The sequence below is a fragment of the Caballeronia sp. LjRoot31 genome, assembly GCF_964253885.1.
Lineage (GTDB): Bacteria > Pseudomonadota > Gammaproteobacteria > Burkholderiales > Burkholderiaceae > Caballeronia.
In genome coordinates this window covers 3,493,638-3,949,339 of sequence record NZ_CAXURX020000001.1, presented here as the reverse complement: position 1 = coordinate 3,949,339, position 455,702 = coordinate 3,493,638, and the positions used below count along the sequence as shown (strand labels likewise).

The window sequence follows — 455,702 nt, the reverse complement described above, 5'->3', positions numbered from 1 at the left end:
TCCGAGATGTGCGGCGCGGAAGTGCCGAAGTGGATTGCGCGCCGGCTGGAAAGCTATGGCGACGATAAAGAAGCGATCCGCGCGTTCGGACTGGATGTAGTGACCGGTTTGTGCGAGCGGCTGGTGAAGGAAGGCGCGCCGGGGCTGCATTTTTATACGCTGAACGGCGCGGCCGCGAGCAAGACGATTTGCGAGCGGTTGGCGTTGCAGGGGCAATAACGACGCCTGGGCTTCTCGGGTGCCGCTGCAGGTGGAGCGCAATTTGAAAGTGGGGCGATCGCGACTTGCAAATCGCGATCGCTTTTTTGTTGAAACGAAAGCCGTTGGCAACTAACGATCTTCACGTGCGGGTAGATGCGCTCGTGAGGCGCCAATTGACGAGCAATTGTCATTACGGGGTATCAGAAACTTTGACTACTCAAGGCGACGACCAGACCCATTTTTGTGTTGTAAAGTACCGGTCAAGTCAGGCCGTCCAGCCGATTTTTCGGCTGGACAAACGCTGAAGGGGCAATGCTTGCTGAACTAGCTTGCCGATTTATTAACCGAGGCGTATTGCACCTTGCAACTTACCGTTACCAACCAAAAATCAGCAGCAGGCGGGCGCAAGCGCGACGCTGCCCACTCAACCCGCGTCCCTCTCAATGACGTGGAAGAACAACCATCCGCAAAGCCCCTGTCCCAAAAGGATTCGGGTGCGTATTACACCCCCGACGGAGTCGCCGAGACTCTACTTCATTGGGCGATACGCAGCGAAAGTGATCGGTTGCTTGATCCATCCTGCGGCGACGGACAATTCATTGCCGGACATCGTAATAGTGTTGGCATTGAGCAGGACTCGGCTGCGGGAAAACTAGCCTCTCAGCGTGCTCCGTGGGCATCGATTCACGAGGGTGATTTTTTCGACTGGGCGTCGACCGCGAAAGAGCGCTTCGACTGCGCGGCGGGTAATCCGCCGTTCATTCGGTATCAAACTTTCAAAGGTGAAGTTCGAAACCGGGCGACAGCACTTTGTGCACGGGCCGGAGCCCGCTTTAGCGGCCTGAGCTCGTCGTGGGCGCCTTTTCTCGTCGCAACGGCAACCTTACTGAAACCCGGTGGCCGGATGGCGTTTGTCGTACCTGCGGAAATCGGGCACGCGCCATACTCGGCGCCATTGATCGAGTATTTTGCATCGCACTTTGCGGTGCTGCATATCGTCGCCGTAAGGGACAAGCTTTTCCCTGAGCTTTCGGAAGACTGCTGGCTGATTTTCGCCGAAGGCTTCGGTCAGAGCACGGCGGAAATTCGATTCTCATCCATGCCGCGTTTCAAGCGGATGGGAGTACCCCCAAAGACGTTTATTCGCGTGCCAATGATCGACTGGCGTGCCTGGGGCTGTCGGCTTCGTCCCTTCTTGATGCAGGCCAACGCTCGCAAGCTATACCGCGGTGTGGTGGAGGACGACCAAACGAAGCGCTTTGGTGAGTTGGCGAACATCGGAATCGGCTACGTAACAGGAGCCAACAGTTTTTTTCACCTACGTCCGTCGGAGGCAAGTCGTCTTCGCATTCCGAAGCAATTGTTGCATCCAACTGTTCGCAATGGTCGTGCACTTCCGAAGCAGCGGCTCACCGCCTCCACAGTGGGGATGTGGAAGGAAAACGACGAGCCAATTCTTCTGCTGCGTATGCCGAAGTCGGGACCGGTTCCGGCCTCGGTAGCGCGATACCTTGACTCCGATGCCGGCGTCGAAGCGCGCGAGGCCTACAAATGCAGAGTTCGTGATCCTTGGTATTCCGTGCCCGATGTGCAAGTTCCCGATTTCTTCCTTTCGTACATGTCCGGGCTGGAAGCCAATCTGGTCCGAAATGAAGCAGGGTGCACCTGCACGAACTCCGTTCATAGCGTTCGATTGCGGCAGGGGGTGGATTCGTCGCACCTTCTCGATATCTGGGAGTCGCCGTTTATCAAATTGAGTTCCGAGATCGAGGGGCATCCGCTCGGTGGCGGCATGCTGAAACTTGAACCGCGCGAAGCCAGCCAAATTGCTTTTCCAGAGAAAACGACCCTTGAGCATGTAGATGTTGCCATCGTGGAAGAGGCGCTGACGACGCTGCGCGAGTGGAGGCACTATGCCACTGCGTAGAGATGCGATCGATGGTGACTCACGCATTTGCCAATGGATAAACCAGCGGGAAGCGCTTCATCACTTTGCGACTTATGACGGCAAGACGCAAAGTCAGCAGCATATAAAACCTTTGCATTGGTATGTCGCATGTCGGTTGGTCCTTGAAGGGGGCTTCCATCCAGACGACATCACGCCTCGCCCGCCATTTTCCGTTGTCACGCGGAGCGGCAGGTCTTATTTGCATTTTGATCCGACCTTGGCGACGGGTTCTGAAAGAACGATTCTCGGGGGCTTGAAGACCAAAAATGTCGATGTGGTCGTGACTAAGGACGGGATTGGTCCGGTCCTGGCGATTTCTTGCAAAGGGATGATGGGTGCGTTTCGCAACCTGACCAATCGCATGGAAGAGACTATCGGGGAATGCACGAACCTTCACATCACGTATCCCGCCATGGTGTTCGGTTACATGTTCGTGATACGTGCAAATCGTACGATGGTTGCTTTAGCGGAAGGTCTCGAGTCGGAAGAGACCCCAGCGCGTCAACTTCTTGCCAATGACATCGCGGTTCGCGAGGGTGGCGAACCTGTGGAATCAATCTTCCGCTTTCATTCGGCACTGCGAGAACTAACGGGCCGTCGTGGCATTCGAGATGATGTGAGCGGTTATGAAGCAGTCACATTAGCAATGGTCGATATGGCGGAAGGCCGCGCCGGCTACATTCTGGGCGATTTCCCGCCTCAAGATAGTCCGCTTCGGATCGAGCAATTTTTTCAGGCGCTCTATTTACGGTATGAGGAGCGCTATGTGTTTGGCGCGCCCGATCTCAAGCCGGTGACTCGCCGATTGGAATGGGCGTCGCGCTCGCCCGCCTTGGAAATAGCGCTGATCGATGGAGCCCCATATCCAGTACTCGATTACGAAGTACGGGTCGACGTGGAGTCGTGAGCGTCTTAACTATCGCCATAGTGCAACTGCAAAACGCGCTAAAGATCGAATAACCCGCGCGGCATTCGCCGCGCGGTTCTTCTGTGCTTTTCGTATTTCCCCGTCCCTCGCTCAATCACCTTGAAACAAGGTGCATAACGAAACGTGATGGACTCATGTTTTCGGCGCGCAACAATCCTGATCTTTAGCTTAAATTTACATTTCTTTCGTGCTACGGTAGCGCCCGAATTTGCCGTCGCGCGTGAGTTTGCCGACAAAGCGTGAATCGATGAAAACCGCGCTGAATCGCCCCAAAATCTCCCGACTCGTAGAAGTTAAGCGAAAACACGGCCTTTTCAACCCTGTTGCCTGGCTTGCCGGACACGCGCGCGGAAGCTAATTCCCATAGGGAATTTCGTCGCCTTGTTCCCCCCGGCAAAGCTCAGTAATATCGCGCTACGCTGGTTTTAGCCGGCATCGATCCTGGAGGAAACATGAAGAAAATTGGCCTGTTACGAGGCGCTCGTCTGTCGATGGCTTTAAGCGCCGCCATCGCGGCGTCGCTCGTAACCGCGAGCGTCGCTCATGCAGCACCCATTCCCAACAAAACGCTCGTCTACTGCTCAGAAGGCAGTCCGGCCGGTTTCGATCCCGCGCAATACACCACGGGCACCGATTTCACCGCGAATACATTCACGGTCTATAACCGCCTCGTCGAATTCGAGCGCGGCGGCACGAAAGTAGAACCGGGCCTCGCGGAAAAGTGGGACGTGTCGGCCGATGGCCTCACTTACACGTTCCATCTCCGTCATGGCGTGAAGTTCCAGACCACGTCATTCTTCAAGCCCACACGCGAATTCAACGCGGACGACGTGCTCTTCACGTTCAACCGCATGCTCGATCCGAACCAGCCGTTCCGCAAGGCTTACCCGACGTCGTTCCCGTACTTCACGGACATGGGCCTGGACAAGCTGATCACGAAGATTGAAGCAGTCGATCCGTACACGGTCAAGTTCACGCTGAAAGAAGTCAACGCGCCGTTTATCCAGAACATGGCGATGGAATACGCGTCGATCCAGTCGGATGAATACGCTCAGCAACTGCTGAAAGCGGGCAAGGCTTCGGACATCAATCAGCAGCCAGTTGGCACGGGTCCGTTTATTTTCCGCAGCTACACGAAAGACGCGACCATCCGTTTCGACGGCAATCCTGATTACTGGAAGCCGGGCGTAGTTAAAATCTCGAAGCTGATTTTCTCGATCACGCCGGATGCCGCCGTGCGCGTGCAAAAGCTGAAGAACAACGAATGCCAGGTGATGGCCTATCCGCGTCCGGCTGATATTGCACCGCTGAAGGCCGACACGAACCTCGACACGCCGTCGCAACCGGGCTTCAACGAAGGCTACGTGGCGTACAACACGACGAAGAAGAACGTCGATAACGTCGATGTACGCCGCGCGCTGGACATGGCGATCAACAAGAAGGCGATTATTGAGTCGGTGTATCAAGGCGCAGGTCAGGCCGCGATTGCTCCAATTCCGCCGACCGAATGGTCCTACGACAAGAACCTGAAGGTTCAGGCGTACGACACCGCGAAGGCCAAGGCGCTGCTCGCGAAAGCCGGTTACCCGAACGGTTTCGAAATCAACCTGTGGGCCATGCCGGTCCAGCGCCCGTACAACCCGAACGCACGTCTGATGGCCGAAATGATCCAGGCCGACTGGGCGAAGATTGGCGTGAAGGCGAATATTGTGTCGTATGAATGGGGCGAGTACATCAAGCGCGGCCACGCAGGCGAACACGACGCCATGCTGATCGGCTGGACGGGCGACAATGGCGATCCGGATAACTGGCTCGGCACGCTGCTTGGTTGCGAAGCGGTGAACGGCAGCAACTTCTCGCACTGGTGCTATAAGCCGTTCAACGACCTGGTCATCAAGGGCCGCAATACGTCCGACCAGGCGCAGCGCACGGAGGCTTATATGCAGGCGCAGCAAATTTTCGCTGACCAACTGCCGTTTTCGCCGATCGCTCACTCCACGGTGTATCAGCCGACGAGCAAAAAGGTCATCGGCATGAAGATCGAGCCGCTGGGTTACCTGCGTTTCGACGGTGTCGGCGTGCAGTAAGCTGGTAGCAGTACGCTTCGCTTGATGCACCAAAACTAAAACTAGTCGAAAAGGTCCGGCGACAAGGGTCACAAGCCCGCGTCGCCGGTCGCGTTTTTCCTCCCCAAAGAGACGAACCATGTTCCGATTCGTTCTGCGGCGCATAGGCATGGTGATCCCGACGTTCATCGGCATCACGATCCTGGCGTTCGCGTTAATCCACCTGATCCCGGGCGATCCCATTGAAGTCATGATGGGCGAGCGCGGCGTGGACCCGGCCATGCACGCCGAAGCAATGAAGCGGCTCGGGCTTGACCTGCCGCTTCCTGTTCAATATTTCCACTATGTCGGACACGCGCTGAAAGGCGACCTCGGCATGTCGATCATCACGAATACGAGCGTGATGGGCGAATTCATGGCGCGCTTTCCGGCGACGCTCGAACTCGCGATCTGCGCGATGATTTTCGCTTTGGTGATCGGATTGCCGGCCGGCGTGGCCGCTGCGTTGAAGCGCGGCACGGTCGTCGATCATGGCGTGATGGGCACCGCGCTCACCGGTTATTCCATGCCGATCTTCTGGTGGGGCTTGATCCTCATCATGTTCTTCTCCGCGAAGCTGGGCTGGACGCCGGTTTCAGGGCGTATCGCGGTGGAATACGACATTCCGCATCGCACGGGCTTCATGCTGTGGGACGCACTCTTTTCCGACGATGAAGGCGCGTTCAAGTCCGCCGTCAGTCACCTGATCCTGCCGACCATTGTGCTGGGCACCATTCCGCTCGCCGTGATCGCGCGGATGACGCGTTCATCGATGCTCGAAGTGCTGCGCGAGGATTACATCCGCACCGCGCGCGCCAAAGGGCTCGCGCCGGGACGCGTGGTGATCGTGCATGCGCTGCGCAATGCGCTGATTCCCGTGGTGACCGTGATCGGCCTGCAGGTCGGTACGCTGCTCGCCGGCGCCGTGCTGACCGAGACGTTGTTCTCGTGGCCGGGCGTGGGCAAATGGCTCATCGACGCCATCAGCCGGCGCGATTATCCCGTCGTGCAGGGCGGTATCCTGATGATCGCGACGCTCGTCATTCTTGTGAATCTGGTCGTCGACTTGATGTACGGCGTGCTGAATCCGCGCATTCGCCACACGAGGTAAGCCAATGGCCGATATCCAAAATAATCCTGGGGCGTTGATCCCCGTCCCGAGCGGCCGATTCCTCGCCGGCCGGGAATTCTGGGCCAATTTCTCGCGCAATCGTGGCGCAGTGGTGGCCGGCGCGATCGTGCTGATCCTTGTGTTCATCGCTATTTTTGCGCCGTTGATCGCGCCGCATTCGCCTATTGAGCAGTATCGGGACAATGTGAAAATTCCTCCGGCCTGGCTCGATGGCGGTAACTGGCGCTTCGTTCTGGGTACCGATGAAGCCGGCCGTGACATCCTCTCCCGCCTGATGTACGGCGCGCGGCTGTCGTTCTGGATCGGCTTTGTGTCGGTGGTGCTGGCGTTGATTCCGGGCATTGTGCTTGGGTTGATCGCGGCGTTTTTCCAGAAATGGGCCGATACCCCGATCATGCGCATCATGGACGTGCTGCTCGCGCTGCCTTCGCTGCTGCTGGCGGTCGCGGTGGTTGCGATTATCGGGCCGGGGCTGATGAACACCATGCTCGCCATCGCGATTGTCGCGTTGCCGGGTTATGTGCGTTTGACGCGTGCCGCCGCGCTGGGTGAACTGCAGCGTGAATACGTGACGGCATCGCGCGTGGCCGGGGCCGGCACCGTGCGGCTGATGTTCTCGCAAGTGTTGCCGAACTGCGCCGCGCCGCTGATCGTGCAGGCGACGTTAGGGTTTTCGTCCGCCATTCTCGATGCCGCCGCGCTCGGCTTTCTCGGCCTCGGCGTGCAACCGCCGGCGGCGGAGTGGGGCGCTATGCTGGCCTCGGCGCGTGATTACATCGAAAGTGCGTGGTGGATCGTGACCATGCCCGGGCTTTCCATCCTCATTTCGGTTCTGGTGATCAACCTGCTCGGCGACGGGCTGCGCGATGCACTCGATCCCAAACTCAAACGGATGGCCTGAACATGAGCGATCTACTCACCATCCGCAATCTCGCTGTGAGCTTCAATGGACTGCCGGCGGTTGATCGAATCGATATATCCGTCAAACCCGGCGAAGTCGTCGGCGTTGTCGGCGAATCGGGTTCCGGCAAAAGCGTCACGATGATGGCGCTCATGGGCCTGATCGATGCACCCGGTATTGTCACCGCCGATCAGGTCACGTTCAACGGCGTCGACTTGCTGAAGGCGTCGGCGCGGCAACGCAGGAAGATTATCGGCAAGGACATCGCCATGGTCTTCCAGGACGCGCTGTCGAGCCTGAATCCGAGCTACACCGTCGGGTATCAGATCAAGGAAGTCCTCAAGCTTCACGAAGGCCTGAGAGGCGCGAAGCTGCAGCAACGCGCGCTGGAATTGCTCGATCAAGTGGGGATTCCCGACGCGAAGAGCCGTATCGATGCCTTCCCGCACCAGATGTCCGGCGGCATGAACCAGCGCGTGATGATCGCGATGGCGGTCGCCTGCAATCCGAAGCTGCTGATTGCCGATGAACCCACCACCGCGCTCGACGTCACCATCCAGGCGCAGATCATGGAGTTGCTGGTCAAGCTGCAGAAGGAGCGCGGCATGGCGCTCGTGCTGATTTCGCACGATCTCGCGGTTGTGTCCGAGGTCGCGCAGCGCGTGGCTGTGATGTACGCGGGCGAGATTATTGAAACGAATCACGTGCCGACTATTTTCAGCGAACCGCATCATCCGTACACGGAAGCGTTGCTGGCGGCTATTCCCGAACATAGCCGCGGCGCCGCGCGTCTCGCGGCCTTGCCGGGCATGGTGCCGGGCCGCGATGATCGTCCGACCGGCTGTTTATTCGCCCCCCGCTGCAAGTACGCTGTCGACGATTGCCGCAAGGCGCGGCCGGCGCTCTTTCAACTCGCCCCGAACGATCCGGCAGTGCGCGCACGCTGTATCAAGCCGCTGAACATGGAACTCGTGGCAGAACACGGAGGCGCGCGATGAATGCCGTTCCTGAGACTTTCGCTAAAGACGCTAAAGACATCGTCCTCGTCGCCGATAAACTCGCCAGGCACTACAGCGTCAAGCGCAGCATGTTCCAGCAGGGCACCGTGAAAGCGTTGAACGGCGTGTCGTTCTCGCTTGAACGTGGCAAGACGCTTGCCGTGGTGGGTGAATCGGGCTGCGGCAAATCGACGCTCGCGCGTCAGTTGACGATGATCGAAGCGCCCACGTCCGGGCGTTTGCTGATCGACGGCGAAGACGTGGCGAACGCGAACCGCGCGAAAATTGCCGACTTGCGGCAGCGCGTGCAGATGGTGTTCCAGAATCCGTTTGCTTCGCTGAATCCGCGCAAAACCGTCGAGCAGACGCTGGGCGAACCGCTCGCGATCAACACGAAACTGTCGTCCTCGGAGCGCGCCGAACGTATCGCGCACATGATGCGGACCGTTGGCCTCAGGCCCGAACACGCGACGCGGTACCCGCACATGTTCTCGGGCGGCCAGCGCCAGCGGGTGGCTATCGCGCGTGCGATGATTCTCGATCCGCAGATCCTGGTAGCCGATGAACCCGTGTCCGCGCTCGATGTTTCCATTCAGGCGCAGATTCTGAATCTGTTCATGGATCTGCAGCAGCAGTTCGGTACAAGCTATGTGTTCATCTCGCACAACTTGTCGGTGGTGGAACATATCGCCGACGACGTCATGGTGATGTATTTTGGCGGTGTGGCCGAACTTGGCGACAAGGCAACCATCTACGCACGGCCGCGTCATCCGTACACGCGCGCGCTGATGTCGGCAACACCTGCCTTGTTCGAAGAAGACCGGCGCATCAAGATCCGGCTGCAAGGCGAAATGCCTTCGCCGCTTAACCCTCCATCAGGTTGCACATTTCATCAGCGCTGCCCGTATGCAATCGATAAATGCCGCGTGGAAGAACCGGCGCTGCGTTTCGTCGATGGACGGCACGTCTCGTGTCACCGCGCCGAGGAAGTCGGGGAGATCGAGGCCTGAACCGCAAACGGCGCGGCAGGTTGCGCGCCGTTTTGCTGCGGGTTTTGCTGCGAGTTTTGCTGTTTCGATGGCAGCGATCCTGGCCGTTGTTTGCGTTGCGCCGCGTTCAGCTTTCGCTGTGACCGGCGCGCGTTCGCCGCCGGGCGCGGCGGTCCCACCCACGTCTGCTACTTCGTTGCCGGGCTCATTGCCCGGATTAAGTCTCCCGCCTGTGCGTCCGGCTCCCCCTGACGTAGACCGTTCCGACGGGACCACCGCCAGTGGTCCGGTGCAAGCGCAACCGGCGCATATGCCGTTCTACGTCGCGACCAAAGGCCAGGTCACTATCTACGTGCTTGGCACGCTGCACGTGGGTTATGCCGACGACTATCCCGCCAGCCAGCCGTTTCGCAAGCTGATTCTCGGCGCGCTCGATGCATCGCCCACTCTCGCGCTGGAAATCTCCCCTGACGACCTGCTCGTATCGGCGGATGAAGTCAGCAAATACGGCGCGTGCCGGGGGCCGTGCCTGTCGCGGTATCTGCCCGATGCGCTGTGGAAAAAGCTGGAAACACGCATGCACGGCAACCCCGCCATGCTCGACGATATCAGCCGGTCGAGGCCATGGCTCGCGTCGATGCTGGTTGAAACCGTCGATACCTTGAAGGCCGGATTCCAGACCGAGTTCGGTACGGAAACGCAATTGCAGAACGTGTATTTGCGGCCGCGCGGGCGGGTGATCGGGCTGGAGACGCTTAACGAGCAGATCTCCGCGTTCACGCGGCTCACGCAGGCGCAGCAGCGGGAAATGCTCGCGCAGGATCTGGTGCAGACGCCGGCCGAGAATGTTGCCGATGTGAAGGAGCTGCATCGGTTATGGCGGATTGGCGACGCCGATGCGCTCAAGGCATGGGACGACGCCAAGACGGAGAAACTGGCGAGATCGAGACGGCTGGCCACGCAGATCGATAATCGCGTGGTGGTCGACCGGAACTATCGGTTCGCGGCGCGAATGGTGGCGATGGCGGCGCCGAACAAGCCGGTGTTCGTGGCTATCGGCGCGTTGCATCTTGGGGGTAATCGGGGCGTGCTGGCGTTGCTTAGAAAGCGTGGGTTCATGGTGGACCCGGCTTGAAGTTCCCGGCGTTTGCCAGACAAATTGTTCACGCGCGCATGAGAAATATCGAAATAGTAAACAATGCCGAGTTTCAAATCGATTATTTATATAATTCTGATTATTTAAATTTAGATTAAATGAATTTTAGGAATTGACCTATTTTCCATTATCGAGTTGCGTTTGTATGCTTCGCGGCCTGCATGGGTTGGTGACATGACTTGAAATGTTAGAAAATTCGGCTCATTTCCATTGATTAATACACCGATATCCCGCTTCTTGCCTCGGAATTGTTTTCAAGATATTGCGGCTTGAAGAACTCCAATTACCCGGCCAGAAAGCGTATCTCCGCCCACAAAGCAAAAAACCTGTAGAACCCTCTCGCGCCGCCCCCGTAGGCGCAAGGCAAGCGCATCCCTATCTGTTCGAAAAATAAAAAATCCCTCACGTACGGACAAGGATGACTGCAATTCAAATTGCGCCGAATCGTAATTGTTAATTAATAGTATTAAGAATTATCCGGAATTGTTTAAAAATCTTTTTAAGAGTTTCCCTATCTCCGTTCCCGGATTGAATTTGTATGCTTCGCCGAACGTGTGATTTATTGAAAAGACGCATTTTCGTTAGAAACCCGACTCGTATCCAGTAGTAAGTACATTCAGCCCTTTTGAACCATATAAGTTATCTGTCATGAATCGCGACAAGACCAATTCCGCAGCCACGGACCGCACCGGGTTTTATCTGGCCCACGTGCACGCAGTAATTTGCGGGGTGGCGCTGGCTGCATCGGATGTACTGGCCATTGCCGTCGCCGGACATGTATTCAACGGCCCGGGTGCGTGGCCCGGATCTCACTTTTTCGAGCGCTTCGATCACGCGCCAGTTGCGGCATTTATCGCCGGCGCTCTTGCCATTCTGCGATTCGCGGCGCTGCGCCATTACGCGAACCGTCTGCCCATGCTGCGCGAGTTGCGCGAACTCTTTGGCACGCTCATCTTCGGCTGCGCCTGTCACGTTGGTTTGCTGCTTCTTCGCGGCTATCCGACGGAGATAGTACCCGCAGTGCTGATGTGGCTCTACGCCGCCGCCCTCGTGCCGCCCGGGCGGCTCGCGGTCAAACTCGCGTTAATGAAGATGCGTCTCTGGCAACGCGATCTGTATGTGATCGGAAGTGGTCAGCTGGCGCTTGATGCCGCGACCGCAGTGGAGACCGAGCTGCTCATGGGGCTGGCACTGAAGGCGTTCGTGCCCGCAGGAAAGAGCCTTCTGCCCAGCGACGCGCGGGTTGCCTCGCTGAGTCCGCTCGATGCGCCGTCGCTTGCCGGGTCCGTCGTCATGGTCGCCCTCGATCGAGAGGACGCTGTTTTGCAACAGGCCTGGCTGCGCGCACTCGGTTCGGTGCCGGCGAGCGTAGTCATCGTGGCTGATGTCCCCGGCGTGCCGCTTCATGGCATGAGAACGACTTATGTGAAGTCGCACGAACTCCTGTTGATGCAAGTTCGCGACAATCTGAGCCGCTGGCATGTGCGCTTCTTCAAACGCTGCCTGGATCTGGCCGGAGCGATTTCGATTTCGATGATGCTCGCGCCGTTCCTTCTTTATATCGCGTGGCAGGTGCGCAAGGACGGCGGGCGGGCGATCTACGGTCACCCGCGTATCGGACGCAATGCTCGCGCTTTCAACTGCTACAAGTTTCGCTCGATGGTGGTCGACGCGAATGCGAAACTGGCCGAGTTGCTTGAGCGCGACCCTGAGGCGAAACGCGACTGGGAGCGCGACTTCAAGCTGAAGAACGACCCGCGCGTGACACGCGTCGGCAACTTTCTGAGGCGCACGAGTCTCGACGAACTGCCGCAGCTCTGGAACGTTATCCGTGGCGACATGAGCCTGGTCGGTCCACGACCCATCGTGCAAGCAGAACTCGAACGTTACGCCGCTGATGTTCCCTATTACCTGATGGCCCGTCCCGGTATGACAGGGCTGTGGCAGGTGAGCGGCCGCAACGACGCCGACTACACCACCCGCGTGTATCTCGATGCGTGGTACGTGCGCAACTGGTCACTCTGGTACGACATAGCCATTCTCTTCATGACGGTGCGCACGGTGTTCAAGCGCGACGGCGCTTACTAAGTCCTGCTAAATGCTGGCCCTCATTTGACGCACTGAACCCCTATTGCCGCGCTGCCAACAGCTCGCGTTCTGGTTTGTTGCGTCAGCTCCACCCCTACTTTTTCCATTGAGTTATCCACTGTGTCTACCCGTAAAACTCTTGTTCCTTTCGCGCCCGTGACGGCGTGCAAGCGCCCAACGCGGTTCATTGTCTCGCGCTTGGCCGTTGCGGTCGGGCTTGTCCTGGCCCAGTCGCATGGCGCTTACGCGGCGCCCCAGACAGTGGATTCACTCTTGGGCGGCTCCGCCGTCGTGCCGCCGATTCCGAGCGTGCCCGGCCTTCAGTCCGAAAGCTGGAGTTCGAGCCTGACGCCGCGCGTCAATGCTCCCGCGGCCGTCACGCCACCTGCCGCGCAGCAGGCCATCTTTCCGGATAAGGTCGATCGCGAGGCGCTCGATGCAAAGATCGTGGTGCCGGAGCGCAACGAGTACGAGAAGTTCGTTGAGGAAGCAACGGGCAAGAAGCTGCCTCGCTTCGGTGCGACTTTTTTCGCGGGAAGCTCCAGGCTGTCCGGAGCCTCCGTGAATTCAGTGCCGCCCGACTACGCAATCAATGTCGGCGATGAAATCCTGCTGCGAACCTGGGGCAGTGTCGATTCAGATTTGCGCCTCGTGGTCGATCGCGAAGGGTATGTGAACGTGCCGCGGGTCGGCCGTATCGCTGTGTCGGGTGCGCACTACGCTGACCTGCCGAGCCGCTTTCGGTCGGAAATCGGCCGCTATTACGCAAATTTCGACCTATCGATCTCGCTGGGTAATCTGCGTGGCGTGACGGTCTACGTCACGGGGTTCGCCGTGCGTCCCGGCGCCTACGTGGTCAACAGTCTTGCGACGTTGTTGAATCTGCTCGTCGAAGCAGGGGGACCCGACTCGGGCGGCAGCATGCGCGATATCGAACTGCGTCGCGGCGGCGCGCTCGTCGCGACTTTCGACGGCTATCAGTTGCTCCTGGGCGGTGACCGTTCGAATGACGTCTCGTTGCGTCCGGGCGACATCGTCAACATTGGACCGCTCGGCCCCCAGGCGGCTATCTATGGAAGCGTGAACGCCCCAGGCATCTTTGAACTGAAGCCCGGCGAGCACGTGCGCGACGTGATCCGTTTTGCCGGCGGTCTCAATACCGTGGCAGATAGTGAGCGCATCACGGTCGCAACGCTGCGTCAGCGAGCGACGACCGGTGTTGAAGAAGCCCCGCTCAGCAGCCGGAGCGACGCATTGCTGGACGGAGGCGATATCTATCGCATCTACTCCACGGCGGACTACATGGTTCCGATCGCCCGGCAGATGCGGCGGGTACGGATCGAGGGTGAAGTGGCGCGTCCGGGCGACTATCTCGTTGCGGGTACCGAGACCTTGCCCGAACTGATCGAGAGGGCGGGCGGAATGACCGCCGAGGCTTTCCTGTATGGCAGCGAGCTTGTACGCGAATCGGTACGCCGCACGCAGCAGGCGAACTATGAACGCGCGCTGCAGGACATGGATCGGGACATCACGGCGCGGGCGTCGCAACAAGCGAACGCGAAAGAAGAGACCGCCGACCAACGGCAGCAACTCGAAGCGGGCCAGCGCCTTATCGCGAAGATGCGCGAGCTTCATCCGAGCGGGCGCATCGTTCTCGAAACCAAACCCGACGACCTGAGCTTGCCGCCGCTGACCCTGGAAGATGGCGATCGTCTGGTGATCCCGCCGCGTCCCACCACAGTGGGCGTATACGGCAGTGTGTTCAATCAGGGTTCCTATCTTTTCAAGCCGACAGCACAGCTCGGCGATTATGTGAGTCTCGCTGGCGGCGAGCAGCGTACGGCCTATACCGGCGGCGAGTTCGTGTTGCGTGCGAATGGCACAACGCGCTCGAACCAGCAAGGATGGTTCAACTCAATCTCGTCGCTGGACGCTATGCCCGGCGACACCGTTTTCGTCCCTGAAGATCTCGAGCGCGTCACCTGGTGGCAAGGCACGAAGGAACTGACGACGATCCTTTACCAGTTCGGTCTGGGCGCTGCCGCACTCAAATTCCTGATCAACTGAAGTCGATACCGTGAACTCAACTTTCCTTCCATCATCCGTCGTGTCGGCTTGCGCGTGGTTCGCGCGCGGCTGGCGTATCCTCGTGCTGCCATGCGTGGCGTTCATCGCCGCCGTGGCCGTGTTTTTTGCTATCCCGCCTACGTTTACTGCCAAAACCTCTTTTTTCCCGCCCGCTCAATCGCCCAGTGCGGCGTCCGGTCTCTTCAATCAGTTGAATGCTCTCGGCGTCAGCGGTGCGGGTGCCGCCAAGACGCAGGCAGAGCAGTACGTCGCCATGCTGAAGAGCCGCTCGGTCGCCGACGCCCAGATAACACGATTCAATCTCACGCACGTCTACGGGTTGAAGCTGCCCGAAGACGTGCGGCGCAAGCTCGCGCAGCAGACAAACGTGTACCTGTCGTCGCGAAGCGATTTGATCGAAGTCAGCGTCGATGACCTCGATCCGCAGCGTGCGGCGCAAATGGCGAGCTATTACGTCGAGTCGCTGACTGATCTGCTCGGGCGCGTTGCCGTGACCGATGCAAGGCAGCGCCGCATGTTCCTCGAAAAGCAGGTCGACGAAACGCGAGCCGCACTCGATAAAGCCGAGAAGTCGTTGCGCAGCGCTGGCGTGTCGCCATCGGCTGCGCAGCTCGAACCGGGCGCTGCCGTCGGCATGGTCGCGCAGATGAACGCGAACATCGTCGCGCAGGATATCAAGCTGACGACGCTGCGCTCCGTGGCAGGCGAGGCGAATCCGGCGACGCTTGCCGCGAAGAGTGAGCTTGCCGCGCTCAGGCGTCGTCTGGACGAAATGCAGGCCGGTGCGAAGAACACGGTCGACGACCAATACACCGGGCTTTATCGCGACTACAAGTACAACAGTGCATTGCTCGAACTGCTCGCCACGCAACTGGCGTCGGCGCGTATTGATGAAGCGCGCGATGGTAGCTCGCTGCAAATCGTCGATTTCCCGGTCGTACCGCAAAAGAGGAGCAAGCCTAGCGCTGTGTTCGTTCTTGGTACGGGTCTCGCCTTTGGTGTCGGATTGACGCTGCTCGCATGGTTCGTCACACGTCAAGCACGCGCTCAAGCGACTTCGGGAGAGAGCAGATGACTTATGCTCAGCAAGTAACTGCTCGTTCCGCGCAAAGCATACGGCGAGTGTGCTTGAGCGGCGGCCGCGAGGTCGGCGGGCTACAGTCGTTCGCGACCAATGTGGCAGCCGGATTCGACGCGCTGGGCATTCCCGGCGAAGTCGTCGGCCGGCCGCTCGACATGCTGCGCCGCTGGAAAGACCTGCGCGATCCGACGGTGCTGAAGATTTTCAGCACCTGGGCCATATTCCTCTGTCCGTTCGCACGTAACGCGATCGGCGTCGCGCATGGCTTCCCTCGCATCGATGCACAAGGTACGTTCAAGTTTCTCGCCATCCTTGCGAGCTTCCGGATGGCGCAGCGGTATGCACGACTGGTCGCTGTGTCGGCGTATGTGCAGCGGCATCTCGCCGGCCTATTCGATATCCAGTGCGCCGCCGCCGTGCACAATCCGTTGCCGCCATGCTGGGCGTCTCATCAGAGCGACGACCTCGCGACGCGAAACTTGATCACGTACGTTGGCCGCCTTCATCCGGTAAAACGTGTCAGCGAGTTCTTGCCCGCGGTGATCGACGTGCTTGATGCCGACACCACGCTAGAAGCGATGATCGTTGGATCGGGCGAATGCGAAACCGAACTGAAGCAAATAGCGAATGGGCATCCGCGCGTGCACTTCGTCGCGTCGATGTCGTCCGATGAAGTCATGGAAATCCTGGGGAAGACAAAGGTGTTCTTCTCCGGATGCGACACCGAAGCGTTCGGCATTTCGCTGCTTGAAGCGGCGGTCTCGGGTTGCAATCTGGTGACGACCGGTTCCGGCGGCTTCGTGGAAGTTGTCCTCGATGCAATCAACAAGACAACCTTTCTGCTGTCTCCCAATTTCACGCGCGAGTCCTGTCGCGTAGCGCTTACGTCTGCGCTCGCTGCACAGGGCGTGCGTCTATCCGACACGGCGTTCATGCCGGAGTCCATCGCGCGCCAGTATCTTGCTGTTGCGCAGCAGGCAAACGGCGGCCGATCATGAGCACGGTATCTGTACTGATCGCCGTCTATGCCAAAGACGATCCCGAGCTGTTTCGCGAGTCGCTGCGTTCCAACGTGCTTGGTCAAACCGATATGCCGGACCAGCTCGTGGTCGTGGTTGACGGGCCAGTCGGTGACGCAATAAACAACGTGCTCGAAGACGCGCGCATTGCGTTCGATGCATGCCGCGGACCTGATTTCATGACGGTCCTCCGGTTGCCGAAAAACCGTGGTGTGGCGGCCGCGATGAACCGGGGCATTCCGTCCTGCCGATGCGAGCTGATCGCACGCGCCGACGCGGACGACATTTCCTATCCCGACCGTTTTCGCCTGCAAAAGGCGGTGTTGGCCGAGCATCCGGATGTGGACGTCGTCACTGCGTGGCAGCACGACTTCAGCCTCGATGAGAAAAAAATCGTGGCGGTCAATCAATGCCCCGAATTTTCCGAACAAATCAATGCACTGCTGCAATTGCGCAACCCTGTCTGCCAGCCAAGCATGATGATTCGCGCCAAGGTCTTTCGCCTGCACGGCACTTACGATGAAACGGTGCCGTTGCTCGAAGACTACGAGCTGCACCTTCGATGGACATCTCAAGGCGTCCGTTATCGCTGTATTCAGCAGCCGCTCGTGCGAGTCAGCGTTTCTTCCGCGCTTTATCAAAGGCGCGGCGGGCTGGCTTATGCACGGCGTGAATTTGCCTTTCGCATGAATGCCGTGAAGCGCGGGCTTTTGTCCGGTGGACCGCGTTTCTATCTTGTCGCGACGCTCTATCTGCTGTTCCGATCCGTGCCCGCAGGCGTGCGCCGCCGTCTCTACGTCCTGGTGCGTGCCCGCGCAAATGAAGAGGTGGTGCTGTGATCAAGGGTTCGCGGATCGTTGATCCTCTTTTCATCTTCCTGGTTGGCGTCGCAGCCTTCTGGGTCGTTCCGGAAGGTATCCGGATCGTGTACTTCAACACGTACCAGGATGACTCCGTATACGGCTACCTGGCGCTGTCGGCTTGCGTGGTTGCCGTGAGCTATGTGCTCGCTGCTGCCTGGTTGGGCAGGAAGGCCGCCGACACGCGGCCACCCGCTGATCGCGATGCGGCACTGCGCTTGTCAGCGCGAGTGATCACCTATCTCGCGCCTGTTTGCATGTTGCTGGCCGCGGCTTTCGTCGGCATGCGCTGGGGCACGGAATATGGCGAAGGCGACAGCATGCCGTACGTCTTCCAGATCTTCTTGTACGCGCATCTCTATACGTTCTTCTTTTATCTTCGATTCGTCGACGAAAACGAGGTGAAGTCCCGGCGTTTCATACTGTTGTCGCTGGCAGTATTGCTGCCGCGTCTGTTGATCTCGACGCACTGGGGTCGTTTTTTCGTCGGCCAGGCGATGTTGCCGTTCGTCTTCGCGCTTCTCGTAGGCGGCCATGTCATGGTGCGGCTGCGGCATGTGCTGATCATCGTCCTCGGCGCAGGTTGCATCTATTTCGTTCTACCCATGCTTCGTGGCGACGACGTCGGAGGTCAGGGCACGGAGAGCGTCTTGCTCTTTATCGCGGGAGGCGGTCCGGTGCACCTTGTGGGGCAGGTCGAAGACGTGGAGCAAGCCTATCCCAACGTCAATTTTCTGATGACCGGTCTGGTTGGACCGTTTGCGCCGAACCTGCTGTCCGCGGAAGAGCGCATCGATATCTGGGGGCAGGAAGGCGCTCCCCTCACGCTCGACCGGGCCTTCGCAGAGATGGAGGGCATCGGCTTCTATTCGCTTACGGGCCCAGGGTCAGTCTATGTTGCGGACTTGCTGGTGCTCGGTGGCATGGCGGCACTGATCGCCGGCTCGATCGTGATTGGCGGGTTGCTGGCGTGCGCACGCAGCTTATATAAATTACCGGTGCTGGTCTCGCTGGCGCTATTCGATATTGTCAGCAAGATTGTGTTTTTGCCGCGAACCAGCTTTACCTATCTCATCGACCGGATTGCCGTTCTTACGATCATCTGCGGCTTCATGCTGTACTGCGTGCGTCGCATCGGCTCGGCAAAGTGAGCGGGCTGTTGCGCGTGGCATCGCTGAAAGCGCTGCGGTCTCATAGCGACCTATTGCTGTTCCAGGCCGGAAACTGGCTGTCGGGTCAGATACTCTTCGCCGTGTTCAGCGCTTTCGCGGTGCACGGAGCGCTGGCCCATATCGCGTTCGTCGAAACGGCATCGGCGTTCTTCGGCACGACGTTCGCGACCATCGCGTTCAGGATCGGCTTCGAGTCGGCGATGAAAACGCGCGTGCTGGTGGCTGCACGCTTCGCCGTGCTTTTCGCAATGGCGCTGGCCGCGTTCTTTGACGGGATCGAGTGGAAATGGGTGATCGGCGTCGCGCCGTCGTTGTTGACGCCGGCCCATTTCCCGGTCGTTTTCGGCGCAAAGAAGAGGGCGGTCGTGCTGCTCGTTGGCGCTCGGCTGCTTGCTTGCGCGGCGTGTGTCGGCTTCGCGCTGTCGTCGTCAATGGCGTTCGCGGTGTACTTCGCCCCGGGAATCGCCTACGCGCTTTCGCTCTATCTGTTTCACTTCGGCGACTGGGCGAGGCAACCATCCGATGGCCGTCAAACGCGTGGCGTCAGTACGGGCGGTTCAGCGCTCGATGTTTTTCTGTTCTTGCCCGTGGCTAGTGCGGGACTCTTTTTCATGCAGGCATCGATCGTCGCGAACATTGCGGCCGCGTCGCCGGCGCTTGCCGTAGTCGAGCGACTGGTGCGCTCCGGATATTCGCTTGCGTACCCTTATCTGATGCGCGTTACGCGCTTTGATTATCTGTTGCGAAAAACGGTAGGAATGCTGGCGTTCGCGCTTCCGGCGGCGGCAATCGCAATCAGAATCGCGCCCTGGGTGGTAGTGGGTATTTGGGTTCCTGTTTCGATCGATCTGGTGACGACCAACCTGTTCAGGCTCAGTCAACGGCGTCTGCGCTTGCTCGCCGTCTGGGTGATTTTATGTGCGGCGCTGTGGGAGGTCGCCGCTCGATTCCACTGAGCGCAGCCGGCTTGAGTTTCGTACTCCCCAAGCCGGCCGCGTCGCAATCAGATCACAGGAACATCAGCCAGTTCAGCAAGAAGATATTCACTACCAGCATGGACAGCGCGGTTGGAATCTGCACTTTGATCACCGCGTTTTTATCGGGTAATTCCAGCAGCGCCGCCGGCACGATATTGAAGTTCGCGGCCATCGGCGTCATCAGCGTGCCGCAGTAGCCGGAGAACATGCCGATCGCGACCATCGTGGCCGGATTGCCGTGGAATACGCCGACCAGGATCGGCACGCCTACACCACCCGTCATCACCGGGAACGCGGCGAAGCCGTTGCCCATGACCATCGTGAAAAGCGCCATGCCGATGCAATACACGGCGACCGCGACCAGACGGTAATCGAGGTTCACATACGCCGTGGTCACGTGCGCGACCGCCTTGCCCACGCCTGCATCCGAGAACACCAGACCGAGCATGCCCAGCATTTGCGGAAGGACCGCGGCCCATGAAAGCGCGTCGACCAGCCGGCGCGTTTCTTTCATCGATTGGCCGACGGTATCGCGCGTCATCACGCAGGCCACACCCAGCGCGACGATACAGCCAATGCCAAAACCCATCAGCGTGACGTTCTTCGGATCGAGCAGCGGCTTGCCGCCGAACACGAGGTAACTCGCTGCCAGCGTGAGAACCACCGTCACCACGGGAATGGTCAACGCCGGCACGAACAGCTTGTTGCCAAGACGCATGGCGCTTTGGCGGCGCGCTTCGTCGGAGAGCATTTTGGGCTTGCCGGCCGTGACGCCGCCAAAGCCTGCTATCAAGGCCATGGCAACAACCAGCACGCCGACCACATTGGCCGGCAGCCAGTCGCCGATCAAAAATATCAGCGCGTACACGAGCCAGAACGTGCCGGTGGTGAGGCGGCGCGGGTGCGACTTGTCGACGTAGATCATGCCGGCAACAACGACCAGCACGATGCCCAGCAGATAGAACAGATAGTTGAGCGTGAGTGTCATGCGGTTTCTCCGCGAACGTTTTTGGTCAACGCGCCGAGTTCGCGATTCAGCCGTCGATCGAGCAGCCACAGCCGGAAGCCGTGAATCAGGAATGCGCAGATCGCAGTGGGGATGCCCCATACGGCGACGTGCAGCGGTTCGACCACGATCCCCGCTTCCTTCAGGAAGGTTGTCATCAAGACGATTGCGCCGAACGCGACGAAGATGTCCTCGCCGAAGAACAGGCCGACGTTATCGGTCGCGGCGGAGTACGCGCGCAGCTTGAAGCGGGTTTCATCGGAGAGCTTGCCGAAGCGTGCTTCCGCTGCGCCTTCGGCCATGGGCGCGAGCAGCGGCCGGACCATTTGCGGATGTCCGCCGAGACCGGTCAACCCGACTGCCGCCGTCAATTCGCGAATCAGCAAATAGACGATCAGCAGACGTCCAACGGTTGCCGCCTTGATGCCGGCAATCCAGATTTGCGCACGTTCACGCAGACCGTGCCGCTCCAGCAAACCGATCACGGCCAGCGGCAGCAAAATGATGAGCGGGATGTTGCGCGTCTTGAGAAAACCCGTACCGATCGCGGTGAGGATGCGATCGATGGGGAAGTGCGCCGCAAGGCCGGTGATGATGGCGGCGGCGGCCACGATCAGCATCGGATTGAAGCGCAGGATAAACCCCACGATGATGACGGCCACACCTATCAGTGGCCATAGGTTGACAGCGGTTCCCATAAGATCTCCAAGTGATCGGGCTAATGCCCCGGTAAGGGCTCTTCCGCCGTTGGACGAACCGCTTGCTTCGAGCGGGGCCGTTCCATTGGCTTGATAAAACGGCTCTACTGGCCGCTTACGAAAACGCCCCGCCAATACGCGAGGCATTCAGGTTCATTGAGGCTTCAATCCGACCCGCGGCAGGAGACAAGCGCAAGCAGCGAGGCGGCCATTCGATCAACGTCAAAACCGCTAAAGACCGTGCGTCAAACCTCGACCGCGTGCGCAGCACGAACTTCGATACCCGCCTTTTCGAGTGCCCCGCGAATCCGCCGGGCGAAAGCGAGCGCGTGCGCGCCGTCGCCGTGAAGACAAACCGTCTGCGCATTGATCGGCACCCATTCCCCGCTGACCGCCTGGACGCGGCGCTCCGTTGCCATTGACAGTGTGCGGGTGAGCACGGCTTCCTCGTCCTCGAGCAACGCGCCGGGGTCCTTGCGTGGCACGAGCGACCCATCCGCCCGATATCCACGGTCCGCAAAAACTTCCTCGATCGCGACCATGTTCGCCTTGCGCGCGGCATCGACGAGATTGCTGTTCGCCAGCCCGAACACGAGCAACGAAGGATCGAAATCACGAATTGCCGCGACGATCGCCTCGGCGATTTCCGGGTTCTTCGCGGCCTGGTTATAAAGCGCGCCGTGCGGCTTCACGTGCGACATGCGGCCGCCTTCGGCCTTCACGATCGCCGCCAGCGCGCCCAACTGATACAACACGCCCGCGTAAATCTCCGACGCGGGAAGATCCATCTCCTTGCGGCCGAAATTCTCGGGATCGTTGAAACTCGGGTGCGCGCCAATGGCGACACCTTTCGCCACTGCCCAGCGCACGCAATCGCGCATGGCAGTGGCTCCGCCCGCGTGCCAGCCGCAAGCAATATTCGCGGAGCTCACGAGATCGAGCAGCGCTTCGTCGGTTCCCATGCCTTCGCCGAGATCGGCGTTCAGATCGATTTCCATCTTTGTTCCCTGTTCACTTACCGGTCGAGGCGTTCCGCGTGCATCGCGATAGCCGATTCAACCTGTTTCACATACATGCGCTCTTCGGCCAGCGCGTGACGCGCGGCTTCAACCGTTGTTTCGATAAAGCGCACACCGCTGTTGAGCCTCGCTTGCGCGAGCTTCCACAGGTCGGCCTTGATCACCGAGCCTATTTTTGGATATCCGCCGGTGGTCTGGGCATCGCCCATCAGCACAATCGGCTGACCGTTCGGCGGGACTTGAATCGTGCCGGGCAACACGGCGTGGGACAGCAGGTCGGCTTTATCGCCGCGCTCCAGGACCGTTCCGGCGAGCCGGAAACCCATGCGGTTACTGTTCGGCGTGATCGTCCACTCCTCGTTCCAGAAGTCGCGCTGGGCCGTCATCGTGAAGGTCTCGTATTCGGGACCGCGCAACACGCGGATCGGCAGCGACCATGAATTGCCCGGCGTGTGTTTGCCGCGCCGCAGCGGTTCTTCCACGTACACGAACTTGCACCACGCGGGCGCTTTCACGCCAAAAGCCGTTCCCGCCGATGAAAACGCCGCGCTCTTGTTCGGCAGCGGTACGCCCGTAGCCAAACGATCGCCGTCGCGTAATGCGCGGCCGCCGAGGCCGCCAAAACAGGCGCCGAGATCGGTGCTGCGGGAGCCGAGCATGGGCAGGACGTCGATACCGCCTGCCACGCACACGTAACCGCGCATGCCGTGCCGGGCGCCGCGCAGCGTCAGTTCCTGGCCGGCTTGAACCGGCAGGCTCCACCACGAGTAGACGGGTTTGTCGTCCAGCGTGGCAGCGAAATCCGTGCCGGTGATCGCCACGCGCGTGGCGCGCGTGAAGCGCAGGGTGGTGGGTCCGAACGTCAGTTCGATGCCGGCCGCATCTGGCCTGTTGCCCACGATCCGGTTGCCGATTTCCAGCGACAGCGCGTCAAGTGCGCCGCCCGAACTGACACCCAGGTGCCGATATCCCGCGCGGCCGAGATCCTGCACGGAGGAGAGCATGCCGGCGCGAATGACGTCGATCATGCGAGCACCTCCAGCGCGGTAAAACGCACGTGATCGCCGGGTTGCATGAGCGTGGGCGGGTTGCGGGCGGGATCGAAGAGCTTCAGATCAGTGCGTCCCAATAGTTGCCAGCCACCGGGCGACGCCGCCGGATAGATGCCCGTCTGCTCCCCGCCGATACCCACCGACCCCGCCGGCACTTCCAGCCGCGGTTTGGAGTGACGGGGCGCGTGCAGCGTGGGATCGAGGCCGCCGAGGTAGGCGAAGCCGGGCTGAAAGCCGAGGAAAAATACGATGTAATCGGCTTGGGTGTGACGCTTCACGAGTTCATCGATGCTCAGGTCCAACTGTTTTGCCAGCGAGGCAAGATCGGGTCCGTCAGCGCCGCCGTAGCGCACGGGAATGTCGATTTCTGCTGTGCCCACCTCGACTTCGGCTGCTTGCTCCCAAGCGGTTTTCATTTGGCTGGCGAGGTCGGCGGAGTCGGCCTGGAGGGGATCGAAGACGAGCGTGAGGTTGTTCATGCCCGGCACGACTTCCACGACGTGCGGCCACAGGCGCGCCGCGTCGGCGAGCGCCCACATTCGGCGCTGGCATTCGAGCGTGGCGGGCGGCGGTGCAACGCAAACCAGCGCGGTGTCGCCGAGTGGGTGAATTTTGGGTGGTGTCATGCTGGGTTTTGCCGGTAATCGAGCGCGCACTTTGAGCGAAAGGCAAAAGCAAGCCGTCTCGACGCTAGCTCGGGAATGTACATTGTCAATAATTTATCGACAAATTATCAATAAGAATTTAGGCGTTGCGATGAATTTCGTTCGATACGCTACACTCGCCGACATATTGTTCCGTATAGATATCCATGCCCCGTCATCCGACCAAGATCGTTTCGTCCGAGCATCTCGTCTCTGAAACGAGCGCCGAGTTGTCCGAGTTCGAATATGGCCTGATCATGGCCGGCAATGCGTTCAACCGCTGGATGGTTCGATGCATGTCGGCGGCGGGCGCGAAGGACATGACGGCGGTGGAAGTATCGCTGCTGCATCATGTGAGTCATCGTGACCGGAAGAAAAAGATTGCCGATATTTGCTTTGTTCTCAATATAGAGGACACGCACGTTGCCAGCTATGCCATTAAGAAGTTGATGGCGCGGGGCTATGTGAAGAGCGAAAAAGTGGGTAAGGAGGTGTTCTTTTCCGCAACGCCGGCGGGGCGGGAGTTGTGCGGGAAGTATCGGGAGGTGCGGGAGAGTTGTTTGATCAGCACGTTGAAGGAGAGCGGGCTGACCAACGAGCAGATAGGCGAGGCGGCGCAATTGCTGCGAAATGCTTCCGGTCTTTATGATACAGCGGCGCGGGCCGCAGCCTCGTTATAGGGTTTTCGTTCGCACTGTTTGGGGGGCGGGGGCGGGGGTCTATTTCGGGGTTGTTAGGTTCTGGGGTTAGCGGTCGGGGTTGATGCCGGGTTGGTGCTTTCGGCCTTAGCGGTCTGCGAGAGTTGGATTTTCTCTTTATCACTATTAGCCACTGTGCGTGGCGGCACGTCATTTCTTTGTCCAAAGCGACAAAGAAACGAAGCAAAGAAAGCGCTTTAACCGCTCTACCCTAAGTGTCCACAGCGTGCAGTTTCTATTCATGGGTGCCCCAAAAGCACGGTGCTCGCCAGAGCGGAGGATGTGTGAAACCCTCCTTCTCCGAACACGGATACCCACACGCTTCGCCACCAGTGATTGAATCTGCCCAAGGTTCACCCCGCGCTATCCGCGGACGACCAACCACCAAATGTGTATGCGCCTCGAACCTCGTCGCCAACCCGCCAGGAAACGAGGCCGCGAAGATGCGGGCGGCCGTAACCGACGAAAATAGCCGTACAGAACGCGCAGCCAATTCACAAAAACTGAAGCAGTAAACACAAACACGCATCAAGCCGTGGCCTATGAATGGTCGCACAGACCAGATAGCTAATCCGTCAAAACCGCAGCCGTAAATACCTGTAAGGCCGTGCGGGTTCCTTAGCAATTGTGCTTGCCCGAGAGCGTACGGGGCGAAGCGTGTTCGTGTCAGGATTCGCGAGAAGGAGGGGTTCACACATCTGTGGCTCTGGCGAGCACCGTGCTTTTGGGGCACCTATGAATAGAAACTGCACGCTGTGGACACTTAGGGTAGCGTGGTTAAAAGCGTTTTCTTTGCTTCGTTTCTTTGTCGCTTTGGACAAAGAAATGACGTGCCGCCACGCACAGTGGCTAATAGTGATAAAGAGAAAATGCAACTCTTGCAGACCACTAACGCCGAAAGCAGCAACCCGGCATAGACTCCGACCGCTAACCCCGGAACCTAACAACTCTGCAACATCCCCCGCCCACCCCCCCCAAAAAAACCGTCCACCGGTGCGAACGCTCAATAAACCGTTGATTCGGTCACAATCGCCCCGAGTGGCAAATCAAACTCCCCCCTCGGCAGGGCATCACACTTCGCGGATTCAAAAGCCACCCCAATCGTAGCCGGCGCCAGGCGCCCCGGCCAATTCGCCAACGTCCGATCGTAATACCCACCCCCATATCCCAGCCGATATCGATCGGCATCGAAACCCACACAAGGAATAACGAGCAAGTCCGGCACCACCACCCGCTCCTCGGCCGGCACAGGAATGCCATACCGCCCTTTCTTCATCGCCGCGTTCGGCTGCCACGCATGAAAAACCAGCGGCGCCCTCGGCGCAACCACTACCGGCAATGCCGCCCCCCGCGATGCATTCAGCGCCAGCCAGACAGTCAACACATCACGCGCATCGAACTCCCCGGCAACCGGCCAATAAAAGCCAATGCACGATGCATCGGAAAAGCGTGCGACCGCTTCCATCAAACGCCGAGCCAACGCTTCACCGCGTGCACCCTGATCGGCCCGAACGCCTTGCGCCTCGCGGGTTGCAAGCAGGTTCGAACGCAGCGCGCTTTTGGTTTCCAGCAGAGGGTTGCGTGCTATGCTTTGCATCACTTCGCGCTCCAGAAATAACGATGTCAAAACGTCTCAAACGAGTATATCTCGCTGCCGCAACCGCGCTCGCCGTGATCACGCTGATCGGATGCGGTACCGCCTCCGCCGTGCGCCCGACAGCCGACTATTCGCTCTCGCCCGACGACCGCACCTTCATCCAGTTGCGCGAAGCCGCGCGCTCGAATGACGTCGGCCGTGCCATGCAACTCGCCGCGCAAATTCCGAATTATCCGGCGCCGGGTTATGTCGATTACTTCACCATCAAGCCGCAACTCTTCGACTCGCAAGGACACGCGCGCGTCGACGCACCCGACGAACCGGTCCTCGCGTTCCTGCAGCGCTACGACGGCCAGGCTATCGCCGACCGCATGCGTAACGACTATCTGAACGTGCTCGGCGCCCGCCACGACTGGCGCAATTTCCTCGATCAATACTCGCGCTTCGTCCTGAACGACGACACGCAAGTGAAATGCTACGCGCTCGAAGCACGCGCGTCGCGCGGAGAAAATGTGTCGGACGCCGCGCGCGCTCTGCTCGTCGATCCTAAATGGTATGGCGACGGTTGCGTCGACCTGATCAACGCACTGGCCGTCTCGCAGCAATTCACCGCGGATGACGTCTGGCAGCAAATCCGCCTCGCCTACGAACAGAACTACACGAACACCGGCAGCCGCATCGCGGACGCGCTTGGCCAGGTACGCCCGGATCAAAGCGTCTTCGACACCGCCGCCAGCACCCCGCCGCTGTATCTCGCACGCGGCGTAGGTCGAGACACATCGTCGCATCAACTGGCGCTCGTCGCCATCACCCGCATGGCACGCAACGATCCGGCCATGGCCGCTGCATCGTTCAGTTCGGTCGCGCCGGCGTTGACGCCGTCGGAACGCGCTGTCGGCTGGGGCACGATTGCATATCAGGCTGCATTGAAGCGCATGCCGAGCGCGGTGGACTGGTACCGGCTTTCGGTGAATGCGCCGTTGTCGAATCCCGCCTATGAATGGCGCACGCGCAGCGCGTTGCTCGTCGGCGACTGGACCATGGTGCGCTGGTCGATCGAACAAATGCCGCCCACGCTGCGCAACCAGCCCGCGTGGATCTACTGGCACGCACGCTCACTGAAGCAAGCCGGCGACACCGCCACGGCCAACCAGGAATTCACGAGCATCGCGGATCAGTTCAACTTCTACGGCCAGTTGGCGTCTGAGGAACTCGGCCAGAAGATCACCGTGCCGCCGCGCACGGAAGTGAGCGACGCCGAAATCGCCCAGGCTGCATCGGTGCCGGGTTTTGCGCTGTCGCAGAAGTTCTACGCCATGAACCTCAGGCTCGAAGGCAACCGCGAATGGAACTGGCCGCTGCGCACCATGACGGACCGGCAATTGATCGCCACGGCTCTGTACGCCAAGCGGATCGAATTGTTCGACCGCGCGGTGAACACGGCCGACAAAACCAAGACCGAGCACGATTTCTCATTGCGGTATCTCTCGCCGTATCGTGATGTGGTCGAGCGTGAGTCGAAAAACACTGGGCTCGATGTCGAATGGGCGTACGGACTGATTCGCCAGGAATCGCGGTTCATCATCAACGCGAAGTCGGAAGTGGGCGCGGGCGGCCTGATGCAGTTGATGCCCGGCACCGCGCAACTCGTGGCGAAGAAAATCGGCATGGGACCGGTATCGCGTGAACAGATGAATGACCTCGACACCAACATCCTGCTCGGCACGAATTATCTGGCCATGGTCTACAACCAGTTCGACGATTCCGCCGTCCTCGCAACCGCCGGTTACAACGCCGGCCCGGGACGCCCGACGCAGTGGCGTTCCACGCTCAGCGCACCGGTAGAGGGCGCGATTTTTGCTGAAACTATTCCGTTCACCGAAACCCGCGACTACGTCAAGAACGTGCTGTCGAACACCGTGTATTACGCGGCGCTGTTCGAAGGCCGTCCGCAATCGCTGAAAGCGCGGCTCGGTTATATCGCGCCGTAAGCGGCCTGCAACAAGACTCGCCGCGCGTTTCGCTTTTCCGGTCGATACGGTTAATCGAAAGTCACGCGCGGCGGCGTCGCCCTGACGCTTTCGCGGACCGCCACTTACAGAGGCGAACATGCGGCATCAAACCATTGCGTTGATCGGCGGATCGGGGTTTATCGGCAGTCATCTGGTGAACGCGCTTGTCGAGCTTGGCAAGAACGTGCGCATTGCCACGCGGCGTCGCGAGAACGCGGCGCATCTGACGTTGCTGCCCGTGGATGTGATCGAAACCAATGTCTTCGATTCCGTCCAGCTCGCCGCCTTCGTCTCCCAAGCCGACGCAGTGATCAATCTGGTCGGCATTCTGCAAGGCAAGCGCGGCGATCCTTATGGTCCGCAATTCGCCAAGGCGCATGTCGAGTTGCCGAACAGGATTGTGGCCGCGTGTCAGGCAAAAGGCGTGCGGCGCTTGATCCACATGAGCGCACTTGGCGCGGATCCGAAAGGGCCGAGCATGTATCTGCGCTCGAAGGGTGACGGCGAAAAGGCCGTGCGCGAATCGAATCTGGCGACCACGATTTTTCGTCCATCCGTGGTGTTCGGTCCCGAGGACAACTTCCTGAATCAGTTCGCGTTTCTCGAGCGGATCTTTCCGGTGATTCCGCTGGCGTGTTCGCAAGCGAAGATCCAGCCGGTTTTTGTCGGTGACGTTGCGAAAGCCTTCGCCAACGTGCTCGATCTCGATGCCGCCAGCGGCCGCGTTTATGAACTCGCCGGACCGACGGTGTACACGCTGGAAGAACTGGTCAGGTTCAGCGGCGCGGCAATTGGCAAAAACGCGAAGATCATCCGCTTGCCGGATATCCTCGGCCGTCTCCAGGCGATGTCGCTTGAACTCGCACCCGGCGAACCCATGATGTCGCGCGATAATCTCGATTCCATGAAAACGCCTGCGGTGGCAAGCGGTCCGATGGCGCCGGAACTCGGCATTGAAGAACCGGCGAGCATTGAAGCAATCGCGCCCATGTACCTCACGGGATCGTCGTCGCGTTCGCGCTTCAATACATTCCGGGCGTCGGCCGGGCGTTGATTTTTGCTAGTTATTCAACTTAGATATCTGCGATGAAACTCGTTATTGGTGACAAGAATGTGTCGTCATGGTCCATGCGGCCGTGGCTCGTGCTCAAGCACTTCGGCATTCCTTTCGAGGAGACGATGATTCGCCTCGCGCGGCCGGATTCCTCCGCGAATATCCTCGCGCATTCGCCGTCGGGAAAAGTGCCTTGCCTCGTGACCGATGCCGGCGACGCCGTATGGGAATCGGTCGCGATCATGGAAACCCTGGCCGAGTTGTTCCCGCAGTACGCGTTGTGGCCGCGCGATGCCGCCGTGCGGGCGCACGCTCGCAGCATCAGCGCGGAAATGCACGCGGGTTTTGCTGACCTGCGCGAACAGATGTCGATGAATATCCAGCACCAGGCCTTCGGCCAGCAACTCACGGCGGGCGCGTTGGCGAACGTGAAACGGATCGACCTGATCTGGCGCAATTGCCTCGACGCGCACGGTGGCCCGTTCCTGTTCGGCCACGAATTCGGTATTGCCGACGCGATGTTCGCGCCGGTCGTCATGCGCTTCAATTCCTACGCGCCCAAGCTGAGCGAAACGGCGCTCGCTTACGCCGCCCGCATCACGGCATTGCCTGCTGTTGCAGAGTGGATTGAAGGCGCACGGAACGAGCGATGAACATCTACGCCGTGGGCGGCGCGATCCGCGATGACATGCTCGGCCTGCCGGTTCAGGACCGCGATTACGTCGTGGTTGGAGCCACGCCCGAGCAGATGACGGCGCAAGGTTTCAAGCCGGTCGGCAAGGATTTCCCCGTATTTTTGCATCCGCAAACGCATGAGGAATATGCGCTCGCGCGGACCGAGCGCAAGACATCGGCGGGATATCACGGCTTTCAGTTTTTCTACGCGCCCGACGTTACGCTAGAAGAAGATCTCGCGCGCCGCGATCTGACCGTCAACGCAATGGCGCGCGAAGTGCGCCCGGATGGCGAGCTGACCGGACCGGTGATCGATCCGTTCAATGGCCGCGCTGATCTGGAAGCGCGTGTGTTCCGGCATGTGGGTGAAGCGTTTATTGAAGATCCGGTGCGGATTCTTCGCATCGCGCGGTTTGCGGCGCGTTTCGCGGATTTCACTATCGCTGACGAAACGCTCGCGCTGATGAAACGCATGGTCGCCGACGGCGAAGTCGATGCGCTCGTGCCCGAGCGCGTGTGGCAGGAAGTGTCGCGCGGCTTGATGGAGAAAACGCCGTCGAGGATGTTCGAGGTGCTGCGCGAATGCGGCGCGCTCGTGCGGATTTTGCCAGAGGTGAATTCGCTGTGGGGCGTGCCGCAACGTGCCGACTATCACCCGGAAGTCGATACCGGCGTGCACGTGATGATGGTCCTGGATTACGCGGCGGCGCACGGTTATACATTGCCGGTGCGCTTCGCCGCGCTGACCCATGATCTCGGCAAGGCGACCACGCCCGACGATATCCTGCCGCGTCATATCGGCCATGAAGGGCGTAGCGTCGATCTGCTGAAGCCGTTGTGCGAGCGTTTGCGCGTGCCGAACGAATGTCGCGATCTCGCGTTGCTGGTGGCGCGTGAGCACGGCAATATTCATCGGGTGATGGAGTTTGGGGCGGCGGCGCTGGTGCGGTTGTTCGAGCGTTGCGACGCGCTGCGCAAGCCTGCGCGGTTTGCTGAAGCACTACAAGCCTGTGTCTCCGATGCCCGCGGCCGGCTTGGTTTGAGCCAGCAACCGTATCCGCAGGCCGAGCGTTTGCGCGACGCGTTGGTGGCGGCGCGTGCGGTCGATGCCGGCGCCGTCGCGCAGCAGTACGCGAACGAGCCGGGGAAGATCAAGGACGCGGTTCACGCCGCGCGCGTGGCGGCGGTGGACGCGGTGCTTTAAAGCAGCTTCGCAGATCAAAGCGCCCGCGCCAGCAACGACAGCACGAGCGAAAGCAAAATGGTCGACATGAACGGGAACGGATATTCCCGTCCGAAAAGCCGCAGCGTGAAATCGCCGGGTAACTTGCCTATGCCGAGTTTCTTCATCCACGGCAAACACGCCGAGAGAATCGACAATGCAATGAACGTGGTGAGTACCCAGCGGATCATGATTTCATAAAGTATGTGAGCGGTCGCCGGACGAGAACGCGGCCAGCGTGTCGTCGATACCCCGCGAAAACGCGATCACCTTGAACAACTCGCCCATTTCCGCCTCCGATAACAACTTCTGAACCGCATTGGCCGCGGGCAGAAAGCGCCGGGCGTCGGTGGGATCGAGGTCGGAAAGCGCGTCGGTAATACCGGCGTTCATCAGGAAACGCGCCTGCGACGTAAAGCCGAGCAGATCGGCGCCCGCCTCTGTACCAGCCTCCGCGATCCCCGAAAATTCCACGTGCGCCGTGATGTCCTGCAGCCCGGGATACAAAAACGGATCGCCGTGCGACCGATGCCGGTAGTGGCACATGAGCGTGCCCTGAGCGCGCTGGGCGTGATAAAACTCGCGCCTCGGAAAGCCGTAATCGATGAAAAACGCCGCGCCGCGCGTGAGCATTGTGCAGATGGTGCGCGTAAAAGCCAGCGCCGCTTCGTGCGTTTCGCTCAGGTATTCGACGAACGGCTCGTCGTTGACTTCATCGATGGTGGCATCTATTTCGGCCAGCAGCGGATCGTCCAGCGCGGCTAGCAGCGGTTTGTCGTCGAATGTGAAACGGTTGTCCGTCCACGATACGCCGCGCTCATGCCACACGCCCAGTTTGCGCACGACCAGGCGCACGGGCATGGCGTCGAGCACTTCATTGCCAATCACCACGCCTTCAAAACGCTCCGGCAATACACTGAGCCATTGCACCTTCGATGCCAGTTCGGGCGCATCCGCTTCAATCGTCGCCCGCTGGCGTTCCTGCAATTCGCCGGATAAATCCACGATCGCGTAGTTGTCGAAGGGGATATCCAGCGCTTTCAAAGCGTTCAGCAGGCCGGCGGCGAGCTTGCCCGTGCCTGCGCCGAATTCCATCAAATTGCGCGTGCCGCTGTCGCGCAACGCCTGCGCGACCGGCCGCGCGAGCGTCGCCGAGAACAGCGGCGACATTTCCGGTGCGGTGACAAAGTCGCTGCCATCGTCACCGCGTTTGCCGAATTTCATCGAGCCGCCGCTGTAATAGCCGAGGCCGGGCGCGTAAAGGGCAAGTTGCATATACCGGCTGAACGGCAGCCAGCCGCCCGCCGACGCGATTTCCGCCCGGATGCGTGCTGTCAGCGCCTCGGACTGCGCGAGCGCGTCGGAGCCGGGAACAGGTAAACTGTCGGATTCGTGAGCTTTTGGATTCATTCCGGCATTGTAAATGAGCGTTTCTTCGTCCACTTCTCCAGATTCTTCCGCGCCGAAAGCCCGCGTGGTGCTGATCACCGGCGCGGCGAAGCGCATCGGCCGCGGCCTCGCGCTCGGTTTCGCTGCGCGCGGATGGGACGTCGCCGTGCATTTTGGCGGTTCTGAGGGACAGGCGCAGGAAGTCGTCCAGTCGATACGCGCCCTCGGCCGCCGCGCGGTCGCTCTGCATGCGGATCTTGGCGTGGAAAGCGATGTGGCGCGGCTGGTGCCGGCGTGTATCGACGCGTTGGGTGGTCTGCATTGCGTGGTGAACAACGCGTCGAGTTTTGTCGAAGATACTGCGCGCGATTTCAGCTACCCGCGCCTGCTCGAGATGATGGCGGTCAATGTTGGTGCGCCGTTGGCATTGGCGCGCGCGCTGTACGACGCTACGCCCGATGCCGCCGCCGACGATGAAACCCGGCGCGGCTGCGTCATCAACGTGCTCGACCAGAAGCTGTACAACATGAATCCCGATTACCTGTCGTACACGCTGACCAAGGCGGCGCTGGAAAACGCAACCGTCGCGCTGGCTCAGGCGCTTGCGCCGAAGTTGCGCGTGGTCGGGCTTGCCCCGGGCCTCACGCTACCCTCCGCCGACATGACGCAGGCCGAGTTCGAGGCCGCGCATCGGGTAACGCCGTTGGGCCGGGCTTCGCGGGTGGAGGATGTTGTCGCGGCGGCCTGTTATCTCGCCGGCGCTTCAGGCGTGACGGGTACGACGCTGGTGGTGGATGGCGGGCAGCATCTCGTGCCATCGCCACGCGACATCATGTTTTTGACCGCAAGCCGCAATCCGGGCGACGGCGCTTAGTAAGTTAATCTCAGTCAGTCAATCTGAATCACCAGGACATCACCATGCTTGCCGCACTTTCGCATCCCCGGCTCGCCGATTGCCGGCGGCTTTTTCTGCGCAATTACGAAGTGCGCATCAACATTGGCGTGCACGATTTCGAAAAGCAAGGCGAGCAGCGCGTGGTGATCAACGTGGAATTGTTCGTGCCACTGGCGTTATCGACGCCGACCGAGGACAAGCTGCGCGAAGTCGTCGATTACGATTTCATGCGCTCGACCATCGCCAAGCGCGTGGGTAGAGGGCATATCCACTTGCAGGAAACACTCTGCGATGACGTCGCTGCCGCTTTATTGGCGCATCCCAATGTGCGTGCCGTGGTGGTATCGACGGAAAAGCCGGACGTTTATCCCGACTGCGATGCCGTGGGCGTCGAAGTCTTTCGCATCAAAGAGGTGACAGCATGAGTTCGCTAACGGAAACGGAAGCGCCGGTGGTTCAGGAGTTGGCATCTGTCCCGACAATGCGCGAGCCAATGACCCGCCGCGAGCAGAAGCAGGCCTACGAGAACAACAAGTTGTTCAAGCGGCTGGCGCGTCAGGTGGGCGAGGCCGTCACGGATTACAACATGATCGAAGACGGCGACAAGGTCATGGTCTGCCTGTCCGGCGGCAAGGATTCGTACGCGATGCTCGAACTCCTGATGCGGCTGCGCGAACGCGCGCCGATCAACTTCGACATCGTGGCGGTGAATCTCGATCAGAAACAGCCGGGGTTTCCGGAGCATGTGCTGCCCGAGTATTTGAGCAAGCTGGATATCCCGTTTCATATCGAGAATCAGGATACTTACAGCATCGTCAAGCGGCTTGTACCGGAGGGAAAAACGACGTGTTCACTGTGTTCGAGGTTGCGGCGCGGGATTTTATATCGTGTGGCCGGTGAGCTTGGGGCGACGAAAATTGCGCTTGGGCATCATCGCGACGACATTCTGCAAACTCTGTTTTTGAATATGTTCTATGGTGGCAAGCTAAAAGGCATGCCGCCGAAACTGCAATCCGACGATGGCAAGAACATCGTGATCCGGCCGCTTGCTTACGCGAAGGAAAAAGATCTGGAGAAGTTCGCCGAGCTGCGCGAATTCCCGATCATTCCGTGCAATCTATGCGGTAGCCAGCCGAACCTGAAGCGCGCCGAAATGAAGGCACTGATCCGCGATTGGGAAAAGCGTTTCCCGGGCCGCGTGGAAAATATGTTCAACGCGCTGTCGAATGTCGTGCCTTCGCATTTGATGGATCACAAGCTGTTTGCGTTCGGCGGATTGCGCGCGACGGGCGTGGCGGACCCGGCCGGGGATATCGCGTTCGATGAAGACCCGTGTTCGACGGAATCAACCTCGCAGACTATTTCGATTGTTCAGTTCGACGATATTTGAGGGTTGAGCAGGAAACGTCGGTCGGAAACAAGCGCGCCCGTTGAGCGCGCTTGTTTTTTTGGATGTCTTGCATTACGCCAACAAGTTACTTTCGGCGTTACTTGAGTCGCATAAAATAATTACCAAGGTTTTGTGAAATTAGTTTGCAATCCATATTAACGAGATAATCGCGGTGTTAAGTTGACCGGCTTCACGGCATTTCGCCGATAAAAAGAGCGATGTATGCCCAAAGCTGATGTCATCAACGAGCGCAGAAAGCGCGTATTTACCGCGCTCGGTGCGTTTTTCATCAGCGCAGTATTGTTCTCAACTAATAGCGTGGCTCAGTTGGCGCCTGTTCCAATGTATTTGCCGGGCAATTCGGCAGTACGTATATATGCGCCGCTTCCGTCCCGGTTTCGGAAGCCGCCTTCAGACGAACTGCCTTTGCCGACGTTTCCTGGGGATCCGGCATCTTCGCCGATGCTTTATCCTGGTCAACCGACACAATGGCATCGGCAATCCACGCAAGCGCTCTCCGATCAAGCCTCACCCTTGGACGCCCAAGCCGTACAACCCGCACAGGCGAGCACATGCCAACTCAAGCGTGAGGCAACGCTTCCGATGACGAAGGTATTGACTCATTACACCGTGCCCGTCGATATCGACGGAAACGTGTATCCGATGATGGTCGATTCGGGTGCCGAGCGTACGACACTTGAACAGGGCGTTGTCGACACCTTGCATCTTGCCGAGGACTCGGACCACGCCTCTGAGACGAAGGGGGTTGCTGGCAGTGTCGGGTATCAATATCCCCGGATTCTTCCGTCGCTGAAGCTCGGATCGTCGGAATGGATCGACCTGCGCGTGCTCGTTGTCCCGAGCGGGGCGGTGGCGCCAGGGGCGCAAGCATCTGCTCTGGCCGGGGTTCTTGGCGCGGATGTCATGAGCCGCTATGACGTGGAGTTAGACTTTCCCGCCCTCACAATGTCGCTATACACCGCAACCGGCTGCCTGGGCCGTTTCGCGCCGTGGCAGGGTGACTATCAGGCGTACTCCGCCGATAAAACGCGCGGCAATCGATTCATCCTGCATGTCGCGCTAAATGGACGTCCGCTACGAGCCTATGTGGATACCGGCACGGGTGTTTCGCTCGTGACAACAGCGGCGGCGGACTTGGCCGGCGTAGATTCCGTCGCGCTGGCACACGATCCTCAATCGTCGGGTACAGGTTTTGGCGGCATGCGGATCGGTACTTACCACCACAAATTTTCGATGAGCATCGGCACGGTGAACTATCCGAATGCGCCGCTGACCGTGGTGAACACAAGCTTCCGGGATGCAGGCATGCTGCTTGGCATGGACTTTATGAGGAACCGGAGGGTATGGCTGTCGTATTCGGCCGGCTGGGTGTTCATGCAGATCGCCGGTGACAAGAGCGCCGTGCCGGGTGCGCCAGGCGGCGCCAATGCATCGTTCAAACACTCTTTTTATGTGCCTCGCGACAACGGGGCCGGGCGCCCGGTTGCATTGAACGCTCCGCAGTCGTAGGCGTTTGCGCTTCTTGCGTCGCCAATCGCGAGATTGAAACAGTGTGTTGCAAGCCCGCAGAAACGTTACTCAGCAAGGCCGGCGCGGGTTTTGCCGCCCACGTGCGCGTGCTATATTGGCGGCTCCAAACACTTCCACGAAGCTGACGCCATGAACATTGTTATTTTGGCGGCAGGCACGGGCAAGCGCATGCGTTCCGCCTTGCCGAAAGTCCTTCATCCCCTGGCTGGCCGGCCGCTCCTTTCCCATGTGCTCGACGTTGCGCGCGCGCTCAAGCCCACACGGCTTGTCGTCGTGATCGGACACGGGGCGGAACAGGTTCAAAAGGCAGTCGGCGCACCCGATGTCCAGTTCGCCGTGCAGGACCAGCAACTGGGCACCGGCCACGCGGTTCAGCAAGCGCTGCCGCTGCTCGACCTTTCCGTGCCAACGCTCATTCTTTACGGCGATGTGCCGCTCACCCGCGTCAGCACGCTGCAACGCCTGGCCGATACCGCCGCCAACGGCCGCTACGGCGTCCTGACCGTCACGCTGGACGATCCGACCGGGTACGGCCGCATCGTGCGTGATCCAACCGGCGCCGTGCAGTGCATTGTCGAGCAGAAAGACGCCAATGCCGGGCAGTTGACGATTGCCGAGATCAACACGGGCATCGTCATTACGCCGACCGCGCAGTTGGGCGAATGGCTGGCATCGCTAAAAAACGACAACGTGCAGGGCGAGTTTTATCTCACCGATGTCGTCGAGCGCGCGCTCGAAGCCGGCATTGACGTGGTTACATCGCAACCGGACGAAGAGTGGGAAACGCTCGGCGTGAACAGCAAGCAGCAACTCGCCGAACTCGAACGGATTCATCAAGGCAACGTCGCCGAGGCGCTGCTGGCCGCCGGCGTCACGCTGCTGGACCCCGCGCGCATTGATGTGCGCGGCACGCTGACCTGCGGACGCGATGTTTCCATCGACGTGAATTGCGTCTTCGAAGGCGACGTCACGCTGGCGGATAACGTGACCGTCGGCCCGAATTGCGTGATTCGCAACGCGTCAATTGGCACGGGGACGCGGATTGATGCATTCACGCACATTGAGGGCGGCACGACCGGCGCGAATGTCGTGCTGGGGCCGTATGCGCGCTTGCGGCCGGGCGCGGTGCTCGGTGACGAAGCGCACGTGGGCAACTTCGTCGAAGTGAAAAACGCGGTATTCGGGCGTGGGTCGAAGGCGAACCATTTGAGCTATATCGGCGACTCGGATATTGGGGCGCGAGTGAATATCGGTGCGGGCACGATCACGTGCAACTACGACGGCGCGAACAAATTCCGGACGGTGATCGAGGACGATGTGTTTGTGGGCTCGGACACACAGTTCGTTGCGCCGGTGCGAGTGGGGCGAGGTGCTTCCATCGCGGCTGGGACGACCGTCTGGAAGGATGTCGCGGAAGATCAGCTCGTGCTGAACGAAAAAACTCAGGTCAGTAAGAGCGGTTACGTACGGCCGATAAAAAAGAAAGCTTGAACAATACGGACGGCTCTGTCATGTGCTTGAGCGCGCGCCCTGGCGGCGAGCGCCGGGCGTTTTCGAGCGATTCAAAAACAATCTGAAAAGGACAACGCCATGTGCGGAATTGTCGGCGCGGTTGCGCAACGTAACATCGTATCGGTGCTGGTCGAAGGTCTGCGGCGGCTTGAATATCGCGGCTACGACTCTTGCGGTGTAGCCGTGATTGCCGATGGCGAACCGAAGCGCGCGCGCAGCGTTGCGCGCGTGGCCGATCTCGCCGATCAGGTTCGCGATACGCATCTGGAAGGCGTAACTGGCATTGCGCACACGCGTTGGGCGACCCACGGCGCGCCCGTCACGGACAACGCACATCCCATCTTTTCGCGTAACGAACTGGCGCTGGTGCATAACGGGATCATCGAGAATTACGAGACCTTGCGGACCATGCTGCGCGGGAAGGGCTACGAGTTCGTCTCGCAGACAGATACCGAAGTCATCGCGCATTTGATCCACAGCATGTATCGCGGCGATCTGTTTCAGACCGTGCGCGACGCCGTGAAGGAGTTGCATGGCGCGTACGCCATTGCCGTGATCCACAAGGATCAGCCGCATACGGTTGTCGGCGCACGGCAGGGGTCGCCGCTGGTTGTAGGCGTGGGTGACGGCGAGAATTTCCTCGCCTCCGATGCGCTCGCGCTCGCCGGCAGCACGGATCGTTTTGCGTTCCTCGATGAAGGCGATGTGGTCGAGATCACGCTGGATGGCGTGAAGATTGTCGATCGTGATGGAATGCCGGCCGAGCGCGAAGTGCGCGTGGTCGCAGCGTATGGCGGCGCGGTTGAGCTTGGGCCGTATCGGCATTTCATGCAGAAGGAAATCTTCGAGCAGCCGCGCGCGATCACCGACACCATTCCTCAAACCGATCGGTTCGCAGCAGAGTTGTTCGGGGCGGACGCGGCAGAGGTTTTCGCCGATATCGACAGCGTGCTTATTCTTGCGTGCGGCACAAGTTCGTATGCGGGCATGACGGCGAAGTACTGGCTTGAATCGGTTGCGAAGATTCCGACGCAAGTGGAGATTGCGAGTGAGTACCGGTATCGCGAATCGGTACCGAATCCACGAGCTTTGGTTGTAGTGATTTCGCAGTCGGGCGAGACCGCCGATACGCTCGCCGCGTTGAAGCATGCGCAAGCGCTGGGACATAAACATACGCTGGCGGTTTGCAATGTCGCTTCCAGCGCGATGGTCCGGTTGACGAAGCTCGCGTTTCTCACGCATGCGGGGACCGAGATTGGGGTAGCTTCGACTAAAGCGTTTACTACGCAGTTGGTCGGGATGTTTGTGCTGGCTGTCACGCTTGGGACGTTGCGTGGGCATGTGAGTGAGAAGCAGGAAACCGATTATCTGACGCAGTTGCGGCATTTGCCGGCGGCGCTGAATAGCGTATTGGCGCTGGAGCCGCAGATTATTGCGTGGTCGGAGGAGTTTTCACGCAAGGAGAATGCGCTGTTCCTCGGGCGCGGGTTGCATTATCCGATCGCGCTTGAAGGCGCGTTGAAGCTTAAGGAGATTTCGTATATTCATGCGGAAGCTTATCCGGCCGGGGAGTTGAAGCATGGGCCTTTGGCGCTGGTGACTGAGGCTATGCCGGTGGTGACGGTGGCGCCTAATGACACGCTTCTGGAGAAGCTGAAGTCGAATATGCAAGAGGTCAGGGCGCGAGGCGGCGAGTTGTATGTTTTCGCCGATTCCGATACGCGGATCGTTAGCGAGGATGGGATTCACGTTATAAGGATGCCTGAGCATTATGGGTTGCTTTCACCCATTCTTCATGTCGTGCCGCTGCAGTTGCTGGCTTATCACACGGCTTGTGCCAGAGGGACGGATGTGGATAAGCCCAGGAATTTGGCGAAGAGCGTGACGGTGGAGTGAGGGGGGATGTTTCGCAGACCAAGCTCGGATACGTCGTTGCCAACTGTAATCATCGCGCAGCATTCCAGATAACCGAGCACTGCGAGTGACATCAGCGCTGCATCCACCAACATTCCATCGTCATCCGTTCGTTTGTGCGAAGGTTTAGTCGCTGCTACGGCAATGACCGGACAACGAACGATAGGGCTTGAAGTCGCAAACGAGGCATGCGGACCGAAGACCATCGGTTTCTTCAATTGCAACCCCGGCGAGCGACCGGACTGAACCCCGTGCCATACTTGCGGCTCCTCTCGCCCCTATGTCAACGACCGTGATGATTGCCTCTTCCGCGTCCATCGGCTTTAACTTCAACCCCCTCGACCGCCGCTCCGACAAGCGGGACGACCACGCCTTCTTCGAGCACCTACGCGGCGACCCGGCCGCGCGCTTTCTTGTCTTCGACGGCGACGTCCCCTTGCTCAAGCGAGGCAGCGGGCATGACCCTTGGTTCGTCGCCAGCGAGACCGCTGCCTTCGGCCAGCCGCTTCATAGCATCTTCCTCGGGGAAGACACCGACGGCAGCGGACGCTTTGCGCTCGGCTTCGCATTCAACCCTGCCCCGGAGGACCCATCGCCAGGCACCGGCTATGACCGCATCGATCTTCGCTCGCTCGCGCTGCAAGACCTCGTCGCTGCGGGCGTGCTCGGAATACTGGCCGAGGCGAAGTCGATGCTCGACTGGCATCGCCGCCACTCCTTCTGCGCAAACTGCGGCTCTCCAAGCCGCGTCACGGCGGCCGGCTGGCAACGCATCTGCGATGTTTGCAGCACACGCCATTTCCCGCGGGTGGATCCAGTCGTAATCATGCTGGTGATAGACGGCGAACGGTGTCTGCTCGGACGCCAGCGTCAATTCGCCCCTGGCATGTACTCGGCGCTTGCTGGTTTCGTTGAACCTGGCGAGACCGCGGAAGACGCCGTGCGCCGCGAAGTGATGGAGGAGGCTCGCGTGAAGTGTGCACAGGTTGTCTACTTCGCGTCGCAGCCGTGGCCGTTTCCTTCATCGCTGATGATCGGCTGCTTTGCGCAGGCGAGCGATACCGACATCGTCGTCGATACGGATGAACTCGAGGACGCCCGCTGGTTCTCGCGCCAGGAGGTTGCGGCGATGCTCGCGGGAACGCATGCGGATGGGCTGTCGACGCCCAAGCCGTTCGCCATTGCTCATCATTTGGTGCAGGCGTACGTCGAGAAGGGCGACTCGGTATTGCTCGGCTGAACGTCCGCAAAAGGAGCGCTTGCAATTGCACGGAATCGCCTGGTGCGCGAGGCCAGAAGCTGGATCGCTCACTCCGGCGTAAGGCGTCGGTGGGGACCGATTCTGGCAGTCCCTCAAGCTTATCCCATCGGCCCGATTCGAATGACGCGCGCCGACCTGCCTCGTCCGTCCGACTCATTCCGCGCGTCAGTGACTTCAACTTTCACGGTCGTCCGGTCGAAAGCTGGTAGGCCAGTTTTTCGTACAGTGACCAGACATAGCCGTCTGGTTTCAGTCCTACGCGGATAAAGCCAAGCGACTCGTAGTAGGCGCATAGCTTCGCGTTTTGGACGTCGCAGTCGAGCCGAACAAAACGCCGGTTCATGCCGCTCACCTTGTTAGCACACCAATCAAGCATGAAGCTGCCAAGTCCACGTCCGTTAAAACCTTTTCTCACACAAAGCCCATGTACATAACCGGCGATCGGTTCTTGCGGCCCCCAGTGGCTGTCATCGTCGAAATCGAGCGAAAACGTTCCGACGGACGTTCCATCTTGCTCGACGACATACACTTCTTTTTGGGAAACATTGTTTAGTACCCATCTCTCGGAAAATCCGTCTCCTTCCTTGCCCCACGCATAGTCGCAGTGCGCCACCTTCTTTGCGTGCGCATCGTTACGGATTTGCGTGAGAGCCGGTACGTCCCCTTCCCCTGCCATACGGATGATTCTTTTTGTCATCACTTATCCCTTTGATAGCTACGGGAGAGCGAATGTTAGCAGCATGCCGTCACAGTGAAAGCGGGCCACACGGTCGTTTTTCGTGGAGGTGCCAAGGCTTGCGCCCGGGTAACGGCTGACGTATCAGACTGGGCGCTCAAGCGGTAGCTCTACTTCTGAAAAATGGCGATGTTTTCTACAAGCCAGCGGGTCAGAGGCAAAGGAGCTTCTCCCGTCACCTCCTGGACAGTCGTGGTCGTTTCGCTCATTGCCGAGTCGCGGAATGCCTGGTCGAGACCGACAAGCAGGTCCGCGACGAACGCCGGAAGCCCTTCTGCCAGCAGAACATCTCGCTTCTGTTCGAGGGTTCGCTCCCCATAAATGACTTTGCGGCCTAGCAGTCGTGAAAGTTCGTCTGCAATTTCATGCGTCGTCATGGCACGTGGGCCCGTGAGGTGATAGACACGCTGAGACTCAGGTTCCAACGATCAAGTGGTGCTTTGCATCGACCGCTACGGCCGACTGCGCGGGCGGTAGCCGCCCACAGAAGGACGCGACGCAACTATCAAACACATGCACCCGCAATGGGCATCGTGTCGAATTGCAAGATGACAGGCACAATACGCAGCGATGCCGCCGAAACGCGTCGTGCTCGATATTCGAATGCGCCGATACCGCATCACCGAATTCGCCTCTTCGATGCTTTCATGAACCACACTATCCTCGACCGTCCTGTCCCTCCCGCGCCCGTGCCGAATTCGCCGCGCTTCCTGCTGTTCCTGATCTGCCTGTTCGCCTCCGCCGGGCAGCTCGCGATCGACATCTACGTGCCGGCGCTACCCGCGATGGCGCGTTTCTTCGCTACTTCGCCTCAGGCAATCCAGTCGAGCGTTTCCGGCTACATGGCGGCTTACGCGCTCGGCCAACTCGTCTTCGGGCCCGTAGCCGATGCATACGGACGCAAACCCGTACTGGCTTTCGGCCTCGTCATTTTCACGATCGGCTGCCTGCTGTCGCTCGCCGCGCCGAATCTGGAGACGTTTCTCCTCGCCCGCTGCCTGCAGGGCTTCGGCATCGCCGCCACGAACCTGCTCGCGAAGGCAATCATCACCGACTCGTTTTCTGGGCAGGCGCTGATGCATGCGTTCACCTACATGGCAATCGCGTGGGGGCTTGCGCCGATCGTGGCGCCCGTGATTGGCGCCCACCTGCAGACGTTGTTTGGCTGGAAGGCCTGCCTCGTCTTCCTGCTCGTCTATTCGCTTGTAATGTGGGCGGTGATCTGGCGATACCGAGAAACGTTGCTGCGCCCGATGCGCCTGGAGCCGCGCGCGCTGATGACAAACGCGGGCAAGGTGCTCTCGAGTCCGGTGTTCCAGAGTTGCTTCCTCGCCCAGGGCCTGTGCTACAGCATCTTGCTCGTCTTCAACATCATCGGACCGTTCATGGTGCAGAACACGCTGCACAAGCCCCCGACCTATTTCGGCTACCTCGCGCTCGGCATCGGGATGATGTATTTCCTGGGCGGCCTGTCGAACCGTATGCACGGCCCGCGTCTGCCGACCCCGGAACAGCGGCTGTACATCGGTGCGCGCTTGATGGCGGCCACGTCGATTGCGATGCTGTTACTTGCGCTGACGGTCGGCCTGCGCGTATGGACGCTCGCGACACCGGTGCTCGTGATGGGGTTCTGCGCAGGCGCGATGTATCCGACGTTGATGGCCAAGGGCAATTCCCTGTTCCCGCATATCGCGGGCCTGACAAGCGCGATCCTCGGATGTGCACTGCTGCTCGTGTCGTCGGCAATGATGGGGCTCGCCGGCTTCTTGTCGGTGCAGGTCCTGACGCCGCTCGCGGTGTTCTTCGTGATCCTCGCGTTCGGGGTGGTCTGGATGGTGACGAAGCTGCTGCGACATCTGGCTCAACTGCAGCCCGACGCAGCCGTGTGCCGCAATGGCAAGGCGGCGTAGCGCGTAACCGGCGGCCGCTCAGGCGATCTGATTTCCCTGGAACGCCGTCAGGGTTCTTTTCCGATTGGATAAAGAGCGGCGGAATTTCGCTGATGAGCGCCGCCTTCGTTACGCGTCCGTTCCCGGTGCCGGTGCCGTGTCGGGCGACATACCGTGTCACCTCGCCTCCGCCCGTGGAATGACCGATGTGCCCGCATTCTTGAGATCGAGCGCCTTGTTGAGTTCGGCAACGTCGGCTGCGTAGGTGTCCATATCGTTGCGCGCACGGTTTGGGCCGATCGGACTATCATAATCAACGGTGATCGTGCCGGCACCCGTGTTCTCGCCGTGAAGCATGCGAGCTTGCTCAGGCTTGCTCGCGACGGATAACCGGGCCCGCCTCATCGAGGCCAACATACCGCTTGAGAAGCGGACATTGCGGGCTCGGGTTAAGCGCGCCTTCGATATGCTTTACGGTACGTCAAGGCGATCGGTCTTGACGCCACAAGATTCGCCATGAACCGGCTATCTATCTGTATTATATCGATTATTTTCGATAATTTTCCGCGCAAAGATCCGCCAGAATAGCCGCCATGATCGTCTCCAAGCCCAAATATCCGTATTACGCGGTTCACCGGATGCATCCGCTGCTGCCTTCCGAGCCGAAGCTGGACGCCCTGCGCCCATTAGCCGCCGATGTGATCGGGCGGGCAAAGGATCTGGCAGCCCACGGCATGCCGCATCTGCGCAATCTGCTGCGCGAGGCGCTGCGGCCGATGAACTCCTACTATACGAACAAGATAGAGGGACAACATACCGAGCCGCTGCTGATCGAGCGCGCGTTGCAAAAAGATTTCTCCAGCAGGCCTGATGAAGCGCGCAAGCAACGCATCGCGGTCGCTCATATTGTCACCGAGCGCTGGGGCGAAAAGACTTTCCCCATATTCGACTCCAATGTGTTCTTTGAAGCGTCCGTACCTCAAGCCATTCATAGGCATCTGCACGACCAGTTGTCGCCCGAGGATCTTCTTCAGATTGACGACGATGGCAAAGAGGAAAAAATCACACCGGGTGTATGGCGGGATAGAGGTGTCAAGGTCGGCTCGCATATTCCCCCCGACCCGGCAACGGTACCGGACTTCATGGACGAGTGGTATCGAGGCTACCGTTATGCGCGAGCCGGTGAAACCGCGGTTATCGCTTTGATGGCGGCCCACCACCGGCTCGCGTGGATTCACCCGTTTCTCGACGGCAATGGACGCACCGCGCGACTGCATACTCATGCCGGACTTTCGGCGTTAGGACTGACGCAAGGACTATGGTCCCCAATGCGTGGCTTCGCTCGTGACCAGCGTGCTTACTATGACCATCTGATAGCCGCTGATCAACGCCGCAAAGGCGACTACGACGGGCGAGGGGTTTTGAGCGAAAGCGGTCTGGTGGAATTTATCGCTTTCTGCATGAACCTCTGCCTCGATCAGATCGGCTTCATGGACGGTATGCTCCAAATGCCCGCATTTGAGGCGAGGCTAGCCCAGATGCTGGCGGCGGAGGCGACCAAGAGCGACACACGGTTCTTGAGAACTGAGGCGGCACAACCGCTCGCCTATCTGGCAACCGTCGAGTCGATGGACAGAGCCCGGTTCAAGGGCATGATGGGGCTAGCGAGCCGAACCGCGGATCGTGTGCTGGCGGATCTTTTCAAGCTGGGCATCGTTCGTTCGAGAACGCCCAAAGGTCCCGTTGAACTCGCATTGCCAATTACCTTGTTCCGATATCTGTTTCCGCGTCTATGGCCGGAAGCCGAAGCTGATACTGCCTGAAAAACGACCGAACACATCTGGGCAATCGTCGGTTGTTACGCTCGCCACGCGTCACGACCATGCCAGTTCAACGCGAACTCCAATCATCCGCACAGCAGCCCCGTCCCGGACGATCACGCAACAAATATTGCGGTAGCATTGCCACTGCAATCCCGCCGTGGGCGCATATCTCAATTCGTCATCTTACTATCCGTGAAAAATCCTGCCAAACCCTCGTGGGTCGACATCAAGGCTCAACTTTCCACGTTCGATCGCGCTGGTCTGCTAGGCCTCGTCCAGGACCTGTACGCCGCAAGCAAGGACAATCAGGCGTTTCTACACGCCAGATTCGGCTTGGGAAACGATGTCCTGAAGGTATACAAAAAGGTCATAGACACATGCGTATGGCCAGACGCTTTCAAGAATCAAGACGTATCGGTCTCGAAAGCGAAGAAAGCGATCTCCGACTACAAGAAAGCAATTGGTCGGCCAGAGGGCCTGACGGAACTTATGGTGTTCTATTGCGAGCGGGCCGCTGGATTCTGCGATGACATTGGGATGGAAGACGACGCCTTTTTCGGAGCGCTGGTGCGTATGTACGAACAGGCGCTGAAGTCGGTGGCCTCCCTGCCGAATGTCGAACGCGATGCGTTTATCGCTCGGCTCGATGCAGTACGCCGCGTTTGTGCCAACTTCGGTTACGGGGTCAGCGACGACATGAACGCACTGTTTGCTGATTACGTCTCCGACGACCGCTAATCGCGAACCAGGGTCACGATGGAGTAAGAGCTTGGCTCGTCCCGTTGCTAGGGTGGTGCGTCACAAATAATGCAACTTGATTGCAATTGCGAGTCTGGCGCCAGCCGGATGCGTGTCGGCCGGAGTGGCTGTTGGAGAGCGCGTGCGTCATCTGATCCGGCTCCAGAGGGTTTTGGCAACTTTAGAAGATGATCCGGGTTATGCCAAAAAATACGGTGTCCTGATCAATAAATGGAAATGAGATCCGCTGATTGTCCAGCGCAGGCATGCGGTAAGCCTCGTCCTGGGTTCCTTACAATGGGACAACGCATTCACCCGCTAATCCGGCCAACCTTACAACGTCTGACCGGCGTCATGTCAGGTAACAAAGTGATGTTGCGGCGCAGGGTGCATTTGTGGCGCAATGAGTGGTGATAGTGGACGGCGCGCCGCCGCCGATGCAATCAGATTGCGTTCGTAGCAGCGATCGAGATTGAAATTTTCTTTTAAGATAGTTAAATATACAAAGCTTGTGTCGTCTCGTTGTCGGACTGCCAATCCGGTATGAAGAATGAGTCTGCATGGGACCGGAGTAGGCGCTATGGGATCAGAGTAAGCGCTCACTCCGGTCGACACAGAGGGAATGCACTTGAAAAGTGATTCGTGGACCTCGGGGCCTGCTTACAAAAAACATACGCATCCCCGATCACGGCGCGCGGTGAAGGGCTGCATCGCGCTCGTCGTTGCGACGTCCCTTGCGGCGTGCATGGTCGGCCCGGACTATCGCAAGCCCGAGGTCCAGGTACCCGAAGGGTTCAAGGAAGGCGTCGACTGGCAGCGCGCCGAGGCGAATCCGCAGGCCGCGATTTCGAGCACGTGGTGGCGCATGTATGGCGACGACAAGCTCAATGGTCTCGTCGAGCAGGCATTGCAGGCGAACCAGTCGATCGCGGCGGCCGAAGCCGCTTACCGCGTCGCGCTTGCAACCGTAGAGGAAGACCGGGCGGGCCTGTTTCCGGTCGTCAAGGCCGGCCTGTCCGGCTCGCGTTCCGGCGGCAATATCGGAGGGCTTGCGGCGAGTACCGGTTCGTCGTCCGTCGGGGCGGGTAACAGCGTGATTGCCTCCGGGACCGTCAGTTGGGAACTGGACCTGTGGGGACAGATACGGCGCCAGATCGAGCAAGTGAAAGCGAACGCCGAGTCATCGGATGCGCAGCTTGCCGGCGAACGCATCTCGATCGCGGCCAGTGTCGCGACCGACTACTTCCAGCTGCGCCAGGCAGACTTCGACATTCACGCGTTGAAGGAGCAGCAGGACATCGACAGCCGGATTCTCTCGATGACGCAAACCGGGTTCGCTGAAGGCGAAGCGTCGAACGACGACGTGCTCGACGCGCAGCAGACGCTCGAGATTGTGATCGCCGACCTGCAGGCGACCGAAACGACACGCGAGCAGGACGAGCACGCGATTGCCGTGCTGACCGGCACACCGCCGGAGTCATTCAGCATCGACTCCGATCCGGACTATCCTTTCATTTCACCTGCGCTGCCGCCGGCCCTGCCTTCCCAATTGCTCGAGCGGCGCTACGACGTGGTGAGTGCCGAGCGCACGGCGGCGGCGGCCAACGCGGGCATTGGCGTGGCCGAAGCCGCGTTCTATCCGTCGCTGACGCTCACGGCCGAGGGCGGTTTCGCGCACAACACGCTGGCGCATCTGTTCACCGTGCCGAGCCGCTTCTGGACGCTCGGCCCCGATCTCGCGGAAACGATTTTCGACGCCGGCGCACGGACGGCCGCCGTGCACGGCGCGCGCGCGACCTACGACGAAGAGGTCGCGAACTACCGGAATACGGTCCTGACGGCGTTCCAGAGCGTGGAGGACAGCCTGTCGTCGATGAATCACCTGCGGGCGCAGGCAAATGCGTTCGCGAAGGTGTACGACAGCAACAGCCGGCTGTTCGCAAGCCAACAGGCGCAATTCGATGCCGGCGCGGTCAGCCAGCAGAACGTTCTGACGCAACGGCTGACATTGATCCAGGCGGAGCAGAGTCTGCGCGACACGCAGGCGCTGCTCGCCGAAAGCAACGTGCTGCTCGTCAAGAACCTTGGCGGTGGCTGGCAGCGCGACGACGCGGAGGTCGCGTCGGTGCCGGCCGCCGCTTCATCGCCCGCTTCGGAAACTGCAGTACGACCTGCCGCGGCGGGGTCAGCCGACTGACTTACATGCTGTTCCCTACGATGTGGCATTGCGCGGCCTAACGCGTGTGCCGGCCTCAAGCAAGAACGGAGTTCTCATGAAGTCACGTGCTCAGCGCGCGCCGCTGTCGTATCTGTGTCTGATCGTACTCGCCGCCTGCTCGAAAAGCGCGCCGCCGCCTCCGCCGCCGCAGGTTGCGGTGGTGACGGTGCACATGCAGTCGGTGCCGCTCGAGCGTCAGTTCGTCGGCCGGCTTTCACCTTACTACAGCGCGAACGTAACGGCCCGCGTGTCCGGCGTGCTGCTGCGGCGCACCTACACGGAGGGCTCGCCGGTTCGCGCGGGGCAGCTCCTGTTCGAGATCGATCCGGTCTTTTACCGTGCGCAGCTCAATAATGACCTCGCGCTGCTGGCCGAGGATCAGGCCACCTACGTCAACGACCACATCACGGCTCTGCGCAATCGCAAGCTGCTGCCGGTCGGTTCGGTCTCGCAGCAGACCGTCGACAATTCCGATGCCGCCGAACGCAGCGCGGCGGCCAAGCTCAAGGCCGACGAGGCAACCGTCCAGAGCGCACGGGTCTCGCTCAACTACACGCAGGTGACGGCGCCGATCAGCGGTATCGCCGGACAGCAACAGGTGACGGCGGGCGCGGTGGTCGGCACCAGCACGTCTGATACGGGTGGCAGCGGCACGCTGCTGACGACCGTCCAGCAGATCGACCCGATGTACGTGAACTTCACGCTCAGTTCCGCCGATCTGGCGACGCTGCAGCAGTCCCAGAGCAGCGGCTCGATCGATCTGTCGCAGCAGAATCACACCACGGTGCAGATCGCGCTGCCCAATCGCGCGTCGTACGGCACTGCGGGCACGCTTGATTTCTCAGACGTGACGGTGAATGCGGCGACCGGCTCGATCAATATGCGTGCGCTCGTCGCGAACCCGCAGCGGCGTCTGCTGCCCGGCATGTATGTGTCGCTAAGCGTCAATTTTGGCCAGCAGAACAATGTGTTCCTGATCCCGCAGCAGGCCGTGTAACGCGACACGGTCGGCGCATATGTGTTCGTGGTTGGCGCGGACGGCAAGGTGGCGCGCAAGGACGTAGAGGCGACCAATAGCCTTGGCAACAACTGGGTCGTCACGCACGGGCTCGCAGACGGCGACCAGATCATCGTGACGGGTGTGCAGATGGCGCGGGAAGGGGCACCGGTGAAGACCGTCGCGTGGCAGCTGCCCGAGGCGGCAGCAGGTGCGTCGGCCTCGGCCGCGTCCATAGGGGTGGCGTCGAGTCCCGCGGCGTCACCGGCGTCGGCCGGCATGGCGAAATAGGAGAGCGCTCATGCCTAGTTTTTTCATTAACCGCCCCGTTTTCGCCTGGGTCATTGCGATCCTGATCTGCCTCTTCGGCATCATCTCCGTGCACGGCATGGGGATCGATTCGTACCCGGACATCGCGCCGCCGGAAGTGACCGTTACGGCGCAGTACCCGGGCGCAAGCGCGCAGACGATGGAATCGACGGTGACCCAGGTGATCGAGCAGCAGCTCACGGGCATCGACAACCTGCTGTATTTTAGTTCGACATCGAGCTCGAACGGGCAGACCCAGATCACCCTCACGTTCGCGACCGGCACCAACCCGGACATCGCGCAGGTGCAGGTGCAGAACAAGGTCACGCTCGCCCAGCCGCTGCTGCCTTCGCAGGTCACGCAGCAAGGGGTCGTGGTGGCGAAGGCGAGCCCGGACATCCTGATGTTCGTCGCGCTGCAGTCGGACAATCCGGCGATCGATGCAGGTCGTCTCTCCGATATCCTCGCGTCGCAGATCCAGCCCAACATCGGCCGTGTGAACGGGGTCGGCAATACGACGCTGCTCGGCTCGGAGTACGCGGTGCGCATCTGGCTCGACCCCGACAAGCTGCAGAGTTACGGGCTATCGACGACCCAGGTGCTCAATGCCGTGTCCTCGCAGAATGCGCAGTTCGCAGCCGGCTCGCTAGGGGCTGATCCGGCCGTGAAAGGGCAGGTGTTTACGGCGAACGTGACGGGCGACAGCCTCTTTTCGTCGCTCAAGCAGTTCCAGGACATCATTGTCGTCGCGAACAGCAACGGCACCACGGTCAAGCTCTCCGACGTGGCGCGCATTTCGTTCGGCTCGCAGACATACGGCTTCGCGCCGGTCTATAACGGCAAGGCGGCGGGGGGCATGGCCGTGTTCCTGCTGCCGGGCGCCAACGCGCTCGCGGTCGCGAAGGCAGTCAAAGCCGAGATGGCGGCGCTCGCGAAGGATCTGCCGGAGGGCGTCACGTGGAGCGTGCCCTACGACACCACGCCGTTTATTACCGCATCGATCGTGGACGTGATCCGCACGCTCGTCGAGGCGATCGTGCTGGTGTTTTTCGTGATGCTGATCTTCCTGCAGAATCTGCGGGCCACGATCATTCCGACGCTCGTGATTCCGGTCGCGCTGCTCGGCACTTTCATTGGCCTGTCGGCGCTGCACTACACGCTCAACCAGTTGACCCTGTTCGGCATGGTGCTCGCGATCGGCATCGTGGTCGACGATGCGATCGTCGTGATCGAAAACGTCGAACGCATCATGACCGAGGAGCATTTAGAGCCAAGGGCGGCAACACGCAAGGCGATGGGCCAGATCACCGGCGCCATCATCGCGATCACGGTGGTGCTCTCCGCCGTGTTCATCCCATCCGCGCTGCAGCCAGGCGCGACCGGCATCATCTACGCGCAGTTCGCGCTGACAATTGCCGTATCGATGGGATTCTCCGCGTTCCTCGCGATGTCGTTCACTCCTTCGCTGTGCGCGGCGATCCTGAAGCCCGAACACGCGGAGAAGAAGAACTGGTTCTACCGCTGGTTCGACCGTAGTTTCGACTGGACGACAAAAAAGTATCTCGGACATGCCGGCCGCGCCGTGCAGCATGCGCCGCGCTGGATGATCGCATTCGTGCTCGTCGTGGTGCTGACTGGCTTCCTGTACACGAAGCTGCCGACCAGCTTCGTGCCTGATGAGGATCAGGGTTTTGTACTCGCACTTATCAACCTGCCGCCCGGCTCGACGCTGGAGAGCACCGATCACGTGATGACCGAGGTGCGCGACAAGCTCTCGAACAGTCCGTTCAGCAAGGAAATCGTGGGGATTTTCCAGCCAGAAGGTTTCAGCTTTGTCGGCACGAGCGAAAACGTCGGCATGTCGTTCATCAAGCTGGCTGACTGGGACAAGCGCGACGACACCGCGATGACGCTGATTCCGAAGATCAACCAGACCCTTCACGGCATTTCCGATGCGCAGATCTTCGCGGTGAATCTGCCGACCATCCGCGGTCTCAGCCAGTTCGGCGGCATCGACATGTATTTGCAGGCACGTGAAGGCCAGTCGCGCGCAGAGCTTGGTCAGGCCACGGGCACGCTGCTCGCCGGTGCGGCGAAGAGCCCGGTGCTGTTCGGGATCCGCCCCAACTCGCTGCCGAGCGCACCGCAACTGGACATCGCGGTGGACCGGACCCAGGCCCAGGCGATGGGCCTCACGCTGACCGATGTCTACAACACGCTCCAGATGGAGCTCGCGCCGTTTTACATCGACCAGTTCACTTACGGCGGGCGCGTGAAGCGCGTCTATATCCAGGCGGATGCGCCGTACCGGATGGGGCTCGATGCGCTCCAGCACCTGTATACGCCGAGCGTTTTCACAAACAGCGCCGGCACCAGCACGACCGCGAGCCAGTCGTCATCGACCGTCGCGAGCACGTCGCCGAACGGATTTACGACGCCCGCCGATCCCTCGCCCGCGAATACGTCGATCAGCCCCTACAACATGGTGCCGCTCGCAAGCGTGGTGAATGCCAAATGGAGCTTCGGACCAACGGTGCTGCCGCGCTACAACGGCTACTCCGCGATCGAGATCGTCGGCAACTCTGCGCCGAGCTATTCAACCGGGCAAGCGATCGATGTGCTGCAGAATATCGTGGACCGCCAGTTGCCGACGGGTTTCGCGGCGGACTGGACCGGGCAGTCGTTCCAGGAACTGCTGTCAGGCTCGTCGGCGGTGACGCTGCTATTGCTGTCGATCGTGGTGGTGTTCCTGTGTCTCGCCGCGCTGTATGAAAGCTGGTCGATTCCGGCTGCGGTGCTGCTGGTCGTGCCGCTCGGCATGCTCGGCATGCTGGCGTTCTGCCTCTCATTCGGAGTACCAAACGATATCTACTTCAAGATCGGCCTCGTGACCGTGATCGGTCTCGCGGCGAAAAACGCGATCCTGATCGTCGAGTTCGCGGTGGAGGGTCAGCAACGTGGCATGACGCTGCGCGATGCCGTCCTGACCGCGGCCCGGCTGAGACTGCGTCCGATCTTGATGACATCGATGGCCTTCATTCTCGGCGTGTTCCCGCTCGTTATCTCGTCAGGTGCAGGCGCCGCTTCGCGTCACGAGATTGGCACCGGCGTGATCGGCGGCATGCTGTTTGCGACGTTCCTCGGTTTGCTGCTGATTCCGGTGTTCTATGTAGCAGTACGGCGAATGCTTGGCGACAAGCTCGACGAGGTATCGCACAAGATGCCTCATCACGACGGCGGCGACGACGACGGCAAGCACGACGGTGGGACACCGGGTGGTGACGGTCATGGCGGCGGGAGCGGCAGCGGCCAAAGCCCTGCCGGGGAGGGCGCGCCAGCCTAGCGAGCCGACGCGCGCCAGATGCGACGCGCTTCAGTCAGCCATGCACCGCCGCAGCAACCGATGAAAAACACACGGCAACAGGCGCTGGAGACGCGCAATCAGATTCTCGACGCCGCCGAGCGGGTCTTCGCCGAGCATGGCGTCGCCCATACGACGCTGGAGGAGGTCGCGGTGCGGGCTGGGTTCACGCGCGGCGCGATTTACGGACACTTTCGCAACAAGGGCGCGCTATTCGTCGCCATGACGAACCGGGTCATGCTGCCAATGGAAATGCTGGTCGCAGCATCGGTTGATGCCGGCGAGCCCGATCCGCTAGGCAGGATACGGCAACTGCTGGTGTTCTGCCTCGGCAAGGCCGCAGTAGAGCCACACAGCCGCCGCGTGTTCGAAGTGCTGTTCACGAAGTGTGAGCACACGCGTGACATGGATCTTGTGTTTGATCGACAGCGCAACGCCGCCCGAGATGGAAGAAAGCAGCTTGAGCTTGCTTTGCGTAACGCCATCGCACGAGGGCAGTTGCCGCCCGACCTGGATACGGCTCGCGCGTCAAGCGTTGTGCATGCGTTCCTCGGCGGGGTCTTGCGAGACTGGCTGCTGGAGCAGGATTCGATCGTATTGCCGCGCGATGCTGAGTATCTGGCGGATGTGTGCATCGGCATGCTGGCGGATTCGCCTTCGTTGCGGCGAAGGTGCGGCGATACGCATTCGCTCGAATGACTTGGCGCGTGACGCCGGTCAGCGACGAGATCTACACACCATTGTCAACGGCTCCGGTTTCTTCCTGCATGGGCGCGCTATAGCTTGCGCGGCGGCGCTGTAGGTCCAGCGGGTCGTCGCGGATGAGAAGTTACGCGCAATAGTAAAAGCCGAAGCGATGAAGCGCGGCCAGATGATCTATCCGATGCACGGTACAGTGACGGCGCGGCAGGAGACCACGTGCTTCTGACGCCACCGTTCATCGCGACGGCCGGACAAATCGGCACCCGACGCCATAGACAGCGCATTAACCGCAAATCGGCGCACCGGGCGATCGCTAAGTGACAATCAAACTCTGGACAACCCATGACCCATCGCCTTCCGAATTTCGATATCGCCAACGCCACCGACGAACAAAAAACGGTTCTTCAAAGCATCCTGAACGGTCCACGCGGCAACTTGAACGGCCCGTTCCTCGGATGGATTCATAGTCCGGAACTGGCTGACCACGCTCAGCGGCTTGGCGCGTTTTGTCGATACAAGACGGGCTTGTCACTGCGCTTGTCTGAGCTGGCAATTCTCGTCACCGCCGCGCGATGGCAATCGCAAGGGGAGTGGTTCATTCACTATCCCATCGCGTTGGATGCAGGCGTTCCGAAGGCAGTTGCCGACGCCATCCACCGAGGCGAGCGGCCATCGTTCGATGACGCCGACGACGCGCTCATCTATGAGTTTGCCACTGAGCTATACGAGACCCGTCGAGTGTCCGATAAAACGTTTGCAGCAGCCGTCGCACGCTTCGAGCATGTGGTCGTCATCAATCTGGTCGGATTGCTCGGTTACTACGTGTTGGTCGCGATGACCCTGAACACGTTCGGCATGCGCGCCGAAGGGCAGACCACACTACCGTTCCCGGAATAACGAACCGTGATTAAAAAGCCACCTTACTTCGAAGGTGGCTTTTTTTACGTGCTACGCGTCGTCACATTCGGACCCAGCGCTCACAAAAAAGGCAGCATCAACCCGCGATGCGCGTCCATGCCTTATGGTTTTTAATGGATTGATATGTATACATAGTAATAGTTAACAAGCATCGACCGTTTCTGTGGATAAGCGATCAATCTCCCTTCGGATCAACGCTCTAGCGAAAAGGTAACTCGCGTACCAAGTGGGGAGTGCGACGGTGGCCGAAGGATAACTTCTGGCGTTTGATGCTCGGTACTCGAGTTATCAAGATTCCACCCACAGCTCTTCACCGAGTTATGCCGGAGTTATCCAGAGCTTTGCGTGCAGCAAGCAACGGCGCGCCACCAACATCGGCTCACTCATAAAGCTGCACGAGGGCTTCGCGGTTCACCACCACGATCTGGCTGTACTGCACCTTGATCCACCCCAGCCGTGACCACTCGGCGAGCTTGCGATTCATCGTCTGCCGGCTACTGCCCAGCAGCATGCTCAAGTCTTCCTGCGGCAAATGCAGGTCGATAATCCGTCCCGCCGGATGATCTGCCCCATACGCATCCACCAGCGTCACAAGATGCTTCGCGAGCCGCGCCGACAAACTCAGCAACGCGTGATCCTCGACCAGCGCGAACGAATATCGAATCACCGCGCACAACAGCAGCGCAAATTCCCGATACAAAGCCGGACGCCGCCCCAGCAGCGCCTCAACATCGCGTCTTGCGAGCGTCAACAACACGCACGGTCCGCAAGCGCGGATGTCATGCGTGCGCGGACCGCCATCGATCAATCCAATCTGCCCGAACCATTCATCCCGCCCGTAGTAATTGAAGATTGCCTCGCGTCCTTCCGCCGACACCGAGCTGATCCGCACCGCCCCGGACAGCACGCGATACAGCGAATCGGACGGCGCGTGTTTGCTGTGAATAGCGTCGCCGGCGTCGAGTTGGCGAACCGACCCACGCTCGACCATCCAGTCGATCTCCTCCAGAGGCAGCGCCGCGAGAACCGGGTCCTTGCGGACGCATGAGCGCAGTCGGGCAAGCGTATCCGCGTTGGTCCACGGACGCTCGCCGCCGTTCTCAGGGAATTGGGAGACTGTCATGTAGGCGACACTTTATTCGACGAAGTGCGGTTATAAACGTGTTCACACGACGCGATGCTTCGCGTCTGACGACAGCTTAACGGCACCGGGAGAAACCGGCTCGGCCGCCCAAAAAAGGTTAGACGAGACAGAGCGGGTCCGGTGTACGCCGGGCGGCTCATCCAATGGAGGACGTTCCTGTGCCATCACATTCACCCCTGCGTATCCTGATCACCGGCGGAACTGGTTTTATCGGCAAGCGGATTGCGCGTCACTTGCTCGATGCAGGCACGTTCCAGTTGGAGGGCGAAGCGCCCCGAGAGATTGGCAAGATCATTCTATTCGACGCCTTCCCCGGCGAAGACGTACCCAGCGATGCCCGCATTGAAGTCCGCATTGGCGATATCGACGACCGCGAGACCGTCGCGGAGATCACGCGCGATGTCGATCTCGTCTGGCATCTCGCCGCGGTCGTCAGTTCGGCGGCCGAGGCCGATTTCGATCTCGGCATGCAGGTGAATTTGTACGGCCTGCTGAACCTGCTCGAAGCATTGCGCGAGCGCAACACGCGCACGCGTCTGGTCTATGCAAGCGGCTTCGCGGTGTTCGGCGGAGAACTGCCGCCTGTCGTCACCGATGCAACCGCGCCTACGCCCAAATCGTCGTATGGCATGCAGAAGGCGGTCGGCGAATTGCTGGTGGCCGACTACAGCCGCCGGGGTTTTATCGATGGCCGCACGTTGCGCCTGCCAACCATCACGGTTCGTCCGGGCAAACCCAACAAGGCCGCGTCGACCTTCGTCAGTTCGATCATCCGCGAGCCGCTCAACGGTCAGCGCGCGGTGTGTCCGGTGAAGCCCGACACGGTTGTGTATATCTCGTCGCCGCGTCGCGCACTCGACGCCATGCTGCGCGCGATGCATCTCGCCGATGCCACCATCGGCGCCGAGCGCACGCTGCCATTACCGGGGCTGACGGTCAGCGTTGCCGGGATGGTGGAATCGCTGGCCCGCGCGGGCGGTGTGGCGGCGATCGAGTTGATCGATTGGGTGCCGGATGCTCAGGTGCAGCGCATTGTGGAAAGCTGGCCGACGCATGTCGAAGCCACGCGTGCGAGCGCGCTGGGTTTTCATGCCGATCCGGACTTCGATGCCATCGTAAAAGCGCATATCGAGGACGAAACTGTCCCCGTCGCGCGTACGGTTGACCCGCGAGGAGTGGGCGCATGAGCACACTATCCACGCCAGTTTCGGATCTGGAAAAGCAGACGATCAGCCGCGTGAAGCGCAGGTTGATCCCGTTTCTGGCGCTGCTTTTTATCGTTGCTTTTCTCGATCGGACCAACGTAGGTTTCGCTGCGTTGCGAATGAACCAGGACATTGGCATCAGTCAGACTTTGTATGGTTTCGGCGCGGGCATCTTCTTTCTCGGCTATTTTATTTTCGAAGTGCCGAGCAACATTTTCATGCATCGATACGGCGCGCGCCTCTGGATCGCGCGGATCATGGTGACGTGGGGCATCGTGGCGAGCGTGATGGGAATGCTGCAAACGCCCGTGCATTTTGTCGTGCTGCGGGCGCTGCTCGGGGTCGCTGAAGCGGGGTTCTTTCCCGGCGTCATCTATCTGCTCTCGTTGTGGTTTCCCGCGCGGTACCGCGCGCAGGTGATCGCGGGTTTCTATCTCGGCGTGCCGATCTCCCAGGTGATCGGCGCTCCGCTGAGCGTCAGCCTGATCGAGCTTGGCGAACATATCGGCGTGACGGGTTGGCGGCTGATGTATGTGCTCGAAGGGCTGCCGGCAATCTTGCTGGGTGTGGTCTGCTGGTTTTATCTGAGTGATAGGCCGTCGGAGGCGCGCTGGCTCACCGACGAACAACGCAATTGGCTTATGCGTACACTCGCGGCCGAGGAAGCCGCGAAACCGCTTGCCGTGGGCAAAGGCATGAGCCACGGCGCGCAGATCCGGACAGTGCTGAAAAACCGCGTCGTCTGGGCGATGGCATTGACTTACTTTGGCATCACATCCGGCTCGAACGCGATGAACTTCTTCTTCCCCAGCGTGCTCCAGTCGTTTCAGGAATCGTTTGGGATCAAGCTCGGACTGCTGCAAAACGGCCTGATTACAGCGATCCCGTACGCGCTTGCCGGCGTTGCGATGTTCTATTGGAGCAGGCGCTCGGACCGCAAGCAGGAGCGCTATGTTCACGTGGCCAGCGCTGCACTTCTGGCCGCGGTATCCATCGCGATTGCGCTCGTTGTGGACCATCCGCTGGCGACTATCGTGGGATTCATCCTGCTCGCAATCGGGGTCTATAGCGCGGTCATTACGTTCTGGGCTATCCCGGGTCAGGTACTCACGGGCGTGGGCGCGGCAGCGGGTATTGGACTGATCAATTCAGTCGGCAACCTGAGCGGTTTTGCAGGTCCGTACCTCATTGGACTGATCAAGACGGCGACCGGCAGCTATACGCCGGGCTTCCTGCTGATCGCCGCGCTGGTCGGTACGGGCGGGGTGGGCGCGCTGTTGTTGCCGCGCCGTCCCGGATCGGCGACCATGCCGATAGTGACTACCGAACAGCGAGGTGACGCATGAAGGACGAGGTGATTGCATTTCTAGGGACCGGCCTGATGGGCGAGCCGATGGCGCGTAACGTGCTGGCGGCCGGGTATGGCGTGCGAGCCTGGAATCGCTCGAAGGAGAAGGCTTCCGCGCTCGCTGAAAAAGGGGCCGTGGTTTGCGACACGCCAGCAGACGCCGCTCAAGGCGCGAACGTGCTGATCTGCATGCTGAGCGATGGTCCGACCTGCGACGCCGTGGTATTCCACGACAAGACTGTCCTGGCTGCGCTCAGCGCCGGCGCGACGGTGATCGTGATGAGTTCGATTCCCGTGGAGACCGCCGTCGAACAGTCGCGAACGAGCGCCGAGCGGGGTTTGGGTTATCTCGACGCGCCGGTATCGGGCGGCCAGCAAGGCGCGATCGATGCAACGCTCGCGATCATGGCCGGCGGCGAACTGGATACCTTCGAGGCGGCGCGCGAACTGCTTGGCGCAATGGGTCGCCCGGTGCGCGTTGGCCCCGCCGGAACAGGGCAGCAGACGAAGCTTGCGAATCAGTTGATCGTGGCGAACACGATCGCTGCCGTGGCCGAAGCGTTGTTGTTTGCCGAGCGTGGCGGTGCGGACCCTGCGAAGGTTATCGAGGCGCTTGCCGGTGGCTTCGCCGATTCGCCGATCCTGCGCAAGCACGGCCAACGCATGATCGACGAAACGTTCGCGCCCGGTGGTGCCGCAAAGTATCAGTTGAAGGACACGCGTACCGCGTTGGCGCGGGCGCGGTCCCTCGGGCTGGAGTTGCCGGTGGCGCATGTTGTGGATGCGCTGTTCGCTTCAATGGTCGATCACGGCGACGGCGATCTCGACCATAGCGCGCTCATTCGCGAGATTCGGCGGGAGAACAACTTGTCGTTAAGCCGTAAAGACGGTTGAGCGCATGGGCGAGTTTCAGACCGTCTTAAGCATCCCGCCATCGACGAAATAAGTCGATCCCACGCTATAGCTCGCACGCTCCGAGCATAGGAAAACGATAAAGCTCGCCAGCTCGGCGGGGGTAGCGAAACGGCGAATGGGCGCGTGTTCGTCTGCGACGTGTTGCAAATGCGCTTCCCAGTCGCCGCCCGAATCGCGCGTCAGTTCCTTGGCCGTCTTGATCCAGTCGGGTGTCAGCACAAGCCCCGGATTGATCGTGTTGACGCGGATATTGTCCTTGATCAACTCGTTCGCCAGATTCTTCGACAGCATCATCAACGCGGCTTTCGTCACGTTGTAGATGGGCTCGTAGCCGAGCGGCTGCGTCGCGCAGATCGACGCATTGTTCAGGATCGCGCCACCGCCACGCGCTTTCATCAACGGTACGAGACCGCGCGCGAGGCGCACGGCCGCCATCACATGAAGGTCCCAATAGGACTGCCACTTCTCGTCGGGCGCATCCATGATGGTCTCGTTGCTGCCCGTACCGGCGTTGTTGAAGAGGATATCGGCGCCGCCGAAATTCGTGCTCGCAGCAGCAACGATCTTGTCGACGCCTGCGGCGGTGGCGACGTCGCAAGCGACCGGCACCGCCGATACGCCGAACTCCCGCGCGATGCGCGCAGCAGCCTCCGTCAGCCGTTCTTCCTGCCGCGCCGCGAGCAGCAGGTTCGCGCCTTCCGCCGCGAAGGCCTCCGCTACAGCGAGCCCGATGCCTACGCTCGCGCCCGTCAATACGACAACCTTGCCGCGCAGATTCAGATCCATTTTTATCGTCTCCTTTTTAGTTGCTTAAGTTCAAGTGTTCAACGCGCTTCGAATCGCGGCAAGCCACAATCCGACCGCGTGTGCGCCGGGATCGGCAAAACCCAGCGCACGATCGCCCACGTAACTGGAACGTCCGAGCCGCGGTGTCATCAATGCCGTTTGCGCTGCGCCTGATGTCGCTGCATCGACGGCTGCTTTCAATGCTTCGTCCGTATCGATACCACCTGATGTCGCGAGCGTGCTTTGCAGTGCGACGGCCGCCGGATACAGCGCATCGACCATGGTTCGATCGCCGGGATGTGCGCCACCCAGCGCCGTCACGCCATCGACAGCCGCAGTGAACGCCGCTGACCAATCCTTGGCAGCAGACTCGCCAGACTGTTCGATAACCGCTGCCGCGCGCAACAGCATAACCGCGTAGAGCGGCCCCGATGTGCCACCGACCACGCGCCGGATTGTGGCGGACATGGTCCGCAGCACGGCTCCCGGTGTGTTCTCCGAGGGATAGGTATCGATCTCGTGAAGGATGCTGCGGGCCGCCCGTGACAGGCTGATGCCGAGATCGCCGTCGCCCACGCGCTGATCCATGTCGGTCAGGACCGGTTCGGCTTCGAGAAGGCACGCGCATACCGCTTCGATAACCCGTCGCAACGACGAGTCACGCGAGAGTCGTGCGCCGCTAGCGATGACTGGCGCGACAGGCGCGGGCTTAACCGATGCCTGCGCGACGCGGCCGCTCAACGCGGGCCATGCTGTGGTCTGCGCAGCCGCGTCGAGCCATGCGAGCCGTTGATCGTCCACGCGCAATAACGTGAGGGAAATGCCGGCCATATCGAGCGCGCTGAGGAATGTACCCGACCATGCCCGCTCGACCTGGACCCGATATTCGCGAAGGGTGCGCAGCGCCGATCCCGCAACAATGCTCAGTTCGCTCGACGGCGTGCCGCCCAGGTTGTTCACGAGCAACGCGACGCGGTCATCGGGCTTCAATGCAAGATCGCCGATGATCTTCGCGAGCAGGCGCCCGACAATCTGCGCGGCCGGTTCAAGCGCTCCACGCTCCACGCCGGGCTCGCCATGAATGCCGAGACCCCATTCGATTTCATCGTCGGCGAGCTGGAAACCCGGCTTGCCAGCGGCCGGCACCGTGCATGGCGTAAGGGCCACGCCCATGGTGCCAAGCGATGCCGCCGTGTCGCGCGCAATCTGCGCGACTTCGCTGAGCGGCCGCCCCTCGGCCGCAGCGGCGCCCGCGACCTTGTGCACGAACACGGTCCCGGCGAGACCGCGCCGGCCGGCGTGTTCGCCGTGTGCGGAAAGAGCGACATCGTCGGCGACGATCACCATGTCCACCGCAATGCCCTCGGCCCGCGCGATCTCCGCGGCAAGGCCGAAATTGAACCGGTCGCCCGTGTAGTTCTTGACGATGAGAAGCACGCCTGCGGGACCGGCTACAGCCCGGATGGCATCGAGGACGGCATCGGTCGAGGGCGACGTGAAGACCTCGCCGGCGACCGCCGCGCTGAGCATGCCGGGACCCACGTAACCGCCGTGCGCGGGTTCGTGCCCCGAGCCGCCGCCGGAGATCAGGGCCACTTCGCCGCGTGCTGCCGCCGCCTCGGCATCGGCGCGCACGATGATCGTGCTGCCCTGCAGCAACGACAAGCCCGGGTTGAGCGCGGCGAGTCCGTCGAGCATGTCGGGCACGACTTCGGAGACGTCGTTGATGAGCTTTTTCATGTCAGCCATCCTTCTTTGAAGCCGCTGGCTCTTCGGTACGAGCCCTGTGCGGTTGGGAGACATGATAGATGGCCCGACTGCATCGCGCTTTTGCGTTCTTCAATCGCTCTTACATCGCGCTTGTCAGTCACGCATGTCAGTCGAGAAACTCGGCCGCGCGTTGCTGGAGCATGGCCCTGAAGTCATCGAGCCAGCCGATGGACAGCCGCCAGCTCTGCCAATACAGATCGACATCGATATGCGCGCCCGGCACCATTTCAACCAGCTCGCCCGACGCGAGCGCCGGCCCGATCATCTGCGTGGGACACATGCCCCACGCCATTCCAGACAGGCACGCCCGCAGATAGCCCGCAACGTGTGGAATCAGATGGCGCGGCGGATCGAGATCCGCCCGCGTGATCCGCCGCATGAAGCGCTTTTGCATCTGATCCTTCGGACTGAAGTCGACGCGCGGCGCGTGACGCAGCGCATCCCGCGTGACCCCTGCGCTGAAGTGCCGGTCAAAGTACGCCGGCGAGCAAACCGGCAGGTAACGCATGCGCCCCAGCTTGGTCGAACGGCATCCCTGCACCGGCTCGGCTTGCGTGGTGACCGCCCCTTGCACGCTGCCGTCGCGGAGTTGTTGCGCCGTGTATTCCTGATCTTCGATAACCAGATCCAGCAGCATTTCCCGTTCGGCGCAGAAGCCGGAGATGGCATCGATGAACCAGGTGCCCACGCTGTCGTCGTTGACCGCCATGCGAAATGTCGGCCACTTTCCGGCGATCATGCCCGGCAAGGTTGGCATCTGCCCGCCGAGTTCTGTTTCGAGCCGCTGCACGCGTTCTATATGACGGCAGAGCAGCGCGCCCGGAGGCGTGGCAATACACGGCTGGCCGCGCTTCACCAGCACGCTTCCGACTCTTTCCTCCAGCAGCTTCACCCGCTGTGAAACGGCCGATGGCGTCACGTTCAGTTCCCGCGCGGCGCGATCGAACGAGCCGAGGCGCACGACCGCTCCGAGTGCATCGAGCAAGGCGTAATCCAACATTAGGAAAATTTAACTCGCATTAGGAAAGTTAGCTTCTTTTAAGCATCGACGAAAGGCAGACTACGCCTGTTGGTAGTGCCCGTCCACTGGCCTTTTTTGCCGGACCGGGCGCTGGCTGTCGCACGTGCGCGCCTCGCTACCCGCTGCAAAGACAGAATCCTCTCCCGGAAAAAGCCATGACTCCATCGCCGTTTCAACTCGAGCGTTATTTCGCTGTTCACGAATTCACCGCCCGCTATCTGCTGTGCAGCTCCGATCCGGAATCCATGTCGATCGCGGACTTGCTTGCACTCGAACCCGGTTCTGTGGAAGGTCTTGGCAGCCTGCGTCTGGGCTACACCGAATATCCCGGTGCGCCTGAACTTCGGCGAGAACTTGCAACGTTGTACGAATCAATCCATATCGATAACCTGATCGTGCACACGGGCGCTCAGGAAGCGATTTTCTCGTTCGTCCATTCGATGCTCAAGGCGGGCGACCATATGATCGTCCACATGCCTGGTTATCAGTCGCACTACTCGATCGCTGAAGCGGCGGGTGTTTCAGTGTCGCCGTGGCTTGCACGCGAATCGGAGAATTGGGCCCTGGATCCGGATGAGTTGGAGAAGCTCGTCAGGCCGGAAACGAAAGCGTTGCTGATCTGCGCTCCGCATAATCCGACCGGTTATCTGCCTGAGCGCGAGCGGTTTGAAGCTGTTGTTGAGTTCTGCCGGCGACGTGGTCTCTGGCTATTCAGCGACGAGGTCTATCGAGGGCTGGAGCATGATCCCGCAGCTCGTTTGCCGGCGGCCTGCGATCTCTATGAGAAAGCGATATCGCTTGGGGCTTTATCGAAGTCGCATGGTTTGGCGGGGCTGCGCGTTGGCTGGGTCGCCACCCGGGATCGCGATGTGCTCGCGGCCATGAGCGCGTTCAAGGACTACCTGACCATCTGCAATAGCGCGCCCAGCGAGTATCTCGCGGCCATTGCGGTGCGTAACACGGGCGCGTTGATCGAACGCAATACGTCGATTGTCAGGAATAACCTGGCCATCCTCGATCCGTTCTTCGAACGTCATCAAGAGATCCTGGAGTGGCGTCGGCCGTCAGCAGGGACGGTCGCGTTCCCTAGACTGAGGCGCGGGGGAGCCGAGCGCTTCTGTGCTGAAGTCCTCGAATATGCAGGCGTACTTCTGCTTCCCAGCACGCTGCTCGATCATGGCGACGAGCATTTCCGTATTGGCCTCGGACGGAGAAACTTGCCGGAGGTCCTGAAAATATTCGAGAACTATTTGCGTGAGCGCGGTACGAAGTAGGACCGCCGGGGAGGCGCTGACCGACTTAGGTTTGTGGACTTCTCCCCTTCCGGGGCTAGTGCCGATGCGCACTGGCGCTTTACGTTTGCCGATTCACTCGTACACTAAGGTGCTATATCGCTAAGACTCACGGACGTGCAAATCACGGAGTGCAAAATATGAAGTGGCTACTTGTATCGCTTGCAGCGTTGGTTGGATACAGCGCACATGCTCAGAACGCTGAACCGAAGCAGGCCTCGAGTGCCTACTCGTCACCGCGGTTCACTCGCGATACCACCGAGGACATCAACGTCCAAATGGAAACGGATCATGAAACAGGCTGCCGTTATCTGATTGCAGAAGGCCAGGGCATCACGCCGCTTCTGAAGAGTAACGGCACGCCCGACTGCAACGCGCCGAAACTCGGGCAGCAATAGCCAACGCGCAGCGTTGCGAGGTCTTGATCGACCGCGCGGCCGGGAAATGGAAAATGGCAAATGAGCCCGAGCGAGGCAAGTCGCCAAGCGCGGACGCCGCACCGAAAAGCGGGATACGCCGTCGTTGAAGTCACGTTGAAGTCATTGAGGGACACGTGTTGCCAGATGATTTGCGCTTCCGGCTCGATGACAAAGCCCCGCCCAGCGTGATGGGGAAGGCGGCCTTCGACGGAGCCCGCCACCGCCGTGCCGTGCGTTCCCGCGCCGGTTGCCTGATTCGATAACGGCCACCGTGATCGACGATCCCATCAGCACCGCATCCACGTACCAGCCCGACTAGCTGACATGCGTCGAGTATCCGCCGAGGCTATAGGCGTTCACCGCCAGATGGCCGCCATCGACATTGGAAAACCCCAGCAAAGCCGTCGACACCGCCGGCTGCCCGGGTGAAGCAGACGAACAAACCATAGTGGTTCCGATGACCCGACGCCCTCACGTCCGAGTAAAGGTCATGGCCTACTTGCGCGCCGAAAATCGAGCCGTCGAACTCGGGGTTCGCCGCGCCGTCCAGGCGGCTTACCGAATGTCCGCCTCATACGCGTCCCCACACGGCCGGCAGCGCGCCGGTCTCGGTGGGTAATGACCCGTCACCTTGACAGTCGTGGAGGGTATCGATTTGCTGAATGCTGATTTTCCTGGGAATCAGCGGAATGGCGGCGTACAGCGTCACTTCCGGACGATACAAGGGATCGGGCGCGGAACCGGGTGGGGGCGGGGTAGACAAGGGCGGAGTGCCCGCGGCAGCAATCGGGCCGCTGGTCGGTCGACAGTGTGCCGGGCGGCGTGCCAACGGGCGAGCCGGATGAGGCGACCTTGGGGGGCGGGCCACGGTCCAGCAGGTGTACCCGTGGGATCGACCTGATGGAGCGCTGGGTTGCGTCGGCGCAACGGGGGTTGCCGCGCCACGGAATTGCGCAAATACCCGCGCTCGCTGGTCCGGGCCGTCACGCCGCCCTTCGCCCGGTAGTATGAATACGCGCCCACCTGGATGGATGCGGGGAGCGAAATCGCGCCGAGGGCAGAAATGGCGCCATTGGCGGCTTGAATCACCTGTATGCCATCGGCGACCGGTCGCAGCACCCGTACCGCCAATGCTCGTGATCAGCAGCGTTCTGGAGCCGCTGGCATTGCGGCCATGCTTCCCACCAAGGTTTACCCCGACAGCTACCGAAACGGATCGCAACCGAGCGCCGCGCTTGAATGCGATATATCACCGACTGCGAGTGTCCCGGCGCCAATTTTCACGCCGTCGAAGTAATTACTACCGCTGACAGCCCCGGGCGAACGCGCCCGCGCCATCTTCCAGGGCCACGGGCAACCGGAAGAACGCCGGCACCGGTACATACGACACTTCTTCCAATCCGCGGTCCAGTCGAACTGCATGCTGCATTAGCGGTTCCTGACAGCGCCTCCGACACAAAACCGCCTCTGCAAACGCCGATACCCGGCATTTTTTTCGTTGACTGGCGCTCTCAGGACCTTCGATGACCGCTAAAAATAGATTTTTTCCTTTGTCTTATCAAATGTTTTATTTATTATCTGACCTTCCGGATTGTGGGCGCCAAGCATCTCCGGACTGCGCACGTGACGGTTTTTGGAGCTTTGTTTTGGAAACATCGGGCAGAATCCAATTGCAGACTGACATTTTCGCGTGGTAAAAGGAGTCTGCAACGCTTGGCCGATTGACGGCCGGTGGCGCTACCAAACGGAATTACGTCTCTTCTAGGAAAATCAGCAAATGGCAACAGGTATTGTGAAGTGGTTTAATGATGCGAAGGGTTTTGGCTTCATCACGCCGGACGGCGGTGGCGATGACCTCTTTGCGCATTTCTCTGAGATCCGCTCGGAAGGCTTCAAGACACTGCAGGAAAACCAGAAAGTAAGCTACGAAGCGAAGCAAGGCCCGAAGGGTCTGCAAGCGTCGAACATCCAGCCGCTGTAATTCGTTACAGCCCGGCTTGATTGCATGAACCGAATGGCCCGCTTAGGCGGGCCATTCGTTTTTGCACGGTACGAGGACAAGCCGCAGACGCCATGAGCGCCCGTTGTCCGGGGATCGCGTCGCAGCAGGTCCCATCCCACCCCATCAGCCCCGTATCAGGGTGCGTCGATAGCCAGGGGTGCCGGGGCAACCGCCGTGACCTTCTCGGGAAAGAGCCGCGGATATAGGGCGCCCGCAATGCATGCGCCAATGATGGGCGCGACCCAGAAAAGCCAGAGTTGTCCCAGCGCAGCGCCACCGGCGAACAGCGCGGGTCCGGTCGAGCGTGCGGGATTGACCGAGGTATTCGTTACGGGAATGGATATCAGGTGAATCAGTGTCAGGCAAAGCCCGATGGCCAGCGGCGCGAAACCGGAGATGGCGCGTCCGTCGGTGGTACCGAGAATGACCATCAGGAAGAAAAACGTCATCACGATTTCGCAGATCAGGGCGGCTGTCATCGAATAACCGCCGGGTGAACGCGCGCCGTATCCATTCGATGCAAATCCGCTGGCAGCCGCGTCGAATCCGGGCACGCCGGACGCAATCAGATACAGCACGAATGCCCCGATGGTCGCGCCAACAACTTGCGCAACAATATAAGGCGCCAGGTCGCGGGCAGGAAAGCGGCCTGCAACGGTGAGGCCCACGCTGACGGCCGGATTCAAATGGCAACCCGATATATGTCCAAGTGCGTAGGCCATGGTCAGGACGGTCAATCCGAACGCGAGCGCGACGCCTGCAAATCCAATTCCGGTACCGGGAAATTTGGCCGCGAGAACTGCGCTGCCACAACCGCCAAGTACTAGCCAAAACGTGCCAAACATTTCCGCAGCAAGACGTTGTTGTAATCGCATGATGTGCCATCCAAGATTGGTAACGGTTTCAATACGAAGTGGTTAGACCGCGCTAACTGATAATTGCGCTTTACGAAAAGCTCCGCTTTTTTATAGTCGATCCTGTTTGCGTTTCTGCTTCGAGTTATGTGTCTGGCCGTCCCTTGCCGCAAGACTTTCCCGCGCGCTGGGCACGCATGTGCAGCGGTAGATGCAGACGGCTTGCCTGTGGAAACGCGTGGTGCAGTGCATCTACAACAACGCTTTTTGCGTGATTCAATCGCACTTCAATCGCGCGGGTGAGGTCGTTCGGACACGAATTCAGTGTAGGACAAAGTTTTTAAAAATCGATGTCATCACAGTTACGGAATGGGTTTGAGTATCAGCAGCCCGGCGCGCCGATCTTTTGTCGTCTGCGTGCCGTCCCGCAGTCGTGGACCCGACCCTTCAGCGTTGCGCCACGCGTGAATTTTCAGCGGCCCAAGCGCCCAGGGATCTTGGCGTATCACGCTTCCTATTGTTTAAGCAGTTGCCATTTGCCATTCGGGCTGGCGTCCTTGCAGGCAGTCGGCGCCCAGGTTTGCGTCTGGCCTTTCGCCTTGGCGACGATGGCAACCGTCCGGCAACTCCGGTCGCCGTCCTTTCGCGTATTGAGCGGCGTGATGGTGCCCTCCACGTGAACCGGATTTCCAGTGCCGTTGTTGTTCCAGTCAAGCGCTTCACCGTCCTGCTTCGAGTCCAGGGCCGTTCGCGCGGCGCGGTTGAGTTGCTGCAGATCGCGCTGTTTCATATAACTGATCGGCGTGTCCATCAGGAAGCCGAGGTTGGCCGCGTAGGAGCCTGCGGCATAGCCCAGGAATACGCTGTAAACCGCTAACCGAAGCCAGCCGATACGGCCGTAAGACGATGATCGGATGTGCATAAAGCTTCCTTAAAGTACGGGCTGCCGCCGGGCTTCCCGGGGCGTTCAAACATGGAAGTCCGCGGCCATGTCATCGTCTGTCCGGGCGACTATCCGGCCGGTTCGAACGGCGTGTGTGAACAGGTCGAAATCGCGTTCAACTTGATCCGCATAGTTCTTTGAATAGGCGACCAGCGCTTCGGTGAATTGAGTGCCCTGGCCCAGATAAGCGCTGATCTCGATAGCCTTGCCGCTCGCTTTTGCATGAGCACGCGCGAGTATCCAGCCGCACAACCGGGCGTAACCTTCCAGCACGTCGATATCGAATAATTCGATGTTCGCCGACAGCTTCATGTCCCGCAGTTGCCGGAAATAGAAATGGCGTCCCGATGGTCCGGTCGCCCAGCCAAGGAAGATGTCGCTGGCGGCCTGCATTACCCGCTGGCCGCGCACCACACGCTCGCCAGCATGGTCGAGCCGTTCGGCATCGAAATGCTGTTCGATCACGGAGGGCCGTGCCTCCTTGATCTGCAGGAACATCGGCTTTCCGAGTTCATCCATCATCAACAGAACCAGGCAGCGAGTCCCGACGCTGCCAACGCCCACTACCTTGAACGCCAGGTCCTGCGCAGTGAAATGTTTAAGAAGCGCGCGGCGGTCGTGGCTAAGCGTTTTCACATACTGCGCAAACATGCCCTTGATCAACGCCTGCCAGTTCCCCAGCTTGATCCAGTCATCATCGGCTTCGAACAGCGTGTTGGCGCCGTGTACGTGGAACATGCCCGGTGGCATGTCGCGAAGAGTCCAGGCGTCGGTCTCGTCATTAAATTCCGCCACCTTCTCAAGCATGCTGTCATGTGTGCGGCTAGCGGCCTTTTCCATGCCTTTACGCAACGCGCGCCTGCGCTCCGGCGTCACGGCGGTTTCGAGCATCCGGTCGAAAGTGATGCGCTCGTACCAAAGCTCCAGAGCGCTGTATCGTGCGTATTCCTGCATGCGCGTCTGATACTGCGTCACCAGGGATTCGATCAGACTCTCGCCTGTCAGGCGGCTTAAGCGCATGTGCCGTGCGGCCACCATGAAGCTTGCGGCCAGCCGTTTGATATCCCATTCCCAGGGCCCAAGCGCGACTTCATCGAAATCGTTCAGGTCGAACACGAGCTGGCGTTCCGGCGTCGCGAATCCGCCAAAGTTCATCAGATGCGCATCGCCGCAGATGGGCATCACCAGGCCCGTATTCGATATCTTGCCAAGGTCGTTAGCCTGCAGGATCGCGCTGCCCCTGAAGAACGTAAAAGGCGACGCCATCATCCGGCCGTATCTGAGCGGGACCAGCCGTTCCACGCGTCCCTTGCTGTTTTGCTCAAGCAGCTCGATCGGGTCGCGGTCGATCGTTCCAATCCGGGCGTGTGCGGAACGGGCCATGTGCTCGCGGTACGCTTTGCCCGCGGCCATACGCGACGCTGTCTTGTTTTCAGCGGCCATCTATCTACTCTCCCCTATGTCGCTCACGTCACGCATCGGACACACACGGCCTTGCACGAGCGGCCGGTCCGCGTCACGACTGCTTTTCCGGCCAACCGCTTACTTTATTGGAGCGCCGTTGCGTGTCACCAGCACGGCAGTCGCTTCAATAAATTCGGCGTGTACGCTGTCGCCGGTCTTTATTCCCTTTAGCGAAACGTCGGGGCCAGCCTGCAGCGTTTCTGTTTTATTCGGGCCGCGAATCGTAATGGTTCGTTTTGCATGATCGACCTTCTGAACCGTTGCCAGCACTTGCACCCGACGTGCGGTCGCAGTCGATCCGCCGGACGCGGGGATGGTCGCGGTTTCGTCGACCCGCTCGCGAATACCGTTCGACGCGACCTTGGTGGCACGGATCAGCACGGCGTTTTCATACTTGATATGGACGATATCGCCGATCTGCAACTTGCTGACATCGCCCACTTCCGGATTCACGGCAATATCGACGACTCTCCCGCCTGACCCCTGCAACGAGACGCTATTCGACGCGGTATCGATGCCCACTACACGCGCCTGAACTTCCGCGGTGGCGGCGGCGCCCACTCCGCTCGGACCAGCGGCCGAGGCTGCATTCTGCGAAAACGCCGGCGCGGCAAGCAGGGCGGAAACAACCATTGCTGCCTTGAGGATGTTGATGCTGAAAATCTGCGACGTGTATTGGCGAGTCTTGTGAGTCATTAGGGAATCCTCTCGTTCGTTGCGATGTTGATGGATGCGGATGACCGGCGAAACGCCGGGTGATGAAGCCTGGGGTTACCTACGCGACTTGGACAGCAAGTGCCCCAGTCCAAGATTGGTCGCTATCTGCCAGATGTACACGCGGGAGTAACGGACGCCGTATCTCGACTCAATCAGTGCCCGTAGCCGCGCATTGGTCCACGCCTCACTGTCGAAGCCATGATCCCTGGCCGAGCCCTGAAGCGCCGCGGATATCCACTCAAGGGCTCGCTGATCCAGCACGGAAGAACGTCCGCCCACGCCCAACTGTTTCAACGCGTCCAGGCCACCGGCGTCAATCAGCGCCTTGTAGCGTTTCACCGTCGCCATGGACAGATGAAGCTGCTCGGCAACGTCATCCAGCGACGCTCCGTCGAGCAGCATCTGTCCCGCCGTCATTCGGCGTACGACGCTGGGAAGGTTCTCGGGCTGAGAAAGCATCTGTGCACTCGTCCTTGTGTCATCAGGAATGCACGGCAGTCCGTCGCCGCTCGTTTTTAACTCCGGCTCGCCAGGGCGGCCCGATCTCCATTTTGAAACGCTCTGACGTTCCGTTTCGATTTCCAAAAGAATATGAATATCCGCGAAAGATCCGTCAGGCGAATAACGCTTAATTCAGTTAATTGCACTGTTGCGCAAGCCGTCGGAATGGAAGCCCCGGAGGTTAAGTTCATTACCAATATCTGCTTTTTTTAGATTTGGGGCCGATTTTGTGCAAAATTTATTACTTGAAATTTACTTGATTATTGTCTAAGACGCGGAGCAGTCGACCTGGTATTCACGAACGTTTGCTAACGTTTTTTTGAAACATACTGGCTGATTGGATTGGGACTTTGTCAGTTACAAAATAATATTGGCAAACGCTAAAACGTTTGCTAGCATCCGTAACAAATGTAATTCCGCTAATGCACTGCGTAAAGCAGACCGCACAGGACAAACGTGCCCTGTTATGTCTTTGAGAGGACTAACGTATGGCTATTTCTCGTTCCACGCAGTTCGCTTAAATCATGTCGTCCTTCCGTGTGGGTATATCGCGGAAAACAGATTGATAGAAACATGGAAAACCTCTTCCCGGTGCGCCGGGAACGGTTCTGCTCGCGTGCCCCGAAAAACGTTATTCAATTAACGCTGAAGGGCTATCTGCATCTTGTGAAATTAACGTTGGGAAAATTCATGAGCAGCCATAGGCAACTATTCATCCGTAGATCGTTGCCGGGCTTCATTATGGCAGTCTGGGCAAATCTGGCGTTTGGGCAAAGCGCCGCGGATGAAGCTAATAAAAGCAATAATCCACTGAATCTGGCTGCTTCATTCAATATTCAAAATTACTATACACCCAGCGTATTTGGTGCGAGTTCCCATACTAATGATCTGTTGCTGCGCCCGACCATTCCAATCGGGCCCAACGGGCTGATAGGCGTGCCGCAGATATTCCGCGCAACCGTGCCTGTCAGTACCCGTCCCGATCCCAATGGCGGATACAACACCGGATTGGGCGATATCAATCTTTTCGATATCTTCCTGCTCTCTCAGGAGGGCGTCCAGATAGGCGTCGGACCACTGATCACCATGCCGAGCGCTACCGACCCAAGCCTGGGAACGGGCAAGTGGCAAGGCGGTCTTGCGGCAGTCGCGGTCAGTGCGACCAAGGAACGGTTGCTGGGCGCGCTGGTCCAGTGGCAACACTCGTTTGCCGGGCAGGATAGCCGCCCGGCCGTGCAGTCGCTGACGGCCCAGCCTTTCGGCATTTTTAACTTACCCGGTGGATGGTATGTGCGCTCGACCGGCACCTGGACGTTCGACCTGCAGCACGGAAGCTATTACATCCCGGTTGGCCTGGGCGGCGGCAAAGCGTGGAAAAGCGGCTCGACCATCTACAACGCATATATAGAGCCGCAATATTCGGTCGCTCATTCAGGGCAAGGTGTTCCGCAATTCACTATTTTCGCCGGGTTGAACATGACTTTCGGCAAATAACGGAGGACTTCCATGAAACGTGGATATCTCGTGAGATTCGGAATACTAATGACTTCGTTGACGCTGGCAGGTGTTTCATCCGCGAGCGCGCAGCAGGAGCCCACCGGCGCGACGCCCCAGGAAACGGAGGCTATCGCCAAGGACGCATTCATCTATGCGTACCCCATGCTGTTCAACTACAAGACCCTCTACCAGCAGACGCAGGACAGGAACTCGAAGGCGTATATCGGTGGATTCGGGAGCTTTCGCCACTATTCGCAACTGTATGGGCCGCAGAACAAGGAAATAGTCACGCCGAACAACGACACACCGTATTCGTGGGCCTGGCTGGATCTGCGCCGCGAACCCTGGGTGTTGTCGGTCCCGAAGGTTCCCGAAGACCGCTACTATGTGTTTCAGTGGATCGACCTGTACACCTACAACTTTGCTTACGTCGGCTCGCGCGCGACCGGTAACGGCGCTGGCCATTACTTGTTGGCAGGCCCTCGTTGGAACGGATCGACGCCACCGGGTATCGACAAGGTCTTCAAGTCGGAGACCGATCTCGTTCTGACGCTCGGCCGTACGGTGCTGAATGGACCCTCGGATGTCGGACACGTCGTTCGCATACAGGAGCAGTACGAGCTGACGCCGCTCTCCAGCTTCGAACACACCACGCCGCCACCCGACGTCGCGAGCGTGACCTTCCCCAAGTGGGACGAGGCCAGGGCGACATCGGTCGACTTTATCGGCTATTTGAATTTTCTATTGCAATTCGCGCAGCCGCCCAATCCGTCCGAGACAGAACTGATGCAGCGCTTCGCGAAGATAGGGATTGCGCCAGGCAAGCCGTTCGATATCAGCAAGCTTGATCCCGCAACCCGTGAAGCATTGGAACGCGGTGTGACCGATGGCAAGCAGGCATTGGCGGCCGCGGAAAAATCGACGACGGGTTCCTTCGGTCTCTTCGGTTCACGCGACGACCTGAAGGACGACTACACGACACGCGCAGTCGCGGCGGCAATGGGGATCTACGGCAATACGAAGGAAGAAGCGGTGTATGTCGGGTATCGCGTGGATGCGGACAACAAGCAACTCGTGGGCGCTCAGCCGTATGTCCTGCACTTCGACAAGAAAGACCTGCCGCCCGCCAAATTCTTCTGGTCGATGACGCTGTATGACCTTCCGGGGCGCCATCTTGTCGCGAATCCAATCAATCGCTATTCGATCGGCGACCGCACGAAACACCTGAAATATGGCGCGGATGGCTCGCTCGATCTTTATGTCCAGCATCAGTCGCCGGGCAAGGGGAAAGAGGCGAACTGGTTGCCGGCGCCGACGGGTGCCTACACCCTGATCATGCGCATCTACGGACCGAATGCCGAGGTGCTGAATGGAACGTGGCAGCTCGTGAAGCCGAAGAAGGCTGGGGAGGGCTGATATCCAACCATCCGGATTTGTTAGAATTCCATATTTGTTAGAATGTAAGTTTTGCTAATCGATATTGAGGTTGGTATGAAAGGCATTTTCCTGACCGCGGTGCTTGCCATGACGGCAAGCACCGCGTTTGCAGCCAAGCCCGCTGTGTATCCGGCGCATGGCCAAAGCGCCAGCAAGCAGTCGCAGGATGACGGCGCGTGCTACGCCTGGGCCAAGCAAAACACAGGCATCGATCCCGCGGTCGTTGCCGGCACTCCGCCGCCGCCCCCGGGACCCACCGGTGCGCGAGTGGGCGGCGCGGCTCGCGGTGCGGCGGCGGGCGCGCTCATCGGCGACGTGAACCACAACGACCCGGGACACGGCGCGGCCGTCGGTGCGACAGCTGGGGCGGTAGTCGGCGGAGTACGTAGCCGCCGGCAGCATGCCGCCCAGGCCCAGAACGCACAAGCCAACAAGCAAGCTGAGATGAACACGTACTGGCGTGCCTACGGCGCATGCATGCAGGGGCGCGGTTATACCGTCCAGTAATTGCCTGCGAAAACCACTTAGCGAAGGAATCAGTATGGACACGTACAACAAGTGGGCCGCTGTGCGTAAAAGCGTGCACCGGAAGCTGAAGGCGGTCGCGTTCGCCACTGCTGTGCTCGGCATTGCGACTGCCGCCCACGCGACTGAAAGTGGTCTGGGACGGCCATTAACCGGTATGCAGATAGCGCCGTACATGGGCATCGTGCCGCCCACGTCGGACTGGATATTTTCCGTCTCGACCATCTATTACGAGGGTTCGTTCGGAAAATCCAAAACAATTCCGATCGGCAACACAGTGTCCGCCGGCCTCAACTATCACATCTCTTACACCATCATCAATGCAGTGAAGACGTGGGGCATCACCGCTGGCGGGTGGAACTTCGCGTCGTCGTTCGGCGTGCCGTTTCAATACACGTCGATCTCCTCGTTCAACGGCCGGCTGCCTAACGACAGCGGCACGCAGTTCACCGACATCTTCTTCACGCCTGTGGTTGCCGGTTATCACCTGACGCAGACCGACCATATTGCCTTGAGCGTTCAGATGTATGCGCCCACGGGGGCTTATAACGTGAACCGCCTGGCGAATCCCGGGCTGAACACGTGGACGTTCATTCCGACTGTCGCGTACACGAAGCTCCTGCCCGAGCACAACGTCGAGCTGTCAGCGAACTACGGCGTTGAGTTCTATACAGCCAACAACGAAACGCACTATCACAACGCCCCGATCAGCGTGCTCGACCTGCTTGCGCTCAAGCGCTTCACGGGCGGATGGGGTGTTGGTGTGGTCGGCGGCTGGATTCAACAGCTTGGCGACGACACCGGCGGTCTCGCCGACCTGACCGGTGGCACCAGCGGCCATTCCGTCGGGATCGGCCCGATGGCAACCTGGTCGGGGAAGCTGAGCAGCACACCTGTGTCGGCATCGTTGCGATGGGTCAATGAATTTGCAGTGCGTAACCGCCCGAAGGGAAATGCGGTCGAACTTTCAATCAGCGCCACTTTTCAATAAGGGGACGACGTGCCACGACACTATCACCGACCAATACGCGGCGTGCTTATCGCGTTGGGCATCAGCGCGGTCAGCGCATTCGCGCAAACAAGCCCCGACCCGGCGAGCGCCGCAGCAGCCACAACCGCGGCTGTTGCGCAACCCGAGCGCCAGAAACAAGCTATCGATGCGTTGTCGTCCATGGGACGCTATCTGCGTTCACTGAGCCGCTTCGATGTGACCGCGACATCTGCTACCGATGCCGTTCTCGACAGCGGACAGACCGTTGCGTTTCTTCATGAAACGGATTTGAAGGTCGAGCGGCCGAATCGTCTCAGGGTGGATATCACCGGAAGTCGCAGTCCCAAGGGGCTGATCTACGACGGCAGGACATTCACCATCTTCAATACGGTGGAGGGCTACTACTCGAAGAACCCCGCGCCGGCCACGATCGACCTGCTGGTGCGCGAGTTATCGACGACTTACAACATTGATACCCCGCTTGCAGATTTGTTTTACTGGGGCAACGGCAAGGTCGATGACAACACATTGACGTCGGCGCTTTTCATCGGGCTGGAGCGCGTGGATACGCGCTGGTGCAATCACTACGCGTATCAGCAGGACGGCGCCGACTGGGAACTCTGGATCCAGAGCGGAACACGTCAGTTGCCGTGCCGCATGGAGATTGTCGATACAACCCAGGACGCACGTCCACGACACGTCGTGACCTATCACTGGAAACTCAATCCCGAGTTTCCTGCGTCGACCTTTACTTTCCGGCCTGCGGCGAATGCGAAAGCTATCGAGTTGAAGCCTGCTACGCGTACGCCGTATGAGGAGAGCGAATGATGTCACGCACCAAACAACTTGCGGTTGCCGGTATTGCCGGTGTCTTTCTTGCGACGTCATTGAGCGTTCACGCGTTCGGTTTCCGCGGCGGCGCGCGCACGAGTATTCACGCGCCGCCGGGAGGCGGTTTTCACGGCGGCGGAGGCGGTGGTGGTTTCCACCCCGGTGGTCCGGGCGGTGCCCCACAGGCAGGCGCGCATCCGGGCGGCGGCGTGGGCCATAGCAGTAACGGAGGCGGTGGCGGCAGTCACAGTGGCGGCAGCAGTAATGGCGGCGGTCACAGCGGCGGTAGCAACGGCGGCGGCGATCACAATGGAGGCGGCAACAGCGGAGGAGGTCACAACGGCGGTAGTAGCGGCGGTGGTAGCAGCGACCACCACGGCGACGACCACCACAGCGGCGGTGGCGACGACCACCACGATGATGGTCACCATGACGATGACCATCATCACGACGACGGCCATCACGATGATGACCACCACCACGATGATCACTATCACGATGACGGTTGGTATGGGAACCCGGTGGCAGTGGGCGTAGCGGTTGGCGTAACCACGGCAGTGGTGGTCGGCGCGACGGTTGCCGCGTTGCCGCCGAGCTGCTCGAGCATCGTGGTGAACGGCATCGCTTACGAACATTGCGGGCCGAACTGGTATCAGCCGCAATACGTTGGCGCTCAGGTGCAGTACATCGTTGTTACGGCGCCCAGATGACGTGCGTTGATGGCCCGGCCGGTTCGTTCAGTATCCGGCGCCGGTTGGGCTTGCCTCGCTCGCAAACACGCGGTTCGGCCGGATCGTCCCTGACACACCGTTGAATTTCACCACCGAAAAAACCGAGTTGAAACGAGACGGCGCGAGCGTGGACAGGAGACACGCTTAAATCTTTTACCTCAATCGCACTTGCCGGAGCGGAACGCAAATTTACGTTCTGGCCGGCAGTGCGTGGCGATGAATGTTGTTCAACCGGAGACTCGTATGGACCCGAATCCGCTGCCCCTTGTCATCCGAGCGCTCGAACGGGCCGCACTGCAAAGTACGGTATTACCGTACAAACGTTTCCATGTCCTGTTTGAGCGCACGGTTCCACTGACCCGGCGATACGAAGTGCTCGATGCTGCCCTGCGGGAACTCAATGATGGTTCCGATATTGACTACGGAGTGCTGCTTGCATGCGACAACGGCCTGCCCGGGCCGGATTTTTTCCGCCGCTATCAGAAGTATCGGTGGGACAAGTACGTCGCTGCGATGGGCGACCCGCGGTTCAAAAGCGCAACCTTGAAAGGCAAGCGCGAACTGGTTGCGGCAGAGCGCGCGAAAGTCCATTTGCATGCGCTGCGTGCGCGTCATCAGGAGCGTGACCGGGAATGCGCGTGACCGCGATTCCGCGGCATTGTCTTGCGCACTAACGACGCCGGGGACGGCCATGTTGCTGGGCGATGTTGCGCGTATCGAGATTGGACCCGGGATGCGGCGTGGCATTGCCGAAATGAATGGCGAAGGGGAGGTCGCTGGTAGCGTGATCGTGATGCGCTCCGGCAAGAATGCGCTCACGACCTCGCGGCCGTGAAAGCGAAACTCGATACGCTGAAGAAGTCGCCGCCGCCCGGCGTTTAAGTCGCCACCACCTACGATAGATCCAGTAATCTGCGAGACACGCTGATCGAGGAGTTTGTCATCGTCAGCCTGGTCTGTGCGCTGTTTTTATTCCATCTGCGAAGCGCTTTTGGCGCCATCCTGTCGTTGCCGCTGGGTGTGCTCGCAGCGTTTATTGTGATGTGCAATCAGGGCGTCAACGCAAACCCGATGTCGCTCGGCGGCATTGCGGTCGCGATCGGCGCGATGATCGACGCCGCTATCGTGATGGCTTGCCGGTGTGGCGGCGGAGTTCGGCGTGGTGATGTTGTTGTACCTGAAACGTTAGAATCGTAGTTAAATCCAGAGTCAGGAACACCCATGTCTGTACGCTACAACGCTGCATTCACGGCGCTTCTCGCGGCGGCGCTCTTTGGCGCGACGACCCCGCTTGCCAAGACCCTTCTTGGCACTATGTCGCCGTTCATGGTCGCGGGCTTGTTCTATTTAGGCAGCGGTGTCGGTCTGGCTGTCGCTATCGCTATCCAGCGTGTCAGGCGGTCCCCAAAGGAACGCGCTAACGAAAGCCGGATTCAGTTAAGTGAAGTTCCCTGGTTGCTCGGAGCAATTGCCGCTGGTGGTATCGCCGGTCCGGTGCTCCTGATGTTCGGCCTGAGCACCACTTCAGCCGCGACGAGTTCGCTACTGCTGAATCTTGAAGGCGTATTCACGGCGGTGATCGCGTGGGTCGTGTTTCGCGAGAATGTGGATGCGCAGATTTTTCTCGGCATGGTGGCAATAGTCGCCGGCGGCGTGGCGCTCTCGTGGCAGCCGGGCGCGGCCGGTGTATCCGCCGGCGCGCTGTTGGTCGGCGCCGCGTGTGTGTGCTGGGCGATCGATAACAACCTGACGCGCAAGGTATCGACGAATGACGCCATGGTCATTGCCTGCCTGAAGGGGCTGATCGCGGGATCGGTGAATCTTTGCATTGCCCTTGTGCTCGGCGCGCATCTTCCCGGTTGGGTCGCGACGGCGGCGGCCATGCTCATCGGCCTGGCTGGATACGGTGTCAGCCTGGTCTTGTTTGTTGTCGCGTTGCGCAATCTCGGCACCGCACGCACTGGCGCATACTTTTCAGTCGCGCCGATATTCGGCGTGACGCTTTCGCTGATCCTTTGGCCGGATCTGCCGGGCCCGCTGTTTTGGGTGGCCGCCGCGTTGATGGCGCTTGGCGTGTGGCTGCATATTCGTGAGCGCCACGAGCACGCGCATACGCACGTGTTGATGGACCATAATCACCGGCATCGCCACGACGAGCATCATCAGCATACGCACGATTTCAAGTGGGATGGAGAGGAGCCGCACACACACCCGCATCGACACGTGCCGATGACGCACGCCCATGGACATTTCCCGGATATTCATCATCGTCACGTTCATTGAGCGGCGGATTTCTTCAATTAGACATGCATTGCATCCAGCGTCCCGCCAGGCCCGTATATAAGCTTGACGCGACGCAATCCAGCACTCGCGGCTAATGGAGAAAAACCATGAACAAGGTAATGCGCAAAGCGATGTTGGCGGGTGTGTCGGTGGCGTTCTTGTGCGGTTCGACGGCAGCATTCGCGCAGGGTGGCGGCAACGGGAACGGCGGCTCGGGCGGTGGTAATGCGCACAGCGCAGCAACGGCTGGAATGACGCACTGGGGCGATCCGGTTGCCGTGCCTACAAGTTCCATGCCCGGCAATATGCAAAGCCCGGGGATGGAAAACAGCGCCAGCATGGGCGCGATGCCGTCGAATGGCGCCAAGGGCGTTGCAAAGAACGCCCAGTAGGGCAATGTCATGCTGGCGGGTGCCAGGCGCCGGGAATGGTCCTCTGACGTGGTGTCGCCGCTGTTAGCCACGCATTAGCGGCATCACGATTTTAGGACGCGCCTTTATTCGCATCGATGGCATCGACTTGGTGCATGACGCCACGAAAGTTTCCGGCTGAAAATGAAGCTTGGATCTGGCGCGTGACGGAAGAACGCGAAGCATGACGGCATTAGCCGCGCGCGAATTTAGCCGACGAATATGTTCCTTCGCCACGCCTGCCGCTATGTAATTCAGAGACACAATTGCGCTTGAACTAAGCAAGGTTCTTCGGCTCTTACTTAAGAATTAAGAAGCGCGGAGAATCACATGCTTAAGCCAATTGCATTGTTCGCATTATTCGTACTTGTTGGGTCTCTAGGCGGCTGTGCCGTTGCGCCGGGTTATGGCTATGGCTATGGATATGACGGCTATGGATACGGCGACCCTTACGCAACGGATTATTCGGGGCCGTACTACTCCGGTTATCCGGCGGTTTACGGCGGTGGTGTCTATGTCGGCGGTGGTGGCGGCTGGTACGGCGGCCACTACTATAACCATGGTGCTAACTGGCATGGTTGGAACCACGGGTATGGCGGCTATCACGGCGGCTATGGCCACGGTGGCGGCTACGGGCATGGCGGTGGTGGCGGACAGTGGCAGGGCGGTGGCGGGCACGTCGGCGGCGGAGGGCACGGCGGTGGCCGCGGCTAAGAATGGGGCCAATCACGTGGCCGTTAGCCTGATGTGACAGCGTCTGATGCGTGCTGCTTGCCGGACGCTTTGTCAGTAATCAAACATCCAGCGAACCTGCGTGGCTTGACTGCGTCAGGCGTTCATGCCAAAACACAGCAAGCGGAGCGAGCGTTAGCGTCGCACCGCATGCTGCGCATTCCGGTAAAGCTTCTCTGCTGTTCTCAGAGGCCCGGTCAAATTTCCAGACCGGGTCGTAGTTGAACGACGCCAAACGGAAATCAAAGTATTCAAACCCGGCGAGCCCTTCGGTTATCAACGAAGGGCTCTTTGGTTTTTCGTTAAACCGCAGGCGTAACCGCTACCGTCGATGCAGAATCCTGGCTAGCCGCCGGCGTCTTGCTAGCGGCGGTTGCTGACTTCTTCGCCAACACGCGTTTCATGGGCGTTTTCTTGGCGGCTGCTTTTTTCGCGGGGACATTCGCTACAGTCGCACTCTTGGCCGACGCTTTCTTGGCGGCAATTTTCTTTGCCGGCGCCTTTGCGCTTAGCGTCTTAGCCGTCGCTTTTTTGACCGTCACTTTCTTTGACGCCTTCTTGCTGGCAGGTTTTGTCGTGCTTGCGACAAGGGCATGGCTATCGCTGTGGCCATCGATCAGGAATTTCGTACGGTCCCGGACGTCCTTGATCCAAAGCGGCGGGCGTGCCCAGCCACTCCACGTTTCACCGGTCTTGGGATTGCGATACTTGGCGGGCAGCTTTGGCTTTGCCGCCGCTTTGACCTTGGCGCCACGCTTGGACGTTTTGCCCGCAGGCCGCCCGCGCGGCTTCTTCGTGGATGAATGCGCGTCAATATCAGCGGTGGTCAGTCCATGCTGTTCCATGAGCTTGCGGATGTCGTCGAGCACGGATTGCGCGCGCTTGGCGATCATTACTTCCGCTTGCGCCTGCAGCTTTTTCAGCTTGGCTTGAATCTGTTCCAGAGTCGGCATTATGGTTTCCTTAAGAGTGATTGCCCGCACTATGCCATGCGTTCTCTGATTTCGGAAGCGGGTAATAGAGCTTGGCATTAAAGGCACGCGTCTCTTAATACAGTTTGTTTCAATCCGTGACAAAAAGACCAAGCTTTTAGGCCTCGCGCGTTGAATGCTTAGGGTTAGATTCGCTCGGCTTGCAGCGCATTAAAAATGGGAGAAGCGCGGGGCTTTAACACTCTGCGCTGCGTTATGCCGCCGCACGATTCCGGCATTGGTCAGGCGCGGATGTAAATGCGCAGGATATCGATGAAGGTTTGTGAAACGCGGGACAACGACCTATTGATCGCGCGGGTAGTGAAGGGGGAGAACGTCCGGCTGCCATGATTGCCCTAAGGACGAGCCGAACGCGTAGAGAAGTAAGAGGTGCCTTGATCAGAGAGGTGCTGCTTAACGGCGTTGATAACGGCCTTGATCTGTTCGACCGGCAAGCTGCAAATGCTTTGTCGCGCAGGAGGATCCTGCGAACGCTCGCTGGCGATCTCTAATACCGATGAGGCGGCGGTCGATGGCGCGGCGGCGGGCGATGATGATGGTGTCTCGGCGGCGGCAACGGACGGCAGCGCCGCACATAATGACCATGGACCCAGACGCGCCGGCATTCCTGCCGCGGCCGGGCGTCAGCCACCGTGGGTACGGCGGCGCTCGCTGCAGCGGTCAACAGGACGACCGCGAAAAATCTTCGCATACGTGCTCCACAAAAATAGGAACAGAATCATTGACTCGCCGATGCACTATCCGGCAATAAAAACGCGCGTGTGATTTCACCCCGAGACTGGCGTCCCAGGCAAAACACGGCACCTTGCTACTTCTTCGGGGTCTTCGAAACCTTTGCCGCGGCTTTGACTGCTGGCTTCTTGGCGGGTTTCTCTCCAGCCTCGGCGATTGCTTTTGGCTTGGCCGCGGACTTCACGGACTTGGGCTTTTTCGGCGCTATGTCGGTGTCGGCAGTCTCGGATTTGGCTGCCGTCCTGGTCGCCGTCTTGCGCGCAACCTTGGCGCTGGTTTTTGCGTCAGCTTTGGACTTGGCCTTTGGCGTTTTGACGCTATCCTCGCCGGCAAGCGTCGCTTTCGACTTCGTCTTGACCGGCTTCTTTGCGGGCTGCGCGGCAACCGTGTCCGTTTCGTTTGCTTCATGGGGCGGTATGACGGGGGCAAGCGCTTGTTCTAGCAAGACGCGTGCTTTCTCCCAATGCTCCGTAGACCGTCCTTCTGGACGACCGTCCGCTTCCCATAGATGGTATGCCTGCAAACGAAGCTTTTCTTCCAAAGATTTGTTGTGCATTCCATTAACCATTTCGCGTATTCGAGCGTTCATGTTACAGGAGCGTTGCTCCGCTTGTGAACGGGCGGAGGGCGCATTGAGCGCGCTGCTTGAGCGTGGAACTCAATCTGGGCACGACGCGCGGTCAGATCTTGCCACGCTATAAAAATGTCTTTTTTCCCGTGCTAGGATGTCTCGCGGATAAGTTTGAGGTATCGCGATGACAACCTTATATGACACCTTGTCCATCCCGGAAAATGCGACGGCTGAAGAGATAAAACGGGCTTACCGGAAGGCGGTGATGCGTTGGCATCCGGATCGCAATGCGGGTCAGGAGCAGGCTGCGCGAGCCGCATTTCTCGACATTCGAAATGCTTACGCAATTCTGTCCGATCCCGCGCAAAGGCAGGTCTACGACTCCGTTTTTGCTGAGGAAATGAAGCGGCAGGAAGCGCAGCGACTGCGTGAGGAACAGGAGCAGGCTGAACGCGACGCCGCGGTGCGCGCCGCGCAGGAAGCGGAGTATGCCGGCCGCGTCGCGCTCGCGATGCGCTTCGCGACGCAGGGCTATAACCGCGACGTCGTCCGCGGTGTGTTGCTAGCCCACGATTGCAGCGACGACCTTGCATGCCGTATCGCCGATAGCGCCCTTGCGCTGCACGCATCCAGGCAGTCCGACGCTGAATCGGCGGAGCCAGAAGAGGTAGCTCCCGATACACACGGCGCGCCCGGCACGCACACCGCACAGCAAGAAGAGGACCCGGCGCCTACTGATCGCGTGCGTTCGTTTTCCGATATCTGGCTGCCCTTCTGGAACGTGCTGCGATCATGACCGCTCGCGCCCGGCAGGTCGTAGTCTTGCTACCTACCTCCTCTGAATCGGATCTGTCGGAGCCCCTCAAAATTCATCTTAAGCTTAAGCGACGCTGTGCCGCCCTGACTCGGGGCAGGACCCTTTCATGTCCGCGCTCCACGCCAAACGAGACAGGCGAACGGTATCGGCGCAATAACGGTGTCGCAGGAACATACTCGCCATTCAAACCAGCATCATGCAGGCAATACGGCGAGATTCAACACCGCTTCTAGCCTCGCGGGAACAGTCTTAAAATCTGCTGAAAGGAAAGTACGGCCCGGAGACGTCGATGGAGCATGCCTACTTCAAATTGCTGCATCTGCTTTCGGGCCATCCTGAATGGGCGCTCACGGTCGTATTGCTTGCAGCATTTTTCGAATCCATTGCATTTATCGGCACGTTTGTTCCGGGCAGCACCGCCATGTTCGTGGCAGGCGCGCTGGTCGGTACCGGTTCGCTCAACCTCGGCTGGGTATTCGCCTGCGCCCTCGTGGGGGCCGTGGCAGGCGATGCTGCAAGCTACTGGTTCGGCTGCAGCCACAAGGAAACCATCGCGAAGCTGTGGCCGTTCCGCGCGCACCCCGGCATGCTGACGGCGGGGCAGCGCTACTTCGAGGCGCACGGGGTAAAAAGCGTGATCTTCGCGCGCTTTATTGCGCCGCTGCGCGCGGTCGTTCCCGTCGTGGCGGGCATGATGGGGATGCGGCCCCTGCGGTTCCTGATGATCAACATCATCTCGGCGCTTGTCTGGGCGCCCGTGCATATTCTTCCGGGCGTTGTCTTCGGGGCATCGATCGAACTGGCGGGCGCCGTGTCCTTCCGGCTCGTCGCGGTGCTTGCCATCCTGGTTGCCGCGACCTGGCTGACCTTCAGGCTGACGAGTCTCGTCGTGTCGCACGCACGGGCGTGGACGGACTCCTCGCGCAGAAACCTGCTGCTTTGGGCGCGTCATCACCCTGGCGCAATTGGCCGGGTAGTGCTCGGTATCCTTGACCCCAAGCATCAGGCCGCCGCGCTTATCGCGGTGATCTCGGTGCTGCTGCTTGCTTCAGCCACCGTGTTCTTTTCCACGCTCCACGGCGTCTCGCGCGGCGACCCGCTGGTTCAAGTCGATGTGTCGGTTTATCGCTTCCTGCAATCGTTCCGATCGTCATGGGGCGACGCCGTCCTGGCGGTGCTCGCCACGCTGGGCAGCGTGCCGACACTCGCCGCTCTAACGGCGTTGGTCGTCGTATGGATGACGTTTGAACGCCGCTGGCGCACGGTTGCTTACTGGCTGACCGCCGTCGTGTTTTCCCAGCTATTGATCCTGGCAATCCAGATCACGATCCAGCGCCCGCTTCCGGGCGCGGTAGCGTCCAGCTTGCGTGGATTCCCGAGCAATCACGTTGCTGCCAGTGTCGTGATCTACGGCTTTCTCTCGTTCTTGCTGGCGCGCCGGGTGGGGGCAGTGGCGAGGGTATTCGTCGCGATGGCGACCATCGCCGTGCTGGTTTCGGTTGCGTTCTCGGGCCTTTATTTCGGGCACTTCACTTTCTCCGATGCGGTCGGCGGCGCCGCACTTGCCGCTACCTGGGTCTTTCTCGTCGCGCTTACCGCCGTGTGGCGATACCCCGCGAAACCGGCGCCCCGCGCCATGATGCCGCTCACCGTCCTCGTGGTTGTATGCGCGAGCGTCACGTTGCAGCTCAGGACGAGCCTTGACGCGATGGCGGTCGAAGCGACGCCGCCGGTTATCGTGGTGACGCCGTTGCAATGGATGGATACCGTGTGGCGGACCTTTTCTTGCTATCGCTCAAGCATGGACGGCGACCGGCTTGAACCTATCACCATTCAATGGACCGCAACGTCGGGAGAGATCAGGGCTCAATTGGAGCGTCGCGGGTGGACGGAAGGGACGCATTTATCGGCGCATAGCATCTTGTCTCTCGTTTCTCCAGACGTGGCGGCTACGGCGCTTCCCGTGTTGCCGAGGTTGAACAATGGCGAACCATCGGTGCTGGTTTTCACGCGGGCTCACATGAGCGCGGACGAGCGCGACGTCTTGCGATTCTGGCCGACGCAGTACGCGGTGACGCATCGGGGCGGATTGCCCCCCACGCCTATCTGGCTCGGCTCGCTCGTCCACGAACGGTTGCTGCGGCCGTCATGGCCGTTCAATGTGTTGCGGCCGGACAAGCGGATCGAGCCGATGATCGCAGCCCACGGGGAAGAATCGCCGTGGCGAGGCCTGGAGGTGGCGAGCAGCGCAGGCTGCGGTGGTATCCCGGTGACGCTGGTGGCATCCGAGGGGCAATGAGTCATTAAGCGATGAAATGAGATGTCGATTCTGCACTCATCTAGCGATGAGCTTTAAACGCACTGAAACACAAGCGGCGGCCGGACGATACCGAACGCTTCAGGAGGCGAGTACTTGATACAAATTCCACCCTCGGCAATTGAGAACTGGGGAAGTGCGGCAGTCTTTGTCAATGTGCTGGTCACGCGGCTGGGTGTGCCGCTGCCGGCTATCCCTGTGCTCGTCTTCGCCGGCTCCGCGATTGCCGGCGGGAGCCTGGTTTTTTCTCACGTGTTGTGCGCGGCGGTAGTCGCTGCATTGCTTGGCGATGGTGTTTGGTTTTTCGCGGGGCGCATCTATGGCCGGCGCCTGACCGATTTTCTCGGACGTATGTCGTTATCGCTCGATGCAAGCGTGCGTACCACGCGTGCCTTGTTCGAACGTTTTGGCGTGGCGATCGTGGCGGTGTCGAAGTTCGTTCCCGGCCTTGCGCTCATTACGCCGCCGCTGATGGGCACCACGCTGATCGCGCCGGTCGTTTTTGTCGCGTGGGACGCGTTGGGCACGGTGGCCTGGGCTTCGTTCTGGTTGCTCGGCGGCGCGTTGTTCGAGCGGCAACTCGGGTTGTTGCTGAGTGTGCTCAGGCCTCACGGGGGATCGATACTCGACGTGCTGTTCACCGCTGCCGTTCTTTATCTGACGTATCGGTACCTGTTGCGCTGGCGTTTCAGGAAGTGGCTGAGCAGCAGGATCGTCTCGCCCGAGCGGCTCAACCGGATGATGCGCTCAAGCACGCCGCCTTTGGTTCTCGATGCGCGTCCCGTTTCGGTCCGGCGCGACGAGTCGTATCGAATCCCGGGGGCGTTGCTGCTTGATGTTGAATCGCTGGAGACCATGGATGCGAATCTTTCGGCGAGCAACATTGTTGTGTACGGGATGCATCCGAATGATGCGACCGTCAGGAAGGTTCGCAAGCAGTTGCTCGGGAAGAACGTGGTAAACGTTCGCGTCTTATACGGCGGCCTGGACGAGTGGGTGCGCCGCGGATATGCAGTCGAGCCGTTGCCGCCGGAGTTGAACCTCTTCACTGCATCGATGGCGCGGTTTTAGTGCGTCGCTCGTTTGGATCGGTCCGTGTGCGGCTTCCGCGAGCGCATGTACGCACATTTGTATGCCTGCTTTAGTAGGGATGCGCGTCGCGAAATCTCGTGGCTAAATGAGCCTAACGATTCGAACAAAAAAGTCCTAAGCTAACCGAAGCAAATAAAACAACGGCCGTGCCGCATACAAACGTTTGCGTGGCCGCTATCGGAATTCCAAGGGATCAGACGGGGACAAGCTGACACTGAAGTTCAGCAGAGGTAGCCGGTGAAAACGCGATGGGATGGAATAACGGGGGCGTTCAACCGGTAAGTTAAAAGAAGCGGCAAGTGAAAAGAAGCGAATTAAATAGTTAACGAGGGGAGAGGTGGCGTGCCGGCGGCTAGGCGTGGCGAGACGCCTGGTCGTCGGATGCGCTGCGATTTTTTGTTTAAAGGTTTTTGGGGGATTGGGGTTCGTTCGCACTCGGGGGGCGGTTCTCGGGTTAGTGGTCGGGGTTTATGCCGGGTTGCTGCTTTCAGCGTTAGTGGTCTGCGAGAGTCGGATTTTCTCTTTATCACTATTAGCCACTGTGCGTGGCGGCACGTCATTTCTTTGTCCAAAGCGACAAAGAAACGAAGCAAAGAAAACGCTTTTAAAATACGCTACCCTAAGTGTCCACAGCGTGCAGTTTTGATTCATAGGTGCCCCAAAAGCACGGTGCTCGCCAGAGCGGAGGATGTGTGAACCCCTCCTTCTCGCGAATCCTGACATGAACACGCTTCGCCACCAGTGCTCTCGGGCAAGCACGATTTGTCTACGGATTCGAGCAGCCCTATGCGTTCTGGCTGTTGAGTTTATTCGTGAGTCGGTTGCTTGTTCTGCGCCGTTATCGTGGTGGGCTACATGACCGGGGCATATTTGAGGCTTCATCTTTTTGTAGGTTGATTGCGTGGCCTGCATATTATTTTTGTTCGTTAGGGCCTCACGCATCTTCGTGACCTCGTTTCTTGGTGGGTTGGCGACGTGGTTCGACGTGCGTACTGATTTCGTGGATGGTTCTCCGCGGATAGCGCGGGGTGCTCCTTGGGCAGGTTCAATCACTGGTGGCGAAGCGTGTGGGTATCGGTGTTCGGAGAAGGAGGGTTTCACACATCCGTGGCTCTGGCGAGCACCGTGCTTTTGGGGCACCTATGAATAGAAACTGCACGCTGTGGACACTTAGGGTAGAGCGGTTAAAGCGTTTTCTTTGCTTCGTTTCTTTGTCGCTTTGGACAAAGAAATGACGTGCCGCCACGCACAGTGGCTAATAGTGATAAAGAGAAAATCCGACTCAGGCAGACCACTAAGGCCGAAAGCACCAACCCGGCACTGACCCCGACCGCTAACCCAGAACCGACCAACCCGGCACCGCCCCCGACCACTAACACCAAAACCACCACCCCAGTCCCCACCGAGTGCGAACGAAACCCAAGGCCGCGATTCAACTCCCCGCTACTCCCGGCTCCCAATACACATTTAGCCCCATTAACTCGGTCAGCGTTTGCGCCGCCGCTTTCATCCGTTCCCCCACCTCGCTCATGGCAGGTACCGGCGCTTGATCAATGCGTTCTATGAACGGCGTGGTCAGTGAAGCAATCGCATGTCCGTTCCGTCCAAACACGGGGTAGGCGAGATTCTTGACGCCCCTGACCTGACGGCTAGCCATGCGCGCATGTCCACGTTCCTTAATCCGCGTCAGATCCGCGGCAAGCTGTTTCGCATCGACCGGAAGTTCGCCATCGACCGGGACGTGCAGCTTAAGCATCCGCTTGCGTTCCAGTTCTTCCTGGAACGCCATCAGCACTTGTCCCGAAGCGGTATCGGTCATACCGATCAGCGTGCCCACCTTCAACGAAAAGCCCCAGCGTTCAGGACTCTCGACCCCCGCGACAATCAACACGCGCCCGTCCTGGTACACGCACAGGTGGAACGACTGACGGACGTCGTTGGCCAGTTGCGTCATTAACGGCAGCGCGGTGGTCACCAGCGATCGCACTGGCTGATGCCGATGCGCAAGCTGGAACAGCAACAACGACAACACATACCGGTCACCTATCGCCAGCAGATATCCGCGCGTCTCCAACGTGACGACCATGCGAAAAATCTCTGCGGTCGTACGCCCGAGCGTCTTCCCCAGGTCAGCCAGTGACAAGCCCTCCGGATGACTCGCCAGCAGCTCGATGATGTCCAGCCCCTTTTCGAGCGCTGGCGCCGAATATCGCGTGTTGTCCAAAATCTCTCCTTGCTCTCAAGCCAGATGTCCGTCTTCAACCGGCCTCAACGTGACGAGATCCGGCAACCGCATGGCGTGATTGTAGATCGTCGAACCCTCGCGTTTGACGCCATCATCGATGGAAAACGAGGGCATGGGGTTATCGGGAAAACACTGATGAAAATTCATGTATGAAATAACGTTTTATCTTTAAAATGATCTGCATCGGTGAAAAAGTGGTCTGCAAGAGGTACGAGACACGAGATCCGCAACGCGGAGTGATTCGCATGGGACCAGAGTAAGGCGTATGGGACCGGAGTTAGCGCTGAAGCGCTAACTCTGGCCGACACGCCAACTCTGATCGACAAAGGGGACGCTGATGGCTGAAGTGGCATTCAAACAGGTGCAGAAATCGTTCGGCGCCGTACAGGTGTTGAAGCAGATCGACCTGACCGTGGCCGACGGCGAGTTCCTCGTACTCGTGGGACCGAGCGGGTGCGGCAAGTCGACATTGCTGCGTGCGCTGGCGGGACTGGAAGGCGTGACGCACGGACGGATTCTGATCGACGGCCGCGTGGTCAACGACTTGCCGCCGAAGGACCGGGACATCGCGATGGTGTTCCAGAACTACGCGCTGTATCCGCACATGAGCGTGCTGGAGAACCTTACGTTCGCGCTGAAATTGCGCGACCTGAAGCCCGATGAAATCGCGGCACGGGCGAATCAGGCGGCGACCATCCTCGGACTCCAGGACTTGCTCGGCCGATATCCGCGCCACCTGTCCGGCGGTCAGCGCCAACGCGTGGCAATGGGACGCGCGATCGTGCGTGACCCGAAGGTGTTCCTCTTCGACGAGCCGTTGTCGAACCTCGACGCGAAGCTACGCGTGCAAATGCGCGCGGAGATCAAGGCGCTGCACCAGCGCTTGCGCGCAACGACGGTCTACGTGACGCACGATCAGATTGAAGCGATGACGATGGCGGACCGCATCGTCGTGTTGAACGGCGGCGTGATCGAGCAGATTGGTGCGCCGCTCGAACTCTACGATGACCCCGACAACCTGTTTGTCGCGAGTTTTATCGGCTCGCCTTCCATGAATCTCTTTAGCGGCCGCTACGAGTTGCAAAACGATGGCGCGCGGGTTCGCATTGGCGACTTCTCGATACAAGTGCCCGTGGTGAACGCTAAAGACGGCCAAGAGGTAACGGTCGGCGTGCGGCCCGAGCATCTTGTGGTGACGCAGACGGGTGGCATTCCATTCAACGTCGATGTAGTCGAACCGACCGGCGCGTCCACCGAGTTATTCGGCACGGTCGCGGGACAGCGCTGTTGCGTCATCGTGAACGGCCGTTTGTTGCTGCGTCCGGAACAGGGCATCCGCCTTGAGGCCGAGCTTGCGAACACACTCGTCTTCGATACAAACACCAGCCGCAGGCTGCGCTAGAACAAACCAAACACAAGCCGTATCGCCCGACGTCACGGCACATAACAAAGGAGATGAATCATGGTTAGGGATTCGATGAAAACCGGCCTCAAGATCGCCGTGTCGGTACTGGCCTTGGCGGGTCTAGTGGCCACGACCGCGGCACGCGCCGATAACGAATACAAGGGCTATACGCTACGCGTCAAATTGATCGGCGGCGTGCAATATGAAGCGCTGTATACGCGGATTCCACTATGGGAAAAAGAGACCGGCGCGAAGGTCGAGATCGTCTCGCGCAAGAGTCATTTCGAACTGGATCGTGAGTTGAAGCAGGACATTGCTTCGCAGCATATCGACTATTGCGTGTCGTCGAATCATACGAATTTTTCCGCGCAATATCCCATCTTCCGCGACCTCAAGGGTTTGTTCCCGCCAAGCTATCTCGCCGCGTTCGCGCCTGCTTTGCTGAAGCAGTCCGAGGTGAAGGGGCAGCTTGTCCAGATCCCGCGATCAACGGATATCGAAGCGCTCTATTACAACAAGACCACTTACGCCGATCCGGCGAATCGTGACGCGTACAAGAAGAAATTCGGCGAGGACCTTGCGCCTCCGAAGACCTTCGCCGAGTTCACGCAGCAGGCAACATTCTTCACGAAGGCGCCGAACTTCTACGGCACGCAATTCCCGGGCAAGGATGAAGCACTGACGGGCACGTTCTACTCGTTGCTGGTAGCGAACGGCGGCCAGTTACTCGATGCCAAGATGCAACCCACGTTCAATTCACCGGTAGGGGTGAAGACCCTCGACTGGTTCGTGAATCTGTACAAAGCGGGTGTGGTGCCGAAGGGCGTGCCGAGCTACGTCTGGGACGATCTCGGTAATAACTTCGCCTCGGGCAAGGTGGCGCTCGATCTCGACTGGCCGGGTTTCGCATCGTTCTATAACGATCCGAAAACGTCGAAGCTCGCCGGCAACGTGGGTGTGGTTCGTGCACCGCTGGGCGCGGCCAACAAGCGGCCGGGCTGGTCGGGTTCGCATAGCTTCTCGATCACGAAAGTGTGCGCACGGCCGGAAGTGGCGGCGAGCTTCATCCAGTTCTTGACGAGCAAGGATTCGCAGATGGTCGAAGCGCGCCTCGGCTCGATTCCCTCGCGTATCGATGCACAGCAGGCCATCGTGCAGGAGTTCAAGGCGAAGAATGACCATTTCATGGCGGACGCAGTAGCGACCTTCAGTCAGGCCGCGAAGGAAGACTCGTTCACCCCGCCGCGCGTCGCGCAATGGAATGAGATTTCCAACGCGCTGTGGCCGGAATTGCAGAAGGCGATCATCGGCGACGAAACCTCGCAGCAGGCGCTCGACAACGCGGCGAAGAAGGTCGCGGACATCATGCAGGACGCGGCCGACAACCAGTAACCAGCGATCAACAATGCAATCCAACACGCCTTACTCGATCGGCAGCGAGCCAGCTCTCGCCACACCGCGCAGACGCATACCGCTGCCGATCAAGCTCTTGATGCCCGCGTTCCTGGCGGTCGGGATCGTGGTGATCCTGCCGCTGTTGTTCTCGTTCTATACGAGCTTCACGGCGTATCGGTTGACCGACCCTGACACGCTTTCGCACTGGATCGGCTGGCGTAACTACGAACGTGCGTTTGCGAATGGCGACTTCTGGGCCGCGTTCGGCCGCACGATCCTGTTCCTCACCATTGCGCTGAATCTTGAACTGCTGCTGGGTCTTGGCGTGGCGTTGCTGCTCAATCAGGTGACGAGAGGCCAGCGCGCGTTACGCACGGTGATGATGTTCCCGATGATGTTCTCGCCCGTGCTCGTCGGCTTCCAGTTCAAGTTCATGCTCAACGACAGCACGGGTATTGTGAACAACCTGATGCAGACGCTATTCGGCGCGAAGTCGGCGTTCCCGTTTCTCGTCAATGCCAACTCCGCGCTTGCGTCGCTGATTGCGGCTGAGGTATGGAACTCGACGCCGATCTTCGCGGTGATCCTGCTCGCCGGTTTGATGGCGCTGCCGAAAGATCCGATAGAAGCATCGAAGGTGGATGGCTGCACCTCATGGCAGACCTTCCGCTACGTCACGCTGCCGTACCTGATGCCGTTTATCTATATCTCCATGACGATCCGTTCGCTCGATGTCGGCCGGGCCTACGACATCGTGCGGATCATGACGAACGGCGGTCCGGGCGGACGCACGGAATTGCTCTGGACGATGGTCGGACGCATTGCCTACGATGACTCGCGCATGGGTTATGCCAATGCGATTGCGTACGTCTCGGTGCTGGTGTCCATTCTCTTCACGCTGTACTTCTTCCGCAAGTTGAGCGGCGCGCGCAAACACATGGGGCCTGCCTGACATCATGAGCGATATGGCAATCAAGGGCGCGTTCGTGCGCAAGTCTGCGCTGTGGTTCGGCGTGTTTATCGTGATGGCGATCATCTGCTTGCCGGGGCTTTGGGTCGTGCTCAACGCGTTCCGTTCGAACGTGGCGATTTTGTCGAATCAATCGCCGCTGGTCGGTGCGAGCTACACGCTTGATAACTTCAGGAGCATGTTCGGGTACGGGCAAATGGCGTCGCTGCCCATCAGCCAGTACTTCGTAAATTCGCTGATTATTTCTTGCGTGAGTACGATCGCTGCGCTTGCCGTTGGCGTGCTTGGCGGTTATGCGTTCGCGCGTTTCGAGTTCAGGCACAAGAAGGTCATGTTCGTGGCGCTGATGCTCACGCGCGCAATTCCGGGCATTGCATTGTCGTTGCCTATTTTTATGCTTTGGGCGTGGACTGGTTTGCTCGATACGCGCATTGGCGTGATCCTCGTTTATCTCGCGATGAATGTACCGTTTACCGTATGGCTCATCGATGGCTTCTTTCGCGAGGTGCCGATCGAGTTGTCGCAGGCGGCGCAGATCGATGGATGCAACCGCTGGCAGGCGTTTTGGCGCATTGAGTTGCCGTTGGCGAAAAGCGGGATTGCATCGGCGGGGATCTTCGCGTTTCTCACTAGCTGGAATGAATTTGCGCTGGCCACGCAATTGTGCCGAAGCCCCGATACGAAGACGCTGCCCGTCGGGCTGATGGACTTTACCGCGCAGTTTTCGGTCGACTGGGCCGGCATGTGCGCGATGGCCGTGATTATTATTATTCCGGCGATCGTGTTGACGTTCATTGTGCAAAAACATCTGATCGCAGGGTTGACGCTGGGTGGGGTGAAAGGGTGAAGGGGAATGGGGTGGGAGTGATGGGGGGCGGTTCTGGTGTTAGTGGGCGGAGTCAATGCCGGGGTGGGCGGTTCTGGGGTTAGTGGTCAGGGTTGATGCCGGGTTGGTGCTTTCGGCGTTAGTGGTCTGCGGGAGTCGGATTCTCTCTTTATCACTATTAGCCACTGTGCGTGGCGGCACGTCATTTCTTTGTCCAAAGCGACAAAGAAACGAAGCAAAGAAAGCGCTTTTAAACCACGCTACCCTAAGTGTCCACAGCGTGCAGTTTGTATTCATAGGTGCCCCAAAAGCACGGTGCTCGCCAGAGCGAAGGATGTTTGAACCCCTCCTTCTCGCGAATCCTGACACGAACACGCTTCGCCCCGTACGCTCTCGGGCAAGCACAATTGCCAATGAACCCGCACGGCCTTACAGATATTTACGGCTGCGGCTTTTTGACAGGTTAGCTACCTGGTCTGTGCGACCGTATTCATTTGGCTAGAGCTTCATGCGTGTTTGTGTTTACTGCTTCAGTTTTTTGTGAATTGGCTGCGCGTTCTGTACAGCTATTTTCGTCGGTTACGGCCGCCCGCATCTTCGCGACCTCGTTTTCAGCAGGGTTGGCGACGTGGTTCGAGGAGCGTACAAATTCGGCGGTCGGTCGTCCGCGGATAGCGCGGGGTGCCCCTTGGGCAGGTTCAATCACTGGTGGCGAAGCGTGTGGGTATCGGTGTTCGGAGAAGGAGGGGTTCAAACATCCTTCGCTCTGGCGAGCACCGTGCTTTTGGGGCACCTATGAATGAAAACTGCACGCTGTGGACACTTAGGGTAGAGCGGTTAAAAGCGTTTTCTTTGCTTCGTTTCTTTGTCGCTTTGGACAAAGAAATGACGTGCCGCCACGCACAGTGGCTAATAGTGATAAAGAGAATATCCGACTCTCGCAGACCGCTAACGCTGAAAGCAGCAACCCGGCATAGACCCCGACCACTAACCCAGAACCGACCAACCCGGCACTGACCCCGACCGCTAACCCCAGAACCGACCAACCCGGCATTGACCCAGACCGCTAGCCCCAGAACCGACCAACCCGGCATAGACCCCGACCGCTAACCCCAGAACCGACCAACCTGGCACTGACCCCGACCCATAGACCCCGAATACCCCCGGGCCCCATACACCCCGGCCCCGGCCTAAACCCCGCCCCGAGTGCGAACGAAAACCAACCAAAAGGGAATCCATCAATGACAACAACCATCGACACCGTCGACATCCACCAGGTCGACCTTCAACCCAAAGTCAAACGCACCGACGCGATCCAGTCGTTCGTGGTACAGGAGACCGTGCTGGTCACGCTCCATTGCAGCGACGGCAGCATAGGCACGGGTTACACCTACACCATCGGCACGGGCGGTTCGTCTATCGTCGCGTTGCTGCACGATCATCTGGCGCCATTACTGATTGGACGCAACCCCGCCGAGTATGAAGCCATCTGGCGCGACCTCTTTTTCCATACGCACGCGACAGCGGTCGGCGCAATCACGAGCCTCGCGCTAGCGGCAATCGATACCGCACTCTGGGACCGCAACACGCGCGTGGCGAACCTGCCGTTGTGGATCGCAGCGGGCGGATCGAAGCCGCGCACACGCACGTATTCCACCGAAGGCGGGTGGTTGCATTTATCGGAGACGGAACTTGTCGATCAAACCTTGCAAGCGCGCGATGCCGGCTTTCATGGCGCGAAGATCAAGGTCGGCCGGCCGCATCTGGCCGAAGATACCCGGCGGCTCACCGCAGTGCGCGACGCAATGGGCGACGACTTCGAGATCATGGTCGACGCGAATCAAGGCTTCACGCTATCCGAAGCCATCCGCCGCGCACATGCGTTTGAACCGTTGCGTCTCGCATGGCTCGAAGAGCCAATGCCCGCTGAAAATATCGCGGCGCATCAGCGGCTTTGCGCAGCGAGTTCGGTGCCAATCGCAGTGGGTGAATCGATGTATCACCCCGCGCAATTCGCCGAGTATCTGAAGGCGGATGCGTGCTCGATCGTTCAGGCCGATGTCGCGCGTGTGGGCGGAATCACGCCATGGCTGAAAGTGGCGCACCTCGCCGAGACGATGAACGTGTCCATCTGCCCGCACTTCCTGATGGAGTTGCACGTGAGTTTGTGCGCGGCCGTGCCGAACGCGACGTGGCTCGAATACATCCCGCAACTCGACGCGTTGACCGGCAAGCAGGTTCAGATCGAGCAGGGTTATGCGGTCGCGCCGATGGAGCCGGGGATTGGTATCGACTGGGATTGGGATGCGATTCAGGCGACGCAGCGCACGCATGTTTGCGTCGATGCCCGCGCGGCAGCTTAAGCCATGAGCACGACGTTCATGCGCCATTGCCTGTCGCTTGATCTGCGCAATGACCCGGATGTCATCGCGCAATACGACCGCTGTCACGAGGCCGTCTGGCCCGAAGTGCTGGATGCGCTGCGAGCGTCTGGCATCATCGATATGACGATCTGGCGGCGCGACACGCGGCTGGTCATGTTGATTGAAACGGAGCCGGACTTCAGCTTCGATAAACTCGTTGCTGGCGCGGATGTTCATCCGCGCGTGACTGAGTGGAATGTGTTGATGGCAAGCTTTCAATGTCCGTTGCCGGGTGCGACGAGCGCCGAATGGCAACCGATGAAACTCGCGTTCAATATGCAGGCGCAAATGAAGAATTATGAAAGCTGAGCGTCTGATCGCGCTCGATCAGACAATACGCACGATCACGGAAAACACCCAGACCGCGATACCGACGCCGCCGACCAGGCATACGGCGACTGCGCACAAACGCCAAAAGGTCTTCATCCGTCGTACCTAAAAAAGAAGGCCGCAAAGCGGCCTGAAGAGGGGTACTACAGGGGGATCAATAAGACGCATCGTAAAACGCAAGACTTAAGAGAACATTAAGCCGCGTTGAGCGCGCTCTGATTGTCCTGTCGAACGCTTTTCGTGGCTTGAAAAAGCCGATGCCGGATGAACGTCAGTTCATCCGGCATCGGCTTTTTTGCTTCTTCGACGTGACAACAGAGGCGGATGTTTATCGATCGCTTCGGTTGTCCGACCTTCGAATTAGTTATGCGAGTAGAGCGAGCGTTCGTTGCTCAGGCTAACGCGGCTGCCCGATTGCGATTGCGTGTCTTGCACGCCACCGTAGGACGTTGTGTTTGCGTTTGCTTGCGCGCGTTCCGCTGCAACGGTTTGTACGCTTTGGCCGCGCTGCGATGCCGGTGCGCCGACGCTCGGGTTATACGACGGTGCCGGGCCGTAGCCGCTGCTGGCGAATGCGGGGGCAGCCAAAGCTGCGGAGGCGGCGACCAACAATGCGGCGATAAGATTCTTGTTCATGATTTGCTCCGATTTGCATGAGTTTTAAGGGGCGCAGTGGCTTGGTTTTTTCTGCTCACTGCGTCGATGAAATTCAGTGTATACCCTTACTATCGATTTATTATGTCGATAGCATGCAATTGACTTTTCGGAATCCGCTAATAATGAGATGAAGGCGCGCGTGCCGTCGTGCGTGAAATCTAATCGTGCAAGGTCTCGATAATTGCCGCCGTGATCCCTGTACGGCCGTACGAAGCCCTCTCAACCATCCCGACTGTCCGAAGAATGGGAGGCAGTGCAATCGAAATCAGCCGCAACGACGGGTCCGTCTGCCATCCCGCCCTATGCAGATGGGGCAACACCGTGACGCCTACGTTCTTCCTCACCAGCGCCACGATCGTCTCGATGGAATTCAGTTCCAGATACTCGTTCACCTCCAATCCCAGCGCCGTCAGCGCCTGATCGACGACCACGCCGGTCCGCACGCGCCGGTCAAAACGCAAGAACCCATGCGACGCCAAAATCCGGCGCGGGTCCGTATCGGTGATCTCGCGACTCACGATCAGCATCAGCGGCTCCGTGTAGAGCGGCGTCCATTTGAGCGTATCGGGCAGGGTCTGGTCGGGACGCGCCACCACCGCCGCAATGTCCACCTCGCCCTGCTCCACCATGACCGTCAACTCGTCCGAACGGGCCGACAACAACCGCACATCCAGTCCAGGGTGAGCAGTTTTTAACCGCGCAACCCCCAGCGAGAGCGCCTGAATCACCGATACAACAGCGCCAATTGTCACAGGCCCTTGCATGGAGTCAGTGGTCTTGGCCTCCAGTTCATCGAGCAGCTCCAATATCTGCTCGACCTTCGGCCGAATCTCATGACCCTGCCGGCTCAGCACGATCTGGCGCGCGCTACGGTCAAAAAGCTGCCGCCCCAACGCCTGCTCCAGCCCGCGCATCTGCAAGCTGACCGCTGCCTGGGTGAGCGCGACCCTATCAGCCGCGGCCGCGAACGATCCCGTCCGCGCAACCGCCCGGAAGGTCTTCAGCATTCGAATGGTCGGCATGGCTTATTCAAGGAAAAGTTAAGCATCAAAAAGAAAGTTTAATATTTCCTGATGCATTTGGGCCGACATAATTACTTCAATGAAAGTGTTGGCGATAGGTGATCGCTCTATCGCCGAGAGAGAACAGAGATTCCGGGCTCGCCGCCTGTATTGCCCCGCAGCGGAGTATTGAATTTGTCGACGTTAAGCAAGCTGCCTCTGGACCAGCCTGATCGCCAGGATCAGGCCAATCCGCCCGCCAGGCATCCCGTACTCGAAGTCAGTGGTTTCTCGCTGAAATTCTCGCGCGCCGCGCATGTTCCGAATCTCGTCGAGGACGTCTCGTTCTCCGTGAATGCGGGCGAAACGCTGTGCATCGTCGGGGAATCGGGGTGCGGCAAAAGCGTGACGTCGCTGGCGTTGATGGGTTTGCTGCCCAGCCCGCCGGCCAATATTGTCGCGGGAAAGGCGATCTTCGACGGCCGCGATCTCTTCACCCTCACCGAACGCGAACTCGCCGATATCCGCGGCAACCGGATGTCGATGATCTTCCAGGAGCCGATGACCTCGCTCAATCCCGCGTTCACCGTCGGGCATCAGATCGCGGAATGCGTGCAACGGCATCGTGGTTTGAGCGGCGCGGCGGCGCGCAAGGAGGCGTTGGATATGCTGCGCCTCGTGCGCATTCCCGCGCCGGAAACGCGGCTTGACGCTTACCCGCACGAACTTTCGGGCGGCATGCGTCAACGCGTGATGATCGCGATGGCGCTGGCGAATCGCCCGCAGCTGGTGATCGCCGATGAACCCACAACCGCACTCGATGTCACCATCCAGGCGCAGGTTTTATTGCTGGTGCGCAGCCTGCAAGCCGAAACCGGCACGGCGATGGTGTTGATCACGCACGACCTCGGCGTTGTAGCCGAAGTGGCCGATTACGTCGCGGTGATGTACGCGGGACGGATCGTGGAATATGGCTCGGTGGATGAAATCTTCGATGACCCGCAGCACCCGTACACCATCGGTTTGATGGGCGCGATTCCACCGGTGGGAAAACGCGAAGGCGCGCTCGCCACCATTCGCGGTTCCGTGCCGTCGCCTGAACAAATGCCTAAGGGTTGTCGGTTTGCGCCGCGCTGTCCGTTCGTGGAGCAGCGGTGTATCGACGCGGTGCCAAAGGATAAACAGTTGGATGGAGCGCATCGGGTGGCGTGCTGGGTTGCGCCCGTTGAACTCGCTCTTGGCGGAGCGGCGGTATGAACATCAACGCTCCTATTATTGAAGCGCGGGAACTGACCAGGCACTTTGGCGGGACGCGCAGCCTGTTCACGCGCACGCCGACGGTCTACGCGGTGAACGGCGTCTCGTTTTCCGTGCAAAAGGGCGAGACGTTTGCCATCGTCGGGGAGTCGGGTTGCGGCAAGTCGACGCTCGGACGCCTGTTGCTGCGTCTTATCGATAGCACCGAAGGACGCGTGATCTATGAAGGCAAGGACATCACGCATCTTGGCACCGAGCCCATGCGCCGCCTGCGCCGCGAGATGCAGATCATCTTTCAGGACCCGTTTGCGTCGCTGAATCCGGGCATGACGGTGGGGCAGATCATCGGTGAACCGATCGCGCTGCATGGGCTGGCGAAAGGCGCTGCGCTTAACGACCGTGTAGCCGACTTGCTGCGCACGGTCGGATTGCAACCCGGTTACGCCGAACGTTATCCGCATGAGTTTTCGGGCGGGCAGCGCCAGCGTATCGGCATTGCGCGGGCGTTAGCGGGCGAGCCCAAGCTGATAGTCGGCGATGAACCCGTCTCCGCGCTCGATGTCTCCGTGCAGGCCCAGGTGATCAACCTGCTGGAGTCACTGAAGCAGGAGCTTGGCCTGACGCTGATCATGATCGCGCATGACCTCGCGGTGATCCGCCATATGAGCGATCGCGTGGCGGTGATGTATCTCGGCGAAATCGTCGAAATGGCGAATGTGGACGATCTGTTTGACCAGCCGCTTCATCCTTATACGCAAGCTTTATTGCAGGCAATTCCTGCGAGCAGCCCGCGTCAGCGCAGAACCAAACCCTCCTTGACCGGCGACCTGCCGAGTCCGACCGCGCCGCCTTCGGGTTGCCGTTTTCATCCGCGTTGTCCGCATGCACGGTCACGCTGCGCCGACGAACAACCGGTCAACGAAACGCTGGAGAACGGCCACCGTGTCGCGTGCCATTTCTGGCGCGAGATCCAGAACGAGGGTGGCGGCCCGCCGCTGGTTTCCATCGTCAGCCCGAAACTCGTTGAACGGCTCGCGGTGTATCGGCAACGTCAGGCGCTGGTCGACGGTGCTGTAAAAGAACAACCGAACAAACGATAAACGGGGAAGTCCAGATGCGAAAGATTGTGTTGGCCGCGGCGCTCGCCGCGAGTGTTAGCACCAGCGCCGTGATGGCTCAGTCGAACTCGACTATCCGGATTGGTTTGCAGGACGATATCGGCACGCTCGATCCGGCGCGCAGCAGTCAGGTGGTTGACCGGATCGTGTTCAGTTCGCTATGCAATTCACTGGTGGATATTGGCCCGGACCTGAAGATCGTACCCATGCTAGCGACCTCCTGGAGCATGAGCGCCGACAACAAGACGCTCACATTCAAGCTGCGCCACGGCGTGAAATTCCACGACGACGAGCCATTCAACGCTGCCGCCGTGAAGGCGAATCTCGATCGCGCGCGTTCCATGCCCGCGAGCAATCGCAAGAGCGAACTGGCGTCCATCGATCACGTGGATGTAGTCGATGAATTCACCGTCGCGATCGTGTTGAAAACGCCCGATGCCGCGCTGCTCGCCACGCTGACCGATCGTGCCGGCATGATGCTCGCGCCGAAAACCCTCACCGACGACACCAGCGTTTCCACGCATCCGGTGTGCTCAGGTCCGTACAAGTTCGTCGAGCGTGTACAGAACGACCGTGTCGTGCTGCAGAAATTCGCGGGCTACTGGGACGCCGATAAATACCCGATTCAGAAAGTCATCTTCCAGCCGATTCCCGACAGCACTGTGCGCCTCGCGAACCTGCGCTCGGGATCGCTCGACATGCTGGAACGTCTCGCGCCGTCCGATGTGGCATCGGTGAAAAGCGACAAGAACCTCAACTTCATTTCGATGAGCGGCCTTGGCTTCTACGACCTCACGTTCAACGTGTCGAACGGACCGCGTGCGCCGAAGGCGTTCAAGGACAAACGTGTGCGCCAGGCGTTCGAACTTGCCATTGACCGCGATGCGATCAATCAGGTGATCGGCGGCGGAATTTTCTCGCCGATCAACCAGGCGATACCGTCGAACAGTCCGTACTTCGATGCATCGATCAAGACGACCAAACGCGATATCCCGAAGGCGAAAGCGTTGCTCAAGGCGGCGGGTTTCGAGCAGCTTAATGTGGAACTGACCTTCGGTAACAACACCGTATCGAACCAGATGGCGCAGATGCTGCAAGCCATGCTGTCGGAGGCCGGCATCAACCTCAAGTTGCGTCCGACCGATTACGCCGCGGCGCTGAATGCATCGACGAAAGGCGACTTCGAATTGCTGTACCTCGGCTGGTCGGGACGCACGGACCCGGATGGCAACCTGCATCAGTTCGTGACCTGCAAGGGCAATTTGAACTACGGGCGTTATTGCAATCCTGACGTGGACAAGCTGCTCGACGACGCGCGTGTGAAAGCGACCGTGGCCGAACGCAAGCCGATCTACGACGCCGCGCAAAAGCTCCTCGCCGATGAAGACCCGATCGTGTATCTCTACGCACAGCCGTGGCCGTATGCGTTGTCGAAGAAAGTGCAGGGCTTCACGCCTTATCCGGACGGGTTGATTCGTCTGCGTGGCGTGAGCATCAAGGGGTAGTCCGCTAATGATTCGAATCATCGCCAACCGCGCGCTTGTCGCGATCCCGACACTGATCCTGGTGTCGATGATGATCTTCGGCCTGCAAAAAATGCTCCCCGGCGATCCGGTCATGGCGATGGCTGGCGAAGACCAGAACCCGCAGGTTATCGCTACGTTGAGGCTGAAGTATCACCTCGATGAACCCGTGCCCGTGCAATACGCGCTTTGGGTGCGCGACATTCTTCATGGCGATCTGGGCGCGTCGCTCAGGACCGATGTGCCGGTGACCAAACTCATCGCGCAGAAGTTGCCGGTGACGTTGCAACTGGCCGTCATGGCGATGATCTTCGCGATCGGCATTGGCGTGCCGCTGGGGGTTTTATCGGCGGCGAACAAGGGGAAAGCGCTCGATTACGGTGCGAACATTCTCGCGCTCACCGGCATGTCCATACCCAACTTCTGGCTCGGGATCATCCTGATCTTCTTGGTATCGGTGAAGTGGCAATTGTTGCCTTCATCCGGATACGTGTCGCCGACCGAGGATTTCTGGTTGAGCATCAAGACCATGCTGATGCCAGCGTTCGTGTTGGGCGCGGCGCTCGGCGCGCAGTTGATGCGACATACGCGCAGCGCGATGCTGAGTGTTTTGCGCAGCGATTACATTCGCACGGCGCGCGCCAAAGGGCTTCTGCGAGGCACGGTAGTGGTCAAGCACGTCTTTCGCAACGCGCTGATTCCGATTGTCACGGTGCTCGCCTTGCTCTTCGGCGAACTGCTTGCCGGCGCGGTGCTGACGGAACAAGTGTTCACTATTCCGGGCTTCGGCAAGCTGGTCGTCGATGCCGTTTTCAATCGCGATTACGCCGTCGTTCAAGGCGTGGTGCTCGTCACGGCGGTAGGGTTTATCGTGGTGAATCTGTTCGCCGATGTCTTGTATGTTCTGCTCAACCCGCGGCTGAGGAAAAGCTGATGGCGACTATTGTGGAAGTGGAAACAGCCGCTTTGCCGCGCAAACGCAATCGCGCGTTGGGCCGCTTCATGCGCAATCGTGCCGCCGCAGCGGGCGCGGTAATCGTGCTTCTAATAATTCTTGTGGCCATCTTCGCACCGTGGCTTTCGCCCTACGATCCCATTCAGGCGAGCTTCATGACGGTGCGGCAAGCGCCATCGGCGAGTCATTGGTTCGGAACCGATGAACTCGGTCGCGACGTCTTCACGCGCTTGCTGTGGGGCGCACGCGCTTCGTTGCTGGCGGGCGTGGTGTCGGTGGGTATCGCAGTGGTGATCGGCGTGCCGCTCGGTTTGCTCGCAGGCTACTTCGGCAAACTGGTCGATGGCGTGATCTCGCGCTTCACCGATGCCTTGCTGTCCATCCCGTTCCTGATCCTCGCCATCGCATTGGCCGCGTTCCTCGGACCGAGCCTCACCAACGCGATGATCGCTATCGGCGTCTCGGCCATGCCGCGTTTCGTACGCCTCACGCGCGGCCAGGCAATCAGCGTCAAAGCGGAGGATTATGTGGAAGGTGCGCGTGCGATCGGACTCGGCCATTTCCGCATCATCGTCCGCTATATTTTTCCGAACGTGCTGCCGCCCGTCATCGTGCAGGCCAGTCTCACGGTCGCCATGGCGATCATCGCGGAAGCCAGCTTGTCGTTCCTCGGCCTCGGGCAATTACCGCCGGCGCCATCGTGGGGATCGATGCTGAACACCGCCAAGGACTTCGTCAGCCAGGCGCCGTGGATGTCGATCTTCCCGGGCATTGCGATCTTCCTGGCCGTGCTCGGCTTCAACCTGCTCGGCGATGGACTGCGCGACGCGCTCGATCCGCGCGAGCTTTGACCCCAACAACTTTCATCACAAAAGAGACGAGTTTCCCATGACCCGCTTCAACTGGCAGAACCCCTATCCCACGCCGCGCTTGCCCGTGTTCGCGCGCAATATTGTTTCGACGTCCCATCCCCTCGCTGCGCAAGCCGGCTTGCGCATGTTGTGGAAGGGCGGTAACGCCGTCGATGCCGCTATCGCGGCAGCGGCAGCCATTACGCTGGTCGAGCCCGTGTCGTGCGGCCTTGGCGGCGACGCGTTCGCGCTCGTCTGGGACGGCGCCAAGCTGCATGGATTGAACGCATCGGGCGTGTCTCCCGCAGCGTGGAACGTCGATTACTTCAAGAACAAGTACGGCGAGCAAAACGGCCTGGCGAACCAGCCGAAGCGCGGTTGGGACGCGGTCACCGTGCCCGGCGTGATCGCTGGGTGGGAAGCGCTGCACGCGAAGTTCGGCTCGCTGCCGTTCGGCGACCTGATGGAACCGGCCATCGAAATTGCCGAGCGCGGGCACGCGGTGGCGAGCATTGTCGCGTACAAATGGGCGGCGGCTATCGCCGAGTTGAAAGACCAGCCCGGTTTCGCCGATACCTTCATGCCGCGCGGCCGCGCGCCGGAGATCAGCGAGTTGATGCGTTATCCCGGTCATGCAAAGACCTTGCGTACGCTCGCTGAACACGGACCTCGCGCGTATTACGAAGGCGAGATTGCCGAGAAGATTGCGGCGTTCGCGAAGCAGGGCGGCGGCGCGATGACCGCTGCCGATCTGCGCAATTACAAGGCCGACTGGGTCGAGCCGATCTCGAAGGATTATCGCGGTCATACGGTCCACGAGATTCCGCCGAACGGGCAGGGCATTGCTGCGCTGATCGCGCTCGGCATTCTCGATAAATTCGATGTGAAGTCGCTCACCGTCGACAAGATCGAGTCGCAGCATTTGCAGATCGAAGCCATGAAGCTCGCTTTCGCCGATGTCTATCAGTACGTCGCCGATCCTCGTTCCATGGACGTCACGCCCGAGCAGATGCTCGACGACGCGTATCTCACCGAGCGCGCCAAGCTCATCGATCCGAACAAGGCGAAGCACTTCGACTTCGGCATGCCGCCGGCGGGCGGGACCATTTATATGTCGGTGGCAGACGAGCGCGGCATGATGGTGAGTTTCATCCAGTCGAACTACATGGGCTTTGGCTCAGGCGTGGTTGTGCCGGATACGGGTATCGCGATGCAGAACCGCGGTTTTGGTTTCTCGATGGACCCGAAATCCGCGAACGTGGTGGAGGGCAGCAAGCGGCCATTCCATACCATCATCCCGGCGTTCCTCACGCAGGACGTGGACGGCGTGCAGGAAGCGGTGATGAGCTTTGGCGTGATGGGCGGCGACATGCAGCCGCAAGGTCATCTGCAATCCATCGTGCGTCTGCTTGATTACGGCCAGCAACCGCAAGCTGCTTGCGATGCACCGCGCTGGAAGGTGAATCGCGATTTCACCGTCGATGTGGAATCAACGCTTGATCGCGAAACGGTGAAGGCGCTGCAAGCGATGGGACACACGATCAAATCCGTCGATGATCCTTATATGGATTTCGGCTCGGGTCAGTACATCTGGAAGCTGGACCGTAACGATCCTGAGCGTGGATATGTAGCGGCGAGCGATAGCCGCCGCGATGGGCTGGCGGCGGGGTTCTAGGTTCACTCGGTCGGCAAGCATCAAGGCAGTATGTACGAAGAAGGGCCGTTCATCCAACCATCGTGGGTGAGCGGCCCTTTTCATTGGCACGTGAAAGTGTGCGCGTTACGAAGCCGATGCCAGCGCGTATCGGCGACAATGTTCGAGATAACCGCCTTCGTGGCTGCTCACCAGTTCCACGATACTTTTCCATAGCCACGAAGGTGCATCCAGCGACTTCGACTTCGCGCGGTGCAACTCGGATAACCACGCGCGCCGCTGTGCCGTATCCATCTGCCGGGCGTGCGCTTTACCAACGACCATCGCCAGGAAGCGCGCTGCCTTCATCGCTTCATCCTGCGTCAATTGTTCGACCGTCAGCTTCATGTCCTGCGGCAACAACTCGCGAATCACCACCGACCGGTCGTTCAAACGCGCCGGGCGCATCCGCTCTCCAAGCCACGGCGTCAGGTGCCGCGCCCCTTCGACGATCCGTTCGGCGTTATCGCGCGGCATGCGCTTGCGCGACGCCTGATCCGTATAACGCGGTGCTGCGGCCTTTGCACCTTCCTTGATATCGATAAGGCAAAGATCGTCGCCGTCTATCGCACCGCCGTCGATGTCCAGCAACACCGCATATCGCAACCGGCCGAGCGAGCTGCAGCCCTTCACCCAATACGCGGCATCGATCACGGTGACCTTTTCTTCGTCGGCGTTCTTGCGCAGAGTGGTTGCTATATCGGCAATCTCGCGCTGCTGGAACAGCGCCTTTATTTCGGCACGTTCACTCTTGTCGAGCGGCCAGAAACGCTTGCCGAGGGGAATGCTCGGTTCAATGTCTTCAATGCGCTCGATCGCCAGTTGCTGCCACGTGCGTCGCACCGCTTCCTTCATCATCACCCTTACCTCTTCGGGTTTCGTGTCCTTGGCAGAGCGATGGCTGGAACGATCGAAGGCATGTTCGTAGCCTTGCGCGAGCGCTTCCATCATGCGTGCTGTCGTGACGCCGGGCAGGTCGGAGCCGCGCGCGGCCGTTGCCAGCGATAGCCCAAGCCGGATGATGTCGTGCGCCGGATTGCCGATCACGGTCTGGTCGAGATCGCGGATCTGGATCTCCACGCGGCCGTCGGCGTTGGCAACGGGCCCAAGATTGCCTGTGTGGCAATCACCGCAAATCCAGATGGCGGGGCCTTCGGGCAGCGAATGTCCTTCAATGCCGTCGAGCCATTCATAGAACTTGGTCGTGCTGCCGCACACGTAGGCATGCGCCGATTCGGCCATCTTCATGTTGCGGCGCTCATAGAGGAGCGCCTGACGATCGTTGGGACTGGGAAGCTTGAACTTTTTCTTGGGCATGGGATCGTCCTGTAGTGCTCGACTAGAGCAAGGCGCATGCCGTTGCCGTGTAATGCAAATGAAGGGTGTTTGCGGGCGGATGCTTGTCGCTGGTTTTGATCGTGCAGCAAAGCCGTCGAGCGTTGTGATCGTTTGGCCCGGCGGCTGGATTTTTGATCCGTTACGGTATCGGCCTGCGCTTTCCAAGGAGACACGATGACGCTACCCACCTTTTCCATGGTCGATACCGCCCCCACGCCGGTCGGTCCTTTTTCTCACGCGGCCGAAGCGGATGGCTGGGTGTTCCTCACCGGTCAAATGCCGACCGATCCCGCCGATGACTCCAGGCCCTTGCCCGAAGGCGTGGAAGCGCAGACGCGCCGGGTGATGGATAACCTGATTCTTGTGCTGGAAGGGATCGGGTTATCGCTGGATAACGTGGTCAGCGTGCGGATTTTCCTGACCGAATTCAAACGCGATTACGCCGCGATGAACGAGGTTTATAAAGGCTACTTTCTGCCTAAGCCGTTGCCGGCGAGGACGTGTATCGGCGTGACAGGATTGGCTCGCGATGCGCTGGTGGAGATTGATTTCGTCGCCAAACGATGAGTTTATTTACTAGCCGATGAGTCCACGTGCCGGAAGGTGAGGTTGATCCGTTCTCCGCGGGCTTCCGGTTCTTTCGGCACCCTATGCGCCCAGTCGAGTTGAGTGCGTCCCTGCATGATGAGCAAGCTGCCGTGCGTGAGTTGAAGCGTATGCGTTTGCCGGGTCTTCGTATGCCGGAAGTCGAAGGTCCGCGTCGTGCCCAGACTTACCGAGGCGATCACCGGTTCTGGCCCGAGTTCACGCTCCTTGTCGGCATGCCAGCCCATGCTGTCCATGCCCGTGCGGTAGCGGTTGATCAACACGCTGTTGAACGTCGTTTTCGCTTCGGCTTCGGCCTGTGTTTTGAGCGTTAATACGGCCGGCGTCCACGGCTTCGGAATGTTGCGAATGCCTGAGTACACGTACACCGCGCCAGGATCGCCCTGCCACGCGGTCAAGCGCGGGAAGGGGATCTTGCCGGCAGGCGTGTTCATTGAGTCCTGCTGCCAGGTGATTTCATCGAGCAAAGCGGCTAACGTGTCCGACGCCGTCGGCGCGTCCAGCCAGTCAGGCAGCCATACGATGTCAGGCTTGGGAATGTCGTCGAAGAGGTCGAACATGGCGGTGATTTTCGCCTTCAGGCTATCTGCTAAGTTGATGTCAGTAACTTAGCAGATTCTCTTTCCTGAAACTTGCTCACATGTTTCCAAAGCCGCCACGTTGCGCGGCGGCTCATCAATTCAACGAGCGAGCTTCGTCACCGTCACCCGTTTCTTCAGCACACGCGCTTGCAGCACGATCACCAGCAACAAGAACACGCCACGTATCACCGATTGCCAATACGCCGACAGGCTGATAAAGCCCAGTCCATTCTCGAAGTTCAGCAGGTTGAACACCAAACCCAGCAGCGCGACGCCGGCTATCGTCATTGCGATCGATCCTTGTCCGCCGGTTAGCAACGTCCCGCCCAGCACCACCGCCGATATCGCGAACAACTCCCAGCCCACGCCTTCATTCGGCTGCCCTGCGCCGAATTGGGCAGCCAGTATCGCTCCCGCTATTCCGGCCAGCAAGCCGCTCAGCGCATAGACCGCGACCAGTGTGCGGTCCACGTTCAAGCCCATCAAACGCGATGCTTCTTCGCTACCGCCTATTGCCAGCGCGTGTCGGCCGAAGCGTGTGCTTCGCAATGCCAGCCAGCCCAAAACAGCCGCCAATGCCGCCACGATTCCCGGAATCGGCAGACCCCATAAATCCCCTTGTCCAAAGTTGGCGAAACTGGAGGTGGCCGCAATCGATACGGCATCGTTATGCCCCAGCAGCAACGCCAACCCATGCGCTCCAAGGCTCGTCGCCAAGGTAACGATAAACGGCAAGATCCGCATATGCGTGATGACGAGGCCATTCAACACGCCTATCGCGAGTCCCGCTGCCGCGCCCGCGAGCACCGCGACCAGACCGCCATACGGGCTCGCCAACGCAGCCACCACGCTCGCCAGCGCCGCCACCGTTCCGACCGACAGGTCGATGCCGCCCGTGATGATCACAAACGCCATGCCCACCGATATCAACGCGAACATCGAGTTGTATCGCCAGAAAGAATTGATGTTGTAGGCCGATGCAAAGTGGTCGTATCGAAGCACGCCGAGCACGAGTAATGCCGCTAACGCCAACAGAATGGGAAGGTTCTTTTTCATGTCGATGTATCCCTATCGCTGACGCCGCTGGACATACACTGCGGCGATGATGATGCCGGCTTTCACCACCAACGCGGCGGCATCGGGAATGCCGTGCGCAAGCAGCGTGTATCGCAGCAACTGGATGATCAGCGCGCCAATCAGCGTCCCCACTATGTACGCCCTGCCACCCGTCAACGCTGTGCCGCCTACGGCCACTGCGGCAATGGCATCGAGCTCGGAGCCCAGGCCGATCACGTTAGCGTCCGACGAGGAATTCACGGAGATCGATATCAACCCCGCCAGCCCTGCCAACGCCGCGCACAAGGTGTAGGCGATCATCTTCACGCGCGCCGTTGGAATCCCGCTCAGGTACGCTGCGCGCTCGTTGCCGCCCGTCACGAGCAGGTACTGGCCGAACAAGGTCTTGCGCACGATCCACGCGAACACGGCTACGAGCGCGAGCATCAGGAATACTTGCGCCGGCACGCCCGCCACGCGGCCCAGCGCGATCCACTGGAACGCGGGGTTGTCGAACGCTTGCAGGCTGCCGTCGGTGAACACTTGTGCAATGCCCCTTCCTGCGATGAACAGCACCAGCGTCGCGACAATCGGCTGCACGGAGAGCCTCGTGACGAGGAAGCCGTTGAACACACCGCACAGGGCGGCGGCCATTACGGGCAACACAAAGGCTAATGCAATGCCGAACGGCCCGGCCACGTTCATGAAGATCATCGGCGCGAGCGAACCGGCAATCGCCATTGAAGCGCCCACCGATAAATCGATACCACCCGTCGCCACGACCAGCGTCATCCCAATGCCGACGATCACGATGGTCACCACTTGCGTCAAGTTGACGTTGAAGGTTTGCAGCGACCAGAAGTGCTGCGTGAAGAGCAGGTTGAAAACGATCATCGCCAGCAGCACGGCGATCTCGCGCTGAATCGTTATCCGATGCTTTTTCTTCTGCGCGGCCGGTACGATCGGCGCGGCTGTCGCCGGTTGCGTTTTCTGATTCATGGCTGACCTTCTTTTGCATCGACCGCTTCCGCGAGCGCGGATTCTTCACCTGAGCCGTACGCGATTGCATCCATGATCGACGCCTCGCTCATGCCCGCGCCGTCGAGTTCGGCGACGGTCTTGCCATCGCGGATCACGACCGCGCGATCGGCTACCGCAGTGAGCTCTTCCAGCTCCGACGCCGACAGCAACACCGCCAGCCCGGAGTCGCGCAGTTCACGGATGATCTTGGCGACATCGGCCTTGGCACCGACATCGATCCCTCTTGTGGGTTCATCGAGCAGCAACAAGGTTGGATTCGTCGCGAGCCAGCGTGCGAGCAAAACTTTCTGCTGATTGCCACCAGATAATTCGCGGATCGGTTGATCTGCCGAACGCAGTTTGATCCCCAGCGATTCGATAAACCGGTCCACTATCTCACGCTGCTTCGCGACGTCGACCACACCGCGTTTGGTCAGCGTGCGCAGGCACACGAGCGTGAGGTTGTCGCGCACCGACAGCTCCGGCACGATGCCTTCGCCCTTGCGGTCCTCGGTGAGATACGCAATCCCGCGCGCTATTGCGTCCTGCGGCGACTTGAGCGTGACCGGCTTGCCATCGATGGAAAGCGACCCGCGTTCGGTCGAATCCGCGCCGAACATCAGCCGCATGGTTTCCGTGCGGCCCGAGCCAAGCAGCCCGGCGAGACCAACGGCCTCGCCTGAGTGGACATCGAGCGATACATCCGACACCTTCGCTCCCGCGCCGAGGTTCGTTGCGCTGATCGCCGTCGAACCGCGTTTGGCAAGGTTCGCTTCCTTGACCGCGCTGTCCTCGTGCACGACCGCGGCGAGCGTACGCCCAAGCATGGTGGTGACGAGTTGCAGCTTGTCGAGTGCGGCCATCGGGCTTTCCGCAACGGTTTGTCCGTCGCGCATGACCGTGACGCGGTCGCACAGCGCATACAACTCATCCAGCCGATGCGAGACGAAAATCACCGCGCGACCGTCGTCCCTTAAACGCCTCACTACGCTGAAGAGCAATTCGACTTCGCGTTCATCGAGCGAGGACGTGGACTCGTCCATGATGACCATCTTCGCTTCCGACGATACCGCCCGCGCCAGCGCCACCATCTGCTGGATAGCCGTTGAAAACTCACGCACGGGTTTGCTGACATCGATCTGTAATCCGAACGAATCGAGCAATTCCTGCGCGCGCCGGTGAATCGTCTTCCAGTCGATCAACCCGAATCGACGCGGCTCGCGGCCGAGAAAAATGTTCTCGGCAATCGAGCGAAACGGGACGAGATTGATCTCCTGGTAGATCGTGCTGATACCCGCTTCGCGTGCTTCTTTCGGGCTGCGGAAATCGGCTTCGCGGCCATCGAAACGAATCGTGCCTGACGTGCGCCGGTATGCGCCCGTCAGGATCTTGATCAGCGTCGATTTACCCGCGCCGTTCTGCCCGATCAGCGCATGCACTTCTCCCGCTGTCACCGACAGCCGCGCGTGCCGCAACGCGGCTACACCGCCAAAGCTGATGTCGATGTCCTGCATCTCGAGCAGGGGTGATCCGGAATTCGGCGTGTTCATCTTGTGCGTCTCCCTGGCGGCTGGTTTCACGCAGTGACTGCGTTTCCATCCGCCGGATACAAAAGAAGCGACGGCCCGCGAAAGACGGGGCGCGCCGCTTCGAACACCTTCGTTGCTCTTACCCAAGCGTCATACGTTCACTGAACGTGTTCGTTCAATAGCCGTACTGCATGCTCTCTTTAACGTTGCTTTTATCGTAGAAGCGGTCGGAGACTTTCACCCACGGCGGGACCGTTTCGCCCTTCGCGAATTTCTGCGCCACATCGCACGCGAGCGGGCCGAAGAACGGGCTCGACTGCACGCTTGCACCGAGTTCGCCGGCAGCGATGGCGTCCAAACCGCCCTTCGTCCCGTCGATGGTCACAATGGTGATGTCCTTGCCCGGCTGCTTGCCGGCCGCCTTGATAGCGGCAATTGCGCCGAGCGCCATTTCGTCGTTGTGAGCGTAGACGGCGGTCACGTCGGGATGCGCCTGAAGCAGCGTTTCCATGACCTTACGACCCGTGTCGCGCGCAAAGTCACCGCTCTGCGACGCGATGATCTGCATGCCCGGATTCTTCGCGATCACGTCGTCAAAACCCTTCTTGCGATCGTTCGCAGCGGACGCGCCCGTCGATCCTTCCAGTTCGATGATCTTCGCCTTGCCGCCAGTCGATTTAACCAGCCAGTCGGCCGCACGCTGCCCCTGGTTGATGAAGTCCGAGCCGATGAACGTAATGTAGTCACGACCCGCTTTCGCCACCGACTGATCCACGTCACGGTCGACCAGGATCACCGGAATGCCGGCTTTCTTCGCCTGCAGCACGATCGGCGCAAGCGGTTTTTCTTCACGCGGCGGGAACACGATCAAATCGACGTGCTGCGCGATCATGCTCTGGATATCGGCGACTTGTTTCGATGCCGAGCTGTTCGCGTCGGTCATCACCATCTGCCAGCCGCACTTCGCCGCGACGTCCTTGAAGCTCTTGGTTTCGGCGAGACGCCACGGGTTGTTGCTTTCGGTCTGGGCGAAGCCGACGCGCAAGGGTTTCTTGGTCGCGAGCTTGGGCAGGGGAGAGTCATCGGCGTGGGCGATGCTGAAGCCCGCGATCATCGACAGCGCGAGCGCCGACGTGGCCAGCACGCGCAACGGGAATTTGCGTTTGTTGAAATTTTCAAGCGACAGCATGTCTTCCTCCGGTATGGATGGTCCTGCTTTTTTAAGTGCTTCGGTCCTGCCGTGTTTTTCGTTCTCGGTGCTCCATCTCAATAAGTCGAGGTGCGATGATTATTCCACCGTATTTTATTATTGGTCAATCGCTAATATTATTAATTGCGGGCTGTTTCGCCACGGTAATTACCCTTACCGACGCGCGTTCTACCAGTGGCCCATCGAGCTTCACCGTGCGTCGGCGCACGGGTGCACCGGCGGCGCGGTTGTGCTCCTCCTGGAGCAGCGTTTCGACGGCCCATCGGCCCAGTTCATAGTTGGGCAGGACGACGGTGGACAGCGGCGGATGGGTATGCCGGGCGATCTCCTGATCGTCATAGCCGAGTACGGAAACGTCTTCCGGTACACGTAATCCGAGCTGCTTCAGCGCTTCGATTGCGCCGAGCGCCATCAAGTCGTTCGCGCAGAAAATGGCTGTTGGCGGGTTGGGCTGGCGCATTAATGACAGGGTCTGTTCGAAGCCCGAACCCGAGCTCCAGTCGCCTTCACGCACCAGCTCGGCGGCGAACGGCAGGTCTGCTGTCGAGAGCGCCATCCGATACCCCTTCAGCCGGTCGCGCGACGCGTCTTGCCAGGGTTCGCCGTTCACATACCCAATCCTTCGATGCCCCGAGTTCAGCAAATATTCCGTCGCGGTATGGCCTCCCGTGACTTCCGCCGGCACCACCGACGACAGCTCGGAATCGCTTGTGTAGCAGTTCAGCAGGACCGTTGGGACCTTGGAAAGCGCTGCGGGCAACGTCACCTTGCGCGTGTACACCGTCGCGTAAATCACGCCGAGCACGTTGGGGTTCGTCAGCGTGGCGTCGAGCACTTGCTGTTCGATTTCCGCGTTGCCGTGCGTCGAGTAAACGGCAAGCATTCGGCCGTTTGCGAACGCTGTATCGCGCGCGCCGTCGATGTTCACCACCGGATGCGGACTCGTCGAAATTTCATCGGCGAGATACACGATCAGGTTCTTTTCGTTCGCCGTGATCGTCGCGTCCAGCGGCTCGCGGGACGTCATCCGGTAGCCGAGATCCTGCGCGGCCTTCAGCACTTTGTTGCGCGTGGCGTCGGAGAATTTTGCGCTGGTCGCGTTGTTCAGTACGAGCGAGACGGTGGATTGCGAAACGCCGGTCAGCTTCGCGATGTCGGTCATCGTCGGACGGCGCTGCGTGGATTTTTTCATTGTCAGTGGCCGCGAAAAGGCGGCGTTGCGTTGCGCTGAAACAGTCTGCGGATGCCGCCGACGGTACCACTAATATTTTCTATCGACAACGCTCGAAAACCATCGCCAGGATTGGCTTTGCCGGGGTTAAGACAAATCTAAGTGTTATTACTAATAATATTGACTATTTCGTGGCGATCGTGCGATTCTCGGGGCGCACGCTGGGCTGTCGGATCAATGAAAGCCACGCGTGCCGACCGCGCCCGACTCGCGTGGCGCAACCAAGGAGACGACGATGGCCCGCTACGACGAGCGCGCTCGCGATGCGCTTGCGGAGGATTTCGAACGTGATGGTTTTGTGCTGCTGCCCGACCAGTTCCCGCGCGCGGCGCTCGAAGCGTGGCGCGCGGCTTTCGCGCCGCTTTTCGGACCGCATGCGGAGGCGGCGCGCGAGCAGGGCGGCAGCGGTAATCGCGGGCCGGGGCGCTATTACGTCACGTTGCCGTTCGAAGGCGAGTTTGCCGATCCCGCCATTTTTTGCGATGACGATGTACTGGGAATCGTCGAGCGAATTGCCGGGCCGGATCCCGTGATGTGCCAGCTCGCCACCGATACCCCCGTGCGCGGTTCCGACTTTCAGGACTGGCATCGCGACACGCCGCCTTTGTTCGATGGCGTGCCGGAAACGCCGTCGTTCCAGTTGGCGGTGAATTTTCCGCTTATCGATGTGAATGATGAGAACGGGTCGCTGGAGATTACGCGCGGGACGCATCGGATATCGCGTGAGGATGCGCTTGCCGGTTTGGCGACTGGCCGGTTTCCGGCGCAGCGCGTTCCCATGCAACTCGGCGACGTGATGATCCGCGATGTGCGCGGGTTGCATCGGGGCACGCCGAATTTCACCGATACCCCGCGTCCGATGGTCGTGATCGGTTATAGCCGTTCGTGGTATTTCAGGCCGGAAGTGCAGGTGCAAGTGCCGCGCGATGTGTTCGCCGCGCTGCCTGCCCGCGCGAAACGGTTGCTGCGTTATAGCCCGCAAGTTGAGAAGTCGCCGCGGACCTTCGATGAAAGTTATCAGCGGTTTGCATATTGAACGCCGATCGTCAGGAAGGCGTGAATCAAAGCGCCGCCAACAACCTTGATGACGACGCGTTTCGCATCGCGTTGAAGGATGCTGCGCTGATCGAACTGCGCTTCGAGGATCGGCGCGTGTTGCTGGCGCCGCGCGTCGGCGGCGCGATCGCGGCGTTCTACGATCTTCCGGATGGCAACGACAACGGTAGCCGCGGCGCGCTGCATTGGCTGCGCCCCGCGTCGGCCGACGCGCTCGCTGCTTGCAACCCACTCGGCATGGCGAGCTTTCCGCTGTTGCCGTACTGCAACCGGCTACGCGACGCGCGTTTTACTTTCGACGGCCGCGAGATCGATCTATCCGCCGATGGCAACGCGTTCGATCACGCGTTGCATGGGCACGCGTGGCGGCGGCCGTGGCGCGTAGGTTTGGTGTCGTCGACCATGGTGGAATTGCATCTGAACCACGAACCTGGCAGCGAACCGGCGCATCACTGGCCGTATCGATACGAAGCGACGCAGCGTTTCGAGCTCGATGATTCAGGCTTGTTCGTCACCATGTCGATACGCAATCTCGCCGGTCAGCCTATGCCGTTCGGCATGGGTCATCATCCTTATTACCCTCGCACGCCGGCGACGCGCATCCACACGAACGTCCGCGCAATGTGGCACGCCACGCAGGATCTCCTGCCAACGTTTCTCGGCGCGCATCCGTGCGTTGATGCGTTGGCGTCGCCGGAAGGCCTGTCCGCGAATGCCTTCGATCTCGACAACAACTTCGCTGGCTGGTCGAGGTCGGCGACCATCGACTGGCCGGATGAACACCGCAGCGTGACGCTTTGCGCCGATGCGCCGTTCGATCACATGGTCCTGTTCGCACCCTCGGCGCATCCTGACTTGTTGTGCGTCGAGCCTGTAACGAACACGGTGGATTTCCTGAATCTCGATGCGCCGCGAGAGGACGTGGGCGGGGGCGTCCTGATGCCCGGAGAAACAGTGCAAGCACGCTTCGGCTGGATGCCGGGCGATCTTGCCCAATCCGACGTCGAACGGAACAAATCCACTTTCCCGGTATCATCCTGAAATTATCCGCGAGCTTGATCCACTGAGCGCGCGAGCACCTTCAGCATTCTCAAAAATCCAGGAAAGTACCATGACGACGATCGACAGCGCGCCCGGCGAATCCACCCAACCGCGCCGGGTCTTGCTCGTCGATGACAGCGTCGATGCAGCCGAAGCCATGTCGATGCTTCTCGAAACGCTAGGCCACGAAGTTCGTGTGATGCATGACGGCCCGAGCGCGCTTGCCATGGTCGATGACTTCGCGCCCGATGTCGTGGTCCTGGATATCGGCTTGCCGGGCATGGACGGTTTTGAGGTCGCGCGGGAGTTGCGCACGCGCGCGGTGACTAAGACCGCGTTGCTGATCGCGTTGACGGGTTATGGCGCGGACAGCGACAAGAAAGCAGCCCGCGATGCCGGCTTCGACCATCATCTGGTCAAACCCGTGTCTTTCACCGCGATAGAAACCGTGATTGTCGCGTCATTTGCAGACCGCGCGAAGTAAAACGCGAAGTAAAGCTCGAAGTAAAGCTGGAAGTAAAACGCGAAGTAAAACCCCCGCTCACTCCACCCTTAACTTCGCCATATACGGCAGATGATCGGACAGCCATGCGGTGTCCTGCGTCGGTGTGATCCATTCAACCGGTTTCATACCGCGCACGAACATCTTGTCGAGCGCGAGCGCGGGTGAAAACGCAGGATAGGTCCGCCCGGATTCACCGAGCATGGTCGCCACTTCGCTCATCCCAAGTTCACCAAAGACCCCCACCGAATCATTACGCCAGTCGTTGAAGTCGCCCGCCAGAACGAGCGGCCCTTCAGGCGCTTCCTTCGAAATCCACAACGCGATCCAGTTCATTTGCCGCAGCCGCGCCGCCCGCGTCAACGCAAGATGCGCGCAAAGCAGCGTGACCGAGCGACCGGCAAACGTGGCGCGCGCGACCAGCAAGCCGCGCCGCTCGAATCGATGCGCCGAGATGTCCCAACGTCCACCCAGATCCAGCGGATGCGGCGAAAGAATCGCGTTGCCATGCCGCCACGATGGCTTGAACACGTTCTGCCCGAGTGCGATCTGCAAATCGAGCGATGTTGCTATTTCCGTCGCCTGACAATGCCAGATGTCATCGACCGGGGCATCGAGCGGATTGCCGAAGCTCGCCGCCAGCACCGGCTGCGGCATCCGGCGCGCCATGGCTTCCTGCAGGAAATAGGCATCGGCTTTGGTCGACTGAACCCAGCGCTGCATTGCGCTCCACGCCTGGAGGCCGAGCGGTGAGCGGCCCTTGTGCAGGTTCCAGCTCACGGCCACGAAGTCGGGGGTGTCGTGAGCGGAGGGAATTCCGGAGGTGAAATGTTCTGGATTTCGCATGCGATGAATGAGTTGACCGCGAAGTTGAACGGCGCGGTGTGGGACGCGGCGGCGCCGAGCGTAATCGACGCGCGGCGCGCTACTGCGCAGCCGTTGCCAGCGTCGCACGAACCTTGTAGGTGAGCGACGGATTTTTATCGATGATCTGCCACGTCGACCATTCGCCCGGCTTCAAGACCAGCCCGGGATGCGTGGCACTGACCTGACGCGGTTGGGGCGGCAGCTTGCAACCCTGATCCGTAACGGCCGCGGTGCTGTCCTGCAAGGTTTCCTGCGCGTCGATCTGCAACGTGATGTCGTCGCTGTTGGCGTGTATGGGGGAAATAGTGAGGGTGCGCTGCAGGTCGATGTCGCCGGCGGGTTTGTCCGCGCAACCGACGTTGTTTTTTACCACGTGATGATGGGTATCGGTGTGAGCCTGGCCGACGCTGGTCGTGCCGGTGAAGCTGTCGGTCTGCTGACCATCCTGCACAACCTGCAGTTCCCATTTGACCGGCTGCGGCGGCGTGCCTTGCGCAAGGGCGCTGAAAGGCGCGGTGAGCGCGGCGCAGAACAGCAACGCTGCCGTCTGGTGTTTCAACATGTGTGCTTTTCTCCTGATCCCTTATTGCGTCTGGGCCATGGCCCGTTCGATCCGGGTAGCTTGCCTGGTGACTCTGACTCTGATTCGCTGCTGGCGTTCGGCCCCGAAATGTTTCCAAAAGCTACCGGCGCGTAGGCGAAAACGGCGGCAATGTCGTGCGTTCCATCCAATAGGATCCAACAGGCAACGCACTTTCCGCACCCGGCACGCACCCGTTTTTTCCGCAGCGCAGCTTGTCGATCATACAAGCGCTTGGGCTCGCCTGCCGAAGCCATCGCATTTTTAACCGTTTAGCAGCAGACGCCCGGGACTGCTCGCTTGCGTGCATCTTTATGGCCGATAAACTGGATTTGCCGATCAACAAAACCGGGGAAAGCCATGAGCACCGCCGTAGTCAAACAAGAACTCGCCGTGGCGTCGTTCAGCAAGGTCTACGACCTGGACGAGGTTGAAACAGCATTGAACGACCTGAGCGAAGGCGGCAGCGAGGCGTTGCGCGCGACGTACGAAAAGATGCTGAAAGCGGGCAATCTGCGCTTTTGCGTCAAGCCGAACCGGATGCCGTCCATAGACGATCTGGTGGCGGACTTGCCCAATTTCCAGGAGCCGCTCAACGACGTCCGCAAGCAGATCGCGCTGTGCCTTGAAACCGAGGACAGGCTCGAATTGATGCCCATGTTGCTGCTCGGCGATCCCGGCATTGGCAAGACGCATTTCGCGAAACAGCTTGCGCGTTTGCTCGGTACTTCCTGCCATTACCTCGCCATGAGTTCGCTGACGGCGGGCTGGATCTTGTCGGGCGCGTCGTCGCAATGGCGCAACGCGAAGCCGGGCAAAGTGTTCGATGCGCTCGTGAACGGCAGTTACGCCAATCCGGTGATGACGGTCGATGAAATCGACAAAGCCACCGGCGATGCCCAATATGATCCGCTCGGCGCGCTGTACGCGTTGCTGGAACACGATACGGCGCAGAGTTTCATCGATGAATTCGCTGAAATACCGATCAACGCCGGCAATGTGGTCTGGATCGCGACGGCGAATCAGGCAAACACGATTCCCGAGCCGTTGCTGAACCGGATGAACGTGTACGAGATCGCGCCGCCGGATCGCGATGGCGCGCGCCGTATTGCCCAGTCGATTTATCACGAGATCCGCAGCGCGCATGCGTGGGGCGCACGCTTTCCGGAAACACTCGGCGACGCGCCGCTCGACGCATTGACGCAGGCTTCCCCGCGAGCCATGCGGCGCGCGATGCTCAATGCTTTTGGCAACGCACGTATCGATAACCGGCATGAAGTGCAGGCGCGGGACATCGAATTAGGCAATGGTGGCCGAAAGAAATCGATCGGGTTCTGATCGGGCGTTTTGGCAAAATCTGCAAAAACCCCTCGAAATATGGCCTGAAACTGACTTTTTTCGGGCAAAAAGGCCATATTTCCTGATTTGGCCCGGATTATTTCGGAAAATGATGCCTTATGGGAGTCGGTATGGCTAATCGCACGAAAAGCGCAATAACGCGCGATAAACCACGCGAAGCGCTCGTGCTGGCTGGCCTAGAATAGTGAGATGGACAGAATCGAATGTGTGGTGATTGGCGCTGGCGTGGTCGGACTCGCTGTCGCGCGGGCGATGGCCGCGCGCGGCCGCGAGGTGATCGTGCTCGAGGCGGGCGAAGCGGTCGGCACGAGCACGAGTTCGCGCAATAGCGAGGTGATCCACGCGGGGCTGTATTATCCGCGCGGCTCGCTGAAGGCCGATTTGTGCGTGCGTGGCCGGGCGATGCTCTACGAGTATTGCGACGCCCACGGCGTCCCCTACAACCGCTGCGGCAAATTACTCGTTGCCACGGCGCGCAACCAGTTGCCGCAACTGACGGCCATCCAGAACAAGGCGGTCGAAAACGGCGTCACGGACCTGGTGCGCGTAAGCGGCGCCGAAGCCATGGAGATGGAGCCGCAGCTTCAGTGCGTGGAAGCGTTTTTCTCGCCGCAGACCGGCATTATCGATAGCCATCAATTCATGCTCGCGTTGCAAGGCGACGCAGAACGCGACGGCGCGACGGTGGCGTTTCATACGCCGGTGACGGATATCGATGCCCGCGACGGTGCGTTTATCGTGGAAACGGGGGGCGAAGCGCCGATGCGCTTTCAGGCCGATTGCGTGATCAATAGCGCAGGGCTGTCGGCGAACCAGATCGCGCGCACTATCCGCGGGCTCGACGCGCGCCATGTGCCGCCGCTGTATTTCGCTAAGGGCAATTACTTCGCCGTGAGCGGCCGGACGCCGTTCGATCGCCTGATTTATCCGATGCCGAATGAAGCCGGACTCGGCGTGCATCTCACTATCGATATGGGTGGGCAGGCCAAGTTCGGTCCTGACGTGGAATGGATCCAGAAGATCGATTACACCGTCGATCCGCAGCGCGCGGCCAGCTTTTACGCCGCCATTCGCGCGTATTGGCCGAATCTTCCCGACGACGCGCTACAACCCGCTTACGCAGGGATTCGGCCAAAACTTTCCGGGCCGGGGCAGCCGGCGGCCGACTTCCTGATTCAGGGACGGGCGGCACACGGCATGGCCGGGTTGGTGAACTTGTTCGGGATTGAATCGCCCGGGTTGACGGCGTCGCTGGCGATTGCGGAGAAGGTCGCGAAGATGTTGGGGTGAAGGCGAAGTGAGGGCAACGCCCGCTGCGACCTTTCGCCATCGGTTATCTATAAGATTTGGCTGAGTTTGTTGTGCTTCGCATTGATATGCTTTGGAGATCGTCGTCGACAAGAACGGCGCACACCCCCAATACCACGGAGCACATTCTCATGAAGTCCTCACGACGCACGTTCCTGATTTCGAGCATTGGCGTGGCATCGGCGCTGGCGGTTTCGCGTACCGCATTCGCCGACCCCGTCAAACTCGCCGAATCAGATTCAATGGCGCAAAGCCTCGGCTACAAGCTCGACGCTACAACCGTCGATAAAGCCAAATTCCCGCGCTACGCCGCCGGCCAGGATTGCGGCAATTGCTCGTTCTATCAAGGCAAAGCCACCGACGCATTCGCCGGATGCCCGATGTTCGCCGGCAAGCAGGTTGCATCGAAGGGCTGGTGCAACGCTTATAACAAGAAAGCCTGAGCGGCCGGTAGCCCGTGATCATCGAAATGCGCGGTCTTGATGTATTGATCTCTTGCCGGATGACCCATGAAAGTTGTCAAAAGCGGCGAATTTACTGCCGAGCGCGCGTGGGGCGCACTTGATATCGCCACGATGAACGGCGTCTCATGCCGTCTGCACTGGACTGATGCGCCGTATAAATGGCACGTGAACGACGGCGAGGAAGTCTTCGCGGTCATGCAAGGCCAGGTGCGGATGCGCGTGCGGCGAGAGGGCGTAGAGGAAGAATGGCTGCTCGACGCCGGCGATATCTTCCACGCCCATCCCGGCGATGAACATGTCGCCGAGCCGGTGGGTATCGCGCGAATCCTGGTGATTGAGAAAGAAGGAAGCGTTTGAAATAAGTTCACGCGTCAGTGCAGAGGCTTTTCGGCCAGAGTGCGAGCTTCGCGTGTACGCATGCGTGACTTGCACCGGTTTCCAGGCTGGCGAGCGCGGCTGCGACTGAGAACGTGCGTAAAAAAGCCGTCCCGCAATACCCCGGAACGGCTTCTTTTATTCAGCAGACGATATGCCCGCGCCGCGCTTTGGCTCCACGACAATCGACGGTTATAACGCCGTCTTGAGCCGAACTACGAGGGCAAACTCAGCGGATGCGCTTAAACCGTTGCCTTGCGTTCCAGACCCGCTTTCACCAACAACTCCGCCAGCGCTTCCGACATTCCGCCTTCGTGCTTGGCGGCTTGTTCCTGCAGTTGCCTGACGAGATCGCTGTCCAGCTTGCAGGCGAACGGCACGAGGCCTTTTTCCTGATCCAGCCGGCGCTGTTCGCGCTTGTCCAGCTTCGGCTGTCCAGCTTGCGGGCCGAAGCTCGACGCGCTGTTTTGCTTCAGGCCGTTGGCGAGCTTGAGCGCCTTGTTTTTTTCCATTTCGAATTTTTTCACGCGAAGCTCCAAAAGCTATAGAGGCACAGGGCCGAGGCGCGTATTGTACGCACCTCCGGGCTTGAGCCATTTCTGAGCGCGATTACCGAGCGACTAGTGAGCGGCTAATGAGCGACTAATGAGCCATTAGCCGGACGCCGGAACCGGCGGAATGCCGGTCGTGGTGTCCATCAATTCTTCGATCCGCGCGCGCATCCGCTTCCAGTGCGACCCTTCCCAAAATACCCGCCTGCAGACATCGCAGGTGACAAACCGCGCGTGCCGTTCAAGCACACCTTCCGGCACGCGGTCGCTCACTTCGTCCGCGCTCGCGCGGCGCAGCGGCGCGTTGCACATCAGGCATAGGCGGAAGGGGCGGACATGCTGCGCAAGTCCGAGCCGTGTCGCGACTTCGCGCCATTGCGCATCGGGTTGCAGCGTGCGCACGTAGCAGCCGTGGACCAGCGAGCGGCGCTTCAGTAATTCACGATCGCGCGTGAGCACCACGCGATGTTCGGCGAGCGCAAACTGCTCGATTTCATCGTCGGGGAAATGGTTGTCGTAGCGGGTATCGAAACCGGCTAGCCGAAGCAGTTGAGCCAGGCCGCCAAGATGGGCATCGGCGATAAAACGCAGCGTCTCCAGCCGCAATGGCGCGCGCAACGGATGCACGATTTCAAGCGCGCGAGGCATCATGCCGGGCGGATAGACATCGATAAAATCGGCATCTTCCATGAGAGTATCGAAGCCGGCGGGCAGGCCGTTGCGTAGAATTAGCGCTACCTCGGTGTGCGGCACGCCGAGTGCTTCGATCATATGCTTGGTCGTCGACGCCACCGGACACACGTACGCAAACGCCTGTTCGCGCTGCGGCCGCGCCAGGAACTCATTCAACTCCCGATGAAAACGGAACGTGGCAGTCGTCATGGATTCGAGTATCGCATCGCTTCGACGGAGCTGCTTTGAGTCGTGTCGGAGCGAGGGTCGTGGCGGGGGCATCGTATTCGTTAACCGCAATGAAAGTTGCATGGGACCGGAGTAAGGCGCTAAAGCGGGAACTCCGGTCGACCGCAACGAAGTTGCATGGGACCAGAGTAACCCGCTAAAGCGGGAACTCCGGTCGACCGCAATGAAGTTGCATGGGACCAGAGTAAGGCGTTAAAGCGGGAACTCTGGTCGACCGCAACAAAGTTGCATGGGACCAGAGTAACCCGCTAAAGCGGGAACTCTGGTCGACAAAGGAGAACGACATGGATATTGGATTTATTGGACTCGGCAACATGGGCGGCGCGATGGCGCTAAATGCGCTGAAGGCCGGCCACACGGTACGCGTCTGGAACCGCTCACCCGACGCCGCGAAAGCGCTCGCCGAACAAGGCGCGCGCGTGGTTGCATCGGCGGATGAAGCGTTTTCGGGCGACGCGGTGTTCTCCATGCTCGCCGACGACGCCGCGTTGCGCGCCGTCCTCATCGACAGCGGCTTGCTCGAGCGCGCGCCCAAAGGACTGGTCCACGTGAACATGGCCACCATTTCCGTGGCGTTCTGCGAGGAACTGGCGAGCCTGCACGAGCGGCACGGCGTGGCGTACGTCGCGGCACCCGTGCTCGGGCGGCCGGATGTGGCGGCGGCGGGCAAACTGAATATCGTGGCGGCGGGCGCCGATGACGCCATCGCTCGTGTGCAACCGGTCTTCGATGTCATCGGCCAGAAGACGTGGCGCGTCGGTACTGCACCGCAACACGCGAACGTGTTCAAACTGGCGGCGAACTTCATGCTGGCATCGGCGATCGAAACAACGGCCGAGGCCGCGTCGCTGATGACGGGGCATGGCATCGACCCCCACGCGTTCCTCGACGTGATCTCGAACACGCTGTTTCCGGGCCCGGTGTACCAGGGTTATGGCCGGATGATCGCCGACAACCGCTATGAACCGGCGTTGTTCAAGGCGCGGCTTGGCCTGAAGGACGTACGGCTCGCGCTCGCTGCGGGCGATGCCGTGAACGTGGCGCTGCCCGTGGCAAGCCTGGTGCGCGACAACCTGATCGATGTCCTCGCCCAGGGCGACGGCGACAAGGACCTGGCCGTGCTGGGAAAGGTCGCCGCACGCCGGGCGGGGAAGAAGGTGTGATCAATACGGTTTGATTCTTGCGCGGCAGTAAAAGTAAAGCCCGAGTAAAGCCCGGACGCGACGGCGTTGTATCGACGATAAATAGCGGCAACGGACAGGAACGTTCCCTATACTTGTCGCGCCGTTTGCCTCAGGTTCGGGATCGTTTCGAGTTTGACAGCATTCTGGACAGCATTCGGTGGCGCACATACGGACACACGCCGCTGGTGCAGGCTTTTCAAAAGGTCTCGTCGGCGACGAAACCGGCTTGAAAGGTGGTTTGGACGTGACCTGGAAGCGGGTTTTCGGGTCGACTCCCGGGCCAGCGTATAAAAAGACGAAGCGGAGACAGGACAGCGCCCACTATGAAAAGCACTCTTCGGGGTCTCATGTTCGTGGCGGCATCGGCGGGCCTTGCATGGGTTTGCCTGAGTACGCCCGCGATCGCTCTCGCCGACGACACCCCCAATCCCTGCGATGCACTCAAGCACATCGTGGCGGCCGCACCTGATGGTTTCGCCTCCCTGCGACCCGACGATGGCAAAGCTGTCGCGCAGCCTTATGGCCGCGATGCGCAGTGCGCGGTGAAAGCCGGCACTTATAGCTGTACGTGGACGAAGGGGGCAAACGCCGGATCGGCGGCGGACGCTTTGCAGGGCGTGGCGGCGGACATTGCCGCGTGCTTGCCCGACGCTACCCACGATCAAAACTCGCCGGGCCGGCAGCATTTTTATATTGGGGCGCGGGGGCAGCGCACGCAGATCACTGCAACGACTGCTGGTGCTGGAAAGTTGACGCTCGCGGTGTCGGGCAAATGAGGGGACAGTCGTGACCAAGCGTGTTCTCATAGCCGATGATGACGACGATGCCCTGAGTTGCCTCGCGAACTTGCTGACGGGGCTGGGACATCAAGTGGCGCAGGCGTCGTGCGGCGCTCAGGCGCTCGACGTGGCGCGGCAATTCGCACCGGACGTGGTGATTCTGGATCTGGGCATGTCGCCGATGGATGGTCTTTCTGCCGCGCGTGCCTTGCGGGCATTGCCCGAGGGCCAGGCAATGCTGCTGGTTGCGCTGACCGGCTGGGGCCAGCCGCAGCATCATGCTATGACGCAGGAAGCGGGCTTCGATATTCATCTGGTGAAACCGGTTTCTATCGACCAGTTGGGCTTTATTCTGTCGATGACCCAGCCTTGATGTTGTACGCTCGCAACAAATTGACGTGAATCGACGGGAGGATGTTGCGCTGCACCAATGGTTTTGGTACAGTGAGGTTGTCTCCTCCATGTCTCTACTGATATGGATTCAGCCCGCCCATCTTAGGCGGGCTTTTTTTTATCCGCGTTTTTACCGCACGATTCCCTCAGAACCGGTACGACACCGCCAAAAACGTAATCAGCGGATTGGCACTGAGCCTTGATTTCGTCGTAGCAAGTTCGGTCCCATCAGCCGCCTTGATGATCAACGACGATGTCGTTCTCAACGGAATGTAGGTTAGCGAAGCAATCAAACCCCAGTGTTTGTCGAAGTTATAAGTCGCGCCGAGATTGAACACCGGCTGCCACGACGACGAAGCCTTCGCCTCCACCGACGTCGGCCCCGGCTTGCCCGCGCCCGCCGCCAGCACCGCGCCAAGATTACTCTGCGTCGAGTTTATGAAACCATCGGTGAGCTTGATGTTCGTGAAGAAGTTATACGACACGCCAAGGCCCGCAAACGGCCGGAACGCCGCGGTCGGCGCATTGAAGTAATACTGGAATATCAGCGCCGGGCTCCACTGCCGCACGCTTTTCACGATCGGGTTCGTCTGATCGAGATTCTGGTTGCCAAGCGCGCCCGCCGGTCCCGGCGGCTGGATCGTGCCGTGACCATCGAGTTCAAACGCGGGCGGCACGCCGCCTACAAACGTGGTCGCAATGTGATCGGTGAAAAAGTGCGTGAAGACAAGGCCCAGGGTATCGGCACTCTTCGTCGACAAACTCGTTCCCGGTGACGTGAATTGGGACGGCAACCGCAGCGGCGTATTGATCGGCGTAGGCGCCACATGCGTGGTCAGTGCATCGCTCGAATCCTGCGGCATGACGTGAAACCAGCCGAGTCCCACGACGTTATCGCCGGCACTCTGTGCATGGGCCGACAGCGACGCACATGCAGCGACCGCTACCGCCAACGGTTTTCCCGCAGCCAAAAGCTTTTTCATTTCGTCTCTCTTCGGTTACAGGCCGTCATGCGAACGCAGCGCGAGAAAACCCGGGCGTTGTTCGCATGCAGCCGTTCTTGATGGGCTGCCAGACGGTTACTGGGTCACTGAACAAATGAGCCGATAGTGAAATACGGTGTCGTCGGGTCGCTCTCGTCGAGATAACCGAATACGCCGCCGGAGAAGATGAACTTGCCGGTTGGCGTCGTGCCGGTCGATGCACCCACCACCGTCGATGTCACCAGACCCGGAATCGTTTCCGTGTAATCCAGGTTCAACGCACGCGACAACGCAACCTGCGACGGCTGGAACGGATCGATCAAGGTGGCCTGCGTGCCGCTGAGCGCGGTCGTGCGGTAATCGAAGGCGTTATCCACGCCGACGTATTCCCCGTTCACCGATCCCGATGCCACGCTGATTTGCGGCGACATCATCGAAATGCCGGATTCGTCGTCGGCGAACGGCGGAATGCCCGTCGTGATCGTGGCGTTCGCCGTGCCGGTACGCACGAGGATCGGCACGTTCTGGCCGCGCAGCTTGCCCACGATCATGTAGCCCTTGCCCAGCGGACCGGTTGCGAGTGTCGGGTTGCCTTGTCCAAGGAAGTTGTTGATGACGAACGCGCCGCTGCCATCCGGCGATGGCGCGAAGTTCGATCCGGCTTGCTGGCATTTGCCGGCGTTCACGCCGGTGTTGTCGCACTCTTGCCAGGTGCCGTCGGCATTGATGGTGATCTTCGAGTCGACAGAAATGCGCGCGTAGTTTTGCGAGGGAATCTCGTGATAGCCCAGTTGGCTATATGTCCCGGCGACATTGGCGAGATTGGTCTCAAGCGTCGAGAAACCGATGAACGGGTAATACGGGAAGATCCGGTCAGGTACAACGCCTTGACCAAGAACCCCGCCGAACTGCAGTTCCTTGCCCGGAATCGTGCCGCCCGCGACCCCTTCGCCCACGAAAATGCGCGCGGGACGCGTTGGGTCGAGCGTCGCGCCGTTCAACTGGTACGCGCACTGATTGAGCTTTTGCGTGGGCAGGCCGGTTTCCATCGTCAGCGTGCCGTTCTGGGACGTGCCGGCGCGGGTGGGGGAGACCGTGCCGGTCACGGCCGGAATGGGAGATTCCACGTAGGTCACCTGCCACGTGAGTTTCGTCGTGTCGAGTTGCAGCTGGACGAGTTCGCCGCTGCCGCCCCCACCGGTGAAGGTGGTCGTGTAGTCAAGCGACGCCGGGCACAGCCGGACGACCGGCGGCTGAGGCGCATCGCTGCCGCCGCCGCAGCCGCCAAGGAACGGCGTGACGCTGGCGATCGACGCACCCATCGCAAAAGTTCTCCATTTCATACTGCTGTCTCCATCCACATTTGTTCGTTCGTCTTTCGTCGGCAACCGGCGCTTGCCGGTTGCCCTGGTCTTGAGTGCTTGTCGGGCGTCCGTGTGCCCGGCGGCGCTTATTTGCTAAGCAGCGCGCCGATACCGAAGTACGGACTTGCAGGCGTATCGGCGTTAGCGGATGTGGAGGTCAGACCGCCGTTCACCGTGCTGCCGGCAATGAAAATCCCGTACAGGCCGCCCGCCGAGATCAGCGCACCCTGGCCGCCGTTCTGGTCCTGCACGCCGATCAAGCCGGGCAACTGCTGCGCGTAGCTCATGCCGAAACCGGTCTCGGAAGCCTGCGTCGATGGATTGATGAACGAGCCGACCGGACCTTGCAGCAACGTCGCCGTGTACTTGAAGTTCGAATCCGCGCCGACATAACCGCCATCGAACGCGCCCGATGCGAGCGCCGTGTTCGGAGCGAGCATGGCGATGCCGGATTCATCGTCGACTTGTGATGCGGTCGCGTTCAACGGCGTGAGCGGCGACGGCACGAAGACCTGACCGGTGCGCACGACAATTGGCACGATGGCGCCGTTGACCTTGCCGATCACCATGTTCGCGTTCGCGACAGCCGGGAACGCAGGGAAGCCCAGGCCCGTCAACGCCGGCGAGGAACGTTGACCCTGCACTTGCGGTGCAACGGCGCTGGTGAAATACGCGCCGCCCGCGTTCGCCGTCCACGCGCCACCGGTCGTCTGGCAAGACGTATTCGATGCCGGCACGGGCACCGTGCAGTTGCCGGCGGTATCGAAGGATTCCTGTGCCTGCGTGGTCGTGGTCGAGTAGTTATTCGATGGAACCAGGTGGTAAAGCAGCGCGTTATACGTGCCCTTGAGATCCGCGACGTTCGTGCTCACCGTTGAGAAACCGATGAACGGATAGAAGTCGAAGTGCCGGTTCGGCACCGGGAACAGTGGCGGGAAACCAGGGATCGGGTTGACGCCGTCAGCGGTCAGCGTTGCCCCGCTGTACTGCACGGTCGCACCCGGAATGCCGCCGCCGGCCACGCCCTGGCCGATAAAGATGGTCGGCGGGTTCGCTTGGTTGAACGCGGCGGCGGTGGTGTAGATCGATCCATCCGATGCCTGGCCACCGCCTGGCGTCAGCACGAACGCGCAACGGGTTTGCTCCGCCGTGGGCAAAGTGCCTGCCGGCGGATGCACGACTGCGCCGACGATCGTCGTGCCCTTGCGGGTCGGATTGATGGTCCCGGTGACAAGCGGAATGGGCGATTCGAGCCACTTCAGCGTGTATGTCATGTTCACGGCGTCGATGTTCAGGCTCACGATCTCGCCGCTGCCCGCACCGCCCAGATACGTGCTCGAGACAATATCCGCGTTAGCCGGACACAACGGCGCGGCACCCGCGCCCACAGCCGGCGCGCCTTGCGTGCCACAACTCGCGCCGGAACATTGCGGCGTGTTAATCGGACCCGGGTTGTCGGCGTTGCCGCCGCAGGCAACAAACAGCGGCGCGGTCGCAAGTGCGAGCGCGAGTCCTTTCGAAATGGCATACGGCATAACGCGGTCTCCCTTATCTAGTTTTGCGCGTGTAATTTCGCTATCACTTTTTCGTATGTCAACCGACTGAAACATCTAAAACGCCGATTCAAACAGCACTGTTCTGGTGATGCCTTGACTGATAAGGCGCAGACGGCGCATTGAAACAAAATTTTTCCCAAAAGGTAAATTGGAGAAAATATTTTTAGTTGCAGTGCGAAACGAAGAAAGTTTGAGCGCGAAAACGCGTAATCATCCACGAACGAACGTTCGTAAATAAATTAGGAGAATCCCTATGAAACCGCGACGGAAGTTTTGTTTGACCCGCGTGGAATTTACGAGGTGGAGATTTGAAGACCAGGCCGGGACGCTGATCGAGTGAATAAAAATGCAGGTGTGAAAAAGCCGGTTTCGCACAATGGCGGAAACCGGCTTTTAGCCAGGTCGAGCGCCTGGCGCGCTCAGCTTTTCCTGGAGTCGATAGTTGGCTTAGCGCGCGAGCCCGGATTCTTCGTCGGTGCCAATTGCCAAGTTCATGCACTGGATCGCCGCGCCGGACGCACCTTTGCCCAGGTTGTCCAGCCGGGCAACGGTAACAAACCGTTCGTCGTTGCCGAAGACGAACAGCTCGACCCGATTGGTGTCGTTGCAAGCCTGGACGTCGAAGAAGCCGTCGTCGAGATTGCTGTCCGCATTGAACGGCAACACGCGCACGAACGGTTCGTTCGCGTAGTACTCGGCAAACAACGCCTGCACGTCTTGCGGCTTGGCGGTGCGCGACAGTTGATTCGGCGAGAAGTACGTGGTGACGGCGAGGCCCTTCAGGAAGTTGCCGACAATAGGCGTGAACACCGGCGCGTGCTTCAGTCCCGAGCGCACCGCCATTTCCGGCAGATGCTTGTGGGCCAGACCTAGCGCGTAAGGCCGCGGGCTGTCGAGCCGCGGATTCCCGCCCGCTTCATAGTCCGCGATCATTTTCTTGCCACCACCGCTGTACCCGGTGATGGAATACGCGTGCGCGGGGAAATCGGCGGAAACAAGACCGCCTGCCACCAAGGGCTTCATTGCCAGCAGGAACGCCGACGCGTGACAACCCGGCACCGCGATGCGCTTCGCCGTACGCAAACGCTCGCGCTGCGCCGGCATGAGTTCGGGAAGTCCATATGCCCAGTCGTCATGCGTGCGGAACGCCGTGCTGGCGTCAATCACCACCGTGTGGTGATTGTCCGCGTTCACCAGCGAAACCGATTCGCGCGAAGCGACGTCCGGCAGGCAAAGGAACGTAACGTCCGACGCATTGATCAGCCGCCGGCGTTCCTCCACGTCCTTGCGCCGCGCTTCCTCGATACGCAACACCTCGACGTCACGCCGCTCGGACAGATATTCAAAAATCTTCAGGCCGGTGGTGCCTTCCTGTCCGTCGACAAATACTTTCGTGGTCATCTCGATCTCGCTGGGTCGGTCGCGCACGGAGGGCATGGTGCCCGAGCGCGGTCAAAACGCCATTTTAATGCGCTTCCGCGACAACGCGATGGCATTGCCGGGCACATCAGCCGATCGGCCTAAAAAACGTTGCACCGCCGCTGAAAAAACTACTTTGCGTTCCACCGCGCCGCCACGGCCGCGATCCTTGCACCGAACACTTTGGCCGTCTCCAGATCGCCGGGCGGCGGGGCTTCGTCAGGCGATGCATCCGCCGGCGATTGCGCCAGCAAGCCCGAAAAGCCCCCGACGAAGTTCAGGTCGTTGCGCGTGGCCGCCTTCGTGTTCGACGGCATCATGCCCGTGCCGGTCCAGATCATGCCGTGCTGCATCGCGAGCGTGACGAAGTAGGCAATGGTCGAATGTTTGTCGCCGTTCATGGTCGCCGAGTTGGTGAACCCGGCCGCAATCTTGTCCTTCCACGATTGCGCGAACCACGGTTTGGAGCTGGCATCGGCGAATTTCTTGAAATCGGCTGACGGGCCGCCCATGTACGTGGGCGCACCGAAGATGATGGCGTCCGCGGCGTCGAGCTCGGCCCAGCCGGCATCATCCAGCTCGCCGACGGCAAGCAGCTTCGCGTCCGCGCCGGCGTCGATCGTGCCGGTGAGCACGGCTTCCGCGAGTTTTTTCGTATGGCCGTAGCCGCTGTGATAAACGATAACGATTTTCGGCATTTCATTCCCCGTATGCGACACAACGCCGCGGGTTGCGCAAGAACAACCGGAACCACGCATCTTCGCGATAACTTGGCCGGCTGCAAAAAAAGACGCCGGTGATAGTTCACCGGCGAGTCTAGCAAAGCCAAATTCGACCTGCTGACGTGCCATAAAGGCCGTTCAGCGCCCGTACGTAACAACGAGTTGCGCGCTGGCGATGGTTGTAGTTCGGATTTCGTGCTCGAACATGAGCGAAGGGCTGCTTTGGCGCAGGCGCAAGTCGCTGCTGTTGAGCGCGTAGACCGTGATGACGTAGTGGTGCGGTTTACCCGGCGGCGGACAGGGGCCCGCATAACCGTCAATATCGAAGTCATTGCGCGATTCCACCGCTCCCATTTTTCGTAAGACACCTGAGGCGCTTGCGTTGGACGGTAATTGTGAGACGTTCGCGGGAATGCCCGCGACGGCCCAGTGCCACCAGCCGCGGCCAGGCGCGTCCGGGTCGAAGATGGTGACGGCGAAACTTTGTGTGCTGGCCGGCGCGCCGCGCCATGACAGTTGCGGCGAACGGTTGCCGCCTTTGCAGTCGTTCTGGTCGAACACGAGCGCGAGCTGCACGGGCTGGTTCGGGCGGAGATCCGTACTTGTCAACGTGAAAGGGGCTGTGGCGATAACTTCAGCGACCGCACGCGATGCATTTGATACTATCGCGACGCAGAAAACTGGTAGCAGCGCCGCGCGGCGGAAAATTCGGAACCTGACGAGACGCCAATCAACAGCGCGGTACACAGCACAAACCACAAGCCCGATCCCCAAGCGCATGGTGCAAGTTCTCCGGTCACGGGCGCGGCCAAAATCTGGCGTTTCACCCACTGTAACGATGTATTTTGTCTCAGAAATTGGCTTAGAGCTGGATTCAAGTTTAACATCGCGGGAAAGGACAAAATTTTTCAAATGTTCAAAAGAAGACTCAGCAAGGGTCAACACCGTGACTTCGGGTTTAGCCGCAATTTCGCTCTCCCGGCTGAAGGGCCAATGTAATGAGTAAGAGCACATTGCCTATAATGCGCGAGGGATTTGTTCATTTACGAGCGAGGGGTAAATAATGGGTCAACGGATAAAAGTCATTATCGCCGATGACCATCCTGTCATTCTGTTTGGCGCCGCGCAGGCGCTATTGAAGTTTCCCGAGATCGAGGTGGTTGGGCAAGCGCGCCAATCGACGGAATTGATTCAGCTTTTGCAGAAATCGCCCTGCGACGTGGTCGTGTCCGACCTTGCCATGCCGGGTGGCCAATATGGCGACGGCATGCCATTGCTGGGTTATATCGGGCGTCAGTTTCCGACGGTGCGTATCGTCGTGCTGACCATGCTCGAAAATCCCGCGCTCCTGAAACGCTTGCGTGAGGTCGGTGTGACGGCCGTGATCAATAAGTCTGACGATTTGAGCCACATCGGACTGGCCATCGTCCACGTGATGCGCGGACAGGAATATATTGGGCCGTCGGTGCGTCTGGCGCTCGACAGCATGGGCTTGTCGGCGAGCGGCCAGCAGCGCGACGTGGTGTTGTCGAAGCGGGAGCTGGAAGTGGTGCGTTTATTCGTGTCCGGCATGACAATTACTGAAATTGCCGCGCAGTTGAAACGCAGTATTAAAACGATCAGTACGCAAAAGAATACCGCCATGCGCAAGCTTGGAATTGAACGGGATTCTGAATTGTTTCAATATGCCCAGAGTAATGGATTATTGAATCTATCGGCTTATGTAGGCGATGGGAATCTCGACGACACTATTCCCCTGAATACGTAATTGTAATTTGTGTTGTTGCATAAAAAAGCCGCTCGTTCATAAAAACGAGTGGCTTTTTTAATTACACGAAAATTCGCTATCAGGCGATTATTGCGGTGATGCCGTTACGCCGCCGTGCGCCGCCGACCATTGTGCCGGCGCATGCAGGAATTTCTCGACTTCATCCAGCGTCTTTGTCTCGAAATAGCCCGCTTCCTTCGCGACGCGCAGCACATCCCACCATGTGGCGAGCGCGTGCAATTCCACGTCGATATCTTTCAGCACCGAGACGCTTTCCTTGAAGATGTTGTAGTGAAACAGCACGAAGCAGTGATTGACCGTCGCGCCGGCCGTGCGCAGCGCGTTGATGAAATTGATCTTGCTGCGGCTGTCGGTGGTCAGGTCTTCCACCAGCAGTACGCGCTGGCCTTCGGTCAACAACCCTTCAATTTGCGCGTTCCGGCCGAAACCCTTCGGCTTCTTGCGCACATATTGCATGGGCACCATCAGCCGGTCGGACAGCCAGGCGGCAAACGGGATGCCGGCCGTTTCACCGCCTGCGACTGCGTCGATCTGCTCATAGCCGATATCGCGAAGGATCGTGGTCTCGGCCATCTCCATCAGGGCGCGTCGTACGCGCGGATACGAGATCAGCTTGCGGCAGTCGATATAAACCGGGCTCGCCCATCCCGACGTGAAAATGTACGGTTTGTCCGCGTTGAAATGCACGGCCTGGACTTCGAGCAGCATCTTGGCGGTGGTGTCGGAGATCGTCTGGCGGTCGAAGCCTGTCATGGGCGAATCCTTGCATTTTGAGTTGGCGCCTGAAGCCCGTTTTGGTCCTAATCAAGCGACGGTGACCAAAGGCACTTGGCGCAGCGGTGGTGTCCGGTCGAGCAGATGTCGACGGCGTTCGATACGCGCACAGGCCAGGATTTTACCCGACGGACAAGGCAAGGACGAAACGCGGACGACACGTGAAAGCGCCGTTCGTTGCCGGAATTGTCTTGTTATTCGGGGACCTGCCGAGCAATCAGTGCGAGCGCTTTGGCGTGCTTAAGCGTTCTTTCTGTCGAAAATGGTGCTACGCGTCAATTTAAACGCACGGTGTACACTATTTATCCCCGAAAAATGCTAAGGCCAGATAGTTCACTGTTGGCGCACGCGCGCTTGTCATCAAGACCGGCCGGATGGCCAAAATCCATTTCGATCCTTAACGAGATTTGACCGTCGCGAGCGCAGTGTCCTAGCCCTCCGTCTCACCCATTTTCCGCCCATTTTCCTAAACGTCTCAGGCCAATCATGGACGAACAACTGAAGCTCAGCGCCCTCGCCTATCACCAGTATCCGAAGCCCGGTAAGATCTCGGTCACGCCGACCAAGCCCTTGTCCAACCAGCTGGATTTATCGCTGGCTTACTCGCCCGGCGTGGCCGCTGCCTGCATGGCAATCTTCGACGACCCGCTCGACGCCCAGAAATACACCTCGCGCGGCAACCTGGTCGGCGTGGTGACCAACGGCACGGCTGTGCTCGGTCTCGGCAACATCGGACCGCTCGCCGCCAAGCCGGTGATGGAAGGCAAGGGCTGTCTCTTCAAGAAATTTGCGGGCATCGACGTGTTCGATATCGAGCTCGCCGAGACCGATCCGGACAAGCTGGTCGATGCCATCGCCATGCTCGAACCCACGCTCGGCGGCATCAACCTGGAAGACATCAAGGCGCCAGAGTGCTTCTACATCGAGAAGAAGCTGCGCGAGCGCATGAAGATCCCGGTCTTCCACGACGACCAGCACGGCACGGCGATCATTGCATCGGCGGCGATTCTCAACGGCTTGAAAGTGGTCGGCAAGAAGCTGGACGAAGTGAAGCTGGTCTGTTCCGGCGCGGGCGCTGCGGCTATCGCGTGTCTCGATTTGCTCGTCCACCTCGGGCTCAAGAAGTCGAACATCCTGGTCTGCGATTCGAAAGGCGTGATCTACGAAGGACGCGGCAACCTGGATCCATCGAAGGAACGGTACGCCGCGAATACGACGGACCGCACGCTCGCCGATGCCATCGACAAAGCCGACGTATTCCTCGGCTGTTCGAGCGCCGGCGTGCTCAAGCCGGAAATGGTCAAGGTCATGGGCACGCAGCCGCTGATCCTCGCGCTTGCCAATCCCGAGCCGGAAATCCGTCCGGAGGAAGCGAAGAAGGTGCGCCCGGACGCGATTATTGCCACTGGCCGGTCGGACTACCCGAACCAGGTCAACAACGTGCTGTGCTTCCCGTTCATCTTCCGCGGCGCGCTGGATGTGGGCGCGACCACGATCACCGAAGAGATGAAGCTCGCGTGCGTGCGCGCGATCGCGGAATTGGCCGAAGAGACCGATCAAGGCGATGAAGTTGCCAAGGCGTACGAAGGCCATTCGCTCGAATTTGGCCCGGACTACCTGATTCCGAAGCCATTTGATCCGCGTCTCATCATCAAGATTGCGCCGGCTGTTGCTCAAGCCGCGATGGATTCGGGCGTGGCGACGCGTCCGATCCATGACATGGACGCGTATCGCGAAGAGCTGGGCACGACGGTTTATCGCACGGGCATGGTGATGCGGCCGGTGTTCGCGGCGGCCAAGTCGGCGCCCGCGCGCATTGTGTTCGCCGAAGGTGAGGACGAGCGCGTGCTGCGCGCTGCGCAATTCGTGCTGCTGGAGAAGATCGCGAAGCCGATCATCATCGGGCGGCCGGCGGTGGTGGAAATGCGCTTGCAGAAGATGGGCTCGAAGCTGAAGCCCGGCACCGATTTCGAGATCGTGAATCCGGAAGACGATCCGCGTTACCAGAAGTGCTGGCAGGAATATCACACCATCGCTGCACGCGAGGGCGTGACGCCGGACAACGCAAAGGCCGCGCTGCGCAAGTTCAACACATTGATTGGCGCGCTGCTGGTGCGTCTCGGCGATGCCGACGGCATGATCTGCGGCATGATCGACACGTATCACGACCATCTCAAATTCATTGGGCAGGTGTTGGGCAAGGCGGAAGGGGTGGAGAACTTCGCCGCGATGAATCTGCTGATGCTGCAGGGACGCAATCTCTTCATCAGCGATACCTATGTCAACGAGATCCCAACGCCCACCCAACTCGCCGATATGACCATTCTGGCGGCGCGCGAAATCGAGAAATTCGGGATCGCGCCGAAGGTCGCGTTGCTGTCGAACTCGAACTTCGGCAGCGTGCCGACGGCTTCATCGAAGCGCATGGCCGAGGCTCGAAAGCTGATCGCCGAGCGTGCGCCGGATCTGGAAGTGGAGGGCGAAATGCACGGCGATGCAGCCTTGTCGGAGGTCGTGCGCAAGGCTGCGTTCCCGGCGTCGAAGCTGACGGGCGAGGCCAATCTGCTGATCATGCCGAACGTGGAAGCGGCGAATATCACGTACAACCTGCTCAAGATGGTGAGCGGTGAAGGCGTGACGGTTGGGCCGTTCCTGTTGGGCGCGGACAAGCCGGTGCACATTCTCACGCCGGCGGCGACCGTGCGGCGGATCATCAACATGACGGCGGTGGCGTCGGCGAACGCGCGAGTGAAGGCGGTAAGCAACGAGGCGTAAGCAGATGAATTAATCCGTCATCCTGACTATTGGATGACGGTTGACTGAGGCGTGGACGAAGCGGTGACCGAGGATATCGGTCGCCGCTTTTTTTTTGCGCATGTCCCCGCCACATCTAGCGCAAATGCGCTAACGGCGCTTGGTGAATTTTTAAAGAGATAGAAAGGGTGTGGTGCATACAACGATGCCTTTGTTATTCAGACAAATCTGATTCGAATGCCAAGTTGTGCTGAGTAGAGTCGCGGATCGTTTCACTTACCTGTTCGCCAAGACAAATTGTTTCGCAGATTTGTTTCGCGTCAGACATATTCCGCACAACTCTTTGCAGGTATTCAGTATGAACAAGGTTTTTAAATCAGTTTGGAGCGAGGCTCTCGGTGCTTGGGTCGCGGCGTCGGAATTGTGTCGCGGGCGCGGGAAGGGCGGTGGGAAGGTGGCGCGGGCGGTGTTGCTGGCGGTGGGGTTGAGTGCTGCGGGTGTGGCGATCGCTGGTGGAAACGGAACGTCTTATACCGGCAACGGCGCAGCTACTGCAACGAATGCAACTGACATCGCGATCGGTTCAGGCGCGACGGCGACGAGCAAGACCAAGGACGCGATTGCTATCGGCGACACGGCAGCGAGCACGGCAGACGGCGCGATCAGCATTGGTGGAAGTGTTTCGAACGCTGCGACTAACTCTATTTTGATGGGGAATGCAGGAGTCCCGGCCGGAACAACCGGCCAGGTGGCGGTTGCTTCTATTGACGCTGGTTCGACTGCGTCGGTATTTTTCGCCCCTGCTGGCGGCTCGGTTCAGACTTCGGCGAACTCGTTTTCTTTCAACCCATATGCCGGAATCAAAACATCGGCATCGCCCGATTCTGTGAATATCTCGGGGACGGTGAGCGCGGCGCCATCGTCTGTGGCTATCGGTAGCAAATCCAGCGTCACCAACACTCAGGGCGCAGCCACAGCGGGTGTCGCGATCGGATCGAATGCGTCAGTGCAGGCGTTAAATTCTGTCGCAATTGGTGCTAACTCGGTAGCCAACCGGGTCAATTCGTTCTCAGTCGGCGGCAATGGTACGACCCGTGTAATTACGCAGGTATCGAATGGCACAAAACCGACTGACGCTGTGAACATGTCGCAAATCCAGAATATCGTGGACGGACTGGGTGGCACATCGGAAATCAACTCGGACGGATCAATAACAACGCCCACGTATTCAGTGAATGGGTCGGATGAGCAGGGCATTGGCCAGGCGATTAGCGCGCTGGACACGCGTCTGCAGAACGCGGTCATGTACGACGGCGTTTCCAGTTCGATCACGCTCGCTGGCAGCAATGGCACGCAGATCCATAATCTCGCTCCCGCGACGGCGGCCACAGACGCCGTCAACTTTCAACAGTTGACCGACGCCGGCCTGATCGTCGACACGACGGGCGTTGTGACAAACGCGTTCGTCGCCTACACGGACAAGACCGAGAGCGTCGTTTCGCTGGGCGGCTCTGGTGGTACGAAAATCAAAAACGTCGCTGCAGGCGTAGACGCGCAAGATGCAGTCAATGTGAAGCAATTGACGGACGCAGGCGCAGTGGTGGATTCCACGGGTTCCGTAACGAACGCATTCGTGGCCTACGATGGCAGCGCGAAAGATTCAGTAACGCTGAAGGGTACGGCGGGCACGCAGATTCATAAGGTCGCCGCCGGCACGGCTGATCAAGACGCAGTGAACGTGAAGCAGTTGACGGATGCGGGTGCGATCGTGGACTCCACCGGCACAGTGACGAACGCGTTTGTGGCGTACGACGGCACGACGAAGGATTCGGTTACGCTGAAAGGCTCGAACGGCACGCAGATTCATAAGGTCGCGGCGGGTACCGCTGATCAAGACGCAGTGAACGTGAAGCAGTTGACGGATGCGGGCGCGATCGTGGACTCGACCGGCGCAGTGACTAACGCGTTCGTCGCCTACGACGGCACGACGAAAGATTCCGTTACGTTGAAAGGCTCGAACGGCACGCAGATTCACAAGGTCGCGGCGGGTACCGCTGATCAAGACGCAGTGAACGTCAAGCAGTTGACGGATGCCGGCGCGATCGTGGACTCGACCGGTGCCGTGACTAACGCGTTCGTCGCTTACGACGGCACGACCAAGGATTCGGTCACGCTAAAAGGCTCGAACGGCACGCAGATCCACAACGTCGCTGCCGGCACGGCCGACAAAGACGCAGTGAACGTGAAGCAGTTGACGGATGCGGGCGCGATCGTGGACTCGACTGGCGCAGTGACAAATGCGTTCGTCGCCTACGACGGCACGACGAAAGACTCGGTCACGCTAAAAGGCTCGAACGGCACGCAGATTCATAACGTAGCGGCCGGCACCGTCGATATGGACGCAGTCAACCTCAAGCAATTGACGGACGCAGGCGCAACAGTCGACACAAGCGGAAACGTGACGAACGCATTCGTCGCCTACGACGACACGACGAAAGATTCGGTCACGCTGAAAGGCTCGAACGGCACGCAGATTCATAACGTAGCGGCCGGCACTGCCGATATGGACGCGGTCAACCTCAAGCAATTGACGGACGCAGGCGCAACAGTTGACACAAGCGGCAACGTGACCAACGCATTCGTGGCCTACGACAGCAGTGCGAAAGACTCAGTCACGCTAAAAGGCTCGAACGGCACGCAGATTCATAACGTAGCGGCCGGCACTGCCGATATGGACGCGGTCAACCTCAAGCAATTGACGGATGCAGGCGCAACAGTCGACACAAGCGGCAACGTGACCAACTCGTTCGTCGCGTATGACGACAGCACGCAGAATTCGGTCACACTGAAGGGCTCGAACGGCACGCAGATTCATAACGTAGCGGCCGGCACTGTCGATATGGACGCAGTCAACCTCAAGCAATTGACGGACGCAGGCGCAACAGTCGACACAAGCGGAAACGTGACCAACTCGTTCGTCGCGTATGACGACAGCACGCAGAATTCAGTCACGCTAAAAGGGTCGAACGGTACCGCGATCCATAACGTAGCTAATGGCGAAGTCAGCGCTACCAGCAAGGACGCGGTCAACGGCTCGCAATTATTTGAAGCGACGCAAAACATCCCCGCATTCGCTGATTCGGTAAACTACGACAGCCCGGCGCACGACAAAATCGCACTGGTCAGCACCGCCGGTGGCGCCGTGACAATCTCTGGCGTAGCTGCTGGTGCAATGACTGCGACCAGCAATGAAGCGGTCAACGGCGCACAGCTTTTCGCGGTCGATGCCAAGACGAATCAGAATACCGCTGACATTACGAACATTAACAAGACCATCAGTAACATTACGAACGGCGGCGACGCTTACGTAAGCCAGGATGCGACTACCGGCGTCATCTCGGTCGGCGGGAACACGAATGGCAACGAGGTCAACGTGGCCGGCACTTCAGGCGCGCGCAAGATCACGGGCGTAGCTGCCGGAAGTGTTGCCGCGGCCAGCACCGATGCGGTCAATGGCTCGCAGTTGTACAACACGGCAGCGTCGACGGCAGCGGCTCTCGGTGGTGGCGCGGGTGTCGATGCAAATGGCGGTATCACGGCGCCAACCTACAGCGTCGGTGGAACGGACGTGCATGACGTTGGCACTGCAATCGCCAATCTCGATGGGCGCACGACCGCAAATTCGAACGCCATCGCGGACGTTACAGCCGCAACTAAAAACGCGGTCAGCTATGACTCGGACGCGCATAACAAGGTGACGCTGGGCGGTACCGCAGCCGCTGACGGAACCGATGCGAACGCTGTCCAGTTGACGAACGTGAAGGCTGGCGAGCTCTCGGCCACCAGCACGGACGCCGTGAACGGGGCGCAGCTGAACGCGACGAATGCCCGCGTTGACACGTTTGAAAATGTGGTCAACAACATTTCCGGTACGGGAAGCCCGTTTATCGCAATCAATTCGTCGGTCGCGGCGTCCCAGGCACCCACCGCAACAGGCACCGATGCTGTCGCGATTGGCGCAAATTCGCACGCTTCGGGGAACAATTCCGTCGCTTTGGGCGCCAACTCGGTTGCTGATGAAGACAATACGGCGTCAGTGGGTTCGGCTGGCAACGAGCGTCGCATCACGAACGTGGCGCCGGGGCAAAACGGCACTGACGCAGCCAACATGAATCAGGTCAACGAGTTGCGTAACGACGTGGGCCAGAGTTTGTCGGCGTTGCAACGTAGCGCGTTCGGCGGCGTGGCTTCAGCCATGGCCATGCCTAGCCTTTCGCCGCGCGAGCCGGGCAAGACCGTGGTAGCCGTGGGTGTGGCTAACTACAAGGGCTATGGCGCAGTGGGTGCGGGCGCAACGTATCGGTCGCGTGATGGCGCGTGGTTGATCAACGGCGCGTTGTCGGTAACGCCTCATGGCGATACAGGCGCGCGGGCTCAGGTGGGCTACGAGTTCTGAGTTTGAGCTGGTTGTAGGGCAACAATGGAAGGCGATCCGGATGTTCGGATCGCCTTTTTTATTTGCATGAAGCATTTCAGAAACGATCAATATCGGTCACGCCGAACCATGACGCAGGCGTGCGTGCTCATCCAGGCCGCGGACGCCACCGCAGGGCCGAAGTTCAATAGTCGGCCTTGAACAATCGCCAAAGCCTTTACTGACGGGCGTTTAAGGGCGAAACCGGATTGCTGGAATTGCAGGAGACGGGCATATTAATGCACGAAACCCTGCAAATTCTGGCGAGGTCCGAATGGGTCCGAAAGCACGTGTGACAGAGCGAGATTTCTTCCGCCAACCGCTGCTTGAGCAGATCAATTTGAAGCATCCCTTGGTGCGCTTGGCCGGCTTGATCGATTGGGAGCGACTAGGCACAGCGATGAGTGAGAGCTTCGTGTCCAGTGCCGGACGACCCGCGACATCACCGCGCTTGATCGCGGGCCTGCTCTATCTGCAACATGCATTTGACCTGTCTGATGAGGACGTCGTGTGGCAATGGGTCGAGAACCCCTATTGGCAAGTCTTCACTGGCGAGACGTTCCTGCAAACCGAGCCGCCGATCGATCCTTCGAGCCTGACACGCTGGCGCAAGCGCCTTGGTGAAGCAGGTGTTGAAGAACTGTTGGCGGCGACGATCGAAGCGGCCAAACGTGCAGGCGTGATCAAAGCGTCGAGCGTGAAGCGCGTGATCGTCGACACGACGGTGATGCCCAAGGCAATTGCCCATCCAACCGATTCACGCTTGCTCGAGCGGTGCCGTGAACATCTGGTCAAAGCCGCCGCGCGCCACGGACTCAAGCTCAGACAGAACTACAACCGCGAGGCGCCACGCCTGGCACTGCAAATTGGCTGCTACGCGCACGCCAAGCAGTACAAGCGCATGAGAAAGACGTTGCGTACGCTGCGCTCGCGTGTGGGCCGGGTGATGCGCGATGTCGAACGGCAAGTCGACCGAGCGTCGGACTCGGTTCGCACTGCGCTGCTGGAACTGATTGCCCGTACGAAGCGGATTCTGTCGCAGAAGCCCAAGGACAAGAACAAGCTGTACGCGCTGCACGCACCGGAAGTCGAGTGCCTGGCCAAAGGAAAGGTTCGCATACCATATGAATTTGGCGTGAAGGTATCGATCACAACGACTCACAAGGAAGGGCTGGTAGTCGGCGCGCGCTCAATGCCCGGCAATCCGTACGATGGGCACACGCTGGCTGAGGCTTTGGAGCAGGCGGCAATCCTTAGCGATGTCAGTCCGGAAGTGGCGATTGTGGATCGGGGTTACAAGGGCGTCGCGCTCGACGGCGTAAAGATTTACCACCCTGGTTTGAGGCGTGGCATCACGCGTGGGCTACGGGCGATGATCCGGCGGCGTAGCGCGATCGAGCCGGCCATCGGTCACATGAAAGCGGATGGCAAACTCGATCGTAATTGGCTCAAAGGCGCGTTGGGCGATGCGATGCACGCGGTACTGTGCGGTGCCGGCCACAACCTGCGCATGATCCTCAGGAAGCTGCGGTTTTTTTACGCCCTTATGCTGGCCTTGTTGTTGAACACACTCGCTTGCAAGTCCCTATCGTGACTCAACTCGCAGCGAGCAAAATCAATTGTTCAGGGCCGACTCAATAGATCGTATTCGATGGCACTATCTGATTTAGGAGCGCGCCTATCAGTATTCCCATGAAGTCCCAATAAAATAGCCTCTGAAGCGAGATTGTGACAAAGCGAGACATGCCAGTGTCCCGTGTCTCGCCTTCAGTTCCGCTATCGGTCAGATATTGATTGCCCAGTCCCTGCTGGACGCACAGTTCTCCGTATTCTGCGGATCGGCGTATTAGCCACAATTCGGTGCGGTTTCCAAAATATGTTGAATCCGCTGTAGTTTAAAAAATCAAGCAATATATTAGGAATGCGTATCAATTATGAAGAGGCAATATAAATCGATACTGAGCGAAGTCGCTGTAAAGCGTGACGTCGTTGGTCAAAAAGAAGTCGGTGGTTATAGATTGTTTGAGCGAAACAAGGCTATTCCTTTGGCCGGTCCGTTAAAGACGGCTGGCCCGACGGATTTAAGAATGTGGGCGCTACGATGATGTGGGATGAACTTAATCTGGATATCGCTCACAATTCCCGGCGATATGGTACGAGCGAAAGCACCAGAACTTTGTCGTTCAAAACTCGGCTGAATAATATGCTGGCAACGGCGTTCAGCGCATTTGTGTTCGCGAGCGCGTCGGCGTCGGTACACGCAGAGACGCCTGACGTGGATGCCAGCAAACACACAGTGACGGGCGTCATTGAAGCGGGCGAACCTGCTTCACTCGATGGCGCTGTGTTGAATTATGATCCAGTCTCGCTTCAGGACGCGGCCCGGAAAACTCAGGAACTAGCCAGGAATTCGGTTGGTAACGGGGACAGGGTTTCAGGCGTTCTGGAAGAGGCGGAAACGATGATCGGCATCCGTTACCTGTGGGGCGGCAATACGCCCGAGGAAGGGCTCGATTGCAGTGGCTTCGTGCGTTACGTCTACGAGAAGGCTGCAGGTATATTATTGCCGCGGCTATCGGCGCAAATCAGCAGGAAAGGCAAGCCGATTGCGCAGACGGATTTGCATCCTGGCGATCTCGTATTTTTCAATACGCCTCGCGGTGAAGCGACTCACGTTGGCATTTATGTCGGTGAGCATCAGTTTATTCACGCGCCGAAGACAGGTGCGTTCATTCGTATCGAATCGATGAGAAGTGCTTATTGGACATCGCGATACTATGGCGCACGACGCATGGTTGCATGACTTGCAGCCTGATAAGACAAAACGCCCGATGTTGTCATCGGGCGTTTTGTTTTTTTCGTGCGTTGCGCTAAAAACCTATGCTACTTGTCGGGCTTCGCCACCTGCCGGCGTACGCCACCGCGCGAGCAGCGCATTCCATTTGATACGAGCTGCGTTCACGTTGTTATCTTTCACGTGACCGTAACCGCGCATCGAATCGGGCAGGCTTGCGAGTTCTATCGCCAGCGGCAACTTCTCCGCTGTCAATCCACCGATCAACTCCTTCACCAGCGCCTCGTAATCCGCAATCAACGCCCGTTCCATCTTCCGCTCTTCAGTCTTGCCGAAGATATCGAACGACGTACCGCGCAGGAACTTCATCTTCGCTAAAACCTTCATGGCGGATAAGACCCACGGGCCATATTGTTTCTTGATCAGATGCCCGTGCGCGTCCTTCTTTGAGAGCATGGGTGGCGCGAGGTGGAATTTCACTTTCCAGTCACCTTCGAAGCTTCCCTTCAACCGTTCCACGAACGCCGGATCGGCATAAAGACGCGCGACTTCGTATTCGTCCTTGTACGCCATCAGTTTGTGCAGATTTTTAGCAACGGCTTCAGTCAATGCGTACTGGCCATCGCCCAGACCGATTAAGGCTTCCGCCTTACGCACTTCGGCCACGAGCTGAGCGTAACGCGCGGCGTACGCTTCGTTCTGGTAGTCGGTGAGATAGGTGATGCGCTTTTCAATCAGCGTGTCCAGCGCCTTCGGCGTATGCAGCGAGATGATCTTGCTGCCGCCTTCCGATCCCGACGATATCCCGCCACGACCTTGCGCGCCGACAAGCCGCGTGACGCCCTCGAGATCGTGAGCGGCGTGGCGACCCCATTCGAACGCCGCGAGATTCTTTTCGACCTGCACTGCATTCAATTCAATCGCGCGAACCAACGATTCATGTCGTAACGGCACCCAGCCGCGTTGCCACGCAAAACCCAGCACGAACGGATTGGTGTAGATGGCATCGCCGAGTAGAGCGACGGCGAAGCGATTTGCATCGACGAGCGCAACGTGTTCGCCAGCGGCTGTGCGGATATCCGCTTCCGCGCTCGCGCCGGGGAAACGCCAGTTGGGGTTCTTGATGAACTCAGCGGTCGGCGTTTCAGCGCTGTTCACCACCACGCGCGTGTGGCCGGGTTGCATCCGCGAGCCGCATTCGTCGCTGGCTGTCACGATAGGATCGCAACCAATCACCAGATCTGCTTCGCCCATCGCGATGCGTGTGGCGTGGATATCGCCGGGATGCGTGGCGATCTGCACGTGGCTCATCACGGCGCCGCCTTTTTGCGCGAGGCCGGTGACATCGAGGACGGTTACGCCTTTTTGTTCCAGATGCGACGCCATGCCGAGCAACGCGCCGATCGTCACAACGCCTGTACCGCCGACGCCGGTGACCAAAATGCCGTATGGCCGGTCGATCAGCGGTAGCTCGGGCGTGGGAACAGGCGGCATTGCATCGCCGGAAATACTCGATACCTTCGGCTTGCGAAGTTGTCCGCCTTCAACCGTGACGAAGCTCGGGCAGAATCCGTTCACGCACGAGTAGTCCTTGTTGCAGGTCGACTGGTTGATCTGGCGTTTCGTGCCGTATTCAGTGTCGAGTGGTTCGACCGACAGGCAATTCGATTTCACCGAGCAATCGCCACAACCTTCGCAGACGGCTTCGTTGATGACCACGCGCTTCGCCGGATCGGGGTACGCGCCGCGTTTCCTGCGCCGACGCTTTTCCGTTGCGCAGGTCTGGTCGTAAATCAGGATCGTGGTACCGGCAATCTCACGCAAGGCGCGCTGGACTTCATCGAGCTTCTCGCGATGAAAAACATCGATACCCGGCGCCAGCCCCACATTCGCCTGATATTTTTCGGGTTCATCGGTGACGATCACGATCTTCGTCGCGCCTTCGGCCGCGAGCTGATGCGTGATTTGCGGCACGGTGAGCACGCCGTCTACAGGCTGACCACCGGTCATGGCCACGGCGTCGTTGTAGAGGATCTTGTACGTGATGTTCGTCTTCGACGCGATCGCCGCGCGGATCGCGAGCAGCCCGGAGTGGAAATACGTGCCATCGCCGAGATTGGCGAACACGTGTTTGTCGTTGGTGAACGGCGCCTGGCCGATCCACGCCACGCCTTCACCGCCCATCTGGCTGAACGTGCTCGTGCTGCGGTCCATCCACACGGTCATGTAATGGCAACCGATACCGGCAAGCGCGCGCGAACCTTCGGGCACATTCGTCGATGTATTGTGCGGACAGCCCGAGCAGAACCACGGCTTGCGCTCCGCTTCAACGCGCGGCCGCGCCAGCGCTCTTTCCTTCGCTTCAATCACCGCGATACGCGTCGCGATGCGCGCGCGGACATCGGCGGGAAGATCGAACTTGTCGAGCCGCGTGGCAATCGCCTTCGCGATAATCGCCGGCGACAACTCGTAGTGCGCCGGTAGCAGCCAGTTGCCCATCGGCACGGACCATTCGCCGCCCGCGCCATCCTTCTCGTCGAACTTGCCGAAAACGCGCGGGCGTTGTGCATCGGGCCAGTTATAAAGCTCCTCCTTGATCGCGTACTCCAGGATCTGGCGTTTTTCTTCGACGACCAGAATCTCCTGCAGCCCATGCGCAAATGCATGCGCGCCCTGCGCTTCGAGCGGCCACACGCAACCGACCTTGTACAAACGAATGCCGATGCGCGCGCAGGTTTCATCGTCGAGACCGAGGTCTGATAAAGCCTGGCGCACATCGAGATACGCCTTGCCGGCGGTCATGATCCCGAAGCGCGCATGCGGCGATTCAATTTCGATCCGATCCAGCTTGTTCGCGCGCACGTAGGCGAGCGCGGCGTACCACTTGTAGTCGAGCAGCCGTGCTTCCTGAACCAAGGGCGGGTCGGGCCACCGAATGTTGAGGCCGCCATCGGGCATCGCGAAATCGGTTGGCAGGACAATTTGCGTACGATGCGGATCGATATCGACAGAAGCCGACGATTCCACCACATCGGTCACGCATTTCATCGCGACCCAGAGGCCGGAATAACGGCTCATTGCCCAGCCATGCAGGCCGAAGTCCAGATATTCCTGCACATTCGATGGAAACAGCACCGGCAGCCCGCACGCCTTGAAAATGTGTTCCGACTGGTGCGCAAGCGTGGACGATTTGGCGGCGTGGTCGTCGCCGGCGAGCACGAGCACACCGCCATGCGCCGATGAACCCGCTGAATTGCCATGCTTGAACACATCGCCGGTTCTGTCGACGCCCGGCCCTTTGCCATACCACATCGAGAACACGCCGTCGTATTTGGCGCTCGGATAAAGATTGACCTGTTGCGAGCCCCACACGGCGGTCGCCGCGAGGTCTTCATTCACGCCGGGCTGGAACACGACCTGACGCGAAGCGAGGTGTTTCTTCGCTTTCCACAGATGTTGATCGAGTGCGCCGAGCGGAGAACCGCGATAACCGGAAATGAAACCGGCGGTATTGAGTCCCGCGGCATGGTCGCGCTGTTGTTGCAGCATCGGCAGCCGAACCAGCGCCTGTATGCCGCTCATGTACGCGCGACCGCGTTCCAGGGTGTATTTGTCGTCGAGCGTGACGGAATTTAGCGCGGCTTCTAGGGAAGCTTGTTGTTCCGCGTCCAGGGGGGCATTCATTGTGGGGTCTCTCCGCCAACGTTTGGGATCGCCAAAGCACTTTAGGGCCTTCGCGTCTTGTGGATGCGTCGGCCGGGATTTTGAGTGTGCCCGTTTTGATTTTTTTTCAGCACTGGTAAAAACCCGCTGAAAAGTAATTTCAACATTGCACAGGTGTTACGACGTGTAAAAACGGCCGGATTTCGGGAGCGGCGGGGAACCGCTCGCGTCGAGAGCATTCAAACCCGCGATCGATGCACATTCGCGTCGGCTTTGCCGGTAGGAAGAACACGAATGTGCACGATTGCTGGACACACCGATGCACGCAGTTGAAGGAGGAAGCAGTGAAACAACGATACATCCAGAGCTTTTTGATGGTTTCCGCAGCATTTTTTGCGATGAACGCGCCGGTTCGCGTTGGCAACCCGGCTGGATCGGAGGCTACGATCTCCGGCATACCGCGAATGTCACAGGTTCGGGTTGAACAGGTTTCGAGCAAGCAGACGGCGGAAAACAAGGACGACGCCGACGCTTGAAAGTTTGGATGATGTGAACGGCCGGTGAACTCGAATCAGCCCGCGTCCTGACTCCCACGCGCGTCGCCAATGCGGTTACTCGCGATGTTCCCAATCGCCAATGAACAAAAAAATGCCGAGGATCTTTGGATCCCCGGCATTTTTATTTGCACAGCGCGCTTTAGCTGGCGCTCGTGTCCTTCACTACGCCACGCCGTATCTGGTCGAGTTCAATCGATTCGAACAGCGCCTTGAAATTGCCTTCGCCGAACCCCTGATTGCCCTTGCGCTGAATGATCTCGAAGAAGATTGGGCCGATCTGGTTTTCCGTGAAAATCTGCAGCAGGATTTCGTCCCGCACGCCATCGATCAGGATCTTGCGTTTGCGCAATTCCGCTACCGATTCGCCATGATTCGGCACGCGCCGGTCGACGAGCTCGTAATACGTGTCGATGGTGTCGAGCAACGAGATTTTCGCGCCGCGCAGCTTGTCGACGGTGCTGTAGATATCATCGCTGCCCAGCGCAATGTGCTGGATGCCTTCGCCATGATAGGCGTCGAGATATTCCTGGATTTGCCCCGACGTATCCGAGCCTTCCTCGTTGATCGGGATGCGGATCTTGCCGCACGGCGAACTCATCGCTTTCGACTTGACCGCGGTCACTTTGCCTTCAATGTCGAAGTAACGCGCCTCGCGGAAATTGAATAAACGCTCGTAGAACTCGGCCCATTCGATCATCCGTCCGCGATGAACGTTGTGCGTCAAATGGTCGATGTACGTCAGCCCGTGACCAACCGGATTTTGCTCGGCGCCGGGAATGGGTTCGAAATCGACGTCGTAGATGCTGATGTCGCCGATACTGCCCTGCTGCGCGCCATTCTTGCCGCGCCAGCGGTCCACGAAGTAAATCAGCGAATCGCCAATGCCCTTGATCGCCGGAATGTTCAGTTCCATCGGACCGGTCTTGTTATCGAAGCCCCACGCGCCGAGATCGAGCGCGCGTTTGTACGCCTTGCCTGCATCGGCGACGCGGAAGGCGATTGCGCAAATCGACGGACCGTGAAGGCGCGCGAACCGCTGCGCGAAGGAATCAGGCTCGGCGTTCACCAGAAAGTTGATTTCGCCCTGCCTATACAACGTCACTTTCTTGTGACGATGCCGGGCAATCGCGGTGAACCCCATTTGCTCGAACAATTGCCCGAGCGCCACGGGATCCGGCGCCGTGTATTCGATGAATTCAAAACCATCCGTGCCAACGGGATTGTCCCAAGTCGTTGCCTGCATGCTTTGTCTCCTGAACCGCGACGATGATTCGATGTGATTCGATGATTAACCGGTGCTTATTGAGACAAAGTTTATCGACGGAAGCACGGTGGATACTTGCGAAGTAAATCGCATATAACTACGATAACGCATGTTTATGCCGTCAAAGCGGCTATCGGAGGCAGAAAATGGCTCAGGTCGAACTCGATGCCATCGATCGAAAAATTCTCGCCATTCTTCAGGTGAATGGGCGGCTGTCGAACCAGGATATCGCCGATCAGGTCAACCTTTCGCCGAGTCCCTGCTTGCGGCGAATCCGGCGGCTGGAGGAAGAGGGCGTGATTCGCGGTTACGTGGCGCTGCTGGAGCCCCGTCTGCTTGGACTCGGATTGCTCGCGTACGTGAACGTGCGTCTGGAGAAGCGCGGCGGGACGGCGATATCAGCGGGGATGAAAAACCCGCCGACGCACGCCGACCGCTTTCGCGAAGCCGTGCGCGCGTGGCCGGAAGTCGTGGCCTGCGACGCGATGACCGGCGACATGGATTATCTGCTGCGCGTCCAGGTGGAAGACATGGAGCATTTTTCGCGCTTCATGCAGGACGAGTTGCTGCACCATCCATCAGTGATCGACGTTAAAAGCAGCTTCTCGCTGGAGCGCTTCAAGGAGACGACGGCGCTGCCGATTCGATAAAGGCTTCGATAAAGTTTCCGGGCCAAACGATCGATCCCAAAACTCCAGACGCAAAAAAGGCGGCTTTCGCCGCCTTTCGTGCTTTTGCGCATGCTTGCTGATTTGCCTGGGGACTCTGGACTCGAGGTCCTGATATCAGGCTGCGTCGGCAGTAGGCATGAACGCCTGAAACATTTGCGATGCCCGGCGCGCTTGGCGCTTGACCGCGTAATCGAAGACCGCTGCCTGCTCCTGCAACATCTCGGTGAGAATGCTGCCTTGGTCGGCGGGCGTGAGCGACAGATAAGCGTCCGCTTCGCCATACGCATACTCGATTTTCATTCCCGACTTCTTCGCAATGTGCATCATGGTCGAGTTGCGTGACAAACAATGCATGTAGAGCATTGAAACATGCGTGTTGCGGCTGCGGATGGCGGCGCGCTCAAACAGGCGGCTACCGACTCCACGGCCACGCGCACTTTCCAGCACCGACACGCCGAACTCCGCCGTGCGCTTGTCGCCTTCGGCCGGCAAATAAGCCAGATGACCAACGCCAACCACGTTCAACTGTTCGTCGAAGACACCAAAAACCGTATCGCACGAAAAATCAATATTTGCGACGTAGTTCTCGATCACACGATCCGGCACGATCTGGCCAAAGCGCAGGAGGCGGTCGTCTTCGTCGAGAGCGAGGAAGTGTTTGAGGAGACGCTCGCGGTCGCTCGAGGACAACTCACGGACGAGAACGGGCGAACGACCGGCAGCCGTTTGCGAACGATCGGCTGCTGCGAAGATCGATGCAGTGTGGCGGTAGAAAGGCATGTTCACGATGGTGGCTCCTTGATTCGTCGCGCGACATGGTGCGTCGCAAAACGAATTTTAGCCGAACCAAGGTGAGAGTACTAGGGAAAACCCGTAATAGACTGTGGAGTGTCCTGTCTAACTTTCAAATAATTTGGATTAAATGCGTTTATAAACAGTAACTTAACCGGTGTTGCGTGAATCGGACATCTTATGGCGGTGAAATGGCGCAACGCACCATTTCACTCAGTTATCGCCGTTCATCCCGTGCTCGATCACGCCCACAACCTGCTCCGCGAACTCACGATAACCCAGCTTTCCATCGGGTTTAAGCCACGTGAAGGTCCAGTTGATCATGCCGAACACCATCATGGTGAGCGCCGTCTGGTTCTCTTTCGTCGCGCGTTTCGGATACGCGCGCGCAAGTTGCCGGGCGAACGCCGCGACAATGCCGCGTTGGCGTTCCAGCACGACTTCACGCTGCGTGTCTTCGAGATATTTGACGTCGTTGAGCAACGCAACGTGCCGGCTATGGGACGTTTCGTACTCGGCGAGAAACGCGCGAATCAGCTCGGCGAACGCCTCGCGCTCCGTCAATCCGCGGCGTTGGCTTGCTCCCTCCACTTCCGCGATGATCAGCATCAACCGCTTCGTGTAGCGGTCGAGCAGGTCGAAAAGGATGGCTTCCTTGCTCGCGTAATAGTGATAAAGCCGCGCTTTGGAGGTGCCGCTGGCCGCAGCCAGATCGGCCATCGATGTACTCGGGTAGCTGGTCTGCGCGAATTTGGCGGCGGCGAGTTCGAGGATCTGCTCGCGTTGGGTGTCGTGGTCGGGCGCTCTTGTACGGGCCATTGAGTCTCGGAGAATTGCTGGATCGATCGGGGATTCTAATGCGTCGCGCGACGAAGTTTGGCCTCGGCGATTTTGGCGAGATCGCCACGAATCTCCAGTTTACCCACCGCGACGAGTTCGCGGCAGCGCCAGAACGCGATGGAATCGCTGACCAGAAAGCCGAAGCTCGAGCCCATCACCTCTCCGGCGAGCCGGCGCGCTTCGTGCCAGCCGTCGCTGGCTATCTGGAGGATGGTTTCATCGACATCGGAATAGGTGCCGGAAATGAACGTGTTGTCACGCCATCGGCGAGTCTCGCTATTGATCTGCTTCACTTCCTGCCATTCCAGCGCAAGACGGCTGATGCGCAACACCGAAATGGGCGCGGCCGTCGGCAGCTTGGCGCCCAGCTCGGCCGCCGTGAACATGCCGACTGCCGTCGCGCCGTCTTCACGGCCACGGCGCCGCTGCGTGCCGTCGCCAGCGGTGACGAAGGGCAGGTCTTCATGGGTTAGCTTGGCTTCATTCAAACGCTGCGGCGCGTTGCGCAGCGTGTAGGCCACTCGTCGCAGCGTCAACTGGTCACTGGCGCTCTGGCCGTGCCAGATCACGACCTGTCCGTCGTCCTGCGCGAGGTCGCGCAGGAGCGCGTCCTGTTCCTTGAGCTTCGATATGAAGTCGAACTTCTGTTCGTTCAGCACCTGCTGCCAGAACAGGGCCCGGGCTTCCGGGTTGTCGTCGATGCCCCTCAACTGGCCGACCGCCAGGTCGTCCTTTAGCGGGATGACGCGTTCATCGCGGGCCGCTGTTTGCAAGGCTTCGCGAAGAATCTCGGCGGCGTGATCGCCGTTGGTAACGTGGATCGTGCTCATCAGTAACGGTGACCGCAAACGTAAGTAGGCTGCCCGCGCGCGGCGTGTGCGGCGACGAGGCGCGGCACATCGCATTCGGAACGGGCGACCCCTAGTGTAAGCGAATCGAATCAGCGCGATCGGCCAACCCGGCATTCAACGTTCGTCATAGCTCACAACCACACGGTCCGAAACCGGGTGGCACTGGCAGGTCAGCACGAAACCCGCGTCAATCTCATGCTGTTCCAGCGTGTAGTTCTTCTCCATGCGCACTTCGCCTTCCAGCACCTTCGCGCGGCACGTGCAGCACACGCCTCCCTTGCAGGCATAGGGCAGCGCAAGCCCGGCTTTCAATCCGACGTCGAGCACGCTCACGCCTTGATACGGCAGGCGCAGCTTGCGTTTTTTTCCATCGATAATGAGTTCCAGATCCGCGGCGGGGGTGTCGTCGGTGATCTCGATTGCGGGCACGCCTGCTTGCGGCAACGGCGTGCCGAACCGCTCGACGTGAACCTGCCTGGGCGGCACGCCCGCGTTTTTCAGCGCGGCTTCGGCGGCGTCCATCATCGGGCCGGGGCCACAAATGAAGGCTTCGTCGATTGCATTGGCGGGAACCAGAGATTCTAAAAATGCCGCGCACTTTTCCTGGTTCAGGACGCCGTTGAACAACTCGACGTCCTGCAAATCGTCCGATAGCACGTGATACAGCGAAAACCGGCTCATGAAGCGGTTCTTCAGGTCTTCCAGTTCCTCGGCAAACATGATCGCGTCCACGCTGCGGTTGCCGTAGATGAGCGTGAAGCGGCTTGTCGGCTCCATTTCCAGCGTCGTCTTGATGATCGCGAGCACCGGCGTGATACCCGAGCCGCCCGAGAAGGCCACGTAATGCTTCACGTGATCGGCGTTCAAGTGGGTGAAAAAGCGGCCATCGGGCGTCATCACTTCGATTTCATGGCCGGGTTTCAGCGTATCGAAGGCGAAGTTCGAGAAGCGGCCACCTCGCACGCGCTTGATGCCGATACGCAATTCGCCGTCGCGATCGTAATCCGTCACGCCGACGCAAATGGAATACGAGCGCCGCGTTTCCTCACCGTCGATATGCGTCTTCAACGTGACGAACTGGCCTTGCGTGAAGCGAAATGCGTCGCGCAAGGTTTCGGGGACATCGAAGGAAACCGTGACGGCGTCGGCGGTTTCGGGACGGACGTCGCGGATGCGCAGTGAGTGGAATTGCGGAGTCGCCATGGTCGTTTTCAGTACGGTTTGAAGTAGTCGAACGGCTCGCGGCAATCCATGCAGCGATACAGCGCCTTGCACGCGGTCGAGCCGAATTGGGTCAGGCGTTCGGTATGCGATGAGCCGCAGCGCGGGCACGCAGGTTTATCCACGACACGCGGCACGAAGCGGATTGGCCGTTCTTGCGGCGCGTGTTCGTTTGAACCGCAATTGCCCATTGGCGGGGCGATGCCGTATTGCCTGAGCTTGTCGCGGGCTGCGTCGGTCATCCAGTCGGTGGTCCACGCCGGCGCCAGCACTGTGTCGATGCGATGCTTCGTAAAGCCCGCTTCGTTCAACGCCGCGCCAATGTCTTCGGCGATCTGGTACATCGCCGGGCAGCCGGAATACGTGGGCGTGATGACGATTTCCAATGTGTCGTCGGCGGCGCGGCGGACATCGCGGAGAATGCCTAGCTCACGGATGGAGACCACCGGAATTTCCGGATCGGGCACGGCGTCGAGCACTTCCCATACGCGATCGAGCGAGGCTTCGGCGGCGGTCATCATCATCGAGTTCACCAGCTCGCGCCGGGATGCTGCCGCGCGAGGCTCTGCAATTCCGCGAGCAGGAAACCCATGTGCTCGGAATGCTCGCCGAGCTTGCCGGTGCTCACGTGTTTGGCATCGGCGGGTTTTTGCAGCGTGGCCTCAGCAAGCGTTGCATCCACGTCTTCACGCCACGCGGTTTCCAGATCGGCGGTCAGCGGACCGATACCCGCATCGGCGATGCTCGTTTCCACATCATCGGTACTGAAAAACTCGCGGGTGTACGGCATCAGGTAATCCACCGCCGCCTGTGCACGGCGATGCGATTCATCGGTGCCATCGCCAAAACGCAGCAGCCAGTCGCTCGCGTGATTCAGGTGATAACGCGTTTCCTTGATCGACTTCGACGCGATTGCCGCAAGTTGCGCGTCGGTGGATTGCATGAGCGCTGTCCACAGATGCGCCATCAGCGTCGAATAAAGAAAGTTGCGCACGACCGTCACCGCGTAGTCGCGATCCGAGCGCGCCGTGCCCGACAGCGGACCCGCATGCGGCAACTCGGTCAGCGTGTAATTGCGGAAATCGCGTTCGTTGCGGAAATACGCGTAGTCGTCTTCGGTTTTCTTCGTGCCGTAAAGCTCGGCATCGAGCGTGGCCGCGTGCGAGTACAGCAATCTCGCCTGGCCGATCAGGTCGAGGCTGATATTGGCCAGCGCGATATCTTCCTCGAGCACCGGGCCGTGTCCGCACCATTCGCCGTTGCGCTGGCCGAGGATCAGGGCGTTATCGGCGAGACGCAATATATAGGACAGATGTTGGGGCGTTGTCATGGGCTTGACCCTTCGCTCACATGTGGTTGATTTCGTCGGGCAGCACGAAGAACGTGGGGTGACGGTAGATCTTGTCGCCGGCGGGATCGAAGAACTCGGCTTTATCGGCGGGATCGGAGGCCGTTATTGCCGCCGATGGCACCACCCAAATGCTCACGCCTTCCTGACGACGCGTGTAGACATCGCGTGCCATGCGCAGCGCGCCCGGTGCGTCCGGTGCGTGCAGGCTGCCGCAATGCTTGTGATCGAGACCCTGCTTGCTGCGCACGAACACTTCCCAGATCGGCCATTCGTTATTCATTTGTCGCTCCTTCCTTTATGCAGCTTGCTTTTGGGCGCGTGCGGCTTGTTTGGCGGCTTGCTTCGCGGCGTAGGCCAGCGCGGCTTCGCGAACCCAGAGCCCGTCGTCGTGTGCTTTGACTCGCGTGGCGAGGCGTTCCTTATTACAGGGGCCGTCACCGTTCACGACGCGCCAGAATTCTTCCCAATCGATCTCGCCGTAGTCGTGCGCCTGCCGTTCTTCGTTCCATCTCAGGTCGGGATCGGGCAGCGTGACGCCGAGAATCTTGGCTTGCTCGACGGTGGCATCGACGAACTTCTGCCGCAGATCATCATTCGATATCCGCTTGATGCCCCATTTAAACGACTGGCCGCTATGGATGGAGTCCTTGTCGCTCGGGCCGAACATCATCAGCACTGGCCACCACCAGCGGTCCACCGCCTGCTGGACCATTTCCTTCTGGGCTTCCGTGCCTTTCATCATCGAGAGCAGTGCGTCGAAACCCTGGCGCTGATGGAACGATTCTTCCTTGCAGATGCGGATCATGGCGCGCGCATACGGGCCATACGTGCAGCGGCAGAGCGGAATCTGGTTCATGATCGCCGCGCCGTCCACCAGCCAGCCGATCACGCCAACATCCGCCCAGGTTGGCGTCGGGTAATTGAAAATGCTCGAATACTTGGCTCGACCGGCGTGCAAAGCGTCGACGAGTTGGTCTCGCGACACGCCCATGGTTTCCGCTGCGCTATATAGATAGAGGCCGTGGCCGCCTTCGTCCTGCACCTTCGCGAGCAGGATCGCCTTGCGCTTCAGGCTCGGCGCGCGGGAAATCCAGTTGCCCTCGGGCAACATGCCGACAATTTCCGAATGCGCGTGCTGCGAGATCTGGCGGACCAGCGTCTTGCGGTAGGCATCGGGCATCCAGTCCTGCGGTTCGATCTTGCCGTCGGCGGCCATCACGGCGTCAAAACGGCTGAGTTCCGGCGATGTGGACGCCGGATCGATGGACTGCACGTTGCCGGGGATATCGAGGGATTGCGTGTACATGACGATCGCTCGCTCTAGGAAGTCACTGTGCGGCAATTATAAGCCGACCGTCCGGTCGGTTAATAGTTATTTTTTGAGATAGACGTGGGGAGACGAGGGCGGAAGGTGTTTCTTGCCCTGATAGCATGACTTTGAAGCAGCAGTATTGGAACGGGCTTAATGCTCAGACTAATAGATTGAGTAAATTTTTATCAGCGAGGCGCTTATGACCATTGCGATGAAGTCCGTGGATGTGCAGGCGGCGATTAATCTGGCCGACGAGGTAAAGAGGCGGGCCAATGAACTCGAAAGGGAGGCGATACGTGAAGGCCTGGGGGATGTAGATGCGGGCCGTACGGTGACGATGGACGCGATGGATCAATGGTTGGACAGTCTCGATACATCGAGCGAACTGCCCACGCCCAAAGCAGAAACATCACGAGCCTCTATCTAGCGTGACCGCGTCGTAATTGCCGGGCGGTGGAGTCTGGACGAGCCCGTAGGGTGAACGGCACCTTTCCGTTCATCCATTCCTCGACCGTCTACCCCACACTCGCTTCAAACACCCGCCTGTAGTTCTCCCCAAGAATCTTCCCCGTCTCTTCGTTCGAGAATCCCGCGGCAAGGAGCTGGTTCGCAAAGTCGGGCAACTGGCCGTAGTGGGTGAAAACCGGCGGAGAAATAAATCCCCGCATGTCCGTACCCATGCCGACGTGGTCGACACCGACCAGATCGGCCATCCGCTTGACGCCTTCCGCCATTGCCTGCAAATCCCGGAATGTTCCGGAATTTGGCCAGATGCCGATTACGCCGCCCGTATCAGCGACGGCGCGGGCGTGGTCGGGGCTGATGAGCCGGCTTCGGCCGCCGGGATGCGCGGACAGCGCCGTGTGCGATAGCACCAATGGTTTCGACGACACCGACGCCGCCCGTTTAACGAGATCGAACGTGCCGTGCGCGACATCGACAACGATCCCAAGGTCGTTGCATCGCCTGACCACTTGCGCGCCGAAATCCGTCAAACCGCCGTGCTGGGGCGCCTCAGTCTGGATATCGCCGAGTTCGTTCACTCGGTAGTGCACCACTTGCAGGTGGCGCAACTGGTGCTGCGTGTACGCCTCATCCACGCGATCCAGTTGTCCCTCCAGGAAATCACCCCCTTCCGAAGCGATGATCGCGCTCGGCCCGGCGTTCGCATTGGCTTTCAGTGACGCGCTGCTGGTAATCACATTCAATTGCTCGCGCTCGATCAACGCGTGCACCCGCACAAACTCGGTTTGACCGAGCGAGTAGAGTTCGCCGGGCGCGGGCGGCCGATACGCCTCGATGCGCTTCCGATCGGAGGACACCCGCGTGACCACGGTATCGGTGACGATCGCCAGCGTGACCACGTTCATGCCGCCGCTGCGCATGGGTGCGGCGAGCGGAGCGAAAGGGCGGTTGGCGCCAATCGACGGATCGCGGGAGATGGTTACCCGGCCGGCGTGGCTGTGCATGTCCATCGTCAGCGCGCCGGTCGAGCGCCAGCTTTGAGCGGAAACCTGCGCGTCCGGATTGTCGATATATCCGGCGAAGCGGCCACGCGCGCAGGCCACCAAACCCAGCGCGGCAGTCGATGCCAGGAACGCACGCCGGCTGAATGGCCTGTCCTGGCTGGTCACGCAGGCATCGATGAGTTGATAGTGCCAACCGGCCGGATCGTCGATCAAACGGCGAAGTCGTCCGCGAATCGTCAGCGGCCCGTCCTGCACCTGAATCAACGAAGTGGCAATCACTTCGATACTCGATCGCGGATCGGCCGGTGTGCATCCCGAACAGCACGGAGCGTCGGCCGCGAGCAGAAAGTAATCGACGCAAGATGACAATTCGAGCGGAATCATCCAGCCAGATATCTCGACTGCCACGTCATGCAGCCTATCGGCCTCACCGGAACGGATCCTCGACCAATCGATTTCCATCGACATCTCCTTTTTTGATCGTTCTCGCCGGATTATGCAGCGAGCGGCAAGGTCAACGCAGTTCGGTTCCGGCCCCGCTCGCGGTTCACAGACACCGAATGCGACAATGCTGTTTCGCTTTCAATCGTGTCCCCGCATGCCGTCACCATCCTTCTCCGAAATTCCTCACGCGCGCGTTGCCGTTATCGGTGGCGGCCCTGCTGGCTTGATGGCTGCGGAAGCGCTGGCGGCGGGCGGTATCGAAGTGGATCTCTATGACGCCATGCCGTCGGTCGGCCGCAAGTTCCTGATGGCCGGCAAGGGCGGCATGAATCTCACGCATTCGGAACCCGCCGAGCTATTCCTTTCGCGTTACGCCGAGCGCCGGACGCAAATTGAACCGCTGCTGCGCCGTTTCGATGCCGCCGCGTTACGCGCATGGGTTCACGGATTGGGCGTGGAAACGTTCGTTGGCAGCTCGGGCCGCGTGTTTCCCACCGACATGAAAGCCGCGCCGATGCTGCGTGCCTGGTTGCATCGGCTACGCGGGTCGGGCGTACGGTTCCATATGCGGCATAAGTGGATTGGCTGGGGTGACGAAGCTTTACCCCTTTTGCGGTTCGCCACGCCTGAAGGCGAGCGCTCGGTTGAAGCCGATGCTGTCGTCCTCGCGCTGGGCGGCGCGAGCTGGCCGCGACTCGGCTCGGACGCCACGTGGATTCCTAACCTGGAAGCACGCAACGTGGGCGTGTCGCCGTTCAAGCCGTCAAATTGTGGTTTCGATATCGACTGGAGCGAGCACTTCAGCAGCCGTTTTGCAGGCGAGCCGCTGAAAGCCGTGGCGATCGGTTTGCCGCGGGAAGAGGGAGAGGGCGGTATCGACTGGCGTGCGGGCGAGTGCTTGCTGACATCAACTGGTATTGAAGGCAGTCTGATCTACGCGATGTCCGCGCGCATTCGCGATCGTCTAGCCGCCGGTGACGGCACGTTTTTCCTTGATCTCTTGCCGGCTCTGACGCCGCAGCGTGTTCACGATGAAGTGACGCATCCACGCGGTGCTCGATCCATGTCGAGCCATTTGCAGAGCCGTCTGAACCTGACGGGTGCAAAGGCGGGTTTGCTGCGAGAGGTTCTGAACCGCGAAGATTTCTCCGATACCACGCGCCTCGCTCAACGTATCAAGGCGTTGCCGCTGACCGTGACGCGCCCAAGGCCAATCGCCGAAGCGATCAGCAGTGCGGGCGGCGTGAGGTTCGAGTCGCTCGATTCGCACTTGATGCTCGACGCGCTGCCCGGCGTTTTCTGCGCGGGCGAGATGCTGGACTGGGAAGCGCCGACGGGCGGTTATCTGCTCACGGCGTGTTTTGCGAGCGGTTTGGTAGCGGGCGAAGCGGCGCTGGCTTATGTGAAGACGGGCGCCAAGCCCGCCTGAACGCCAGCGCCGAAGAAGAAACTCAAGCCGGCACAAGACGCCACAACGATGTGACCTCGGCCGAGCGCGCGTGATAAAGCGGATCGGTTTTATCGGCGGCGCGGGGGTGATGCGGACGAATATCCATCCGGCCGTCCGTCTTCAACCCGGCACGGTCGACCCACTCCTGGAATTCCGCCCGTGTTCGCAAGCCAAGATGTTCCGCTATATCGGAAAGAATCAGCCAGCCTTCGCCGCCCGGCGTCAGATGGGCCGCGAGGCCATCGAGAAATCCACGCAGCATGCGGCTTTCCGGATCGTAGATCGCGTGTTCAATAGCCGAACTCGGCCGGGCTGGCAGCCACGGCGGATTACAGACGATCAATGGCGCGCGGCCTTCCGGAAACAGATCGGCCTCGACCACCTTCACTTGCTGTTCATACCCCAATAATTCGATGTTTTCGCGCGCGCAGGCCAGCGCTCGGGCATCGATCTCCGTCGCAATCACACGCTTCACGCCGCGCTGAGCCAGCAAAGCGGCGAGCACGCCTGTGCCGGTGCCGATATCGAAAGCCAGTTCCTTCGATGGCAGCGGCTGATCCGCCACCAGCTTGATGTACTCGCCGCGCACCGGCGAAAACACGCCATAGTAAGGATGGATCCGCGCACCGAGCGCCTCGACGTCCACGCCCTTTTTGCGCCACTCGTGCGCGCCGACCAGCCCGAGCACCTCCCGCAGCGACACAACCGACTCACCGGCCGCCGCGCCATATGCTTCTTCACACGCCTCCTTCACAACCGGCGCGCGCCGTAGCGGAATGGCGTATTCGGCGTCCAGCGGCAACAGCAGCATGCCGAGCGTGCGCGCCCGCTGCGACTGGGCGAGCCGATGCAAATTGAATGCCTCGGCGGGAGCGGGCGGCGCGGCCGGCGGTGCATCGGGGGCGGCGCTGCGTTCCTTCGTTTTCGCCTTGGCGGACTTTTTCGGCCGCGTTTCGATACGCCGTGTAACCGCCTGCAGCAACTGGCGAGCGTTTTGGAAATCGCCGCGCCAGAGAATGGCCGTGCCTTCACATGCCAGCCGATAGGCGGAGTCGGCGGTCATCTGGTCATCGCCGATCACCACGCGTTTGGGCGGCGCGATTCCGCTTTCCGAGTGCCAGAGCGCCGAACGGTTCTCGCCTTTTTCCTCCCATTGGATCTGGGAGGGTGCGGCGCTGGTGCTGGGAGAAGTTTTGGAATGCATGCTGAATAAGTACCGGACAAAGTGAGAACCGCGAGGCGGAATGCCGACATTCTGAGGGTTTTTCACAAAATGGTCCGATTTTCGACGACAAAAGCCGTCGGATGGGTACGACTTCGGAGTCGGGAAAAGAGATTTCGATCGCCCCGCAAACCGGCCTTTCGCAGGTAGATGAAGGGTTTGTTGGCTGGAATCGCGGTGCATTGCACGTCGGCGTGTCTGTGGGCAACGTCCTGGCGCCGTGCCCGGAAGCCGGGCACGGCGGGTGGGCGAAGGGTGTGTTCGGTGGCATTACCGGGTATCGGACGTCGGCGTGTCCGCGGGCAACGTCCCGACCCGTGCCCGAAAGGTGCGCCACGAGCCAGGTCGAGTGGCCAATAAGTAGCCATGGAGCATCCGCCGAACTGTAAGCGCCTGGTTTGCCTGTTCAGGCACAATCGTTTTTTCCCTCAAAAACACCCGTTCCCCGATGAACTTTCGCGCCCTTTCCGCCGTTGCCGCCGCGACACTGTTTGCTTCCCTGCTGTCATCCACCAGCGCTCTCGCCGACGACGCGCCGGCCGAACACTGGGTCAGCGCCTGGGGCACGGCGTTACAGGCAATTCCGCAGCGGGCGGATTTGCCGGCGCTGTATCGCGCGCCTGAGATTGGCGGCCGGACGGTGCGGCAGATTGTTTATCCCGCCATCGACGGGCGGCACGTTCGACTGCGCCTGAGCAATGTGTATGGCACTGCGCCGCTGGTGATCGAGGGCGTGCAAGTAGCGCGCGCTGTATCAGGTAATGCGGCAGCGATTCGAGCGGGCACTAGCCGTCCGGTGACGTTTGCCGGCAAGCAGGGCGTGACCATCGCGCCGGGTGGCCAGATGGACAGCGACCCGATCGCCTTCGACGTCTCCGCCCACCAGCCGCTCGCCGTCAGCACTTATATGGGAGCGGGCCAAAAAATGGCCGCGTGGCATAGGGTGGCGAACCAGACGAATTACGTATCGACGCCAGGCAACCATTCCTCCGATACCGACGCCGCCGCGTTCCGCACCCGCTTCACGCAATTCGTGTGGCTGACGAGCGTTTCCGTCGACGCAGCGCCGGCGCGGGCGCTGGTAGCAATCGGAGACTCCATCACCGACGGCATGCGCTCCACGCCGAACGCGAACCGTCGCTGGCCCGACGCATTGGCGCGCCGGCTGACGCAAAAGGGCATCGACGGCACCGCGGTCGTGAATGCGGGAATCAGCGGCAATCGCTTGCTGAGCGGGTCGCCATGTTACGGCGATGCGCTTTTGACCCGATTCGACCGCGACGCATTGCGCCAACCCGGGGTACGTGCGGTGATCCTGATGATCGGCATCAACGACATCAATTTCCCCGCGATGCCCCCGCACGCCGGCCTGGATTGCGACGATCCCCATACGCCTGTGACCGCCGATTCGCTGTTGCGCGGGTATCAACGGCTGATTGCGCAGGCTCACCAGCGCGGGGTCCGGATCTATGGGGCAACCCTGACGCCGGCCTCACTGCCGCCGGAACGTGAGGCGATCAGGACGGCAGTGAACGATTCGATCCGCTCAAGCCATGCGTTCGACGGTGTGATCGACTTCGACCAGGCGCTACGGGACCCGGCCCATCCGGAGCGCCTTCAGCGGCGCTACGATAGCGGCGACCATATCCATCCCAGCGACGCGGGTTATACGGCCATGTCGGACGCTGTTCCCATCGACGAAATGGGGCTGGCGAAGGGACGTTGAACGGCTGTTAGGGCTTTCCCGAAAATAGTTTGAAGATGCCCTTGCCTTAGTGGACGCCATCACCTATTATTCGCCTCCTCGTTTCGCAACGAGGACCGCTAAAGAAACAAGCGGCTCGAAAGTCGGTAAGTTTGAAAGCAAAACGCTCACAAACTTGTTGACAGGGAGAAAAAGATGCTACATAATCTCGTTTCTGTGCTGCACGAGCAGCGACGCGAAAGCGGCGGGGTCCGAGGGTTGGGACTTTGCGGTTTGGGCGAATGTTCTTTAAAAACTAACAGCCGATAAGTGTGGGCGCTTGGTGTTTTGCTGAGAAGCGTGGTGGTGTTTTCCGGGGTTTCTCGGGAGATGCTGCCGTGAAGCGAAAGTATCAAGTCTCACACTAGTATTAAGGTAGGTTTTGAGCGTCTTTCCGAAAGGGAAGATGGGAGGAACTTGTCAGTACGTTGAGTGAGCGACCTATTCGCAAGAATAGAAAACAGTAACAGGCATTGAACTGAAGAGTTTGATCCTGGCTCAGATTGAACGCTGGCGGCATGCCTTACACATGCAAGTCGAACGGCAGCACGGGGGTAACCCTGGTGGCGAGTGGCGAACGGGTGAGTAATACATCGGAACGTGTCCTGTAGTGGGGGATAGCCCGGCGAAAGCCGGATTAATACCGCATACGATCTACGGAAGAAAGCGGGGGATCGAAAGACCTCGCGCTATAGGGGCGGCCGATGGCAGATTAGCTAGTTGGTGGGGTAAAGGCCTACCAAGGCGACGATCTGTAGCTGGTCTGAGAGGACGACCAGCCACACTGGGACTGAGACACGGCCCAGACTCCTACGGGAGGCAGCAGTGGGGAATTTTGGACAATGGGGGAAACCCTGATCCAGCAATGCCGCGTGTGTGAAGAAGGCCTTCGGGTTGTAAAGCACTTTTGTCCGGAAAGAAAACTTCTGCCCTAATACGGCGGGAGGATGACGGTACCGGAAGAATAAGCACCGGCTAACTACGTGCCAGCAGCCGCGGTAATACGTAGGGTGCGAGCGTTAATCGGAATTACTGGGCGTAAAGCGTGCGCAGGCGGTTCGTTAAGACAGATGTGAAATCCCCGGGCTTAACCTGGGAACTGCATTTGTGACTGGCGAGCTAGAGTATGGCAGAGGGGGGTAGAATTCCACGTGTAGCAGTGAAATGCGTAGAGATGTGGAGGAATACCGATGGCGAAGGCAGCCCCCTGGGCCAATACTGACGCTCATGCACGAAAGCGTGGGGAGCAAACAGGATTAGATACCCTGGTAGTCCACGCCCTAAACGATGTCAACTAGTTGTTGGGTCTTCATTGACTTAGTAACGTAGCTAACGCGTGAAGTTGACCGCCTGGGGAGTACGGTCGCAAGATTAAAACTCAAAGGAATTGACGGGGACCCGCACAAGCGGTGGATGATGTGGATTAATTCGATGCAACGCGAAAAACCTTACCTACCCTTGACATGGTCGGAACCCTGCTGAAAGGTGGGGGTGCTCGAAAGAGAACCGATACACAGGTGCTGCATGGCTGTCGTCAGCTCGTGTCGTGAGATGTTGGGTTAAGTCCCGCAACGAGCGCAACCCTTGTCCTTAGTTGCTACGCAAGAGCACTCTAAGGAGACTGCCGGTGACAAACCGGAGGAAGGTGGGGATGACGTCAAGTCCTCATGGCCCTTATGGGTAGGGCTTCACACGTCATACAATGGTCGGAACAGAGGGCTGCCAACCCGTGAGGGGGAGCTAATCCCAGAAAACCGATCGTAGTCCGGATCGTAGTCTGCAACTCGACTACGTGAAGCTGGAATCGCTAGTAATCGCGGATCAGCATGCCGCGGTGAATACGTTCCCGGGTCTTGTACACACCGCCCGTCACACCATGGGAGTGGGTTTTACCAGAAGTGGCTAGTCTAACCGCAAGGAGGACGGTCACCACGGTAGGATTCATGACTGGGGTGAAGTCGTAACAAGGTAGCCGTATCGGAAGGTGCGGCTGGATCACCTCCTTTCTCGAGCTCAACGTTTTGAAGTGAAGTGCTAAAGCGCTCACGCTTATCGGCTGTAAGAAGACAGGCTAAGGGTCTGTAGCTCAGTTGGTTAGAGCACCGTCTTGATAAGGCGGGGGTCGTTGGTTCGAATCCAACCAGACCCACCATTTACGTTTGTAAATGCAGACCCTCAAGCATCAAGGTACTTGGGGGATTAGCTCAGCTGGGAGAGCACCTGCTTTGCAAGCAGGGGGTCGTCGGTTCGATCCCGTCATCCTCCACCAATCACCAACGCATAGCATTCTTTATAAAGAGAGTGATTACGCATTGGCGATTGAGCCAGTCAGTAAGCAACTTAAAGCATAGCGCTTTAAGTTGTGCTGTCGTTCTTTAACAATCTGGAAGAAGTAGTAAAGAGATTCACGAAAGCATACTTAGAGATGAGTGTGTGAGTAGGTGGATCAGGGTTGTGATTGTATCAATGTATGAAAAGGTGATCGAAAGATTGCTTTGGAATACGGCGCAACACGAATACTCAACCTATAGCGGGGTGAAGAAAAACACGGTCCGGGGCAACCTGGGTAGTGTTTGGAGAGACACACTCGTTATAGGGTCAAGCGAACAAGTGCATGTGGTGGATGCCTTGGCGATCACAGGCGATGAAGGACGCGGTAGCCTGCGAAAAGCGGGGGGGAGCTGGCAAACGAGCTTTGATCCCCCGATATCCGAATGGGGAAACCCGGCCCTTCTGGGTCATCCTAGACTGAATACATAGGTCTAGTGAAGCGAACGCGGTGAACTGAAACATCTAAGTAACCGCAGGAAAAGAAATCAACCGAGATTCCCAAAGTAGTGGCGAGCGAAATGGGATCAGCCTGTACTCTTTAGCACGACCGTTAGCCGAACACTCTGGAAAGTGTGACCATAGCAGGTGATAGTCCTGTAGGCGAAAGCGGATGTGTGGAACTAGGTGTACGACAAGTAGGGCGGGACACGTGAAATCCTGTCTGAAGATGGGGGGACCATCCTCCAAGGCTAAATACTCGTGATCGACCGATAGTGAACCAGTACCGTGAGGGAAAGGCGAAAAGAACCCCGGGAGGGGAGTGAAATAGATCCTGAAACCGCATGCATACAAACAGTCGGAGCCTTGAAAGGGGTGACGGCGTACCTTTTGTATAATGGGTCAGCGACTTACGTTCAGTAGCAAGGTTAACTGATTAAGGCAGCCGTAGCGAAAGCGAGTCCGAATAGGGCGTTCAGTTGCTGGGCGTAGACCCGAAACCAAGTGATCTATCCATGGCCAGGTTGAAGGTGCGGTAACACGTACTGGAGGACCGAACCCACTAATGTTGAAAAATTAGGGGATGAGCTGTGGATAGGGGTGAAAGGCTAAACAAACTTGGAAATAGCTGGTTCTCTCCGAAAACTATTTAGGTAGTGCCTCGTGTATCACCTTCGGGGGTAGAGCACTGTCATGGTTGTGGGGTCCATTGCGGATTACTACGCCATAGCAAACTCCGAATACCGAAGAGTGCAATCACGGGAGACAGACATCGGGTGCTAACGTCCGGTGTCAAGAGGGAAACAACCCAGACCGCCAGCTAAGGTCCCCAAATATTGCTAAGTGGGAAACGAAGTGGGAAGGCTAAAACAGTCAGGAAGTTGGCTTAGAAGCAGCCATCTTTTAAAGAAAGCGTAATAGCTCACTGATCGAGTCGTCCTGCGCGGAAGATGTAACGGGGCTAAGCAATATACCGAAGCTGCGGATGCGGGATTTATCCCGCATGGTAGGAGAGCGTTCCGTAAGCCTGTGAAGGTGCATTGAAAAGTGTGCTGGAGGTATCGGAAGTGCGAATGCTGACATGAGTAGCGATAAAGGGGGTGAAAAGCCCCCTCGCCGTAAGCCCAAGGTTTCCTACGCAACGTTCATCGGCGTAGGGTGAGTCGGCCCCTAAGGCGAGGCAGAAATGCGTAGCTGATGGGAAGCAGGTTAATATTCCTGCACCATTGTTAAATGCGATGGGGGGACGGATCGCGGAAGGTTGTCCGGGTGTTGGAAGTCCCGGTCCTTGCATTGGAGAAGGCGCTTAGGCAAATCCGGGCGCGGAATTCAAGGGTGTGAGGCGAGCCGCTTAGGTGGCGAAGCAATCGGAAGTGGTTCCAAGAAAAGCCTCTAAGCTTCAGTTTAACAAGACCGTACCGCAAACCGACACAGGTGGGCGAGATGAGTATTCTAAGGCGCTTGAGAGAACTCGGGAGAAGGAACTCGGCAAATTGGTACCGTAACTTCGGGATAAGGTACGCCCCTGTAGCTTGACTGGCCTGCGCCAGGAGGGTGAAGGGGTTGCAATAAACTGGTGGCTGCGACTGTTTAATAAAAACACAGCACTCTGCAAACACGAAAGTGGACGTATAGGGTGTGACGCCTGCCCGGTGCCGGAAGATTAAATGATGGGGTGCAAGCTCTTGATTGAAGTCCCGGTAAACGGCGGCCGTAACTATAACGGTCCTAAGGTAGCGAAATTCCTTGTCGGGTAAGTTCCGACCTGCACGAATGGCGTAACGATGGCCACACTGTCTCCTCCCGAGACTCAGCGAAGTTGAAGTGTTTGTGATGATGCAATCTCCCCGCGGCTAGACGGAAAGACCCCATGAACCTTTACTGTAGCTTTGCATTGGACTTTGAACCGATCTGTGTAGGATAGGTGGGAGGCTATGAAACCGGAACGCTAGTTTCGGTGGAGCCGTCCTTGAAATACCACCCTGGTTTGTTTGAGGTTCTAACCTTGGTCCGTGATCCGGATCGGGGACAGTGCATGGTAGGCAGTTTGACTGGGGCGGTCTCCTCCCAAAGTGTAACGGAGGAGTACGAAGGTACGCTAGGTACGGTCGGAAATCGTGCTGATAGTGCAATGGCATAAGCGTGCTTAACTGCGAGACCGACAAGTCGAGCAGGTGCGAAAGCAGGTCATAGTGATCCGGTGGTTCTGTATGGAAGGGCCATCGCTCAACGGATAAAAGGTACTCTGGGGATAACAGGCTGATACCGCCCAAGAGTTCATATCGACGGCGGTGTTTGGCACCTCGATGTCGGCTCATCTCATCCTGGGGCTGTAGCCGGTCCCAAGGGTATGGCTGTTCGCCATTTAAAGAGGTACGTGAGCTGGGTTTAAAACGTCGTGAGACAGTTTGGTCCCTATCTGCCGTGGGCGTTGGATATTTGAAGGGGGCTGCTCCTAGTACGAGAGGACCGGAGTGGACGAACCTCTGGTGTACCGGTTGTCACGCCAGTGGCATCGCCGGGTAGCTATGTTCGGAAGAGATAACCGCTGAAAGCATCTAAGCGGGAAACTCGCCTTGAGATGAGATATCCCTGGAGCTTTAAGCTCCTTGAAGGGTCGTTCTAGACCAGGACGTTGATAGGTCAGGTGTGGAAGTGCAGTAATGCATTAAGCTAACTGATACTAATTGCCCGTAAGGCTTGATCCTATAACAAGTGTGTCTCCGATGGCCCAGTGCCAGACGAACGCGCAAGGTTGAGATCAGTGTTGTGCCTAGTAACAAACACAATCCAGTAACAACGAGGCGCTCTGCAAGAGTGAACTCGACTACTTCTTCCCCAGATTGGTTGTAGCGCCTAACCCGCGATACAACACCCCTTTATGCCTGATGACCATAGCGAGTCGGTACCACCCCTTCCCATCCCGAACAGGACCGTGAAACGACTCCACGCCAATGATAGTGCGGATTCCCGTGTGAAAGTAGGTAATCGTCAGGCTCCTCATCTGTTGCTCGTAACCTGTGCAGCTAAACAAAAACCCCACCCCACAAAGGTGGGGTTTTTGCGTTTCGGAACGCCTATAAGTGAGAGACATCGATTCCGGTGGACTCGCTGAAGGCTTGACACAACAGCGATGTTCCCCCATAATCGTCAGTTCTCTGCGGAGGGGTGCCCGAGTGGCTAAAGGGGGCAGACTGTAAATCTGTTGGCTTACGCCTACGCTGGTTCGAATCCAGCCTCCTCCACCAGAACAATGTAGCAAGCGTCGGGAATCGTTAGACCCAAGCGGGTGTAGCTCAATGGTAGAGCAGAAGCCTTCCAAGCTTATGACGAGGGTTCGATTCCCTTCACCCGCTCCAGCATCAAGGTCTGCCCATGTGGCTCAGTGGTAGAGCACTCCCTTGGTAAGGGAGAGGTCAGCAGTTCGATCCTGCTCATGGGCACCAGCAACACTAGTCCACACGTTTGCGCGCGGCGCAAGGTACGGAAAAATTCCTGTTAGGAGTCGAAAATGGCAAAAGGTAAATTCGAACGGACCAAGCCGCACGTCAACGTAGGCACGATTGGTCACGTCGACCATGGCAAGACCACGCTGACGGCAGCAATCGCGACGGTGTTGTCGAAGAAGTTTGGCGGCGAAGCGAAGGCGTATGACCAGATCGATGCAGCGCCGGAAGAAAAGGCACGTGGCATTACGATCAACACGGCACACGTCGAGTACGAAACGGCAGCGCGTCACTACGCGCACGTTGACTGCCCAGGGCACGCCGACTATGTGAAGAACATGATTACGGGTGCAGCGCAGATGGACGGCGCGATCCTGGTGTGTTCGGCTGCAGACGGTCCGATGCCGCAAACGCGTGAGCACATTCTGTTGGCTCGCCAGGTTGGCGTGCCGTACATCATCGTGTTCCTGAACAAGTGCGACATGGTGGACGACGCCGAGTTGCTGGAACTGGTTGAAATGGAAGTGCGTGAGCTTCTGGTGAAGTATGACTTCCCGGGCGACGAGACGCCGATCATCAAGGGTTCGGCCAAACTGGCGCTGGAAGGCGACACGGGCGAGCTGGGCGAAGTGGCGATCATGAACCTGGCCGACGCACTGGACACGTACATCCCGACGCCGGAGCGCGCCATCGACGGTTCGTTCCTGATGCCGGTGGAAGACGTGTTCTCGATCTCGGGTCGCGGCACGGTGGTGACGGGTCGTATCGAGCGCGGTGTGGTTAAGGTTGGCGAAGAAATCGAAATCATCGGCATCAAGCCGACGGTGAAGACGACGTGCACGGGCGTGGAAATGTTCCGCAAGCTCCTGGACCAAGGTCAAGCGGGCGACAACGTGGGTATTCTGTTGCGCGGCACGAAGCGTGAAGACGTGGAACGTGGCCAGGTGTTGGCCAAGCCGGGTTCGATCACGCCGCACACGCACTTCACGGCTGAAGTGTATGTGTTGAGCAAGGACGAAGGCGGTCGTCACACGCCGTTCTTCAACAACTATCGTCCGCAGTTCTACTTCCGTACCACGGACGTAACGGGTTCGATCGAGTTGCCGAAGGACAAGGAAATGGTCATGCCGGGCGACAACGTGTCGATCACGGTGAAGCTGATCGCTCCGATCGCGATGGAAGAAGGTCTGCGCTTCGCTATCCGTGAAGGCGGTCGTACCGTCGGCGCTGGTGTCGTTGCCAAGGTTCTCGCGTAAATCGAGCAAAGCCAGAAATTGCTCGATAGTCTGTAGTTTTCGGGGTTGGCGAAATCGCCGACCCCAAAATGGTTTAGGGGTATAGCTCAACTGGCAGAGCGTCGGTCTCCAAAACCGAAGGTTGGGGGTTCGATTCCCTCTGCCCCTGCCACAATCTTGCGTCTCCGGGCGCTGCTTAAGGTGTTATGGCGAATCCTTCCGTCGAAACTGTAAATACTTCCGGCGACAAGTTGATGTTGACCGCGGGCGTATTGTTGGTCTTGGCCGGGTTCGTAGGTTTCTTCTGGCTAAGTGGCCAGGAGTGGTACGTTCGCGGCGCCGCGCTGGCTGTCGGCTTGATCGCGGGTGTTGCGGTCGGTCTTCTCTCCGCACCGGGAAAGGGTTTTATCGCCTTTGCCAAAGATTCGTACAAAGAAGTCCGCAAGGTGGTGTGGCCGACACGTAAGGAAGCCACGCAAACCACGCTGGTGGTCTTCGCATTTGTGCTGATCATGGCGATCTTCTTGTGGCTTAGCGATAAGTCGATCGAGTGGGTGATATTCTCGGTAATTCTGGGTTGGAGATGATATGAGCGAAGCACCAGCATCACCGAGCGGAAAACGTTGGTATGTCGTGCACGCCTACTCCGGTATGGAGAAGAGCGTGCAACGTGCGCTTCAGGAGCGCATCGACCGTGCCGGCATGCAGGATCAGTTTGGTCAAATTCTCGTCCCGACCGAAGAAGTCGTGGAAGTGAAGGGCGGCCACAAGTCTGTAACAGAACGTCGTTTCTTTCCGGGCTATGTGCTCGTCGAAATGGAAATGACGGACGAAACGTGGCACCTGGTAAAAAATACTGCCAAGGTGACGGGTTTTGTTGGCGGGGCGCGTAATCGTCCGAGCCCGATCTCTCCGCGTGAAGTGGAAAAGATCATGTCGCAGATGCAAGAAGGCGTGGAAAAACCGCGTCCGAAGACGCTCTTCGAAGTGGGCGAAATGGTTCGGGTCAAGGACGGTCCGTTCACCGACTTCAACGGCAACGTTGAGGAAGTGAACTACGAGAAATCGCGCGTTCGTGTATCGGTCACCATTTTTGGACGCTCGACCCCGGTTGAACTGGAATTCGGCCAAGTCGAGAAGGTTTAAAAGCATTCGTTTTTTGCCGCGCTCGAAGTGTCAACTTCGTAGCGCGGTTCGCGCTTACAGTCCGCGTTATGGCTGTTGAGGAGCGCCAGTAGCCGTTTTTGGCGAGCGCGCGTTATCACTCACCGAACGCTACCGCGTTCTGCAGAGGTTTTCAACATGGCAAAGAAAATCATCGGCTTTATCAAACTGCAGATTCCTGCAGGTAAAGCCAATCCGTCACCGCCGGTTGGTCCGGCACTGGGCCAGCGCGGCCTGAACATCATGGAGTTCTGCAAGGCGTTTAACGCGCAGACTCAAGCGATGGAGCCGGGTCTGCCGGTGCCGGTGGTTATTACGGCATTCGCGGACAAGAGCTTCACGTTCATCATGAAGACGCCGCCGGCTACCGTTCTGATCAAGAAGGCAGCAGGTATTCAGAAGGGTTCGCCGAAGCCGAATGCTGACAAGGTCGGCAATATCACGCGCGCTCAAGCTGAAGAAATCGCCAAGACCAAGTTGCCTGACCTGACGGCAGCGAATCTGGACGCAGCAGTTCGTACGATCGCGGGCAGCGCCCGTTCGATGGGCATCACCGTGGAGGGCTTGTAAATGGCTAAGCTTTCTAAGCGCCTTAAAGCGTTCGCCTCCAAGGTCGATCGTATGAAGTTGTATCCCGTTGACGACGCTCTTTCGCTGGTCAAGGAATGCGCAAGCGCGAAGTTCGACGAATCGATCGACGTGGCTGTGCAACTCGGCATCGACGCGAAGAAGTCGGACCAAGTGGTTCGTGGTTCGGTCGTGTTGCCCGCAGGTACCGGCAAGTCGGTTCGCGTTGCTGTGTTTGCGCAAGGCGAAAAGGCTGAGCAGGCTCGTGCAGCCGGCGCAGAAATTGTTGGTATGGAAGACCTGGCTGAACAAGTCAAGGCCGGTAACCTGAACTTCGACGTTGTGATCGCTTCGCCGGACACAATGCGCGTTGTCGGTACGCTTGGTCAGATCCTCGGCCCGCGCGGCCTGATGCCGAATCCGAAGGTTGGCACGGTAACCGCTGACGTTGCTCAAGCTGTTCGCAACGCAAAGGCTGGTCAGGTGCAGTTCCGCGTCGACAAGGGCGGGATCATCCACGCAACCATCGGCCGTGCTTCGTTTGAGCCGGCGTCGTTGCGTAAGAATCTGTCGGCACTGGTGGAAGCCCTTCAAAAGGCTAAGCCGGCGACCAGCAAGGGCGTGTATCTGCGCAAGATCGCATTGTCGAGCACCATGGGTGTCGGCGTGCGCGTAGATCACTCGACGCTCTCGCAGTAAAGAATCATGCGCAGGTTGACGCGATCTCGCGTGAACCTGCGTTAAGGGCTTTGGGCGGTTGCAAGCTGAAGTTGGCGAGCAACCGGTTGTCAAAGACCGTTGGCGGAAGCGCAGCAGTTGGGCGTGACCTTAATGCAAGCCAACGCAGATGGCGAACCCGTAACAGTTTTGGTGTGGTTGAAGTCGGTTGTCGCGTGTCGTGAGATGCGCACTAGCCGGTCGAAATACTCCTGACAGGTCGGACGCCGTTGTTGAACGCGGTGCGCTAAGTTGGCGCATCGAATCTGGAGGTTTAACCGTGCCACTGAACAAAGAAGACAAGCAGGCAGTTGTCGCTGAAGTCGCCGCGCAAGTTGCGAAGGCTCAGACGATGGTGCTCGCTGAGTATCGTGGAATTGCGGTTGGCGATCTGACCAAGCTGCGCGCAAAGGCTCGCGAGCAACAAGTGTATCTCCGCGTGTTGAAAAACACGTTGGCGCGTCGCGCCGTGGAAGGTACGCCGTTCGCTGCGCTGGCCGAGCAGATGACTGGTCCTTTGATCTACGGCATCTCGGAAGATGCAATTGCTGCTGCCAAGGTTGTTAACGACTTCGGCAAAACCAATGACAAGTTGATCATCAAGGCCGGTTCCTACGAAGGCAACGTGATGGACAAGGCGGCTGTGCAAGCACTCGCCAACATCCCGAGCCGCGAAGAACTGCTCTCCAAGTTGTTGTACGTCATGCAAGCTCCTGTTGCCGGCTTCGCGCGCGCTCTGGCCGCGCTCGCCGCGCAAAAGGGTGGCGGCGCTGAAGCTCCGGCTGAAGCTGAGCCGGAAGTTGCTGCGTAACGTACTGCGCTTGGTTGCCTGGTTAGGCTTACAAGATCGCTGGCTGTATCCGAATTCAATTTAGGAGTATTTCAAATGGCAATCGCAAAAGATGACATCCTCGAAGCAGTAAGCTCGATGTCGGTTCTGGAATTGAACGAGCTGGTCAAGGCGTTCGAAGAGAAGTTTGGCGTGTCGGCTGCAGCAGTTGCAGTTGCTGGCCCCGCTGGTGCCGCTGCTGTTGTTGAAGAGCAGACCGAGTTCACGGTGAACCTGGTCGAAATCGGCGCAAACAAGGTGTCGGTGATTAAGGCTGTTCGCGAACTGACGGGTCTCGGCCTGAAGGAAGCGAAGGACCTGGTTGACGGTGCACCGAAGCCTGTTAAGGAATCGGTACCGAAGGCTGCTGCTGAAGAAGCGAAGAAGAAGTTGGAAGAAGCAGGCGCGAAGGCTGAAATCAAGTAAGTTTCGCGGCGCTCTGCTAAGGCTGGCGGTCTATGACCGCCGGCCTTTTTCTGCTTTGTGGGAACAATGTTTTGAGTCGCCGGTTTCGGCAACAAGAACCACATAGAAGCCAAAGAAAAACATCGGCTGGACAATTTTGCCGATTCTTTTCTTTGTCTTCTGAAGCGACTGCAGAAGGCAAGTTTGGTCGGGTAGCGGGAAACATAGGCATCCGCTGCCGTCAGCCAGCGGTTGGTAGCGGCCAACCACCAAGCTTCTAGGCTCGTTCGCCCCTCCCTGGGCGTATGACGAGTCTCAGTCGGTGAACACCGGGTCGTGTCATCGAGGTATCCCGCCTCGGCAACGCCCGCCGTGATTCGGAGATCGTATGCAATATTCCTTCACCGAGAAGAAGCGTATTCGCAAGAGTTTCGCGAAACGCCCCATCGTTCACCAGGTTCCCTTCTTGCTGGCAACCCAGCTTGAATCATTCAGCACATTTCTGCAAGCCGAGACCATCGGGACTCAGCGCAAGGCAGAAGGACTGCAAGCAGCTTTTTCATCGGTCTTCCCGATCGTTTCGCACAACGGCTTTGCGCGTCTCGAATTTGTGAGCTACATGCTCTCGCCGCCGGCGTTCAACATCAAGGAATGCCAGCAGCGTGGCCTGACGTACTGTTCCGCCTTGCGCGCCAAGGTGCGTCTGGTGTTGCTCGACAAGGAATCGCCGAGCAAGCCGGTCGTCAAGGAAGTGAAGGAGCAGGAAGTCTACATGGGCGAAATGCCGCTCATGACGCCGACCGGTTCGTTCGTCATCAACGGTACGGAACGTGTGATCGTGTCCCAGCTGCACCGTTCGCCTGGCGTGTTCTTCGAGCACGACAAGGGCAAGACGCACAGCTCGGGCAAGCTGCTTTTCTCGGCTCGTATCATCCCTTACCGTGGTTCGTGGCTCGACTTCGAATTCGATCCGAAGGACGTGCTGTATTTCCGCGTCGACCGTCGCCGGAAAATGCCTGTGACTATCTTGCTGAAGGCCATTGGCCTGACGCCGGAACAGATCCTCGCGAACTTCTTCGTCTTCGACAACTTCGCCTTGATGGGCGAAGGCGCGCAAATGGAATTCGTGCCGGAGCGTCTGCGCGGTGAAGTCGCGCGCTTTGACATCCAGGATCGCGAAGGCGCCGTCATCGTTCAGAAGGACAAGCGGATCAACGCGAAGCACATTCGTGACCTCGAAGCTGCGAAGACGAAGTTCATTTCGGTACCGGAAGACTATTTGCTCGGCCGCGTGCTGGCAAAGAATGTGGTCGACGGCGAAACGGGCGAAGTGATCGCGAACGCCAACGACGAGATCACCGAAATGGTGCTCGAGAAGCTGCGCGAGTCGAAGGTCAAGGACATCCAGACGCTCTACACGAACGATCTGGATCAAGGCCCGTACATTTCGTCGACGCTGCGTATCGATGAAACCGCTGACCGCATGGCTGCACGTATCGCGATTTATCGCATGATGCGTCCGGGCGAACCGCCGACGGAAGAAGCCGTTGAAGCGCTGTTCAACCGCCTGTTCTACAGCGAAGACGCATACGACCTGTCGAAGGTAGGTCGTATGAAGTTCAATCGCCGCGTGGGCCGCGACGAGATCGTCGGCAAGATGACGTTGGAAGACGACGACATCCTCGCGACCATCAAGATTTTGGTCGAGCTGCGTAACGGCAAGGGCGAAGTCGATGACATCGATCACCTGGGCAATCGCCGTGTGCGTTGCGTAGGTGAGTTGGCTGAGAACCAGTTCCGCGCGGGCCTCGTGCGCGTGGAACGGGCTGTGAAGGAACGTCTGGGTCAGGCTGAAAGCGAAAACCTGATGCCGCACGACCTGATCAACTCGAAGCCGATTTCATCCGCTATTCGTGAGTTCTTCGGTTCGTCGCAGTTGTCGCAGTTTATGGACCAGACGAATCCGTTGTCGGAAATCACCCACAAGCGCCGTGTATCGGCTCTTGGACCGGGCGGTTTGACGCGTGAACGTGCAGGCTTTGAAGTCCGCGACGTGCACCCGACTCACTACGGCCGTGTGTGCCCGATTGAAACGCCGGAAGGTCCGAACATCGGGCTGATCAACTCGCTGGCGCTGTACGCGCACTTGAACGAATACGGTTTCCTTGAGACGCCGTATCGGAAAGTGGTTGATAGCAAGGTGACGGATCAGATCGACTATCTGTCGGCGATTGAAGAAGGCCGCTACGTGATCGCTCAGGCGAACGCGTCGCTGGGCGAAGGCGGCACGCTGACCGACGAACTGGTTTCGTCGCGTGAAGCGGGCGAAACGCTGATGGTCACGCCGGATCGTATTCAGTACATGGACGTGGCGCCGTCTCAGATCGTGTCCGTGGCTGCTTCGCTGATTCCGTTCCTTGAACACGATGACGCGAACCGCGCATTGATGGGCTCGAACATGCAGCGTCAGGCTGTGCCTTGCCTGCGTCCTGAAAAGGCCGTGGTCGGTACGGGTATTGAACGTACGGTGGCGGTTGACTCGGGTACGACGGTTCAGGCGGAACGCGGCGGTATCGTGGATTACGTGGACGCGGGCCGTATCGTGATTCGCGTGAACGACGATGAAGCCGTTGCCGGCGAAGTCGGTGTCGACATCTACAACCTGATCAAGTACACGCGTTCGAACCAGAACACGAACATCAACCAGCGTCCGATCGTCAAGGTTGGCGACAAGGTTGGCCGTGGCGACGTGGTGGCTGACGGAGCATCGACCGATCTGGGCGAGCTCGCGCTTGGCCAGAACATGCTCGTCGCGTTCATGCCGTGGAACGGCTACAACTTCGAAGATTCAATCTTGATCTCGGAGAAGGTGGTTGCTGAAGACCGTTACACGTCGATCCACATCGAAGAACTGAATGTGGTTGCGCGCGACACGAAGCTCGGACCGGAAGAAATCACGCGCGACATCTCGAACCTGGCTGAAGTGCAACTCGGCCGTCTCGATGAGTCGGGCATCGTGTATATCGGCGCGGAAGTGGAAGCGGGCGACGTGCTGGTCGGCAAGGTCACGCCGAAGGGCGAAACCCAGCTGACGCCGGAAGAAAAGCTGCTGCGCGCAATTTTCGGTGAGAAGGCGTCGGACGTGAAGGATACGTCGCTGCGCGTGCCCTCGGGCATGAGCGGTACGGTGATCGACGTGCAGGTGTTCACGCGCGAAGGCATTACGCGTGACAAGCGTGCACAGCAGATTATTGATGACGAACTGAAGCGTTATCGCCTGGACTTGAACGACCAGTTGCGCATTGTGGAAGGCGACGCGTTCTCGCGTCTCGCCCGTATGCTCAATGGCAAGGTCGCGAACGGCGGTCCGAAGAAGCTGGCGAAGGGTACGAAGATCGACCTGCCGTACCTGGAAGATCTGGATCACTACCACTGGTTCGACATCCGCCTCGCGGACGAAGAAGCAGCGGCTCAGCTCGAAGCCATCAAGGATTCGATCGAACAAAAGCGTCATCAGTTCGATCTGGCGTTCGAAGAAAAGCGCAAGAAGTTGACGCAAGGCGACGAACTGCCGCCGGGCGTGCTGAAGATGGTCAAGGTGTACCTGGCTGTTAAGCGTCGTCTGCAACCGGGCGACAAGATGGCCGGCCGTCACGGTAACAAGGGTGTTGTGTCGAAGATCGTGCCGATCGAAGACATGCCGTACATGGCCGATGGCCGTCCTGCTGACGTCGTGTTGAACCCGCTCGGCGTGCCGTCGCGGATGAACGTGGGTCAGATTCTCGAAGTGCATCTGGGTTGGGCCGCGAAGGGTCTGGGATGGCGTATCGGCGAAATGCTGCAGCGTCAGACCAAGATTGAAGAGCTGCGTGCTTTCCTGACGAAGATCTACAACGAGTCGGGCCGTAAGGAAGAGCTGGAAAACTTCACCGACGACGAAATCGTCGAACTGGCGAAGAACCTGCGCGAAGGTGTTCCTTTTGCAACGCCGGTGTTCGACGGCGCGACGGAAGGCGAAATGGAACGTGCGCTGGATCTGGCGTTCCCGGACGACATCGCGAAGCAGCTGGGCATGACGAAGTCGAAGAATCAGGTGCAGTTGAGCGATGGCCGCACGGGTGAACCGTTCGAACGGACGGTCACGGTGGGCTACATGCATTACCTGAAACTGCATCACTTGGTCGACGACAAGATGCACGCCCGTTCGACCGGACCGTACTCGCTCGTCACGCAGCAGCCGCTGGGTGGTAAGGCGCAGTTCGGTGGCCAGCGTTTCGGTGAGATGGAAGTGTGGGCGCTCGAAGCATATGGCGCTTCGTATGTGCTGCAAGAAATGCTGACTGTTAAGTCGGATGACGTGGCGGGTCGTACCAAGGTGTATGAAAACCTGGTCAAGGGTGACCACGTGATCGACGCCGGCATGCCTGAGTCGTTCAATGTGTTGGTGAAGGAAATCCGGTCGCTCGGTATCGACATCGACCTGGACCGGAACTAATCGGACTACTGGAGAGACGCAATGAAAGCTCTGCTCGATCTATTCAAGCAAGTCCAACAACCTGAAGTTTTTGACGCGATCAAGATCGGTCTGGCCTCGCCGGACAAGATCCGGTCGTGGTCCTTCGGCGAAGTGAAGAAGCCTGAAACCATCAACTACCGGACGTTCAAGCCGGAACGCGATGGCCTGTTCTGCGCCAAGATCTTTGGCCCGATCAAGGACTACGAGTGCCTGTGCGGTAAGTACAAGCGCCTGAAGCACCGCGGCGTGATCTGCGAAAAGTGCGGCGTTGAAGTGACGCTCGCCAAGGTGCGTCGCGAACGGATGGGCCACATTGAACTGGCCTCGCCGGTTGCGCACATCTGGTTTTTGAAGTCGCTGCCGTCGCGTCTGGGCATGGTGCTCGACATGACGTTGCGCGACATCGAACGCGTGCTGTATTTCGAAGCGTACGTGGTGATCGAACCAGGCATGACGCCGCTGAAAGCGCGGCAGATCATGACGGAAGAGGATTACTACAATAAGGTCGAAGAATACGGCGACGAATTCCGTGCCGAGATGGGCGCGGAAGGCGTGCGTGAACTGCTGCGCGCGATCAACATCGACGAACAGGTCGAAGTGCTGCGCACCGAACTCAAGAACACGGGTTCGGAAGCGAAGATCAAGAAGTACGCGAAGCGCCTGAAAGTGCTCGAGGCATTCCAGCGTTCGGGCATCAAGCCCGACTGGATGGTGCTGGAAGTGCTGCCGGTGCTGCCGCCGGAACTGCGTCCGCTCGTGCCGCTGGATGGTGGCCGTTTCGCTACGTCCGACCTGAACGACTTGTATCGCCGCGTGATCAACCGTAACAACCGGTTGAAGCGTCTGCTCGAGTTGAAGGCGCCTGAAATCATCGTCCGTAACGAAAAGCGGATGCTGCAGGAAGCCGTCGATTCGCTGCTCGACAACGGTCGTCGCGGTAAGGCAATGACTGGCGCGAACAAGCGTCCGCTGAAGTCGCTCGCTGACATGATCAAGGGTAAGGGCGGTCGTTTCCGTCAGAACTTGCTCGGTAAGCGCGTTGACTATTCGGGCCGTTCGGTGATCGTGGTGGGCCCGACGCTCAAGCTGCATCAGTGCGGTCTGCCGAAGCTGATGGCGCTCGAACTGTTCAAGCCTTTCATCTTCAACAAGCTGGAAGTGATGGGTGTTGCTACCACCATCAAGGCCGCGAAGAAGGAAGTCGAGAACCAGACAGCCGTGGTGTGGGACATTCTGGAAGAAGTGATCCGCGAACATCCGGTGATGCTGAACCGCGCGCCTACGCTTCACCGTCTTGGCATTCAGGCTTTCGAGCCGGTGCTGATCGAAGGTAAGGCTATCCAGTTGCATCCGCTCGTTTGCGCGGCGTTCAACGCCGACTTCGACGGTGACCAGATGGCCGTTCACGTGCCGCTGTCGCTGGAAGCGCAGATGGAAGCGCGCACGCTGATGCTGGCGTCGAACAACGTCCTGTTCCCGGCCAACGGCGATCCGTCGATCGTGCCGTCGCAGGATATTGTGCTGGGTCTTTACTACGCATCGCGTGAAGCGGTGAACGGCAAGGGCGAAGGCATGACGTTCACGGGCGTGTCGGAAGCGATTCGCGCGTACGAAAACAAGGAAGTCGAGCTGGCGTCGCGGGTGAATGTCCGGATTACGGAAAACATTCACAACCCGGATCAAAGCGAAGGCGCGCCGAAGTTTGTGCCGAAGATCACGCTGTACGCAACCACGGTTGGCCGTTCTATTCTGTCGGAAATTCTGCCGCCGGGACTGCCGTTCTCGGTGCTGAACCGTCCGCTGAAGAAGAAGGAAATTTCGCGCCTGATCAACACGGCATTCCGCAAGTGCGGTCTGCGCGAAACGGTGATCTTCGCCGACCAGCTGATGCAGATGGGTTTCCGTCTGGCTACGCGCGCCGGTATTTCGATTTGCGTCGACGACATGCTCGTGCCGCCGCAGAAAGAACAGATCGTCGGCGATGCAGCCAAGAAGGTGAAGGAATACGACCGTCAGTACATGTCGGGTCTTGTGACCTCGCAAGAGCGCTACAACAACGTGGTCGACATTTGGTCGGCAACGTCGGAAGCGGTCGGCAAGGCGATGATGGAGCAGTTGGCTACGGAACCCGTGGTCGACCGCGACGGTAATCAGACGAAGCAGGAATCGTTCAACTCGATCTACATGATGGCCGACTCGGGCGCTCGTGGATCCGCTGTTCAGATTCGTCAGCTGGCCGGTATGCGTGGCCTGATGGCGAAGCCGGATGGCTCGATCATCGAGACGCCTATCACGGCGAACTTCCGTGAAGGCCTGAACGTGTTGCAGTACTTCATCTCGACGCACGGTGCACGTAAAGGCCTGGCCGATACGGCGTTGAAGACGGCGAACTCGGGTTACCTGACGCGTCGTCTCGTTGACGTGACGCAGGACCTGGTCGTGGTCGAAGACGATTGCGGCACGACGAACGGCGTGGCAATGAAGGCGTTGGTTGAAGGCGGTGAAGTTGTCGAAGCCTTGCGTGACCGGATTCTCGGCCGCGTGACGGTGGCGGACGTCGTCAATCCGGAATCGCAGGAAACGCTGTACGAATCGGGCACGTTGCTCGACGAAGACATGGTCGATGAAATCGAACGCCTGGGTATCGACGAAGTGCGCGTGCGCACGCCGTTGACCTGCGAAACGCGTTATGGCCTGTGCGCTTCGTGCTATGGCCGCGACCTGGGTCGTGGCTCGCGCGTGAACGTCGGCGAAGCGGTGGGTGTTATCGCTGCGCAGTCGATTGGCGAACCTGGCACGCAGCTGACCATGCGTACGTTCCACATCGGTGGCGCGGCGTCGCGTGCGGCAATCGCTTCGTCGGTGGAAGCGAAGTCGAACGGCACGGTGCGTTTCACGGCAACGATGCGTTACGTCACGAATGCGAAGGGCGAGCAGATCGTCATCTCGCGTTCGGGCGAGGCGATCATTGCCGACGACCTCGGTCGTGAGCGCGAACGTCACAAAATCCCGTACGGCGCCACGTTGCTGCAACTGGACGGCGCGCAGATCAAGGCCGGTGCGCAACTGGCTCAATGGGATCCGTTGACGCGTCCGATCATCACCGAGTGGGGCGGTACGGTGAAGTTCGAAAACGTCGAAGAAGGCGTGACGGTTGCGAAGCAGATCGACGATGTGACGGGGCTTTCAACGCTCGTCGTGATCGACGTGAAGCGTCGTGGTTCGCAAGCGGCGAAGAGCGTTCGTCCGCAAGTGAAGCTGCTCGATCCGCAAGGCGAAGAAGTCAAGATCCCGAACACCGAGCATTCGGTGCAGATCGGCTTCCAGGTCGGCGCACTGATCACCGTGAAGGACGGTCAGCAAGTGCAGGTGGGTGAAGTGCTGGCACGTATCCCGGTTGAAGCGCAGAAAACGCGTGACATTACCGGTGGTCTGCCGCGTGTGGCCGAACTGTTCGAAGCGCGCTCGCCGAAGGACGCCGGTATCTTGGCGGAAGTCACGGGTACGACGTCGTTTGGTAAGGACACGAAGGGCAAGCAGCGTCTCGTTATTACCGACGTGGAAGGGGAACAGCATGAGTTCCTGATCACGAAGGAAAAGCAGGTGCTGGTGCATGATGGTCAGGTCGTCAACAAGGGCGAAATGATTGTCGATGGCCCGGCTGACCCGCACGACATCTTGCGTTTGCAAGGTATCGAAGCGCTGGCTCGCTACATCGTGGACGAAGTGCAGGACGTGTACCGTCTGCAGGGCGTGAAGATCAACGACAAGCACATTGAAGTGATCGTGCGTCAGATGTTGCGCCGCGTGCAGATCGTCGACAACGGCGATACGCGTTTCATCATGGGCGAACAGGTTGAGCGTTCGGACATGCTGGACGAGAACGACCGGATGGCCGCGGAAGACAAGATCCCCGCGACCTATGAGAACGTGCTGCTGGGTATTACGAAGGCATCGCTCTCGACCGATTCGTTCATCTCGGCAGCTTCGTTCCAGGAAACGACGCGCGTGTTGACCGAAGCGGCCATCATGGGCAAGCGCGACGATTTGCGCGGTCTGAAGGAAAACGTGATCGTCGGCCGGTTGATTCCGGCTGGTACAGGTCTCGCGTTCCACAAGGCACGCAAGAGCCGCGAGTTGTCGGATCGTCAACGTTTCGACCAGATTGCAGCGGAAGAATCGTTCGATTTCGGCACGCCCGAAGCCGCACCTGTCGCACCTGCAGAACAGCAGCATCCGGCGGAGTAAGTTCTGAAGTTCGGGCCTTTTTACAGGTTCGGGCTTTAGCAACTGATCTGCCTGTACAAGAAGCCGCCCGGTTTATACCGGGCGGCTTTTTTTTGCTCTATCAATTGGCTAACGTTGAGTCATGCCGCCGCCTTGGGGCCGTGTCGTTGGTAAAATCGGGGCACTCACGCTCTGGCGCACTCCGTCTTCCCCATGTCCCGTTCGCTCGAAATTCTCAAGGAAGTATTTGGCTACCCCGTTTTCCGGGGGCAGCAGGGCGAAATCGTTGATCATGTGGCTGCCGGCGGAGACTCGCTTGTGCTGATGCCAACCGGCGGCGGGAAGTCGTTGTGTTATCAGATTCCTGCCTTATTGAGGCGTGAAGCGGGTTTCGGTGCGGGCATTGTCGTCTCGCCGCTGATTGCCTTGATGCAGGATCAGGTCGCTGCATTGAGCGAAGTCGGCGTGCGTGCTGCATGCCTGAATTCGACGCTCACGGGCGCCGAAGCGGCTGCAACCGAGCGCGCGTTGCGTAACGGGGAAATCGACCTGCTGTATGTCGCGCCGGAACGCCTGATGACACCCCGTTTCCTCGAGTTGATCGAGAGCGTACGCATTGGCCTGTTTGCCATCGACGAAGCGCATTGCGTGTCGCAATGGGGGCACGATTTCCGCCCTGAATACATCCAGTTGTCGGTGCTGCATGAGCGGTTTCCGTCGGTTCCCCGGATCGCGCTTACCGCAACCGCCGACGCCATTACGCGCGATGAAATCGTGCATCGCCTCGCGCTCGATAACGCGCGTATTTTCGTCTCCAGCTTTGACCGGCCGAACATCCGATATCGGATCGTCGAAAAGGATAACGCGCGGGCTCAATTGCTCGATTTCATTCGCGCCGAGCATACGAACCCTGACAAAACCACCGACGCTGGCGTGATTTATTGCCTGTCGCGCCGCAAGGTGGAGGAAACCGCCGACTGGCTCAAGAGTCAAGGCGTGCGCGCGCTGCCGTATCACGCCGGCATGGAGTACGAAACGCGTCAGCGGCACCAGGAAATGTTCAAACGCGAAGAGGGCATCGTGATGTGCGCGACGATTGCTTTCGGCATGGGTATCGACAAGCCGGACGTGCGCTTTGTCGCGCATCTGGATTTACCCAAGAGCGTGGAAGGCTATTACCAGGAAACCGGGCGCGCGGGCCGTGACGGCATGCCGGCGAACGCGTGGATGGCGTACGGCCTCGGCGACGTGGTGCAGCAGCGCAAGATGATCGACGAATCGGACGCGGACGATACCCACAAGCGCGTGCAGGGTGGCAAGCTCGACGCGCTGCTTGGGCTTTGCGAAGCGGCTTCATGCAGGCGGGTGCGCTTACTTGGCTACTTTGGAGAGGCGAGTCAGCCCTGCGGCAATTGCGATACCTGCCTCGAGCCGCCTGAATCGTGGGACGCCACGCGTGAGGCGCAGATGGCGCTTTCGTGCGTGTACCGGGCGTATAAGGCCAGTGGTTTCCATTTCGGCGCTGGCCATCTGATCGATATCTTGCGCGGCAGCCGGTCTGAGAAGTTGCTTCAACGTGGTCATGAAAAACTATCCACGTTCGGACTCGGCGCGGCGCTGTCAGAGCAGGAATGGCGCGCGGTGTTTCGTCAATTGGTTGCGTTCGGCTATCTGGCCGTCGACCACGACGGTTTCGGCGCACTGATTCTCACCGAGGCAAGCAAGGCGGTGCTCAAAGGCGAGCAGAACGTGACGCTTCGAAAGTACGTCAAGCCGACGCGGAGCCGGCAGTCATCCAGCCGAACCGGCGAACGCGCCGATCCGACGGCAGGCATGTCGCCGCGTATCAAAGCACGCTGGGAAAGGCTGCGCGCGTGGCGCGCAAGTATGGCGAAAAGCGACGGCGTGCCAGCGTACGTCATTTTCCACGACGCGACGCTCGCGGAGATCGCGCGTAATGAGCCGGATTCTATTGAGGATCTCGGCCAGATTCCAGGCATTGGCGCGCGCAAACTCGAGCGTTTCGGCAGCGAATTGCTCGAGGTGGTCGGCGCTAACTAGTTTTTGCTGTTCATCTGCCTGGATCGGTACCCAAGCTGTTGACCGCATTAGGAATTTCAGATTATGATGCTAGGTTCTCGTTCTTGGATCTGCTAAGAGGGTTTTCCTCGCACGCACGAACAAGAATCGGAATGCTCGATGCGCAATCCGTTTTGCTTTGCCCGAAACGGGGGCGTCGATTTTGATCAATTTAGGAATAGACAATGCCAACCATCAATCAATTGGTTCGCAAAGGCCGCGCTTCAGAAGTAGTGAAGAGCAAGTCGCCGGCCTTGCAGGACTGCCCCCAGCGTCGTGGAGTGTGCACTCGCGTGTACACGACGACGCCGAAGAAGCCGAACTCGGCACTTCGTAAAGTTGCAAAGGTTCGTCTGACGAACGGTTTCGAAGTTATTTCGTACATCGGTGGTGAAGGCCACAACCTGCAGGAACACTCGGTCGTCCTGATTCGCGGCGGACGGGTGAAAGACTTGCCGGGTGTGCGTTATCACATGGTTCGCGGCTCGCTGGATACCCAGGGCGTCAAGGATCGTAAGCAAGCTCGCTCGAAGTACGGTGCGAAGCGCGCCAAGGCCAAGTAAATATTTGGCTGGTAAGTCGTACAGGTTGCCCTTAACGGGCGTTCAAGCGGTGGTGCCGGAAGTGCCGGTGCTGTCGAGTAAGTGGTCACCCGGCCAAGCTGGTTAGTCAGGACAGTGCGCACTCAAAAGCGCGTTTAGATGGATCGGGTTTGTTGGTGACCGCGGGGCTCGTGCGAAAAAAAGCGCGGCTCCAACTGAAAATCAAAGGAAGAAACATGCCGCGTCGTCGCGAAGTCCCCAAACGGGACATTTTGCCGGATCCGAAATTCGGCAACGTAGATGTAGCCAAGTTCATGAACGTGATCATGCTGTCGGGCAAGAAGTCGGTTGCCGAGCGTATCGTTTATGGTGCTTTTGAACAGATCCAGACCAAGGGTGGCAAGGACCCGCTGGAGGTGTTCACGGGTGCGCTCAACAACGTGAAGCCGGTGGTGGAAGTGAAGAGCCGTCGCGTTGGTGGTGCGAACTATCAAGTTCCAGTGGAAGTGCGTCCGTCGCGTCGTATGGCATTGGCGATGCGTTGGTTGCGCGAAGCTGCGAAGAAGCGCAGCGAGAAGTCGATGGCCCTGCGTCTCGCAGGTGAGCTTTCGGAAGCCGCGGAAGGCCGCGGCGGCGCGATGAAGAAGCGCGACGAAGTTCACCGGATGGCAGAAGCCAATAAGGCGTTCTCGCACTTCCGCTTCTAAGGCTGCTTTTTAGGCCTCCCGACCTGGGACGAACGGAAAAACCTCCGGGCGGGTGCGCTTACAAAGCGCCTCGCCCGTTTGTGTTAAGGCGCGACCGGCATGTGCCGGTCGCGTCGACCCAATTAAGGATTCAAAGTGGCTCGCAAGACACCTATCGAGCGCTACCGAAATATCGGTATTAGCGCTCACATCGACGCCGGCAAAACGACGACGACCGAGCGCATCCTGTTTTACACGGGCGTGAACCACAAAATCGGTGAAGTTCACGACGGCGCAGCAACGATGGACTGGATGGAGCAGGAGCAGGAGCGCGGCATCACCATTACGTCGGCAGCAACGACGGCCTTCTGGAAAGGCATGGCTGGCGACCGCCCCGAGCACCGCATCAACATCATCGACACCCCGGGACACGTCGACTTCACCATTGAAGTTGAACGTTCCATGCGTGTGCTCGACGGTGCGTGCATGGTTTATTGCGCTGTGGGCGGCGTTCAGCCCCAGTCGGAAACCGTATGGCGTCAGGCCAACAAGTACAAGGTTCCCCGTCTCGCGTTCATCAACAAGATGGACCGTACCGGCGCGAACTTCTTCAAGGTCTATGATCAGCTCAAGCTGCGTCTGAAGGCGAACCCGGTACCCGTCGTGGTGCCAATCGGCGCAGAAGACACGTTCACGGGCGTGGTCGACCTGATCAAGATGAAGGCGATCATTTGGGATGAAGCGTCCCAGGGCATCAAGTTCGAGTACGAAGAAATCCCGGCTGCATTGCTGGATACGTGCAACGAGTGGCGTGAAAAGATGGTCGAAGCTGCTGCCGAAGCCAACGAAGAAATGATGAACAAGTACCTCGAAACGGGCGCGCTGTCCGAAGAGGAAATCGTGAAGGGTCTTCGCGACCGTACGATCGCTTGTGAAATCCAGCCAATGTTGTGCGGCACCGCGTTCAAGAACAAGGGCGTGCAACGGATGCTGGACGCCGTGCTCGACTTCTTGCCCTCGCCTATCGACATTCCGCCGGTTCTGGGCGAACTGGAAGACGGCGCGCGTGAAGAGCGTCGTGCAGCTGACGACGAGAAGTTCTCGGCGCTCGCGTTCAAGATCATGACCGACCCGTTTGTCGGCCAGTTGATCTTCTTCCGCGTGTATTCGGGTACGACCAAGTCGGGCGACACGCTGCTGAACGCGACCAAGGACAAGAAGGAACGTCTTGGCCGTATTCTGCTGATGCACGCAAACCAGCGCGAAGAAATCAAGGAAGTGCACGCAGGTGACATCGCTGCCGCGGTTGGTTTGAAAGACGTGACCACCGGCGACACGCTGTGCGATCCGCTGCATCCCATCGTTCTGGAACGCATGATTTTCCCGGAGCCCGTGATTTCGCAGGCTGTGGAACCTAAGACGAAGCCTGACCAGGAAAAGATGGGCCTTGCGCTCAATCGTCTGGCTCAGGAAGATCCGTCGTTCCGCGTTCAAACCGACGAAGAGTCGGGCCAGACCATCATTTCGGGTATGGGCGAGCTGCACCTGGAAATTTTGGTTGACCGCATGCGGCGCGAATTCGGCGTTGAAGCAACCGTTGGCAAGCCGCAAGTTGCGTATCGCGAAACGATCCGCGGCAAGGCTGAAGACGTTGACGGCAAGTTCGTCAAGCAGTCGGGCGGACGCGGTCAGTATGGCCACGTTGTCATTACGCTTGAGCCGAATGAGCAGGGCAAAGGCTACGAGTTCCTGGACGAGATCAAGGGCGGCGTGATTCCGCGCGAATACATCCCGGCTGTGGACAAGGGCATTATTGAAACGCTGAAGGCTGGCGTGCTGGCAGGCTTCCCGGTGGTGGACGTCAAGGTTCACCTGACGTTCGGTTCGTACCACGACGTTGACTCGAACGAAAATGCGTTCCGCATGGCCGGTTCGATGGCGTTCAAGGACGCAATGCGCAAGGCAAGCCCGGTCATCCTCGAACCGATGATGGCTGTGGAAGTCGAAACGCCGGAAGACTACATGGGCAACGTGATGGGCGACTTGTCGAGCCGTCGCGGTATCGTCCAGGGTATGGAAGACATGGTTGGCGGCGGCAAGATCGTGCGCGCTGAAGTCCCGCTGTCGGAAATGTTCGGGTATTCAACGTCGCTGCGGTCGGCGACGCAAGGTCGCGCTACGTACACGATGGAATTCAAGCACTATTCTGAAGCTCCGCGAAACGTGGCAGAAGCGATCATCAACGCGAAATCCAAGTAATTCGGTAAGCCAGAAGTCTTTAACCGATCAACAAATTTGAAAGAAGGTAATCATGGCAAAAGGTAAATTCGAACGGACCAAGCCGCACGTCAACGTAGGCACGATTGGTCACGTCGACCATGGCAAGACCACGCTGACGGCAGCAATCGCGACGGTGTTGTCGAAGAAGTTTGGCGGCGAAGCGAAGGCGTATGACCAGATCGATGCAGCGCCGGAAGAAAAGGCGCGTGGCATTACGATCAACACGGCACACGTCGAGTACGAAACGGCAGCGCGTCACTACGCGCACGTTGACTGCCCGGGACACGCCGACTATGTGAAGAACATGATTACGGGTGCAGCGCAGATGGACGGCGCGATCCTGGTGTGTTCGGCTGCAGACGGTCCGATGCCGCAAACGCGTGAGCACATTCTGTTGGCTCGCCAGGTTGGCGTGCCGTACATCATCGTGTTCCTGAACAAGTGCGACATGGTGGACGACGCCGAGTTGCTGGAACTCGTTGAAATGGAAGTGCGTGAGCTTCTGGTGAAGTATGACTTCCCGGGCGACGAGACGCCGATCATCAAGGGTTCGGCCAAACTGGCGCTGGAAGGCGACACGGGCGAGCTGGGCGAAGTGGCGATCATGAACCTGGCCGACGCACTGGACACGTACATCCCGACGCCGGAGCGCGCCATCGACGGTTCGTTCCTGATGCCGGTGGAAGACGTGTTCTCGATCTCGGGTCGCGGCACGGTGGTGACGGGCCGTATCGAGCGCGGTGTGGTTAAGGTTGGCGAAGAAATCGAAATCATCGGCATCAAGCCGACGGTGAAGACGACGTGCACGGGCGTGGAAATGTTCCGCAAGCTCCTGGACCAAGGTCAAGCGGGCGACAACGTGGGTATTCTGTTGCGCGGCACGAAGCGTGAAGACGTGGAACGTGGCCAGGTGTTGGCCAAGCCGGGTTCGATCACGCCGCACACGCACTTCACGGCTGAAGTGTATGTGTTGAGCAAGGACGAAGGCGGTCGTCACACGCCGTTCTTCAACAACTATCGTCCGCAGTTCTACTTCCGTACCACGGACGTAACGGGTTCGATCGAGTTGCCGAAGGACAAGGAAATGGTCATGCCGGGCGACAACGTGTCGATCACGGTGAAGCTGATCGCTCCGATCGCGATGGAAGAAGGTCTGCGCTTCGCTATCCGTGAAGGCGGTCGTACCGTCGGCGCTGGTGTCGTTGCCAAGGTTCTCGCGTAAAATCCTGAGCTTGCTTCAAACGCTGTAGTTTTTAGTCGTGCCCGGAGCCGGGCGCATGTGCCTTACGCGTGCCCGGCTCCATGCTCTTTTACCAAATCGACGGTGCAACACCGTCTCGTTCTTTCAAGGAATTGTCATGGCAAACCAGAAAATCCGCATTCGCCTGAAGGCTTTCGACTATCGTCTGATCGATCAATCGGCAGCTGAAATTGTCGATACGGCTAAGCGGACTGGCGCAATCGTACGTGGTCCGGTGCCGCTGCCGACCCGTATCCAACGTTTTGACATTCTGCGTTCGCCGCACGTCAACAAGACGTCGCGCGATCAGCTCGAAATCCGCACTCACCAGCGCCTGATGGACATCGTCGATCCGACGGACAAGACCGTTGACGCGTTGATGAAGCTCGACTTGCCGGCTGGCGTCGATGTGGAAATCAAGTTGCAATAAGTTTCACCCGGCGCCGCTCTCGCGAGGAGTGGCGCTAAGTCTTTGATTGCTTGCGGAAAACGAAAAGCCTTGTTATACTCCAAGGCTTTTCGCGCATTTGCGCAAAAAAGTCGGTGCGATTCTCGTGAAGTTGTTCACCTGAGCGACCGGCATTTTGTAAATCAGCCCCGACCAATCGCAGTTGGGAATGGAGAAAACGATGAGCCTTGGACTCGTAGGTCGCAAGGTTGGCATGACCCGTATCTTTACGCCTGAAGGGGATTCGATTCCCGTCACCGTATTGGACGTGTCGGACAACCGAGTGACGCAGATCAAGTCTGTAGAAACGGATGGTTACATCGCCGTTCAAGTTGCATTCGGCACTCGCCGCGCATCGCGCGTGACGAAGCCGCTGGCAGGTCACCTTGCCAAAGCCGGCGTACAAGCCGGTGAAGTTCTCAAAGAATTCCAGATCGATTCCGCTAAGGCTGCCGAGTTGTCGAACGGTACTGTTATCGGTACGGACATCTTCGAAGTAGGCCAGAAAGTCGACGTGCAAGGCGTGTCGATCGGTAAGGGCTACGCCGGTACCATCAAGCGTCACAACTTCGCTTCGGGTCGCGCATCGCACGGTAACTCGCGTTCGCACAACGTCCCTGGTTCGATCGGTATGGCGCAAGATCCGGGTCGTGTTTTCCCGGGTAAGCGCATGACGGGTCACATGGGCGACGAAACGGTTACGGTGCAAAACCTCGTGATCGCTCGTATCGACACTGACCGTCATCTGTTGCTGGTCCGTGGCGCTGTTCCTGGCGCTAAGGGCGGCAAGGTCTTCGTGACGCCGGCTGTCAAGGCACGCGCTGTGAAAGGAGCGAAATAATGGAACTTAAGCTCCTGAGCGCCAATGGTCAGGAAGGCACGGGTGTGAACGCATCGGACGTCGTGTTCGGTCGCGATTACAACGAAGCCCTGATCCATCAGGTCGTCACGGCCTATCAAGCCAACGCACGTAGCGGTAATCGCGCGCAGAAGGATCGTGAGCAAGTCAAGCACACGACCAAGAAGCCGTGGCGTCAAAAGGGCACGGGCCGCGCTCGTGCCGGTATGTCGTCGAGCCCGTTGTGGCGCGGCGGTGGCCGTATCTTCCCGAATTCGCCGGAAGAAAACTTTTCGCACAAGGTCAACAAGAAGATGCATCGCGCAGGTCTCTGCTCGATCTATTCGCAGCTGGCCCGTGAAGGTCGCATCGTGGTTGTCGATGAGATGACCCTCGAAGCGCCGAAGACCAAGCTGCTGGCCGAAAAATTCAAGGCAATGGGTCTCGAGTCCGTCCTGGTCATTACTGACACGGTCGACGAAAACCTGTACCTCGCGTCGCGCAATCTGGCCCACGTGGCCGTTGTCGAGCCGCGTTACGCCGACCCGCTCTCGTTGATCTACTTCAAGAAGATCGTGATTACGAAGGCTGCGGTCGCCCAGATCGAGGAGTTGCTGTCATGAGCGAGATTCGCAAGAACGATCATCGTTTGATGCAGGTCCTGCTCGCGCCGGTGATCTCCGAAAAGGCGACGCTGGTGGCCGACAAGAACGAACAAGTTGTGTTCGAAGTCGCGCCCGATGCCACGAAGCAGGAAGTCAAGGCTGCTGTCGAGCTGCTGTTCAAGGTAGAAGTCAATTCCGTCAACGTGCTGGTCACGAAGGGTAAAGCCAAGCGCTTTGGCCGCTTCATGGGAAAGCGCAAGGACGTGAAGAAGGCGTATGTCTGCCTGAAGCCCGGCCAGGAAATCAACTTTGAAGCGGAGGCCAAGTAATCATGGCAATCGTAAAAGTTAAGCCGACTTCGCCGGGTCGCCGCGCGATGGTCAAGGTGGTCAACAAGGATCTGTACAAGGGCAAGCCGCACGCAGCGCTGCTCGACTCACAGTCCGTGACTGCCGGCCGGAATAACTCCGGTCGTATCACCGTCCGTCACAAGGGTGGTGGTCACAAGCAACAGTATCGTATCGTCGATTTCCGTCGCATCAAGGACGGCATTCCGGCAAAGATCGAACGTCTTGAGTACGATCCGAACCGTAGCGCGAACATCGCGCTGGTTCTGTACGCAGACGGCGAGCGCACGTACATCATTGCTCCGAAGGGTGCGACGGTGGGTCAATCGTTGATGTCTGGTTCGGAAGCGCCGATCCGCTCGGGTAACACCTTGCCGATCCGCAACATTCCGGTCGGTACGACGATTCACTGCGTCGAGATGTTGCCGGGCAAGGGTGCGCAAATGGCGCGTTCGGCTGGTACATCCGCGATGCTGCTGGCTCGCGAAGGCACGTACGCTCAGGTTCGCCTGCGTTCGGGTGAAATTCGCCGTGTGCACGTTGAGTGCCGCGCGACGATTGGTGAAGTTGGCAACGAAGAGCATAGCCTCCGTCAAATCGGTAAGGCTGGTGCTAACCGCTGGCGTGGTATCCGCCCGACGGTGCGTGGCGTTGCAATGAATCCGGTTGATCACCCGCACGGTGGTGGTGAAGGTAAGACGGCAGCAGGTCGCGATCCGGTCAGCCCGTGGGGAACCCCGGCTAAGGGTTATCGTACACGCAGCAACAAGCGCACGACGACGATGATCGTTCAGCGCCGTCACAAGCGCTAAGGAGTAAGCAATGGCACGTTCTGTTAAAAAAGGTCCGTTCTGCGACGCTCATTTGCTGAAGAAAGTTGAGGCTGCCGCAGCTGCGCGTGACAAGAAGCCGATCAAGACCTGGTCGCGTCGTTCGACGATCCTGCCGGACTTCATCGGTCTGACGATCGCCGTACATAACGGCCGTCAACACGTCCCGGTTTATGTTTCGGAAAACATGGTCGGCCACAAACTTGGCGAGTTCGCATTGACCCGTACGTTCAAGGGTCATGCAGCCGACAAGAAGGCCAAGAAATAAGGGGCTATCAAGATGGAAGTAAAAGCTATTCATCGCGGTGCCCGCATCTCGGCGCAGAAAACGCGCCTTGTGGCTGACCAGATCCGTGGTTTGCCGGTCGACAAGGCGTTGAACGTTCTTACGTTCTCGCCGAAGAAGGCGGCGGGTATTGTCAAGAAGGTCGTGCTGTCAGCGATCGCGAATGCGGAACACAACGAAGGCGCCGACATCGACGAGCTCAAAGTAACGAGCATCATGGTCGACAAGGCAGCTTCCCTGAAGCGATTCACCGCGCGCGCAAAAGGCCGTGGTAACCGTATCGAGAAGCAATCCTGTCACATCACTGTGACAGTCGGGAATTAAGGAGCCATACGATGGGACAAAAAATTCATCCGACAGGCTTCCGTCTGGCTGTCAGCCGAAATTGGGCGTCGCGTTGGTACGCGAACAACACCAATTTCGCATCGATGCTGCAGGAAGACATCGGCGTTCGTGAATACCTGAAGAAGAAGCTGAAAAACGCTTCGGTAGGTCGGGTTGTCATCGAGCGTCCGGCGAAGAATGCACGTATCACGATTTACAGCTCGCGTCCGGGTGTAGTGATCGGCAAGAAGGGCGAGGATATCGAACTGTTGAAGACGGAACTGCAACGCCGCATGGGCGTTCCGGTCCACGTCAACATCGAAGAAATCCGTAAGCCGGAAACCGACGCGCAACTGATCGCCGACTCGATCACGCAACAGCTCGAGCGCCGGATCATGTTCCGCCGCGCGATGAAGCGTGCGATGCAAAACGCCATGCGTCTGGGTGCTCAAGGCATCAAGATCATGAGCGCTGGCCGGTTGAACGGTATCGAAATCGCTCGTACGGAGTGGTATCGCGAAGGTCGCGTTCCGCTTCACACGCTGCGTGCTGATATCGACTACGCAACGTCGGAAGCGAAGACGACCTACGGCATCATCGGCGTCAAAGTGTGGGTCTACAAGGGCGACACGCTGGGCCGCAATGATGCACCGGTAGTCGAAGAAGTAGCCGAAGACAAGCGTCCGCGCCGCAACGCACGTCCGGGTGGCGATCGCCGTCCGCGTCGTGATGGTGAAGGTGGTGGTCCGGCAAACGCAGGTGCGCGCCGTGGTGCAGGCGCTCCCCGTCGTGCTGGCGGTGCCGGCGGCGACGGGAAGACTGGAGAATAACGATGCTGCAACCGAAACGCAGAAAGTATCGCAAAGAGCAAAAGGGTCGTAACACCGGCAAGGCGACGCGCGGCAACGCAGTGTCGTTCGGTGAATATGGTCTGAAAGCTATCGGTCGCGGCCGTTTGACCGCGCGCCAAATCGAAGCGGCGCGTCGTGCAATGACGCGTCACATTAAACGTGGCGGCCGTATCTGGATCCGCATTTTCCCGGACAAGCCGATCTCGCAAAAGCCGGCTGAAGTACGGATGGGTAACGGTAAAGGTAACCCTGAGTACTACGTCGCAGAGATTCAACCGGGCAAGATGTTGTATGAAATGGACGGTGTTACTGAAGAGTTGGCACGTGAAGCGTTCCGTCTGGCTGCAGCTAAGCTGCCGCTGAAGACGTACTTCGTTTCACGCCAGCTCGGCGCCTAAGGAGCAATGATGAAGGCTTCCGAACTTCACCAGAAAGACCAGGCTGGGCTCAATCAAGAGCTGACGGACCTGCTGAAGGCGCAATTCGGCCTGCGCATGCAACTCGCGACCCAGCAATTGACCAACAACAGTCAATTGAAGAAGGTTCGTCGCGACATCGCTCGTGTGCGGACCGTCCTGACTGAGAAGGCGAACCAGAAATGAACGATAGCGTAAAAACCTCGCTCAAGCGGACGCTGGTCGGCAAGGTCGTCAGCAACAAGATGGAAAAGACGGTCACCGTGCTGGTTGAGCATCGCGTAAAGCATCCGATCTACGGCAAGTACGTCGTACGGTCGAAGAAGTATCACGCTCACGACGACGCGAACACGTACAACGAAGGCGATCTCGTCGAGATCCAGGAAACCCGTCCGATTTCGAAGACGAAAGCCTGGGTTGTGTCGAAGTTGCTTGAGACGGCTCGCGTAATCTAAGCGTCAAAAAGCGGTAAAAGAAGTATCGCAGTAACTTTCGCTTGCCAGACCGAAATTATGCGTTATAATTTCGGTCTTCCCTCTTTGTGGGAGCCCCATCGCGGGCGAAGTTGGTGGGGGAAGCCAGTGCAGGCGCCAAGCTTGTGCTGACAGATTCACCGGATTGCGATGGCGGGTTTCGTCTGCCCTCGCTGCCTGTTCTAACCCAAGCAGCCACCAGGCTGACGGGACCAAGACTGACCGGTTAAGCCATGGTGGCGTAACTGGATTAAGTTGGGAAAGATAAACCATGATTCAGACCGAAACTCGGCTTGAAGTTGCCGACAACACAGGTGCACGTGAAGTGATGTGCATCAAGGTGCTCGGCGGCTCGAAGCGTCGTTACGCTAGCATTGGCGACATCATCAAGGTGACCGTCAAGGAAGCAACGCCGCGCGGACGCGTGAAGAAGGGCGAAATCTACAACGCTGTGGTCGTTCGTACGGCCAAGGGCGTGCGCCGCCAGGACGGCTCGCTGATCAAGTTCGACGGTAATGCCGCCGTACTTTTGAATGCCAAGCTCGAGCCTATCGGTACGCGTATTTTCGGACCGGTTACGCGTGAATTGCGTAGTGAACGATTTATGAAGATCGTTTCGCTCGCGCCGGAAGTGCTGTAAGGAGTCGCGATGAATAAGATTCGCAAAGGTGACGAAGTTATCGTTACCGCTGGCAAAGATAAAGGCAAGCGCGGTGTCGTGCTGTCCGTTGGCGAAGAGCGTGTGACGGTCGAGGGTATCAACCTCGTCAAGAAGCATGTCAAGCCGAACCCGATGAAGGGTACGACGGGCGGCGTGGAAGCCAAGACGATGCCGCTGCATATTTCGAACGTCGCATTGGTCGACGCGAATGGCAAGGCGTCACGTGTGGGCATCAAGGTCGAGAACGACAAGAAGGTACGCTTCTTGAAGTCGACCGGTGCCACGCTTAGCGTCTGACGCGGAGTAAAAAATGGCACGTCTGCATGAGTTTTATAAAGAAAAAGTTGTACCCGGCCTCGTTGAGAAGTTCGGCTACAAGTCCGTAATGGAAGTGCCGCGCATTACCAAGATCACCCTGAATATGGGTCTTGGTGAAGCCGTCGCCGACAAGAAGATCATCGAAAACGCCGTTGGCGACCTGACGAAGATTGCTGGCCAAAAGCCGGTTATCACGAAGGCACGCAAGGCTATCGCTGGCTTCAAGATTCGTCAGGGCTACCCGATCGGCGCGATGGTTACGCTGCGCGGCCAGGCCATGTACGAATTTCTCGATCGTTTCGTGACGGTTGCGCTCCCCCGGGTTCGTGACTTCCGCGGTGTATCGGGTCGTGCGTTCGACGGTCGCGGCAACTACAACATCGGTGTGAAAGAGCAGATCATTTTCCCCGAGATCGATTACGACAAGATCGACGCGCTTCGTGGGCTGAATATCAGCATCACGACGACCGCGAAGACTGACGATGAAGCAAAGGCACTGCTCGCCAGCTTCAAGTTCCCGTTCAGAAACTGAGGTTACCGTGGCTAAACTGGCACTGATCGAACGTGAAAAGAAGCGTGCTCGCCTGGCTGCAAAGTACGCTCCCAAGCGTACGGCGCTGAAGGCGGTCATTGATGACGCGAGCAAGTCGGACGAAGAGCGTTATGCCGCTCGTCTTGAACTGCAACAACTGCCCCGCAACTCGAACCCCACTCGCAAGCGTAACCGCTGCGCGATCACGGGTCGTCCGCGTGGCACGTTCCGCAAATTCGGATTGGCACGCAGCAAGATTCGCGAAATCGCTTTCCGCGGCGAAATCCCTGGCCTGACCAAGGCGAGCTGGTAATAGGAGATATCTAAATGAGTATGAGTGATCCTATCGCCGATATGCTGACTCGCATCCGCAATGCGCAGATGGTTGAGAAAGTATCGGTGACAATGCCCTCGTCGAAAGTCAAGGTTGCGATTGCGCAGGTTTTGAAGGACGAAGGTTATATCGACGATTTCGCAGTGAAGTCTGAAGGTGCGAAGTCGGAATTGAATATCGCGTTGAAGTACTACGCTGGCCGTCCGGTTATTGAGCGCATTGAACGCGTTTCGAAGCCTGGTCTGCGTGTGTATCGCGGTCGTAACGACATTCCGGTTGTCATGAACGGTCTTGGCGTTGCAATCGTGTCGACGCCCCAGGGTGTGATGACCGACCGCAAGGCGCGCCAGACCGGCGTCGGCGGCGAAGTCCTCTGCTACGTCGCTTAAGCCGAAAAGGAGAAGAAACATGTCTCGAGTAGGTAAAAGCCCGATTACGCTGCCGCAAGGCGCGGAAGTGGCCTTTAGCGGCGAAGTAATCACCGTCAAGGGCCCGCTGGGTACGATTACGCAAGCGGCCAACCCGCTTGTTACGGTAGCAAACGACAACGGCACGCTCAACTTCGCACCGGCTGATGAAAGCCGTGAAGCGAATGCGATGTCGGGCACGATGCGCGCCCTCGTGGCGAACATGGTGAATGGCGTTACGAAGGGTTTCGAGCGCAAGCTGACGCTGGTTGGCGTTGGTTATCGCGCGCAGGCGCAGGGCGACAAGCTGAATCTGTCGCTGGGTTTCTCGCACCCCGTGGTGCACTCGATGCCGGAAGGCGTCAAAGTTGAAACCCCGACGCAAACCGAAATCGTGATCAAGGGGATCGACAAGCAGAAAGTTGGCCAGGTCGCTGCGGAAGTTCGCGGTTACCGTCCGCCGGAGCCCTACAAGGGCAAGGGCGTGCGCTACTTCGGCGAAGTCGTACTCCTCAAAGAAACGAAGAAGAAGTAAGGGTGCGCAATCATGGATAAGACTCAATCTCGCCTGCGCCGCGCTAAACAGACGCGCGTCAAGATCGCTGAGCTGCAGGTCGCACGTCTGGCTGTGCATCGCACGAACACGCATATCTATGCGCAAGTGTTCTCGCCGTGCGGCACCAAGGTGCTGGCTAGCGCGTCGACGCTCGAAGCTGAAGTGCGTGCCGAACTGGCCGACAAGTCGGGTAAGGGCGGCAACGTCAATGCTGCGATCGCTGTCGGTAAGCGTATTGCTGAAAAAGCCAAGGCAGCCGGCGTCGAATCCGTCGCCTTCGACCGTTCAGGTTTCCGTTACCACGGCCGCGTGAAAGCGCTGGCTGATGCGGCACGCGAAGCCGGACTCAAGTTCTAAGGGAAGAATTCGTCATGGCAAAGATGCAAGCGAATGTGAAGGCTGAAGAACGCGACGACGGCCTCCGTGAAAAGATGATCGCGGTCAATCGCGTGACCAAGGTGGTGAAGGGCGGCCGGATTCTCGGTTTTGCCGCACTGACCGTGGTTGGCGACGGCGATGGCCGCATCGGCATGGGCAAGGGCAAAGCGAAGGAAGTTCCGGTTGCTGTTCAAAAGGCAATGGAACAAGCACGCCGCAACATGTTCAAGGTACCGTTGAAGAACGGTACGCTGCAACACGAAGTGCATGGTAAGCATGGCGCATCCGCAGTTCTTCTGGCTCCGGCCAAAGATGGTACGGGTGTTATCGCCGGCGGCCCGATGCGCGCAGTGTTCGACGTGATGGGCGTTCAAAACGTTGTGGCGAAGAGCCACGGTTCGACGAATCCGTACAACCTCGTTCGTGCAACGCTCGACGGTCTGCGCAAGCAGTCCACGCCGGGTGATATCGCGGCGAAGCGCGGCAAGTCCGTCGAAGATATTTTGGGCTAAGCCAGGTGGTCACCATGTCTGATAAAACTGTCAAGGTTCAGCTCGTGAAGAGCCTGATTGGGACCCGTGAAACGCACCGTGCAACGGTGCGTGGTCTGGGCCTGCGCCGACTCAACTCGGTTAGCGAACTGCAGGACACGCCGGCAGTGCGCGGGATGATCAACAAGGTCTCGTACCTTGTCAAAGTCCTCAGCTAAGCGGCTGACCAGGGATCAAGGAGTTGAATATGGATTTGAATAACCTTAAGCCGGCAGAAGGCGCGAAGCACGCAAAGCGTCGCGTTGGCCGCGGTATCGGTTCCGGCCTGGGCAAGACTGCAGGTCGCGGTCACAAAGGTCAGAAATCGCGTTCGGGCGGCTTTCATAAAGTCGGCTTCGAAGGCGGTCAGATGCCTTTGCAACGTCGTCTGCCGAAGCGCGGTTTCAGCTCGCTGACGCATGAGTTCGTGGGCGAAGTGCGTTTGTCGGATCTCGAGAAGCTGCCGGTCGACGAAGTCGATTTGCTGGCTTTGAAGCAAGCCGGTCTGGTCGGTGTGCTCATTACGAGCGCACGGATCATCAAGACGGGCGAACTGACGCGCAAGATCACGGTCAAGGGCCTCATCGCTACGAAGGGTGCCCGTGCTGCGATTGAAGCCGCCGGCGGCTCGTTCGCTGAGTAACGAGCGCATGTTGTCGTTGTTAGCGAAAGCATCGGAGAAGGTTCTTGGCTAATAGCCCGAGTCTCGCAAAATCCGGTCGAAGCGCTGCGAAGTTCGGCGATCTGCGTCGGCGTGCAATGTTCTTGCTGCTGGCGCTGATCGTCTACCGTATCGGTGCGCATATTCCGGTGCCGGGTATCGACCCGGATCAGCTGGCGAAGCTTTTCCAGAGCCAGTCAGGCGGCATCTTAGGCATGTTCAACATGTTCTCGGGTGGCGCACTGTCCAGGTTCACGATCTTCGCGCTTGGGATCATGCCGTACATCTCGGCGTCGATCATCATGCAGCTGCTGTCGATCGTTTCGCCGCAAATGGAAGCGCTGAAGAAAGAAGGGCAGGCGGGGCAGCGGAAGATTACGCAGTACACGCGTTACTTCACGGTTGTTCTGGCTACGTTTCAAGCATTCGGCATTGCGGTGGCGCTGGAAAATCAGGCTGGGCTCGTTATTGATCCAGGCATGGTGTTCCGGTTGACGACAGTCGTGACGCTGGTGACCGGCACGATGTTCCTGATGTGGCTGGGTGAGCAGATCACGGAACGCGGACTGGGTAACGGTATCTCGATCATCATTTTCGGTGGTATCGCGGCGGGTTTCCCGAACGCGATCGGTGGTCTCTTCGAACTGGTTCGCACCGGTTCCATGAGTATCATCTCGGCGATTATTGTCGTCGTGCTGATTGCGGCGGTCACGTTCGTGGTGGTGTTCATCGAACGCGGTCAGCGCAAGATCCTCGTGAATTACGCGAAGCGTCAGGTCGGAAACAAGATTTATGGCGGTCAGTCGTCGCATTTGCCGCTGAAGTTGAATATGTCGGGCGTGATTCCGCCGATCTTTGCGTCGTCGATCATCCTGTTCCCGGCAACTATCCTGAACTGGTTTAGTTCGGGTACGCGGACCGGCTGGTTTGCGAACACGTTGCATGGCGTTGCTGAGGCTCTGAAGCCCGGTCAACCGGTGTATGTGTTGCTGTACGCAATGGCGATCGTTTTCTTCTGCTTCTTCTACACCGCGTTGGTGTTCAACAGCAGAGAGACGGCCGACAACCTGAAGAAAAGCGGTGCCTTCGTTCCCGGGATTCGTCCTGGTGACCAGACGGCTCGGTATATTGATCGGATCCTCACGCGTTTGACGCTGGCCGGTGCGATCTACATCGTGTTCGTTTGCTTGCTGCCGGAATTTCTGGTGCTGCGTTGGAACGTGCCGTTTTATTTCGGTGGAACGTCGCTGCTGATCATTGTCGTGGTCACGATGGATTTCATGGCGCAGGTGCAGTCCTACGTTATGTCGCAACAGTATGAATCGCTGCTCAAGAAGGCCAACTTCAAAGGCAGTAACGTCCCTATGCGCTAATAAGGACTATGGCCAAAGACGATGTAATCCAGATGCAGGGTGAGGTGGTTGAAAACCTTCCCAATGCTACTTTCCGGGTTAGGTTGGAAAATGGCCATGTGGTTCTTGGGCACATATCCGGGAAGATGCGGATGCATTACATCCGCATTCTTCCAGGCGACAAGGTAACGGTTGAATTGACGCCTTACGATCTGTCTCGTGCACGGATCGTGTTCCGGGCGAAGTGATTTGAAAAAAGGGTAATATCATGAAAGTGATGGCATCGGTTAAGCGCATTTGCCGCAATTGCAAGATCATCAAGCGCAAGGGCGTTGTGCGCGTGATTTGCAGCTCTGATCCGCGCCACAAACAGCGTCAAGGCTGAACGCCGCGCTTTTGCTTGCGCTTTTTGTTTGAGGAAAAACAATGGCTCGTATCGCAGGGGTTAACATCCCGAATCACCAGCATACTGAAATCGGCCTCACGGCAATTTTCGGTATCGGTCGCACGCGCGCTCGCAACATTTGCGTAGCGTCTGGTGTGGAATTTTCGAAGAAGGTCAAAGACCTCGACGACGCAGACCTCGAAAAGCTGCGAGAAGAAGTAGGTAAGTTCATCGTCGAAGGCGACCTGCGTCGCGAAGTGACGATGAACATCAAGCGCCTGATGGACCTGGGCTGCTATCGTGGCGTGCGCCATCGCAAGGGCTTGCCCATGCGTGGTCAGCGCACACGTACGAATGCCCGTACCCGTAAGGGTCCGCGTCGTGCAGCGCAATCGCTGAAGAAGTAAGCGGAATTGATAGTTACAGGAAAACGTAATGGCTAAGGCTTCGAACAACTCCGCGGCGCAACGCGTTCGCAAGAAGGTAAAGAAGAACGTCGCCGAGGGCGTAGTTCACGTTCACGCGTCGTTCAACAACACCATCATCACGATCACCGATCGCCAAGGCAATGCACTCGCCTGGGCAACGTCGGGTGGCCAGGGCTTCAAGGGTTCGCGTAAATCGACTCCCTTTGCTGCTCAGGTTGCAGCTGAATCGGCTGGTCGCGTGGCGATGGAATACGGCGTGAAGAACCTCGAAGTGCGGATCAAGGGCCCCGGTCCTGGCCGTGAATCGGCGGTGCGTGCGCTGCATGGTCTTGGCATCAAGATCACCGCAATCTCCGACGTGACACCGGTTCCGCATAACGGTTGCCGTCCGCCGAAGCGTCGTCGGATCTAAGACGTCGCGTAGCGCCTTGACCTGTTGACGCTCGCGCGTCGACAGGTTGCTTGCGTTATGGAATCAGCGTTAAGAATACTGACTAAGCCCACCGTTCGATCCATCGAGTTCGAACTAGCGCGAACGACCTTCGCGTGATCAATTATTAAGGATGCAAAGTGGCACGTTATACCGGTCCTAAAGCAAAGCTGTCCCGCCGTGAAGGTACTGATCTTTTCCTGAAGAGCGCACGCCGCTCCCTCGCCGACAAGTGCAAGCTCGATAGCAAGCCGGGTCAGCATGGCCGCACGTCTGGCGCTCGTACGTCCGACTACGGTACGCAGTTGCGTGAAAAGCAAAAAGTGAAGCGTATTTACGGCGTGCTCGAACGTCAGTTCCGCCGTTACTTCGCTGAAGCCGATCGCCGCAAGGGCCCGACGGGCGAAAACCTGCTGCAATTGCTTGAGTCGCGTCTCGACAACGTCGTGTATCGCATGGGCTTCGGCTCGACGCGTGCTGAAGCGCGTCAACTGGTCGGTCACAAGTCGATCACGGTGAACGGCGTTGTGAACAACATCCCGTCGATGCAAGTCAAGGCTGGTGACGTGGTTGCTGTTCGCGAACAGTCGAAGAAGCAAGTGCGGATTCTGGAAGCGCTGAATCTGGCCGAGCAAGGCGGAATGCCGAGCTGGGTTGCGGTCGATGCCAAGAAGTTCGAAGGCACGTTCAAGTCGATGCCGGAACGCAGCGATATCGCTGGCGACATCAACGAAAGCCTGATCGTCGAATTGTATTCGCGGTAAATCGGATTAACGGCCGGGGAGCCCTGATTGCCGAAGGCAAGGGGCTACCTCGGCTGTCTATTTTCGGGTTGTCACCGGTCAGCCTTATCGGCGTAACGAGCCGAGGGTATTGAAAAGGAAAACCTATGCAAACCAGTTTGTTGAAGCCCAAGATTATTGCAGTTGAATCGCTTGGCGACAGTCACGCGAAAGTGGTCATGGAGCCGTTCGAACGCGGTTATGGTCACACCTTGGGTAACGCGCTTCGGCGTGTGCTGTTGTCGTCGATGATTGGTTATGCGCCGACCGAAGTGACGATTGCTGGCGTCGTGCATGAATATTCTACGCTCGACGGCGTGCAAGAAGATGTGGTCAACCTGCTGTTGAATTTGAAGGGCGTCGTTTTCAAGCTGCATAACCGCGATGAAGTCACGGTTACGCTGCGCAAGGAAGGCGAAGGCGTTGTCACGGCCGGCGATATCGAACTCGCGCACGATTGCGAAGTTATCAATCCGGATCACGTGATTGCGCATCTGTCGAAGGGCGGCAAGCTCGACGTTCAGATCAAGATCGAAAAAGGCCGCGGTTATGTGCCGGGCAACGTGCGCCGTTATGGCGAAGATTCGGCGAAGATCATTGGCCGTATCGTGCTTGACGCGTCGTTTTCGCCGGTGCTCCGCGTGAGCTACGCCGTTGAAAGCGCTCGCGTTGAGCAGCGTACCGACCTCGACAAGCTCGTGATGAACATTGAAACCAACGGCGTGATTTCGCCCGAGGAAGCAATTCGTCAATCGGCTCGTATCCTGGTCGACCAGTTGTCGGTATTCGCGGCACTGGAAGGCACGGAAGCAGCGGCAGAAGCACCGTCGCGCGCGCCGCAGATCGATCCGATCCTGTTGCGTCCGGTGGACGATCTCGAACTGACGGTTCGTTCCGCGAACTGCCTGAAGGCCGAGAACATCTATTACATCGGCGATTTGATTCAACGCACGGAAAACGAATTGCTCAAGACGCCTAATCTCGGTCGCAAATCGCTGAACGAGATCAAGGAAGTCCTGGCTTCGCGTGGTCTGACGTTGGGTATGAAACTCGAAAACTGGCCGCCGGCTGGTCTCGACAAGTAAGGTTCAAGCAGTACGCTTGACTGGCAAAGATGCGGATTTTCCTTTAAAATCCGCATCTTGCTTTTTCTACGACCGGCCCGTGCGCTCAAAAGAGACGCAATAGAAGAGCTGGATCTAAACTTGTTTAATTAGGAAATTCAAAATGCGCCATAAACATGGTTTGCGGAAACTGAACCGCACGAGCAGCCACCGTCTGGCTATGCTCCGTAATATGTCGAACTCGCTGATCGCGCACGAAGTCATCAAGACGACGCTGCCGAAAGCTAAAGAACTCCGTAAAGTTGTCGAGCCGCTGATCACGCTCGGCAAGAAGCCGTCGCTGGCAAATCGTCGTCTGGCGTTTAACCGCCTGCGCGATCGTGACTCCGTCGCGAAGCTGTTCGAAGTACTCGGCCCGCGCTTTGAAAAGCGTCCGGGTGGATATCTGAGCATCCTGAAGTTCGGCTTCCGTAATGGTGACAACGCGCCGATGGCGCTGGTCATGCTGATGGATCGTCCGGAACTCGCTGACGGCGACGACGTGCAAGAAGCTGAATAAGCTAGCACGCTGTTGATCGAAAAAGGCCAAGCTTTTGCTTGGCCTTTTTGTATTGTGCACGGGGTTTGAATTGCTGGTAGCCAACGCTTGCGCCGCGGGTCATAGGCCAATTGGCTGAATGCGGGTTGTCGACGGGCAGTGCTAGGATTGCGTGAATGTCCATCGTATCGGAGCTTTCCGTGAACACGCCCGTTGTCCTCGTTCTTACGACATTGCCCGACAGCGAGGCGGCGTCAGCGCTCGCGCAACAAGTAATAGACACACGGCTTGCTGCCTGTGTGACGGAGTTCGGCATGGTCAAGTCGCGGTATCGGTGGAACGGTAAGGTAGAGGCTGCCGAGGAGCTTCAGCTTCTGTTCAAGACGAGCCTCGCACGCGGCGACGAACTGACGCGTTTTATCGAAGCGAATCATCCTTATGAAACACCTGAAATTGTCTCGTGGCAGGCGGATGCATCGGCTGCCTATGGGCAATGGATCACCGCGGAAACTCAACGTCCTCTTAATGTTTAAGCCCTTTGCCTTCTCCGCGCGCCGGCCGCTCGACGCAGTGCTCATGCTGGTGTCGTGTTTCGTGCTGCTGCTCTACTCGATCTCGCCAAGCCACGCCGCCGATGACTTTCTCGACCCCGCCGTCGCGTTTAAATTCAGCGCCACGGAGAAACCGGGCGAGATCGATGTGCGATATAAGGTCGCAGATGGGTATTACATGTACCGCGAGCGTTTTGCGTTTGCGGTGAGGAATGGCACGGCGACGCTTGGCGAGCCGCAATTACCCGCAGGCAAGGTTCACTTCGATCAGACGTTCAACAAGGACGTGGAAACGTATCGCGGCGAACTTGTGATCCGGATTCCGGTGAAGCAGGCCTCCGGCCCCTTTGATGTTGCCGTCACGTCGCAGGGTTGTGCCGACCAGGGCATTTGTTATCCGCCGATGGAGCGCGTTTACCATGTAAGCGGAGCCGCGCTGCAAGCCGCCAATGTCAGTGGTCAGGCACTATCGGCCAGCACCAGTGAAGTGCCTTGGTACGAACGCGCGACCAACGCTGACTACGCGCAATCCCTGCTCGAAAGCGGAGGCTTTTTCGCGATCATCGGCTTGTACTTCGTGGCGGGCGTCGTGTTGAGCTTGCTGCCTTGCTCTTACCCGATGATTCCCATTCTTTCAGCGATCATCATCGGGGAAGGCGCGCGCGTGACGCGATCGCGAGGGTTCGGGTTATCGGCGGCGTATGTGCTTGGCATGGCGCTCGTCTACACGGCGCTAGGCGTGCTCGCCGCGATGATCGGGCAGAGTCTTGGCGCGTGGCTCCAGAACCCCTGGGTGCTCGGCGCGTTCGGCGTGCTGCTGGCGGTATTCGCGCTCACGCTGATTGCCGGTGTCGATATTGCATTGCCCGCGCGCTGGCAAAACAGCGTCAATCAGGCGTCGCAGAAGCGATCGGGAGGGAAGGTTGTCGCTGTTGTCGTAATGGGCGCGTTGTCGGCGCTCGTGGTCGGAGCGTGCATGACCGCGCCGCTCTTCGCCGTGCTCGCATTCATCGCGCATACGGGCAGTGCGCTGCTCGGCGGTGCTGCGTTGTTCTCCATGGGCGTTGGGCTCGGCGTGCCGCTGCTGATCATCGGGCTTGGCGCAGGCACGCTGCTGCCGCGCGCAGGGAACTGGATGGACGGCGTGAAGGTGTTCTTTGGCGTCGTGTTGCTGGCGGCGGCATTGTGGATCGTGTGGCCAGTGCTGAGTGCGGTCGCGCAGATGGCTTTGGCAGCGTTGTGGCTGCTTATAGCGGCGGCCGCGCTGGGGCTATTTACGTCGGGTGCTGCGGTGGTGTCGATATGGCGCAAGCTAGGTCGGGGATTCGGCGCCGCGCTCGCTATCTGGGGGGCTACGTTGCTCGTCGGGCTCGCGGCGGGATCTACGGATCCGCTTCGGCCACTTGCTGTATTTACGGCGCGGACAGGTTCCGGTACCGAGGCCACCGCACAGCAATCAGCGCCAGGGGAGACTTTCGCGCCGGTCAGGTCGTCGGCGGAACTGGATCTGGCGCTCAAGGCCGCCGGGCGCCCGGCCATGCTCGATTTCTATGCCGACTGGTGCGTATCGTGCAAAGAGATGGAACATCTCACGTTCAGCGACCCGCGAGTACGCGCGCGCCTGGCGCAACTTAACCTGCTGCGCGCAGACGTCACGGCGAATAATCTCGACGATCAGGCATTGCTCAAGCGCTTCAAACTGTTCGGGCCGCCGGGCATCATCTTCTTCGACGCGCAAGGCAACGAAGTGGTGCGGGTCGTTGGATACGAGTCGGCGGATACGTTCTTGAAGAGCCTGGACAAGCTCTCCGTTCCTACGACGTGATTTTCGACGCGAGTAAATTGACGTGCGTTCGGAATCCGGACGTGCGTTGTGTTTCTCCAGGATCAGCAATTCGAGCCATCGCGCGGTCCTGACAACGCCACGACGCCAAGCAATCGGGCGACGACGCTCTCCAAGCCACGAGCCACCGCGCCACCGCGTCAACACCCCACAACTCGCCGATCCCGTTACTTCGAAGACGCTCGCAAAAGCCGTGCGGCATCCAGCGCGAAATACGTGAGCACGCCATCGGCCCCCGCGCGCTTGAATGCGAGCAGCGACTCCATGACCGCCTTGTCGTGATCGAGCCAGCCGTTTTGTGCGGCGGCCTTGATCATCGCGTACTCGCCGCTTACCTGGTACACGTAAGTCGGAAAGCGAAACTCCTCCTTCACGCGATACACGATATCCAGATACGGCATACCCGGCTTGACCATCACCATGTCCGCGCCTTCCTCGATATCCATCCGTACTTCGCGCAGGGCTTCATCGGAATTCGACGGGTCCATTTGATACGTCATCTTGTTGCTCTTGCCGAGGTTCGCAGCGGAACCGACCGCATCGCGGAACGGGCCGTAGAACGCCGACGCGTACTTCGCAGCGTACGCCATGATCTTCGTGTGGATGTGTCCATCGCTCTCGAGCATTTCGCGAATTGCGCCAATCCGTCCGTCCATCATGTCCGATGGCGCAACGATATCCACGCCCGCTTCGGCTTGCGCACGCGCCTGTTCGACGAGAATTTCGCTGGTTTCGTCGTTGATGACGTAGCCATGTTCGTCGAGGACACCGTCCTGTCCGTGGCTGGTGTACGGGTCGAGGGCAACGTCAGTGAGTACGCCCAGTTCGGGAAAGTGCTTCTTCAACTCGCGCACAGCACGCGGAATCAGGCCTTCGGGGTTTGTCGCTTCGCGGCCATCCAGCGTTTTCAGCGAGGGTTCAATCGCCGGGAACAGCGAGATGACCGGCACGCCCAGTTCGACGCACTGCTCGGCCACTTTCATGAGCAAATCAACTGATGTGCGCTCGACGCCAGGCATGGGCGTAACGGCCTGACGCACGTTCGATCCCTCGACAATGAAAACGGGATAGATCAGATCGTTTGTGGTCAGCAGGTTTTCGCGCATCAGGCGGCGCGAAAAGTCGTCACGGCGCATGCGGCGCGGACGATGATGCGGATAGAAGCTCATGACTTGACTTGAGGGGATGATGGATAACGCGATCAGGGGAACGGCCGCAGGCTCAACTGCCGCAACCGCCACAGGCATGGGGCAGTACCGCCTCCAGAACCATTTCGAGACAATGGTATATCATACCGATCGAGGTAGGCGCCTGGCGCCGAGCTCCCCGCTTCTCCTCCCTGAGCGGGTGCCTGTGATGATCGTAAAGGATTCGATCAGGCTGTTTGACCCGCCGTCATGCGGCGGGTTTTTTTATGCCGGCCGACTACGAATCATCTCCACATTCGCCTCAACGCCTCTCCCCAGGCGGCACTTGACCTTATTTCACTGCGCTTCGTCTTCCGGCGCGATTTCCTCGGTTGCTTTCGGAATCAGCCAGCTTTCGATTTTCTCGTGGGCTTCATCGAGCCCGACGCGCTTGAGCGCCGAGAAAAGCTGCAGCGTCAATTCGCCGCGATATCCGGCCGCCGTGTACTCCTCGAATGCTTTCTTGGTTGCGCGCAAAGTATTGATGCTTTCCTGCCGCGTCAATTTGTCGCATTTGGTCAGTAAAGCGTGAATTGGCTTTCCCGTGGGCGCAAACCACTCGAGCATGATCTTGTCGAGTTCGGTCAGCGGACGACGCGAATCCATCATCAGGATCATGCCAACCAGCTGCGCGCGGCTCTGCAAATACGTGGACAGCAACTGCTGCCAATGCAGCTTGGCGTTACCTGAAACTTCCGCGTACCCATATCCCGGCAAATCGACCACATGTGCCCTGGGCTGGTCCGCCGGGCCGATTGCAAAGTAGTTGATGTGCTGTGTGCGCCCGGGCGTCTTGCTGGCGAACGCCAGCCGCTTCTGGTTGCACAGCAGGTTGATGGCCGTCGACTTGCCCGCATTCGAGCGGCCCGCGAAAGCGATCTCCGGCTGGGGCGTCGGCGGCAGGTCCTTCAGGTGGTTGACCGTTGTAAAGAAACGGGCTTGATGGAGCAGGAATGACGACATGGGAAGACCGAAAGTGAAATTCTGTGGAAACTCGAGCTGTAAGGAGCCACTGAATACTGGGCTTGCCCCGACTGGCGTCTTTGCGTTTAGCGAGTTATTGTACAATACGACGGTTGTACGAAGACCAGCCAGGGCACGCAAGACCCAAGCGGGATAAGGAGTGAGACAGGTTTGAAGACAGATTTCAGGGCGCGCGCCGGGTGACTTTTTATCCCGTATCGAGTCCTCTGTCGGGTGTCTTGCAGTGCATCGGTAACCGTCGTTTTTTGCAGAACCTCACATTCTCACAAGACGAAAAACAGGGTACTCGAATGAACCGACTGTACAAGACTCTGATGGTCCTGGAATTAGCAGCAGCATTAGGAGCGGGGTTGGTGGGCTGGACAGTCACAGCGCAAGCGGCAGACGCGGTCACGCCCGCCAAGCCTGACGTGACAAGGGGCCAGGCAATTGCCACCCAGGTTTGCGCAGCGTGTCACGGAGCAGACGGCAACAGTGCCGGCGGCGCATTTCCGAAGCTCGCAGGCCAGCATGCCGAGTACATCGTCAAACAGTTGAAGGATTACAAGACGCAGCCGGGCGCGAAAGAGCCGGCGCGCAAGAACCCCATCATGGCGGGCATTGCGGGCGCATTGAACGATCAGGACATGGTCAACGTGGCGGCTTATTTTGAGACGCAGAAGGCCAAACCGGGTTACGCGCGTGACAAGAACACCGTGCCAGTTGGGCAGAAGATCTACCGCGGGGGCATTGCTGACCGAGGCGTCCCGGCGTGTGCCGCGTGTCATGGTGCAACCGGCATGGGCGTGCCGGTGCAGTATCCGCGGTTGTCGGGACAATGGTCCGACTACACGGCCGCGCAACTCACAGCGTTTGCGCAGGGTACGCGCAACAACAGTGAGCCAATGCACACCATCGCATTGCGCTTGAATGAGGCGGAAGTGAAGGCGGTGGCAGACTACATTGCAGGCCTTCATTGACTGTAATTAACCGTCACTGACGGTCCGTAATGGTCCGAATGATCCGCCTGCAGCAAGCGCGGGTCTGCATTAAGATGCGCGCAGCGTCGCCCGGACGTCACATGCGCGAGTCATAGTCGAGAAGTCATAGTCGAATGTGTTACGAAGCCGGTCCGACGAGGCCGGCGCGCAAAATAAGAAAAAGGGTGGGACGCCGGTCAAAGACCGCTTGCGTCTCCACCCTTTTTTGCTGGTCAGCCGGAGTTTGAATGAGCGTCACCACGTCGGGATTGCAGTCGAAGTCGAGCCGTAGCAGCGTGCGTCAGGCCATCGAAGTCATTAGTTCGATGCGCTTCGCTATTTCGCTGCTCGTCATTCTCGCGATAGCAAGCATTATTGGTACGGTTCTTACGCAAGAAGATCCGTACCCGAACTACGTCAATCAGTTCGGTCCGTTCTGGGCCGACATCTTCCGCGGCCTGAGCCTCTACAACGTGTATAGCGCGTGGTGGTTCTTGCTGATCCTGGCGTTCCTGGTGATCTCAGTGTCGCTGTGCGTGATCCGCAATGGCCCGAAGATGATCGCGGACATGAAGAGCTGGAAGGATCGGGTGCGGGAAGGCAGCCTGCGCGCGTTCCATCACAAGGGCGAATTCCCGCTGGTGCCCGAGTCGCGTGCCGAGACCGCCGCCAAGCTGCAACGCCTCGCGGGCAAGATGGGCTACAAGTTCGTCACGCGCGAGACGGAGAGCGGCGCGACGCTGATCGCGGCCAAGCGCGGCGCGCTGACGAAGCTCGGCTATATCTCGGCGCATCTGGCGTTCGTGATCATCTGCATTGGCGGCTTGCTGGACAGCAATTTGCCGATCAAGCTGCAGATGTTGCTCTTCAACAAGACGCCGATTGCATCGAACGAAGTCATCAACGACATTGCCCCGAATCACCGGCTGCCGACGTCGAATCCCACGTTCCGTGGTTACGCCTGGGTGCCGGAAGGGCAGCATGTTGCAACCGCCATCCTGAATCAGCAGGACGGATCGCTGATCCAGGATCTGCCGTTCTCCATTCAGCTCAATAAATTCATCGTCGATTATTACTCGACTGGCATGCCGAAGCTGTTTGCGAGCGATATCGTCGTGATCGATCATGCGACCGGCAAGCGCATCCCGGCACGGGTGGAAGTGAATGAACCGTTCACCTACGATGGCATTTCGATCTATCAATCGAGCTTTCAGGACGGTGGTTCGAAACTCTCCATGACCGCCTGGCCCATGTCCGGCGGCAGCGCGAAAACCACGCCGTTCGACGGTGCCATTGGCGGCACGGCGCCGATGAACCCGCAGATTATCGGCGGACAGGGTGAAACCGTGGAATTCACCGATTTCCGCGCGATCAACGTGGAAAACGTCACCGACGGCAGCGGTTCGATCGATACCCGCGGTGTCGGCCAGACGCAGACGTTGAAGCAGGCTTTCGATGAACGGCTGGGTTCCGGCGCGAAGACATCGAAGCCGACGGATCTGCGTAACGTCGGGCCATCGGTGCAATACAAGGTGCGGGGCACGGACGGACAGGCGCGCGAGTTCAACAACTACATGCTGCCCGTCGACGTGCAAGGCCAGCCGATGTTCCTCGCCGGCATGCGCCTCAGCCCGAACGATCCGTTCCGCTATTTGCGCATTCCCGCCGACGAGCAAAGCTCGATCAAGCAGTGGATGAACCTGCGTGCCGCGCTGGAAACGCCCGCCATGCGCGACGAAGCGGCGCGTCGTTTCGCGAAGCGCTCGGTGCCGGAAGCAAACGCGGATTTGCAGAAACATCTGGAAGAAAGTGCGTCGCGGGTGTTGAACCTGTTCGCCGGCGCGGACGAAACTGGCGTCGCGGCGGTTCCGGGGCAGCCGGGAGCCACATTGGGCGGTTTCCAGGCAATAGCGGGTTTTATCGATAAATCGGTGCCCAAGGGTGAGCAGGAAAAGGCGGCAGGCTTGTTGCTGCGCATGCTGGAAGGCGCGACTTGGGATCTGTGGCAGATTTCGCGCGCTCAGAACGGCCTGCCTGAGGCTCCGCCGGACGCGAAAAACACGCAATTCGTGCAATCGTCGATCAATGCTCTTTCGGACAGCTTTCTGTACGGATCGCCGGTTTTTCTGCAACTCGATTCGTTCAGGCAGATCCAGGCTTCCGTGTTCCAGTTGACGCGCGCGCCGGGTAAAAAAGTGGTGTATCTTGGCAGCCTTCTGCTCGTGTTCGGCATTTTCTCGATGTTTTACGTGCGTGAACGTCGTCTCTGGTTTTGGCTCAAAGACACATCAACGGGCGGTACGAGCGTGTTGATGGCAATGTCCACCGCGCGCCGTACGATCGATTTCGAAAAGGAATTCGCGCGAACGCGCGACGCGATCGGCGCCATGCTGGGCGTCAAGTCACAGCCGGTAGCGCCATCACCGGAAACGCTCGAGGACACCAAGTCCTCCGGCTCGCAGGATTCAACTCGGTAAGAACATGGACCTCACACAAGCCTCCTCGACTTCGACTCTGGCGCAGCAACGCGCGGGCAAGGTGCCCGTCGACCCAGACCTCTTCGACGAACGTCCGTTTCTCAAGCGTCTCGGTGTGACCGACTGGCTGTTCGCCCTGGCGATGGTCGCCGGCGCGGGTTTCGCGCTGTATCGGTATCACCCGTTCATGAATTACTACGACAAGCTGGTGCTGTGTTGCGCCGTGCCCGTGTTCGTGGTGCTCGGATGGCGCTGGAAGCCGGTACGCCTGCTGATTGCGTGCATCGCGGTGATGTCGCTGTTTTCTTTGCAGCTTTATCACGCGGACCTCGCCCGCGCCGACACCAATTTCTTCCTCAAATACTTCTTGTCCAGTCAGTCGGCCATTTTGTGGATGAGCGCGCTGCTCGTGCTGGCCACTGTGTTCTACTGGATCGGCCTGATTTCGCGCTCGCCGACGGGCGGCGCGATCGGCTCGAAGATGACCTGGGCAGCAGTGCTGATGGGCTTCACCGGCCTGATGGTGCGCTGGTATGAGTCTTACCTGATCGGTTCGGACGTGGGCCATATCCCCATTTCGAACCTGTATGAAGTTTTCGTGCTGTTCTGCCTGATTACGTCGCTGTTTTATTTGTATTACGAGCAGCACTACAACACGCGTGCAATGGGCGCTTTCGTGCTGCTGGTGATCAGCGCGGCCGTTGGCTTCCTGATGTGGTATTCCATCGCTCGTGACGCTCAACAAATCCAGCCGCTCGTGCCTGCGCTGCAAAGCTGGTGGATGAAAATCCACGTACCGGCGAACTTCATCGGATATGGCAGCTTTGCGTTGGCGGCCATGGTCGGGGTGGCTTATCTGGTCAAGGAACGCGGCATTCTGGCGGATCGCCTGCCGTCGCTCGAAGTGCTCGACGACGTGATGTACAAGTCGATTGCGGTCGGCTTCGCGTTCTTCACCATCGCGACCATTCTGGGTGCGCTGTGGGCCGCCGAAGCGTGGGGTGGGTACTGGAGCTGGGACCCGAAGGAAACGTGGGCATTAATCGTTTGGCTGAATTACGCCGCGTGGCTGCATATGCGCTTGATGAAGGGCCTGCGGGGATCCGTGGCGGCATGGTGGGCGCTGACCGGTTTGCTGGTCACCACGTTCGCGTTCCTGGGCGTGAACATGTTCCTCTCCGGTCTTCATAGCTACGGCAAGCTGTAACATTTGCCGCTAAGGTCCGTCTAAAAACCGCCATGCAAGATTTGCTGGCGGTTTTTTTATTGCCTGGGCGGAATAGCTGAAACCGATTCGGTGTTTGCCACGAATATAGCTAGTGCAGCGGTGACGTTGACGCAGGCCGCAACACGAATTCCAGGAGCATCGAAATGGGTATGAAACACACACGCCAGCTTTTCGGCAACGACATCGCCCGAAGCGAGATCACGCCGCGCGCATTCTTCGAGAATCGCCGTCGCGTGTTACGGGCCGCGGGCGCGCTGGCCGCGACGGGGCTCATTGGCGTGAACGGCGAAGCGCTTGCCACGATGACATCGCCCGATGCAAAGGGGCAAAAGCTCGCCGCGACCACGAACACGAAGTTCGTCGCGCTGGACAAGGTGACGCCGTTCAAGGACATCACGAGCTACAACAACTTCTACGAGTTCGGCACGGACAAGGCCGATCCGGCGCAAAACGCGCATACGCTGCGGCCGCGGCCGTGGAAGATATCGGTGGAAGGCGAGATCAAGAATGCGAAGGTGTATGACATCGATGAAATCGTGAAACTCGCGCCGCTCGAGGAGCGCATTTACAGGATGCGGTGCGTGGAAGGCTGGTCGATGGTGATTCCGTGGATCGGTATTCCGCTGTCCGAGATCATCAAGCGCGCGCAGCCGACGGGCAACGCGAAGTACGTGCAATTCATCACGCTCGCCGATCCCTCGCAGATGTCCGGGTTGTCCGACCCCATTCTCGACTGGCCGTATTCCGAAGGTTTGCGCATGGACGAGGCGATGAATCCGCTGGCGCTGCTGACCGTCGGTTTGTACGGTGAAGTGCTGCCGAATCAGAACGGCGCGCCGGTGCGTTTGGTGGTGCCGTGGAAATATGGCTTCAAGAGCGCGAAATCGATTGTGAAGATCCGGTTTATCGAGAAGCAGCCGAAGACGAGCTGGAGCGAATATGCGCCAGCCGAGTACGGGTTTTATTCGAACGTGAACCCGAACGTCGATCATCCGCGCTGGAGCCAGGCAACGGAACGGCGCATTGGCGAGGACGGTTTTTTCACGCCGAAGCGTAAGACGCTGATGTTCAATGGATACGGCGATCAAGTTGCGTCGTTGTATCGCGGCATGGATTTGAAGGCCAATTTTTAGGGTTTAGGGGGCAAGGATGGCTGTGGCTTCCGATGTCAAAACAAAGCCGGCAATAAAGCCAGTAGCGCGCGTTGCCGCAGGCGGCACGAACTGGATCGTGCCGGCGAAAGTGGCTGTGTTTCTTGGCGGTTTGTATCCGCTCGCGCGCATCGTGCTGCTTGGCTTCACGGGCGGATTGGGCGCGAATCCGATCGAATTCATTACCCGCTCGACTGGCCTGTGGACGCTCGTGTTCCTGTGCATCACGCTTGCCGTCACGCCGGTTCGCCGGCTGACCGGCCTGAACGCGCTGCTGCGTTTTCGGCGGATGCTCGGACTATTCGCGTTCTTCTATGTCGTGCTGCACTTCACCACGTACGTCTGGTTCGACAAATGGTTCGATGTCTTCGCCATTCTCAAGGACATCGTCAAGCGGCCATTCATCCTGGTTGGTTTCTCGGCGTTCGTGCTGCTGATCCCCCTCGCCGTGACGTCGCCGAAAGCGATGCTCAGAAAACTCGGTCGGCGCTGGCAAACGCTGCATAGGTTGATCTATCCGATCGCCGTGCTCGCGATTCTGCACTTCTGGTGGATGAAAGCGGGCAAGCACGATCTCATCTTGCCGAAGATCTATGGCGCGATCGTGGTGGTGTTGCTGGCGTGGCGCGTGATTGTCTGGCTGCGGTCGCGAATGATGAAGACGCGTGCGGGTTAACCGCTTTTTGATCAGGACGCGCGTGAAAAAAGGGCGACGCTTGAATAGCGTCGCCCTTTTTTACTCTGATCCGACCAACGGAAGTCAGTCCGGGAAAATCGATTCGCCCGCGAACAACTGCTTCACTTCTTCGCGTTCACGCACTCGCCGGGCACGTTCGCGATCGACCATGACTTCGGCGGCGCGCGGGCGCGTGTTGTAGTTCGAGCTCATCACGAAACCGTATGCGCCGGCCGAGAAAATCGCGATCAGATCGCCTTGTTCGATGGCGAGTTCCCGATCCTTGCCGAGCCAGTCGCCGCTTTCGCAAACAGGACCGACCACGTCGTAGAGTTGCGCTTTCGTCGCGCGCTTTTCCACGGCTTCCATACGATGAAATGCCTGATACATCGCGGGACGCGCGAGATCGTTCATGCCGGCGTCAACGATGGCGAAATTTTTCTCCGCGCCCGGCTTCAGGTATTCCACGCGCGTGAGCAACACGCCCGCATTGCCGACCAGCGAACGGCCCGGCTCGAAATACACTTCGCGATGACCGTGCCCGCGGTCATCGATACGCGCGAGCACCGCACGCACGAATTCCCCGATAGCCGGCGGCGTTTCATGGTCGTACGTAATGCCGAGTCCACCGCCAACATCGACGTGATGAATGGTCGTGCCGTCCGCTTCGATCTGCTCGACGAGGTTCAGCAATTTGTCGAGGGCGTCGAGATACGGGCTGACTTCCGTGATCTGCGAACCAATATGGCAATCGATCCCGATTACGTCGAGATTCGACATGGCCTCGGCTTGCGCGTAAGTCGCGCGGGCCTCGTCGAAAGCCACGCCGAACTTGTTCGACTTCAGGCCCGTGGAAATATACGGATGCGTCTTGGCATCGACGTCGGGATTCACGCGCAGCGACACCGGCGCTCGTTTGCCCGCGGCCTTGGCCACTTCATTCAGCGCATGAAGTTCTGGAATGGACTCGACGTTGAAGCACTTCACGCCGGCATCGAGTGCTTCGCGCATTTCCGCCGCCGTCTTGCCGACGCCGGAGAACACGGTGTTTTCGGCCTTGCCGCCCGCGGCCAGCACGCGCGCCAGTTCACCCGACGAGACGATGTCGAAGCCCGCGCCGAGCCGCGCGAAAACGTTCAGCACCGCGAGGTTGCTGTTGGCTTTCACGGCCACGTGGATAGTGGCGCGGCGGCCGCTGCAGGCATCGGCGTAAGCTTTATACGCGTCGGTCAACGCACTGCGCGAATACACGTAGAGCGGGGTGCCGAACTGATCGGCCAGCGACGCGGCCGAAACGCCTTCGACCTGCAGCACGCCGTCGGCGCGAGAGAATGCGGATTGAGTCATGGGTTTTCTGGTTCTGCTGACGCGCCGGGCCGGTTGGCCCCAAGCGCGGTATGGCCACGATTATTCGCCGGAGGAAGCGGCTTTGGGTGCCGACGCCGACGGGGACGATTTCAGGTTGTCGTCGGGGGAGAGCGAAAGCGCCGTACCGGAAGTGTCCGGAACGTCCTCGGTACTCACAGCAGACGAGGCGGACGATGCTTCTGCCGGCACGCTCGCCGGCAACGGCGGAAGGCTTGAGGGACGAACCGGCATCGGCGGGGCGACGGGCATATAGAGCGGTCCACGCTGGCCACAGGCGGCGAGCAGCGTGCCGGCGGAAATGGCCAAAGCCGCTACAATCGCGCTCATCCGGAAGACGACTTGCATTACTGTCCCTGACTAATTAATCGATGGAGTTTAGCATGACCGACAACGAATACCTGACCCTCGCCGAGGCCGCGCTGGCGGCCATCGAGCGGGACGTGGACGGCCTCGAAGCCGATGTCGAATTCGAGCGCAGCGGTAATGTTTTAACGCTCGAATTCGAGAACCGCACGAAACTGATCGTGAATTTGCAGCCGCCGATGCACGAGCTCTGGCTCGCGGCCAAGGCTGGCGGTTTTCACTATAAGTATGTGGACGGCGCATGGCGCAACACGCGCGACGGCAGTGAGTTTTTTGAAGCGCTCAGCCAGTACGCCAGCGAACAAGCCGGCGAGCCGATCCGCTTTTCAGCTTGATCCGCAGCTTGATCTACCGCTTGATTTGCCGCTCAGGCCCCGGACTAGCCGGGGCTTGAGTTCGATCACGCTGCTTACTGTGCTTTGAACAGATTCATGATGTCCTGCTTTTCCTGCTCGCCGACCTGCGGCGCAGGCGCAGAGGGGGCCCCGCCACTGACGTCTTCCGGCACGGCCTGACTCACACCGATAGTTGCCACGAATCCGTGACCCGGCGTCATGTCGTCGAAATAGAGTTCGCCGCCTAGCGAGACCACATCGGGCGGCATGGTCGATTTGTATTCCGGCACGTCGCGCAACGCCCGGCTCATGTAGTCCATCCATACCGGCAGTGCGAGTCCGCCGCCTGTTTCCTTGTCGCCGAGACTGCGCGGCGAGTCGTACCCAATCCACGCAATGGCCACCAGCGAATGTTGATAACCGGCGAACCACGCGTCGTGGGAGTCGTTCGTCGTGCCGGTCTTGCCGGCAAGGTCAGTGCGCTTCAACTGATTCGTTCTCGCGCCCGTACCGCGTTGCGCCACGCTTTGAAGCAGGCTGTTCATCACGTAGGCGTTGCGCGGCGTAATGGCGAGCGGCGCGGTGTCGGCGGCGACCAGCGGCTGCGGATGCGAGACCACGGCGCCGCGCGGATCGGTGATATCGGCGATCAGATACGGATTCACGCGGTATCCGCCGTTCGCGAACACCGAATACCCCGTCGCCATTTGCAGCGGCGTGACCTGGCCTGCACCGAGCGCCATCGGCAGATAGGCGGGCTGACGCGAGGCGTCGAAACCGAACTTCGTCACATAGCCTTGCGCATACTTCGGACCGATGTTGTTCAGGATCCTGATAGAGACCAGGTTCTTCGATTTCATCAACGCCGTGCGCATGGGCATGGGGCCGTCGAAACCGCCGCCGTAGTTCTTTGGCTCCCACGCCTGGCCGCCCGTTTCAGCAGCGCTGAAGTAGAGCGGCGCGTCATTGATGATGGTCGCCGGCGACAAGCCTTTTTCCAGTGACGCCGAATAGATGAACGGCTTGAAACTCGAACCCGGCTGGCGCCACGCCTGAGTGACGTGGTTGAACTTGTTCTTGTTGAAGTCGAAACCGCCCACCAGCGCGCGGATCGCGCCGTCCTGCGGCACGATGGAAACGAACGCGCCTTCCACTTGCGGCAGTTGGGTGATGACCCAGGTGTCGTCGTCGTTTTTCATCAGGCGCACGATCGCGCCCGGCCGGATGCGCTGGTTCGGCTGCGCCCGCGTGCTGAGCGCGCTCGCGACAAAACGCAGATCGTTGCCTTCAACGACCGCTACGTTGCCATCGATAAAACTCGCCTTCACTTGCTTGGGGCTCGCCTCGGTGACGACCGCCGCGACGATCTCGCCGTTGTCGGGATGGTCGACCAGAGCGTCGTCGATAGCCTGCTCGCGATCGTCGGGGTCCGTGGGCAGATCGATATACGCTTCCGGCCCGCGATATCCGTGCCGATGTTCATAGTCCATCAGACCTTTGCGCACGGCGCGATATGCTGCGTCCTGATCGGCGGAATCGATGGTCGTCACCACGTTCAGGCCCAGCGTATAAGCCTCCTCGCGATACTGCGTGTACATCATCTGGCGCACCATTTCCGCCACGTACTCGGCGTGCACGCTGAACTCGCGCCCGGCGCCCTTCACCACGAGCGGTTGTTTCGCCGCGTCTTCATATTGCTGCTGCGTGATGTAGTGCAGTTCGAGCATCCGTTCCAGGATGTATTGCTGGCGCACTTTCGCGCGTTTCGGATTGACGACCGGGTTGTACGCGGAGGGCGCTTTTGGCAAGCCGGCGAGCATGGCGGCTTCGGCAAGCGTGATGTCCTTCAGGTCCTTGCCGAAATAGACCCGCGCGGCACTCGCGAATCCATAGGCGCGCTGTCCCAGATAAATCTGGTTCATATAGACCTCGAGAATCTGGTCTTTTGTCAACGCGCGCTCAATCTTGTACGCAAGCAACATCTCGTAGATCTTGCGGGTGTAGGTCTTTTCGCTCGACAAGAAGAAATTTCGCGCGACTTGCATCGTGATCGTGCTTGCGCCCTGGGACGCGTGGCCGTTCGTCAACGCCACCGTGCCGGCGCGAAGGATACCGGTCAGGTCGACACCGCCGTGATCGTAGAAACGTGCGTCTTCAATGGCGAGCACCGCCTTCTTGAGGTAATCCGGCACGTCCTGGATCCGCACGACGCTGCGCCGTTCTTCGCCGAATTCGCCAATCAGCACGTGATCTGCCGTGTAGACCCGCAGCGGTACTTTCGGGCGGTAGTCGGTGAGCGCTTCGAGCGACGGCAGGTTGGGCTGGGCCACCACCAGCGCGTAACCGAGCACGAGCCCAGCGCTGATGATCAACCCGACAATACAAATTAACAATCCGAGCAGAAGCCTGATCCAGAGCGGGCGAACACGCTTCGGGGAATCGGGATGACGGGACGGAGGGGACGACGGAGACTGAGATTGCATGGCACCACCAAAAAACGGTCCCGCGATTATAGCTGTCCAACTTTACGGCTTTCGTCTGGCTTACTTGGGGTGTTGCGCGCAGGGCGCGGCGACCCCTCTTTCGTCACGATAAGCGTTGACGGACTGAGACTGCTAACGTTTGCATCGCTTCTTTTGAGACTTTTTCACGCTTGTTTCGTGCCCACCGGCATCGGCGCTTTTTAAGCTCTTCATCCCTTTACGTTAGCCACTTGGACGAATGGTGGCAACCACTCCCGCTGCCCACAATCGTTTCATTGCCGGCGCCCGAACGGTTCGGTGCGCGGCCTGAAAAAAGAGAGGGTGAGCATGGGTACGGAAACACTATTGCGCGGATCGGTCCTGACCGTTACGCGCCGGTTCGCGGCGGGTATCGACATTACCGAAGGGGTTTTAAGACTCGCTGTAGTCAGCAAGCGCTTGCATGCGAATCGGCCAGTTTGCGTCGAGCGGCTGGAGGAGGTTCTGCTTGAACCGGGCGTGGTGATAGGCGGGGATTTCATTGACCGGACAGCTATCACGGCGGCGTTGCGAGAAGCATTTTCGCGGCTGCCCGCGCGAGGCGCACTACGTTCGCTGCGGTGTGCAATGGCGTTGCCGGCGTCGGCAACACTGACTACGCGCATATCGCTGGCGAGGCTGACACAGACGAGCCAGGTTTCAATTTCAGCGTCGGCGGGGCGCGATCCACGCGGCTTGCTTGAACCGGCTGTGCTGGCAGAAGCCGAGCGCGTGGCGGGGATCGAGCGCGGCGCTCTCGCGGTCGACTGGTCCATCCAGATGCTCGAGAACGGCGACGCTGAGGTGTCAATTGCTGCCACCGGGCGGCAATACGTGGAGTCGCGCGTGGAGACGGCGGCGGCCGCGAACATCGTGCTGAGTGCAATCGATGGTGAGCCGGGCGCTGCGCTGCGCGCGTTGCGTTATTCGGCTGCTATGGAGATTGATCCGTTGGAACGTTATGTCGCGTGCTGGGTGGAAAGTGCGGGACTGCATGCATGGCTTGTCGGCGAGGAGGGCGTGGAGAACGAGGTGCGTTACCCGTCGCCAGAATATTCGAGCGCGACTGAAGCGCTGACCGATCTGGTTGGCGACGACTTGCCGGTGCACTGGATTTATATCGGCGGAGATATCGACCTGCTGAATCGCGCAGGCGTTTCCACGCCAATGCTGGCCTCATTGTTCGGCTGCCCGGTCATGCCGTTTGAATGCGCGCCGTTTTGCAATGGCGCGCAAAGGGTGGATGAACGTCTCGCGCATTCGCCGCTGTTTGCCGTGGCAATGGGGCTTGCGCTGCGCGAGGTAATGCCATGAGCACCGTCAGTTTGCATGCCTTCAATCTGCTGCCGTACAGGTCGGGTGCGCGTCGTCGAGCCCGCAACCGGGCGCTGGCGCTGCTCGCGGGCGCGGGTCTGGCGGGGTGTGCCGCGGTCGGCGCAGTGGCGGGCTGGGATGCGTTGGAGCGAGTGCATATAGAAGAGAAACGAGACTCGCTCGAGGTAGCGCTGCGGCAATTGGGTGCGCCGATCGCTGAGCATGCGCGGCTGGTCGAGGCTCAAGCGCTGGAGCGGAGGGCACAGAGCGCCGCCGTGCCGTTAGCTGAACCGCGCGCCCGGTTTCTCGGCTTGCTCGATGCGCTCGCGCGGGGGACATCGCAGGGGAATATCGGCTTGCAGCGGGTGACGCAGCGCGTGAGCGAGGTGGAGCTTGCCGCCAGCGCGCCGGATTCGCACACGGCGGCCGCGTGGCTGAAAGCGCTTGAAAAAGTGACGGGCGTGAGGGCCGTGGAGATCGTGGAAATGCACCGGCGGGTCGTTGCTGTGCGGCCTCCAGCAATAGCCGTCGCGCAACCTGCTGCGGCGAATTCGCAGGGCAAGACGAGCCCCTACGATTTCATCGCGGTCGTGCGATGGACGCAGAGCACCAGCGGGGACGCAGCGCCGAAGGTGCTGAAGGCCGCTAGACGAGAGGCGTCGTCGAAGCCGAAAGCAGCAAGCCGGAGCACGCGATGAACCGCCTCGCTAAATCTTCCCATGGGTTTCAATTGCTACAGCCTCTGGATGCCTGGAGCGGTTATCGGATCGCGCTCACGGGCGTCGTGATCGGCTTGCTGGTATTTGCTGCTGGCGTGTCGTTGTGGCGGTCCTCCGATCTCAGCGGCACGGAAGCCAGCCGTTTGGCGTCGCACGAAGCGCAGCAACGCCTGGACCGGGCACAAGCAATGACTGCGCAGTTGCCCGTGATGCGCGCGCGTTCAGGCGATGGTGCACCGCTCGTCCGTTGGACCGTTGCCGACGCACTTCACGAGCTGACTGCACTCGCCGCTCAGAGCGGCTTGCGGATCGGCATGATCGAACCGTCGGCGCAGAAGGGCGACGGGATCGAGATCGAGCGGCCGCTGAAATTTCGCGCCGAAGGTTCGTTTGGCGAGATCAGGCGGTTTCTCGACGCGCTGGAAGGGCTGCCAAGACTCGTCGTTCCGGCAGACGTGCAAATGAAACGAGTGCCGAACGCGCTTTCCCTAGAAGCTACGCTCAGAGTATTCGAGGATCTTCCGGCGATCACGCGGCCGGAGCCGTCACGCCGGGACGGGTTTGCTGTCGATCCGTTTGGTGTGAAGAACGGTGCAGGCGCGGGCGATGGAGGCGCGATGCTTCTTGTTGGCACTTTGCGTGCTCGGCGTCGCGGGATGGCATTGGTAGAGACGGCTGCGGGAGTCGATGGATTTCTGCCGGGCCAGATGATTGGCGACGAGCGGCTTGGCAATGTCCGTTCGCGTTCGATCGAGCTCAGTCGTCCTGACGGGGTCGTGCGCACGATTGGTTTCGCGGATGACCGGCCATGAAGACGCTGCGGTTTTTGCGGCTGTTAAGCCGTTCGGTGAGCGTGACGCTTCGGGTTGCTCGCGGGGCGGCGGTCGGAGGCGCGTTCTCGTTGCGGTGGCGAATTTGCGCGCGTGGTATCGCGACCGTCTTGCTGCTGGGGACTGTCACTGCCCACGCCGCACTGCCCCCTTTGCCACCCCTGCCCGAGCCGTTTCCCGAGACCTTGCCCACGGACCAGTTCGCGGTTGAGGTTCCTGCGGCCGTCGTTGCGCAGGCGCCCGATGACGACACAGCCTGGCTGACGCCAGCCACAACGCCCACAACGCCCGCTCCAGTGGCCGCACCTGATGTCACGCCCGCGCTAGAGGGGCCGCCGACGCCATTGCCACCTGTTGAGCGTATGAGCCGTGGGCCGGCGGACCCTGCCGTCACGTCGCTTGATGACGGCAAACCGATCTCGCTGAACCTGAAAAATGCCGACTTGAGCGCCGTGCTGCAAACCTTCGCGAAGTTTTCAGGCGTGAACATTGTCGCGAGCGAGAAGATCCGCGGGCTGGTCTCGCTGAATCTCGTCGACGTGCCGTGGCGGCGGGCGTTCGACACGCTGCTCGACGTCCACGGCCTCGCGATGGAGCGCCACGGCGAGGTCATCTGGGTTGCGCCGCTTAGCGAACTGGCGGCGCGCGAGCGCCTTCGTTACGAAGCTCACGCCCGTGCAGCCGATCTCGAGCCGCTCGCCAGCCGCACCTTCGTTCTGCGCTATCCGCGTGCCGACGACGTTCGCAAGCTCCTGACGGGTTCGGGCAGCCAGCGGGTGTTATCGAAGCGCGGTTCTGTCATGGCTGATGCCCGCACCAACCTGCTTTTCGTCACTGACCTTGAGGCCCGCGTCACGCAGATCGCCGAGCTGATTGCGCGGATCGACCAGCCGACGCCCCAGGTGATGATCGAGGCCCGCATTGTGGAGGGCGACACCGGGTTTTCGCGCAATCTCGGGGTGAAACTGTCAATGACGCCCACCGGCGACTCCACCGCACACGGTCTTGTGGCGGGTGCGGACGGCGCGGTGTTCGATTTATCGGCGCGGCCGATTGGCGGGTTTGACGCCGCGACCGCCGGCCTGACGCTATTCGCCGCGCAGGCTACGCGTTTGCTGAACGTCGAGTTGAGCGCGCTCGAAAACGAAGGCCGTGGCGAGATTGTGTCGAGTCCCCGCGTGATCACGGCGGATCGCGTGAAGGCGGTGGTCGAGCAAGGCACGGAGTTGCCGTATCAGGCGAAAGTGGGCAATGGCGTATCGGGCGTCCAGTTTCGCCGGGCCGCGCTGAAACTGGAGGTCGAGCCCCAAATTACGCCGCATGGCCACGTGATCCTTGATCTCGATGTATCGAAGGACAGCGTCGGCGAGCAGACGGCAGCCGGCCCGGCAATCAACACCAAGCACGTCCAGACGCGCGTGGAGGTGGAGGACGGCGGCACGGTGGCAATCGGCGGGATATATTCCTCCGATGAGCGCGAGGACGTCACGAGGGTCCCGCTGCTCGGTAAAATCCCTGTATTGGGCTGGCTTTTTCGTCATACCGCGCGCCGCAATTCACGCAGCGAACTGGTCATTTTCATTACCCCGCATATCGTTCCGGCGCGTCTGTGAGGGCCGCCGGCAAGCCTTTCCGACTCGACAAACCGGCCCTTTTGCCCTTAAGCTCCCGCACGAACGGGACCAGAATCGGGACCGGAATCAATGCACAAGGAAGCGAGTTGGAAGCCGGGCAAGCGAACGCGAACGTATTTTTTGTCGGACTCATGGGGGCAGGCAAGACCACCGTGGGGCGGGCGGTCGCGCGCCGGTTACAGCGTTCTTTCATCGATTCCGACCACGAAATCGAGGCGCGTACGGGCGCGCGCATCCCGGTAATCTGGGAGGTCGAGGGCGAGGATGGCTTCCGGCAGCGCGAAGCGGATGTGATCGACGAGTTGTCGCGGCGCGAGAATATTGTGCTGGCAACCGGCGGCGGCGCGATTCTCCGGGCGGAGAATCGGGAACATCTGAAGAGTCGCGGGCTGGTGATCTACCTGCGCGCCACGCCGCATGAATTGTGGCAACGCACGCGGCGCGATAAAAACCGGCCGCTGCTGCAGACCGACGATCCGCGCGGCAAGCTGGAAGCGCTCTACAAGGCGCGTGATCCGCTGTATCAGGAGTGCGCGCATTTCATCGTGGAAACCGGCCGGCCGACCGTGAATAACCTCGTCAACATGGTGTTGATGCAACTGGAGATGGCCGGCATCGCCAAGCCGGCTACGTCATAATGTCCGCCATGATTACCGTCAAAGTCGAACTGGGCGATCGCGCCTACCCCATCCATATTGGCGCCGGGCTGATTGGCCGGACCGACCTGTACGCACCGCATATTGCGGGCTCGTCGGTCGCCATTGTCACCAACACGACTGTCGATCCGCTCTACGGCGATGCGCTCCGCGCTGCCCTCGCGCCGCTCGGCAAGAAAGTCACGACCATCGTTTTGCCCGATGGCGAGGCGCACAAGAATCTCGAGACGCTCAACCAGATTTTCAGCGCGCTGCTGACCGAACGCGCCGACCGCAAGACCACGCTGATTGCGTTGGGCGGCGGGGTGATCGGCGACATGACGGGTTTTGCCGCGGCCAGTTATATGCGCGGCGTGCCTTTTATCCAGGTGCCGACCACGCTGCTCGCGCAGGTCGATTCGTCGGTAGGCGGGAAGACGGGCATCAATCATCCGCTCGGCAAGAACATGATCGGCGCGTTTTATCAGCCGCAAGCGGTCATCGCGGACATAGGGGCGCTGCAGACGCTGCCGGCGCGCGAACTTGCCGCGGGTATCGCGGAAGTGATCAAGACGGGCGCCATTGCGGACAGCGAGTTCTTCGAGTGGATCGAGGCGAACATCGGGGCGTTGAACGCGTGTGATCCGGCCGCTCTTACGCATGCGGTGAAGCGCTCGTGCGAGGTGAAGGCTTCGGTTGTCGCTGCAGACGAACGCGAAGGCGGCTTGCGCGCCATTCTCAATTTCGGCCACACATTCGGTCATGCAATTGAGGCTGGCCTTGGTTACGGCGAATGGCTGCATGGAGAGGCAGTCGGTTGCGGCATGGTGATGGCAGCGGATCTGTCGGTGCGGCTTGGCCGGCTCGACGAAACTTCACGTGAGCGGCTCACGCGGTTGATCGCTGCGGCGAAGCTCCCGGTCAAGGCGCCGGCGCTTGGCGCGGATCGGTATATCGACTTGATGAAGGTCGACAAGAAAGCCGAAGCAGGTGAGATCAAATTCATCCTGCTCGAGCGTTTCGGTAATACGAAGATCACGGGTGCACCCGACGAGGCAGTGCGCGCAACGCTTGCGGCCAGCGTCTGAGCGGCTGCGTTCAGCAGTGGGTCGTTGCGACGAAGCTCAGTCGCGAGACGTCCGGGTTCACCAATGCGCTGAATGTCGTTCGTGGCCACGGCGCGAAGAACACCATCGCTCATGCTAACAAGTGAGCCGCACTACTTCCGGATGTTGAAGCCGTTCGCGCTGGCTTCGTTGATGCTGTTTTGAGGCGCGGCCATCGCCATGAAGAAGATGATGGTGAGTCGGAGCAACTGCCAAGCCGCGAGAGATGAAAGTTTCGGCCTTCGCGCTGATTTTCCCTGACGCTGTGCTGAGGCAAAACCGTTGCCGCAGAAAATACGACCAAGCCAAGACCCAAGCAAAAACAACAAGGCAACGATGATTCGGAGCAGCCGGTGAGCGACAAGACATTCCAGTTTTCCAGCATCACGCCGACGTCCTTCGCGCTTGAGGCGCATCTCGCGCCGTATGCCGCGCATTCGGCCGAGTCGCGTGGCCGCCGCTTCGAAGAAAAACCGCCCGTCGCACGCACCGAGTTCCAGCGCGACCGCGATCGCATTGTTCACTCCACGGCGTTCCGTCGCCTCGAATACAAGACGCAGGTTTTCGTGAACCACGAGGGCGACCTGTTTCGCACACGCCTGACGCACAGCCTGGAAGTCGCGCAGATCGCCCGTTCCGTGGCGCGTAACCTGCGCGTGAACGAAGACCTGGTTGAAGCCATTTCGCTGGCGCACGATCTTGGCCATACGCCGTTCGGCCATGCCGGACAAGATGCACTGAATGAATGCATGCGCGACCACGGCGGCTTCGAGCACAACCTCCAGAGCCTTGTGGTGGTCGATGAACTGGAAGAACACTACGGCGCGTTCGACGGCCTGAATCTCTGCTTCGAAACCCGCGAGGGCATTCTTAAACACTGCTCGCATGAAAATGCGCTGAAGCTCGGCGCGTTGGGTGAACGTTTTCTGACTCGCAAGCAGCCGTCGATAGAAGCCCAGATCGCAAACGTAGCCGACGAAATCGCCTACAACAATCATGACGTCGACGACGGGCTTCGCTCCGGCCTGATCACGCTCGATCAACTGGCCGATGTCGCGTTGTGGCAGACGCACTACGAAGCGGCGCGCGGCGAGTATCCGGGTATTGAAGGGCGAAGACTGATTCACGAGACCATCCGCCGGATCATCAACGCGTTGATCGTGGATCTGATCGAGTCGACGAGCGAGAACCTGGCGCGGTTGAATCCGCAATCAGTCGATGACGTGCGCGACGCCCCGGCGCTGGTCACGCACAGCGAGACAGTTGCCGCCCAGGCTACCGAGCTCAAGCGCTTTCTTTACAAGAATCTATACCGCCATTACCAGGTGATGCGGATGGCTAACAAAGCGGGGCGCGTGGTGAGCGGGCTTTTCAAAGCGTTCAACGACGACCCGCGCCTGCTGCCGCCGGCGTATCAGGCACGCGGACCGATCGCGGAAGAGTCCGCCAATGACCCCCGCGGCAGCGAGACTGCTTCGGGCGGCACGCAAGCACGCCTGATCGCGCATTACATCGCGGGCATGACGGATCGTTACGCCTTAAAAGAATATGGACGTCTGTTCGTCATCGACGACAATTAGAATCCCGCGTTCCAGGCGCGTTCGCGTTTGTTCCAACCAAAAAACTCCACCGGGGTTCAAGGAGAGGTTACTCATGAGTAGTCGCAAGTTGCTGGTCGGCGCCTTTTCCATCGCCGCCATATTCGCCTTTGGCGCCAGTCAGGCGCAGGCCGCCACTGAAATCCAGTTCTGGCACGCCATGGAATCTGCGCTCGGCGAGCGCGTGAACGACATCGCAAACGACTTCAACGCGTCGCAGAGCGATTACAAGATCGTGCCGGTCTTCAAGGGCAGCTACGACCAGACGCTGGCTGCGGGTATTGCGGCGTATCGCAGCGGCAACGCGCCGGCCATCCTGCAAGTGTATGAAGTCGGTACCGCTACGATGATTCAGGCCAAGAAAGCGGTCATTCCCGTTTCCGATGTCTTCAAGCAAGCCGGCGTTCCGCTCGACGAAAAGGCATTCGTTCCGACCATTGCAAGCTATTACAGCGACTCGAAGACCGGCCACCTGATCTCGATGCCGTTCAACAGTTCGACGCCCGTCCTCTATTACAACAAGGACATGTTCAAGAAAGCCGGTATCGATCCGACCCATCCGCCGAAAACCTGGGACGAACTCGAAGCCGATGCGAAAAAGCTGAAGGCGGCCGGCATGTGCGGTTATTCATCGGGCTGGCAGAGCTGGATTCAGTTGGAGAACTACAGCGCATGGCACGGCCTGCCATTTGCATCGGAGAATAATGGCTTCGACGGCACCAACGCCGTGCTCGAATTCAACAAACCGCTGCAGATCGCGCACATCCAGCGCCTGCAGAACATGGCGAAGGACGGCACGTTCACGTATGTCGGCCGGAAGGACGAGGCGGTATCGAAGTTCTATAGCGGCGATTGCGGCATCGTGACCAACTCGTCCGGCTCGTTGGCCAACATCAAGAAATACGCGAAGTTCAATTTCGGCACGGGCATGATGCCGTACGACCAGAGCGTGAAGGGCGCACCGCAGAACGCGATTATCGGCGGCGCGAGTCTTTGGGTGCTGGCTGGCAAGGATCCGGCAACGTACAAGGGCGTCGCCAAGTTCCTGGCGTACCTGACCTCGCCGGCAGTGGCAGCTAAATGGCATCAGGACACGGGTTATCTGCCGGTCACGACCGCCGCGTACGAACTGACGCAAAAGCAGGGCTTCTACGACAAAAACCCCGGCGCCGATACCGCGATCAAACAGATGCTGAACAAGCCGCCCCTGCCTTTCACGAAGGGCTTGCGTCTGGGCAACATGCCGCAGATCCGCACGATTGTCGACGAAGAACTCGAGCAAGTCTGGGCGGAAAAGAAAACGCCGAAGGACGCGCTTGATTCGGCGGTGTCGCGCGGCGACGACCTGCTGCGCCGCTTCGAAAAGGCTGGAAACTAAACTCGCCATGGAAAAACGATCGCGGTTCAATACGAGCCTGCTGCCTTATCTGCTGGTCGCGCCGCAACTCGCCATCACCGCGCTCTTTTTCCTGTGGCCGGCCGGCGAGGCGCTATGGCAGGCCACGCAGACCCAGGACGCGTTCGGTACATCGAGCGAGTTTGTCGGGCTGGCGAATTTCAAGCAGATATTCACCGATCCGCTTTACCTTGCGTCGTTCAATACGACCATCATCTTCTGCACGCTCGTCACCGTGTCAGGTCTGGTGATCTCGCTGCTGTTGGCCGCGTGCGCCGATCGGGTGACAAGAGGCCGGAAGCTGTATCAGACGCTGTTGATCTGGCCATACGCGGTCGCGCCGGCGATTGCCGCCGTGCTGTGGTCGTTCCTGTTCAATCCGAGCATTGGTTTGGTGACGTATGCGCTCGCGAAATACGGCATTGTCTGGAACCACGCGCTCAACGGTTCCCAGGCCATGTTCCTGGTCGTGCTGGCGTCGGTGTGGAAGCAGGTCAGCTATAACTTCCTGTTCTTCTACGCCGGGCTGCAGGCAATCCCGCGTTCGCTGATCGAAGCGGCGGCCATTGACGGCGCCGGGCCCGTGCGGCGGTTCTTCGGAATCGCGCTGCCGTTGCTCTCGCCAACCAGTTTCTTCCTGCTGACCGTGAACGTGGTCTACGCCTTCTTCGATACCTTCCCCGTCATCGATGCAGCCACCGGCGGCGGTCCGGCGCAGTCCACAAAAACGCTCATCTACAAGATTTTCACCGAGGGTTTCCAGGGGCTCGATATCGGCAGTTCCGGCGCGCAGTCGGTCGTGCTGATGGTGATCGTGGTGGCGCTGACTGTCGTGCAATTCCGCTTTATTGAACGTCGGGTGCAGTACTCATGATCGAGAACCGTCGCGGTTTTGACCTGTTTTGCCACGCGGTGCTGATCGTGGGCGTGGTGCTGGTCGTGTTTCCGGTGTACATCGCTTTCTGCGCGGCCACCATGAGCGAAGCGGAAGTTTTCAGCGTGCCGCTTTCGCTGGTTCCGAGTACGCATTTGTTCGAGAACATAGTGAATATCTGGACGCACGGCAGCGGCAACGCCGCGGCGCCGTTCGGCCACATGTTGCTGAATAGCCTGGTCATGGCGCTGGTGATTTCGATCGGCAAGATCGCTATCTCCATGTTGTCGGCCTACGCCATTGTGTTCTTTCGCTTCCCGTTTAAAAACCTGGCCTTCTGGCTAATCTTCATCACGCTGATGCTGCCGGTGGAAGTACGGATTTTCCCGACGGTTCAGGTAGTTTCATCGATGCATCTCAGCAACACGTACGCCGGCCTGACGCTGCCGCTGATTGCATCGGCGACGGCGACTTTCCTGTTCCGCCAGTTCTTCATGACGCTGCCCGATGAGCTGATGGAGGCGGCGCGCATCGACGGCGCCGGGGCATTGCGGTTCTTGTGGGACGTGGTGCTGCCGCTGTCGAAGACGAACATTGCCGCGCTGTTCGTGATCACGTTCATCTATGGCTGGAACCAGTATTTGTGGCCGATCCTGATCACCAGCGACCAGTCGTTGCAGACCGCGGTGGTTGGCATCAAGAGCATGATCGCTTCAGGAGACACCGCCACGGAGTGGCATCTGGTCATGACCGCCACGCTGCTGGCCATGTTGCCGCCGCTCGCGGTTGTACTGACGATGCAGCGCTGGTTCGTGCGCGGTCTCGTCGATTCCGAAAAATAACGGAGGCTCGTTCAATGATCCTTGAAGTTGCTCAATTGCCGGTGAAGGCGGCCGAAGAGGCCGCGTTTGAAGCCGCGTTTGCTCAGGCCGAAAAGATTATCTCGGCGCAACCGGGCTATCTCTCGCACGAACTGGTGCGTGGCGCCGACGCGGACAACGGCTCGCATTACGTGTTGCTCGTGCGCTGGGAAACGGTCGCGGCGCATCAGGAAGGTTTCCGCAATTCCGCCGGCTACCAGACGTGGCGCGAGTTGCTGCATAAATTCTATGAACCGGGTGTCGCGGTCGCGCATTTTGCGACGGTCGCGGGCGCCCTTAAATGAAGGCGGGTCGATGGCTGCACTGAGCCTTCAAGGCGTCAAGAAAACCTACGACAGCAAGCAGTTTGTCTTGCATGGCATCGACGTGGAAGTGACGGACGGCGAATTCGTCGTGATGGTCGGCCCGTCGGGCTGCGGGAAATCGACTTTGCTGCGGATGGTCGCGGGGCTGGAAAGCGTGTCCGAAGGGACGATTTCCATCGGCGAGAAGGTGGTGAACAGGCTGGAGCCGAAGGACCGGGACATCGCGATGGTGTTCCAGAACTACGCGCTGTATCCGCATATGAGCGTCGCGCAGAACATGGCGTATGCGCTGAAGATCGGCGGTGTTGGCAAGTCTGAAATCGACCGGCGTGTGCAAAATGCCGCGAAGATACTGGAACTCGAACCGTTGCTCGCACGCAAGCCGCGCGAGTTGTCCGGCGGCCAGCGGCAACGCGTGGCAATGGGCCGCGCGATCGTGCGCGAACCGGCCGTGTTCCTGTTCGACGAACCGCTGTCCAACCTCGATGCCAAGCTGCGCGTGCAAATGCGGCTGGAGATCCAGCGGCTGCACGCGCGTCTTGCGACCACGAGCCTGTACGTCACGCACGACCAGATCGAGGCGATGACACTCGCGCAGCGCGTGATCGTGATGAATCGCGGCCGGGCTGAGCAGATCGGGCCGCCGACCGAAGTCTACGAGCGGCCGGCGACGGTGTTCGTGGCAAGCTTTATCGGCTCACCGGCCATGAATCTGCTGGAAGGCCGTGTGTCGGATGACGGATCGGGCTTCGATGTCGCCGGTAACGGGCCACGCCTGCCGCTCGCGGGCATGCAGTCGTTGCAACAGGATCTGAAGGGCCGCGAGTGGGTGCTGGGCATTCGGCCGGAACACATGCTGCCGGAGCAGCAGAGCGCGCATGTCACGTTGACGGTCGATTCCTGCGAACTCCTCGGTGCCGATAACCTCGCGCATGGCCGTTGGGGCAAACACGACGTCGCGGTGCGTTTGCCGCACGAACATCGTCCGGCGCGCGGCGAGGCGCTGGAAGTAGCGCTGCCGGCTCATCGTCTGCACATCTTCGATCCGGCGACGGGCTTGCGCGTCAATTAATAGGAAAAGCGATGAAAATCTGGCCTTATCCGCGCATCGTTGCGCATCGTGGCGGCGGGAAAGTCGCGCCGGAAAACACGCTCGACGGTATTGATACCGGTGCGCGTCTCGGTCTGAAAATGATCGAATTCGATGCGAAGTTATCGGCGGATAACGTCGTGTTTTTGCTACACGACGATCTCGTCGATCGCACGTCGAACGGGCGCGGCGCGGCGAAAAATCTTCGCTACGAAGAACTCGAGCAACTCGATGCCGGAAGCTGGTTCGATCCGAGTTTCGCCGGTGCGCGCATGCCAACGCTCGCTCAGGTCGCGGAACGGTGTTTTTCGCACGGGTTAGCCGCGAATATCGAAATCAAGCCGTGCGAAGGGCGCGATGTTGAAACGGGCGTTTTAGTGGCGCAGGAAGCTGCGCGGCTGTGGTCAGGAGCAGAACCGGCGCCGTTGTTGTCGTCGTTTTCCTACGCTGCGCTCGAGGCCGCCGCGGGAGCTGCGCCCGATCTGCCGCGCGGCATGCTCTATGAAGCCATTCCCAGCGACTGGCGCGCCCAAACCGCGGCGTTGGCGTGCGTGTCGCTGCATGCGGATCACACGACGCTGGACGAGCGTCTGGTCGCCGAGATCAAGGATTCCGGCTTGCGGATACTGGCCTATACCGTCAACGACCCGGAGCGGGCGCGCGAGCTTGCCGCATGGGGCGTGGACGCGATCTGCACGGACCGGATCGATGTGATCGGCGCGGATTTTCTGGACTGAGCGGAAACGCGTGAACGAGTAAAAACGCGCGCGGAAGTAATTCCAGCGCGCGTTTTTTCATCGATACAAGCAAAAGGCTTATCGGGCGCGGGCCAGCAACACGCCTGCCACCAGCGCCAGGCCGCCCACCAGGGCAATGGTTTGCCATGGTTTGTCGTGAATATAGGTGTCCGCATCGGCCAGGGCCGTATTCGCGCGAGCGCGTACCGCGTCGTGCGTATTATTCAACCGCTCGCGTGCCGAATCCACGCTCTTGCTCAATTGAGCCCGCAGCGCGGCGACGTCGGCCGACGTCCCTTCCGACAGTGTTTCTTCAATCTCCGAAATCAGCGTGCGTAATTCGCCGCCAATGTCCTGCGCCGCGTCGCGGCTGTGACGCGAAATGCGGCGCGCACGGCGGCTGGTGGAGTTCCATGAATCTCCGATGGCATCTCGCGTATTGGGGAATGCGTTCATAGGATCGCTCCGTCGATGGATGAATCGTGGGATGGGCCGCGAAAGTGCGGAAAAACAAAAGGTGAGCAAGTTGGATGCCGATTCGGCCGCCGCGTTCAACATTGCACGCTCGAGCCTTGCCACACAAGGCATCTCGCGAAAACGAGAAAATCAGGAAAAGTAGAAACTGCCCGGCCAGGCTCGGAAAAGTACGTGCTGCGCGTCATATTTACAAGCGCTGAAACACAAACGCCGTTACGAGGATTCCCCGCAACGGCGTTTGTGTTTGTTCTTGGCTTGCTTTGACGGAACAGCGTAAAAACAGAAGGGGTGTCGGCGTTTAGAACCGAGTTTAGAACCGCGTTTAGAACCGATACCCGACGTTCAGGTACGTCACGATCGGGTTCAGCTTCAGCTTTGCCTCCGACTTCACGGTGAGCTGGCCAACCGGCGTCTGCGCCTGGGTTGTCAGCTTCGCCGTGGCATGGAGCGGCACGAACGAGAGGGAGAAACCGGCGAACCAGTGATCGTTGAACGCGTATGTAAGGCCTGCATTAAACACGGGAGCCCACGAACTATCCGTCGATACGTCGGTCGGACCATGCAGTACGTTGGCTTCGAAAGCGGTGTTCGTGATCTTTGCGTCCGAGAACCACACGCGCGTCACGCCAATACCCACATACGGGCGAATCTTCGATTGCGGTTGCATGAAGTAGTACTTCAGCAGCAGCGTCGGGCTCCACTGCTTGGCCGTGCCGAGCGTGCCGTATTGCGAATACGACTTTTCGCCTTTCAGGTCGAACGAGGGCGGAATGCCGATAACGAATTCGCCGGCAATATGGTCGGTGACAAAGTAGCCGGCGGTGAAGCCTGCGGTGTCGGCGTTAGAGAGGCTCGCGCCGGTGTTGGGTACTTCAATGCCGACTGCCGATCCACCCACGCTCGTTTCCTTGAGCGGTCCGCTACTGGAAATAGGAGCGAAATGGAACCAGCCTGTAGTGACGTAGAAAGTGTTTGCTGACTGGGCATGTGCTGCGCCAGACACGCACGCGAATGCGGCGATCCCCGTAACAACCCGTTTTATTTTCATTGAGTGCTCCTCCGAAAAAGCACGCTAATTATGAACAGAACATTTGAAACAAACCATGCTTCGCCTCAGAGCGTTTTCCCTAAGAAGAATGCTGGCTCCGATTGGGTTAGCGAGCTGCCGGGCTCCTGATTTTCCCGGCTGATGCATGGGTTGCTGCCTATCTCGCACGACTTGAACGAAAAATTTCAAGGTGGCCCAGAATGTGGCTTTGACGGACCGCCGGAATACCCCGAACCCGACCAACGCTCGACCAACGGAAAATCCAGCATGGCACGGCTTGCACGACTCTACGTTCCCGAACAGCCGCAGCACGTCATCTTGCGCGGTCTCGATCAGCAGCCCGCTTTCGTCGAAGCTCCGGACTATGAGCTTTTCATCGAATGCCTGCGCACCGCCTCCCGCGACCACCATCTCGCCATCCACGCTTATGCGCTGATGCCAGGCGCGGTGCATCTGCTCGTCACTCCCCGCGACGAAGCCAGTCTCCCGAAAGCCATGCAGGCTGTCGGCCGGCGCTACGTCGCGCATTTCAATCGTCGTTATGCCCGCCGCGGCACCTTGTGGGAAGGCCGCTACCGGGCAACGGTGATCGAAGGCGAAACCTACTTCCTGCTCGCGAGCCGGGTAGTCGAGATGGCGCCGGTGCATGCCGGCCTCGCGGCCCTCCCGCAAGACTACAAATGGTCCAGCTACCGCCATCACATCGGCTTGACGCTCGACAGCCTCATCACCGACCACCCGCTGTACTGGAAGCTCGGCAATACGCCGTTCGAACGCCAGCGCGCTTATACAGAGCTGTGCGAGCAGCCGCTCGATGAACGCGAAGCCAACCGGCTGCTTCAGGCGACGCTCAAGGGCTGGGTGCTCGGCAGCGACTCCTACAGGGAGTGGGCAGGACGCGCCGCCAACCGGCGCGTCTCACCGTTGCCTCGCGGCCGCCCCCGCAAGATTCGCGAGACTCCTCAGACGCGTTAACGGTGTTTTTGCGCCGGAACTGAAGAATGACTGAACGGCATGACGACAAAAATCGGGATGCCGTTTATTTTTTGCCTTGCTTGATGTGGACCTAATTAAATGGGGCAATCATGCACCAACTCGATAATAGGTGTCAGATCAACGCGTTTTGGTTGCCAAGTTTTTGATTCATCGCGTATATTTCGTTTTCCGGCAGTTCAGGACGCATCGCGTCTGTTTGCACGACCGGCTTCGCGTTTTTCGCCCAGGTTCAGGGTCTTGGCCTGCCGGAGGCGCGAGCAACGCACGTAAGCAATGCACGTAAGCCCAAAGCAAGAACATGTTCAACGGCCGCCCGCGGCCCCCCACAGAACACGGTGACCCATGAACGATCAACTGCCGCCGACTCTCGGTTCCGCTCCCGCCGCGCAGGGCATGTACGACCCCGAAAACGAACACGACTCCTGTGGCGTCGGCTTCGTTGCGCACATCAAGGGCAAGAAGCGCCACGAAATCATCCAGCAGGGTCTGAAGATTCTCGAAAACCTCGACCATCGCGGCGCTGTCGGCGCGGACAAGCTGATGGGCGACGGCGCGGGCATCCTGATCCAGATCCCGGACGGGTTTTATCGCGAGGAAATGGCGAAGCAGGGTGTGACGCTGCCGCCGGAAGGCGAGTACGGCGTCGGCATGATCTTCTTGCCGAAGGAAAACGCATCGCGTCTCGCGTGCGAGCAGGAGCTGGAGCGCACGGTGAAGGCCGAAGGTCAGATCGTGCTGGGCTGGCGCGATGTGCCGGTGGACGCAACCATGCCCATTTCGCCCACCGTGAAGGCCAGCGAGCCGCTGATCCGGCAGATTTTTATCGGCCGGGGCAAGGACATTGTCGTGACCGATGCGCTCGAGCGGAAGCTGTACGTGATCCGCAAGACCGCCAGCCATCGGATCCAGGCGCTCAAGCTCAAGCACGGCAAGGAATACTTCGTGCCGTCCATGTCGGCGCGTACGGTCGTCTATAAGGGCCTGCTGCTGGCCGGTCAGGTTGGCGTGTATTACCGCGACCTGCAGGACGAACGTACCGTGTCGGCACTCGCGCTCGTGCACCAGCGCTTCTCCACCAACACGTTCCCTGCGTGGGAACTCGCGCACCCGTACCGGATGATTGCGCACAACGGTGAAATCAACACCGTGAAGGGCAACGTCAACTGGCTGAACGCGCGTACCGGCGCGATCGCCAGCTACGTGCTGGGCGACGACCTGCCGAAGCTCTGGCCGCTGATCTACCCGGGCCAGTCGGACACGGCATCGTTCGATAACTGCCTTGAACTCCTGGTCATGGCGGGTTATCCGCTCGTCCACGCAATGATGATGATGATTCCCGAAGCCTGGGAACAGCACACGCTGATGGACGACAACCGCCGCGCGTTCTACGAATATCACGCTGCCATGATGGAGCCGTGGGATGGCCCCGCCGCAATCGCGTTCACGGACGGCCGCCAGATTGGCGCCACGCTCGACCGCAACGGCCTGCGTCCGGCGCGCTATGTCATCACCGACGACGACCTCGTGATCCTCGCATCGGAATCGGGCGTGTTGCCGGTGCCGGAATCGAAGATCGTGAAGAAGTGGCGTCTGCAGCCGGGCAAGATGTTCCTGATCGACATGGAGCAAGGCCGGATCATCGACGACAAGGAACTCAAGGACAACCTCGCGAACGGCAAGCCGTACAAGAGCTGGATCGACGCCGTGCGCATCAAGCTCGACGAGATCGAGCCGAAGGCGGAAGAAGTCGATACACAGCGTCGTGAAGCAGCCGCTTTGCTGGATCGTCAGCAGGCGTTCGGCTACACGCAGGAAGACGTCAAGTTCCTGATGGCGCCCATGGCGCAGTTGGGCGAAGAAGCCGTTGGCTCCATGGGCAATGACTCGCCGCTGGCGGTGATGTCGAACAAGAACAAGACGCTGTATCACTACTTCAAGCAGCTCTTCGCGCAAGTCACGAACCCGCCGATCGACCCGATTCGCGAGAACATGGTGATGTCGCTGGTGTCGTTCGTCGGCCCGAAGCCGAACCTGCTAGACACGACCAACATTAACCCCACGATGCGTCTCGAAGTCTCGCAGCCCGTGCTCGACTTCAAGGACATCGCGAAGATTCGCGCCATCGATAAATACACCGGCGGCAAGTTCAGCTCGTATGAACTGAGCATCTGCTATCCGGTGGTGTGGGGCAACGAAGGCGTGGAAGCGCGCCTGGCTTCGCTGTGCGCGGAAGCGGTGGATGCGGTCAAGTCCGGCTACAACATGCTGATCGTCTCCGATCGCAAGATGGACCGAGACAACCTGGCTATTCCGGCGTTGCTCGCTACGTCTGCCATCCATACGCATCTCGTGCAGCACGGTCTGCGCACGAGCACGGGTCTGGTCGTGGAAACGGGCTCGGCGCGCGAGACGCATCACTTCGCGCTGCTCGCCGCGTACGGCGCGGAAGCCGTGCATCCGTACCTCGCGCTGGAAACGCTCGCACAAATGGCCGAAGGCCTGAAGGGCGATCTTTCCGCCGATAAAGCCATCTACAACTACACGAAGGCCGTGGGCAAGGGCTTGTACAAGGTCATGTCGAAGATGGGCATTTCCACGTACATGTCGTACACCGGCGCGCAGATTTTCGAAGCGGTCGGGCTCTCCAGCGAACTCGTGGAGAAGTACTTCAAGGGCACGGCGTCGAAGGTCGGCGGGATCGGCATTTTCGAAGTGGCTGAGGAAGCGATTCGCCTGCATCGTGAGGCGTTTGGCGAGAACCCCGTGCTCGCGACCATGCTCGATGCGGGCGGTGAATACGCGTATCGCGTGCGTGGTGAAGAGCACATGTGGACGCCTGACGCTATCGCCAAGCTGCAGCATTCCACGCGCAGCAACTCGTACCAGACGTACAAGGAATACGCGCACCTGATCAACGACCAGACCAAGCGTCACATGACGTTCCGTGGTTTGTTCGAGTTCAAGGTCGATCCGGCGAAGGCGATTCCTTTGGACGAAGTGGAACCGGCGAAGGAAATCGTCAAGCGTTTCGCGACCGGCGCCATGTCGCTGGGTTCGATCAGCACCGAAGCGCACGCCACGCTGGCTGTGGCCATGAACCGTATCGGCGGGAAGTCGAACACGGGTGAGGGCGGTGAAGACGCGAACCGGTATCGCAACGAACTTCGCGGCATTCCGATCAAGAACGGCGACACGATGCGCTCCGTGATTGGCGATGAAGTCGTCACCGATATCCCGTTGAAAGACGGCGATTCGCTGCGCTCGAAGATCAAGCAAGTGGCGTCCGGACGCTTCGGCGTGACGGCGGAGTACCTGTCGTCGGCGGATCAGATCCAGATCAAGATGGCGCAGGGCGCGAAGCCGGGCGAAGGTGGTCAGCTGCCGGGTCATAAGGTCAGCGATTACATCGGCAAGTTGCGGTACTCGGTGCCGGGCGTGGGCCTGATTTCGCCGCCGCCGCACCACGATATTTATTCGATCGAAGACCTGGCGCAGCTTATTCACGACCTGAAGAACGTGAACTCGTCGTCGAGCGTCTCGGTGAAGCTGGTCTCGGAAGTGGGTGTGGGAACCGTTGCCGCGGGCGTTGCGAAAGCGAAGGCCGATCACGTCGTGATCGCCGGTCACGATGGCGGCACGGGCGCTTCGCCGTTGTCATCGCTGAAGCATGCCGGTACGCCGTGGGAACTCGGTTTGGCCGAAACGCAGCAAACGCTGGTGCTTAACCGCCTTCGCGGCCGTATCCGCGTGCAGGCCGATGGCCAGATGAAGACCGGCCGCGACGTGGTGATCGGTGCGCTGCTCGGCGCCGATGAGTTCGGTTTCGCGACCGCGCCGCTCGTCGTGCAGGGCTGCATCATGATGCGCAAGTGTCACCTGAACACGTGCCCGGTCGGCGTCGCGACGCAAGATCCCGTGCTGCGCGCCAAGTTCACGGGGCAGCCGGAACATGTGGTGAACTTCTTCTTCTTTATCGCGGAAGAAGTGCGCGAAATCATGGCGCAACTGGGTATCCGCAAGTTCGATGACCTCATCGGCCACGCCGAATTGCTCGATACGAAGAAGGGCGTCGAGCACTGGAAGGCTAAGGGCCTGGATTTCTCGAAGGTGTTTTATCAAGTGCCGAACGACGGCAGCATCGCGACGAAGCACGTCGAGACGCAGGATCATGGGCTTGAGAAGGCGCTCGATCATGTGCTGATCGAGAAGTCGAAGGCGGCGATCGAGAAGGGCGAGCACGTGTCGTTTATCCAGCCGGTGCGCAACGTGAACCGCACGGTGGGCGCGATGTTGTCCGGTTTGATCGCACGGAAGTACGGTCACGACGGCCTGCCCGACGACTCGATTCATATCCAGTTGAAGGGCACGGCGGGCCAGAGTTTCGGTGCATTCCTGGCGAAGGGCATCACGCTGGATCTCGTCGGCGATGGCAACGACTACGTCGGCAAGGGTCTGTCGGGCGGACGCATCATCATTCGCCCGACTAACGACTTCCGGGGCAAGTCGGAGGAAAACATCATCTGCGGCAACACGGTGTTGTACGGCGCGATTGAAGGCGATGCGTATTTCCGGGGCGTAGCGGGCGAGCGTTTCGCCGTGCGTAACTCGGGTGCGACCGCAGTTGTGGAAGGCACGGGCGACCACGGTTGCGAATACATGACTGGCGGCACGGTGGTCGTGCTCGGCGAAACCGGGCGCAACTTCGCGGCGGGCATGTCGGGCGGCGTGGCGTTCGTCTTCGATGCCGACGGCACGTTCAGCGGCAAGTGCAACAAGGCGATGGTCGCGCTTGATCCTGTCTTGCAGCAGGCAGAACAGGAACGTACGGTGGACCGGGCTTTGTGGCACGCCGGCAAGACCGACGAAGCGTTGCTCAAGGACCTGATCGAGCGGCACTTCCAGTCCACCGGTTCGACGCGTGCGAAAGCGCTGCTCGAGAACTGGGATGCGTCGCGCCGTCAATTCGTGAAGGTGTTCCCGACGGAATACAAGCGAGCGCTCGGCGAGATGGGCGCAAAAAAAGCAAAAGACGCGATCGCGGCCTGAGCTTCCTTCCGTTTCCGATGACTAGTACGGCCCTTCGGCGTTAGACGCCGAAGGGTGGATCAACCCCCAATACAGAGAAAGAGAACCACATGGGCAAGGCAACCGGTTTTCTCGAGTTCGAGCGCCAGCATGAGACGTACGAAGCGCCGCTCGCACGCGTCAAGCATTACAAGGAATTCGTTCACGCGCTGTCGGACGAGAACGCGAAGATCCAGGGCGCGCGCTGCATGGATTGCGGCATTCCGTTCTGCAACAACGGCTGTCCGGTGAACAACATCATTCCGGACTTCAACGACCTGGTGTTCCAGCAGAACTGGAAGACGGCCATTGAAGTGCTGCATTCGACGAACAACTTCCCGGAGTTCACCGGGCGCATTTGTCCGGCGCCGTGTGAGACGGCTTGCACGCTCGGTATCAACGATGATCCGGTCGGCATCAAGTCGATCGAACACGCGATCATCGATAAAGCCTGGGCCGAAGGCTGGGTCGCACCCTTGCCGTCCAAGCACAAGACTGGCAAGAAGGTTGCGGTGGTCGGATCGGGTCCCGCCGGATTGGCCGCTGCGCAGCAACTGGCGCGTGCGGGGCATGACGTGACGGTGTTCGAGAAGAACGATCGGATTGGTGGATTGCTGCGGTATGGCATCCCCGATTTCAAGCTCGAAAAGTGGCTGATCGATCGCCGCATGCGGCAGATGGAAGCCGAAGGCGTCGCGTTCCGGACGAATGTTTTTATCGGTAAGGATCCGTTGCCGGGGCATATCGCGAATTCATCGCGTGAAACCATTTCGCCCGATGAGTTGCGTGAGCAATTCGATGCTGTTGTCATTGCAGGCGGCTCGGAAACGCCGCGCGATTTGCCGGTGCCTGGGCGTGAAATGCAGGGCATCCATTACGCGATGGAATTCCTGCCGCTGCAGAACAGGGTCAATGCGGGTGACTCAGTCGTCGATCAGTTGATTGCCAAGGGCAAGCACGTTGTGGTGATCGGTGGCGGCGATACGGGTTCGGATTGCGTCGGGACATCGAATCGGCATGGCGCGAAAAGCGTGACGCAGTTCGAGTTGCTTTCGCAGCCGCCTGAAGTCGAGAACAAGCCGCTGGTGTGGCCGTACTGGCCGATCAAGTTGCGCACGTCGTCGTCGCATGAGGAAGGTTGCGAGCGTGATTGGTCTGTGGCGACCAAGCGCTTCGAAGGCAAGAACGGCAAGGTTGAAAAGCTGATCGCGGTGCGCGTGGAATGGAAGGACGGGAAGATGCAGGAAGTGGCGGACTCGGAGTTCGAAATGAAAGCCGATCTGGTGCTGCTCGCGATGGGATTTACGCAACCCACGTCGCCGGTGCTTGAGGCGTTTGGCGTGGATAAGGACGCGCGCGGGAATGTGAAGGCTTCGACCGAAGGGGAGAAGGCATACTTTACGTCGGTGCCGAAGGTGTTCACCGCCGGCGATATGCGGCGCGGTCAGTCGCTGGTTGTGTGGGCGATTCGTGAAGGACGGCAGTGCGCGCGGTCGGTCGATGCGTTTTTGATGGGGTCTAGCGAGTTGCCGCGATAAGATTTTTCTCGTGGGATGTTCGTTGAAAAACCGGGTTCGGGGTTTGAGCCCGGTTTCAGTAGACCATCTGCCGAAAGGCGGCGCATGGCACATAAGCAGGCCGTTTTAACGCAAGTTAAAACGGCCTCGTTTTTATCCTCAAGAAACTCACCCCGTCACCGCACCAAGCGCCTTCCCCCGCGTTTCCGGCAACAACAACGCCGCAACAATCACCAACAAATACCCCGTCCCTGCCACCACGCCCATCGCTTTGACCAGCGACATTCCCTGTGAAAGCACGCCGACAAGAATCGGGAAAAACGAGCCGAGCCCGCGCCCGAGGTTATAACAAAACCCTTGTCCCGAGCCGCGTATCGCATTCGGGTACAGCTCCGATAAATACGCGCCCACGCCCGCAAAAATCCCCTGTACGACAATGCCGAGCGGAAAGCCGAGCAGCAGCATCGTGTGGTCGGTGATGGGGATCATCGTGTAGATCATCCCTAGCAGAAACGAGCCGATAGCAAACAGTACGAACGATGCACGCCGCCCAATCTTGTCGCAGAGAATAGCCCCGAATACATAACCCAAAAACGAGCCGATAATCAGCACTACGAGATAACCGCTCGTATTGAACACGGACAAATGGCGCTCGGTCTTGAGATAGGTCGGCAGCCACGTGGTGATGGCGTAATAACCGCCGAGCATGCCGGTACACAACGCGCTGCCCAGTATCGTGGTCTTGAGGTGCGAGCCTTTGAAGATATCGGAGAACGTAGCGGTTTCAGTGCCGGTATCGCGAGCGCGGCGTGTAGCGAGATAGATGTCCGGGTCGCTGACGTTGCGGCGAATGTAGAGGATCCACAGCGCCGGCAAGATACCGATCCAGAAGCACGCGCGCCACGCGTTATCTTCGGGCAGCAACGCGAAGAACGCCCAGTAGAGGATGGCCGCCGCACCCCAGCCGAATGACCAGCTGCTCTGCACAGTCCCCACGGCTTTCGCCCGATGCTGCGGCGAACGAATGGTCTCGGCCATCATCACGGTGACCACGGACCATTCGCCGCCGAAGCCCACGCCTTGCAGCGTGCGCGTGGCCAGCAACTGTCCGAATGAATGCGTGAAGCCGGAAAGAAACGTGAAGAACGCAAACGTGCCGATCGTCCACTGCAATACGCGGACGCGTCCGTATCGGTCGGAGAGAATGCCGGCGAGCCAGCCGCCAATAGCCGATGAAATCAGCGAGCTCGTCGCGATCATCCCGGCTTCGCTCTTCGTCATGCCCCACGTGGCAATCAGCGTGGGAATGAGGAACGAGTAGATCATGAAGTCGAAGGCATCGACGGCGTAACCGCCGAAACCTGCGTAAAGCGTGCGGCGCTCGCGCGTCGTCAACTCGGTGAACCACTCGAACGCTCGCATCCGGTCTCCCGTTCAAAGCCTGCGATGCAGGCGCCGGGACATTCTACGGTGCGTCGTTCAACGGGAAAAGCAAGTCAAAAAGAACCTGCCCGGTAGCGATTCACTCGGCGTTCGATGCCCGGGGTCACCGGGCATCGAACAAGCGCTTCGCTCTTACACAACCAGGCTTTCAGCCCCCGCGCGCTCGATCTCGATCCGGCTCTCATGGAAGCCACTCACCGACTCACGATGCGCGACGCTGACGATCGCGGCGTTCGGCAACGCGTCGATGATCGCCGTATAGATCAACATCTCGTTCTCGGCGTCGAGCGCACTGGTGGCTTCATCGAGGAACATGAAGTCGGGTTTTTGCAGCAACACGCGGGCCGCCGCGAGCCGCTGTTGTTCACCCGGCGACATCATCTTGGCCCAATGCCCCGACTCCTCCAGACGCGTGCCGTACGCGTTCAGGTTGCAGGCGCGCAAGGCTTCGCGGCAGGCTTCATCTGAGAAGGCTTCCGCAGTCGACGGATAACTCAGCGCCGCCTTCAACGTGCCTATCGGCAAGTAGCTTTGCTGCGGAATGAACATCAGCTTGGCGTCGACCGGGGCGTCGATCGTGCCGTCACCGAACGGCCACAGGCCGGCCAGCGCGCGCATCAACGTACTCTTGCCCGAACCGGACGGGCCTTGCACCAGCCAGCGCGAGCCCGGCTTCACGATCACATCCGCGACGTTCGCGAGCGGCGTACCGTTTGGCAACGAGAGCTTCAGCCCCGTCGTGGTCAGCGCTTTTGTATCCGTGTAATGCAGGTTGATGCCACCGTGGGCAGTCGCCGGCGAAATCGCTTCCTTGATGTGCGTCGAGCGCATCACGCGCTTGAATTCGCGCAACCGGTTCACGGTGGCGCGCCATTCGACCAGGGTCGAGTAACTATTGATGAACCAGGAAAACGAGTCGCTGACTGTGCCGAACGCCGAACTGATCTGCATCAGCACGCCGAACGTGAATGCGCCTGCGAAGTAGCGGGGAGCGGCGACCATGATCGGGAAAATAATCGCGATCTGGCCGTAGAAGGACAGCACGAAGGTCATCCGCCGCGTGTACTTCATGATCTGCCAGTAATTCTGGCGGATCGTTTCGAAGATGGTCCGGGCGTTGGTGTTTTCCGTCGCGATGCCGTCGTAAAACGCGATTTGCTCGGCGTTCTCACGAATGCGGATCAGGCCGAAACGGAAGTTGGCTTCCACTTTCTGCGCCTGGTAATTAATCGATACCAGCGGGTGGCCGAAACGCTGGATTAGCAGCGAGCCGAGCACTGCGTACAGCGCGGCGGCCCAGACCATGTAGCCCGGAATAGTGATCGGCGTGCCGAACAACGAGAAACTCAGCGCGCCAGCCAGCGTCCACAGGATCGTGATGAAGGTGACGAGCGTGACGAGCGTGGACAACAGATCCAGCGACAAAGACAGCGTGGTCGTGGCGAAAGACTGCAGGTCGTCGCTGATCCGCTGGTCGGGGTTATCGGCGAGACGATCGCGTTCTATACGGTAGAAGGCTTTATCGCCGAGCCATTGTTCGAGGTACCGGTGCGTGAGCCATTGGCGCCACCGGAAGCCGAGCATCTGGCGCAGATACCGGCCATACACGGCGAGCAGGATGTACGCGAACGCGAGGCCCGCGAAGATCAGCAGCAAGCGTGGAAACTCGGCGACCCGCTTGGCCTGCAGCGTGTTATAGAAGTCCGCGCTCCAGGTGTTCAGGCGGACATTGATGTACACAACCGTCATGTTGATCGCGATGATCGCGATCAGCAAAAGCCATGCAATGCCGCGTTCTTCCGATACCCAGTAAGGCTTGATAAGACTCCACGCCGACACTTTGTCGGCGTTTTGTTCTGTGTTGCCGGGAGGTGTGGTGGTCATGAGCTTCCTGAAGACGTGCCGGCTCGGCGGCAGGTTGTAACTTGGCGGTATCGTATCGATGCGGAGGGTCCTGCTCCGTCTCAATGATCGTAAGAGGCCATTAAAGACGGCGCGTGCCGGAGCATTGTTTCGGGCGTGGCTTAATTCTTCCTTAATCCTCGCCCGGCTGGCGACCGCCCGCTGATGCAATGCAGCAGCGAGGCGCTTGCCGTACGCGTATGCTGCCGGCCAACCAAGACGAATCGGCGTTCGCGGCATTGTGCCAGAGTGCGCGTACCGCGAACGAAAGGGAAGGCTGTCCGGTCTTGTCCGCGCCGGGTCCCCGGCTTTTCCCGGTTTGCGGGTCGTTTCGCTTTTATGTTTTAATGATCGATGACGAAACAGGGGTGCTTCGGCACGCGTCTGCCTCCTTGAAATAACGGAGAAACGCGCGGCGAGGCTGAGAGAGTCCCTTTGCACCCGATCCGGGTAATACCGGCGAGGGAAGTTTCCGGAAACCGCCGCGTTTCCAGTTTCTTCCAGTATTGGCTGGCACAGGAGCCGCAGGTTATGCGCTCCCGAGCCGCTTTCTCGCCGTGGTTTCGTCCCTGAATTATGTTTTGTGCGCCGCGCGTGCAACCAGGGTTCGAAACGGGCGTTCCTCCCGATCTCGATTTCCGTGCTGTGTGCTCCGTGCGTTCTGCAGCGTCTGCTGAGGAGGCATCGTCATCGTGAACACCGTTGTGCATTCCCATTCCACTATGCACTCCACGCATTCCCGTGCGTCCGGGCGAGACGACTTTGCCGTCGTTGGCGGTGGCTTGTGCGGGCGGCTGGTCGCCTGGCTGCTGGCGGGCGCGGGGCACCGTGTGGCGCTATACGATCGCGGCGACGCCGCCGGCACGCAATCGGCCGCATGGGTCGCGGCGGCGATGCTCGCGCCGCTCGCCGAGGCCGCCAGCGCTGAATTGCTGATTACTGAACTCGGTGCGGCATCGCTTGAGCGCTGGCCGGGTTTTATCGCTGAAATGCCGGAACCGGTGTTTTTCCAGCGCAATGGCACGCTGGTCGTCTGGCATGCCGGCGACCGCGCCGAAGCGCCGCTGTTCGAGCGCCGTTTGCGCGCGAATGCGCCTTCGGAGCTTTTCCAGAACGGCTTCGTCAAGCTCTCCGGCGCGCAAGTCGCGGCGGCGGAACCGTCGCTCGGCACGCGTTTTCCGCAAGGCTGGCTGCTGCCGAACGAAGGCCAGCTCGACAACCGGCAAGTGCTGACTGCGCTGGCTGCGGGGCTGGCCGAACGTAACGTCGATCTTCACTGGAATACGACGATCGATACCGATACCCCGCCGGACGCGCATTTCGTGATCGATTGCCGGGGGCTCGGCGGCAAACCGGCATGGCCGGCGTTAAGGGGCATTCGTGGCGAAGTAGCCCGTGTGCATGCGCCGGGTATCGGCCTGACGCGGCCGGTGCGCTTGCTGCATCCGCGTTATCCGCTTTATATCGCGCCGAAACAGGACGACCTTTACGTGATCGGTGCGACCGAAGTGGAAGGCGAAGACATGTCGCCGATGACCGTACGCTCCGCGCTCGAACTCCTGAGCGCGGCGTTCGCGGTGCATCCGGGTTTCGGCGAGGCGCGCATTCTCGAACTCAATTCGCAATGTCGGCCGACCTTGCCCGACCATCGTCCGGCAATTGTCTGGGACGGCGCACGAACCTTGCGGGTGAACGGGTTGTATCGACACGGTTACATGATCGCGCCCGAAGTCGCCGACTCCGCCCGCGCCCTCGCCGAAGCGCTGCTTGGCGGTGCGATCACCAATCCGGATTCCTTCGACGACTGGCGCCGCCAAGCCCGCTGGTCCGCCTTGCTGCGCTGCGAACACGCGGCGCCCGTGCTTTGACTTTCATCATGAACATTCACATCAATCAGCAGCCTTTTTCCATGCCCGACGCAGCCACCGTCACCGACGCCCTCGCGGCCTTCGGCGCAAAACCGCCGTTCGCCGTGGCGCTGAACGGGCAATTCGTGGCGCGTGGCGAACATGCATCGAAGGCGCTTACGGCTGGCGACAAACTCGATATCGTCTCGCCGGTCGCCGGCGGCTGAGGGTAACCAAAGGGAATCGAACCATGACTTCAACCATCACCACAGCCGATACCCTCACGCTCTACGGCACGTCGTTCCCGAGCCGGGTGCTGCTGGGGACGTCGCGCTATCCGTCGCTGCAATCGCTGTCGGATTCTATCGATGCCGCCCGTCCCGGCATGGTCACCGTCGCGTTGCGGCGCCAGTCGAACACGGGCGAGGCCGGTTTCTTCGATGTCCTCAAGCGTCACGGCGTCGCGTTGCTGCCCAACACGGCCGGCTGCCAGACCGTGGACGAAGTGCTGACCACGGCGCGCATGGCGCGTGAACTCTTCGATACCCCGTGGCTGAAGCTCGAACTGATCGGTGACGACTACACGCTGCAGCCCGATCCGATCGGCCTCGTGGAAGCCGCTGAAATACTGATCCGTGAGGGGTTCAAGGTGCTGCCGTATTGCACCGAGGATCTGGTGATCGGCCGGCGTCTGCTCGATGTCGGTTGCGAGGCGTTGATGCCGTGGGGCGCGCCTATCGGAACGGGGAAAGGGGTGACAAATCCCTACGGATTGCGCACGCTGCGTGAGCGGCTGCCGGATGTGCCGCTTATCGTCGATGCCGGTCTTGGCGTGCCGTCGCATGCGTGCCAGGTGATGGAGTGGGGTTTCGACGGCGTGTTGCTGAACACGGCTGTCTCACAGGCGACGTTTCCGCCGCAGATGGCGCGTGCGTTTGCGCTGGGCGTCGAGGCGGGGCGAATGGCCTATCTCGCCGGGCCGATGGCCGAGCGTGATAGCGCACAAGCGAGCACGCCGGTGGTCGGCATGCCGTTCTGGCATCAAGACGGGAGTGCTGCATGAGTATGGCATTGCTGGATAAGGAAGTATTTTGGCCCCCGGCGGATGAATTGCTGGAAGCCGCCGAGCGAATCCGGCGGCGGCTGGGCGAGTGGCCGGCGGGATCGAAGACATGGCGAATCTGCTTGAGCGAGCCGGATCATCCGCGCTCGGGTGATTTGATCGTGGATGGCGGCGTTGAGCCGTTGCCGAAGGGAGTTGGGCGTCTGGAGGTAGAAGCGGGGAGGGCGACGCTGCATCTGGATAACGTCGAGTACACGCTGGAGGGCGAATGGTCGGATGATTGGCCGGCGGCGCTGGCCGCATTCCTTGATTGCGGTTTCGAGCCGCACGACGCGCTTGTGCTGGCGCTTGCGTGGCGCCCGGCCAATCTGGACGAACTCGACGCGTGGCCCGTCGATTTTTCCACGTTCCCGAAGGTCGGGAAATTGCCGGCGGCCCCTTCAAAGCCTTTCCCCCATTGCCCGGAGAGGCTTGGCTTATATCCCGTCCTGCCGAGCGCGGAATGGGTCGAACGGGTTCTCGATCAAGGCGTCCGAACGGCGCAATTACGCCGCAAAACCACCGATTCCGGCGATTTGAAGCAGGAAATCGAACGGTCGGTGGCGGCGGGCGCGAAGCACGAGGCGCAGCTTTTTATCAATGATCATTGGCAGGAAGCCATCAAGGCCGGTGCGTACGGCGTGCATCTCGGGCAGGAAGACGTGGAGACTGCCGACCTGAACGCGATTGCCGAAGCGGGCTTGCGCTTGGGCCTGTCGACCCATGGCTACTATGAAATGCTGAAGGCGCTGCATTTCAAGCCGAGCTACCTCGCGCTCGGCGCGGTGTTCCCGACCACGACGAAAATCATGCCAACGGCGCCACAAGGTTTGTCGCGTTTGACACGTTATGTGCGCTTGCTCGACGGCATCGTGCCGCTCGTTGCAATTGGCGGCATCAACGGCCCGGTTTTGCGACAAATTATTTCAACCGGCGTGGGAAGTGCAGCAGTCGTGCGGGCCGTTACAGAGGCGCCGGATCTGGGTGCCGCCATTTCTGCGCTGCAACAGGAATTCGGGCGATAATGCGCCGGATTCGGGAAAATATTCAGCCGTTAAACCAACCGAAGGGGGCCCCCACGACACCCGTTGCGTAGAGGCCCTATAATTCGGCCCTCTTGTGTAAAAGGATTGTCAGCCTTCGTGTCAGCTTCTCCCGAGACCTTGCTAGAGCTTCGCGACGTCGATTTCGGCTACGGCGACCGGCTCGTATTATCGAACCTGAACATGCGCTTCAAGCGCGGTCAGGTCGTGGCTGTCATGGGCGGTTCCGGCTGTGGCAAGACGACCGTGCTGCGCTTGATCGGCGGTTTGGTGAAGGCTAAACGCGGCCAGGTGTTGTTCGGCGGCAAGGACGTCGGCACGCAGACCCGCGACGGCCTTTACGCGCTTCGCCGCAAGATGGGGATGCTGTTTCAGTTCGGCGCGTTGTTCACCGATCAATCCGTATTCGATAACGTCGCGTTCCCGCTGCGGGAACACACCGATCTCCCCGAAGAACTCCTGCGTGACCTCGTGCTGATGAAGCTCAACGCGGTCGGTTTGCGGGGGGCGCGCGATCTCGCGCCGTCGGAGATATCGGGCGGCATGGCTCGCCGCGTGGCGCTTGCCCGTGCCATCGCGCTGGATCCCGAACTGATGATGTACGACGAGCCCTTTGCAGGCCTCGATCCCATTTCGCTCGGCATCACGGCTAATTTGATCCGCACGCTGAACAGCGCGCTCGGCGCCACGTCCATTCTGGTGACGCACGACGTGCCGGAATCGTTCGCCATTGCCGATTACGTGTATTTCATCGCGAACGGCGGCGTTCTGGCTGAAGGCACGCCGGCGCAGTTGCGGGCGTCCCAGGAACCGTCGGTTCGGCAGTTTATCGACGGTACGCCGGACGGTCCGTTCAAATTTCACTATCCAAGCACGACGCCGCTGGCGGCGGACTTTGGACTTGGAGCAAAAGCATGATCAGCGCCATCGGACGGTCGGTGCTCGGCAGCTTCGGCACGATTGGTTACGCGACGCGCATGTTCCTGCGCCTGGTCGTCGAATTCTTTCCGTTGATGCGCCGGCCGCGCCTTGTCACGAAACAGATCCTGTTTGTCGGTAACTATTCGCTGTTGATCATCGCGGTTTCGGGCTTGTTCGTGGGTTTTGTGCTCGGTTTGCAGGGTTATCTCACCCTTAACCGATACGGCTCCGAGCAAGCGCTCGGCCTCCTGGTGGCGCTGTCGCTGGTGCGCGAACTCGGGCCGGTGGTGACCGCGTTGCTGTTCGCGGGTCGCGCGGGCACGTCGCTGACGGCGGAAATCGGCCTGATGAAAGCCGGCGAGCAGCTTACCGCCATGGAAATGATGGCGGTCGATCCGCTCAAGGTGGTGGTGGCGCCGCGCTTCTGGGCGGGCATCATCGCCATGCCGATTCTGGCCGCCATTTTCAGCGCGGTCGGCATTTTCGGCGGTTATGTGGTCGGCGTGCTGATGATCGGCGTGGATTCGGGCGCGTTCTGGTCCCAGATGCAAGGCGGCATCGACGTATGGAGCGACGTAGGCAACGGCGTGATCAAGAGCCTGGTGTTCGGCTTTGCCGTCACGTTCATTGCGTTGTTCCAGGGTTATGAAGCCCAGCCGACGCCGGAAGGCGTTTCGCGCGCAACCACGAAAACGGTGGTGTACGGCTCGCTGGCCGTGCTCGGGCTGGATTTCCTGCTGACCGCGCTGATGTTCAACTGACTACTCCGGGCCGGACCGCGACGCTCTTTATGTCGCGATTCGGTTCACCGGTTCGTGGACGTTGTGAAGGGCACAGTCCTTCACACAAAAAACTGCGACAAGATTCTTTGGGAAGACGATGAAAAAGACTGCTGCTCTCGACTTTTGGGTCGGCCTCTTCGTGGTGCTGGGCTTCGTGGCGCTGTTATTCCTTGCGTTGAAGGCGGGCAACATGAGCTCGCTGTCGTTTCAGCCGACCTACGCGGTCAAGCTGAAATTCGACAATATCGGCGGGCTGAAGCCGCGTGCGCCGGTGAAGAGCGCGGGCGTGACGGTGGGCCGTGTGGATTCGATCGGTTTTGACCAGAACACGTATCAGGCGTTGGTCACCATTGACCTCGACAAGCAATATCAGTTTCCGAAGGATTCGTCGGCGAAGATCCTGACGTCGGGCTTGCTCGGCGAGCAGTACATCGGCCTGGAGCCGGGCGGCGACGACCAGATGCTCAAAGCGGGCGACACCATTTCGATGACGCAATCGGCGGTGGTTCTTGAGAATCTGATCGGGCAATTCCTGTACAACAAAGCGGCGGATTCGGGCGCATCCAAGAGTCCGGCAACCTCTGCCGCACCTGCTGCAACGCCTGCCGCGCCAGCTTTCCCGGGCGCCGCGAGCGCGATGGGCGCGAGCGCGGCGACTCAATGAGCCGGACTGGCGGTTCCAGATTCCAGGCAGTCGAAGGCGTGCCGATCTCGCAGTACGGGCGTGGCCTTCGGATCAGCATCAATAAGGAGAAGAACAAATGCAGGCAATGCGCGTAAATAGCGCGGCTGTGATAGTCGCGGTGGCGGTGCTTGCCGGGTGCGCAACCGTCACCACGCCGACCAAGGGTGATCCGTTCGAGAGTTACAACCGGACGATGTTCACGATCAACGACAAGATCGATGAAGTCGCGCTCAAGCCGATTGCCAAGGGGTACGTGTACGTTACGCCGCAGCCGGTGCGCGACAGTGTCACAAATTTCTTCGGCAATATCGGCGATATTTATACCGCTGCGAACAATCTGGTGCAGTTGAAGATTGCAGACGGCGTGTCGGACATCATGCGTGTCGTGATGAACTCGATCTTCGGCGTGGCCGGCTTGTTCGACGTAGCTAGCGTTGCCGGACTGCCGAAGCACACCCAGGATTTCGGCTTGACGCTCGGCCATTACGGCGTGCCGGCGGGCCCCTATGTCGTGCTGCCGTTGCTGGGACCGAGCACGGTGCGTGATACGGCGGGTACGGTTGTCGATTATTTCGGCAGCGTGACGAGCTTCGTGGACCCGACCTGGTTCCGTTCCACGCTCTTCGGTCTGCAACTGATCAACACGCGAGCCAACTTGCTGGGCGCGGGCGACGTGCTGGCGGGCGCGGCGCTCGACAAGTATTCGTTCGTGCGTAATGCATATCTGCAACGCCGCCAGTATCTGATCGGCGGCGACAACAGCGCGAGCGACGGCAACGAAGCTCTGCCGAAGTACGAGGATGTAGACAGCGGCGCGGCAGCAGGCGCAGCGCCTGCTTCAGCTACCACTGCGGCGCCGGTTGCGGCTGCGTCGGCACCGGAGGCGGCTTCGGGCGAGACTGCGGCGAGCGAACCCGGTGCGAATACTGTGCGGCCGGACCAGATGGTGCCGCCGCGGATTCCGTCGTTCCCGTCGTTCAGGCTGCGTTAATGCGTGCAGAATGACGGCCCGGTAATATAACGAAAGCCTTTCGATGGCTGAAAGGGTGTGGAAGATGAACTCATGGTGAACACCACGCTCAAACTCAGGCCACTTTTTTTGCAGAGTCCGTAATGAAAAAACTATTTCTACTTCCCCTGTTTGCCGTGCTGATGGCGTTTTGTAGCGGTGCGTTCGCGCAGGCTGGCGACATGTCCACTCCTGACGGGCTGGTCAAGACAGTCACATCGCAAGTGCTCGATCAGATCAAGGCTGACAAGCAGATCCAGTCGGGCAACATCACGCGCATCACGCAGCTGGTGAACGAGAAGATCCTGCCGTACACGGACTTCACGCGGACCACGCGTCTTGTCATGGGGCGCAACTGGAACACGGCTACGCCGCAACAGCAGAAAGACATCGTCGAGCAGTTCAAGATGCTGCTGATCCGTACGTATTCGGGGGCGCTTGCTCAGGTTCGCGATCAACAGGTTCAGTACAAGCCGTTCCGGGCAGATCCTAGCGATACAGACGTGGTGGTGCGCTCGGTGGTGCTGAACAACGGTTCGCCGATCGAACTCGACTATCGTTTGTATAAGACGCCGCAGGGCTGGAAGGTCTATGACATCAACGTGCTGGGCGCGTGGCTGATTCAGGCTTACCAGCAGCAGTTCAACGAGCAGATCCAGCAACACGGCGTGGACGGGCTGGTGCAGTTCCTCACGCAGCGTAACCAGCAACTGGCGAGCGGCAAGGCATCGTGAGTCGCTTCGAAACCGCCGCGACGCTCACGCACGAGAGCGCAAGAAGCGCGCTCGACGCGGGTTTGTCGCGGATCGCCGCTGGCGCGACTGAAGTGGATTGCGCGTCGCTCAAACAATTCGATTCGTCGGCGCTCGCCGTGCTGCTCGCGTGGCAACGCGCGGCGGTTGCGCGTGGTGCAACGCTCAGCGTCGTCAACCTTCCCTCTGGGCTTGCCAGCCTCGCGCAGGCTTATGGCGTGGATTCACTTCTGTCTTTTCGTTCGCACTAGGGGGATGGGTTCCGGGTTCGAGCGTTAGGGGCGGGGTTAGTGCCGGGGTGGTCGGTTCTGGGGTTAGTGGTCGGGGTTGATGCCGGGTTGGTGCTTTCGGCCGTGGTGGTCTGCGAGAGTCGGATATTCTCTTTATCACTATTAGCCACTGTGCGTGGCGGCACGTCATTTCTTTGTCCAAAGCGACAAAGAAACGAAGCAAAGAAAACGCTTTTAAACCACGCTACCCTAAGTGTCCACAGCGTGCAGTTTCTATTCATAGGTGCCCCAAAAGCACGGTGCTCGCCAGAGCCACGGATGTGTGAACCCCTCCTTCTCCGAACACGGATACCCACACGCTTCGCCACCAGTGATTGAACCTGCCCAAGGGGCACCCCGCGCTATCCGCGGACGACCAACCACCGAATTTGTACACACCTCGAACCACGTCGCCAACCCGCCAAGAAACGAAGCCGCGAAGATGCGGGCGGCCGTAACCGACGAAAATAGCTGTACAGAACGCGCAGCCAATTCACAAAAACTGAGGCAGTAACCACAAGCACGCATCAAGCTGTGGCCTACGAATACGGTCGCACAGACCAGATAGCTAATCCGTCAAAACCGCAGCCGTAAATACCCGTAAGGCTGTGCGGGTTCCTTAGCAATTGTGCTTGCCCGAGAGCGTACGGGGCGAAGCGTGTTCGTGTCAGGATTCGCGAGAAGGAGGGGTTCACACATCCGTCGCTCTGGCGAGCACTGTGCTTTTGGGGCACCTATGAATGAAAACTGCACGCTGTGGACACTTAGGGTAGCGTGGTTTAAAAGCGTTTTCTTTGCTTCGTTTCTTTGTCGCTTTGGACAAAGAAATGACGTGCCGCCACGCACAGTGGCTAATAGTGATAAAGAGAAAATCCGACTCTCGCAGACCACTAACGCCGAAAGCACCAACCCGGCATAGACCCCGACCGCTAACCCCAGAACCGACCACCCCGGCATTGACCCCGACCACTACCGCCGAAACCACCAACCCAGCATAGACCCCTGACCACTAAACACTGAAAGCACCAACCCAAACAGAACCCCAAGTGCGAACGAAGACCCCTTGAGCAATCGGCTAACCTCCGCCGCGTTTGGCCTATAATCAACCGTTTTTTCGGCCTGCTATCCGCCTTTCATCTTGTAAAGGCCGGTTCCGGTTCCGATCCGCACACATCGAGGCGCAGCCCCGCCGGCGCGCGCACTGTCATGTCAGCCATAGAAATACGCAACGTCAAGAAGCGCTACAAAGAGCTGCAAGCGCTCAAAGGCGTGAACCTCGTCGTCGAAGAAGGCGAGTTTTTCGGCCTGCTCGGCCCCAACGGTGCCGGTAAAACGACCCTCATCAGCATCCTCGCGGGCCTCGCGCGCGCCGATAGCGGAGCCGTCTCCGTGCTCGGCCACGACGTGGTCACCGACTTCCGCCAGGCGCGCCGCTCGCTGGGCGTGGTGCCGCAGGAACTCGTCTTCGATCCGTTTTTTACCGTCCGCGAAGCACTGCGCATCCAGTCCGGCTATTTCGGCCTGCGCAAGAACGACGACTGGATCGACGAAATCATGGCCAATCTCGATCTCACCGAGAAAGCCGATGTCAACACGCGCGCACTCTCCGGCGGCATGAAACGTCGTGTGCTGGTAGCCCAGGCGCTGGTCCACAAGCCGCCGGTGATCGTGCTCGACGAGCCAACCGCGGGTGTCGATGTCGAACTGCGCCAGACGCTCTGGAAGTTCATCTCCCGGTTGAACCGCGAAGGCCACACCATCGTGCTGACCACGCATTATCTTGAAGAAGCCGAGGCGTTGTGCGACCGGCTCGCCATGCTGCGTCGGGGTGAAGTCGTCGCGCTTGAACGAACCAGCACGCTATTGCAGCGCTTCGCCGGAATGCAGCTTTCGTTGCGTTTCTCGCAGGGCGTATTGCCCGTCGAGTTGCGCTCGCTGGAAGTCGATTCGCGCGCGGCTTCCGGGACCAACCATTTGTTGCGGCTCGCAAGCTACGACGACGTCGAGCCGATCCTGGCGAAATGCCGCGCAGCGGGCTGCACGTTCGATGAAATCGATGTGCGCAAAGCAGATCTGGAGGATGTGTTCGTGCAGGTGATGAACGAGCCGGAAGTCATCGAGGGCCTTTCATGAGCGGCTTTCGTACCCTGTTCTACAAAGAACTCCTGCGTTTCTACAAAGTTGGGTTTCAAACGGTGCTCGCACCGGTTATCACCGCGCTTTTGTACCTGATGATCTTCGGGCACGCGCTGACAAATCACGTCGAGGTTTATCCGGGCGTGGCTTACACAAGTTTCCTCGTGCCGGGACTGGTGATGATGAGCGTGTTGCAGAACGCGTTCGCGAACAGCTCGTCGTCGCTGATCCAGTCGAAGATCACAGGCAACCTCGTTTTCGTCCTGCTGCCGCCGCTGTCGCACTGGGAAATGTACTTTGCGTATGTGCTCGCGTCCGTCGTGCGCGGGATTGCGGTCGGTTTTGGCGTGTTTATCGTCACGGTGTGGTTCATTCCCATGAGTTTCGCCGCGCCGTTCTACATTCTCGGTTTTGCGATCCTCGGTTCTGCAATTCTAGGAACGCTCGGATTGATCGCCGGCGTCTGGGCCGATAAATTCGACCAGCTCGCGGCATTCCAAAACTTTTTGATCATGCCGCTGACTTTCCTGTCGGGCGTGTTTTACTCCACCCATACGCTGCCGCCGATCTGGCGCGAAGTGTCGCGGCTGAATCCGTTCTTCTACATGATCGACGGTTTCCGATACGGCTTCTTCGGCATGTCCGACGTCAATCCACTCGCGAGCCTTGGCATTGTCGGCGGGTTTTTCATCGTACTGGCGGGAATCGCCATACGCTTGCTGGCAAGCGGTTACAAACTGCGTCATTGATAGCGTCACTCATCAGTTCGCTTAATTTTCAGGAGACTTCCATGTTGCCGACTCCGGAACAAGTGAAGGAATACATTGCTGGCGGCCTCGCTTGCCAGCATGTCGAAGTAGAAGGCGACGGCCAGCATTTCTTCGCGACCATCGTGAGCGACGCATTCGAAGGCAAGCGGCCCATCGCTCGCCATCAACTCGTCTACGCGGCGCTCGGCGACCGCATGCGCGCGGAAATTCACGCGCTGAGCATGAAAACGCTGACCCCGGCCGAGTGGAAACCCGTCTGAGCGTTCCCAACATTTGATGATGTCACCGCATCACCCGTAACCGACTGGCTGAAAATTTAGTGCGATTCACTCAAGACAACCGCAGCGCCGATAACGGCGCCGCAGCAGGAAGCTCCGTAGAAGGAACGCCAAGCATGGACAAACTCGTGATTGTCGGGGGCGCGAAGCTCTCGGGCGAAATCGTGGTATCGGGTGCGAAGAACGCGGCGCTGCCCATTCTTTGCGCCAGTCTGCTCACGGCTGACGACGTGCATCTGGAAAACGTGCCCAACCTGCAAGACGTGCGCACGATGCTCAAACTGCTCAACCAGATGGGCCTGCGCTCTGAATCAGCGGACGGAAAGGTCTGGCTGAACGCATCGAAGGTCGACAACCTGGTCGCGCCGTATGAAATGGTCAAGACCATGCGCGCGTCGATTCTCGTACTCGGGCCGCTGCTCGCGCGTTTCGGGGAAGCCAAGGTGTCGTTGCCGGGCGGCTGCGCGATCGGCGCGCGTCCCGTCGATCAACACATCAAGGGCCTTCAGGCGATGGGCGCCGAGATCACGATCGAGCATGGTTTCATTGAAGCGCGGGCGAAGCGGCTGAAGGGCGCGCGCATTGTCACCGACATGATCACCGTCACTGGCACGGAAAACCTGCTGATGGCGGCGGTGCTGGCGGAAGGCGAAACGGTCATCGAGAACGCGGCGCGCGAGCCGGAAGTCAGCGATCTCGCGAATCTGCTCGTCGCGATGGGCGCGAAGATCGACGGGATCGGGTCGGACCGGCTGGTGATCCAGGGCGTCGACAAGTTGCACGGCGCGCGTCATTCGGTGGTGCCGGATCGGATTGAAGCGGGCACGTTCCTGTGCGCGGTCGCGGCTACCGGCGGCGACGTGACGTTGCGTAACGTGAATCCTTCATTGCTCGAAGCCGTGATTGAAAAGCTGCACGAAGCGGGTGTATCTATTGAAGAAGGCGAGAACTGGCTTCGCGTACGCATGAACAAACGTCCGACGGCGGTCAGCTTCCGTACATCGGAGTATCCGGCGTTCCCCACCGACATGCAGGCTCAGTTCATGGCGCTCAACACGCTCGCGACCGGCACGTCGCAAGCGGTGGAAACCATCTTCGAAAACCGTTTCATGCACGTGCAGGAATTGAACCGGTTGGGCGCAAGTATTACCGTCGACGGTAATACGGCGCTCGTGAACGGCGTGCATAAACTGTCGGGCGCGAAGGTGATGGCGACCGATCTGCGGGCATCGGCGAGTCTGGTGATCGCGGCCATGTGCGCGGACGGTGAAACGCTGATTGATCGTATCTATCACCTTGATCGTGGCTACGACCGGATGGAAAGCAAACTGACCGCAGTTGGCGCGAACGTACGGCGTATCAACGGTAGCGGAGGCGAGCAATGAGTTCGCTGCAAACTTCGCAGTCGTTGAGTTCGGTGCCGGCTAGCGCGATGTTGACGCTGGCGTTATCGAAGGGACGCATCTTCGACGAAACCCTGCCGCTGCTCGCCGCAGCCGGCGTGGAAGTGACGGAAGATCCCGAAACGTCGCGCAAGCTGATCCTGCCGACCACGAACCCGAACTTGCGCGTGATCATCGTGCGTGCAACCGATGTCCCGACCTACGTCGAATATGGCGCGGCCGACTTCGGCGTGGCGGGCAAGGACGTGTTGATCGAGCATGGCGGCAGCGGTTTGTATCAACCGATCGATCTGAATATTGCGCGCTGCCGGATGTCGGTGGCGGTGAAGAATGGCTTCGATTACGAAACCGCCGTGCGCCAGGGTGCGCGGCTGCGCATCGCGACAAAATATGTTGAAGTGGCACGTGAGCATTTCGCGGCGAAGGGCGTTCACGTCGATCTGATCAAGCTGTATGGATCGATGGAACTGGCGCCGCTGGTCGGTCTGGCCGACGCCATTGTCGACCTGGTCAGTTCAGGTAATACATTGCGCGCGAATGATTTGGTCGAAGTTGAAGAAATCATGGAAATATCGTCGCGTCTGGTCGTCAATCAGGCCGCGCTGAAGTTGAAACGCGCCGCGTTGAAACCGTATCTCGATGCGTTCGAACGCGCGTCGGTTGGCGCGTAAAAGTAGAGTAAAGCAGAGCAGGGCAAACAACCGGATACCAGCATGTCTATCAAGATTCGCAAACTCGATTCCAGCGCCAACGGTTTTCACACGGCGCTGCACGCGGTGCTCGCGTTCGAGGCGAGCGAGGACGAAGCCATTGAGCGCTCGGTCGCGCAAATTCTCGCCGATGTCAAAACGCGTGGCGACGACGCTGTCCTGGAATACACGAACAAGTTTGACCGGCTGAAAGCCGAGAACGTCGCGTCGCTGGAATTGCCGCAGGCCGAACTGGAGGCGGCGCTCGAAGGGCTCGTACCGAAACGTCGCGCCGCGCTGGAAGCGGCGGCGGCGCGCGTGCGCGGTTATCACGAGAAACAGCGGATCGAGTGCGGCAGCCATAGCTGGCAGTACACGGAAGCAGACGGCACGGTGCTCGGCCAGAAAGTCATGCCGCTGGATCGCGCAGGTATCTACGTGCCGGGCGGCAAGGCGGCGTATCCGTCGTCGGTGCTGATGAACGCGATTCCCGCGCGCGTGGCCGGCGTGAAGGAAATCGTGATGGTCGTGCCCACGCCCGACGGCGTGAAAAATCCGCTGGTGCTCGCGGCGGCGTTGCTGGGCGGCGTGGACCGCGTGTTCACCATCGGCGGCGCTCAGGCTATCGGCGCGCTGGCTTACGGCACGCAATCCATTCCTGCCGTCGATAAAATCTGCGGCCCGGGCAACGCGTACGTGGCATCGGCAAAACGGCGCGTGTTCGGCACCGTCGGTATCGACATGATCGCGGGACCGTCGGAAATCCTGATTATCTGCGATGCGACTACGGACCCGCGCTGGGTCGCGATGGACCTGTTCTCGCAAGCCGAGCACGACGAACTCGCGCAATCCATCTTGCTGTGCCCGGACGCGACGTTTATCCAGCGCGTGGAAGACGCGATCAACGAATTGCTGCCCACGTTGCCCCGTCGCGATGTGATCCAGCGCTCGCTCGAAGACCGCGGTGCGTTGATCAAGGTCGCCGACATGAACGAAGCCTGCGCGATCGCGAACGACATTGCGCCGGAACACCTCGAAATTTCCGCGCTCGATCCGCATCACTGGGCGGCGCAGATCCGTCACGCGGGCGCTATTTTCTTGGGCCGCTACACGAGCGAAAGCCTTGGCGATTACTGCGCGGGACCGAACCACGTACTACCGACATCCCGTACCGCGCGGTTTTCATCGCCGCTGGGGGTGTACGACTTCATCAAGCGCTCAAGCGTAATTGAAGTCAGCGCGGAAGGCGCGCAGACGCTCGGCGAGATTGCAGCCGAACTGGCGTATGGCGAAGGCCTGCAGGCGCATGCGCGCAGCGCTGAATATCGGATGAAAAATACATCGCAGTAACAAGGCAAAGACGCAAACCGAGTTAAACACCGAGGCGGCCTTAGAGCCGCCCAACGTCCGGCGCCTGGCGTCCGGCAATACCATGACACGACCACAAGACATTCTCCGCCCCGACGTCCTTGCAATGACGTGTTATCCCGTGCCGAATTCAACCGGTCTAGTGAAGCTCGACGCAATGGAAAATCCGTATCGGTTGCCGGCGAAGCTGGCTGCTGAATTGGGCGAACGTTTATCTGACGTCGCCTTGAACCGATACCCCGAACCCCGTCCGACCGCGTTGATCGAGAAGATCAAGCGCGTCATGCAAGTGCCCGCCGCGTGCGAATTGCTGCTCGGCAACGGCTCGGATGAATTGATCAGCATGATGTCGATGGCGTGCGCGAAACCCGGCGCCACCGTCGTCGTGCCGGTTCCCGGCTTCGTGATGTACGAGATGTCGGCGAAATTCGCGGGACTTGAGTTTATCGGCGTGCCGTTGAACGCTGATTTCACACTCGATGTCGACGCGCTGATCGCCGCGATCGAAACGCACAACCCGGCGCTGGTGTATCTCGCGTATCCGAACAATCCGACCGGCACGCTTTACGACGACGCGGACATTGAACGCGTGATCGCGGCGGCATCGAATAGTTTGGTCGTAATCGATGAAGCGTATCAACCGTTCGCCCAGCAAAGCTGGCTGCCGCGCGCTGCAGATTTCGACAACGTGGTCGTGATGCGGACGATGTCGAAGCTCGGCCTGGCGGGTATTCGCCTGGGTTATCTGGCGGGCAAGGCGTCATGGACCACGGAATTCGATAAAGTGCGTCCGCCGTACAACATCAACGTGCTGACGCAGGCGGTCGCGGATTTCATGCTCGATCACCTCGACGTGCTCGATGCCCAGGCCGCCGAACTTCGCATTGAACGCTCGCGGTTGGAACTGGCCTTGAAGGCGCTGCCCGGCGCGACCGTTTATCCCAGCGCCGGCAACTTTCTGCTGGTTCGTGTTCCCGATGCTGCTGCCGTTTTCGAAACCCTGCTGACATCGCGGGTTTTGATCAAAAACGTGAGTAAAATGCATCCGTTATTGGCGAATTGCGTGCGTTTGACGGTCGGATCGGCAGAAGAGAATGCGCAAATGATCGCCGCTCTGAAACTCGCGCTGCATTGAAATCTCTTAATAGTCTCAAAGGAAACACCATGCGCAATGCGGAAGTCGTTCGCAACACCAGCGAAACGCAGATCCGTGTGAAGCTCGACCTGGACGGCACCGGCAAGCAAAAGCTTGCCACCGGTGTGCCGTTTCTCGACCACATGCTCGACCAGATCGCGCGTCACGGCCTTTTCGACCTTGAAGTCGAAGCGCATGGCGACCTTCATATCGATGACCACCACACGGTGGAAGATACGGGTATCACGCTGGGTCAGGCCGTGGCGAAGGCCATTGGCGACCGCAAGGGCATTCGCCGATACGGCCATTCCTACGTGCCGCTCGACGAAGCGCTGTCACGCGTGGTGATCGATTTTTCGGGCCGGCCGGGGCTGGAATTTCACGTCCCGTTCACGCGTGCGCGCATTGGCACGTTCGACGTCGATCTCACCATCGAATTCTTCCGCGGTTTCGTGAATCACGCGGGCGTGACGCTGCACATCGACAATTTGCGCGGCATCAATGCGCATCATCAGGTGGAAACCGTCTTCAAGGCATTCGGCCGTGCGTTGCGCATGGCTGTTGAGCTGGACGAGCGCGCGGCAGGGCAGATTCCATCGACCAAGGGCAGCCTTTAAGCGCCTTCTAAATAACGCGAAACTGGCGCATGTCGGGCGTGTTTCCAAGCGCGTCCGGGCCGTCCGCGTCGATACGAGCCATGCCGGCCTGCGATGAATCTACTCAAATCGTTTATTTCGTTGCTCGCGCTGATCAATCCGGTCGGCGCGATCCCGTTTTTTCTGAGCTTGACGACCGATATGTCGAGCCCGGAGAAGAAAAACACGATCCGGATCGCGTCCATTTCGGTCTTCTGCGTGATTGGCGTGACTGCGCTGCTCGGACAGCAGATCATCGCGTTCTTCGGGATTTCCGTCGGCTCTCTTGAAGTGGGCGGCGGCATCATCATGTTGTTGATGGCGATCAACATGTTGAATGCGCAAGTCGGCAACGCGCGCTCCACGCCGGAAGAGCGGCACGAAGCCGAGATGAAAAGCAGCATCGCGGTCGTGCCGCTCGCCATTCCGCTGCTGACGGGACCGGGTTCCATCAGTACGGTGATCGTCTATTCTGCAAGTGTGGTGCACTGGTATGACCGTATCGGACTGGTCATGATCGGCGGGGTGCTGGCGCTGTTGTGTTTCGGTGCGCTGCGCCTGGCTGAACCCATTGCGAGCTGGGTCGGGCGTACGGGCATTAACATTGGTACGCGCCTGATGGGTTTGATGCTGTCGGCGCTGGCGGTGGAATTTATCGTCAACGGATTGAAGGCGTTGCTGCCCTCCTTGAAATAGCGTTCTGGAACGTGCTGAATTGAATACTTCGATGAAAACTTCGATAGCAATCGTGGATTACGGCATGGGCAACCTGCGTTCCGTGTATCAGGCGCTGCGCAAGGCCGCGCCGGAAGCGGACGTGGCGATCGTCGAGCAGCCCGAAGCAATCCGCGCAGCCGAGCGGGTCGTGCTGCCGGGACAGGGCGCCATGCGCGACTGCATGGCGCACCTCGGTGCGTCGGGCCTGCAGGAAGCCGTCATGGAAGCCGCGCGCAATAAACCCATGCTGGGCGTGTGTGTCGGTGAGCAGATGCTGTTTGACTGGAGCCAGGAAGGCGACGCGAAGGGCACGAATGGCCTTGGCCTGATACCCGGCAAGGTCGTGCGCTTCGATCTGGAAGGCCAACTGCAAGATGACGGCTCGCGTTTCAAAGTCCCGCAGATGGGCTGGAACCGCGTGCGTCAGACGCAGCGGCACGCGCTGTGGGACGGCGTGCCCGACGAATCATTTTTCTATTTCGTGCACAGTTATTACGGCGTTCCGGACAATCCGGCGCATACGTCCGGCGAAACCCTTTACGGCGCGCCGTTCACCTCGGCCGTTGCCCGGGACAATCTGTTCGCGACCCAGTTTCACCCAGAGAAGAGCGCCGATGCGGGCTTGCGGCTGTATCGAAACTTCGTACACTGGAAACCATGAAGTTCGCGTTTTTGGTGCTGTTTTAGCGGTGATTTGACGTTTTGGCTTATGCCGTTTGCAGCGGCGAGCCTTGCATCACTTGTACTACACTAGCGAGACGGCAGGCAAAACAGGGCGCTGTGCCCAAATTTGCAACCGTTCGATCAACCCTCATCCGATAACGCTATTTCTATGTTGCTCATTCCGGCCATCGATCTAAAAGACGGTCAGTGCGTACGCCTCAAACAAGGCGATATGGACCAGGCGACCATTTTTTCCGAAGATCCGGCGGCAATGGCCCGGCTATGGGTCGATCGGGGCGCACGGCGGCTTCATCTCGTCGACCTGAACGGCGCGTTTGCCGGCAAGCCGAAAAACGAAGAAGCCATCCGCGCGATCATCAAGGAAGTCGGTAACGACATCCCGGTGCAGCTCGGTGGCGGCATTCGAGACCTGAACACTATCGAGCGCTATCTCGACGACGGTCTGGAGTACGTGATCATCGGCACGGCGGCGGTGAAAAATCCCGGCTTCCTCCAGGATGCGTGCACTGCGTTCGCGGGTCATATCATCGTCGGGCTGGATGCGAAGGACGGTAAGGTCGCTACCGACGGCTGGAGCAAGCTGACGGGGCACGAAGTCATCGACCTCGGCCGCAAGTTCGAAGACTACGGCTGCGAGGCGATCATCTATACGGATATCGGCCGCGACGGCATGTTGCAGGGCATCAACATTGAAGCCACTGTGCGCCTCGCGCAAGCCGTCAAGATTCCGGTGATCGCGAGCGGCGGATTGTCGAACCTGGGCGACATCGACTCCCTGTGCGAAGTGGAAGACGAAGGTATTTCCGGCGTGATTTGCGGACGCGCGATTTATTCGGGCGACCTGGATTTCGCCGCCGCGCAAGCGCGCGCCGACAAGCTGCGCGAAGCCGACGACGCCTGAGCCTAAGTCTTACGCCTAAGTCTTAAGCCTAAGCAGCCGCATGTTGCGAGGGCGCCGCGCAGTCGTGGGTTACCTGACCACGCGGCGACTTTTTCGGGCCGCCTGATTTAAGCGCCTTATGTGCTTCCGGACAGTTTTCTGCTCAGCCTGATCGAGGCGCGCCGCAAGTCCGTACAGGCGGGGCGGCCATTCGTTTCGTTTCTTTCCGCGACGGTCAATTTCGATTGAACCGCCTCGCTTATCCTAAGCACTCACTCGCAGCGCAACGGCATTCGTAACAACATGGCTCTCGCTAAACGCATCATCCCGTGTCTCGATGTCACCGCTGGCCGCGTGGTCAAGGGCGTCAATTTCCTCGAATTGCGCGACGCGGGCGATCCCGTCGAAATTGCTCGCCGATACGACGACCAGGGCGCCGACGAACTCACGTTCCTCGACATCACCGCCACTTCCGACCAGCGTGACCTGATCTTGCCGATCATCGAACAGGTGGCGTCGCAGGTCTTTATCCCGCTGACGGTTGGCGGCGGCGTGCGCGCGGTGGAAGACGTGCGCCGGTTGCTAAACGCGGGCGCCGACAAGATCAGCATGAATTCATCGGCGGTGGCGAATCCGCAACTCGTGCGCGATGCATCGGATAAACACGGTTCGCAGTGCATCGTGGTGGCCATCGACGCAAAGCGTGTCAGCGCCGTGGGCGAAACCCCGCGTTGGGAAGTTTTCACGCACGGTGGCCGCAAGAACACGGGACTCGACGTGATCGAGTGGGCGCGCAAGATGGCGGAATTTGGCGCCGGCGAAATCCTGCTGACCAGCATGGATCGTGACGGCACGAAAAGCGGCTTCGATCTTGCGCTGACGCGCGCGGTGTCCGACGCTATTTCGATTCCGGTGATTGCATCGGGCGGCGTGGGTTCGCTCGCGCATCTGGCCGACGGCATTACCGAAGGTCACGCCGATGCGGTGCTTGCCGCCAGCATTTTCCACTATGGCGAACACACGGTCGGCGAGGCAAAACGCTTCATGGCCGATCAGGGCATCTCGGTGAGGATTTAAGCGGTGACTGCACAAACTGAAGAAGCGAGTTGGCTCGATAAGGTCAAGTGGGACGCGAACGGCCTCGTGCCGGTGATCGCGCAGGAATCCACAACGGGCGACGTGCTGATGTTCGCGTGGATGAACCGCGAAGCGTTGGCGAAGACCATCGAATTGAAGCGCGCCGTGTATTACTCGCGTTCGCGCCAGCGCCTGTGGTTCAAGGGCGAGGAATCGGGACACGTCCAGCACGTGCATGAAGTCCGGCTCGATTGCGATGAAGACGTCGTATTGCTCAAAGTGGAGCAGGTGTCGGGCATTGCGTGCCACACCGGCCGCCATTCGTGCTTTTTCCAGAAATTCGAGGGATCGGTCGAAACGGGCGACTGGGTCGCGGTCGATCCGGTCTTGATGGACCCTGAACATATCTATAAGTAATGACTCAAGCCACGCTTTCCACGCAAGACACGTTGCTGCGCCTCGCGGCGATTATCGATAGCCGCAAGGGAGGAGATCCGGAACAATCTTACGTTTCCCGACTCTTTCATAAAGGTGACGACGCCGTTCTCAAGAAGATCGGCGAGGAAGCTACCGAAGTCGTGCTGGCCGCCAAGGACACGCGACACGGCGGCACGCCCAAGGCGCTTGTCGGCGAAGTGGCCGACTTGTGGTTCCATTGTCTCGTGATGTTGTCCCATTTCGACCTCGGTCCGGCAGACGTTATTGCCGAACTGGAACGGCGAGAGGGGATGTCGGGGATCGAAGAAAAGGCGTTACGCAAATCCCGCGATCGTGAGCAGAACGAAAACGGCGGCTAAGCTGCAGGGTCGGGTCAGGTTCGACCGGTCGCCGAGGAGGATGAAATGAATCAGCCTTATGAGCCTTATCCGCCGCCTGTTTACCAAAACTCGCCCGAATCCGAACGCCTGCGCAGCTTGCGCACGCTGACCCACGTGCTATATGCGCTTTACGCCGCGTACTGGCTCACCGGCGGGTTGACCGTGCTGATCGCGGTCATCATCAATTACCTGAAACGCGATGACGTCGCCGGAACGCCATATGAAGCGCATTTCCGGTGGCAGATCCGCACCTTCTGGTGGGCGTTGCTCGGTCATGTGATCGGCATAGCGCTGATCTGGGTGTTTATCGGCTTCCCCATTTTGTTCGTGGTCGGTATCTGGACGCTGTATCGCGTTATAAAGGGCTGGCTGTTTTTGTACGAGAACAAGCCATTGCAACCGGGTGCCTGGGTTTGAGACCGAACGCCTGATCTTCAACATGCATTCATATCGGGATATCCCGCGACACACATGAGCCAAGAGAACTGCATTTTCTGTAAGATCGCTGCAGGAGAAATTCCGAGCAAGAAAGTCCATGAAGACGATGAGTTCGTTGCTTTTCACGATATCAACCCGGCCGCGCCCGTCCATGTGCTGGTGATCCCGCGTAAACATATTGAGACGCTGTCGAGCTGCACCGAAGCCGATGCGCCGCTGCTTGGTAGAATGCTGAGCCTGACGGCACGGCTTGCCAGTGAGCTGGGCGTTGCGTACACGGGCGGCGAGACTGGTTTCCGGACGGTCATCAATACCGGTCCGGGCGGCGGGCAAGAGGTGTATCACATTCACGCTCATATCCTCGCCGGGGAACGTCCGTGGCGCCGGATGGGCTGAAGGATCGTCGATGGAAAGGGCTGATCGCGTGATCAAAATGTAATGAAAACGAAAGCGTCTTTCCATCGCAATATTAGGCGTGCAAGATATCGGTTTAATCATCGGGGCGTCGACGCTCCGACTCGGGCCGCAAGGCCCACATTCTTCGTCGCGAGCGACATGCGCGGCGAAGCCAAGGAGAGTTTTCAGTCATGGGTTCGTTGAGCATTTGGCATTGGTTGATCGTTTTGCTGATCGTGGCACTGGTCTTCGGCACGAAGAAACTGCGCAACATCGGCGGGGATCTGGGCGGTGCGGTAAAGGGTTTCAAGGAAGGTATGAAGGAAGGCGAAGGGACGCCGGCCGAGCAGCGCGAATTGCCGCGCAACGGTACGGTCGACGTAGAAGCGAAGGACAAGACTCGTTCGAGCGACTACCGCTAATCAAGCTGATTAATCTGACCCAGGCACGGTAAGCCCGGCACCGGTCACCTTCACTCGCCACCCTCAGGATCTTCGATTCCATGCTCGACCTTGGTCTGACCAAAATGGCGCTGATTGGCGTCGTCGCGCTGGTAGTGCTCGGGCCGGAACGCTTGCCCGGTGTGGCACGAACAGCAGGCGCGCTGTTTGGCCGCGCACAGCGGTATATCAACGACGTCAAGGCCGAAGTCTCGCGTGAGATGGAACTCGACGAGTTGAAGAAGATGCGCACCGAGTTCGAAACGGCGGCATCGAATGTCGAGAACAAGATTCACGACAATCTTCGCCAGCACGAAAACGAACTCAACGACGCCTGGAACCAGGGCACGTCCGTGTCGGACAGCGTGGCGGGCGGTGGCGACCCGAATCTGACGCACGTTTCCGGGGACACCTGGCGTTCGAACTCGGACAACACGTTCAGCAGCAGCAACGTGTCGCCGGCGAAACGCAAGAACTGGCGCGTCAAGCAGGCCGCCATTCCGAACTGGTACAAGCGCACCACGTTACGCAAGACGCGCGTTCAGTCAGGTGCGGCGCGCGTGGCGCGGCATACGCCTGAGACGCTGCGTCGTCCCACGCGGTTTTTCTGATGTTTGCGCCACTTTCATTGCGCGAACGCCAACTTCCCTTCCATCGATGAATCCCAGCAGAGGGCCGGCGTGAGCGACCCGCAACAGATTAAAGACGAGCCCGTCGAAGAGACGTTTATCTCGCACCTGGTCGAACTGCGTGACCGCATCATCCGCGCAGGCGCTTCAGTCATCGTCGTGTTCATCGGGCTGGTTTATTGGGCACCGGACATATTCAGGCTGCTCGCGCGTCCGCTGATGCAGAACTTGCCGAAGGACGGCAAGATGATCGTCACTGACGTCACTGGCTCGTTCTTTGTGCCAATGAAGGTGACCATGATGGTCGCGCTTGTTATAGCGCTGCCCATTGTGCTGTACCAGATCTGGGCGTTTATCGCGCCGGGGCTGTATCAGCACGAAAAGAAGCTGGTCGTGCCGCTGGTCGGGAGCAGCTATGTCCTGTTCCTGTGCGGCATGGCGTTCGCCTATTTCGTCGTGTTTCCCACCATTTTCCGCGTGATGGCACATTACAACGCGCCGCTCGGTGCGGAAATGACGACGGATATCGATAATTACCTGAGCTTCGTCCTCACCATGTTCCTCGCGTTCGGCGTGACCTTCGAGGTGCCGATCATCGTGGTGATCCTTGCGCGCATGGGGTTCGTCACCATCAAGAAGTTGCGGCAGATCCGGCCGTACGTGATTGTCGGCGCGTTCGTGATTTCCGCCGTGGTGACGCCGCCGGACGTGTTCTCGCAACTGATTCTGGCTGTGCCGCTGATCATTCTTTACGAGGTCGGCATCATTGCGGCACGGTTGATCGTGGGCAAGGACAAGATCAAGGAGCAGGAAGCAGACGCCGCAGAGGACGCGAAGCGGGAAGAGGAGTGAGGGTTTCAGTCGCCGGGTGACGGGCAAGAATACAAAAAAGGGGCCGTTCCAAACGTGAGTTGGAACGGCCCCTTTGGTTTGTGCGCGTTACAAGTACGAGGAGTTGCCGGTCAACGATCGGCGGCAACGTTCCTAGTTCACTCGTCGTTTTGATCCCCGCCGCCGTTATCATCGTCCGGTGCCTGGGGCTGCTTGGGCTGCATCGGTCGTTTGCCGATTACCACGCTCAGGTCCAGTTCCTTGCTTTTGCGCATCAGATGCACCTTCACCGACGTTCCCGGCTTGATCTGTGCGACTACATTCAGCAGGCGCGTGGTGTCGGTGATAGTGTCGTCGTTGATGCTGATCAGGATGTCGCCGGGCTTGATGCCGGCTTTATCGGCCGGTCCGCCTTGCAATACGCCCGCCACGATCGCGCCGGACTTTTGCTCGAGCCCGAACGATTCCGCGATTTCCGGCGTCACGTCCTGCGGTTCCACGCCAATCCAGCCGCGCGTGACCGTGCCCGTGGTGATGATGCTTTCCAGCACGCTGCGCGCCGTTGACACGGGAATGGCAAAGCCAATCCCGAGCGAGCCGCCGCTGCGCGAATAGATCGCCGTATTGATGCCGAGCAGATTACCGTTCACGTCCACCAGCGCGCCGCCGGAATTACCCGGGTTGATGGCCGCGTCGGTCTGGATAAAATTCTCGAAGGTATTGATGCCGAGGTGATTGCGCCCGAGCGCGCTGACAATCCCCATGGTCACCGTCTGCCCGACGCCAAACGGATTGCCGATCGCCAGCACCACGTCGCCCACGCGCGTCTGGTCCATGCGGCCGAGCGTGATGGTCGGCAGGTTGGTCATGTTGATCTTCAGCACGGCGAGATCGGTTTCCGGATCCACGCCGATTACTTTGGCCGACGACGTCCGTCCGTCAGCCAAAGCAACTTCGATCTGATCAGCCCCATCGACGACATGTTGGTTCGTTAGAATGTAGCCTTCGGAGCTGACAATCACGCCTGAGCCGAGATTCGACGCCGGCGTTTCGTCGCCCTTACGCTTGTTCTTGTCGCCGAAGAAATAGCGGAACAGCGGGTCTTTCGCGCGCGGATCGGGCGGTAATGTGCCGTCCTTGCTCGAAAACACGTTGACCACGGCGGGCATCGCTTTCTGCGCGCCATCCGCATAGGACGATTGGGCGGGCCGGGAACCGATGCTTGGCGCAACTTCCTGCAACGCGACGATCGGTTCGGCGAGTTGCTTGCCGAACGTTCCCTGGCGTTGAAGCCACTGCGGTTTCAAGGTCGCGACGATGAACATCAGCGCCAAAAGCACGGTCACCGCTTGGGCAAAAAACAGCCAGAAGCGTCTAAGCATTTGATGGAATAGAGGAATTCATGGATCGGATCGAACTAGAATTGTATCTGAACAATCTGCTTGAAATCGGGCGCTTCAAGGACTATTGCCCGAATGGTCTGCAGGTTGAAGGCTCACGTCGCGTGGGCAAACTGGCGACCGGCGTGACAGCGTCGCAGGCGTTCCTGGACGCGGCCATCGAGTGGGGCGCCGACGCCGTGCTCGTGCATCATGGCTACTTCTGGAAGAACGAAGCGCCGCAGGTCACGGGTCGCAAATACAGGCGGCTGAAGACGCTGCTGGACCATGACATCAACCTGTTCGCGTACCACCTGCCGCTCGATTCGCATCCCGAATTCGGCAACAACGCCCAGCTTGGTGCGCGTCTTGGCTTGATCGCGGACAACCGTTTCGGCGACCAGGATCTCGGCTGGATTGCGTCGTTGCCGGTGCCGTTGTCGCTCGAGCATTTCACCGCGACGGTCGAGAACGAATTAGGGCGCAAGCCGCTCGTATTCGGTAATCCGGATTGGGAACTGCGACGCGTGGCATGGTGCACAGGCGGCGCGCAAGGCTTCTTCGACGAAGCCATTGCCGCCGGCGCCGACGTCTACATAAGCGGCGAAGTTTCCGAGCAAACTATGCACATCGCGGCGGAAAGCGGTGTCGCTTACGTTGCGGCAGGGCATCATGCCACTGAACGATACGGCGTCCAGGCGCTCGGCGCCCATGTGGCTGAGCATTTCGATATCGAACACGTTTTTATCGATATCGATAATCCGGTGTGATTATCTTGCAGTGCAATAAATAATCGAATGGGTTAAATAACCCCTTCATTCCATACTCACGATAAGTGCGGGGAAACCCTTAAGAATGAAGGACTTCGAGCGTTTTTTGCTATTCAACTCTTGTAAATGACGACTCCATTCGCGCACACTAGCGTCGGTAGAACGACCTGACGGTATAAATCCAACTCAGAAGTGGGGCGTGTGATGCGAGACAACGAAGATCAACGCGTCGACGGCAGCCGCCGAACCTGGCTGATCACGACGACCGTAATGGGCGGAATTGGTGGCGTAGCGGCTTGCGTCCCGTTCGTCGGGTCGTTTGCACCGTCGGAAAAAGCCAAGGCAGCGGGCGCGCCGGTCGAAGTCGATATATCAGGTCTCAAGCCTGGCGACCTGATGACGGTTGCCTGGCGTGGCAAGCCTGTGTGGATTTTGAATCGTACCGACGAAATGCTCGCCGACGTGAAGAAGGCCGATCCCGAGCTCGCGGATCCGCAATCGAAGAAAGTATTCAGCATGCCGCTGCCGGAATACTGCAATAACGAATACCGTTCGCGCACCGATCATAAGAATCTGCTTGTTGCCGTGGCCGTGTGCACGCACCTCGGCTGCACCCCTACGCCGCGTTTCCAGGAAGGCGCCCAGCCTAATCTCCCTGACGACTGGCCCGGCGGTTTTCTCTGCCCGTGCCACGGTTCGACCTATGACCTGTCCGGCCGCGTCTTCAAGAACAAGCCCGCGCCGGACAACCTGGACATCCCGCCTTATATGTTCACTTCGGCGACGTCACTCGTGATTGGCAAGGACGAAAAGGGAGAAGCGTAATGGCGGCTACCGACAAGGAAGTGGAAACAACGGGGTTTCTGGGCTGGATCGACCGGCGGTTTCCGCTGACATCGACCTGGAAGGCGCACGTTTCCGAGTACTACGCACCGAAGAATTTCAACTTCTGGTACATCTTCGGCTCGCTTGCGCTGCTGGTGCTGGTGAACCAGATTGTCACCGGCATCTTCCTGACCATGAACTACAAGCCCGATGCGACGCTCGCGTTCGCATCGGTCGAATACATCATGCGGGAAGTGCCGTGGGGCTGGCTGATCCGCTACATGCACTCCACGGGCGCGTCGATGTTCTTCGTCGTCGTGTATCTGCACATGTTCCGCGGGCTGTTGTACGGCTCGTATCGCAAGCCGCGCGAACTCGTTTGGATCTTCGGCTGCGCGATTTTCCTGTGCCTGATGGCCGAGGCGTTCTTCGGCTACCTGCTGCCGTGGGGCCAGATGTCGTTCTGGGGCGCGCAGGTGATCGTGAACCTGTTCTCGGCGATTCCGTTCATCGGCCCGGATCTGTCGCTCTGGATTCGTGGCGATTACGTGGTGTCGGACGTGACGCTCAACCGCTTTTTTGCGTTCCACGTGGTCGCCATTCCGCTCGTGCTGATCGGACTGGTGGTCGCCCACCTGGTCGCGTTGCACGAAGTGGGGTCGAATAACCCGGATGGCATCGAGATCAAGGCGAAGAAGGACGAAAAGGGCATTCCGCTCGACGGCATCCCGTTCCATCCGTACTACTCCGTGCACGACTTCATGGGCGTGTGCGTGTTTCTGTTCATCTTCGCCGCGATCATTTTCTTCGCGCCGGAAATGGGCGGCTATTTCCTCGAAGCCAATAACTTCGTGCCGGCGAACTCGCTGCAGACGCCGAACGAGATCGCCCCAGTCTGGTATTTCACCGCCTTCTACGCGATGCTCCGCGCCACGACCGACCCGTTCAAGATTGTCCTGATGATCGTGGTTGCGTTGCTGGGCGTGCTGGCGTTGCTGCGAGCGCGCGGCAAATGGCGGATCGGTTTGCCGGTGCTGGCGTTGCTGATGGTCGTGTTCATGGCGTTCACCGAATCGAAATTCTGGGGCGTGGTGGTGATGGGCACGGCAGTGGTGTCGCTGTTCTTCCTGCCGTGGCTTGACCGAAGTCCCGTCAAATCCATTCGCTATCGGCCGTTTTTCCACAAAGTGTTCTATGGCGTCTTTGTGTTCGCGTTCCTGGTACTTGGCTATCTCGGCACGAAACCGCCGTCGCCGGCCAGCACATTGATAGCGCAGATCTGTGCATTGATTTATTTCGCGTTTTTCCTCGGCATGCCCTTCTGGACGACGCGCGGCCGCTTCAAACAGCCGCCCGACCGCGTGCGGTACAAGCCGCATTGACCCCAAAGGAGACACGACGATGAAAAAATGGTTTTCTACCCTCGCGGTGATTGGCGCGGCGCTGCTGTCGTTCGGCCTGATCCCGGCGCACGCGCAGGAAGTGCCGCTGGATGCCGCGCCCGATAGCTCCGAAAATTTTGCTTCGCTTCAACATGGCGCAAAATTGTTTGTAAACTATTGCCTGAATTGCCACAGCGCCAATTTGATGCGTTACAACCGGCTGACGGACATCGGCATCGATCCGAAGGAGATCGAGGATAATTTGCTTTTCACGACCGACAAGGTCGGCAATACGATGACGATCGCCATGCGTCCCGATGACGCAAAAACGTGGTTCGGGGCGGCGCCGCCGGATTTGTCGGTGGAGGCGAGGGCGCGCGGCAAGGACTGGATCTACACGTACTTGCGCAGTTTTTATCGCGACGATACCCGGCCAACCGGCTGGAACAATCTCGTGTATGAAAACGTCGCCATGCCCCATGTGCTGTGGGAGTTGCAGGGTATACGGACGGCGAAATTCGATACCGACGTCGACGAAAAAACCGGTGAAAAGGTCAAACATTTCGCGGGTTATACCCAAGTGACTCCGGGGACGATGTCGCCAGTAGATTATGATTCGGCTATGGCCGATCTGGTTTCGTACCTTTCGTGGATGGCGGAACCGGCCCAGCAGGAGCGAAAGCAGCTGGGTGTCTGGGTCCTGATGTTCTTGGGAGTTTTGAGCTTTCTGGCGTGGCGCCTCAACGCGGCATACTGGAAGCAAATTAAATAACACGCCGCGATCGGTGTGGGTCAGCGTGGACGAAGCGCCTCCTAGCAGGCGCTTTTCGCACGCTGGCCCTTATGTTTTTCTGAAGGGACTTTTAATCATGATGGTTTTGTACTCCGGCACTACCTGCCCGTTCTCCCAGCGCTGCCGGCTGGTGTTGTTCGAAAAGGGCATGGACTTCGAAATCCGCGACGTTGACCTGTTCAACAAGCCGGAAGACATCGCGGTGATGAATCCGTACGGCCAGGTTCCCATTTTGGTCGAACGCGACCTGATCCTGTATGAATCGAACATCATCAACGAGTACATCGACGAGCGGTTTCCGCATCCGCAACTCATGCCCGCCGATCCGGTGCAACGCGCTCGCGCTCGCCTGTTCCTGCTGAACTTCGAGAAAGAGCTGTTCGTGCACGTCGGCACGCTGGAAAACGAAAAGGGCAAGGCTGCGGAAAAGAATCACGAGAAGGCGCGCAACGCCATCCGCGATCGCCTGACGCAACTCGCCCCCATTTTCCTGAAGAACAAGTACATGCTCGGCGAAGAGTTTTCCATGCTCGACGTCGCCATCGCGCCGCTGCTGTGGCGCCTGGATCACTATGGCATCGAGCTGTCGAAGAACGCTGCGCCGTTGATGAAGTACGCCGAGCGAATTTTTAGCCGTCCGGCCTACATCGAAGCGCTGACGCCTTCGGAAAAGGTAATGCGTCGCTAATATTTTCGATTGGCGGGCGCGCCGGCTCGACCGGCGGCGCTCCCCATCGATAGAGGGCAAGTCGATGCAAGAAATATCCACCAAGCCTTATCTACTGCGCGCGCTCTACGAGTGGTGCACGGATAACGGCTTTACGCCGCATATCGCGGTGCGGGTCGACAACGGCACGCGCGTGCCGCGCCAGTTCGTGCGCAATGATGAGATCGTGCTGAACATCAGCTTCGAGGCTACGAGCCAGTTGCAGATGGGCAATGAGTGGATCGAGTTCAGTGCACGCTTTTCTGGCAAGTCGCACAAGATCGAAGTGCAGGTCACCAACGTGCTGGCTATCTATGCACGAGAGAATGGCCAGGGCATGGCCTTTCCCGTCGATCCCGCTGCGATCGGCGCGGCGCCCGACGTGTCGGGGGAGAACGGGCCGCGTTCGTCGGAGCTGGGTCCGGAGGAAAGTGGGGCTGAGCGGATCGAGCACCGTGAGACGACGGCGTCAGCACGCGACGCACGAGATGACAATGAGTCGCCTCCTGACGACGATGGATCGAAATCATCTGGTCGAGGCCACCTCAAGGTCGTCAAATGAAGTAAAATCGCTGACTTCGCCGGCTTAGCTCATCAGGTAGAGCAGTTGATTTGTAATCAGAAGGTGGCGGGTTCGAGTCCTGCAGCCGGCACCAGTTTAGCTTTTCATGAAGTACCAAGATGTATTGAACCCCGCGCCCGGTAACGGTCCGCGGGGTTTTTTGTTTTCGGCGGCATCAATCGCTCGATGCTGAATAGCGCGATGGGCGTGGTTCTTGGGGCCCTCGGCCGACATCTTTGCGTCGTCATTTGCTGCAAAGCAGGACCTGATCCGGAAGCCGGGCGAGTTTCCGAGATAGCGGCGGGAAGCAAATTTCCGAAACAGTGCGGCACGAAGTCGAGTAAATCACCACGGCCTTCGATGCGCTTGGTACTTGGTCGGCCGATGCCCGATGCCAAAGGGTGCGATAGCGACTCGCCCCCGATCGATTCCGCATATTCATCAGAAGGTCTTCTCAGCGGGCAATCACGCGTGTCTGGTCGTAGTTCTTCCTCATATTTCGCTGGATTCGCGCAGACTCTTCACGTGCCATTAATAATCTTTTCACAAACCCCTTGCGCAACGTCTGAGGGGGCACTAGAATTCGGCCTCTTCGCTTCTGGATGAGGCGAAGAGAAGCGGGAAGTAAGGGCGTTAGCTGTTCAATTTCGGTACCCGGAGAGCCAAGCAGGACGGTGCTTCGACGGAATTGGAAAGTCCAGGTGGTCGAGATGATGTTTGTCACGAAGCGGTAAAAAACCTGTTGACGGAAAGCGAAACGCACGACATAATCTCGTTTCTGTGCTGCAGGTGCAGCGACGCGAAAGCGGCAGGGTTCTGAGGGTTGGGACTGTGCGGTGTGTAGCGAATGTTCTTTAAAAACTAACAGCCGATAAGTGTGGGCGCTTGGTGCTTGGCTTTGAGCGTGGTGGTGTTTTCCGGGGTTTCTCGGGAGATGCTGCCGTGAAGCGAAAGTATCAAGTCTCACACTAGTATTAAGGTAGGTTTTGAGCGTCTTTCCGAAAGGGAAGATGGGAGGAACTTGTCAGTACGTTGAGTGAGCGACCTATTCGCAAGAATAGAAAACAGTAACAGGCATTGAACTGAAGAGTTTGATCCTGGCTCAGATTGAACGCTGGCGGCATGCCTTACACATGCAAGTCGAACGGCAGCACGGGGGTAACCCTGGTGGCGAGTGGCGAACGGGTGAGTAATACATCGGAACGTGTCCTGTAGTGGGGGATAGCCCGGCGAAAGCCGGATTAATACCGCATACGATCTACGGAAGAAAGCGGGGGATCGAAAGACCTCGCGCTATAGGGGCGGCCGATGGCAGATTAGCTAGTTGGTGGGGTAAAGGCCTACCAAGGCGACGATCTGTAGCTGGTCTGAGAGGACGACCAGCCACACTGGGACTGAGACACGGCCCAGACTCCTACGGGAGGCAGCAGTGGGGAATTTTGGACAATGGGGGAAACCCTGATCCAGCAATGCCGCGTGTGTGAAGAAGGCCTTCGGGTTGTAAAGCACTTTTGTCCGGAAAGAAAACTTCTGCCCTAATACGGCGGGAGGATGACGGTACCGGAAGAATAAGCACCGGCTAACTACGTGCCAGCAGCCGCGGTAATACGTAGGGTGCGAGCGTTAATCGGAATTACTGGGCGTAAAGCGTGCGCAGGCGGTTCGTTAAGACAGATGTGAAATCCCCGGGCTTAACCTGGGAACTGCATTTGTGACTGGCGAGCTAGAGTATGGCAGAGGGGGGTAGAATTCCACGTGTAGCAGTGAAATGCGTAGAGATGTGGAGGAATACCGATGGCGAAGGCAGCCCCCTGGGCCAATACTGACGCTCATGCACGAAAGCGTGGGGAGCAAACAGGATTAGATACCCTGGTAGTCCACGCCCTAAACGATGTCAACTAGTTGTTGGGTCTTCATTGACTTAGTAACGTAGCTAACGCGTGAAGTTGACCGCCTGGGGAGTACGGTCGCAAGATTAAAACTCAAAGGAATTGACGGGGACCCGCACAAGCGGTGGATGATGTGGATTAATTCGATGCAACGCGAAAAACCTTACCTACCCTTGACATGGTCGGAACCCTGCTGAAAGGTGGGGGTGCTCGAAAGAGAACCGATACACAGGTGCTGCATGGCTGTCGTCAGCTCGTGTCGTGAGATGTTGGGTTAAGTCCCGCAACGAGCGCAACCCTTGTCCTTAGTTGCTACGCAAGAGCACTCTAAGGAGACTGCCGGTGACAAACCGGAGGAAGGTGGGGATGACGTCAAGTCCTCATGGCCCTTATGGGTAGGGCTTCACACGTCATACAATGGTCGGAACAGAGGGCTGCCAACCCGTGAGGGGGAGCTAATCCCAGAAAACCGATCGTAGTCCGGATCGTAGTCTGCAACTCGACTACGTGAAGCTGGAATCGCTAGTAATCGCGGATCAGCATGCCGCGGTGAATACGTTCCCGGGTCTTGTACACACCGCCCGTCACACCATGGGAGTGGGTTTTACCAGAAGTGGCTAGTCTAACCGCAAGGAGGACGGTCACCACGGTAGGATTCATGACTGGGGTGAAGTCGTAACAAGGTAGCCGTATCGGAAGGTGCGGCTGGATCACCTCCTTTCTCGAGCTCAACGTTTTGAAGTGAAGTGCTAAAGCGCTCACGCTTATCGGCTGTAAGAAGACAGGCTAAGGGTCTGTAGCTCAGTTGGTTAGAGCACCGTCTTGATAAGGCGGGGGTCGTTGGTTCGAATCCAACCAGACCCACCATTTACGTTTGTAAATGCAGACCCTCAAGCATCAAGGTACTTGGGGGATTAGCTCAGCTGGGAGAGCACCTGCTTTGCAAGCAGGGGGTCGTCGGTTCGATCCCGTCATCCTCCACCAATCACCAACGCATAGCATTCTTTATAAAGAGAGTGATTACGCATTGGCGATTGAGCCAGTCAGTAAGCAACTTAAAGCATAGCGCTTTAAGTTGTGCTGTCGTTCTTTAACAATCTGGAAGAAGTAGTAAAGAGATTCACGAAAGCATACTTAGAGATGAGTGTGTGAGTAGGTGGATCAGGGTTGTGATTGTATCAATGTATGAAAAGGTGATCGAAAGATTGCTTTGGAATACGGCGCAACACGAATACTCAACCTATAGCGGGGTGAAGAAAAACACGGTCCGGGGCAACCTGGGTAGTGTTTGGAGAGACACACTCGTTATAGGGTCAAGCGAACAAGTGCATGTGGTGGATGCCTTGGCGATCACAGGCGATGAAGGACGCGGTAGCCTGCGAAAAGCGGGGGGGAGCTGGCAAACGAGCTTTGATCCCCCGATATCCGAATGGGGAAACCCGGCCCTTCTGGGTCATCCTAGACTGAATACATAGGTCTAGTGAAGCGAACGCGGTGAACTGAAACATCTAAGTAACCGCAGGAAAAGAAATCAACCGAGATTCCCAAAGTAGTGGCGAGCGAAATGGGATCAGCCTGTACTCTTTAGCACGACCGTTAGCCGAACACTCTGGAAAGTGTGACCATAGCAGGTGATAGTCCTGTAGGCGAAAGCGGATGTGTGGAACTAGGTGTACGACAAGTAGGGCGGGACACGTGAAATCCTGTCTGAAGATGGGGGGACCATCCTCCAAGGCTAAATACTCGTGATCGACCGATAGTGAACCAGTACCGTGAGGGAAAGGCGAAAAGAACCCCGGGAGGGGAGTGAAATAGATCCTGAAACCGCATGCATACAAACAGTCGGAGCCTTGAAAGGGGTGACGGCGTACCTTTTGTATAATGGGTCAGCGACTTACGTTCAGTAGCAAGGTTAACTGATTAAGGCAGCCGTAGCGAAAGCGAGTCCGAATAGGGCGTTCAGTTGCTGGGCGTAGACCCGAAACCAAGTGATCTATCCATGGCCAGGTTGAAGGTGCGGTAACACGTACTGGAGGACCGAACCCACTAATGTTGAAAAATTAGGGGATGAGCTGTGGATAGGGGTGAAAGGCTAAACAAACTTGGAAATAGCTGGTTCTCTCCGAAAACTATTTAGGTAGTGCCTCGTGTATCACCTTCGGGGGTAGAGCACTGTCATGGTTGTGGGGTCCATTGCGGATTACTACGCCATAGCAAACTCCGAATACCGAAGAGTGCAATCACGGGAGACAGACATCGGGTGCTAACGTCCGGTGTCAAGAGGGAAACAACCCAGACCGCCAGCTAAGGTCCCCAAATATTGCTAAGTGGGAAACGAAGTGGGAAGGCTAAAACAGTCAGGAAGTTGGCTTAGAAGCAGCCATCTTTTAAAGAAAGCGTAATAGCTCACTGATCGAGTCGTCCTGCGCGGAAGATGTAACGGGGCTAAGCAATATACCGAAGCTGCGGATGCGGGATTTATCCCGCATGGTAGGAGAGCGTTCCGTAAGCCTGTGAAGGTGCATTGAAAAGTGTGCTGGAGGTATCGGAAGTGCGAATGCTGACATGAGTAGCGATAAAGGGGGTGAAAAGCCCCCTCGCCGTAAGCCCAAGGTTTCCTACGCAACGTTCATCGGCGTAGGGTGAGTCGGCCCCTAAGGCGAGGCAGAAATGCGTAGCTGATGGGAAGCAGGTTAATATTCCTGCACCATTGTTAAATGCGATGGGGGGACGGATCGCGGAAGGTTGTCCGGGTGTTGGAAGTCCCGGTCCTTGCATTGGAGAAGGCGCTTAGGCAAATCCGGGCGCGGAATTCAAGGGTGTGAGGCGAGCCGCTTAGGTGGCGAAGCAATCGGAAGTGGTTCCAAGAAAAGCCTCTAAGCTTCAGTTTAACAAGACCGTACCGCAAACCGACACAGGTGGGCGAGATGAGTATTCTAAGGCGCTTGAGAGAACTCGGGAGAAGGAACTCGGCAAATTGGTACCGTAACTTCGGGATAAGGTACGCCCCTGTAGCTTGACTGGCCTGCGCCAGGAGGGTGAAGGGGTTGCAATAAACTGGTGGCTGCGACTGTTTAATAAAAACACAGCACTCTGCAAACACGAAAGTGGACGTATAGGGTGTGACGCCTGCCCGGTGCCGGAAGATTAAATGATGGGGTGCAAGCTCTTGATTGAAGTCCCGGTAAACGGCGGCCGTAACTATAACGGTCCTAAGGTAGCGAAATTCCTTGTCGGGTAAGTTCCGACCTGCACGAATGGCGTAACGATGGCCACACTGTCTCCTCCCGAGACTCAGCGAAGTTGAAGTGTTTGTGATGATGCAATCTCCCCGCGGCTAGACGGAAAGACCCCATGAACCTTTACTGTAGCTTTGCATTGGACTTTGAACCGATCTGTGTAGGATAGGTGGGAGGCTATGAAACCGGAACGCTAGTTTCGGTGGAGCCGTCCTTGAAATACCACCCTGGTTTGTTTGAGGTTCTAACCTTGGTCCGTGATCCGGATCGGGGACAGTGCATGGTAGGCAGTTTGACTGGGGCGGTCTCCTCCCAAAGTGTAACGGAGGAGTACGAAGGTACGCTAGGTACGGTCGGAAATCGTGCTGATAGTGCAATGGCATAAGCGTGCTTAACTGCGAGACCGACAAGTCGAGCAGGTGCGAAAGCAGGTCATAGTGATCCGGTGGTTCTGTATGGAAGGGCCATCGCTCAACGGATAAAAGGTACTCTGGGGATAACAGGCTGATACCGCCCAAGAGTTCATATCGACGGCGGTGTTTGGCACCTCGATGTCGGCTCATCTCATCCTGGGGCTGTAGCCGGTCCCAAGGGTATGGCTGTTCGCCATTTAAAGAGGTACGTGAGCTGGGTTTAAAACGTCGTGAGACAGTTTGGTCCCTATCTGCCGTGGGCGTTGGATATTTGAAGGGGGCTGCTCCTAGTACGAGAGGACCGGAGTGGACGAACCTCTGGTGTACCGGTTGTCACGCCAGTGGCATCGCCGGGTAGCTATGTTCGGAAGAGATAACCGCTGAAAGCATCTAAGCGGGAAACTCGCCTTGAGATGAGATATCCCTGGAGCTTTAAGCTCCTTGAAGGGTCGTTCTAGACCAGGACGTTGATAGGTCAGGTGTGGAAGTGCAGTAATGCATTAAGCTAACTGATACTAATTGCCCGTAAGGCTTGATCCTATAACAAGTGTGTCTCCGATGGCCCAGTGCCAGACGAACGCGCAAGGTTGAGATCAGTGTTGTGCCTAGTAACAAACACAATCCAGTAACAACGAGGCGCTCTGCAAGAGTGAACTCGACTACTTCTTCCCCAGATTGGTTGTAGCGCCTAACCCGCGATACAACACCCCTTTATGCCTGATGACCATAGCGAGTCGGTACCACCCCTTCCCATCCCGAACAGGACCGTGAAACGACTCCACGCCAATGATAGTGCGGATTCCCGTGTGAAAGTAGGTAATCGTCAGGCTCCTCATCTGTTGCTCGTAACCTGTGCAGCTAAACAAAAACCCCACCCCACAAAGGTGGGGTTTTTGCGTTTCGGAACGCCGCTTCATACAACTCGCATCCCAACACCACAACACATCGGCTTACGCGTTCTTCAACACGCTAAAATAGCGCTTTAGCCAGATGTCTTCACGGCTTTTGCAAAACAGGTCTCCATGCTACGTCTAAGCGAAATCAAGCTGCCGCTTGAGCATTCGGAAAGCGAACTCGAGTCGGCAATTCGCTCACGTCTCGCGCTTATTCATGTCCCCGCCGATGGTCTGATCCGCTATACGGTATTCCGTCGCGCGCACGATGCGCGCAAGCGCTCAGACATCAAACTCACGTACATCGTCGATGTCGACGTGAAGGACGAAGCCGCCGCACTTCGTTACCTGAACGATCAGCCGCATTGCACCGTAACGCCAGACATGGCGTACAAATTCGTCGCGAAGGCACCGGTGTCGATGACATCGCCGAGGCCTGTAGTGATCGGCATGGGGCCGTGCGGTTTGTTCGCCGGATTGATTCTCGCGCAGATGGGCTTTCGTCCCATCATCCTGGAACGCGGCAAGGCTGTTCGCGAACGGACCAAGGACACTTGGGGCTTGTGGCGGAAAAACGTGCTGAACCCCGAGTCGAACGTGCAGTTTGGCGAAGGCGGTGCCGGGACGTTTTCGGACGGCAAGCTCTACAGCCAGATCAAAGACCCGAAGCACTACGGGCGTAAGGTGCTCGAAGAGTTCGTGCTTGCCGGCGCGCCCGAAGACATTCTCTATCTGAGCCGCCCGCATATCGGTACGTTCCGACTGGTGGGGATGGTCGAGAAAATGCGCGCGACAATTCATCAACTCGGTGGTGAGGTGCGCTTCGAATCGCGTGTCGAAGATATTGAGATCGATGGCGGCAAGGTGCGAAGTCTCACGCTTTCGAACGGCGAAACGCTGCGCTGCGACCACGTCGTGTTGTCGGTGGGACATAGCGCACGAGACACGTTCGAGATGCTGCACGATCGCGGCGTCTACATGGAGGCAAAACCGTTTTCGCTCGGGTTCCGGATCGAGCATCCGCAAGGGTTGATTGATCGGAGCCGGTTCGGCAAATTTGCCGGCCATAAGCTACTAGGCGCAGCCGACTACAAAGTCGTCCATCATTGCAGCAACGGTCGGGCGGTCTATAGTTTTTGCATGTGTCCGGGTGGAACGGTGGTAGCGGCAGCATCGGAACCGGGACGTGTCGTCACGAACGGGATGAGCCAATATTCGCGCAATGAGCGTAATGCAAATGCAGGCATTGTCGTCGGAATTACGCCGGACGATTTCCCGGGCGGTCCGCTAGCAGGGATCGCGTTTCAAAGGCAGTGGGAGGAGCGCGCGTTCGAGCTTGGCGGCGGTGATTACTGTGCGCCGGCGCAGTTGGTCGGCGACTTTATTGCGAGACGGCCGTCTACCGAGCAGGGGTCCGTCGAACCGTCGTACAAACCCGGCGTTCGTATGACTGACCTGACCACCGCATTGCCCGAGTACGTGGTTGAGGCGATTCGTGAAGCATTGCCGCAGATCGACAAGAAGATTCCCGGCTTCGCCATGCACGATGCGGTGCTGACGGGCGTCGAAACGCGCACGTCGTCACCAATACGAGTTCGCCGAAAGGACGATTATCAAAGCGTGAATGTCGATGGTCTTTATCCGGCGGGCGAAGGTGCGGGATATGCCGGTGGTATTTATTCGGCCGCGATCGATGGGATAGAAGTGGCCGAGGCGCTGGCATTGAAAATGATGGCGGGTTAAGGCGCTGTGCTGCGTGGGCCTGATGATCGAATGCTGCCCATGACGACGTATTTATTCGCCAGTGCCCGACGGGTTACCCGCGGCTGAGGCACGGTCGCCGGACGATGGCGGATCTACTTCTCGCGATGCCTCGGCGCGGGATTGCAAATGATCGCGCGAGCTAGATTTTATTTCGCCACAGTCGATGCGCAGTTGATTTTCGCAAGCGTTCCTTCGTGCTGGCTCCGCTATCGAGGCAGGCGGTTTGTTGATACAGATCGCCTTTGGAATCGCCGCTGTCCGTCGCGCGTCGATGCCCGTTGTCGATGTCTCACGGGTGAGTGCGAGCCGTGATGCCACATATCGACGCCCAGTCGACTTTGGCCAGCGTTCCTTCGCGCTACCTCAGCTATCCAGGCAGGCGGTTCGTTGGCGCAGATCGCCCTTGCCGTCGCCGCTGTCCGTCGCGCGTCGATGTCCCACGGGTGAGCGCGAGCCACGACGCTGCATTTCACCGTCGCAATTGATGCGCAGTCGATTTCGACCGGTTGCTCCAGACAACTTGTCATTTCCCGCAGCGTACGAATATGGCCGGCGTATATCGCGCAAGAATGCCTTAGCCGCGATCAATGGCATCGAAACGATAAAAGCACAGAAACAAACGATGATCAGCGCGCTTCGCCAATATCAATCAAAAACCATCACGTAATCACACCCACCTGCCACGGCACGAACTCGTTCTGCCCGTAACCGTGCGCTTCGCTCTTCGATGGAACCCCCGACGCGCAGTCCAGCATCATCTGGAAAATGGCTTCTCCAAGCTGATCGATGGATGCCGTTCCGTCGACAACCCCACCGCAGTTGATATCGATGTCTTCTTCCTGCCGCTCCCACAGCGCCGTGTTCGTGGCGAGTTTGAGCGAAGGCGAGGGCGCGCAGCCGTAAGCCGAGCCACGTCCTGTTGTGAAGCAGATCAGATTCGCACCCGACGCAACCTGGCCTGTGGCCGAGACGGGGTCGTACCCAGGCGAATCCATGAACACAAAACCCTTTGCATCGATAGGTTGAGCGTATTCATAGACCTCCACGAGCTTTGTCGTGCCACCTTTCGCCACCGCGCCAAGCGACTTTTCGAGAATCGTGGTCAAGCCGCCGACCTTGTTCCCGGCAGACGGATTGTTGTCCATCGCCGCACCGTTTCGCGCGCAATAATCCTCCCACCACTTGATGCGCGTCAGCAGTTTTTCGCCGACTTCCCGGCTCACCGCCCGTCGCGTGAGCAGATGTTCAGCGCCGTAGACCTCGGGCGTCTCCGAGAGAATCGCCGTGCCGCCATGCTGAACCAGGCGGTCGACGGCCGCGCCCAGCGCTGGATTCGCCGAGATCCCTGAATAGCCATCCGAGCCCCCGCATTGCAATCCGACCACCAAATGCGACGCCGGCACGGGTTCGCGTTCGACGTGATTGGCATCGGTGAGCAATTCTTTCACCGTCGCGATGCCGCGTTCGATCGTCTTGCGCGTGCCGCCGCTGTCCTGGATCGTGAAGCTGCGCAGTTTCGCGCCATTATCTTTCAGGCCAGCCGAACCGAGGATGCCTGAGATCTGATTCGTCTCGCAGCCCAGGCCGATGAACAGTACCGAATGAAAGTTCGGATGGACGGCGTAACCCGCGAGGGTACGACGCAGGATCACGATGCCGTCGCCGAGAGAATCGATGCCGCAGCCCAGTCCATGCGTCAACGCAATCACGCCATCCACGTTCGGATAATCGGCGAGCGCTTCAGGACGGACATCGCGGCGAAAGTGATCGGCGATAGCCCTTGCCACCGTGGCCGAACAGTTCACACTCGTTAGGATACCGATGTAATTGCGCGTGGCCACACGACCGTCGTCGCGACGAATACCCATGAATGTGGCGGGTTTATCAGCGAAATGGGTTTCGCGAATATCGACGCCGAACTCGTGCTCGCGCTCGAAATTCGCCATGCCGAGGTTGTGGACATGAACGTGCTGGCCGCGCGAGATGGCATTCAGTGCCACCCCGATGATCTGGTTGTAGCGCCGTACGGCTTCACCTTTGGCGATGTCGCGCGTCGCTATCTTGTGGCCCGGCGGAATCAGCCCGCTCACCACAAGCGGCTCGACTTCAGACGTAATGCGCGCGCCCGACATGAGCTGGCGCGTCGCGATCACGACATCGTCGTTGGGATGAAGGCGGATAACGGTGTGATCGATAGGCATGGTAAGTATTCCTCAGGACAGCGCCGCGATAAGCCGCCGCTGGTCGATATTCAAGCCGAGTTGATGCGCGAGCTCGACAGCCTGTTTGAAACGGCGCTGTTTTTTCTCTGTGTGGTTACGCGCGATGTCGGAGAGCCGGTGATCCAGGAACGGATTTTCGAAACGGTCCCGGACATCGACGAGATAGGCGCGTGCGGCGTCGTGCTCGCCGAGGGCATCGAAGATGGGCAGCACTTCGTCGCGCCATGTCGATTCCAATGTCGTACGCCACGCTTCGTGGCGCATGGCGTCGCGGACGTTGGTATCGGCGGCGGCAGGATCTGCGAGCCAGAGTTCCGCGAGCATCGTATGGCCGAGGTTGAGCAGCAGAAGTTTGAGGCGCTCGTAGTGGGCGAGATCGTCGGTGAGGACGATGTCCTCGTGCTCGCATGGAAGGACCATGCCGGGTTGGCGTTCAATTGCCCATAACGCGTAGGGCTCGGCAATTGCGCCAACGGGATGTATCGGCTCGGAGACAATGCGGTCGACCAGCGAATTTACCCAGATGCAATCGTGTTGCAGATAGCGGATGAACGCGTCGTCTGCTCGCCATTGCTTCGCCATGCCGATAACCAGGTCGCGCAATGTGTCGCCGTTACGCGATACCAGTTCGCAAGGCAGCAAGGTCATCGGCTCGGCGCTCGCGATAAACCGGTCGTGTAGCAAGAGCGCCAGCTTGGCGGGAAAACCGCGCGGGACGGAGTTTTCGTCAAGGCTTCGCGCGATGTCGTCTTCAAAGGAGGCGTAGCCGGTATCGCCGGTGTTCGACACGATCACCTTGACGTCGTGCCGCACGCGCTCACGTAGCGTCGGCCAGTCATCGGCGGCGTTGAGGGCTTCGGTGATCGCGTCGCATTGAACAGTGACGTCGACGGTCGCCGTGCCTTGCCGGCCGCGAATCCGCACCGGGTACACGCTTGAGGCGCGCAACGCATCTATCCGCGCCCGGCTCGGAGCATTCGATGTGCTCTGCACGACGGTAATCCGTCCCAGCGCCTGAGACGGCTCACGTCGCGCAGCCTCCGCAACGAACAAATCGACGTGCGCCTGGAGAAAGCGGCTCGTGCCGAACTGGAGAATCGGATTGCTCATCGTCTATACGGTCGTGTCAGCACTCGACCAGTGCTTTAATGACGCCCGCGGACGGGTCGAGCAGTTTGGAAAATTCGCTCGGCAAATCACTCAGCTTGAGCGTGTGCGTGTTCAGCGCCGCCGTGGGAATGAATCCCGCTCGCATGGCCTTCAGCACGGTTTCGAAGTCGTCCGGCGTGGCGTTACGGCTCGCGAGCAGGGTCGTCTCGCGTTTGTGAAACTCGGGATCGGCGAAGGAGATTCGGTCACTAACAATCGATATCAGCACGTATTTTCCGCCATGTGCGACGAATTCCAGGCCGCGCTCCATCGCTTTCACGTTGCCAGTGGCGTCGAAGACGATATCGAAAAACTCGTTGCCCGTGAGTTCCGCAAGCTGTTTTGCATCCGCGGCGGCGCCGGTTGTATCCAGGCGCACGACATGGTCGGCGTTCAGCAGCGTCTCGCAGAATCGCAGCCGGTCCTCGCGGCCATCGAGCACGGTGACTTCGGCGCCGCGCAGCTTGGCGAAGATCAACGCAGCCATTCCAATCGGCCCGGTGCCGACCACCAGCGCACGCTGTTTCGGCTGCACATCGGCTCGCGCGACAGCGTGCGCCCCGATGGCCAGGAATTCGATCATCGCGGCTTGATCGAGCGTCACGCCGTCGGCTTTGAACACAAACGCCTGCGGCACGGCGAGTTGCTCGACGAGGCCGCCATCGGTATGAACACCCAGGACGCGAATATTCATGCAGCAATTCGGTTTTTTAGCCCGGCACGCGATACATTTCCCACACGCAAGATAGGGCATCACGTAAACCTGATCGCCCTTCTCCACGCGAGCACCGTCCGGCGCGGATTCCACGATCCCCGACAACTCGTGCCCCATCACCCGCGGATACGATAGATACGGCTGATTCCCGGTATAGATATGCAAGTCCGTACCGCACACGCCGACACGTTTGATGCGGATCAGAACGTCGTCGATACCGGGTTCAGGCGATGGGCGATCAATCAGGACGAGCGAGCCGGGTTGTTCGCAGATGACAGTTTTCATGGGAATAGGATGATTTTTTGGCCTTACCAGAGCGCATGTTAGTTTCCTAAAACGGAATTGGTCAAGCCAATTAGCGCCGGCTAGGGGTTTGGCCTGACCATCGGGGCATCGTTGTTTAGAATTCAGCCTTTCCGCCGATCCGACCCGCCTGCCCAGATAAGGAGCCTTCGTGGCTGTCAAACCCGTTGAGACGCGTCGTCTCTACCTTCAGATCGCCGATAAACTCCGCGCGCGGATCGAAGAACAAGGCTTCGCGCCGAACGGCCGCTTGCCGTCCGAGCGTGAGCTGGCGCTGATGCTCGGCGTGTCGAGGCCGTCGGTGAGAGAGGCGCTGGTGGCGCTGGAGCTGGAAGGGCGCGTGGAAATCCGGATGGGATCGGGCGTCTATATCTGTGCGGCGCCCGCGTCCGGATCGCGCCCGAATCCGCCGCCGGGAACGGAATTCGGCGAAAGTCTGCTCGAAATCATGACCGCGCGAATGGTGATCGAAGGGGCGATAGCGGCGAATGTTGCTGCGTTCGGCAAACCGAAGGCGCTCAAGGCGCTGCGCGAGATCTACGAAAGCATGGCGCGGGAAGTGGCGGACGGGCAAATTCCGCTGGCGGCGGACCGCGCGTTTCATTTAGCCGTCGCGCAGATGTCAGGAAACGATGTGCTGGTGCGCACGGTAGCGGGTCTTTTCGATGAACGGCATAGCCCGCTGTCATCCAAACTGCGCGTGCATTTTGAGGGGGAGGAAACCTGGGTGGCCGCGTTAAGCGAGCATAAGGACATACTGGACGCGCTCGAAGCGCGCGATGCCATTCAGGCCCAAGCGTCGATGCAGCGCCATTTGAAGGCGTCGTATGAGCGGCTGATGACGCGCCGCAAGCATTGAAAATATTGCATCAAGCCAGTCCGCAATCAACCCGGACTGGCCGCCGAACTACGTACAACCAGTATGCAAGCAACCGTTCAACCAGGATAAGCCTCGTCCACTTTCAGCCCGGCGAGCTTGAAGATTACGCGCAGCGTCTGCGGCGCAATCTCGCGCCGCGAGGCGAGGGTTGTCAACACGAAATCCATCACTTTCGCGTACTTGAGCATGGTCAGGCACGTTTCCATGTCGGTGGTGCCGTCGCGCATGACTTCCGCGAGCCGCAACATTTCGCCGGAAATTTCTCGGGCCATTTCGAGTTCAAGTTGCTGTTTTTCGCTCCACTCGGGCATTGACGTGAGCTTTGCAAGCATTTCCTGAAACTGCTGTTCGGCTTTACTGTCTCGGATTGGGTCCATCGCCGTCCTCATTTTGTTCGCGCGTTCCCCGTGGGAACACGCCGTGTGCGTTAGGTGTTACGTAACAGGCCGTGCGTCGACGTTCGCCGGTGTGTTTCACTGGCATGGCCTCGCGCGTTGCGGAGGTCATTGATTGGTCGCGCCTGCCTTGCTACCAGGGGTCCTGCTATAAAAGTCGCGGCCTTGTGCCGCCGTAATATCCGTCCATCCCGTTGGTTGCCCCGTTCTAAATGCACGAAATGTTCCATCAAAAACCGGGGTTCCTCAGTGCCTGTTGAGGAGACTCGAAACCTCCGACAGTTTCCGATGCTGCGTCATGCGGGTGCGTCTATGCGCTTTTGGGTAAACTTGCCGATTTACATCGATACAACCAGCGGTTAGCGCACACTTCGCGCCGAAAATTCCGCGCGACCCTGCCTACAGAATCACTACGGTATCCAGACGATGGCCAAGAAGTCCCGGGCGCCGAACGCGCCCATTGCATCAACGGATTCGTCCGATCAAAAGCCGGAAACATCGGCCAAGCACGACATTCGTCCTGGTCAGTCCCTCGAACTTTTGAAGGAACTGCACATCTTGACGCGCGACGGCAAGATGAATCAAGACAGCCGTCGCAAGTTGAAACAGGTCTATCACCTGTTTCAGTTCATCGAACCTTTGCTTGCGGAAATTCATGCAAAAGAGGGTTCGGTGACGCTGGTCGATCATGGAGCGGGCAAGTCTTACCTTGGCTTCATTCTCTACGATCTCTACTTCAAAGCTCTGCGCGATCGGTCACATATCTTTGGCATTGAGACGCGTTCGGAGCTAGTCGAAAAGTCGGAGGAATTGGCCGCGCGGCTGGGATTTGAGGGTATGTCGTTCGTGAATCTATCGGTGGCCGAATCGATTACGTCAGACCGTTTGCCTGAAACCGTGGATGTTGTCACGGCACTGCATGCATGCAATACCGCCACCGACGACGCGATTCATTTCGCTTTGCAGAAGAAAGCGAAAACCATTGTGGTGGTGCCGTGTTGTCAGGCCGAAGTGGCGTCGGTTCTACGCAAGAACAAAGGGCATTCGCTTTCGAAGAACGTGCTGACGGAGATGTGGAGGCATCCGCTGCATACGCGCGAATTCGGCAGCCAGATCACGAATGTGCTGCGCTGCCTGCAACTGGAATCGCATGGGTACCAGGTCAGCGTGACGGAACTTGTCGGCTGGGAGCACTCGATGAAAAACGAGTTGATCATCGCGCAGTTCAAGGATCTGCCGCGCGGAAAACCGGCGCAGCGTCTGTCCGATGTGCTGGAGACGCTCGGTCTGGAAGAGATGCGCGAGCGGTTCTTTACGACTTGACGTTATGGCTTGACACTTGCGTCGCGTTTCAGATGTTCGAGCCAGCCTGCGTGGCCGAGACGGCGTAGCGTGGCCATGTTGCGCTCGTAGATATCGGCGGCGTCGGGGAATGCTTCCACCGCGCGTTCAATGCTTGCCTCACGCAGCAAATGGAAGATTGGGTACGGCGCGCGGTTCGTGAAATTTTCGATGTCGTCGGGCTCGGCGTCATCGAATTGATAGTTCGGATGAAAGCTCGCGATCTGTAGTTCACCTTCCAGCTTGAGTTGCCTGAGGAGGGTATCGGCGAAATGAAGGGCGTCGTTGTAGTCGGCGAAATCGGCGAGCACGTGCGGGACGATCAACAGCGTTGTATCGGTTTTTTCCGGATCGGTGTCCGCCAGATACTTCAGTTCGGTTTCGATATCGGCGAGCACCTCTTCGAACGTGCGCGCTTCGCTGACGGCGTAGCGGATCTGGTCCTTCACATACACGGATTTGGCAAACGGGCACAGGTTCAGGCCAATGACTGCCCGCGTGAGCCAATTCCGCGTTGAATCGATAATCTTCTCGTTCACAGTTCAATCCTGTCTTCACCGCACGCGGCTTGCACGAGCAACGCGGCCGCGGCGGGCGCTGCGCGCATCGGTCCGCAACCGGGGCCGAACGTCTGACTCGCGGCGTATATGCCCTCTATCAGCAACGCGAGGGAATCGGCGAGAAGTTGAGGGTCGGCCGCGCCCGCCGCAGTCGATAACTCCAGCAGCCGGGCCATCAGATACTGCTTGTTGTGCGCCACCGATACCCGCGCCGGATGCTCGCGATCCGCGAATTCGCAGGCCACGTTCACGAACGGACAGCCGCGATAATCCGGATTCGATGCCCGCTCGACAAGGTCGGTAATGCTCTGCACAAGCGCCTTCGCCGGTTGATCCGGATGCTTCGCGATACTGCGTTCGACCCGTTCCCGAAAACGCGCGTCCATGCGCGTGAGATACGCCACCACCAGATCGTCCTTCGACGAAAACTGCCGGTACACGCTCATCTTGTTCACGCCCGCGCGTTCGACCACAGCGTCCACGCTGATCGCCCGAATGCCGTCGCGATAAAACAGCTGCTCCGCGGCGTCGAGCAATTGCTCCTGCGCGGTGGCGCCGTCCATATGTCGACGGACGGTTTTTTTATCGACGACAGTGTCTTCATTCGATACGCGTAACACGGCATGTCCTTTACTTCTGAAGGGATTCTTGACATGTTACCGAGCAGTCACTAAGCTCGCAACCTAAATGTGACTGGGCGGTAACGTTCGTCGAAACATGGGTCGAAACGCTGTTGCAAGATAACCAGAAGAAACCGGAGCGAAGGATGAATTGGGCAGCCAGACGGCTTTCGGGCCGTATGCATTACGCGTGGATATCGGTAGGGGTCGTGTTTCTTGTGTTGCTCGCGGCGGCCGGTACGCGTGCGACACCCAGCGTCATGATGTTGCCGCTCGAACAGCAATTCGGCTGGAGCCGCGCGACCATTTCCCTCGCGATCTCCATCAACCTGGCGCTGTACGGCCTGACCGGGCCGTTCGCCGCCGCGGCAATGCAGCGCTTCGGCGTGCGCCCCACGGTGCTCGTCGCGCTGGGGACGCTGTCGGCAGGCGTGGCGTTGTCGGCGCTGATGACCGCACCGTGGCAAATGATCCTGGTGTGGGGCGTGCTGGTGGGCGGTGCCACCGGAGTGGCTGCCATGACGCTGGCGGCCACGGTGGTGAATCGCTGGTTCACGACGCATCGCGGACTGGCGATGGGGATTCTCACCGCCAGTTCGGCCACCGGCCAGCTTGTGTTCCTGCCGGTGCTCGCTGCTATTGCGGAGCGTTTCGGGTGGCGTCCAGTGGTGCTGGTCGTCGCGGCGGCTGCGGCGGTGGCGTTGCCCCTGGTGGCGTGGCTGCTGCCGGAGCGTCCCGCCGATCTCGTGCTGCGCCCGTTCGGTGAAGCCGCCGATGCGCCGCCGCCCGTTCCCGTCGCGCAGAAGAATCCGATCAAGCTCGCTTTCGGCACGCTGGGCATGGCGAGCAAGACGCGTGATTTCTGGCTGCTGTCAGGCAGCTTTTTTATCTGCGGCGCGAGTACGAATGGGTATATCGGTACGCATCTGATCGCCATGTGCGCCGATCACGGCATGACCGAAGTGCAGGGCGCGGGTCTTCTCGCTGCCATGGGCATTTTTGATCTCTTCGGCACCACGCTGTCCGGCTGGCTGTCCGACCGCTTCAACGCTCGCGTGCTGCTGTTCTGGTACTACGGCTTGCGCGGGTTGTCGTTGATGTTCCTGCCGCACGCGTTTGGTATCGACTTCTATGGACTGCCGGTCTTCGCGGTGTTCTACGGGCTGGATTGGGTGGCAACCGTGCCGCCGACCGTCCGGCTCGCTACCGATGTCTACGGCAAGGAGTCGGCGCCTATCGTGTTTGGCTGGGTCGTGGCCGCGCATCAGCTCGGCGCGGCGTTCGCGGCGCTTGGCGGCGGCATGCTGCGCGCGAGTCTCGGCACCTACACCGTCGCGACGATGATTTCCGGCAGCCTGTGTATTGTCGCCGCCGTGATGGTCTTGCGGATCAACAGGGCGCCGCGTTCACTACAGGCAGTGGCGACCTGACAGCGGCAGAGAGGCAGAGGCCGCTCGCCGGCATGCCGGTGGCGTTGCGAATTCAATCTCGCAGCGCGGGTTTGCCAGCTTGGTTATTCTTATGGTCTTGCAGCGTGCCTGTGAGCGCACGCTGTCCGGATCAACCAACCAGGGACTGCCGCATGACCGAAAAAATCGCACCTACTGAAGTCGCAATCGATCCGCTGCTGGCCGGCCGCTGGAGCCCGCGGGCGATATCGAACAAGGCGGTAAGCCGCGAGCAATTGCATAGCGTGCTGGAGGCCGCGCGCTGGGCGCCGTCTTCGTACAACATGCAGCCGTGGCGTTTCCTGACCTTCGATCGTAACCACGATGAAGCCGCTTTCCAGAAGGCTTTCGCCACGCTGGTGCCGTTCAACCAGGGCTGGAACGCGAACGTACCCGTGCTGATTTGCGTGCTGGCGAAGACCTTGACGCCTAAGGGCGATGTGAACCGCGTGGCTCCGTACGATGCGGGCGCGGCGGGTTTGTCGCTGACGCTCCAGGCTCACGCGCTCGGTCTGGTCGCGCACCAAATGGCCGGTTTCGATACCAACGCGTTCCGCGAGGCTTTCTCGCCGCCGGACGATGTAGAAGTGATCGCGATGATCGCGCTGGGACATCACGGCGATCCCGCCTTGCTCGACGAAGTTTTGCTGGAGCGTGAAAACGCACCGCGCTCGCGCGCGCCGATTGGCGAAATCGCGTTCGATGGCGCTTGGGGCAAGGCGTTCAAATAAGCGGTTTGAGCAAGCTGCACATGCTGGACAAGCGCGGTTGTCGGATAGGATCCGAATCGATTGCCGCGAAGTCCCTGAATCCCCGAAGCTCGACGTTTCGGGGATTTTTTATTTTTGGCTACAGGAACGCGCAGGAAACGCTCAATCCCCCTCCGCCGATGACAACGGCCGGGCCACGTCCTCCAGCGACTTGCGTTCCGCCGATACCCCCCAGATTCCCGCGACAACCGCCGCCAGCACCATCAGCGCAGAGCCGATCAGATAGCCCACAAACACCGCGCCGCGCTGATGTGTGTCTATCAACCGGCCGAACAACGCCGGCCCCACAATGCCGCCCAGCGCCGTCCCGAAGGCATAGAAAATCGCGATGGCCAGCGCTCGAATCTCGAGGGGAAAGGTTTCGCTGACGGTGAGATACGCCGAACTCGCCGCCGACGATGCAAAGAAGAAGATCACCATCCAGGAAATAGTCTGCGTGGTGCTCGTCAGCCAACCCTGTTCGAACATATATCCGCTGATAGTCAGCAAAATCCCCGACATGGCGTAGGTGAAGGCGATCATCTTGCGCCGGCCGAGGACATCGAAGAGTTTGCCGAGCATGATCGGCCCGAGGAAGTTGCCGGCGGCAAACGGCAACACATACCAGCCGATGTGATCCCCCGGTACACCGTAGAAATCGGTCAGCACCAGCGCGTAGGTGAAAAAGATCGCGTTATAGAAAAACGCCTGGGCGGTCATCAACGTCAATCCGACCAGGGAGCGCTGCCGATGCGAATGGAACAGCGAGTGGAACACTTCCCTGAGTTTCGTGTGATCGCGGGCGTGCAGACGCAGTGGTTTGACGGGATCGGCGGGCAATGTCACGCCATGTTCGCGAAACTTCGCCTCGATGTCCTCCACAATTTCCTTCGCCTCATCCACGCGATCGTGCGTGATCAGCCAGCGCGGACTTTCGGGCACCCACATGCGCATGAAAAGGATCAGCAATCCCAGGATTGCGCCGATCAGAAAACACGCCCGCCAGCCGTAATCGGGCGGCAGCAAGCCTGGATCGAGCAACACGATCGAACCCGCCGCGCCCAGTCCCGCGCCCACCCAGAAAGTGCCGTTGATCGCCAAGTCCGTCCAGCCGCGCACGCGGGCGGGGGTGAACTCCTGGATCGTGGAATTGATCGCTGTGTATTCGCCCCCGATCCCCGCGCCGGTGAGAAAGCGGAACAGCACAAAACTCGCGAGATTCCATGAAACGGCCGTGGCCGCCGTGGCCGCCACGTACAAAAACAGCGTGATGAAGAAGAGCTTGCGACGCCCAAGCCGGTCCGTAAGCCAGCCGAAACCCAGCGCGCCGATCACCGCACCCGCAATGTAGGCGCTACCGGCGAACCCGACATCGGCGTTCGAAAACTTCAGCACGTGACTGGTTTTCAACGCGCTGGCCACTGCGCCTGCGAGCGTCACTTCAAGCCCGTCGAGCAGCCACGTGATTCCGAGCGCCAGCACGATCAGCGTATGAAAGCGGCCCCACGGCAGCCGATCGAGCCTTCCGGGCAGATCGGTTTCAATGATCCTCGCCGGCGCTTCCTTTTCTCCTTCAATCGTGCGGATGGTCGTAGCGTCATTCATGCGTTTGGCCTATGACGTGGAAATAACCGGCTGCACGCGCCTCCGGCAGAGCATTAATTACCGGGTTTTCGAGCAAAATCCATTCCCCCGGCCATGTTTTTGATTGGTTGTTGATGTACTGCGCGTTACGTGCTAAAAACGCGCTCCACTTTTTGTTTGCGACGTCGGCCGCGTTCACGCTGCCGTCGCTCACCTCATGACCTATTGCGCGATCGATTTCGGCACGTCGAATTCAGCGGTCGCATTGCCCGACGGGGCATCGATCCGGCTCGCGCCGGTCGAAGGCAGCGCCACCACGCTGCCGACCGCTGTCTTTTTCAACACGGACGAGGACGAGCAGGCCTACGGGCGTGCCGCGCTCGAGTCTTACATCGACGGCTTCGACGGCCGCCTGATGCGCTCCATGAAGAGCATTCTCGGCTCGCCGCTGGCTGAGACGAGTACGGACCTGGGCGATGGTTCCGCCATCCGCTACGTCGACGTCATCACGCTGTTCCTGCAGCATCTGAAGCAGAAGGCGCAGGCCATTTCCAGCACGCCGATCACGCGGGCGGTGCTGGGCCGCCCGGTATTTTTCGTCGATGACGATCCGCGCGCCGATCAGCTCGCCCAGAACCAGCTTCAGGCAGCGGCGCAAGCCATTGGTCTGACGGATATCCACTTTCAGTACGAACCGATTGCCGCCGCTTTCGACTACGAAGCGCGCCTGACGAAGGAAGGGCTGGTGCTGGTCGCGGATATTGGCGGCGGCACGTCAGATTTTTCGCTGGTGCGGGTCGGGCCGGCGCGCGCCAAGCTGTTGTCGCGAAAAGACGACGTGCTCGCGCATTACGGCGTCCACGTGGCCGGAACGGATTTCGACCGCCGTGTGGAGCTCGCGACGATCCTTCGCGAACTCGGCTATCAGTCGATAGCGCCGGAAGGCCGCGAAGTGCCGAACCGCGTCTATTTCGACTTGGCGACCTGGCATCTGATCAACACCGTTTACGGGCCGAAACGCGTCAACGAGCTGCAATTGATGCGGCATCTCTATAGCGACTCAAAGCACCATGACCGCCTGATGCGCGTGGTCGAGCGCCGTCTTGGACATGCGCTGGCGTCACACGCGGAGGCCGCGAAGATCGAAGTGGCGGCGGGCGGTGAGACCACTATCGGGATGGAGGAGGTGGAAGAGGCGCTGCGTATCGGGTTCAACGAACAGCAGCTCATCGACGCGGGCCTGGAAGAGACGCGGCGGATCGTGGCGGCAGCGCGGGAAACGGTGCACCGCGCGGGCGTTGCGCCCCAGGATGTGGGCGCGATCTACTTCACCGGCGGATCGACCGGTCTGGGTTTTCTCTCGCAATCGCTCTCCAATGCGTTCCCGGAGGCTGAAGCCGTGTTTGGCGACCGGCTAGCCAGCGTGGCGACCGGGCTCGGTATTTATGCACGCCGGCTATTCGGCTGATCGGTAAGTGAACGATGACTGAGTTTTCGTAGATCGGTATTACTTGCTATCACCGTCCGGTCAGTCATTTAAAGTAATTTCTCATTAATTACTGATAAACCCGCGATGCAAAAAGAAAACCCCGCAAATGCGGGGTTTTCTCTGCTATTCAAACGGCAATAAAACTCAGGCCGGCTTGATGTTGGCAGCTTGCTTACCCTTCGGGCCTGTCTTCACTTCGAAGCTTACCTTCTGGTTTTCCTGAAGCGTCTTGAAGCCTTCCACGCGAATTTCAGAGAAATGTGCGAACAGGTCTTCGCCGCCGCCGTCCGGCGTGATGAAGCCAAAGCCCTTTGCGTCATTGAACCACTTGACGGTACCGGTTTCCATGTTACTTGTTCCTAAAGATGTTGAATAAGGCCGAAGCCCGAATGTGCATGAAAATCAAGGAAGGGGCAATGGGACAACCGGAGTACCGTGATGGGCGAACTACGAAAGACCAATTCACTCGCCACTTGAAATCCTGCAAGAAGGTTTATACGGCGAATCAAACCCAAGGTCAAATAATATCCGACTGTAAACCGGGGTTTTTTGAGATGTTTTCGCGACATCCTAACGTCATATTACAAATCTTTCGATCGATGTTTTCTGCTTGAGTCGGACTCGTCCAAACCTCAGTCGTAACAGATAGAGCGTTATGCCGGCACACCCGTTAAACTACGCGCCACGTTGGGGCAGGGCATGAATATAGGCTCTGGCTCCGTATTATCCCGCATAAGGTATTTGAAAGTTTTCTGACTGAAGGAGATGGTGTGAAAAGTTCTATTCAACGGAACATTGGGCCGGTTGCGCTGCTGCTAACCGGTCTGGGCTCCATCATTGGTTCGGGCTGGTTATTCGGCGCCTGGAAAGCAGCCAAGATTGCAGGTCCGGCGGCTATCGTCGCATGGGTTATTGGTGCTGTCGTCATACTTGCCATTGCTCTGACTTATGCGGAACTCGGCGCAATGTTCCCGGAGTCTGGCGGAATGGTCCGGTATGCACGCTATTCACATGGCGCGCTGGTTGGATTCGTCAGTGCCTGGGCAAACTGGATTGCGATCGTTTCGGTGATTCCGATTGAAGCGGAAGCATCGATTCAATATATGAGTACCTGGCCATATCAATGGGCCCATGCACTTTTTGTCGATGGATCGTTAACGCCGGTCGGACTCGGTTTATCGGCATTATTAGTGATCGTATATTTCCTCCTGAATTACTGGGGCGTTAAATTATTCGCCCGCGCCAATTCCGCTATTACCGTATTCAAGTTCATTATTCCCGGTGCGACCATTCTCGGTCTTATGCTGACCGGTTTTCATAGCGAGAACTTTGGTACGAGTTCGAGTTTCGCGCCTTACGGCTGGTCCGCAGTCCTGACTGCGGTTGCTACCAGCGGAATCGTATTCAGCTTTAACGGTTTTCAGAGTCCGGTGAATCTCGCTGGAGAAGCGCGTAATCCGTCGAAGAGTATTCCATTCGCCGTGATCGGCTCGATCCTGCTCGCACTCGTGATTTATGTATTGTTGCAAGTGGCGTATATCGGCGCGGTCAGTCCTGGCGACGTGTTGAAAGGCTGGGGCCAATTCAACTTCGCATCGCCATTCGCGGAACTCGCGCTGGCGCTTAACCTCAACTGGCTCGCGTTTCTCCTTTACGTCGATGCATTTGTCAGCCCGAGCGGTACCGGCACGACCTACATGGCGACCACCTCGCGCATGATTTACGCAATGGAGCGCAACAACACGCTGCCGAAGATCCTGGGCTACGTCCATCCGCTCTACGGTGTCCCGCGCCCGGCAATGTTCTTCAACCTCGGCGTCGCGTTCGTCTTCATGTTCTTCTTCCGCGGCTGGAGCTCGCTGGCGGCGGTGATTTCGGTCGCGACCGTGATTTCGTACCTGACCGGCCCGGTGAGCCTGATGGCGTTGCGCCGCGCGGCCACGGACCTGCATCGGCCGCTGATGATCAAAGGCATGAGCATCATCGCGCCGTTCGCATTCGTATGCGCGTCCGAGGTGTTGTATTGGGCCAAGTGGCCGCTGACCGGCGAAATCATCCTGTTGATGGTGGTCGCGTTGCCGGTGTATTTCTACTATCAGTTCAAGACGGGTTTCCACGAGTGGGGCGATGACTTGAAGGCGGCGTGGTGGCTGATCGTGTATTTGCCCGCGATGGCCCTTGTTTCGCTCATCGGCAGCAAGGAATTCGGCGGACGCGGATTATTGCCGTACGGCTGGGACATGGCGTTGGTGGCCGTCATGGCGCTGGCGTTTTATTATTGGGGCGTGCAAACCGGGTATCGGACCAAATATCTCGATGAACGCGAAAGCGATGAAGATATCCTCGCCGAAGTCGGTGCGTGATAGCCGGCTCGTAAAACCCCGCTATCTCAATTAAAAAAACCCGCTTGAGCAATCAAGCGGGTTTTTTATTTCTGTTCGTGGCAAATCGCCGCATTTTGTGGGGATTCAGGCGTCGCTGAAAACGTAATTTGTCATGGCCAACGTTTTCTGAAATGTACCGAGCGACTGAATACCGAGTTCGAAATCATCGCCAGCGGCTCCTAGCGCGCCGAAAATCGGCAGCAAATGTTCGTCGGTCGGATGCATCAGCACCGCGTGCGGCGCCTGCTTCCGATAGTCCAGCAAGGCTTCGATATCCCGTTTCTCCAGCCGATCCTCAAACCAGTCCGTGAATTCGGTCACACGCGGGTCGGCGTCTTCCGGCCGCGCGCTGAAATCTGCGGTCCGCAGATTGTGCGTGATCTGTCCCGAGCCCACGATCATCACGCCGTCGTCCCTTAGTGCTCGCAACGCGCGGCCCACGTGATAGTGGTGAGCCGGATCGAGACGCGGCTGGATGGATAGCTGCGCGACCGGAATCCCCGCGTCAGGAAACATCAGCAGCAGTGGCACCCAGGCGCCGTGGTCAAGCCCGTGTTCAGTGATCGCCGACGGAATGCCCGCTTGGGTCAGCAGCGTCGCGGCTTGCTTGCCGAGTTCCGGCGCACCCGGCGCGCGGTACTGAATCTCGTAAAGGGCGCGTGGAAAACCATAGAAGTCGTGGATAGTCTCGGGTTGCTCAGCGATGCTTGCAACCGGCTGTGCCGTGCCCCAGTGCGCCGAAAGCATGAGGATCGAACGCGGGCGCTCGAAGCGCGTCGCAAACGAGGCGAATTCGGCGGAAGGCATCGACGGGTCGATGGGCAGCGTTGGTGCGCCGTGGGAAATGAAAACGGTCGGAAGGCGGGTCATGGCAGCGAATCTCTGAAAGAGGGGTTACCACGACTATAAAGACGGTCGCTGCGTTGATAAACAGCCGGCGAGGCAATGAATTGTGTCGCCGGTGTTGTTAATTATCCGTATCTTTCAGTCCCGGCCAAGCTGCCGCAATCGGATTGCCGAGCGCGAACATGTCGATCACGCGTTCGACCGTCTGATCGACCATTTCATCGATAGAAGCCGGACGATGGTAGAACGCCGGCAACGGCGGAAAAATAACGCCGCCCATTTCGGTGACCGAGGTCATATTGCGCAAATGCGCGAGGTTGAACGGCGTTTCGCGCACCATCAGCACCAGACGGCGGCGTTCTTTCAGCACGACGTCGGCGGCGCGGGTGATCAGATTGTCCGATAGCCCGAGCGCGATGCTCGCCAGCGTTTTCATCGAGCAAGGCGCGACGATCATGCCGTCGGTCGCGAACGATCCCGATGCGATGCTCGCACCGACATCGCGGACGTTATGCACGACATCTGCCAGCGCATGGACGGTGGTTTTATCGAGATCCAGCTCGTGCTGGATGTTCAGCCAACCCGCGCTGGAGATCAGCAAATGCGTTTCGACGCCACCCAGGCGGCGCAGCGTTTCCAGCAGCCGGACGCCATAGATTGAACCCGTTGCACCCGTGATGGCGACAATCAGCCGCCGCGGCGCGGGTACTTCGGGTGCTACGGGCGAAGGACGTGCGACGGACAATCTCAGGCAGCGGCGAACAATTGCTGCAGTTCGCCCGATTCGTACATTTCCATCATGATGTCCGAGCCGCCGATGAACTCACCCTTCACGTAAAGCTGAGGAATAGTCGGCCAGTTGGAGAATTCCTTGATGCCCTGGCGGACGCCTTCGTCTTCGAGGACATTGACGGTCTTGATCTCGGTCACGCCGCAAGCCTTCAGGACCTGGATGGCGCGGCCGGAGAAACCGCACATGGGGAACTGCGCGGTGCCCTTCATGAACAGCACGACCGGTGCTCCTTCGACGATTTCCTTGATGCGTTCTTGCGTATCCATGACGTTTCCTGCGATGCGTTGTAATGCGGGGTTGATTTTGGGTCGAGCAGTGAGACATGCGCTACTTCAAGCGAAATTTCTCACGCTAACGTGTCTGAAATGATAGCGGATTTCATTCGGGGCGGCGCAAAGCGGTTGGGACGGCTTGCGGCCCGTCTGCAGTTGGTTGACGCGCGCGTCAAGCCGTGAAAAATCCGCCGCTGACACGTTCGATACCAGCCAGATCACGCTCCGAGCGTACGTCGGAAAAGCCGCGCGCCGTCAGCAGGGCGCGTACGTCTGTGGCCTGATCGTAGCCGTGTTCCAGCCAGAGCGAGCCACCCGTCGCCAGGAGGAACGGCGCTGTCTGGACGATCGTGCGGATGGCGGCGAGTCCGTCGGCTTCGTCGGTGAGGGCGGTACGCGGTTCGAAGCGCAGATCGCCTTCGGAAAGATGAGGATCGTTCCGCGCTATATAGGGCGGATTGCTCACGATCAACTCAAAGCGCAGGGCGGGATCGAGGGCGTCTGTCCAGTTGCTTTCCAGCAGCGTGATTTCACCGCCCGGCCGGCCGGCATCAAGCAGCTTCGCTGCATTTCGCGCAGCGACCGCCAGCGCTTGCGTCGAACGATCGACCGCCCAGACATGCGCCTGCGGATGGGCCGATGCAATTCCTACTGCAATCGCACCGCTACCCGTGCCCAGATCGAGCACTCGCGGGGCTTCGACCCCGGCCATCTGTTCAAGCGCGATTTCCACCAGCAATTCAGTTTCCGGCCGCGGAATCAATACGTCCGGCGTGACCTCGAACTCAAGCCCGAAAAATTCCCGCGTTCCCACGAGTTGCGCGATCGGTTCGCCCGCCGCGCGCCGTTGGGCCAGCGCGTCGAAGCGATCGACGTTCTCCTCAGCCAGTTCTTCGTCGTCGCGTGTGATCAATTCGGTGCGCCGCCAGCCGAGCACATGCTCGAGCAAGATCCGCGTTTCGAGCGCGGGCAGGGGACACGCACGCATTAACCCGGCGACCGTCGTCATTCCGAATCGCCCAGCGCCGCCAGCAACTCGGCCTGATGTTCGCTGACGAGCGCGGCAACCAGATCATCGATATCGCCATCCATGATGGCGTCGAGCTTATACAGCGTGAGATTGATCCGATGATCCGTCATTCGCCCCTGCGGAAAGTTATACGTACGAATCCGTTCCGAACGATCGCCCGAGCCGATCAAACTCTTGCGCGTGGCTGCTTCCTTCGCGTGCTGCTCGTGATACTGCTTGTCCATGATCCGCGCGGCGAGCACCTTCAGCGCGCGATCCTTGTTCTTGTGCTGCGAGCGGTCGTCCTGGCATTCCACCACGATCCCAGTCGGCAAATGGGTCACGCGCACCGCTGAATCGGTCTTGTTGATGTGCTGGCCGCCCGCGCCGGAAGCGCGAAAGGTATCGATACGCAAGTCCGCCGGATTGATCACCACTTCGCCAATTTCGTCGGCTTCGGGCATCACCGCGACCGTACACGCCGACGTGTGAATGCGCCCCTGCGTTTCGGTCGCCGGCACCCGCTGTACGCGATGCCCGCCCGATTCGAACTTCAGCTTCGAGTACACGTTCTGGCCCGCGATCCGCACGATCACTTCTTTATAACCGCCGAGATCGGAGACGCTTTCCGACATCATTTCGACCGTCCAGCGATTGCGCTCGGCGTATCGGAGATACATGCGCAGCAGGTCGCCCGCGAACAGCGCGGATTCATCGCCGCCCGTGCCTGCCCGGATTTCGATGAAGATATTGCGGTCATCGTTGGGATCTTTTGGCAGCAACATGGCTTGCAGATCGCGCTCGATGGCCACCATCCGCTCGCGCGCCTCGCCAATTTCTTCCTCGGCGAAATCGCGCATGGACGGGTCAGAGAGCAATTCCATGGCGGTGGTTTCGTCGTTCGACGCCTGCCGCCACAACGCGTATTGCTCCACGACCGGCCCGATTTCGGCATTTTCCCGCGTGATCTTCCGATACTGATCCATATCGGCGGTCACATCTTCGCGGCTCATCAGGTCATTGAGTTCGGCCAGCCGGGTAGTCAGCTGGTCGAGCTTGTTTTGCATGCTCGTTTTCATGGAAGGCTGGAGCGAAGCTCCGGAGAAGACAGCGATCAGGAACGCGACCGCAAAGATGCTCGCATGCGGCGCAACTGCAGAAGAGACGAAAGAGGGGCGCTAAGTTTCCGACGGATCGGACGGATCGTTCGATCCCGACGGATGGCCGTGCTTGTAAAGCCCACCCATCAGGTCGATGAGCTGGTCGCGATTCTCACGGCTGGCACGGCTGAGCGCGTGCGTGGGGCCGTGGATCAGCTTGTTGGTCAGCGACTGCGACAGCGCTTCGAGCACCGCCGCCGGGTCGTCGCCACGCGCGAGCATCTTGCGGGCGCGTTCGACTTCGGCGCGGCGCATTGCGTCGGCTTGCGTGTGCATATGGCGGATCACCGGCACGATGCTGCGTGCGTCGAGCCATTGCATGAAGTTCTGCACACGGGTGTCGATGATCGATTCGGCCTGCGCCACCGCCGCTTGCCGGGACGCGCTGCCTTCGCGAACGATCGCGCCGAGGTCGTCGACGGTATAGAGGAATACGTCCTGCAGTTTGCCCACTTCGGGTTCGATGTCGCGCGGAACCGCGAGATCGACCATGAAAATCGGCCGATGGCGGCGTGCCTTGACGGCCCGTTCCACCGCGCCGAGTCCGATGATAGGCAAGGTGGATGCCGTGCACGACACGATGATGTCGAACTCGTGCATGCGTGCGGGCAACTCGGAGAGCGGAATGGAACGGCCGTTGAAGCGATCGGCGAGCTTTTCGCCGCGTTCGGCGGTGCGGTTCGCCACCACGAGCTCGCGCGGTTTTTGCGCGGCAAAATGCGTCGCGCATAACTCGATCATTTCGCCCGCGCCAATGAACAGCACGCGTTGGCCCGAAATGTTTTCGAAGATGCGCTGCGCGAGACGCACGGCCGCAGCGGCCATGGAAACAGATTGCGCCCCAATTTCAGTTGTCGTGCGCACTTCCTTTGCAACGGCAAAGGTGCGCTGGAACAGCTGGTTCAGATACGTGCCAAGCGCGCCGGCTTCGGACGCTGTGCGCACCGCATCCTTCATCTGGCCGACAATCTGCGTCTCGCCAAGCACCATGGAATCCAGTCCGGAGGCGACGCGAAATGCATGCCGCACCGCTTCGGACTGCGGCAGCGCGTAGACATGCGGCGCGAGCTCGGAGACCGGCAGGTTGTGATACTTGGACAGCCAATGGATGGCGGCGTCGCGGGCGGCTTTGTCATCGGTGGCGCAATACAGCTCCGTGCGATTGCACGTCGACAGGATTGCGGCTTCCGGTGCAGTCTTCCCCAGCGACCCCAGCCACAGATCTTTCAGCGCGCCGAGCGCTGGTTTGATCTGTTCGAGCGGAAACGCCACGCGTTCGCGCAAGGCGACAGGCGCAGTGTGGTGGTTGATTCCGATCGCGAGGAGCTGCATGTTTTGGGCCTGATCCGATGGCCTTGTGGGACCTTGGAATTTAGCCCGATATTATAGCCTTTCGCGGATTTCTTCATTTCCGGCTGGGAAACCCAAGCCAGACAAGCCGCCCGGAATGCCGTCCGCTTCAATCCGGTCCAGTTGGTAACCGTAGCCGTACAGCGGCGTCAACCGGTAACCGTTGTCGGGCCGGAGATGCAATTTCGTGCGCAGGCGGGACGCGTGGGTATCGAGTGTCCGCGACGCCATGTCGCTCCCTCGCGGCCACACCACTTCCATGATGTGTGCACGCGAGACGGCGCGCGAGAGGTTCGTGAACAGCAACCGGGCGAAGCGGAACTCCTTCGGCGTGAGCAAGACCCGCTGATCCACGAAACTCACGCTCAATTCCGACGCATTGAACCGATACTCGCCGAAATGCTCGGCGGCGGGCGTACGAACCGCGCTACGCCGCGCCAGTACTTCAACCCGGGCGGCCAGTTCAACGCAGCGGACGGGTTTGGCGACGCAATCGTCAGCGCCGGCTTTCAGGCACGCGACCATGTCGGATTCGCTCTGGCTCGCTGCGATCAACACGATGGGAAGCTGCGGCGCCAGTTGCCTGACCCGTTCGATGATTTCCGCGCCGATCATGTCGCGCGTTTCATTGGCGGCGATCAGCAAGTCGAATGTGTCGTACCTCATCCGATCCAGCAGCACGGGCGCAGTGGGGAAGAAATGGCAAAAATGGCCGTCCAGGACAAGCGTCCGGCGGATGAGTGCGGCGTGCTGAACGTCCGCGTCGATGATGGCGATTCGCATGATTTCCGACGCCGCCGCGCGCGCTGAGAGCGGGCTGGGCGGCGCGGCACTTGCTTGCCATCGCCATTCCAGCCCCCTAAACTCATTCGCTACGCTGCAAACGCCTTCCAGACCTTCTAGGTTTACAGAACCGAAAATGCTAGTTCACGAATCCGATTCAACCCATAGGTTTAGTCCTAATTCCGCTGGAACGCGCCGCTAATGGGGTGGCCTGGCATCGTATTTCTCGGTTTGGTGGTCGGGCTGGCCGGCTGGTGGCTGCACCCGTTGCGGCGTTTGGTCTCAAGGCCATTCGGCCAGCTATGGGCGGCGGGACTCGCGGGCATGGCGGCGGCGATAGTCGCGAAAATGCTCGGCAACATCACCGGCGCATTCCACGATGGTGACTCCCTTGAGTGGCTTGCGTGCGTGCTGTTGGCGCTGGCCGCCGTAACCGTCACGGTGGGACTGGCGGCGCGCCGTTGATCTTATGTTCGACGTAACAAAAAAATTCTGCAGGTGACTCCATGAACGATCGACTGAATTCCCCCGATGGCCAGATTTTCGCCCGGCGTATCGAATTGCTGCGCGGCGCCATGGCGCGTGAGGCGCTGGCCGCCGTGCTGGTGCCGTCGTCGGACCCGCACATCTCCGAGTACCTGCCGGAGCACTGGCAGGGGCGGCAGTGGCTATCAGGGTTCACCGGCTCGGTTGGAACGCTGGTCGTGACCGCCGATTTCGCCGGCGTGTGGGTCGACAGCCGTTATTGGACGCAGGCCGAGGCGCAACTGGCCGGGACCGGTATCGCGTTGATGAAGATGATGGCCGGACAGCAATCCGCCCCGCATGTGGACTGGCTCGCGGAGAATGTCGCGGCCGGCGAGACGGTGGCAGTCGATGGCGCCGTGCTCGGCGTGGCGGCGGCGCGGGCGCTGAAAGATGCGCTGACGGCGCGCGGGATCGTCTTGCGCACGGACCTGGATCTGCTCGATGCCGTCTGGCCGGAGCGGCCGGGTTTGCCGTCGGAGCGTGTGTACGAACACGTCGCGCCTCAGGCGAGCGTCACGCGTCCGGAAAAGCTGGCGGAAGTGCGGCGCGTGATGCGCGAGAAGGGCGCGCAGTGGCATTTCATCTCGACGCTCGACGATCTCGCGTGGCTGTTCAACCTGCGAGGCGCCGATGTCACCTATAACCCCGTCTTCGTCGCGCACGCGTTGATCGGACTGGATGACGCCGCATTGTTCGTCGGCGATGGCAAGATTTCCGCTGATCTCAAGGCGTCGCTGCTGACGGAGAACGTGCGCGTCGAGCCGTATTCCGATGTTGCCAATGCGCTTGCCGCGTTGCCCGCGGGCTCCACGTTGCTCATCGATCCGCGCCGGATCACGTTCGGCTCGCTCGAGAAAGTGCCGCCCGAGGTGAAGATCGTGGAAGCGGTGAACCCGTCGACGTTCGCCAAGTCGCGCAAGAGCCCCGCCGACGCCGCGCATATTCGCGCCACGATGGAACAGGACGGCGCGGCGCTCGCCGAATTCTTCGCGTGGTTCGAAGATACGCTTGGGCACGAGACGATCACGGAACTCACCATCGACGAAAAATTGACGGCTGCGCGTGCGCGCCGGCCCGGTTTCGTGACGTTGAGCTTTGCGACTATCGCCGGCTTCAATGCGAATGGCGCGATGCCGCATTACCGCGCGACCGAAGCCTCGCATTCGGTGATCGAAGGCAATGGCTTGCTGCTGATCGATTCGGGCGGTCAATACGTGAGCGGTACGACCGACATCACGCGCGTTGTACCCATCGGCACGATTACGGCTGAGCACAAACGTGATTTCACCATCGTGCTGAAGGGGACGATCGCGTTGTCGCGTGCGCATTTCCCGCGCGGCATTCGTTCACCCATGCTCGACGCCATCGCCCGTGCGCCCATCTGGGAAGCCGGCGCGGATTACGGACATGGCACGGGGCATGGCGTCGGTTATTTCCTGAATGTGCACGAAGGCCCGCAGGTCATCTCGCACTACGCGCCGGCCGAGCCATATACGGCGATGGAAGACGGCATGATCACGTCGATTGAACCGGGGCTTTATCGGCCTGGGAAATGGGGTATTCGGATCGAAAACCTGGTCATGAACGAGCTCGCTGGCAAAACCGAATTCGGCGATTTCCTCAAGTTCGAAACGCTGACGTTGTGTCCTATCGACACACGCTGCATCGACCTGGCCCTGCTGCGTGACGACGAACGCGCGTGGCTAAACGACTATCACGCAACGGTCCTCGAACGCGTCTCGCCGCATGTGTCCGGCGCGGCCAAAACGTGGCTCGAAAAACGCACGCAAGCAATCTGAACGGAGCAACGAACGCATGGCGATCAAGGCAGTAGTGTTCGATTTCGGCGGAGTGTTGATTGACTGGAATCCTGAGTATGTGTACAGCCGGCTGATTCCCGATCCAACCGAACGGCGCTGGTTCATGGACAACGTGGTCGCGATGGACTGGGTGCTGCAGCAGGACGCGGGGCAAACCATCGCCGATGGCAACGCTGAATTGATCGCCAGGTTTCCCGAGCATGAAGCCCTGATCCGCGCGTTTTACGAGCGCTGGCAGGAAATGGTGGCGGGCGTGCTGGAAGACGGAGTCGCGCTGGTCGACAAGCTCGAAGCCGCGGATGTGCCGCTTTTCGGGCTCACCAACTGGTCCGCCGAAACTTTCCCCTGGGCATGGGAGCGGTTTCCGGTGCTGCAGCGATTTCGCGAGGTGGTTGTGTCGGGGCGCGTGCTGGTCGCAAAACCCGATCCGGCGATTTTCGCGTTGATGTGGGCTGAAATTGAAAGGCATCTTCCGGGCATTCAGCCGCAGGAAGTCGTTTTTATCGATGACAACGCGAAGAACATCCGGGCTGCCACCACGCTTGGCTGGAACGCCGTGCATCACACGAACGCCGAGCAGACCGAAGCGCGCTTGAGGGCGCTCGGTTTGCCCGTGTGATTACTTTCTACTTTCCGAATAGATGCTTCAGCGTGTCGCCGATGCTCTTGACCACACCGCCGGCGTTCTTGGCCACGCCTTCGGTGTTCACGCCAACCACCTTGGCGAAGCCCGCCGCCAGCTTTTTCATCAAGCTCTCGTTGAGCGAAAACTTGGGGTCGCGCAGATCGCCGTCGAGTTCAAAGTCCAGCTTGATCTGATCGTGATTCTTCAGCGCGGCGATCGCGAGCTTGGTCGGAATGCTGAGGAAGGTGTCGAGCGGATTGCCGGTATCCGATAACTGCAGCCGGTTCAGCGTGATCGAACCCGGCGCGTGGATGCGGTAGTCGTGCACCGTGGCGTCGAGCGTAAGGTCAAGCGTGCCGCCCGTGATGCTGGTCTTCGCGCCCGCTTTCCTCAGCAGATACGGATCGAGCGTAACAATGTCGACGTTGCGCAAGGTCGTGTGGGTCTGCGAATCCTTGTTCGCGATTTTTATCCAGCCGTTGAACGCGACCGTGCCCGTGTGCGACGGTCCTTTGATCGACCCGGTCATGTCAAGCTTGGTCGGTTCGGCGAGCGCGGGAAGATGCAGGTTGTCGACGTTGGCCCGCGCATCGGCAATCAGGATCCTGTAGGGCGGCGTCTGCACGGATTCATCGAAGAACTCCATCGCGCCGCGCTCGAACGTGACGTGGTCGATCAGACGGTCTTCCTGCGCGTGTGCCGCGGCTTCGCTTGAACCGGCCTGAGCCTCGCGCGTCGACTGCCGGAGATTGGGCAGCAACTCGACGTGGCCATCGGCGAAACGCGCAACGGAGAGATAAAACCCGTCCACCGTCACATGGCGCAGATGCACGCGGTTGCTCAGGAGGGCGCGCATATCGATGTTCAGCGTCACGCGCTCGGCGCGCAGCGTGTCGTCCGTGGGCCAGCCTTGCGGTCCCCGCAGACGCACGCGGCTCAGCGTGATGCGCGCATAACCCACGTCGATATCTTCCACGGAGCCGAGCGGCCCGAGCGTTTCGAGCACGCGCGCCTTCATTTCATGCGCGACGAAAAACCCGCCGCCGACCACTGCCAACAGCAACACCACGATGATCGCGCCCGCCCACAGCGCCACGCGTTGCGCCTTTGTAACCGCCATCCCGATGTCCCCCATCCAAGCCGCGCGCGGGCGGCGATCCGGTGCGTTGTTGTTGGCCTTGCCGTGCTTATCGGACGATTGGCTTATAGCGCAGGCGTTTCGGCTTCGCCGCTTCTTCGCCCAGACGATTACGCTTGTCGGCTTCGTACTCTTGATAGTTGCCGTCGAAGAAGGTCACTTGCGAATCGCCTTCAAACGCGATGATGTGCGTCGCGATCCGGTCGAGGAACCAGCGATCGTGCGAAATCACCATCACCGATCCCGCGAATTCCAGCAACGCGTCTTCCAGCGCGCGCAGCGTTTCAACGTCCAGGTCGTTCGACGGCTCGTCCAGCAGCAGCACGTTGCCGCCTTCAATCAGCGTTTTCGCCAGATGCAGGCGGCCGCGTTCACCGCCCGAGAGCGCGCCGACGGTCTTTTGCTGATCGCCGCCCTTGAAGTTGAAGCGGCCGATATACGCCCGCGACGGCGTTTCGTACTTGCCGACCGTGAGTACGTCCGCGCCGCCCGAGATCTCTTCGAACACGGTCTTGTTGGCGTTGAGCGCATCGCGGCTTTGATCCACGTACGCCAGTTTCACCGTCGGACCCGTGACGATTTCGCCCGAATCCGGTTGTTCCTTACCCGTCAGCATGCGGAACAACGTGGATTTCCCTGCGCCATTTGGCCCGATAATTCCGACAATCGCGCCCGCCGGGATCTTCATGTTGAGGTTATCGATCAAGAGCCGGTCGCCGTAAGCCTTGCTCACGTTCTTGAACTCGATCACTTCATTGCCCAGCCGGTCGCCGACAGGGATGAAGATTTCCTGCGTTTCGTTGCGCTTCTGATATTCCTGGCTGTTGAGTTCCTCGAACCGTGCGATCCGCGCCTTCGACTTCGCCTGGCGTCCCTTCGGGTTCTGGCGCACCCATTCCAGCTCTTTCTTCAGCGCCTTCTGCCGCGCCGATTCCGTCGATTCTTCCTGCTTCAGCCGATCCTGCTTCTGGTCGAGCCAGCTGCTGTAGTTGCCCTTCCACGGAATGCCGTGGCCGCGGTCGAGTTCGAGAATCCACTCGGCGGCGTTATCGAGGAAATAGCGATCGTGGGTGACCGCCACGACCGTACCCGGATAGCGCGTCAGGAACTGTTCCAGCCAGTCCACCGATTCTGCGTCCAGGTGGTTGGTCGGTTCGTCGAGCAGCAGCATGTCGGGCTTTTGCAGCAGCAATTTGCACAGCGCCACGCGACGCTTTTCGCCGCCCGACAAATGTTCGATTTTCGCGTCCCACGCGGGCAAGCGCAGCGCGTCGGCGGCGACTTCGAGTTGTTGCTCGGGCGTGCCGCCGTCGCTGGTTGCAAGGATCGCTTCGTATTTGGCTTGCTCGGCGGCGAGGGCGTCGAAGTCGGCGTCGGGTTCCGCGTAAGCCGCGTAGATGGCGTCGAGCTTTTTCTGCGCGCTGAAGACTTCGCCGAGGCCGTCTTCAACCGCTTCGCGCACGGTTTGCTGCGGATCGAGTTGCGGTTCCTGCGGCAAATAGCCGATGTTCAGGTTCGGCATCGGCGTGGCTTCGCCTTCGATGTCCTTATCGACGCCTGCCATGATGCGGATCAGGGTCGACTTGCCGGAACCGTTCAGGCCGAGCAGGCCGATCTTGGCGCCGGGGAAAAACGACAGCGAGATGTCTTTCAGGATCTGGCGCTTGGGCGGCACGATCTTGCCGACGCGGTTCATGGTGAAGACGTATTGGGCCATTTGCGGGTTCGGTTGTCTTGAGGTTTGCGGTTTTACGGCGGGCTTCGGCCGGGCGGCTGTTGGTTCTTAAGCCTCTGCCGGGAAGCCCCTGGATTCAGTACGCGACGATGCGTCTCCCGCAGCGCGCGGGAAGTGACGACATTGTACTTCGATGAATATGGCTGCCTGGCGGGCGTTTATCGGCTTTGATGCCGGCGCCCAAGCGTTCTCAACGCCACGCTGCGACGCCGCCATGGCGCGAACACGTGCCGCTGCGATGCCGGCTGAAGCTCCACGTGCCATCGCGGCATCGCGCGGTGGCGCCGTCGGGGGCTTCGCCCGAACGCGAATGCGCCGGGGAGTGGACGGTTTGGCCGTCGTGATTGCGATAGGTCTGGTGGTTATCGAGGTCGGATTCGTTCGGGGAGGAATAGGCGTAGGCGAACGAGGCGGAGCCATTGAGCGCGAGGGCGGCGGCGAGGAGGATTGAAGCGGTGCGGCGATAGAAACGTGTCGTCATTGTTTTTGTTTTGGGCGCGAGGAGCGTGAACGCTTGCGCTGGCCGTTTGGGATCGCCGCATTATCGAACCGGCGATCCTTCTGGATCAATCAGGAATCGAGCGCTGCCGGATTCTTCGCGCGTGTTTTATCTTCCGATGCCAGCCGGCGGGCGACCATTTTCACGTCCTCCGCGGCAGGAAGGGTTTCCGGCCGGATGCCGCGTTCAAGGAGGGTCTTACGAACCGCCCCATTGTTGTTGATATGTTCCCGCGAGATCGCTTCTTCATTGCCAAGCTGTTTCTCGCGCGAATTGAAGATGGTGATTTCCGCTGCGAAATCCTTTGCCTTGAGAATGATCGTGGGCGCGAAATCGGCCAATGGCCGCTTGGCGGGGACCTTCCAATGCGACTTCATTTGCTGGGTGGATTTCTCGAACAAGGCGTGATCGCCTTTGCTCCGAATCATGCCGAAATCGTCGTTTCCACCGGTTTGTTCGAAAATCACTTCGGATAGCTCCTTTTCCGTATTGGTCAATTTCATGCGGGCGACCAGACGTTCCGAGTCGAGCAGGCGTTGCTCGATCAACTCGGCGCGTCGGGTCTGGACGGCAAAATAGGTCTGTGCAAACGCAATTTCGTGCTTCTTGGGATCGCCGTTTTGAGCGACAAGATAGCAGGCGTAGCGAGTGAGCATGATGTCATCGACTTCGCGCTGGCTGCCTGAGCCGAGGTCGACCATTTTCCTGACGTCAGGAAAATGGTCTGCTGCCGCATGCCCCGATGTTTCGCAGGCAATCTCAGCTTTGTTCACAACCTTGACGAAGTTCTCCCACTTCGCATACCCAAGCAGGTGCTGAAGGTCGCGAGCAAGCCAGAATTCGACGCCGTTATTGGTCTGCTGAGCATGCGCTTCGAAATGCTCGGTCAACGAGTAAATCAGTTCGGTCTTCATGTACACCGTCCAAGGTGGGTTGCGCGCGGTTGGCAAGCAAGGCAGCCGGCGCAAAGCAATAAAAAAAGCGGAAATCCCTTTATCAGGGACTCCGCTTTTAATCACAACCTCGAACAACCTCGGACGACAAATTATTACATCAGACGTTAAACAAGAAATTCATCACATCGCCGTCGTGCACGACATATTCCTTCCCCTCCGCCCGCATTTTCCCGGCTTCCTTCGCGCCTTGCTCGCCCTTGAACGCGACGAAGTCATCGAAGGCGATGGTCTGCGCGCGAATAAACCCGCGCTCGAAATCCGTGTGAATAGCGCCGGCGGCCTGTGGCGCGGTGTCGCCGATATGAATCGTCCATGCCCGCACTTCCTTCACGCCCGCCGTGAAATACGTTTGCAATCCGAGCAGCTTGTAACCCGCGCGAATCACGCGATCCAGGCCCGGCTCTTCCATGCCAATATCGGCCAGGAACTCCTGCTTGTCGGCGTCGTCGAGATCCGCGATTTCCGCTTCGATCGCCGCGCACACCGCCACCACCGGCGCGCCCTCGGCCTCCGCGTGCTTGCGCACCGCGTCCAGGTGCGGATTGTTCTCGAAACCATCGTCCTTCACGTTCGCCACGTACATGGTCGGCTTGGCCGTGATCAGGCACAGCGGCTTGATCAGCGCGAGTTCGTCTTCGCTCAGCTCCAGCGCTCGCACAGGCTTCGCCTGATCGAGTTGCGCCTGGATCTTTTCCAGCAAGGGGACGAGCTTCGCCGCTTCCTTGTCGTTGCCCGAGCGCGCCGACTTGGCGAAACGGTGATGAGCTTTCTCGACCGTCGCCAAATCCGCCAGCGCCAGTTCCGTATTGATGACTTCGATGTCCGCGAGCGGGTCGATCTTGTTCGCGACGTGAATCACGTTTTCGTCTTCGAAGCAGCGCACGACGTGCGTGATGGCATCGGTTTCGCGAATGTTCGCGAGGAACTTGTTGCCCAGGCCTTCGCCCTTGCTCGCGCCGGCGACCAGCCCCGCGATATCGACGAACTCAACAATGGCCGGAACCACGCGTTCGGGCTTGACTATCTCGGACAACGCCGCCAGACGGGGATCCGGCACTTCGACTACGCCGACATTCGGCTCGATCGTGCAGAACGGATAGTTTTCGGCGGCGATGCCGGCCTTGGTCAGTGCATTGAACAGTGTGGACTTGCCGACGTTAGGCAAGCCGACGATGCCGCATTGGAGGCTCATGGAATCCTTCGAACTGGTGAAACGGCGTGCGCCGCGTGGGTCAACGCTGGATGCGCGTGTCGCGGGTTTCACAACCCCGGCGACCAAGGCGCGTAGCGGGCGGCCACGTCGTACGGGCCGGAAAAACCGCTATTGTAGCGCCACGGCCGGGTCGGCTGGGCGGGCGGGATGTGCCGCTACAGGGCGTCGCACCCGCTGAAACACCGCATTGACCATCGATTCCCGGCATACCCCGGCGGCTATAATGGCCGCATGACTTTCCACTCAAGAAATTTTCATGCGGTCGTGGTCGGCGGCGGGCTCGTCGGCAAGACGGCGGCGCTCGCGCTGACACAATCCGGCCTGCGCACCGCGTTGCTGGCAACGCCTGCTGCAGCCCCGCCCGCCGCCGGCAGCTTCGATTCCCGCATCTACGCGCTGTCATCGAGCTCGCAGGCGCTGCTGGAACGGCTGCGCGTCTGGCAGGCGCTGGAGCGCGAAAAGCTCGGGCCGGTGCTGGACATGCGCGTTTTCGGCGATGCCTTCGCCGAACTGCATTTCTCCGCGTTCCAGGCGGCCGTGCCGCAATTGGCGTGGATTGTAGAGTCGTCGCTGATTGAACGATCGCTCGATGCCGCGCTGCGTTTCCAGCCGAACCTCACGTGGATCGATTCGCGCGCCCAGGGCCTGGCGATCCACGACGACGCCGCCCATCTGACCCTCGCAAACGGCGACACGCTCGAAACGGACCTGGTGGTCGGCGCGGATGGCGCGCATTCCTGGGTGCGGGCGCAGACGGGCGCGAAGATGCAGCGCCGGGATTATCGGCAAACGGGCGTGGTCGCGAACTTCAAGTGCGAAAAGCCGCACGGCGAGACGGCGTACCAATGGTTCCGCGATGGCGAGATCATCGCGTTGTTGCCGCTGCCCGGCGATCACGTGTCGCTGGTATGGTCCGCTAAAACCGAACACGCCGATACCCTCCTGAAACTCGATCCCGCCCAACTCGCGGCGGAAGTCGAAAAGGCCACGCAAAACATGCTTGGCGCGCTCGAATGCGTGACGCCCGCGCAGGGCTTTCCGCTCGCGCTGCAAACCGTGGACCGGCTGATCGGCGCACGTGTGGCGCTGGTGGGCGACGCTGCGCATCTGATTCACCCGCTGGCTGGGCAGGGCATGAACCTGGGTTTGCGCGATGTCGCCGCGCTGGCCGAAACCCTCGCCAACAAGGAAGCATTCCGCTCAGCCGGCGACCCGGTTTTACTGCGCCGCTATGAACGCACCCGTCGCGAGGACATCCAGAAATTGACGCTCGCCTGCGACGGCCTGCAGAAACTCTTCGCCATGCCCGGCACGCTCGCTCGCGGACTGCGCAATACCGGCATGGCGCTCGTGGGTGCACAACCGCTTATCAAGCGCTGGCTTGTGTCTGCGGCGCTTGGTTGAGACCCGGTCAAGAACATCCCACCTACTTCAGATTGATGGAAATTCGAATGAAAATCACTCTTCGCCGCGCCCTGGTCGCTGCTGCCACGTTGGCCGCGGTGTTTGGTATCGGCATCGCGGCACAAGCCGATCAGACCACCGACAAGATCAAGGCCACGCTGCAATCGCGCATTGGTGACGCCGACATCAAAAGCGTCGAGAAGTCCCCGGTTCCGGGGCTCTACGAAGTCAACCTCGGCGCACAGATCGTGTACACGGACGCGACCGGCAACTATCTGCTGATGGGCGATCTCGTCGATACCCGCACGCGCACGAACATCACCGAAGCGCGCCTGGCGGAAACGAACAAGATCGACTTCGCGAAGCTGCCGTTCGAGAACGCGGTCAAAGTGGTGAAGGGCACGGGCGCGCGCAAGATCGCGGTGTTCTCCGATCCGAATTGCCCGTACTGTAAGCAGCTCGAAACCACGCTCAAATCCGTCGATAACGTCACCATCTACACCTTCCTGTACCCGGTTTTGTCGCCGGATTCGTCGGTCAAGTCGAAGTCGATCTGGTGCTCGAAGGACCGTTCGGGCGCCTGGGAAGGTTGGATGCTCGACCACACGACGCCGACCGCCGCCGCCAGCTGCGACACAACCGCCATCGACAAGAACCTGAAGCTCGGCCAGTCGATGAACGTCACCGGTACGCCGACCGTTTTCCTCGCCGACGGACGCCGTCTGCCCGGCGCAGTGCCGGCCGATCGGCTGGAGAAGGAATTGTCGGCGGTTCACTGAAGTCCGCTGTCGATTCGTGGACCAACGACGAAGGAGGCGCGCGAAGCGCCTCTTTCGCTTTCATGAACTTCCACTTGCCTGATTCTGCAATGAGCGGTTCAACCGCGAAAAGCCCGGACAGCCAAACCCGGCGACAAGAACAAAAGGACCTCGACGCATGAACGCCATCCGTTACACCATCGTTCCGAAAAATCCCGCTGCGCATCTGTTCGAAGTGACGCTGACCGTCGCGCAACCCGATCCGTCGGGCCAGCGTTTTGTGCTGCCTGTGTGGATTCCGGGCAGCTACATGATCCGCGAATTCGCCCGCAATATCGTGACGCTGCAGGCGTTCAACGCGGCCGGCCGCAAGCTCGCCATCGATAAAACCGACAAGCACGCCTGGGCAACCGCACCGCACGATGGCCCGATCACGCTGCGTTACGAGGTCTACGGCTGGGACCTGTCGGTGCGTGCCGCGCATCTCGACGACACCATCGGTTTTTTCAACGGCACGAGCGTGTTCCTCGCGGTGGAAGGGCAGGCGGATGCGCTGTGCATTGTCGATATTCAAAAGCCTGCGGGCACGCAATACGCGAACTGGCGCGTGGCGACGGCATTGCCCGAGGCGCGCGGCACGAAGCGCTATGGCTTCGGTGCGTATGAAGCGCCGAATTACGATGCGCTGATCGATCATCCCGTGACGCTCGGCGAGTTCGCGCTCGGTTCCTTCGATGCCCACGGCGCGAAGCACGACATCGTGATTTCAGGCCGCGTGACCGGGCTCGATATGCATCGCCTGGAAACCGACCTCAAGCGCGTTTGCGAGTCGCAAATTGCGTTGTTCGAGCCGCGCACGAAGAAGGCGCCGGTTGATCGTTATGTGTTCATGACGGTCGCTGTCGCCGATGGTTACGGTGGCCTGGAACATCGTGCATCGACGGCGCTGATCTGCAATCGCGCCGATCTGCCCGTTGCCGGGCGCCCGGATGTGACGGATGGTTATCGGACGTATCTTGGTCTTTGCAGCCACGAATATTTCCATACGTGGAACGTGAAGCGCATCAAACCGGCCGCGTTCGCGCCGTACGATTTATCGCAGGAAAATTACACGTCGCTGCTGTGGTTGTTCGAAGGTTTTACGTCCTACTACGACGACCTGATGCTCGTGCGCAGCGGCCTGATCAGCGCGAGCGAGTATTTTTCGCTTCTGGGAAAGACGCTCGGTGGCGTGTTGCGTGGGTCGGGGCGGCTCAAGCAGACCGTGGCCGAAAGTTCGTTCGATGCCTGGGTCAAATATTATCGGCAGGACGAAAACGCGGCGAACGCGATTGTCAGCTATTACCAGAAGGGTTCGCTCGTCGCGCTCGCTTTCGATCTGTCGATCCGCGCGCAAACCGAAGGCAAGAAGTCACTCGACGACGTCATGCGGCTTCTGTGGCAACGTTACGGCCGGGATTTTTATCACGGCAAAGCGCGGGGTATCGAAGAAAGCGAGGTGGAAGCCTTGTTCGCCGAAGCTACCGGCGCCGATTTGAAAAAGCTATTCCGCGACGGTGTCCACGGGACGCGTGATCTGCCGCTCGATACTTTGTTCGAGCCCTTCGGCATCACGTTCGCGCCCGATGTCGCGACCAACGGCACGGCGGGGAAACCGTCGCTCGGCGCGCGGATTCGCAATGGCGCGGATTGCGTACTCGCGGCCGTCCACGAGAATAGCGCGGCGCAGAAGGCGGGGTTATCGGCGGGTGACGTGCTGGTTGCAATCGACGGCTTGCGCGTGACCGGATCGAATCTCGACACGCTGCTTGCGCGCTATTTGCCAGGCGCGAAGGTGGAGGTGCACGCATTCCGTCGTGACGAATTGCGTGTCACGCAGGTCAGGCTCGATCCGCCGGAAGTATCGCGTTATGTGCTTTCCACTGCCGATGGGCGCGGTCCGTCGAAGCAATGGCGCGAACGCTGGCTGAAAGGTTGAGGCGTTAAAGCAGCGCTAAAGGCGGATTGTTCTATTGTTGCAACAATCCGTCACGAGTGCGCAGCTTGTTCCCGGCGTCGTAAAAAAGAAGAATGCGTCCTGTCAGAGCGCGATCCGTGCTCGAACTCAACAGACACAGGAATCATTATGACGACCATTCTTCAAATCAATTCCGCAGCTCGCTCGCAAGGCGCCCAATCAACGTTGCTCGCTGACGAAGTGTCGGCGAAGCTGCAGCAAGTGCACCCGGGTGCGAAGCTAGTCGTGCGCAATCTCCTCTCCGACAACCTTCCCCACCTCGACGATGCCACGCTCGGCGCATTCTTCACGCCCGCCGACCAACGCACGGCTGAACAAAACGCGATCCACGCCAAGAGCGAAGCGCTTATCGCCGAATTGCAAGCGGCTGACGTGGTCGTGATCGCAGCGCCGATGTACAACTTCGGCATTTCGTCGCAGCTGAAGGCGTACTTCGACTGGATCGCACGTGCGGGCATCACGTTCAAGTACGGTGCGAACGGCCCGGAAGGCCTGGTGACGGGCAAGAAGGTGGTAGTTGTATCGGCACGTGGCGGCAAGTACAGCGGCACGCCGAACGACTCGCAAACGCCGTATCTGAAGTCGTTCCTCGGTTTCCTGGGCATGACCGACGTCAGCTTCATCTTCGCCGAAGGCCTGGCAATGGGCCCGGACGCTGCCGGCGCCGCTTTGGCTACCGCACGCGACTCGATCGCCGCGCTGTAAGCAAGTTTGTGAAGTAAGCAGGACGCTTTTGAAAAAACCCGCCGTGTCGTGAGACATCGGCGGGTTTTTTACGCTGGGACGTCAGGCAAACGCCAGTCGATGGCGCGTCGCCCGTGTTGCTCAAGATACGTATTCGCCGACACAAAATGCCCGCAACCCAGAAAGCCGCGATGCGCTGACAGCGGAGACGGGTGGGGCGCTTCCAGCACGCAGTGCGCCTTCCCGGATGCCACCGCCGACGCGATCAATCCTCGTTTTGCCTGCGCATGCGCACCCCAAAGCATGAACACGAGATGTTCGTGCCGAAGGGCAAGTTCGTGGATCAGCGTGTCGGTGCAATGCTCCCAGCCGCGTTTGGCGTGGCTGCCGGCTTTATCGCGTTCCACCGTCAGCGATGTGTTCAACAGCAGCACGCCTTGTTGCGCCCAAGCGTCGAGGCAACCGTGAGCGGGCGCAGTAAAACCAAGGCTGGCGTTGATTTCCTTGAAGATATTTTTCAGCGATGGCGGCGGCCGAACCGGCTCCGGCACCGAAAACGCCAGGCCGTGAGCTTGCGGCGCACCGCGATCTTCGCCGTGGTAAGGATCCTGTCCGAGGATGACGACCTTCACATCGCCGGGACGAGTCAGACGCAACGCGCGGAAGACATCGGCGGGATACACGGTCTTGCCGGCGGCGCGCTCGGCGTCGACGAACGCGCACAACGCGGCGTAATGCGGGCTGTCGATAAAAGTCTTCAGATGCTTGCGCCAGTCCGCCGGCAACGCGTCGAACTGACTTTCGAGCGACGTGAACGGTTCGAGCTGGGTTTTCGGTGACTCAGCTTCAAATAGTGACGCCTGACTCATTTCACGCCGCCGTTGGAGCCAGCTACTTTGGACTCGCACAGGTCGTAGCCTCGGCGTGCCTTGCTGGCGTCCTCAGGCTGGAGATACAGAAACGCTCCCCGCATTTGCGCGGCAAGGGCGTTCAATGCTTCCTCGTTGCCGGATTTCAGTTCGAGTTCGAGTTCGCTGATCGGCGTGGTCAGGCGCTCGCCGTTCACATCAGCCACCACCTCGCCGAGATCCAGCGCGGCTTCAATCCGCGCACCGTCGATCTCGATGTCCCAGATCACGCGTGAGAAATCGGTGCGGAACAGCGCGGCCAATTCGGGCGCGGCGTCGCTGAGCGCATTGGCGGCGTGCTCGTCATCGCAAATTTCAAGCAGGGCGGGGATTTCCAGCGCTTCGCCGGCTACGGGCCGCTCCCACTCGTGGCGGTTGTGCAAACCGCCCGTCGATTCACCCGCCGTCTTGTACGTTTGCAACCATTGATCCGGCGTACCGCGCAGACGCACCGCACTTTTCGCCTTCGCGAGCGCACGGTCAGGGGTATCGAAGTACACGTTGGTGAGCTGGATCTTGCGGCCTTCCCGACCGGTGCGTTGCGTCAGGTCCTTCGCTATCTCGCCATGTTCCGACGTAGGCAGCGCCAGTTTGATCTCGCGTTCAATACTCAAAATAAACTCCGTGCAACAGCGTCAGAAGAACATTCGCGCCAGTTCGGTACCGGGATCGTCGGCGCGCATGAACGCCTCGCCGACCAGGAACGTCTGCACGTCCATGGCGCGTAGCCGGTCGACATCGACGCGGCTCAGAATGCCCGATTCGGTCACCACTATACGATCTTCCGGAACCATGTCCAGCATGCCGATCGTCGTTTCAATCGATGTCTCGAACGTGCGGAGATTGCGGTTATTCACACCGATCAACGGTGTCTTCAACGTAAGCGATTGCTCGAGTTCGTCGCGATCGTGAACTTCCACGAGCACCGCCAGCCCGAGCGAGTGCGCGTACGCTTCCAGATCGCGCATTTGCAAGGGCTGGAGCGCGGCGGCGATCAACAGAATGCAGTCGGCGCCCATCGCGCGGGCTTCCAGGATCTGATAAGGATCGACAATGAAGTCCTTGCGCAGAACCGGCAGGCTGCAAGCGGCGCGCGCTTCTTCGAGATACGCAACGCTGCCCTTGAAGAACTGCACGTCGGTTAGCACCGACAAACACGCGGCGCCGCCTTGTTCGTACGATTTCGCGATTTCGGCGGGGACGAAGTTCTCGCGCAATACGCCCTTCGACGGACTCGCTTTCTTCACTTCCGCGATGATCGCCGGCTTCCCCGCGGCGTGCTTCACGCGCAATGCGCCGACGAAGTCGCGCGAGTCGCGCGTGCTCGCCTGCAAACGCAGTTCCTCGAGCGACACGCTTTCCTGCGCGATGCGAATTTCGCCTCGTTTGACTTCGATAATGCGGTCGAGAATGTCACTCATGTCCTGGCCTCTTTATTTCGCGAATTGCTGCGTGAAGCGCACGAGTTCATCGACTTTTTCGCGCGCTTGCCCGCTCGCGATCACCTCTTTCGCGAGGACCATGCCGGCCGCGATCGATTCGACCACGTTCGCTGCATATAGCGCCGTGCCCGCGTTCAGCGTCACGATTTCGCGCGCGACGCACGGCTTGTTATTCAGCGCGCCGAGCAGCATGGTTTTCGATTCCAGCGCGTCGGCCACTTTCAGCGTCCGGTTCGACACCATCTGCAGGCCGAAGTCCTCTGGATGAATCTCATACTCGCGCACTTCGCCGTTGTGCAGCTCGCCTACCACCGTAGCCGCACCCAGCGATACTTCGTCCATGCCGTCCTTGCCGTACACCACCAGCACGTGCTTGGCGCCTAGGCGCTGCATGACGCGAACCTGGATGCCGACAAGATCCTCATGGAACACGCCCATCAACTGATTGGGCGCGCCGGCCGGGTTGGTCAGCGGGCCGAGGATGTTGAAAATCGTCCGCACGCCGAGTTCACGACGCACCGGCGCGATGTTTTTCATGGCCGGATGATGGTTCGGCGCGAACATGAAACCCATGCCCGTTTCGGCAATGGATAACGCCACTTGTTCCGGCTTCAGGTCGATATTCACGCCCAGCGCTTCAAGCACGTCCGCGCTGCCCGATTTACTCGATACCCCGCGATTGCCGTGCTTCGCGACCTTCGCGCCGGCGGCCGCCGTGACAAACATGGTGGCCGTCGAAATGTTGAAGGTATGCGAGCCGTCGCCGCCGGTGCCCACGATATCGACTAGATTCTCGCTATCCGGCACGGTGACGTGATTCGCGAACTCGCGCATTACCGTGGCCGCTGCGGCGATCTCACCGATGGTCTCTTTCTTCACGCGCAAACCCGTGATGATCGCGGCGGACATCACCGGCGACATCTCGCCGCGCATGATCATGCGCATCAGGTGCAGCATTTCGTCGTGAAAAATCTCGCGATGCTCGATTGTCCGTTGCAACGCTTCCTGGGCCGTAATAGTCATGATCGGATCTCGGTTCACGCGCGAATGCCTTGCGCCGGGCTCTTGACGAAGTTTTCGAGCAGCGCGTGGCCGTGCTCGGAAAGAATCGATTCCGGGTGAAATTGCACGCCCTCGACCGCGAGTTCTTTATGACGCACGCCCATGATTTCGCCGTCAGGTGTCCACGCGGATATTTCCAGGCAATCCGGCAGCGATTCGCGTTCGATCGCGAGCGAGTGATAACGCGTCACGCTGAAATGTTTCGGCAGGTCGGAAAACACGCCACGGCAATCGGTTTCGATGGTGCTGACTTTGCCGTGCATGATGGTTTGCGCGCGCACCACGCGTCCGCCGAACGCCTCGCCAATGGCCTGATGGCCGAGGCAAACGCCAAGAATAGGGATCTTTCCGGAAAATTCGCGCAGCACGTTGAGCGTGATGCCCGCGTGTTGCGGATTGCTCGGCCCCGGCGAGAGGCAGATCCGCTCGGGATTGAGCTTCGCGATTTCATCGAGGGTAATTTCGTCGTTGCGGAAAGTCCGCACATCCTCGCCCAGTTCGCCGAAATACTGCACCAGGTTATAGGTGAACGAATCGTAGTTGTCGATCATTAATAGCACAATTTCCCCCTGCGTCTTTGCTGGTAAGGGTTTGAAGGCTTTCGGTTGTCGCCGTGTAGGGATTTTTACCCCATTTTTACCCCGTGTTGTTAGGGCGCGACGATTTCGCCCGTGCGGGCGCGTTGATACGTAGCGATCAGGGTCGCCAGCAATGAAGCAGGAGGGGGAATCGACAATCGAGATACATGCGCGAGATTCTACATCAGCCGGGCCGCCCGGGCACGGTCAGCGGGGCAGGCCGACCTTATGAGCACTCTGCGCTGTCTGCTGGGATGGCTTGTCGCCGCGACGCAAAATGTTTTTTGACAGGGTTCAGATTTGGCGTCTGCCGCCGATAAGCAAGGGCACCCAAAAATTATGGTAGCGCTTGTTTTCATCGGTTTACCACACATATAGAGCCATACGATTGCGGTTGCCCGTGCTCGGGAAGTGTGCCAAAATATACGTCTAATCAGACAGATAGCGTAAATTTATGACGACGGATAACGCAAAAGACGACGAAAGCTTGTATGCTAAAGCTGCAATCCGTGAGAAAGTGCTTGACGTCTGGGCGCGAGTGTTCAAGGCCAGCAACAAGGTCATTCAAGATGCAAAGAATTACGGATTTTTGGGCATGGATGTTGCTCCAGATCCAAATATTCACACCATGCTCGTCAGCTCTAAGTTTTTGGCAGAGATCGTGACGTTCTTGGTAGATCAAGCGGAACAGAGGGACGACACAGAATCAGTTCGTTTGCTATTGAATGCTAAGGAGCAACTTTTGAGGTTGGAAAGGCTCGCTAACGAACTGAAGGCCAACAACGAAGATGGCTTTAATGCTGTGTTAAGTGAGATAAACGCGCAGGCTGTGATTTAAAACTTGGGGAGAGAATCGTGAACATCGCAAATTTCAAGGGCCATATCTTGTCGGATGGTGAGTTCCTGGAATACTTGGACTACGCACTGGATGCGGTCAGTGAGTTCGAGGCGCAGGCGGACGCGTGCTGTGATGCGCTCAGAAAGCGCGCGGCTGCACTCGCGTCGTGAGAACGCTTGATCGCTAAAGTATCCGTTGGACATTGATAAAGCCACCTTTTAGGTGGCTTTTTTGTTAGCCGTAGGGCGCTGAGCAATTTGCTCGGCTACAACTGACTACCTACGTTCCAGCGATGCGCCGCCGGATGCCGCATGAAAAAAGCTATCGAAGTAGCTGACCTGACGCTAAAAATCCTGTCGTGCTTCGCCGTGATCGGCGCGGGCGCGTGGGCGGTCTGGATATTCGTCCTCGGCGGTTCAACGGGCTGGCAAGCCAACGTCACGATTGAAACCCAGGTCTTGCCGTATCACGACGACCTGCGGCTGCTAGTCGTGCATGTGAAGTCGAAGAACCCGCGCAACGTGACTTTCGAACTAGACAGCGCCGAGCACGATTCTTATTGGCTGCACGTTCGAAAGCTTGCGGGCGACGCCAAGGCCGGGGCGGCGTTCGGCGAAGACGAAGGCGAGGCCATCAAGGATATCGACTTGCTGAAAGCTATCGGCGGCGACTACGTGTTCATCCCGAACGCGGAAATGGACGACATGCAGACTATCGTCGTGCCCGTAGGCACCACGATTTCACTGAACGCCGAGATGCGACAGAACAACGGCACGCTCGACAAGCGGGGCAAGCCGGATTTCGATTTCGAGTCGGGGTCTACAGTCGTTCATATCGGGCCGTAGACAGCTTTGCAATCAATTGCACTACAGTGGGTCAGACGACAGGGCACGCGCCCGTACCTCCCGTATGCGTACGATAGTTTCGCGCCCGTCAAAGATTGTTGTCGTTTCGGTGATCGCAATTTGTCGGGTGCCGCGCTAGGATAAGCCGTTCTTCGCACAAAACCTCTCAGGGATCATTGCGGCCCCGCCCGTCAAACGGCGGGTTTTTTTCGGGGCGGCAAACGCAAAAAAGCCCGCAATCGCGGGCCGGGCGTCCTGTCGCATAGCTATCTAGACAGTGAAGTCCATCGACTATAGCTTTGCCTATACTGTCAAGACAAGCTATACCGATACTGTTAAGATAAACTATACCGCTAGCTACCGGGAGTTCCTGAGAGTTACCGGGACAGGTGGTTTAAAGCCGTGAATAGATAGATGAAGCTAAGGCCCATGTAAGCACCGGCCATCGCTATGTCCAACAGCGTTTTACTCATTTGTTGCTCCTGACGGGGTTATGAATGAGACGAAGGGGAAGCCGCCAGTTCCCGGCACAGGTTCAAGACGGTTTTCCCTTCACCTCTACAGACAGCGCGGACTTCCGCGCTGTTTTCTTTTGAGCGATCACCTGCTCAGACGCAATCATAAAGCTTTTTTTGCACGACTACGGGGCCGGAAAAACAAAAAGGCATTTGTTTTCAGCGTCAAAACTAGCAATAGCGCATTAATAGTTAGCCTCTCCTAACTTCTTAGCAACATGTCGTGGAAAGCTATACCAAAATGCCCCGCGCTATGCCGAACGAACTCGTTTATTGCCTAGTAGGGTATGCGACAAAGCGCCGAGTAACAACTGGCCAATCAGGATAAGACCTATGGTGCTGACCATCACGGCCTTCATTTTTCCGCGTTTTTCGGCGGCATTGACGCCCCGGCAGCGTCTTCGCGAACGCCATGCCTAGCAAGGGCAAATAGACTTTCCAGAGCGAGACGACCGGCAAGCCGAACTTCCGGCGCAGCAGTTCTATGTTGTGCAGTGCCCGGGCGGAATAGACACTTTGCCCGTCTCTTTTCAGCGGCAGATTTGATGTTATGCGCGACGATCAGCAACGCGACGCGGGGTCAACCGCCGCCGATCACAAGCAAGCGCGCCAGCCCGAGCGGCGGCGTCTTGTCTTTCACGTACCGCACGAGTTCAGCGCCGCCGTCTAGACGGGCTTCATGGAATTCCCCGTCGCGGATATCGTTCACTGACATTGACATCAGCGCAAACCCCGCGCTGTCGCCGAAAATAAACTTATAGCTTGCCGCGATCAACGCCACGTCGGTTTCCGGGTTATCGGCGCTGACCAGCCCCCATTCCTGCAAGAGGGAATCATGCATACCGAACAGATATCCACGGGCCTCGCGGCTAGTCATAAACGCGGGGAAGGCTTCCCGGGGCGTCGCGTACTTCGGCCACAGCTGTAAAGCAACTAGCCCGGCAATAGCCGCATGAAACTTTTCGGTTATGTCCTGTTCCTTTTGCTTCTTGCCCCATCCGAACATAAGCCCCCCGGTTTTCAGGAAAGCATACACGCTAGACAAGTCGTTGATAGCCGTCGCGCGCTATCATCGGACGCAAACCTCAAAATGATATAGAAGGCACGCCATGAGCAACGTGACGTTCGACCCGCACGGCGAACATCGAATGGCTGGACATTTTTTCAGGCAGTCAGCGGATGACTATGCGGCGGCTCGGTGCTGTCTGCTGAACGGCTTGTTCCCCGGCTTCGTCATGGCTGAACAAGCCGTTGAAAAGCTTATCAAGGGTTTTATTATCACCAAGGACGCGTCGTTCAAGCCCAAGCCGAGGCAAGGACATGACCTGGCTTGGCTTTGCACAAAGCTACAGGAACTGTACCCGCACATTTCTATTGCACCATACGAGCGCATCATAAAACTGCTTCAAGCTTGCTATGACGGGCGTTATCCCGATTCCGGCAATGATCGGTTTGGACTCACTACTGCCGAATTAAAGAACATCGACGATCTGTATATGTATCTCGCCGACCTAGTACCGATTGAGGGTGAGATGAAAATGCGAATCGGCGTGTTTTCACATTTGTATTCTGCCTATTTGAATCTCTCGAATATACCTGACGGTAAATGGATGTTGCACGGAAACGAAGCCGCGCTTCGGCTCTTGACCGGGCGGCCCATACCGGAGATTATTTTGCGCTGGCGTGACGCAACACTAAAGAACTTAGTTAAAGAACAGCAAGGCTGATGCGCAAGGCATCATATCCATCTTAATTCAGCGTCGTCTACCTGATCGCACGTCATGGGTGCCGGTGTATCTTCAACGCCAGAAAATTGCAATTGATTGCAATCGACAACCGGGGCGGGGACAGCGACAGGGGTGGGCAGGACCTCGAACGGCGTCAACGTCAGCATTGCACTACTCCATTAGAAAAATAATTTGCGGCGGCACGAACGCGCGAACCGCATTAAATCAGCGCAAATAACTCCATTTAAGCCCGACTCAATTTTGATAATTGTTCAAACCCCCGAATCAGGTTTTGTGAACGATAGCGGTTAGCGGAAAGCTTTGCTAAGCTTTAAATATTCTAGCGTGGAGATAATCCTATCATGGGTAGCATTAGCGAACGAAATACGACGGCGACGATGGTTTTGCCGAAAAGCCTTAAAGCCCGGGCGATTGAAGTGTCGAATAAAACCGGCGCTCCTATATCGGCAATCATGCGCAAGGCGCTTGAAAACCATCTGACCATGCTAGAGAAACAAGCTGAACCGAAAAAGGAGGCCGCATAAACAAAAGCGCGACCCGGTGCAAACGGAATCGCGCTAAAACAGGTAGTCCCGACAAAGAAACTGACCTTAAGCAATGATTATCTCATTGTGACGGGTCATTGACAAACTATTTATTGACCTATAACGAATAATCATGTCAGCACTTCCGAATTTCAAAACTGAGTTGCAAGCGTTGCAATCAATTGCAGCGAATGACGGTTCAATGTCGGCCCATGCGGGACAAGCGTCACAGGCAACCGCCGTACTGAAAACCCCGCGTAAACAGATTCAAATCGTTCCCGTGCTTGATCCCGCCATCGGCGTTGCCGCTATTCGTGACCGGTATCAGAAAGATGAATGCGACAAGGACGCGACATTCGCGCGGTGGCTCGCGCAACTCGTTTTTCGGTATCAGGCTAAACCGGACGGCACGCCCCGGCTTAAATCGTTTCGCGACGGTCATCACTGGTGGCAGCACACATTGCAAGACTGGGCGGACGAATGCGATTGCACAGTCAAACAAGTGCGCGGTTATCTGGCCCGAGCGGAGGCGAAGGGCTTAATCGAAAAACATCAGTGGCGCGCATTCGACGGAAAGTATCGGGGGAAGACGGTTATGCATGTCAGGTTATTGTGTGCCGGGAGCGCGGCGGCATTGAACGGCTGGCCTGACTTCCGCCAAATAAGAATGATTCGTGAGTGCCCTAATGTCACTTGCTTAAGCAGTGCCCTTAAGGGCACTTATAAAGACTCAAAAGAAGAAGCTTTAAAAGAAGAAGGTAAACCCCCGGGAGACAAAAGCAACCCTGAAAGCAAAAGCAAACCCGTGGACGCTTCGCTTACCACGACTCACGCTTCCCCTGAAACTGCCTCAGGCAAAAGCTGTGTGCTGAGTCAAAAGCCGAACCAAGACAAAAGCAAAACCGAGTCAAACCCATCCCCCGGTTCCGCGACCCCCCCTTTAAATCCCGCGCCGAAGAAAGCGAGGACTAGCAGCTATGTTGACGACTGTTACCGGGCCATGCGCGAGCACCATCCCGATTCATTCATGCCGTTCAAGAAAGCGCAGCGGGCCAACCTGTCGTCCCTCGCCGTGCGCCTACACAAGTCAGGACGCCTGCAAGCCCGGGGAACGGACGAGCATGCCTTCCTGCAATGGGTTTTCGGCATAGGGTGGTTTAAGTGCGCGCTTGAGTTTGAGGATTACTGGAGTCTTGAGAATCATGAACGCGTACCCGTCAAGATGTGGCCTGACGTGCAAGCACTGTTCGGCGCGGCGGGGGAGGCTAATCTCAAGATGGCGGTTAACCTATTTCTTAACGACCTTGAACAGCAACAGCACGCCTGACCCCGGAGCCGACATGGAGAACCTGAAGAACCTGACGAACACAATGATTTGCTGGAAACCCGGCGGCGACGTCAAGCTGATGGCCCACCCTTGCCGCCCGCGCGGCGCGTCCCGGGGCTGGCGCGCTGTCGGCGCGTGTGATTCCGAATATCACGAAGCCACGCCCGAACAGCGCAAGACCATGATTTTCATTGAGGCCGTGCATTTGATCGTCCGCGACGGTTGCGACCCGCAGACCGTGCACGCCGCGCTGTGCGGACTTGAGGAGTACCGCGACGGTCTTAGCTATGACATGCCGCGCCCGCAACAGGATCGTCAGACCGCTAGCACAGACCGGGACGGGCGCGACTAACCACAAGGGTCAACGAAGCCGCCACAGGGCCGCTAAAGCCATTCGCAGAACTAACGAGGCATCAATGAAAACCGACCTAGCCGGACAAATCGCCCGCCGTGAAATCGTGCCGCCGGTCGTGACCACGGCGACCGTCCTAAGCGCGTTTTGGCGTGAGCGCATGAGCGCATTGTTTCCCGGCGAAACAGTGCTAATCGACACGAAAGCGATGGGTCAGTTTTCCCAGATCATTGCGAAAATCGGCGAGGACAAATCGTTGTCCGCCGTTGCGTTCGCGTTGAGCAATTGGGCGGCGTTTAGGTACGCGGTGAATTTGCAGTTAGAGGGGACCGCTATTTGCCCGAAAGTGCCGCAAATAGGGGTTATTTTGCGTCACCGCGCGATCCTGATAAGCATGATGGACGCTTGCAATTGATTGCATTGCAACGCCCTTTGACAGACGGGCAAATGGAGTTAACCAAATAGTCCAAATAGCCCTTCCTCGTTAGAAAGTGTTCGTGTCAAATGATCTAACAGACAAGCACGAGGACAGCACGAAAATGGACAACAGTTTGCCGCCGCGTAACGCGGGCCGCCGATGGTTCCCGCCTGTGATCTTTGACATCATTTGCGAACGCGTAGCAAGCGGGCAGGACTTGCTAGCCATCTGTTCGGACCCGTCGATGCCTTCGCGCACAACGTTCTATGCCGAGGTCACCGAGAACCCGTTGATTAGCGCCAAGTACGCCGCCGCAGTGCGTACCGCTGTTGAACGTCGCGCAGCAAAAACAACCGTTTAAGGGGCCGTCGTGAAGAACCTGAAACCCGGCCGTTATCCGATGACTTTCGCGGAAGAGCAAGACGCGGACGCGGCGGCACAGACACGCGCGGCGCAGCAAGTCGCGGCGATCTTCAATTGCGTTAGCGCCGTTAGGAACTTGGATGATCTTCGCGGGCACGTTGCCGCCGGAATCTTGGACGACCCAGTGCTGACGAAACTCGTGCTCGCCTCCGTTGACGGCGCTATCGCCGGGGTCCGCAAGACGGTCGGCACTGTCGCCGAAGCATATCAACGCGGCGACGCCGCAAACACATAAGGAGATTGCGATGTATGAATTGTCCGCCCCCCCGTATAACCCGTATGCCGTTAACGACACGCGGTCTTTGAGCCCTGAACAACGTCGCCGCGAGCAACTGCGCGCTAGCGCGTTGCGCGAGGGAAAGCTTGTCGAAGTCGTGACCGTTTGTCCCGAAACAGGTCGCAAGACCCGTGAATATGTCGGCGCAAAATCGGCGTGGATGGATCAGTACAAGTCGCCGGGGCGTTTAATGATTCGGATCAACAAAGACCCGGCCCCGTCACCTTTCAGAATGGCTAACGGAGGGCGCTCGAAATGACAACCCTTGCGGATCTCAAACGCGGCATCGCGAACGTCGAGGCGGAAATCGCTTGGAACGCCGATAAGGAATACCGCGATCAAGCCGAACGTCAGGAATTCAAGGCCATTCAATATCACGCGGATTCCGTGTTGCGCGAGTTCGGCAAGACGGCGGCAAAGCATATCGAACCGAGAGGCACCGAGTCCGCGCATGCCTATCGCATTCGTGTCGCGCAGACGCTTGCGGGCGAAACCAAGAAGTATCGGCATACCGAAATCAGCCCGACTATCGACCCGGCGTCACTGGCCGAGGTAGAGGCCCAGATTTACGCGGACGCGTTCAAGCAATCGCGGCACCCGCTTGACCTCGCGCCCGGACAACTCCGTGAAATCGTGAAGGTTGACGACGCCGGGCGCAAGTACAGCGAATTTGTCGCAGGCGAAGGCCCGGGCGCGTTCCGCGCGCTGTATGCGGGTTGTATTTACCCCGCGCAAGTCGGCAACTTGTTTGTCGATGGCAAAGAAACGCTTATCCCTAACATGGGTTGAGACAGTCATGGCACGAAAGCAAATCATTGAAGTCCGCCTTTTCGGCGACGGTTTGGCGGAAGCCGTGGGCCGGGGCGATATCACGAAAGCCGACGCCGATCAGATTGAAGCCGACTCCCGCGCTGAGTTGAGCCGGGCTGTCGCCGCGTTGTCGCATCTTGCCGTGCATCGCTATGTGTTTCAGGTCGGCGGCAAGTGGGACGACCTGTAGGCGGGCGGGCGTTATGGCGACGAAGACATGCGCGACATGCGGACAGGCGAAAGACCTTACGGAATTTCGTAAAGCGCCGACCTGTCGCGACGGGTTGACGGGTTCGTGCAAGGCATGTCTGAACGCGCGGTATCGCGCGTGGTATCGCGAGAACGCCGATAAGAAAACCTCGGCGGCCTCGGCGTCGTATGAGGCCCGCAAGGACGTTATCAACGCGCGTAGACGTGCGCAGCGGGCAAGCAATCTAACGAAACAATAGGAACACCGAAATGACACAACAAATCGTAGCTTTTCCGGTCGCAGGCTTGCAGGAAGCATCGGGCGGGTCCGCCCTTTTGTTCACGGGCGCGGGCACGTTGACGAGCCTTTCCTGTGCGTCGGGAGCGTTCCAATTGTTCGACAGTGCGGGACCGCCCGTTGGCAAGGTGCCGTTGATTTCTGTGGGATCGCCCAACGGCTATAGCGGCACGCCGGGCCTCTCGTTCACGAATGGCCTGTGGCTTAACGCGACGGGTAAAAACAGCAATATTCAAGTCGGCATCGACTAACACGAGGGGGCGGCATGAGTGACGATAACGAAATGCGTTGGGGCAAACGTAAACGCCCGGGTCAGCAAGCCCGTGCTCGTGTCGTCAGCCCGCCCCGCCGCCCCGAGTTGACGTTGGAACAGCGGCAAGCCGCTGCGCGTGCGCAATGGAACGTCGAGCTAATCCTAGAAAATTACCGCGCGGAACGGGAGGGCAACAGCAAATGAACACTTACCCCGAATTGGCCGCAGAAACCGTGCAAATGATTCAATGGATGGACGCATTGATGGCGGACGACGAATGATTTAACCGTGTTTTATGCCCTTAAACGTGCGTTTGCGTTTTATGAGGGCGGGGCGAGGGGCGGCGGGAAAAATACGGGTCGGGCCGATACGGTAGGCGGTAGAGGAACCGAGGGAACGCAGGACAAAGCGGCGACACAAGCCGTATCAGCGGATAAAGACCTGACAACGATAGCGCGTGAGATTGGATAGCCGGACGTAGGTTTGAACCAATCTTAGTAGGATGAGTGACATGGCTGTAACGATCAAAGGTAGTAGCGAAGACATAGGGGCATTCGCCGATCAGCAGGCAGGCGTGTCTATGCGCGCGTGCGCTGACGAAAAAGATTTTCCGGCGGGCGCGGCGGGCGCGCGTGCGGGGAAGAAGCCATACAAGAGGAAGCGTCCGAAGAAGTATGACCGCACCATTGCCGACGCCGTGTTCACCGCGCTTGCCAAGGGTAAGACACTAGCGCAAGTGTGTGCGTCTAATCCGGCGTTCCCTTGCCCGTCCACGATTGCGAACTGGGTCGCCGAAGACGCGGACTTAAAGGCCCGTTATGAAACAGCCTATGGGTTCCATCTTGCCGCGTTAGAGGATCAGATTATCGACCTCCCCGACGCGATTCAGGTAGGCGACTACACGGGCACGCTCCCGGACGGCACGAAGGTCAAGATCAAAACGAGCGACAAGATCGGCAAAGTAAAGCTACAGATGGCTGGTCGCCTAGCGCGCCTCCGCGCACGTCAGAACGCTTACGGCAAGGTCGGCGCGGGCGACGGCGACGGCGTGTTCCGCGTTATCAACAGCCCCGACTTAGACGACCCGGCGAACGCATGAAATAGCGCGGGGCACGCGCTCATTGATACTTCTGCGATTTTTACCCCGGTCTTTACCCCGGCGATATGCGGAGGGCCTTAGCCGGTAAGGCTGAGCGGGCGGCGTGCCGGTTATCACGGATAACTAGGATTTAACGAAATGATTGCAATTGATTGCAATAGGACTACTGAGCGATTTGTCAAATGCCCGATATCAAGCTGATCCCGTTGCACGCAGGGCAGAAGGAAATCTACAGGAATCGCGGGCCGCGTACAGTGATCCGGTGCGGGCGTCGCTACGGCAAGACCACGGCGTTTGAACAATGGGCGTCGAACTGGGCAATGCACAGCAAGCGCGTAGGGGTCTTCATGCCTAGTCATAGGCTGTGGATGCCTAGCTATCAACGTATCTTGAAAGCGCTACAGCCCGCCGTCGAAAGCGCTAGCAAGACGCAGGCGGTCATTGAATTGAAGACAGGCGGGGGCATTGAATTCTGGACCCTCAGCGACCCCGACGCCGGGCGTAGCCGGTTCTATGACGAGGTAATCATTGACGAGGCCAGCCTAGTGCCGGGCCTACGCGATATCTTTGAACAGTCCATCGCGCCTACCCTGTTAGACAGGAACGGTAACGCGACGATGGGCGGCACGCCCAAGGGCATCGACGACGATAGTTTCTTTTATCAGGCGTGCACGAACAAGACGGCTAGCGAGGCCGCCCCGGAGCTTTGGCGCGAGTTCTACGCGCCTACGTCAGCGAACCCCATGCTTGACGCCGCCGCTGTCGCGCGCTTGAAATCAACTAATGCCCCGCTCGTCTGGTCACAAGAATACGACGCGCAATTTGTGTCGTGGGCGGGCCAAGCCTTTTTCAGTATCGACAACCTGACTGTTGACGGGCGGGGCGTGCCGTTTCCCGCGCATTGCGATTACGTGTTCGCCACCATCGATAGCGCTATGAAAGACGGGTCACAGAACGACGGAACCGCCGTCGTCTATTGGGCACGTTCAACGGTTGCCGGGTTGCCCCTTGTCCTCCTCGACTGGGAAGTGATTCAGATCAACAGCGATCTATTGACGACGTGGCTCCCCGGCGTCTTCGCACAGCTTGAACACTTTGCCGCGTTGTGCCGTGCGCGCGCCGGTAGCGCCGGGGCGTTCATCGAAGACAAGGCCAGCGGTATCACCTTGAATCAATTCGCGCAGCGCACGGGCTTACCCGCGCAACCCATCGAGGGCGAAATCACGGCGGCGGGCAAGGACGGGCGCGCGATCTTAGCCAGCGGCCCTGTGTACCGGCATGAGGTCAAGATCAGCGCCCCGGCGTTCGATAAGGTCACGACTTACAAGGGCACGACGCGCAATCACTTGATTTCGCAGGTTTGCGGGTACGTGATCGGCGACAAGGACGCGGCGAAGAGAGCAGATGACCTCGCCGATTGTTTCACTTACGGCGTGATCACCGCACTAGGCGGACCCGATGGTTTCTAGCGTGCAACGCCCGCCGGGGTTAAATCCGGGGTTAAACGCACTGTTGTTTCCCGCCGTGCCTTGCCGCATAAGGCGATGCCGTGCAAATGCCGTTAATTACAGGTAACTAGGATCGGTTTTTAAGTGTTTTACCGTAGTTCCACAACTGTTAGGAGTTTTAATCATCATGGCAATCAGTCAACGTGACAAAGACGACGTCAACGAACGCGGTGCGTTCAAGGACATTCAAGTCAAGAAGGAAAAAGACATGCGCCCGCCTGAACAACGGCAGCACAACTTGTACAGGGACAACCCCGACGAACCGAGCGACCCGCGTTCGATTTTCAGGAACAACCGCTGAATCCAGGGGGCGGCTAGCCCGCCTCTTTCGAGGAATAGACATGCAACACACAATCGAATCCATCGCGCTCCTAGCCCGTTTGCAAAGCACGGGGCGCACGCCGGGCAAACGCAACGGCGCGGTTGTCACCGTAGGGCAGTCGTCGATATATGCGCAGGTCGATCACGCTACGAAAGCGATAACTTGGTACGTCAACGGCGCGCACAGGGACGCCGAATGGGTTCAGCGCGTCGTCTTAGGCCCGGCTACCGAATTGCCGCCCGCGCCGCCGCCCAACCCGTTCAAAGCCGTCTTTGACGCCGAAGGCAATTGCATTGCCATGCTTCCGTTGCCGTAACCGCAGGGAGCAATGCCATGAGCACGAAACGTAGTCGTAACCGGCATGGGCAAGCCGTAGCACCCGCGCGTGTAGTCGAGGACGCAGCCGTCACGATTGCAATTGATTGCAATCCGGCGGCGGGCGTGACCGTGATCGGACGCCGCTTGTGCGCGCGTTGCGGCGTCTGGAAAAAGGCATGTGAATTCAGCCGGGGCACGAAGAAAGAACAGTGCCGGGCGTGTTCGCATGCACGACAGCGCGAATGGAATTCCTTCGGGCTGGGCGAATCCACGAACGCTGTCAAAACCTTCCTGTCGGTTCCGTTCGAAGAAAAGGAGGCGGCGCGACTTGCCGGGGCGGTATGGCACCCCCGGCTGAAGCGCTGGTACGTGCGACACGGGCAAAGCCTTGACGCCTTCGCGCGCTGGTTGCCGCCGCCCGTCGCGTCGAATATCCCCGCCGTCGCCGCCCCCGCGAGTTTTGACGGTATGCGGAGCGCGGCTACAGCCTATCTAGTCGTGCCGACAGCGGTCCCGTATCAGCCACCGCCCCGGGGGAGGCGTCGCTAATGAAACCGAAGCTTCGCGGCGTGTTCGTTGTTGACCCGGCTTTTGACGTGCCCGTCCTAGTCTTGCCGTATCGACAGCCGCGTGACGCCGGTTGGACGCGTCAGACCTTCGCAAGCGGCGTGTTGAAACCGAAGCCTATGCACAGGATCAGGCAGCACGGGCCGCTTCGCGTAACCGGACCCGTCAGCAAGCGCGACCGCGTAGAAGCGCGCTGGCGTGACGTTATCAGCACGGGACAATGACAGGCATGCACACGACCGAATCCCTCAGAAACGCCGCACTGTCGAACGCTGACGCTGATCTCCCCGGCGTCGTCTTACAGGTCGCTGATAGGCTTTTGTGGGCCTTTCCCGCTGACGGACAAGTTCATTGGTTCTTGGACGGGCGTGCCGTAAGTGAAGGCGAGGCCGAGGCGTTTCTAGGCGGTAATGACGTTGACCCGCGTCGCTATGTGGACGTAGGGGGTAGTTATGCCTGATAACCGGCATACCGCCCGCAGCGCCTTATCCAGCGGGCCTCTGTGCGTTGTCGCGGGGTAAAGCGCGGGGTAAAAAGCGCTGTTATTGCGCGCCCGCCGCCCAATCGCGTGTTTTATGCGGCTATCACTTTATCGCGCGTAGGTGTTGCCCGCGCGGTTTTTTCCCGGGCGCAGCGGGTTCTTTCGGTATCGACGCTATGCGTGCGTTGACGATAGCCCGGGCCTTCGCCCGTGTGTTGCCGTCGCCTTGTGTTTTGTTGCGCGCCGCCGCTATTTTTCGGGCTTGCGCGCGTGCGGCGTCGATCCGGCGGGAGCGTTCAAAGGGGCTTTCGATCAACAGGGCTTCAATCGTTGCTTTGTGCCAGAACGGACGCCGCCCGTCTACGTCGTCAGGGCGCGGTATCTCGTGCGCGCGAATCCGGGCGCGGATCGCCGATTCCGACCGGTCGAACACGGTCATCAAGTCAGCGATGAACACGCGTTCCGGTAGCTTGTAGGCGAAGGGTTTCGCCTGTTCCGGCGTCCGCATGAACTTATAGTCCGCGCCGAACTCTTTGACGATCTTCGTTGTTACCGTGTCCGCGCGGGAAAGCTGTCCCGGCGCACGTGTTTTGATTTTGACTGCCATTCCCCGCCCCGTGTCGATTGCAATTGATTGCAACCGCACGGTATCAGCGACGCCCCGCAGTGACCGTGGGCGGGCGCACACACGCGTCATTGCACGGGTTGAAAGGCCTGACGTGTGCGGTAAGTGAATCCTGGGCCACCATTCTCGCAGTCATTAAGTACCAAAGCCTTTACGTCAGTCTCGCTCATACCGTCAAACCTTCGGTCAAAATAGACTACGTTGACGGCGTTTTTGATATATGCGGGGCTTGCCCAAAAAGGGCGGGACTTTTCCCATTGAAACTTGTATGCGTCTTCCTCATTTCTATCCGCTTCCTGTGGGGATTCCCCCCAACGGTTCTTCGCGTTCGCAGCTTGTCCGTACACAACAGATTCTTTTAAACACTTGAGGCTGGGGTATCCGCCGTCTTCGCCGTCGTCTTGCTGTGCGTGTGCCGTACAGGTTAAAGCAAGCCCGAGAAGGAGGCCGAGTGCTGTTTTTGTCATTTTCTGCTCCGATCAAATGCTACACATGTCTCACGTAATGACCGTAACAGCAGCAAGCCCAGTCGTAAGCCGGACGTCGCACACACCGCCGCCGTTGCAATCGATTGCAGCAACGAAGGTAGGGCTTACAATCATGCAATTCATTGAGGTTCGCTATGCAAGATAAAATCCACTATATGGAAGAGCTTCGGGCTGAATTGTCGCAAGCTTTAGGCGAAGCAATATGGGCTTTCGCAATGATCGAAAAGAAGACCTACGATTACATGCGCGTGCTGTCGAGCGAACCCCTGCACGAACTTATGAGCGGTCAGTCGTTTAGGGCGCGCGCCGCACTGATCCGCAAGCTTATTGACCGCTTGCAAGGGCAGGACGAAAACAAGGCTTATGCACTGAAATACCTAGAAAAGGGGATTGCTCTTGCGCATCAGAGAAACACGATTGCCCATAACCCCTGGCAAATCTGGATCGACTTTGAAACCAGCACGTTCAAAACGGAAATTCACAAGTCGATCGGCGATCCGAAAGCCATCGATTTAGAAGCCATCCGTGCGTTCACGAATGCGGCGCGGGAAGCCGCGTCCGGATTCGAAGACGCTTTGGTTCACCTTAAATACCCCTGTTAGTGCTAACAGGGCGCACGCCCGCTAATCAGCGGGGCAGCGCACGAAGCCGATTGCAATTGATTGCAGCGTTTTAGACGGCGACCGTCAGATAGGCTTTAACCGTAGACGTGCGCCAGTACGGGCGCGGGTCATAACCATCGGGCGGCGGCACCATGCCTTTCTTGCGACGCTGATAAAACGCGGCTTGCGACAGACCGCCGAGCAACGCCTGAAAGTGCGCGTTACGAATCAAACCCGGTTCGTCCAGGGTAATCAGCGGGGCCTTGGGTTGCGTGTTCTTATAAATACGTTTCGGCTTGTCGGCCGACTTATCCGCTGGTTTTGATTCGACTACAGCCAGGACAACGGGGTTTACTACAGGCGTTTTATTAACGAAGGTAATAGGCATAAAAATTCCATGACGATGCCCTCCGTGGCTTGGTTATAAGAAAGCGGCCCGCAAGGCTGTCACGCATGCGGGCGTTGACTGCATGATTAACGTCGCTGCTTGCGCACCATGTCGAAAATATCAACTGGCGTGAGGTCGTAACCTTCGCCCGAAATCACGCGGTCATTCTTCGGATCGATCAGCACAAATCCGCCTTGATTACCGTGACTGAGTTCTGTCCGGGATTTCTTGGCGATCCAGCCTACGGATTTCGCGGCGCGGCGCGCATTGTCTTCAATAGATTTTTGCGCACGGGCGTTAGGACTTGTCATTTTGAATCTCCTTTCGGTTTAACAAAGAACGCCGGACGCGTAACCCGGCGGTTAGCATTAACTCTATTCTAAACGCTATTAACCGTTACTGGTTATTTGGTTTGCCGAAATAATGCACGTTGTCCGGCGGTTCGGGTTCTTCGTCCTTATACATTCCCGGGTGCCTTGCGTTGAAGCGGGCATTTAACGACCTACGCATATTACGGAACGTCGCGTACTCGTTTCGAGTCACAATCCGAAGCGGGCCGAGAAGACAGTAATAGGGGTTATCCTTTGGCACACGTTCCTGTAGATATTCGATTACGCCCTCAAGCGTTTCATAGTATTCAAAGCTACAACCGGACCAGTTATAGATATTAAATCCCCCTTCGCGGGCGCGGCGCAATTTGTGATGCAATAGGTCCGCCGTGCCTTTCACAAGAGGCAGCAGTTTATCGTCGGTCGTACGCCGCTCAATCCTTACGCCCCGAATCATTATGTCGTCAAGCGAGCCCCTAAAGTCCATTACCAACTCCATTCCTTCAAATGGCGGACGTGCGAACGCCGCCGGGTATTAAATAACCGGCGTCACAAGACACACTCAAGGGAATTGAGCGCCGGAGGGCAAGGCAATGCCTAGGCGGCTTGCCTGATTACCGTAGGACTTTAGAAGTCCGGCCCTCCGTGGCGCATACGGGTACTACTGAACAGCGAGAATTTGGCTTACCTGTGCTTCTACAACAAGAACCGATAGGCTACATCGGCCCCCCAAGTAAACGCAAGTAAACGTTTCAAGCCGAATCAAGCCGTTGCGGGTTCGCCACTGTCAGTCTTAATGTCTAACTTAAGAGCTTCGACGTAATCGGACCAGCTTTGCATTAGCACGACGCGTTCAGTCAAATACCGGGCTTTGTTATAAGCTTTTTTCACCGCGTTCTTTTCCGTGTGCGCTAATTGCACTTCAATGACTTCCGGCTTGAATCCCTGTTCGTGCAACAGCGTTGACGCCGTACCCCTGAAGCCGTGCGCGCTGAATCCGATAGATGCACTTCCGTTGAATCCCATGCCCTCAAGCGCACGATTAACTGTCGTCGCCGACATACATTCAGCGGGGCGGCGCGTATTGCGGAATAACCAGTCGCGTCCGGTTTTAACCGTACCCGTGATGGCCTTCAATTCAGTCAACAAAGCTACTGCCTGATCGGACAGCGGGACTATGTGGTCCCCGACATTTTTCTTTTTCATGCGTACCGCCGGTACGGTCCATTGACGCGCGTCGAAGTCGAATTCTTTCCATTCGGCTTGACGCAATTCGCCCGTGCGCACAAAGAACAGTGCCAACAGTTCAATTGCGATTTTCGTTACGCGGTTCCCGCCGTAACCGGGGAGGGCTGTTAACAGTTTCCGGAATTCGGCGGGGCTGAGCGCCAAATTGTTTTTGACCGGGGCGCGCTTGATAACGTCCGAGGCTTTTAAATCGCTGACGGGATTACGATCCGCGCGCCCATCTAAAATCGCATAGCGGAATACCGCCGAGCACCATTGACGCAAAAGGATGGCGATTGTCGGCGAGCCTTTCTTGCGTTCTTCGCCTGTGCGGATTTTCCCTTCGGAAACGCCTTTCAGCATGCGCACGACATCGGGGACGGTAATCGCGCGTATCGGCATAGCGCCGAGGTCGCCGTTGATCGCGTAGCGGGTCAGGAAGGTTTCGACCTGTTGCAAATACCAGGGCGACCATGTTTTGCGGTTCGCGTCGATCCATTCGGCGGCAATCGGGCCGAAAGAATTAGCCTGTTCTTTCTTCACGGCGGCAATCGTTTCTTTATTGACCTCGCCCGGGTGCTGACCGGCTTCGACGTGCTTAGCGGCGGCGGCGCGGGCCTTGCGCGCGTCGATAATCGAAACGTCGGGGTAGCGGCCTAATTGAAGCGTGTGGTCTTTGCCGTCGAGCCGGTAGGCCCATGCCCAGCGCTTTGACCCGGCGACGCTGACAAGGACGTACAGCCGGTCGCGGTCATACAGCTTGAACGGCTTGTCGCCGGGCTTCGCGGCGTTCAGAACAGCGGCGGTAAGACCTTTTTGTGCGGGCATGGGGGTTCTCCGTTGAATGCTAGTTATAAGGCCAGCATAGCGGAGAATTTACCCCAATTTTACCCCAAGACTAAAAACGCAACGAAACGCCGAAAACCGACATTGACGTTAAGTCATTGATATAAAAGAAACTAGAAACGCAGAAAAACGCGGAAAAACGGTCTTGCTTCTTATCGATCATCAGCAGCATGGTCTGTCTCCGGTCAGAAGTCGCTATCGAGGCCGTCTTGCACCTGCTCGGCGGCGCGCAGCACTGCTCGCGCCTTGTTCTCCGTCTCCTGCCATTCCGACTCGGGCACCGAATCAGCGACCACGCCCGCTGCCGCCTGCACGTACAAATTGCCCTTGTGGATCAGACCCGTGCGGATCGCGATGGCGAGATCCATCTCGCCCGTGAACGACAGATACCCGCAAGCGCCGCCGTACAAGCCGCGCTTCACCGGCTCCAGCTCATCGATAATTTCCATCGCCCGCACTTTCGGCGCGCCCGACAGCGTGCCGGCGGGGAAGGTGGCGCGCAGCACGTCGAAATTGGTCGTGCCGGGTTTTAGCTTGCCTTCCACGGAACTCACGATGTGCTGAACGTGCGAGTACTTTTCGATCGCCAGCTTGTCGGTCACCACCACCGATCCCGTCTGCGCAATCCGGCCGACATCATTACGCGCCAGATCGATCAGCATCACGTGTTCGGCCACTTCTTTCGGATCGTTCAGCAATTCGGTCGCGAGTTCTGCATCACGTTCCGGCGTGTTGCCGCGCGGCCGCGTGCCGGCGAGAGGACGAATGGTCACGATGCGTTCGTCGCCGCGCTTTTCCTGGCGCACGAGAATTTCCGGCGAGGCTCCCACTACATGAAACTCGCCGCCGAAGTTGTAGTAATACATATACGGCGATGGATTCAGCGAGCGCAACGCGCGATACAGCGAGAGCGGGTTATCGCGGAACGGCTTCACGAGCCGCTGGCCAACCTGAACCTGCATCAATTCGCCCGCCGCGATGTACTCCTTCGCCTTTCGCACCGCGTTCAGGTAATCGTCCTTCGCGAACTCCCGATACGTCTCCGTCCTCACGCTCGCCGATGTCACCGGCGGCTGCACGGTCGTGCGCAAACGCGACCGCAATTCGCGCAGGCGCTGTTTGGCTTTCGTGAACGCTTCGGGCGTGGTCGGGTCGGCGTAGACAATCAGATAAAGCTTGCCGGCGAGGTTATCGATAACCGCCATTTCCTCGGTCAGCAACAATTGGATATCGGGCAGGCCGAGATCGTCACGCGGAGCCGAATGGGCCAGCTTCTTTTCGATATAACGCACGGCGTCATAACCGAAATACCCGGCCAGACCGCCGCAAAAGCGCGGTAGTCCGGGGCGCTGCGCAATCTTGAAGCGCTTCTGAAATTCTTCGATAAACGTCAGCGGATCGGCTTGGCTCGTTTCAATGACGCTGCCGTCCTTTAGCACCTCCGACACGCCGTTCTGCACGCGAATCATGGTGCGGGCCGGCAAGCCGATAAACGAGTAACGCCCGAAGCGCTCACCACCCACCACCGATTCCAGCAGGAACGAGTTGGCGCCATTGCGCTCGGTTTGAGCCAGCTTGAGATAAAGCGAAAGTGGCGTTTCGAGGTCGGCCAGCGCCTCGGCGATCAGCGGAATGCGGTTGAAACCTTCATTCGCCAGCGATTGGAATTCGAGTTCGGTCATGTTCTGATCCTTTACGTGTCGCCTGTTGGGTTTGGCGACATCGAGCACACACTGGGCGCTACGGACAATTTACCGCACGGCGCGAATCTCGCTCTCGTTTGTGCGTCGCCTGATGCTTCAAACGCTGTCCCGATCGTTCGGGCTGTTGCCATTTGCTAAAACGGCACGGCCGCAAAACGAAGTTTGGGCGCAGCGAATGATGCGGTTCAGACCCGGCATCAAGGTAAAACAAGTCGGCGGGATCGGCGCGCGGAATGCGCAGCGAAACAAAAAACGGTTGCCGAAGACGAGCTTCGGCGTTCCTCAGGCGAGGTTAGCGCGACCAGCGACGCCAGGGCCAGGCTCCCCGGTCGATGCTGCTCAGACTCCGTTTTTTGTTCAGAAACATGAGGATTGAACTAGTCAGTCGATGTTGTCGCGCCGGGTGCAGCGGGCGCGGTCATGGTTGCTGCTATTGCCTGTGCGGCAGCTAGCAGGGAAGAAACTATACCATCGGATTTCACCAGGTGCACAGGTTTGCCGTGGTTGTAACCGTAAGGCACCGTAAGCGTCGCCATACCCGCTGCGCGACCCGCCAGCGCATCATTCTCCGAATCCCCGATGGCCACGGCTTCGCGTGGCAGCACGTCCAGCCGTTCGCAAGCAATCAGCATAGGCGCCGGATCCGGCTTTTTTTGCGGGACGGAATCGCCGCCGAGCACAACCTTGAAGTATTCGGCCAAGCCGAATTTTGTTAACAATTCGACAGCGAACCTGTGCGGCTTGTTCGTCACGCATGCCAACGGCAATCCGAGATCCCGCAGCGCTTTCAAGCCTTCCGTGACTTCGGGATAGAGCGTGGCGTGCTGTCCATTGATGCGTGCATATTCGGTCTGATAGATCGCGAGCGCGTCCTCGAACTTCGTGGCTGCTTCGAGTGCTGAAAACCGCACGGCCAGCACGCTGCGGATCAGGTTCTCCGAACCTTTGCCGATATAGCCAATGACTTCGTCCCGATCTGTGGCTTTCGTGCCGATCCGCGCCAGCATGCCGTTGAGCGCGGCGACGAAATCGTCCGCGGTGTCGATCATGGTCCCGTCGAGATCAATGATCGCCGCGCGCAGCGTCTTGTTCGTGAACGCCGGAAGCTCCGCCGTGAGTTCGCTCATCGTGCTTCCCCGGTATTCACTTTGGCCAACTCGGCGCGCATTTGCGCAATCACGTCGTGATAATTGTGGTGGCCGAAAATGGCCGATCCGGCCACGAACGTATCCGCGCCGGCTTCCGCGATTTCCCGGATGTTATCGATTTTGACGCCGCCGTCCACTTCGAGATGAATCTCGCGTCCGGTGCGCTCGCGGTATTCGTCGATGCGCCGACGCGCTTCGCGCAGTTTAACGAGCGCTTCGGGAATGAACGACTGGCCGCCAAAGCCCGGATTCACCGACATGATGAGCACCAGGTCGACTTTGTCCATGACATAGTCGAGATGACTCAACGACGTCGCCGGGTTAAAAACGAGACCTGCCTTGCAGCCGTGTTCGCGAATCAGCGAAAGCGTGCGATCGATATGATCTGAACCTTGCGGGTGAAAGCTGATCACATTAGCGCCGGCCTTGGCGAAATCCGGCACGATCCGATCGACCGGCCGCACCATCAGATGGACGTCGATAGGAACATCCGTATGCGGACGCAGCGCCTCACAGACCATGGGGCCGATTGTCAGGTTCGGAACGTAATGGTTGTCCATCACGTCGAAGTGGATCCAGTCTGCGCCGGCGGCGACCACATTGCGGACCTCTTCGCCGAGAATGGCGAAGTCGGCGGACAAAATACTGGGGGACAGGCGAAATTGCGTCATGACGTCGGCCGGTTGCGAGCGGAAAATGCATTTTACAGCGTGAAGACCTTTTTGACCGCTGACCGAATGGCCTACGTCCCATCCCGCGGCCTTTCGCGGGAGCTTCGCGCGGCTGACAAAGCCCTTGCACGCAGTGGCGTTCTGTTGCGGGCACCGGCTGCATCAAGCAGAATGCGTCACCTGACGTTCACGCAAATTCGCGAGACCCGCGCCGGGCCTCTGTCCTTAAGGGGGAGGGGTTCGAACCCGCGCAGCACATTTTTGAATTGGAAAAGCGATGAGCCAGTATGAATTCAGCGTTTCCGTCCAGACGCAGTATCTCCCTGAACAATCGGATCCGGACGCCCGGCAGTTTGCTTTCGCCTACACCCTGACCATCCGCAATACCGGGCAGGTCGCGGCGCAACTGATCTCGCGCCACTGGATCATTACTGACAGCGACGACGTAGTGCAGGAAGTAAAGGGACTTGGCGTGGTGGGGAACCAGCCATTGCTGCCGCCGGGAGAGAAATTCGAGTACACGAGTTGGGCCGTCATTGCGACACCCGTTGGCACCATGCGTGGTTCGTATTTTTGCGTAGCCGAAGATGGCGAGCGTTTCGAGGCCCCAATTGCCGAGTTTTCGTTGCACATGCCGCGTACGCTGCATTGACCGGCAGCGCTGAAACACGTGCCGTCATGGTGCTTGCTGCTTTCGTTTCTCCTGGCGCCTGTTTTTCTTCTTGCCCGAAGCCGTCCACACGACGATAAAGATCAGCAGAAGCAGCGCCAAGAGAGACTCGAGCGCAAAAATAAGCATTGGGTATTCGTCGAATAGATCAGACATGGCGGTTCTCATCAAGAACGAACATTGTATGCGTTTCACTCGCTCGCTCGCCGGATTGGCGGGTTGGGCGGCGTCGATTACAGCAGCCGTCCTGCTCGCTTCGTGCGGCGGTGGCTCCGTTAAGTCCGGGTATCTCGCGCCGCCGACCGGTGCGCCGATCATCACGGGACAGCGCGCGGCTAATCGCTTGACTGCAGTGAGCTGGCAGCAAGTGCCCGGCTGGCAGGACGATTCGCTGCTCGGCGCGACTGCCGCGATGCGCCAGAACTGCAGCCGTCTCGCGCAACAGCCCGCGTGGCGCCGGGCATGCGCGGCGGCGCAGCGTCTCGACGATCTCGACATGAACGCCGCCCGCGAATTCTTCGAAGCGTATTTCACGCCGTTCCAGTTGGCCAACACCGACGGCACGCTCGACGGTCTGGTGACCGGTTACTACGAGCCCTTGTTGCGCGGTTCGCGTACGCGTCACGGGGCTTATCAATACGCGTTGTATCGATGGCCGTATCGGTTCAAAGCCGGCACCGCATTGCCGACGCGTGCCCAGCTTGAAAGTTCGGGTGTGTTGAACGGCAACGAACTGGTTTGGGTCGATGATCCTATCGAAGCGTTCTTCCTGCAGATCCAGGGCTCGGGACAAGTCGTGATGGAAGACGGGACCACCATGCGCATTGGTTTTGGCGGGACGAACAACCAGCCGTACAAATCAATCGGGCGTGAGTTGCTGGATCGGCGTGAACTCACGCCTGCACAGGCCACGATGCAAGGTATCAAGGCGTGGGCGAAAGCGAATCCGTCGCGTGTCGATGCATTGCTCGACGTCAATCCGCGCTTTGTGTTCTTCCGCGAGATGCCGGGCACGGAAACGCTGGCGGCTGGCGTGGGAACCGGGCCGGTGGGCGCGCTGGGTGTTCCGCTTACGCCCGAACGTTCGATCGCGGTGGACCCGTCCTCCATCCCGCTCGGCACGCCGGTTTTCTTGCAGACCACTCGCCCGTTGAGCAATTCGCCGATGAACCGGCTGGTGTTCGCCCAGGACACCGGCAGCGCGATCAAGGGCGGCGTGCGCGCGGATTATTTCTGGGGTCTGGGTGACGATGCCGGCGATCTCGCTGGCCGGATGAAGCAGGCCGGCAGGATGTGGCTGCTGCTGCCGAATTCGTAGACGGGTGTTGGGGATGTCGCGAGAGTAGGCATAAGCGCCGGATTGCCGGCGCTTACGCAATCAACTCGCTGCTTTGCGCGCGGGCGATCATTTGAGGATCGGCCCGAGAGAGCCGGAATCTTGAATGCGAGTATCGCTCGCGTAACAAGCGCAGAATACAGAATCAACTCGCGGCTTTCCGCCGGTCAATCACGCGCCGCGCCTTTCCAACCGACCGCTCAATACCGTTCAGACCCAGCACCTGAACCACTGCACTGACGCCGATCAAAGCCTTGATGTCGTAAGCGAGCGCAACTTTGGCTTGATCGAGGGCACCCATATCCGGGGCCGTTTCAGGACAAGGTTCAACATTCAATGTGAGCACATCAAGTGGACCTTCTTTCGTCAGCACGATCTGATAATGCGGCGCGAGCGCGTGCTGCTTGAGCAGCAGCTCTTCAATTTGCGTTGGAAATACATTCACACCGCGCACGATCATCATGTCGTCCGAGCGCCCCGTGATTTTTTCCATCCGACGCATCGTTCGCGCGCTTCCCGGCAAAAGCCGGGTGAGATCGCGAGTCCGGTAGCGGATGATCGGCAGCGCCTCCTTGGTCAGCGAAGTGAACACGAGTTCGCCCAGTTCACCGTCGGGCAAGACCTTGCCGGTCTCAGGATCAATGATCTCGGGATAGAAATGATCTTCCCAGATCGTCGGACCGTCTTTCGTCTCGACACACTCCGACGCCACCCCCGGTCCCATTACTTCCGATAATCCGTATATATCGACAGCGTCGATACCCATCCGCTTCTCGATAGCCGTGCGCATCTCGTTCGTCCACGGCTCCGCGCCGAAGATGCCGATCCGCAGCGAGCAATCTGCGGGATGAACGCCCTGGCGCTCGAGTTCGTCGGCGATCGACAGCATGTAACTGGGCGTCACCATGATGATGTCGGGGCGAAAATCCTGGATCAGTTGCACTTGCTTTTCAGTCTGGCCGCCGCCGAACGGGATCACGGTCAAACCAGCACGTTCAGCGCCGTAATGAGCGCCGAGGCCACCCGTGAATAAACCATAGCCGTAGCTGACGTGCACTTTGTCGCCACGCCGAGCGCCCGCAGCACGAATGGAACGCGCGACGAGATTTGCCCAGGTGTCGATGTCCTTCGCCGTGTAACCAACCACGGTCGGCTTGCCCGTCGTCCCCGACGACGCGTGGATTCGCGAAATCTGGTCGTGCGGAACGGCGAACATACCGTACGGGTAGTTATCGCGGAGATCCTTCTTCGTCGTGAACGGGAAACGCGCTAAGTCGGCCAGGTTTTTCACGTCGTCCGGATGCACGCCCGCTTCGTCGAACTTGCGGCGGTACACCGGCGAGTTTTCATACGCATGGGCGAGCGACCACTTGAGGCGTTCGAGCTGCAGCGCCGTTAGTTCGTCGCGGCTGGCCGTCTCGATCGGGTCCAGCGGAAGCGCGTTGTTCATCGAGTGTCTCCTTCTTGATCGTCAATCAATCGCCCGAATCAAGTTCGTATGGGCGCTGTGTTTTGTAGGGTGGGTCAGGATTCCACGGAAACCAGATTGCCCTTTATCTGCGACGACTTGCCCCGGAACATCGCGACCGTTTCGCCTTCGCGGTTCGTGATGCGAATGTCGTAGATTCCGGTTCGCCCCGTCAGTGATTGTTCGACAGCTTCTGCCGACAAGCGGTCGCCGCCCTTCACCGCACGCAGAAATTCAATGGAACAGCCTGCTGCGACCGTATTGATGTTGTACGAGTTACAGGCAAACGCAAACGTGGAGTCGGCCAGCGTGAAAATGAGTCCGCCGTGGCAGATACCGTGACCGTTCAGAAAGTCGTCGCGGACGTTCATTTGCATGCGCGCGTACCCCGGACGAACTTCCTTGAGTTCGAGGCCGAGCGCACGGCTGCATGCATCCGCTTCGTACATGGCTTGCGCGGTCGCGTTGGCGAGTTCTTCAGGTGTCATTGCTGCGTTCTCCCGGAGTTTTCTGATCGAATTTCAGAGGCCGTCGAAGCGGGGCGCACGTTTTTCCTTGAAGGCCGCGACGCCCTCGGCGTAGTCGTGCGAGTCACCTAGTTCGCGTTGAACGTCGCGCTCCAGATCCAATTGCTGATCGAGCGTATTGTTCGCGGCGGCACGGATAGCGTGCTTGATTGCTGCGATAGCCTTGGCGGGCTGCTGTGCGAGTTGCGCGGCAAGCTTCAGTGCAGCGCTCTGCAATTGCTCGTCGTCGACCACTTTCCAGACCAGTCCCCACGTCTCAGCTTGTTCGGCGCCCAGTTTGTCTCCGGTCAATGCGAGGCCCAGCGCCCGTGCTTCGCCAACGCGCCGCGGCAAGAGCCACGTGCCGCCGGTATCCGGAACCAGACCAATCTTGACAAAAGCCTGGACGAAACTTGCTGAACGCGCAGCGACGATCAAGTCACACGCCATGGCGAGATTCGCTCCCGCACCGGCAGCGATACCGTTGACGGCGGCAATCACGGGCAAGGGCAACGCCTGCAGGCGGCGCACGAGCGGGTTGAAATGGCGGTCGATCAGAGCGCCCAGATTGGTCATTGCTCCAGGTGTGAAGTCAAGATCGGCGAGATCCTGGCCCGCGCAAAAACCGCGACCCGCCCCCGTGATCACCAATGCTCGGGCGTTGCTTCCTTCAACCTGATCAAGCGCCTTGCTCAATTCCTCGTGCATCGTCCGCGTGAAGCTGTTGAGCTTGTCGGGACGATTGAGCGTCAGCGTGGCGACACGCGTGCTGGCGTCGATATTGATGACGATTGAATTGCCGTTGTCGGACATCGTGTCTCCTTGCTGGCCAGGTTGTGCAAATACGCATGCCTTCGATACTAGCCGCGCCCGGCGCCGCGTTCCATTCGACTGAATGGCCTATGTCTCCACGCGGCGTTGCGGGCTGGGCGCCTATGTCGTTTGGCCAGCTGTTGCTGGCGCGGCCTTCGGTGCAACATGCACTCTGCTTTGAACAACGCGGAAGCGGTTCGATACGTACGCTGCGTCGGACAACGCCGAGTTCGCTGCCGGATTGGCCCCGGTGCCGTGGAAGTCCGAATACGCCGCTGTCTGGTTGACGAACACGCCACCGGTCAGGTTGATCGAGAGCGCGACGCCGCCGCGAATCGCTGCGTCGTAGGCTGCGTCGACTACTGCATCGTCCGTGCTGTACACAGAGAACGTGAGCGCACCGTGTTCCGCGGCAATCGATCCCGCCAGGTCGAGAGACTGTGCCGTCGAGTCCGTCGCAATGACAAACGAGATTGGGCCGAACCATTCCCGCGTGAATTTTGCGGCGTCGGTGCGAACGTCCATCTTCAACATGAGAGGAGAGCGCACTTGGGCGTCAGGGAACGCAGGATGAGCGAGCGATTGACTATCTGTCAGCACTTCGCCCAGTTGCCGGGCGTCGGCAATGCGCGCTATTACGCCATCATTCTGAATGGCGCCCGTCAATTCGACCGCGCGGGCCGGATCGGAGACCAGTTTTTCGACGGCAGTCGCGAGCGTCTTCGCGACGTCGTCGAAGCTCATGTGGCCGTCGCTCGTGTGGATACCGTCGCGCGGCACGTAGATGTTTTGCGGCGCAGTGCACATTTGGCCGGAGTACAACGCCAGTGAGAATGCGATATTGCTGGCAACGGCTTTGAGGTTATCCACGGAATCGATCACGATCTGATTCACGCCGGCCTTCTCCGTGTAGACCTGCGCCTGGTGCGCATGGCGCTCGAGCCAGTTGCCGTTTTGCGTGCTGCCGGTGAAATCGATCAGCTTGATTTCGGGGCGCAGCGCAAGATCCTGAACGAGGGGGCCATCGTTCGCTTCGGTCGCAAGCAGCGTGACCACGTTCGGATCGAATCCGGCTTCGCGCAAAACGTCGCGGGCGATGCGTACCGTAATTGCCAGCGGCAGGATGGCGCCAGGATGCGGCTTGACGATGACCGTATTACCCGTGGCCAGATCGGCGAACATACCCGGATAGCCGTTCCAGGTGGGGAATGTGCAGCAGCCGAGTACAAGACCCGTTCCGCGCGGCACGATGGTGAACCGCTTGTGCATCGCGATCGGGGGATTCTTGCCTTGGGGCTTTTCCCAATAAGCGTCGGCGGGAATTCGGCGAAGCTCGTCCCACGCGTAGGCCACTGCTTCGAGCGCGCGATCCTGCGCATGCGGACCGCCTGCCTGAAAGGCCATCATGTAGGCTTGCCCGGTCGTGTGCATGACGCTGTAGCCGATCTCGAAACTCGCCTTGTTCAGCCGGGTCAGTATTTCGAGGCTTACGCCCGCCCACGCGTCGGGACCGGCCGCGCGCCACTGACTTTGAGCCGCCACGGACGCAGCCAGCAGTGCGTCGACGTTCGCTTTCGGATAGCGAATTCCGAGCGCAAGGCCGAAGGGCGAACGCTCATTGCCAATCGTCTCGCCCGTTGTCGGCTGGTCCAGATCAAACGTCCGGTTCAGGTGTGCTTTGAAGGCCGCCTCGCCGTCCGAACTAGCTGTTTCACCGTACACTTTGGGACTCGGCATTTCTGGAAACGGGCTCCAGTAGCCACGTGTTGCAATGGCGGCAAGCGCTTGATTAAGCGTCGCTTCGTGCTTCGTGAATAGCGGATGTGTCATGGCGGCAAGGGATGAGTGACGGTGATGGACGCTTGATCAATTAATTGACCGACCGGTTGGTTTGCGAATGTTAGCATTTTCGAGACGCGTGCGCGAAGCGTTTTCGCGCGAGTTCACATAGGAGGAATGCATGGCTTACGAGAATCTATTGACCGAAGTCCGCGGACGAGTCGGCTTGATCACGCTGAACCGGCCTAAGGCGCTCAACGCGCTAAACGATGCCCTGATGGATGAGCTCGGCGTTGTGTTGAAGCAATTCGATGCCGACGAGAACATCGGCGCAATCGTGCTGACCGGCAGCGAAAAGGCGTTTGCGGCGGGGGCGGACATCGGCATGATGGCCGGCTACTCCTATATGGACACGTTCAAGGGCGACTACATCACGCGCAACTGGGAAACGGTGCGCACGATTCGCAAGCCGATCATTGCCGCGGTGTCTGGCTTCGCTCTTGGCGGCGGTTGTGAGCTGGCCATGATGTGCGACATCATCATTGCCGCCGATACCGCCAAGTTCGGACAACCGGAAATCAAGCTTGGCGTGATTCCGGGTGCCGGCGGCACGCAGCGGCTGCCGCGCGCAGTGTCGAAGGCGAAGGCAATGGACATGTGCCTGACCGCGCGCATGATGGGCGCCGAAGAGGCGGAGCGCGCGGGTTTGGTATCGCGCGTTGTGCCGGCGGCAAGCTTGTTAGACGAAGCAATGGAAGCAGCATCGATAATCGCGAGCTTCTCGCTGCCTGCGGTAATGATGGCGAAGGAGTCCGTTAATCGCGCATATGAATCGACGTTGGCAGAGGGAGTTCACTTCGAGCGGCGCATGTTCCATTCACTCTTTGCCACTGAAGATCAGAAGGAAGGAATGGCCGCGTTTGTTGAGAAGCGGAAACCGGTTTTTAAGCACCGTTGAAATTCTTTTCACGAACCCCTTGCGCAAGGGTGAAACGGGCACTAGAATTCCGTTCCTTCGCTTCCCAAAGAGGCGAAGGGAAGTGAGAAAGTGCAGTAAGCGTGGCGCTTAAGAGGATGCCGCAGAGCCAAGCAGGACGGGCTTCGCAGCGAATCGGAAAGTTCGGGTGAAGTAAAAAACCTGTTGACGAAAAGCGAAACGCACGACATAATCTCGTTTCTGTGCTGCAGGTGCAGCGACGCGAAAGCGGCAGGGTTCTGAGGGTTGGGACTGTGCGGTGTGTAGCGAATGTTCTTTAAAAACTAACAGCCGATAAGTGTGGGCGCTTGGTGCTTGGCTTTGAGCGTGGTGGTGTTTTCCGGGGTTTCTCGGGAGATGCTGCCGTGAAGCGAAAGTATCAAGTCTCACACTAGTATTAAGGTAGGTTTTGAGCGTCTTTCCGAAAGGGAAGATGGGAGGAACTTGTCAGTACGTTGAGTGAGCGACCTATTCGCAAGAATAGAAAACAGTAACAGGCATTGAACTGAAGAGTTTGATCCTGGCTCAGATTGAACGCTGGCGGCATGCCTTACACATGCAAGTCGAACGGCAGCACGGGGGTAACCCTGGTGGCGAGTGGCGAACGGGTGAGTAATACATCGGAACGTGTCCTGTAGTGGGGGATAGCCCGGCGAAAGCCGGATTAATACCGCATACGATCTACGGAAGAAAGCGGGGGATCGAAAGACCTCGCGCTATAGGGGCGGCCGATGGCAGATTAGCTAGTTGGTGGGGTAAAGGCCTACCAAGGCGACGATCTGTAGCTGGTCTGAGAGGACGACCAGCCACACTGGGACTGAGACACGGCCCAGACTCCTACGGGAGGCAGCAGTGGGGAATTTTGGACAATGGGGGAAACCCTGATCCAGCAATGCCGCGTGTGTGAAGAAGGCCTTCGGGTTGTAAAGCACTTTTGTCCGGAAAGAAAACTTCTGCCCTAATACGGCGGGAGGATGACGGTACCGGAAGAATAAGCACCGGCTAACTACGTGCCAGCAGCCGCGGTAATACGTAGGGTGCGAGCGTTAATCGGAATTACTGGGCGTAAAGCGTGCGCAGGCGGTTCGTTAAGACAGATGTGAAATCCCCGGGCTTAACCTGGGAACTGCATTTGTGACTGGCGAGCTAGAGTATGGCAGAGGGGGGTAGAATTCCACGTGTAGCAGTGAAATGCGTAGAGATGTGGAGGAATACCGATGGCGAAGGCAGCCCCCTGGGCCAATACTGACGCTCATGCACGAAAGCGTGGGGAGCAAACAGGATTAGATACCCTGGTAGTCCACGCCCTAAACGATGTCAACTAGTTGTTGGGTCTTCATTGACTTAGTAACGTAGCTAACGCGTGAAGTTGACCGCCTGGGGAGTACGGTCGCAAGATTAAAACTCAAAGGAATTGACGGGGACCCGCACAAGCGGTGGATGATGTGGATTAATTCGATGCAACGCGAAAAACCTTACCTACCCTTGACATGGTCGGAACCCTGCTGAAAGGTGGGGGTGCTCGAAAGAGAACCGATACACAGGTGCTGCATGGCTGTCGTCAGCTCGTGTCGTGAGATGTTGGGTTAAGTCCCGCAACGAGCGCAACCCTTGTCCTTAGTTGCTACGCAAGAGCACTCTAAGGAGACTGCCGGTGACAAACCGGAGGAAGGTGGGGATGACGTCAAGTCCTCATGGCCCTTATGGGTAGGGCTTCACACGTCATACAATGGTCGGAACAGAGGGCTGCCAACCCGTGAGGGGGAGCTAATCCCAGAAAACCGATCGTAGTCCGGATCGTAGTCTGCAACTCGACTACGTGAAGCTGGAATCGCTAGTAATCGCGGATCAGCATGCCGCGGTGAATACGTTCCCGGGTCTTGTACACACCGCCCGTCACACCATGGGAGTGGGTTTTACCAGAAGTGGCTAGTCTAACCGCAAGGAGGACGGTCACCACGGTAGGATTCATGACTGGGGTGAAGTCGTAACAAGGTAGCCGTATCGGAAGGTGCGGCTGGATCACCTCCTTTCTCGAGCTCAACGTTTTGAAGTGAAGTGCTAAAGCGCTCACGCTTATCGGCTGTAAGAAGACAGGCTAAGGGTCTGTAGCTCAGTTGGTTAGAGCACCGTCTTGATAAGGCGGGGGTCGTTGGTTCGAATCCAACCAGACCCACCATTTACGTTTGTAAATGCAGACCCTCAAGCATCAAGGTACTTGGGGGATTAGCTCAGCTGGGAGAGCACCTGCTTTGCAAGCAGGGGGTCGTCGGTTCGATCCCGTCATCCTCCACCAATCACCAACGCATAGCATTCTTTATAAAGAGAGTGATTACGCATTGGCGATTGAGCCAGTCAGTAAGCAACTTAAAGCATAGCGCTTTAAGTTGTGCTGTCGTTCTTTAACAATCTGGAAGAAGTAGTAAAGAGATTCACGAAAGCATACTTAGAGATGAGTGTGTGAGTAGGTGGATCAGGGTTGTGATTGTATCAATGTATGAAAAGGTGATCGAAAGATTGCTTTGGAATACGGCGCAACACGAATACTCAACCTATAGCGGGGTGAAGAAAAACACGGTCCGGGGCAACCTGGGTAGTGTTTGGAGAGACACACTCGTTATAGGGTCAAGCGAACAAGTGCATGTGGTGGATGCCTTGGCGATCACAGGCGATGAAGGACGCGGTAGCCTGCGAAAAGCGGGGGGGAGCTGGCAAACGAGCTTTGATCCCCCGATATCCGAATGGGGAAACCCGGCCCTTCTGGGTCATCCTAGACTGAATACATAGGTCTAGTGAAGCGAACGCGGTGAACTGAAACATCTAAGTAACCGCAGGAAAAGAAATCAACCGAGATTCCCAAAGTAGTGGCGAGCGAAATGGGATCAGCCTGTACTCTTTAGCACGACCGTTAGCCGAACACTCTGGAAAGTGTGACCATAGCAGGTGATAGTCCTGTAGGCGAAAGCGGATGTGTGGAACTAGGTGTACGACAAGTAGGGCGGGACACGTGAAATCCTGTCTGAAGATGGGGGGACCATCCTCCAAGGCTAAATACTCGTGATCGACCGATAGTGAACCAGTACCGTGAGGGAAAGGCGAAAAGAACCCCGGGAGGGGAGTGAAATAGATCCTGAAACCGCATGCATACAAACAGTCGGAGCCTTGAAAGGGGTGACGGCGTACCTTTTGTATAATGGGTCAGCGACTTACGTTCAGTAGCAAGGTTAACTGATTAAGGCAGCCGTAGCGAAAGCGAGTCCGAATAGGGCGTTCAGTTGCTGGGCGTAGACCCGAAACCAAGTGATCTATCCATGGCCAGGTTGAAGGTGCGGTAACACGTACTGGAGGACCGAACCCACTAATGTTGAAAAATTAGGGGATGAGCTGTGGATAGGGGTGAAAGGCTAAACAAACTTGGAAATAGCTGGTTCTCTCCGAAAACTATTTAGGTAGTGCCTCGTGTATCACCTTCGGGGGTAGAGCACTGTCATGGTTGTGGGGTCCATTGCGGATTACTACGCCATAGCAAACTCCGAATACCGAAGAGTGCAATCACGGGAGACAGACATCGGGTGCTAACGTCCGGTGTCAAGAGGGAAACAACCCAGACCGCCAGCTAAGGTCCCCAAATATTGCTAAGTGGGAAACGAAGTGGGAAGGCTAAAACAGTCAGGAAGTTGGCTTAGAAGCAGCCATCTTTTAAAGAAAGCGTAATAGCTCACTGATCGAGTCGTCCTGCGCGGAAGATGTAACGGGGCTAAGCAATATACCGAAGCTGCGGATGCGGGATTTATCCCGCATGGTAGGAGAGCGTTCCGTAAGCCTGTGAAGGTGCATTGAAAAGTGTGCTGGAGGTATCGGAAGTGCGAATGCTGACATGAGTAGCGATAAAGGGGGTGAAAAGCCCCCTCGCCGTAAGCCCAAGGTTTCCTACGCAACGTTCATCGGCGTAGGGTGAGTCGGCCCCTAAGGCGAGGCAGAAATGCGTAGCTGATGGGAAGCAGGTTAATATTCCTGCACCATTGTTAAATGCGATGGGGGGACGGATCGCGGAAGGTTGTCCGGGTGTTGGAAGTCCCGGTCCTTGCATTGGAGAAGGCGCTTAGGCAAATCCGGGCGCGGAATTCAAGGGTGTGAGGCGAGCCGCTTAGGTGGCGAAGCAATCGGAAGTGGTTCCAAGAAAAGCCTCTAAGCTTCAGTTTAACAAGACCGTACCGCAAACCGACACAGGTGGGCGAGATGAGTATTCTAAGGCGCTTGAGAGAACTCGGGAGAAGGAACTCGGCAAATTGGTACCGTAACTTCGGGATAAGGTACGCCCCTGTAGCTTGACTGGCCTGCGCCAGGAGGGTGAAGGGGTTGCAATAAACTGGTGGCTGCGACTGTTTAATAAAAACACAGCACTCTGCAAACACGAAAGTGGACGTATAGGGTGTGACGCCTGCCCGGTGCCGGAAGATTAAATGATGGGGTGCAAGCTCTTGATTGAAGTCCCGGTAAACGGCGGCCGTAACTATAACGGTCCTAAGGTAGCGAAATTCCTTGTCGGGTAAGTTCCGACCTGCACGAATGGCGTAACGATGGCCACACTGTCTCCTCCCGAGACTCAGCGAAGTTGAAGTGTTTGTGATGATGCAATCTCCCCGCGGCTAGACGGAAAGACCCCATGAACCTTTACTGTAGCTTTGCATTGGACTTTGAACCGATCTGTGTAGGATAGGTGGGAGGCTATGAAACCGGAACGCTAGTTTCGGTGGAGCCGTCCTTGAAATACCACCCTGGTTTGTTTGAGGTTCTAACCTTGGTCCGTGATCCGGATCGGGGACAGTGCATGGTAGGCAGTTTGACTGGGGCGGTCTCCTCCCAAAGTGTAACGGAGGAGTACGAAGGTACGCTAGGTACGGTCGGAAATCGTGCTGATAGTGCAATGGCATAAGCGTGCTTAACTGCGAGACCGACAAGTCGAGCAGGTGCGAAAGCAGGTCATAGTGATCCGGTGGTTCTGTATGGAAGGGCCATCGCTCAACGGATAAAAGGTACTCTGGGGATAACAGGCTGATACCGCCCAAGAGTTCATATCGACGGCGGTGTTTGGCACCTCGATGTCGGCTCATCTCATCCTGGGGCTGTAGCCGGTCCCAAGGGTATGGCTGTTCGCCATTTAAAGAGGTACGTGAGCTGGGTTTAAAACGTCGTGAGACAGTTTGGTCCCTATCTGCCGTGGGCGTTGGATATTTGAAGGGGGCTGCTCCTAGTACGAGAGGACCGGAGTGGACGAACCTCTGGTGTACCGGTTGTCACGCCAGTGGCATCGCCGGGTAGCTATGTTCGGAAGAGATAACCGCTGAAAGCATCTAAGCGGGAAACTCGCCTTGAGATGAGATATCCCTGGAGCTTTAAGCTCCTTGAAGGGTCGTTCTAGACCAGGACGTTGATAGGTCAGGTGTGGAAGTGCAGTAATGCATTAAGCTAACTGATACTAATTGCCCGTAAGGCTTGATCCTATAACAAGTGTGTCTCCGATGGCCCAGTGCCAGACGAACGCGCAAGGTTGAGATCAGTGTTGTGCCTAGTAACAAACACAATCCAGTAACAACGAGGCGCTCTGCAAGAGTGAACTCGACTACTTCTTCCCCAGATTGGTTGTAGCGCCTAACCCGCGATACAACACCCCTTTATGCCTGATGACCATAGCGAGTCGGTACCACCCCTTCCCATCCCGAACAGGACCGTGAAACGACTCCACGCCAATGATAGTGCGGATTCCCGTGTGAAAGTAGGTAATCGTCAGGCTCCTCATCTGTTGCTCGTAACCTGTGCAGCTAAACAAAAACCCCACCCCACAAAGGTGGGGTTTTTGCGTTTCGACTCCACGGTTCAGATAGCTCATTCGAGAAGTTCTTCGCACGCGACTCCGATCTCAATACGCCAACACATCGGCTGACAGCAACCCCGGAACTCATATCGCTGTGGAATATAGCGGTGCAGTGATTTCGGCGCATATACACGGTCGAGTTGCGGCGGTTCAACAGCGGCACACTTTGCGTGAACCAAATCAAATCAATCTCGATCACGGGGCGACCCGAAGCGCCCCTAAAACGTTGATTCGGCAGCTAAAACACCCCCCAGCGCTACAAACAAAATGCGCCCACTTCTCAAAGAGGTGGACGCATCGGCGTTAACCGCGATTTAACTCATTCAGGGCGTCGCCTGATCCTCTTCAGCAGTCAGAAACTTTTCTGCAAGCCGCACCCAATACGTTGATCCAACGGATAACAGCGCGTCGTTGAAGTCGTAGCTTGCGTTGTGAAGCGTGCAAGGTCCCAATCCGTGTCCAGTTTCACGATGCGACCCTTCGCCATTTCCCAAAAACGCATAGCAGCCTGGCTTCGCGAGCAGCATGAAAGCGAAGTCCTCGGCGCCCATCGTAGGTTCGACGGAAGCATTGACGTTCTCCTTTCCCACTACCTCCGCCATCACCGACGCCGCGAAGCGCGTCTGCTCAGCGTCGTTGATCGTGGGCGGATAGTTGCGATGAAAGTCGATGGAAACGTCGCACTCGTACGCAGCAGCAGTCGCCTCCGCAATCGCCCGCATCCGGCGCTCGATCAAATCGAGTGTCTCGACGGTAAATGTTCGCACCGTGCCACCGAGCCAAGCGTCATCGGGGACAACATTCGACGTGTCTCCAGCATGAATCTGCGTGATCGAAAGGACGGCGGTGTCGATGGGTTTCTTGCTGCGCGTGATGATCCCTTGCAGCCCGTTAGCAATCTGAACCGCGGTGAATACCGGGTCGTGCCCGTTGTGTGGCAACGCCGCGTGCGAGCCGATACCCTTGATATTGATGCGAAATTCGTTGCTCGATGCCATGATCGGACCCGGGGTGACACCGAAATGACCCGCAGGAATACCCGGCCAGTTGTGGATGCCGAACACGGCATCGACGGGAAATTGTTCGAACAGCCCGTCCTCGATCATCGCCTTGGCGCCCGCTCCGCCTTCCTCGGCCGGCTGGAAGATGAACACGATGGTCCCGTCGAACTTGCCGTACTTAGCCAGATGTTTCGCCGCCCCCAACAACATGGCGGTATGGCCGTCGTGGCCGCACGCGTGCATGCGGCCCTCGTTTTGGGATCGATGTCCGAACGTGTTGATTTCGGTAATAGGCAATGCGTCCATGTCGGCGCGCAGGCCCACGCATCGCTTACCCGAACCCCGTTTCAATACCCCGACGACGCCGGTTTTGCCCATGCCGCGATGTACTTCCAAGCCCCATTGTTCGAGATTGTCGGCGACTAGTTTTGCCGTGCCGACTTCTTCGTAACGCAATTCGGGATGCGCATGGATCGTTCGTCGCAGCGCTTTGATTTCCTCGTGCGACGCTTCGATTTCTGGAATCAGATTCATGAAACTGGCCTCGGTTTGAAAAATTAACGTTGCGCGTGCTTTCGTCCGCGTCGATCGCACCATTCTACGCCCGCGATTATTTATCGAGATACGAGACGGCGGCCCCGGTCGACCGTAATAAAATGATGCAATCTGTCCGCTTTTTGCTCGTTCCCACCGGATATCCGCATGAATGCTCCCGCCGAATTCGCTCGTGCTGTCTGTCCGCACGATTGTCCCGACACCTGTGCGATGCGCGTCACGGTCAAGGACGGCCGCGCTATCAAGGTGACCGGCGACCCGGATCATCCGCCCACACAAGGCGTGCTGTGCACGAAGGTGTCGCGTTATGCCGAACGGACACATCATCGAGATCGGTTACTCACGCCAATGCGGCGCGTTGGTCCGAAGGGCTCGGGCCGTTTCGAAACACTCAGCTGGGATGACGCGCTGAAATTCGCCGCGGAGCGCCTGAATGAAATCGCGGCCCGTGCGCCCGAAGCCATCTTGCCCTATAGCTACGCGGGCACGATGGGCTTGGTGCAAGGTGAGAGCATTGCTGCGCGCTTCTTCAATGTGCTCGGCGCGTCGCGCCTGGACCGCACTATCTGCGCTGCTGCCGGCGCCGCGGGCTTGCGTTACACGTATGGCGGAAGTCTCGGCATGCATACCGAGTATTTCGAGGAAAGCGAACTGATCCTGATCTGGGGATCGAATTCGATCGCGTCGAATCTGCACTTCTGGACGCGCGCACAGGAAGCCAAGCGCCGGGGTGCGCGGTTGATTGCCATCGATCCTTATCGCTCGCTGACGGCTGAAAAATGCCACCAGCACATCGCGTTGAAACCGGGCACGGACGGCGCGCTGGCGCTCGGCATGATGAACGTGATGATCAGTGAAGGACTGATCGATCAGGCGTACATTGGCGCCTACACGCTCGGTTTCGATCAGCTCAAGGCTCGTGCCGAAGCTTATCCGCCGGGGCGTGTCGCGGAAATATGCGGGATCGAAGAGCAGGTTGTGATCGATCTCGCGCGGGCTTTCGGATCGACGAAAAAAGCATCGATACGCCTCAACTACGGCATGCAGCGCGTGCGAGGCGGGGGCAATGCGGTTCGCGCGATCGCTTGTCTGCCTTCGCTTACGGGTGCATGGCGCGAGCGGTCGGGGGGCTTGCTGCTGTCGTCGTCGAGTTGGGCGCCAGTCGATGTCAACGCGCTCGAACGGCCGGACTTGATGCCGGGATGGCCGTCGAAGCTGCCGCGCATGGTGAACATGAACGCTATTGGCGACGCGTTGCTGCACGCTGGCGACGCGAGCTTCGGCCCGAAAATCGAAGCGCTGATCGTCTACAACTCGAACCCGGTCGCCGTCGCACCGGATTCCGCGAAGGTCGCGGCAGGGTTCGCGCGGGAGGATCTGTTCACGATCGTGCTCGAACATTTCCAGACCGATACCGCCGATAACGCCGACCTCATCTTGCCGGCGACCACGCAGCTCGAGCATCTCGATGCCCACAAGTCATACGGCCACACGCACGTGATGGCGAACTTGCCGGCTATCGCTCCGGTGGGTGAGTCGCGGCCGAACACGGAGATTTTCCGCGGCCTGGCCAGAGCGATGGGGCTGACGCATCCGGCGCTATTTGAAAGCGATGAAGCGCTGGCATCGAAGGCATTCCGCTGGAACGATCCCGCGCTGGCCGGCGTGACCTGGGACACGCTGAAGACAACAGGCTGGGCGCAGCTCAAGCTGGCGGAGGCGCCGTTCGCCGAGGGCGGTTTCCACACGCCATCGGGGAAATGCGAATTTTTCAGCGAGCGTTTGCAACGTGCCGGGCTGGAGCCGGTGCCCGATTACCTGCCGCCGTACGAATCGGCTGAATACGCGCCGGCACTCGCCGCGCGTTATCCGCTCGCGATGATCTCGCCGCCCGCACGGAACTTCCTCAACAGCAGCTTCGTCAACGTGGAAAGCCTGCGATCGACGGAGGGTGAACCGCATCTCGACATGCATCCCGCCGACGCCCACGCTCGCCAGATCATCGAAGGCGAACGGGTGCGCGTATTCAACGACCGCGGGTCGATGCAGGCGCGCGTGCGTGTCACCGATCGCGCGCGCGAAGGCGTCGTAGTGGGGTTATCGGTATGGTGGAAGAAACTCGCGCCGGATGGCTGCAACGCCAACCAGGTGACGAGTCAAGCGCTGACGGATCTGGGCGGCTCCGCCACATTTTACGATTGTCTCGTGGAGGTCGAGGCGGCTTACTGAGTTGAGAAAACGAGGTAGGCAAAATCGTGTGGGAGCCAGCAGGCGTAAGGGGAAGCACGGGCCGGTGAGATTGGAAGCTGGCGTCTAACCCGGTTGTCGGAATGCGATCGAGCGGCTACGATGCGCTACGGACAAATTTCGCACGACCATTCTAAAATCATACAAAGGAGACGCCGTATGGAAAAAATTTGGCTGAAGTCCTATCCGGCAGGCGTGCCCGAGGAAATCGATGCGACTCAGTACAATTCGCTTTCCGACCTATTGGAAGAAAGTTTTCGCGAACATCGCAGCAAACACGCGTTTGTCTGTATGGGCAAGGCGATCACCTATGGCGAACTCGACACGCTGTCCAGCCGGCTAGCGGCGTGGTTCCAGTCGCGCGGGCTTAAGACCGGCGCACGCGTCGCAATCATGATGCCGAACGTGCTGCAGTACCCGGTCGCGATTGCCGCCATTTTGCGCGCGGGTTATGTCGTTGTGAACGTCAATCCGCTCTACACGCCGCGCGAACTTGAGCATCAGTTGAGGGATTCGGGAGCCGAGGCAATCGTCGTGCTCGAGAACTTCGCGCATACCGTGCAGGCCGTCGTGAAAAACACCGCGATCAAGCACGTGGTGGTGGCGTCGATGGGCGACCTGATGGGCGCGAAAGGCGTGATCGTCAACTTCGTCGTGCGGCGTGTGAAGAAGTTGGTGCCGGCGTGGAGTCTCCCCGGCCATGCGAGTTTCAACGCAGCCCTTCGAGAAGGTGCACGCGAAACGCTCAAACCCATCAAGCAAGGTCCCGACGACATCGCTTTTCTCCAGTACACAGGTGGCACGACAGGTGTAGCGAAGGGCGCGATGCTGTTGCATCGGAACCTGATTGCGAACGTCTTGCAGTCCGAAGTCTGGCTCGAACCTGGACGTAAGAGCCGGCCGGACATCGATCAATTCGTGACCGTCGTGGCGCTGCCGCTTTATCACATCTTCGCGCTGACCGTTTGCGGCTTTCTGACTCTGCGCACGGGCGGCCTGGGTATCCTGATTCCGAATCCGCGCGATATCCCCGGCACGATCAAGGAGCTGAAAGGCTTTCAGATCAACACGTTTCCCGCTGTGAACACCCTGTATAACGCGCTGCTGAATAATCCGGAATTCGCCAAGCTTGATTTTTCCAAGCTGATCGCGGCGAACGGCGGCGGCATGGCCGTGCAGGAAGCCGTGGCGAAACGATGGTTCGAGGTCACCGGTTCGCCGATTATCGAAGGTTATGGGTTATCCGAAACATCTCCCTGCGTGACGTGCAATCCGGTGACCGCTACCGAATACACCGGCACGATCGGCTTGCCGTTCCCCTCCACCGAACTGGCCATCCGCGACGACGACAACAACGACATGCCGCTTGGCCAGCCCGGCGAGATCTGCATTCGCGGTCCGCAGGTGATGGCGGGTTACTGGAACCGTCCCGATGAGACGGCGAAAGTGATGACCCCCGACGGCTTCTTCAAGTCGGGTGACGTCGGCATCATGGACGAACGCGGATACGTGAAGATCGTAGACCGCAAGAAGGACATGATCCTGGTGTCGGGCTTCAACGTGTACCCGAACGAGATCGAGGATGTGGTGGCGAAGCTTCCGGGCGTCTTCGAAGTGGCGGCCGTCGGCGTGAAGGATGCGACCTCGGGCGAAGCGGTCAAACTGTTTGTCGTTCGCCGCGATCCGCATTTGACCGAAGCCGATGTGATGGCTTTTTGTAAAGAGCGGTTGACGGGCTACAAGCGGCCGCGCGTGATCGAGTTCCGGACGGAATTGCCGAAGAGTAATGTCGGCAAGATATTGCGCCGTGAGTTGCGCGACGGCAACGCCTGAACACGAATCAACTGCCGAAGCGCGAAATAAACAGCAGGCCTTCGCATCGCAAGATGCGGAGGCTTTTTTTCAGTGCATGCATCGAAGCCGACTCGATCCAGTCCGGAATCAGCACGAAAAAAAGGCGCCCGAAGGCGCCTTTCAAGACAACTACGTTATTACGACTTATTAGAACGTGTGACGGACGTCGGCCAGCGCGGTGATCCGGTTCTGCGTCGACGCTGGCGACAGGCCGTTGATGTTGGCCACAGCGAGAAGCGACTTTTTCGCTGATGATCTCCACAGTGTTGAAACTGTTTGGCAAGGTCACTGTTCTTGGCGCCAGTATGTTGACGTCCCCGCCGGGTACTTCAAAATCAAAGTTGAACGTAATGTAACAAAGAGGCCTTTAGCGACAAAGCAAAAGCCGCCGGTCAATTACCCGCATGTGACGTTTACGCAACATGCGGTAAAATCCAGGTTTCCGACATATTTACGACCCGTATCTGCCCTAATTACGCGTTTTAAAGTGTAGATAATTTGTTAGTTGGACGATCGGTCTCCGCCCGATCAAGATCGCTCAGGAGATCGAAACAGGAGTTATGAAATGACACTCGATGAACTGATCTCTGAGTTCGATCGTGGACTACGGTCGATGACCGGCGTATCCCGGATGTCACGCCCCATACCAGAGGCGCCTCCGGTTCAAGTGGACAATGCTGAGCCTCCCGCTGACGTAGCGGATACAGCATTGAGCGCGGAAGAGAAGGCGCATTCGGCGGCGTTGATGCGCGTGAATCACGTTGGCGAGGTGTGCGCGCAGGCGCTGTATCAGGCGCAAAAGCTCGCGACCAAGTCGACCACGTTGAAGCGCGGCTTCGAGGAAGCTGCGCGCGAGGAAGAAGACCACCTGGCGTGGACCATGCAGCGTTTGCGCGATCTCGACTCACGGCCCAGCCTGCTCAACCCATTGTGGTATGGCGGGTCGCTGGCGCTGGGGTTTATCGCGGGAAGGTTTGGTGACCGGGTCAGTCTGGGGTTCATGGCGGAAACCGAGCGTCAGGTGGAGAAGCACCTGAACAGCCATATGACGAGTCTGCCCGCGAACGACCACGCATCGCGCGCGATCGTCGAGCAAATGCGTTCGGATGAAGCTGCGCATGCCGCCGCGGCCATCAACGCTGGCGGCGTCGAATTGCCGTTTCCGGTGCGGGCGCTGATGCGCGCGACATCGAAGGTCATGACCCGCACGGCGTACTATATTTAATCAATCACGCATCTCGCCGGATCCGGCGGGATGCGCTCTCACTTCTCTCCTGTTTCTGCGTTCCATCTGACCCGCAATTCCTCGCGCGGGCCTTCGCGGAACAAAACCATCCCCTAGTCTTTGTCCGTCATTTCACGTACTACCTTCACATTCGCCACTACGTCATTCATTCATAACGCTTTTCGAAATTTCACCCTACTTTAGCGGTCTGCGCTAAGTCATTGTTCTAACAAACAAATTTAGTCAAAAAATGCCAGATCGTATTGACCGGCGAAATGCCTTCCTCTACAGTGGGAAATGGTGTGAGAAAGTGTATTTTTGTGTGATTCAGAGAGCATTTTCAGGCATATTCCAACAAAGTCGTGACGCGCCGCCGTGGCGTGAAGAGGAGAGGGCGAGTGTTCCAAGGGGCTTCGGCGCTGTCGCTCGATGCGAAAGGACGGATGTCCGTCCCGTCTCGCTATCGGGAAGCGCTGCAAGGACAGGCAGAAGGCCGGGTTACGCTCACCAAGAGCCCGGATGGATGCCTGTTGCTCTTTCCTCGCCCTGAGTGGGAAATCTTTCGCTCGAAAATCGCTGCACTCCCTATGGACGCAATCTGGGTTCGCCGGATCTATCTCGGCAACGCCATGGATGTCGAGCTCGATAGCGCTGGACGGGTATTGGTGTCGCCGGAATTACGCGCGGCGGCATCGCTGACTAAAGAAGTGACGTTGCTCGGAATGGGTAACTACCTGGAAGTGTGGGACACAGTGACTTACTCCGAGAAGGAAAAAGCGGCAATGGCGCAAGGCATGCCCGACGCGCTGAAGAATTTTACGTTTTGACGCGGCGCTAAAGAACATGGCCCCTGCGATGAAAAATGAATTGCAGCATCGCACGGTGCTGCTGGATGAGGCGGTAGATGGGCTCGTCACGCGTGTTGACGGTACTTATATAGATGGAACGTTTGGACGGGGCGGCCATAGCCGTCTGATCCTGACGAAGCTGGCGGAAGGCGCCCGGCTCATTGCCTTCGACAAAGACCCGTTGGCTATTGCTACAGCGGCGCAGATTCAGGATTCAAGATTTTCCATTGTGCATGAGAGTTTCGCCTCGTTAGCCGATGCCGCTGCCAAGCGAGGAGTAGGGAAAGTGTCGGGCGTGTTGCTGGATCTGGGGGTGTCGTCGCCGCAAGTGGACGATCCGGATCGCGGCTTCAGCTTCAGGGCCGATGGCCCGCTCGACATGCGGATGGACCCGAGCCGTGGCGAATCCGCTGCGGAATGGCTGGCACGGGCAACGGTGCAGGAACTGACGGAGGTGATTAAAGATTATGGGGAAGAACGGTTTGCTTTTCAGATTGCAAAGGCGCTTGTTGCTCGCCGGGCAGAGTCCGACCGTCTTGGGCCTCTCGTCACCACGGGCGAGCTTGCCCAAATCGTGGGTCATGTCGTCAAAACCCGTGAGAAGGGTAAGGATCCGGCAACCCGCACCTTTCAGGCTATACGGATTCACATCAATCAAGAGCTTGCGGAGCTGCAAGTAGTTCTGGACGCAGCATTGGCGTTGTTGGAGCAAGGGGGGCGCCTCGTCGTGATCAGCTTTCATTCGCTCGAGGACCGGATCGTCAAACGTTTCATGCAGGCCCACGCAAGCGGGCCTGTGATCGACCGCCGCCTGCCGATTCGTGCCGTCGACCTCCCCAGTCCGCCACTCAAGCTGATTGGCCGTGTGTTTGCGTCTGACGCGGAAGTCGCGGCGAACCCGCGCGCGCGCTCCGCTGTCATGCGGATTGCCGAACGTATTACTGAGCAGCCTAGCGGGCAGGCAGCGCCATGAACCGTCTCAACATCTTCCTGTTGATCGTTGTGCTCGGTTGCGCGCTGTCGGCGGTGAACGCCTCGAACAAGCAAAGGCAGATTTTTATCAATGTGCAGCGGGCGCAGTCGGAAGAGCGCCAGTTGCAGCAGGATTTTTCGCAGCTTCAATATCAGCAGAGCGCGTTGTCGAAAACTTCGCGCATCGAGCAGTTGGCTACTACGTCCCTGAAAATGCTGCCCGTCACCACGGGCCGCACGCAATATCTGAACTATGACCCGGCGACGTCGAAGGCCACGGACGCGCCGTTGCCTGCGCCCGTTCCGGCGTCGGCTCCTCCCGCACGCGGGGTGAAACGATGAAACCGTCGCCAAAGAAAAACAAGGGCGTCGCCTTCACGCCCAATCCCATTCTCTCGGTGCGCCTCCCCATGTGGCGCTCGAAGCTCGTCGTGTTCATGCTGTTCATGGCATTCGTCGCGCTCGCGGGGCGTGCGTTCTGGATCCAGGGTCCGGGCAACGCGTTCTTCAAGAAGCAGGGTGAAAGCCGCTATCAGCGCACGCTCGAAATGCCGGCCACGCGCGGCCAGATCAAGGACCGCAACGGCCTCGTGCTCGCGACCAGTTTGCCGGTGAAGGCGATCTGGGCGATCCCCGAAGCCGTTCCCGATGATCTCGGCGCCGACAAGCTCGGCGAGCTCGCCACACTGCTCGATATGTCGCCGAAGGAATTGCGCGCGAAGCTCTCCATGGACAAGACCTTTGTCTATGTGAAGCGCCAGGTGTCGATCGAGGTCGCGCAGAAAGTTACGGCTCTGGACATCCCCGGGATTTATTCGCGTGGTGAATACAAGCGCTTTTATCCCGAAGGCGAGATCACGGCGCATCTGATCGGCTTTACTAATATTGAAGACAAGGGTCAGGAAGGCGTCGAACTTGGCGATCAGGGCATTCTCGCCGGTACGCCGGGCATGCGTCGCGTGATCAAGGACCGGATGGGGCATATCGTCGAGGACGTGGACGAGCAAGTCGTGCCGCATGACGGCGAGGACGTGGAGTTGTCCATTGACAGCAAGATCCAGTACATCGCGTACACGAACCTGAAAGCCGCCGTGGAGAAGTTCAAGGCGAAGGCGGGTGCGGCGATCGTGATCGACGTGAAGACGGGCGAGGTGCTCGCGCTTGTCAATTATCCAACCTATAACCCGAACGACCGCTCGCGCATGACCGGCGAGCAATTGCGTAACCGGATCATGACGGACACGTTCGAGCCGGGCTCGATCATGAAGCCGTTCACCATTTCGCTGGCGCTCGATCTGCATCGCGTCACGCCGAATACGCTGGTGGATACCGGCAACGGTTCGTTCGTGCTCGACGGTGCGCGAATTACCGACGACTCGGGGTTCGGCGTGCTGACCGTGGGCGGCGTGATCCAGAAGTCGAGCAACATTGGCGCGACCAAGATCGCGATGCAGTTGAAGCCTGAAGAGATGTGGAACATGTATACGAGCATCGGGCTCGGGCAGGCGCCGAAAGTGGGCTTCCCGGGCGCGGTGTCGGGCCGGCTGCGGCCCTGGAAAAGCTGGCGCCGGATCGAACAGGCGACCATGTCGTATGGCTATGGCCTGTCGGCGTCGCTGTTCCAGTTGGCGCGCGCGTACACGGCCATCGCGCATGATGGGCAAGTGTTGCCGGTCTCCATTTTCCGGACGCCGGGCGACGCGCCCGTGACGGGCCCGCAAGTGTTTGCGCCGACCACTGCGCGTGAAGTGCGCGCCATGCTCGAAATGGTGACGGCGAAGGGCGGCACGTCGCCGGATGCGGCCGTGCCGGGGTATCGCGTGGGGGGTAAGTCGGGTACGGCGTACAAGCACGCAGGACGTGGCTACGATAAATCGCGGTATCGCGCATCGTTTGTCGGCATGGGACCCATGCCTGATCCGCGCATCGTGGTGGCGGTTTCGGTCGATGAACCGACGGCCGGCAGCCACTTTGGCGGCCAGGTGTCGGGGCCGGTGTTCTCGGCAATCGTCGGGGACACGCTGCGCTCGTTGAATGTCCCGCCGGACATGGCGGTGAAGCAGATGGTGGTGTCCGACGACCCCGCTTCCAGCACGCCTGCCACGGACATCAAGAAGCCGGACGCGACGAACACGAACACGAATCCGCCGAAGAAGCTGAAGGTATCGACGAACTCGAAGAATCACCCGGGAGTCGTCCGATGAGCGGCCTGGATTTGGTCAAGCAGCAGGCGCAGATCGCGAAAGCGGTTGAGTGGTTGCGTGCGCACGTGGACGCCGGCGCGCAGTTGCACGCCGACTCGCGTTCGCTGAAACCCGGTGACGTGTTTTTTGCCTACGCCGTGGATGGCGCGGATAGCCGTCCTTTTATCGATGCCGCATTCGAAAAGGGCGCCGCTGCCGTGCTGTATCAGCCGGAGAATTTCACCGGCAAGCCAGACGCGTCGCGTGCATTCGCGGTCAAGGGGCTGAATGAACTGGCCGGGCCGATTGCATCGGCGTGGTACGGCGAACCCACCGACTCCATGCTGGTTGCGGGCGTAACCGGCACGAACGGCAAGACGTCGTGCAGCCATTGGCTTGCAACGGCGCTGTCGGCGTTGGGCAGGCCGTGCGCGGTGGTCGGCACGCTCGGCAGCGGCATGCCGGGTAAGCTCGTGCATTCCGGTTTCACGACGCCGGACGCGCCACAACTGCAACGTACGTTTGCCCAATTCAAGACCGGCGGCGCGAAGGCCGTGGCCATGGAAGTGTCGTCGCATGCGCTGCATCAGGGCCGCGTGAATGGCACGAAGTTCGACATCGCGATCTTCACGAATCTCACGCAGGATCATCTGGACTATCACGGCACGTTCGCCGCGTACGAAGCGGCGAAGGCGAAGCTGTTCGCGTGGCCGGCTTTGAAAGCCGCTGTCATCAATCGCGACGATCCGGCTGGTCAGCGTTTGATTGCATCGTGTCACGGCAGGACGCGAACGATTGCGTACGGCATCGAAAATGGCGCCGGAGCCGAAGTCAAAGCCGACGCATTGCTGCTTGCCAGCCGCGTGCGCGCAACTGCAACCGGCACGGCGTTCCACCTGAGTTCCGACTGGGGCGACGCGGACGTGGAAGTCGCGACGCTCGGCGAGTTCAACGTGAGCAACCTGCTCGGCGTGCTGGGCGCGCTGCTGGCGGCGCAGATTCCGCTCGACGCCGCGCTTGCGCAGATCGCGAAACTCGAGCCGGTGAATGGACGGATGCAACGCCTCGGCGGCCGTTTGCAGAACGATGAGCCGCTGGTGGTGATCGACTATGCGCATACGCCGGACGCCCTCGAGAAAACGCTGGCAGCGCTGCGGCCAATCGCCGAAGCGCGAGGCGGTCAACTGATCTGCATGTTCGGTTGCGGTGGCGATCGGGATGCGACCAAGCGGCCGCTAATGGGCGCCATTGCCGAGAAGAATGCGGATCACGTCGTGATTACCAGCGACAACCCCCGCGGCGAAGATCCGCTTGCGATCATCGATCAGGTTGCGGCGGGCTTTCAGGACGCGTCGAAAGCCCGCCGCATAGAAGACCGCGCGAGCGCGATCCTTCAGGCGATCCGCACCGCGGCACGCGAGGACGTGGTCGTGCTGGCCGGCAAGGGTCACGAAGCCACGCAGGAAATCATGGGAAAAAAGCGCGCTTTCTCCGATCAGGATCACGCACGCCTGGCGCTTGCCGCTCGCGCCACGCAAGCACGCGGAGGTGGCGAATGACGCTCTTCACACTACGCGATGCCGCCTTGCAGATTCCGGGTGCGGTCGTTATCGGCGATGAAAACGTCGCGTTCGACCGGGTATCAACCGATAGCCGCACGGCGGGTCCGGGTGATCTGTTCATCGCGATCAAGGGCGATCGTTTCGATGCCCACACGTTCCTGCCGCAAGTGGCGCAGCGCGGCATTGCGGCGGCGTTGATCACGCACGCGCCGGCCAATTTCACTGTGCCCGCGATCAAGGTCAAGGACACACGCGTGGCGCTCGGCGCATTGGCCCACGGCTGGCGCAAGCGCTTTACGATTCCGCTGATTGCAGTCACCGGCAGCAATGGCAAGACTACGGTCAAAGAAATGATCGCGTCGATCCTCGCGGCGGCTGTGGGCGAAAGCGCGCGGCTCGCGACGGCGGGCAATTTCAATAACGACATCGGCTTGCCGTTGACGTTATTTCGCCTGAACGAGACGCACAAGCTGGCGGTCATCGAGCTCGGCATGAATCATCCGGGCGAAACTGAAACGCTCGGCAAGATCGCCGCGCCGACGGTCGCAGTCGTCAACAACGCGCAACGCGAGCATCAGGAATTCATGGCGACGGTGGAAGCGGTCGCGCTGGAGCATGCGTCGGTGATTCACGCGCTGGCCGCCAACGGCACGGCTGTTTTCCCCGCCGACGATAAATACGCCAGCATCTGGCGCGTCGCCGCGACGGGCAATCCGATTCTGGATTTCGCGTTGCATACGGACGCGTCGCAAAGCGAAGCGGCGGTGACCGGCAAGCTGGTTGGCGCGAAGCTTGAGATCAACACGCCGCAAGGCTCGCTCGAGGTCGCGTTGCAAGTACTGGGCGAACACAACGCGCGCAACGCGTTGGCGGCTACGGCTGCCGCTCTTGCCGCGAGCGTTTCACTCGATGCCGTCAAGCGCGGGCTCGAAGCGTTTAAACCGGTAAAGGGCCGCCTGCAAGTGAAGCGCGCGATGCTCAAACCGATCGAAGGCGCGACTGTTATCGACGATACGTACAACTCGAATCCCGACTCCATGCGCGCGGCTATCGACGTGCTAGCGTCGCAACCGTCACCGCGCGTGCTGGTGATGGGCGACATGGGCGAAGTCGGCGACCAGGGCCCGGCGTTTCATCGCGAGGTGGGTGCTTACGCGGCGCAACGGGGTATCGATGTGCTTTATGCACTTGGCGACGCCAGCATCGATTCAAGCAAAGCGTTCGGCCCGACAGGACAGCATTTCACCGATATCACCTCGCTCATTGCGGCACTCACCGGCGCCGGCTTCGGACCCGACGCCACGTTTCTCGTGAAAGGCTCGCGCTTCATGCAGATGGAACGCGTGGTGGACGCCGTGACGAGTCCACACCAACCCGCAGCGGGCAAAACGCCCGCTGCGCACTGAAGAAGAAGGACCAGCATGCTACTCGCACTCGCGCAATGGCTTCAGAATGACGCCAGTTTTCTGCGCGTGTTTACCTACCTCACGTTCCGCGCAGTCGGCGCGACGATCACGGCGTTGTTCGTCGGCCTCGTCTGCGGCCCGTGGGTGATTCGCAAATTGACCTCGTTGAAGGTCGGTCAGGCCGTGCGTACGAACGGCCCGCAAACGCATTTGGTGAAGTCCGGCACGCCGACCATGGGTGGCGTGCTGATCCTGTTGGGCATCGCGTTTTCCACCTTGCTCTGGGCTGACCTGACCAATCGCTTCGTGTGGATCGTGATGCTCGTCACGTTCGGTTACGGCGTGATCGGCTGGGTCGATGACTACCGCAAGGTCGTGCATAAAGACCCGCGCGGAATGTCGTCGCGGGAAAAGTATTTCTGGCAATCGGTGATCGGTTTGTTCGCCGCCGTGTATCTCGCGTTCAGCGTGTCGGAGGCGAACAACGCGCGCGTGTTCGATCTGTTCATGGCGTGGGTGCGAAGCGGTCTGTCGATGGGTTTGCCCGCGCGTGCGGACTTGATGCTGCCGTTCCTTAAATCGATCAGCTATCCGCTCGGCACGTGGGGTTTCATCGCGATGACGTACCTGGTGATCGTCGGTTCGAGCAACGCGGTGAATCTCACCGATGGCCTCGACGGTCTCGTCATCATGCCGGTCGTGCTGGTGGGCGCATCGCTGGGCGCGTTTGCTTATGTGATGGGTAGCTCGGTGTACTCGAAGTACTTGTTGTTCCCGCACATTCCCGGGGCCGGCGAGTTATTGATCTTTTGTTCTGCAATGGGGGGCGCGGGGCTCGCGTTTCTCTGGTACAACACGCACCCCGCGCAAGTCTTCATGGGCGATGTCGGCGCACTCGCGCTCGGCGGCGCGCTCGGGACCATCGCCGTGATCGTGCGGCAGGAAGTCGTGTTGTTCATCATGGGCGGCGTGTTCGTCGCGGAAACGCTCTCCGTGATGATGCAGGTGAGCTATTTCAAGTACACGAAAAAACGCTTCGGCGAAGGGCGGCGCATCTTCAAGATGGCGCCGCTGCATCACCACTTCGAGTTGTCGGGATGGAAGGAAACGCAGGTCGTCGTGCGCTTCTGGATCATCACGCTGATGTTGTGTCTGTTTGGTTTGTCGACGCTGAAGTTGCGTTGATTTTTAGTTGGCCAGGAAAAAGGTAAAGCGATGTTTGGCGAGAAGTTCTTCGATCGGCAAAGTCCGATGGTGCTTGTGCTGGGGCTCGGTGAATCCGGCCTCGCGATGACGCGTTGGTGCGCGCGTCACGGGTGCCGTCTGCGCGTGGCCGATACCCGCGCCACGCCGCCGAACCTGTCGGAGCTCGCTGTGCATGGCATCGATGCGGAGTTTGTCGGCGGTGAATTCACGCCGGCGCTGCTCGATGGCGGTATCGAAATTGTTGCAATCAGCCCGGGACTGTCGCCTCTGGCTGATGATTTGAGGCCGCTCCTCGACGCCGCGCGGGAACGCGGCGTCCCTGTGTGGGGCGAGCTGGAATTGTTCGCGCAAGCGTTGAAGTCGCTTGGCGCGAACGGCTATGCGCCGAAGGTGATCGCCATTACGGGCACCAACGGCAAGACCACGACGACCGCGCTGACTGGGCTGTTGTGTGAACGTGCCGGCAAGACCGTGGCGGTGGCGGGAAACATCAGCCCGGCGATGCTGGACAAGTTAAGTGAAGCAATCGACAACACTGCGCTGCCCGATGTCTGGGTGCTGGAGTTGTCGAGTTTTCAGCTTGAGACGGCACACTCGTTCGCGCCGGACGCTGCTGCTGTGCTCAACATTACGCAGGATCATTTGGACTGGCATGGCGGCCTTGACGCTTACGCTGCAGCGAAGGGCCGCATCTTTGGTGAAAAGACGGTGCGTGTGCTCAATCGTGATGACGCGCGGACGATGGCGCTGGGATCGGGAAATCCCGGGCTAGTGGTCACGTTCGGCCTGAACGAGCCGAAGCGTCTCGGCGATTACGGCCTGCTGCGCGAGAACGGTATCGCGTGGCTCGCGCAAGGCAATGACCGCGACCTCAGCGGTGAACCCGCGCCCACGCGCCGGCGTAAAAGCGATGTCGCCGCTGAGCCGAATGTGTATTCGAAACGCCTGATGCCCGTCGATGCACTGCGCGTTCGCGGTCTGCATAACGCAGCGAATGCGCTGGCTGGTTTGGCGCTCGCAAGGGCGATCGATTTGCCGCTTGCTTCGCTGTTGCATGGCTTGCGTGAATACCAGGGCGAGCCGCATCGCGTGGAAGTGATCGCGCAAATAGAAGGCATTGATTTCGTCGATGACAGCAAAGGCACGAACGTCGGCGCGACCGTCGCGGCGCTCGATGGCCTGGCGCAAAAGACGCTGCTGATCGCTGGCGGTGACGGCAAGGGCCAGGATTTTTCGCCGCTCGCAGCGCCCGTCGCGCGTTGGTGCCGGGCCGTGATGCTGATTGGCCGCGATGCCCCGCGCATTCGTGAGGCGCTGGCGGACACGGACGTACCGATGCACGACCACGCAACGCTCGAAGCCGCCACGCAGGCCGCAGCGCTTCTGGCCCAGCCTGGCGACGCGGTATTGCTGTCGCCCGCGTGCGCCAGCTTCGACATGTTTAAAAACTACGGACATCGGGCGGACGTATTCCGGCAAGCGGTGGCCGACATTGCGGCAGATCGGGGAGTGATGCTATGAGCTGGTCCGAACGTTTTGGCTCGAAACTGACCGGTCAACGCAACGCTGTTGCCAACGACAGCGCCACGCTCGGCGGCCGCACCTCGCGTACGGACCGCACGGGCGGCGCGGGTGGGCTTGGCGGCCTCGGTGCGCGCGTGGCCGAGCGCACGAGCGGCATTTCGAGCGCGGTCAACGGCGTGACGCCTATCCGTTCGCGCATGCTCGACTACGACTACTCGCTGCTGTGGGTGACCATCGCGTTGCTCGGGCTCGGTATCGTGATGGTGTATTCAGCTTCCATCGCCATGCCGGATTCGCCGAAATATGCGCAGTACCACGACTACTTCTTCCTGGTACGCCATCTTGTGTCGATAGCAACGGCCGTCGTGGCCTCGATTATCGCGTTCAAGATTCCGGTGTCCACGTGGGACAAGTACGCGGCGAAGTTCTTCCTGTTCTCGCTGTTCCTGCTGGTGATCGTGCTGATTCCGCACATCGGCAAGGGCGTGAACGGTGCGCGCCGCTGGATTCCGCTCGGCATCACGAACATGCAGCCATCGGAAATCATGAAGCTCGCCGTGACCATCTACGCGGCCAACTACACGGTGCGCAAGCAGGAGTTCATGAACAGCATTGGCCGTGGCTTTTTGCCGATGGCCGTCGCGGTGGGTTTCGTCGGCGCGTTGTTGCTGCTCGAGCCGGACATGGGCGCGTTCATGGTGATCGCGGTCATCGCCATGGGCGTGCTGTTCCTCGGCGGCGTGAACGCCAAGTTGTTCGGCGGCCTGGTTGCAACGGCCGTTGGCACATTCGCGTTGCTGGTGTGGGCATCGCCGTGGCGTCGTGAACGGATCTTCGCTTACCTCGATCCGTGGGACGACCGCTATGCACAAGGCAAGGCGTATCAGTTGACGCATTCGCTGATCGCGTTCGGCCGCGGCGAATGGTTCGGCGTGGGGCTGGGCGGCAGTGTCGAGAAGCTTAACTATCTGCCGGAAGCGCACACCGACTTCATCCTCGCGGTGATCGGCGAGGAACTGGGTTTCGTCGGCGTGCTGATCGTGATCCTGCTGTTCTACTGGATCGTGCGGCGCGCGTTCGAAATCGGCCGTCAGGCGCTCGCGCTCGACCGCACGTTTGCTGGTTTGATGGCGAAGGGTATCGGCCTCTGGTTCGGCGCGCAGACTTTCATCAACATGGGCGTGAACCTCGGCTTGTTGCCGACCAAAGGTCTCACGTTGCCGCTGGTGAGCTATGGCGGTTCGGGCATCTTGCTGAATTGCGTCGCACTGGCGGTACTCATGCGCGTGGACTACGAAAACCGGGTGCTCATGCGCGGAGGCAAGGTATGACGGTTTCGACGTCGCCGCGCGCAGGCACGCTGATGGTGATGGCCGGCGGCACCGGGGGACACGTGTTCCCGGGGCTCGCGGTCGCTCACTGGATGCAGGCGCGCGGCTGGCGTGTCGTGTGGCTCGGCAATGCGTCGGGCATGGAAGCGACGCTTGTGCCGAAGCACGGTATCGCGATGGAGTACGTGCGCTTCGGCGGTGTGCGCGGCAAGGGCATCAAGACGAAGCTGATGCTGCCGGTGAACCTGCTGCGCGCATGCTCGCAAAGTCTGCACGCGCTGCGTAAGGTGAAGCCGGATGTGGTGCTCGGCATGGGCGGATACATCACGTTTCCGGCGGGTTTGATGTCGAAGCTGAGCGGCACGCCGCTCGTGCTCCACGAACAGAATTCAATCGCGGGACTGGCGAACAAGGTCCTCGCGCATGTGGCCAAACGCGTGCTGGTCGCGTTCCCGAATGCGCTGCCGAATGCTGAATGGACCGGAAATCCAATTCGTGCGGAACTTAGCGAAGCATTGCCACCCAAAGAACGCTACGCCGCGCGGAATGTAGATGCTGATGCGCGCCTTAACGTTCTGGTCGTCGGGGGAAGTCTGGGTGCAGCCGCTTTGAATGAAACCGTACCGAAAGCGCTCGCATTGCTCGACCCCGCGATGCGTCCGCGCGTCGTGCATCAGGCGGGCGCGAAGCATATCGATGCGTTGAAAGCGAACTATGCGGCAGCGGGCTTATCGGCGGATGACGACGTTCAACTGGTGCCGTTTATCGACGACATGGCGAGCGCCTATGCCGCAGCGGATCTCGTGATCTGCCGCTCGGGCGCGATGACCGTATCGGAGATCGCGGCGGTTGGCGTGGCGGCGTTGTTCGTGCCGTTCCCCTTCGCCGTCGATGACCACCAGACCACCAACGCCGCGTTCCTCGCTAATGCGGGCGCGGCCCACTTAATACAACAGCGCGATTTGTCGGCGGAAAAGCTCGCTGGCTGGTTGCGTGAACAGACTCGCGAGACGCTGGCCTCGATGGCCGTAAAAGCTCGCGCCCTGGCGAAACCCGACGCGGCTGAACGCGTCGGCCGGGTCTGCGCCGATGTAGCCGGCTTGAGCGCGCTGATACAAGCGCCGAAGGAAATCCAGCCATGAAACATATCGTCAAACACATTCACTTCGTCGGCATTGGCGGCGCGGGGATGAGCGGCATTGCGGAGGTGTTGCTCAACCTCGGCTATCAGGTCAGCGGCTCGGATCTGACGAGCAACGGCGTGACCGATCGCCTCTCCACGCTGGGCGCACGCGTGGCGATCGGGCATCGGGAAGAGAACATCGACGGCGCGAATGCCGTGGTCGTGTCCACCGCCGTGCGTTCCGATAACCCCGAAGTGCTGGCCGCGCGCCATCGCCGGATTCCGATCGTGCCGCGCGCCGTGATGCTCGCGGAGCTGATGCGCCTGAAGCAGGGTATTGCGATTGCCGGCACGCACGGCAAGACCACGACCACGTCGCTGGTGGCAAGCGTGCTGGCCGCGGGCGGGCTTGATCCGACCTTCGTGATCGGTGGTCGTTTGATCAGCGCGGGCGCGAATGCGCGACTGGGGACGGGCGATTTCATCGTGGCTGAAGCCGATGAATCGGATGCGTCGTTCCTGAACCTGTTCCCGGTGATCGAAGTCATCACGAACATCGATGCCGATCACATGGACACCTACGGCCATGACTTCGCGCGGCTGAAGCAGGCGTTTATCGAATTCACGCATCGGCTGCCGTTCTACGGCATTGCGGTGCTGTGCGTGGACGATCCGAACGTGCGTGAAATTCTGCCGTTCGTGTCGAAGCCGATCATCCGATATGGCCTCGGTGCTGAAGCGCAAGTGCGCGCGGTGAACGTGGAAGCGCGCGACGGCAAGATGCATTTCACGACGTTGCGTGAAGACGCAACGCCGTTGGACATCGTGTTGAATCTGCCGGGCACGCACAACGTGCAGAACGCGCTGGCTGCTATTGCGATTGCGACTGAACTTGAAGTCTCAGATGCCGATATCCAGACGGCACTCCAGGAATTTACCGGCGTAGGCCGGCGTTTTCAGCGCTACGGCGAAGTGAACGTGAAAGCGTCCGAAGGCGGCGCCTACACGCTGATTGACGACTACGGTCATCACCCGGTCGAAATGGCCGCGACGGTCGCGGCGGCGCGCGGCGCATTTCCTGGCCGGCGTCTTGTGCTCGCGTTCCAGCCGCATCGATACACGCGCACGCGCGATTGCTTCGAAGACTTCGTGCGGGTGTTATCGACCGTCGACGCCCTCGTGCTCACCGACGTCTACGCGGCAGGCGAAGCGCCGATCGTCGCCGCCGATGGCCGCGCGTTAGCGCGTGCGATTCGTGTGGCGGGAAAAGTGGAGCCGGTGTTTGTCGAAACGGTGGATGAGATGCCGGACGCGATTGCCACGCTGGCACGCAATGGCGACGTAGTGATCACGATGGGCGCCGGTTCTATCGGCGGCGTATGCGCTCGGCTGACGACGCAAGTTCAGGATGCAAAGGTTTTGAAATGACGAGCAACGTAATCGATCCCAAGGTATTTGGCAAAGTGGCCGTGCTGCTTGGCGGGGAAACGGCTGAGCGCGAGGTATCGCTGAATTCGGGACGTCTCGTGCTGCAGGGATTACGCGATGCAGGCATCGACGCGCATCCGTTCGATCCGGCGGAACGGCCGCTGGCCGAGTTGAAGTCCGAAGGGTTTGCGCGTGTGTTTATCGCGTTGCATGGCGGGTATGGCGAGAATGGCCAGTTGCAGGGCGCGCTCGACTTTTACGGCATCAAGTACACGGGCAGCGGCGTGCTCGGTTCGGCGCTCGGCCTCGATAAATTCCGCACGAAGCTTGTTTGGCAGCAAACCGGCGTACCCACGCCGCCGTTCGAAGTCGTGATGCGCGGCGATGACTACGAAGCCGCGGCGCAGAAGAGTGTGGCGAAGCTTGGTTTGCCGCTGTTCGTGAAACCGGCGAGCGAAGGGTCTAGCGTTGCCGTGATCAAGGTGAAGAGCGCGGAAACGCTGGTGCCGGCGCTGATCGAAGCGGCGAAGTTCGACAAGATCGTGCTGGTCGAGAAGAGCATTGAAGGCGGCGGTGAATACACGTGCTGTATCGCGGGTGACCTGGATTTGCCGATCATCAAGATCGTGCCGGCCGGCGAGTTCTACGACTACAACGCGAAGTACATCGCCGACGACACGCAGTACCCGATTCCCTGCGGCCTCACGCCCGCCGACGAAGCGCGCATGAAGGTACTTTCACGCCGCGCGTTCGATGTGCTGGGCTGCACCGACTGGGGCCGCGCCGATTTCATGATGGACGGTGATGGCAATCCGTACTTCCTGGAAGTGAACACCGCGCCGGGTATGACGGACCACTCGCTGCCGCCGAAAGCGGCGCGTGCAGTCGGGATTAGCTACAAGGACCTGGTGGTGAAGGTGTTGTCGTTGACATTGCAGGATTAGACGTAAAAAGACATGTGGAATAACGCTCGCCAACTGAACCTCACGGCCAACGCACTGCACGTATTGCTCGTGTTCGTGCTGCTGGCGGCCGCCGGTTACTGGGCGATCCAGCGGCCGGAGTTCCGCCTGCGCGAGATCCAGATTGATGGCGACACATTGCACATCAATTCGCCGACCGTGCGCGCGAGCGTGGTGGGGCACTTGAAGGGCAACTACTTTACTGTCGATCTCGACGCTGCACGCACCGCGTTCGAACAGATGCCGTGGGTACGCCACGCGAGCGTGCGGCGCGTGTGGCCGAATGCGCTGGCGGTCACGCTTGAAGAATTCAAGCCGCTTGGCACGTGGGGTACGGATCAACTGGTGAGTGTGGACGGCGATCTGTTCACGGCGAACCAGGGCGAGCTCGATGACGACCTGCCCGCGTTCGAAGGGCCGGATGGATCGGCGAAAGAAGTGGTGGCGCGCTATCACGATTTCACGAAGTGGTTCGCACCGCTCGACGCGCATCCGGAAGAAGTCATCTTGTCGCCGCGATATGCGTGGACAGTGAAGCTTTCGAACGGGACGCAGATCGAATTGGGGCGCGAGCGCAATCAGGACACGTTGTTTGATCGCAGCCGACGGTTCGTGGCGGCGTGGTCGGCGGTGACGGGGCGGTGGGGAAATGACATCGAGTACGCGGATTTGCGCTATCCGAACGGCTTTGCAATCAAGGCCGCCGGCATGCGCTTCATCAGCGACACCGACAAAGCGAAGAAGTAAGCAGACATCACAGGCAATGAGCACCCTATGAGCAAAGACTACAAAGACTTGCTGGTCGCCCTCGACATCGGGACGTCGAAGGTGGTGGCTATCGTCGCCGAGTTGAAAGGCGAAGGCCACTACGAGGTGATCGGGCTCGGGCAAAGCGACTCGAAGGGATTGAAGAAGGGCGTGGTGGTGAATATTGAAGCCACGGTCCAGTCGATCCAGCGCGCGCTCGAAGAAGCCGAACTGATGGCCGATTGCAAGATCACGAATGTGTTCACCGGCATCGCCGGGAGCCACATTCGCAGCTTCAATTCGAGCGGCATGGTTGCCATCAAGGACAAGGAAGTCACGCAGACCGACGTGGCGCGCGTGATCGAAACGGCCAAGGCGATCAACATCCCGACCGATCAGCAGGTGCTGCATATCCTGACGCAGGAATTCATCATCGATGGGCAGGAAGATGTGCGCGAGCCGATCGGCATGAGCGGCATCCGGCTGGAAGTGAAGGTGCATATCGTGACGGGCGCGGTGAGCGCGGCGCAGAACATCGTGAAGTGCGTGCGTCGATGCGGGCTCGAAGTGAACGACTTGATCTTGCAGCCGCTGGCTTCGTCGCTGGCTGTGCTGACTGAGGACGAGAAGGAACTCGGCGTGGTGCTCGTCGATATCGGTGGCGGTACGACTGACATCGCGATCTTCAGCGAAGGCGCGATCCGTCATACGGCGGTGATTCCGATCGCCGGCGATCAGATCACGAGCGACGTGGCCATGGCTTTGCGTACGCCAACGCCCGATGCCGAAGATATCAAGGTGAGCTACGGGATCGCGAAACAGGCGCTGGCTGATCCGGACGAAATGATCGAAGTGCCGGGACTCGGCGAGCGCGGTCCGCGCACATTGTCACGTCAAGCGCTGGCCGCTGTTGTCGAACCGCGCGTTGAAGAACTGTTCTCGCTCGTGCAGCAGGTCGTGCGCGAATCGGGCTACGAAGAATTGCTGAGCAGCGGCGTGGTGCTGACCGGCGGTGCATCGATGATGCCCGGCATGGTCGAACTCGGCGAAGACATCTTCCTGAAGCCGGTGCGTATCGGCGTGCCCGAATATGCGGGCGGTCTGGCGGACGTGGTTCGCAATCCGCGTTATTCCACCGCGATGGGTTTGCTCGTCGAAGGCCGTTCGCAACGCATGCGCGGCCGCAAGGTTGCTGTTCAGTCCGGCTCGATGGGACAGGTTTTGGGACGCATGAAAGATTGGTTCCTGGGAAATTTTTGAACACAAAGAATTCGCGCTGGTGCCGGCGGCTGGCGCGCGACAAGAGGTTGCCCGATCTCTTGCCGAATAACGCCGATTTTCATTCTTGACGGAGGCAATATGGATTTCGAAATGCTGGAAACGGAAACCAACGGAACGATCATCAAGGTCGTTGGTGTTGGTGGTGCAGGCGGAAACGCGGTGCAGCACATGATCAACCGCGGGGTCCAGGGCGTGGACTTCATCGTGATGAATACGGATGCGCAGGCGCTCGCGCGTTCGCGTGCTACCCAGGTGATCCAGTTGGGCAACACGGGTCTGGGAGCGGGTGCGAAGCCGGACATGGGCAAGGCCGCAGCGGAAGATGCGCGTGAGCGTATTGCCGATGCATTGCGCGGCGCGCACATGGTGTTCATCACCGCAGGCATGGGTGGCGGCACGGGTACGGGAGCCGCGCCAGTCGTGGCTCAGATCGCCAAGGAAATGGGTATTTTGACCGTAGGTGTGGTCAGCAAGCCGTTCGAGTTTGAAGGCGGCCGCCGCATGCGCGTGGCTGAAGCGGGATCGCAGCAACTGGAGGATCACGTCGACTCGCTGATCGTCGTTCTCAACGACAAGCTGTTCGAGGTGATGGGCGATGACGCTGAGATGGACAAGTGCTTCCAGTGCGCTGATGACGTATTGAACAACGCTGTTGCCGGCATCGCGGAAATCATCAACGTCGACGGGCTGGTCAACGTCGACTTCGAAGACGTGAAGACGGTGATGGGCGAGCAAGGCAAGGCAATGATGGGCACGGCGACGGTCGCCGGTGTCGATCGCGCGCGCCTGGCTGCTGAACAAGCCGTGGCAAGTCCGCTGCTGGAAGGCGTGGATCTGTCGGGGGCACGTGGCGTGCTGGTGAACATTACGTCGAGCCGTTCGCTGCGCTTGTCGGAAACGCGTGAAGTGATGAACACCATCAAGTCGTACGCAGCAGAAGACGCGACCGTGATCTTCGGCGCGGTGTATGACGACGCGATGGGCGATGCATTGCGCGTGACGGTGGTGGCAACGGGCCTTGGCCGTGCGGCGAAGAAGCAACAAGCCGTCCCGATGACCCTGCTGAAAACAGGCACGGACAACGTAGCGTTCGCGCACGCACAGCACAGCTACGCGCCGCAGCAATCGAACGGTACGGATTACGGCGCGCTGGAAGCGCCGGCTGTGTGGCGTCAGACGCGTGAAACAGCGGCTTCGCACGTGCAGGCGCTGCAGGAAAAGGGCGTCGACACATACGACATTCCGGCGTTCTTGCGCAAGCAGGCAGACTGATGATTCTTGCCGGGGCGGCTGGTTTTAGTTGTTTTATTTAAGCGCCCGTTGGCAAAAGTCTCAGGCGACGATTGTTCTGCCTCGTTCTCAGGCCGCGTCTTCTGGACGCTGGACTGTGGCCGAGTGACCGCCTCGATTGCGTTCATCATCGTCTATATTGGGATGAGATCGACACGTTAAGCGGCAGTGGAACGAGCTTCTGATGTGATAAATCAAGGTGCAAATCGCTGGCGTGACCAGCACTGACTCAGTGAAAGGCCGATCCATGATCAAGACAGGTGAAACGCTGCCCGACGAACGCCTCTTCGAATTTATCGATGTGGCGACGGAGGGTTGCGCCGTGGGACCGAACGGTTTCTCGGCGCGCGAGCGGACGGCGGGCAAGCGCGTGGTGATCTTCGGATTGCCGGGCGCGTTCACGCCCACCTGTTCCGCCAGGCACGTGCCAGGTTTTATCGACAACGCGGAGAAGCTGGCTGCGGCGGGTATCGATGAAATCTGGTGTGTCTCCGTCAACGACGCGTTCGTGATGAACGCGTGGGGACGCGATCTTCAAACCTCGGGCAAGGTGAAGATGATCGCCGACGGCAGCGCACGTTTTACCCGAGCACTCGGCCTGGAGCAGGATTTGTCGGAGCGTGGCATGGGAATTCGCTCCCAGCGTTACGCAATGGTGGTCGAGGACAGCGTGGTCAAGACGCTGAATCTCGAAGCACCCGGCAAGTTTGAAGTCAGCAGCGCTGAGAGCGTACTGGCGACGTTGGGCTGATGTTTGAAGCAATGTTGAGCTGATGTCGCGCTCATTTCAGGGCCTTAAGCCGGACGATATGTTGCATTCGTGCGACATAAAATGACGGTTGGGCGGCCTCTTGAAATATGCCGCAACAAAGTCGCAACAAAGCCGTAACGCGGTGCCGATGTCCGGGAATGCCTCCATTCCGGTCATCGGCCCGACCCTCCTCGCTTTCGCGTGGCACAGCACCCGATGTGATGCCATTACCCGGTAACCTGGAGAAACAAGTTGCAAGGCTCCTCCCGGGACGACGCGAGGCGATTGGAGTATACTTCGCGCTATTGAATACAAATTCACGATTGATTCTCTCAATCGAGAGTCACAATCGAAGCGAAAAAAATTATGTTGAAGCAGCGAACCATTAAAACCATCGTCAAAACCGTCGGGATCGGCCTGCATTCGGGTCGTAAGGTGGATTTGACGCTTCGGCCCGCGCCGGCCAATACTGGTATTGTCTTTGCGCGTATCGACCTGCCTGTGGCGGTGGACATTCCCGTGTCGGCCATGGCTATCGGCGACACGCGCCTGGCTTCGGTGTTGCAGAAGGACGGCGCGCGCGTTTCGACTATCGAACATTTGATGTCGGCATGTGCGGGACTGGGTATCGACAATCTGTATGTCGATGTCACGGCTGAAGAAATTCCGATTATGGATGGCAGCGCTGCTTCGTTCGTGTTTCTGATTCAGTCGGCGGGTATTGAAGAGCAGAACGCGGCAAAGAAATTTATCAAGGTGACGAAGCCGGTTGAAATCCGCGACGGCGATAAATTCGCGCGCCTTGAGCCGTATTTCGGCTTCAAACTGAAATTCACCATTGATTTCCGGCATCCGGCTGTCGATAAAACCGGACAGGCGCTTGAAGTGGATTTTGCGAATACGTCCTATGTCCGGGATATTGCTCGGGCACGGACGTTCGGTTTTGCGCATGAAGTGGAAATGATGCGTGAACTCGGCTTGGCACGGGGCGGCAGTATGGATAACGCTATTGTGCTGGACGAATACCGCATTCTGAATAACGACGGTTTGCGTTACGAAGACGAGTTTGTGAAGCACAAGATGCTGGATGCGATTGGCGATTTGTATGTCATTGGTCATCCTCTGCTGGCGTCGTATGCCGCGTATAAAGGCGGTCACGCATTGAATAACATGTTGTTGCGTGAATTACTGGCGCACGAAGACGCGTATGAAATCGTCACGTTCGAGGATAAGCAAGCGGCACCGCGTGGTTTCGCTTTCGATACTCAAACGGCGTTCGCGTAAGGTATTTAGCAAGTCAGAATGAAATGAGCGGCTGCTTTCGAGCGCCGCTCATTTTTTTTGTGTTTTCGCGTGATGACGCGCGGCCATTTTAGCGAGCGCTTCCTGAAGCGGCGACGGCTCAAGGGTTTCGGCGAGCGTTTGCAACGCGTCGGCCCCGGCGGCAGACATGCGCGCTTGTTTGGGCGGCACGACATCTTTCATCGCTTGCGGCCGGACGCGAATCTTCAGCGCATTGACCGCCCAGCCGCGTTGCTGCAAATCCACTAAAAGACGCGGCTCGATATGCCGGAGGCGGGCGGCGAGCGCGTTATGGCCGGCGAAAAGGGCCAATACGCCGTCTTTAATGAAACCCGGTTCCACGTTGGATCCAAGATAATCGGGCAGCAGCGCCACCAGATCGCGTTGCAGCGCCGTCACCTGTTCAACGCCGGCGCGCAATGCGAGAAACTCGCTGGTGCGCCCGAGCACCTCCGTCAGCGCCTGCGGCTTGCGGGGATCGAAGCGTGGCGGAGGCCTTGAATTCGGCGGAAATCGGCTCATTTTTCAATCTGTGGGGCTGGCGGCGATGCGCTGATTGTAACGCTGCGCACCCTGTGACATGGCGGCGCGCTTGCCGGTTTGAACCGCTCTGACGTGCCGCCGGGCCGATGTACCACAAACGATGTGCACGCAAGCTCTATCGGAGGCGCGTGCTAAAATCCCCGATTCGATTTCACCCATGGACTTAAGCCGCCGAGGTTCCCCGAACCGGGACGCACCCAGCGCGCTCTAAGCCAATACCGCGACGCAGACACTGATCCGATGACCACCGGTTTCCTCCAAAAGTTTTTTGGCAGTCGCAACCAGCGCCTAGTCAAGCAGTACCAAAAGACCGTTGCGGCGATCAATGCTTTCGAGCCGACGATCGAGCAGTACACGGACAAGCAACTGCGCGCGAAGACCGACGAGTTCCGTCAGCGCGTGGCGAGCGGCGAGTCGCTCGACCGGTTGCTGCCCGAAGCGTTCGCGGTGTGCCGCGAGGCCAGCAAGCGCGTGCTGAAGATGCGTCACTTCGATGTCCAGCTGATCGGCGGCATGGTGCTGCATTACGGCAAGATCGCGGAAATGCGCACGGGCGAGGGCAAGACGCTTGTCGCTACGCTGGCTGCGTATCTGAACGCGTTGTCCGGGCGCGGCGTGCATGTGGTCACGGTGAACGATTACCTCGCGCAACGCGACGCCGAGTGGATGGGCAAGCTCTACAACTTCCTGGGGTTGTCGTGGGGCATCAACCTGTCGCAGATGGAACATGCGCAGAAGCAGGAAGCGTATGCCGCGGACATCACGTACGGCACGAACAACGAGTTCGGCTTCGACTATCTGCGCGACAACATGGTCTACGAGACCCACGCGCGCGTGCAGCGTCCGCTGAATTTCGCGGTGGTCGACGAAGTGGACTCGATTCTTATCGACGAAGCGCGTACGCCGCTCATTATTTCCGGCCAGGCCGAAGATCACACCGAACTCTACGTGCGCATGAATGCGCTGCCGCCGCTGCTCGAGCAGCAGATCGGCGAAGAGAAGGCGGACGGCACGGGCGTCGAGAAAGTGGGCGACTACACGCTCGACGAAAAAGCGCGTCAGGTTTTTCTCACCGAACAAGGTCATGAAAAGGCCGAGCGCCTGCTGGCCGAGTGGGGCCTGATCGGTGAAGGCGAAAGCCTTTACGCGGCGCAAAACATCACGCTGATGCACCACGTGTACGCCGCGTTGCGCGCGCACACGCTGTTTTTCCGTGACCAGCATTACGTGGTTCAGGGCAACGAAGTCGTGATCGTCGACGAGTTCACCGGCCGCATGATGACCGGCCGGCGCTGGTCGGACGGCCTGCATCAGGCCGTGGAAGCGAAGGAACACGTCAAGATCCAGAACGAGAACCAGACGCTTGCGTCCATCACGTTCCAGAACTTCTTCCGCATGTATTCGAAGCTGTCCGGCATGACCGGAACGGCGGACACCGAAGCGTACGAATTCAACGAAATCTACGGCCTGGAAACGGTCGTGATCCCGACGAACCGGCCGCCGAAGCGGATCGACAAGCAGGATCAGATCTACAAGACGGCGAAGGAACGCTACGACGCCGTGACGCGCGATATCCGCGATTGCGTCGAGCGCGGGCAGCCGGTGCTGGTGGGTACGACGTCCATCGAAGCGTCGGAGTTGCTGTCCGGCCTGCTCACGCAAGCCGGCCTCAAGCACGAAGTGTTGAACGCGAAGCAGCACGCACGCGAAGCGGCGATTGTCGCGGAAGCCGGGCGGCCGGCCGCGGTCACCATTGCGACGAACATGGCCGGTCGCGGTACGGACATCGTGCTGGGCGGCAATGTCGAGAAGCAGTCGTCGTTTATCGAAGCGGACGAATCGCTCTCCGACGAAGAAAAACAACGCCGCATCAAGCATCTCGAAGACGAATGGCAAGCGCTGCACGACCGCGTGAAGGCGTCGGGAGGGCTGCATATCATTGGAACGGAACGGCACGAATCGCGTCGTATCGACAATCAATTGCGCGGCCGTGCCGGACGTCAGGGCGATCCGGGTTCATCGCGGTTTTATCTGTCACTCGACGACCCGCTTTTGCGGATCTTCGCTGGCGACCGCGTGCGGTCGATCATGGACCGCCTGAAGATGCCGGAAGGCGAGGCGATCGAGGCGGGGATTGTCACGCGTTCTATCGAATCGGCGCAGCGCAAGGTGGAAGCGCGTAACTTCGATATTCGCAAGCAATTGCTCGAATACGACGACGTATCGAACGATCAGCGCAAGGTGATCTACCAGCAGCGCAATGAATTGCTCGAAGCAACCGACGTGGCCGAGACCATCACCGCCATGCGCCAGAGCGTGATCACCGAGGTGACGCGCACCTACATTCCGGCGGGTAGCATTGAAGAGCAATGGAGCGCTCCGGAACTGGAAGAAGTGCTGCGCAACGAATGGTCACTCGATCTCGCCGTTCAGGAGATGATCAACGAGTCGAATTCCATCGACGCCGACGAGATTCTGGAAGCCGTGGTTTCCGCCGCCGATGAAAGCTACGAAGCAAAGGTCGCACTTGTCGGACGTGAATCGTTCAGCGCATTCGAGCGTTCGATCATGCTGCAGACGCTCGACAGCCGCTGGCGCGAGCATCTGGCCGCGCTGGATCATCTGCGTCAGGGTATCCATCTGCGCGGTTATGCGCAGAAAAATCCGAAGCAGGAATACAAGCGCGAGGCGTTCGAACTGTTCGCCGCCATGCTCGATTCAGTGAAGCAGGAAGTCACGCGGGTCGTGATGAACGTGCAAGTCCAGTCGCCAGAACAGCTGGAAGAAGCCGCCGAACAGTACGAAGAGAAGGGCAGCCATCTGGACAATGTATCGTTCCAGCACGCCGACTTCGAGGAAGGCGGCGCGGCTGCGGCAGCCGTAGCGGCCGACGCCACCACGCAGATGGTCAATCAGGCGATGGGGTATGGCGACGACACCACGGTCGCCACCCGCGTGGCGGCGGACGATGTGCCGAAGGTCGGACGTAACGACCCGTGCCCGTGCGGCAGCGGCAAGAAGTACAAAAACTGTCACGGCAAGCTCGCATAATCGACGGTTGAAGAGCCGTAGCGAGTAACAAGAAAGAAGCATTGGAGACAGGCGACGCAGCAATGCGTCGTTTGTCTTTGGCAAATTGGTTTTGGTATCGCCGGACGTCCGTCTTTCAAACAAGTCAGGCTCCGTTCCTTTCATCTCCGTGCCGTTGCGCTTTCTGAGCACCGGCACTCGCCACTTTCAGCGAGTCGCGAACATGGCCGTCAATTTCCCCTCGATCGATCCCGCCCACCTGTTTCCCGTCGCCGGCGTCACGCTAGGCTGGGCCGAGGCGAACATTCGAAAACCGAATCGTAAGGATGTGCTCGTCATTCAGATCGAAGAAGGCGCGACGGTCGGCGGTGTGTTTACGCAAAACCGTTTCTGCGCGGCGCCCGTGACGGTGTGTCGCGAGCATCTGGACGCAGTGCGTGCGGGCGCCAAGGGCATTCGTGCACTCGTGGTGAACACCGGCAATGCGAATGCGGGAACCGGCGAGCCGGGCATGGCGCACACGCGTGAAACGTGTGAGGCGCTGGCCGCGCTGCTGGACCTTGAAGCCACACAGATCCTGCCGTTTTCCACGGGCGTGATTCTTGAGCCGCTGCCTGTTGATCGTTTGAAAGCAGGTTTGCCTGCTGCGCTGGCGAACCAAAAGCCCGCGCACTGGTACGACGCTGCGCAAACCATCATGACCACGGACACATTGCCGAAGGCTGCATCGCGTCAGGTTCAGATCGATGGTCACACGATCACGCTGTCGGGTATCAGCAAGGGCGCGGGCATGATCCGGCCGAACATGGCGACCATGCTCGGTTTTCTCGCCTGCGATGCCGCTGTCACGCAACCGGTGCTCGATACCCTGATCAAGCACGTTGCCGATCGCTCGTTCAACTGCATCACCATTGACGGCGATACCTCGACGAACGATTCGTTCATCGTGATCGCTTCGGGCAAGTCGTCGCTGCCGTTGATTACATCGACGGACTCCCCCGCCTATGTCGCGTTGCGCGATGCCGTGACATCGGTGGCGCAGGAGCTGGCGCAACTGATCGTGCGCGACGGCGAGGGCGCGACCAAGTTCATGACGGTGACGGTGGAAGGCGGCACGAGCGAAGCCGAATGTCGTCTGATCGCGTATGCAATCGGCCATTCGCCGCTCGTCAAGACCGCCTTCTACGCGTCCGATCCCAATCTGGGCCGGATTCTCGCGGCTATCGGTTATGCGGGCGTGGCGGATCTCGACGTGAACAAGATCGATCTGTATCTCGACGATGTCCTGGTCGCGAAGAACGGTGGCCGCAATCCTGAGTATCGCGAGGAAGACGGTCAGCGCGTGATGAAGAAAAGCGAGATCGCGATCCGCGTGCTGCTGGGCCGCGGTCAAGCGGACGCCACCATCTGGACGTGCGATCTCTCGCACGATTACGTCAGCATCAACGCCGATTACCGCTCCTGATCTTAAATCTCCATGGATAAACTCGAACAATTTCTGACCCGTGCCGAAGCTGTCCTGGCGCGCGTAGAAGGGATGTTGCCGCCGGCTCCGCCGGAAATCGACTGGAACAGCGCCGTGGCATTTCGCTGGCGCAAGCGTCAGGGACGCGGTTTCCTGCAGCCGGTCCCGAACCTGTCGCCGTTGTCGCTCGACGATCTTTGCAATATCGAGCGCCAGAAGGGGCTTATCGAGCAGAACACGCGGCAGTTCGTGCGCAAGTCTCCAGCGAACAACGTGTTGCTGACGGGCGCGCGCGGGACCGGCAAGTCATCGCTGATCAAGGCATGCCTGAACGCGTACCACACGGAAGGGCTGCGTCTGATCGAAGTCGATAAAGACGATCTCCACGATCTCGGCGATATCGTCGACCTGATTTCCGCGCGGCCGGAACGGTTCATCGTTTTCTGCGATGACCTCTCGTTCGAAGAAGGCGAGTCGGGCTACAAGGCGCTGAAAGTGGCGCTGGACGGCTCGATCTCCGCTCAATCAGACAACGTGCTGATTTACGCGACGTCGAACCGGCGCCATTTGTTGCCCGAATACATGAGCGACAACGAGACCTACAAACACACGTCCGACGGCGAAATTCATCCCGGCGAAGTGGTTGAAGAGAAGATTTCGCTGTCCGAGCGATTCGGCCTGTGGGTGAGTTTTTACCCGTTCAAGCAGGACGATTACCTGACGATCGTCGGCCACTGGCTGAAGCATTTCGGCTGCCAGGCCGAAGAGATTGCCGGGGCTCGCGGCGACGCCCTCGTGTGGGCGTTGGAACGCGGCTCGCGCTCGGGACGGGTGGCGTGGCAATTCGCCCGCGACTGGTCGGGCCGCAAGGCATGACGGCTTCTACTTCTACTTCGAGCGTTTCAAACACGGCGCCCGATGGACGCAAGGTGACGGACGTCGCGGTCGGTGTGCTCGTGCAACCGGATGGTCGCTATCTGCTGGCTCAGCGCCCGGAAGGCAAACCGTATGAAGGTTACTGGGAGTTTCCCGGCGGCAAGCTGGAAGCAGGGGAAAGCGTTGAAGCGGCGCTCACGCGGGAATTGCATGAGGAATTGGGTATCGAGGTGACCGCCTGCGAGCGCTGGCGGACACTCGAGCACGATTATCCCCACGCGTACGTGCGGCTCTATTTCTGCAAGGTGACCGCGTGGAACGGTGAGCCGGCCGGACGCGAAGGCCAGGCGTTATCCTGGCAGCATCTTCCCGCCGATGTCACGCCGTTGTTGCCCGCGGCTATTCCTGTACTGGAGTGGCTCGCGGCGGAAGCGGTTTAGAGCTTTGTTTCGCTGCGGCCTAGTTCAGGCCGCTATGCGAGTCTTCATCGGGCGGCGTGTCTTGCTCACTGCCGCCGATCTTATACTTCTCGGTCGCCCAGGCACCGAGATCGATCTGCTTGCAACGGTCTGAACAAAACGGACGAAAGCGGCTTTCGGGAACCCAGCGGACGTCCTTCTCGCAAGTCGGGCATTTAACGATAGTGGTCATTCTGCAGAGCGGATTGAAAGAGGTTGAGTTCAGTAAATGGGGTTTTTAAGCCCAACTTAAAGACTGCATAACGTCAGGTGGAACGGGATGTCGGCGTCTACCGCACGTGGCCTCAGATCGCCGTCCTGCACTGTAAAGCGTACCCATAGCATGTACTTGTTCGCACTCGCCTCGGGAATCAGGCGCGTGTCGGACGGCACTCGTACCTGCATCAATTGATAAGTTCGACCCGAAAGCATCTGCTGATAGCTGCCTTGCATGGCCATGACTTTCGACGCCTGGCCCGATTCTCGTGCGAGACGCAGCACGATAGTAGCGGCGTCGCGCAACGGCAGCATGGGCGTGACCCATTTCGCGATGTCCCCGCGGCGCTCCTCGGCAGGATTTTGTTGCCACGCGAAGTACGACGGCAGATCGAAGCGGCAGGTTCCACCTGGAATGATCGTACGGCTGCGAATGCTCGCAAGCCATTCGTTATCGGCCAGATGCTGACCCGTCTTGCCCTGCATCTGGCCGAGGCCGGCCAATGTCTGCTCGATTTCGCCCAGCACTGATTCCAACGCATCCTGCTCGATACCGGGATTGCCGCGGAACGGCGCCAGTGTCTGGCGTTGCCGCTCCAGCTCCTTCATCAGGTCCGCTTTCAGATCCGTGCGGCCGGCGACTTCGGCGATCTCGAACAACGTGGTCAGTGCGGCGTGATGTTCGCGCGGGTCTTCTTGAGTCAGAAAGAAGGTGAAACGCTCGAAAAGGTCTTCGAGACGCAGCAGCGTTCTGATTCGCTCGTTGAAGGGGTACTCGTAAAGGATCAAGCGCGCTCGCCTCGGCGTTGGTCGAAAGGTTCGATGGCAGAAAGTGAGGACATTCTAATGCCGCATCAAACTCACGGCAAATCCGCACGTTTAATCACATTTGGCGCGCATTTTCAGCGCCGTTCGTGAGGAGTTCGAACGCGTTGCATGCACTTGCTAGGTACGCGGTTTGCTCCCCGGTTTGCTCTGCAGTTTGTCCGTCTCCGAGGCCATTGCCAGATAGCGCACGTGCAAGGCGTCCACCTCGCGCTGCAGCGTTTCCAGCGTGGCGGCAGAGTCGTTGACGACGACGTCGTCGGCGGCCGCCAGGCGCGCTTCACGCTTGGCCTGACGCGCGATGATGGCGAGGACCTGATCGCGTGTGAAGCCATTGCGCCGGATCACACGCTCGATTTGCGTGTCTACCGGGCAGTCGACCACGAGAATCCGCTCCACCTTGCTCGCGCGTTCGCCCGCTTCAATCAGCAACGGCACCACGACGATGTGATAAGCCCCTTGTGCCGCATTGCGTTGGCGCTCGCTTTCGGCGCGGATCAGTGGATGCGTGATCGATTCGAGTTGAGCTTTGGCGGCGTTATCGGAGAAAACGCGGGTGCGCATTTTTGCGCGATCCAGCGAACCGTCGGCGGCAACGTATTCCGGGCCGAACGCGCTTTCGATCAGCGGCATCGCGACGCCACCCGGCGCGGTAATCTGGTGCGCAATCAGGTCTGTATCGATAACGGGTACGCCGCGCGCGGCAAACATGTCCGCCACCGTGGTCTTGCCGCTGCCGATTCCGCCGGTCAAGCCGATGCTGAACATCGTTCAACTCCCTTTTCGTTTCGTTTTATCCGCCGAACACCGCGTAAAGCGGCGTGCCGAAAAATAACGTAATCACGCCGCCTGCTGCGAGAAACGGCCCGAACGGCAGCGGTTCTTCAAAGCGCATCTTGCCAATACCGGTTGCCGCCAGTCCGAAGATCGCGCCCATCAGCGCCGACACCAGCACTACCTGCGGCAGCGCCTGCCAGCCGAGCCACGCGCCAAGCGCGCCGAGCAGCTTGAAGTCGCCGTAACCCATGCCTTCCACGCCGCGTACGAGCCTGAACAGCCAATACACGCACCAGAGAAACAGATAACCCGCGATCGCACCGATAACCGCCTCCTGCAGCGGGACGAATGCAGTGTCGCCGAGATTGACGATCAGGCCGGCCCACAGCAGCGGCAAGGTCAGCGTGTCAGGCAGATAGCGGGTGTCGAAATCGATCAGGCTCGCAGCCAGCAGCGTCGCGCACAAACCGAACGCCGCGAGCGCGATCAGCGTGGGTCCGAACGCAAACAGCGATAGCGCGGCAAACAGCGCCGTGGCCAGTTCGGTCAGCGGATAACGCGCGCTTACGCGTGCGTTGCATTTCGCGCAACGGCCGCGCAGCAGCACGTAACTCACGACTGGGATATTTTCCCACGGCCGCAACACGTGGCCGCAATGCGGGCAGGCGCTGCGTGGTACGGCGAGGTTGTAGCGGGCGGGCAGCGCGTCTTTATGCGCGTCGTCCTCGTTGCTGATGGCGTTCTCGGCCTTCCACGCGCGTTCCAGCATGATCGGCAGGCGGTGCACGACGACCGTCAGAAAGCTGCCGATTACCAGCCCGAAGACGATCGCGAAACCATACTGCGCCGCGAGCGGCAAAGCGCCGAACGCGGAACCGTAAGCGTCGAGATAGCGGCCTGAAAACTCCGCCTGATACAAAGGCTGCATGACTGTCCTGGGTTGAATTCGGCTGCGATCCTACACCACCTACACCACATTCCCGAGCTGAACGATCGGAAGATACATGGCGACGACGAGACCGCCAACCAATGCGCCGAGTACCACGATCACAACCGGCTCGCACAGGCTCGCGAATGCGCTGGTCTGTTCGTCCACCTGACGGTCGCCCAGTGTAGCGAGATCGAGCAGCATCGCGTCGAGCGAACCGGATTCCTCGGCCACGGCGATAGGCTGCACCACATCCGGCGGAAAGCAGCCGACCGCACGCATGGCGGCGGCGAGCCGCTCGCCATGTCGAAGCCGCCTGGCAATTTCGACGGTGGCGGTGTCGAAGATACGGTTGCCCGTGGCGCTCGCCAAGGAATCGAATGCATCCGATAACGGTGTGCCCGCCGCCAGTAACGTGCCGAGCGCGCGGCTCCAGCGTGCCACCGCCAGCGCGCGCAGGAGAGATCCGGCGAGCGGCAGCTTCAGCATGGCGCGGTCAAACGCGCTTCTAGCCGCGGGGACTCGTCGTAGAAGCCGCTTGAACGCGATGCCGGACACCACGCAAAAGAGCGCGAACGGTCCGCACCAGCGCGCGACGCCATCCGACAACGCGAGCACGAACAAAGTGGGTGCCGGCAATTTAGCGCCGAAACCATCGAAGATGGTCTTGAAGGTCGGTACCACGCCAATCAGCAATCCTGCGGTAATGGCGAGCGACAACAACAGCACCGCGACCGGATAGGTCAGCGCGGCACGCAGTTTCGCCCGTTGAGCGCCTGCTCGTTCGCGGTCTTCGGCGAGCCGCGCGAGCACGACCGGCAACGCGCCGGCCACTTCGCCGACGGCAACCAGCTGGCAATACAGCGTGTTGAAACAGGCGGGATGACGCGCCAGCGCTTCCGAGAATGCAATGCCCTGCGTGATATCTTGCGCAACCGATCCCACGATGCGTGGCAGGCCACCGCGCGAAGGGGTATCGGCGATGAGATCCAGCGACGGCGCAAGCGGCAAGCCGGCGCGCAGCAAGCCGGCGAGTTGCCGCGTGAACAGCGTGACGTCGGCAGCGCGGGCTTTGGGAGGCGGCGCTGAACCGAGCGCGGTGAGTTCCAGCACCGTGACGCCGCCGCGCTTTAGCGCCGCGCGCGCACGGGTTGAATCCGCGGCGATCGTCTTGCCGCGCTTGTCCGCGCCGTTTGCGTCAATGCCTCGCCAGCCAAAGCGCGTATCGAAAGACAGTGGGCTCATGTTCACGTTCACGTAAGCTCCGTCGCGTCGGCGGCTTCCGCTACGCTCGTCATGCCTTCGCGTACGCGTGCGAACGCGGCGTCGCGCAGGCTCGGCATGCCCTCGCTTTGTGCCTGCCGCGTGACGGCGTGCGTGGCGGTGCGCGCGACGATCAGTTCGCGCAACGTGTCGGAGATGGGCATCAGTTGATGCACGCCCACCCGGCCGCGATAACCAATGCCATGGCACGCGGCACAGCCACGGGGCTCGAACGGTTTGAAGCCCGGCTCGAACTCCAGGTCTGAAGGCCGCCGACAAGCGTCGCAAAGCCGCCGCACCAGCCGTTGCGCTGTAACAAGCCTCAGCGCCGACGCCAGGTTGTACGGCGCAATGCCAATATCGATCAATCGTGCGATGGCTGCGGGTGCGTCGTTGGTATGCAGCGTGGAGAGTACAAGATGGCCCGTTTGCGCAGCCTTCACGGCCACGTCGGCGGTTTCGGCGTCGCGGATTTCGCCGACCATGATCACGTCCGGGTCTTGTCGCATGAACGCGCGCAGCGCAACCGCGAAAGTGAGGCCCGCTTTGTCGCGGACACTGACCTGATTGATACCGGCAAGCTGGATTTCGGCGGGATCTTCGACGGAACAGACGTTGCGTGACTCCGCGTTGAGCATCTGCAAAAAGCAATACAGCGACAGGGTTTTGCCGCTGCCGGTGGGGCCGGTGACCAGCACGAGTCCGTGGGGCGCGTGGATCGCGGCTTGCACCGTCTTCTGCTGGTCGGGGGCAAGCCCCAGCGCCGCCAGCGACAGATCCGCCGGCAGTGACTCCAGGCGGCGCAACACGAGTTTTTCACCGAACAGGACCGGCAGCGAATTCACGCGATAGTCTTCCGGATTCCCGTTAGCCAACGGCAATCGCAAACGTCCGTCCTGCGGCACGCGCCGCTCGGCAATGTCCATGCGCGCCAGCACTTTGATCCGCGTGATGAAAGCGTCACGCAAATGCGGCGGCGGCTTGAGAAAGACATGCAACGCACCGTCAATACGCAAGCGGATGCGCCACTCGTGCTCGCCCGGTTCGACATGAATATCGGATGCGCCGCGTGCAGCTGCTTCGCGCAGGGTATCGGTGAGCAACGCAACGGCGGGGGCGTTGTCGGCGTCAGGGATTGCATCGGCCGGGCGAGCGGATAGCTGCGGCGGCGGCCGCGAAAATGTAACTGGGAAAGAGGACGGCATCGGCATGGCTCGGTGAACGGGATGCCTTGATCATGTCCTTCCACGGGCCTTGTTCCAACTCGGCCGAACGGCTAACGCTTGGCGCCGCTGAAAAAGCTGACCGAATGGCTAACGCGGTCCGACAGGTGATTCGCGGAGGCGAAAACGGCGCAAGCTGGTGCAACCAGAAGCCCAACGCGAAACCCGACCCGCCCATGAACCCAGCTTCGTTGCTACCCTTGTTTTCTCAGCACCACGCCTTGCGGCCGGAATATCTTCACGGTGCGTATTGCCTGGTCGTCGCTGCGCATTACTTCGAAGTGCACACCGGCAATACGCACGCTCACGTCGCCGTCCGGAATCTCTTCCAGGGCTTCGAGGATCAGGCCGTTGAGTGTCTTCGGGCCGTCGGTGGGAAGCGTCAGTTTCAGCCAGCGGTTCAGCTCGCGCAACGGCATGCTGCCGGCCACAATGCATTCACCTTCCTCGTTCCATCCGCCACGCGAACCAGCTCCGCGTGGAATGGTCGTGGTGAACTCGCCAATCAGTTCTTCAATGATGTCTTCCGGCGTCACCAGTCCCTGCAGTTCGCCATATTCATTCACCACAATCGCAATTCGATGCCGGCTCTCCTGAAAGAATTGCAATTGCTGAAACACTGGCGTGCCGGCCGGGACGAAGTACGGTTCGGCCAACAGTTCGCGCAAGGTCTCGCGTTCGAATTCCTGGTTATGCAGTGCCGAGAGCGTCTTTCTCACGTGCAGAACACCCAGCACGCGATCGATGTCGCCCTGATACACGACCAGCTTGTTGTGATAGCAGGTCTCGAGCTGATGCAGGATGGTGTCGAAGGGGGCATCGAAATCCAGTGCTTCAATCCGGCGGCGCGGAATCATCACGTCGTCGACCGTGATGTTCTCCAGGTCGAACAGGTTCAGCAGGATGCTGCGGTGTTTGGTCGGCATGAAATTGCCCGATTCCAGCACGATGGTGCGCAGTTCCTCCGTGGAAAGCCGCTGGTCCCGGCCACCTTTCGTGTTGATGTGCAGGACTTTCAGCACGCCGTTCGCGAACAGGTTGACGAACCAGACGATTGGTCTCGCCACGCGCATCAAAGGCGACAAAACCAGGCTGGCCGGGAGCGCGACCTTTTCCGGATAAGTCGCGCCCACAATCTTCGGCGCAATCTCCGCAAACACAATGATGAGGAACGCAACAACCCCGGTCGTCACCGACAAGACCACATTGTTATGGCCAAAGGTGCGCAGCGCGATGGACGTTGTCAGTACCGGAATGATCGTGTTGATCAGATTGTTGCCGATCAGGATCACGCTCAACAGTTGATCGGTCTTGGCAAGCAGGCCCTGCGTGACGCGAGCACGCAGCGAACCCTGGTTGGCGAGGTGTTTTAGCCGATGGCGATTGAGCGCCATCATCGACGTTTCGGAAATCGAGAAGAATGCGGAGAGAAACAGCAGCAGGAAAATGGCGCAGATTTGCGCCCATAAGGGAATGTGGTCCACGCGCGATCTGGAAAGGGAGGATGGGAAAGACTATAGCAGAGCAGAAAGCGATTGCTTCTCTTGCTCGACAAGCCTTCCGGACGATAGTTCGACCCGTCCCGTCCTCCCTTGGCGATTACTGGCTACAACTGAAACTCGCGGCGGAATTGACGTTACCGCCCGTGTATTTCGGCCAGGTCGGGTAACGGCACAGGGGCCGCGTGCGCCCGGCGGTCGCAGCGGTCGAGTCTGTGACGGTGAGCGTTTCCGGCGTGGTGCCGTTTTCCGCCCATTGTTCCAGCGCCCCAAGCGAATCGACTTGCGGCAGGAACGGTCCGGTGCCGTGGCCAACGCCTGGCATCAAATAGAAGCGCACGAAACTGTCGACGGAAGCCTGACCGAACTTCTGCACCAGCGCGTTGTAGTAGTCCACCGACGAATCCGTGCTGACGATTTCATCGGCGAGACCGTGGGTGATGATCGCTTTGCCACCCTTCGCGATGAACGCCGAGAGGTCGGGGTTGGTGGCATCGCTTTCAGCTGAAACTTGCTGGACTTGCGCCTGGTACGCGCCTGGATTCAGAGGGTCGAAGGTGAGCGAATTGAACGTCGGGATACGCGTGATGAAATACTTCACCCACTGGTCGCCCGTGACCCACTGGTTCGCGTCGTTCTTGCCGGCGGGATTGGCCGGTATGGGTGAAGTGCCGAAGTTGCGCGTGGTGTACTGACCCGCGAACACGGAACCCGCGAGGATGTTGTACCCGGCGTAACGCGTGACGCCGTTCGCGAGCGGATAGGGCAGGAGCAATGGCGAAGCAATGGTGTTCACGGTTGCGATCTGGGCATCGGAGAGGCAGGTGTCTCCCGTGTCCTTGCCTGCCGGGCAGCGCAGGGTGGCGAGCACGGCGGGCGCTTGCAGCTTGCAGGCCGCGACGTTCGAGATGATGCCATCGGCTACACCGTCAAGCGTGTCGCAAGCTTTCGTCACGGCGTTCTCGAGCAGCACGGTCTTGTTCACGTCGAGCCAGCCCGCGCCGCCATTCAGATAAAGCGCGCGGCCAAGCACAACGTTGGAAAGACGCAGACCCGTGTAGTTAAGGGCGGGCCGGTTGACGACAATGCCGTCATAGTCGGCGGGCCATCGCTGGATCACGGTGAGGCCGTCACGACCGCCGGTCGAGCTGCCGAAGAAATAGGTTTTCGTGGGCGCCGCGCCGTAACGCGCCTTGAGCAATAGCATGGCGACGTCGTGGGTTTTTTTCAGGGTGAGGCCGCCGTAGTTGGCGAGCGCTTCGTCGTTCGCGGCGAACGCACCGTCGGTGATGCTTTTGCTTTGGTGACCGGAGTCGTCGCCGAAGGTCACGTAGCCGCGGGCGAGCGGTGTCGACGAACCTGCGGGCGCCATGTCGAGTGCGGCAAGACCGGTGATGAGCGTGCCGTCGAAACCGCCGCCGCCATATTGCAGCGCCTTTTCGTTCCATGTCGTCGGCAAGTTGACTTCGAAATTGATGTTCGGCGCGGTTGTATCGACGGGGGCAATGGTGCCGTTCACCTGGCAATACTCGCCGGACGTACTCGACGCCGCGACCAGTGTCGCGCTCGCCACCGTTGCGCCATTGCTGGGCGCGCCTATCGACGTCGCCGCAATCTTGATCCCGCCGAGCGCAGAGCATGCCGCGGCGGACGAAATAGGTGGCGTAGGCGGCACGGGGGGCGGACTGTCGTTATTGGACGATGAACCGCCGCAACCGGCCAGCGCAGCGACGACAAGGGATACGCCGCAAGCGGCGAGGGTGTTTTTGATCATGCTGTCTCCGTATGTTTATTAACTGCTGCTTGCATCGGACAAACGAACCAACCGAGCCAACCAAACGAGCCAACCAAACGCTTGCCGATAAACCGATCAAGAAACGAACGGCGCACCGTCCGGACGACAGCCGTCCCGTCGCTGAGGCAACGTTCTTGAAATGTCGCGGTGTATTGCGCGGTGTCTAGTCCGTCGCGCCGGCTGTCGATGAATCGGCCGCGTTCGCGAGCCGTTGTGCGTCGAATAACGCCCGTACGCCTTCGTGCGAACCGAGCATCGCTGCGCCGTTGTGGCCTACGCCGGCGACTTCCCAGCAGCGATGTCCAAGCCCTGGATGACGGGCTTTGAGGTACGAAAAATAAGAACGTCCACGCGCGAGCCGATGGGGGCCTTGCGCTTGTGCCGCACACGAACGGTCGAGTGCGTCGTGGTGTGGGTCGCAATCCTGCTGGCCCAGCAGATAGATAACGTCGTTCGCTGCGTAACGTGTTTCGAACATATCGAATGACACGGACTCTGCGTAACGCGGCTGGTGCCGCACGCCGTACTTCCAGTTATCCACGCCGGGGCACGCGGTGGTATCGGCGGGGCGCAGAACGCCGTCAGCGTAGGGCCGCACGGAGTCGAAGTACACATACGACGATGGATTCGCGATCACATACCGGCACCGCACGCCTGGCACGTTGCAGCCCGTGCCCACGATCGCGTACCGGTGCGCGACCTGCGCGCCGCCCGAATGCCCGGCGATCACCACCTCGCGCAGAGCCGGATAACGCGCAAGATCGGCGAATTGCGCGATGAATGCATCGAGGACATCGAAGGAACTGAGCGGCGCCGGACCGAGCGCGTCGTCGCCGCCCATCCATGAGGTCCATTCCCAGTGCAGCGTGTCGGTGGACAAGCCGTGCGCGGCAATATCCGCGGTGGCCAGGAACTGCGGTACGAGCAGCAATGTATGGGCGGGATCGGTCGATGCCGCCGCCAGCGCACGTTGCGCCGAGAGCAAGTAAGCGTCGGCATCGCGCAACCGGCCGTGCAGCAGGATCACGATTCGCGAAACGTTCGCAGCATCTCGTTCTTCGATCGACCGATAAAACGGCACCGTACCCGCGCCGCGCGACGTAACCACGCGCAGCCGTTCGTTGCCGACTGCACCAACCGGACGCTCATTGCGAGCTTTAGGGGAAGAGGGGAGCACGGCAGTCATTTCAATCCAGCGGGAGGGCATCGGGATCGCGGCGCAGACGTTGCCCGGAACGTGTCAGCCCGACCAGTGCGAGCGACACGAAGCCCGCGAAGATCAGGTAATACGCCGGCACGATATTCGATCCGGTCACGGTGATCAGCGTGGAGACGGTCAGCGGCGCGAGGCCGCCGAACAGCGTCACCGCGATGTTGTACGAGAGCGCGACGCCGGTAGACCGCGTGGCAGTGGGGAACAACTGCGTGAGCATGCCGGGATGCGGTCCGGACATCAGGCTCAGCACCACGGTCGCGATCATTTGCGCGGCGAAAACACGGCCCGGCGTGGGGGACGCGAGTACCCATGCAAACAGCGGATACGCGATCACGACCCACACGATAGTCACCGGAAAGAACAGCCGGTACGCGCCGATCCGGTCCGCGAGTTTCCCCGCGAGCGGATAACCCACTATGGAAACCAGCCCCGACACCGCCGTGCCGAACAACGCATTCTTGAGCGGCAAGTGCAACTGACGCTCGACATAGAGCGGCATGAACGTGTGCCACAGATAATTCGTTGCGGTCCCAACGATGATCACGCCCATCGCGCACAACGACGCGTCACCGCGTTGCCGGAAAAAGCTGCGAATGGTCTGCCGCGGCGCATGGCCGAGCCGTTCTCGCAACTCCACGAACTCGGGCGACTCCGCGACTTTGTGCCGGATATAAAACCCCACCGGCCCGACCAGCGCGCCGACCAGGAACGGCACGCGCCAGCCCCATGATTCGAGCGATGCCCGGTCCAGATTCGATGTCAGGAAATAACCAAACGCCGACGAAAGCACCAGCGCCACCGCCTGCGATGTCATCTGGAAGCTGCCGAAGTACATTTTCTTGCCGCGCGGCGCGTATTCCGTGAGCATCGCGGCGGCCGTGGCGAACTCGCCGCCCACCGACAAACCCTGCATGACGCGCGCAAGCAGCACAAGCAAGGGCGCGGCGACTCCGATTGTCGAATAGCCGGGAGTCAGGCCCATCAACAAGGTGCTGGCGGCCATCATCAGGATGAGCATGGAAAGAGTCTTGCGGCGCCCGACGCGATCCGCATAGGCCCCAATCACGATCCCGCCGAGCGGCCGCACGATAAATCCAACCGCAAACGTGCCAAGCGTCAGCGTTGTGGAAAGCGCGGTATTACCGACTGGGAAAAACACATGCGCGATGATCTTCGCGAAGTAGCCGTAGATCAGGAAATCGAACCATTCCAACCCATTGCCAATGACCGAAGCCAGCACGGCGCGGCGAATCTGCGACTTGCTGAGCGATGCCAATGAAGCGGGCGGATGATCGGCCGCGTTGGATGGGAAGGTGGTTTCCATATGTCTCCGGATCTGTGCATTTATGTGTATTTGAATCGAAGAGTACGAAACGCAGTGGCAAATGTAAAATACATATCGGATGGCATTGCCATATCTGTCACGTATGTGAGGCCTCTCGATGGAACTGCGTCATCTGCGGTACTTCCTTACCGTCGCCGAGGAGCGCCAGTTCACGCGGGCGGCGGCGCGGCTGCATATTCAGCAGCCGCCTTTGTCGCAGCAGATTCAGGAGCTTGAACGCGAACTGGGTTTTGCGCTTTTTACGCGATTGCCGCGCGGGGTGGAACTGACGTCGGCGGGTGCGGCTTTTGTCGTCGATGCCCGCGCCGTGCTCGACACGCTCGATCAAGGCGTGGTCAATGCGCGGCGGGTGGCGAACGGCCAGCTCGGTTCCGTGCGGATCGCGCTGACGAGTTCGGCGGCGTTCCACCCGCTGGCCACCGCCGCGATCCGCCGTTTTCGCGCGACGCATCCGGACATTGCCATCGACCTGAACGAGATCAATGCGGCTGACATCATCGAACGGATGGTGAATGGACGCGTCGATGCCGGCATCCTGCGCAAGCCGATCGAGACGCCCGCGGAGTTGCGCTTTGACCTGCTGCACGAGGAGCGCATGGTGCTCGTGCTGCCGGTCGGGCATGCGCTGCTGCCAGCGAAAGGGAAAGGCGTGCGCCCGGGCAAACAGCCGCGTGTGCCGCTGAAGGCGCTTGCCGGCGAGTCGTTTATTTTCGTGCGGCGGCCGGGCGCACCGGGCATGTACGCGGACTTCATCCGCGCCTGCGAGGCGGCGGGTTTCAAGCCGGAAGTGGTGAGCGAAGTGCCGCGCATGCTGAGCGCCATCAACCTGGTGGCGGCGGGCGGCGGTATCACGCTCGTGCCGGCATCCATGCAGCGATACCAGCAGGAAACCGTGGTGTATTGCGCTGTTGCCGGCGACGAAGCGTTCTCCGCGCCGCTCCACCTTGTCACGCGCCGCGACGCCGCGAATCCGGCCGCGTTGCGATTCGCGCAGGCGGTGCTGGCGTTTGTGTCGCCGGGAGCGAAGGGCGCCGAACCCGCCGAACCCTTTCAACGCCTTGACTGACAAACCTGCTACAAACGCAACTTCGCGTTTTCCCGCAGAATCGATGGAATAAAGCGACGCCACGGTGCGTTTGGATCGTGTCGTCTGCAAACATTCGCGCTTGGCTTGAATAGACCAATCCGCCGCGACAGTTTGCAGAAAGAACCATCCAGCCGATCCTCATTTTCCGCACGGAGTTTCAATGTCCACGCAAGCTGCCAACGTGGTGTCAGACCCGCCCCAGACCGAGATGCCGCTGCGCTACACGCGCACCGCGATGGTCCTGCACTGGCTCATCGCGTTGTTGATTATCTGCAACGTCGTGCTGGGGCTGACGGCGGAATCGTTCCCCGATTCGTGGGTGCGTCCGGTCGTCGATACCCACAAGTCCATCGGCATCACCGTTCTCGGGCTGGTGCTGCTGCGGATCTTGTGGCGCGTTTCGCATCGGCCGCCGCCGTTGCCGAAGGCGTTTCCGAAGTGGGAACACATGGCCGCGCACATCGCACACTTTTTGCTGTACCTGCTGATGATCGGTTTGCCGTTATCCGGCTGGCTGCACGACTCGGCATGGAAAGACGCCGCGACGCATCCGATGCATCTCTTCGGCCTGATTCCGTGGCCGCGCGTGGGTTTCGTGATGCATCTCGATCCGGTCCTGAAGGAATCGTTGCACGATCGTTTCGGCGCATTGCATACGTGGCTGGGTTACGCGCTGTACGCCCTTTTGGCGATGCACGTGGGCGGCGCGCTCAAGCATCAGTGGATCGACAAGAAGTCGGTGATCTCGCGGATGGTGCCGTGATGGATGTGAAACTTCACGCCGTACCCATGCGAACAAAAAAGACCCCGCCCCAACCGGATCTGGTGGTGAAACCCTCTCTGGAAGAGGCGCTCGCGCAGGCTTCGCCGCGCTTGGCGCCTCGCCCGGTCACGCTTGCGAGCGTGCTGATTCACGGCGGCGTGGTCGTGCTGTGGCTTGTGCTGTTCGCCCGCGCGTTTTTCCTGCACGGCGTGGTGGCATGGTCGACGGGCATTGCCTACGTGGTCTACGACACCTTGCTGCTGATGTTCGTCGCGGCGAAATCGTGGACGCTTGTCAGGCCGCGCAAGCCGCTTGATCGCAAGCAGCGCGAACGCGGTCTGCCGAAGCTCGGCGTGATCGTGGCGTCGCATAACGAGGCGGCCGTGCTGCCCAACACGCTCGCGAAATTGCTCGGGCAAACGCATGGCGCGACGCAAATCGTGATTGCCGACGATGGTTCCTCTGATGCCACCGCCGAGCTTCTCACGCAACGTTTTGGCCTTGTCTCGCCGGCGGAGGGAGAATTGAGCGCGGCATCGACGCTGCATCCGACGCTCTTCTGGCTACCCGTGGCACACGGCGGCAAGGCGCGTGCGCTGAATGCGGCGATCGAAAAGATCAGTACGCCGATCGTCATGACCGTCGATGCCGATACCCGTCTCGCCGACGACGCCGTCCTGGCCATGCGCAGCGCGTTTGCGTCGCGGCCGAATCTGGTTGCTGCGGCGGGCATCCTGGTTCCGGTGTGCAGCAAAACGATCAGCGGGCGCTTTTTCCAGTGGTTCCAGACTTACGAATACATCCGCAATTTCATCGCGCGTTTTGCGTGGATGCGCGCCGATAGCCTGTTGCTGATCTCGGGCGCGTTCGCTTCATTTCGCCGCGATGCGCTGCTGGCCGTCGGTGGTTTCGATCCGCAATGCCTGGTGGAGGATTACGAACTGATTCACCGGTTGCGCCGTCATTCCGTCGATCACGGCCTGGACTGGGACGTGCGGGTGGTGGGCAACGCGCACGCCATCACGGACGCGCCGAGTTCGTTCAGCGGTTTCATGCGCCAACGCCGGCGCTGGTTCGCGGGCTTTTTGCAGACGCAATACTGGAATCGCGATATGACCGGCAACCGGCGTTACGGCACGCTCGGTTTGCTGATGTTGCCCGTGAAGGCCTTCGATACCGTGCAGCCTATCTACGGCTTGACGGCGTTTGCGCTGCTGCTGGGGTTTATCGTGGATCGGCGCGGCGCTATTGTCTTGCCTATTTTCAGCGTGATCGGCGGGAAGATTCTTATCGATTTCGCCTTTCATTTGTGGACCGTGCATTTGTACCGGCGCTGGACGGGCGACACCGCCGGGTCGAGCCTGTGGATGGCGGTCGTGACGGCGATTGTCGAGCCGTTCACGTTCCAGTTGCTGCGCCATACGGGCGCGGCGCTTGGCTGGGTCGACTTCCTTGGCGGTTCACGTGCGTGGCGCGTGCAGACGAGAGCGGGGCTTGCGGCTGCGGATGAGGCCTGAAGGCATAAGCCGCGATGACGTTGATGTACTAGCTAATCACGCATCGCGGTAATCAACGCCCGTACCGCACCACCATGCTCGATGCCGCCAGCACATGCCCCTTCATCGCCGCGATCAATCCGTTGCGGTCGAGCGCGGAGGGCAGGGCATTGGCGGCGATATCCAGCGCGTAGGCTTGCACGACATAGTGATGCGGCGTATCGCCGTGCGGCGGGCAGGGTCCGTAATAGCCGTCCTTCCCCGTCCGGTTGATTCCGCCAATGCTCCCCGCCGGCGGCGGCCCGCCTTCTGCGAGCGCGGTCGTCGCAGCAGGAATTCCGTAGAGAATCCAATGCACGATTCCGAGGCCGCGCGCGCCGTCGGGATCGTAGATAGTGACCGCAAAGCTTTTGGTCCCGGACGGTGCATTGCTCCACGCCAGAGGCAACGAAACGTTCTTGCCGCCGCAATCCTGCGCGCTGGCGGCGTGGCGGGAGTCGAGGGTGGCGTTATCGGCGAGGCCGGGCGATGTCAGCGTGAAGCGCTCATCGGCGACGGCGGCGACGCTCAGGAAACATCCCGCGCCTATCGCGGCAACGCGCAAAAGCCGCTTCGCGCGGCACATGCTTGAATCTTTCTTCATTGTTCTTCTGGCCTTGAGTCTCAATAACTTCGCTCCGGGTACCACGTGCGCTTGATGTATTTCCGCCGCTTCAAGCGCCGCGATCCTGCCACCTTCTCACTGCCATTTCTTCGGATCGCCGCCCAATGCGGCGCAGGTATCGAAGCTGATGGCACGGAGCTTCGTCTCGCCGATCTGTCCCGAGAGCGCATAACCCGCGTGATCTGTCGTCCAGTAGAAAGTTCGTCGCGAGCCGTCGCGCAACATCCGTATGGCGTATTCGTCCTTGTGTTTGCCCGAACCGCTGGTCATGTACAGCGTGAGCCGTTCGCCGCTGGCGTTCTGATACATGAACTGAGCCGCCGGCCCGTCCTCGCCGGGCAACAAGCGGCCACCGACCAGTTCGAACCCATATTCATGCAGCGAGGGAATGGTCAGGGTCCGGTTGAGCCGCTTGGACAACCACGTAACAAGATGATCTTCCTGCGACGCCGCGACTTCCACCGCGTGCCGCTGCTCAGGTGCATACACGGCGTAAGCGATATCCGCGCGTTGCGCGAACGTCGGCGCCGGATGATCCTGATCGAGGACCGGCAACAGCATATGCATCAGGAAGCCGCATGCAATCCCCACCGCCAGCCAGCTCGCCGCCATCAGATAACGCCTGCGCGGGCGCACGATCACGACTTGGGGTTCTTTATCAGCCGTGGCGGCAAACAGCGCCCGCAGCGCATTGTCCTGCGCGCGATACGCGGCGACCGTCGCCGCGCTCGCCGGATCGCGGGCGATGCGCGCCGCGGTTTCAGGGCGCTCGGCCTCAGGCGCCTCATCGTCGATGAACGCCGACAGCGCGCGCAGCTCATCGGCTGCCGCGCTGGATTCCGCCTGTTCCGGACGTTCGGGGTTCGTCATGTGCCACTCACGATTTTCAACGACGCCGATTTGCGGCCCGGTTCCTCACCGAGCAGCACACGCATATGCTCCCGTGCCCGCGATAGTCGCGACATTACTGTCCCAGCCGGCACGTTCAGCACCACGGATGCCTCCTGATAACTCATGTCCTCGACGCAGACGAGCAGCATGACTTCGCGTTGCTCGACCGGCAGGCAATACAGCGCACGTTGCACGTCGCGCAGCACGAGCCCATCGACTTCGCCCACGGGCGCGGCCATCTGCCGCCAGGGCGCGGTTTCATCGTCGACGGCAATATCGCGCCGGCCGCGCAACTGATCAATATAGAGATTGCGCATGATCGTGAACAGCCACGCGCGCAGATTGCTACCGACGCGAAATCCTTTCGACCGGCCCAGCGCGCGTTCGGTCACGTCCTGCACGAGGTCATCGGCCCACGCACGGTCTCCCGTCAGCGCGCGCGCATAACGCCGCAACTGCGGGAGAACTCCAACGAGATCGGTATCGAAGCTCAACGGCCTATGCTCATGACTGGTTCACTTTCAGCGCTCCGGACCCTGTTCCCGTGACGACGATATTGCCGCCACGGGAACAGCGGCCATCGATCGCTTCATGCTGGTCTCCATCGCTGTGATGGTGTCTTGCTGCTTCACGCTTGGTGCATCCCGCTTATTGCTTCACGGTGTGCCACATGTCCTTGAAATTGTCGCCGTTGGCATCGCCGGGCTTCTTGTCTTTCGCGAACGTGTACACGCGCTTGCCTTTGTATGCCCACTGGTTAGCGCCATCGGCTGCCGGCATCATGGTCCAGTCACCTTGGGGCTTGTCCGCGGCATCGGCCATTACCGCCGGCCACGCCTGGGCGCAACCGCCGCTGCACGCGCTCGGACCCGACGCCGGATCTTTGTCGAACGTGTAGAGCGTCATGCCTTTCGCGTCGGTGTACATACCGGCTCCGGCCATCGGCGGGGCGGCATGGGCGCTCAGGCTGAAGGCCGCGGCAAGGGCCAGGGCGGCAGCGAGCATCGGGATTCGCATTCTCACGTTGTTTGTCTCGTTACATTTGTACAGATACGGGATAAACGGGTGGCGCTCGCGGAATATTCCGATACCTGACAAATATTTCGACCAAGTTCCGTAATTTTGATCCTGTCGATTGGCTGGTGCGCCTCGAGATATACGAGGGGACGTCCTATCTGGCGACTTGGCTACAATCGACGGCATCGGACGATGCGGTTCTCCGCCAGCCGCCTGACCGGGCGTGCCGATTCGCATTTTTCCGGCCATGAACGGACCCATCAGCCAGAACCCGGCTTGAAACGAACGAGGTGAAATGGTGCAGGACAGCAAGAATCAAGCGACGCCGGAGAACCTTGGCGCAACCATCAATACGACAAGAAAACGCCCGTTGGACGGCATTCGCGTGCTGGATTTATCGAGGGTGCTGGCGGGGCCGTGGTGCACGCAGAACCTCGCGGATCTTGGCGCGCAAGTGATCAAGATCGAGCGTCCGGGCACGGGCGACGACACCCGCACGTGGGGGCCGCCGTTCCTGCGCGACGCCGAGGGCCGTAATACGTCGGAGAGCGCCTATTTCCTGTGCGCGAACCGCAACAAGCAGTCGGTTGCCATTGACATGAGTTCACCCGAAGGCGCTGCGCTGATTCGCGAGTTCGCGAAGTCGTGTGACGTGGTCGTCGAAAACTTCAAGGTTGGAGGACTCAGGAAATATGGTCTGGACTACGAGAGTCTTTCGGCGCTCAATCCGCGGCTCGTGTACTGCTCGGTGACGGGTTTTGGACAGAGCGGCCCGCTATCGCAGCGCGCGGGTTACGACTTCCTGATCCAGGGGATGGGCGGGCTGATGAGCATTACCGGCGAGCCCGACAGCGTAGCGGGTGGCGGCCCGGAAAAAGTCGGCGTGGCGGTAACGGATCTGATGGCCGGCATGTACGCCACCACCGGCGTGCTCGCCGCGCTCATGGAGCGCGAAAAAAGCGGACTCGGGCAGCATCTCGACATCGCGTTGCTCGATTGCCAGCTCGCCATGCTCGCTAACCAGTCCATGAACTATCTCACCACGGGCATCGCGCCACAGCGCATGGGCAATGCGCATCCGAACATCGTGCCGTATCAGACGTTCGCCGCGAGCGATGGCCATGTGATCGTTGCATGCGGCAACGACAGCCAGTTTCGTTCGCTGTGCACCGCGATGAACGTGCCGGAACTTGCGCTCGATGCGCGCTTCGCCACCAATAGCGGGCGTAGCGTGAACCGGGCGGAATTGCTGCCGCAACTGGCGGCGGTGTTCATGACGCGTCCCCGCGACGCATGGGTCGACGCGCTAGAAGCGTGCGGCGTGCCGTGCGGGCCGATCAACGATATTGCGCAGGCTTTCGATTCCGAACAGGCGCAATTTCGCGGCGCGGCGCGGGAGATTCCGCATCCCGTCGCGGGCGTGGCGCCAACTGTGGCGAGTCCGCTGCGTTTATCGGCTACGCCGGTTGCGTACGATCAGGCGCCCCCGATGCTTGGACAACACACGAGCGCCGTGCTGCGCGACGTGCTTGGAATGGGCGACGCACAGATCGAGGCGTTGATGCTAACAGGGGTGATCGGCGGGTAAGTTGATTATGACGCGAGGTGAATGAGTCGGGCGAGCAGACACTTTATGACAACGTTCTGCTTGACTCGACTAAAGCTCGCCAAGGTATGGTTGGTCATGTGAAATCCACGCGAACACGCAGGATGCAAACCATGACCTCATATGATCGACGATCTTCCACGGGACGAGGCGGAACGCCTGTTGAGCCTCACCAAATTCGGCGATCCATCAACGGGATGGAACAAGCACAAGGAAGCGGTGAGTTTGGCCAAATGCGTGTTCGGCATGACGGATGCCGACGGCAGGCGCATTCAGGGTATGACTGCACGGCTCTCTGTCAGGTACGGCCGACGACCGCCCTTCAGGCGGTTTGTCTTCGGCATATACCACTCTCAGAACAAAAGTGATCGACGTGCTTATCAGCTAGAGATTATTCAGAGCGGCCGGCCAATAACCGATCTGCATCGCAATCCTCATGAGCACGTCGGGCGTGATCGGATTGCGGGCGCCGCCGAATGGTCTGGCTTAAGTTACGCAAGTGCGCTACGGCTCTTTTGCAAAAAGACTAACTTGACGCTGACGTGCGTCTTACCTGACCCATCGGTTCCGGAATAGAAATGAACATTCAGTCATCCTGCCAGGACATGTGCGCGAAGCTTGGCTTCGGTTGCGTGCAACTTGAAGGGGAAGAGCCGCCCATGATGGCGCTCCAAACACCGTTTGGTTTTTACGGCGGCGACCCGTTCGTCTTCTATGCCGAATATTTGGACGGTGGTAACCAGATACGCTTCTTTGATTCCGGCGAGACACTATTCCACTGCTTTTGTCGCCAGATCAATTCGTTTCATCTGCGGGACTACCAAGTCGTGAAGGCAGCGATCAAGCAGCCTGACATCAACGTAACGCATGAGGGCGAAATCGAAGGCACATTTGAAGTTGCCCACATGGCGTCTGGTTTCGCGAGCTATGTCGACGCGTTGCTGAGTCTGGCCAGATGGGAGTTCGATAACGCGGGCACTGACTTCGCGGTCCGCGAGCCCAGCCTGATTGGCGACACGAGGCTTTATCTCAACGCAATGAAGCCAGATATCCCGGCGATCAAGAGCACGCTCAAGGCCGCGGGCGTGTCGGGTCGTCAGTACGGCTTCGACCTGTCGCAGGGTGACACGCAGATCGACGTGATTTCATGTCATCGCAACGCTTCGTCGTCGGAGCTTTACAAGCTTGTGGACCTGCGTGGCAGTGCGCTGACTGCCAACACGCCGATCATCGTGGTGGTGGACGACCGTTTGCTACCCGAACAGGCGGATCGTGAGGTGGCTGTGATCGGCCAGTACGCCGAGGCGTGGCCTATGAGAAAGCTGATTGAGGCAGCGGCGGGCGGTGGGTTAACGCGGCATTGAGGTCCTATCCGGCAGTCGAAACCGGGGAAAACCATGCCGGTGTTCAAAGCTGCCAGTCGAGCAACGGCACCACTTTCTCTATCAGCTTCTCTGATCTTGGTCTGTGCAGCCACTCTTCGTACGTGACGAGGTGCGACTTTTCAATATCGGCGTCGAAGATCGCGCTTTGCTGACGGGCAAATTCGCGATCGTAGATATTGAGGTTCGCTTCGTCGTTGAGCTTGAACGAGCGGCTGTCGAAATTCGTCGATCCCACTGAAACCAGGTAATCGTCCACCACGAGTAATTTGCAATGGAACATGGTCGGCTGATATTCATGGATTTCGATACCCGCAGCCAGCAGATCTCCCCAGCAGGCGCGGGAGGCTTCACGCACTGTATGCGTGTCAATACGTTTTCCCGGCGTCACAATGCGCACTCTCACGCCGCGTCGTGCGGCTTCCACCAGGGCGTTGATCGCGAGGCCATCGGGGACGAAATACGCGCTCGCCAGATGAATGCTGTGCGTGGCCGCCGTAATCGCCATGAGATACATCAGTTCCATGTCGTCGGCGCCGTGGGTGGGAGAGCTGCTGAACATGTGCGCGACACCATGACAGGCCTCGGCTTCGGGCAAGGGGGGTATCTCAGGAAAGTACTTGGGACCATGCAGCACATTGCCGGTCGCCTTGATCCAGTTGTCCATGAACACGGCCTGCATGTGACCGACCACCGGACCTTCCACTCGGAAATGCGTGTCGCGCCAATGCTTTTCGTCTTGCGCGTTCCCCGTCCATTCCTCCGCGATCCCAACGCCTCCAGTGAAACCCATGCGGCCGTCGATGATCAGCAGCTTCCGGTGCGTCCGGTTATTCATTCGCCCGAGTCCGGTCCAGTGTGGCTTGTGATATTGCACGACGTCGGCACCGGCTTGCCGCAGTTCGTCGAGATAACGTTGATCCATTTTCTTGCAGCCCACCCAGTCGAGCAGGACATGCACCGCAACGCCCGAACGCGCTTTCTCCGACAACGCCGCCGCAAATCGCGCGCCAATGTCGCCGGACCAGTAGATGAACGTTTCGAAGGTAATAGTCTCTTTGGCGGATTGAACGCCATCAAGCATGGAAGGGAAGATTTCGTCGCCGTTCAGCAGCACGGCATACCGATTGCCCGAGGTCACCGGCGGTCCCAGCAAGAGGCTCATTGAACGAATGAATTGCGGGTTGTCGCTGGAATACAGCCTGTCGATGTTGTGCTCGACCTTCTTTTCGCCGCTCACGAAGTTCGCAAGGATCAGGACAACGACGAGCGTGACGATTACCGTAAGCGGTATGGCGAGCAAGAGCATGTCGGATTCCGGACGAGACGAGCTGCAATCGGGAGGGAGGTGTGCGCGGTGCCGGAGCCCGGAAGCTCAGCTACGCGCGGCGGATGTTCCGACACGCTTGGTAGCAAGGGTCGGACCTCCTATCTATTGCACTGCGTCGATCGATCTAAAATCTGGCTGCTCCACGGTCATCGCACGGCCGAGTTCTGCAACTGTCGAGTCGAGCGTTTCACGGCGGGCGGCGGCTTGTCGCATTTCGGAAGAGACATAAGTGCGCCGCTTCCCCAGCTCCTGCAAAACGCTTACTCGTCCACAATCGTGCTCAGATTCACCCGCACGCGCCGCAGCAGCGAGATCAGTTGCGCGCGCTCGTCGGCATCAAGCCCTGCCAACGCTTCAGCGGCCATTGAATCGCCCACCCGGCGCGCCCTGCCGAGTGCGCTTTCGGCTTTTGCCGTCATCCTCACCGTCCGCTCGCGACGGTCATCGGGATTCGAAAAACGCTCGATCCAGCCGCCTTCCTCCATCCGGTCCAGCAGGCGGCCGGCCGATATCGGCGCGACTTCCAGCAGATCGGCCAGCCGCGCCTGGTTTACATCGCCGAAATGGGACAGATAGGCGAGCGCGCGGCATTGCGCCCGCGTGAGATCGAGGGACGACTTCGCGAGTTCGTCGAAGCGCTTGCTGCACAAGCGCCCAACGTCCGAGATCAGAAAGCCAAAGCGCTTGTCGAGGTGCGTTTCCATGCCCGGATTATACGAAAGAAGCTCGCGCCCACCTACATTCCGGCAAACACGGGTTTCTCCTGATTTTTGACTTCTTGTCCCAATCATTAGCTTGTTTATAATAAGCATGCTTACTATTAGAGCAAGCAATCTGATAACCGAATCGGCGCCTGAATGTCCTCTGAATCGATGCCGGCAAGCGCGGCGGCCACGCCGCTCAACCGGCCCATGCTCACAGTCTCGATCATGCTCGCCACGCTGATCCAGACACTCGACAGCACGATCGCCAACGTCGCGCTGCCGCATATGCAGGGCACGCTGTCGGCGTCGCAGGACGAGATCACGTGGGTGCTGACGTCGTACATTGTTGCGGCGGCTATCGCCACGCCGCTGACGGGCTGGTTATCCGACCGGCTGAGCACGAAGCGTCTGCTGATCATTTCTATTGGCGGCTTCACGATAGCGTCGGCGCTATGCGGGTTATCGGACAGTCTTGCGCAGATTGTCGCGTCACGATTGCTGCAGGGTATTTTCGGCGCCTCGCTCGTGCCGCTCTCGCAGTCCATCCTGCTCGACATCAATCCGCGCGAAAAGCAGGGCCAGGCAATGGCCGTCTGGGGCATGGGCGTGATGGTCGGGCCGATTCTCGGGCCAACGTTGGGCGGCTGGCTCACCGATAGTTACAACTGGCGCTGGGTATTTTTCATCAACGTGCCGATCGGCGCGTTTGCGCTCTTTGGCGTGGTGACGTTCCTGCCGGCGCGAGCGGCGAAGCTCGGGGTGAAATTCGATGCGTTCGGGTTTGCCACGCTGGGTCTGGCGATCGGCGCACTCCAGGCCATGCTCGATCGCGGCGAGCAGCTCGACTGGTTCGGCTCGATCGAAATCCGTATCGAAGCCATTCTTGCCGTGCTGAGTTTTATCTTTTTTCTCGCGCACACCGCGACCGCCGGCAAGCGGTCATTCTTCAAGTACGAACTGTTGAAGGACCGCAATTTCGCGACCGGCGTGTTTTTCATCTTCATGATTGGCGCGGTGATGTACGCGACCCGTGCGTTGTTGCCGCCGATGCTGCAGAACCTGATGAACTATCCCGTCGCCACGACCGGTCTGGTCACGGCGCCTAGCGGCGCGGGAACGATGGTCGCCATGCTGATCGCCGGGCGGCTGTTACGACGCATCGACGCGCGTCTGTTGTTGCTCGCTGGTTTTCTCGTTTCCGCGTTCGCGCTCTGGCAGATGATGCAGTACACGCTCGTGCTGTCGGTGTCGGACATCGTGTGGCCCGGCGTGATCCAGGGTTTTGGCCTGGGTTTCGTATTTGTGCCGCTCAGTGCGCTGACATTTTCCACGCTGACGCCCGAACTACGCGCCGACGGCACCGCGACCTACAGCCTGATGCGTAACATTGGCAGCAGTATCGGCATCTCGATCGTACAGACCATGATGACGCGCGGCACGCAAGTGGCGCACGCCGATCTCGCGGCGAATGTGAACGTATTCAATCCGTCGATGCAGCCCATGCTCGAAAGTGGATCACAGATGAGTCTTGCGCTGATGGATCAGTCGATCAATCAGCAGGCGCAGATGATTGCGTACCTGAACGACTTCAAGCTGATGTTCGTGGCGACCTTGCTGGTCGTGCCGCTGCTTTTGCTGATCCGGCCAATGCGCAGTGTTGACAGCGAAACACTCGCTCACGCGGCCGCGGATTGACGCAATTACTTGACGGATGAGTCGCGCGAAAGCTCGCGCTGCGTCAGGTATATGCGCAGATCGAATTCGATCTGGTGATACCCGGGCTGCATGAATTCACATAGCCGATAAAACGCTTTGTTGTGGTCGCTTTCCTTCAAATGCGCGAGTTCATGCACAACGATCATGCGCAGGAATTCAGGCGGTGCTTCCTTGAATAGCGACGCCACCCGAATCTCTTTCTTCGCCTTGAGCTTGCCGCCCTGCACGCGTGATATGGCAGTGTGCAGGCCGAGCGCATGACGCAGCACGTCGAGCTTGGCGTCGTACATTACCTTGTCGATGGCGGGCGCCACGCGCAGGAACTCCTGCTTCAGATCCGTGGTGTATTGATACAGCGCGCGGTCCGATTGCACGGCATGGCGGTGCGGATACCGGTCGGCGAGATAGACGCCCAACTGGTCATCGGCGATAAGTTTGCGGACCTTGTCCTGAAGCGTTTGCGGATAGGCGCCGAGGTATTTCAGAGGAAGCATGATGGGACGTGACCGCCAAGTGGTGCCTTCGGCATTATAGGGGCCATGACTCAGGGGCCATGATTCAGGCGTCACGTCCCACGGATCACACCGGCAACGCGTGGATTTGAGCGGCTATGTCTTCGTAAAATCGATACAACTGCTCAATTGTCGTCTCGTGCAGCGGGATCACTATGCTTAGATGGTCCATTCCTTCAATGGTCGGATTGACGTACCACACGCCCTTTTTCCTGGCGGTCGTTTTGTCCTCGCTCGCCATTTCGTGTGGATGGCCGACTGGAAACTGCGCCGAAGGCACGCTAACCAGGCCATCGTTCGGACGCCACGCAGCAAAACCGCCGGCGAGATCTTTTTTGTTCAGTCCGACCGCTGCGGCGCTGGGCTTCAAAATGACGTTCATGTTTGCCTGCGGGATGCGTATCCCTTGCGGACCGGCGAAGGTGCCATCGACCGCATAGGAACTGTAGTAGACGTTCTCCGACGTTTGCGCCCACGCATTCTGGAAATGCGCCGCTATGGTGGAGAGATCGTAGGTGCAACCGTCCTGGGTTTTCCAGACCCGGCTTTCCAGCGCTCGACGAATGTAGTCGTCAAATCCTTGTCCCTCTTCACGCTCCAGTCCCCATTGCTGCAGGTTGAAATCGTAGATTGGCTCGGTCGTTCCAAGTCCTGCGAGCGCCGCAGCGCCGATCATGAGATCGCGGATAAAGATCGGGAATTGGCTGACATCGTCCGCTGTCGCGCGCCATTGTGGACACCGGAAACCGATGTCACGCTATGTACCCATTTTCTCCCGCCCGCAAAGAGCGGAGAGCTGGGCGCTTCTCTCGGCCCAGGTTCAAAACCCGCTTCGTCCGCGTCGCCGTGTTCGAGCAACTGGATCAATGTTCGCGATGTCGGGCCGCCCATGCTGTGCCCGATCAAATGCACCTTGTGCGCTTCGCTCCATTGCGGATAAACGCCGGGATAACTCCGGCCGTAGCGAGCGTGGCCGTATCTGGCTGAATGAACTGCGCCGTAGTCCACCACACCGCCTACGAGATAGGTATACAACTCGCAAGCGCGGTCCCAGTTGCTGGAGATCGGACCCATGGATGCGGTGAATGTCTCGTAACCTTGCGCTTTCAGATGCTCCTGAATGTCACCTTTTGCGCCGCCCCAATAGCGGAATTTCTGTCCGAATAACTCGTCGCGGCCCCAGCCGCACATGCCGTGAACAAGAACGATCGGATATTCGTTATGCGAATCGTGAGTGGTGACAGAGCGCGATGTCGTTCTTTTGCCGGCCGCGACGGGCGCCGTTTTGGAGACTGTCATGATGATGTTCCTACCTTGAGGACAAAGAAGCGCAACGTGAAGTTGGCATCTGGAAAGACGTAAATCACGCCTTTGGCTGGCCTTGCGGTAGAAAATCTAGTGAAAGTTGCCAGTGCGGAACATCAGAAGCATCTGAAAATTCCGAGGAATCGACGAGACAGTTTCTATCAGTCTGAAGCGGTGCGATCGGTGGCGATGTGTGACAACTTTCCCGCGCGAGGGCTTTTCGCGCGCCGGTTAGCTAAGTGAATGAAGCGCGAATTAAGCGCGCCGCCGCGTGCTCCATAAAATGCACGCGATCAGCACAAGTTGCAAAGGCAGCCGCACAAGCAATAACCACGATGGAACTTGTGAGAACTGATCCGCGTGTTGATACATGAATACGTTGGCGGGCGTGACGGCAATGGTCAGTAACGTCAGCCCGATGCCCGCTGCGCTTCGTGTGCGTTTGATCATCACGCCGATCGCGCCAAGCAATTCGAAAACGCCGCTCACAATGACGGCCAGGAGTGGGAAGGGAATACTGGGCGGTACGATTTTCACGAAGAGCGGCATGTACAAAAAGTGGCACGCTCCGCCGATCAGGAAATACAGAAACACGAACCACAGCCCGATGCGTTGGCCCACGGACATTCTTCTAACCGATGAAAATCTGAGTGAAGACATTGATGAGCGAGCGCAGTGTTATTGAATCTGACGATGGCAGCGCAAACCTTGCGCCGAACTTGTAGATCACCCATAGCCGATGATTAGCCGATGACCTAAAAAATCGATGACCCAAAACAAAAAACCGCCCAGCAAGCTGGGCGGTTTTTATCAATTCTGGTCGGGGTGAGAGGATTCGAACCTCCGGCCTCTACGTCCCGAACGTAGCGCTCTACCAGGCTAAGCTACACCCCGAATGTTCACTCTGAGACGGTTCGTTTCCTTTTCAGGACTGTCTTGCCGTCGAGTAAGAACATAATTCTAGCAGGCTCTCTTTAAAAATGGAATCTGGAAACGAAGAAATTGCATTCGCTGCCGCCTGGGCTTCCTGCCGTGCACATTTCAGCGTGTGATCCAGCGCGCCCGATTTCGTGATGGCTTCAAAGATGGTATCGAATTTATCGGTGCCGCCTTGCTCGATCGCCTCGCGCGCGAGCGCTGCCTGTTCGGCCGAACCATGTTCCATCAAATAGATGAGCGGGAGGGTGGGTTTGCCTTCGCGCAGATCGTCGCCGGCATTTTTCCCCATCGATTCCGCCGTGCCGGTGTAATCGAGCCAATCGTCCATGATCTGGAACGCCGTGCCGATGCGCCGGCCAAATTCCGCCGCCGCCGCTTCCGTCCGGGCATCCGACCCGGACAGCACCGCGCCCAGTTGGGCCGCCGCTTCGAAAAGCTTGGCTGTCTTGTAGCGGATCACCTGCATGTAGCGCGCTTCGTCCACATCAGGGTCGTGCATGTTCAACAACTGCAGCACTTCGCCTTCCGAGATCACGTTGGTCGCGACCGACAGGATCTCCATCACGCGCATCTTGCCCACGCCGACCATCATTTCGAAGGAGCGCGAGTACAAAAAGTCGCCGACGAGCACGCTCGCCGCGTTGCCGAACAGCGCGTTCGCGGTCTTGCGGCCGCGCCGGAGATCGGATTCGTCGACTACGTCATCGTGCAGCAGCGTGGCCGTATGAATGAACTCGACCACGGCGGCCAGCTCATGCCGGTGCCCGGTGGTGTCGCCGAGCGCGCCTGCGACCAGCAACAAGAGCGCGGGCCGGAGCCGTTTGCCGCCAGCCCCGATGATGTACTCGGAAATCTGGTTGATCAGCATCACTTCGGATGCCAGGCGCTGCCGGATGACGCGATTGACCTGCTGCATGTCCTCGGCGATAGGCTCGAGCACGTTGGCGGCGTTTGGGGAGGAAATGGCAGTGGACGACATGATCGGCAATTAGGATAGTGCCGCGAATTATAAGGCGAATCGGCCGATAGCCGCCTCTAAAGACGCCTCGGACGAACCGCGCGGGTGGCCGCGACAAGCCTGACGCGAGGCTTCAGGCGGCGAAATCGCGATAATGGTGCGCACGCCGTGCTCGGTTCGGACTGCCGCCGCTCCGTTTTTTCCGATGAACAACGGTTTTGACGGAGTGCCTAACTCTCTGTATAATCACGCGTTTTCGCGCACGGTGTGCGGAAAAATGAATTCAGAGTGAGGTTCTCAATGTACGCGGTCATAAAAACCGGTGGCAAGCAGTATAAGGTTGCTGTCGGCGAAAAATTGAAAGTAGAACAGATACCGGCAGACATTGACGCTGAAATCACGCTCGACCAGGTTCTCGCAGTAGGCGAAGGTGAATCGATTCAGTTCGGTGCACCGCTGGTCAGTGGGGCTTCCGTCACATGTACCGTCGTGTCCCAGGGTCGTCACAAGAAGGTCACGATCTTCAAGATGCGTCGCCGGAAGCACTACCAAAAGCACGCTGGCCATCGCCAGAACTACACCGAACTGCGTATCGACGCTATCAACGCCGCGTAAGCGTCGTTGAGTCGATTAAGCTAAACGGTCAAGGAGCTATTAAATGGCACACAAAAAAGCAGGCGGGTCATCCCGCAATGGTCGCGACTCTGAATCAAAGCGCCTCGGCGTGAAGGTTTACGGCGGCCAGGCTATCAACGCAGGCGGCATCATTGTTCGCCAGCGCGGTACGCGCATGCACCCGGGCGACAACGTCGGCATGGGCAAGGATCACACCTTGTTCGCGCTGACCGACGGCCACGTCACGTTTTCGACGAAGGGCGCAGCAAAGAAGCATCTGGTCAACGTTGTCCCGGCTGCCTAAGTAGTATTCAGGCACGGGCTTCAGGACCGGAAAGGGCCCCGCGAAGTTCGCGGGGCTTTTTTTATTGGCTGGCTTGATTGACTCGGCCAGGCAGTGACATATATCGAATGGCCTAGTGGCTGGCATCGGCCGGTCGCGGCAGAATAGTGTGTCGACGGGAGTTGGCGCTTTAGCGCTTACTCCCGTCCCATGCAAGGCGGTCGACTGGAGTTGGCGTGTCGACCAGAGTTGGCGCTGTCGACCGGAGTTTGCGCTTTAGCGCTTACTCCGGTCCCATGCGCCTACTCTGGTCCCATGCCTTACTCCAGTCCCATGCAAGGCGGTCGACGGGAGTTGGCGCTGTCGACCAGAGTTGGCGCTGTCGACCGGAGTTTGCGCTGTCGACCAGAGTTTGCGCTGTCGACCAGAGTTTGCGCTTTAGCGCTTACTCTGGTCCCATGCGCTTACTCTGGTCCCATGCGCTTACTCCGGTCCCATGCGCTTACTCTGGTCCCATGCGCTTACTCCCGTCCCATGCAAAGTGAAACACGGGACGGAGCAACTCATGAAGTTCATTGACGAAGCGAGAATTGAAGTCATCGCCGGCGACGGAGGGGATGGCAGCGCGTCGATGCGGCGCGAGAAGTTCGTCCCGTTCGGCGGACCGGACGGCGGCGACGGCGGCCGGGGCGGCAGCGTGTATGCGGTCGCGGACCGCAATATCAACACGCTGATCGACTACCGGTACGCGAAGAAACACCAGGCGCGCAACGGCGAAAACGGCCGCGGCGCCGACTGCTACGGCAAGGGCGGCGACGACATCATCTTGCGCATGCCGGTCGGCACGATCATCGCGGACACGGAAACGGGCGAGTTGATCGCCGATTTGACCGAGCATAACCAGAGCGTGCTGATCGCGCACGGCGGTGCGGGTGGCCTTGGGAACCTGCACTTCAAGTCGAGCACGAACCGCGCTCCGCGCCAGAAGACCGAAGGCAAGCCAGGCGACCGGCGCATGCTGCGTCTCGAGTTGAAAGTGCTCGCCGATGTCGGTTTGCTCGGCATGCCGAACGCGGGCAAGTCCACGTTCATCACGGCAGTGTCGAATGCTCGGCCGAAAATTGCCGACTATCCGTTCACCACGCTCGCGCCGAATCTCGGCGTGGTGCGTGTGGGACCGGAAAAGAGCTTCGTGATCGCCGATATTCCAGGCTTGATCGAAGGCGCGGCGGAAGGCGCGGGTCTGGGCCACCGGTTCTTGCGCCACTTGCAGCGGACCGGCGTGCTGTTGCATCTCGTCGATCTGGCCCCGTTCGACGACGCAGTCGATCCCGTTGTGGAAGCACGCGCGATCGTCAACGAATTGCGCAAATATGATGAAGCGCTGTATGAAAAGCCGCGTTGGCTTGTACTGAACAAGCTCGACATGGTGCCGGACGACGAGCGTAAATCGCGCGTGGCGGACTTCATCAAGCGGTACGAATGGGACGGCCCGGTGTTCGAAATCTCGGCGCTGACGGGGCAGGGCTGTGAAAGTCTGACGTATGCCATCTTCGATTACATCTCGAAGAATTCGGATGCGTCGCGCGCGGCAGAAGCCGAAGATCTCGCTGCGGATGTCCGTTTCCGCGACGAACCTGCCGTCGTGGCGCCGCAGATCGTGCCGGAGATCGACGAAGACCAGGACGAAGACGAAGCGTAAAAGTTTGGCCCGTGGTTATCGAGGCAAATCCGAGGAGAAATGCGTCAGATGCGTTCCGTCATAGCCGCTTCGAAGCGACTCGTAGTGAAAGTGGGATCGAGCCTGGTGACCAACGACGGGCGCGGGCTCGACCACGCGGCTATCGCCCGCTGGGCTGCGCAGATTGCGGCGCTGCGCGGGCAAGGCAAGGAAGTCGTGCTGGTCAGTTCCGGCGCGATCGCCGAGGGTATTCATCGTCTGGGCTGGACGAAGCGGCCGCGTGAAATTGACGAATTGCAGGCGGCTGCTGCCGTTGGCCAGATGGGCCTGGCGCAAGTCTACGAAAGCAGTTTCGCGAAGCACGGCATGCGCACGGCGCAGATTCTTCTCACGCACGCCGATCTCGCCGACCGGGAACGCTATCTGAACGCACGTTCAACGCTACTCACCTTGCTGCGCCTGGGTTGCGTGCCGATCATCAATGAAAACGACACCGTCATCACCGACGAAATCAAATTCGGCGACAACGACACGCTCGGCGCGCTGGTAGCTAACCTTATAGAAGGCGACGCGCTGATTATCCTCACCGATCAGCGCGGCTTGTTTACCGCTGATCCCCGGCACGATCCCACAGCCACACTGGTCGAGCAGGCCGACGCCGGCACGCCGGAACTCGAGGCCATGGCGGGCGGCGCGGGTTCCAGCCTGGGGCGTGGCGGCATGTTGACCAAGATTCTCGCGGCGAAACGCGCGGCGCACAGCGGCGCGAACACGGTGATCGCGAGCGGGCGGGAGTCGGATGTCCTGACCCGGCTGGCGTCAGGCGAGATGATCGGTACGCAATTGATGGCGCGCACAGCCCGCATGGCGGCCCGCAAGCAATGGATGGCGGATCATTTGCAGGTGCGTGGCCACGTGGTTATTGACGACGGTGCGGTCGAGAAGCTCACTGCGGGCGGTAAAAGCTTGCTGCCAATTGGCGTGATCGACGTTCACGGCGCGTTCGCGCGCGGAGAAGTGATCGCGTGCATGAATCCGGGCGGCCAGGAAGTGGCGCGCGGCATCACGAATTACAGCAGTTCGGAGGCGCGGTTGATCCAGCGTCGGCCGAGCGGTGAAATCGAAACGGTGCTGGGGTATATGCTCGAACCCGAATTGATTCATCGGGACAATCTGGTGCTGGCGTAAGCAGGGAGGCTCCTGTCCAACACAAGGAATCCGCGAATCTCAGTTGCACCCCAAACTCGTTGGACGGTGTGCAACGTCGCGGTGTCGGCTATTTCGGTTTCTGAGCTCCGACGTTTTGGCTAAACGCGTCTGTTTCTGCGCCTTTATATACCGAATCTTCTTCCTGATCGGCCGGTAATTGCCCGATGCTTGATGCGTCCCTGTGCGCGAGATCGCGCGACGCCAAGCGTACGGTCGCACCCGCCGTGCGCTGGAAGGCGTATTCGGACAAGAGCCTCGAGTCGAGCAGGGTCACCGTTATTTCTCCTCATAATGACGTCTTACTGAAACTTCCCGGCCGATTGTATGCGAGCGATTAATTGATCGGTAATAATTGCAACAAATTATCTCTTTTGCGTGACGACACCTTGTAAAACGATGTGGCGACCGACAAAAAAGCCCGCTGACCGTCAGGTGCAGCGGGCTTTTTCACCAGTCATTCGATCTAGTGATAGTTCGAAACCGCAGTCCGCTTCATCTTGATGTTCTGCAAAATCTCCTTGGCCGACCCTGTCGGCAACTTGTTCGCGCAGAAGTAATCCTGATACAGCGCGGCATGATAGGCGTTCAACTCGCCGTTTTCGATGCGTCGAAAATCGTTCTCGACCGTGCGGTCCCAGTCGGTCTGGTCCTCATTAATGCTCGCATACAGGCGCCAGTTATAGTTGTCGCAGCGAATGCCTTCGTAATTGACATTGCGCGCACCGGCCGGGCTTTTCACGACAACGGTGTAGCGGATCACGCCGTCGGTTCCCACGCTGAGCGAGTTTTTATCGATGAAAAAAGACAGCGGCGTATTTTCCGAGACATTGAACTCCAGGAGATCCGCGTTCTGCGGCAAAGGCGGCAGGGTATCGACCTTGTTTTCGACCCAGTTCGGCTTGCGGTCCATGAGGTAGACGAACGCGCTGTCGTCCTTGTTTGTCGGCTTGGCGCTGCCGCAACCGGCGAGCACGGCAAGGGCTGCCGCGGATACCGCGAACAATGCAATGGCTTTCAATTCTTGATTTCCTGAGGTTGATGCAGAAGCGACTGCAAATAGATCGTGTCGCGTGAAAAGCGCCGCGTTTTGTCCCGCCAAGGGAACGCGCCGGCATGTCAAACACGCAAGCCCAGCCTTCGACGCTGCACGAAAAAAAGCGGCGTGCGTTGCCGCACCGCCGCTTCGAATGACACACGTCCTAATCCCGCGAAGGACGTTGTGCGTAGATGTGCAGCTCTTCGGTCACGGAACATTCTGCCTGAATGACACCGCCGTTAGCAGAAACGGCCGCATCTTCCAACGTCATGCCCTGAATCACGCGTGGATACCGGTTGGCATGATGCGCCATACGTTCCGCGCGCTCAGCGCGCACAACCGCGCGCCTCAGAAAGCGAGAAAGTTCCGTGAGCGCAAGCTGATATACATCCCGCTTGAACTCGATCACCGCGTCGAGCGGGACCCAATACTCATTCCACCGCCAGGCATCGAATTCCGGATGATCAGTCGCACGCAAACAAATGTCACAGTCACGGCCTACCATGCGTAACAAAAACCAGATCTGTTTCTGTCCGCGATAGTGTCCGCGCACCTCGCGCTTGATGAACTTGTCCGGCACCTCATAACGCAGCCAGTCACGGGTTCGACCCACGACCTTCACGTGCTCCGGAAGCAAACCGGTTTCTTCGTGTAACTCCCGATACATCGCTTGCACGGGGGTCTCGCCGTACTTGATGCCCCCCTGCGGAAACTGCCAGGAATGTTCACGCAGCCGCTTGCCCCAAAACACTTCATTGTGCGCGTTCAAGAGGATGATGCCGACGTTCGGGCGAAAGCCTTCACGATCCAGCATACAACCACCTTCGAATCCTTTAAAATTGCTTTGATTATAAACAGATAACGGGCCTGGCGCACCGGCACGAACCCGAATCGGAGTTCGTTTCGCTTGAGTGCCGGGGCGGTCGGCCGACGCCTTGCCGTATCGCTGTCCCGTCGTTCACTCGTTCCGCACGTTCTGCATGTTCCGCAGGTTTGGGCAATAAGCCCATTCAATCGACGCGCTCCCGCATTGGAAAATTTTTGAATGAAAGCATCCCGTTTCTTTATCGGCACCCTGAAGGAAGCTCCCACCGACGCGGAAATCGTCAGCCACCAACTCATGATGCGTGCGGGCATGATTCGCCGCGTGGCCGGCGGTATCTATAGTTATCTGCCTATCGGCCTGCGCTCCATCCGCAAGGTGGAGACAATCGTGCGTGAAGAAATGAACCGGGCTGGCGCGCTCGAATTGTTGATGCCCGGCGTGCAGCCGGCCGAACTCTGGCAGGAATCGGGACGCCTGGAACAGTACGGCCCCGAACTGCTGCGTATCAAGGATCGTCATGACCGCGATTTCGTGCTCGGACCGACGCACGAAGAAGTGGTGACGGACATCGCGCGGCGCGAGATCAAGAGTTACCGGCAATTGCCGGTCAATTTTTACCAGATCCAGACCAAGTTCCGCGATGAAATCCGGCCGCGTTTCGGCGTGATGCGCGGACGCGAATTCATCATGAAGGACGCGTATTCCTTCGACCGCGATCAGGCGGCACTCGCCGAGTCGTACAAGAAAATGTTCGATGCCTACGTGCGTGTATTTACGCGTATCGGCCTGGAATTCCGCGCGGTCGCGGCCGATAACGGCTCGATCGGCGGCAGCGGTTCGCATGAATTCCACGTGATCGCCGACACCGGCGAAGACGCAATCGCGTACTGCCCGACCTCGGATTACGCGGCAAACGTGGAAGCCGCCGACGCGTTGCCGTTGAACGCCACGCGTCCGGCGCCTGCGGAAGAAATGAAGAAGACGGCCACGCCGGGCAAGGCGAAGTGCGAGGCGGTCGCGGAATTGCTGAACATTCCGCTGCAACGCACGATCAAGTCGATCATCCTCGCGACGGAAAACGAAGGCGCCGAGCCGACCATCTGGTTATTGATGCTGCGCGGCGACCATTCGCTGAACGACATCAAGGCGAACAAGCAGCCGGGTCTGGCGGGTTATCGCTTTGCAACGGAAGCCGAAATTATCGATACGTTCGGCACGCCGCCCGGCTATCTCGGCCCGATCAACACGAAAAAGCCGGTCAACGTGATCGCGGACCGCACGGTCGCGAACATGAGCGACTTCGTGGTCGGCGCGAACGAGGTGGACTATCACATCACCGGCGTGAACTGGGGCCGCGACCTGCCGGAGCCGGTCGTGGCGGACATTCGCAATGTGCTGGCAGGCGATCCGTCGCCGGATGGCAAGGGCACGCTGGAAATCTGCCGCGGCATTGAAGTGGGCCACGTGTTCCAGCTCGGCACGAAGTACTCGGATGCCATGGGCGCGTCGTTCCTCGATGAAAACGGCAAGCCCGCGCCCATGCAAATGGGCTGCTACGGCATCGGCATCACGCGGATCCTGGGCGCCGCGATTGAACAGAACTTCGACGCCAAGGGCATCATCTGGCCGGAATCGATTGCTCCATTCGAAGTTGTGTTGTGCCCGATGGGCTACGACCGCAGCGACGCCGTTCGCGAGCACGCCGACAAGCTGTACGCGGCGCTGCAGGCTGCGGGTATCGACGTGGTCCTGGACGATCGCGGCGAACGGCCCGGCGTGATGTTCGCGGAGTGGGAGCTGATTGGCGTGCCGCATCGGCTGGTGATTGGTGACCGTGGGCTCAAGGAAGGCAAGCTCGAGTACCAGGCACGACGCGACGCCGAAGCCACCTTGTTGCCGGTGGATGACGCGGCGAACGTGGTGATCGAGAAGGTGCGCGCTGCACTGGCTCGTGGAGCGGCCCGGTAACGTGCAGTACAACTTCCTCTCGGCGACGGTGCTGCTTATCCTGATCACCGATCCGCTCGGCAATATCCCGATCTTCATCAACGCGTTGCGTGGCGTGGAGAAGGAACGCCGGCGGATCGTGATCTTGCGGGAAGTCGCCATCGCCTTCGGGATCCTGCTGTTGTTCATGCTGGCGGGCGACCGCTTTCTTCGCGCGATGAGCCTGACGGATTTGTCGTTGCGGCTGGGCGGCGGGATCGTGTTGTTCCTGATCGCCTTGCGCATGATTTTTCCGCATCCCGACGGTCCGATGGGCGGTGATTCACGCGGCGGCGAACCGCTGATCGTGCCGCTGGCCATTCCCGCGCTGGCCGGTCCGTCGGCGCTGGCGACGGTGATGTTGCTGACATCGCAGGCGCCCGGGCAGATGTGGGAATGGATCGGAGCACTGACGGTCACCATGATGGTCTGCGCGATCGTGCTGGTGCTGGCCGAGAAGATCCAGCATTGGCTGGGCGAACGGGCCGTTACGGCGTTCGAACGGCTGATGGGATTGGTGCTGGTCGCGATATCGGTGGAAATGATCCTCACCGGGATACGGACTTTCGTGCATCAACTGGCTGCAAATGGCTGACTGAAGATCATCCCGGGGCAGCTTTCGAGGTGGTGAATATAAAAAGGCCGTTTCAACGTAAGTTGAAACGGCCTTTTTGATCTTGAGTGCGCTGAACATCGCCAAGTGGATGATGCGGCTATTCGCCGCACCTCAAACGCTGGCGAAACCGAATTACGCGCCTTCCGTCAGTGCACGGATAGTCGGCAGGTTGCGCCAATATCCCTTCGCGTCCATGCCGCAGCCGAACACGTACCGATCCGGCACTTCGAAGCCGCAAAAGTCCGGCCGCAGGGGTTTCGATTTATTGATGAGCTTCTCGCACAGCACAGCCGAAAGGAATTTCTTCGCACCCATGGCCATGATGCGGTCGCGGATGGCAGCCATGGTTTCGCCTTCATCCAGGATGTCGTCGAGCACCAGCACCACGCGATCCTTTACCGATTCCGCCGGCGCCACGCGCCATTCCATCTTGTCGCTACCCTTGGTCGCGTTCCGATACCGCGTCAAGTGGATGTAGTCGAACTCAAGCGGAAAGTCGAGGTGCGGCAGCAGCATGCCGGTGAACACCGCCGCGCCGCCCATGACGGACAGCACGAGCGGGAACTCTTCGCCCGCGCTCGCGCCAATGGCTTTCGCCATGCTTTCGATCGATGCGGTCACGTCTTGTGCCGAAACAATCTCTTCGGAGTGGCTGAAAATGTGGAGTGCTTCTTCGCGATTCATAAGGGCAGGCGGCGAGGGTGTAGAGCTAAAAATAGGGGAAACGAGGCGCTAAGCGCCACATGATAAACCCGCGTTCCTCAGCAAAACGCGGGTCATGGAAATCAAACCCGATCAAAACTTCAACGCATGCCCGGCATCATGCCCTTCATGCCGCGCATCATTTTCTGCAGATTGCCGCCCTTCAGCTTTTTCATCATGCCGCGCATCTGGTCGTATTGAGCGAGCATGCGGTTGACTTCCTGGACCTGCACGCCCGCGCCCGCAGCAATACGGCGCTTGCGCTGGGCCTTGATCAGATCGGGTTTCGCGCGCTCCAGCAGCGTCATTGAATTGATGATGCCTTCCATCCGGCGCATCTGTTTTTCCGCGACGCCCATGTTCGCGCCTGCCGCAGCCTGCTGGAACTGTGCCGGCAGCTTGTCCATCAGCGACGACAAACCGCCCATGTTCTTCATCTGCGCCAGTTGCGCGCGGAAGTCGTTCAGGTCGAAATCGCCGCCTTTCTTGACTTTATCGGCGAGTTTTTGCGCGGCTACGCTATCCACGCCTTTCTGCGCTTCCTCGACCAAAGCGAGAATGTCGCCCATGCCGAGGATCCGGTTCGCCATCCGGTCCGGGTGGAAAACTTCCAGCCCGTCCAGTTTTTCGGCGACACCCACGAACTTGATCGGCTTGCCGGTCACGTGACGCACTGACAGCGCCGCGCCACCGCGTGAATCGCCGTCCAGCTTGGTCAGCACCACGCCGGTCAGCGGCAGGGCGTCGCTGAACGCCTTCGCGGTATTCACGGCGTCCTGGCCGAGCATGGCGTCGACCACGAAGAGCGTTTCCGCCGGTTTCAGGATCGCGTGAAGCTCGCTGATTTCCTTCATCATCGCTTCGTCAATACCGAGCCGGCCGGCTGTATCGACGATCAGCACGTCATGGAAATGGCGTTTCGCCCAATCCACCGCCGCACGGGCGATATCCGCCGGCTTCTGATCCGGCTCCGACGGGAAAAAGTCCGCGCCGACTTGTTCGGTCACCGTTTTCAACTGCTGAATAGCGGCCGGACGATACACGTCGACGGAAACCGTCAGCACTTTTTTCTTGTGCTTTTCGCGCAGCAGCTTGGCGAGCTTGCCCGACGTGGTGGTTTTACCCGCGCCTTGCAGGCCGGCCATCAGGATGATTGCCGGCGGCGTGACCGCGAGATTCAGCTCGACGGCCTTACCCTCGTAATCCCCGCCGATGATCGCCGTCAGCTCGCGCTGCACGACGCCGACAAGCGCCTGACCCGGCGACAGGCTCGAAAGCACCTCTTCGCCGAGCGCTTTTTCCTTCACCTTCGCGATAAATTCGCGCACAACCGGCAACGCGACGTCAGCCTCGAGCAGCGCCAGGCGTACTTCGCGCAGCATTTCCTGCGTGTTAGCCTCGGTGAGCCGGGCTTCGCCGCGCAGCGTCTTGACGACGCGCGCCATCCGTGTAGTGAGTGTGTCGAGCATGGGAGCGTGTGGAGAGTGCGGCCGGGTAACAGTGACGACTTCCTGACGGAGCCTGGCTTCAAGACGACCCGGCAAGAGGGGGAAGACGTCGTGGCTTCAGGGCCTGGTGTAAACTTCGAACATGGATATTGTACTGTATGCCCTCACTGCGCTTCTCTACGGCGGACTTGCCGTAGCTGGCTGGCGCGCGCATCGCAACACGGCCGTTGAGCCGGCGCTGGCGGGCATGCCGGTGGGCGGTCGCCTGGCCGGCGGCGTGAGTACCGGAATGAACCCGGGCATGGCCGACTCCATGCAAAGCGGCCGGGCATCGAAGGCGTCGGGCATGAGTACGATGGGGCGCGTATTGCTCGGCGTCGCGTTGCTCGTGCATGGCGTCTTGTTGCACACCACCATCTTTCCGCAGAACGCGATGGTGTTCGGCTTCGCCTTCGCGCTCTCCGCCATGTTCTGGCTGGGCGCGGGCATCTACTGGATAGAGAGCTTTTTCTTCCCGCTCGACGGCCTGCGGCTGCTCGTGCTGCCGCTTGCATGCATGGCCTCGGTCATGCCGCTGATTTTTGGCGGCGTGCGCGTGCTGCCGTATGCCGCCGCGCCCATGTTCAAGCTGCATTTCCTGATCGCGAATATTGCGTACGGGCTGTTCGCCATTGCCGCGCTTCACGCCATCCTGATGCTGATGGTGGAAAAGCGCCTGCAGAACATGCGCGGGACGGCCACGCGACATACATCGAATAGCTGGGTGTCGAGCTGGCTTGATACGTTACCGCCGTTGCTTACGCTTGAAAAATTGTTGTTCCGCCTGATCTCGGCGGGCTTCGTGCTGCTGACGCTTACGCTCATATCGGGTGTTGCGTTCAACGAACAACTCGTCGACAAGGCGTTCAAACTCGACCACAAAACCGTGTTCGCCATTTTGTCGTGGCTGATGTTTGGCGCGCTGTTGACCGCTCGCCGTGTGTCAGGCTGGCGCGGCCGCGCCGCGTTGCGCTGGGTGCTCGCTTCGTTCGTCGCATTGCTGCTTGCTTACGTGGGCAGCCGCTTCGTGTTCGAAGTGCTGTTGCATCGCGCGGTCGTTTGACGCGGTCAGCTGAATCCTCCGGCTTTTATTGCCTCTACTATTAGTAAGATCATGCGCCAACTTCTCCTGCTGATATTTGTGTTCTTTGCGAGCCAGTGGCTGTTCAAGAAGCTCAAGCGTGCCCAGGCCGCCGCTGGTGCACAAGCGGGTCCACAAGGTGCAGGGGCCACGCGCGCGTCTCAGGGCCCGGCGGCTTCCCGTTCCGCGCCGCAACTTCCCGATCCTCTGGTGCGCTGCGCGGAATGCGGCGTGCACACGCCCAAGAGCGAAGCGATTGTCGCGGCCGGGCATCGCTTCTGTTGCACCGATCACGCCCAGCGCTACGCCGCGCATCCCACAGGCCGCGACGCTCGATGAGCGTGACAGCGTTGATCGATGCCGACGGCTGGTACACGGCAGCGTTCCGGGTGCCGTCTCCGAACTTCGAAGCGCGTCCGGCGGGTATTGAGCCAACCCTCGTCGTTGTTCACAACATCAGCTTGCCGCCCGATGAATTCGGCGGCAACGCGATTGCCGAGTTCTTCCAGAACCGTCTCGATCACGACGCTCATCCGTACTATGACCACTTGCGCGGCGTGCGGGTCTCGTCACATTTCGTGATTCATCGCGATGGCCGCATCGAGCAGTACGTGTCGTGCAACGAACGCGCATGGCACGCGGGCGTGTCGAGCTTTCTCGGACGCGAGCGATGCAACGACTTTTCGGTGGGTATCGAACTGGAAGGCAGCGATCGATGTGCGTTCGAGGACGCGCAATATGCGTCGCTCAACGATGTCGTCCAGGCGCTCACCCGGCGCTATCCGATCGAAGCCCTAGCCGGACATTCGGACATCGCTCCGGGTCGTAAAACCGATCCTGGCCCGTACTTCGAATGGCCGCGGTTGCAGGGCGATACACAACTCCCGCTTCAGTACTTTCCCTATCTCGGCGACGTTTGATTCGCTGTGTGTTCATGCTTGATCAAGTGCGTTGCCGCGTGAGTCGCTGAGCCGTAGTGACGCGCTATGCCTTGCCATCGTCGCCGGCTTACCGCCCGCCTTGCCTCACCGCTTCCGGTAGACCGAAAGAGCTTTCATTTTGCATCGCAGCGCGTTTGCGTGTGTTCGGCGCACCTTGGCGCGCTTTCCCTTATCCGACTTTGCCATTTCAAAAGTCAACCCTCTGAGGGCTATTCTTCAGCAAATAAAAGTTTTTGAGACTGTGCGGAATGCCACTATACTTGGTGCTCAGAGACGTAATTCGCACTATATGTTGTGTTGTCCAGGCGGCGCCCCGCTCATAGAGCCGGCGCCGCACGCTTTCCGGCCATAGAAGAAAACACCGGATAAGCCACTGATTTGTCGTGTAAAAACCGTCGGCATTCAGTTTGAAAGACCGAGGCAAACAGGCGTAGCGGGAAGGGTTGTCTTCATCGGTTTGAAGCGTATCGGGCCACGGAAAAACCATGGACTGAGCGCGAGAACGGCACCGGCAATTTTCCCGACTGAGCCGTTATTCAATTTTCAATTTCATCGTCGTGCGCGGTTGGCAGAAGTAGGGGAAAGCAGTAGCGAACAGCAACAAAGCAGCAACAAGCAGCCACCACGCACGGCACGCATCTCAATCCGCGGACGTTCCGCACCATCGAACACCTGGAGATTTGCACATGCAAACCACCGACAACACCACGACTTCCTACGAGGGCGCCTCCGTGCGGCCCATCGGCGCACAGAGTCAGCCGAGCGCCAGCGCGCTCGCGCCGGACGCCACACTGGCCGACTACAAAGTGATCCGCCGCAACGGGACCGTGGTGTCGTTCGAGCCGTCGAAGATCTCCATCGCCGTGACGAAGGCGTTTCTGGCCGTGAACGGCGGCCAGGGCGCAGGCTCGGCGCGCGTGCGCGAACTCGTCGAACAACTGACGCAGAGCGTTATCCGGGCGCTGGTTCGCAGCCGTCCGAACGGCGGTACGTTCCATATTGAAGACATTCAAGATCAAGTCGAACTCGCGCTGATGCGTGGCGGCGAGCACAACGTGGCGCGCGCGTACGTGCTGTATCGCGAGAAGCGCACGCAGGAACGCGCGCACGCACCGGAAACGCGCGCGAATGCGCTTGGCATCAACGTGATCGACAACGGCGTGTCGCATCCGCTGGATCTGGACGCGTTGAAGGCCCGCATCAATGAAGCGTGCGCGAATCTCGGCAGCGAAGTGAGTGCCGATCCGATCGTCGCGGAAACGGTGAAGAACCTCTACGACGGCGTGCCGATGGCGCAAGTCTATGACTCCGCCATTCTCGCCGCGCGCACCATGATCGAAAAGGACCCGGCGTACAGCCAGGTCACCGCGCGTATTTTGCTGCACACCATTCGTCGTGAAATCCTGGAAGAGGACGTCTCGCAGGGCGAGATGGCTACGCGCTACGCTGAATATTTCCCGCTGTTCATCAAGCAGGGCGTGGAAGCGGAACTGCTCGACGAAAAGCTGCAGCAGTACGACTTGAAGCGCCTGGGCGCCGCGCTCGACGCCGACCGCGATCTGCAATTCGGCTATCTCGGCCTGCAGACGCTGTATGACCGCTACTTCCTGCACAACGAAACCAAGCGCATCGAACTGCCGCAGGCGTTCTTCATGCGCGTTGCAATGGGCCTGGCGCTGAACGAAATCGACCGCGAAGCACGGGCGATCGAGTTCTACAACGTGCTGTCGAGCTTCGACTTCATGTCGTCGACCCCGACGCTGTTCAACTCGGGCACGCGCCGTTCGCAATTGTCGTCGTGCTATCTGACGACGGTTGCCGACGACCTCGACGGGATCTATGAAGCGCTGAAGGAAAACGCGCTGCTGTCGAAGTTTGCGGGTGGCCTGGGCAACGACTGGACGCGCGTGCGTGCGCTCGGTTCGCACATCAAGGGCACGAACGGCAAGTCGCAAGGCGTGGTGCCGTTCCTGAAAGTCGTGAACGACACGGCCGTCGCGGTGAATCAGGGTGGCAAGCGCAAGGGCGCGGTGTGCGCGTACCTGGAAACGTGGCATCTGGATATCGAAGAATTCCTGGAACTGCGCAAGAACACGGGCGATGACCGTCGCCGCACGCACGACATGAACACGGCGAACTGGATTCCCGACCTGTTCATGAAGCGCGTCCACGAAAACGGCGACTGGACGCTGTTCTCGCCGGCCAACACGCCGGATCTGCATGATTTGTTCGGCGCAGCGTTCGAAAAAGCGTACGTTGCGTATGAAGAGAAGGCAGCGCGCGGCGAGCTCAAGCTGTTCAAGAAGGTTCCGGCCGCGCAACTGTGGCGCAAGATGCTGGGCATGCTGTTCGAAACGGGTCACCCGTGGATCACGTTCAAGGATCCGTGCAACATCCGTTCGCCGCAGCAGCACGTGGGCGTTGTCCACTCGTCGAACCTGTGCACGGAAATCACGCTGAACACCAGCGACACCGAAATCGCCGTTTGTAATCTCGGCTCGGTGAATCTGGTTGCGCACATGAAGACGCAGGCTGACGGCACGCTCGCGCTCGATCACGACAAGCTCAAGCGCACCATCAGCGTGGCCATGCGCATGCTCGATAACGTCATCGACATCAATTACTACGCCGTCGCCAAAGCGCGTAATTCGAACCTGAAGCATCGTCCGGTCGGTATGGGCATCATGGGTTTCCAGGACTGCCTGCACTTGCTGCGCACGCCGTATGCGTCGAACGAAGCCGTCGCTTTCGCCGATACCTCCATGGAAGCGGTCTGCTACTACGCTTACTACGCGTCGACGGAACTGGCGCAAGAGCGCGGGCGTTATTCGAGCTATCGCGGCTCGCTGTGGGACCGCGGCATTCTCCCGCAGGACTCGCTGAAGCTGCTGGCCGAAGCGCGCGGCGGTTATGTGGAAGTGGACGACAGTTCGTCGATGGACTGGACCGAACTGCGTTCGCGGATCGCCACCTACGGCATGCGCAATTCGAACTGCGTGGCAATCGCTCCGACCGCGACCATTTCGAACATCATCGGCGTATCGGCATGTATTGAGCCGACGTTCCAGAATCTGTACGTGAAGTCGAATCTGTCGGGCGAATTCACGGTCGTGAACGATTACCTGGTGCGTGACCTGAAGGAACGCGGCCTGTGGGACGAAGTGATGGTCTCGGACCTGAAGTACTTCGACGGCACGTTGTCGCGCATCGACCGGGTTCCGGCCGATCTGCGAGCAATCTACGCAACGGCGTTCGAACTGGACGCGACCTGGGTGGTGGAAGCCGCATCGCGCCGTCAGAAGTGGATCGACCAGGCGCAATCGCTGAACATCTATATGGGTGGCGCGTCAGGCAAGAAGCTCGACGAAGTGTACAAGCTGGCGTGGCTGCGCGGTCTCAAGACCACGTATTACCTCCGCACCATGGCCGCCACGCACGTCGAGAAGTCGACGGTCGCTCACGGTCAACTGAACTCGGTGCCTTCGGGTAACTCGGGGAATGGCGAGGGCGGTGCTTCTGGCGCGAACGGCAACGGTTTTGGTTCGCAGGGTTCGCATGGATCGTCGACGGGTGGTTTCAACGCCGCTGCGGTTGCGGCGCCGGCGATTGCCGCTGCGGCCGAAGCAGAAGCCGATGGTCCGGTCTGCATGATGCGTCCGGGCGATGCCGGGTTCGACGAGTGCGAGGCTTGCCAGTAAGAGGGTGGTAAGCGAGAGGCCGATGCAATCGGCCTCTCGCCAGTCAGGTAGTGTTTGAGAGTCGAGGCCGGTACGAGGCGGCTGTTCTTTCCACAACGGAAGGGGCGGCGGGTTCGGAACCGGCTTTTTCTATTTGTGCTCGCTGAGTTCCGGTAGCTCGCGGCGTTTGAAATTCGAGTCGCGGTCCCGAAGCGGTTGCCCTTTCCGCAATCGACTTGGGCGATCGGATTCGGAGCGAGCCTTTTGTATTTGTATTTACGCTCGTCGAGTTCAGAAGCGTTGCAGCGATTGAAATCGGAAGCCGGTACCCAAAATGCATCGGCTTTTCGACAACGAACCGGGTTGACGAATTCAGGTCGGCCTTCCTATAGGTATCGTCACCGCCGCGTCGAAGCGACGCGCATGCGCGTCACCCCCGTGTTCCCCTCGATATCTCATGCCCCGCGTCGCGTGCCAACTTCGCGGTAATCGGAATCGAAAGAAACGAAAACAATCCGACGACGACGAACGCAGGCCAGAAATCCGACCAGACGATCTGCGGATGTCCTTGCAGGGAATGCGAAATTTGCAGCGCGATTCCGCCGATTGTCACGCCCAACCCAAGCGACACCTGCTGGATAAAACTCCCGAGACTCGTCGCGCGACCCACATCGCGGCTTTCGATCTCGGCATACGTCAGCGAGTTGAGGCTCGTGAATTGCAACGCCGGGAAAAAACCGCCGAGCAGCACGACCGCCCAGATGAGCCACGTCGGCGTGCCCGGATAGAACATGCCGCACGCGGCGATCGCGATGCCCGACAGCGCCGCGTTGACCATCAGCGTCTGCCGGAAGCCGAACCGGTGCAGCACGCGCGACGCGAGCGAGCGCATGAACATGCCGCCAAACGCCGACGCGCAGGTGATCGAGCCGGACTTGAACGCGCTCATGCCGAGCCCTTCCTGCATGGCGAGTGGGAGCAGAAATGGCACCGCGCCCAGGCCGATGCGAAACAGCGAGCCGCCCACCACGCTCGCCTGGAACGTCGGCACGCGCAAGAAGCGCAGATCGAGGAGCGGCAGTTTTATGCGTCGCGAGTGCAGTAAATACACGATGAGGAAGGCCACGCCGGCGAGCGTCATGATCGTCGCGGTGAGATCGGAGACCAATTCGCCGCCGATCAGCGAAAGCCCGAGCAGAAACAATGTGCCGCCGCTCGCCGACAAAAAGAAACCGAACCAGTCCAGCGGTCCGGGATGCGGTTCGCGCGCATTACCGATGTAGCGGTTGGTCAGGTAGATGCCAAGGATGCCGATCGGGATGTTGATGAAGAAGATCAGGCGCCAGTGCAGATAGGTGGTGATGAAGCCGCCGAGCAGCGGTCCGACGGCGGGGCCGAACATGGCGGGCACCGAGAGGTAGTTCATCGCGCGGATGAATTCGGAGCGCCGCACGGAGCGGAAGATGATGATCCGGCCGACCGGCACCATCATCGCGCCGCCTACGCCCTGGACGAAGCGCGCGAGCGTGAACGGGATCAGCGAGGTGGACGCCGCGCACAGGATGGAGCCGGCGACGAAGATGCCAATAGCAAGACGGAAGATCGTGCGCGCGCCGAAGCGGTCGGCGACCCAGCCGCAGATCGGGATGAAGACCCCGAGGCCGAGCACATAACTGGTGACGGCGATCTTCAGTGTGACGGGGTCTCGGCCGAAAGCTTTGGCCATTTCGGGGATTGCGGTGACGATGACGTTGGCATCGACGCTTTCCATGAACATCGCGCAGGCGACGATAAGAGGGGCAGCGAAAGCTTTTATGGCTAGCGACATGGAGAACGGAAGGGGATCTCTTCGCGGCGGGAAGCTGGGATTATGGCATCGATATCATGGCAGCGACATCGCGAAGTGCCGTGATGAGCGACACTCGAGCGACATCCGGCGACGATAAAACCCGAGGAGAACGACGATGGACCCCGAAGATCTGCAGCGTCTCGTCACGCAGAAGATGCCCTATGGAAAGTACAAGGACCGCTTGATCGCGGACCTGCCCGGCCACTATCTCGCGTGGTTCGCACGTGAGGGTTTTCCTGCAGGACAACTCGGCCGGCTGCTCGCGCTGATGCACGAAATCGATCACAACAACTTGCGTGAATTACTCACGCCGCTGCGCGGCAAGCGAGGTTGAAAAGGCGTGTGCAAGCGGCCGCTGCCGGGTGATTCATGCGCGCGTCCGCGGTGCCTCCGTGAGCTCGCAGCCGCATTTTCACGCTTGAAATCCGCACTTGCATGACGTATTCGTTTGTACTATAGGTAGTCGTCACAGGCTCAAAACACCCAATATTTTGTGGTTTTGCCTTTGCGATGACGGCGTCGAGTGCTACACTTTCGACATGGAAACGAGACGCGCCAGCGTATCGTTTTCCGCAGCAAGACACGTGTAATCGCGAGCTCGGCGCAACGGTTTTTTTAGAGTGAAGAAGCACTCGAAATGCGGGTTGAAGCGGGTCGTCGAAGGTCATGATCCGAAGCTTGGCTCAACCAATTTGAGCGAGTCGCGAGCAGCACTTAACTGGGCGATCGCGCGCTGCGCGACGACGCGGACGCACCAGTTTTCATCGAAGCAATCACGCAGTGAAAGCTATTCGATCTCACGCTTAACGACCACGCTAATTACGCACGCAGGACCACACGCAAGACGATTCACAGCAGAGCCGGACGATGCAGTTGCTCCAAGCAAAAGCAACGCTGAAAGAGCTTGAAGAAGCACTGAGCAAGCACTGCATCGAACACGTTCAAAGAGACTTCGCATGAAGCTTCAAGCAGTGAGCTCGACGCAAAGTGTTGTATGCAAGTAGCAGCGTCAACACGAAAACAGGATTTTTATGAGCAAGCTCTTTTATCGCTCATGGAAAGATGGTACAAACCGATCTAAATTGATGGTGAGAATTTATGCTCAACTGGGATGACGAGACCACTGCCGTAACTCCCTCGAACGGTTCGCAACACAACACGTTGCGTAACCCGGCGGGTCAGGTTGCGGGTTTCAGCCAAGCAGTCAGCCAGGCGTCGCGTGCTGCAGCTCCAGTCACTTCGCATGCAGCCACGCAAGTCGCTGGTCATGGCGTTCTTCAAACGGCTCATCAAACGGCAGCGGCACCGAATATTTTTGCGAGCGACTTCGTTGCTCCCGCAGCACCCAGCGCCAGCGACATCGCGGCAGCAAGTGCCAAGCGGGTGAATGTGGCGGACAAGCGCATCATCAACGGCAAGACCGACGTGAATCAGTTGGTGCCGTTCAAGTACAAGTGGGCGTGGGAAAAGTATCTGGCGGGTTGTGCGAACCACTGGATGCCGCAGGAAGTGAACATGTCGCGCGACATCGCGTTGTGGAAGGACCCGAACGGCCTCTCCGACGACGAACGCCGGATTGTGAAGCGCAACCTTGGTTTCTTCGTCACGGCCGACTCCCTCGCCGCCAACAACATCGTGCTCGGGACGTATCGCCACATCACGGCGCCCGAGTGCCGGCAGTTCCTGCTGCGCCAGGCGTTCGAGGAAGCGATCCACACGCACGCGTATCAGTACATCGTCGAATCGCTGGGTCTGGACGAGAGCGAAATCTTCAACGCGTATCACGAGGTCGACTCGATCCGCGCGAAGGACGAGTTCCTGATTCCGTTCATCAACACGCTGACCGATCCGGCATTCACCACCGGTACGCTTGAAGCGGACCAGAAATTGCTGAAGTCGCTGATCGTGTTTGCTTGCGTGATGGAAGGGCTCTTCTTCTACGTCGGCTTTACGCAGATCCTGGCGCTGGGTCGCCAGAACAAGATGACGGGCGCAGCCGAGCAGTATCAGTACATCCTGCGCGACGAGTCGATGCACTGCAACTTCGGCATCGACCTGATCAACCAGATCAAGCTTGAAGAACCGCAACTGTGGACGCCGGAATTTCGCGCGGAGATCCGCGAGATCTTCCAGGAAGCCGTCGAACTGGAATACCGGTACGCAGAAGACACGATGCCGCGCGGCGTGCTCGGTCTGAATGCCTCCATGTTCAAGAGCTATTTGCGTTTCATCTGTAATCGTCGTTGCCAGCAGATCGGCCTCGACCCGCTGTTCCCGAACGAAGAAAATCCGTTCCCGTGGATGAGCGAGATGATCGACTTGAAGAAGGAACGCAACTTCTTCGAGACGCGAGTGATTGAGTATCAGACCGGCGGCGCGCTGACCTGGGAATAAGCGAGTCAGCGAATCAGCGTCAGCCAGCGGCAATGGACGCATTGCCGCAACGAATCAAAGCAGACCAGGCGCCCGCAGAGGGCGCCGAGTAGACGGGATGAATGGCAAACCGGCGCCATTGCGTGCGATCAAGATTGCGCGCGCGCCGGCCAACAGGTTTAGGAGAACGGTCGCCTGATGCAAAGTGCGCCTTGTGGCTTAACCGCCCAAAAAGATGACAGGCGTTTTGCGGACCCTTCAGTGGGACGGGCAAACTTCCCCCCGAAATATGCCGTCGGCAGCGCCGACGGCCCGATCAAGCGATTGCTGGCACCTTCTTCTGGTGCTGACTTAATTTGGCGCGCGGTGCCTTGTGGCACTGCGCGCCTTGCCGTATTCATTAGCGTAAGCAGGCTCCATCAGCGTACGCCGATGAATAATCCGCTTCGCAGCGTGCGTCCTGAGAAGCCCACGCGGGAAGCGGGTTTTGACGAAGGGTGTTGTTTGAACTGACTCTCATCTTGAAACCTGAAGGAGAAAATGATGGCATTAGCCAAGAAATCCGTCGCAAAGAAAGCTGCAGCGAAACCGGCTGTCAAGAAAACGGCTGCCAAGAAGGCAACGGTAGCGAAGAAGGCTCCGGCCGCGAAGAAAGTTGCGGTGAAGAAGGTTGCAGCCAAGAAAGTCGCAGTGAAGAAGGTTGCGGCGAAGAAGGTTGCAGCCAAGAAGGTCGCTGCTAAGAAGGCGCCGGCGAAGAAAGTTGCCGCCAAGAAGGTTGCAGTGAAGAAGGTTGCAGCCAAGAAGGCGCCTGCGAAGAAGGCAGCGGCCAAGAAGGTTGCCGCCAAGAAGGCGCCTGCTAAAAAGGCTGCTGCTAAAAAGGCGCCTGCCAAGAAGGCTGCGGCCAAGAAGGCCCCCGCCAAAAAGGCTGCCGCTAAAAAGGCCGCTGCTAAAAAGGCGCCTGCTAAGAAGGCACCTGCCAAAAAGGCGGCCGCCAAGAAGGCTGCGCCCGCCAAGAAGGCTGCCCCTGCTGCGAAGAAGGCTGCTGTAGCTGCTGCTCCGGCCGCGGCTCCTGCTCCTGCTGCAGCGCCCGTTCCGGTTGCTAAAAAGGCTCCGGCCAAGAAGGCTGCCGCTGCGAAGAAGACTGCTGCTGTAGCACCGGCGACGGCAACGACACCTGCAGCGCCGGCCCCGGCTGCAACGGTCAAGACGGCATTGAATCCGGCCGCTGCATGGCCGTTCCCGACGGGCAGCCGTCCGTAAGCGCAGGCTGTAACGCAGTACTTCGACACACGCGATGTGTCTCGTGACCGTGTAGTGCTACGCGGTCCAAACCCGCTCCCGGTGGTTGCCGGCAGCGGGTTTTTTTATCGACCGTCGTCATATGTAGACATGTAGCGGAGCAGCGCCGCTGCGTGCTCTCAGCATCCCCACGTGAGACGCACACCCGGCTCGCGGACGAAAAAAAAGCGCATGCGACCGAAGGCACACGCGCTTTTCTCCCACCCCGGCAAGACCGATTCGATCACGCCGGCACTTCATCCGCGCTAGTGCGTCACTCGCGTCACACCGCCGCTGGAAAGCAACCGAACCCGCTCGCCGGCCTGGAACACTTCACCGGTTGCGGTTTGCGTAATGGCGCGCATGTCGCCGTTATCCAGGCGCACGGTGATCTCCAGTCCGTTCTGCACGGCGACGCCGTTCTCGACAGCATTGCCCGCCACCGCACCCACAATCCCACCGATAATCCCTGTCACGATCGAGCCATTCCCGCCGCCGAGCGCGCTGCCTGCCACCGCACCCAGCGCACCGCCGCCGATAGCGCCAAGCCCACTAGGCTGGCCGTTGTTCGTGCTGATCTTCACGCCGCGCACGCTGTCGACGGTACCCATGCGGACCGTCTCTTCGCGCTGGGCTTGCGACGCGGTGTACACATCGGGCGAACTGCTGTTATAGGCGCATCCCGTCATGACGACGGAGCTAAAAAGCGCTGCTATCAGCGCCATACGACTTGTTATCTTCATTCTTCACTCCACAAAATTACGGCAGGCCGTTGCTTGAAAAAGCCAACGGCCTGCCGGTACATGTCATTGCCGAAGCGTCGCCCAAATTCGCTTCAATGACGCATTTCAACCTTCTTCATTGCACCGCTTAAAACCCTGGGAGCGCCGAACCAAACGCCTGCTCGAAGCGCTCGCCGATCTCGGCACGGGAGGGCGCATACGTCTGCGGTCCCTGATGTTCGATTTTCAGCGCACCCATCAGGCTGGCGAGACGGCCTGTTTTTGCCCAGCCCAGCTTGTTCTCGATGCCATACAGCAAGCCACCGCGGAACGCGTCGCCGCAACCGGTCGGATCGACGACTTTCTGCGCCGTCACGGCCGGAATTTCTTCGATACCCTCAGCGTGCAAAATCTGCGCACCGTGTTCGCCACGCGTAATCACGAGTGCTTCGACGCGGCTCAAGATGTCGTCGATCGACCAGCCGGTCTTGTTGCTCAACAATTTCGCCTCGTAATCGTTGACTGCCACGTATGTGGCAAGTTCAATCATGCGACGAAGTTCCACACCTTCGAGAATCGGCAGGCCCTGACCCGGATCGAAGACGAAGGGCACGCCCGCTGCCGCCAGTTCCTCGACGTGCTGACGCATGCCATCAGCGCCGTCCGGTGCAACGATGCCCAGCGTGACGCCCTTGGTTTCGCCGGCGTGGTTCAGGTGCGAATCCATCATCGCGCCCGGGTGGAACGCGGTGATCTGGTTGTTCCCGAGATCGGTGGTGATGAAGCATTGCGCCGAGTGCTGGTCGGGCAGCACGCGCACATATTCCCTCGACAAACCCAACGCATCGAAACGATCGAGATAAAGCTGGGCGTCGGCTTCGCCGAGCGTCGCCATGATCTTCGCGTCGCCGCCGAGCAGGTTCAGCGCGTACGCAATGTTGCCCGCGCAGCCGCCGAAGTTGCGCCGCATCGTGGGGACGAGGAAGCTGATGTTCAACTGATGCACCTGGTCCGGCAGGATGTGGTCGCCGAAGCGGCCCTGGAAAGTCATGATGTTGTCGTAGGCGAGCGAGCCGCAGATAAGCGTAGACACTGGCGAATTCCCTGAAAGTAGATCTATGAAAGCGTCGATGAAAGTGCGCGCAGGCTTGAGTTACCGTGCATGCCTGCATGAAACGCTGCGCATTCGTCACGCGGCGGGTGTTCCACCCCGTCACGGATGCGCATTGCCGCTTGACCGCCGTGGCGGGTTGAACCCGTCACGGCTGACTGAATAACTGTCGTGCTTCAGATGTTCCGGCGCGGCGAGGCGCGGATCGAGATGCAGCTCGCCGCCGCTCGGGAAGAGGCAGGCCGCAACCGGCCTGCGTTCTTCGATGCTTACTTCAACGCGGCCAGCGCTGCGTCGTAGTTCGGCTCGTTCTTGATTTCCGGCACGAGTTCCGAGTACAGCACCTTGTCATTTTCATCGATCACGACCACTGCGCGCGCCGTCAGGCCCGTCAGCGGTCCGCTTGTGACATCGACGCCGTAGGCCTTCGCGAAGTCATGGCCGCGGAACGTCGATGCCGTCACCACGTTCTCGATACCTTCCGTCGTGCAGAAGCGCGTTGCCGCGAAGGGCAGGTCGCCCGAGACGACCACGACCACGGTGTTGTCGAGTCCGGCAGCGGCCACGTTGAACTTGCGCGTGGAGGTGGCGCACGTCGGCGTGTCGAGGCTCGGCACGATGTTCAGCACCTTGCGCTTGCCAGCGAAACTCGCCAGCGTCAGATTGCCCAGATCCTTGCCGACCAGGGTGAAATCGGCTGCTTTTGCACCGGCTGCCGGGAACGTGCCTGCCACTTCGATCGGGTTGCCACCGAGGGTAACTTGGCTCATGTCTACTCCAGAAAGTGTCTGATGTTCAGGGAATATGCGCGTCGCTCGACCGGGGACGGACGAGCGACACGCGCGGAAAAAAACGACTGACTGATCACGGGGCACGCGCAGAAAACGCGTAAAAAAACGGTTAAGCGTAAAAACGTGAAAGCGGACGCTGAAGCAGATGCGCATCAACAGACCGGCTAAAGCAGGCGCGTGTCACGGATAAAATCAGGGATAAAAAATCTGCACGCGATAATTCGCCGCGACCGCGTCGCCGGTATCGAGCCGCACGATCACGGGCTGCGTACTGCGCGCGGCGAGACCTGCGCCGATCACCGTGCCCGGACGCGCGTAGTCTTGCGGCCACAGGACACGCCGGATCGCTACGTTGTTCTTGTCGTCGAGGAGGGTGAGCTCCAGCGCCGGATAGGCGATCGCCACGTCGAAGCGATTGCGTAGCGAGAGTTTCAGTTCAAGCTTGTGCGACCCGTCCACCTGGCGCAGACCGGAGTTCTCGATCTGCAGGCCATCGATATCGCGCGGCGGCGCGACCACGCAGCCAATCTGCTCGCACGCTTGCGCGAAGAGCGGCTGCGAGGCGGGCCAGTAGACCATCACGGTCTCCCGTTGCCACCACGCGACCTGCGCGATCAACGCGACAAACAGCACGAGCGCGATCAACGATCCGAGGATCTTCCACACGATTCCCGAACGGGCCGGCGCGCGTGTTTCACGGATAACGGGGAACGGCTCGGAAGCAGGTTCGGACGATGCAGCCGCGCCGCCAAAACTTGGCTCGGCTGGGCCTGCTGCCCACGGCGCAGCGGGCGTGGTACCGAGCGGGGCGGGTTCGGAGCGGGTGGTTGTATCGACTGGGCGGCGCGGCGCGGGCGTTTCCGGCTCCGCACGCGGGGCGCTCCAGCCGACGAACGGTTCTGTGCGTGATTCAGCGCGTGACTCGTTAAGCGCTTCGCTTTCAGTGCGGCCAATGAAGGGATCAGCGCGCGATTCCTTCAGCGAATCGCCTTCGTTACGGCCCACGAAAGAATCGGCGCGCGGTTCGGCGGGAGCGGGGGTGTCGGCGGGTGCATCAGCTTGTGCGTCCGCCTCAGCGCGATTGACCGCTTGCCATGGGAATTCAGTGCGTCCTTCTCCCGGAAAATCGCTGTCCGCGCGCGTGCGCGAAACCGCTTCAGCGGCAGCGAGCCCCGCGAGCGGTTCAGCGCGCGTAACCGGAGGGTGTTGCGCTTCGATCTGAGGCGCGAGGGCGGTCGTGGGGACGAACGGGTGCAGAGGAATGCCCAGTGCGTCGCGCTTGTCGGCGGAAACCTCGGCACTCGACTTCTCTGCCCACGGACTTGCCGGATCTACGCCGTAATTAGGCGCGGTTGCGGCCAGCGCGGCCATGACGGTTTCGTCGCGGTCGAACTGGTAATGCGCTGCGTCGAAGATTTCCTGGCAATGACCGCACCGCATGCGGCCGTCGTGCGGCGCGAGCAAATGCGGGTCCAGACGGAAAACCGTTTCGCAGTGGGGACAGCGGGTTGCCAGCGCCATATGTAGCCGAAGGCCAGAGGCCGGTAGATGGACGATGGCGCTATTCTAAAGGCTTTCGCGGCGGGTACCGGCAAGACACACCCAGCCTTCGTGTTCCCGCCATACGCTGATGTCGATCCAGCGTGCGTAGACCGCGGCAACTTCGTCGGCCTGGCGCGCCAGAATGCCCGATAACGCAATGCGTCCGCCCGGTTTGACGCGTGTGGAAAGCATCGACGCCATCAGCTTCAGCGGGTTCGACAGAATGTTCGCGACCACGATATCGAATTGCCCTTCGGCGAGATCGGCGGGCAAGCCGTAGGTGACATCGGCGTGATTGCGCTCGCTGTTCTGGCGCGCAGATTCCACCGCTTGCGGATCGATATCGATACCAATCACCGGATTCGCGCCGCATTTCTTCGCCAGGATCGCGAGGATGCCGGAACCGCAACCGTAATCGAGCACGGACTGGTTTGGTTCCACCGACTGCTCCAGCCATTCCATGCACAACCGTGTAGTCGGATGGCTGCCGGTACCAAACGCGAGACCTGGATCAAGTTCGAGCACGAGTGCATCCGGATCGGGCGCTGCATGCCACGAGGGCACGACCCAAATCCGCTTGCCGATAGGAATAGGATCGAACTGGGATTGCGTGAGGCGCACCCAATCCTGATCTTCGACATCACGTAGCGTGAAGGCCGGCGTGTCTTTCAGGCCTATTTCATTCGCCGCCGCCGCAAGCAGCACGGCGGGGTCGACGGCGTCCGCCAGAAGGGCGACTACGCGCGAGCGGTTCCACGCCTTCTGGTCCGGCGTGAGGCCGGGTTCGCCGAACAGAGGCTGCTCGTCGGGGGTATCGGCGTCGGCGTCTTCCACCGAAACCGACAGCGCGCCCAATTCCAGCAGCGCATCCGACAACGCTTCCGCGTGTTCCCGGTCCAGCTCGGCGATCAATTCCCGGTAGCTCATCTTGAAGCCCTACTTATTGCGTTGTTGCGTTATTGAGCCGCGTCTTCTGCAGCAACAGCGGCTGCCGCCTTGCGCGCGGCGAGCTTGTTTTCGAGGTAATGAATGCTCGTGCCGCCTTCGACGAACTTCGCGTCGATCATCATCTCGCGATGCAGCGGGATGTTGGTCGAAATGCCTTCCACGACCATTTCCGATAACGCAATGCGCATGCGGTTGATCGCCTGCTCGCGGGTCGCGCCATACGAGATCAGCTTGCCGATCATCGAATCGTAGTTCGGCGGGACGAAATAGCCGTTGTACGCATGCGAATCGACACGAATTCCCGGACCACCCGGCATATGCCACGACGTCAACCGTCCCGGCGACGGCGTGAACTTGAACGGATCTTCCGCGTTGATCCGGCATTCGATCGCATGACCGCGAAACACGATGTCCTTCTGGCGGAACGCGAGCTTTTCGCCGGCAGCAATACGGATCTGTTCCTGCACGATATCCACGCCGGTAATCAGCTCCGTCACCGGATGCTCGACCTGCACGCGCGTGTTCATTTCGATGAAATAGAACTCGTTGTTCTCGTACAGGAATTCGAACGTACCCGCGCCGAGATAACCCATCTTCTTGCAGGCGTCGGCGCAACGATCGCCAATGCGCTCGATCAGGCGCCGCGCAATACCTGGCGCCGGCGCTTCTTCAATCACCTTCTGGTGACGGCGCTGCGTGGAGCAATCGCGTTCGCCCAGCCAGATTGCGTTACGGAACGAGTCGGCGAGAATCTGGATTTCAATGTGCCGCGGGTTCTCCAGGAATTTCTCCATGTAGACCTGCGGGTTACCGAATGCACGGCCGGCTTCTTCGCGGGTCATGTTAACCGCGTTCACCAGCGCCGCTTCGGTGTGCACGACGCGCATGCCGCGACCACCGCCGCCGCCCGCTGCCTTGATGATCACCGGATAACCCACGGCGCGTGCAATCTTCACGATTTCCTTCGGATCGTCGGGCAATGCGCCTTCGGAACCCGGGACGCACGGCACGCCCGTCTTGATCATCGTTTGCTTGGCGGAGACTTTGTCGCCCATCAAGCGGATGGTTTCAGGACGCGGTCCGATGAACGTGAAGCCGGATTGCTCCACACGCTCAGCAAAGTCCGCGTTCTCCGACAAGAAACCGTAGCCGGGGTGGATCGCTTCGGCGTCGGTGACTTCGGCGGCGCTGATCAGCGCCGGCATGTTGAGATAGCTGAGGTTGGACGGAGCCGGTCCGATACAGACGGCTTCATCGGCCAACTTCACGTACTTGGCTTCTTTATCGGCTTCCGAATAGACGATGACCGTCTTGACGCCTAGTTCGCGGCACGCGCGCTGGATTCGAAGCGCGATTTCACCACGGTTCGCAATGAGGATTTTTTCAAACATAGCAAGGTTTCGACTCATCGATGGAACACCGGGACGGTTGCCCGCGGCGGTCCTGGGAGATCGGCGGCGCGTCTCGCCGGTTAGCCAGACAAATCAGGCTAGGCAGGCGAGCGCCCGGGTACTGCGGCCACCGGCTGGGCGCATGACGACTGACTGCGCTTTCATCCGGCGGCATCGCGGGAAATCAATCGCCGATCAAGAACAGCGGCTGACCGTACTCGACAGCCTGGCCGTTCTCGACCAGGATTTCCTTCACGATGCCCGACTTGTCCGACTCGATTTCATTCAACAGCTTCATTGCTTCGATGATGCAAAGCGTCTGGCCTTCCTTGACGGTGTCTCCGACTTGCACGAATGCGTCGGCGCCCGGCGACGGTGCGCGGTAGAACGAGCCGACCATCGGCGAGGTCACCACGTGACCTTGCGGCACGACGGCGGCCGGCGTCGCCGGCGCGGCGGCGGCCGCATTGCCTGCTTCACCCGGCTGGCCGTATTGCGGCGCTTGCTGCATCGGTTGCTGCATGTACTGCGGAGCCTGCATGTAGACCGGCGCGGCATTCTTGACGATGCGAACCTTGCCTTCGCCTTCGGTGACTTCCAGCTCCGAGATGCCGGATTCCGAGACGAGGTCGATAAGAGTTTTAAGTTTACGAAGGTCCATCGAAAATTCCCCTTTCAATGCTTGGTGACCGGAAGCTTTTTCCGGTGCTTGACTTGGTAGTTGGGCGCCGCCGACGGGAGCGTTGTCCGATGTTGCGGACGCGCGCTCCGCATCACGTTGTGCGAGCAGTTCAATTGCCTTGAGCGGATCGCGGCTCAAGCGCGTGGCTTTTCAGCTGACTGCTCAGCCGGCTTCGCAGCAAGCTTTACAGCAGCATTCGCAGCAAGACGCTCGAGGGCGAAGTCGAGCGCGTACAGATAGCCTTTCCAGCCCAGGCCGCAAATCACGGCTTCGGCCAGATCGGAGAAATAGGAGTGGTGCCGGAAAGCTTCCCGCTTGTGCACGTTCGACAAGTGAATCTCGATGAACGGCAGCGCCACGCCCGCGAGGGCATCGCGGATTGCGACGCTCGTGTGCGTGTAGGCTGCGGGATTGATCAGCACGAAGTCCACCTGTTCGGTCCGCGCTTGCTGAATGCGGTCCACGATCGCGCCTTCATGATTGCTTTGAAACGAAGACAATTCCGCGCCGGCCGCCTCTGCCTTCTCTGCGAGGGCCTTATCGATTTCTGCGAGCGTTACCCGACCGTAGACATCCGGTTCGCGGGTGCCGAGCAGATTAAGATTTGGGCCGTGCAGGACCAGCAGTCGTGACATAGTGGCTTTGGTTTGTGCGGAGTTGGGCGCACTTTAGCGCCCTTTAGAGAATTTTGTCTAGTTTCACGACCCGCCCGGGACCCGGATCAGGGAGCGCGGAAGGCCGTATACGCGTATTTTGCACGTATTTTCGTGCAAAGTTTCTCGAAATGACGGCATCTCCCCGCGATCGATATCGATTTGCGGAGGATCAAACGGCGGTCTTACAAGGCGTCGAGCGTCGCTTTCAGCTCTTTTGGATCGACTTCGCCGAGTTTTGTCGAGCGAATCACCCCTTTCGCGTCGATGACGACGGTGAACGGCAGCGCGCCCACGTTATTGCCGAAACTGCGGGCAAGATCGGCTCCGCCGAAGCCCGCGATGTAGATTGGGTAATCGACGGGTACCTTCTGAAGAAAGGCGTTGACGTTTTTCTCGGAATCGACGCCGAGGCCAATAAACGTGATGCCTTTCTTCTCATATTCCCGATGCAGCGCCGCGAGTGTCGGCATTTCCTTCACGCAGGGACCGCACCACGACGCCCAGAAGTTCACCACCACGGGTTTGCCTTTGAATGAGGCAAGTGCTTGCTGCGTGCCTGCGGCGGTTTGCACCTGTGCTTTCCAGAGTTCATCGACTGCGTTGCCGCTTGGTTTCGATGTGGCTTCTGCTGCCTGGCTCGTTTCGCCGCCCATCATCAGATGGCTGGCGTAGAAACCGCCGCCGGTTGCCGCGATGGCGATAACGAGGGCGGCAACAATACGCATGGAATTCATAGAGAGGGTGCCAGTGTGGGGGCGGGGGGCTCGTCGAGCAATGCGCGCACGGCGGCGGCGCTTGCGCGGGCGAGTTTGCCTCGGCCGTCCGCGCGGACGGCGCCGCGCAGGTCGTTGGTGTCGTAGAGCGCGATGTGAATGCCCATGGGTTCTTCGTCGCGCGAGGGGCGCGTCAGGAAGCTCAGGGTTTCGACGTAGCCGCGGCCGGCGAAATGCCGGGTTTCCGATACGTCGTATTGAACGTTCGCGTTCAGCAGGTAAATAGCGACTTCCTTGGGGTTATCGCAGAAGCATTGCAGGTGGATGTCCGAGTGTTCGCCTGCTGTGCCGTTTAGCACGGCGCCGGTCAGGTACGGGTTGAATGGCTGGAGACGTTGCATCCATTCGAATGCGACTTCGCGCATGCGTCGCAGGACGGCTGGTTGGCTTTCGCTTTGGAAGATTGCCTGGTACTCGCGGATTTCATCTTCGATCTGACCGTTATCGGGGAGCCATTCGCCGGCAATGCGTGTTTCGCCGACGACCTGGCGGGCGGCTTTGCGCTTCGCGGTGGAATAGTCAAGGCCGTCTTCGGCGATTAGCCGCGCCGCCGCGATGGCGATTTCTTCGCGCACGCGCTGCGGATCGAAATGTGATTTGCGAATCATGGGGGGATGATACCGGAGATGGGTTTTCGTTCGCACTCGGGGGGCTGGTGTTCGGTTGCTAGGTTTCGGCGGTAGTGGTCGGGGTCTATGCAGGGGTGGTGGTTTCGGCGGTAGCGGTCGGGGTCAATGCCGGGTTGCTGCTTTCAGCGTTAGTGGTCTGCGAGAGTCGGATTTTCTCTTTATCACTATTAGCCACTGTGCGTGGCGGCACGTCATTTCTTTGTCCAAAGCGACAAAGAAACGAAGCAAAGAAAGCGCTTTCAAACCACGCTACCCTAAGTGTCCACAGCGTGCAGTTTCTATTCATAGGTGCCCCAAAAGCACGGTGCTCGCCAGAGCCACGGATGTGTGAACCCCTCTTTCTCCGAACACGGATACCCACACGCTTCGCCACCAGTGATTGAACCTGCCCAAGGGGCACCCCGCGCTATCCGCGGACGACCAACCACCAAATGTGCACGCGCCTCGAACCACCTGGCTAACCCTTCTGGAAACAAGACCGCGAAAATGCGTGAGGCCGTAGTCGGCGAAAATAAGCGCATGGTCCACGCAGTCAATCCGCCAAGAAATGAAGTACCAATACGGAAGTACCAATACGCGAGATGTCGTTGCCGGCGGAAACAACTGTTCAGACCACGTAGCCAACGCACCAAAAAACGAAACCGAAAAGACGCGTGAGGCCGTGGTGGTTCCTTGGCAATTGTGCTTGCCCGAGAGCGTACGGGGCGAAGCGTGTTCGTGTCAGGATTCGCGAGAAGGAGGGGTTCAAACATCCTTCGCTCTGGCGAGCACCGTGCTTTTGGGGCACCCATGAATGAAAACTGCACGCTGTGGACACTTAGGGTAGCGCGGTTGAAAAGCGTTTTCTTTGCTTCGTTTCTTTGTCGCTTTGGACAAGGAAATGACGTGCCGCCACGCACAGTGGCTAATAGTGATAAAGAGAAAATCCGACTCACGCAGACCAATAACGCTGAAAGCAGCAACCCGGCATCAACCCCGACCACTACCGCCGAACCCCCCCGGCATAGACCCCTGACCACCACGGCCGAAAGCACCACCCCGGCACTAACCCCGACCCCTAACCCTGGAACCCCGCCCCCTCAAGCCCCCCAAACGCCCCCCCACCCGCGCAAGCAAAAAATCCCGGTCGGTTACAATGTACCGCTCCGGGCGCCGGAATACCCTCACTCATTCCCCCCGTGCTAACGGCCCTCCCGCCACGAACACACGCTTTATGCACATTCACATCCTCGGTATCTGCGGCACATTCATGGGTGGCCTCGCGGTCCTCGCCCGCGAAGCGGGGCACCGCGTCACCGGCTGCGACGCCGGCGTCTATCCGCCAATGAGCACCCAGCTCGAAGCGCAGGGCATCGAGTTGATCGAAGGTTATGGCGTCGAGCAAATCGCGCTCGAACCCGATCTGTTCGTAATCGGCAATGTCGTGACGCGCGGCAATCCACTCATGGAAGCTATCCTCGATCGCGGCCTGCCCTATACGTCCGGCCCGCAATGGCTCGGTGAACACGTGCTGAACGGAAAATGGGTGCTCGCGGTCGCCGGAACACACGGGAAAACTACCACCAGCTCCATGCTGACCTGGCTGCTCGAAGACGCCGGCATGAATCCGGGCTTCCTGATCGGCGGCGTGCCCCTGAATTTCGGCATCTCGGCCCGACTCACGGATTCAAGTTTCTTCGTGATCGAAGCCGATGAATACGACACCGCTTTCTTCGATAAACGCTCCAAGTTCGTTCACTATCGCCCGCGCACGGCGGTGCTGAACAATCTCGAATTCGATCACGCCGATATCTTCCCGGATCTTGCTGCTATCGAGACCCAGTTTCATCATCTGGTGCGTACCGTGCCCGGCGTCGGACGCATCGTGACGAACGGCCGCGAAGCCGCGCTCGAACGCGTGCTGACACGCGGTTGCTGGACAGGCGTCGAGCGCTTCGGCGTGCAAGGCGGCTGGGAAGCGCTGCCCGCAATAGACGGTGCTGCCGTCGACGAGCAGTTCGCCGTGTACTGGGAAGGCGAGCGCCAGGGCGTGGTCGACTGGCAAGTGCAAGGCGAGCACAATCGAATGAATGCGCTGGCGGCAATCGCGGCGGCGCGTTCAGTGGGCGTTCCGCCCGCGCAGGCGACGCAATCGCTGAGCACGTTCCGGAACGTGAAACGCCGGATGGAAGTGAAGGGCAGCGTGGACGGCGTGACCGTCTATGACGACTTCGCCCATCACCCCACCGCGATCGAAACAACAATAGCGGGCTTGCGGACACGTATCGGCGCAAATAGCCGCATCATCGCCGTCCTCGAACCCCGTTCGAACACGATGAAACTCGGCACGATGAAAGCGCAATTGCCGGCCAGTCTCGCCGACGCCGACCTGGTTTTCGGCTACGGCGCGCACGAAGGCCGCGACAAGCTCGGCTGGGATCTGCAAGCGGCACTGGCGCCGCTCGGCAATAAAGCCCATGCGTTCAGCGACCTTGCAGCGCTGGTCAAGTCAATCGTCGCCGCGGCGCGTCCTGGCGATCACGTGCTCGTGATGAGCAATGGCGGTTTCGGCGGCGTGCATCAGAAGTTGCTCGACGCATTGTCCGCGCGGCCGGAACCCAAGGAGCGGGTGTGATTCTTTATCTGCACGGCTTTCGGTCATCGCCACAATCGTTCAAGGCCCGCGTGATGCGCGCGCGGCTGGAAGAGCTGGGACTGATCGACGAATGGCAGTGCCCGACGTTGCCGGTTTCGCCCCGTGAAGCCATTGCGCTGGCCGAAAAGCTGGCGGCGCAAGCCGATGATGACCAGATCACGCTGATCGGCAGCTCACTCGGCGGGTTTTATGCAACATGGCTCGCCGAAAAACACGGCTGGCGCGCCGTCCTGCTGAATCCGGCGGTCGTGCCGCAGGAGGACCTGAGTGCTTATCTCGGCGAACAGCCGTTGTGGCATGGCGGCGGCAGTATTGTGGTCGAACCGCGTCATATCGACGAATTGCGTGCGCTTTCCGTCGCGTCGATCACCCGTCCCGAGCGCTACTATCTGATCGCGGCCACCGGCGACGAAGTGCTCGACTACCGCACCATGCTCGCCCATTACCCGGACGTGCGGACCACGCTGATCCAGGGCAGCGACCACGCGATCAGCGACTTTCCCAGTTACCTGGACCAGGTGCTGGCGTTCTGCGAGGCTCCGCCGCCCGCTGTGGCGGCCTGAAGACCCTGAGCGTTTCCTTTTATGTGGGCTTGGCGCTTTTTGCGGGACGCGAACCCGACCGGACGCCACGCCGACCAACAGTCTTTCGAGAGTATTGAGTGAACGTTTTTTTTGAGGAATCAGGTAGTTTCAAGGCCGGCGCCGTTCTGTCCAAGCAGAACGATGCGTTTCAGGTCGAGTTGCCGGGCGGGCGGCGCGCGAAAGTGCGCGCCAAAGACGTATTGATCGAATTCGAGAAACCGAACGCCGCCGATCTGATGCAGCAGGCCGATGCCATCGCGCAGGACATCGATCTCGACTTCCTGTGGGAGTGCGCGCCGGAAGAAGAATTTCCGTTCGCTGAACTGGGCGCGGATTATTTCGGCGATAAATTCGGCGCGACTGAACGCGCCGCGCTCGTGCTGCGCATGCACGGTTCGCCGGTGTATTTCCGCCGCAAGGGGCGCGGGCAGTATCAGCGTGCGCCGCAGGAACAATTGCAGATGGCGCTGGCCGGTCTGGAAAAGAAACGGCAGCTTGCCCTGGTACAAGCGGGCTACGAAGCGGAACTGATTGCTGGAAAACTGCCCGATGCGCTCGCCGGCAAGGCGATCGGCTTGCTGACGAAGCCGGACAAGAACTGTATCGAATATAAGGCGCTCGAAGCGGCTGCTGCCGCTCGCGGGATTTCGCAAGCGCGGCTGATGCTGGAAGTGGGTGGCATTCCCTCGGCGCGTGCGCTGCACGAAGCGCGTTTCCTGTCGGAATTTTTCCCGCACGGAACGGGCTTCGCGCCGGTTACCGTGCCGCCGCTTCCCGACGATCTGCCGGAAGCGGACGTGCAGGCGTTTTCTATCGATGACGTCACCACCACTGAAATCGACGACGCATTCTCCGTAGAACATCTCGCCGATGGCCGCGTGCGCGTTGGTATTCACATCGCGGCACCGGCGTTGGGAATCTCGCGCGGCGACATGATCGATGCGATCGCGCGCACCCGCTTGTCCACCGTGTACATGCCCGGCGACAAGATCACGATGCTGCCCGACAGCGTCGTGGAAGCGTTCACGCTGGCTGAAGGCGGATTGCGGCCGGCGTTGTCGCTGTACATCATCGTGAATCGGGAAACGCAGGAAATCGTCGCGACCGAAACGCGCGCCGAGCGTGTGTTCGTAAAGAGCAATCTTCGACACAACCATCTGGACGAACACGTCACCGAGGAATCGCTCGCGGCGGGAACGGGCGAGTATCCGCACAAGGACGATATCGCGGTGCTGTGGCCGCTCGCGCAGGCGCTGTTCGAAAAGCGTCAGGAAGCGCGCGCCGGGTACGGTTTGCGGCGCGAAGTGCAGCGCAATAACGACTTCAATTTCTACGTGGAAGGCGAGCACATCACGATCACGCCGCGTCGACGCGGATCGCCGCTCGATCTGATCGTCGCCGAGCTGGCGATTCTCGCGAATTCATCGTGGGGCGCGTTTCTCAACGATCACAGCGTGCCGGGGATCTACCGGTCGCAGCGCGGATTCGGCGCGCCGGGTCCGAAGCGCACGCGCATGCAGACCACGCCCGCGCCGCACGAAGGGCTGGGCGTTGCGCAATACGCGTGGAGCACGTCGCCGTTGCGTCGATACGTTGACCTGGTCAATCAATGGCAGTTGCTCGCGTGCGTGCGGCATGGCGTGACGGCTGCGCTGGTCGCGCCGTTCAAGCCGAAAGACGCCGATCTGTTTGCCGTCGTGCAGGGCTTCGATGATCAATATTCCGCGTACGCCGACTATCAGCGGCGCATGGAGTATTTCTGGTGCTTGCGCTGGTTGAAGCAGGAAAACAAGAAGCACGTGGCGGCATCGGTGGTGAAGGACGATCTCGTGCGCCTCGATGAAATTCCGTTGATGCTGCATGTGCCCGGCCTTGGCGTGCACGCGCGCGGGACGAAAGTGATGCTGGACGTCATGAGTCTCGATGAACTCACCGTCGAGGCGTCGTGCCGTTTGCTGCATGTGATCGATGCACCCGCTCCGGCGTCGGCGCAAGAGGCCGAGGCGCAGCAGGACGAGGCGGAAGAAGAGCTGATTGAAGCGGAAGATTTGAGCGCGGAGAGCGAAGCTGAGGCGCAGGCGGAAGCGGTGCCCGAAGCGGAAGCCTCTACGGGCGAACCCGCTGGCGAAAGCACGCCCGACACGACGGAGCCTACGCGATGACATCGGGCGCCGTCACGCGGGACCGGTACGCGGTCATCGGCAATCCGGTTGCGCATAGCAAATCGCCGTGGATCCACGCGCGTTTTGCCGAGCAGACAGGCGAGGCGATCGAATATGGGCGCGTGCTTGGAACCATCGGCGGGTTCTCCGACGATGTCCGCACGTTCGTCGAAGCAGGCGGTCGCGGCATGAACGTGACGGTGCCCTTCAAGCTCGACGCCCATGCTTTCGCCAATACCCTCACGCCGCGCGCAGCGGCGGCGGGCGCGGTGAACACGTTGGCGTTCAACGCCGATGGCGTGCTTGGCGACAACACTGACGGCGTTGGCCTTGTGCGCGATATCGAAGGGAATCTGGGCGTTGGTTTGAAAGGCGCGCGTGTCCTGCTGCTGGGCGCGGGCGGTGCTGCACGCGGCGTCGTGCTGCCCATGCTGGATAGCGGCGTGGCGGCGTTGACTATCGTGAACAGGAC

The 455,702-nt window shown here is 59.3% G+C and carries 424 protein-coding genes, 12 tRNA genes, 9 rRNA genes, 6 pseudogenes and 1 riboswitch (2 of these 452 cut by a window edge); of the genes and pseudogenes, 302 read left to right on the top strand and 149 right to left on the bottom strand.

Going from position 1 to position 455,702, the window contains the following annotated elements; genetic code table 11:
• The 16 genes from metF to ACSQ8V_RS17605 form a co-directional block, all read left to right on the top strand.
• On the top strand, positions 1-219 hold the 3' end of the coding sequence (gene metF / locus ACSQ8V_RS17680) for a methylenetetrahydrofolate reductase [NAD(P)H] (protein WP_436206479.1). 621 nt of this gene lie to the left of the window's left edge; 219 of the gene's 840 nt are visible here — the last part of the coding sequence; its start codon lies off the left edge, out of view; it ends in the stop codon at positions 217-219.
• 343 nt (positions 220-562) lie between these two features.
• A complete protein-coding gene (locus ACSQ8V_RS17675; RefSeq protein WP_213767929.1) occupies positions 563-2,128 on the top strand; it encodes an Eco57I restriction-modification methylase domain-containing protein in 1,566 nt (521 codons plus the stop codon).
• Positions 2,115-3,056, top strand: coding sequence for a hypothetical protein (locus ACSQ8V_RS17670; protein WP_213767930.1), 942 nt, complete (start codon positions 2,115-2,117; stop codon positions 3,054-3,056). The genes ACSQ8V_RS17675 and ACSQ8V_RS17670 overlap by 14 nt, the downstream gene beginning before the upstream one ends.
• 473 nt (positions 3,057-3,529) lie before the next feature.
• Positions 3,530-5,164, top strand: a complete 1,635-nt coding sequence (locus ACSQ8V_RS17665; protein ID WP_436206478.1) for an ABC transporter substrate-binding protein — start codon at positions 3,530-3,532, stop codon at positions 5,162-5,164.
• A 118-nt stretch (positions 5,165-5,282) separates the two neighbouring features.
• Complete coding sequence (locus tag ACSQ8V_RS17660) at positions 5,283-6,293, top strand: ABC transporter permease subunit (RefSeq protein WP_436182964.1); 1,011 nt, start codon at positions 5,283-5,285, stop codon at positions 6,291-6,293.
• A 4-nt stretch (positions 6,294-6,297) separates the two neighbouring features.
• Positions 6,298-7,215, top strand: coding sequence for an ABC transporter permease subunit (locus ACSQ8V_RS17655; RefSeq protein WP_089162568.1), 918 nt, complete (start codon positions 6,298-6,300; stop codon positions 7,213-7,215).
• 2 nt (positions 7,216-7,217) lie between these two features.
• Positions 7,218-8,213, top strand: a complete 996-nt coding sequence (locus ACSQ8V_RS17650; protein ID WP_436206477.1) for an ABC transporter ATP-binding protein — start codon at positions 7,218-7,220, stop codon at positions 8,211-8,213.
• Positions 8,210-9,223 carry a peptide ABC transporter ATP-binding protein gene (locus ACSQ8V_RS17645; RefSeq protein WP_436206476.1) on the top strand — a complete coding sequence of 338 codons (1,014 nt, stop codon included), beginning with the start codon at positions 8,210-8,212 and terminating at the stop codon, positions 9,221-9,223. Before ACSQ8V_RS17650 ends, ACSQ8V_RS17645 begins: the two co-directional genes overlap by 4 nt.
• Positions 9,168-10,337, top strand: a complete 1,170-nt coding sequence (locus tag ACSQ8V_RS17640; protein ID WP_436206475.1) for a TraB/GumN family protein — start codon at positions 9,168-9,170, stop codon at positions 10,335-10,337. The genes ACSQ8V_RS17645 and ACSQ8V_RS17640 overlap by 56 nt, the downstream gene beginning before the upstream one ends.
• Before the next feature lie 669 nt (positions 10,338-11,006).
• The gene (gene wbaP, locus ACSQ8V_RS17635; RefSeq protein ID WP_436206474.1) at positions 11,007-12,446 is read left to right on the top strand and encodes an undecaprenyl-phosphate galactose phosphotransferase WbaP; all 1,440 of its coding nucleotides are present in this window, start codon (positions 11,007-11,009) and stop codon (positions 12,444-12,446) included.
• 261 nt (positions 12,447-12,707) lie between these two features.
• Positions 12,708-14,513: an SLBB domain-containing protein gene (locus ACSQ8V_RS17630; RefSeq protein WP_213767937.1), complete on the top strand. Its 1,806-nt coding sequence runs from the start codon at positions 12,708-12,710 to the stop codon at positions 14,511-14,513.
• 10 nt (positions 14,514-14,523) lie between these two features.
• Complete coding sequence (locus tag ACSQ8V_RS17625; RefSeq protein WP_436206473.1) at positions 14,524-15,609, top strand: lipopolysaccharide biosynthesis protein; 1,086 nt, start codon at positions 14,524-14,526, stop codon at positions 15,607-15,609.
• The gene (locus ACSQ8V_RS17620) at positions 15,606-16,613 is read left to right on the top strand and encodes a glycosyltransferase family 4 protein (RefSeq protein ID WP_436206472.1); all 1,008 of its coding nucleotides are present in this window, start codon (positions 15,606-15,608) and stop codon (positions 16,611-16,613) included. The genes ACSQ8V_RS17625 and ACSQ8V_RS17620 overlap by 4 nt, the downstream gene beginning before the upstream one ends.
• Entirely contained in the window at positions 16,610-17,473 is an 864-nt protein-coding gene (locus ACSQ8V_RS17615) for a glycosyltransferase (protein WP_436206471.1), read from the top strand. The genes ACSQ8V_RS17620 and ACSQ8V_RS17615 overlap by 4 nt, the downstream gene beginning before the upstream one ends.
• Positions 17,470-18,645 carry a hypothetical protein gene (locus ACSQ8V_RS17610; RefSeq protein WP_213767941.1) on the top strand — a complete coding sequence of 392 codons (1,176 nt, stop codon included), beginning with the start codon at positions 17,470-17,472 and terminating at the stop codon, positions 18,643-18,645. Before ACSQ8V_RS17615 ends, ACSQ8V_RS17610 begins: the two co-directional genes overlap by 4 nt.
• On the top strand, positions 18,642-19,622 hold the full coding sequence (locus ACSQ8V_RS17605) for a hypothetical protein (protein WP_436206470.1): 981 nt from the start codon (positions 18,642-18,644) through the stop codon (positions 19,620-19,622). The genes ACSQ8V_RS17610 and ACSQ8V_RS17605 overlap by 4 nt, the downstream gene beginning before the upstream one ends.
• 52 nt (positions 19,623-19,674) lie before the next feature.
• On the opposite strand, the gene ACSQ8V_RS17600 is transcribed toward ACSQ8V_RS17605, so the two are convergent.
• The 5 genes from ACSQ8V_RS17600 to pxpB all read right to left on the bottom strand — a co-directional run bounded on the left by ACSQ8V_RS17600 (position 19,675) and on the right by pxpB (position 24,044).
• Entirely contained in the window at positions 19,675-20,631 is a 957-nt protein-coding gene (locus ACSQ8V_RS17600) for a DUF979 domain-containing protein (RefSeq protein WP_213767943.1), read from the bottom strand.
• Positions 20,628-21,347 (bottom strand): DUF969 domain-containing protein, encoded by a 720-nt coding sequence (locus tag ACSQ8V_RS17595; RefSeq protein WP_213767944.1) that lies wholly within the window; start codon positions 21,345-21,347, stop codon positions 20,628-20,630. The genes ACSQ8V_RS17600 and ACSQ8V_RS17595 overlap by 4 nt, the downstream gene beginning before the upstream one ends.
• A gap of 245 nt (positions 21,348-21,592) precedes the next feature.
• Positions 21,593-22,345, bottom strand: a complete 753-nt coding sequence (gene pxpA / locus ACSQ8V_RS17590) for a 5-oxoprolinase subunit PxpA (RefSeq protein ID WP_213767945.1) — start codon at positions 22,343-22,345, stop codon at positions 21,593-21,595.
• A gap of 17 nt (positions 22,346-22,362) precedes the next feature.
• Positions 22,363-23,394 (bottom strand): biotin-dependent carboxyltransferase family protein, encoded by a 1,032-nt coding sequence (locus ACSQ8V_RS17585; protein ID WP_436206469.1) that lies wholly within the window; start codon positions 23,392-23,394, stop codon positions 22,363-22,365.
• Positions 23,391-24,044 (bottom strand): 5-oxoprolinase subunit PxpB, encoded by a 654-nt coding sequence (gene pxpB / locus ACSQ8V_RS17580; RefSeq protein ID WP_436206468.1) that lies wholly within the window; start codon positions 24,042-24,044, stop codon positions 23,391-23,393. The genes ACSQ8V_RS17585 and pxpB overlap by 4 nt, the downstream gene beginning before the upstream one ends.
• A 185-nt stretch (positions 24,045-24,229) precedes the next feature.
• On the opposite strand from pxpB, the gene ACSQ8V_RS17575 reads away from it, so the two are divergent.
• On the top strand, positions 24,230-24,742 hold the full coding sequence (locus ACSQ8V_RS17575; RefSeq protein WP_213767948.1) for a winged helix DNA-binding protein: 513 nt from the start codon (positions 24,230-24,232) through the stop codon (positions 24,740-24,742).
• A gap of 1,021 nt (positions 24,743-25,763) precedes the next feature.
• Here ACSQ8V_RS17575 and ACSQ8V_RS17570 read toward each other — a convergent pair.
• Positions 25,764-26,357 (bottom strand): 5-formyltetrahydrofolate cyclo-ligase, encoded by a 594-nt coding sequence (locus tag ACSQ8V_RS17570; protein WP_436206467.1) that lies wholly within the window; start codon positions 26,355-26,357, stop codon positions 25,764-25,766.
• A 23-nt stretch (positions 26,358-26,380) separates the two neighbouring features.
• Here ACSQ8V_RS17570 and ACSQ8V_RS17565 point away from each other — a divergent pair, with 23 nt between their 5' ends.
• The 4 genes from ACSQ8V_RS17565 (at position 26,381) to ACSQ8V_RS17550 (ending at position 31,302) form a co-directional block, all read left to right on the top strand.
• On the top strand, positions 26,381-28,348 hold the full coding sequence (locus ACSQ8V_RS17565; protein WP_436206466.1) for a transglycosylase SLT domain-containing protein: 1,968 nt from the start codon (positions 26,381-26,383) through the stop codon (positions 28,346-28,348).
• A 118-nt stretch (positions 28,349-28,466) separates the two neighbouring features.
• A complete protein-coding gene (locus ACSQ8V_RS17560; RefSeq protein ID WP_436206465.1) occupies positions 28,467-29,423 on the top strand; it encodes a complex I NDUFA9 subunit family protein in 957 nt (318 codons plus the stop codon).
• A 32-nt stretch (positions 29,424-29,455) separates the two neighbouring features.
• Positions 29,456-30,076 (top strand): glutathione S-transferase family protein, encoded by a 621-nt coding sequence (locus tag ACSQ8V_RS17555; RefSeq protein WP_436206464.1) that lies wholly within the window; start codon positions 29,456-29,458, stop codon positions 30,074-30,076.
• Positions 30,073-31,302, top strand: a complete 1,230-nt coding sequence (locus ACSQ8V_RS17550) for a multifunctional CCA addition/repair protein (RefSeq protein WP_436206463.1) — start codon at positions 30,073-30,075, stop codon at positions 31,300-31,302. The genes ACSQ8V_RS17555 and ACSQ8V_RS17550 overlap by 4 nt, the downstream gene beginning before the upstream one ends.
• Positions 31,303-31,316: 14 nt before the next feature.
• On the opposite strand, the gene ACSQ8V_RS17545 is transcribed toward ACSQ8V_RS17550, so the two are convergent.
• Complete coding sequence (locus tag ACSQ8V_RS17545) at positions 31,317-31,511, bottom strand: DUF2905 domain-containing protein (protein WP_213768198.1); 195 nt, start codon at positions 31,509-31,511, stop codon at positions 31,317-31,319.
• Between the two features lie 4 nt (positions 31,512-31,515).
• Positions 31,516-32,730, bottom strand: a complete 1,215-nt coding sequence (locus tag ACSQ8V_RS17540) for a class I SAM-dependent methyltransferase (protein WP_436206462.1) — start codon at positions 32,728-32,730, stop codon at positions 31,516-31,518.
• 13 nt (positions 32,731-32,743) lie between these two features.
• On the opposite strand from ACSQ8V_RS17540, the gene ACSQ8V_RS17535 reads away from it, so the two are divergent.
• The 7 genes from ACSQ8V_RS17535 to nudC all read left to right on the top strand — a co-directional run bounded on the left by ACSQ8V_RS17535 (position 32,744) and on the right by nudC (position 41,211).
• Positions 32,744-33,583 carry an SDR family oxidoreductase gene (locus ACSQ8V_RS17535; RefSeq protein ID WP_436206461.1) on the top strand — a complete coding sequence of 280 codons (840 nt, stop codon included), beginning with the start codon at positions 32,744-32,746 and terminating at the stop codon, positions 33,581-33,583.
• A 44-nt stretch (positions 33,584-33,627) separates the two neighbouring features.
• Positions 33,628-34,029: a dihydroneopterin aldolase gene (locus ACSQ8V_RS17530; protein ID WP_436206460.1), complete on the top strand. Its 402-nt coding sequence runs from the start codon at positions 33,628-33,630 to the stop codon at positions 34,027-34,029.
• A 56-nt stretch (positions 34,030-34,085) separates the two neighbouring features.
• On the top strand, positions 34,086-34,994 hold the full coding sequence (gene ttcA / locus ACSQ8V_RS17525; protein ID WP_436206682.1) for a tRNA 2-thiocytidine(32) synthetase TtcA: 909 nt from the start codon (positions 34,086-34,088) through the stop codon (positions 34,992-34,994).
• A gap of 603 nt (positions 34,995-35,597) precedes the next feature.
• Positions 35,598-36,524 carry a retroviral-like aspartic protease family protein gene (locus ACSQ8V_RS17520; RefSeq protein ID WP_436206459.1) on the top strand — a complete coding sequence of 309 codons (927 nt, stop codon included), beginning with the start codon at positions 35,598-35,600 and terminating at the stop codon, positions 36,522-36,524.
• Positions 36,525-36,674: 150 nt separating this feature from the next.
• The gene (gene glmU, locus ACSQ8V_RS17515) at positions 36,675-38,036 is read left to right on the top strand and encodes a bifunctional UDP-N-acetylglucosamine diphosphorylase/glucosamine-1-phosphate N-acetyltransferase GlmU (RefSeq protein WP_436206458.1); all 1,362 of its coding nucleotides are present in this window, start codon (positions 36,675-36,677) and stop codon (positions 38,034-38,036) included.
• A gap of 99 nt (positions 38,037-38,135) precedes the next feature.
• Positions 38,136-39,953: a glutamine--fructose-6-phosphate transaminase (isomerizing) gene (gene glmS / locus ACSQ8V_RS17510; protein WP_213768207.1), complete on the top strand. Its 1,818-nt coding sequence runs from the start codon at positions 38,136-38,138 to the stop codon at positions 39,951-39,953.
• Between the two features lie 298 nt (positions 39,954-40,251).
• Positions 40,252-41,211, top strand: a complete 960-nt coding sequence (gene nudC, locus ACSQ8V_RS17505) for an NAD(+) diphosphatase (RefSeq protein WP_436206457.1) — start codon at positions 40,252-40,254, stop codon at positions 41,209-41,211.
• Between the two features lie 202 nt (positions 41,212-41,413).
• Here the strand turns inward: nudC and ACSQ8V_RS17500 are convergent, their stop codons facing one another.
• Positions 41,414-41,929, bottom strand: coding sequence for a GNAT family N-acetyltransferase (locus tag ACSQ8V_RS17500; RefSeq protein ID WP_436206456.1), 516 nt, complete (start codon positions 41,927-41,929; stop codon positions 41,414-41,416).
• Positions 41,930-42,078: 149 nt separating this feature from the next.
• Positions 42,079-42,345: a hypothetical protein gene (locus ACSQ8V_RS17495; RefSeq protein WP_436206455.1), complete on the bottom strand. Its 267-nt coding sequence runs from the start codon at positions 42,343-42,345 to the stop codon at positions 42,079-42,081.
• Between the two features lie 270 nt (positions 42,346-42,615).
• Between ACSQ8V_RS17495 and ACSQ8V_RS17490 the strand changes: the two genes are divergently transcribed.
• On the top strand, positions 42,616-43,878 hold the full coding sequence (locus ACSQ8V_RS17490) for a multidrug effflux MFS transporter (RefSeq protein ID WP_436206454.1): 1,263 nt from the start codon (positions 42,616-42,618) through the stop codon (positions 43,876-43,878).
• A gap of 37 nt (positions 43,879-43,915) precedes the next feature.
• On the opposite strand, the pseudogene ACSQ8V_RS17485 reads toward ACSQ8V_RS17490, so the two are convergent.
• A pseudogene (locus ACSQ8V_RS17485) lies at positions 43,916-44,136 on the bottom strand (alpha/beta fold hydrolase); the annotation flags it as partial.
• Between the two features lie 314 nt (positions 44,137-44,450).
• Here ACSQ8V_RS17485 and ACSQ8V_RS17480 point away from each other — a divergent pair.
• The 9 genes and pseudogenes from ACSQ8V_RS17480 to ACSQ8V_RS17440 all read left to right on the top strand — a co-directional run bounded on the left by ACSQ8V_RS17480 (position 44,451) and on the right by ACSQ8V_RS17440 (position 54,902).
• Positions 44,451-45,680 carry a Fic family protein gene (locus tag ACSQ8V_RS17480; protein ID WP_436206453.1) on the top strand — a complete coding sequence of 410 codons (1,230 nt, stop codon included), beginning with the start codon at positions 44,451-44,453 and terminating at the stop codon, positions 45,678-45,680.
• Between the two features lie 138 nt (positions 45,681-45,818).
• On the top strand, positions 45,819-46,418 hold the full coding sequence (locus ACSQ8V_RS17475; RefSeq protein ID WP_436206452.1) for a hypothetical protein: 600 nt from the start codon (positions 45,819-45,821) through the stop codon (positions 46,416-46,418).
• A gap of 628 nt (positions 46,419-47,046) precedes the next feature.
• Positions 47,047-48,615, top strand: a complete 1,569-nt coding sequence (locus ACSQ8V_RS17470) for an efflux transporter outer membrane subunit (protein WP_255631737.1) — start codon at positions 47,047-47,049, stop codon at positions 48,613-48,615.
• 76 nt (positions 48,616-48,691) lie between these two features.
• Positions 48,692-49,633: an efflux RND transporter periplasmic adaptor subunit gene (locus ACSQ8V_RS17465; protein ID WP_436206451.1), complete on the top strand. Its 942-nt coding sequence runs from the start codon at positions 48,692-48,694 to the stop codon at positions 49,631-49,633.
• 21 nt (positions 49,634-49,654) lie between these two features.
• Positions 49,655-49,924, top strand: a complete 270-nt coding sequence (locus ACSQ8V_RS17460; RefSeq protein WP_436206450.1) for a hypothetical protein — start codon at positions 49,655-49,657, stop codon at positions 49,922-49,924.
• A 10-nt stretch (positions 49,925-49,934) separates the two neighbouring features.
• A complete protein-coding gene (locus tag ACSQ8V_RS17455) occupies positions 49,935-53,285 on the top strand; it encodes an efflux RND transporter permease subunit (RefSeq protein ID WP_436206449.1) in 3,351 nt (1,116 codons plus the stop codon).
• A 60-nt stretch (positions 53,286-53,345) separates the two neighbouring features.
• Positions 53,346-54,002 carry a TetR family transcriptional regulator gene (locus ACSQ8V_RS17450; RefSeq protein ID WP_436206448.1) on the top strand — a complete coding sequence of 219 codons (657 nt, stop codon included), beginning with the start codon at positions 53,346-53,348 and terminating at the stop codon, positions 54,000-54,002.
• A gap of 11 nt (positions 54,003-54,013) precedes the next feature.
• Positions 54,014-54,326, top strand: a pseudogene (locus ACSQ8V_RS17445) (hypothetical protein); the annotation flags it as partial.
• Positions 54,327-54,347: 21 nt separating this feature from the next.
• Positions 54,348-54,902, top strand: coding sequence for a carboxymuconolactone decarboxylase family protein (locus ACSQ8V_RS17440; protein WP_213768217.1), 555 nt, complete (start codon positions 54,348-54,350; stop codon positions 54,900-54,902).
• A 400-nt stretch (positions 54,903-55,302) separates the two neighbouring features.
• Here the strand turns inward: ACSQ8V_RS17440 and ACSQ8V_RS17435 are convergent, their stop codons facing one another.
• The gene (locus ACSQ8V_RS17435) at positions 55,303-56,046 is read right to left on the bottom strand and encodes a Crp/Fnr family transcriptional regulator (RefSeq protein ID WP_213768218.1); all 744 of its coding nucleotides are present in this window, start codon (positions 56,044-56,046) and stop codon (positions 55,303-55,305) included.
• Positions 56,047-56,243: 197 nt separating this feature from the next.
• On the opposite strand from ACSQ8V_RS17435, the gene denD reads away from it, so the two are divergent.
• The 3 genes from denD to ACSQ8V_RS17420 are packed head-to-tail and all read left to right on the top strand — an operon-like array spanning position 56,244 to position 59,514.
• Entirely contained in the window at positions 56,244-57,254 is a 1,011-nt protein-coding gene (gene denD / locus ACSQ8V_RS17430) for a D-erythronate dehydrogenase (RefSeq protein WP_436206681.1), read from the top strand.
• Positions 57,251-58,618 carry an MFS transporter gene (locus ACSQ8V_RS17425; RefSeq protein WP_436206447.1) on the top strand — a complete coding sequence of 456 codons (1,368 nt, stop codon included), beginning with the start codon at positions 57,251-57,253 and terminating at the stop codon, positions 58,616-58,618. The genes denD and ACSQ8V_RS17425 overlap by 4 nt, the downstream gene beginning before the upstream one ends.
• Complete coding sequence (locus ACSQ8V_RS17420; protein ID WP_436206446.1) at positions 58,615-59,514, top strand: NAD(P)-dependent oxidoreductase; 900 nt, start codon at positions 58,615-58,617, stop codon at positions 59,512-59,514. The genes ACSQ8V_RS17425 and ACSQ8V_RS17420 overlap by 4 nt, the downstream gene beginning before the upstream one ends.
• A gap of 15 nt (positions 59,515-59,529) precedes the next feature.
• Here the strand turns inward: ACSQ8V_RS17420 and ACSQ8V_RS17415 are convergent, their stop codons facing one another.
• From ACSQ8V_RS17415 to ACSQ8V_RS17405, 3 genes are all read right to left on the bottom strand, one after another.
• On the bottom strand, positions 59,530-60,321 hold the full coding sequence (locus ACSQ8V_RS17415) for an SDR family NAD(P)-dependent oxidoreductase (RefSeq protein WP_436206445.1): 792 nt from the start codon (positions 60,319-60,321) through the stop codon (positions 59,530-59,532).
• Positions 60,322-60,351: 30 nt separating this feature from the next.
• On the bottom strand, positions 60,352-62,061 hold the full coding sequence (gene dhaK, locus ACSQ8V_RS17410; RefSeq protein WP_436206444.1) for a dihydroxyacetone kinase subunit DhaK: 1,710 nt from the start codon (positions 62,059-62,061) through the stop codon (positions 60,352-60,354).
• A gap of 136 nt (positions 62,062-62,197) precedes the next feature.
• A complete protein-coding gene (locus tag ACSQ8V_RS17405) occupies positions 62,198-63,091 on the bottom strand; it encodes a LysR family transcriptional regulator ArgP (RefSeq protein ID WP_213768223.1) in 894 nt (297 codons plus the stop codon).
• A 176-nt stretch (positions 63,092-63,267) separates the two neighbouring features.
• On the opposite strand from ACSQ8V_RS17405, the gene ACSQ8V_RS17400 reads away from it, so the two are divergent.
• Complete coding sequence (locus tag ACSQ8V_RS17400; RefSeq protein WP_436206443.1) at positions 63,268-64,386, top strand: aminotransferase class I/II-fold pyridoxal phosphate-dependent enzyme; 1,119 nt, start codon at positions 63,268-63,270, stop codon at positions 64,384-64,386.
• A gap of 158 nt (positions 64,387-64,544) precedes the next feature.
• On the top strand, positions 64,545-64,802 hold the full coding sequence (locus tag ACSQ8V_RS17395) for a DUF6440 family protein (RefSeq protein ID WP_213768225.1): 258 nt from the start codon (positions 64,545-64,547) through the stop codon (positions 64,800-64,802).
• On the opposite strand, the pseudogene ACSQ8V_RS17390 reads toward ACSQ8V_RS17395, so the two are convergent.
• From ACSQ8V_RS17390 to ACSQ8V_RS17380, 3 genes and pseudogenes are all read right to left on the bottom strand, one after another.
• Positions 64,712-65,092: pseudogene (locus ACSQ8V_RS17390) on the bottom strand (autotransporter domain-containing protein); the annotation flags it as partial. The gene ACSQ8V_RS17395 and the pseudogene ACSQ8V_RS17390 sit on opposite strands and share 91 nt — an antisense overlap.
• 302 nt (positions 65,093-65,394) lie before the next feature.
• The gene (locus tag ACSQ8V_RS17385) at positions 65,395-65,586 is read right to left on the bottom strand and encodes a hypothetical protein (protein ID WP_436206442.1); all 192 of its coding nucleotides are present in this window, start codon (positions 65,584-65,586) and stop codon (positions 65,395-65,397) included.
• 537 nt (positions 65,587-66,123) lie between these two features.
• On the bottom strand, positions 66,124-66,252 hold the full coding sequence (locus tag ACSQ8V_RS17380) for a hypothetical protein (protein ID WP_436206441.1): 129 nt from the start codon (positions 66,250-66,252) through the stop codon (positions 66,124-66,126).
• A gap of 348 nt (positions 66,253-66,600) precedes the next feature.
• On the opposite strand from ACSQ8V_RS17380, the gene ACSQ8V_RS17375 reads away from it, so the two are divergent.
• Entirely contained in the window at positions 66,601-66,804 is a 204-nt protein-coding gene (locus tag ACSQ8V_RS17375; protein WP_031362205.1) for a cold-shock protein, read from the top strand.
• Between the two features lie 155 nt (positions 66,805-66,959).
• Here the strand turns inward: ACSQ8V_RS17375 and aqpZ are convergent, their stop codons facing one another.
• From aqpZ to ACSQ8V_RS17350, 5 genes are all read right to left on the bottom strand, one after another.
• Positions 66,960-67,700 carry an aquaporin Z gene (aqpZ, locus tag ACSQ8V_RS17370; protein ID WP_436182922.1) on the bottom strand — a complete coding sequence of 247 codons (741 nt, stop codon included), beginning with the start codon at positions 67,698-67,700 and terminating at the stop codon, positions 66,960-66,962.
• A 493-nt stretch (positions 67,701-68,193) separates the two neighbouring features.
• Complete coding sequence (locus ACSQ8V_RS17365) at positions 68,194-68,601, bottom strand: RT0821/Lpp0805 family surface protein (protein ID WP_436206440.1); 408 nt, start codon at positions 68,599-68,601, stop codon at positions 68,194-68,196.
• A 45-nt stretch (positions 68,602-68,646) separates the two neighbouring features.
• Positions 68,647-70,065, bottom strand: coding sequence for a DUF2252 domain-containing protein (locus ACSQ8V_RS17360; protein WP_436182920.1), 1,419 nt, complete (start codon positions 70,063-70,065; stop codon positions 68,647-68,649).
• A gap of 99 nt (positions 70,066-70,164) precedes the next feature.
• Positions 70,165-70,782, bottom strand: a complete 618-nt coding sequence (locus tag ACSQ8V_RS17355) for a hypothetical protein (protein ID WP_436206439.1) — start codon at positions 70,780-70,782, stop codon at positions 70,165-70,167.
• Positions 70,783-70,857: 75 nt separating this feature from the next.
• Positions 70,858-71,262: a helix-turn-helix domain-containing protein gene (locus ACSQ8V_RS17350; RefSeq protein WP_213768231.1), complete on the bottom strand. Its 405-nt coding sequence runs from the start codon at positions 71,260-71,262 to the stop codon at positions 70,858-70,860.
• 615 nt (positions 71,263-71,877) lie between these two features.
• Here ACSQ8V_RS17350 and ACSQ8V_RS17345 point away from each other — a divergent pair.
• The 5 genes from ACSQ8V_RS17345 (at position 71,878) to ACSQ8V_RS17325 (ending at position 76,582) form a co-directional block, all read left to right on the top strand.
• The gene (locus tag ACSQ8V_RS17345; RefSeq protein WP_436182918.1) at positions 71,878-72,798 is read left to right on the top strand and encodes a hypothetical protein; all 921 of its coding nucleotides are present in this window, start codon (positions 71,878-71,880) and stop codon (positions 72,796-72,798) included.
• Positions 72,799-72,846: 48 nt separating this feature from the next.
• Positions 72,847-74,217: a DUF1254 domain-containing protein gene (locus ACSQ8V_RS17340; RefSeq protein WP_436206438.1), complete on the top strand. Its 1,371-nt coding sequence runs from the start codon at positions 72,847-72,849 to the stop codon at positions 74,215-74,217.
• Between the two features lie 75 nt (positions 74,218-74,292).
• Positions 74,293-74,745 carry a glycine zipper domain-containing protein gene (locus tag ACSQ8V_RS17335; protein WP_213768232.1) on the top strand — a complete coding sequence of 151 codons (453 nt, stop codon included), beginning with the start codon at positions 74,293-74,295 and terminating at the stop codon, positions 74,743-74,745.
• A gap of 34 nt (positions 74,746-74,779) precedes the next feature.
• Entirely contained in the window at positions 74,780-75,754 is a 975-nt protein-coding gene (locus ACSQ8V_RS17330) for a SphA family protein (protein WP_436206437.1), read from the top strand.
• 9 nt (positions 75,755-75,763) lie between these two features.
• Positions 75,764-76,582 carry a DUF2092 domain-containing protein gene (locus tag ACSQ8V_RS17325; RefSeq protein WP_436206436.1) on the top strand — a complete coding sequence of 273 codons (819 nt, stop codon included), beginning with the start codon at positions 75,764-75,766 and terminating at the stop codon, positions 76,580-76,582.
• A gap of 56 nt (positions 76,583-76,638) precedes the next feature.
• Here the strand turns inward: ACSQ8V_RS17325 and ACSQ8V_RS17320 are convergent, their stop codons facing one another.
• Positions 76,639-77,082 carry a hypothetical protein gene (locus ACSQ8V_RS17320; protein WP_436206435.1) on the bottom strand — a complete coding sequence of 148 codons (444 nt, stop codon included), beginning with the start codon at positions 77,080-77,082 and terminating at the stop codon, positions 76,639-76,641.
• Between the two features lie 24 nt (positions 77,083-77,106).
• On the opposite strand from ACSQ8V_RS17320, the gene ACSQ8V_RS17315 reads away from it, so the two are divergent.
• The 6 genes and pseudogenes from ACSQ8V_RS17315 (at position 77,107) to ACSQ8V_RS17290 (ending at position 80,723) form a co-directional block, all read left to right on the top strand.
• Positions 77,107-77,295, top strand: a complete 189-nt coding sequence (locus ACSQ8V_RS17315; protein WP_213768236.1) for a hypothetical protein — start codon at positions 77,107-77,109, stop codon at positions 77,293-77,295.
• A gap of 264 nt (positions 77,296-77,559) precedes the next feature.
• Positions 77,560-77,958: a hypothetical protein gene (locus tag ACSQ8V_RS17310; protein WP_436206434.1), complete on the top strand. Its 399-nt coding sequence runs from the start codon at positions 77,560-77,562 to the stop codon at positions 77,956-77,958.
• A gap of 6 nt (positions 77,959-77,964) precedes the next feature.
• Positions 77,965-78,447 (top strand): annotated as a pseudogene (locus tag ACSQ8V_RS17305) (efflux RND transporter permease subunit); the annotation flags it as partial.
• 90 nt (positions 78,448-78,537) lie between these two features.
• On the top strand, positions 78,538-79,599 hold the full coding sequence (locus tag ACSQ8V_RS17300) for an EamA family transporter (protein WP_436206433.1): 1,062 nt from the start codon (positions 78,538-78,540) through the stop codon (positions 79,597-79,599).
• Positions 79,600-79,706: 107 nt separating this feature from the next.
• Positions 79,707-79,991, top strand: a complete 285-nt coding sequence (locus ACSQ8V_RS17295) for a hypothetical protein (protein ID WP_436206432.1) — start codon at positions 79,707-79,709, stop codon at positions 79,989-79,991.
• A 348-nt stretch (positions 79,992-80,339) separates the two neighbouring features.
• The gene (locus ACSQ8V_RS17290; protein WP_436206431.1) at positions 80,340-80,723 is read left to right on the top strand and encodes a hypothetical protein; all 384 of its coding nucleotides are present in this window, start codon (positions 80,340-80,342) and stop codon (positions 80,721-80,723) included.
• A 320-nt stretch (positions 80,724-81,043) separates the two neighbouring features.
• Here the strand turns inward: ACSQ8V_RS17290 and ACSQ8V_RS17285 are convergent, their stop codons facing one another.
• Entirely contained in the window at positions 81,044-81,826 is a 783-nt protein-coding gene (locus ACSQ8V_RS17285; protein WP_436206430.1) for an H-NS histone family protein, read from the bottom strand.
• A 715-nt stretch (positions 81,827-82,541) separates the two neighbouring features.
• Positions 82,542-83,021: a DUF2934 domain-containing protein gene (locus ACSQ8V_RS17280; RefSeq protein WP_436206429.1), complete on the bottom strand. Its 480-nt coding sequence runs from the start codon at positions 83,019-83,021 to the stop codon at positions 82,542-82,544.
• 199 nt (positions 83,022-83,220) lie between these two features.
• Here ACSQ8V_RS17280 and ACSQ8V_RS17275 point away from each other — a divergent pair, with 199 nt between their 5' ends.
• From ACSQ8V_RS17275 to ACSQ8V_RS17265, 3 genes are all read left to right on the top strand, one after another.
• Entirely contained in the window at positions 83,221-83,832 is a 612-nt protein-coding gene (locus ACSQ8V_RS17275) for a J domain-containing protein (protein WP_436206428.1), read from the top strand.
• Between the two features lie 310 nt (positions 83,833-84,142).
• On the top strand, positions 84,143-86,152 hold the full coding sequence (locus ACSQ8V_RS17270; RefSeq protein ID WP_436206427.1) for a VTT domain-containing protein: 2,010 nt from the start codon (positions 84,143-84,145) through the stop codon (positions 86,150-86,152).
• Positions 86,153-86,266: 114 nt separating this feature from the next.
• Positions 86,267-87,241 carry a VTT domain-containing protein gene (locus ACSQ8V_RS17265; protein ID WP_436206426.1) on the top strand — a complete coding sequence of 325 codons (975 nt, stop codon included), beginning with the start codon at positions 86,267-86,269 and terminating at the stop codon, positions 87,239-87,241.
• Positions 87,242-88,694: 1,453 nt separating this feature from the next.
• On the opposite strand, the gene ACSQ8V_RS17260 is transcribed toward ACSQ8V_RS17265, so the two are convergent.
• Positions 88,695-89,486 carry an IclR family transcriptional regulator gene (locus ACSQ8V_RS17260; RefSeq protein ID WP_436206425.1) on the bottom strand — a complete coding sequence of 264 codons (792 nt, stop codon included), beginning with the start codon at positions 89,484-89,486 and terminating at the stop codon, positions 88,695-88,697.
• Between the two features lie 358 nt (positions 89,487-89,844).
• Here ACSQ8V_RS17260 and ACSQ8V_RS17255 point away from each other — a divergent pair, with 358 nt between their 5' ends.
• The 6 genes from ACSQ8V_RS17255 to ACSQ8V_RS17230 all read left to right on the top strand — a co-directional run bounded on the left by ACSQ8V_RS17255 (position 89,845) and on the right by ACSQ8V_RS17230 (position 96,835).
• Positions 89,845-90,909 (top strand): ABC transporter ATP-binding protein, encoded by a 1,065-nt coding sequence (locus tag ACSQ8V_RS17255; RefSeq protein WP_436206424.1) that lies wholly within the window; start codon positions 89,845-89,847, stop codon positions 90,907-90,909.
• 60 nt (positions 90,910-90,969) lie between these two features.
• Positions 90,970-92,304 (top strand): ABC transporter substrate-binding protein, encoded by a 1,335-nt coding sequence (locus ACSQ8V_RS17250; RefSeq protein ID WP_213768247.1) that lies wholly within the window; start codon positions 90,970-90,972, stop codon positions 92,302-92,304.
• Between the two features lie 100 nt (positions 92,305-92,404).
• A complete protein-coding gene (locus ACSQ8V_RS17245; RefSeq protein ID WP_346730647.1) occupies positions 92,405-93,259 on the top strand; it encodes a carbohydrate ABC transporter permease in 855 nt (284 codons plus the stop codon).
• Positions 93,260-93,263: 4 nt separating this feature from the next.
• Positions 93,264-94,124, top strand: a complete 861-nt coding sequence (locus ACSQ8V_RS17240; protein ID WP_213768249.1) for a carbohydrate ABC transporter permease — start codon at positions 93,264-93,266, stop codon at positions 94,122-94,124.
• A gap of 1,220 nt (positions 94,125-95,344) precedes the next feature.
• Positions 95,345-96,466, top strand: coding sequence for a mandelate racemase/muconate lactonizing enzyme family protein (locus ACSQ8V_RS17235; protein WP_436206423.1), 1,122 nt, complete (start codon positions 95,345-95,347; stop codon positions 96,464-96,466).
• 3 nt (positions 96,467-96,469) lie between these two features.
• Entirely contained in the window at positions 96,470-96,835 is a 366-nt protein-coding gene (locus ACSQ8V_RS17230; RefSeq protein WP_436206422.1) for an L-rhamnose mutarotase, read from the top strand.
• Between the two features lie 381 nt (positions 96,836-97,216).
• Here ACSQ8V_RS17230 and ACSQ8V_RS17225 read toward each other — a convergent pair whose 3' ends face one another.
• Complete coding sequence (locus ACSQ8V_RS17225) at positions 97,217-97,492, bottom strand: hypothetical protein (RefSeq protein ID WP_436182896.1); 276 nt, start codon at positions 97,490-97,492, stop codon at positions 97,217-97,219.
• A 179-nt stretch (positions 97,493-97,671) separates the two neighbouring features.
• Entirely contained in the window at positions 97,672-98,535 is an 864-nt protein-coding gene (locus ACSQ8V_RS17220) for a LysR substrate-binding domain-containing protein (protein ID WP_436206421.1), read from the bottom strand.
• Positions 98,536-98,733: 198 nt separating this feature from the next.
• Here ACSQ8V_RS17220 and ACSQ8V_RS17215 point away from each other — a divergent pair, with 198 nt between their 5' ends.
• The 6 genes from ACSQ8V_RS17215 to ggt are packed head-to-tail and all read left to right on the top strand — an operon-like array spanning position 98,734 to position 105,893.
• Positions 98,734-99,771 (top strand): ABC transporter ATP-binding protein, encoded by a 1,038-nt coding sequence (locus ACSQ8V_RS17215; RefSeq protein ID WP_436206680.1) that lies wholly within the window; start codon positions 98,734-98,736, stop codon positions 99,769-99,771.
• The gene (locus ACSQ8V_RS17210; RefSeq protein ID WP_436206420.1) at positions 99,768-100,871 is read left to right on the top strand and encodes an ABC transporter ATP-binding protein; all 1,104 of its coding nucleotides are present in this window, start codon (positions 99,768-99,770) and stop codon (positions 100,869-100,871) included. The genes ACSQ8V_RS17215 and ACSQ8V_RS17210 overlap by 4 nt, the downstream gene beginning before the upstream one ends.
• A 14-nt stretch (positions 100,872-100,885) precedes the next feature.
• Positions 100,886-102,394, top strand: a complete 1,509-nt coding sequence (locus ACSQ8V_RS17205) for an ABC transporter substrate-binding protein (protein WP_436206419.1) — start codon at positions 100,886-100,888, stop codon at positions 102,392-102,394.
• 7 nt (positions 102,395-102,401) lie between these two features.
• Positions 102,402-103,346 (top strand): ABC transporter permease, encoded by a 945-nt coding sequence (locus tag ACSQ8V_RS17200; protein ID WP_436206418.1) that lies wholly within the window; start codon positions 102,402-102,404, stop codon positions 103,344-103,346.
• The gene (locus tag ACSQ8V_RS17195; protein WP_436206417.1) at positions 103,346-104,218 is read left to right on the top strand and encodes an ABC transporter permease; all 873 of its coding nucleotides are present in this window, start codon (positions 103,346-103,348) and stop codon (positions 104,216-104,218) included. The genes ACSQ8V_RS17200 and ACSQ8V_RS17195 overlap by 1 nt, the downstream gene beginning before the upstream one ends.
• Before the next feature lie 37 nt (positions 104,219-104,255).
• Positions 104,256-105,893 carry a gamma-glutamyltransferase gene (gene ggt, locus ACSQ8V_RS17190; protein WP_436206416.1) on the top strand — a complete coding sequence of 546 codons (1,638 nt, stop codon included), beginning with the start codon at positions 104,256-104,258 and terminating at the stop codon, positions 105,891-105,893.
• 105 nt (positions 105,894-105,998) lie between these two features.
• On the opposite strand, the gene ACSQ8V_RS17185 is transcribed toward ggt, so the two are convergent.
• A complete protein-coding gene (locus ACSQ8V_RS17185; protein ID WP_436206415.1) occupies positions 105,999-107,228 on the bottom strand; it encodes a DUF2252 domain-containing protein in 1,230 nt (409 codons plus the stop codon).
• Between the two features lie 195 nt (positions 107,229-107,423).
• Here ACSQ8V_RS17185 and ACSQ8V_RS17180 point away from each other — a divergent pair, with 195 nt between their 5' ends.
• On the top strand, positions 107,424-107,816 hold the full coding sequence (locus ACSQ8V_RS17180) for a RidA family protein (protein ID WP_436206414.1): 393 nt from the start codon (positions 107,424-107,426) through the stop codon (positions 107,814-107,816).
• A gap of 2 nt (positions 107,817-107,818) precedes the next feature.
• Here ACSQ8V_RS17180 and ACSQ8V_RS17175 read toward each other — a convergent pair whose 3' ends face one another.
• From ACSQ8V_RS17175 to ACSQ8V_RS17150, 6 genes are all read right to left on the bottom strand, one after another.
• Entirely contained in the window at positions 107,819-108,415 is a 597-nt protein-coding gene (locus ACSQ8V_RS17175) for an alpha-ketoglutarate-dependent dioxygenase AlkB family protein (RefSeq protein ID WP_436182889.1), read from the bottom strand.
• 120 nt (positions 108,416-108,535) lie between these two features.
• On the bottom strand, positions 108,536-109,492 hold the full coding sequence (locus ACSQ8V_RS17170; RefSeq protein ID WP_436182888.1) for an ABC transporter permease: 957 nt from the start codon (positions 109,490-109,492) through the stop codon (positions 108,536-108,538).
• A gap of 12 nt (positions 109,493-109,504) precedes the next feature.
• On the bottom strand, positions 109,505-110,491 hold the full coding sequence (locus ACSQ8V_RS17165) for an ABC transporter permease (RefSeq protein WP_436206413.1): 987 nt from the start codon (positions 110,489-110,491) through the stop codon (positions 109,505-109,507).
• Positions 110,488-112,062: a sugar ABC transporter ATP-binding protein gene (locus ACSQ8V_RS17160; protein ID WP_436206412.1), complete on the bottom strand. Its 1,575-nt coding sequence runs from the start codon at positions 112,060-112,062 to the stop codon at positions 110,488-110,490. The genes ACSQ8V_RS17165 and ACSQ8V_RS17160 overlap by 4 nt, the downstream gene beginning before the upstream one ends.
• Positions 112,063-112,216: 154 nt before the next feature.
• Positions 112,217-113,230, bottom strand: a complete 1,014-nt coding sequence (locus ACSQ8V_RS17155; RefSeq protein ID WP_213768871.1) for an ABC transporter substrate-binding protein — start codon at positions 113,228-113,230, stop codon at positions 112,217-112,219.
• Between the two features lie 124 nt (positions 113,231-113,354).
• On the bottom strand, positions 113,355-114,413 hold the full coding sequence (locus ACSQ8V_RS17150) for a LacI family DNA-binding transcriptional regulator (RefSeq protein WP_213768889.1): 1,059 nt from the start codon (positions 114,411-114,413) through the stop codon (positions 113,355-113,357).
• A 304-nt stretch (positions 114,414-114,717) separates the two neighbouring features.
• On the opposite strand from ACSQ8V_RS17150, the gene ACSQ8V_RS17145 reads away from it, so the two are divergent.
• The 3 genes from ACSQ8V_RS17145 to ACSQ8V_RS17135 all read left to right on the top strand — a co-directional run bounded on the left by ACSQ8V_RS17145 (position 114,718) and on the right by ACSQ8V_RS17135 (position 117,063).
• The gene (locus ACSQ8V_RS17145) at positions 114,718-115,518 is read left to right on the top strand and encodes a phytanoyl-CoA dioxygenase family protein (RefSeq protein ID WP_436206411.1); all 801 of its coding nucleotides are present in this window, start codon (positions 114,718-114,720) and stop codon (positions 115,516-115,518) included.
• A gap of 65 nt (positions 115,519-115,583) precedes the next feature.
• Complete coding sequence (locus ACSQ8V_RS17140; RefSeq protein ID WP_436206679.1) at positions 115,584-116,579, top strand: aldose 1-epimerase; 996 nt, start codon at positions 115,584-115,586, stop codon at positions 116,577-116,579.
• 70 nt (positions 116,580-116,649) lie between these two features.
• On the top strand, positions 116,650-117,063 hold the full coding sequence (locus tag ACSQ8V_RS17135) for a response regulator (RefSeq protein WP_213768869.1): 414 nt from the start codon (positions 116,650-116,652) through the stop codon (positions 117,061-117,063).
• Positions 117,064-117,120: 57 nt separating this feature from the next.
• Here the strand turns inward: ACSQ8V_RS17135 and ACSQ8V_RS17130 are convergent, their stop codons facing one another.
• Positions 117,121-117,927: an endonuclease/exonuclease/phosphatase family protein gene (locus ACSQ8V_RS17130; protein ID WP_089166047.1), complete on the bottom strand. Its 807-nt coding sequence runs from the start codon at positions 117,925-117,927 to the stop codon at positions 117,121-117,123.
• Positions 117,928-118,006: 79 nt separating this feature from the next.
• The gene (locus ACSQ8V_RS17125; protein WP_436206410.1) at positions 118,007-118,510 is read right to left on the bottom strand and encodes a hypothetical protein; all 504 of its coding nucleotides are present in this window, start codon (positions 118,508-118,510) and stop codon (positions 118,007-118,009) included.
• A 378-nt stretch (positions 118,511-118,888) separates the two neighbouring features.
• Between ACSQ8V_RS17125 and ACSQ8V_RS17120 the strand changes: the two genes are divergently transcribed.
• The 4 genes from ACSQ8V_RS17120 (at position 118,889) to ACSQ8V_RS17105 (ending at position 122,016) form a co-directional block, all read left to right on the top strand.
• Positions 118,889-119,866: an AAA family ATPase gene (locus ACSQ8V_RS17120; protein ID WP_089166049.1), complete on the top strand. Its 978-nt coding sequence runs from the start codon at positions 118,889-118,891 to the stop codon at positions 119,864-119,866.
• A 210-nt stretch (positions 119,867-120,076) separates the two neighbouring features.
• The gene (locus ACSQ8V_RS17115) at positions 120,077-121,177 is read left to right on the top strand and encodes an NAD(P)/FAD-dependent oxidoreductase (protein ID WP_436182883.1); all 1,101 of its coding nucleotides are present in this window, start codon (positions 120,077-120,079) and stop codon (positions 121,175-121,177) included.
• A 149-nt stretch (positions 121,178-121,326) separates the two neighbouring features.
• On the top strand, positions 121,327-121,638 hold the full coding sequence (locus tag ACSQ8V_RS17110; RefSeq protein WP_213768865.1) for a high-potential iron-sulfur protein: 312 nt from the start codon (positions 121,327-121,329) through the stop codon (positions 121,636-121,638).
• 66 nt (positions 121,639-121,704) lie between these two features.
• Positions 121,705-122,016: a cupin domain-containing protein gene (locus ACSQ8V_RS17105; protein ID WP_436206409.1), complete on the top strand. Its 312-nt coding sequence runs from the start codon at positions 121,705-121,707 to the stop codon at positions 122,014-122,016.
• A 260-nt stretch (positions 122,017-122,276) separates the two neighbouring features.
• On the opposite strand, the gene ACSQ8V_RS17100 is transcribed toward ACSQ8V_RS17105, so the two are convergent.
• Positions 122,277-122,546 carry a hypothetical protein gene (locus tag ACSQ8V_RS17100; RefSeq protein WP_213768887.1) on the bottom strand — a complete coding sequence of 90 codons (270 nt, stop codon included), beginning with the start codon at positions 122,544-122,546 and terminating at the stop codon, positions 122,277-122,279.
• Between the two features lie 141 nt (positions 122,547-122,687).
• Positions 122,688-123,467: a Mut7-C RNAse domain-containing protein gene (locus ACSQ8V_RS17095; RefSeq protein WP_436206408.1), complete on the bottom strand. Its 780-nt coding sequence runs from the start codon at positions 123,465-123,467 to the stop codon at positions 122,688-122,690.
• A 245-nt stretch (positions 123,468-123,712) separates the two neighbouring features.
• Here ACSQ8V_RS17095 and ACSQ8V_RS17090 point away from each other — a divergent pair, with 245 nt between their 5' ends.
• The 3 genes from ACSQ8V_RS17090 to ACSQ8V_RS17080 all read left to right on the top strand — a co-directional run bounded on the left by ACSQ8V_RS17090 (position 123,713) and on the right by ACSQ8V_RS17080 (position 125,842).
• Positions 123,713-124,669 carry an NAD(P)-dependent oxidoreductase gene (locus ACSQ8V_RS17090; protein WP_436206678.1) on the top strand — a complete coding sequence of 319 codons (957 nt, stop codon included), beginning with the start codon at positions 123,713-123,715 and terminating at the stop codon, positions 124,667-124,669.
• 368 nt (positions 124,670-125,037) lie between these two features.
• Complete coding sequence (locus tag ACSQ8V_RS17085; RefSeq protein WP_436206677.1) at positions 125,038-125,466, top strand: hypothetical protein; 429 nt, start codon at positions 125,038-125,040, stop codon at positions 125,464-125,466.
• Between the two features lie 10 nt (positions 125,467-125,476).
• Positions 125,477-125,842, top strand: coding sequence for a response regulator (locus ACSQ8V_RS17080; RefSeq protein WP_213768746.1), 366 nt, complete (start codon positions 125,477-125,479; stop codon positions 125,840-125,842).
• 166 nt (positions 125,843-126,008) lie between these two features.
• Here the strand turns inward: ACSQ8V_RS17080 and ACSQ8V_RS17075 are convergent, their stop codons facing one another.
• The 6 genes from ACSQ8V_RS17075 to ACSQ8V_RS17050 form a co-directional block, all read right to left on the bottom strand.
• Positions 126,009-126,845 (bottom strand): OmpW/AlkL family protein, encoded by an 837-nt coding sequence (locus tag ACSQ8V_RS17075; protein ID WP_436182879.1) that lies wholly within the window; start codon positions 126,843-126,845, stop codon positions 126,009-126,011.
• Between the two features lie 104 nt (positions 126,846-126,949).
• On the bottom strand, positions 126,950-128,188 hold the full coding sequence (locus ACSQ8V_RS17070; RefSeq protein ID WP_436206407.1) for a DUF2957 domain-containing protein: 1,239 nt from the start codon (positions 128,186-128,188) through the stop codon (positions 126,950-126,952).
• 107 nt (positions 128,189-128,295) lie between these two features.
• Positions 128,296-129,744 (bottom strand): DUF2957 domain-containing protein, encoded by a 1,449-nt coding sequence (locus ACSQ8V_RS17065; RefSeq protein WP_436206406.1) that lies wholly within the window; start codon positions 129,742-129,744, stop codon positions 128,296-128,298.
• 468 nt (positions 129,745-130,212) lie between these two features.
• On the bottom strand, positions 130,213-131,166 hold the full coding sequence (gene argC / locus ACSQ8V_RS17060; RefSeq protein WP_436206405.1) for an N-acetyl-gamma-glutamyl-phosphate reductase: 954 nt from the start codon (positions 131,164-131,166) through the stop codon (positions 130,213-130,215).
• A gap of 149 nt (positions 131,167-131,315) precedes the next feature.
• The gene (locus ACSQ8V_RS17055; RefSeq protein ID WP_213768751.1) at positions 131,316-131,882 is read right to left on the bottom strand and encodes a flavodoxin family protein; all 567 of its coding nucleotides are present in this window, start codon (positions 131,880-131,882) and stop codon (positions 131,316-131,318) included.
• A 162-nt stretch (positions 131,883-132,044) separates the two neighbouring features.
• The gene (locus tag ACSQ8V_RS17050) at positions 132,045-132,686 is read right to left on the bottom strand and encodes a YbhB/YbcL family Raf kinase inhibitor-like protein (RefSeq protein ID WP_436206676.1); all 642 of its coding nucleotides are present in this window, start codon (positions 132,684-132,686) and stop codon (positions 132,045-132,047) included.
• 283 nt (positions 132,687-132,969) lie between these two features.
• Between ACSQ8V_RS17050 and ACSQ8V_RS17045 the strand changes: the two genes are divergently transcribed.
• Positions 132,970-133,674 carry a response regulator gene (locus ACSQ8V_RS17045; RefSeq protein WP_213768752.1) on the top strand — a complete coding sequence of 235 codons (705 nt, stop codon included), beginning with the start codon at positions 132,970-132,972 and terminating at the stop codon, positions 133,672-133,674.
• An 87-nt stretch (positions 133,675-133,761) separates the two neighbouring features.
• Here the strand turns inward: ACSQ8V_RS17045 and ACSQ8V_RS17040 are convergent, their stop codons facing one another.
• Positions 133,762-134,448 carry an orotate phosphoribosyltransferase gene (locus tag ACSQ8V_RS17040; protein ID WP_213768753.1) on the bottom strand — a complete coding sequence of 229 codons (687 nt, stop codon included), beginning with the start codon at positions 134,446-134,448 and terminating at the stop codon, positions 133,762-133,764.
• A 507-nt stretch (positions 134,449-134,955) separates the two neighbouring features.
• Between ACSQ8V_RS17040 and ACSQ8V_RS17035 the strand changes: the two genes are divergently transcribed.
• The 4 genes from ACSQ8V_RS17035 to ACSQ8V_RS17020 all read left to right on the top strand — a co-directional run bounded on the left by ACSQ8V_RS17035 (position 134,956) and on the right by ACSQ8V_RS17020 (position 144,500).
• Positions 134,956-137,244 (top strand): NADP-dependent malic enzyme, encoded by a 2,289-nt coding sequence (locus ACSQ8V_RS17035; RefSeq protein WP_436206404.1) that lies wholly within the window; start codon positions 134,956-134,958, stop codon positions 137,242-137,244.
• 337 nt (positions 137,245-137,581) lie between these two features.
• Positions 137,582-141,679 carry an ESPR-type extended signal peptide-containing protein gene (locus tag ACSQ8V_RS17030; RefSeq protein WP_436206403.1) on the top strand — a complete coding sequence of 1,366 codons (4,098 nt, stop codon included), beginning with the start codon at positions 137,582-137,584 and terminating at the stop codon, positions 141,677-141,679.
• A gap of 292 nt (positions 141,680-141,971) precedes the next feature.
• On the top strand, positions 141,972-143,291 hold the full coding sequence (locus ACSQ8V_RS17025) for an IS5 family transposase (protein ID WP_436206402.1): 1,320 nt from the start codon (positions 141,972-141,974) through the stop codon (positions 143,289-143,291).
• 582 nt (positions 143,292-143,873) lie between these two features.
• The gene (locus ACSQ8V_RS17020; RefSeq protein ID WP_436206401.1) at positions 143,874-144,500 is read left to right on the top strand and encodes a C40 family peptidase; all 627 of its coding nucleotides are present in this window, start codon (positions 143,874-143,876) and stop codon (positions 144,498-144,500) included.
• A 75-nt stretch (positions 144,501-144,575) separates the two neighbouring features.
• Here the strand turns inward: ACSQ8V_RS17020 and ACSQ8V_RS17015 are convergent, their stop codons facing one another.
• A complete protein-coding gene (locus ACSQ8V_RS17015; protein WP_436206400.1) occupies positions 144,576-148,175 on the bottom strand; it encodes an indolepyruvate ferredoxin oxidoreductase family protein in 3,600 nt (1,199 codons plus the stop codon).
• Between the two features lie 323 nt (positions 148,176-148,498).
• Between ACSQ8V_RS17015 and ACSQ8V_RS17010 the strand changes: the two genes are divergently transcribed.
• Positions 148,499-148,690: a hypothetical protein gene (locus ACSQ8V_RS17010; RefSeq protein ID WP_213768757.1), complete on the top strand. Its 192-nt coding sequence runs from the start codon at positions 148,499-148,501 to the stop codon at positions 148,688-148,690.
• Between the two features lie 160 nt (positions 148,691-148,850).
• Here ACSQ8V_RS17010 and hppD read toward each other — a convergent pair whose 3' ends face one another.
• Entirely contained in the window at positions 148,851-149,954 is a 1,104-nt protein-coding gene (gene hppD / locus ACSQ8V_RS17005) for a 4-hydroxyphenylpyruvate dioxygenase (RefSeq protein WP_213768758.1), read from the bottom strand.
• A 167-nt stretch (positions 149,955-150,121) separates the two neighbouring features.
• On the opposite strand from hppD, the gene ACSQ8V_RS17000 reads away from it, so the two are divergent.
• Entirely contained in the window at positions 150,122-150,625 is a 504-nt protein-coding gene (locus ACSQ8V_RS17000) for an Lrp/AsnC family transcriptional regulator (protein WP_213768759.1), read from the top strand.
• Positions 150,626-150,760: 135 nt separating this feature from the next.
• On the opposite strand, the gene ACSQ8V_RS16995 is transcribed toward ACSQ8V_RS17000, so the two are convergent.
• The 8 genes from ACSQ8V_RS16995 to paaA all read right to left on the bottom strand — a co-directional run bounded on the left by ACSQ8V_RS16995 (position 150,761) and on the right by paaA (position 157,007).
• Complete coding sequence (locus ACSQ8V_RS16995) at positions 150,761-151,426, bottom strand: GNAT family N-acetyltransferase (RefSeq protein ID WP_213768775.1); 666 nt, start codon at positions 151,424-151,426, stop codon at positions 150,761-150,763.
• 225 nt (positions 151,427-151,651) lie between these two features.
• On the bottom strand, positions 151,652-152,257 hold the full coding sequence (locus ACSQ8V_RS16990; protein WP_213768760.1) for a TetR/AcrR family transcriptional regulator: 606 nt from the start codon (positions 152,255-152,257) through the stop codon (positions 151,652-151,654).
• 35 nt (positions 152,258-152,292) lie between these two features.
• Entirely contained in the window at positions 152,293-153,108 is an 816-nt protein-coding gene (locus ACSQ8V_RS16985; protein WP_436206399.1) for a DUF1835 domain-containing protein, read from the bottom strand.
• Positions 153,109-153,243: 135 nt separating this feature from the next.
• Positions 153,244-154,332 (bottom strand): 1,2-phenylacetyl-CoA epoxidase subunit PaaE, encoded by a 1,089-nt coding sequence (paaE, locus tag ACSQ8V_RS16980; RefSeq protein ID WP_436206398.1) that lies wholly within the window; start codon positions 154,330-154,332, stop codon positions 153,244-153,246.
• 8 nt (positions 154,333-154,340) lie between these two features.
• Complete coding sequence (gene paaD, locus ACSQ8V_RS16975) at positions 154,341-154,874, bottom strand: 1,2-phenylacetyl-CoA epoxidase subunit PaaD (RefSeq protein ID WP_436206397.1); 534 nt, start codon at positions 154,872-154,874, stop codon at positions 154,341-154,343.
• A gap of 5 nt (positions 154,875-154,879) precedes the next feature.
• A complete protein-coding gene (gene paaC / locus ACSQ8V_RS16970) occupies positions 154,880-155,680 on the bottom strand; it encodes a 1,2-phenylacetyl-CoA epoxidase subunit PaaC (RefSeq protein ID WP_436206396.1) in 801 nt (266 codons plus the stop codon).
• A gap of 16 nt (positions 155,681-155,696) precedes the next feature.
• Positions 155,697-155,981, bottom strand: a complete 285-nt coding sequence (gene paaB / locus ACSQ8V_RS16965) for a 1,2-phenylacetyl-CoA epoxidase subunit PaaB (protein ID WP_031360504.1) — start codon at positions 155,979-155,981, stop codon at positions 155,697-155,699.
• A gap of 15 nt (positions 155,982-155,996) precedes the next feature.
• Positions 155,997-157,007 (bottom strand): 1,2-phenylacetyl-CoA epoxidase subunit PaaA, encoded by a 1,011-nt coding sequence (gene paaA, locus ACSQ8V_RS16960; RefSeq protein ID WP_436206395.1) that lies wholly within the window; start codon positions 157,005-157,007, stop codon positions 155,997-155,999.
• 205 nt (positions 157,008-157,212) lie between these two features.
• Between paaA and ACSQ8V_RS16955 the strand changes: the two genes are divergently transcribed.
• Positions 157,213-157,440, top strand: a complete 228-nt coding sequence (locus ACSQ8V_RS16955; RefSeq protein WP_436206394.1) for a CopG family transcriptional regulator — start codon at positions 157,213-157,215, stop codon at positions 157,438-157,440.
• 88 nt (positions 157,441-157,528) lie between these two features.
• Here ACSQ8V_RS16955 and ACSQ8V_RS16950 read toward each other — a convergent pair whose 3' ends face one another.
• Complete coding sequence (locus ACSQ8V_RS16950; protein WP_436206393.1) at positions 157,529-158,944, bottom strand: dipeptidase; 1,416 nt, start codon at positions 158,942-158,944, stop codon at positions 157,529-157,531.
• A 136-nt stretch (positions 158,945-159,080) separates the two neighbouring features.
• Between ACSQ8V_RS16950 and ACSQ8V_RS16945 the strand changes: the two genes are divergently transcribed.
• Positions 159,081-160,355 (top strand): TIGR03862 family flavoprotein, encoded by a 1,275-nt coding sequence (locus tag ACSQ8V_RS16945; RefSeq protein WP_436206392.1) that lies wholly within the window; start codon positions 159,081-159,083, stop codon positions 160,353-160,355.
• A 22-nt stretch (positions 160,356-160,377) separates the two neighbouring features.
• Here the strand turns inward: ACSQ8V_RS16945 and ACSQ8V_RS16940 are convergent, their stop codons facing one another.
• Positions 160,378-161,580: a methyltransferase gene (locus tag ACSQ8V_RS16940; RefSeq protein ID WP_436206391.1), complete on the bottom strand. Its 1,203-nt coding sequence runs from the start codon at positions 161,578-161,580 to the stop codon at positions 160,378-160,380.
• Positions 161,581-162,046: 466 nt separating this feature from the next.
• Here ACSQ8V_RS16940 and ACSQ8V_RS16935 point away from each other — a divergent pair, with 466 nt between their 5' ends.
• The 55 genes from ACSQ8V_RS16935 (at position 162,047) to dsbD (ending at position 207,194) form a co-directional block, all read left to right on the top strand.
• Entirely contained in the window at positions 162,047-163,324 is a 1,278-nt protein-coding gene (locus ACSQ8V_RS16935) for an SGNH/GDSL hydrolase family protein (protein WP_436206390.1), read from the top strand.
• Positions 163,325-163,817: 493 nt separating this feature from the next.
• Positions 163,818-165,348 (top strand): 16S ribosomal RNA (locus ACSQ8V_RS16930).
• Positions 165,349-165,417: 69 nt separating this feature from the next.
• Positions 165,418-165,494: transfer RNA gene (locus ACSQ8V_RS16925), tRNA-Ile, on the top strand.
• A 41-nt stretch (positions 165,495-165,535) separates the two neighbouring features.
• Positions 165,536-165,611: transfer RNA gene (locus ACSQ8V_RS16920), tRNA-Ala, on the top strand.
• A 327-nt stretch (positions 165,612-165,938) separates the two neighbouring features.
• Positions 165,939-168,819 (top strand): 23S ribosomal RNA (locus ACSQ8V_RS16915).
• A 176-nt stretch (positions 168,820-168,995) separates the two neighbouring features.
• Positions 168,996-169,108, top strand: a 5S ribosomal RNA gene (gene rrf, locus ACSQ8V_RS16910).
• Together the 16S, 23S and 5S rRNA genes with 5 tRNA genes alongside form the textbook arrangement of a ribosomal RNA operon.
• Positions 169,109-169,273: 165 nt before the next feature.
• Positions 169,274-169,359: transfer RNA gene (locus ACSQ8V_RS16905), tRNA-Tyr, on the top strand.
• Between the two features lie 37 nt (positions 169,360-169,396).
• Positions 169,397-169,470: transfer RNA gene (locus tag ACSQ8V_RS16900), tRNA-Gly, on the top strand.
• Between the two features lie 12 nt (positions 169,471-169,482).
• Positions 169,483-169,557 (top strand) — tRNA-Thr (locus tag ACSQ8V_RS16895).
• Between the two features lie 65 nt (positions 169,558-169,622).
• A complete protein-coding gene (gene tuf / locus ACSQ8V_RS16890; protein ID WP_031361585.1) occupies positions 169,623-170,813 on the top strand; it encodes an elongation factor Tu in 1,191 nt (396 codons plus the stop codon).
• Positions 170,814-170,888: 75 nt separating this feature from the next.
• A tRNA-Trp gene (locus ACSQ8V_RS16885) sits at positions 170,889-170,964 on the top strand.
• Between the two features lie 34 nt (positions 170,965-170,998).
• Positions 170,999-171,379, top strand: a complete 381-nt coding sequence (gene secE, locus ACSQ8V_RS16880; protein ID WP_047845327.1) for a preprotein translocase subunit SecE — start codon at positions 170,999-171,001, stop codon at positions 171,377-171,379.
• A gap of 1 nt (position 171,380) precedes the next feature.
• Positions 171,381-171,938, top strand: coding sequence for a transcription termination/antitermination protein NusG (nusG, locus tag ACSQ8V_RS16875; RefSeq protein WP_031361596.1), 558 nt, complete (start codon positions 171,381-171,383; stop codon positions 171,936-171,938).
• A gap of 156 nt (positions 171,939-172,094) precedes the next feature.
• Positions 172,095-172,526, top strand: coding sequence for a 50S ribosomal protein L11 (gene rplK, locus ACSQ8V_RS16870; protein ID WP_213767099.1), 432 nt, complete (start codon positions 172,095-172,097; stop codon positions 172,524-172,526).
• The gene (rplA, locus tag ACSQ8V_RS16865; protein ID WP_031361594.1) at positions 172,527-173,222 is read left to right on the top strand and encodes a 50S ribosomal protein L1; all 696 of its coding nucleotides are present in this window, start codon (positions 172,527-172,529) and stop codon (positions 173,220-173,222) included.
• Between the two features lie 298 nt (positions 173,223-173,520).
• The gene (rplJ, locus tag ACSQ8V_RS16860; RefSeq protein WP_213767100.1) at positions 173,521-174,051 is read left to right on the top strand and encodes a 50S ribosomal protein L10; all 531 of its coding nucleotides are present in this window, start codon (positions 173,521-173,523) and stop codon (positions 174,049-174,051) included.
• 75 nt (positions 174,052-174,126) lie between these two features.
• Positions 174,127-174,495 carry a 50S ribosomal protein L7/L12 gene (gene rplL / locus ACSQ8V_RS16855; RefSeq protein ID WP_062092985.1) on the top strand — a complete coding sequence of 123 codons (369 nt, stop codon included), beginning with the start codon at positions 174,127-174,129 and terminating at the stop codon, positions 174,493-174,495.
• A 367-nt stretch (positions 174,496-174,862) separates the two neighbouring features.
• Positions 174,863-178,969: a DNA-directed RNA polymerase subunit beta gene (rpoB, locus tag ACSQ8V_RS16850; protein ID WP_165092722.1), complete on the top strand. Its 4,107-nt coding sequence runs from the start codon at positions 174,863-174,865 to the stop codon at positions 178,967-178,969.
• A 21-nt stretch (positions 178,970-178,990) separates the two neighbouring features.
• Positions 178,991-183,238: a DNA-directed RNA polymerase subunit beta' gene (gene rpoC, locus ACSQ8V_RS16845; protein WP_213767101.1), complete on the top strand. Its 4,248-nt coding sequence runs from the start codon at positions 178,991-178,993 to the stop codon at positions 183,236-183,238.
• 192 nt (positions 183,239-183,430) lie between these two features.
• Positions 183,431-185,278: a DNA helicase RecQ gene (gene recQ, locus ACSQ8V_RS16840; RefSeq protein WP_213767102.1), complete on the top strand. Its 1,848-nt coding sequence runs from the start codon at positions 183,431-183,433 to the stop codon at positions 185,276-185,278.
• A gap of 203 nt (positions 185,279-185,481) precedes the next feature.
• On the top strand, positions 185,482-185,859 hold the full coding sequence (gene rpsL / locus ACSQ8V_RS16835; RefSeq protein ID WP_158934176.1) for a 30S ribosomal protein S12: 378 nt from the start codon (positions 185,482-185,484) through the stop codon (positions 185,857-185,859).
• A 215-nt stretch (positions 185,860-186,074) separates the two neighbouring features.
• Entirely contained in the window at positions 186,075-186,545 is a 471-nt protein-coding gene (gene rpsG / locus ACSQ8V_RS16830; RefSeq protein ID WP_031361587.1) for a 30S ribosomal protein S7, read from the top strand.
• 135 nt (positions 186,546-186,680) lie between these two features.
• Complete coding sequence (gene fusA / locus ACSQ8V_RS16825) at positions 186,681-188,783, top strand: elongation factor G (RefSeq protein ID WP_213767103.1); 2,103 nt, start codon at positions 186,681-186,683, stop codon at positions 188,781-188,783.
• Between the two features lie 52 nt (positions 188,784-188,835).
• Positions 188,836-190,026, top strand: a complete 1,191-nt coding sequence (gene tuf, locus ACSQ8V_RS16820; RefSeq protein WP_031361585.1) for an elongation factor Tu — start codon at positions 188,836-188,838, stop codon at positions 190,024-190,026.
• A 136-nt stretch (positions 190,027-190,162) separates the two neighbouring features.
• Entirely contained in the window at positions 190,163-190,474 is a 312-nt protein-coding gene (rpsJ, locus tag ACSQ8V_RS16815) for a 30S ribosomal protein S10 (RefSeq protein ID WP_031361584.1), read from the top strand.
• A 199-nt stretch (positions 190,475-190,673) separates the two neighbouring features.
• A complete protein-coding gene (gene rplC, locus ACSQ8V_RS16810; RefSeq protein WP_062091252.1) occupies positions 190,674-191,333 on the top strand; it encodes a 50S ribosomal protein L3 in 660 nt (219 codons plus the stop codon).
• On the top strand, positions 191,333-191,953 hold the full coding sequence (gene rplD, locus ACSQ8V_RS16805; protein WP_031361582.1) for a 50S ribosomal protein L4: 621 nt from the start codon (positions 191,333-191,335) through the stop codon (positions 191,951-191,953). Before rplC ends, rplD begins: the two co-directional genes overlap by 1 nt.
• A complete protein-coding gene (gene rplW, locus ACSQ8V_RS16800; RefSeq protein ID WP_031361581.1) occupies positions 191,950-192,264 on the top strand; it encodes a 50S ribosomal protein L23 in 315 nt (104 codons plus the stop codon). Before rplD ends, rplW begins: the two co-directional genes overlap by 4 nt.
• Before the next feature lie 2 nt (positions 192,265-192,266).
• Positions 192,267-193,094 carry a 50S ribosomal protein L2 gene (gene rplB / locus ACSQ8V_RS16795; RefSeq protein WP_213767104.1) on the top strand — a complete coding sequence of 276 codons (828 nt, stop codon included), beginning with the start codon at positions 192,267-192,269 and terminating at the stop codon, positions 193,092-193,094.
• A gap of 10 nt (positions 193,095-193,104) precedes the next feature.
• On the top strand, positions 193,105-193,380 hold the full coding sequence (rpsS, locus tag ACSQ8V_RS16790; RefSeq protein WP_031361579.1) for a 30S ribosomal protein S19: 276 nt from the start codon (positions 193,105-193,107) through the stop codon (positions 193,378-193,380).
• Between the two features lie 12 nt (positions 193,381-193,392).
• On the top strand, positions 193,393-193,722 hold the full coding sequence (gene rplV, locus ACSQ8V_RS16785) for a 50S ribosomal protein L22 (RefSeq protein WP_031361578.1): 330 nt from the start codon (positions 193,393-193,395) through the stop codon (positions 193,720-193,722).
• Between the two features lie 11 nt (positions 193,723-193,733).
• Complete coding sequence (rpsC, locus tag ACSQ8V_RS16780; protein WP_031361577.1) at positions 193,734-194,552, top strand: 30S ribosomal protein S3; 819 nt, start codon at positions 193,734-193,736, stop codon at positions 194,550-194,552.
• 2 nt (positions 194,553-194,554) lie between these two features.
• Complete coding sequence (gene rplP, locus ACSQ8V_RS16775) at positions 194,555-194,971, top strand: 50S ribosomal protein L16 (RefSeq protein ID WP_031361576.1); 417 nt, start codon at positions 194,555-194,557, stop codon at positions 194,969-194,971.
• 9 nt (positions 194,972-194,980) lie between these two features.
• Positions 194,981-195,175 carry a 50S ribosomal protein L29 gene (rpmC, locus tag ACSQ8V_RS16770; RefSeq protein WP_031361575.1) on the top strand — a complete coding sequence of 65 codons (195 nt, stop codon included), beginning with the start codon at positions 194,981-194,983 and terminating at the stop codon, positions 195,173-195,175.
• Positions 195,172-195,444, top strand: a complete 273-nt coding sequence (gene rpsQ / locus ACSQ8V_RS16765) for a 30S ribosomal protein S17 (RefSeq protein ID WP_213767105.1) — start codon at positions 195,172-195,174, stop codon at positions 195,442-195,444. The genes rpmC and rpsQ overlap by 4 nt, the downstream gene beginning before the upstream one ends.
• 289 nt (positions 195,445-195,733) lie before the next feature.
• Entirely contained in the window at positions 195,734-196,102 is a 369-nt protein-coding gene (gene rplN / locus ACSQ8V_RS16760; RefSeq protein ID WP_006052212.1) for a 50S ribosomal protein L14, read from the top strand.
• A 9-nt stretch (positions 196,103-196,111) separates the two neighbouring features.
• Positions 196,112-196,420, top strand: coding sequence for a 50S ribosomal protein L24 (rplX, locus tag ACSQ8V_RS16755; RefSeq protein WP_213767106.1), 309 nt, complete (start codon positions 196,112-196,114; stop codon positions 196,418-196,420).
• A 13-nt stretch (positions 196,421-196,433) separates the two neighbouring features.
• Positions 196,434-196,973, top strand: a complete 540-nt coding sequence (rplE, locus tag ACSQ8V_RS16750) for a 50S ribosomal protein L5 (RefSeq protein ID WP_031361571.1) — start codon at positions 196,434-196,436, stop codon at positions 196,971-196,973.
• 7 nt (positions 196,974-196,980) lie between these two features.
• Complete coding sequence (gene rpsN / locus ACSQ8V_RS16745) at positions 196,981-197,286, top strand: 30S ribosomal protein S14 (protein ID WP_031361570.1); 306 nt, start codon at positions 196,981-196,983, stop codon at positions 197,284-197,286.
• Positions 197,287-197,300: 14 nt separating this feature from the next.
• On the top strand, positions 197,301-197,696 hold the full coding sequence (rpsH, locus tag ACSQ8V_RS16740; protein ID WP_031361569.1) for a 30S ribosomal protein S8: 396 nt from the start codon (positions 197,301-197,303) through the stop codon (positions 197,694-197,696).
• 19 nt (positions 197,697-197,715) lie between these two features.
• Positions 197,716-198,249, top strand: a complete 534-nt coding sequence (rplF, locus tag ACSQ8V_RS16735; RefSeq protein WP_213767107.1) for a 50S ribosomal protein L6 — start codon at positions 197,716-197,718, stop codon at positions 198,247-198,249.
• 12 nt (positions 198,250-198,261) lie between these two features.
• Positions 198,262-198,627 carry a 50S ribosomal protein L18 gene (gene rplR / locus ACSQ8V_RS16730; RefSeq protein ID WP_089162634.1) on the top strand — a complete coding sequence of 122 codons (366 nt, stop codon included), beginning with the start codon at positions 198,262-198,264 and terminating at the stop codon, positions 198,625-198,627.
• A 14-nt stretch (positions 198,628-198,641) separates the two neighbouring features.
• On the top strand, positions 198,642-199,160 hold the full coding sequence (gene rpsE / locus ACSQ8V_RS16725) for a 30S ribosomal protein S5 (RefSeq protein ID WP_031361566.1): 519 nt from the start codon (positions 198,642-198,644) through the stop codon (positions 199,158-199,160).
• 14 nt (positions 199,161-199,174) lie between these two features.
• Positions 199,175-199,357 (top strand): 50S ribosomal protein L30, encoded by a 183-nt coding sequence (rpmD, locus tag ACSQ8V_RS16720; protein ID WP_047845343.1) that lies wholly within the window; start codon positions 199,175-199,177, stop codon positions 199,355-199,357.
• 29 nt (positions 199,358-199,386) lie between these two features.
• Positions 199,387-199,821, top strand: a complete 435-nt coding sequence (gene rplO, locus ACSQ8V_RS16715) for a 50S ribosomal protein L15 (protein ID WP_213767108.1) — start codon at positions 199,387-199,389, stop codon at positions 199,819-199,821.
• 44 nt (positions 199,822-199,865) lie between these two features.
• The gene (gene secY / locus ACSQ8V_RS16710) at positions 199,866-201,212 is read left to right on the top strand and encodes a preprotein translocase subunit SecY (RefSeq protein ID WP_062091256.1); all 1,347 of its coding nucleotides are present in this window, start codon (positions 199,866-199,868) and stop codon (positions 201,210-201,212) included.
• Positions 201,213-201,220: 8 nt separating this feature from the next.
• On the top strand, positions 201,221-201,439 hold the full coding sequence (gene infA / locus ACSQ8V_RS16705) for a translation initiation factor IF-1 (RefSeq protein WP_047845346.1): 219 nt from the start codon (positions 201,221-201,223) through the stop codon (positions 201,437-201,439).
• 20 nt (positions 201,440-201,459) lie between these two features.
• Positions 201,460-201,576 (top strand): 50S ribosomal protein L36, encoded by a 117-nt coding sequence (rpmJ, locus tag ACSQ8V_RS16700; protein WP_004199844.1) that lies wholly within the window; start codon positions 201,460-201,462, stop codon positions 201,574-201,576.
• A 41-nt stretch (positions 201,577-201,617) separates the two neighbouring features.
• The gene (gene rpsM / locus ACSQ8V_RS16695) at positions 201,618-201,983 is read left to right on the top strand and encodes a 30S ribosomal protein S13 (RefSeq protein WP_213767110.1); all 366 of its coding nucleotides are present in this window, start codon (positions 201,618-201,620) and stop codon (positions 201,981-201,983) included.
• A gap of 28 nt (positions 201,984-202,011) precedes the next feature.
• Positions 202,012-202,416, top strand: a complete 405-nt coding sequence (gene rpsK / locus ACSQ8V_RS16690; RefSeq protein ID WP_006052224.1) for a 30S ribosomal protein S11 — start codon at positions 202,012-202,014, stop codon at positions 202,414-202,416.
• Positions 202,417-202,574: 158 nt separating this feature from the next.
• Positions 202,575-203,198, top strand: coding sequence for a 30S ribosomal protein S4 (gene rpsD, locus ACSQ8V_RS16685; RefSeq protein WP_031361561.1), 624 nt, complete (start codon positions 202,575-202,577; stop codon positions 203,196-203,198).
• A 125-nt stretch (positions 203,199-203,323) separates the two neighbouring features.
• Positions 203,324-204,301, top strand: a complete 978-nt coding sequence (locus ACSQ8V_RS16680; protein WP_031361560.1) for a DNA-directed RNA polymerase subunit alpha — start codon at positions 203,324-203,326, stop codon at positions 204,299-204,301.
• Between the two features lie 142 nt (positions 204,302-204,443).
• Positions 204,444-204,839 carry a 50S ribosomal protein L17 gene (rplQ, locus tag ACSQ8V_RS16675; protein WP_213767111.1) on the top strand — a complete coding sequence of 132 codons (396 nt, stop codon included), beginning with the start codon at positions 204,444-204,446 and terminating at the stop codon, positions 204,837-204,839.
• Between the two features lie 155 nt (positions 204,840-204,994).
• A complete protein-coding gene (cutA, locus tag ACSQ8V_RS16670; RefSeq protein WP_436206389.1) occupies positions 204,995-205,351 on the top strand; it encodes a divalent-cation tolerance protein CutA in 357 nt (118 codons plus the stop codon).
• 43 nt (positions 205,352-205,394) lie between these two features.
• The gene (dsbD, locus tag ACSQ8V_RS16665) at positions 205,395-207,194 is read left to right on the top strand and encodes a protein-disulfide reductase DsbD (RefSeq protein WP_436206675.1); all 1,800 of its coding nucleotides are present in this window, start codon (positions 205,395-205,397) and stop codon (positions 207,192-207,194) included.
• A 185-nt stretch (positions 207,195-207,379) separates the two neighbouring features.
• Here dsbD and hemB read toward each other — a convergent pair whose 3' ends face one another.
• Complete coding sequence (gene hemB / locus ACSQ8V_RS16660; protein ID WP_436206388.1) at positions 207,380-208,381, bottom strand: porphobilinogen synthase; 1,002 nt, start codon at positions 208,379-208,381, stop codon at positions 207,380-207,382.
• Positions 208,382-208,696: 315 nt separating this feature from the next.
• Positions 208,697-209,362: a ribosome biogenesis GTP-binding protein YihA/YsxC gene (yihA, locus tag ACSQ8V_RS16655; RefSeq protein ID WP_213767115.1), complete on the bottom strand. Its 666-nt coding sequence runs from the start codon at positions 209,360-209,362 to the stop codon at positions 208,697-208,699.
• 311 nt (positions 209,363-209,673) lie between these two features.
• Here yihA and ACSQ8V_RS16650 point away from each other — a divergent pair, with 311 nt between their 5' ends.
• From ACSQ8V_RS16650 to msrQ, 5 genes are all read left to right on the top strand, one after another.
• Entirely contained in the window at positions 209,674-210,342 is a 669-nt protein-coding gene (locus ACSQ8V_RS16650) for a c-type cytochrome (protein WP_299699862.1), read from the top strand.
• A 248-nt stretch (positions 210,343-210,590) separates the two neighbouring features.
• The gene (locus tag ACSQ8V_RS16645; RefSeq protein WP_436182857.1) at positions 210,591-212,819 is read left to right on the top strand and encodes a cytochrome c biogenesis protein ResB; all 2,229 of its coding nucleotides are present in this window, start codon (positions 210,591-210,593) and stop codon (positions 212,817-212,819) included.
• 4 nt (positions 212,820-212,823) lie between these two features.
• Complete coding sequence (gene ccsB, locus ACSQ8V_RS16640; RefSeq protein WP_213767118.1) at positions 212,824-214,026, top strand: c-type cytochrome biogenesis protein CcsB; 1,203 nt, start codon at positions 212,824-212,826, stop codon at positions 214,024-214,026.
• A gap of 170 nt (positions 214,027-214,196) precedes the next feature.
• Positions 214,197-215,180 (top strand): protein-methionine-sulfoxide reductase catalytic subunit MsrP, encoded by a 984-nt coding sequence (msrP, locus tag ACSQ8V_RS16635; protein ID WP_436206387.1) that lies wholly within the window; start codon positions 214,197-214,199, stop codon positions 215,178-215,180.
• A 16-nt stretch (positions 215,181-215,196) separates the two neighbouring features.
• Entirely contained in the window at positions 215,197-215,874 is a 678-nt protein-coding gene (gene msrQ / locus ACSQ8V_RS16630) for a protein-methionine-sulfoxide reductase heme-binding subunit MsrQ (protein ID WP_436206386.1), read from the top strand.
• Positions 215,875-215,958: 84 nt separating this feature from the next.
• Here msrQ and lysA read toward each other — a convergent pair whose 3' ends face one another.
• Positions 215,959-217,221, bottom strand: a complete 1,263-nt coding sequence (gene lysA, locus ACSQ8V_RS16625) for a diaminopimelate decarboxylase (RefSeq protein WP_436206385.1) — start codon at positions 217,219-217,221, stop codon at positions 215,959-215,961.
• On the opposite strand from lysA, the gene ACSQ8V_RS16620 reads away from it, so the two are divergent.
• Positions 217,220-217,495 (top strand): hypothetical protein, encoded by a 276-nt coding sequence (locus ACSQ8V_RS16620; protein WP_436206687.1) that lies wholly within the window; start codon positions 217,220-217,222, stop codon positions 217,493-217,495. The genes lysA and ACSQ8V_RS16620 overlap by 2 nt on opposite strands.
• Before the next feature lie 20 nt (positions 217,496-217,515).
• Here ACSQ8V_RS16620 and ACSQ8V_RS16615 read toward each other — a convergent pair.
• Positions 217,516-217,569 (bottom strand): annotated as a pseudogene (locus tag ACSQ8V_RS16615) (hypothetical protein); the annotation flags it as partial.
• Between the two features lie 53 nt (positions 217,570-217,622).
• Between ACSQ8V_RS16615 and cyaY the strand changes: the two are divergent.
• Complete coding sequence (gene cyaY, locus ACSQ8V_RS16610; protein WP_213767123.1) at positions 217,623-217,940, top strand: iron donor protein CyaY; 318 nt, start codon at positions 217,623-217,625, stop codon at positions 217,938-217,940.
• Between the two features lie 74 nt (positions 217,941-218,014).
• On the opposite strand, the gene ACSQ8V_RS16605 is transcribed toward cyaY, so the two are convergent.
• Positions 218,015-220,423: a penicillin-binding protein 1A gene (locus ACSQ8V_RS16605; protein WP_213767124.1), complete on the bottom strand. Its 2,409-nt coding sequence runs from the start codon at positions 220,421-220,423 to the stop codon at positions 218,015-218,017.
• Positions 220,424-220,750: 327 nt separating this feature from the next.
• Between ACSQ8V_RS16605 and pilM the strand changes: the two genes are divergently transcribed.
• The 13 genes from pilM to ugpQ all read left to right on the top strand — a co-directional run bounded on the left by pilM (position 220,751) and on the right by ugpQ (position 233,560).
• Complete coding sequence (gene pilM / locus ACSQ8V_RS16600) at positions 220,751-221,755, top strand: type IV pilus biogenesis protein PilM (RefSeq protein WP_436206384.1); 1,005 nt, start codon at positions 220,751-220,753, stop codon at positions 221,753-221,755.
• Positions 221,752-222,453: a fimbrial assembly family protein gene (locus ACSQ8V_RS16595; protein ID WP_436206383.1), complete on the top strand. Its 702-nt coding sequence runs from the start codon at positions 221,752-221,754 to the stop codon at positions 222,451-222,453. Before pilM ends, ACSQ8V_RS16595 begins: the two co-directional genes overlap by 4 nt.
• Positions 222,450-223,286 carry a type 4a pilus biogenesis protein PilO gene (pilO, locus tag ACSQ8V_RS16590; RefSeq protein WP_436206382.1) on the top strand — a complete coding sequence of 279 codons (837 nt, stop codon included), beginning with the start codon at positions 222,450-222,452 and terminating at the stop codon, positions 223,284-223,286. The genes ACSQ8V_RS16595 and pilO overlap by 4 nt, the downstream gene beginning before the upstream one ends.
• On the top strand, positions 223,283-224,917 hold the full coding sequence (locus ACSQ8V_RS16585) for a type IV pilus secretin PilQ (RefSeq protein WP_436206381.1): 1,635 nt from the start codon (positions 223,283-223,285) through the stop codon (positions 224,915-224,917). Before pilO ends, ACSQ8V_RS16585 begins: the two co-directional genes overlap by 4 nt.
• A gap of 152 nt (positions 224,918-225,069) precedes the next feature.
• Positions 225,070-225,576, top strand: a complete 507-nt coding sequence (locus tag ACSQ8V_RS16580; protein WP_436206674.1) for a shikimate kinase — start codon at positions 225,070-225,072, stop codon at positions 225,574-225,576.
• A gap of 8 nt (positions 225,577-225,584) precedes the next feature.
• Positions 225,585-226,661, top strand: a complete 1,077-nt coding sequence (gene aroB / locus ACSQ8V_RS16575) for a 3-dehydroquinate synthase (protein ID WP_213767172.1) — start codon at positions 225,585-225,587, stop codon at positions 226,659-226,661.
• Between the two features lie 371 nt (positions 226,662-227,032).
• Positions 227,033-228,259 carry a deoxyguanosinetriphosphate triphosphohydrolase gene (locus tag ACSQ8V_RS16570; RefSeq protein WP_213767130.1) on the top strand — a complete coding sequence of 409 codons (1,227 nt, stop codon included), beginning with the start codon at positions 227,033-227,035 and terminating at the stop codon, positions 228,257-228,259.
• A 73-nt stretch (positions 228,260-228,332) separates the two neighbouring features.
• The gene (gene ugpB / locus ACSQ8V_RS16565; RefSeq protein WP_436182848.1) at positions 228,333-229,655 is read left to right on the top strand and encodes a sn-glycerol-3-phosphate ABC transporter substrate-binding protein UgpB; all 1,323 of its coding nucleotides are present in this window, start codon (positions 228,333-228,335) and stop codon (positions 229,653-229,655) included.
• A gap of 7 nt (positions 229,656-229,662) precedes the next feature.
• On the top strand, positions 229,663-230,547 hold the full coding sequence (gene ugpA, locus ACSQ8V_RS16560) for a sn-glycerol-3-phosphate ABC transporter permease UgpA (RefSeq protein WP_213767132.1): 885 nt from the start codon (positions 229,663-229,665) through the stop codon (positions 230,545-230,547).
• The gene (ugpE, locus tag ACSQ8V_RS16555) at positions 230,544-231,389 is read left to right on the top strand and encodes a sn-glycerol-3-phosphate ABC transporter permease UgpE (protein ID WP_436206380.1); all 846 of its coding nucleotides are present in this window, start codon (positions 230,544-230,546) and stop codon (positions 231,387-231,389) included. Before ugpA ends, ugpE begins: the two co-directional genes overlap by 4 nt.
• A gap of 14 nt (positions 231,390-231,403) precedes the next feature.
• On the top strand, positions 231,404-231,712 hold the full coding sequence (locus tag ACSQ8V_RS16550) for an antibiotic biosynthesis monooxygenase family protein (RefSeq protein ID WP_436206379.1): 309 nt from the start codon (positions 231,404-231,406) through the stop codon (positions 231,710-231,712).
• A gap of 10 nt (positions 231,713-231,722) precedes the next feature.
• Positions 231,723-232,805: a sn-glycerol-3-phosphate import ATP-binding protein UgpC gene (locus tag ACSQ8V_RS16545; RefSeq protein WP_436206378.1), complete on the top strand. Its 1,083-nt coding sequence runs from the start codon at positions 231,723-231,725 to the stop codon at positions 232,803-232,805.
• Positions 232,806-232,816: 11 nt separating this feature from the next.
• Entirely contained in the window at positions 232,817-233,560 is a 744-nt protein-coding gene (ugpQ, locus tag ACSQ8V_RS16540) for a glycerophosphodiester phosphodiesterase (RefSeq protein ID WP_436206377.1), read from the top strand.
• Positions 233,561-233,638: 78 nt separating this feature from the next.
• Here ugpQ and ACSQ8V_RS16535 read toward each other — a convergent pair whose 3' ends face one another.
• Positions 233,639-234,016 carry a DUF883 family protein gene (locus ACSQ8V_RS16535; RefSeq protein WP_213767137.1) on the bottom strand — a complete coding sequence of 126 codons (378 nt, stop codon included), beginning with the start codon at positions 234,014-234,016 and terminating at the stop codon, positions 233,639-233,641.
• A gap of 343 nt (positions 234,017-234,359) precedes the next feature.
• Positions 234,360-235,085: an OmpW/AlkL family protein gene (locus tag ACSQ8V_RS16530; RefSeq protein ID WP_213767138.1), complete on the bottom strand. Its 726-nt coding sequence runs from the start codon at positions 235,083-235,085 to the stop codon at positions 234,360-234,362.
• Between the two features lie 267 nt (positions 235,086-235,352).
• On the opposite strand from ACSQ8V_RS16530, the gene ACSQ8V_RS16525 reads away from it, so the two are divergent.
• The 3 genes from ACSQ8V_RS16525 (at position 235,353) to ACSQ8V_RS16515 (ending at position 242,683) form a co-directional block, all read left to right on the top strand.
• A complete protein-coding gene (locus ACSQ8V_RS16525) occupies positions 235,353-236,060 on the top strand; it encodes a transposase (protein WP_436182843.1) in 708 nt (235 codons plus the stop codon).
• A gap of 363 nt (positions 236,061-236,423) precedes the next feature.
• On the top strand, positions 236,424-241,127 hold the full coding sequence (locus ACSQ8V_RS16520) for a glutamate synthase-related protein (protein ID WP_436206376.1): 4,704 nt from the start codon (positions 236,424-236,426) through the stop codon (positions 241,125-241,127).
• 89 nt (positions 241,128-241,216) lie between these two features.
• A complete protein-coding gene (locus ACSQ8V_RS16515) occupies positions 241,217-242,683 on the top strand; it encodes a glutamate synthase subunit beta (protein ID WP_436206375.1) in 1,467 nt (488 codons plus the stop codon).
• Between the two features lie 147 nt (positions 242,684-242,830).
• Here the strand turns inward: ACSQ8V_RS16515 and ACSQ8V_RS16510 are convergent, their stop codons facing one another.
• Together ACSQ8V_RS16510 and ACSQ8V_RS16505 are read right to left on the bottom strand one after the other, a co-directional pair.
• Positions 242,831-244,084, bottom strand: coding sequence for an MFS transporter (locus tag ACSQ8V_RS16510; RefSeq protein WP_436206374.1), 1,254 nt, complete (start codon positions 244,082-244,084; stop codon positions 242,831-242,833).
• Between the two features lie 153 nt (positions 244,085-244,237).
• The gene (locus tag ACSQ8V_RS16505; RefSeq protein ID WP_213767143.1) at positions 244,238-245,989 is read right to left on the bottom strand and encodes an ABC transporter ATP-binding protein/permease; all 1,752 of its coding nucleotides are present in this window, start codon (positions 245,987-245,989) and stop codon (positions 244,238-244,240) included.
• Positions 245,990-246,361: 372 nt separating this feature from the next.
• Positions 246,362-246,492: riboswitch (TPP riboswitch) on the top strand.
• Positions 246,493-246,729: 237 nt separating this feature from the next.
• On the opposite strand from ACSQ8V_RS16505, the gene ACSQ8V_RS16500 reads away from it, so the two are divergent.
• The 29 genes from ACSQ8V_RS16500 (at position 246,730) to tatC (ending at position 269,762) form a co-directional block, all read left to right on the top strand.
• Positions 246,730-247,875 (top strand): FAD-dependent oxidoreductase, encoded by a 1,146-nt coding sequence (locus ACSQ8V_RS16500; protein ID WP_436206673.1) that lies wholly within the window; start codon positions 246,730-246,732, stop codon positions 247,873-247,875.
• A gap of 8 nt (positions 247,876-247,883) precedes the next feature.
• On the top strand, positions 247,884-248,081 hold the full coding sequence (gene thiS, locus ACSQ8V_RS16495; RefSeq protein ID WP_436182833.1) for a sulfur carrier protein ThiS: 198 nt from the start codon (positions 247,884-247,886) through the stop codon (positions 248,079-248,081).
• Between the two features lie 23 nt (positions 248,082-248,104).
• Positions 248,105-248,917 (top strand): thiazole synthase, encoded by an 813-nt coding sequence (locus ACSQ8V_RS16490; protein ID WP_158934218.1) that lies wholly within the window; start codon positions 248,105-248,107, stop codon positions 248,915-248,917.
• A 2-nt stretch (positions 248,918-248,919) separates the two neighbouring features.
• Positions 248,920-249,981 carry a thiamine phosphate synthase gene (thiE, locus tag ACSQ8V_RS16485; protein WP_436206672.1) on the top strand — a complete coding sequence of 354 codons (1,062 nt, stop codon included), beginning with the start codon at positions 248,920-248,922 and terminating at the stop codon, positions 249,979-249,981.
• Between the two features lie 117 nt (positions 249,982-250,098).
• Positions 250,099-250,917 (top strand): ABC transporter ATP-binding protein, encoded by an 819-nt coding sequence (locus ACSQ8V_RS16480; protein ID WP_436206373.1) that lies wholly within the window; start codon positions 250,099-250,101, stop codon positions 250,915-250,917.
• Positions 250,914-251,681: a lipid asymmetry maintenance ABC transporter permease subunit MlaE gene (gene mlaE, locus ACSQ8V_RS16475; RefSeq protein ID WP_213767146.1), complete on the top strand. Its 768-nt coding sequence runs from the start codon at positions 250,914-250,916 to the stop codon at positions 251,679-251,681. The genes ACSQ8V_RS16480 and mlaE overlap by 4 nt, the downstream gene beginning before the upstream one ends.
• 118 nt (positions 251,682-251,799) lie before the next feature.
• Entirely contained in the window at positions 251,800-252,366 is a 567-nt protein-coding gene (gene mlaD, locus ACSQ8V_RS16470; protein ID WP_436206372.1) for an outer membrane lipid asymmetry maintenance protein MlaD, read from the top strand.
• 97 nt (positions 252,367-252,463) lie between these two features.
• Positions 252,464-253,378: an MlaA family lipoprotein gene (locus ACSQ8V_RS16465; RefSeq protein ID WP_213767148.1), complete on the top strand. Its 915-nt coding sequence runs from the start codon at positions 252,464-252,466 to the stop codon at positions 253,376-253,378.
• Between the two features lie 122 nt (positions 253,379-253,500).
• Entirely contained in the window at positions 253,501-254,130 is a 630-nt protein-coding gene (locus ACSQ8V_RS16460) for an MlaC/ttg2D family ABC transporter substrate-binding protein (protein ID WP_213767149.1), read from the top strand.
• Positions 254,127-254,399: an STAS domain-containing protein gene (locus tag ACSQ8V_RS16455; RefSeq protein ID WP_436206371.1), complete on the top strand. Its 273-nt coding sequence runs from the start codon at positions 254,127-254,129 to the stop codon at positions 254,397-254,399. The genes ACSQ8V_RS16460 and ACSQ8V_RS16455 overlap by 4 nt, the downstream gene beginning before the upstream one ends.
• A gap of 1,224 nt (positions 254,400-255,623) precedes the next feature.
• Positions 255,624-256,550 carry an ABC transporter ATP-binding protein gene (locus ACSQ8V_RS16450; RefSeq protein WP_436182831.1) on the top strand — a complete coding sequence of 309 codons (927 nt, stop codon included), beginning with the start codon at positions 255,624-255,626 and terminating at the stop codon, positions 256,548-256,550.
• A complete protein-coding gene (locus tag ACSQ8V_RS16445) occupies positions 256,547-257,302 on the top strand; it encodes an ABC transporter permease (protein WP_213767151.1) in 756 nt (251 codons plus the stop codon). Before ACSQ8V_RS16450 ends, ACSQ8V_RS16445 begins: the two co-directional genes overlap by 4 nt.
• 41 nt (positions 257,303-257,343) lie before the next feature.
• Positions 257,344-257,583, top strand: a complete 240-nt coding sequence (locus ACSQ8V_RS16440; RefSeq protein ID WP_031362176.1) for a BolA family protein — start codon at positions 257,344-257,346, stop codon at positions 257,581-257,583.
• A gap of 134 nt (positions 257,584-257,717) precedes the next feature.
• Complete coding sequence (gene murA, locus ACSQ8V_RS16435) at positions 257,718-258,986, top strand: UDP-N-acetylglucosamine 1-carboxyvinyltransferase (protein ID WP_436206370.1); 1,269 nt, start codon at positions 257,718-257,720, stop codon at positions 258,984-258,986.
• Positions 258,983-259,675 (top strand): ATP phosphoribosyltransferase, encoded by a 693-nt coding sequence (gene hisG / locus ACSQ8V_RS16430; protein WP_436206369.1) that lies wholly within the window; start codon positions 258,983-258,985, stop codon positions 259,673-259,675. The genes murA and hisG overlap by 4 nt, the downstream gene beginning before the upstream one ends.
• A gap of 42 nt (positions 259,676-259,717) precedes the next feature.
• Positions 259,718-261,043 carry a histidinol dehydrogenase gene (gene hisD, locus ACSQ8V_RS16425; protein WP_436206368.1) on the top strand — a complete coding sequence of 442 codons (1,326 nt, stop codon included), beginning with the start codon at positions 259,718-259,720 and terminating at the stop codon, positions 261,041-261,043.
• A gap of 82 nt (positions 261,044-261,125) precedes the next feature.
• Positions 261,126-262,196 (top strand): histidinol-phosphate transaminase, encoded by a 1,071-nt coding sequence (hisC, locus tag ACSQ8V_RS16420; RefSeq protein WP_436206367.1) that lies wholly within the window; start codon positions 261,126-261,128, stop codon positions 262,194-262,196.
• Between the two features lie 29 nt (positions 262,197-262,225).
• The gene (gene hisB, locus ACSQ8V_RS16415; protein WP_213767155.1) at positions 262,226-262,813 is read left to right on the top strand and encodes an imidazoleglycerol-phosphate dehydratase HisB; all 588 of its coding nucleotides are present in this window, start codon (positions 262,226-262,228) and stop codon (positions 262,811-262,813) included.
• 93 nt (positions 262,814-262,906) lie between these two features.
• The gene (locus ACSQ8V_RS16410; protein ID WP_213767156.1) at positions 262,907-263,527 is read left to right on the top strand and encodes a MarC family protein; all 621 of its coding nucleotides are present in this window, start codon (positions 262,907-262,909) and stop codon (positions 263,525-263,527) included.
• Between the two features lie 31 nt (positions 263,528-263,558).
• Positions 263,559-264,209, top strand: a complete 651-nt coding sequence (gene hisH, locus ACSQ8V_RS16405) for an imidazole glycerol phosphate synthase subunit HisH (protein WP_436206366.1) — start codon at positions 263,559-263,561, stop codon at positions 264,207-264,209.
• Between the two features lie 171 nt (positions 264,210-264,380).
• A complete protein-coding gene (hisA, locus tag ACSQ8V_RS16400) occupies positions 264,381-265,133 on the top strand; it encodes a 1-(5-phosphoribosyl)-5-[(5-phosphoribosylamino)methylideneamino]imidazole-4-carboxamide isomerase (protein WP_089166109.1) in 753 nt (250 codons plus the stop codon).
• A 282-nt stretch (positions 265,134-265,415) separates the two neighbouring features.
• Positions 265,416-266,189 (top strand): imidazole glycerol phosphate synthase subunit HisF, encoded by a 774-nt coding sequence (hisF, locus tag ACSQ8V_RS16395; RefSeq protein ID WP_213767158.1) that lies wholly within the window; start codon positions 265,416-265,418, stop codon positions 266,187-266,189.
• A gap of 3 nt (positions 266,190-266,192) precedes the next feature.
• Complete coding sequence (gene hisI, locus ACSQ8V_RS16390) at positions 266,193-266,606, top strand: phosphoribosyl-AMP cyclohydrolase (RefSeq protein ID WP_436206365.1); 414 nt, start codon at positions 266,193-266,195, stop codon at positions 266,604-266,606.
• Positions 266,606-266,986 carry a phosphoribosyl-ATP diphosphatase gene (locus tag ACSQ8V_RS16385; RefSeq protein ID WP_436206364.1) on the top strand — a complete coding sequence of 127 codons (381 nt, stop codon included), beginning with the start codon at positions 266,606-266,608 and terminating at the stop codon, positions 266,984-266,986. Before hisI ends, ACSQ8V_RS16385 begins: the two co-directional genes overlap by 1 nt.
• Before the next feature lie 45 nt (positions 266,987-267,031).
• A complete protein-coding gene (locus tag ACSQ8V_RS16380) occupies positions 267,032-267,424 on the top strand; it encodes a DUF4870 family protein (RefSeq protein WP_213767160.1) in 393 nt (130 codons plus the stop codon).
• 54 nt (positions 267,425-267,478) lie between these two features.
• Positions 267,479-267,841 carry a histidine triad nucleotide-binding protein gene (locus tag ACSQ8V_RS16375; protein WP_213767161.1) on the top strand — a complete coding sequence of 121 codons (363 nt, stop codon included), beginning with the start codon at positions 267,479-267,481 and terminating at the stop codon, positions 267,839-267,841.
• 191 nt (positions 267,842-268,032) lie between these two features.
• On the top strand, positions 268,033-268,263 hold the full coding sequence (gene tatA / locus ACSQ8V_RS16370) for a Sec-independent protein translocase subunit TatA (RefSeq protein ID WP_213767162.1): 231 nt from the start codon (positions 268,033-268,035) through the stop codon (positions 268,261-268,263).
• Positions 268,264-268,343: 80 nt separating this feature from the next.
• Positions 268,344-268,892, top strand: coding sequence for a Sec-independent protein translocase protein TatB (gene tatB / locus ACSQ8V_RS16365; RefSeq protein WP_213767163.1), 549 nt, complete (start codon positions 268,344-268,346; stop codon positions 268,890-268,892).
• 69 nt (positions 268,893-268,961) lie between these two features.
• Positions 268,962-269,762: a twin-arginine translocase subunit TatC gene (gene tatC / locus ACSQ8V_RS16360; RefSeq protein WP_213767164.1), complete on the top strand. Its 801-nt coding sequence runs from the start codon at positions 268,962-268,964 to the stop codon at positions 269,760-269,762.
• Between the two features lie 137 nt (positions 269,763-269,899).
• Here tatC and ACSQ8V_RS16355 read toward each other — a convergent pair whose 3' ends face one another.
• Positions 269,900-271,123, bottom strand: coding sequence for a S1C family serine protease (locus ACSQ8V_RS16355; RefSeq protein WP_436182826.1), 1,224 nt, complete (start codon positions 271,121-271,123; stop codon positions 269,900-269,902).
• Positions 271,124-271,143: 20 nt separating this feature from the next.
• Here ACSQ8V_RS16355 and ACSQ8V_RS16350 point away from each other — a divergent pair, with 20 nt between their 5' ends.
• The 13 genes from ACSQ8V_RS16350 (at position 271,144) to ACSQ8V_RS16290 (ending at position 284,335) form a co-directional block, all read left to right on the top strand.
• Positions 271,144-271,890, top strand: a complete 747-nt coding sequence (locus ACSQ8V_RS16350) for a Nif3-like dinuclear metal center hexameric protein (RefSeq protein WP_436182825.1) — start codon at positions 271,144-271,146, stop codon at positions 271,888-271,890.
• A gap of 204 nt (positions 271,891-272,094) precedes the next feature.
• On the top strand, positions 272,095-272,715 hold the full coding sequence (petA, locus tag ACSQ8V_RS16345; RefSeq protein ID WP_436182824.1) for a ubiquinol-cytochrome c reductase iron-sulfur subunit: 621 nt from the start codon (positions 272,095-272,097) through the stop codon (positions 272,713-272,715).
• On the top strand, positions 272,715-274,097 hold the full coding sequence (locus tag ACSQ8V_RS16340; protein WP_213767168.1) for a cytochrome b: 1,383 nt from the start codon (positions 272,715-272,717) through the stop codon (positions 274,095-274,097). The genes petA and ACSQ8V_RS16340 overlap by 1 nt, the downstream gene beginning before the upstream one ends.
• A 19-nt stretch (positions 274,098-274,116) precedes the next feature.
• Entirely contained in the window at positions 274,117-274,869 is a 753-nt protein-coding gene (locus ACSQ8V_RS16335) for a cytochrome c1 (RefSeq protein WP_436206363.1), read from the top strand.
• A 97-nt stretch (positions 274,870-274,966) separates the two neighbouring features.
• The gene (locus tag ACSQ8V_RS16330; protein ID WP_031362199.1) at positions 274,967-275,578 is read left to right on the top strand and encodes a glutathione S-transferase N-terminal domain-containing protein; all 612 of its coding nucleotides are present in this window, start codon (positions 274,967-274,969) and stop codon (positions 275,576-275,578) included.
• 64 nt (positions 275,579-275,642) lie between these two features.
• On the top strand, positions 275,643-276,158 hold the full coding sequence (locus ACSQ8V_RS16325) for a ClpXP protease specificity-enhancing factor (RefSeq protein ID WP_436182822.1): 516 nt from the start codon (positions 275,643-275,645) through the stop codon (positions 276,156-276,158).
• 18 nt (positions 276,159-276,176) lie between these two features.
• A tRNA-Thr gene (locus ACSQ8V_RS16320) sits at positions 276,177-276,252 on the top strand.
• 985 nt (positions 276,253-277,237) lie between these two features.
• A 16S ribosomal RNA gene (locus ACSQ8V_RS16315) occupies positions 277,238-278,768 on the top strand.
• 69 nt (positions 278,769-278,837) lie between these two features.
• A tRNA-Ile gene (locus ACSQ8V_RS16310) sits at positions 278,838-278,914 on the top strand.
• A gap of 41 nt (positions 278,915-278,955) precedes the next feature.
• Positions 278,956-279,031 (top strand) — tRNA-Ala (locus ACSQ8V_RS16305).
• 327 nt (positions 279,032-279,358) lie between these two features.
• Positions 279,359-282,239: ribosomal RNA gene (locus ACSQ8V_RS16300) — 23S ribosomal RNA — on the top strand.
• 176 nt (positions 282,240-282,415) lie between these two features.
• A 5S ribosomal RNA gene (gene rrf / locus ACSQ8V_RS16295) occupies positions 282,416-282,528 on the top strand.
• A 193-nt stretch (positions 282,529-282,721) separates the two neighbouring features.
• Positions 282,722-284,335 carry an NAD(P)/FAD-dependent oxidoreductase gene (locus ACSQ8V_RS16290; RefSeq protein ID WP_436206362.1) on the top strand — a complete coding sequence of 538 codons (1,614 nt, stop codon included), beginning with the start codon at positions 282,722-282,724 and terminating at the stop codon, positions 284,333-284,335.
• 680 nt (positions 284,336-285,015) lie between these two features.
• Here the strand turns inward: ACSQ8V_RS16290 and ACSQ8V_RS16285 are convergent.
• Genes ACSQ8V_RS16285 through ACSQ8V_RS16275 form a run of 3 tightly spaced genes read right to left on the bottom strand, consistent with a single transcriptional unit; the run spans position 285,016 to position 288,727 of the window.
• Positions 285,016-286,557, bottom strand: coding sequence for a UxaA family hydrolase (locus tag ACSQ8V_RS16285; RefSeq protein ID WP_436206361.1), 1,542 nt, complete (start codon positions 286,555-286,557; stop codon positions 285,016-285,018).
• Positions 286,558-286,569: 12 nt separating this feature from the next.
• A complete protein-coding gene (locus ACSQ8V_RS16280) occupies positions 286,570-287,688 on the bottom strand; it encodes a mannitol dehydrogenase family protein (protein ID WP_436206360.1) in 1,119 nt (372 codons plus the stop codon).
• 16 nt (positions 287,689-287,704) lie between these two features.
• A complete protein-coding gene (locus ACSQ8V_RS16275; protein WP_436206359.1) occupies positions 287,705-288,727 on the bottom strand; it encodes a zinc-binding alcohol dehydrogenase family protein in 1,023 nt (340 codons plus the stop codon).
• 169 nt (positions 288,728-288,896) lie between these two features.
• On the opposite strand from ACSQ8V_RS16275, the gene ACSQ8V_RS16270 reads away from it, so the two are divergent.
• Positions 288,897-289,604 carry a FadR/GntR family transcriptional regulator gene (locus ACSQ8V_RS16270; protein ID WP_436206358.1) on the top strand — a complete coding sequence of 236 codons (708 nt, stop codon included), beginning with the start codon at positions 288,897-288,899 and terminating at the stop codon, positions 289,602-289,604.
• Between the two features lie 77 nt (positions 289,605-289,681).
• Here the strand turns inward: ACSQ8V_RS16270 and ACSQ8V_RS16265 are convergent, their stop codons facing one another.
• The gene (locus ACSQ8V_RS16265; protein WP_031362147.1) at positions 289,682-290,002 is read right to left on the bottom strand and encodes a hypothetical protein; all 321 of its coding nucleotides are present in this window, start codon (positions 290,000-290,002) and stop codon (positions 289,682-289,684) included.
• A gap of 444 nt (positions 290,003-290,446) precedes the next feature.
• Between ACSQ8V_RS16265 and ACSQ8V_RS16260 the strand changes: the two genes are divergently transcribed.
• The gene (locus tag ACSQ8V_RS16260; protein WP_436206357.1) at positions 290,447-291,343 is read left to right on the top strand and encodes a class I SAM-dependent methyltransferase; all 897 of its coding nucleotides are present in this window, start codon (positions 290,447-290,449) and stop codon (positions 291,341-291,343) included.
• Between the two features lie 2 nt (positions 291,344-291,345).
• Here the strand turns inward: ACSQ8V_RS16260 and ACSQ8V_RS16255 are convergent, their stop codons facing one another.
• Both ACSQ8V_RS16255 and ACSQ8V_RS16250 read right to left on the bottom strand, forming a co-directional pair.
• Entirely contained in the window at positions 291,346-291,900 is a 555-nt protein-coding gene (locus ACSQ8V_RS16255; RefSeq protein ID WP_436206356.1) for a DUF1415 domain-containing protein, read from the bottom strand.
• The gene (locus ACSQ8V_RS16250) at positions 291,897-292,484 is read right to left on the bottom strand and encodes a TetR/AcrR family transcriptional regulator (RefSeq protein ID WP_436183206.1); all 588 of its coding nucleotides are present in this window, start codon (positions 292,482-292,484) and stop codon (positions 291,897-291,899) included. Before ACSQ8V_RS16250 ends, ACSQ8V_RS16255 begins: the two co-directional genes overlap by 4 nt.
• A gap of 203 nt (positions 292,485-292,687) precedes the next feature.
• On the opposite strand from ACSQ8V_RS16250, the gene ACSQ8V_RS16245 reads away from it, so the two are divergent.
• Together ACSQ8V_RS16245 and ACSQ8V_RS16240 are read left to right on the top strand one after the other, a co-directional pair.
• Positions 292,688-293,971, top strand: a complete 1,284-nt coding sequence (locus ACSQ8V_RS16245) for an MFS transporter (RefSeq protein WP_436206355.1) — start codon at positions 292,688-292,690, stop codon at positions 293,969-293,971.
• Positions 293,972-294,123: 152 nt separating this feature from the next.
• A complete protein-coding gene (locus ACSQ8V_RS16240; protein ID WP_213768465.1) occupies positions 294,124-294,720 on the top strand; it encodes a nitroreductase family protein in 597 nt (198 codons plus the stop codon).
• A gap of 141 nt (positions 294,721-294,861) precedes the next feature.
• On the opposite strand, the gene ACSQ8V_RS16235 is transcribed toward ACSQ8V_RS16240, so the two are convergent.
• Both ACSQ8V_RS16235 and ACSQ8V_RS16230 read right to left on the bottom strand, forming a co-directional pair.
• A complete protein-coding gene (locus ACSQ8V_RS16235; RefSeq protein ID WP_436206354.1) occupies positions 294,862-296,343 on the bottom strand; it encodes an MFS transporter in 1,482 nt (493 codons plus the stop codon).
• Positions 296,336-296,536, bottom strand: a complete 201-nt coding sequence (locus ACSQ8V_RS16230; protein WP_213768467.1) for a hypothetical protein — start codon at positions 296,534-296,536, stop codon at positions 296,336-296,338. Before ACSQ8V_RS16230 ends, ACSQ8V_RS16235 begins: the two co-directional genes overlap by 8 nt.
• 3 nt (positions 296,537-296,539) lie before the next feature.
• On the opposite strand from ACSQ8V_RS16230, the gene ACSQ8V_RS16225 reads away from it, so the two are divergent.
• Positions 296,540-297,790 (top strand): Hsp70 family protein, encoded by a 1,251-nt coding sequence (locus tag ACSQ8V_RS16225; RefSeq protein ID WP_436206353.1) that lies wholly within the window; start codon positions 296,540-296,542, stop codon positions 297,788-297,790.
• Between the two features lie 165 nt (positions 297,791-297,955).
• Here the strand turns inward: ACSQ8V_RS16225 and ACSQ8V_RS16220 are convergent, their stop codons facing one another.
• The gene (locus ACSQ8V_RS16220; protein ID WP_158937752.1) at positions 297,956-298,159 is read right to left on the bottom strand and encodes a cold-shock protein; all 204 of its coding nucleotides are present in this window, start codon (positions 298,157-298,159) and stop codon (positions 297,956-297,958) included.
• Between the two features lie 422 nt (positions 298,160-298,581).
• Here ACSQ8V_RS16220 and ACSQ8V_RS16215 point away from each other — a divergent pair, with 422 nt between their 5' ends.
• Positions 298,582-300,174 carry an APC family permease gene (locus ACSQ8V_RS16215; RefSeq protein ID WP_213768469.1) on the top strand — a complete coding sequence of 531 codons (1,593 nt, stop codon included), beginning with the start codon at positions 298,582-298,584 and terminating at the stop codon, positions 300,172-300,174.
• Positions 300,175-300,279: 105 nt separating this feature from the next.
• Here the strand turns inward: ACSQ8V_RS16215 and ACSQ8V_RS16210 are convergent, their stop codons facing one another.
• From ACSQ8V_RS16210 to ACSQ8V_RS16180, 7 genes are all read right to left on the bottom strand, one after another.
• Positions 300,280-301,065, bottom strand: coding sequence for a DODA-type extradiol aromatic ring-opening family dioxygenase (locus ACSQ8V_RS16210; RefSeq protein WP_436206352.1), 786 nt, complete (start codon positions 301,063-301,065; stop codon positions 300,280-300,282).
• 97 nt (positions 301,066-301,162) lie between these two features.
• Entirely contained in the window at positions 301,163-301,786 is a 624-nt protein-coding gene (locus ACSQ8V_RS16205; RefSeq protein WP_436206351.1) for a UbiX family flavin prenyltransferase, read from the bottom strand.
• A gap of 2 nt (positions 301,787-301,788) precedes the next feature.
• Positions 301,789-302,100, bottom strand: a complete 312-nt coding sequence (gene grxD, locus ACSQ8V_RS16200; protein ID WP_213768472.1) for a Grx4 family monothiol glutaredoxin — start codon at positions 302,098-302,100, stop codon at positions 301,789-301,791.
• A 178-nt stretch (positions 302,101-302,278) separates the two neighbouring features.
• Entirely contained in the window at positions 302,279-303,115 is an 837-nt protein-coding gene (prmC, locus tag ACSQ8V_RS16195; RefSeq protein WP_436206350.1) for a peptide chain release factor N(5)-glutamine methyltransferase, read from the bottom strand.
• Positions 303,112-304,194 carry a peptide chain release factor 1 gene (gene prfA / locus ACSQ8V_RS16190; protein WP_213768474.1) on the bottom strand — a complete coding sequence of 361 codons (1,083 nt, stop codon included), beginning with the start codon at positions 304,192-304,194 and terminating at the stop codon, positions 303,112-303,114. Before prfA ends, prmC begins: the two co-directional genes overlap by 4 nt.
• Before the next feature lie 99 nt (positions 304,195-304,293).
• Positions 304,294-305,607, bottom strand: coding sequence for a glutamyl-tRNA reductase (hemA, locus tag ACSQ8V_RS16185; RefSeq protein WP_436182807.1), 1,314 nt, complete (start codon positions 305,605-305,607; stop codon positions 304,294-304,296).
• A gap of 51 nt (positions 305,608-305,658) precedes the next feature.
• The gene (locus tag ACSQ8V_RS16180) at positions 305,659-306,408 is read right to left on the bottom strand and encodes a response regulator transcription factor (RefSeq protein WP_213768476.1); all 750 of its coding nucleotides are present in this window, start codon (positions 306,406-306,408) and stop codon (positions 305,659-305,661) included.
• Positions 306,409-306,609: 201 nt separating this feature from the next.
• Between ACSQ8V_RS16180 and ACSQ8V_RS16175 the strand changes: the two genes are divergently transcribed.
• The 3 genes from ACSQ8V_RS16175 to ACSQ8V_RS16165 are packed head-to-tail and all read left to right on the top strand — an operon-like array spanning position 306,610 to position 309,375.
• The gene (locus ACSQ8V_RS16175) at positions 306,610-306,873 is read left to right on the top strand and encodes a hypothetical protein (protein WP_436206349.1); all 264 of its coding nucleotides are present in this window, start codon (positions 306,610-306,612) and stop codon (positions 306,871-306,873) included.
• A gap of 41 nt (positions 306,874-306,914) precedes the next feature.
• Entirely contained in the window at positions 306,915-308,735 is a 1,821-nt protein-coding gene (locus tag ACSQ8V_RS16170) for an aminopeptidase P family protein (RefSeq protein WP_436206348.1), read from the top strand.
• A gap of 16 nt (positions 308,736-308,751) precedes the next feature.
• A complete protein-coding gene (locus ACSQ8V_RS16165; protein ID WP_436206347.1) occupies positions 308,752-309,375 on the top strand; it encodes an HAD family hydrolase in 624 nt (207 codons plus the stop codon).
• A gap of 7 nt (positions 309,376-309,382) precedes the next feature.
• On the opposite strand, the gene ACSQ8V_RS16160 is transcribed toward ACSQ8V_RS16165, so the two are convergent.
• The 5 genes from ACSQ8V_RS16160 to ychF form a co-directional block, all read right to left on the bottom strand.
• Complete coding sequence (locus ACSQ8V_RS16160) at positions 309,383-310,501, bottom strand: DUF748 domain-containing protein (RefSeq protein WP_436206346.1); 1,119 nt, start codon at positions 310,499-310,501, stop codon at positions 309,383-309,385.
• Positions 310,502-310,568: 67 nt separating this feature from the next.
• On the bottom strand, positions 310,569-312,236 hold the full coding sequence (gene ettA / locus ACSQ8V_RS16155) for an energy-dependent translational throttle protein EttA (protein ID WP_436206345.1): 1,668 nt from the start codon (positions 312,234-312,236) through the stop codon (positions 310,569-310,571).
• Between the two features lie 208 nt (positions 312,237-312,444).
• Complete coding sequence (locus ACSQ8V_RS16150; RefSeq protein ID WP_436206344.1) at positions 312,445-312,735, bottom strand: DUF3761 domain-containing protein; 291 nt, start codon at positions 312,733-312,735, stop codon at positions 312,445-312,447.
• Between the two features lie 89 nt (positions 312,736-312,824).
• Positions 312,825-313,667 (bottom strand): DNA damage-inducible protein D, encoded by an 843-nt coding sequence (gene dinD, locus ACSQ8V_RS16145; protein ID WP_436206343.1) that lies wholly within the window; start codon positions 313,665-313,667, stop codon positions 312,825-312,827.
• 139 nt (positions 313,668-313,806) lie between these two features.
• Positions 313,807-314,901: a redox-regulated ATPase YchF gene (gene ychF / locus ACSQ8V_RS16140; protein WP_436206342.1), complete on the bottom strand. Its 1,095-nt coding sequence runs from the start codon at positions 314,899-314,901 to the stop codon at positions 313,807-313,809.
• 252 nt (positions 314,902-315,153) lie between these two features.
• Here ychF and ACSQ8V_RS16135 point away from each other — a divergent pair, with 252 nt between their 5' ends.
• From ACSQ8V_RS16135 to ACSQ8V_RS16120, 4 genes are all read left to right on the top strand, one after another.
• Positions 315,154-316,326 carry a UbiH/UbiF family hydroxylase gene (locus tag ACSQ8V_RS16135; protein ID WP_436206341.1) on the top strand — a complete coding sequence of 391 codons (1,173 nt, stop codon included), beginning with the start codon at positions 315,154-315,156 and terminating at the stop codon, positions 316,324-316,326.
• A 47-nt stretch (positions 316,327-316,373) separates the two neighbouring features.
• On the top strand, positions 316,374-317,105 hold the full coding sequence (locus ACSQ8V_RS16130) for a DsbC family protein (protein WP_436206340.1): 732 nt from the start codon (positions 316,374-316,376) through the stop codon (positions 317,103-317,105).
• Positions 317,106-317,262: 157 nt separating this feature from the next.
• Positions 317,263-319,062: a M61 family metallopeptidase gene (locus tag ACSQ8V_RS16125; RefSeq protein ID WP_436206339.1), complete on the top strand. Its 1,800-nt coding sequence runs from the start codon at positions 317,263-317,265 to the stop codon at positions 319,060-319,062.
• 147 nt (positions 319,063-319,209) lie between these two features.
• Positions 319,210-319,806: an FMN-dependent NADH-azoreductase gene (locus tag ACSQ8V_RS16120; protein ID WP_213768488.1), complete on the top strand. Its 597-nt coding sequence runs from the start codon at positions 319,210-319,212 to the stop codon at positions 319,804-319,806.
• 68 nt (positions 319,807-319,874) lie between these two features.
• Here ACSQ8V_RS16120 and ACSQ8V_RS16115 read toward each other — a convergent pair whose 3' ends face one another.
• Genes ACSQ8V_RS16115 through ACSQ8V_RS16095 form a run of 5 tightly spaced genes read right to left on the bottom strand, consistent with a single transcriptional unit; the run spans position 319,875 to position 323,757 of the window.
• Complete coding sequence (locus ACSQ8V_RS16115) at positions 319,875-320,654, bottom strand: uracil-DNA glycosylase (RefSeq protein ID WP_436206338.1); 780 nt, start codon at positions 320,652-320,654, stop codon at positions 319,875-319,877.
• A complete protein-coding gene (locus ACSQ8V_RS16110) occupies positions 320,651-321,307 on the bottom strand; it encodes a CYTH domain-containing protein (protein ID WP_436206337.1) in 657 nt (218 codons plus the stop codon). Before ACSQ8V_RS16110 ends, ACSQ8V_RS16115 begins: the two co-directional genes overlap by 4 nt.
• 21 nt (positions 321,308-321,328) lie before the next feature.
• On the bottom strand, positions 321,329-322,114 hold the full coding sequence (trpC, locus tag ACSQ8V_RS16105; protein ID WP_436206336.1) for an indole-3-glycerol phosphate synthase TrpC: 786 nt from the start codon (positions 322,112-322,114) through the stop codon (positions 321,329-321,331).
• Between the two features lie 12 nt (positions 322,115-322,126).
• On the bottom strand, positions 322,127-323,158 hold the full coding sequence (gene trpD, locus ACSQ8V_RS16100; protein WP_436206335.1) for an anthranilate phosphoribosyltransferase: 1,032 nt from the start codon (positions 323,156-323,158) through the stop codon (positions 322,127-322,129).
• Positions 323,159-323,172: 14 nt separating this feature from the next.
• Positions 323,173-323,757 (bottom strand): aminodeoxychorismate/anthranilate synthase component II, encoded by a 585-nt coding sequence (locus ACSQ8V_RS16095; RefSeq protein WP_213768493.1) that lies wholly within the window; start codon positions 323,755-323,757, stop codon positions 323,173-323,175.
• Between the two features lie 472 nt (positions 323,758-324,229).
• On the opposite strand from ACSQ8V_RS16095, the gene ACSQ8V_RS16090 reads away from it, so the two are divergent.
• The 3 genes from ACSQ8V_RS16090 (at position 324,230) to ACSQ8V_RS16080 (ending at position 325,458) form a co-directional block, all read left to right on the top strand.
• Complete coding sequence (locus tag ACSQ8V_RS16090) at positions 324,230-324,613, top strand: hypothetical protein (protein WP_436206334.1); 384 nt, start codon at positions 324,230-324,232, stop codon at positions 324,611-324,613.
• Positions 324,614-324,630: 17 nt separating this feature from the next.
• On the top strand, positions 324,631-324,783 hold the full coding sequence (locus tag ACSQ8V_RS16085) for a hypothetical protein (protein ID WP_436206333.1): 153 nt from the start codon (positions 324,631-324,633) through the stop codon (positions 324,781-324,783).
• Positions 324,784-324,924: 141 nt separating this feature from the next.
• The gene (locus ACSQ8V_RS16080) at positions 324,925-325,458 is read left to right on the top strand and encodes a hypothetical protein (RefSeq protein WP_436206332.1); all 534 of its coding nucleotides are present in this window, start codon (positions 324,925-324,927) and stop codon (positions 325,456-325,458) included.
• Between the two features lie 793 nt (positions 325,459-326,251).
• On the opposite strand, the pseudogene ACSQ8V_RS16075 reads toward ACSQ8V_RS16080, so the two are convergent.
• Positions 326,252-326,468 (bottom strand): annotated as a pseudogene (locus ACSQ8V_RS16075) (MFS transporter); the annotation flags it as partial.
• 85 nt (positions 326,469-326,553) lie between these two features.
• A complete protein-coding gene (locus ACSQ8V_RS16070; RefSeq protein ID WP_436206331.1) occupies positions 326,554-327,009 on the bottom strand; it encodes a hypothetical protein in 456 nt (151 codons plus the stop codon).
• 73 nt (positions 327,010-327,082) lie between these two features.
• Here ACSQ8V_RS16070 and ACSQ8V_RS16065 point away from each other — a divergent pair, with 73 nt between their 5' ends.
• From ACSQ8V_RS16065 to ACSQ8V_RS15985, 17 genes are all read left to right on the top strand, one after another.
• The gene (locus ACSQ8V_RS16065) at positions 327,083-327,700 is read left to right on the top strand and encodes a HEPN domain-containing protein (protein ID WP_436206330.1); all 618 of its coding nucleotides are present in this window, start codon (positions 327,083-327,085) and stop codon (positions 327,698-327,700) included.
• Between the two features lie 362 nt (positions 327,701-328,062).
• Positions 328,063-328,245 carry a hypothetical protein gene (locus ACSQ8V_RS16060; RefSeq protein ID WP_436206329.1) on the top strand — a complete coding sequence of 61 codons (183 nt, stop codon included), beginning with the start codon at positions 328,063-328,065 and terminating at the stop codon, positions 328,243-328,245.
• Positions 328,246-328,378: 133 nt separating this feature from the next.
• Positions 328,379-329,572 carry a hypothetical protein gene (locus ACSQ8V_RS16055; RefSeq protein ID WP_436206328.1) on the top strand — a complete coding sequence of 398 codons (1,194 nt, stop codon included), beginning with the start codon at positions 328,379-328,381 and terminating at the stop codon, positions 329,570-329,572.
• Between the two features lie 13 nt (positions 329,573-329,585).
• The gene (locus ACSQ8V_RS16050) at positions 329,586-329,924 is read left to right on the top strand and encodes a hypothetical protein (protein ID WP_436206327.1); all 339 of its coding nucleotides are present in this window, start codon (positions 329,586-329,588) and stop codon (positions 329,922-329,924) included.
• 64 nt (positions 329,925-329,988) lie between these two features.
• Positions 329,989-330,339 (top strand): hypothetical protein, encoded by a 351-nt coding sequence (locus ACSQ8V_RS16045; protein WP_436206326.1) that lies wholly within the window; start codon positions 329,989-329,991, stop codon positions 330,337-330,339.
• 124 nt (positions 330,340-330,463) lie between these two features.
• The gene (locus ACSQ8V_RS16040) at positions 330,464-330,703 is read left to right on the top strand and encodes a hypothetical protein (protein ID WP_436206325.1); all 240 of its coding nucleotides are present in this window, start codon (positions 330,464-330,466) and stop codon (positions 330,701-330,703) included.
• A 9-nt stretch (positions 330,704-330,712) separates the two neighbouring features.
• Positions 330,713-331,000, top strand: coding sequence for a hypothetical protein (locus tag ACSQ8V_RS16035; RefSeq protein WP_436206324.1), 288 nt, complete (start codon positions 330,713-330,715; stop codon positions 330,998-331,000).
• 10 nt (positions 331,001-331,010) lie between these two features.
• A complete protein-coding gene (locus ACSQ8V_RS16030) occupies positions 331,011-331,301 on the top strand; it encodes a hypothetical protein (RefSeq protein ID WP_436206323.1) in 291 nt (96 codons plus the stop codon).
• The gene (locus ACSQ8V_RS16025; RefSeq protein ID WP_436206322.1) at positions 331,298-331,831 is read left to right on the top strand and encodes a hypothetical protein; all 534 of its coding nucleotides are present in this window, start codon (positions 331,298-331,300) and stop codon (positions 331,829-331,831) included. Before ACSQ8V_RS16030 ends, ACSQ8V_RS16025 begins: the two co-directional genes overlap by 4 nt.
• 7 nt (positions 331,832-331,838) lie before the next feature.
• Positions 331,839-332,042: a hypothetical protein gene (locus ACSQ8V_RS16020; protein WP_436206321.1), complete on the top strand. Its 204-nt coding sequence runs from the start codon at positions 331,839-331,841 to the stop codon at positions 332,040-332,042.
• A gap of 269 nt (positions 332,043-332,311) precedes the next feature.
• Entirely contained in the window at positions 332,312-332,590 is a 279-nt protein-coding gene (locus ACSQ8V_RS16015) for a hypothetical protein (RefSeq protein ID WP_436206320.1), read from the top strand.
• Between the two features lie 14 nt (positions 332,591-332,604).
• Positions 332,605-332,796 carry a hypothetical protein gene (locus ACSQ8V_RS16010; protein WP_436206319.1) on the top strand — a complete coding sequence of 64 codons (192 nt, stop codon included), beginning with the start codon at positions 332,605-332,607 and terminating at the stop codon, positions 332,794-332,796.
• 307 nt (positions 332,797-333,103) lie between these two features.
• Positions 333,104-333,691 (top strand): hypothetical protein, encoded by a 588-nt coding sequence (locus ACSQ8V_RS16005; protein WP_436206318.1) that lies wholly within the window; start codon positions 333,104-333,106, stop codon positions 333,689-333,691.
• 182 nt (positions 333,692-333,873) lie between these two features.
• Positions 333,874-335,160, top strand: a complete 1,287-nt coding sequence (locus ACSQ8V_RS16000) for a hypothetical protein (RefSeq protein WP_436206317.1) — start codon at positions 333,874-333,876, stop codon at positions 335,158-335,160.
• A 166-nt stretch (positions 335,161-335,326) separates the two neighbouring features.
• Complete coding sequence (locus ACSQ8V_RS15995) at positions 335,327-335,500, top strand: hypothetical protein (protein WP_436206316.1); 174 nt, start codon at positions 335,327-335,329, stop codon at positions 335,498-335,500.
• 40 nt (positions 335,501-335,540) lie between these two features.
• A complete protein-coding gene (locus ACSQ8V_RS15990) occupies positions 335,541-335,837 on the top strand; it encodes a hypothetical protein (protein ID WP_436206315.1) in 297 nt (98 codons plus the stop codon).
• A gap of 17 nt (positions 335,838-335,854) precedes the next feature.
• Positions 335,855-336,388 (top strand): DUF5710 domain-containing protein, encoded by a 534-nt coding sequence (locus tag ACSQ8V_RS15985; protein ID WP_436206314.1) that lies wholly within the window; start codon positions 335,855-335,857, stop codon positions 336,386-336,388.
• A 602-nt stretch (positions 336,389-336,990) separates the two neighbouring features.
• Here the strand turns inward: ACSQ8V_RS15985 and ACSQ8V_RS15980 are convergent.
• Positions 336,991-337,494: a hypothetical protein gene (locus tag ACSQ8V_RS15980; RefSeq protein ID WP_436206313.1), complete on the bottom strand. Its 504-nt coding sequence runs from the start codon at positions 337,492-337,494 to the stop codon at positions 336,991-336,993.
• Positions 337,495-337,580: 86 nt separating this feature from the next.
• Entirely contained in the window at positions 337,581-337,979 is a 399-nt protein-coding gene (locus ACSQ8V_RS15975) for a hypothetical protein (RefSeq protein WP_436206312.1), read from the bottom strand.
• Positions 337,980-338,134: 155 nt separating this feature from the next.
• Between ACSQ8V_RS15975 and ACSQ8V_RS15970 the strand changes: the two genes are divergently transcribed.
• Complete coding sequence (locus ACSQ8V_RS15970; protein ID WP_436206311.1) at positions 338,135-338,602, top strand: hypothetical protein; 468 nt, start codon at positions 338,135-338,137, stop codon at positions 338,600-338,602.
• 70 nt (positions 338,603-338,672) lie between these two features.
• On the opposite strand, the gene ACSQ8V_RS15965 is transcribed toward ACSQ8V_RS15970, so the two are convergent.
• From ACSQ8V_RS15965 to rpe, 7 genes are all read right to left on the bottom strand, one after another.
• Positions 338,673-338,990 carry a hypothetical protein gene (locus ACSQ8V_RS15965; RefSeq protein ID WP_436206310.1) on the bottom strand — a complete coding sequence of 106 codons (318 nt, stop codon included), beginning with the start codon at positions 338,988-338,990 and terminating at the stop codon, positions 338,673-338,675.
• A gap of 86 nt (positions 338,991-339,076) precedes the next feature.
• Entirely contained in the window at positions 339,077-339,301 is a 225-nt protein-coding gene (locus tag ACSQ8V_RS15960) for a hypothetical protein (protein ID WP_436206309.1), read from the bottom strand.
• Between the two features lie 85 nt (positions 339,302-339,386).
• Positions 339,387-339,806 (bottom strand): hypothetical protein, encoded by a 420-nt coding sequence (locus ACSQ8V_RS15955; protein ID WP_436206308.1) that lies wholly within the window; start codon positions 339,804-339,806, stop codon positions 339,387-339,389.
• A gap of 275 nt (positions 339,807-340,081) precedes the next feature.
• A complete protein-coding gene (locus ACSQ8V_RS15950) occupies positions 340,082-341,374 on the bottom strand; it encodes a tyrosine-type recombinase/integrase (RefSeq protein WP_436206307.1) in 1,293 nt (430 codons plus the stop codon).
• A gap of 203 nt (positions 341,375-341,577) precedes the next feature.
• Positions 341,578-343,074: an anthranilate synthase component I gene (gene trpE, locus ACSQ8V_RS15945; protein WP_436206306.1), complete on the bottom strand. Its 1,497-nt coding sequence runs from the start codon at positions 343,072-343,074 to the stop codon at positions 341,578-341,580.
• Between the two features lie 398 nt (positions 343,075-343,472).
• On the bottom strand, positions 343,473-344,222 hold the full coding sequence (locus ACSQ8V_RS15940) for a phosphoglycolate phosphatase (RefSeq protein WP_213768495.1): 750 nt from the start codon (positions 344,220-344,222) through the stop codon (positions 343,473-343,475).
• Positions 344,219-344,914: a ribulose-phosphate 3-epimerase gene (rpe, locus tag ACSQ8V_RS15935; protein ID WP_213768496.1), complete on the bottom strand. Its 696-nt coding sequence runs from the start codon at positions 344,912-344,914 to the stop codon at positions 344,219-344,221. Before rpe ends, ACSQ8V_RS15940 begins: the two co-directional genes overlap by 4 nt.
• Before the next feature lie 277 nt (positions 344,915-345,191).
• Here rpe and apaG point away from each other — a divergent pair, with 277 nt between their 5' ends.
• Together apaG and mltA are read left to right on the top strand one after the other, a co-directional pair.
• Positions 345,192-345,566: a Co2+/Mg2+ efflux protein ApaG gene (gene apaG, locus ACSQ8V_RS15930; RefSeq protein WP_165092620.1), complete on the top strand. Its 375-nt coding sequence runs from the start codon at positions 345,192-345,194 to the stop codon at positions 345,564-345,566.
• A 94-nt stretch (positions 345,567-345,660) separates the two neighbouring features.
• Complete coding sequence (gene mltA / locus ACSQ8V_RS15925; RefSeq protein ID WP_436206671.1) at positions 345,661-346,902, top strand: murein transglycosylase A; 1,242 nt, start codon at positions 345,661-345,663, stop codon at positions 346,900-346,902.
• Positions 346,903-347,065: 163 nt separating this feature from the next.
• On the opposite strand, the gene paaK is transcribed toward mltA, so the two are convergent.
• The 4 genes from paaK to paaN all read right to left on the bottom strand — a co-directional run bounded on the left by paaK (position 347,066) and on the right by paaN (position 351,537).
• A complete protein-coding gene (paaK, locus tag ACSQ8V_RS15920; RefSeq protein WP_436206305.1) occupies positions 347,066-348,370 on the bottom strand; it encodes a phenylacetate--CoA ligase PaaK in 1,305 nt (434 codons plus the stop codon).
• A 74-nt stretch (positions 348,371-348,444) separates the two neighbouring features.
• Complete coding sequence (gene paaI, locus ACSQ8V_RS15915; protein WP_436206304.1) at positions 348,445-348,876, bottom strand: hydroxyphenylacetyl-CoA thioesterase PaaI; 432 nt, start codon at positions 348,874-348,876, stop codon at positions 348,445-348,447.
• Between the two features lie 33 nt (positions 348,877-348,909).
• Positions 348,910-349,707, bottom strand: a complete 798-nt coding sequence (gene paaG, locus ACSQ8V_RS15910; protein ID WP_436206303.1) for a 2-(1,2-epoxy-1,2-dihydrophenyl)acetyl-CoA isomerase PaaG — start codon at positions 349,705-349,707, stop codon at positions 348,910-348,912.
• A 120-nt stretch (positions 349,708-349,827) separates the two neighbouring features.
• Positions 349,828-351,537 (bottom strand): phenylacetic acid degradation protein PaaN, encoded by a 1,710-nt coding sequence (gene paaN / locus ACSQ8V_RS15905; protein WP_436206302.1) that lies wholly within the window; start codon positions 351,535-351,537, stop codon positions 349,828-349,830.
• A gap of 130 nt (positions 351,538-351,667) precedes the next feature.
• Here paaN and ACSQ8V_RS15900 point away from each other — a divergent pair, with 130 nt between their 5' ends.
• The 6 genes from ACSQ8V_RS15900 (at position 351,668) to rrf (ACSQ8V_RS15875) (ending at position 358,255) form a co-directional block, all read left to right on the top strand.
• On the top strand, positions 351,668-352,444 hold the full coding sequence (locus ACSQ8V_RS15900) for an enoyl-CoA hydratase (RefSeq protein ID WP_436206301.1): 777 nt from the start codon (positions 351,668-351,670) through the stop codon (positions 352,442-352,444).
• Positions 352,445-352,964: 520 nt separating this feature from the next.
• Positions 352,965-354,495, top strand: a 16S ribosomal RNA gene (locus ACSQ8V_RS15895).
• A gap of 69 nt (positions 354,496-354,564) precedes the next feature.
• A tRNA-Ile gene (locus ACSQ8V_RS15890) sits at positions 354,565-354,641 on the top strand.
• A gap of 41 nt (positions 354,642-354,682) precedes the next feature.
• Positions 354,683-354,758: transfer RNA gene (locus tag ACSQ8V_RS15885), tRNA-Ala, on the top strand.
• Positions 354,759-355,085: 327 nt separating this feature from the next.
• Positions 355,086-357,966, top strand: a 23S ribosomal RNA gene (locus tag ACSQ8V_RS15880).
• A 176-nt stretch (positions 357,967-358,142) separates the two neighbouring features.
• A 5S ribosomal RNA gene (gene rrf / locus ACSQ8V_RS15875) occupies positions 358,143-358,255 on the top strand.
• Positions 358,256-358,660: 405 nt separating this feature from the next.
• Here rrf (ACSQ8V_RS15875) and ACSQ8V_RS15870 read toward each other — a convergent pair.
• On the bottom strand, positions 358,661-359,872 hold the full coding sequence (locus ACSQ8V_RS15870) for a M20 aminoacylase family protein (RefSeq protein WP_436206300.1): 1,212 nt from the start codon (positions 359,870-359,872) through the stop codon (positions 358,661-358,663).
• A gap of 168 nt (positions 359,873-360,040) precedes the next feature.
• Between ACSQ8V_RS15870 and ACSQ8V_RS15865 the strand changes: the two genes are divergently transcribed.
• The 20 genes from ACSQ8V_RS15865 to lpxC all read left to right on the top strand — a co-directional run bounded on the left by ACSQ8V_RS15865 (position 360,041) and on the right by lpxC (position 385,117).
• A complete protein-coding gene (locus ACSQ8V_RS15865) occupies positions 360,041-362,122 on the top strand; it encodes a molybdopterin-containing oxidoreductase family protein (protein WP_436206299.1) in 2,082 nt (693 codons plus the stop codon).
• 177 nt (positions 362,123-362,299) lie between these two features.
• The gene (locus tag ACSQ8V_RS15860; protein ID WP_436182786.1) at positions 362,300-363,973 is read left to right on the top strand and encodes a long-chain fatty acid--CoA ligase; all 1,674 of its coding nucleotides are present in this window, start codon (positions 362,300-362,302) and stop codon (positions 363,971-363,973) included.
• Between the two features lie 586 nt (positions 363,974-364,559).
• Positions 364,560-365,219, top strand: a complete 660-nt coding sequence (gene coq7, locus ACSQ8V_RS15855; protein ID WP_436206298.1) for a 2-polyprenyl-3-methyl-6-methoxy-1,4-benzoquinone monooxygenase — start codon at positions 364,560-364,562, stop codon at positions 365,217-365,219.
• 398 nt (positions 365,220-365,617) lie between these two features.
• Positions 365,618-366,046: a division/cell wall cluster transcriptional repressor MraZ gene (mraZ, locus tag ACSQ8V_RS15850; RefSeq protein WP_436182783.1), complete on the top strand. Its 429-nt coding sequence runs from the start codon at positions 365,618-365,620 to the stop codon at positions 366,044-366,046.
• A gap of 28 nt (positions 366,047-366,074) precedes the next feature.
• Positions 366,075-367,040 (top strand): 16S rRNA (cytosine(1402)-N(4))-methyltransferase RsmH, encoded by a 966-nt coding sequence (gene rsmH / locus ACSQ8V_RS15845; RefSeq protein ID WP_436206297.1) that lies wholly within the window; start codon positions 366,075-366,077, stop codon positions 367,038-367,040.
• Complete coding sequence (ftsL, locus tag ACSQ8V_RS15840) at positions 367,037-367,381, top strand: cell division protein FtsL (protein WP_213767336.1); 345 nt, start codon at positions 367,037-367,039, stop codon at positions 367,379-367,381. Before rsmH ends, ftsL begins: the two co-directional genes overlap by 4 nt.
• Positions 367,378-369,243, top strand: coding sequence for a peptidoglycan D,D-transpeptidase FtsI family protein (locus ACSQ8V_RS15835; RefSeq protein WP_436206296.1), 1,866 nt, complete (start codon positions 367,378-367,380; stop codon positions 369,241-369,243). The genes ftsL and ACSQ8V_RS15835 overlap by 4 nt, the downstream gene beginning before the upstream one ends.
• A complete protein-coding gene (locus ACSQ8V_RS15830; RefSeq protein ID WP_436206295.1) occupies positions 369,240-370,781 on the top strand; it encodes a UDP-N-acetylmuramoyl-L-alanyl-D-glutamate--2,6-diaminopimelate ligase in 1,542 nt (513 codons plus the stop codon). Before ACSQ8V_RS15835 ends, ACSQ8V_RS15830 begins: the two co-directional genes overlap by 4 nt.
• Positions 370,778-372,190, top strand: coding sequence for a UDP-N-acetylmuramoyl-tripeptide--D-alanyl-D-alanine ligase (locus ACSQ8V_RS15825; RefSeq protein WP_436206294.1), 1,413 nt, complete (start codon positions 370,778-370,780; stop codon positions 372,188-372,190). Before ACSQ8V_RS15830 ends, ACSQ8V_RS15825 begins: the two co-directional genes overlap by 4 nt.
• A gap of 15 nt (positions 372,191-372,205) precedes the next feature.
• Positions 372,206-373,375 carry a phospho-N-acetylmuramoyl-pentapeptide-transferase gene (gene mraY / locus ACSQ8V_RS15820; RefSeq protein ID WP_031360691.1) on the top strand — a complete coding sequence of 390 codons (1,170 nt, stop codon included), beginning with the start codon at positions 372,206-372,208 and terminating at the stop codon, positions 373,373-373,375.
• 30 nt (positions 373,376-373,405) lie between these two features.
• Complete coding sequence (gene murD, locus ACSQ8V_RS15815; RefSeq protein ID WP_436206293.1) at positions 373,406-374,917, top strand: UDP-N-acetylmuramoyl-L-alanine--D-glutamate ligase; 1,512 nt, start codon at positions 373,406-373,408, stop codon at positions 374,915-374,917.
• Positions 374,914-376,251: a putative lipid II flippase FtsW gene (gene ftsW / locus ACSQ8V_RS15810; RefSeq protein WP_213767331.1), complete on the top strand. Its 1,338-nt coding sequence runs from the start codon at positions 374,914-374,916 to the stop codon at positions 376,249-376,251. Before murD ends, ftsW begins: the two co-directional genes overlap by 4 nt.
• A complete protein-coding gene (gene murG / locus ACSQ8V_RS15805; protein WP_436206292.1) occupies positions 376,248-377,393 on the top strand; it encodes an undecaprenyldiphospho-muramoylpentapeptide beta-N-acetylglucosaminyltransferase in 1,146 nt (381 codons plus the stop codon). Before ftsW ends, murG begins: the two co-directional genes overlap by 4 nt.
• Positions 377,390-378,802 carry a UDP-N-acetylmuramate--L-alanine ligase gene (murC, locus tag ACSQ8V_RS15800; protein WP_436206291.1) on the top strand — a complete coding sequence of 471 codons (1,413 nt, stop codon included), beginning with the start codon at positions 377,390-377,392 and terminating at the stop codon, positions 378,800-378,802. The genes murG and murC overlap by 4 nt, the downstream gene beginning before the upstream one ends.
• Entirely contained in the window at positions 378,799-379,746 is a 948-nt protein-coding gene (locus tag ACSQ8V_RS15795; RefSeq protein WP_436206290.1) for a D-alanine--D-alanine ligase, read from the top strand. Before murC ends, ACSQ8V_RS15795 begins: the two co-directional genes overlap by 4 nt.
• Positions 379,747-379,758: 12 nt before the next feature.
• Positions 379,759-380,511, top strand: a complete 753-nt coding sequence (locus ACSQ8V_RS15790) for a cell division protein FtsQ/DivIB (protein WP_213767327.1) — start codon at positions 379,759-379,761, stop codon at positions 380,509-380,511.
• 27 nt (positions 380,512-380,538) lie between these two features.
• On the top strand, positions 380,539-381,771 hold the full coding sequence (gene ftsA, locus ACSQ8V_RS15785) for a cell division protein FtsA (RefSeq protein WP_031360698.1): 1,233 nt from the start codon (positions 380,539-380,541) through the stop codon (positions 381,769-381,771).
• A gap of 99 nt (positions 381,772-381,870) precedes the next feature.
• Positions 381,871-383,064 carry a cell division protein FtsZ gene (gene ftsZ, locus ACSQ8V_RS15780; protein ID WP_436206289.1) on the top strand — a complete coding sequence of 398 codons (1,194 nt, stop codon included), beginning with the start codon at positions 381,871-381,873 and terminating at the stop codon, positions 383,062-383,064.
• 265 nt (positions 383,065-383,329) lie between these two features.
• Positions 383,330-383,833: a peroxiredoxin gene (locus ACSQ8V_RS15775; protein WP_436206288.1), complete on the top strand. Its 504-nt coding sequence runs from the start codon at positions 383,330-383,332 to the stop codon at positions 383,831-383,833.
• Positions 383,834-384,199: 366 nt separating this feature from the next.
• Complete coding sequence (gene lpxC, locus ACSQ8V_RS15770; protein WP_213767325.1) at positions 384,200-385,117, top strand: UDP-3-O-acyl-N-acetylglucosamine deacetylase; 918 nt, start codon at positions 384,200-384,202, stop codon at positions 385,115-385,117.
• A 48-nt stretch (positions 385,118-385,165) separates the two neighbouring features.
• On the opposite strand, the gene ACSQ8V_RS15765 is transcribed toward lpxC, so the two are convergent.
• On the bottom strand, positions 385,166-385,657 hold the full coding sequence (locus ACSQ8V_RS15765) for a DciA family protein (protein WP_213767324.1): 492 nt from the start codon (positions 385,655-385,657) through the stop codon (positions 385,166-385,168).
• Positions 385,658-385,918: 261 nt separating this feature from the next.
• On the opposite strand from ACSQ8V_RS15765, the gene secA reads away from it, so the two are divergent.
• The 4 genes from secA (at position 385,919) to ACSQ8V_RS15745 (ending at position 391,489) form a co-directional block, all read left to right on the top strand.
• Complete coding sequence (gene secA / locus ACSQ8V_RS15760) at positions 385,919-388,729, top strand: preprotein translocase subunit SecA (RefSeq protein WP_213767323.1); 2,811 nt, start codon at positions 385,919-385,921, stop codon at positions 388,727-388,729.
• Positions 388,730-388,931: 202 nt separating this feature from the next.
• Positions 388,932-390,173: a bifunctional glutamate N-acetyltransferase/amino-acid acetyltransferase ArgJ gene (gene argJ, locus ACSQ8V_RS15755; protein ID WP_436206287.1), complete on the top strand. Its 1,242-nt coding sequence runs from the start codon at positions 388,932-388,934 to the stop codon at positions 390,171-390,173.
• A gap of 12 nt (positions 390,174-390,185) precedes the next feature.
• Positions 390,186-391,049: an ATP-binding protein gene (locus ACSQ8V_RS15750; protein WP_213767321.1), complete on the top strand. Its 864-nt coding sequence runs from the start codon at positions 390,186-390,188 to the stop codon at positions 391,047-391,049.
• Complete coding sequence (locus ACSQ8V_RS15745) at positions 391,046-391,489, top strand: NUDIX domain-containing protein (RefSeq protein WP_436206286.1); 444 nt, start codon at positions 391,046-391,048, stop codon at positions 391,487-391,489. Before ACSQ8V_RS15750 ends, ACSQ8V_RS15745 begins: the two co-directional genes overlap by 4 nt.
• 19 nt (positions 391,490-391,508) lie before the next feature.
• Here the strand turns inward: ACSQ8V_RS15745 and yacG are convergent, their stop codons facing one another.
• From yacG to ACSQ8V_RS15695, 10 genes are all read right to left on the bottom strand, one after another.
• Positions 391,509-391,700, bottom strand: coding sequence for a DNA gyrase inhibitor YacG (gene yacG, locus ACSQ8V_RS15740; RefSeq protein WP_213767319.1), 192 nt, complete (start codon positions 391,698-391,700; stop codon positions 391,509-391,511).
• Between the two features lie 56 nt (positions 391,701-391,756).
• Positions 391,757-392,512 (bottom strand): cell division protein ZapD, encoded by a 756-nt coding sequence (zapD, locus tag ACSQ8V_RS15735; protein WP_031360708.1) that lies wholly within the window; start codon positions 392,510-392,512, stop codon positions 391,757-391,759.
• Between the two features lie 156 nt (positions 392,513-392,668).
• Positions 392,669-393,316 carry a dephospho-CoA kinase gene (coaE, locus tag ACSQ8V_RS15730; RefSeq protein WP_436206285.1) on the bottom strand — a complete coding sequence of 216 codons (648 nt, stop codon included), beginning with the start codon at positions 393,314-393,316 and terminating at the stop codon, positions 392,669-392,671.
• 25 nt (positions 393,317-393,341) lie between these two features.
• Positions 393,342-394,253: a prepilin peptidase gene (locus ACSQ8V_RS15725; RefSeq protein WP_436206284.1), complete on the bottom strand. Its 912-nt coding sequence runs from the start codon at positions 394,251-394,253 to the stop codon at positions 393,342-393,344.
• A 39-nt stretch (positions 394,254-394,292) separates the two neighbouring features.
• The gene (locus ACSQ8V_RS15720) at positions 394,293-395,498 is read right to left on the bottom strand and encodes a type II secretion system F family protein (RefSeq protein WP_436206283.1); all 1,206 of its coding nucleotides are present in this window, start codon (positions 395,496-395,498) and stop codon (positions 394,293-394,295) included.
• Between the two features lie 8 nt (positions 395,499-395,506).
• Entirely contained in the window at positions 395,507-396,727 is a 1,221-nt protein-coding gene (locus ACSQ8V_RS15715; RefSeq protein WP_436182770.1) for a GspE/PulE family protein, read from the bottom strand.
• 206 nt (positions 396,728-396,933) lie between these two features.
• Positions 396,934-398,223 (bottom strand): HlyC/CorC family transporter, encoded by a 1,290-nt coding sequence (locus tag ACSQ8V_RS15710; protein ID WP_436182769.1) that lies wholly within the window; start codon positions 398,221-398,223, stop codon positions 396,934-396,936.
• Positions 398,224-398,338: 115 nt separating this feature from the next.
• Entirely contained in the window at positions 398,339-400,012 is a 1,674-nt protein-coding gene (locus ACSQ8V_RS15705; RefSeq protein WP_436206282.1) for a tannase/feruloyl esterase family alpha/beta hydrolase, read from the bottom strand.
• A gap of 184 nt (positions 400,013-400,196) precedes the next feature.
• The gene (locus ACSQ8V_RS15700; RefSeq protein WP_436206281.1) at positions 400,197-401,219 is read right to left on the bottom strand and encodes a hypothetical protein; all 1,023 of its coding nucleotides are present in this window, start codon (positions 401,217-401,219) and stop codon (positions 400,197-400,199) included.
• 1 nt (position 401,220) lies between these two features.
• The gene (locus ACSQ8V_RS15695) at positions 401,221-402,573 is read right to left on the bottom strand and encodes an MFS transporter (RefSeq protein ID WP_436206280.1); all 1,353 of its coding nucleotides are present in this window, start codon (positions 402,571-402,573) and stop codon (positions 401,221-401,223) included.
• A gap of 118 nt (positions 402,574-402,691) precedes the next feature.
• Here ACSQ8V_RS15695 and ACSQ8V_RS15690 point away from each other — a divergent pair, with 118 nt between their 5' ends.
• The 3 genes from ACSQ8V_RS15690 to ACSQ8V_RS15680 all read left to right on the top strand — a co-directional run bounded on the left by ACSQ8V_RS15690 (position 402,692) and on the right by ACSQ8V_RS15680 (position 405,961).
• The gene (locus ACSQ8V_RS15690; protein WP_213767310.1) at positions 402,692-403,660 is read left to right on the top strand and encodes a LysR substrate-binding domain-containing protein; all 969 of its coding nucleotides are present in this window, start codon (positions 402,692-402,694) and stop codon (positions 403,658-403,660) included.
• 181 nt (positions 403,661-403,841) lie between these two features.
• Positions 403,842-404,444, top strand: coding sequence for a cytochrome b (locus ACSQ8V_RS15685; RefSeq protein WP_436206279.1), 603 nt, complete (start codon positions 403,842-403,844; stop codon positions 404,442-404,444).
• 65 nt (positions 404,445-404,509) lie between these two features.
• Complete coding sequence (locus tag ACSQ8V_RS15680) at positions 404,510-405,961, top strand: glycosyltransferase family 2 protein (protein ID WP_436206670.1); 1,452 nt, start codon at positions 404,510-404,512, stop codon at positions 405,959-405,961.
• A 52-nt stretch (positions 405,962-406,013) separates the two neighbouring features.
• Here ACSQ8V_RS15680 and ACSQ8V_RS15675 read toward each other — a convergent pair whose 3' ends face one another.
• The 4 genes from ACSQ8V_RS15675 to ACSQ8V_RS15660 all read right to left on the bottom strand — a co-directional run bounded on the left by ACSQ8V_RS15675 (position 406,014) and on the right by ACSQ8V_RS15660 (position 408,512).
• Entirely contained in the window at positions 406,014-406,583 is a 570-nt protein-coding gene (locus ACSQ8V_RS15675; protein ID WP_436206278.1) for a YbhB/YbcL family Raf kinase inhibitor-like protein, read from the bottom strand.
• Positions 406,584-406,679: 96 nt separating this feature from the next.
• A complete protein-coding gene (locus ACSQ8V_RS15670) occupies positions 406,680-407,474 on the bottom strand; it encodes an anti-sigma factor family protein (protein ID WP_436206277.1) in 795 nt (264 codons plus the stop codon).
• Positions 407,471-407,989: a sigma-70 family RNA polymerase sigma factor gene (locus ACSQ8V_RS15665; protein ID WP_031360721.1), complete on the bottom strand. Its 519-nt coding sequence runs from the start codon at positions 407,987-407,989 to the stop codon at positions 407,471-407,473. The genes ACSQ8V_RS15670 and ACSQ8V_RS15665 overlap by 4 nt, the downstream gene beginning before the upstream one ends.
• 154 nt (positions 407,990-408,143) lie before the next feature.
• Complete coding sequence (locus ACSQ8V_RS15660; protein WP_255631637.1) at positions 408,144-408,512, bottom strand: COG4315 family predicted lipoprotein; 369 nt, start codon at positions 408,510-408,512, stop codon at positions 408,144-408,146.
• Positions 408,513-408,807: 295 nt separating this feature from the next.
• On the opposite strand from ACSQ8V_RS15660, the gene ACSQ8V_RS15655 reads away from it, so the two are divergent.
• The 3 genes from ACSQ8V_RS15655 (at position 408,808) to ACSQ8V_RS15645 (ending at position 411,482) form a co-directional block, all read left to right on the top strand.
• Positions 408,808-410,100 carry a CaiB/BaiF CoA transferase family protein gene (locus ACSQ8V_RS15655; protein WP_436206276.1) on the top strand — a complete coding sequence of 431 codons (1,293 nt, stop codon included), beginning with the start codon at positions 408,808-408,810 and terminating at the stop codon, positions 410,098-410,100.
• A 141-nt stretch (positions 410,101-410,241) separates the two neighbouring features.
• A complete protein-coding gene (locus ACSQ8V_RS15650) occupies positions 410,242-410,694 on the top strand; it encodes a hypothetical protein (protein WP_436206275.1) in 453 nt (150 codons plus the stop codon).
• Positions 410,695-410,696: 2 nt separating this feature from the next.
• Complete coding sequence (locus ACSQ8V_RS15645; protein ID WP_436206274.1) at positions 410,697-411,482, top strand: hypothetical protein; 786 nt, start codon at positions 410,697-410,699, stop codon at positions 411,480-411,482.
• 43 nt (positions 411,483-411,525) lie between these two features.
• Here the strand turns inward: ACSQ8V_RS15645 and cls are convergent, their stop codons facing one another.
• Together cls and ACSQ8V_RS15635 are read right to left on the bottom strand one after the other, a co-directional pair.
• Positions 411,526-412,803 (bottom strand): cardiolipin synthase, encoded by a 1,278-nt coding sequence (cls, locus tag ACSQ8V_RS15640; RefSeq protein WP_436206669.1) that lies wholly within the window; start codon positions 412,801-412,803, stop codon positions 411,526-411,528.
• A gap of 287 nt (positions 412,804-413,090) precedes the next feature.
• Entirely contained in the window at positions 413,091-413,534 is a 444-nt protein-coding gene (locus ACSQ8V_RS15635; RefSeq protein ID WP_436182756.1) for a MarR family winged helix-turn-helix transcriptional regulator, read from the bottom strand.
• A gap of 153 nt (positions 413,535-413,687) precedes the next feature.
• On the opposite strand from ACSQ8V_RS15635, the gene ACSQ8V_RS15630 reads away from it, so the two are divergent.
• The gene (locus tag ACSQ8V_RS15630) at positions 413,688-415,229 is read left to right on the top strand and encodes a DHA2 family efflux MFS transporter permease subunit (protein ID WP_436206273.1); all 1,542 of its coding nucleotides are present in this window, start codon (positions 413,688-413,690) and stop codon (positions 415,227-415,229) included.
• A gap of 5 nt (positions 415,230-415,234) precedes the next feature.
• On the opposite strand, the gene ACSQ8V_RS15625 is transcribed toward ACSQ8V_RS15630, so the two are convergent.
• The 6 genes from ACSQ8V_RS15625 to ACSQ8V_RS15600 all read right to left on the bottom strand — a co-directional run bounded on the left by ACSQ8V_RS15625 (position 415,235) and on the right by ACSQ8V_RS15600 (position 418,985).
• Entirely contained in the window at positions 415,235-415,744 is a 510-nt protein-coding gene (locus ACSQ8V_RS15625) for a M48 metallopeptidase family protein (protein WP_436206272.1), read from the bottom strand.
• A gap of 85 nt (positions 415,745-415,829) precedes the next feature.
• The gene (locus tag ACSQ8V_RS15620; RefSeq protein ID WP_436206271.1) at positions 415,830-416,438 is read right to left on the bottom strand and encodes a lipase-like domain-containing protein; all 609 of its coding nucleotides are present in this window, start codon (positions 416,436-416,438) and stop codon (positions 415,830-415,832) included.
• Positions 416,435-417,061 carry an esterase/lipase family protein gene (locus ACSQ8V_RS15615; protein WP_436206270.1) on the bottom strand — a complete coding sequence of 209 codons (627 nt, stop codon included), beginning with the start codon at positions 417,059-417,061 and terminating at the stop codon, positions 416,435-416,437. The genes ACSQ8V_RS15620 and ACSQ8V_RS15615 overlap by 4 nt, the downstream gene beginning before the upstream one ends.
• Before the next feature lie 261 nt (positions 417,062-417,322).
• Entirely contained in the window at positions 417,323-417,694 is a 372-nt protein-coding gene (locus ACSQ8V_RS15610) for a DoxX family protein (RefSeq protein WP_436182752.1), read from the bottom strand.
• 190 nt (positions 417,695-417,884) lie between these two features.
• A tRNA-Pro gene (locus ACSQ8V_RS15605) sits at positions 417,885-417,961 on the bottom strand.
• Between the two features lie 31 nt (positions 417,962-417,992).
• Entirely contained in the window at positions 417,993-418,985 is a 993-nt protein-coding gene (locus tag ACSQ8V_RS15600; protein WP_120309445.1) for a polyprenyl synthetase family protein, read from the bottom strand.
• A 279-nt stretch (positions 418,986-419,264) separates the two neighbouring features.
• Here ACSQ8V_RS15600 and rplU point away from each other — a divergent pair, with 279 nt between their 5' ends.
• The 4 genes from rplU (at position 419,265) to proB (ending at position 422,731) form a co-directional block, all read left to right on the top strand.
• Positions 419,265-419,579, top strand: coding sequence for a 50S ribosomal protein L21 (rplU, locus tag ACSQ8V_RS15595; RefSeq protein ID WP_056354755.1), 315 nt, complete (start codon positions 419,265-419,267; stop codon positions 419,577-419,579).
• A 43-nt stretch (positions 419,580-419,622) separates the two neighbouring features.
• Positions 419,623-419,883 carry a 50S ribosomal protein L27 gene (gene rpmA, locus ACSQ8V_RS15590; protein ID WP_031360734.1) on the top strand — a complete coding sequence of 87 codons (261 nt, stop codon included), beginning with the start codon at positions 419,623-419,625 and terminating at the stop codon, positions 419,881-419,883.
• A 544-nt stretch (positions 419,884-420,427) separates the two neighbouring features.
• Positions 420,428-421,564, top strand: coding sequence for a GTPase ObgE (gene obgE / locus ACSQ8V_RS15585; RefSeq protein WP_213767297.1), 1,137 nt, complete (start codon positions 420,428-420,430; stop codon positions 421,562-421,564).
• Positions 421,565-421,612: 48 nt separating this feature from the next.
• Positions 421,613-422,731 (top strand): glutamate 5-kinase, encoded by a 1,119-nt coding sequence (gene proB / locus ACSQ8V_RS15580; protein WP_213767296.1) that lies wholly within the window; start codon positions 421,613-421,615, stop codon positions 422,729-422,731.
• 484 nt (positions 422,732-423,215) lie between these two features.
• Here proB and ACSQ8V_RS15575 read toward each other — a convergent pair whose 3' ends face one another.
• Both ACSQ8V_RS15575 and ACSQ8V_RS15570 read right to left on the bottom strand, forming a co-directional pair.
• Entirely contained in the window at positions 423,216-423,770 is a 555-nt protein-coding gene (locus ACSQ8V_RS15575) for a CNP1-like family protein (protein ID WP_213767295.1), read from the bottom strand.
• 181 nt (positions 423,771-423,951) lie between these two features.
• Positions 423,952-424,602, bottom strand: coding sequence for an RNA pyrophosphohydrolase (locus ACSQ8V_RS15570; protein ID WP_213767294.1), 651 nt, complete (start codon positions 424,600-424,602; stop codon positions 423,952-423,954).
• A 231-nt stretch (positions 424,603-424,833) separates the two neighbouring features.
• On the opposite strand from ACSQ8V_RS15570, the gene ACSQ8V_RS15565 reads away from it, so the two are divergent.
• Entirely contained in the window at positions 424,834-426,582 is a 1,749-nt protein-coding gene (locus tag ACSQ8V_RS15565) for a proline--tRNA ligase (protein WP_436206269.1), read from the top strand.
• A gap of 1 nt (position 426,583) precedes the next feature.
• Complete coding sequence (locus ACSQ8V_RS15560) at positions 426,584-427,195, top strand: MarC family protein (RefSeq protein ID WP_436206268.1); 612 nt, start codon at positions 426,584-426,586, stop codon at positions 427,193-427,195.
• Positions 427,196-427,348: 153 nt separating this feature from the next.
• Here ACSQ8V_RS15560 and ACSQ8V_RS15555 read toward each other — a convergent pair whose 3' ends face one another.
• Both ACSQ8V_RS15555 and ffh read right to left on the bottom strand, forming a co-directional pair.
• The gene (locus ACSQ8V_RS15555; protein ID WP_213767291.1) at positions 427,349-427,900 is read right to left on the bottom strand and encodes a hypoxanthine-guanine phosphoribosyltransferase; all 552 of its coding nucleotides are present in this window, start codon (positions 427,898-427,900) and stop codon (positions 427,349-427,351) included.
• A 119-nt stretch (positions 427,901-428,019) separates the two neighbouring features.
• A complete protein-coding gene (ffh, locus tag ACSQ8V_RS15550; protein ID WP_213767290.1) occupies positions 428,020-429,387 on the bottom strand; it encodes a signal recognition particle protein in 1,368 nt (455 codons plus the stop codon).
• Positions 429,388-429,508: 121 nt separating this feature from the next.
• Here ffh and ACSQ8V_RS15545 point away from each other — a divergent pair, with 121 nt between their 5' ends.
• The 4 genes from ACSQ8V_RS15545 to ACSQ8V_RS15530 all read left to right on the top strand — a co-directional run bounded on the left by ACSQ8V_RS15545 (position 429,509) and on the right by ACSQ8V_RS15530 (position 435,125).
• A complete protein-coding gene (locus ACSQ8V_RS15545; RefSeq protein ID WP_436182744.1) occupies positions 429,509-430,468 on the top strand; it encodes a cytochrome C assembly family protein in 960 nt (319 codons plus the stop codon).
• Positions 430,469-430,519: 51 nt separating this feature from the next.
• On the top strand, positions 430,520-430,825 hold the full coding sequence (locus tag ACSQ8V_RS15540) for a PP0621 family protein (protein ID WP_436206267.1): 306 nt from the start codon (positions 430,520-430,522) through the stop codon (positions 430,823-430,825).
• Positions 430,822-431,406 (top strand): 1,6-anhydro-N-acetylmuramyl-L-alanine amidase AmpD, encoded by a 585-nt coding sequence (ampD, locus tag ACSQ8V_RS15535; protein ID WP_436206266.1) that lies wholly within the window; start codon positions 430,822-430,824, stop codon positions 431,404-431,406. Before ACSQ8V_RS15540 ends, ampD begins: the two co-directional genes overlap by 4 nt.
• A gap of 707 nt (positions 431,407-432,113) precedes the next feature.
• Positions 432,114-435,125: a ribonucleoside-diphosphate reductase subunit alpha gene (locus ACSQ8V_RS15530; protein WP_436182742.1), complete on the top strand. Its 3,012-nt coding sequence runs from the start codon at positions 432,114-432,116 to the stop codon at positions 435,123-435,125.
• A gap of 409 nt (positions 435,126-435,534) precedes the next feature.
• On the opposite strand, the gene ACSQ8V_RS15525 is transcribed toward ACSQ8V_RS15530, so the two are convergent.
• Positions 435,535-436,932, bottom strand: a complete 1,398-nt coding sequence (locus ACSQ8V_RS15525) for an MFS transporter (protein ID WP_213767285.1) — start codon at positions 436,930-436,932, stop codon at positions 435,535-435,537.
• A gap of 136 nt (positions 436,933-437,068) precedes the next feature.
• Between ACSQ8V_RS15525 and ACSQ8V_RS15520 the strand changes: the two genes are divergently transcribed.
• The 4 genes from ACSQ8V_RS15520 to ACSQ8V_RS15505 all read left to right on the top strand — a co-directional run bounded on the left by ACSQ8V_RS15520 (position 437,069) and on the right by ACSQ8V_RS15505 (position 440,586).
• Positions 437,069-437,287: a DUF3820 family protein gene (locus ACSQ8V_RS15520; RefSeq protein ID WP_213767284.1), complete on the top strand. Its 219-nt coding sequence runs from the start codon at positions 437,069-437,071 to the stop codon at positions 437,285-437,287.
• A 764-nt stretch (positions 437,288-438,051) separates the two neighbouring features.
• Complete coding sequence (locus tag ACSQ8V_RS15515; RefSeq protein ID WP_436206265.1) at positions 438,052-439,347, top strand: ribonucleotide-diphosphate reductase subunit beta; 1,296 nt, start codon at positions 438,052-438,054, stop codon at positions 439,345-439,347.
• A gap of 177 nt (positions 439,348-439,524) precedes the next feature.
• A complete protein-coding gene (locus ACSQ8V_RS15510) occupies positions 439,525-439,839 on the top strand; it encodes a hypothetical protein (RefSeq protein ID WP_255631635.1) in 315 nt (104 codons plus the stop codon).
• A 30-nt stretch (positions 439,840-439,869) separates the two neighbouring features.
• A complete protein-coding gene (locus tag ACSQ8V_RS15505; protein WP_436206668.1) occupies positions 439,870-440,586 on the top strand; it encodes a histone H1-like repetitive region-containing protein in 717 nt (238 codons plus the stop codon).
• A 284-nt stretch (positions 440,587-440,870) separates the two neighbouring features.
• Here the strand turns inward: ACSQ8V_RS15505 and ACSQ8V_RS15500 are convergent, their stop codons facing one another.
• Together ACSQ8V_RS15500 and ACSQ8V_RS15495 are read right to left on the bottom strand one after the other, a co-directional pair.
• Positions 440,871-441,347, bottom strand: coding sequence for a glycine zipper 2TM domain-containing protein (locus ACSQ8V_RS15500; RefSeq protein ID WP_213767281.1), 477 nt, complete (start codon positions 441,345-441,347; stop codon positions 440,871-440,873).
• Between the two features lie 127 nt (positions 441,348-441,474).
• Positions 441,475-442,419 carry a carbohydrate kinase family protein gene (locus ACSQ8V_RS15495; protein ID WP_213767280.1) on the bottom strand — a complete coding sequence of 315 codons (945 nt, stop codon included), beginning with the start codon at positions 442,417-442,419 and terminating at the stop codon, positions 441,475-441,477.
• Positions 442,420-442,608: 189 nt separating this feature from the next.
• On the opposite strand from ACSQ8V_RS15495, the gene ACSQ8V_RS15490 reads away from it, so the two are divergent.
• A complete protein-coding gene (locus ACSQ8V_RS15490; RefSeq protein ID WP_255631634.1) occupies positions 442,609-442,737 on the top strand; it encodes a hypothetical protein in 129 nt (42 codons plus the stop codon).
• Here the strand turns inward: ACSQ8V_RS15490 and tpx are convergent.
• The 8 genes from tpx to ACSQ8V_RS15450 all read right to left on the bottom strand — a co-directional run bounded on the left by tpx (position 442,707) and on the right by ACSQ8V_RS15450 (position 449,828).
• Positions 442,707-443,207 carry a thiol peroxidase gene (tpx, locus tag ACSQ8V_RS15485; RefSeq protein WP_213767279.1) on the bottom strand — a complete coding sequence of 167 codons (501 nt, stop codon included), beginning with the start codon at positions 443,205-443,207 and terminating at the stop codon, positions 442,707-442,709. The two genes, ACSQ8V_RS15490 and tpx, sit on opposite strands and share 31 nt — an antisense overlap.
• Before the next feature lie 213 nt (positions 443,208-443,420).
• Entirely contained in the window at positions 443,421-444,749 is a 1,329-nt protein-coding gene (locus ACSQ8V_RS15480) for a zinc-ribbon and DUF3426 domain-containing protein (RefSeq protein ID WP_436206264.1), read from the bottom strand.
• Positions 444,750-444,794: 45 nt separating this feature from the next.
• Positions 444,795-445,697 carry a 50S ribosomal protein L11 methyltransferase gene (prmA, locus tag ACSQ8V_RS15475; RefSeq protein ID WP_436206263.1) on the bottom strand — a complete coding sequence of 301 codons (903 nt, stop codon included), beginning with the start codon at positions 445,695-445,697 and terminating at the stop codon, positions 444,795-444,797.
• Positions 445,698-445,726: 29 nt separating this feature from the next.
• Positions 445,727-447,109, bottom strand: a complete 1,383-nt coding sequence (gene accC, locus ACSQ8V_RS15470; RefSeq protein WP_031360758.1) for an acetyl-CoA carboxylase biotin carboxylase subunit — start codon at positions 447,107-447,109, stop codon at positions 445,727-445,729.
• Positions 447,110-447,293: 184 nt separating this feature from the next.
• The gene (gene accB, locus ACSQ8V_RS15465) at positions 447,294-447,770 is read right to left on the bottom strand and encodes an acetyl-CoA carboxylase biotin carboxyl carrier protein (RefSeq protein WP_436206262.1); all 477 of its coding nucleotides are present in this window, start codon (positions 447,768-447,770) and stop codon (positions 447,294-447,296) included.
• Positions 447,771-447,925: 155 nt separating this feature from the next.
• The gene (gene aroQ, locus ACSQ8V_RS15460) at positions 447,926-448,426 is read right to left on the bottom strand and encodes a type II 3-dehydroquinate dehydratase (RefSeq protein WP_213767275.1); all 501 of its coding nucleotides are present in this window, start codon (positions 448,424-448,426) and stop codon (positions 447,926-447,928) included.
• A gap of 203 nt (positions 448,427-448,629) precedes the next feature.
• Positions 448,630-449,181: a TlpA family protein disulfide reductase gene (locus ACSQ8V_RS15455; RefSeq protein ID WP_213767274.1), complete on the bottom strand. Its 552-nt coding sequence runs from the start codon at positions 449,179-449,181 to the stop codon at positions 448,630-448,632.
• Complete coding sequence (locus ACSQ8V_RS15450; RefSeq protein WP_436206261.1) at positions 449,178-449,828, bottom strand: UDP-N-acetylmuramate--alanine ligase; 651 nt, start codon at positions 449,826-449,828, stop codon at positions 449,178-449,180. Before ACSQ8V_RS15450 ends, ACSQ8V_RS15455 begins: the two co-directional genes overlap by 4 nt.
• 1,156 nt (positions 449,829-450,984) lie before the next feature.
• On the opposite strand from ACSQ8V_RS15450, the gene mpl reads away from it, so the two are divergent.
• The 4 genes from mpl to aroE all read left to right on the top strand — a co-directional run.
• Positions 450,985-452,463 (top strand): UDP-N-acetylmuramate:L-alanyl-gamma-D-glutamyl-meso-diaminopimelate ligase, encoded by a 1,479-nt coding sequence (mpl, locus tag ACSQ8V_RS15445; protein WP_436206260.1) that lies wholly within the window; start codon positions 450,985-450,987, stop codon positions 452,461-452,463.
• Positions 452,460-453,047, top strand: a complete 588-nt coding sequence (locus tag ACSQ8V_RS15440) for a YqiA/YcfP family alpha/beta fold hydrolase (RefSeq protein ID WP_436206259.1) — start codon at positions 452,460-452,462, stop codon at positions 453,045-453,047. The genes mpl and ACSQ8V_RS15440 overlap by 4 nt, the downstream gene beginning before the upstream one ends.
• A gap of 98 nt (positions 453,048-453,145) precedes the next feature.
• Positions 453,146-455,230: a ribonuclease catalytic domain-containing protein gene (locus ACSQ8V_RS15435; protein ID WP_436206258.1), complete on the top strand. Its 2,085-nt coding sequence runs from the start codon at positions 453,146-453,148 to the stop codon at positions 455,228-455,230.
• Positions 455,227-455,702, top strand: the 5' portion of a protein-coding gene (aroE, locus tag ACSQ8V_RS15430; protein ID WP_436206257.1) for a shikimate dehydrogenase. It continues 385 nt past the right edge of the window; the window shows 476 of its 861 coding nt (coding positions 1-476); its start codon is at positions 455,227-455,229; its stop codon lies beyond the right edge, outside the window. Before ACSQ8V_RS15435 ends, aroE begins: the two co-directional genes overlap by 4 nt.

Bases quoted from the DNA above. Each gene is read 5' to 3' on its own strand.
- ACSQ8V_RS17670 (WP_213767930.1), top strand. From the start codon at position 2,115: ATGCCACTGCGTAGAGATGCGATCGATGGTGACTCACGCATTTGCCAA.
- ACSQ8V_RS17665 (WP_436206478.1), top strand. From the start codon at position 3,530: ATGAAGAAAATTGGCCTGTTACGAGGCGCTCGTCTGTCGATGGCTTTA.
- ACSQ8V_RS17660 (WP_436182964.1), top strand. From the start codon at position 5,283: ATGTTCCGATTCGTTCTGCGGCGCATAGGCATGGTGATCCCGACGTTC.
- ACSQ8V_RS17655 (WP_089162568.1), top strand. From the start codon at position 6,298: ATGGCCGATATCCAAAATAATCCTGGGGCGTTGATCCCCGTCCCGAGC.
- ACSQ8V_RS17650 (WP_436206477.1), top strand. From the start codon at position 7,218: ATGAGCGATCTACTCACCATCCGCAATCTCGCTGTGAGCTTCAATGGA.
- ACSQ8V_RS17645 (WP_436206476.1), top strand. From the start codon at position 8,210: ATGAATGCCGTTCCTGAGACTTTCGCTAAAGACGCTAAAGACATCGTC.
- ACSQ8V_RS17640 (WP_436206475.1), top strand. From the start codon at position 9,168: ATGGACGGCACGTCTCGTGTCACCGCGCCGAGGAAGTCGGGGAGATCG.
- wbaP (WP_436206474.1), top strand. From the start codon at position 11,007: ATGAATCGCGACAAGACCAATTCCGCAGCCACGGACCGCACCGGGTTT.
- ACSQ8V_RS17620 (WP_436206472.1), top strand. From the start codon at position 15,606: ATGACTTATGCTCAGCAAGTAACTGCTCGTTCCGCGCAAAGCATACGG.
- ACSQ8V_RS17615 (WP_436206471.1), top strand. From the start codon at position 16,610: ATGAGCACGGTATCTGTACTGATCGCCGTCTATGCCAAAGACGATCCC.
- ACSQ8V_RS17600 (WP_213767943.1), bottom strand. From the start codon at position 20,631: ATGACACTCACGCTCAACTATCTGTTCTATCTGCTGGGCATCGTGCTG.
- ACSQ8V_RS17595 (WP_213767944.1), bottom strand. From the start codon at position 21,347: ATGGGAACCGCTGTCAACCTATGGCCACTGATAGGTGTGGCCGTCATC.
- pxpA (WP_213767945.1), bottom strand. From the start codon at position 22,345: ATGGAAATCGATCTGAACGCCGATCTCGGCGAAGGCATGGGAACCGAC.
- ACSQ8V_RS17585 (WP_436206469.1), bottom strand. From the start codon at position 23,394: ATGATCGACGTCATTCGCGCCGGCATGCTCTCCTCCGTGCAGGATCTC.
- pxpB (WP_436206468.1), bottom strand. From the start codon at position 24,044: ATGACACCACCCAAAATTCACCCACTCGGCGACACCGCGCTGGTTTGC.
- ACSQ8V_RS17575 (WP_213767948.1), top strand. From the start codon at position 24,230: ATGCCCCGTCATCCGACCAAGATCGTTTCGTCCGAGCATCTCGTCTCT.
- ACSQ8V_RS17570 (WP_436206467.1), bottom strand. From the start codon at position 26,357: ATGCAAAGCATAGCACGCAACCCTCTGCTGGAAACCAAAAGCGCGCTG.
- ACSQ8V_RS17565 (WP_436206466.1), top strand. From the start codon at position 26,381: ATGTCAAAACGTCTCAAACGAGTATATCTCGCTGCCGCAACCGCGCTC.
- ACSQ8V_RS17560 (WP_436206465.1), top strand. From the start codon at position 28,467: ATGCGGCATCAAACCATTGCGTTGATCGGCGGATCGGGGTTTATCGGC.
- ACSQ8V_RS17555 (WP_436206464.1), top strand. From the start codon at position 29,456: ATGAAACTCGTTATTGGTGACAAGAATGTGTCGTCATGGTCCATGCGG.
- ACSQ8V_RS17550 (WP_436206463.1), top strand. From the start codon at position 30,073: ATGAACATCTACGCCGTGGGCGGCGCGATCCGCGATGACATGCTCGGC.
- ACSQ8V_RS17545 (WP_213768198.1), bottom strand. From the start codon at position 31,511: ATGATCCGCTGGGTACTCACCACGTTCATTGCATTGTCGATTCTCTCG.
- ACSQ8V_RS17540 (WP_436206462.1), bottom strand. From the start codon at position 32,730: ATGAATCCAAAAGCTCACGAATCCGACAGTTTACCTGTTCCCGGCTCC.
- ACSQ8V_RS17535 (WP_436206461.1), top strand. From the start codon at position 32,744: ATGAGCGTTTCTTCGTCCACTTCTCCAGATTCTTCCGCGCCGAAAGCC.
- ACSQ8V_RS17530 (WP_436206460.1), top strand. From the start codon at position 33,628: ATGCTTGCCGCACTTTCGCATCCCCGGCTCGCCGATTGCCGGCGGCTT.
- ttcA (WP_436206682.1), top strand. From the start codon at position 34,086: ATGCGCGAGCCAATGACCCGCCGCGAGCAGAAGCAGGCCTACGAGAAC.
- ACSQ8V_RS17520 (WP_436206459.1), top strand. From the start codon at position 35,598: ATGACGAAGGTATTGACTCATTACACCGTGCCCGTCGATATCGACGGA.
- glmU (WP_436206458.1), top strand. From the start codon at position 36,675: ATGAACATTGTTATTTTGGCGGCAGGCACGGGCAAGCGCATGCGTTCC.
- glmS (WP_213768207.1), top strand. From the start codon at position 38,136: ATGTGCGGAATTGTCGGCGCGGTTGCGCAACGTAACATCGTATCGGTG.
- nudC (WP_436206457.1), top strand. From the start codon at position 40,252: ATGTCAACGACCGTGATGATTGCCTCTTCCGCGTCCATCGGCTTTAAC.
- ACSQ8V_RS17500 (WP_436206456.1), bottom strand. From the start codon at position 41,929: ATGACAAAAAGAATCATCCGTATGGCAGGGGAAGGGGACGTACCGGCT.
- ACSQ8V_RS17495 (WP_436206455.1), bottom strand. From the start codon at position 42,345: ATGACGACGCATGAAATTGCAGACGAACTTTCACGACTGCTAGGCCGC.
- ACSQ8V_RS17490 (WP_436206454.1), top strand. From the start codon at position 42,616: ATGAACCACACTATCCTCGACCGTCCTGTCCCTCCCGCGCCCGTGCCG.
- ACSQ8V_RS17480 (WP_436206453.1), top strand. From the start codon at position 44,451: ATGATCGTCTCCAAGCCCAAATATCCGTATTACGCGGTTCACCGGATG.
- ACSQ8V_RS17465 (WP_436206451.1), top strand. From the start codon at position 48,692: ATGAAGTCACGTGCTCAGCGCGCGCCGCTGTCGTATCTGTGTCTGATC.
- ACSQ8V_RS17455 (WP_436206449.1), top strand. From the start codon at position 49,935: ATGCCTAGTTTTTTCATTAACCGCCCCGTTTTCGCCTGGGTCATTGCG.
- ACSQ8V_RS17450 (WP_436206448.1), top strand. From the start codon at position 53,346: ATGAAAAACACACGGCAACAGGCGCTGGAGACGCGCAATCAGATTCTC.
- ACSQ8V_RS17440 (WP_213768217.1), top strand. From the start codon at position 54,348: ATGACCCATCGCCTTCCGAATTTCGATATCGCCAACGCCACCGACGAA.
- ACSQ8V_RS17435 (WP_213768218.1), bottom strand. From the start codon at position 56,046: ATGACAGTCTCCCAATTCCCTGAGAACGGCGGCGAGCGTCCGTGGACC.
- ACSQ8V_RS17425 (WP_436206447.1), top strand. From the start codon at position 57,251: ATGAGCACACTATCCACGCCAGTTTCGGATCTGGAAAAGCAGACGATC.
- ACSQ8V_RS17420 (WP_436206446.1), top strand. From the start codon at position 58,615: ATGAAGGACGAGGTGATTGCATTTCTAGGGACCGGCCTGATGGGCGAG.
- ACSQ8V_RS17415 (WP_436206445.1), bottom strand. From the start codon at position 60,321: ATGGATCTGAATCTGCGCGGCAAGGTTGTCGTATTGACGGGCGCGAGC.
- dhaK (WP_436206444.1), bottom strand. From the start codon at position 62,061: ATGAAAAAGCTCATCAACGACGTCTCCGAAGTCGTGCCCGACATGCTC.
- ACSQ8V_RS17405 (WP_213768223.1), bottom strand. From the start codon at position 63,091: ATGTTGGATTACGCCTTGCTCGATGCACTCGGAGCGGTCGTGCGCCTC.
- ACSQ8V_RS17400 (WP_436206443.1), top strand. From the start codon at position 63,268: ATGACTCCATCGCCGTTTCAACTCGAGCGTTATTTCGCTGTTCACGAA.
- ACSQ8V_RS17395 (WP_213768225.1), top strand. From the start codon at position 64,545: ATGAAGTGGCTACTTGTATCGCTTGCAGCGTTGGTTGGATACAGCGCA.
- ACSQ8V_RS17380 (WP_436206441.1), bottom strand. From the start codon at position 66,252: ATGCAGCATGCAGTTCGACTGGACCGCGGATTGGAAGAAGTGTCGTAT.
- ACSQ8V_RS17375 (WP_031362205.1), top strand. From the start codon at position 66,601: ATGGCAACAGGTATTGTGAAGTGGTTTAATGATGCGAAGGGTTTTGGC.
- aqpZ (WP_436182922.1), bottom strand. From the start codon at position 67,700: ATGCGATTACAACAACGTCTTGCTGCGGAAATGTTTGGCACGTTTTGG.
- ACSQ8V_RS17365 (WP_436206440.1), bottom strand. From the start codon at position 68,601: ATGCACATCCGATCATCGTCTTACGGCCGTATCGGCTGGCTTCGGTTA.
- ACSQ8V_RS17360 (WP_436182920.1), bottom strand. From the start codon at position 70,065: ATGGCCGCTGAAAACAAGACAGCGTCGCGTATGGCCGCGGGCAAAGCG.
- ACSQ8V_RS17355 (WP_436206439.1), bottom strand. From the start codon at position 70,782: ATGACTCACAAGACTCGCCAATACACGTCGCAGATTTTCAGCATCAAC.
- ACSQ8V_RS17350 (WP_213768231.1), bottom strand. From the start codon at position 71,262: ATGCTTTCTCAGCCCGAGAACCTTCCCAGCGTCGTACGCCGAATGACG.
- ACSQ8V_RS17345 (WP_436182918.1), top strand. From the start codon at position 71,878: ATGGAAAACCTCTTCCCGGTGCGCCGGGAACGGTTCTGCTCGCGTGCC.
- ACSQ8V_RS17340 (WP_436206438.1), top strand. From the start codon at position 72,847: ATGACTTCGTTGACGCTGGCAGGTGTTTCATCCGCGAGCGCGCAGCAG.
- ACSQ8V_RS17335 (WP_213768232.1), top strand. From the start codon at position 74,293: ATGAAAGGCATTTTCCTGACCGCGGTGCTTGCCATGACGGCAAGCACC.
- ACSQ8V_RS17330 (WP_436206437.1), top strand. From the start codon at position 74,780: ATGGACACGTACAACAAGTGGGCCGCTGTGCGTAAAAGCGTGCACCGG.
- ACSQ8V_RS17310 (WP_436206434.1), top strand. From the start codon at position 77,560: ATGGACCCGAATCCGCTGCCCCTTGTCATCCGAGCGCTCGAACGGGCC.
- ACSQ8V_RS17300 (WP_436206433.1), top strand. From the start codon at position 78,538: ATGTCTGTACGCTACAACGCTGCATTCACGGCGCTTCTCGCGGCGGCG.
- ACSQ8V_RS17295 (WP_436206432.1), top strand. From the start codon at position 79,707: ATGAACAAGGTAATGCGCAAAGCGATGTTGGCGGGTGTGTCGGTGGCG.
- ACSQ8V_RS17290 (WP_436206431.1), top strand. From the start codon at position 80,340: ATGCTTAAGCCAATTGCATTGTTCGCATTATTCGTACTTGTTGGGTCT.
- ACSQ8V_RS17280 (WP_436206429.1), bottom strand. From the start codon at position 83,021: ATGCACAACAAATCTTTGGAAGAAAAGCTTCGTTTGCAGGCATACCAT.
- ACSQ8V_RS17275 (WP_436206428.1), top strand. From the start codon at position 83,221: ATGACAACCTTATATGACACCTTGTCCATCCCGGAAAATGCGACGGCT.
- ACSQ8V_RS17270 (WP_436206427.1), top strand. From the start codon at position 84,143: ATGGAGCATGCCTACTTCAAATTGCTGCATCTGCTTTCGGGCCATCCT.
- ACSQ8V_RS17255 (WP_436206424.1), top strand. From the start codon at position 89,845: ATGGCTGAAGTGGCATTCAAACAGGTGCAGAAATCGTTCGGCGCCGTA.
- ACSQ8V_RS17250 (WP_213768247.1), top strand. From the start codon at position 90,970: ATGGTTAGGGATTCGATGAAAACCGGCCTCAAGATCGCCGTGTCGGTA.
- ACSQ8V_RS17245 (WP_346730647.1), top strand. From the start codon at position 92,405: ATGCCCGCGTTCCTGGCGGTCGGGATCGTGGTGATCCTGCCGCTGTTG.
- ACSQ8V_RS17240 (WP_213768249.1), top strand. From the start codon at position 93,264: ATGAGCGATATGGCAATCAAGGGCGCGTTCGTGCGCAAGTCTGCGCTG.
- ACSQ8V_RS17235 (WP_436206423.1), top strand. From the start codon at position 95,345: ATGACAACAACCATCGACACCGTCGACATCCACCAGGTCGACCTTCAA.
- ACSQ8V_RS17230 (WP_436206422.1), top strand. From the start codon at position 96,470: ATGAGCACGACGTTCATGCGCCATTGCCTGTCGCTTGATCTGCGCAAT.
- ACSQ8V_RS17225 (WP_436182896.1), bottom strand. From the start codon at position 97,492: ATGAACAAGAATCTTATCGCCGCATTGTTGGTCGCCGCCTCCGCAGCT.
- ACSQ8V_RS17220 (WP_436206421.1), bottom strand. From the start codon at position 98,535: ATGCCGACCATTCGAATGCTGAAGACCTTCCGGGCGGTTGCGCGGACG.
- ACSQ8V_RS17210 (WP_436206420.1), top strand. From the start codon at position 99,768: ATGAACATCAACGCTCCTATTATTGAAGCGCGGGAACTGACCAGGCAC.
- ACSQ8V_RS17205 (WP_436206419.1), top strand. From the start codon at position 100,886: ATGCGAAAGATTGTGTTGGCCGCGGCGCTCGCCGCGAGTGTTAGCACC.
- ACSQ8V_RS17200 (WP_436206418.1), top strand. From the start codon at position 102,402: ATGATTCGAATCATCGCCAACCGCGCGCTTGTCGCGATCCCGACACTG.
- ACSQ8V_RS17195 (WP_436206417.1), top strand. From the start codon at position 103,346: ATGGCGACTATTGTGGAAGTGGAAACAGCCGCTTTGCCGCGCAAACGC.
- ggt (WP_436206416.1), top strand. From the start codon at position 104,256: ATGACCCGCTTCAACTGGCAGAACCCCTATCCCACGCCGCGCTTGCCC.
- ACSQ8V_RS17185 (WP_436206415.1), bottom strand. From the start codon at position 107,228: ATGCCCAAGAAAAAGTTCAAGCTTCCCAGTCCCAACGATCGTCAGGCG.
- ACSQ8V_RS17180 (WP_436206414.1), top strand. From the start codon at position 107,424: ATGACGCTACCCACCTTTTCCATGGTCGATACCGCCCCCACGCCGGTC.
- ACSQ8V_RS17175 (WP_436182889.1), bottom strand. From the start codon at position 108,415: ATGTTCGACCTCTTCGACGACATTCCCAAGCCTGACATCGTATGGCTG.
- ACSQ8V_RS17170 (WP_436182888.1), bottom strand. From the start codon at position 109,492: ATGAAAAAGAACCTTCCCATTCTGTTGGCGTTAGCGGCATTACTCGTG.
- ACSQ8V_RS17165 (WP_436206413.1), bottom strand. From the start codon at position 110,491: ATGAATCAGAAAACGCAACCGGCGACAGCCGCGCCGATCGTACCGGCC.
- ACSQ8V_RS17160 (WP_436206412.1), bottom strand. From the start codon at position 112,062: ATGAACACGCCGAATTCCGGATCACCCCTGCTCGAGATGCAGGACATC.
- ACSQ8V_RS17155 (WP_213768871.1), bottom strand. From the start codon at position 113,230: ATGCTGTCGCTTGAAAATTTCAACAAACGCAAATTCCCGTTGCGCGTG.
- ACSQ8V_RS17150 (WP_213768889.1), bottom strand. From the start codon at position 114,413: ATGACCGACATCGCGAAGCTGACCGGCGTTTCGCAATCCACCGTCTCG.
- ACSQ8V_RS17145 (WP_436206411.1), top strand. From the start codon at position 114,718: ATGGCCCGCTACGACGAGCGCGCTCGCGATGCGCTTGCGGAGGATTTC.
- ACSQ8V_RS17135 (WP_213768869.1), top strand. From the start codon at position 116,650: ATGACGACGATCGACAGCGCGCCCGGCGAATCCACCCAACCGCGCCGG.
- ACSQ8V_RS17130 (WP_089166047.1), bottom strand. From the start codon at position 117,927: ATGCGAAATCCAGAACATTTCACCTCCGGAATTCCCTCCGCTCACGAC.
- ACSQ8V_RS17125 (WP_436206410.1), bottom strand. From the start codon at position 118,510: ATGTTGAAACACCAGACGGCAGCGTTGCTGTTCTGCGCCGCGCTCACC.
- ACSQ8V_RS17120 (WP_089166049.1), top strand. From the start codon at position 118,889: ATGAGCACCGCCGTAGTCAAACAAGAACTCGCCGTGGCGTCGTTCAGC.
- ACSQ8V_RS17115 (WP_436182883.1), top strand. From the start codon at position 120,077: ATGGACAGAATCGAATGTGTGGTGATTGGCGCTGGCGTGGTCGGACTC.
- ACSQ8V_RS17110 (WP_213768865.1), top strand. From the start codon at position 121,327: ATGAAGTCCTCACGACGCACGTTCCTGATTTCGAGCATTGGCGTGGCA.
- ACSQ8V_RS17105 (WP_436206409.1), top strand. From the start codon at position 121,705: ATGAAAGTTGTCAAAAGCGGCGAATTTACTGCCGAGCGCGCGTGGGGC.
- ACSQ8V_RS17100 (WP_213768887.1), bottom strand. From the start codon at position 122,546: ATGGAAAAAAACAAGGCGCTCAAGCTCGCCAACGGCCTGAAGCAAAAC.
- ACSQ8V_RS17095 (WP_436206408.1), bottom strand. From the start codon at position 123,467: ATGACGACTGCCACGTTCCGTTTTCATCGGGAGTTGAATGAGTTCCTG.
- ACSQ8V_RS17085 (WP_436206677.1), top strand. From the start codon at position 125,038: ATGTTCGTGGCGGCATCGGCGGGCCTTGCATGGGTTTGCCTGAGTACG.
- ACSQ8V_RS17075 (WP_436182879.1), bottom strand. From the start codon at position 126,845: ATGAAAAAGCTTTTGGCTGCGGGAAAACCGTTGGCGGTAGCGGTCGCT.
- ACSQ8V_RS17070 (WP_436206407.1), bottom strand. From the start codon at position 128,188: ATGAAATGGAGAACTTTTGCGATGGGTGCGTCGATCGCCAGCGTCACG.
- ACSQ8V_RS17065 (WP_436206406.1), bottom strand. From the start codon at position 129,744: ATGCCGTATGCCATTTCGAAAGGACTCGCGCTCGCACTTGCGACCGCG.
- argC (WP_436206405.1), bottom strand. From the start codon at position 131,166: ATGACCACGAAAGTATTTGTCGACGGACAGGAAGGCACCACCGGCCTG.
- ACSQ8V_RS17055 (WP_213768751.1), bottom strand. From the start codon at position 131,882: ATGCCGAAAATCGTTATCGTTTATCACAGCGGCTACGGCCATACGAAA.
- ACSQ8V_RS17050 (WP_436206676.1), bottom strand. From the start codon at position 132,686: ATGCGCTTGGGGATCGGGCTTGTGGTTTGTGCTGTGTACCGCGCTGTT.
- ACSQ8V_RS17045 (WP_213768752.1), top strand. From the start codon at position 132,970: ATGGGTCAACGGATAAAAGTCATTATCGCCGATGACCATCCTGTCATT.
- ACSQ8V_RS17040 (WP_213768753.1), bottom strand. From the start codon at position 134,448: ATGACAGGCTTCGACCGCCAGACGATCTCCGACACCACCGCCAAGATG.
- ACSQ8V_RS17035 (WP_436206404.1), top strand. From the start codon at position 134,956: ATGGACGAACAACTGAAGCTCAGCGCCCTCGCCTATCACCAGTATCCG.
- ACSQ8V_RS17030 (WP_436206403.1), top strand. From the start codon at position 137,582: ATGAACAAGGTTTTTAAATCAGTTTGGAGCGAGGCTCTCGGTGCTTGG.
- ACSQ8V_RS17025 (WP_436206402.1), top strand. From the start codon at position 141,972: ATGGGTCCGAAAGCACGTGTGACAGAGCGAGATTTCTTCCGCCAACCG.
- ACSQ8V_RS17015 (WP_436206400.1), bottom strand. From the start codon at position 148,175: ATGAATGCCCCCCTGGACGCGGAACAACAAGCTTCCCTAGAAGCCGCG.
- hppD (WP_213768758.1), bottom strand. From the start codon at position 149,954: ATGCAGGCAACGACTTGGGACAATCCCGTTGGCACGGATGGTTTTGAA.
- ACSQ8V_RS17000 (WP_213768759.1), top strand. From the start codon at position 150,122: ATGGCTCAGGTCGAACTCGATGCCATCGATCGAAAAATTCTCGCCATT.
- ACSQ8V_RS16995 (WP_213768775.1), bottom strand. From the start codon at position 151,426: ATGCCTTTCTACCGCCACACTGCATCGATCTTCGCAGCAGCCGATCGT.
- ACSQ8V_RS16990 (WP_213768760.1), bottom strand. From the start codon at position 152,257: ATGGCCCGTACAAGAGCGCCCGACCACGACACCCAACGCGAGCAGATC.
- ACSQ8V_RS16985 (WP_436206399.1), bottom strand. From the start codon at position 153,108: ATGAGCACGATCCACGTTACCAACGGCGATCACGCCGCCGAGATTCTT.
- paaE (WP_436206398.1), bottom strand. From the start codon at position 154,332: ATGGCGACTCCGCAATTCCACTCACTGCGCATCCGCGACGTCCGTCCC.
- paaD (WP_436206397.1), bottom strand. From the start codon at position 154,874: ATGATGATGACCGCCGCCGAAGCCTCGCTCGATCGCGTATGGGAAGTG.
- paaC (WP_436206396.1), bottom strand. From the start codon at position 155,680: ATGACAACGCCCCAACATCTGTCCTATATATTGCGTCTCGCCGATAAC.
- paaB (WP_031360504.1), bottom strand. From the start codon at position 155,981: ATGAATAACGAATGGCCGATCTGGGAAGTGTTCGTGCGCAGCAAGCAG.
- paaA (WP_436206395.1), bottom strand. From the start codon at position 157,007: ATGTACACGCAATCCCTCGATATCCCCGGCAACGTGCAGTCCATCGAT.
- ACSQ8V_RS16955 (WP_436206394.1), top strand. From the start codon at position 157,213: ATGACCATTGCGATGAAGTCCGTGGATGTGCAGGCGGCGATTAATCTG.
- ACSQ8V_RS16950 (WP_436206393.1), bottom strand. From the start codon at position 158,944: ATGGAAATCGATTGGTCGAGGATCCGTTCCGGTGAGGCCGATAGGCTG.
- ACSQ8V_RS16945 (WP_436206392.1), top strand. From the start codon at position 159,081: ATGCCGTCACCATCCTTCTCCGAAATTCCTCACGCGCGCGTTGCCGTT.
- ACSQ8V_RS16940 (WP_436206391.1), bottom strand. From the start codon at position 161,580: ATGCATTCCAAAACTTCTCCCAGCACCAGCGCCGCACCCTCCCAGATC.
- ACSQ8V_RS16935 (WP_436206390.1), top strand. From the start codon at position 162,047: ATGAACTTTCGCGCCCTTTCCGCCGTTGCCGCCGCGACACTGTTTGCT.
- tuf (WP_031361585.1), top strand. From the start codon at position 169,623: ATGGCAAAAGGTAAATTCGAACGGACCAAGCCGCACGTCAACGTAGGC.
- secE (WP_047845327.1), top strand. From the start codon at position 170,999: ATGGCGAATCCTTCCGTCGAAACTGTAAATACTTCCGGCGACAAGTTG.
- nusG (WP_031361596.1), top strand. From the start codon at position 171,381: ATGAGCGAAGCACCAGCATCACCGAGCGGAAAACGTTGGTATGTCGTG.
- rplK (WP_213767099.1), top strand. From the start codon at position 172,095: ATGGCAAAGAAAATCATCGGCTTTATCAAACTGCAGATTCCTGCAGGT.
- rplA (WP_031361594.1), top strand. From the start codon at position 172,527: ATGGCTAAGCTTTCTAAGCGCCTTAAAGCGTTCGCCTCCAAGGTCGAT.
- rplL (WP_062092985.1), top strand. From the start codon at position 174,127: ATGGCAATCGCAAAAGATGACATCCTCGAAGCAGTAAGCTCGATGTCG.
- rpoB (WP_165092722.1), top strand. From the start codon at position 174,863: ATGCAATATTCCTTCACCGAGAAGAAGCGTATTCGCAAGAGTTTCGCG.
- rpoC (WP_213767101.1), top strand. From the start codon at position 178,991: ATGAAAGCTCTGCTCGATCTATTCAAGCAAGTCCAACAACCTGAAGTT.
- recQ (WP_213767102.1), top strand. From the start codon at position 183,431: ATGTCCCGTTCGCTCGAAATTCTCAAGGAAGTATTTGGCTACCCCGTT.
- rpsL (WP_158934176.1), top strand. From the start codon at position 185,482: ATGCCAACCATCAATCAATTGGTTCGCAAAGGCCGCGCTTCAGAAGTA.
- rpsG (WP_031361587.1), top strand. From the start codon at position 186,075: ATGCCGCGTCGTCGCGAAGTCCCCAAACGGGACATTTTGCCGGATCCG.
- tuf (WP_031361585.1), top strand. From the start codon at position 188,836: ATGGCAAAAGGTAAATTCGAACGGACCAAGCCGCACGTCAACGTAGGC.
- rpsJ (WP_031361584.1), top strand. From the start codon at position 190,163: ATGGCAAACCAGAAAATCCGCATTCGCCTGAAGGCTTTCGACTATCGT.
- rplC (WP_062091252.1), top strand. From the start codon at position 190,674: ATGAGCCTTGGACTCGTAGGTCGCAAGGTTGGCATGACCCGTATCTTT.
- rplD (WP_031361582.1), top strand. From the start codon at position 191,333: ATGGAACTTAAGCTCCTGAGCGCCAATGGTCAGGAAGGCACGGGTGTG.
- rplW (WP_031361581.1), top strand. From the start codon at position 191,950: ATGAGCGAGATTCGCAAGAACGATCATCGTTTGATGCAGGTCCTGCTC.
- rplB (WP_213767104.1), top strand. From the start codon at position 192,267: ATGGCAATCGTAAAAGTTAAGCCGACTTCGCCGGGTCGCCGCGCGATG.
- rpsS (WP_031361579.1), top strand. From the start codon at position 193,105: ATGGCACGTTCTGTTAAAAAAGGTCCGTTCTGCGACGCTCATTTGCTG.
- rplV (WP_031361578.1), top strand. From the start codon at position 193,393: ATGGAAGTAAAAGCTATTCATCGCGGTGCCCGCATCTCGGCGCAGAAA.
- rpsC (WP_031361577.1), top strand. From the start codon at position 193,734: ATGGGACAAAAAATTCATCCGACAGGCTTCCGTCTGGCTGTCAGCCGA.
- rplP (WP_031361576.1), top strand. From the start codon at position 194,555: ATGCTGCAACCGAAACGCAGAAAGTATCGCAAAGAGCAAAAGGGTCGT.
- rpmC (WP_031361575.1), top strand. From the start codon at position 194,981: ATGAAGGCTTCCGAACTTCACCAGAAAGACCAGGCTGGGCTCAATCAA.
- rpsQ (WP_213767105.1), top strand. From the start codon at position 195,172: ATGAACGATAGCGTAAAAACCTCGCTCAAGCGGACGCTGGTCGGCAAG.
- rplN (WP_006052212.1), top strand. From the start codon at position 195,734: ATGATTCAGACCGAAACTCGGCTTGAAGTTGCCGACAACACAGGTGCA.
- rplX (WP_213767106.1), top strand. From the start codon at position 196,112: ATGAATAAGATTCGCAAAGGTGACGAAGTTATCGTTACCGCTGGCAAA.
- rplE (WP_031361571.1), top strand. From the start codon at position 196,434: ATGGCACGTCTGCATGAGTTTTATAAAGAAAAAGTTGTACCCGGCCTC.
- rpsH (WP_031361569.1), top strand. From the start codon at position 197,301: ATGAGTATGAGTGATCCTATCGCCGATATGCTGACTCGCATCCGCAAT.
- rplF (WP_213767107.1), top strand. From the start codon at position 197,716: ATGTCTCGAGTAGGTAAAAGCCCGATTACGCTGCCGCAAGGCGCGGAA.
- rplR (WP_089162634.1), top strand. From the start codon at position 198,262: ATGGATAAGACTCAATCTCGCCTGCGCCGCGCTAAACAGACGCGCGTC.
- rpsE (WP_031361566.1), top strand. From the start codon at position 198,642: ATGGCAAAGATGCAAGCGAATGTGAAGGCTGAAGAACGCGACGACGGC.
- rpmD (WP_047845343.1), top strand. From the start codon at position 199,175: ATGTCTGATAAAACTGTCAAGGTTCAGCTCGTGAAGAGCCTGATTGGG.
- rplO (WP_213767108.1), top strand. From the start codon at position 199,387: ATGGATTTGAATAACCTTAAGCCGGCAGAAGGCGCGAAGCACGCAAAG.
- infA (WP_047845346.1), top strand. From the start codon at position 201,221: ATGGCCAAAGACGATGTAATCCAGATGCAGGGTGAGGTGGTTGAAAAC.
- rpmJ (WP_004199844.1), top strand. From the start codon at position 201,460: ATGAAAGTGATGGCATCGGTTAAGCGCATTTGCCGCAATTGCAAGATC.
- rpsM (WP_213767110.1), top strand. From the start codon at position 201,618: ATGGCTCGTATCGCAGGGGTTAACATCCCGAATCACCAGCATACTGAA.
- rpsK (WP_006052224.1), top strand. From the start codon at position 202,012: ATGGCTAAGGCTTCGAACAACTCCGCGGCGCAACGCGTTCGCAAGAAG.
- ACSQ8V_RS16680 (WP_031361560.1), top strand. From the start codon at position 203,324: ATGCAAACCAGTTTGTTGAAGCCCAAGATTATTGCAGTTGAATCGCTT.
- rplQ (WP_213767111.1), top strand. From the start codon at position 204,444: ATGCGCCATAAACATGGTTTGCGGAAACTGAACCGCACGAGCAGCCAC.
- cutA (WP_436206389.1), top strand. From the start codon at position 204,995: ATGTCCATCGTATCGGAGCTTTCCGTGAACACGCCCGTTGTCCTCGTT.
- dsbD (WP_436206675.1), top strand. From the start codon at position 205,395: ATGCTGGTGTCGTGTTTCGTGCTGCTGCTCTACTCGATCTCGCCAAGC.
- hemB (WP_436206388.1), bottom strand. From the start codon at position 208,381: ATGAGCTTCTATCCGCATCATCGTCCGCGCCGCATGCGCCGTGACGAC.
- yihA (WP_213767115.1), bottom strand. From the start codon at position 209,362: ATGTCGTCATTCCTGCTCCATCAAGCCCGTTTCTTTACAACGGTCAAC.
- ACSQ8V_RS16650 (WP_299699862.1), top strand. From the start codon at position 209,674: ATGAACCGACTGTACAAGACTCTGATGGTCCTGGAATTAGCAGCAGCA.
- ACSQ8V_RS16645 (WP_436182857.1), top strand. From the start codon at position 210,591: ATGAGCGTCACCACGTCGGGATTGCAGTCGAAGTCGAGCCGTAGCAGC.
- ccsB (WP_213767118.1), top strand. From the start codon at position 212,824: ATGGACCTCACACAAGCCTCCTCGACTTCGACTCTGGCGCAGCAACGC.
- msrP (WP_436206387.1), top strand. From the start codon at position 214,197: ATGAAACACACACGCCAGCTTTTCGGCAACGACATCGCCCGAAGCGAG.
- msrQ (WP_436206386.1), top strand. From the start codon at position 215,197: ATGGCTGTGGCTTCCGATGTCAAAACAAAGCCGGCAATAAAGCCAGTA.
- ACSQ8V_RS16620 (WP_436206687.1), top strand. From the start codon at position 217,220: ATGGGTTTTCTGGTTCTGCTGACGCGCCGGGCCGGTTGGCCCCAAGCG.
- lysA (WP_436206385.1), bottom strand. From the start codon at position 217,221: ATGACTCAATCCGCATTCTCTCGCGCCGACGGCGTGCTGCAGGTCGAA.
- cyaY (WP_213767123.1), top strand. From the start codon at position 217,623: ATGACCGACAACGAATACCTGACCCTCGCCGAGGCCGCGCTGGCGGCC.
- ACSQ8V_RS16605 (WP_213767124.1), bottom strand. From the start codon at position 220,423: ATGCAATCTCAGTCTCCGTCGTCCCCTCCGTCCCGTCATCCCGATTCC.
- pilM (WP_436206384.1), top strand. From the start codon at position 220,751: ATGGGTACGGAAACACTATTGCGCGGATCGGTCCTGACCGTTACGCGC.
- ACSQ8V_RS16595 (WP_436206383.1), top strand. From the start codon at position 221,752: ATGAGCACCGTCAGTTTGCATGCCTTCAATCTGCTGCCGTACAGGTCG.
- pilO (WP_436206382.1), top strand. From the start codon at position 222,450: ATGAACCGCCTCGCTAAATCTTCCCATGGGTTTCAATTGCTACAGCCT.
- ACSQ8V_RS16585 (WP_436206381.1), top strand. From the start codon at position 223,283: ATGAAGACGCTGCGGTTTTTGCGGCTGTTAAGCCGTTCGGTGAGCGTG.
- ACSQ8V_RS16580 (WP_436206674.1), top strand. From the start codon at position 225,070: ATGGGGGCAGGCAAGACCACCGTGGGGCGGGCGGTCGCGCGCCGGTTA.
- aroB (WP_213767172.1), top strand. From the start codon at position 225,585: ATGATTACCGTCAAAGTCGAACTGGGCGATCGCGCCTACCCCATCCAT.
- ugpB (WP_436182848.1), top strand. From the start codon at position 228,333: ATGAGTAGTCGCAAGTTGCTGGTCGGCGCCTTTTCCATCGCCGCCATA.
- ugpA (WP_213767132.1), top strand. From the start codon at position 229,663: ATGGAAAAACGATCGCGGTTCAATACGAGCCTGCTGCCTTATCTGCTG.
- ugpE (WP_436206380.1), top strand. From the start codon at position 230,544: ATGATCGAGAACCGTCGCGGTTTTGACCTGTTTTGCCACGCGGTGCTG.
- ACSQ8V_RS16550 (WP_436206379.1), top strand. From the start codon at position 231,404: ATGATCCTTGAAGTTGCTCAATTGCCGGTGAAGGCGGCCGAAGAGGCC.
- ACSQ8V_RS16545 (WP_436206378.1), top strand. From the start codon at position 231,723: ATGGCTGCACTGAGCCTTCAAGGCGTCAAGAAAACCTACGACAGCAAG.
- ugpQ (WP_436206377.1), top strand. From the start codon at position 232,817: ATGAAAATCTGGCCTTATCCGCGCATCGTTGCGCATCGTGGCGGCGGG.
- ACSQ8V_RS16535 (WP_213767137.1), bottom strand. From the start codon at position 234,016: ATGAACGCATTCCCCAATACGCGAGATGCCATCGGAGATTCATGGAAC.
- ACSQ8V_RS16530 (WP_213767138.1), bottom strand. From the start codon at position 235,085: ATGAAAATAAAACGGGTTGTTACGGGGATCGCCGCATTCGCGTGCGTG.
- ACSQ8V_RS16525 (WP_436182843.1), top strand. From the start codon at position 235,353: ATGGCACGGCTTGCACGACTCTACGTTCCCGAACAGCCGCAGCACGTC.
- ACSQ8V_RS16520 (WP_436206376.1), top strand. From the start codon at position 236,424: ATGAACGATCAACTGCCGCCGACTCTCGGTTCCGCTCCCGCCGCGCAG.
- ACSQ8V_RS16515 (WP_436206375.1), top strand. From the start codon at position 241,217: ATGGGCAAGGCAACCGGTTTTCTCGAGTTCGAGCGCCAGCATGAGACG.
- ACSQ8V_RS16510 (WP_436206374.1), bottom strand. From the start codon at position 244,084: ATGCGAGCGTTCGAGTGGTTCACCGAGTTGACGACGCGCGAGCGCCGC.
- ACSQ8V_RS16505 (WP_213767143.1), bottom strand. From the start codon at position 245,989: ATGACCACCACACCTCCCGGCAACACAGAACAAAACGCCGACAAAGTG.
- ACSQ8V_RS16500 (WP_436206673.1), top strand. From the start codon at position 246,730: ATGCACTCCACGCATTCCCGTGCGTCCGGGCGAGACGACTTTGCCGTC.
- thiS (WP_436182833.1), top strand. From the start codon at position 247,884: ATGAACATTCACATCAATCAGCAGCCTTTTTCCATGCCCGACGCAGCC.
- ACSQ8V_RS16490 (WP_158934218.1), top strand. From the start codon at position 248,105: ATGACTTCAACCATCACCACAGCCGATACCCTCACGCTCTACGGCACG.
- thiE (WP_436206672.1), top strand. From the start codon at position 248,920: ATGGCATTGCTGGATAAGGAAGTATTTTGGCCCCCGGCGGATGAATTG.
- mlaE (WP_213767146.1), top strand. From the start codon at position 250,914: ATGATCAGCGCCATCGGACGGTCGGTGCTCGGCAGCTTCGGCACGATT.
- mlaD (WP_436206372.1), top strand. From the start codon at position 251,800: ATGAAAAAGACTGCTGCTCTCGACTTTTGGGTCGGCCTCTTCGTGGTG.
- ACSQ8V_RS16465 (WP_213767148.1), top strand. From the start codon at position 252,464: ATGCAGGCAATGCGCGTAAATAGCGCGGCTGTGATAGTCGCGGTGGCG.
- ACSQ8V_RS16460 (WP_213767149.1), top strand. From the start codon at position 253,501: ATGAAAAAACTATTTCTACTTCCCCTGTTTGCCGTGCTGATGGCGTTT.
- ACSQ8V_RS16450 (WP_436182831.1), top strand. From the start codon at position 255,624: ATGTCAGCCATAGAAATACGCAACGTCAAGAAGCGCTACAAAGAGCTG.
- ACSQ8V_RS16445 (WP_213767151.1), top strand. From the start codon at position 256,547: ATGAGCGGCTTTCGTACCCTGTTCTACAAAGAACTCCTGCGTTTCTAC.
- ACSQ8V_RS16440 (WP_031362176.1), top strand. From the start codon at position 257,344: ATGTTGCCGACTCCGGAACAAGTGAAGGAATACATTGCTGGCGGCCTC.
- murA (WP_436206370.1), top strand. From the start codon at position 257,718: ATGGACAAACTCGTGATTGTCGGGGGCGCGAAGCTCTCGGGCGAAATC.
- hisG (WP_436206369.1), top strand. From the start codon at position 258,983: ATGAGTTCGCTGCAAACTTCGCAGTCGTTGAGTTCGGTGCCGGCTAGC.
- hisD (WP_436206368.1), top strand. From the start codon at position 259,718: ATGTCTATCAAGATTCGCAAACTCGATTCCAGCGCCAACGGTTTTCAC.
- hisC (WP_436206367.1), top strand. From the start codon at position 261,126: ATGACACGACCACAAGACATTCTCCGCCCCGACGTCCTTGCAATGACG.
- hisB (WP_213767155.1), top strand. From the start codon at position 262,226: ATGCGCAATGCGGAAGTCGTTCGCAACACCAGCGAAACGCAGATCCGT.
- ACSQ8V_RS16410 (WP_213767156.1), top strand. From the start codon at position 262,907: ATGAATCTACTCAAATCGTTTATTTCGTTGCTCGCGCTGATCAATCCG.
- hisH (WP_436206366.1), top strand. From the start codon at position 263,559: ATGAAAACTTCGATAGCAATCGTGGATTACGGCATGGGCAACCTGCGT.
- hisA (WP_089166109.1), top strand. From the start codon at position 264,381: ATGTTGCTCATTCCGGCCATCGATCTAAAAGACGGTCAGTGCGTACGC.
- hisF (WP_213767158.1), top strand. From the start codon at position 265,416: ATGGCTCTCGCTAAACGCATCATCCCGTGTCTCGATGTCACCGCTGGC.
- ACSQ8V_RS16385 (WP_436206364.1), top strand. From the start codon at position 266,606: ATGACTCAAGCCACGCTTTCCACGCAAGACACGTTGCTGCGCCTCGCG.
- ACSQ8V_RS16380 (WP_213767160.1), top strand. From the start codon at position 267,032: ATGAATCAGCCTTATGAGCCTTATCCGCCGCCTGTTTACCAAAACTCG.
- ACSQ8V_RS16375 (WP_213767161.1), top strand. From the start codon at position 267,479: ATGAGCCAAGAGAACTGCATTTTCTGTAAGATCGCTGCAGGAGAAATT.
- tatA (WP_213767162.1), top strand. From the start codon at position 268,033: ATGGGTTCGTTGAGCATTTGGCATTGGTTGATCGTTTTGCTGATCGTG.
- tatB (WP_213767163.1), top strand. From the start codon at position 268,344: ATGCTCGACCTTGGTCTGACCAAAATGGCGCTGATTGGCGTCGTCGCG.
- ACSQ8V_RS16355 (WP_436182826.1), bottom strand. From the start codon at position 271,123: ATGCTTAGACGCTTCTGGCTGTTTTTTGCCCAAGCGGTGACCGTGCTT.
- ACSQ8V_RS16350 (WP_436182825.1), top strand. From the start codon at position 271,144: ATGGATCGGATCGAACTAGAATTGTATCTGAACAATCTGCTTGAAATC.
- petA (WP_436182824.1), top strand. From the start codon at position 272,095: ATGCGAGACAACGAAGATCAACGCGTCGACGGCAGCCGCCGAACCTGG.
- ACSQ8V_RS16340 (WP_213767168.1), top strand. From the start codon at position 272,715: ATGGCGGCTACCGACAAGGAAGTGGAAACAACGGGGTTTCTGGGCTGG.
- ACSQ8V_RS16335 (WP_436206363.1), top strand. From the start codon at position 274,117: ATGAAAAAATGGTTTTCTACCCTCGCGGTGATTGGCGCGGCGCTGCTG.
- ACSQ8V_RS16330 (WP_031362199.1), top strand. From the start codon at position 274,967: ATGATGGTTTTGTACTCCGGCACTACCTGCCCGTTCTCCCAGCGCTGC.
- ACSQ8V_RS16325 (WP_436182822.1), top strand. From the start codon at position 275,643: ATGCAAGAAATATCCACCAAGCCTTATCTACTGCGCGCGCTCTACGAG.
- ACSQ8V_RS16290 (WP_436206362.1), top strand. From the start codon at position 282,722: ATGCTACGTCTAAGCGAAATCAAGCTGCCGCTTGAGCATTCGGAAAGC.
- ACSQ8V_RS16285 (WP_436206361.1), bottom strand. From the start codon at position 286,557: ATGCCTATCGATCACACCGTTATCCGCCTTCATCCCAACGACGATGTC.
- ACSQ8V_RS16280 (WP_436206360.1), bottom strand. From the start codon at position 287,688: ATGAGCAATCCGATTCTCCAGTTCGGCACGAGCCGCTTTCTCCAGGCG.
- ACSQ8V_RS16275 (WP_436206359.1), bottom strand. From the start codon at position 288,727: ATGAAAACTGTCATCTGCGAACAACCCGGCTCGCTCGTCCTGATTGAT.
- ACSQ8V_RS16265 (WP_031362147.1), bottom strand. From the start codon at position 290,002: ATGGACCCAATCCGAGACAGTAAAGCCGAACAGCAGTTTCAGGAAATG.
- ACSQ8V_RS16260 (WP_436206357.1), top strand. From the start codon at position 290,447: ATGGCCAAGAAGTCCCGGGCGCCGAACGCGCCCATTGCATCAACGGAT.
- ACSQ8V_RS16250 (WP_436183206.1), bottom strand. From the start codon at position 292,484: ATGGACGGCGCCACCGCGCAGGAGCAATTGCTCGACGCCGCGGAGCAG.
- ACSQ8V_RS16245 (WP_436206355.1), top strand. From the start codon at position 292,688: ATGAATTGGGCAGCCAGACGGCTTTCGGGCCGTATGCATTACGCGTGG.
- ACSQ8V_RS16240 (WP_213768465.1), top strand. From the start codon at position 294,124: ATGACCGAAAAAATCGCACCTACTGAAGTCGCAATCGATCCGCTGCTG.
- ACSQ8V_RS16235 (WP_436206354.1), bottom strand. From the start codon at position 296,343: ATGAATGACGCTACGACCATCCGCACGATTGAAGGAGAAAAGGAAGCG.
- ACSQ8V_RS16225 (WP_436206353.1), top strand. From the start codon at position 296,540: ATGACCTATTGCGCGATCGATTTCGGCACGTCGAATTCAGCGGTCGCA.
- ACSQ8V_RS16220 (WP_158937752.1), bottom strand. From the start codon at position 298,159: ATGGAAACCGGTACCGTCAAGTGGTTCAATGACGCAAAGGGCTTTGGC.
- ACSQ8V_RS16210 (WP_436206352.1), bottom strand. From the start codon at position 301,065: ATGACCCGCCTTCCGACCGTTTTCATTTCCCACGGCGCACCAACGCTG.
- grxD (WP_213768472.1), bottom strand. From the start codon at position 302,100: ATGGATACGCAAGAACGCATCAAGGAAATCGTCGAAGGAGCACCGGTC.
- prmC (WP_436206350.1), bottom strand. From the start codon at position 303,115: ATGACGACGGTCGCCGGGTTAATGCGTGCGTGTCCCCTGCCCGCGCTC.
- prfA (WP_213768474.1), bottom strand. From the start codon at position 304,194: ATGAAAACGAGCATGCAAAACAAGCTCGACCAGCTGACTACCCGGCTG.
- hemA (WP_436182807.1), bottom strand. From the start codon at position 305,607: ATGCAGCTCCTCGCGATCGGAATCAACCACCACACTGCGCCTGTCGCC.
- ACSQ8V_RS16180 (WP_213768476.1), bottom strand. From the start codon at position 306,408: ATGCGAATCGCCATCATCGACGCGGACGTTCAGCACGCCGCACTCATC.
- ACSQ8V_RS16175 (WP_436206349.1), top strand. From the start codon at position 306,610: ATGGGGTGGCCTGGCATCGTATTTCTCGGTTTGGTGGTCGGGCTGGCC.
- ACSQ8V_RS16170 (WP_436206348.1), top strand. From the start codon at position 306,915: ATGAACGATCGACTGAATTCCCCCGATGGCCAGATTTTCGCCCGGCGT.
- ACSQ8V_RS16165 (WP_436206347.1), top strand. From the start codon at position 308,752: ATGGCGATCAAGGCAGTAGTGTTCGATTTCGGCGGAGTGTTGATTGAC.
- ACSQ8V_RS16160 (WP_436206346.1), bottom strand. From the start codon at position 310,501: ATGGCGGTTACAAAGGCGCAACGCGTGGCGCTGTGGGCGGGCGCGATC.
- ettA (WP_436206345.1), bottom strand. From the start codon at position 312,236: ATGGCCCAATACGTCTTCACCATGAACCGCGTCGGCAAGATCGTGCCG.
- ACSQ8V_RS16150 (WP_436206344.1), bottom strand. From the start codon at position 312,735: ATGACGACACGTTTCTATCGCCGCACCGCTTCAATCCTCCTCGCCGCC.
- dinD (WP_436206343.1), bottom strand. From the start codon at position 313,667: ATGAAGACCGAACTGATTTACTCGTTGACCGAGCATTTCGAAGCGCAT.
- ychF (WP_436206342.1), bottom strand. From the start codon at position 314,901: ATGAGCCTCCAATGCGGCATCGTCGGCTTGCCTAACGTCGGCAAGTCC.
- ACSQ8V_RS16135 (WP_436206341.1), top strand. From the start codon at position 315,154: ATGACTTTCCACTCAAGAAATTTTCATGCGGTCGTGGTCGGCGGCGGG.
- ACSQ8V_RS16130 (WP_436206340.1), top strand. From the start codon at position 316,374: ATGAAAATCACTCTTCGCCGCGCCCTGGTCGCTGCTGCCACGTTGGCC.
- ACSQ8V_RS16125 (WP_436206339.1), top strand. From the start codon at position 317,263: ATGAACGCCATCCGTTACACCATCGTTCCGAAAAATCCCGCTGCGCAT.
- ACSQ8V_RS16120 (WP_213768488.1), top strand. From the start codon at position 319,210: ATGACGACCATTCTTCAAATCAATTCCGCAGCTCGCTCGCAAGGCGCC.
- ACSQ8V_RS16115 (WP_436206338.1), bottom strand. From the start codon at position 320,654: ATGAGTCAGGCGTCACTATTTGAAGCTGAGTCACCGAAAACCCAGCTC.
- trpC (WP_436206336.1), bottom strand. From the start codon at position 322,114: ATGAGTGACATTCTCGACCGCATTATCGAAGTCAAACGAGGCGAAATT.
- trpD (WP_436206335.1), bottom strand. From the start codon at position 323,158: ATGACTATTACGGCCCAGGAAGCGTTGCAACGGACAATCGAGCATCGC.
- ACSQ8V_RS16090 (WP_436206334.1), top strand. From the start codon at position 324,230: ATGACGACGGATAACGCAAAAGACGACGAAAGCTTGTATGCTAAAGCT.
- ACSQ8V_RS16080 (WP_436206332.1), top strand. From the start codon at position 324,925: ATGAAAAAAGCTATCGAAGTAGCTGACCTGACGCTAAAAATCCTGTCG.
- ACSQ8V_RS16065 (WP_436206330.1), top strand. From the start codon at position 327,083: ATGAGCAACGTGACGTTCGACCCGCACGGCGAACATCGAATGGCTGGA.
- ACSQ8V_RS16060 (WP_436206329.1), top strand. From the start codon at position 328,063: ATGGGTAGCATTAGCGAACGAAATACGACGGCGACGATGGTTTTGCCG.
- ACSQ8V_RS16055 (WP_436206328.1), top strand. From the start codon at position 328,379: ATGTCAGCACTTCCGAATTTCAAAACTGAGTTGCAAGCGTTGCAATCA.
- ACSQ8V_RS16050 (WP_436206327.1), top strand. From the start codon at position 329,586: ATGGAGAACCTGAAGAACCTGACGAACACAATGATTTGCTGGAAACCC.
- ACSQ8V_RS16045 (WP_436206326.1), top strand. From the start codon at position 329,989: ATGAAAACCGACCTAGCCGGACAAATCGCCCGCCGTGAAATCGTGCCG.
- ACSQ8V_RS16040 (WP_436206325.1), top strand. From the start codon at position 330,464: ATGGACAACAGTTTGCCGCCGCGTAACGCGGGCCGCCGATGGTTCCCG.
- ACSQ8V_RS16030 (WP_436206323.1), top strand. From the start codon at position 331,011: ATGTATGAATTGTCCGCCCCCCCGTATAACCCGTATGCCGTTAACGAC.
- ACSQ8V_RS16025 (WP_436206322.1), top strand. From the start codon at position 331,298: ATGACAACCCTTGCGGATCTCAAACGCGGCATCGCGAACGTCGAGGCG.
- ACSQ8V_RS16020 (WP_436206321.1), top strand. From the start codon at position 331,839: ATGGCACGAAAGCAAATCATTGAAGTCCGCCTTTTCGGCGACGGTTTG.
- ACSQ8V_RS16015 (WP_436206320.1), top strand. From the start codon at position 332,312: ATGACACAACAAATCGTAGCTTTTCCGGTCGCAGGCTTGCAGGAAGCA.
- ACSQ8V_RS16010 (WP_436206319.1), top strand. From the start codon at position 332,605: ATGAGTGACGATAACGAAATGCGTTGGGGCAAACGTAAACGCCCGGGT.
- ACSQ8V_RS16005 (WP_436206318.1), top strand. From the start codon at position 333,104: ATGGCTGTAACGATCAAAGGTAGTAGCGAAGACATAGGGGCATTCGCC.
- ACSQ8V_RS16000 (WP_436206317.1), top strand. From the start codon at position 333,874: ATGCCCGATATCAAGCTGATCCCGTTGCACGCAGGGCAGAAGGAAATC.
- ACSQ8V_RS15995 (WP_436206316.1), top strand. From the start codon at position 335,327: ATGGCAATCAGTCAACGTGACAAAGACGACGTCAACGAACGCGGTGCG.
- ACSQ8V_RS15990 (WP_436206315.1), top strand. From the start codon at position 335,541: ATGCAACACACAATCGAATCCATCGCGCTCCTAGCCCGTTTGCAAAGC.
- ACSQ8V_RS15985 (WP_436206314.1), top strand. From the start codon at position 335,855: ATGAGCACGAAACGTAGTCGTAACCGGCATGGGCAAGCCGTAGCACCC.
- ACSQ8V_RS15980 (WP_436206313.1), bottom strand. From the start codon at position 337,494: ATGGCAGTCAAAATCAAAACACGTGCGCCGGGACAGCTTTCCCGCGCG.
- ACSQ8V_RS15975 (WP_436206312.1), bottom strand. From the start codon at position 337,979: ATGACAAAAACAGCACTCGGCCTCCTTCTCGGGCTTGCTTTAACCTGT.
- ACSQ8V_RS15970 (WP_436206311.1), top strand. From the start codon at position 338,135: ATGCAAGATAAAATCCACTATATGGAAGAGCTTCGGGCTGAATTGTCG.
- ACSQ8V_RS15965 (WP_436206310.1), bottom strand. From the start codon at position 338,990: ATGCCTATTACCTTCGTTAATAAAACGCCTGTAGTAAACCCCGTTGTC.
- ACSQ8V_RS15960 (WP_436206309.1), bottom strand. From the start codon at position 339,301: ATGACAAGTCCTAACGCCCGTGCGCAAAAATCTATTGAAGACAATGCG.
- ACSQ8V_RS15955 (WP_436206308.1), bottom strand. From the start codon at position 339,806: ATGGACTTTAGGGGCTCGCTTGACGACATAATGATTCGGGGCGTAAGG.
- ACSQ8V_RS15950 (WP_436206307.1), bottom strand. From the start codon at position 341,374: ATGCCCGCACAAAAAGGTCTTACCGCCGCTGTTCTGAACGCCGCGAAG.
- trpE (WP_436206306.1), bottom strand. From the start codon at position 343,074: ATGACCGAACTCGAATTCCAATCGCTGGCGAATGAAGGTTTCAACCGC.
- ACSQ8V_RS15940 (WP_213768495.1), bottom strand. From the start codon at position 344,222: ATGAGCGAACTCACGGCGGAGCTTCCGGCGTTCACGAACAAGACGCTG.
- rpe (WP_213768496.1), bottom strand. From the start codon at position 344,914: ATGACGCAATTTCGCCTGTCCCCCAGTATTTTGTCCGCCGACTTCGCC.
- apaG (WP_165092620.1), top strand. From the start codon at position 345,192: ATGAGCCAGTATGAATTCAGCGTTTCCGTCCAGACGCAGTATCTCCCT.
- paaK (WP_436206305.1), bottom strand. From the start codon at position 348,370: ATGAACAACGCGCTTCCGCTGGACCCGATCGAGACGGCCAGCCGCGAC.
- paaI (WP_436206304.1), bottom strand. From the start codon at position 348,876: ATGACACCTGAAGAACTCGCCAACGCGACCGCGCAAGCCATGTACGAA.
- paaG (WP_436206303.1), bottom strand. From the start codon at position 349,707: ATGTCCGACAACGGCAATTCAATCGTCATCAATATCGACGCCAGCACG.
- paaN (WP_436206302.1), bottom strand. From the start codon at position 351,537: ATGACACATCCGCTATTCACGAAGCACGAAGCGACGCTTAATCAAGCG.
- ACSQ8V_RS15900 (WP_436206301.1), top strand. From the start codon at position 351,668: ATGGCTTACGAGAATCTATTGACCGAAGTCCGCGGACGAGTCGGCTTG.
- ACSQ8V_RS15870 (WP_436206300.1), bottom strand. From the start codon at position 359,872: ATGAATCTGATTCCAGAAATCGAAGCGTCGCACGAGGAAATCAAAGCG.
- ACSQ8V_RS15865 (WP_436206299.1), top strand. From the start codon at position 360,041: ATGAATGCTCCCGCCGAATTCGCTCGTGCTGTCTGTCCGCACGATTGT.
- ACSQ8V_RS15860 (WP_436182786.1), top strand. From the start codon at position 362,300: ATGGAAAAAATTTGGCTGAAGTCCTATCCGGCAGGCGTGCCCGAGGAA.
- coq7 (WP_436206298.1), top strand. From the start codon at position 364,560: ATGACACTCGATGAACTGATCTCTGAGTTCGATCGTGGACTACGGTCG.
- rsmH (WP_436206297.1), top strand. From the start codon at position 366,075: ATGAAAAATGAATTGCAGCATCGCACGGTGCTGCTGGATGAGGCGGTA.
- ftsL (WP_213767336.1), top strand. From the start codon at position 367,037: ATGAACCGTCTCAACATCTTCCTGTTGATCGTTGTGCTCGGTTGCGCG.
- ACSQ8V_RS15835 (WP_436206296.1), top strand. From the start codon at position 367,378: ATGAAACCGTCGCCAAAGAAAAACAAGGGCGTCGCCTTCACGCCCAAT.
- ACSQ8V_RS15830 (WP_436206295.1), top strand. From the start codon at position 369,240: ATGAGCGGCCTGGATTTGGTCAAGCAGCAGGCGCAGATCGCGAAAGCG.
- ACSQ8V_RS15825 (WP_436206294.1), top strand. From the start codon at position 370,778: ATGACGCTCTTCACACTACGCGATGCCGCCTTGCAGATTCCGGGTGCG.
- mraY (WP_031360691.1), top strand. From the start codon at position 372,206: ATGCTACTCGCACTCGCGCAATGGCTTCAGAATGACGCCAGTTTTCTG.
- murD (WP_436206293.1), top strand. From the start codon at position 373,406: ATGTTTGGCGAGAAGTTCTTCGATCGGCAAAGTCCGATGGTGCTTGTG.
- ftsW (WP_213767331.1), top strand. From the start codon at position 374,914: ATGAGCTGGTCCGAACGTTTTGGCTCGAAACTGACCGGTCAACGCAAC.
- murG (WP_436206292.1), top strand. From the start codon at position 376,248: ATGACGGTTTCGACGTCGCCGCGCGCAGGCACGCTGATGGTGATGGCC.
- murC (WP_436206291.1), top strand. From the start codon at position 377,390: ATGAAACATATCGTCAAACACATTCACTTCGTCGGCATTGGCGGCGCG.
- ACSQ8V_RS15795 (WP_436206290.1), top strand. From the start codon at position 378,799: ATGACGAGCAACGTAATCGATCCCAAGGTATTTGGCAAAGTGGCCGTG.
- ACSQ8V_RS15790 (WP_213767327.1), top strand. From the start codon at position 379,759: ATGTGGAATAACGCTCGCCAACTGAACCTCACGGCCAACGCACTGCAC.
- ftsA (WP_031360698.1), top strand. From the start codon at position 380,539: ATGAGCAAAGACTACAAAGACTTGCTGGTCGCCCTCGACATCGGGACG.
- ftsZ (WP_436206289.1), top strand. From the start codon at position 381,871: ATGGATTTCGAAATGCTGGAAACGGAAACCAACGGAACGATCATCAAG.
- ACSQ8V_RS15775 (WP_436206288.1), top strand. From the start codon at position 383,330: ATGATCAAGACAGGTGAAACGCTGCCCGACGAACGCCTCTTCGAATTT.
- lpxC (WP_213767325.1), top strand. From the start codon at position 384,200: ATGTTGAAGCAGCGAACCATTAAAACCATCGTCAAAACCGTCGGGATC.
- ACSQ8V_RS15765 (WP_213767324.1), bottom strand. From the start codon at position 385,657: ATGAGCCGATTTCCGCCGAATTCAAGGCCTCCGCCACGCTTCGATCCC.
- secA (WP_213767323.1), top strand. From the start codon at position 385,919: ATGACCACCGGTTTCCTCCAAAAGTTTTTTGGCAGTCGCAACCAGCGC.
- argJ (WP_436206287.1), top strand. From the start codon at position 388,932: ATGGCCGTCAATTTCCCCTCGATCGATCCCGCCCACCTGTTTCCCGTC.
- ACSQ8V_RS15750 (WP_213767321.1), top strand. From the start codon at position 390,186: ATGGATAAACTCGAACAATTTCTGACCCGTGCCGAAGCTGTCCTGGCG.
- ACSQ8V_RS15745 (WP_436206286.1), top strand. From the start codon at position 391,046: ATGACGGCTTCTACTTCTACTTCGAGCGTTTCAAACACGGCGCCCGAT.
- yacG (WP_213767319.1), bottom strand. From the start codon at position 391,700: ATGACCACTATCGTTAAATGCCCGACTTGCGAGAAGGACGTCCGCTGG.
- coaE (WP_436206285.1), bottom strand. From the start codon at position 393,316: ATGTTCAGCATCGGCTTGACCGGCGGAATCGGCAGCGGCAAGACCACG.
- ACSQ8V_RS15725 (WP_436206284.1), bottom strand. From the start codon at position 394,253: ATGCAGCCTTTGTATCAGGCGGAGTTTTCAGGCCGCTATCTCGACGCT.
- ACSQ8V_RS15720 (WP_436206283.1), bottom strand. From the start codon at position 395,498: ATGAGCCCACTGTCTTTCGATACGCGCTTTGGCTGGCGAGGCATTGAC.
- ACSQ8V_RS15715 (WP_436182770.1), bottom strand. From the start codon at position 396,727: ATGCCGATGCCGTCCTCTTTCCCAGTTACATTTTCGCGGCCGCCGCCG.
- ACSQ8V_RS15705 (WP_436206282.1), bottom strand. From the start codon at position 400,012: ATGATCAAAAACACCCTCGCCGCTTGCGGCGTATCCCTTGTCGTCGCT.
- ACSQ8V_RS15700 (WP_436206281.1), bottom strand. From the start codon at position 401,219: ATGACTGCCGTGCTCCCCTCTTCCCCTAAAGCTCGCAATGAGCGTCCG.
- ACSQ8V_RS15695 (WP_436206280.1), bottom strand. From the start codon at position 402,573: ATGGAAACCACCTTCCCATCCAACGCGGCCGATCATCCGCCCGCTTCA.
- ACSQ8V_RS15690 (WP_213767310.1), top strand. From the start codon at position 402,692: ATGGAACTGCGTCATCTGCGGTACTTCCTTACCGTCGCCGAGGAGCGC.
- ACSQ8V_RS15685 (WP_436206279.1), top strand. From the start codon at position 403,842: ATGTCCACGCAAGCTGCCAACGTGGTGTCAGACCCGCCCCAGACCGAG.
- ACSQ8V_RS15675 (WP_436206278.1), bottom strand. From the start codon at position 406,583: ATGAAGAAAGATTCAAGCATGTGCCGCGCGAAGCGGCTTTTGCGCGTT.
- ACSQ8V_RS15670 (WP_436206277.1), bottom strand. From the start codon at position 407,474: ATGACGAACCCCGAACGTCCGGAACAGGCGGAATCCAGCGCGGCAGCC.
- ACSQ8V_RS15660 (WP_255631637.1), bottom strand. From the start codon at position 408,512: ATGCGAATCCCGATGCTCGCTGCCGCCCTGGCCCTTGCCGCGGCCTTC.
- ACSQ8V_RS15655 (WP_436206276.1), top strand. From the start codon at position 408,808: ATGGTGCAGGACAGCAAGAATCAAGCGACGCCGGAGAACCTTGGCGCA.
- ACSQ8V_RS15650 (WP_436206275.1), top strand. From the start codon at position 410,242: ATGATCGACGATCTTCCACGGGACGAGGCGGAACGCCTGTTGAGCCTC.
- ACSQ8V_RS15645 (WP_436206274.1), top strand. From the start codon at position 410,697: ATGAACATTCAGTCATCCTGCCAGGACATGTGCGCGAAGCTTGGCTTC.
- ACSQ8V_RS15635 (WP_436182756.1), bottom strand. From the start codon at position 413,534: ATGGAAACGCACCTCGACAAGCGCTTTGGCTTTCTGATCTCGGACGTT.
- ACSQ8V_RS15630 (WP_436206273.1), top strand. From the start codon at position 413,688: ATGTCCTCTGAATCGATGCCGGCAAGCGCGGCGGCCACGCCGCTCAAC.
- ACSQ8V_RS15625 (WP_436206272.1), bottom strand. From the start codon at position 415,744: ATGCTTCCTCTGAAATACCTCGGCGCCTATCCGCAAACGCTTCAGGAC.
- ACSQ8V_RS15620 (WP_436206271.1), bottom strand. From the start codon at position 416,438: ATGATCGGCGCTGCGGCGCTCGCAGGACTTGGAACGACCGAGCCAATC.
- ACSQ8V_RS15615 (WP_436206270.1), bottom strand. From the start codon at position 417,061: ATGACAGTCTCCAAAACGGCGCCCGTCGCGGCCGGCAAAAGAACGACA.
- ACSQ8V_RS15610 (WP_436182752.1), bottom strand. From the start codon at position 417,694: ATGTCCGTGGGCCAACGCATCGGGCTGTGGTTCGTGTTTCTGTATTTC.
- ACSQ8V_RS15600 (WP_120309445.1), bottom strand. From the start codon at position 418,985: ATGTCGTCCACTGCCATTTCCTCCCCAAACGCCGCCAACGTGCTCGAG.
- rplU (WP_056354755.1), top strand. From the start codon at position 419,265: ATGTACGCGGTCATAAAAACCGGTGGCAAGCAGTATAAGGTTGCTGTC.
- rpmA (WP_031360734.1), top strand. From the start codon at position 419,623: ATGGCACACAAAAAAGCAGGCGGGTCATCCCGCAATGGTCGCGACTCT.
- obgE (WP_213767297.1), top strand. From the start codon at position 420,428: ATGAAGTTCATTGACGAAGCGAGAATTGAAGTCATCGCCGGCGACGGA.
- proB (WP_213767296.1), top strand. From the start codon at position 421,613: ATGCGTTCCGTCATAGCCGCTTCGAAGCGACTCGTAGTGAAAGTGGGA.
- ACSQ8V_RS15570 (WP_213767294.1), bottom strand. From the start codon at position 424,602: ATGCTGGATCGTGAAGGCTTTCGCCCGAACGTCGGCATCATCCTCTTG.
- ACSQ8V_RS15565 (WP_436206269.1), top strand. From the start codon at position 424,834: ATGAAAGCATCCCGTTTCTTTATCGGCACCCTGAAGGAAGCTCCCACC.
- ACSQ8V_RS15555 (WP_213767291.1), bottom strand. From the start codon at position 427,900: ATGAATCGCGAAGAAGCACTCCACATTTTCAGCCACTCCGAAGAGATT.
- ffh (WP_213767290.1), bottom strand. From the start codon at position 429,387: ATGCTCGACACACTCACTACACGGATGGCGCGCGTCGTCAAGACGCTG.
- ACSQ8V_RS15545 (WP_436182744.1), top strand. From the start codon at position 429,509: ATGGATATTGTACTGTATGCCCTCACTGCGCTTCTCTACGGCGGACTT.
- ACSQ8V_RS15540 (WP_436206267.1), top strand. From the start codon at position 430,520: ATGCGCCAACTTCTCCTGCTGATATTTGTGTTCTTTGCGAGCCAGTGG.
- ampD (WP_436206266.1), top strand. From the start codon at position 430,822: ATGAGCGTGACAGCGTTGATCGATGCCGACGGCTGGTACACGGCAGCG.
- ACSQ8V_RS15530 (WP_436182742.1), top strand. From the start codon at position 432,114: ATGCAAACCACCGACAACACCACGACTTCCTACGAGGGCGCCTCCGTG.
- ACSQ8V_RS15525 (WP_213767285.1), bottom strand. From the start codon at position 436,932: ATGTCGCTAGCCATAAAAGCTTTCGCTGCCCCTCTTATCGTCGCCTGC.
- ACSQ8V_RS15520 (WP_213767284.1), top strand. From the start codon at position 437,069: ATGGACCCCGAAGATCTGCAGCGTCTCGTCACGCAGAAGATGCCCTAT.
- ACSQ8V_RS15515 (WP_436206265.1), top strand. From the start codon at position 438,052: ATGCTCAACTGGGATGACGAGACCACTGCCGTAACTCCCTCGAACGGT.
- ACSQ8V_RS15510 (WP_255631635.1), top strand. From the start codon at position 439,525: ATGCAAAGTGCGCCTTGTGGCTTAACCGCCCAAAAAGATGACAGGCGT.
- ACSQ8V_RS15505 (WP_436206668.1), top strand. From the start codon at position 439,870: ATGGCATTAGCCAAGAAATCCGTCGCAAAGAAAGCTGCAGCGAAACCG.
- ACSQ8V_RS15500 (WP_213767281.1), bottom strand. From the start codon at position 441,347: ATGAAGATAACAAGTCGTATGGCGCTGATAGCAGCGCTTTTTAGCTCC.
- tpx (WP_213767279.1), bottom strand. From the start codon at position 443,207: ATGAGCCAAGTTACCCTCGGTGGCAACCCGATCGAAGTGGCAGGCACG.
- ACSQ8V_RS15480 (WP_436206264.1), bottom strand. From the start codon at position 444,749: ATGGCGCTGGCAACCCGCTGTCCCCACTGCGAAACGGTTTTCCGTCTG.
- prmA (WP_436206263.1), bottom strand. From the start codon at position 445,697: ATGAGCTACCGGGAATTGATCGCCGAGCTGGACCGGGAACACGCGGAA.
- accC (WP_031360758.1), bottom strand. From the start codon at position 447,109: ATGTTTGAAAAAATCCTCATTGCGAACCGTGGTGAAATCGCGCTTCGA.
- accB (WP_436206262.1), bottom strand. From the start codon at position 447,770: ATGGACCTTCGTAAACTTAAAACTCTTATCGACCTCGTCTCGGAATCC.
- aroQ (WP_213767275.1), bottom strand. From the start codon at position 448,426: ATGTCACGACTGCTGGTCCTGCACGGCCCAAATCTTAATCTGCTCGGC.
- ACSQ8V_RS15455 (WP_213767274.1), bottom strand. From the start codon at position 449,181: ATGAATTCCATGCGTATTGTTGCCGCCCTCGTTATCGCCATCGCGGCA.
- ACSQ8V_RS15450 (WP_436206261.1), bottom strand. From the start codon at position 449,828: ATGATTCGCAAATCACATTTCGATCCGCAGCGCGTGCGCGAAGAAATC.
- mpl (WP_436206260.1), top strand. From the start codon at position 450,985: ATGTACCGCTCCGGGCGCCGGAATACCCTCACTCATTCCCCCCGTGCT.